We start from the raw sequence: 386,846 nt of genomic DNA on the forward strand, positions 1-386,846 counted from the left end.
TAGCATGAGTAGTTTTACAGGCAAAGCCGAAACGGATGATAACCACCTACTGAAGTAGGTGGTTTAGGGCTGAAAATAAAAACAATGGAGGCTAAGCCTCCATTGTACATCAATTAAAATTGGGAATTAGCACGGTATTTTAGCACAATTAATGCACATCGCGCCAATACTCTTTCTTGAGCATCACAACAACGATGGTTAGAAGCACTAAGAAGCCCATTACCCACCAGCCTAAAGCATGACGCTCAAGCTGCACTGGGTCACCTGAATAAACTAAGAAGTTAACGAGATCGCCAACCGCTTTGTCATATTCGCCTTCACTCAGCTCACCCGTGCCATCGGTTTCAGTACCAACAACAACTTGTACTTCTTCGCCATCTACGATTTTCGTATCGTAAATCGGCGTCGGGATGCCCTGTAGCTCTTCAAGTACATGCGGCATACCAACACTCGGGAATACGATGTTGTTCACGCCGAATGGACGAGATGGATCAACATAGAAAGAGCGTAAGTAAGTGTATAACCAATCAGCACCACGAACTCGTGCAACCAACGTAAGATCTGGTGGTGGAGCACCAAACCAGTTTGCCGCTTGCTTCGGTGGCATAGCATTGACCATTAGATCACCGATTTTCGCTTCAGGATTGAAAATCAGGTTTTCTTTCATTAAGTCTGTTGGAATTTCCAAGTCTGTTGCTACACGCTCGTAACGCTGGTATTGCGTAGAGTGACAAGCAAAACAGTAGTTCATGAACAACTTCGCGCCGTTTTGTAGCGAAGCTTTATCCGTAAGGTCAACATTCGCTTTATCCAGCGGAACATTGGCCCCAGCTGCCATCGCTAGTGATGGCAACATAGCAAATAGAATTACAATCCACTTCTTCATTTGAATGTCACCCTCTCTGGTAATGGTTTGGTTGCTTCATTTTTGCTGTAGAAGAACAGCAACACAAAGAACATGAAGTAACACAAGCTAAAGATCTGAGATAGTAGTGTGTACGTTGGTGTAGCAGGTAACGCACCTAAAATACCCAGAGCGATAAAGGCGATAGTGAACTGTACAATATTCAATAAATGAAGTTTGCTACGGTAACGGTATGAACGAACTTTACAACGATCCAACCAAGGTAGAACAAACAGCACTGCAATTGACGCGCCCATTAGGATAACACCTAATAGTTTGTCTGGAACCGCGCGTAAGATTGCGTAGAACGGCGTGAAGTACCATACCGGAGCAATATGCTCTGGTGTCTTCAGTGGGTTTGCAGCTTCAAAGTTAGGCGGCTCAAGGAAGTACCCACCCATCTCTGGGTTAAAGAACAGCACGTAACAGAAGAAGAACAAGAAACCAGCGACACCGACCAAGTCCTTAACCGTGCCGTACGGATGGAAAGGAATCGAATCAATGATGTCATATTTCTTCGTGTAGTAATCGTGGAACTTGAATTGCGTTTTGTAATCGTCGCCCATTGAGCCTTTTGGCAGCTTAGTTTCGATACCATCCGGGTTGTTTGAGCCTACTTCGTGCAGCGCCAATACGTGCAGAACAACAAGAAGAAGCAAAACGATAGGCAGTGCAATAACGTGTAGTGCGAAGAAACGGTTTAGCGTTGCACCAGAGATGATGTAGTCACCACGAATCCAAAGTGTTAGGTCATCACCGATAACAGGAATAGCACCAAACAGGGAAATGATTACCTGCGCACCCCAGTATGACATCTGACCCCATGGAAGTAGGTAACCCATGAACGCTTCAGCCATGAGAACTAGGAAGATCAACATACCGAAGATCCACAACAGTTCACGAGGTTTTTGGTATGAACCGTAGATCAAACCACGGAACATGTGAAGATACACAACAACGAAAAACGCTGACGCGCCAGTGGAATGCATGTAACGCAGAAGCCAACCGTACTCTACATCACGCATAATGTATTCGATAGACGCAAATGCACCGTCACCTGAAGGAACATAGTTCATCGTTAGCCAAATACCCGTTAGGATTTGGTTAACAAGAACCAGCATCGCCAGAGAACCGAAAAGGTACCAAAAGTTGAAGTTCTTAGGCATTGGGTATTCAGACAAATGCTTTTTATAAGCATTCATTGCAGGAATACGCTTTTCAACCCAATCTAACATTGCTTGCATTATGCATCTCCCTCATCAACACCCACAATGAGCTTGGTATCGCTCAAATACATGTGCTTAGGAACGACAAGGTTCAACGGAGCAGGTACTCCTTGGAACACTCGACCAGCCATGTCGAACTTAGAACCATGACAAGGACAGAAGAAGCCAGATCTTACGCCCTGCACCTGCTCTGAGAAAGAGTCAGGTAGATAGGTTGGTGAACAACCTAAGTGGGTACAGAAACCAACTGCGACGAAAAACTCTTCCTTAATCGAACGAAACTCATTCTGAGCGTACTCAGGCTGCTGCTCCATTTCAGATTGTGGATCGCGAAGCTTATCACCGATCGATTTTAAGTTATCCAGAACGCTTTGAGTGCGGCGAACAATCCATACAGGTTTTCCCTGCCACTCAACACGAACCAGCTGACCTGGTTCAATTTTACTTATATCCACTTCAACCGGTGCGCCCGCCGCTTTGGCTTTAGCACTCGGATTCCATGATTTGATAAAAGGCACGGCGACGGCGACTGCCCCTAACCCACCAACAACTGCCGTTGTAGCGGTTAGAAAACGCCTGCGACCGTTATTTAAAGGCGCGTTGCTCATCCAAACATTCTCCCATTTGCTCCCTTTGGATCGTTATTATTCCGCTTATAAGAGCATGGCTAACAAATAATGAATTTAGTTCTATTTATTGGAGGGAAATGATAAAGAAAACCCTACTTTTTGACAAGATAAAGCTACCTTTTTGTAACATTTGTGAGGCAAATCGCTCGCGTCGTCACAAAAGCGGCAGAATTATAAAAAATTGATGTGATTTGTAACAAGAAAGCACCACATAGAAGCCCCGCTGAAAGCGGATAAAACCTTTTATCTTGGTAGTTTTCAGTTAATTACACAGAGAAATATTTCGTATTACGCGTTCAGCTTACTGTGTTTATATTTTCAATTTTGTAGCACGCAGAATGCTCAAAAAGGAACGTAAGTCATTTTAAAACATGTTACAGGAAGAATAAGATACAAAGACATTCTTGTTGATGAATACATCTATGCTGCATCGCAAGAGAAAGCGTGGTGAGTCGCGGTTAAATAAGGCACACATATAAAACGGCACTGGCAACCTTTCGACGAAGAGGACGAATAAGAAGGTCTGCTCGGAGTGTGATGATAAGTGAAGGCTGTTCGTTGCTTGAAGACAAGTATGATGTCTTTAAATACAAAAAAGCCCGGCATAGAGCCGAGCTTTTGGTACACAGTTTCCAGAGTAACTCTGAAAAGCATAATTCCCGATAAGAGGAAATTAACGCTTAGAGAACTGTGGACGACGACGTGCTTTACGTAGACCAACTTTCTTACGTTCAACGCAACGAGCGTCACGAGTAACGTAGCCAGCTGCGCGTAGAGCAGGACGTAGAGACTCATCGTATTCCATAAGCGCGCGAGTGATACCGTGACGGATAGCACCAGCTTGACCAGAAATACCGCCGCCTTTAACTGTTACGTAAAGGTCTAGCTTTTCAGTTAGTTCAACTAGCTCTAGAGGTTGTTGTACAACCATACGTGCTGTTGGACGACCGAAGTATTCGTCAAGGTTACGCTTGTTTACTACAATGTTACCGCTGCCTGGTTTAATGAAAACACGTGCAGCTGAGCTTTTGCGACGGCCAGTGCCGTAGTATTGATTCTCTGCCATTTTCGAAATCCCCAATTAGATGTCTAGTACTTGTGGTTGTTGAGCAACATGGTTGTGCTCAGCGCCCGCGTAAACTTTTAGCTTACGGTACATAGCACGGCCTAGAGGACCACGTGGAAGCATGCCTTTAACTGCAAGCTCAAGAGCCATCTCAGGTTTACGATCGATCAACTTTTCAAAAGTGATAGATTTTAGACCACCTGGGAATTCAGAGTGACGGTAGTACACTTTGTTCTTAGCTTTGTTACCAGTTACAGCAACTTTCTCAGCGTTGATAACGATGATGTAATCACCAGTGTCAACGTGAGGAGTGTATTCAGCTTTATGTTTGCCACGTAGGCGAGATGCAATTTCACTTGCTAGACGGCCAAGAGTTTTACCTTCAGCGTCTACAACGTACCAGTCGCGTTTTACAGTTTCTGGTTTAGCAACGAAAGTTTTCATGCTAACAATAACCCGTTAATTAAATTTTAAACTTTAAAGGAACACCCAATAGTGCTCCCACACTGTCTAAGAGCCCAGTCATCACCCCTTCGAGTCGTTGGTACTCTCGACCTTCAATTTCGAAATAACTTCGATAATCAGGTCTGCAGTAACGGTGGGTCGCAGGATTATAGAGAAGAGCGAAGAAAAAATCACCTTTTTTTGCGCCAAATCACTAATTTTTTCTTCACTTTTTTAAGAACCCATTGGATCTAGGCCAAATGTTCACGCGCGAGATACTCATGACTTTGCATCTCAGTAAGCCGAGACAAACAGCGCTTAAATTCGAACTCTAACTGCCCGTCAGTATATAAGTCGGCCATTGGCACTTCAGCAGAAATAATCAACTTAACATTGCGCTCGTAAAACTCATCGACTAGCGCGATAAAGCGTCTCGCCGCATCATCTATTTTTCGGTTCATTTGTTGAACATCTGCCAGTAATACAGTGTGGTAAATACGAGACAATTCAATGTAGTCATTTTGACTGCGAGCAGTTTGACACAACTGAGCAAACGACGCATGCAGCACCCCGTCGCTTGCTTCAATCACCGCTAGTTGACGGTGGTTAACTTCGATTTGATGAGCAACAAACTGACGCTCTCCAGTCAGCTGCTGATAATATTTGTTAAGGTTTATGCTAGCCTGCTCATCAAGCGGGTAATGGTATATTTCAGCCTGTTCTAACGTTCTTAAGCGATAATCAACGCCACTATCGACATTCAACACTTCACAACGCGCCAAAATCATATCGATCGCGGGCAAAAAGCGCGCTCTTTGCAAACCGTTACGATATAAGTTCTGCGGCTCAATGTTTGAAGTCGCGACTAGGATCATCTGCCGCTTGAACATTTCTTGAAGTAGCGTTGCAAGGATCATCGCATCAGTAATGTCGGAAACAAAAAATTCATCAAAGCAAACCACATCGGCTTCTTCTTTAAATTTATCCGCCACTTTTGATAGAGGATTTTCGACATCACCTAACAGCTTCAACTCATCATGTACTCGATACATAAATCGATGGAAGTGGACGCGCATTTTTCTTTGGGTCGGTAAAGCATCAAAAAATGCATCCATAAGGTAGGTTTTACCGCGACCTACCCCACCCCAAAAGTAAAGACCTTTTGGTGGTTCAGGCTTGTCGATTTTTTTCCCCATTAGCTTTTGCCATTTGGAAAGCTGAGGAACAGGCGCTGACTGAAATTCAACGATAGCATGGTAAAGCTTGTCTAATGCAACGACCGCTTGATACTGAGCTTCATCACACTGAAACCCGTGTTCTGCTATGTCTTTTTGATATTGTTGTAGTGGTGTCATCGTATTAAGTCGTATAGAGGTATAGAGAAAAGGGTTGCCTCGGGGTCAACTTTGAGAATAGAGAGAAGTAGTTATCAGTCCCCGAAGACATACTGCTATTTTTCTTTATCGGCTGTTCAAGCCATAGTAACATGGACGAGCACCGCGTGTAACTAAGTAGTAAAAGACTTGTTAAAACAACTATAAGGAGCAGTTATGCCTTGGATTTATGCCATTGTGGGTTTGCTGGTCGGTACAATCGTAGGCGTAGTCATTAGTAGACTAACCACCCCTGAATACAAGAAACAAAAGTCTGTGCAGAAAGAACTTGAAGCGGCCAAGTTTGAATTAGAGCAACAACGTCAAGAGCTCGTCGATCATTTTGCACAAACCGCAGAAATGTTGGACACCCTAGGTAAAGATTACACCAAGCTATACCAACATATGGCCAAGACCTCTTCTGAGCTTTTGCCAAACTTACCAGAACAAGACAACCCGTTTGATAAGAAAACGGCAATGTCGTCTGAAACCATTGCAGAAGATCAACCAGAGTTTAACGAACAACCAAAAGACTACGCTAATGGCGCCACCGGTCTTTTGAAGGATCAAGAGAAAGAAATCATTAATGCTCCCGAAGCGGTAACCGCAAAAGCATCATAATCCTCTCTTACTTCTATCTAGGGCCGATACATTTGTATCGGCCCTTTTTTGAACTTTTTCACCTCACCTTCGCTCTAACTTGGATGTGCACTGCCTCCCCTTTTGATTGTCCGAACTAGACCCTATATTAGTTATTAACAAATTGAACTAACCGTTCGGATATTTCTTTTTGGCAGACATGTTTCAAGAGGAGTTATTGGATGAAAAAACCACTGCTTGCGCTCACCGTTCTATCTCTGAGTTTGGGTTCGATTATTGCCCCAGTTCAAGCCACTGCCGCATTACCTTTGAATGTGGATGGCCAACAGTTACCTAGCTTGGCACCAATGCTTGAGAAGGTGACCCCAGCTGTTGTGAGTATTGCTGTAGAAGGTAAACAAGTACAAACCAGCCGCATTCCCGAGCAATTTCAATTTTTCTTTGGCCCAGACTTTCCTATGGAACAAAGGCGAGAGCGCCCGTTCAGAGGTTTAGGGTCTGGTGTCATTATTGATGCGAAGAAAGGCCATATTGTCACTAACTACCACGTGATCAAGGGGGCAGATGAGATTCGAGTTCGCCTCTTTGACGGGCGCGAGTATGACGCTACTCTCGTTGGTGGTGATGAAATGGCCGATGTTGCGTTACTTAAATTAGAGAAAGCGAAAAACTTAACGCAGATTAAAGTCGCGGATTCCGACAAACTGCGTGTCGGTGACTTTACGGTTGCGATTGGTAACCCATTTGGACTCGGTCAAACTGTGACTTCGGGTATTGTTTCAGCCCTTGGTCGTAGCGGCTTAAACGTTGAAAACTTCGAAAACTTCATCCAAACCGATGCCGCAATTAACAGCGGTAACTCTGGTGGTGCATTGGTCAACCTTAATGGTGAGCTGATCGGTATTAATACTGCAATTTTAGGCCCTAACGGCGGTAACGTGGGTATTGGTTTTGCGATTCCATCAAACATGATGAAAAACCTCACTGATCAAATTCTAGAGTTTGGTGAAGTCAAACGCGGCATGTTGGGTGTGCAAGGCGGCGAAGTAACCTCTGAGCTAGCTGATGCATTGGGTTACGAGTCGAGTAAAGGGGCCTTTATTGGTCAAGTCGTACCGGACAGCGCAGCCGATAAAGCAGGGTTAAAAGCCGGTGACGTAATTGTATCGGTGAACGGCAAAGCGATTAATACTTTCTCAGAGCTCCGCGCAAAAGTGGCAACACTGGGCGCAGGTAAAGAAATCACATTAGGCGTGGTTCGAGATGGTAAGAATAAAACCTTTGATGTAACGCTTGGCGAATCTACGAATATGAAAGCTAAAGCGGAGACATTACATGAGGGACTCAAAGGTGCGGAGTTAAGCAATACAACACCAAGTGATGTAATCCAAGGTGTTAAAGTATCGAGCGTTGCAGATAACTCTCCGGCTGCTCAATATCAATTACAACAAGGTGACATTATTATCGGTGTGAACCGTCAACGAGTGAAAAACCTTGCCGAGCTTCGTACAATCGTAGAGAAACACAAAGGTGTACTGGCTCTTAATATTCAACGTGGTGAGCGTACTATTTATCTTGTCATTCGTTAACCACTTTCAAAGTGATATAAAATAAGGTTTTCGATGCATAGTACTGAGTGATAAGGCTCGATCACTTTTCCTTATCGCTCAATAACTAATGAAAAGGGCAGCGCGATGACGTGCTGCCCTTTTGTTATTTTTCAATGTAATGCTATTCTTCATCTTCGATGCCATTTTGGCGCTCACGCATGGAGAGGATATGCTCAGCTTTTTATTACGTTCTGTCTTTTTAGGCTTGGCTACTGCCGCAGTGGTATTACTGGCGGTTCCATCTTTGCGCAACAACGTAATTCCTGCCGCGCTTGATCCTCAACCTGTTAATATCGCATCAGTCGAATTGACGTTTAATCAAGCGGTCCGAAGAGCAGCGCCTGCAGTGGTAAACATCTACAGCCGTAAGTATGTTGAGAATGATCGCAGTAAACTCTCGACTCAAGGTCTGGGGTCAGGTGTCATTGTTAGTGAGAAAGGCTACATCATTACTAACTATCATGTGGTTGCTCAAGCTGATCAAATTGTTGTGGCATTACAAGACGGCAGAGCCGCAGCGGCTCAGCTCGTAGGGACAGATAAACGTACTGATATAGCCGTACTGCGTGTCGAAGGTTCGAATTTGCCCGTAATCCCTCTGAACTCTAATTACAAACCACAAGTGGGCGATGTAGTACTAGCCATCGGTAACCCATACAACCTTGGACAAACCACAACGTTCGGCATTATTTCTGCCACAGGTCGTTCATCTATTAGCGATGGTCGTCAAGCATTCATTCAAACCGATGCAGCCATCAATGAAGGTAATTCTGGTGGAGCCCTAGTGAACACACAAGGCGAGCTCGTCGGCATTAATACCGCCTCTTTTCAGCAAGCAACAGACTTAGAAACTTACGGTATTTCTTTTGCTATCCCTGCGCCGCTAGCCAGTAAGATCATGCAGAAAATCATCGCTGATGGCCGCGTGATTCGTGGTTATATTGGAATCGACGGCCAAGACATTAATGCGGTCACTGCTCGCCTACTTGGAAATGAACACATAGGTGGTATTGTCGTACTTGGTATTGATCCAAATGGCCCAGCAAATGCGGCTGGCTTTCAAAAGCAGGACATCATTATCAGTATTGATGGCAATAAAGTTCAGGGACGTCAGAGCGTTATGGATATCGTCACCGATTTACGGCCTGGCACCAGCGTGGATGTCGGCATTATTCGCAAAGGAAAAGAGATGACCTTGAAAGTCACCATTGCTGAAGACAAGCAAGAAGCATAAAAAATCCCAGCCATTGGCTGGGATTTTTATTTGTGCGTTACTCGCTATCGCTCAGTGTTTCCGTCGTATCGGAATCATCTAGCTCAACTTCAATGCGAGTGACTCGCTGCAAACCTCTCGGTAATAACCCACCTCGGCGACCACGTTCGCCACGGAAGTTATCAAGGTCAGACGGTTTAAGACCCAACTTTCGCTTACCCGCGTACAGCGTTAACGATGCACCTTTTGGTAAAGACATTAAGTGAGATAGTACTTCTTCTCGCTCTTTTGCTTTAGCAGCAGGAATGTTGATGATCTTATTCCCTTTACCTTTCGCCAGTTGTGGCAAGTCTTTGATTGGGAACAGCAGCATGCGACCTTGGTTAGTGATTGCTAAGATTTCATCAGAGTCTAAATCTTCAATCTCTTTTGGCGTCATGATCTCAGAGTTGGCAGGTAAAGTGACGAGCGCTTTACCACTGCGGTTTTTAGACAGCAAGTCCGCGCCTTTACATACAAAGCCGTAACCTGCATCTGAACCCACCAGCCACAGCTGATCTTCTTCACTCATGATGACTTGGCGAATACTGCTACCAGCCGTAATATTCAAGCGACCGGTAATCGGCTCACCTTGACTACGAGCAGAAGGCAGTGAGTGCGATTCCAGAGAGTAACTTCGACCGTCACTACCTAGGAATACCGCAGGCTGATTACTCTTACCTCGAGCATGCGCTAAATACTTATCACCCGACTTATAGTTTAAGCCTTCGGCATCCACGTCATGGCCTTTCGCGTGACGAATCCAACCTTTCTCAGAAAGCACAACCGTGATTGGCTCACTTGGTACGAGGTCACGTTCAGTCAGCGCTTTTGCTTCTGCACGCTCAACCATTGGAGAGCGACGGTCATCACCGTATTTCTCTGCGTCTGCTTTGATTTCTTTTTTCAGTAGTGTGTTCAGACGACGCTCAGAACCGAGTAGCTGTTCTAGCTTCTCACGCTCTTTCTCTAGCTCGTCTTGCTCACCACGGATCTTCATCTCTTCTAGTTTTGCTAGATGACGAAGTTTGGTATCTAAAATTGCATCCGCTTGGATATCGGTAATACCAAAGCGTTCCATCAGCACCGCTTTTGGATCGTCTTCAGTACGGATGATCTCAATCACTTCATCTAGGTTGAGGTAAGCAACCAACAAACCTTCCAAGATGTGTAGACGAGCCATGACTTTGTCTAGGCGGTGTTGTAGACGACGACGCACAGTCGTACGACGGAACTCGATCCACTCAGACAGAATTTGCACCAGACCTTTAACTTGAGGACGGTTATCCAAACCAATCATGTTCAAGTTAACGCGGTAACTGCGCTCAAGATCCGTTGATGCGAACAAGTGGTTCATCAACAAATCACAATCGACGCGGTTTGACTTAGGCACCACAACGATACGCGTTGGGTTCTCGTGATCCGATTCGTCACGAAGATCGTCAACCATTGGCAGCTTCTTCGCACGCATCTGGTTAGCGATTTGCTCAAGCAGTTTGGCACCCGATACTTGGTGAGGCAAAGAAGTGATAACAATATCAGAACCTTCTTTATGCCAAACCGCGCGCATTTTGATGCTGCCACGACCGTTGCGGTAAATCTTCTCGATATCCGCTTGCGGCGAGATAATTTCTGCTTCTGTTGGGTAATCTGGACCTTTGACATACTGCATCACGTCCGGCAGTTCTGCTTTCGGGTTGTCGATCAAATGAATAGTCGCATCTGCGATTTCACGAACGTTGTGCGGTGGGATGTCTGTTGCCATACCAACGGCAATGCCGGTTACACCGTTAAGCAGGATGTGAGGCAGACGTGCTGGCAACATTTGTGGCTCTTTCATTGTGCCATCAAAGTTAGGTTGCCATTCAACCGTGCCCTGACCAAGTTCGCCAAGCAATACTTCAGCAAACTTAGACAGTTTTGCTTCGGTATAACGCATTGCCGCAAATGATTTCGGATCATCTGGCGCACCCCAGTTACCTTGACCATCCACTAATGGATAGCGGTAAGAGAATGGCTGAGCCATCAATACCATCGCTTCGTAACACGCTGAATCACCGTGCGGATGGTATTTACCTAGCACGTCACCAACGGTACGTGCAGATTTTTTGTATTTTGCTGATGCAGAGAGACCAAGCTCTGACATCGCATAAATGATGCGTCGTTGAACCGGCTTTAAGCCATCACCAATGTATGGCAAGGCGCGGTCCATGATTACGTACATCGAGTAGTTCAGATAAGCGTCTTCAGTGAACTTGCGCATTGGCAATTGTTCGACGCCATCGTAGGTAATTTCTGTAGACATCCGTTACACCTCTGCCAAGTCGCCGTTGTTTTGTAGCCAAGAACGACGGTCATCTGCACGCTTTTTACCTAGCAGCATGTCCATCATTTCCATGGTCGCCGTAGAGTCGTCAATGGTTAACTGCACTAAGCGACGCGTGTTCGGATCCATGGTGGTTTCACGCAACTGAAGTGGGTTCATCTCACCCAGACCTTTGAATCGTTGCACGTTGATTTTGGCTTTCTTCTTCGACAAGCGCTCTAAAATGCCATCTTTTTCATCATCATCGAGGGCGTAGAACACTTCTTTCCCGCAGTCGATTCGGTACAGAGGCGGCATCGCCACATAGATATGACCCGCTTCCACTAGTGCGCGGAAGTGACGAGTAAATAGAGCACAAAGCAGCGTTGCGATGTGAAGACCATCCGAGTCCGCATCGGCAAGGATACAGATCTTACCGTAACGAAGACTCTCGAGGTTGTCGCTATCTGGGTCAATACCCAAAGCAACAGAAATATCGTGTACTTCTTGAGACGCAAGAACTTGATCGGCAGAGACTTCCCACGTGTTCAAGATCTTACCACGCAGTGGCATCACGGCTTGGAATTCACGGTCACGTGCCTGTTTTGCCGAGCCACCCGCAGAGTCACCCTCCACAAAGAAGATTTCAGTGCGACTTAAGTCCTGTGCTGAACAGTCGGTCAACTTACCTGGCAGTGCTGGGCCGGACGCCACTTTCTTACGTACGACTTTTTTCGCTGCACGCATACGACGGTGTGCGTTAGCGATACAGACTTCTGCCAATTGCTCTGCGAGCTGAGGCTTTTCGTTCAACCAAAGACTGAACGCATCTTTTACAACGCCAGAGACAAATGCCGCGGTTTGACGAGAAGACAGACGTTCTTTGGTCTGGCCTGCAAATTGCGGGTCTTGAATCTTAACCGACAGCACGTAAGAACAGCGGTCGAAAACGTCATCACCCGTTAGCTTCACACCACGAGGTAATAGATTACGGAACTCACAGAATTCGCGCATCGCTTCCAACAAGCCTTGGCGTAAACCATTAACGTGCGTACCACCTTGAGCGGTTGGGATTAGGTTAACGTAGCTTTCGGTGATCATCTCACCGCCTTCTGGCTGCCAAATTACCGCCCAGTTTGCCGCTTCAGTATCCGCCAAGAACTCACCAGTAAATGGTTCTTCAGGAATAACTGGATAGCCTTTTACACCTTCCGCAAGATAGTCTTTCAAACCATCTTCGTAGTACCACTTATAGTCTTTGCCATTAACTTTGTCGGTTAATGTGATTTCTAAGCCCGGACACAAAACCGCTTTTGCGCGCAGGTTGTTGACTAGGCGCGTCACAGAGAAGTTAGCCGAATCGAAGTACTTCGCATCAGGCCAGAAATGTACGCTGGTACCGCGATTGCGACGACCACATGTGCCAGTTACGGTCAGATCAGACACTTTCTCGCCGTGTTCAAATGCAATTTCATACACTTGACCATCACGACGAACTGTTACTTCAACGCGTTTTGACAACGCGTTTACTACAGATATACCTACCCCGTGCAAACCACCAGAGAATTGGTAGTTTTTGTTAGAGAACTTACCACCCGCATGTAGCTTACATAGAATTAGCTCTACGCCTGATACTTTCTCTTCTGGGTGGATATCAACAGGCATGCCTCGACCATCATCGATCACTTCGAGTGATTGGTCAGCATGTAGGATGACTTGTACTTTTGAGGCATGTCCGGCTAGCGCTTCATCGACACTGTTGTCGATAACTTCTTGGCCCAAATGGTTTGGGCGCGCTGTATCCGTATACATCCCTGGTCGGCGACGTACTGGCTCTAAGCCATTCAGTACTTCAATGGCACCAGCATTATATTGTTCAGTCATAATACGGAATTATTCTCAAAGTTTACTTGTTGCCTGAGTATCACCAATGGGCGTACCCATACTCAGGAAACGAAAAAGCCACCCTGTTCACATCACTAAGAGTTTGTAAACATGATGCATAACAAAGTAGCCAGGGTCCTCGACCCTTAAGATCTTTTGGCAAAACATAGTCGGAAAGCATACCGCCCATGTCAAGAAACGGTTGGATATATCAATAAAAACTATGAGCCTTTTCCAATCGCTTTCGAATTACAGTTCTAGAAATTCGATAATCTGTGCAGGATAACGCTCAAAGCCTACAAAACTGTGATCACCGCCTTGTTCTACTGTTTGCTTAGCGTCTGCAAACTTATCTACCGCTTGTCGATAGTCTAAAACCTCATCTTCTGTTTGTTGCAATAACCAAAAAGAATGTGGCGACGCGATGCTTTGTACATCAAGAGCTTTTAACTCGTCAATATGACAAGCTTCAAGTGTATAGGTTTCATGCGTATATGGGTTAGTTTGCTTACCCAAATAATCTACTAGCAACTCATAAGGCTTGACTGCGGGGTTGACCACTACCGCTTTAAACCCAAACTTGTCATTTAGCCACGTTGACATAAAACCGCCTAATGAGCTGCCCACTAGACCAATTTTATAGTCGTCTTTATATTGCTCGATAATATCCAACAACATTTTCGCCGCTTGCTGAGGATAACAAGGTAACTGGGGAACAATCACCTTAATATCAGGCCTATGTTGCTCGCAGTAGGCTCTCATCACATTCGCTTTCATGGAGAGTGGAGAGCTATTAAAGCCATGGATATAGAGAAGAAGTGAAGGTTTACTCATAGATATCTCGCACAAAAAAGCGAGCCCGAACAGAGAGCTCGGGCGCGTTAGTAGCCGTTAGAAGAGAAGTCTGGTTGGAACTGGCCATCGGGAAGCCGACCTACTTGGGTCGTAATATCGCCACAAGCGTGTAGTTGCAGCTCCCGCCAACCAGGCGAAGTGGTATCAAGGGCAAAATCATCCGAGTTAGGCTTAAACTGAACACAAGTTGAGGGTGTTGCCATCACTCGAATGCCCTTGTGAAGCACATTCATATCTTGATGAACATGACCACAGAGAATGCCTTTCACGTTATTAAAACGCTCGACAACCTGCCAAAACGCTTCGGCATCTTTTAAAGTATGTTGATCAAGCCACGCGCTTCCCACCAGTAACGGGTGATGATGCAACAAAACAAGTGTGTGTCTTTCTGGGTGTTCGGCTAGCTTTTCTTCGAGTAGCGTTAATTGCTGATCACTCAAGCGCCCATGAGGAACGCCAACCACTTGCGAGTCTAAAAGAATTAACTGCCAATGCTCGCCAATCAATACATGCTCTGCGGCTTTGATTTGTGGCGAAGGCAAAACACTGCCCATATTAGGCTTGTAATCATGATTACCAGGTAGCCAAAAACAGTCTTTCTCTAGCGGTTCAATGCCGTTGGCAAAGCGCTGATAAGATTCTGCACTATGGTCTTGGGAAATATCCCCCGTCGCCAAGATGTAATCAAACGCCACGTTGCGGCGTAAAACATCAGCAACAACAGCATTGAAGCTATCGACTGTTTTTACGCTTAGCAAACTTCCCTCATCGGCAGCAAACAGATGAGTATCCGTAATTTGTAAAAGTTTGATGCTGTCACTAGATGATTGCAAAATGAAAACCTGATTCGTCCACTATATCGTTATTTGTTATTTTCCTTTAGTGACGTGACGATCAATTGAAGGCAAGTGGTGTTCTACTGATACCACTTCGTAAACAAAACGTCAGCCATTCACCGAGGAATGTGTTTAATTGATGCTTTTCATCTTTCTGCATCAGTTGGTCATTGGGATAATCATACTTAGCTTTTATGCGAGAGAACTCTCCGCTTGAGCATACTTCGGCTACTCTCGCATCATGATAAAGCCTGACAGACATCGTCGGTAAAGGAAACACTGGCGTTTCATCACTCTGACATATCTCAACAACTGTGGTGTATTTTGTGATTTCATTCACGGTCAATTGGTAAACCATGTTCGCCGCTTGGTAGCAACGTACATCCCCAACTTCGGCAGAAGCAGGCAATAAGGCGTTCAACTTAGCGTAGTTGGTCTCATACGTTCTCATAAGACCAGCTAAATCAACATGATATTGTTGTTTTTCAGCCAATTGTGCCATTACTCACTCTCCACCGTTTGGGATTGTCCCCATTCTGACTTTAACTCTTGATGGTGTAATTGCAGCCATTGCAACGCAATAATCGACGCACCATTTTCAAATTTCCCGTCCTTCACCCATTGATACGCCGTTTCACGACTCATGACATGAACTCGGATATCTTCATTCTCATAGTCTAAACCATGAATGCCGTGCGCTTTAGACGCATCCACTTCACCAACAAAGACGTCTAGCTTTTCCGAGCAACCACCAGCCGAAGGATAATAAGAAGTGACAGGTATAACGCGCCCCACCTGAATCCCCGCTTCTTCGACAGCCTCTCGACGAATTACGGCTTCAGCTGATTCATCGCGGTCAATCATACCGGCGACAATTTCTAGCTGCCAAGGGTGTTCATGTTCCAACGCGCCAATACGAATCTGTTCAATGATTACGACCTGGTCCGTCTTTGGATCATAAGGAAGCATCGCTGCTGCGTGACCACGCTCGAACATTTCTCGTTCGACAACTCCACTCCAACCACCAGCAAATAGCCTATGCTGAAAGCGGTATTTCACCATTTTGAAAAAACCTTCAAATAAGGTTTCTTTCGAGATGACTTTTACATCTCGCGAAGTAAAATCTTGTTGTTGTTTGTCACGCTGTTGCATTCAACACCTCTCTGAGTGAATCCTGTAGTTTACTCATTGTTATTCGCTTGCTCAAAGGACTTGGCTCAACTTTTTGTATAATAGTTACAAATTAATTTAAGTCTTCGCTAAAAATTTATTGCACAAGTGGATAATTACGTGTAAAAAAGTGCAAACTTTAGAGTAAATATCGTGCAAATTGAGTTAAACTACTGAGAATTAACCAATCTATGGACCGCGGGAATAGAAAATGAAAAAATTGCTTCCACTATTTATCAGTGCAGCGCTAGGTAGCATGAGTACGTCTGCGTTCGCAGACTCTTTGGCTGAAATCTACGACTTGGCAAAACAAAATGATCCACAATTGCTCAGTGTAGCAGCACAACGTGACCAAGCTTTCGAAGCAATCACCTCAAGCCGTAGTGCTCTATTACCACAGATCAACCTTACTGCGGGTTACAATTTAACTCGTGGTGATACTGAATACGATTCAAATCTAATTAGCGACGTATCAAACGATGGCAACGCGCTAACCGCTGGCGTTAGCTTTTCACAAGCACTTTACAACCGCGCATCTTGGATCTCTCTAGATACTGCTGAGAAAAGTGCTCGCCAAGCAGACGCAACTTACGCAGCGACGCAACAGGCACTGATTCTTCGCGTGTCACAAGCGTATTTTGAAGTTCTACGCGCACAAGATAATCTTGTTTTCGTACGTGCAGAAAAAGCCGCGGTTGGCCGTCAACTTGAGCAAACTAAACAGCGTTTTGAAGTAGGTTTGTCTGCAATCACTGACGTGCATGACGCACAAGCTCAGTACGACCAAGTGCTAGCGGACGAAGTGTTGGCAGAAAACGCGCTCACTAATAGCTACGAGTCACTGCGTGAAATTACAGGCCAAGAGCACAAAGATCTCAACATTTTGGACACTGGCCGCTTCACTGCTAGCCCATCGACCGTACCAGCTGAATCGCTCATTGATGAAGCAAAAACCAAAAACCTGACCTTGCTATCTTCACGTATTCTTCAAGACATTGCGCGTGACAATATTTCACTAGCAAGCTCTGGCCACCTACCAACGCTCTCTCTAGATGGTGGTTACAACTACGGTGATACTTCTCATAGCTCTCGTGACAACACGACAGACAACTTCAATATTGGTGTGAACCTTGCAGTACCGCTATACACAGGTGGTAACGTAACCTCTCAAACCAAACAGGCTGAATACGCGTACGTGGCAGCAAGCGAAGATCTTGAAGCACAGTACCGTAGCGTAGTCAAAGATGTTCGCGCACAAAACAACAACATTAACGCCTCTATCGGCGCATTACGTGCGTATGAGCAAGCGGTTATTTCTGCACGCTCTGCACTAGAAGCAACAGAAGCTGGCTTTGATGTAGGTACTCGTACTATCGTTGATGTACTGGACGCGACTCGTCGTCTATACGATGCGAACAAAAACCTATCGAACGCTCGTTACGACTACATTTTAAGTGTTCTTCAGCTACGCCAAGCAGTTGGTACGCTAAGCGAACAAGACATCTTGGACGTTGATGCAGGTTTGAAAGCGGCAAAATAACCGCGAACTGAATACTTCAGGTCTTAATAAATAAAAAACGCCAGTTGAGTTATCAGCTGGCGTTTTTTATTACTTGTAGTTCAGAGCTTAAAAGTGCCTCTGAACTACAAGTATCAAAAAGGCCGCACTTAGCGACCTTTATGAGCAAATAGCATTTCAATGCTAACAAACAGCAGCCTTAGCCCTTACCGCCTTTGATTGCATTAATGATTTCACTGGTCGAGCAGCCATCTTCAAAGTTCAATACACGAACTTCACCACCCGCCGCAATGACTTCTTTACCACCAGCAATCTCTTCTGGTTTGTAGTCACCGCCTTTTACTAGCAAGCTTGGTAGAACTTCTGAGATCAAACGCTGCGGCGTATCTTCACTAAATGGTACAACCCAATCCACAGCGCCCAAACCTGCCAACACCGCCATGCGGCGATCGGTTGGGTTTACCGGACGACCAGGGCCTTTAAGGCGTTTTACTGACTCATCGGTATTAACCGCAACGATTAGGCGATCGCCCAGTTCAGCAGCATGGTTTAAGTAAGACACATGCCCAGCGTGTAGAATATCAAAGCAGCCGTTTGTCATAACGACTTTCTCGCCACGAGCACGTGCTTTTTTCACCGCTTCGATCAGTGCTTTTTCTGAAATCACACCGTAATCCGTGTCTTGGCTGCCATGTACCGCTTCTGCTAATTCAATCTCAGAAAGCGTTGACGTGCCTAGTTTACCAACCACAACACCTGCCGCTGCGTTTGCTAGTGCACACGCTTCTTCAAATGATTTGCCTGCGGCAACAGACGCTGCCAATACAGAGATAACCGTGTCGCCCGCACCTGTCACGTCGTACACTTCTTTCGCTTGAGTTGGAAGGTGGAACGGTTCCTGGCCACGACGAATCAAGGTCATTCCGTTTTCGCTGCGTGTCACTAAAAGCGCTTCAAATTCAAACTCTTCAACCAAAGCCAGTGCTTTCTCTACTAGCTCTTGGTCAGATTTCACTTTACCTACAACGTCTTCGAACTCTTTCATGTTTGGCGTAAGAAGTGTTGCGCCACGGTAGCGTTCAAAATCCGCACCTTTCGGGTCAATGAAAACCGGAATATTTGCTGCGCGCGCTTTTTGAATGTATGCCTGAACATGCTCTAACGAACCTTTTGCGTAGTCAGACATAATCACGGCTTTAACGTTTGGCAGTGCGGCATCCATACGTGATAGCACAGGTGCAGAATCTGTGTTTTCAAACTTGTCTTCGAAGTCGAGACGAATAAGCTGTTGTCCACGGCTCATTACGCGAAGCTTCGTAATCGTTGGGTAATCAGGCAGTGCAACGAAATCGCACTTCACATTGAGTGAGCTCAGCGTCTCCGTCAGCACTTTTGCAGGCTCATCTTCCCCAGTTAGACCAACAATGTGAGCATGGCCACCTAGTGATGCGATGTTCATCGCAACGTTCGCAGCACCACCAGGACGCTCTTCATTGTTTTCTACTTTTACAACAGGAACCGGCGCTTCAGGAGAAATGCGCCCGGTTGGGCCATACCAGTAACGATCTAGCATGACATCACCGATGATGAGCACACCAGCGCTGTTGTAATCAGGTAGAATTGGTTTCATTGTTGGTCTCCAAAAATTAAATCGAAGTGAGTTTATCACAGCCCTTATCGAGGCTAAATATATGGTCTTAACTGAACCACTGATTCCAAGCCTGTTTTACCCACTCCCTTTCGGCAACAAACTTATCTTCCACCACATCAGCGTCTAAATTGAGTAGATTTCGGCGGTGTATTTCGTTGCGCATTGTCGTGTAAGCACGTATCAACTGCATTGCTTGGTCTTCGTCCATAACATCTTGCGCAATGAGCGTTTCAAAGATGCGCACATTATCACACCAACGCGTCAATTTCGGCTTATCGTGACTATAGTTGAGCACTAGGTACTGAGCGAGAAATTCGATATCGGTAATCCCACCTACATCTTGCTTGAGCATAAAGCGGCCTGGCTTTTTCCCCCCAAGATGACCGCGCATTTTTTCTCTCATTTCGACAACGTCTTTTTTCAGTTCAGCTTGATCGCGTGCTTTGCACAACACATCATGCCGCGTATTGTGAAATGCTATCGCCAGTGGTTCATCACCATAAATCATGCGCGCGCGGACAAGTGCTTGATGCTCCCATGTCCACGCGTCTTGATGTTGATAGTCGTCGAACGCGTCCGTTGGGCTAACCAACAAACCCGATGCACCGGACGGACGCAATCGGGTATCGACCTCGTATAAAATACCGGAAGCGGTGCGAGTGGAGAAAATATGAATGATACGCTGTGCTAAACGAAGGTAGAACTGACGACCATCAATCTCTTTTTTGCCGTCAGTGTAGACATTGACTGGGCAGTCATGCATGAAGACAATATCCAAATCGGAGTTATAGCCGAGCTCCCACCCTCCGACTTTACCATAACCAATTACAGCAAAGCCTTTGCCTTCACGATCTTTCACATGCGTTGGCTCGCCGTACTTTTCAGACACTTGCAACCAAGCCTGACTGATCACCGCATCCACGATAGCTTCCGCTAAATAAGTTAAATGGTCACTCACTTTCATCACTGGCAATGCGCCAGCAATATCTGCCGCTGCAATACGCAAAATACAAATTTGCTTAAACTGACGCAACGCTTCCATTTGCTGTTCCATATCATCTTCAGGAATACGTGCCAAATAATCACGCAGCTCTGTACGGTAACTGTCTAATGGAATGGGATTGTACAGCTGCGCAGGGTCGATCAACTCATCAAGCAAGATAGGATAACGAGACAGCTGCTCTGAAATCATTGGGCTTGCGGTACACAAACGTACGAGCTGCACCAGAGCCGCTGGATTCTCATCCAATAATTCCAAGTAAGTTGTGCGAGTGCAGATGTTGTGTAGCAAGTGAAGTACACGAGATAAACCAAACTGTGCATCAGGATGGGCAAAGACCGCATCAAACACTTTCGGCATCAAACGATTGAGCACTTCGCGTCCACGTGGGCCTAACGTTTTTTTGGCCAGATCGGTTTTAAAGTTGATGATGGTTTTCGCGCATGAAGCAAAGTCTTCAATCTGAATATCCTGCTGCAAGATATGCTCAAGAACGTCTTGTTTGTCGGCCATATCCCATAGCTCATGAAAATGACGAGCAACGGTAGTCCCCTCGTCTTCTTCATCATCACCAATTAGTGATTCAAAAACTTGGTGAACATTTGCCATATGCTGCTGGGTTTGCTCAATTAATTGCTCCCAACAGCTCATTTTCATCGCGGTGGCGAGCTTTAAGCGTTCGGTTTCGCAATCAGGCAGCGTCTGGGTTTGCTTATCCGCCATTGCTTGCAACAAGTTTTCTAATTGACGCAAGTACTTGTATGCGGCTTCTAGATCGCTGACTTCTTGTGGAGTAAGCAATGCCAGCTCTTCAATGCCTTGCAGCGTTTCCAACAGCCCTCGATTACGCAAAGAAGGCTCTCGACCACCTCGAATTAATTGAAAAACTTGAGCGATAAATTCAATTTCTCGGATGCCACCCGCACCTAGCTTAATGTTGTTATTCAACCCTCGGCGGCGAACCTCGCTACTGATCATCGACTTCATTCGTCGCAAAGATTGAATCGCACTGAAATCAATATAACGACGAAAAACAAAAGGGCGCAGCATTTGGCGTAGCTCTTGATACTGCGGGTACATCTCACATCCCATCACCCGAGCTTTGATCATCGCGTAACGTTCCCAATCTCGCCCCTGTTCTTGGTAATAATCTTCAAGTGCGGCATAGCTCATTACCAAGGGGCCACTTTCTCCAAATGGGCGAAGTCGCATGTCGACGCGGTAGCAAAAACCATCGAAGGTTTGTTGGTCGAGCGCTTTGATGATGCGTTGACCAAGACGAGTAAAGAACTGGGCATTGGCAATGCTTCGGCGTGCGCCTTGGGTTTCGCCATTCTCTGGGTACGTGAAAATTAGATCAATATCGGAAGAAAAGTTTAGCTCGCCACCACCCAGTTTCCCCATGCCGATAATTAACATCGGCTGCACTTCACCGTCCTCACTTGTTGGTGTGCCCCACTCCTGACAACACACTTGATATTGCCATTGATAGGTTTCAAAAATCATCGCTTCTGCCAACTCAGATAAGTGGCTTAAAGACGTCTCTAGCGACCATGCATGCGTGAAATCCTTCCACGCAATGTACACCATTTCTCGGTTGCGAAACTGACGCAACACGCGATGACCAGACATCTCATCAGGACATTGTTCCAACAGTTCAGCAAGACGTGAGCGGTAAGACTCCTGACGACTTGGCTGCGCTAACATACTTGGCAACTCACGGCCTAGGACTTCATCGCGATGAATGGCTTCGGTTATAAATTGGCTTAAGCCCGCCACATAACGAAATTGCTGCGCAACCTCATCGGGCCAAAGGGGAAAATAACCTGCGTCTTGGGCGTTTTGTACGGCAGATTCAGCGATAGAAATCAGTGGCGAAGGCAGCTGCATTTTTCTTCCTTGTTTGAAAAGCACGGTAACTCATTCTTTATACCAGACTGAAAGCAAATAAAAACGCCCACAAAAGGTTTGTGGGCGTTTTATCAAAAGTTCGGGATCGAATATTAAACTTGGAAAGATTTGATCTTCTTGTCTAGCTCACCTGCATTATTTTGCATCATTTCAGAGGTTTCTAGCAGCTCGGTAACGACAACAACTGAGGCTTCCACCAACTCACGTACATTGGTGAGGTTTTGGCTCATCTCTTCTGCAACACTGCTTTGCTGACCAGACGCCGTCGCGATCTGGAAGTTCATGTCATTGATTTGCGTCACTTGCCCAACAATACCATCGAGCTCAGATCCAGCATTAGAAACCAGCTCGTTTCCATCTGCCGCTTCTACAACGCTTTTTTCCATGAGTTCTACCGCAGATTCAGCACTGGTTTGCAGCTGTGCGATCATCTCTTGAATTTCTACCGTCGCTTGTTGTGTACGTTGGGCAAGGTTACGAACTTCATCTGCAACCACAGCAAAACCCCGCCCAGCCTCGCCAGCTCGCGCCGCTTCAATCGCCGCATTCAGTGCAAGCAGGTTGGTTTGTTCAGAAATGCCTTGAATCGTCCCCACAACGCTACCAATGGCTTCAACACGTTCTTCAACTTGGTTAACCGCTTGTGCCGATGAAGCGATATCCGATGAAAGTTCACTCATTTTCGCCATTGTACTTTGCAAGAACTGCTGACCAGAAATTGCTTGCGCGGAAGCTTGCTCTGTTAGAGAAGATGCCGTCTTGGCATGTTCCGCAACCGTTTGGACCGTCGACGACATTTCACTCATCGCCGTAGCAAGTTGATCAATTTCGTTAAACTCTTCTTGCGCCGATTCCTTCGTTTCCGACATGCTCAGTGTCATGACTTCGGTGAGCGTTGATAATTCATCAGACGCATTAATTTGCATTTGAATCACATCGTGCAATTGTCGACGTGTCTTTTCTAATTCACGTGCCACGTCTCCGTATTCATCTTTACAATCCATACCAAATGGAACAGAGAGGTTCTTGCTCGCCATCAGTTTGATCGCGTCGCTCAGATACTGTGTTTGACGCAACATCACTCTAGCCGCCGCTAATAAGAGCACGACAAAAACCACTATCAATAAGGCGGTTTGCCAAGCAACTTGCGTTAAGTATGCTTCATAATGCTGTTGGGCAACTTGCGCGTTTTGTGTCGCCGCTAAAAGTGAGTCGTAAAAAGTGTTTGCGTCCCACAGTTGTTTTGCCACGATCAGGACAGTACTGAAGACCATCAACATGACCATTTTAGGCACCAGTCGAATGTCGGATATGACCCTTTCCCATGGCTTAAATGCCAGCTTTTCCATTGTCAGTTCTCCACCGAGTCTTATATAGTCTTTATCTATAATCTTTATATTACTTATAGTTATGTTCGCGCTTTGCGTGGTTACGCGATTTATTTTGAGCTTCGTATGAAAAACAATGATATCAAAGACAGCACACGACCGATGGGCCTGTTGTCACTAATATTGTCTTTTATGGCACTATTTGTGATCTCTGGCTTGTTGTTTTTCCCGATCGATCACGAAACCCGTCAAGTTCTTATCGGTCTGGATTTCATAATCTGTAGTATTTTTCTACTACAGCTCACCATTGATTTGATCCGGTCCACAGATCGCTGGTTATTCCTTAAACGTCATTGGATAGATTTCGTGGCGAGCATCCCATTGATAGAGCCCCTGCGCTTTGCTCGTATTTTTCATATTATGCGAGTGGTATTAGTACTGCGTTCGTCAAAGTTCATTTTGCATCAGCTCAAAGAAAACCGCCGCGAAACTACGGTCGCCTCTATACTGCTATTGATGGTTATCCTCATAACGCTCGGTTCTAGTGCAATGCTGTTTATCGAAGCGAAAAACCCAGAAGCGAATATTCGCACTGGCGCCGATGCTTTGTGGTGGGTATTTGTAACGATCTCAACGGTTGGTTACGGCGATCATTATCCTGTGACCTCCATAGGAAAGTTTTTGGCTGTCATCATCATTGTTTGCGGGGTGGGTATCTTTGGTATGATCTCGGGTCTTATCACCTCTATCCTTACTGCTCCAACGAAACAACAGACGCACAGTTCAATCAATAAAGAACGTATGCTCGAGCAGCTCCTAACCCAACAAGCGCAAATACTAGAACGACTCGATTTCATGGAAAAAGAGCTACAACAACGTAAAACAGAGACAAAAAAATAGGACCATGCAGTCCTATTTTTTTGTCGTTACCACCAGAACGATCATTCACGCCAATAAGGCTGTACTTCCACACTGATCGCTCGGGTTTGATCCATTGCATGCAAAATTGAGCGCTCTTGACGGTGCAACCAGCGTTCTAACTGCTCTTTTTCTGCGTCTTCCAGCATATCAACCAACGGGAGCAAGTGGTTCAGCATTAGCAGATCATCGATACCATGCACCAGATCCGCCCATGGTAAACGGAAGCTGTTACGCTCATCCGAGTTATACAAACTCGCGAAACCAATACCAGTATAGAGGTTACGCAATAAGCGATAACGCTGATCAACGTACTCTTGCGCCGTCAAATCGCGCTCTGCTGGGAAAGCTTCCATTAGCTCAGCCCAAGTGCGATCGAGCTGAGTAACTGAAAACGGCATGATATTACTTGCCATTTTTTCACGTGCTTTTTCATCAAGAAATGGCTGCCAACCGCGCGCTAAGATCCAGCGGCTTAGATCCAGCAGTAACCCTGTGTAACGCGCGGAATTGAGCAACCCTAGCACTTCTTCACGGCTTGGCAACTCTTGTAACTGCTGAGTCAACTCAGATACTAAGAACTTACGTGCATCCAACTTGCGCAGCACATTGCCTTTGTCATCTAAAAGCTCTTCAAGGTGTGCATGCTCATCCAACCAACTCAATTCTTCTTCCAACCATTTAAGCTCTTGGCGCAGAATCGCGCTCGCGCGACGAGGGACAATCCCGCCAAAAATGGTCAATGTTTGACGAATGAAACGAATGGCATTACTGATTTCACGCAGTGCTTCCACGCTGTCACGCTCAGCATAAATTTGCTCGTGATAATGCCAATGAGACAAAGCGTGCTCTAAAGAGTTGATCAAGCAAAATTCAACGGTATCCGTCGGACTACTGTCCACAAGTGCCAATGATTTTACTTCATCACCCGCGTAACCGCTTGCAAGTCGATAACCTTTCGCCGCTTTGCTCAAGTTACCCAAGCGCATACCACCTTGCTCGCAAAAGCTGCGTGCCAGTGTGAATAAAGCTTCGGTTTGGCCAGACTTAAGTTCCAGTTCAACTTCGCAAATTGGCTCTTGCTTCTCTTCTTCGTCTTCACCTTTGGCTACAACTAAGCCTTGGTCAAAAGCAGCTTCAATCTGACTGCCATCGGGCATGCCAATCAGCCATTGTTCACGTGTGAAGTTGGTCGAGAATAATGGCATAAGCTCGGATTGCAGCGTTTCTGCATCTTTACCTGGAGGCCAAATATCTAGAGGATGAAGCGACAGATTAGGCTCGTCGCTAGTGTGCTCAGCATTGTATTCTGGTCTTTGATGTAAGCCTGCGACGACGCGTCCTGCTGTCTTTACGGTTTGGACGAATACATCATCAAAACGGCGAATTCTTAAACCAATGTCGTGCTTTCGAAGCCATTTATCGGCAGTATCAAAATAGGTGTTACCCAAGTCACGACAACTATGCTGAAGTACTTTTGTCTCAGAAATTTTTTCTTTTAAAGTTTCTGAAAATTCAGGAGAAACAAAAAACTTCAGTTCTATTTCGGTTTCCATAGCTATACCTTTCAAAGCAGATAGAAACAGGATATTGCGTAATTTCTCACACGGCAAGAGAGAAATATCGCCGGAATGATGATCTAAAACAGTTTTAATGAGCGATTTAATGCGTTACCATGCGCGCCTTTATAGCCATCGTTCAACATTTCGCCAAGCACTCAGAAATGGTGTATGTTTTTTTAAGGTTATAGTTATTAGGTTGAATGACCATGCCAGTAAATACAATTATGGGGTTATTTGCAAAGTCCCCAATTAAGCCTTTGCAACGCCACGTTGTGTGTGTCAACGAATGTTGTTCACACTTGGTGAAATTCTTTGAAGTATCTTCAAAGGGTGATTGGGAAAAAGCAGCAGAAATCCGTGCACAAATTTCTCACCTAGAGAAAGAAGCGGATGTGCTGAAACGTGAAATCCGTCTAAAACTGCCTCGCGGTTTGTTCATGCCAGTCGACCGTACTGACATGCTTGAGCTTTTGACTCAACAGGACAAACTTGCAAACCTGGCAAAAGACATTGCTGGCCGTGTATATGGTCGTCAACTTGTCATCCCTGAGGCTCTCCAACCAAACTTCCTCGCTTACGTTCAACGTTGTCTTGATGCTGCCGATCAGGCGCAAAAGGTAATCAATGAACTTGATGAATTGCTAGAAACCGGCTTCAAAGGCCGTGAAGTGACGCTCGTCGCTGAAATGATTCATCAATTAGACGTTATCGAAGATGATACCGATGCCATGCAGATTGAACTTCGCCAACAGTTGATGGTGATTGAAGCTGACATGAACCCTATCGATGTCATGTTCCTATACAAGATTCTTGAATGGGTAGGTGGTATTGCCGACCAAGCGCAGCGCGTAGGTGCTCGTTTGGAAGTCATGCTATCTCGATCTTAAAACATAAAGTTAACGACATAACGAAGAGCATAATTAACACGTGTCATAGGGACGATGACTATTTTCATCGTCTTATGGTTTGGCGCGCGTAAAATTTTGTTCCGCTTGTTATAAAACAACTAGGTATTACGATGGATATCCTTGCGAACTACGGCACTGTCCTGATTATTGTTGCAGCGATTTTTGGTTTCATGATGGCGATTGGTATTGGCGCGAACGACGTTGCTAATGCGATGGGTACATCTGTAGGTTCAAAAGCGCTAACTGTAAAACAAGCTATCATCATTGCGATGATCTTCGAATTTGCAGGTGCTTACCTTGCAGGCGGTGAAGTAACCGACACTATCCGTAAAGGTGTAATCGAAACTTCTTTATTTGCTAGTCAACCAGATGTTCTTGTCTACGGAATGATGTCTGCGCTTTTGGCAGCAGGTACATGGCTGCTTCTTGCTTCTTACATGGGCTGGCCAGTATCAACGACTCACTCAATCATCGGTGCAATCATTGGTTTTGCATGCGTATCAGTAGGTACTGAAGCGGTTGACTGGGGCAGCGTTCAAGGCATTGTTGGTAGCTGGATTATTACGCCAGTGATTTCAGGTTTCTTTGCTTACGTTATCTTTGTCAGCGCACAACGCCTGATTTTTGATACAGAGAACCCTCTGTTTAATGCGAAACGTTTTGTACCTGTTTACATGTTCATCACAACAATGGTGATTGCACTTGTAACCATCAAAAAAGGTCTAAAACACGTTGGTCTTCACCTGACCAATGGTGAAGCCTGGATGTGGGCAGCAGCAGTTTCAGCACTTGTGATGATTGGCGGCTACGTATACATCCAGAAAAAATTCGCTAATCGCGAAGAAGACCGCAGCTTTTCTGGCGTGGAAGGTATCTTCAGCGTTCTGATGGTTATCACCGCTTGTGCGATGGCATTTGCACACGGTTCAAACGACGTTGCAAACGCCATTGGTCCGCTGTCTGCTGTCGTATCGACTGTTGAACACATGGGCGAAATCAGCACGAAAAGCACCATCGCTTGGTGGATTCTACCTCTTGGTGGTATTGGTATCGTGGTCGGTCTTGCAACACTAGGTCACAAAGTAATGGCAACTGTTGGTACAGGCATCACTGAGCTAACGCCTAGCCGCGGTTTTGCAGCACAGCTAGCAACAGCATGTACAGTAGTTCTAGCGTCTGGTACAGGCCTGCCAATTTCAACCACTCAAACATTGGTTGGTGCGGTTCTCGGTGTTGGCTTTGCTCGTGGTATCGCAGCACTGAACCTAGGCGTAGTTCGTAACATCGTGGCATCATGGATCGTTACACTACCAGCGGGTGCGTTATTGGCCGTAGTATTCTTCTACGGACTTCAAGCGATGTTCGCTTAAGACACTCGTCAATAGAATGTAAGCGCTTTGTCATTATTGACTCAAACGCACAGAAAGGGAGGCTTTGCCTCCCTTCTTTGTTGCACCGAGGTTTGAAACTGCATACTATTCGTCTATTTCCGGCTCCAATCATTCGGTGCCAACGCTGTCTCCAAGAAAAATCGTTAAGGGATTTACTGTGAAAAAACTAATCATCACGGTTTTGTTTACTTTGCTAGCAGCGCCAGCGGCCCTAGCAGCAGACCGTTATATTTCTGATGACCTCTTCACTTTTATGCACTCAGGTCCAAATAACACCTACCGTATTATTGGTAGTGTTAACGCCGGTTCTAAAGTACAACTGATTAAAACCAACCGAGATACTGGCTATACGCAAGTTCGTGATGACCGTGGTCGCACTGGTTGGGTACAAAGCAAGTTTGTGACAAACCAAGAGAGCATGGCAATTCGCCTTCCTCGCATTGAGAAAGAGCTAGCCGAAGTAAAAGAGCAGCTTGCTAATGCTCGTCAAACTTCTGATGCAGAGAAAGCCGGTCTTGTTACCTCTCTCGAAACACGTAACCAACAAATTTCAGATCTAGAAAATAAATACTCTGAGATCAGCGATCAGCTTACTTCTGTTGAAACAGAAAACCGCGAGCTACGCGCAAAACTGGATACACAAAAAGATGACATGCTGCTTAAGTACTTCACTTATGGCGGCGGTGTCGCAGGTTTAGGTTTACTATTTGGTTTGATTCTTCCGCATGTCATGCCTCGTAGAAAGCGCTCTCCTGCGGGTTGGGCATAAACCCTTACGCTTTTATCTTTAAAAAGAACGCAAAAGCCAGTCGATATTGACTGGCTTTTTAGTTTGCTTCGTTTGATAGAAGTGAGTACTACTCCCCCATTGAACTAGAGGCTCGACGACGATCCGTTGCGCCATAAAGCTTGCCATCTTTTAGCTCAATTGCATTCAAACCGCTTACCACTGGAATAACGTGCACTGGGTAGCCAAGCTCCATAAACTCAGGCACCAACATTTCTGCGAACGTTTTCTTTTCCACCAGCAAACCAGTCGGGTCATAAGACTTGGTGCGGTCTATCTTAGTGCCATACTGGATGTTTGGTAAGTCAATAGCCTCTTGCGCTGATAAGTTCCAATCCAGCACCCCAACCACGGTTTTGAGTACATACCCCGGGATTTGTGAACTACCTGGTGACCCAACCACCAAACGCAAATTATCATCACTGTCCATCACCATTAATGGCGTAATAGCCGAACGTGGACGCTTGCCCGCTTCAATTGAGTTTTGCGTAGGTTTGCCGTTAACCGTTGGCAGAGGTGAGAAGTTAGCCATCTGCGCGTTCAAGATAACGCCATCGACCATCACACCCGAGCCCATACCCGTTCCTACCGTACTAGTCATTGCTATTGCATTTCCATCTCTATCGACGATAGAAATATGCCCTGTATCTTTGCTCTCGAAGCCTTGATATTGCGCATACTGAGTTTGCGTTATCTGTCCTGCTTTTGGATCCTCTTTTAAAGTGCCATTATCGGGGATTAAATCACGTCTCTGATCTAGATAGGCTTTAGACAACAACTGTTCAACTGGCGCTTCCACATAATCCGGATCTCCGGCATACGCAATACGATCGGCTTTTGCAATTCGCATCGCTTCAGTCATGAGACGCCAAGGTTCCACATCCGTTTTCGCCATATGGGCAATGTCATAGGGTGCAAGCAGTTCAAGACTCTGAGCGACCATCACACCGCCCGAAGCTGGGTAACCAAAAGAGACGATTTTATTCCCACGGTAGTCGCTCTCAATGATGTCACGCTGCTTCACTTGGTAATGTTTAAAATCTTCTAAAGACAACTTCTCGTGTTGGTCGTCAATACGACTATTAACCGTCTCTACGATGTGCTGACCAAGCTCACCACCATAAAGGTAACTATCGCCTTGTTGCGCGATCTTCCTCAGCGTCTCAGCCATCTTAGGGTTCTTCATCAAGGTTCCCGTCGGCTTAATATCGTCCCCTTGCCAATACAAGGCTTTCACTTCCGGATCTTGCTCAAGTCGGCTTTGCTCTCTTACTACGATGTCGTAGGTGTAGCTGTTCATCGCGTACCCATTGCTCGCCAATGTAATCGCCGGCTTAATCAGCTCTGCCCATGGCAACTTGCCGTATTGTTCATGAGTGGTGTAAAGCAACCGCAACGTGCCCGGAACCGCAACAGAACGAGGGCCTAATATTTCGTTGCGACTGAGTACTTCCCCATTCTCAACAAACATTTCAGGGTTCGCGCTAGAGGGCGCTTCATCTCGACCATCAAGGGCCAGAAATTTTTTCTCGTCATGTTGATAAAACAGCGCGAAAGTCCCGCCGCCAATTCCGGTCATATCTGGCTCAACGACAGACATCACCATCTGCATCGCGACCATAGCATCAACAGCGTTACCGCCTTCTTTCAATATTGAGTAACCGGTACTGCTCACGTAAGGATTCGTCGCACTGACCATGAAATCTTGCCCGCGACTATCTGGTGTAACTGGGAATGGGTCTGGCTTTGCTGCATAGCTTGTCGATGCAACAATACTTAAAGAAAAAATCAGAATACGCATGTGTCTCTGTTTAGACTCCTATTATGTGATGGGGTCTAACGTGGACCAAGTCATTACTCCGAAGTTCGTGAAGATGGTGTCTTTTTACACAACGCTGACTGGAATCGCGCTATCAATAGATGAATGATATTGGTGCTATTTAAACGACTGAGAAAAGCTATATTTTGCTTGTTTGAGTATCTAAAAATCATCACCAGAATAGATGCAAAAGATGCTCTGAAAAATAAAAAGCCAGCGATATGATTTCGCTGGCTTGATGTGTTTCTACAAGAGTTAGCCTTTCCACTCATACAACGCTGGTATACGAATTTGCTCACCTTGGAACTCAACAATCACAGCTTGCGGTTGTATTTCTCTTAGAGTGACCTGATCATCAACGACATCCCCTTGATGATACTCAACATTGTTAATTTTCACCCAACGGCGATTTTCATCACTAGCGTACATATGGGTTTGCAAATTAAGCGCAGGTAGACGCCCTTGCCACTGGTGAGCGTTGCGCTCTAAATCGTTCACGCGTGCCGTTTGTGATGAAGAGTTGTCATCATCTCGGGATAAGGCATTTTCGACCTTCCTAGCTAAATCAGGAGATAATGAGGATAAATCCAGATCATCCAAAGACAACCCGAGGTCCTCTTCAGCAGGAGAAGTCGTTTGGGTTGATGCTGAGTTGCGTGTTTCATCTCTGCTTGGTGTATGGCTCGTGTATTCATCGGGGGTGGTAAATGTACCAAAATCACGCGATAGCTCTGCACTTGGCCACTCTCTTGGCAATTGGGCCAACTGGGTGTTCTCTGGATAGTCTAATACTTTGAAAGGTGATACCACTTCGACCTTTTCTATCGGGGACGTTGTATCTACTTCAACACTCGGTGCAAAGAGATCTAAGTACCAAGCGACTCCAATAGCAGAAGCAGTGATTGGCAGCAAGAACAGACCTATATGTTTCACAGCTGACATTATGCGTCCTCCTTCTCTATTCTCGCCAGTTGAGGCGCATCTGGCTGAACATTTTGCTGAAGTCGGTCTAGCGTTCGCTTACCTGCAATACCATCGACACCAATTCCTTGCCAGCGTTGAAATAACTCGACTCGCTCTTTCATCGCACCATCAAAAATAGACGTTTCAAGCAGTGGCTCACTCACCGCTTCTGCTAATAATCGGTCTAATACTTCAATCGCAGGGCCTTCCATGTCTAAACGTAATGTTTCATTCAGCGGAGCATGCCACAGTTCGATAATATTGCCCTGCCACAACGGCTTTAACCATGAAATTGGCAGACGGAGACGCTGCTTACCATTGAGCACTTCAGCTTGGTCATTACCGACGGCATATAGAATGACATACCCAACATCACCTTGATAATTCAACTCCAAGATCACAGGGCGATTTTGTTGCATCAACAGCGGCCAAGTCGCCATTTTACGCTCACAACGCATAGTCGACTGCGGTTCTGACAAACAAAGGTTATCGCGAACCGATGCTTGATACCCCCACAAACGATACAAATCATTTACAGCGAGGTTCGACTGTTTTTGTGTTAACAATAAAGCACGCTGCTCATCCGTTAACTGTTGGCTGACGACGGTTGGTGTTGGCTCTACTCTTGGCTCCGTCACTTGTGTCAACACTGACGTCGCTTGAGCTGGCATATAATTCACGACCGCCCACCCCGTACTTAATGCAGCAATAAGGCCTACCGTGACAGAGCCCCAAGCAGGCCAACGGAAAGTCCGGCGCTCTTTTTTATCTTGCTGATAAATATCTGCCTGAAACTGCATCACCTCTTCACAGGCCTGCTGAACGGTTTGCTTATCCACCACCACATTACCCTGGTGATAACTAATGTTGAGGGATTTGTCACAGATAAGGTTGATGAGCCGCGGTATACCGTGACTGTATTTGGCTATAAGTTTACAAGAAGCACGATTAAACAGTTGCTGGTCGCCACCTGCTGTATGTAGTCGAAATGCGATGTAATCTTCTGTCTCTTTTTCATCCAACGGCAACAGGTGATAACGCCCGGTAATACGCTGGGCAAGTTGGCGTAGTTGTGTTGTTTGTAATAACCGCTGCAATTCAGGCTGCCCGACCAACAACACTTTGAGCAATTTTCTGGTATCGGTTTCCAAGTTGGTCAACAAGCGCAACTGCTCTAGAACGTCGGCGGCAAGGTGTTGAGCCTCATCAATGACCAGCAATGTCTGCCAGCCTGAACGATAATTACGCAGCAAATATTGATGGATAACCTGGTTTAGCTGTTTGAGGTTTGCATCTGGCGGATAGGTGATTTTGAACTCATCGCAAATGGCTTCGAGCAAGTCTCTACTCGAAAACGTGGGATTGAGAATAAGACCCGCTTTGGTGTTATCACCCAAATTCGCCAGCATCGCTTTTGCGACGGTCGTTTTGCCTGTACCTACTTCGCCAGTAAGCATAGCAAAGCCACCGCCATCGCCTAGCCCAGCTTGGAGATGTGTGATTGCCTCTTTGTGACGTTGGCTTAAATACAAATAACGTGAGTTTGGAACAATCGAAAATGGTTGTTCGACAAACCCAAAAAAGTCCTTATACATTAGGCTCTCCAGCTAAAAAACCACCTGGGAATAGTCAGACATGGTATAAACGCTCTTCTTCTATTCTTAGGAGTAAAGAAAAGTACCATTGCTTGCTACAATGTCCAACGGCATATCCATAAATTAAGAGGTAATTCGTGCAAGTTTATTTAGTAGGTGGCGCAGTTCGAGATAAATTGCTCGGAATTGATAGTTATGACAACGACTGGGTGGTCGTAGGCGCGACGCCCGAGATGATGCTGTCCCAAGGATACACCGCCGTTGGTAAAGACTTTCCTGTATTTCTGCATCCCAAAAGTAAAGAAGAATATGCCCTTGCACGAACAGAGAGAAAGTCAGGTTCTGGTTACACTGGTTTTGAATGTTTCTTCGATCAAAACGTCACCTTAGAAGAAGATTTGATACGTCGTGATTTAACCATTAACGCGATGGCAATGGAGAGTGATGGCACGATCCATGACCCATATGGTGGCCAGCAAGATCTCAACGATAAACTGCTACGCCATGTATCAGACGCCTTTATTGAAGACCCTCTACGCGTTTTACGTGTCGCTCGCTTCGCAGCGAAGCTTGCTGATCTAAACTTTACGGTTGCCGACGAAACCATGCGGTTAATGCGTCACATGGCAGAGTCCGGAGAGCTGAGCACACTGACTCCCGAGCGTGTTTGGCAAGAATGGCATAAATCTCTCTCTACTCCTCGCCCTGATATTTTCTTATCGGTTCTACGAGACTGTGGTGCATTAACCGTGGTGTTACCTGAAATTGATGCACTATTTGGCGTACCTCAACCTGAGAAGTGGCATCCAGAAATCGATACTGGCATCCATACTTTGATGGTGGCAGAGCAAGCCGCAAAATTGAGTAACTCACTCCCCGTCAGGTTTGCCGCCCAAGTGCATGACTTGGGTAAGGGCGTGACGCCAGAGAGCGAATGGCCAAGCCACAAAATGCATTGCCATACAGGATTAAAACTGATCAAAAAGCTGTGCGAACGTGTCCGGGTACCAAATGAGTTTCGTGATTTAGCCTTGATGGTGTGCGAACAGCACTCCAATATTCATCGCGCGGCTGAACTTAAACCACAAACCATAATTAAAATACTCAATAAACTTGATGTGTGGCGTAAGTCCGAACGTCTGCAAGATATCTTGCTTTGCTGCCAAGCGGATCACGCTGGTCGTAAAGGACTGGAAACGCAACCATATCCACAGGCGGATATTTTTAGGCAAGCCTACCAAGCAGCAGCGGCAGTTGACGTTCAAGCCATTATCAAAGAGGGCTTTAAAGGCCCTGCGATTCGTGACGAGCAAGAAAAACGACGTATTGAAGCAGTGAAAGCAGCACTTAAGAAGTAACGAACAAACAAAAACGCCCGCGGATTTCGCGGGCGTTTTTCGTTAACATCAATTATGCACTTAATAGAAAAGCGAACAAACCGACGCCCAAAATGAGACGGTAAATCACAAACGGTGTCATGCCCATTCGTGAAATCATCTTCAAGAAGAAGTGGATACAGATGTACGCACTGATAAACGATGTGATAATGCCAGTCATTAAGAAACCAACATGGACAGGTTCACCACTGGTCACTAACTTCATGCCTAAGTAGCTACCAGCTAATGTAATGATTGGGATCGACATTAAAAACGAAAATCGGGCAGCCGCTTCTCGAGTAAAGCCAAGGTAAAGCGCTGCTGTGATGGTCGCCCCTGAACGTGAAGTTCCAGGAATCATCGCTAAGGCTTGAGCAATACCGATAAATACAGCTTTCTTCCAACCCGTTTGGTATTCATCGGCAACGAGTTTAGCGTTTTTGTCTACCCACCATAGCAACAGGCCAAATACGATCGTAGTAGTCGCGATGACGTAAGCGCTACGTAGATACACTTCAATGATGTCTTTCATCAATAAGCCGAACACACAAGCTGGAATCGTCGCAATCACGATCATCCAAGCCAATTTAGCTTCTTTACTGCGATCTCCTTTAAAGATCGAAGCAAATAACGCTTGAAACAAAGTGATTACTTCATGACGAAAATAGATCACGACAGCCATTAATGTACCGACGTGAACAGCAACATCAAAGGCCAGACCTTGGTCTTCCCATCCTAAAATAGCGGAAGGCAGGATCAAATGGGCAGAGCTTGAGATAGGCAAAAACTCTGTCAGCCCCTGAATCAGAGCCAAAATAAAGGCTTCAAAATAACTCATGTAAACAACTCAAATTAAAAATGAAAGGAAACGGGTTTGAGCGAATCGACTGGCTGCATAGCATGCCAAATGTCTGCGACTGTGCGTCCATCGCCTGGGATCACTAATTGCGGTTCGAGATCATACAGCGGCTTTGTGACAAAAGGATATTTGTAGATATCACTGCGAGGTAGCTCAGGTTTTTTCTTGGAGACGCGCTCACCGAACAACACTATATCGAGATCCAGTGTTCGATCCTGATACTTTTGCGCGTTTTCTTCGCGTCCCCACTTAAATTCAATCTCGCGTAGTTGATGGCTCAACTCTTCTAATGACAACTCGGTACGCATTGCAACGACAAAGTTGTAGAAATTCTTGCTGCTAAAACCAATAGGTTCGCATTCATATATCGGTGATACGAGGAGATTTTCTCCAAGCCGTTGCAGCTCCTGATACGCAGCAAGCACATGTTGCTCTCTTTCTACGTTCGTCCCAACACCAATATAAGTGGTGATCATGCTCGGCCTCGCTCAATCACCACACCAACAGCACGTGCTTGCGGCACGGCGCCAGGCTTCGCTAGGCGGATTGTCACCCAAGGCACAGAGAAACGCTGCATGATAAGCTCTGCTACTTCTTCAGCCACGCGCTCGACCAGTAAGAAACGACCATTTTCAATGTGGTTAAGTACCGCCTCACTCACCTGCGAATAATCCAGTGCATCTTGCACATCATCACTTTTGCCCGCAGGTTTATTATCGTGTGCCATTTCAATATCTAGAACCAACTTTTGTTTGATTTGTTGCTCCCAGTCGTACACGCCAATTGTGGTGATTACTTCTAACTGTTCAATAAAAACTTTATCCAGAGCCATCTTATGTCCTTCTATTACAGAGGTCGGATACCCGTGAGGGGTAATTTGATCGTAGTATTCTATACCTAAGTAACATTTACTTTGGTCATCACAATGTTACTTAGGTATAAACTGCGAAAGCATCTTTATATACAAGAAATCACATAATGCAAGCTCTATCACAGTGAGGATTTCTGCATTATGTAAATTCGGGGTATGATAGCAACTACGCGGGAACCGAGCATTAAATTCCAATCCATCAAGGACTTCTATGGACGCACTGGCACTGATAATGACAATGGCCGCCTATTTATTAGGTTCGGTTTCCAGTGCGGTTTTGATCTGTCGACTCTTAAAACTGCCAGACCCACGCAGTGTGGGATCTAACAATCCTGGAGCAACGAACGTATTGCGTATTGGCGGACGAGGAGCCGCTGTTTCAGTCTTGTTGTGCGATATGCTCAAAGGCACTATCCCCGTGTGGGGCGGATACTTTCTTGGTATCGACCCTATCATTCTTGGCGTCATCGCCATTGCTGCCTGTCTTGGCCACATGTACCCCATCTTTTTCCACTTTAAAGGCGGAAAAGGTGTCGCAACCGCGCTTGGCGCTATCGCTCCGATTGGTTTGGACTTAACAGGATTGGTAATGTTAACTTGGCTGTCAGTAGCCGCGCTATTCCGCTATTCATCCTTAGCGGCTCTCGTCACGGTTTTGGTCACTCCGTTTTATACTTGGATGTTTAAACCGCAATACACGTTACCTGTTGCTATGCTGTGCTGCTTAATCGTATTTAAGCATCATCAAAATATTCGTCGGCTTTTGTCTGGCGACGAGCCAAAAATCGGCGAGAAAAAACTGACACAAAAAAACTCGGCTTAATGCCGAGTTTTTCGTTTAAAGAAGGATGTATTGGTTATGCATGAACTCGATTCAGGAAGTTCAACAACATCTGGTTGACGAACTCAGGTTGCTCTAAACAACTGATATGTCCAGCTTGGGGAATTTCTACCAACTCACTGCCCGTGATACAGTCTTTCATTAAATACGATTCGAAAACCGGGCGAGGCTTATCTTCACAGCCCACCGCAATTAACGTCGGCAGAGCGAATTTTTCCGAATCTTCAATCACATCACGGCGACCAAACACCATGCGCCCCATGCGAGCTACTTCCACCGCACGCTCACCGTTCAGCTCTTCTAAACTGCGTTTGAATGAAGCGACAAGTTTAGGGTTATCCTGATTGACGTTGTTGGCAAAGAACAGCGGCACAACGGCTTCAATAATTGGCGCAGGCACTGCTTGGACTTGGCTGATGGTATCAAGCATTGCAAAATACTTTTTATACGTAACTTCTGGCTCCCAGCCAATGAAGGTATCCATCAATACCAGTGACTTAACACGTTGCGGCGCTTGAGCCGTTAGCTCAGCTCCCCACATGCCGCCAACAGATAAGCCCACTATCGAGAATTCTTCGATATCTAAATGATCCATCAATGCCAACATATGTTGTGCATAGTCGGCCAATGACTGTGTCGATGCAGGTGCAGCGTCCGATTCACCATGTGCCCAAAGATCTGGCACAATACAACGGAATGACTGGCTTAAAACCTCAACTTGTGGCGCCCACATTTGGCTATCCCAAAGGTAACTATGACCAAATAGAAGCACAGGGCCCTCACCTTTATCTAGATAAGCAAGTTGCTGACCTTCAATTTCAAACTTATTCATTGTTATATCCATTTCTTATTCTTCCACGTCATCCTAGCACTGAAACAATCGCGAACTGATCGCATCAGTCAGAATGTAAAACGAGGCGGTTCATTGAATAATTAAAAATAAAGGCCTCTGAGGAGCAGAGACCTTTATTACAAAGAACCGGTTTCAAACCTACCGCATAAATTTGACTAAGCGACAGGTGTTAGTTGATCAATTGGCCAACGTGGACGAGCCTCTACTGACATATCAGCCACTTCGCCATTCTTCAAGCGCTGCATGCCTGCGTAAGCGATCATCGCACCGTTATCTGTACAGAACTCAGTACGTGGGTAGTAAACTTCGCCGCCAACTTTCTTCGCTAACTTCTCTAACTCAGCTCGCAAACGACGGTTAGCACTCACACCACCAGCAATAACAATGCGTTTCATGCCTGTTTGCTCAAGCGCGCGCTTACATTTAATAGCCAACGTAGCACACACAGCCTCTTCAAATGCCAATGCGATGTCCGCGCGGGTTTGCTCGTCATCACCGTTTGCAGCAATCGTGTTAGCCGTAAAGGTTTTTAGACCAGAGAAACTCATGTCCAAACCTGGCACATTCGTCATTGGGCGCGGGAACTTAAAGCGGCCCGGTGTACCTTTTTCCGCCAGTTTAGATAATAGTGGACCGCCTGGGTAATCCAAACCCATTAGCTTCGCTGTTTTATCAAACGCTTCGCCCGCCGCATCATCAATCGACTCACCTAGAATTTTGTACTCACCGATGCCTCTCACTTCCACCATCATAGAGTGACCGCCCGATACTAATACCGCCACAAACGGGAACGGTGGAGGGTTATCTTCCAACATTGGGGCCAATAGGTGACCTTCCATATGATGAACAGGTACCGCTGGCACTCCCCAAGCATAAGCAATACTGCGACCGATAGTCGCACCCACTAATAGCGCCCCAACAAGACCAGGCCCCGCGGTATACGCGACACCATCGATGTCTTTTGAAGTTAAGTTCGCTTCTTTTAGTGCCTCTTTAATAAGAGGAATGGTTTTCTTTACGTGGTCACGTGAAGCCAACTCAGGCACCACACCGCCGTAATCTGCGTGCAGTTTTACTTGGCTGTATAGCTTGTGTGACAAGAGACCGTTTTCATCGTCATAAATTGCGATGCCAGTCTCGTCACAAGAGGTTTCAATACCAATAATGCGCATGGTTTTCTCAGTATGCTTTCTGTATAGAGGAAATTTGGGCGTCATATTACCTCGCCTTGGTGCTGCAAACAAATTTTGTACAGACAATAATCGACAAAAGGCTTTACAAAGTAGTTGTGATCGGATTAAAATTCCGCACCATTTTTGATCAAGCTGGTAAGAGACCTAACAATTGTGATTTGGTCTGTTGAATACCAGCGTTAACGAATAACCCCTGAGGTGAAAGGCATATGCCAGTAGTTAAAGTACGTGAAAACGAACCGTTCGACGTTGCTCTACGTCGTTTTAAGCGCTCTTGCGAAAAAGCAGGTATCCTTTCTGAAGTGCGTCGTCGTGAGCACTACGAAAAACCAACTACAGTTCGCAAACGCGCTAAAGCAGCAGCTCAAAAGCGTCACGCTAAGAAGCTAGCTCGCGAAAACGCTCGTCGCGTTCGCCTGTACTAATAACTGAGCTCCAAAAGGAATTTAGTTATGGCTCTGATTGATCAACTCAAAGAAGAGCAAAAATTAGCGATGAAAGCCAAGGACAAATTGCGCCTTGGTACTATTCGTTTAGCCCTATCAGCAATCAAGCAACGTGAAGTTGACGAACAGATTACTCTGAACGATGACGACATTCTTGCAGTATTGACCAAGATGGTTAAACAACGTCGCGATTCTGTAGCGCAGTTTGAAGCAGCGGGTCGTCAAGATCTTGCTGATGCGGAACAAGCAGAAATTACCGTTCTTGAGGACTTTATGCCTCAACCACTGACAGACGAAGAAGTAGCGGCTCTCATCGAGAACGCGATTGCTGAATCTGGCGCAGCTGGCATGCAAGACATGGGCAAAGTAATGGGCGTTCTGAAACCGCAAATTCAAGGGCGTGCAGATATGGGTAAAGTAAGCGGTTTAGTTCGCGCTAAATTGGCTTAAGGTACCCCACCCAATTGCAGCAAGCCGTGCTATCCTTTGGAGCGCACGGCTTGTTTGTATCTGGATGGATGGAATGAAATCAATGGGCAATACGCTCATTCTTTTAAGGCATTCACTCCACTCATCATCTTCTTTTTTTGTTAGGTTTTATGGCTGGACACATCCCTCGCAGTTTTATCGATGACCTTCTAGCTCGACTTGATATTGTCGATATCATCGACGCACGTGTGAAACTTAAGAAAAAAGGCAAAAACTACGGCGCATGCTGCCCGTTCCACAACGAAAAGACACCCTCATTCAGTGTCAGTCAAGAAAAGCAGTTCTACCATTGTTTTGGTTGTGGCGCGCATGGAAATGCCATCGATTTTTTGATGGAATTCGACCGACTAGAATTCGTCGAAGCCATTGAAGAACTCGCTTCATACTTGGGTTTAGATGTTCCTCGCGAACAACGTAGCGGCGGTAATGGTTCGTTTCAATCAGGCCCACAAGCAAGCAGCAGTGAAAAACGTAACCTATACGACTTAATGGGCAGCATTGCTCAATTTTATCGTAACCAACTCAAACAGCCAGCAAGTAAGGTGGCGATTGAGTATCTAAAAGATCGCGGCCTGTCTGGTGAAATCGTCCAGAAGTTTGGCATCGGCTATGTGGCTGATGAATGGGATTTAGTTCGTAAGAACTTTGGCCAGAATAAAGAAAACCAAGACATGCTCGTCACTGGCGGCATGTTGATTGAAAACGATAAAGGCAACCGCTACGACCGATTCCGTGGTCGAGTGATGTTTCCTATTCGAGACAGACGCGGTCGAGTAATAGGCTTTGGTGGTCGAGTATTAGGTGATGGGACACCAAAATATCTCAACTCACCCGAAACCCCGATATTTCATAAAGGTAAAGAGTTGTATGGCCTTTATGAAGTACTACAAGCGTACCGTGAGCCACCACAAATTTTAGTGGTTGAAGGCTATATGGATGTTGTCGCGCTTGCTCAATATGGCGTAGATTATTCCGTTGCCTCATTGGGAACCTCGACAACGGGCGATCACTTGCAAGTGTTATTCAGGCAAACAAGCACCGTCGTGTGTTGTTATGACGGTGACCGCGCAGGCCGTGAAGCCGCGTGGCGTGCCATGGAAAATGCATTGCCTTACCTAACGGATGGTCGCCAGTTAAAATTCATGTTTTTGCCGGATGGAGAAGATCCCGACTCTTATATCCGACAAAACGGAAAACAAGCATTTGAGCAGCAAGTGTCTAATGCGATGCCCTTGTCTGAATTCATGTTCAGCTCATTGACTCAGCAGGTCGATATGAGCACGAAAGAAGGCATGGCAAAACTGAGTACTCTTGCGGTTCCTCTCATTGATAAAGTCCCTGGCGGCACTTTAAGACTATACTTGAGAGAATTGCTTGGCCGCCGTTTGGGTTTGGTTGATGAACGCCAACTACAGCAGCTAATTTCAAAACAAGGTAAAGAGGATAAAAGGCCTCAACCTCATAAAGAAATCAAGCGAACGCCGATGCGAGAAGTGATCGCGTTACTGATTCAAAACCCACAATACGTAAGTATGGTGCCAGATCTAACTAGCGTTAGAGATTTGCCCATTCCTGGTCTAAGTTTATTTGTTGATGTACTTGATAAATGCCAAGCGCATCCCCATATCAACACAGGCCAATTATTAGAGCATTGGCGAAACAGCCAAAATGAGACCCTTCTGTCTCGTCTCGCGAGTTGGGACATTCCACTCGATGAGGACAACCAAGAAGAAATCTTTTTAGACTCACTGGATAAAATTATTGCCCAGTGCGTAGAAAAACAAATTGAAAACCTGCAGGCCAAAGCAAGAAGTGTCGGTTTATCAGCCGAAGAGAAAAGGGAGCTGCTAGCACTTATGCTAGATTTAAAAGCGTAACCCTGTTTAATTAGTCAGCAACGATTTAATTTGTTATAGTAAGTGGTTTGCATTTCGCATACTGATTCCTTCACCAGATTACGAAGTTGGATACCGTCTATGGATCACAATCCGCAGTCACAGCTAAAGTCACTTGTTATTAAAGGCAAGGAACAAGGCTATCTGACCTACGCCGAAGTAAATGACCACCTACCTGCTGAAATCGTAGATTCAGAACAGGTAGAAGACATCATTCAGATGATCAACGACATGGGCATTAAGGTAGTAGAAACTGCTCCTGATGCTGATGATTTAGCACTGAACGATGACACAAATATTACCGATGAAGATGCAGCCGAAGCTGCAGCCGCTGCACTTTCTAGCGTAGAGAGTGAGATTGGTCGTACAACAGACCCAGTACGTATGTACATGCGTGAGATGGGTACTGTCGAACTTCTAACTCGCGAAGGCGAAATCGACATCGCAAAACGTATTGAAGAAGGTATTAACCAAGTTCAATCGTCTGTTGCTGAATACCCAGGCACAATTCCGTACATTCTTGAGCAATTTGACAAAGTTCAAGCTGAAGAACTACGTCTTACAGACCTAATTTCAGGTTTTGTAGATCCAGATGCTGACGACACCGCTGCACCAACGGCAACACACATCGGTTCTGAACTGACTGAATCTCAGTTAGAAGAAGAAGACGATGAAGACGTTGATGACGACGAAGATAGCGATGACGATGCAGATGATTCTGAAGAAGATGTAGGTATCGATCCTGAATTAGCGCTAGAGAAATTCAACCAACTACGCAGCACCTATCAAAATCTTCAATTAGCAATCAACGAGTACGGCTATAACAGCCCGAAAGCAACCGTTGCTAATGAAATGATGCTAGACGTATTCCGCGAGTTTCGTCTAACGCCTAAACAGTTTGATCACCTAGTGAATGAACTGCGTACTGCTATGGATCGCGTTCGTACTCAAGAGCGTCTGATCATGAAGTCTGTGGTTGAATACGGCAAAATGCCGAAGAAATCATTCATCGCGCTGTTCACTGGTAATGAATCAAGTGAAGCTTGGCTGGATGAAGTTCTTGCTTCAGACAAGCCATACGCTGAAAAGATCAAACGTAACGAAGAAGAAATCCGTCGTTCAATCGCTAAACTAAAAATGATTGAAGAAGAGACTTCTCTAAACGTACAGAACATTAAAGACATCAGCCGTCGTATGTCTATCGGTGAAGCAAAAGCTCGCCGTGCGAAGAAAGAGATGGTTGAAGCGAACTTGCGTCTTGTAATTTCTATCGCGAAGAAATACACCAACCGTGGCCTACAGTTCTTGGATCTGATCCAAGAAGGTAACATCGGTCTGATGAAAGCGGTAGATAAGTTCGAATATCGTCGTGGTTACAAGTTCTCGACTTACGCAACGTGGTGGATCCGTCAGGCAATCACTCGTTCAATCGCGGACCAAGCACGTACGATTCGTATCCCGGTACACATGATCGAAACGATCAACAAGCTAAACCGTATTTCTCGTCAAATGTTGCAAGAGATGGGTCGCGAGCCACTACCGGAAGAACTGGCAGAGCGCATGCAAATGCCAGAAGACAAGATTCGTAAAGTTCTAAAAATCGCTAAAGAGCCTATCTCAATGGAGACACCAATCGGTGACGACGAAGATTCGCATCTAGGTGATTTTATCGAAGATACAACGCTAGAACTTCCGCTAGATTCTGCAACTGCAACTAGCCTTAAGGTGGCAACAAAAGACGTGCTTGCAGGTCTAACGCCACGTGAAGCGAAAGTACTTCGTATGCGTTTTGGTATTGACATGAACACTGACCATACTCTAGAAGAAGTTGGTAAGCAGTTCGACGTTACTCGTGAGCGTATCCGTCAGATCGAAGCAAAAGCACTACGTAAACTTCGCCACCCAAGCCGCTCAGAGACTCTGCGCAGCTTCCTAGACGAATAATCGCAGCGCATACAAGCTTTTAGAAATCAAAAAAGGTGACTTTAGGTCACCTTTTTTATTATCTACTGTTCTAAGTGGATAAAAACTAAGCGCAATTGCCCTAGTTGGTATCTAGACACCTTGCAACGCTTCCCCTATAATCGTTGTCCTATTAAGGCCCCTTAGCTCAGTGGTTAGAGCAGTCGACTCATAATCGATTGGTCCGCAGTTCAAGTCTGCGAGGGGCCACCATATTCCGAAAGGCGTAGCAGGTTAATACCTACTACGCTTTTTTTGTATCTTATATCTTTGGGTACAGTTTCGGTTGCGGTAACTCGTCATTAACCTCGTAATAGCTTTTCCTCTTCCCCTTTTCTTTAACTATTATCTGGCTTTCTATATGTAGCAATGAAACAAAATGTCCGCTCGTGATTTAAACCATTGACCCTCAGACAACTTCTGATAGGATGGACATACAAACGTATAGACGTCTAAAACAAAAAAATGGAGCTACAATGAAAAGTATTGGTCACTTAAAGAAACTAGCTTTGATTCTCACGGCAGTAGTCGGCTTAAGCGCTTGTGGAGAAAAAGATGACTCTGTCATTAAAGTGGGCGCGACAGTTGGACCACATGCACAAGTAGTCGAGGCGGTAGCGAAGGAGGCAGCGAAGCAAGGTTTGAATGTCGAAGTCATTGAGTTTTCTGACTACGTGACACCTAATGCCGCTCTTAGCGATGGTAGCATCGATATTAATAGCTATCAGCACCAGCCATTTTTAGACAACTTCAACAGTAGCCATAACGCCCAATTAGTATCAATTGGTCAGTCCATTCTTATGCGTATGGGGCTTTATTCCAATAAGTATCGCTCACTGCAAGAGCTTCCAAACAATGCACGTATAGCGCTTCCAAATGACCCTACCAACGGTGGTCGTGGTCTGTTGCTACTCGCCGATGCAGGTTTAATTGAGCTGAAACAGGGTGTTGGCCATAAAGCCGCCCTAACTGATATCACAAAAAACGCAAAATCATTTGAATTTGTCGAGGTAGATGCCGCTCAGCTACCAAGAACATTAGATGATGTGGACGCGGCTGCGATTACAATGAACTACGTAATGTCTTCTGGTTTAGATCCGAAGAAACAAAGTATCTATCTTGAAGCAAAAGACGCCCCATTAGCAGTCATGGTCATCGCCACTCGTGACGCAGACAAAAATAATGAAGCGTATAAAAAGTTCGTTTCTATTTATCAATCTCAAGCGATTCGTGATTATCTCGATCGCACTTTCAAAGGCACAATCGAAGCAGCTTTTTAATCAATAAAGCAGCGAATACTTTGCCCCACGAATCAGATAGAAAAGAGGCTAATGTTTTCTCATAGCCTCTTCTTTTCATTACTCACTAAATCGACTCATTGTCGACTTTCAGCCTCTAACTTCATTGCCAAATAAGCTTGGTCAGCAGAAACCAATTCAGGACGGTTAATCAACTTCCAGAGGAAGTATGGTGGGATTAAAAATACGATGAAGTAGAGAGATTCATGGAAGAAAACATCGGCTATCGTTTGCTGATGCTCCCAAAGTGCCGTCAGTGCGAAGAGCTCTAACATCACGCCTAATACGCCAAAGACGACAGAGACAACAATCGCTAAACCCAGTAGTTCTCTAACAAAGTGCTTGTATGCCATGATACTAATTCCTTCTAGCAATAAGTCATACTAACTTACGCTCATAAGAAACAAGTGAGCTTGATTATTATCAAACTCACCTCATCACTGTTAAGAACTTAGTTTTATAAAAAAGTACTTGTATATAGCGTCATCGAAGACTGATTTCCCTATCACAGAGCATAGATACCTCTACAAATAGAAGGTGATGGAACGACCAACTATTGACTATATGAGCGCAACTTTAATCAGATAAGTAATATTGAACCGTCGATACCACTCGTACTTTCTTAATGTAAGGCGTGTTGCTGTCTCGGTCATAAATCGAGAACTGCCCTTGAGTTGCACGTTTGATCTTACCCAGTGAACTTTGTGAGTCTTTCGCAAATTTCTCAGCCACTTCACGCGCATTCTTAGTCGCTTCTTCGATCATGTCTGGCTTCACATCATTCAGCTTAGTAAAGCTGTACTCAACACGATTTGCATAAGGATCTTGGTTAAGCAAAACGCCTTGTTTTCCTAACTCACCTATTTCATTGATTGCCGCTCGAACAACATCAACACTCTGGCTGTAAACCGTAACGGTTCGCGAGGCCAAATAACGATACTCAATGTCTTGCTCGCTCCCATATTGCTGTGCTTTTCTGTCAATGACCGCTGGGGAAGAGAGGGAAACGCTGGTTTCAGGAAGCCCTTTGGCACTTAGAAAGTCCAAAATCAAACGGGTTTGCTGGTCAATTTCATCAAACATGACCCCCATATCATTACTCGCTAGAGTAAATTGAATCGGCCAAATCACCGTATCAGCAGGATACTCACGCTCCGACAAACCTTTTACTGTCACGACTCTTTCATAGGCTCGGTATTTCACCGCCGTCTGCTGCATAAAATAGCCAAGGATGCCAAGACCAAGTATCAAACTTAGCCCAATCCAAAGTGCTGCTTTATTGGAAACTCGTTCCATTATTTCCCCTGATAAATATCAACTTAGCTTAATCTTTGTTCTAGATAAGATAGCCTATCTATTATTTTAAGAGGGAGACATAACGCGAGTTTTGATTCATAGCACAGTGATATACCGTTTTCTTTAGTCAATAAAGCTTCATTGGTTTGTCACCAAAGGCTCATGCTTTTGCCTCTTAACTGTCATCTGTAATTTCTACTATCCAATCAGCAACTTGTACGCTGAGGTAAATATGGATAGTTCAACCCCTTTTCGTCTCCCTCGTAAAACGCCGTTTGGCATTGGTGAAAACGTTGCTGAATGGGCAACCGGTTTAAACCAACTCGATAAGTTCTACGCCCAACGCCCCGTTAATGCCGATACCAAAACTTTTCTCCGCTTCACGCTGGATATCTTAGGTATCGATTATCGCATTGCTCATGGTTCACTCGACTCAGTACCTAAACAAGGAGCTACCGTCATTGTGGCGAACCACCCGCTTGGTTGTGTGGAAGGCGTCATCTTGGCCGAACTCTTGTTGATGGTACGAGACGATATCCAAATTCTAGCCAATCAATACCTGAAAACCGTACCAGAGTTAGATCAGCTCTTCATTGGTGTCGATGTGTTTGAAGGCAGAGACGCCGTCAAATCGAATATGAAGGCCCTCAGAGCGGCTAATAAACACCTCGCAAGTGGCGGCTTATTGCTTGTCTTTCCTGCCGGTGAGGTTTCCCAGTTAGTCGATGCCAAACAGCAACGCTTGGAAGACAAAGCGTGGAGTCGAAGCGTAAGTAGCCTGATCCGCAAAAACAAAGCAACGACAGTTCCAGTATTCATCAGTGGTCAGAACTCGAAACGCTTCTATATGGCAGGGAAAATCCATCCACTTTTGCGTACCCTAATGCTCGGGCGGGAGCTACTGAACAAACATGCACAAACCATCAACTTGTCTTTTGGCCAAGCGATTAAATTCAAAGAGATCAACACACTTAACGATGATCAAGTGGTGAACTATTTGCGGCTCAACACTTACTTGCTCAATCGTGAAACCCAATCAGTTAAGCCTTCTTCTTCATCAGAACTGCTCTCTCCAATAGCGGCAGGGTTACCCGTAGGCGAATTGCTTGAAGAGCTGAACAACTTACCAAAAGAGTCCAAGCTGCTAACAAGTGGTGAGTTCGATGTTTACTGCACGGAGTCGCAGAGTATCCCTTCCCTACTGCATGAAATTGGTCGCCTACGTGAGCTCAATTTCCGACAAGTTGGCGAAGGGACTGGACTAGCAATAGACATTGACCATTTCGATCATGATTACCTGCATCTGTTTGTGTGGGACAGAGAGAACCAATGCTTGGTGGGCGCGTATCGTTTAGGTCTGGTTGATCAACTGATTGAAAAGCGCGGCGTAGCAGGTCTGTATTCACGAACGTTGTTTAACTATGACCAACGCTTTATCGACCAAATGGGTAAATCCATTGAGATGGGGCGCTCTGTGATTGCACAGCAATATCAAAAGAGCATGAGCGCGCTACTGCTACTGTGGAAAGGCATCGCAACGTTCGTTCATCAAAACCCAGATTACACTCACCTATTTGGTCCGGTAAGCATTAGCAACGATTATAGCGATACTGCACGTCAATTACTGGCTCAATCAATGACACTGCACCACTACGACAACAATTGCGCAGAGTACGTCACACCTTCTAACCCACTTCCTGAGCACCACCGTGACTGGAACACCAGCATGCTCACTGCTCTGGGTGATTTACAGCTATTGTCACGTGTCATTGCCAGAATCGATGAAGGGAAAGGAGTGCCCGTTTTGCTGCGTCAGTACTTAAGCCTCAATGGCAAGCTGGTATGCTTCAACGTCGACCCTGCATTCAATAACGCTCTAGATGGATTGATTATGGTGGATTTGCGCGATGTTCAAGAAAAGACGTTGGCAAGGTATATGGGACGCGAGCAAGCTCATGACTACCTCGTCTATCATACTAATAGCAACGATGATTAAGAACAGTGATTAAGTAGAGAGTTGGGAATCACAAGAAGAACCGTGTGGCGACTCTCTTTATTTACCCTTTCATCAACTAATTAGGCGTGCTCCGTGAAGTGCGCCGAAAAGACTCTTATAGATACAATCTATCGAAAGATCTAGATAGCATTTATCTCACCAATTCCGTCACAAACTTTCACAAAAAACAAAAACAGATCCAAGTCACACTTTAAATCCACCACAACTCAACACAAAACGTGATATTGATCATCACAAGCATTTAATTCGAATTTCAAAAAAAATCAAAAGTGATCAAAGTCACAAAGTATTTTTATTTTAAATTTGTCAGAAGATCGGATTGATCACTAAGATTTTTATTGACAGGTTTGAAAGTTGCTTTTTGTTATTAAGTTACAAGTTAATAAGTTGAACTTGGTCACTTAAAAACCGTTTCTCAGCCTAAGAAATGCGGGCGTAGATCACAAAAAACCCGTTGTCAGTTCCAATTGGAAAATGTGTGGTAAATTGATTGGGTACTAAGCAATCAAACAAACGGTTTTGGCGAACCGTTTACTACAACAAGATACATCAGAACATCGAACGGGGAATTGTTATGATATCACCAGATGCCAAGATCAAGATACAAAATTTTGGTCGTTTTCTGTCAAACATGGTAATGCCAAACATCGGCGCGTTTATCGCGTGGGGCTTTATCACTGCTCTATTTATCCCAACTGGATGGCTACCAAACGAAACGTTAGCCTCTATGGTTGGCCCAATGATTACCTACTTGCTGCCACTACTTATCGGTTACACCGGTGGTAAATTAGTTGGTGGCGATCGTGGTGCGGTAGTCGGTGCAATCACAACAATGGGTGTGATTGTCGGCACAGACATCCCAATGTTTATGGGTGCAATGATGGTCGGCCCAATGGGCGGCTGGGCTATCAAGAAATTCGATAACTACATCGATGGTAAAGTAAAAAGTGGCTTCGAGATGTTGGTTAACAACTTCTCTGCGGGCATCATCGGCATGCTGTGTGCGATCCTTGCTTTCATCTTTATCGGTCCATTCGTAAAAATTCTTTCTGGTGGCTTGGCGGCTGGCGTTAACTTCCTAGTTTCTGCTCACCTACTACCACTGACTTCAATCTTCGTTGAACCTGCGAAGATCCTTTTCCTAAACAATGCGATCAACCACGGTATTTTCTCTCCACTGGGTATCCAGCAAGCGTCTGAAACAGGTCAGTCGATCTTCTTCCTAATCGAAGCAAACCCAGGTCCTGGTCTAGGTATCCTGCTAGCTTACATGGTGTTTGGTAAAGGTACGGCTCGTCAAACTGCAGGTGGTGCATCAATCATCCACTTCTTCGGCGGTATCCACGAGATTTACTTCCCATACATCCTAATGAACCCTCGCCTAATCCTTGCGGCTATCGCAGGTGGTATGACTGGCGTATTCGTTCTAACTATCTTTAACGCAGGTATCGTTTCTCCGGCATCACCAGGTTCAATCTTTGCAATCTTGTTGATGACTCAGAAAGGCTCAATCGTTGGTGTTCTAGCGTCTATCGCAGCAGCAACAGGCGTGTCATTCGCCGTAGCAGCACTGCTAATGAAGACTCAAACGTCAACAGAAGAAGACGGTGATGAAGCAGCACTAGAGAAAGCAACATCACAAATGAAAGACATGAAATCTGCATCTAAAAACGATGCGGTGGTAAACAGCCAAAGCAAAGGTGACGTAGACCTAGCGACAGTACAAAGCATCATTGTCGCTTGTGATGCGGGCATGGGCTCGAGTGCAATGGGCGCGAGCATGCTACGCAAAAAGGTTCAAGACGCAGGTCTGAACATCCACGTAACCAACCTTGCCATTAACAGCTTACCAGAGAGTGCAGATATCGTGATTACTCATAAAGACTTAACGGATCGTGCACGTAAGCATGCTCCAAACGCACACCACATTTCATTGACTAACTTCCTAGACAGCGAAATGTACAACCAGCTAGTCACCAAACTACTAGCCGCACAAAACCAATCCGCAGCCAATGACGACCAAATGGTAAAAGTGTCGCTCGTGGCAGCAAACGACGACAACTTCGAGCCACAGCAAACGTCGGTGTTCCAAATCCAGCGTGAGAACATTCACCTAGGTTTGAAAGCTGCCAACAAAGAAGAAGCGATTCGCTTCGCGGGCAACAAGTTGGTCGAACTTGGCTACGCAGAACCAGAATACGTAGACGCGATGTTTGAGCGTGAAGCATTGGTTTCTACTTACCTAGGCGAATCTATCGCAGTGCCTCACGGCACGGTAGAAGCGAAAGACCGCGTGAAGAAAACCGGCATTGTAATCTGCCAATACCCATCGGGTATCCAATTTACTGAAGACGACGATGATGTAGCGAAACTGGTTATCGGCATTGCCGCTAAGAACGATGAGCACATCCAGGTGATTACCACCATTACGAACGCGCTCGATGAGCCGGAGGCAATTGAGAAGCTAACCAGCACCAACGATGTGGAAGAGATTCTAAACATCCTTGGCGGTCAACAAGCGGCTTAATTACCCCTTTAATTTGCTCCTGAGGCAAATGAGGTCAGCTGTCACCCCCTATGCGGTTGGCCTCCCCCTAGTTTCGTAAGTCAACATTTTAGACATTGGTAGGTAAGAATTATGAAAAACGCAGTTCATTTTGGCGCAGGTAACATTGGTCGTGGCTTCATCGGAAAACTCTTAGCAGATGCAGAAGTCGAGGTCACATTTGCAGACGTTGACGCTCCACTCGTCGACCAACTGAGTCACAAGCAAGAATACAAAGTAAAAGTGGTCGGTACTGAGTGCCAAATCGACACAGTAACTCACGTCACCGCGGTAAACTCAGCCAGTGAAGATGTCATCGACCGCATTGTAAAAACCGACTTGGTCACAACAGCGGTTGGCCCTAACGTACTGGACATCATTGCAAAAACCATCGCTACCGGCATTGCTAAACGCTTTGCAGCAGGTAACGATAAACCATTGAACATCATCGCGTGCGAAAACATGGTTCGTGGCACGACTCACCTAAAAGGTGAAGTGTACAAACATTTGGATGAATCATTACACGCGAAAGCAGACGAGCTAGTTGGCTTCGTCGACTCCGCAGTGGACCGCATCGTACCACCAGCAGAAGCGGCGAACGATGACCCACTAGAAGTCACTGTAGAGAGTTTTAGCGAATGGATTGTGGATGAGCAGCAATTCAAGGGCGAAATCCCTGACATAGCTGGCATGGAAAGAACCAACAACCTAATGGCATTCGTAGAACGCAAGCTATTCACTCTCAATACAGGCCACTGCATTACCGCTTACCTAGGTTGCTTGAAAGGCCATCGTACCATTCGTGAAGCAATTGAAGACCCAAGCATTCACGCTGAAGTAAAACAGGCGATGCAAGAAAGTGGTGAAGTGCTGATCAAACGTTACGGCTTCGACCGTGACATGCACAACGCCTACATCGAGAAGATTTTAGGACGCTTTGCCAACCCATACTTAGTGGATGAGGTGGACCGCGTAGGTCGTCAACCAATTCGAAAATTGGGTGCAAACGATAGATTAGTGAAGCCTTTACTCGGTACAATTGAGTATGGCACTGAAAATCAAACACTTTTGAAAGGCATTGCCGCTGCGTTGAAGTACACTAACGACACTGACCCACAAGCCGTAGAGCTACAAAACTCATTAAAAGAAGTGGGTATGAAGAAGACGCTAGCGACATACACAGGTCTTGCAGAAGACAGCGATGAAGTGGCTCAAATCGAGACACTTTACAACCAACTTTGATTTACCTAGGGGAGCTCGGCTCCCCTTCTATGTCCTTCTCTGCTTGAAGAGTTGGGATAGCTAATAATTAGAAATGTATTCAGTATATGGCAGATAACATCAACGAAACCGAGATCATTGAGCGATTAAACAGCGCACCATCGGTACGAGGCTTTTTCATTGCAGCAGTCGACGTTTTTAACGATTCGATCGACGGGTTGGTGCAAAGAATCTTTCGTAAAGATAACTTCGCTGTTCAATCGGTTGTCGGTCCGCTGCTACAAGACTCTGGACCGCTGGGCGATCTGTCTGTTCGTTTGAAGTTATTGTTTGGCTTGGGAGTGCTCCCCGATGACATCTACCACGACATCGAAGACATCATCAAACTCAAAAACCAACTCAATAGTGACGCTTCAGATTACGAATTCACTGACCCGAATATTCTAGAACCAATTAAGAAACTGCACTTGGTGAAGAAAATGGGCATGGTGCAACTGGAAGTCAGCGAACCAGATGACGACATCGACCTTGAGTTTTATCAGCTACAACTGCAACGTCAACAACAAATCATTAAGTCAGGGCTCTCACTTGCCATTGTCGAGATTTGCAATGAGCTCGGCAAAGACAGCCCTTTTTAATCGAAAAACTGGCACGGAAGCCTCCTCAACTCGCCCCTCTTTTTGCACATTCTTCTATACAACGTGCGTGAAAGCCATCACAGTCCATATTCCGATGTCTCTGTAACATCAGACCAATCTATCGCTAGTATTGAAACGGGATCGCATGCTTTCAATCGAAGACACTAAAACTAAGTGGGAGTTTTTCCAGAAACACCACTGGGTATCTCCAGAATTTTCCCGCACTCCCGTCCTCGAGTCGTGGGAGCGTTGCATAAAGCAATGCAGCCCTTATACCTGGTCAAAACCACATATTGCCTCTGGTTTTACCTTCTCATCTCTGATGAAACGCAACGAGCACCTCATCGAATGCGCCACTACCGTACTTGAAGACACTTACGATATGCTAGGAGACGAAGACCTGCTATTGATGGTGACTGATGGCAACGGCTGTATTCTCTCCACCGTCGGGCACGACTCTATGCGACAAGAGATGCAAGCACTCGGTATTAAACAAGGCTGCTTTCTGTCTGAAGGGAAAATTGGCACAAATGCAGTCAATCTCTGTATCAACACTCACATCCCATGTGAAGTTTTTGCTGCAGAACATTTCAATCGCCACTTGCACTCTTATGCCTCTGTAGCGGCGCCTGTTTTCGACCAATTTGGCAAATTACGCGGTACAACATGCCTTTTCAAAAAAACGGAAAGCTATAAGAAAGAAGACTTAGTCATCATCGCGTCGAGCGCGAAAGAAGTCAGTTTGCAAATCCACATTCAGTCGGAACAAGAAAACATGAACCGCCTTACTTGTGCGCACAACGCAACGTTAGAATGCATGGATGACGGCCTTCTGGCCTGGGATGAAGAAAGCCGTATAACCATGGTAAATCACCAGTCCGAGCGTTTGTTAAACATTGAAGCCAGTCAGGTCTTGGATAAAGAAGTCTTTGCTGTTTTACGCTTCCCGCCAAATGTCCTCAATAGTATTGAGTCGGGTGCAAGCATCAACCGAAAACTCACAACGGTAGAGGTTCGTGGCGAGTTTGTTGAGGCGATCATCACCTTGCGTCCACTCAACGACGGCACACACTTATTGTTCTTGCACCCTATCGATAAAATTCGCGAACTTGCTCAACAACAAATAGGTGGCAGTGCGCGCTATACGTTCAGCACTTTGCCTGTCATTTCACGAAAAATGAAGCATGTCATTACCGTTGCAAAACGGGCCATAAAGTCCAAATCACCGATTCTAATTACAGGTGAAGAAGGTGTAGGAAAAGCCACTCTCGCCATGGCGATCCATAACGAAAGCACTTACAAAGAAGGGCCGTTCATTACGCTCAACTGCCGCTCCATCAATACAGAGCAACTGGTCAAAGAAACCCTAGGCTACGACGAAGGGCAAGGCATGCCTTCTAAGTTTGAACTCGCCCATGGCGGTACGCTCTTTTTAGAGAAGGTGGAATATCTGTCGCCCGATTTACAAGCCGTGTTACTTAAGTTGTTAAAAACTGGGCTCGTCAGCCGCAGCGACAGTTTGCGATTGATCCCCGTAGACTTTCAACTTATTACGAGCACCGCTTCAGAGATCAGCGAGTATGTCACTCAGCGCTCATTTGGTCGGCAACTTTATTATGAAATCTCCTCGAACGAGCTGCATATTCCGCCACTACGAAAGCGTAAAGAAGACATTGAATTTCTCGTCCAGCAGCTTATCAGCCATTATGAACGCCGCCACAATGTGACGATCTCGATAGAGCCAGTCGCACTGGAAGCGTTGATGAATTTTCGTTGGTCAGGCAACAACTCTGAATTAAGAAACCGAACTGAGCGAATTTTGCTGAACCGCAGTTCCAACTTAATCAAGCTGAACGATATTCCTGAAGACATTAAACTGAATTCTCGCCATACCGCAGAAAATACGCCAGTAATCACGTTAGAAGAAGCCGAGAGAAGAGCTATCGTTCAGGCTTGGAATCAGTGTGATGGCAAAATGCATGATATGGCGAAAGCATTGCAAATTGGCCGCACGACCTTATGGAGAAAAATTAATAAGTTTGGGCTGCAGGAGCAAATGAAGCTGTATTAAGCCAAGAAGTGGCGTTCCTATAACAAAAGTAAGACCGGCGTAAGCACGCCGGTATAGATGTACTAACGACAAGATGTCGATTAAACATCAACAGACAACTGACGAATCTGCGCTTTTAGTCCCGGTAGCAGACTCGAACTGGCGCTGAATTTTCGCAACCCCACGCGAAGCAATGTTTCTGTGGCATTTGGATCGCCAGCCATCTCACCACACATACTAACCGGTATGCCCGCGCGATCGCCTGCTGCACACGTGAGCTCAATGGCTTTTAGTACCGATGGTTCAAAGTAGTTCACCAATTCAGCAACAGCAGCGTTACCTCGATCGGCGGCCATAACATATTGAGTCAAATCATTGGTGCCGATAGAGAAAAAGTCGACTTCTTGGGCTAACGCATCAGCATTTAATACCGCGGCTGGCACCTCAATCATAATACCAACGGGCAAATGAGTCGCATCCAAGCCGAGTTGGTTTGCTTGATGCGCCAACAGCGCTTTTACTTTTCTCACTTCTTCAACCTGAGCCACCATCGGTATCATCAATTGAATATTCGGTTGCTCGTGAAAGGCTCTCAGAATGGCTCGAAGTTGAGCGGTAAACAATGACTCATGTTGAAGGCACAACCGCACCCCTCTCAAACCTAAAAATGGATTATCTTCTGCTGGCATAGGATAAGCGGCTAAAGGCTTATCACCGCCAACATCTAGACTACGAATCGTAAGTGGCTTATCACCAAGTGCGGCAGCAATATCACGATACACTTGGTATTGCGCTTCCTCAGTCGGCAACTCATCACTGTTTTGAAATAGAAACTCAGTCCGGAATAGACCAACGCCCTCAGCTCCTGATGTTAGTGCATCATCAATATCTTTCGGTCCACCAATATTGGCGAATACTGGAATATGGACACGATCACAGGTGACTGCGACTTGCTGAGCACTCGCTAGTGCACTCTGTCGGGAGTTTTGCCACTCAATTTGCTGAGCTTCTAATTCCTGCTGTACGGCATCTGAAGGAGAGAACCATAAATGCCCTCGGAAGCCATCAATAGTCACCACTTGACCAGCACGCACAGCATCAAGGCAGCCCTGAGCTTTAACGATGGCAGGAATACCCATCGCACGAGCAAGAATCGCACTGTGAGAGGTTTTCCCTCCCTCACTCAAACAGATACCAAGCACTTTCGATTTATCAAGCCCAGCCACATCAGAAGGCATCAGGTCGCGGCCCAACAAAATACTCGGTTCCTGAATGTCGATGGCATTAGGCGTTACGCCTGTCATTTCGACCATAACTTGGCGTGCGATATCATGGACATCTGCTTCGCGTTCCCGCATGTACTGACTTTCTGCCTGGCGAAATTCTTCGGCCAACCTTTGCAGTGATTCTACCCAAGCTTGCTCGGCTATCATGCCCGTTTGAATTCGCGACTCGACCGATGCCCATAATTCTGGGTCACTGAGCATCATGCTATGAGCAGCAAATATTTCCCCTTTCGGCTGCTTCGCTTGCTCCTGCAAATGTTGAACAACCACGCCTATCGCACGCTTAACCCGTTCAATTTCATCTTGTTCACTTTGGAAATCACGTTCAGGCACAGCTGGCATTTCATGAGTAAAAAGGACAGCAGGAGCAGTAGCGATACCGTCATTGACTCGAATACCAACAACAGCACCTTCAATCTGACTTGAGGCCATGCCATCGAGCAGAGTATCCGAGCTTTCTTCAGGTTCGACAATGCCTTGCTCAACCGCCTCTTTTTCTCCGAAGTGCTCATAAGCTAAGGCTTCAAATGCCTTGATTGCTTCACTGGATTGAGAGCCGAGTGCGCACAGCGTGATCGTCTCTTGACTACGAACGCCAAGTTTCGCAATGCTGTTTAAGCTTTTCGCGTTCACACGGCGCTCGCCTTTTTTCAACCATAATTGGCAGTCAAAAGGCGCGAGTGCACCAACAATGGCCGCAGCGGGACGAGCATGTAATCCATGCGGATTTTGCACCACCCAATCAAATGTCCGTTCTTGCTCAAAGTTCTCTGATACTGGCGCTATCTCAGCGGATGTTAGTGGCTGATCACCAAGGTGCTCTTGTTTTACGCTTAACGCATTCTGTGCCTCTTCGACTACCGTCGATAAAGGCAGTCCGGCGGCGGCAGCCACCGACGCCGCCATGGTTCCTTCAACAATAGGTGCCGAGATAAGGGTGACATTTTCCCTCACATGATCATCAATCAGATCCAGAGCCATTTCCGTGCTAAGCAACGCGCTGCCAAGATCCATCAACACAACAACCCCTTGTTGATCTTGTGCCTGCTCAATCGCTTCCATCACGGCAATGGCATCGGTTCCGATCGGGTTCTCTGGATCATCAATCCCAGCAGCAATCGCAAGCTTGGCTTTGCCTTGCGTCATTTGGGTGGCAAGTTCTGCCACCCCTTCGGCAAGTCGACGACTATGAGATACAACTACAATTCCCACCATCTTAATTACCTGCTATTGCCTGCTGTAGTGCTTTAATCATTAACAAAGAAGAGGTTGCACCGGGATCTTGGTGACCAATACTACGTTCCCCCAGATAGCTTGCTCGCCCTTTTTTCGCCAACATTTCAATCGTGGCAACCGCGTTCGTTTCTGCTAGCTCAACCATTTCATTCAGTAAGTGATCGGCGCTCATGCCATTTTCTAACGACGCCTTCACGCTAACTAAAACGGGTAACCAAACATCACACATGGTTTTATCACCCAGCTCTGCTTTACCACGAGACACCACGCCATCCACACCGCTTTTTAGTGCATCCACTAACTCTTCAAACGTTAATTGCTCTCGAGTTCCGACAGCGGCAGCCGTACGAATAAACAGCGTGCCATACAGCGGGCCACTTGCCCCACCGACACTAGAAAGCAAGGTCATACCCGTATTCTTGAGAATGCTGCCGATATTTTGGTCCGCAAATTGCGGCAGTTTTTCAGCAACTTTTTTAAAGCCACGGTTCATATTGAGACCGTGGTCGGCGTCACCAATATCACGATCAAGGTCGGTCAGAAAATCTTGATTCTCTTGATACGTTTTTGCACATAACTCTAGCCAGTGAACGATATGTTGTTTTTCAATTTGCATGTTTGCTCTCCCCTGTTACCACTTGATCGCGGCCGTATCGACAGGAGCATCAAACAGCTCCAACATCTCTTTGTCTGCCTTTAGCAACGTAATCGAAACGCCTTCCATATCGAGTGACGTACAGAAGTTACCAACCATATTACGCACGATACGGAACCCTGCTTGCTCGCAGTTATGAGCCAGACGACGGTACACTCCGTAAAGCTCTGAAGTTGGCGTACCACCCATACCATTCACCATCACGATGTAGTCGTGTTCAGCGGCGAAAGGCTCAATGCTGGATTCCACTTCATCCCATTCACCTTCGTCACGATTCCAAATACGCAATGTGCGCTGATAAGGTGTGTTTTCAGCAACTTCAGCAAACATTTCATCCACTAACGTATCGACATCGGTGTATTTCACTCGCTTGATACCTGGTTCACCATGGATACCAACACCAAACTCCACTTCATCATCTTCCAGAACAAAAGATGGTTTACCTGCTGCGGGTACAACACAAGCATTAAGCGCCACGCCAAATGAACGACAGTGGTTATTAACGCGACGAGCCAGTGCTTCACATTGCTCCAACGAATAACCTTTGCTCGCGGCAGCCCCAACTAACTTTTCAACCAATACCGTTCCAGCGACGCCACGGCGACCAGCGGTATACAGGCTGTCTTTAACTGCAACATCATCATCCACCAACACCGACCCAACTTTGATACCATCGGTATGAAGGAGCTCCACGGCCGTTTCAAAGTTCAACACATCACCAGTGTAGTTTTTAATGATAAACAGCACGCCCTCACCGGTATTCACTTGGTTGCCACATTCGTACATTTGATCAGGCGTAGGTGAAGTAAATACCTCTCCTGGGCAGGCGCCTGTCAGCATGCCTTTACCAATAAAACCAGCGTGCAAAGGTTCATGACCACAGCCACCACCAGAAACCAGTGCCACTTGCCCCGGTGTTTCCTCGTGCCACATGTAACGAGGTTCGTAGTTCGCTTTTAGCTCAGAGCGGGACAATGCCAGGCCTTCCATTTGCTGCAATACAACATCATCAACTTGGTTAATTAATTTTTTCATCGTTCTATCTCATTCCATTTATATTTTTATGTAGGGTATGAATTCATCTTAAACAGAGAAAAAGCGTGCTCAACAAAAATCAATCCGTTTCATATTGAAACGAAATCTTCGGCATTTTTGTTTCAATATGAAACGTAAAACGACAAATTTTCCTGAATAGTGATCGTCGCCATAAAGCATGCTGATGCTTATTACTTCTGACAGTCGGTTTGACACAGAGGTCATAAAAGCATGGAACAAAACCAGAGATATCCTTCACCACTTACCACACCAAACCTAATATAAACCTTATCCCTACAATGGATATTCATTGCAGTCCAAAACACACATAAAAAAGGTTAAAGGTTTGAATTATGGACAAAATTATTATCAGCCCAAGCAAATACGTCCAAGGTGAACAAGTACTTACATCTATCGCTCACTATGTGAAAACATTGGGTGAACGTCCGTTAGTAATTGCCGATGAGTTCGTGACTAACCTGGTTGGTGATGACGTCAAGCAAAGTTTTGCTGACGAAAAGCTTCCACTCACTATGAACATTTTTGGTGGCGAATGTTCGCGCGTTGAGATTGAACGCATCACGGACATTTGTGCCACTCAGAAACACGATGTCATTGTCGGTATTGGTGGTGGTAAAACGTTAGATACAGCAAAGGCTGTTGCGTTTTACACCAAAATTCCTGTCGTGGTGGTTCCTACGATTGCCTCGACTGATGCGCCAACCTCAGCGCTTGCGGTGATATACACACCTGAAGGTGAATTTGCAGAATATTTGATGATCCCTAAAAACCCAGACATGGTCATCATGGATACGTCAGTCATCGCCAAAGCCCCTGTTCGCTTACTTGTATCGGGGATGGGCGACGCGCTTTCCACCTACTTTGAAGCTCGTGCCAACATGACTTCTGGTAAGGCAACAATGGCTGGTGGGTTAGCGACGCGTTCAGCACAAGCGCTTGCGAAACTTTGCTATGAAACCTTGCTTGAAGATGGTGTAAAAGCAAAAGCTGCGGTAGAAAATGGTGTGAGCACCAAAGCGGTAGAAAACATTATTGAAGCCAATACATACCTAAGCGGTATCGGTTTTGAAAGCAGTGGTCTAGCGGGTGCTCACGCTATTCATAACGGCCTAACTAAGCTTGAAGAGTGTCATCATCTCTATCATGGTGAGAAAGTCGCGTTCGGCACACTTGTTCAGCTGGTACTAGAAAACGCAGCGATGGAAGAGATTAATACGGTTCTTGCATTCTGCCGCTCTGTAGGTCTACCAACCAACTTATTTGATATGGGCGTTAAAGAGCTTAACCACGCTAAGTTGCGCGAGGTCGCCGAAGCCTCAACGGCCGAGGGAGAAACCATCCACAATATGCCATTCCCAGTGACGGCAGAAAATGTCTACTCTGCAATTCTAACCGCTCACCAGTTGGGTCAATAACTCCCCCCCCTTAAAGTGGGCTTAAATAAAAAAGCGGCACATACTCTCGCATGTGCCGCTCAGGATTTTTGCTGTTAAGCGTAATTACTCAACCGTCACCGCTTTCGCTAGGTTACGTGGTTGGTCTACGTCCGTACCTTTGATCAGTGCTACGTAGTAAGACAGCAACTGCATAGGGATGGTGTAGTAGATCGCCGCCGTGATTTCACTAACGTGAGGCATCGTGATGATCTTCATTGTCTCATCGCCTTCGAAGCCTGCATCTGCATCTGCGAATACGTATAGAAGGCCGCCACGCGCACGCACTTCTTCAACGTTTGATTTTAGCTTTTCAAGTAGGTCGTTGCTTGGTGCAACCACAACAACTGGCATGTCAGCATCAATTAGAGCCAGAGGACCGTGTTTTAGTTCACCCGCCGCGTACGCTTCTGCGTGGATGTAAGAGATCTCTTTCAGTTTTAGAGACGCTTCCATCGCGATTGGGTAGAACTCGCCACGGCCTAGGAACAATGTGTGGTGCTTGTCTGCAAAATCCGTTGCTAGTGCTTCAATTTCTTTCTCGAAAGAAAGTGCCGCGTTTATTTGCTTAGGAAGTGCATGCAGCGCTTCAACAATCTCTTTTTCTTTCTCTTTGCTGATGCGGCCTTGCTCTTTACCTAGTGCCGTTACCAGCATAAGTAGTGCAGAAAGTTGAGTCGTGAACGCTTTGGTTGAAGCCACACCGATTTCAACACCAGCGCGAGTCATGAACGCAAAATCTGATTCACGAACCAGAGAAGAGCCAGCTACGTTACAAATGGTCATCGCTGCCATGTAACCTTTCTCTTTTGCTAGGCGAAGTGCTGCTAGCGTATCAGCGGTTTCACCAGACTGAGACAACGTGATCAATAGGCTGTTTGGGCGAGTCACAAACTTGCGGTAACGGAATTCAGACGCAATTTCTACATCACAGCTAACACCTGCAATGTCTTCAAACCAGTAACGTGCCGTCATACCTGCGTTGTAAGACGTACCACACGCCACGATTTGTACGTGTTCTACTTTGCTTAGAATGTCTGCCGCGTGCACACCGATCGCGTCTGTCACAACAGAATCTGACGTGATACGACCTTCCATTGTGTTGATCAACGCTTTAGGTTGCTCATAGATTTCTTTTTGCATGAAGTGACGGTATTGGCCTTTATCACCTGCATCATGCTCTGCATTAGATTCAACAATTTCACGCTCAACTAGCTCACCCGTTGCATCAAACACAGTGACTTCACGGCGAGTAATTTCTGCTACGTCACCTTCTTCTAGGTACATGAAACGGCGCGTAACGTTAAGTAATGCAAGTTGGTCAGACGCTAGGAAGTTTTCACCTACACCAAAACCGATCACGATCGGGCTGCCTGAACGCGCTACTACGATGCGTGAAGGATCTTTGCTATCCAACGCTACCGTGCCGTATGCGCCTTCAAGTTGTTTTGCTGTTTTTTGTACCGCTTCTAATAGCGTTTCTGAAGTACGAAGTTCCCACTCAACCATGTGTGCGATAACTTCTGTATCCGTTTGCGATTCAAACACATAGCCACGAGATTGAAGCAACTCACGCAGCTCTTCATGGTTTTCGATGATGCCGTTATGTACCACTGCGATATCACCAGACATGTGTGGGTGAGCATTGATTTCAGAAGGTTCACCGTGCGTCGCCCAACGAGTGTGCGCAATGCCAGTTCCGCCGATCACTTTTGCTTCTTCTACTGCATCAGCCAATTCTTGTACTTTACCCAAGCGACGAACGCGCGTTAGGTTTGATTCGCCATCAACAACCGCAACGCCAGCAGAGTCGTAACCGCGGTACTCTAAGCGGCGTAGACCTTCAACCAAAATTTCTGCAACATCTCGTTGTGCTACTGCACCTACGATTCCACACATGTGTTTATCTCCGTTTGTAGTTTTGTTCTTCCCTAGCCATGATTTCAAATAGAGGCAGCAAGCAAAGGCCTTTATCCAGAGGGAAGTAAAATATGAAACTGATTACATTATTAGGCGCAAATGACTTTCACGCCATGTTGTTCAATCTGTACTTTATGCTCTGCTTGGATATCTGCATCGGTCACCAACACATCAACTTGATGCCAAGCGAGCTCTAAGTTTGGGATCTTACGGCCGATTTTTTCGGACTCGATCATTACGATCACTTCACGTGACGCTTCTGCCATTACCTTACTTAAGCCAACCAACTCATTAAATGTCGTGGTTCCACGCTCGAGATCGATGCCATCCGCACCGATGAATAGTTGGTCAAAGTCGTAAGCTCGTAATACAGATTCGGCCACTTTGCCTTGAAAGGACTCTGAGTGCGTATCCCAAGTACCGCCAGTCATCAGCAGTGTCGGTTCGCTCTCTAATTCATTTAGGGCGTTAGCAACATGCAACGAGTTGGTCATGACCACTAAGCCACGTTTGTCATTCAACTGTTGAATCAGCGCGGCAGTCGTGCTGCCACTGTCGATCACGATGCGATTATGATCGCGAATCAATGATGCTGCTGCTTTTGCTAAGCTTAACTTTCGAGTCGAAACATTAGCGCCCAATTCTTCGTGAATGACTTCCTTTGGGATAGCAATCGCACCGCCATAGCGGCGTAGAAGTTGGCCGTTTTTCTCTAAAGAAGCTAAATCCTTTCTAATCGTGACCTCTGAGGTTTCGAATTTCTGAGCAAGTTCATCAACGCTGACTTCTCCTAGTTCAGAAACCAAGTTAGAAATGGCGTGTCTTCTTAATTGAGTGTTTCGTTTCGACATTTAAGTTTTGATTTTAAGTTTCGATGTGAAACTTATTATAGTCAAACCGAAACTTTTAAGTCCATTTATTTCGATCCAAAAAATTAATATTTCTCGATAAAACCTTGTCCTAAGACAATTCTTAAACAGTGATATTGGATTCATTCAGTGGTAGAATTCGCCACCGAAAAGAAAAAAAATTACAGAATTGAAGGCTATTTTTTTGCAACTTTCTGCATATAAAGTGGGATTAGTCACAAAAAGGTAACCAAAATCGCCGATCTTTTAGTCATAAAATGACTAAACTTGGTGAAAGACTTTCAGAATCTGAAGTTCTAATAATGAGACGAAAAATCGGTGGGTGACAGGTACTAAATGTCATCAAAAACGTCCTGACTTCAGAGTAAATAACCGACTTTCAAATTGTAACTATACTTACCGGAGAGTATCTTCCATGAAAAAGACCAAAATCGTATGTACGATTGGCCCTAAAACAGAATCTGTAGAGAAGCTAACTGAACTAGTTAACGCAGGCATGAACGTAATGCGCCTTAACTTCTCTCACGGTGACTACGAAGAACACGGCACTCGTATCGCGAACTTCCGTAAAGTAATGGAAGCTACTGGCAAACCACTAGCAATTCTTCTAGATACTAAAGGTCCAGAAATCCGCACTATCAAGCTAGAAGGCGGTAACGATGTTGATCTAGTAGCAGGTCAAGAATTCACTTTCACAACTGACACTTCAGTTGTAGGTAACAAAGATAAAGTTGCAGTAACTTACGCTGGTTTCGCAGCAGACCTAAACGTAGGTAACACTATCCTAGTAGACGACGGTCTAATCGAGATGGAAGTTATCTCTAAGACTGAAACTGAAGTTAAATGTAAAGTTCTTAACAACGGTGCACTAGGCGAAAACAAAGGTGTTAACCTTCCTGGCGTTTCTGTAAACCTACCTGCACTATCTGAAAAAGATAAGAACGACCTTAAATTTGGTTGTGAGCAAGGCGTTGACTTCGTAGCAGCTTCTTTCATCCGTAAAGCGTCTGACGTTCAAGAAATCCGTGAAGTACTTGCTGCAAACGGCGGCGAGAACATCCACATCATCTCTAAGATCGAAAACCAAGAAGGTGTTGATAACTTCGACGAGATCCTAGAGCTTTCTGACGGCATCATGGTTGCACGTGGTGACCTAGGTGTTGAAATCCCAGCTGAAGAAGTAATCTTCGCTCAGAAAATGATGATCGAGAAATGTAACCGTGCACGTAAGATGGTTATCACAGCAACTCAAATGCTTGATTCTATGATCAACAACCCACGTCCTACTCGTGCGGAAGCAGGCGACGTTGCTAACGCGGTAATGGACGGTACTGACGCAGTAATGCTTTCTGGTGAAACGGCGAAAGGTAAATACCCTGTTGAAGCGGTAACTATCATGGCTCAAATCGCGAACCGTACTGACTCAGCGCTAAAAGCTGAACTAGGTTCTCGTCTAGACAGCCCACGCCTACGTATCACTGAAGCAGTATGTAAAGGTGCAGTAGACACAGCTGAGAAACTAGCTGCTCCACTTATCGTTGTTGCAACTGAAGGTGGTAAGTCTGCACGTTCAGTACGTAAGTACTTCCCAACTGCAAACATCCTAGCGCTAACAACTAACAAGAAAACTGCTGCACAGCTAGTTCTAACTAAAGGTGTTACTCCAGTAGTTGTTGATTCAATCGAAAGCACTGACGCATTCTACGTAGCGGGTAAAGAACTTGCTCTAGAATCAGGTCTAGGTAACAAAGGCGATATCGTTGTTATGGTTTCTGGCGCTCTAGTTGCTTCAGGTACTACGAACACAGCTTCTGTACACGTACTATAAGACTGAACTTTTAACACTTCAGTTTCTTGAGAAGGAGGGCTTATGCCCTCCTTTTTTATATGGCTTTCTTGCTCTCATAATAGGCTAATTGTATTATTTACCTCTATCAGAATTTCGTACTGTTTAATTTTATCGTCACGATTAAAGTTTCTATGAGGTGTATGTGTCTAGTCCCACTCTTACCGACAAAGTATTAAGAATGATCCGTCAGGATATTCTCGATGGCGAGCTTAAACCAGGTCAAAAACTCGTGGTTGCCGAACTCAAAGAGAAGTACAACGTAGGAGCGTCACCCATTCGAGAAGCATTGGTGCAATTATCTTGGAGCAAATACGTCAAACTCGAGCCGCAAAAAGGCTGCTGGGTTGCACCTGTATGTAAAGATGAGTTACATGACTTGTACGAAAGCCTGCAAATGGTCTCCGCATGCTTACTCAGTAAGGCAATTATGATTGGCGATGAAAAATGGGAACTGGATGTACTAACTGCTTATCACAAGTTATCCCGAGTAAAACCTGGCGAAAGCTTTTGTTGGAGGGAATGGGAAGAGCGCCAAAATCAGTTTCTTACTGCGCTGTTTGAAGGTGCTGGCTCTGTCAATATGTTTGGTTTTTTCCACGATCTACTCACGCAAATTAAACGCTACCAATACTTCGCGATGCAGATTTTAGGCACAGGGAACCCTGGGCACTGTAATCTCGATGAGCAAGAAATACTGATGAAGGCATCGCTAGACAAAAAGAGTCAGGATGCTTTAGGTTATCTAGAGCGTTATTTGAGACAGTCAATACAGTGTATCGAAGCCGCCATCGACAACCAATGTCGCATACTGGCTAGCGAATAACGCTGAGACTAAAAAGCGGGGGTCTATCCCCGTTTTTTCGTTTTTGTAAAAGCACTAAGCAATATCATCATAACTATGACATAGCGATACGCAGTTACGCCCTGCACTTTTTGACTCATACAAAGCAATATCAGCACATTTATACGTTCTTGTACGATCAGAGGTTAAATCACTATACCCAGCACTGACAGTAATGCCTCTATCACTACGCATTTGAACCGCGACACGTAGCCTGTTCAATACAATTTCAGCCTCTTCTAGTGTTGTATGCGGCATAATCACTGCAAATTCCTCACCACCGACACGAGATACAAAGTCTGTGCTGCGGACTTCTTCTAGGAGGGTTTCTGCGACACTACAAATCACCTTGTCTCCTTCGTCGTGGCCAAGCTCGTCATTAATACGTTTAAAGTGGTCAATATCAAACAACGCCAAACAAGCAGGAGGGCTATCAGGATAGCGTTCAATAATCCCCGCATATTGCGCCAATTGCTCTTCAAATTTTCGGCGGTTCCACAACCCCGTCAAGCCATCTTTTTCGCTTAGGTTTCGTAATTTTTCTTCTAACTCTTTTTGCCCAGAGATATCCACCAGCGACGTAATGTAATAACTCACTTTACCTGATTTGGTTAAATTCGCCTGAATACGCATTATTGCGGTAAAGACTTGATTAAACTTAGTTCGACAACGAATCTCCCCTTCCCATACGTGTTCACTCTTCAGTATTTTCCAGATACTCAGGTTTGCTTCGAGATCTTCAGGTAAGAGAATTAAATGATGTGCACTCCAACCTTGGGCATGCTTGGTTGAGTAACCCATCATGTTTTCAAACTCTTGATTAACCATGATGATTCTATGTGAAGCATCCGAGATCATCACCGCAGTCATACCATCAAGAGCAGCTCGAGCCAACTTCGATTCCATACTATGACGCCGATAATGCAGAGCAAGGGCTGCCGTCGGCAAAGTGAAGCCGAGCACCAAACTTAGAACAAAAAACGCTTCTTGGATTAAGTCATCAATGTCCCTCTGAGCTCGGGATAATAACTGCTCATTGGTAAGATCAATAACCAGATGAAGAGGTTCGCTAGAAACAAACTGGATGGTGCGATACGCGACCAAATTCGAACCATTGTAAGCATAGCCCGAATCTTTTGAATTTAAACTACGCCAAATGTTTGGGTACATCCGGCCAAAATTAAATTGAGAGCGAGCGGGAATTATATGGCCATACAAACGAGCTGATTTAGGGCTATCAATGTAAAATCCGTCACTCTTAATCAGCTCAATATGGAAATCAAGCACTGACGAATAGTTGAGTCGAGAGGATAAATAGTCAATATCAACATTAAGCACAAGATACCCTTCGCGCTTTCCGTTAAGCGAAATAGGCATCAAAATACGCAGTGACGGACTATAGGGATAGACTAACTCGCCATACTCTCGTTCTAAACCTATCCCCCACGAAGCGATTTCGCCATCGTCTAAGTTCTTAGCGAATTGAAAGTAATCTCGCTCTGACTTATTTTGCAATTTGATCGCGGGCAACGCAGCGCCTGTTTCAATATCATAATTAATCCTCACTTTTTCTCGACCAGAAACATCAAGAAAGCGAATTTGCTTATACAACTTTTGATTGATTGCGACCGAGATCCACATGTCTTCTAAGATGGAACGGTTCACCCGGTTAGGTTGGCGCAGATATTCATACAGACTTTGGCTGTGACCAAGTAGGTCACTGATCGTTTCGATTTGATCCTGAATATTGCTGTATTCACGGCCAGTATAGGCCAATTGATGTAACGCTTCTTGAGCGGTGTTCTCAACATTGTTTTCTAACAACGTCAGATATTTCTGATAGTAGTAAGCGGCAGTGAGTGCACTAAAAAATAGTGCTGTCGCCAATAAGGTGCCGACTCGCTTAGGTACTTTCACACGTCTAATGCCTATCATGCTTACTAAAACGACAATTATATCATTAATTGTTATTTTCTAAACAAAAAAGCCACTTAGATTAAGTGGCTTTTCTATATGCAATCAGAGAGTTAAGGTTTGAGGGCTCGCTCTCCTCGCGCAATGCCAACGACACCACTACGAGCAACTTCGACAACTTCGGTCACTTCGGATATCGCTTGAATGAAGGCATCTAGCTTTTCACTCGTACCCGCAAGTTGTACGGTGTATTGTGAAGCCGTGACATCCACGATCTGGCCACGAAAGATGTCTGCCGTCCGCTTCACTTCTGCTCGCGCAAAACCACTGGCTTTCACTTTCACCATCATCAGTTCACGCTCAATGTGCTCATACTCGGTGACTTCTTGCACTTTCAGCACATCGATCAATTTGTGTAACTGCTTCTGAATTTGTTCCAACTGCATCTCATCAGATGTCGTGGTAATGTTCATTCGCGACAGGGTTTCATCATCAGTCGGTGATACCGTCAAAGATTCAATGTTGTAACCACGTTGAGAGAACAAACCAACAACACGAGACAACGCACCCGGTTGGTTTTCCAATAGCAATGAAATAATGTGTCTCATATTAAGTTCTCTCCGTTTTGCTTAGCCACATTTTATCCATACCCTCACCTTTGATTTGCATCGGGTATACGTGTTCGGTTTCGTCTACGTTGATGTCCACAAACACCAGACGATCTTTCATATCCAACGCTTTTTGTAGCCCTTCTTCGAGCTGATCAGGCGTTTCGATACGAATACCGACGTGACCATAAGCTTCTGCAATCGCTGCAAAGTCAGGAACAGAACTCATGTAAGAATTAGAGTGACGTCCTTGATAAATAATGTCTTGCCACTGTTTTACCATGCCTAAGAATCGGTTGTTCAGGTTGATGATCTTCACTGGAATGTCGTATTGCATGGCTGTCGACAATTCTTGAATATTCATCTGAATACTGCCGTCACCAGTCACAACCACGACCTCTTCTTGTGGCATGGCAAACTTCACGCCCATGCCAGCCGGAAGACCAAATCCCATGGTGCCAAGACCACCAGAGTTTATCCAACGGCGCGGCTTATTGAATGGGTAGTACAGCGCCGCAAACATCTGATGCTGGCCCACATCAGACGCCACATATGCGTCGCCATTAGTTAGCTTGTGCAGCGTTTCAATTACTTGCTGTGGCTTGATTCGTTCTGGAGACGTTTCATAAGACAAGCAGTTGCGGTCACGCCATACTTGAATGTCATCCCACCATGCGGTGATAGCATCTTGATCATTTCCACTACCTTGCTCTGCAAGCAGCCCGAGCATGGTTGTCAGCACTTTTTCCGCAGAACCTACGATCGGCAAATCCACTTTCACGTTTTTCGAGATCGATGACGGATCGATATCAATATGCATCACTTTTGCGTTTGGGCAGTACTTTTCAAGGTTGTTGGTTGTACGGTCATCAAAACGCACACCGATACCAAAAATAAGATCCGCTTCATGCATTGCCATATTAGCTTCGTAAGTGCCGTGCATACCCAACATGCCCAGTGAGTTTTTATGTGTACCCGGGAATGCCCCCAAGCCCATCAAAGTACTCACTACTGGTAGGTTCAGTTTGTCGGAAAGCTCTAAAATATGTTCATGGGCGCCAGAAATCACCGCACCACCACCGATATAAAGCACTGGTTTTTTCGCTTCTAATAGCGATTTAAGCGCTTTTTTAATCTGGCCTTTATGGCCCGAAGTTGTCGGCTTGTAAGAACGCATTGAAAGCGTTTCTGGATATTGATAAGGCAGTTTGATTTGCGGGTTCATCACATCTTTTGGCAAATCAATCACAACTGGACCAGGTCGACCCGTAGTCGCGATATAAAACGCTTTTTTGATTGTTTCAGGAATATCTTCCGCTTTTTTTACTAAAAAGCTGTGTTTGACCACTGGGCGGGAGACACCGACGATGTCACACTCTTGGAAAGCATCATTACCAATTAGGCTATTCGGTACGTTACCCGAGATAACGATCATTGGGATAGAGTCCATATAAGCCGTGGCAATACCAGTAATGGTATTGGTCGCGCCCGGCCCCGAGCACACAAGTACGACACCCGGTTTACCGGTAGCTCGAGCGTAACCATCTGCCATATGAGTGGCGGCTTGCTCATGCCTTACAAGTACGTGTTTGATTTGATCGGTTTTGGCATGCAGTGCATCGTAGATATCCAAAACAGAGCCACCTGGGTAGCCAAAGATCTGCTCTACGTGCTCTTCTATCAGAGATTGAACCACCATCTCTGCGCCTGACAACATTGCTGTCATAATTGCTCTCCTTAGCCAGTTTCCTCACCGTAAGGTCAACGGATTGGTCTGGTTTTACATAGTCTAGGTCTTATTCGTAGCCTAATCGAAATACTTCCACGTTTTCGGCTATGTCTTGCGTTCGTCATAACATCCCGCAAGGTTACCCAACAAATGTAACGTTTTATTATCAAAGGGTCTAATGAGAGATTGGTCTACTTTTTAAACAAGATACTAGTAATTAGAATGTTAGTAGGAATAGCAGCCACACATCTCCTATTTCACAGTACAACCTAAAAAATTAACGCTTAAAAAAAGAACATTATTTCATAAGCTTTTAGCTACAGGGTGCGAAATAGCGTTATTTGACGAGCAGAACAGAAAAAATCAATACAAACAAAAATCCCCAGCAATGCGCGATCACATCACTGGGGATTTTTTCATCAATATAAAATCTAAGTCAGCTTAAGTTACTTTTTATCCGACTTTTCCTTATACATTTCTTCAATTTCATCTTGGTATTTGTCATTGATGACTTTACGACGAAGTTTTTGAGTTGGCGTTAACTCACCATCATCCATAGAGAAAGCTCTTGGTAACAGTTTAAACTTCTTTACTTGTTCAAACTTTGCCAACTCTTTTTGAAGATCGTTCACACGCTTCTCAAGCATTTCGACCACCTGGTGGTGCTTAATCAACTCAACGCGATCGTGATATTTGATATTCAGCTCTTTCGCGTACTCTTCTAGCGAGTCATAACAAGGCACGATAAGCGCAGAAACAAACTTACGAGTATCCGCAATGACTGCGATTTGCTCGATGAAGTGGTCTTTACCAATCGCACCTTCAATCATTTGTGGAGCGATGTATTTACCACCTGAAGTTTTCATCAACTCTTTGATACGGTCGGTGATGAACAAGTTGCCATTTTCATCAATGTAACCAGCGTCGCCCGTTTTTAGGAAACCGTGCTCATCAAAGGTCTTTTCCGTCTCTTCTGGCATTTTGTAATAGCCACGCATCACCATTGGACCACGAACCAGAATCTCGTTGTTTTCGCCAATCTTAACCTGTGCGCCAGGCATCGACATACCAATAGAGTCGGGGTTAAAACATTTATCATCCCAACACGATACTGTCGCCGTGGTTTCAGTCATGCCGTAGCCCAACTTAACGTTGATACCAATCGCATGGAAGAATCGACCGATGGTTTCATCCAACTTTGCACCGCCACAAGGCATAAAGTTGATTTGCCCGCCAAGTAGCGCACGCAGTTTGCTCAGAACCAACTTATCCGCCAAAGCGTATGACTTACGCAGCAAGAGCGATGGCTGACGTTTTTCTTGATGACAAGCGGCCATTTTTGCGCCCATGTTGACTGCCCAAGTAAACATGATCTTACGATGAATCGGCGCGCGAGACACTTTCTCGTGAATCGCAGAGAAGATCTTTTCATAGAAACGCGGTACGGCACACATCACGGTAGGTCGCACCTGGCTCAGTGCATCACGTACTTGCATGGTGTCTTGCAAATAGCAGTTGGTCGCCCCTTTGTACAATACATAAAAGGTCCAAGCGCGCTCAAATACGTGTGACAACGGAAGGAAGCATAATGACACGTCACTTTGAGAAAGGCTCAAGCGCTGATCGTGCCCTTCCAATTGCGCCGCAATGTTTGCGTAGTCCAACATAGCGCCTTTTGGCTGGCCTGTTGTACCCGAGGTGTAGATCAGCGTGAGTAGATCATCTTCTTTTGCCTGATCTAAACGCGCGTCCAATTCAACTTGATATGTAGTGTCGCCTTTGGCAACAAATGCTTGCCAAGAGATAACGAAATCATGATCGCCAAGTTCCACATCATCAGACATCGCAACAATGAGCTCTAACTGTTCGCACTGGTCGAAAATGCTCACTGCTGCATCAAGTTGAGGCTGTTCACCAACAAACAGAACTTTGACGTCTGCATTGTTAATGATGTACGCCGACTGGGCGGCAGTATTGGTTGGGTAAATAGGTACTGTCACGCTGCGTAATTGCAGTGCTGCGATATCAGCAATCGTCCATTGCGGCATGTTGTTCGAGAAAATGCCGATCTTATCTTGGACTCCTAATCCCTGAGCCAAAAGTGCAAGTGATAAAGCATCAACTTGCTGACCAAATTGCGTCCACGTAATACCTTGCCACTCCTCACCCACTTTATGCTTGAGTGCAACGCGTGTACCACCGTTCGCAATTTGTTCACGAATACGTTTAACGATATGAAAATCTAACTTGGCCATTCTTTTACTTACCTTTTGGCTTACAGGCGTAAGCTAATTGAGCGAACAAGTGTACTCACGGCTTGCTAAAACGCAACTGACCAGTATCAAACTTATCACTAATAAGAGACAACTATCACTTATACGTCGCGAACGTACCTCAAATTGCTGAATGATTACTCTATTTAACTTACTGTTTCGATTGTTGATTACGAAAACAAAAAGCCCCGAGAGACAAAAATCGCTCGGGGACCAATGAATTGTAAAAATTGATGATTACCAATATGGTCTAATCGAGAAGACCAAACGTCATCTTATTTTGCGGCAACGACTTCACCACAAGTGATCATCAGTTGATCGCGTAGCCAAATGTGGCCTTTATCTTTTTCACTTGATTCATGCCAGCTTAAGAATCCGCTGATTTCTTTGTTCGCAAATGGGAAATCAAGAATTTGCAGTTGATCGCTGTTTACCGCATTTTCCGCCATCCAACGTGGTGCAATAGTCACAAGCTCAGATTGACCCACCACGTATAGTAGGTTGCTTAAACTAGAACCTTCATACGCCGCTTGGCAATCCAGTTCACGGTACGCTTGCTCTGAGAAACTACGTTGGCCATGCACTTTCGATAACTTCGCATGCTTTTCGTTAAGCAGTTGCTCAGCCGTCACACCACCTTGAATGCGTGGGTGGGTTTTTGATGCGATAACCACTAATTCATCTTTGAAGATTTCAGTACTTGAGAAACCTTGCTCATCAAAACGAGCGTAGTCGATCACGAAATCAATTTCTTGGTAGCGCATACGCTCAGACAACAAACGGTCAAATTCTGCATCTAGATGAAGCTGAACGTTTGGTGCTTGTTGATTCACTTTTGCCATGATCTTCGGAGCAAAACGCATGTCACAAGGGCTGCAAATCGCAAGCTTGAATAAGCGAGTCGAAGATTCTGGTTGGAATACAGAGCTAGGAAGTTCATTGCGAATCAGCTGTAGTGCTTGGCGAATAGGGCCAAACAGTTGACGAGCTCGTTGCGTAGGCTGAATACCACGGCCTTGGCGCATGAATAGCTCGTCGTTAAACATCACTTTTAAGCGTGCCACGGCGTTACTTACTGCCGGTTGAGACATGCCTAGGTTATGTGCTGCACGAGTAATATTTTGCTCTTGCATTACAGCATCAAATACAGTCAGTAGGTTTAAATCTACACCACGCAAAGTGCTTTCCATACGGTAGCTAGCAATTGCGCTCATCGCGTCTTTCTTCTCTAACATTGAGTGCGCCTCTTTTGTAATCGTCAACTTTGTTCATTAAATTCATAACGAATAGAATCCCATCTCGCACAAAAGACGGCGGCTGGATTCGAATCATTTTACGAATAGATAACCTAACTTTTTATTATATTTATCGTCCGGATACTTCCGGCTCGAACTGTACTATCAACTAATCGATTGCGGTTTCGCAACTAGATTGATATTTAATCAGTAAATTTTAGCCAATTAGGTATTTATTTATTAAATAACAAAGACTTGATAAAAACATAAAAAACTATAAAACACGTAAAAATGCATTCTTTGAGGACGTATTTAGCAAATTGATAGGACAGGCGGTCAACACAAGCATGCATTTAGCTCAGTTATTAGTTGGAATAAGAACAACAGATGACAGCTATATCTCTGATTGAATTTTGCACTTATCAGTCAAATTATCAGCAAATACACACTGAATAGAAATGAGAGAGGAAGAATAAAAATGCAGCCTTCTAAACAGAAAGGCTGCAACAAAATCGTGTCAAAAATGGAAGGAACAGTGTACTGAACAACGTACTTAAATGTTCGACACGTAACTTGGAAAATCAACCTGCTCCCACAGTTGTCTGGATAACTCTGCTTTTGAATCCCATGCACCTTGCAGTACCCAATGAACAATAGCCTGAGCAACATCTGGGTATTTCACACTTTCGGCTTGTTGCTCCTTTAGCCACTGGCGTACTGCGGAAATGTCTAAGCTCTCCATCGACATCGCAAGCCCTAAATCTTCTAAGGTCGCAACATTGCTCTGCTGCTCGAATTGACCCGCGAGTGGCTTTAGTAACAATTTTTTCCCCAAAGACAAGGCTTCTGAAGGAAGCTCAAACCCACCATTAGCAATGACACCACTACAGCGATGCAAATGATGCTGGAAGTTGCTGTGGCATAAAGGGCGCAGTTCTATGTTTTCTACCTGCTCACATTCGATCACATCCGGGTGATAACAGATAAACGCTTGTTGATTAAAGTGGAACAATAAGTCCGAGATATCTTCTATCGATTCGAACGGCAGATACACCAACACGAAGTCGTCGTTTTCTGCTTGGCTATCGACGGTATGCACTATTGGTGGTAACAAAGGTTGATCAAAATGATGCCAATGCAAACCAAGGTGATGTTGAGAAGGCGCAAAGTATTCAATGACGGATTTATCTAACCAACTTGCTCCCTTTAGTGGCACCGGATAACGGAAAGCATTTTGGTGGCTAATACCAATAGAAGGCTTATTTTGTTGTCTCGCTGCCCACGCAGTCACAGGTTCGAAATCATTAATGATAAGATCGTAGGACGACAGATCGAGTTGCTTAACTTCTTTGAAAAACTGCACCAAATTGTTATTCAATGCTGTTTTCGCGTAGTTTACAGAGCCTTTTTCGGTAATAAAGGTGAAGCCTCGGCGAGTCTGGTAATCGCCAAATGCTTCCATTGAAAAGTATTTTTCCGGCGCTCGCCCAGAAAACAAAAAGTTGACCTCAACATTGTGCTCTTTAAACGCATGACTCATCGCCCTTGCGCGTGCAATATGTCCGTTTCCTGTCCCTTGAACACCGTACAAGATTTTCATCAATTAGCCTCCTAACATCGCAATCGCTAATCCACCACAAAGACTGCCAAGCAGTGCACCAATGATGACATCGGTAAAAAAGTGCACACCCAATAAGATTCGCGCGGTTCCGATTAAACTTGCCCAAAAGAATGCAGCAACGCCTAGGCTCGGATAGAAATGGTCAATCAGCGTCGCCATGACAAACGCAGCGGCAGTGTGTCCTGAAGGAAGACTGTAGCGATCGGAGGGAGTAATAAAAGCAGGAAGGAGTGCACTAAGCTCTTCAGGGCGACGACGCTTAAAACTATTTTTCAGCGTCCAATAAATTGGTAGCTCGATAGCAAAAGCAAGTAAACCCGCCAGTAAAAACCAGACTCCTTGCTCCTTATCTAAATACCAAGCTAATAAACCCAACACCAAGTAAAGATGCCCGTCACCACTGTGGGAGACTCCTTTGCTGATATTGGCGACTTGTTGATTAAAACGGTGCTTAAGACAAACACTAGAGAGCGCTAAATCAAACTTAGCAATGGTTGCAATTGGCTGTGTAATTGTCTCTATGGTTCGCATGTGACCTTTCCTTACTTTGACAACGCCTTTGTGTGAAAAGTAGGAGGTTTAGGTGACAACAGCATGACGGGAATTTGGACAATTAATGACAAAGGCCAAATTAAGGTGTGCCCAACAATTTATCTATTGGGCATAACCATAAAAATAGAACATTAAGAAGGGTTTGCTGGTTGCGGTTGAGGGGTGTCTATATACCAGACTTTTCTCTTCTTGCGACAGGCGCGCAAAGAGCCCGTCGTCATGTCGCCATCTTTTGTAAGCTCATAGCTCAGTGAGCGGCAAGTATAGTTTCCCGACAGTTCATGCTCTATACTCGTTTGCTCCGTTTTACTCGATTTAGGCTCTAGTAGAGGGTTAGGCTGAGTAGATAAAATGTCACGATTTATCACATTGCTGCGCGCATAATCCTTATGGACATAACCTTTTATCACTCCTTTCTGTTCAACGAGAAACCAAGGTTGATCAACCACTTTTGCTAGCACATTAAAGACTTCCCCTTTCGATAATACGCCAAGCTTTGCCCCTTCAAGACTCGGTTTAGAGCGTAGGTTTAATGTGGTCTTAGAGCGGTAAGAAACATCCATAAACTCTACTGGGTTTGAAGTATCGACACCTTCAGTGGTTGGTCGGAAAACTTCCGCTTGCTGTTTCTCACTAGGTTGAACGCGGATCTTCCACCAAGAATACGTTTCCGGATCTTTACCTTTAAACTTATTTCGGCTGTCAGACTCAAGGGCAACAAGCATCTGATTCAAGAACGATTCGCGTCCCTCATAACTCAAAAATCGATCCATTTGATCATTGATAACCATGACGCTCTGCGAGTGATCATTCATAACAACGGGGGAAGCCACTTCCACATAGGTCTGCGATTGAAACAGCTGACAACCCGACAAGCTGACCAGAGTAAATACTATGGCTGAACGTCCAAATTGTTTTGTTAACCTCATTCTTTCCCTAACCCTTATTTCTTTTACCTAGTGCAACTGCACTACTATAAATGGTCATTCAAAACTTTTGCCAAACAATTCGGACCTTTGTGTGACAAGTCGCAATCCCGATGCTTGTTTTGGTAATGAAACGTCGCAAACTTGATGAGAACTTACTTCTTCTAGCACGTTTCTATCGCATCATGTCGTTTCACTTAGTGCATCATTTTTTTCAAGCAAACGAAAAGACTCATCCGATATGAATAAAAAATCGACTTTAGGGTTGACGCGCTTCATGGAGTGCGGTACTAATTTGTTAACTTAATTATGTGGAAAGCTTAACAACTATGTCAGCTCATTTTTCTATCCTGCTTAGCCTCCTCCTGATCGTGACCAGTTCGCGCGGGTAGGCTGTGGAAGAAAAATAACCACACCAATTTCTAAGAACCCGCATGAGAATGCGGGTTTTTTTATATCTAAATACTGGAAGTAAACGATTCACTTGCGCAAAAGTGCAGAAATCAGGAAGGAAGCAAACATGAACGATCAGGTCATTATATTCGACACCACATTGCGTGATGGCGAGCAAGCGTTGTCAGCAAGCTTGACGGTTAAAGAAAAACTGCAGATTGCCTATGCGCTGGAAAGACTCGGCGTTGATGTTATCGAAGCTGGCTTCCCAATCTCTTCACCAGGTGATTTCGAGTCTGTACAAACCATCGCAAAAAACATAAAAAACAGTCGAGTTTGTGCCCTTTCGCGTGCCGTTGCGAAAGACATTGATGCTGCCGCTGAAGCATTAAAAGTGGCTGACCAATTCCGTATTCACACGTTTTTAGCCACTTCCACCATTCACGTAGAAGACAAACTACGCCGCAGCTACGACGATGTACTAGAAATGGCAGTCAACGCCGTTAAACATGCACGTAACTACACTGATGATGTCGAGTTTTCTTGTGAAGATGCTGGTCGTACTCCAATCGACAACCTATGTCGCATGGTAGAAGCCGCCATCAATGCAGGTGCGAGTACAATCAACATTCCAGATACCGTTGGCTACACCGTACCAAGTGAGTTTGGTGGGATTATTGAAACCCTATTTAACCGCGTTCCGAACATTGATAAAGCGATCATCTCCGTTCACTGTCACGACGATTTGGGGATGTCAGTTGCCAACTCTATTGCCGCCGTTCAAGCTGGCGCACGTCAGATAGAAGGCACGATCAATGGCATTGGAGAGCGAGCGGGTAACTGTTCACTTGAAGAGATCGCAATGATCATCAAGACTCGTCAAGAGTTTTTGGGCGTTCACACTGGCATTAAGCATGATGAAATTCACCGCACCAGTAAGTTGGTTAGCCAGCTATGCAATATGCCTATTCAAAGCAACAAAGCAATTGTGGGTGCAAATGCGTTTAGCCACTCTTCAGGCATCCACCAAGATGGCATGTTGAAGAATAAGAATACCTACGAAATCATGACCCCTGAGTCTATTGGCCTAAAAAACCAAGCTCTGAACCTAACCAGCCGCAGCGGTCGCGCTGCCGTGAAGAGCCATATGGATACCATGGGTTACAACGAAGACGAGTACAACCTAGACGCGCTGTATGCGGATTTCTTGAAACTTGCTGATCGCAAAGGCCAAGTGTTCGATTACGACCTAGAAGCCCTAATGCACTTCTCGAACTTGCGTGAAGAAGATGACTTCTACAAATTGAGCTACCTAAGCGTGCAGTCTGGCAGCGTAATGGCTACCACCAGCATCAAAATGCAATGCGGTGATGAAGAAATGTGTGAAGCAGCGGTCGGTAATGGCCCAGTTGATGCGCTATACCAATGTATCTACCGCGTGACAGGCTACGACATCGTTCTGGATAAATTCGACCTAACCGCGAAAGGTGAAGGTGAAGATGGTTTGGGTCAAGCAGACATCATTGCCAACTACAAAGGTCGCAAATACCACGGTACGGGTGTTTCCACCGACATCGTTGAGGCTTCCGGCCAAGCATTATTGCACGTTATTAACAGCATTCATCGTGCAGATAAAATCGAAGAAATGAAGCAGAAAAAGATTGCGACTGTGTAATAACAACCGGGCTACACGGCTCAGGAAAGAACACGCTCGTTGAAATAATTAAGCTCAAAATTAGAAAACTTAAAGGATTAACATGACAGACAAATCGTACAAAATTGCCGTCCTACCCGGTGACGGCATTGGCCCGGAAGTAATGGCGCAGGCACATAAAGTATTGGATGCAATCGAAAAGAAACATGGTATTGCGTTTGAGCGTGACGAGCATGATGTCGGTGGTATCGCGATCGACAACCACGGTTGCCCACTTCCAGAGAGCACAATAAAAGCATGTGAAGAGTCTGATGCAGTCCTATTCGGCTCGGTTGGCGGCCCTAAGTGGGAGCACTTACCACCAAACGACCAACCTGAACGTGGTGCCCTACTTCCACTACGCAAACACTTCCAACTGTTCTGTAACTTACGTCCAGCGCAAATTCACTCAGGTCTTGAAGCTTTCTCACCGCTACGTGCAGACATCTCGGGTCGCGGCTTTGACATCGTGGTAGTCCGTGAACTGACGGGTGGTATCTACTTCGGCCAACCGAAAGGTCGTGAAGGTGAAGGCGCAACAGAAAAAGCATTTGATACTGAGGTGTACCACCGCTTTGAGATCGAACGTATTGCAAAAATCGCTTTTGACTCTGCTCGTCTACGTCGCAAGAAAGTGTGCTCTATCGACAAAGCGAACGTTCTACAAAGCTCTATCTTATGGCGTGAAGTAGTCGAAGAAATCGCAAAAGACTACCCAGATGTCGAGTTGTCACACATGTACATTGATAACGCGACTATGCAGCTTATCAAAGACCCTGCTCAGTTCGACGTAATGCTGTGTTCAAACATCTTCGGCGACATCATTTCTGATGAATGTGCGATGATCACAGGCTCTATGGGTATGTTGCCATCAGCAAGTCTAAACGAAAGCAAATTCGGTCTGTACGAGCCAGCAGGTGGCAGTGCACCAGATATCGCAGGTAAGAACATCGCTAACCCTGTGGCACAAATCCTGTCTGCGGCACTGATGCTACGTTATAGCCTAGGTGAGGAAACGGCGGCACAAGACATCGAAACGGCAGTTTCAAAAGCGCTATCAGCGGGGGAACTAACGGGTGACCTTGCTGGTGACAACCCAGCACTTTCGACGTCTGAGATGGGCGATAAGATCGCTGAGTACGTCTTAAACTCTTAATACAAAACAGATTCATAATAAATACTAAATCCTCGGTCAACCAATGGCTTTCCTCTAAGTCATTGGTGCAATAGCAAGGCAGCAAGCCCATTTATATTAAGGCGTTTAGTTCGCTAAATAAGCTAAATAACTGGATAAACGGGTGTCGCTAACGCAGTTATTGCGGCAACGGCGATGAGGAAAGGAAGCAAACAATGGGCAAAACATTATACGAAAAAGTCTACGACGCACACGTTGCCGTCGCAGCAGAAGGGGAAAACCCAATCTTGTACATCGACCGTCACTTGGTACACGAAGTGACGTCTCCGCAAGCATTTGACGGCTTGCGTGAAAAAGGTCGTAAAGTGCGTCAGGTCAGCAAAACTTTTGCCACCATGGACCACAACGTTTCGACAACCACCAAAGACATCAACGCATCGGGTGAGATGGCTCGTATCCAGATGGAAACGCTATCGAAAAACTGTGAAGAGTTTGGCGTTACGCTTTACGACATCAACCATAAATACCAAGGTATTGTGCATGTTATGGGCCCAGAGCTTGGTATTACCCTACCGGGCATGACCATTGTTTGTGGTGACTCGCACACGGCTACACACGGTGCATTCGGCTCTCTCGCTTTTGGTATTGGTACATCAGAAGTTGAGCACGTATTAGCAACTCAAACGCTAAAACAAGCGCGCGCCAAAACGATGAAGATCGAAGTAAAAGGCAAAGTGGCTCCGGGTATCACGGCGAAAGATATCGTGCTAGCAATCATCGGTGAAACTACAGCAGCTGGCGGTACAGGCTACGTGGTTGAATTCTGTGGTGAAGCGATCACTGACCTTTCAATGGAAGGCCGCATGACCGTATGTAACATGGCGATAGAGCTAGGTGCGAAAGCCGGTTTGATTGCGCCAGATGAAACCACGTTCGAATACATCAAAGGCCGTAAATTCTCACCTCAAGGTGCCGACTTTGATGCAGCAGTAGAATACTGGAAGACATTAAAAACTGACGATGATGCTCAGTTTGATGCAGTCGTGACGCTAAACGCAGCAGACATTAAACCACAAGTCACTTGGGGTACTAACCCAGGCCAAGTGATCGCGGTAGATCAACCTATCCCAGCACCAGAAAGCTTTGCCGACCCAGTAGAAAAGGCATCGGCAGAAAAAGCATTGGCTTACATGGGCCTAGAGGCAGGCAAGTCATTGTCTGATTACAACGTCGATAAAGTCTTCGTTGGTTCTTGTACTAACTCACGTATCGAAGACATGCGCGCAGCCGCTGAAGTAGCGAAAGGTCGCAAAGTCGCGCCTCACGTTCAAGCGCTGATCGTTCCTGGCTCTGAGCAAGTAAAAGCGCAAGCAGAAGCGGAAGGCTTGGACGTTATCTTTAAAGAAGCGGGCTTTGAGTGGCGCCTACCAGGTTGCTCGATGTGTCTAGCAATGAACAATGACCGTTTGGGCCCACATGAACGTTGTGCGTCTACTTCAAACCGTAACTTTGAAGGCCGCCAAGGTCGTGATGGCCGTACCCACCTAGTGAGCCCTGCGATGGCAGCGGCAGCAGCAATTGCTGGTCACTTTGTAGATATTCGTGAACTAGACTAAGGAGCAAACCAATGTCAGGCTTTAAACAACACACAGGCTTAGTTGTTCCTCTAGATGCAGCGAACGTTGATACTGATGCCATCATTCCAAAGCAGTTCCTACAAAAGGTCTCCCGCCTAGGGTTTGGTAAGCACCTATTCCATGACTGGCGCTTCCTAGACGATGCTGGCGAACAGCCAAATCCAGAGTTCGTGATGAACGCACCTCGCTACCAAGGCGCGTCTATCTTGCTGGCTCGTGAAAACTTCGGCTGTGGCTCATCTCGTGAGCACGCACCGTGGGCACTAGCGGATTACGGCATCAAAGCGATGATCGCACCAAGCTTTGCCGATATTTTTTACGGCAACTCGATCAACAACCAAATGGTGCCAGTTCGTTTGACTGAACAAGAAGTGGATGAAATCTTCCAGTTTGTTGAGGCAAATGAAGGTGCAGAAGTCGAGGTCGACCTAGAAGCGAATGTCGTTCGAGCCAACGGCAAAGAATATGGTTTTGAAATCGATTCGTTCCGTCGTCATTGCTTGCTAAACGGTTTGGACAACATTGGCCTAACCCTTCAACACGAAGATAAGATTGCTGAGTACGAAGCGAATATTCCAAGCTTCTTGCGTTAAGACGCGTTAGTAAATACACAAATCAAGGGCTGGCAATTGTCGGCCCTTGATTTGTTTTGGGTGACTGATCTCATATCGCTTTGCTTACAGAATACCGAACGCCTCTGTTGAAATTCGTCATCCTGAACAGCGACGAAGGAGCGTGATTCAGGATCGACTACCAGAGCGCACTGTACAGATTCATACTGTCTTTACTCAAGAGTTTGTGGGTATTAGATTCCTGATATCGCTTATGCTCCTCGGAATGACAGCGAATAAAGGCCACTGATTACTGAAAGAAAACAAGCACTAAACTGGTCTACACTATCAACAATATCTCATTCAAAGGTATCTCTATGAAGCGTCTGTTATTGCTGTTGTGTGCTCTGGTTTCTTTCTCGACATTGTCCGCGCCTAAATCCGACTTATGGCCATATTGGAAACAATCGAATCAAGCCAACCAAACCCAAATTTCTCATCAAGAATGGCAACAACTGCTCGATACTTATTTAGTTGAACAAGGCGAGAATACCTTGTTTCGTTATAGCCAAGTCTCCTCTGTCGATAAAACTAAGCTGAAACAATACATCCAGCGTTTGGCAAAACTAGACCCTCTACAATACAACCAAGCAGAGCAATATGCCTATTGGGTAAACCTTTACAACGCCATCACGGTAGATCTTATTTTGGATAACTATCCAGTCGAATCAATCACCAAGCTAGGTGGTTTATTTAGCTTTGGTCCTTGGGGAGACGATGTGGTCGTGGTCAATGGGAAGGATCTAACTTTAAACGATATTGAACATCGAATTTTGCGTCCAATTTGGAATGACCCAAGAACGCATTACGCGGTTAACTGTGCCAGCCTAGGATGCCCTAATCTGCAATCTCAAGCATTCACTGCTGACAACACGCAAGCTCTACTGGATAGTGCCGCCAAAACATTTATCAACAGCAGCAAAGGCGTATCTATCCAAGGTAACACGGCACAGCTGTCTTCTATTTATGATTGGTTTGCAACGGACTTTGGTGGAGAAAAACAAATCTTCAAACACATCGCAAAGTACGCACCGCAATACAAAAACTTCTCTGGCAAAGTGAAATACGAATACGATTGGGACTTGAATCAAGCCAACTAAACTGGGGGATGTGAGGTCAATTAGCATTAGGGACATAATAGGCCAAAAGCTAAAGACACCGGCAACTCAAAGACTAAGACATGAAAAAAAAGGGCACTGAGTGCCCTTTTTTACATCCAAATGTTTGATAGAAAACGTCCGACTACTTAAAGCCTTTAACCTTCTTAATAAGATCGTAAGCGTTTTGAATCTCTTGAGATTTCTCTTTCGCGACGTTCATCATCTCTGGTGGTAAGCCTTTAGCCATCAATTTGTCCGGGTGATGCTCGTTCATCAGTTTACGATAAGCACGCTTAACGGTTTTACTGTCTGCATCTGAAGACACATCCAGAATTTTGTACGCGTCGGCCAACTGATCCGCTTGTGAAGCTTGTTGCCAGCTACCACCTGAAGATTGGCCTTGATGCTGACCATGAAAACCGCCCTGGCTTTGGAAACGAAATGCGGCTTCTTGCATTTGCAAACGACGCTCTAATTGCTCAGAAGAGAAACCCAAACCACGTGCAATCTTGTGTAGTACATTTCGTTCACTCGGGTGGATCGAGCCATCTGCAAAGGCCGCCGAGATTTGCAGCTCTAAGAAAAATTGCAACAAGTCAAAGCGACCAGCTGTCGAAATTTTCACACGAACAAGAACATCTTCTAACGGAAAGTCGCTGTCTTTACCTTCACGAAACGCGTCTTGCGCTGCGCGACGCTGTTCGCCATGCAAATTCATGCGGTCCATCATGGCTGAAGCCAGTTGGATTTCCTCTTTGGTGACTTGGCCTTTCGCTTTTGCCACATGTCCCATTACCGCAAACGCCGCTTTAAAAAACTCTTCTTGGCGCTGAGCTTGACTTGGCCCTTTTCCAAAGCCGCCAGTAGAGAACCCGGCTTGACTCAAGCGACGTGCTTTATCGAATTGATGGCCAATAAATAAGCCAAAGAGTAAACCTAGCGGCCCGCCAAGTAACAAGCCAAAAAAGGCACCCAGAATTTTGCCAAAAATATGCATTATGTGTTCTCTATCAATGAATTTTTATCGACGACGGCGGTCTTATAGTGCCGGATGCAACGATTTCCTTTATGATAATGGAATTAGTTTTATTTCGGCTAGGCCATTTCGCCTGCTTATCTTTGCAGCTATTTTGTCGTCATTATGCCACAGTGAATCAATACGCTGGGATAAATGCGACTATAGTTGATTCATTTGGCTATTACGCTAGGGTACAACAAGCCCTATAGCCATCGAGTAGTAGTGACACAGGAAAGTTCAATTCAATGCAACATTTCTCCCGCACATTTTTAGCGGCCTCTATCAGCACCGCCTTGTTTGTACCCACCACTCAAGCTGAAGCGAATATCCATGATAGTGTGCAGGAAATGCCCGCCACAGATCAATGTTTGGTCGATACAAGTGGCGAGGAGGACGCTCTTAATACCCCAGTAGTGGTAGAAGCTGACACCCTGCAAGCCATCAATGGTGACAAAGCTCAGTACTCAGGTAATGTACAAGTCACCCAAGGCCAGAAGAAAATTACCGCAGATAGCGTAACGCTGCACCAACAAGACAACGTCGTGGTTGCCGAAGGCAACGTGACTTTCAATGACGGCCAAGTCAAAGCTCGATCTGATCGTGTTACTAACGACATTAATCAAGATACGTTTTCGCTTGAGAACACCGATTATCAGTTCCTTTGCCAACAAGGCCGAGGCACTGCAGCCTATATCGCTCGCACAGGTCAGTCGGTTTATGAACTCGAAGACGGCTCTATCACATCGTGCCCTCAAGGCGATAATTCATGGCGATTGGTTGCGTCAGGCATCGATGTTGACCAAGATGAAGAGACAGCGACGCTGCATCATCCTCGATTTGAAGTGTTAGATGTGCCTGTTTTCTATGTGCCGTATCTAACCATGCCAATTGGAGATACGCGCAAAACGGGTTTCCTCTTCCCTTCTTTATCGTACGGTTCTAGTGATGGTATGGAAGTCGAGGTGCCATTCTATTGGAACATCGCGCCTCAATATGACATGACACTCACCACGCTCTATATGCAGCAACGTGGTACAAAACTCGATACTGATTTCCGCTATCTAACAGATGGTTGGGGAAATGGGGAAATCAAAGGCGAATACCTCAATAGTGATCGCAAATATCAGGACGAGTCTCGTTGGGGCTACCAAGTTAAACACGACGGTATCATCAATAAACAGTGGATAGTCAAAGTCGATTACTCAAAAGTGAGTGATATTGATTACTTCCTCGATCTCGACTCCGACATTGGTAACCGTGAAGATGGTCAACTGGTTCAAGAAGGACAAGTACAATATCGTTCTGACTTCTGGGATGCCTCGTTAACCGTTCGTGACTTCCAAATCTTATTGAAAGAAGAGAACCGCCCTTATCGCCTGCTTCCTCAGTTAGACTTGAACTACTACACGCCGTTGTGGGGAGATTACCTTAACTTTGACGTGAAGAGCCAAGTCAGCCGCTTCGATACGAGCGATGCTGCGCGACCAAATGCGACCCGTGTTCACATTGAACCAGGGCTTACATTACCACTCTCAAACTCATGGGCAACGTGGACAACAGAAGCGCGTGTGCTCTCTACGTATTACTCTCAAGACTTAACGGGTTTGACAGATGTAAACTTGCAAAACCAGTTGGATGATGAAGTTTCTCGTGTTATTCCTGAGTTCCGTACGCATGCGCAACTTTACTTAGAGCGAGATACAAGCTGGATCAAGGGCTACACACAAACACTGGAGCCTCAGCTGCAGTACTTGTACGTACCTGAAGAAGATCAAACCAACATCTACAACTACGATACCACCTTGCTACAAACCGACTACTACGGGCTATTCCGCAGTCGTAAGTACAGTGGCATTGATAAAATCGCCTCGGCGAACCAGTTAAGCTACGGTGCGAGTACTCGCTTCTTTGATGATGACTATAAAGAGCGTCTTAACGTTTCATTTGGTCAGATTTACTACTTCGATAAAAAGACCAAACTGAGCAACAGCCCAAATCTTCCGGATGAGACAACCAATTACTCATCATGGGCAATTGAAGCTGATTTCAACTACAACGATTACTTGTTCTATCACGGTGGAATTCAATACGATATTGATTTGAGCTCCATGCAGTTGGCAAACAGTACCTTGGAATACCAATTCAACGGCGGCTTTATTCAGGGTAACTATCGCTACGTTACGCGTGAATACATCGAAGATACGATCATTCTCGAAAACCTAGACACAATTACTCGTAAAGGTATTTCTCAAGCAGGTATTGTAGCGGCCTACGAGTTCAACCCGAACTGGTCTGCGAGTGGTCAATACTACTACGACCTCAATGAAAATGCGGACCTAGAATGGTTAGCTAGCCTACGTTACCAATCTGACTGTTGGTACATTGGCGTCACTTACTCAAACCAATTGCTTGGTTGGGAAGACCAAGCTATCGGCAGCACCGGGGCATCACCTGAATACGAAAATAACTTCAGCGTTAACTTCGGTATTCAAGGCTTTGCGACCAACCAGCGTGAAGACACTGCAGTCAAAGAACTGGATGGTTCTGACAACGCGATTAAGTACGGCCGCCCATTCTATCTGAACAATTAATCAAAATAGGCGTCTTAAATGAATAAGACGCCTATTCAAAAATACTGACGGAATTTTAAATGAAAATTTGGAAATCAATCTTATTCACGACCCTACTCTCTTGCGGAGCGGTTGCAGCACCAGTAGAGATCGATAAGGTTGCGGTCATCGTGAACGACGGTGTAGTTCTACAAAGCGACATCGAAACAGCGATGAAAACGCTGCAAGCCAACGCTCGTCAAAGTGGAAAGAGCTTACCTTCTACCAGCGTATTAAAAGAACAAGTTGTTGAAAAACTTATCATTGACACGTTGCAAGGCCAAGAAGCAGACCGTATTGGTGTGCGTATTGACGACAACCGTTTAAACCAAGCGATTGCAGAGATCGCGCGTAATAATGAGCAATCGGTAGAACAACTCGCCGCTTCTGTAGAAAGTGAAGGTTTAAGTTACCCAGAATTCCGCGAACAAATTCGTAAGGAAATCGCCGCATCAGAAGCTCGCAATGCACTGGTTCGTCGCCGTATTAATATCCTTCCAGCAGAGGTCGATAGCCTTGCTGAGCAACTATCACAAGAAACCAATGCGACTGTTCAATACAAAATTGGACACATTCAACTGCGCTTCTCTGACGATAAAGAAAAATCTGCTGTAGAAGCAGAAGCTAAAGCGCTCGCGAAAAAGCTAAACGAAGGTGCAGACTTTACGGAGATGGCCTACACCTACTCAAAAGGTCCTAAAGCTTTACAAGGTGGTGACTGGGGCTGGATGCGTAAAGAAGAGATGCCAACCATCTTTGCTGATCAGATCAAGATGCAAAACAAAGGCAGCATTATTGGTCCATTCCGTAGTGGCGTTGGTTTCCACATCCTAAAAATAGAGGATGTAAAAGGCCTAGAAACGGTTGCGGTAACGGAAGTAAATGCGCGTCATATTTTGATTAAACCAACAGTGATTCTGAGCGACGAAGGGGCGAAGAAGCAACTGAATGAATTTGTACGCCGCATCAAAGCCGGTGAAGCAACGTTCGCTCAATTGGCAACACAATACAGTCAAGATCCTGGCTCGGCAGCACAAGACGGTGAACTAGGTTATCAAACACCAGATCTTTACGTGCCAGAATTCAAGCACCAAGTAGAAACTCTGCCAGTTGGCTCAATCAGCGAACCGTTCAAAACCGTTCACGGCTGGCATATCGTTGAAGTGTTGGATCGTCGCCAAGTTGACCGTACTGACTCAGCGATGAAGAACAAAGCTTACCGTATTCTATTTAACCGTAAATTTAATGAAGAAGCGGGCGCATGGATGCAAGAGCTACGCGCAAGTGCGTTTGTTGAAATCGTGGATGACAACAATGACAACTAATACAATTCGTAGAATTGTCGTAACCGCAGGGGAACCTGCGGGTATCGGCCCAGACTTAGTGCTTGCCCTATCGAAAGAAGATTGGGCGCACCAAATTGTCGTCTGTGCCGATAAGAATATGCTGACGGAGCGAGCCAAGCAGCTTGGCATCGAAGTCCAACTGTCTGATTACAATCCAGAAGAAGCACCTAAAGCACAAAAAGCGGGCACGCTTATCGTTGACCATATCCAAATATCGGAACCTGCGGTCGCAGGCGAGCTCAATGAAGCGAATGGCCACTATGTACTAAAAACGCTAGAAAGAGCGGCTTTAGGCTGTATGAATGATGAATTTGATGCTATTGTCACCGGCCCTGTTCATAAGGGGGTGATTAATCGCGCAGGTGTTGCATTCAGTGGTCATACTGAATTTTTCGCCGAGAAGTCACAAACGCCGCTAGTCGTAATGATGCTAGCAACGGAAGGACTACGCGTGGCGCTGGTTACAACACATATTCCTTTAGCTTATGTGTCCAAAGCTGTCACCGAAGAGCGATTAGAAAAAATCATCGATATTCTTCATAAAGACCTTGTAGAAAAGTTTGCTATCGCACAACCAAACATCTACGTTTGCGGGCTTAACCCTCATGCTGGCGAAGATGGCTGCTTAGGTCGTGAAGAGATCGAAACCATCACTCCGACACTGGAAAAAATTCGACAAGAAAAAGGTATCAACCTGATCGGCCCTCTGCCGGCTGATACCATTTTCAATGAAAAATATTTAAATGATGCTGATGCTGTTTTAGGCATGTACCATGATCAAGTGTTGCCAGTATTGAAATACAAAGGCTTTGGTCGTTCAGTAAACATTACTCTTGGTCTACCTTTTATTAGAACATCGGTGGACCACGGTACTGCATTAGATCTGGCAGGGACAGGTCAAGCGGATACAGGGAGTTTCCGAACAGCGCTCACGCATGCGATAGATTTGGTAGAGAAGAAACAATGAGAAATGATGTCCATTTAGGACACAAAGCGCGTAAACGTTTTGGTCAAAACTTCCTGAACGATCCATACATTATTGATGGAATCGTATCAGCGATTAACCCAAAACCAGGTCAAAACCTGGTTGAAATCGGTCCTGGTCTTGGTGCAATCACTGAGCCAGTAGGTCGTGAAGTAGATAAGTTCACAGTTATCGAATTAGACCGCGATCTGGCGGAACGCCTACGTACTCACCCTGAACTGGCAGATAAGTTGACCATCCATGAGGGTGACGCTATGCGTTTTGACTTCACTCAACTAGTGAAGCCAAACAACAAGCTGCGCATTTTTGGTAACTTGCCGTACAACATCTCTACACCATTGATGTTCCACCTTTTCGAGTTCCATAAAGACATTCAAGACATGCACTTTATGTTGCAAAAAGAAGTGGTAAACCGCTTAGCCGCCGGCCCTGGCAGCAAAGCTTACGGCCGTTTAACGGTAATGGCTCAGTACTACTGTAAAGTGGTACCGGTACTGGAAGTACCGCCAACGGCATTCGTTCCACCACCGAAAGTGGATTCTGCCGTTGTTCGTTTAGTGCCTTACGAAGAGCTGCCATGCCCGGCGAAAGATCTGCGTTTGCTCGATCGCGTTTGTCGTGAAGGCTTTAACCAACGTCGTAAAACAGTTCGTAACTGCTACAAATCGTTGTTAAGCACAGAAGTACTAGAAGAGCTAGGTGTTAATCCAAGCATGCGTCCAGAGAACCTGACGCTAGAACAATTCGTCGCAATGGCGAACTGGCTTGCGGATAACCCGCAGCACTAAGAACTCAAACAATGAGCCAAACCCTTGTAGGTTTGGCTTATTATTATTGGGATATTACGTTTCTGAGGAGTGCACATGGACGTCATTCAACCTTGCATCAAAATTCAAGTTCACACCAAATACATCGAAGAACAGTCCAACCCAGAGCTACAACGCTACGTTTTCGCTTATATCATCACCATCAAAAACCTTAGCCAACAAACCGTACAGTTAGTGAGCCGCCGCTGGCTAATCACAGACTCGAATGGCAAGCAAATGACGGTTGAAGGTGACGGCGTGGTAGGCCAGCAGCCCTTTATTCCAAGCAATGATGAATACACGTACAGTAGCGGAACCGCGTTAGAAACCCCTGTCGGCGTTATGCAAGGACACTACAAAATGCTGGATGAAAACGGGCAAGAGTTCATCACCGAAATTGAACCATTTCGCTTGGCTGTTCCAAATGTTTTAAATTAGTAAATTGGAGATTCAGTGGCTACCTACATTGTTGGTGACATCCAAGGCTGTTTTGATGAATTGCAGCGACTACTAGAAAAAGTATCTTTCTCTGCGAAAAAAGACCAACTTTGGCTTGCTGGTGATTTGGTCGCCAGAGGGCCTAAATCACTAGAAACGTTACGCTTTGTGAAGTCACTTGGCGCAAGCGCAATCGTGGTGCTTGGTAATCACGACCTTCACCTTCTCGCAGTGGCTCACGGGATAAAAAAGGTCAAAGACAAAGATAGAACCGCACCTATTTTCACGGCCCCTGACAAAGAGGAACTACTGACATGGCTAGCTCAGCAACCTCTATTGGCCGAGCATGACGAGTTCGTGATGTGTCACGCTGGCATATCACCGCAGTGGAATCTAAAAACAGCGAGAAAGTGTGCCCGTGAAGTTGAGCGCATCATCCAAAGTGAAGAGCTGCCTTGGCTATTAAAAAACATGTACAGCAATCAACCTGATTCCTGGGATGACTCTCTACAGGGTTTGGACCGATACCGTTATATTATCAATGCTTTTACGCGGATGCGCTTTTGTTTCCCTGATGGTCGTTTGGATATGGATTGTAAATTGCCACCGCAACAAGTTTCCGGTAACGAACTTATTCCATGGTTTGATGTGCCTAAACGTATCCACTTAAACAAAGCGGTGCTCTTTGGGCACTGGGCTGCACTACAAGGCTATATGAACAACGAAGTCATCGGGCTAGATACTGGCTGCGTTTGGGGCGGAAGCCTAACCATGATCCGTTGGGAAGATAAGAAAATTTTTACTCAGGATGCGTTAAGTTAAACACTGAATAACAGTCGATAATCCATAGTAGGAAGAATACTTGTCACTTAACACCTCCTGTAGGGTCATTCCAACGAGCCTTAACGAGACTAGGAATCTAATATCCTCGCGCTGCGAATAGATAGAAATACCTTTGACAACAAAGTACTCGTATAGAGGCTCCTGAATCTCGCTCTTTCGTCGCTTTTCAGGATGACGGTAGGTTGGAATGTCCACTCGCTGTTATACGAACGGCATTACCGTATTAACTACGCGGTGTTAATCTCGAATTACTTTTCTAACACAGTAAAGCGCATGTTGTAGGCGTTCTTCTCATCGGCTTGATACATTTCTGAGTAAGTTTCCTTAAATTGATCTCCCCAGTCTGGGAACTGAGTATCACCATCAATCGCGGCTTCAATGTGTGTTACATACAGTTTATTGGCCATCGGCAGACAAGATGCGTAAATCGCACCACCACCAATGATCATCACTTCTTCCACGTCACCAGCCACGTCCAAAGCTTGCTCAATCGATGTTACGGTAGTGACGCCTTCGATCTTTAGTGTCTCATCACGGCTGATAACAATATTCAAGCGACCAGGTAAAGGGCGACCAATAGACTCATAGGTTTTGCGTCCCATCAAAACCGGTTTTCCCATGGTACAACGCTTAAACCAAGCGAAATCGGCGGGAAGATGCCAAGGCATTTGATTGTCTTTGCCAATGATGCGATTGTCGGCCATCGCGGCAATCATACTAATGATCATGTTAGGTCCTTATACAATTGGTCTGCGGCGATAGAATAACAGCCCTGGAACCGCAAGACCAACAGCTAAACCTGCAATAATAAACATGGCCTTAAGAAAGTTTTCCATACAGGTTGCGACAAGCTCGGGTGAGTAGCCAACATGATTGATCTCTACCATAGCGATCATTGCTTTGTACGCAAACACACCCGGCACCATCGGGATCAAAGCAGCCACAGTAAACACTTTTGGATGCGCGAGAAAACGGTGAGACCAGTACACACCAATCATCCCAACTAACGTCGCGGCAAAAAAGGTTGCCCACTCAATAGGAATGCCAAACTGCATCATCAAGTAGCGGCTACCATGACCAATCGCACCACCAACAGCGCAATACACTAAAGCCCTTTGTGGCACGTTAAAAACCAATGCAAATCCTACGGCGGGAATCGCCGCAAAAAACATGTCATTCAACAGGCCAAACATCAAATCAAATAAACTCATTAGATAGCCCACCCCCAAATTCCAGTTACACTCATCGCAGCAACGATCCCCAAACATGTCGCCAACGTTAGTAAACTAGCCATCACAAATCGAGCAATCCCCATATTAATGTGGCCTTTCAACATATCTGCGACAGAGTTAATGAGTGGGAAACCAGGTACAAGCATTAATACTGACGATGCCATTGCTACGGTAGGTAGATTACCGATTTGGTAAATTTCCGCCTGTGCTGAAATTAAGGTAGTCACAAAAGCGGTCGCAGCAAAGTTCAATAGAGGGTTGAAATGACGATGACCAATTTCTTGGCGAACGATCATGCCACCAGCTGAAGCTAAAAAGGTCATGATGAATACTCCCCAATCACCACCAGCAAGATGACTGAATGCCGCACAAGACAAGCCAATCATAAACACCACCAACCAGCGGTTATAACGCTCTGGACTGATAGCGTTCAGCTTTTTCTGCGCCATGGTTGAATCGAGCAAACCACGTTCCATCATGATACAGATTCGTTGAATTTGCGTAATAACGCGCATATTGATGCCACGATCAGCGCAGCTTCGGGTGGTGGTGATGCAATGCCCATCCATTACCGTCGTCACAACCAATGCATTAGCTGATAGTGCTACCGCAACTTCATTCACCCCACAAGCTAGGCCAATACGACGCATAATATCGCTCACAAGAGTACTTTCAGCACCATGAGCAAGTAGCATTTGTCCGGCTTGGGCGACAAGACGAGAAATCGATCGTTGAGTAGATACCGCCAACTCTCTAGGCGGTATGGTTTCTAGAGTCATAAATAAGTCTAATTCCTTTTAGGGTGTTACTCATTCATACGCGCGAGGGCTAAACTAACCCTCAAAAAACACGACGTATCGGTTATTGTGCCGTAAATCACATCACCTAAATATGATTTAGATACAAAAAAAGCCGCAATAAATAATTGCGGCTTAATGAATTATAGGCAAACAGGCATTGTTTGACCGTTCTGATTAGTCACGAACGTAGACAACGTGACCGTCATCTTCTTCATCGTCCCAGTCATCCCAATCGTCGTCGTCATCTTCAGTGATAACGTCTTTACCCGCCATCGCATCTTTATGGTAATCATCCCACATGAAGTTAACTTTATCTTCTTCAGCCACTTCTTCCTCTTCGCGAGGTAGGTTATCCATAAAGTCAGCCAGTTTGTAACAAAGCTCTTTAGTACCGTTACGATTGATCGCCGAGATCTTAAAGTACTCGTCTTCCCAACCTAGTGCGTCTAAGATTTCTTGGATCTTCTCATTCGCTTCTTCTTCAGGCATTAGATCAACTTTGTTGAACACTAACCAGCGCGGCTTACTTGCCAGTTTTTCGCTGTATTGTTCTAATTCATCAATGATCGTCAATGCATTTTGCACCGGATCGGACTGATCAATTGGCATAATATCGATCATGTGCAGCAACACTCGACAACGCTCTAAGTGCTTCAAGAATCGAATACCAAGGCCAGCGCCATCTGCTGCACCCTCGATCAAACCAGGGATGTCTGCAACAACAAAACTTTTCTCTGGTACGACACTTACGACACCCAAGCTTGGAATCAAAGTCGTGAATGGGTAATCAGCGACTTTCGGTTTTGCTGCTGATACTGCGCGGATAAAGGTTGATTTACCAGCATTAGGTAGACCAAGCATACCCACATCAGCAAGAAGCAATAGCTCAAGGCGAATTTCGCGTACTTCACCCTTTGTACCCAATGTTCTCTGACGAGGCGCGCGGTTTACTGAAGATTTGAAACGCGTATTACCTAGACCGTGCCAACCGCCTTTTGCGATCATCACTTTCTTACCGTGTTCAGCAACTTCCGCCACGATTTCATTTGTGTGGATATCCACAGCGCGCGTACCCACAGGTACACGAAGAACAATGTCTTTACCACGCTTACCTGTACAGTTACCACCGCGACCGTTTTCACCACGCTCAGCTTCGTAGAAGCGCTGGAAACGGTAATCAATCAGGGTATTTAGGTTTTCATCAGCTTGGATATAAACATCACCACCGTCACCGCCATCACCGCCATCAGGGCCACCTTTAGTGATGAATTTTTCACGCCAGAAACTGACAACGCCACTACCGCCATCACCAGCCTGAACTTTTACTACCGCTTCATCTACGAACTTCATCTTTTACTCCGACTACTTCGTGCGTGGATTAAATCTTACTATGTCATCCGACAATTTTAGCAGATGACAGATCTAAGCTCCCAGATTCAAATCGCTTAGGATCTTAGCGAGAAACTTCGATATGTCGACTGCCACAAATAAAAAACCCCGCCGATTCGGCAGGGCTTTTGAATTCAGCTTAAAGCTATTAAGTAATTTGGTTAAAAACCTAATTACTCAGCTTCGATGCTTACAAACTTACGGTTCTTAGGACCTTTCACTTCGAACTTCACTTTACCTTCAGTAAGAGCGAATAGAGTGTGGTCTTTACCGATACCTACGTTGTTACCAGCGTGGAACTTAGTACCACGTTGACGAACGATGATGTTACCTGCAAGTACAGATTCACCACCGAAACGCTTAACACCTAGACGTTTGCTTTCTGAATCGCGGCCGTTACGAGTAGAACCACCAGCTTTTTTGTGTGCCATTGTTAAACTCTCCTAATAGATTAAGCGTTGATACCAGTGATCTTCACTTCAGTGAACCACTGACGGTGACCCTGTTGCTTACGAGAGTGCTTACGACGACGGAACTTAACGATTTTAACTTTATCGCCACGACCGTGTTGTACAACTTCAGCAACAATTTTGCCGCCCTCTACAAGAGGAGCACCAACTTTGATGTCTTCGCCGTTAGCAACAAGAAGAACTTTATCAAATTCTACAGTTGCACCAGTTTCAACGTCTAATTTCTCTAAACGAAGAGTTTGACCTTCGCTTACACGGTGTTGTTTACCACCAGATTGGAAAACAGCGTACATATTTTACTCCGCTTTTTCCGCACAGCCTTTCTTGAGGGTGTGCGCTAAACTAATCATCAATAGGGCGCAGATTCTACAGAATAGATGCTCCTATGACAAGCCATATTTTGAAAAAATTGGCGAAAAGCTAATCGCCAAAGAAAAGTGCGGCAATCATGCCCTTTAGTAATGTATTAATCAACGTTTTTTAGTGTATTATTCGACAATTATATAAATCGAATAAGCCTTGCAGGGTCTAACTTCAGCCGGATATACGATGGATTTTAAAACTATCCAAGCGCTTACTGCCGATGACATGGCAAAAGTGAATGAAACAATTCAAGCCCAACTTAATTCTGATGTCTCTTTAATCAACCAGCTCGGTTTTTATATCGTGAGTGGTGGAGGCAAACGTCTAAGACCGCTTTTAGCGATACTGTCAGCCCGTGCACTTGGTTACCAAGGCAATGGTCATACAATGGCAGCTGCGTTTATTGAGTTCATCCATACAGCGACTTTGCTGCATGATGACGTGGTAGATGAATCAGACATGCGCCGTGGTAAAGCCACTGCGAATGCAGCATTTGGCAATGCGGCTAGCGTATTAGTTGGGGACTTTATCTATACACGCTCATTTCAGATGATGACAGAACTAGGATCCATGAAGATCCTTAAACTAATGAGCAATGCCGTAAACGTGATCGCCGAAGGTGAAGTACAGCAGTTGATGAACTGTAACGACCCTGACACGACAGAAGAAAGCTACATGCAAGTCATCTACTCTAAGACTGCGCGCTTATTTGAATCCGCAACTCAAATCGGTGCAATCTTAAATGATGCTCCTGAGCATGTTGAAATCGCAATGCAAAATTACGGTAAGTATCTAGGCACTGCGTTTCAGCTCATTGATGACGTCATGGATTACACTTCTGATGGCGAAGACATGGGTAAAAATGTGGGTGATGACTTGGCCGAAGGCAAGCCAACTTTACCTCTACTCCATGCTATGCGTAATACCACACCAGAAAACGCCATCATGATTCGTGAAGCGATTGAGAAAGCGAATGGCATGGATCGCTTAGAAGAAATTCTTGCGGTCATGAAAGAAGCAGGCTCTCTGGAATACACAACGCAAAAAGCTCTAGAAGAAGCAGACAAAGCAATCGCAGAACTATCAGTGTTGCCAGAGTCTGAATACAAACAAGCGCTTGTTACTCTGGCTCATGTCGCTGTACAACGCACGAAGTAATCAATAGCTACCCATAACGCAAGGCTTATAGCTAAAAGGAAGAGCATGCTCTTCCTTTTTTACGTTTGATACCTAATGACGACGCCCGAGACGCTAGTAATATCTGTCACTACCGCCATGCAGTTGTGGATCATCTTCTATTTCATCAAAGCTAACGGCGAGCTGCTGTTCAGTCCCTTGTTTGGACAACAATACCGTCTCTGCTTCATGGTCGACCACTAATATCGTACCGACGCCTTGTTGGCACTCAACAACCATGCCTTTACGGATTCGACTCGCTTCCATCATCTTCTCCTTCACTACGTGGTTTTATTCGACCATTTTTACGAAGTTGAGAAATCAAGGATCAAAAAAGCCGATCAAAGTGATCGGCTTTCTTCTTATATAGGCTTTCTAGATTACTTTGCGAATTCAACACCAATGTTGATGTCGCCATTTAGTGTTTCTAGCATACCGTCTAATGCAGACTTTTCGTAATCGCTGAGTTTGCCGTAGCTTAGTACTTCTTCAACGCCTTCTTTACCCAGTTTCACAGGTTGCGCGAAGTACGTCGCGTGTTCGCCGTCGCCTTCAACGTAAGCGCACTCAACTACGCCTTCTTCACCTTGAAGAGCACGAACCAGAGACAGACCAAAGCGACATGCAGCTTGGCCCATTGATAGTGTTGCACTACCACCACCCGCTTTCGCTTCTACAACTTCAGTACCTGCATTTTGAATACGTTTCGTTAATGCTTCTACTTCTTCAGCTGTAAACTCAACACCTTCTACTTGAGACAGTAGAGGTAAGATCGTTACGCCAGAGTGACCACCAATAACTGGCACGCGAACGTCACCTGGATCTTTGTCTTTTAGCTCAGCAACAAACGTTTCTGAACGGATAACATCCAACGTTGTTACACCAAATAGACGACGCTTATCATAAACACCCGCTTTTTTAAGAACTTCAGCAGCAATTGGCACTGTTGTATTTACAGGGTTTGTGATGATACCAACACAAGCTTTCGGACAAACAACCGCAATCTTCTCCGCAAGCGATTTAACGATACCAGCGTTTACATTAAATAGATCCGCACGATCCATACCTGGCTTACGCGCAACACCAGCAGAAATTAGCACAACATCCGCGCCTTCTAGTGCTGGAGTAGGATCTTCACCAGCGTAACCTTTGATAGAAACTGGCGTAGGGATGTGGCTAAGATCAGCGGCCACACCAGGAGTTACTGGAGCAATATCATATAGGGCTAGATCAGAACCAGCAGGAAGACGGTTCTTAAGTAGAAGGGCCAGGGCTTGACCGATGCCACCAGCGGCACCAATAACGGCTACTTTCATGTAGTTCTCCTTGAGAGTATTTCTCTTATAAACGTATTCGTAGGGTAGTTTGTAACCAACTTAAATAAAGCTATCGGAATCACAACTTGATTACAATCAATTAACGCTAGCTTTGCGACCTCGCGCAACTCGCTGTTACCGTGCTACAAATGGGGCTTGGATTATTCTTTTATTCTGTTGAAATGACAAGGAATTCAAGACAACAGATACGGCCCTACTTCAGCGCGCTAAAGAATTCTATGTGGTATATAGTTTACAGTGACGCATCTAACATAATCCTGGGACTCTTTGGCACCGCCTGAATATATATGCGAGAATATGCAAAATTGCTGACCCGTAATAAGAGATTTGTAATGACTATGCGCAATTCAGAAAAACAAGACAACTTAGTTCGCGCCTTTAAAGCCCTGTTAAAAGAAGAAAGCTTTGGCTCACAGGGCGAGATTGTTGACGCACTCAAACAGCAAGGGTTTGAGAGTATCAACCAATCTAAAGTCTCACGTATGCTGACTAAATTTGGCGCCGTCCGTACGCGCAATGCAAAAATGGAAATGGTTTACTGTCTTCCTGCTGAGCTAGGTGTCCCAACAGTCAGCAGCTCTCTGCGTGAACTGGTACTAGACATCGATCGTAACGCAGCGTTAGTAGTAATTCACACCGGCCCAGGTGCAGCACAGTTGATTGCTCGCTTGCTTGATTCACTCGGTAAATCCGAAGGTATTCTTGGTGTTGTCGCAGGTGACGATACCATTTTCATTACGCCAACCATGGCAATTACGACTGAGCAACTCTTCAAATCAGTGTGCGAGCTGTTCGAATATACTGGTTAAGTTCTATAAAGCTTCAATCAGCTAACTCATTGTGGGTTATAAAAGAAGTCTCATTTTGTAGCCCATAATTTATGTAAATTTTTTGCTTACTCCGCTCATTCTTTAACCATCCATTTTGTGATTAACATCACGCAATTGATCTTTTTCATTTCAGTCACTAAATGTTAATTAAGTAATTGTTATAAAAAGAATTAAATCACAAATTGAATCCTATCCCCTGATACAAAATTCAGACTTATCAACTATAACATTTAACAATTGGATAATTTTCTGCCAATTTTTTGTTATGATTCGCTCGCTTTTTCAAACGATTGGATTGAAAAAGGTGCCGTTTCCAAATAGGAAACTCCAGAAGTGATTTATGGTTATTTCCGGGTAAATAATGAATATAAGGAAGGGAAATTCATGGCATTTAACAAACTTCTCAAAGTAGGCGCTATCGCTGCAGCCGTAATGGGCGCAGGCGCAGTTAACGCTCAAGAGTTTATTACCATCGGTACTGGCTCTGTGACTGGTGTTTACTACCCAACTGGTGGTGCTATCTGTAAGTTGGTAAATAAAGGTCGTAAAGACCACAACATCCGTTGTTCAGTAGAATCAACTGGTGGCTCAATTTACAACGTTAACACTATCCGTGCAGGCGAATTAGATTTTGGTATCGTGCAATCGGATTGGCAGTACCACGGCTACAACGGTACGAGCAAGTTTGAAGAACAAGGCCCGTACAAGAAGCTACGCGCAATGTTCTCTCTTCATACAGAACCTTTCAACATCATTGCGCGTGCAGATTCAGGTATTGAAAACGTTGAAGACCTGAAAGGTAAGCGCGTAAACATCGGTAATCCAGGCTCTGGTGACCGTGCAACGATGGGCGTTGTCATGGAAGCGATGGGTTGGACAAACGACAGCTTCAAATTGGCGTCTGAGCTAAAAGGCTCTGAACGCTCTCAGGCACTTTGTGATAACAAAATTGACGCCTTCATTTACATGGTCGGCCACCCGAACGGTTCAATCAAAGAAGCAACCACATCATGTGATGCGAAGCTAGTTTCAGCAACAGGCCCTAAAATCGATAAAATTGTTGCCGACAACCCATACTACGCCTTTAGCTCAGTACCGGCTGGTATGTACCGCGGCACAGACAAAGACGTAAACAGCTTTGGTGTTGCAGCAACAATGGTAACGACCTCTGATGTTTCAGACGATGTCGCTTACAACGTGGCAAAAGCTGTGTTTGAAAACTTTGATACCTTCAAGCGTCTACACCCTGCATTCGCAAACTTGAAGAAAGAAGACATGGTGAAAGCTGGTCTTTCTATTCCTCTTCACCCAGGTGCAGAAAAATACTACAAAGAAATGGGTCTAATTAAGTAATTTCCTCAGACTCTACATACAGGCAGGAAAGAATATTTTCTGCCTGTTTGAGCATACAGGTTGTAGCACGTTCTAACTGTATGCTTCATTCGCCAGTTTTCTTCTGAAAACTGCGAGCTCATACCCAAGAAAACTTAAACGCCGCCTAACAGAGTATCCAACAATCAACACTTTGAGTTCAGGCAGCAAAATACTCGAAAGCAAACTTCGCTCCATTCACTACACTGATAGAGGCGAAGTGTGGTTCTCGATAAAAATCAGACAGGACCATCAATAATAAGGAAAAAGTACATGGCGACGAATCAAGCTCCGTCACAAGATGTGCAAGAAATGGTGGCTCAGGCAGACACAGGTGCACGTAGCCCTTCGGGAATGCAAGGACGAATCCTTTGGTTTGTTCCTCTGTGTTGGTCACTATTTCAATTATGGTACGCATCCCCGTTACCATTTATTTTCAATTTTGGCGTACTGAACGACACGGAAGCGCGATCTATCCACCTTACTTTCGCGATCTTTTTGGCTTTCACTGCTTATCCAGCGATGAAGAATTCTCCTCGCGATCATATCCCTCTTGTTGATTGGATACTCGCGTTGGCTGGCAGCTTTTCAGCAGCCTATATATACCTTTTTTATACCGAGCTAGCAGGACGCTCAGGCGCACCGACAACGGTTGATATCGTTGTTGCTGTTATCGGTATGATCCTCCTTTTAGAAGCAACACGCCGAGCTCTTGGTCCACCATTAATGGTCGTGGCTGCTGTTTTCCTTACTTACACCTTTGCAGGCCCTTACATGCCTGACGTTATCGCGCACAAAGGGGCAAGCTTGAACAAGGCCATGTCTCACTTGTGGCTAACAACAGAAGGCGTATTTGGGGTTGCGCTAGGTGTTTCTACCTCTTTTGTCTTCTTGTTTGTATTGTTTGGAGCAATGCTGGAACGCGCTGGTGCTGGTGCTTACTTCATTAAAGTTGCCTTCTCGTTACTTGGCCATATGAAAGGTGGTCCAGCTAAAGCGGCCGTTGTTGCATCAGGTTTATCTGGTCTGGTTTCTGGTTCTTCAATCGCAAACGTAGTAACAACTGGCACCTTTACGATTCCACTGATGAAGCGTGTTGGCTTTCCCGGCACAAAAGCGGGTGCGGTAGAGGTAGCGGCTTCAACCAATGGTCAGTTAACACCGCCAATCATGGGTGCAGCAGCATTTTTGATGGTGGAATACGTCGGTATCTCCTACGTTGAGGTGATTAAAGCCGCCCTACTTCCAGCGCTAATCTCTTATATTGCTTTAATTTACATTGTTCACCTTGAAGCGTGTAAAGCAGGCATGACAGGCCTTCCTCGTCGCCACAACCCAACACTAGTACAAAGTCTGCTGTCCTTTACTGGCACAATCTTAGGATTGTGTGTGATCAGCGCATTGGTTTACTACGGAGTGGGTTGGACAAAGGACGTCTTTGGTGATGCCGCGACACCAATTGTTACCGTCGCACTATTAATCGCGTACGTTGGGTTGGTGAAAGTCTCAGCAAATCACGTGCAAGATGGCGCAATTGAGATTGATGCAGAATTAACAGAAGTACCTGATCCTGGCCCAACCGTTAAGTCAGGCTTGCACTACCTACTCCCTATCGTCGTATTGGTTTGGTGTTTGACTGTCGAACGTTTCTCACCTGGCCTTTCGGCATTCTGGGCAACGGTGTTCATGATTTTCATTTTGCTGACTCAACGTCCGTTGATTGCACTGCTGTCAAAGCAAGGTGACATGCTTCAGCAAACCAAAGATGGCTTTGTCGATCTTGCCGAGAGCTTAGTTTCTGGTGCGCGCAATATGATTGGTATCGGCGTTGCAACCGCGGCAGCGGGCACCGTTGTTGGTGTTGTTACACTAACGGGTATCGGCCTAGTGATGACCGACTTCGTCGAGTTTATCTCTGGTGGCAGCATCATTCTTATGCTGCTCTTTACCGCCATCATTAGCTTGGTTCTGGGGATGGGTCTGCCAACAACGGCGAACTATATCGTGGTCTCTACGCTAATGGCGCCGGTTATTGTTACGCTCGGCGCAGCACATGGCTTAATTATTCCGTTGATAGCGGTGCACTTGTTCGTTTTCTACTTTGGTATTTTGGCCGACGATACCCCACCTGTAGGCCTTGCGGCTTTTGCAGCAGCAGCAATTGCGAAATCAGATCCAATTCGTACTGGTATCCAAGGTTTTACTTACGATATTCGAACCGCTATTTTGCCGTTCATGTTTGTGTTCAATACCCAGCTATTGTTAATGGGGATCGACTCTTGGTGGCATTTGGCACTCACGGTCATCTCATCGATCATTGCAATGCTGATTTTCTCTGCGGCAACTCAAGGGTGGTGGTTCACGCGTAACAAGTGGTGGGAAACAGTCCTATTATTAGTACTGACGTTTTCGTTTTTCCGTCCAGGTTTTTGGTGGGACATGCTGTACCCAGCGAAAGTTCTTTCTCCTGGCGTTGAGGTAGCTCAAATCACGGAAACACTAAATGTAGGAGAATCATTGGAGTTACGTGTTGCCGGTGAAAACCTTGAGGGCGACTACATTGAGAAAACGGTTCGTCTTCCATTCGAAGACAGTGCGACAACAGCAGACGCACGTATTTCATCTATGGGTCTGATGCTGACCGAAAGTGACAACAAAATGATTGTCGATATGGTTGAATTTGGTAGTCCAGCAGAGTCCGCAGGTATCGACTTTGATTGGGAAATCAAGTGGGTTATCCAGGATGCAGACCGTCCGATGAAAGAGTGGGTGTTTGTACCATGCTTAATGATTTTGCTGGTGCTTGCAATGAACCAAAAACGTCGTGCTCGTAAGGAACAATTGAGCGCATAACCGATTTGGCCCCGAGGATAAAGGGGCCTTAATGAGAGACATTGAATGTACAAACAAATTCTTGTTCCGGTTGATCTAAATGACCAAGGCTTTTCAGACCGAGCGGTTGAACTAGCGGTTTGGCAGGCAAAGCAAGCAAATGCTCAAATCCATCTTCTGACGGTACTACCTGGTATTCACATGTCGATGGTTGCCACATACTTTCCGAAAGATGCTGCGGCCAAAATGAAGCAAGACGTGAAGCAGCAACTAAAAACTTTCGCTAATGAGCATATTGCTGAAGATGTGGTTTACCAAGTGCATGTTGCTGAAGGCAAGGCCTACGCGACCATTCTTGATTATGCAGAACGCTTAGGCGCTGATCTCATCATTATGCCAAGTCACAAGCGCTCTAAAATCAATAAAGTAATGCTTGGCTCCGTCGCGAGTAAGGTTGTGGAATATTCTCCAATCAATGTGATGGTCGTAAAACCGCAAGGCTAAGTAAATACAAAAACGAAAAAGGACGCTAACATTAGCGTCCTTTTTATATTAAACAAGTAAGGGTTATGCCATCACTGGGTAATCGGTATAACCTTCTGCTCCACCCAAATAAAAGTGTTCTGGTTTCGCCTCATTAAGAGGTGCATTTTTCTTAAATCGCTCGACTAAATCTGGGTTTGCGATAAAGGGAACGCCAAATGCGACCACATCAACTTTGTTTTCTGCAATTGCTGTTGCCGCTTCTTGTGCACTGTAGCCCACGTTCGCCATTAAGTGACCTTGATAGTTTTCGCGTGCTGGCTTGAGAACATCTGCTTTTTGTACGCCTTTCAGATCCGCACGCATCACGTGCCAATAAGCAAGATCGAAAGAATTAAGTTGCTCTGCTAAGTAACGCACCAAGCCAACTGGATCACTGTCTTTCATGTCATTAAATCCATTTAGCGGAGATGTACGTAGACCGACTCTTCCAGGTCCCCACACCTCAACGACTTCTTTCACTATCTCAAGTAAAAATCGAGCACGATTTTCAACCGAACCACCGTATTCATCGGTACGTAAATTTGAACCGTCACGAAGGAAGTTATCAATAAGATAACCATTGGCGCCATGTATCTCGACCCCATCAAAGCCTGCTTTCTTGGCGTTTTCTGCACCTTGTTTAAACGCCGCAACAATGGAAGCTATCTCATCCACTTCGAGTGCTCGTGGTACCGTATATGCTTGCTTACCCGAAGGGGTATGGACTAATTCATCACGAATGGCCAATGCGCTCGCCGCTACAGGTGTTTTTCCTTCATTCAGATCAGGATGACAAGCTCGTCCCGCATGCCAAATTTGCAGTACAATCTTACCGCCTCTCTCATGAACCGCATCCGTTACCTTTTTCCAAGCTGCGATTTGCTCTTCGTTGTAAATACCCGGCTCTGCCATGAAAGCAGACGTACCTTCCATCACCATGGTGCATTCAGCAATGATAAGTCCGGCACTCGCACGTTGAGCGTAGTATTCAACCATAAGGTCATTAGGAATATGGTCTGCGCCAGCACGAGCTCGCGTTAAAGGCGCCATAATGGCACGGTTATCTAATGCTAATTGACCGAGTTCGATAGGAGAAAATAAGTCTACAGAGTTGGACATGTTGTTTACCTCAAATGACAATAACTTGATGGCTAAGGATGAGGTGCCAGACTATAATCAGATCAATATTGAAACAATATGGATAATTGAAAGTGATTGTTCGCAATTTAGAAACAATTGACTTTAGAACGCTTTCTATCTTTGTCACAAGCTGTCGACTACTGAGCTTAACCAAGTGCGCGCTGGAGTTAAACCTACCGAAATCTACTGTTAGTAAAGCCATAACCAAACTCGAACAACACTTTGAAGCCAAACTGCTAGAGCGCACAACCCGAAAGTTAGTGATCACCGAAGCTGGCCAAATGGTTTTAGAGCGTGCTGCAAGCTTAGTTGAGGAATTCCACTCAATTGGCCATGACGTACAGGAGATGGAACAACAGATCCAAGGCCGGCTGCGTATTTCCGCGCCACCAGCGTTGGATGCGTATATGGCGGAACACATCTTTTTGCCATTTTTAAAACAATGGCCAAAAGTACAAATTGCGTTAGAAGCATCGAACGATTTTGTTGATCTCTTTTCACACGGCTTTGATATGGCAATTCGAGTCGGTCAGATAGTTGATGATCGATTGATCGCAAAAAAATTAGGCTATACCACTCGAGTTCTGGCTGCTAGCCCTGAGTATTTAGCTGAGTTCGGCGTACCTGAAACGCCAGAAGACCTGACAAAACACAACTGTTTGAGGTATCAATATGTTTCAGAAATAGGGCCTTGGACGCTGATCTCACACGATAATACCGTCAATGTTTCAATAACCAGTAACTTCTCAAGTACAACTGTAGAAGCAATATTGAAAGGCGCACTTAAAGGACTAGGCATCGCTAACTTACCTGTGCAGAACATGACGCAAGAGCTAGAAAGTGGCACCTTAGTCAGAGTGTTACCGCAATGGCACACGGTATCAATGCCTATTTATTTAGTCTATCGTCCTGGAGCAAACCGCCCGCGGCGTGTACAAGCAATGATTGACCATATCATGAGCTTAAGATCTCAATTTGAATTTGGACCTCGGCATGGTTTGTGTTGCGGAGAAGCATAACCTAGCAACTATCAGGCACTAGCATGCTGCTCGGATAAATGCCGCAAGCTTCTCACTAGCATGCTGTTCACTCAATGCAGACATATCACCCGCGGCTTCCACTTTACCATCTGCCACAAACACAAAGTGGCTGGCAATCGCTTTGGCATCGCTTAAATGGTGCGTGACCATCAATACGGTTATTCCCCGCTCTGCTGCGAGTTTTTTTACCAAGCTCAGCATCTCTTCACGCAACACCGGATCAAGCGCCGAGAACGGCTCATCCAATAGCCACATGGGATGAGGCTGAACAAAACAACGCGCTAAGGCAACACGTTGACGCTGGCCACCAGAAAGATGCTCTGGCAAACGGTCGAGGTACTCTGCAACACCAACTTGCTGCGCGGCTTGTTCAATCTGACGATTTTGGTCCACCGTAAGCTTTAGCCCTGGGTGTAAGCCCAAACCGATGTTGTCACGCACCGATAAGTGAGCAAACAAATTGTGCTCTTGGAACAACATAGAGAACGGACGCAGATAAGGCTCTTTACGCACAATGGACTCACCATCAACACAAATATCACCACGGTCAGGATGGATGAATCCTGCCACCAACGCCAGCAAGGTTGACTTCCCTGCCCCACTTGGTCCCATCAGCGACACAATCTGTCCTTGCTCAATCGTTAAGTCAAAACGAAACAGTTCACGTTGGTAGGTGTACTGCACATCATCCAACACTAACATTACGCTCTCTCCTTCGTTTTCAATACTTTCTCAATCAAGGCAAAACAGCCCACACTCAACAACAATAAGGTCACCGATACCACCGCAGCCGCGTCCATCTGATAGCTGCCAAGCAGCTGGAATAAATACAGAGGTAAAGTGCGGAACTCTTGTCCGCCAAACAACGCAATAGCACTTAAATCGCCAATCGCAAACATAAAGCTGATCGCAAACGCATGTGCAAACGGCTTGCGTAGCGCCTGCCACTCCACCACTTTAAACCGTTGCCAGCCACGCATGCCTAAGCTGGCACATACATACTGATACTGTTGTTCAATGTGCAGCATTGGCTGCGCTAGCGTTTTGATCACGTAAGGCAAAGCCATCAAACCGTTCACCAAAATCACGACAAAAAATGCCAAGCTAAAAACATCGGTAAATGCGCGCAGTAGTAAGAATAAACCGGTGCTAATCACCAGACCTGGAGTCACCAAAATAACGGTGCCGATTAACTCAATCTGATCGGCTCGCGTGTTTTTGTACTGCAACCGCCAACGGCGACTGGTCAATAGTATGGACACCCCTGCAGCGACCGCAAGCGCGCTAGCGACACAGGCGACTTTGAGGGAGTTCAATAGCGCAGACCAAAAACGCTCATCGGTTAATACTGTCCAAACTTGTTGGTTGATGCCACTCAGTAACACCATCAATAACGGCGGTATTACCAGTAAAAAGGCACCTATGATCCAAAAGCTATCCCAAGCTTTTGACCACCCATGATCCTTCGTTAAATATTGCTGTACCGATGTGCTTCCAGCACTGATAGAAACAGGCCTTGTTAACTTCTGCACTCCAATAGCAAGCAGTCCACATAACAGCATCTGCCACAGCGCCAATAACGCCCCAGCTTGTAAATCAAAATCAAACTTAATCGCTTGGTAAATGGCCAATTCAATGGTGGTGGATTTTGGCCCGCCCCCCAACGCCATTACAGTGGCAAAACTGGTAAAGCACAACATAAACACCAACCCACAAACGTGGGGAAGCTGCTGCCTTAAACGCGGCCATTCTACCCAGCGAAACTTATCCCAATGGCTCATCCCAAGATGCGCGCAAAGCTTATGCTGCTCGGCAGGAATAGACTCCAAGGCTTGCAGAAGCAATCGTGCCGCGTAAGGTAAATTAAAGAACACATGGGCGAGTAAAATGCCGTTCAAACCGTAAATAGAGAATGGCAGTTTAGTGTCGAAACTTTGCAACCACTGCGCCAACAAACCACTGTTGCCATAAATCGCTAACAGCCCAAAAACACCAACCAAAACCGGCAAAACCAGTGTCGATGCAAACAGCTTAAGCAGTAATGATTTACCAATAAATTGGCGACGCGAAAGTGCGTGCGCTACTGGAATGGCAAAGCCAACACTGAGCAATGTGGAAAGAAACGCTTGGTAGAAACTGAACTTGGTGACATGTTGATAGTACGGGTCGCCCCATACCACAGACACATCAAGTGAAGGGGCTTGAACAATCAAAGCACCTAGGGCAGAAATAACAAAGGTCGCGATGATCATCGCGACCCCTAAACCTATTTTTGGAACAGAATTCAAAGGTAAAACCTATCTCATTCAGATGAGGATGGAAACGTCAGCTAAAACGTCAATGCGCTTTGCCATTCGCGAATCCAAGACTTACGCATTTTTGCCACTTCATCAGCACTAAAGTTCAACGACTTGCTTGGAACACTCAAAGTTTCAAAACCTTTAGGTAACTCAACGTCAGTGACTGGGTACATCCAGTTACCCGTTGGCATCGCCGATTGGAACTCATCACTTAAAATGAAACTCATAAATTGATCAGCAAGTTCTGAATTTTTTGCCCCTTTCACTTTGGCGGCTACTTCAACTTGCATGTAGTGGCCTTCAGCAAAATTCGCCGTAGCAAACTTCGAATCGTTTTCCGCAATTAAGTGGTACGCAGGTGAAGTGGTGTAAGAAAGCACTAAATCGGACTCACCATTGAGGAACATAGAATACGCCTCAGACCAACCTTTCGTGACCGTTACGGTTTTGCTCGCTAGCTTCTGCCACGCTTGCGTCACATCGTCGCCATAAATAGATTTCATCCATAGCATTAAGCCTTGGCCCGGCGTTGAAGTCCGCGGATCTTGGTAAATCACTTTCAGATCGTTGCGCGTTTCCACCAGCTCTTTCATGCTTTTCGGCGGATTAGCCAGTTTCTCTTTGTTGTACACAAACGCGAAGTAGCCGTAATCGTACGGTACAAACGTAGTGTCACTCCAACCGTTTGGTAACACTGTGTTAGCCGTATCCACATTGTGCTCGGCAAGCAGATCGGTTTTCTTCGCTTCTGCCATCAGATTGTTATCCAAACCTAATACGATGTCCGCTTTGCTATTACCGCCTTCAAGACGAAGACGATTCAGAATCGACACACCATCGTCCAACGCTACGAAGTTAACGTCACAGCCACATTTTGCTTCAAAAGCTTGCTCGATTTTAGGACCTGGCCCCCAATCTGCGGCAAAAGAGTCGTAGGTATAGATGGTTAATGTGTTTTCAGCGGCAAACGCTGAAGTAGAGGTGATTGCAGCTAGGGCAATCAGATTTAGAGTAGGTTTCACTGCTCGCTCTCCATGAGTATTTCAGAGAAATAAGTTGAGCGGCACAGGGTTTGAGGCGGCTATTAAGGACTTCCAATATCCAGACTCAATTCCTACGCCAGCATTATCTGGTTCAGGTAATACGGGTCCCTAGTTAAACACTTAGGTCTCAGCGCCCCAATGCATTGATTGACTCAATGCTAAATGGGTTTGCTCCCCGATGAGTTGGATGGATTGTAAAGGTATTTGAGTGGTTACACAATCAGCTCACGAGCGCTGGTCATAACCCCAACGAGGCACCAAACCTTGCTCAATACCTAAGTGGTCAAGAATTCTCGCCACCATAAAATCCACTAAGTCTTCAATACTCTTTGGCTGATGATAGAAGCCTGGAGCTGCTGGCATGATGGTGACGCCCATTTGCGACAGTTTGTGCATGTTCTCCAGATGTAGCGTTGAAAATGGTGTTTCGCGAACCACGAGCAACAACTGCCCGCGCTCTTTCATTACTACATCAGCGGCCCGTTCGATCAAGTTGTCCGACATACCGTGTGCTATGGCTGCAACGCTTCCCGCAGAGCATGGGCAAACCACCATTTGCTTGGGTGCAGCAGAACCAGAGGCAACCGGCGAGAACCAATCGTCTTTACCGCAAACGGTGATGTTATTTCGATTGCAGTTCAGGTGCTCTACCAATGCTTGCTGCGCTGCTTCTGGACCACTTGGCAGCTTAAGATTATGCTCGGTTGCCATCACAACACGAGCTGCCGAAGAAATCAGAACGTAGACATGATAATCCGCCGCAACCAAGCATTCTAAAAGACGAAGGCCGTAGGGAGCACCAGATGCGCCCGTTAATGCCAACGTGATGGCTTTTTTATGAGAGGGTTGTGTTTTGTTTTGCATATCAATCAGGCTTTTTGTTTTAACTGCTCAAGAAGTTTTCCGTGAATACCACCAAAGCCACCGTTACTCATTACCAGAATTTGGTCTCCAGGCTGAGCACGTTCGACAATTTTAGCCACAAAGTTATCTATATCGGCATCGACAAACGCTGGCTGCTTGCATTGATCAGCAATGTCTTGCACAGACCACTCGATATTATCTGGCTGGAACAAGAAGACTTCATCTGCACTGTGTAGTGACTCTGCAAGTGTATTTTTGTGTACACCACGCTTCATGGTGGCAGAACGCGGCTCTAACACAGCAAGGATGCGTTTTTCACCTACCTTGTTACGCAAACCACCGACAGTAAGTTCAATTGCCGTTGGGTGATGCGCAAAATCATCGTAAACCGTCACACCTTGTTCTTCACCTTTCAGCTCTAAACGGCGCTTGGTATTGATGAAACGCCCTAATGCCTGGCAAGCAAGATCCGGAGTGACTCCAACATGTCGTGCAGCAGCGATTGCCATCAGCGCATTATCCACATTGTGGTCACCCACCAAATTCCATTCGACGGTACCAACCTTCTCACCTTGCAACGTAACTTCAAATTTTGAGCCATCAAGCACTAATTTGTGCGCTTGCCAGTCACCATCCTCACCTGAGAACTGTTTTTCAGTCCAGCAGCCACGCTCTAATACATCCGCTAACGCTTGATCCTGCCTCGGCGCTAAGATCAACCCATTGCCCGGTACAGTTCGCACTAAATGATGGAATTGGCGCTTGATCGCTTCTAGATCATCGAAGATGTCAGCATGATCAAACTCAAGGTTGTTCATGATTAAGGTTCGAGGATGGTAGTGCACAAACTTAGAACGCTTATCGAAAAAAGCACTGTCATATTCGTCCGCTTCAACGACAAAAAACATGCTTTCACCCAAACGAGCAGACACTCCGAAGTTACCGAGTACCCCACCGACTAAGAAACCCGGTTGATAACCACAATCTTCAAGTATCCAAGCAAGCATGCTCGACGTGGTCGTTTTCCCATGTGTACCCGATACCGCCAATACCCAACGATCATGCAGCAAAAACTCGTTGAGCCACTGCGGGCCAGAGGTGTAACGCATGTTAGTGTTGAGCACATGCTCGACACAAGGGTTACCACGGCTCATCGCATTACCAATCACCACAAGATCTGGTTGAGGGTCGAGTTGAGACGGGTCAAAGCCTTCAATAATTTCAATACCTTGAGACTCAAGCAGTGTGCTCATTGGCGGATAAACGTTGGCATCAGAACCCGTGACTTTATGTCCTAATTGGCGCGCTAGAATCGCTGCGCCGCCCATAAATGTGCCACAGATACCCAAGATATGAATGTGCATAAACTAAACCTTGTAATGCGTTTTTTAATGCTTTCATTATCGCGATTACCGCCTGAAAAGCGAGTGACTTTAGCCTTCTTCTTGCAGTCCCTTTCACAAATATGACAAGGTTGAACACAGACTGTACAACCTCTTGCTTACTGATGAATCCCTCAAATAAGTCTACAAATAAATTGAGATCTCAAACAGTTACTTCATTACCATTAAAAAGATCTGCGACTTAAACTTACATCCAGCGCAATCGTTTAACATCCATAAAGAGATGCTCACTTGCGCACTACCCCCAATGAAATGAAAATGTAAGGATTAACCATGTCAGGACTGCGCACCCTAGGCGAGTTCATTGTCGAAAAACAAGCGGATTTCCCCCACGCTAGCGGTGATCTATCATCCCTTTTAGCCTCCATTCGTTTAGCTGCAAAAATCGTTAACCGCGAAATCAACGCAGCGGGTCTCGGTGATATCACTGGTGCTGTAGGCACGGAAAATGTCCAAGGTGAAGATCAGCAAAAGCTCGATGTTTACGCGAACGATAAGTTCAAAGCCGCGCTTGAAGCTCGTGATCAAGTGTGTGGCGTTGCCAGTGAAGAAGAAGACGAAGCAGTTGCGTTCAATAAAGAACTCAACCAAAACGCCAAATATGTAGTACTGATGGACCCACTTGATGGTTCTTCTAACATCGATGTGAACGTCTCTGTTGGTACTATCTTCTCGATTTACCGTCGTGTTTCTCCAATCGGTACTCCACCAACTGAAGAAGACTTCCTACAACCTGGTCACAAGCAAGTGGCTGCGGGCTACGTGATTTACGGCTCCTCCACCATGTTGGTATACACAACTGGTAACGGCGTAAACGGCTTTACTTACGACCCATCTATCGGCAGCTTCTGTCTTTCTCATGAAAACATGATGATTCCTGATGATGGTAAGATCTACTCCATCAACGAAGGTAATTACATTCGTTTCCCTCAAGGGGTGAAGAAGTACATCAAGTACTGCCAAGAAAACGTGCCAGAAGACGGTCGCCCATACACTTCTCGCTACATTGGCTCGCTGGTTGCTGATTTCCACCGCAACCTACTGAAAGGCGGTATCTACCTTTACCCAAGCACACAAAGCCACCCACAAGGCAAGCTACGCCTGCTTTACGAATGTAACCCTATGGCATTCCTCATTGAGCAAGCTGGCGGCATTGCATCGGACGGCGTGAATCGCATTATGGACATCAAGCCTACTGAGTTGCACCAGCGTGTACCTTTCTTTGTGGGTTCGAAGAACATGGTTCGCAAAGTTGAAGAGTTCCTTGAACTGCACCGCGACGAAGAATAATTTCAGACCTTTGTCCAACGCGGCAGGTGTTTACCTGCCGCGTTTTTGTCGCTAAAGTGAAACGCGAATTTATCATCAGATGAAGCCGCTTTTGTGTGACTCATCGTTAATGAAAAGGAATATTCTAATGAGCTTAAACCATGTACCAGCAGGCAAGTCGCTGCCTGAAGATATCTATGTCGTGATCGAAATTCCTGCAAATGCAGATCCAATCAAGTACGAAGTAGATAAAGACTCTGGTGCTGTATTTGTCGACCGTTTCATGTCTGCACCAATGTTCTACCCATGCAACTATGGCTACGTGAACAATACCCTGTCTCTTGATGGCGACCCAGTCGACGTATTGGTACCAACACCATACCCACTCATGCCAGGTTCAGTCATTCGCTGCCGTCCTGTTGGCGTTTTGAAGATGACAGATGAATCGGGTGAAGATGCAAAAGTGTTTGCGGTTCCCCACTCAAAAATCTCGAAAGAGTACGAGCACATCCAAGATGTGGACGATATCCCAGAACTACTGAAAGCGCAGATCACGCAATTCTTTGAGCGTTACAAAGAGCTTGAAGCAGGCAAATGGGTGAAAGTGGATGGTTGGGCAGATGTTGCTGCCGCCAAAGCTGAAATCCTAGAATCTTACGAGCGAGCTCAGAAAAAATAAGCATCACTGCTGATACAAAATTAAAAAGAGCTGCTCTAGGGCAGCTCTTTTGCTTTCATCTTACCTGTGTCAACTAGATAGGTGCGCCTGCTGAAGACATTCGTCCAGCGTCGTAGTCATGTTGAAAGAAGGGGTCAACATCATCACAAATGCCAAAATACGGCCGCCCGATAACACCGAGCATATAAGCACTTTGCTCACAATACTCTTGTTTGCCTTGCTGGTAACCCGCTTGATAAGCCATTATCAGTTCTGGCGTCGCATGGTTAACATCATCCAGCTTCGCAATTCGCTCCTCAGATAACTCCCGTAATCCATCTAAAGCTGACTGCTTACCAAACACTTGCCAATCGGTCACATTATTCGAAGCCGGTAGTGTTGTTTGTGCGCATGCAGCAAGAAGCAACGCCATTACTCCAATTACGAATGTTTTCATCGTGACTCCTTAGTGTTTAGCTCGTTGCTATTGATAATGTCAGTATAGCTCACACCTTTTGACACCAATCGCCGGAAGCGATTTCTTCGGTTAATTGCTCAGTATCTTGATATAAGTAGATCCAAGCTTGGCCAAACGGCGTAACGATGCTCTCTCGGCGATATTCCACTGGCACATCTTCCAACTTATCTAGCTCGGATAAGGTTTCATCATCAATCAGATACACTTCACCTTGAATCGAGCGTTGCCCATCAGACAACGCTGGATAAGGGCCTAAGTCATACATTGCAAATTGAGCATCCGTTTCATGTAAACCAAGAAACTGCGCCGAGCGCAAATACTGATGGTTGTACTCTCCCTTGCGTAACGTGCCGTAGACAAAAATCAAATGCTGCATAACCACTCCTTAGTCATGACTGTGTATGCTTAGGTTAAAGCACTTTAATCGAACTCAAACTGATAGAGTAGGTCAACGGCGCTATCTACACCAGATACCGCTTCTAAATACAAGTCTTGCATCAATCGGTAACGCACAGTGAACTCACCTAGGGAGTTAAAGATGCCGACACCATATTTCACCTGCAAACCTGGCAGAATATAACCACTCACCGTCACTTGCGAATCATCGCCCGAACCAGCAGTGTCCAGCTGTAAATCCTGTACGCCAAAGGCTTCACCGATTTCACCAACCACACGACCACTCTTCGCCAAGCTTAAACCAATTAAGGTAGTCGTCATTGCATTACCACCGGCTTCACCATCAATATCTTGACCACGAAGTAGATAAGAAAGTGCATTGGCTTGGTTCATCGCGGGCTCTGAGAAAATTTCTATACTCGGATCAGATGCTGGGCCCGACACTTGTACCCCCGCAATGACATCATCTTGGGTATTGTCTGGATTACGAATCGCTTTGATAGACAAGTAAGGTTGATCTGGTGGACCATTCATCAGAATCTTACCTTCTTTAATCAATAAGTCCTGACCAAACGAACGATAAGAACCATCGACAACATTCACTTCACCAACGATGAACGGACCTTTGTCTTTTTGTGTCACGTTTAGGTTCCCTTTCAACCCACCTTTTAAGCCAAAAGCGGCAAGTTGGAAGTCATCACCAATTTTAATGTTGATGTTCGTTTCCACATCAAACGGCATCGCAGCCACATCGTCCACTGGCTGCAAGTTTTTATCGAGAATAACGGTATCACTCGATACGCCTACTGCACTTGGTGGAAGCTCTTCGACGACAATTCTTCCCCATGGCAAATTAATATCACCCTCAATTTTCGCAAGCTGAGGGGTCACATCTATTGTCATGTCAGGCTCAACTTTGATTTTTACCATTGGAGGCACATCAACATTGAGCTCTTTAGCAAATACACGCGCTTTAGTGCGCCAGTTCTGTAAGTCCTGCCAGTCGGCATCACCGGTAACGTTCAACTCACCATCCGGGGTTAGAATTCCGGCATCCAAGTCCGCTTGATGGCCTTTAAAGTTGATGACGACCTGCCCTGAGTTTATATCTATCGGTGTGACTTCACCCTGTAGCTTCATTTGGTCAATCAAGAACTGACCATTCACCTTCGGATGCATGACGTCACCTGATATCGCTAGGTCAGTATTCATGTTTGCTTTAAACAAGCTGTACTCACCAATCAACGGTGCCAAGAAATCCAAGTGGAACGTAGAGAGTGAAACCTTACCATCAATAGTGGGCTTTTCAGACGAGACATTCAGTAAAGAAACCTTACCAGACAAGTCACCGTTATCTTTCACATCAAATAGCCACTCGGCATCAAGCTTGTCTTTCGCTAATGCTGCTTTAAAGTTGAAGCTTTCCCAACCGACTTTAATTGGCTGTTCAAGCGCTTGTTCAACTTGGCCTTTTGGCATATTGACACTTAAGGTTACTTCAGGCTTTTTCTCTGGTGCCCATTTAGCAAAAGCCTGTGCATTAACCGAGCCTTGCAGCTTGGTTTCTGACGGCAGGAATTGTTTGATTTGGTCAAAATCAAAATCATTGATGGCTAACTTCGCCTGGCCACTCTTACCGACACTAATGTCTTCGGTTAGACATACGCTCGACTCCGCTTGCAACCAACAATGCGCTTGAACGTTCGCGATCTGTTTGTCGATATTGACCTTCACCGCGGTCGATTTTTGCAACGCCCACGGGCCTTGTTGCGAGCTCAGCGTCAAGCGGCGCAGCGCCCCATCCCAAATCATTTCTGGTTTCTGCTGGAATGTCCCTTCAATTTCTAAACTGGTCGACACTAGGTCAGACACTACATCGAGCGTAAGTTGATGCAGTTTTTCATCCCCAGAGACTTCAAGGTCAGCACTATCAACTTTTATGTCGTCATAGGTAATGTTGTTCGCAATAAGGCTTATGTTCGCTTTTGGTGCTGGCAGAGGCTTCACATCACCCTTTAAAGTGATCGTTTCTACGTTCGCCTGTTGCTGCCAGTTTATCTGATTTAAAGCGAGAGCAAGATTGATGTCTGGTTCTTTCAAGCTACCACGTAGTGCGACTTTACCTTGCATTTTACCTGCAAGATCCGGAACACTTTTCGCAAAATCAGGGAAGTTAACCTCAACATCCATCAGAATTTGCTTATCGATCTTACCCTTTGCACTCAGTTGGTTTGGACCATGAGAAAGCGCTAGACCCTGAGTGGTAAGTTGGATGTCTTCGCCTTTGCCGTTTTTATCAGACGCTTCAAGTTGCCCTTCAACATTCAGCGGATACCCTCGCAAAATGCCGTCAATGTCTAACTTAGGCAAACTGACTTGCCAACCGCCTTGTTCTGTTAACGACCCCGAAGTCGAAAGGTTACCGCTGATATCCCCTTCAGCTTCTTTCCATTGTAAACCTGGTTGAATGTTTTTCAGGTTCAAGTCAGCTTGCCAGTTGATTGGCGCGGCCCAATTGGCCATGACTTTCCCAGAGAGTTCGCCCCCTAAGGTTTTCACTACAAGGCTTTCGAGGTCAATTTGCTCTAGCGTACCTTTGCCGTTTAGTGCGACATCAACGGCGGGAATATCTTTGCCCGAAGCTTTGGTTTCTAATGCGACTTCGTAGCCATCAAGTGAGCCTTTTGCCGCCAAGCTTGGTACAGAAACCTGGTAATCGCTTTGTCCAAATAGCGGCCATTGCGCCTGTACATTTTTAATCGCGACATCAAACGGCAACTGTGTTTTAAGCGGTTGAATATCACCTTTGATCTCCGCTTGTACAAGCTCAGAAAGCGTAGCATTTAGTGACAAATCACCAACCGAACCCGAGACCGAAAGCGACAGTTTTTGTCCCTTCGCATCCGCTTGCTTCACTAACGCGTCCAATTGCGCTTTGATAGGGTAATCAGAAGAAAGCGTCACTTGTGTGCTCAACTTGCCTTCCACTTCTGGCATGTCGAGCTCTAACGTTTTGACATCAACACGTTCACCGCCTGCTCTTGCAACCAAACCAAGATGATTGACGATCACTGGCGTTTCACCCGCCAGTTTGAAATTGTGAATATCAAGACGACGCGCTTCAACCGTCAGTGGAATCCATACTTCGGGTAACACAATATCTTGCGGCGTAACGTCAGTTTCTTTCGGCTCCTCGGCAGCCGCTTCAGGTTCAGCCTCACTTGGTGCTAAAGCCACATTAATGTCTTTCAACGCGGTAGGTGCGATCACCAAACGATCGCCTTGCATCGACAAAGCGGTCGAGAATGTTTGCCAATCAATTTGATTGCCCAGCACATTGACATTGATATCATTAAAGCTGACTTTATTAACAAAAATTGGCACTGGCGTACTGATAGAGCGCAGTGGTGGTGTTTCCTCTTGCTCCTCGCTTGCTGGCGGTAGCTCTGGCATCTTAAAGTCAAGCCCCTGCAGTCTTAACTCATCGACACAGACCTTAGGGTCAAAGAAACAGCGGAAGTTCACTGCCAATGCTAAACGCTCGACTTTGGCGTCGATATTCAAAGACTCATCGACAAAACTGACGTTATGCAGTTCGAAGCGAGGAAACAATGAACCCTGCACTTTTTCAATCTGCAATTGTGGTAATGCTTTTTCGGCTCCCCACAAGGCAAATTTGAGGCCTGGGTGGGTAAACAAAACTGTCGCGACAATAATGATGAGCAACAGCAATAGACCAATAAAACTGAGCGACAGCCATTTGGTCCACTTAAACATCATTTTGATCATAGCTCAGGCCCCAATGAGAAGTGGATACGAAACTCTCGTTCTGGTTTTGCATCCAACCCCCATGCAAAATCAAAACTAACAGGGCCCACCGGAGACGCCCAGCGGATACCAACACCAGCACCTGATTTCCAATCTGGTGTTTCATTAAACGCATCACCAATATCGTAAAACGTTGCAGCCCACCAGTTTCCATAAACACGATATTGGTATTCTAATGTACTGCTAACAATGTATTTACCACCCGTCAAAGCACCACTCTCATCCACAGGTGAAATAGATTCATAGCCGTAACCACGAATATTATTGTCACCACCTGCGAAGAAACGCAGCGACGGTGATAGCTTTTCAAGTTCATCGGTAATATTCGCACCACCTTCTAAGCGGAACAAACCACGATGATTCTCTCCAATACCACGAATCCAAGAAGTCGAGCCAATTAAGCGGAGCACTCTAGTTTCAGAAAGCATAGCGGTATCACCATACTCAATAGTGATGCTTTGCTTGTCTCCCCACATTGGCATATTGCCCCCTCGAACCCTAGTCCGAGAAAATGTCGCACCTGGAAGTACGAAGTTGAATTCATCATCTTGTAAACCTTGCGTAAAGCTCTCGTACAAATGACGAACATAAACGGTATTATGCCAACCACCGTCTGCTAACCAATGACGTTCCACTGCAAGGTTAGACTCGATACTCTGCGTGTCACGGTTGTCTAGGTTTTTAAGCCCATATTGAACTTGATAATAATCGTTAGCGACATCTTCTAAAGGAATTTTGTAAGAAGCAGTCACAGTTTGCTCTGGCTTAGATAGGGATAAAGCAGTGTTGAAACTGTGTCCTCGGGAGCTCACCCAAGGTTTCTTCCACTTCAACGTTCCTCGAACGCCGACATCCGTTGAGTAACCAATACCCGTCTCGATCTGATTCTTCGAAGCAGGAGATAAAGACACTTTAATTGGCAAGTCTCGGCCATCATCAAGCCTATCCAATTCAGGCTCAACAAAAACTGAGGAAAACCACTCCGTATTTGATAGCTTCTGGTTAAACTCGCCCAGCTTCGAAACGTTGTATGGGTCCCCTTCTTTAAAAGGTTGTAGTGATGCGACACGGTCTTCCCAGATGTGGTTGCCAATAAAAGAAACGTCGCCAAAATTGAAACGTATTCCACTGCTGTAGTGCAAACGGACATTAGCTTCGTTCAGATCAGGGATAACCTCTAATCGACTTAGCGTAAACTCACCATTGAAGTAACCACGCTGAAGCGCCAAGTTACGAATGCCTGACTTAAGGCTGTCGTATTGGCCTTGATTCAAAACTTGACCAACTTTGAGCGGAGAGCGCTCAATAAGTTTTGCAAACTCTTCATCGTCCTTGGCCTCTCCAGTGATGACCACATCCATGACTTTCACTTTCACTGGCAAGCCCGGCTTGATGAGCACAATTAACTCATCATTCGCTTCAGGAATAGAGTATGAAATTTTTGCATGATAATACCCAAGCGCGTTAAGCGCTTCAGTGATACTTTGATCTAATCTCGCTTGAAAACGCAGAGAAGTGGAGTAATCCTTCTCTGGAATAGATGATAGATACGCACTGACATTCTCTTCTAAAGCGCCATCAATGCCTTTCAAAGTCAAAGAAACATCGGCATAGGCACCATGAGAAAAGGCAAACAGGCCAACAATGGTGGGGAGAGCTTTTTTTATCATGCTTTTATGGCTGAATGAGGTTAAGTAAACGTAAATAATGATAACGCCAATTAGATTCTAAGTCTGTAATATTAATAGGTTTAACGCGGTCTATGTCATCACAGCATCAGATACAGACGAAATGAAAAAGTTCGCAAATTTAAGACACGTATTGAAGGACAAATACCATGCTCAACAAACAAACATTGATCAGTATAGAAGATGCCTTGCCAGGTAGAGATCAACCAATGCAGATTGACGATCATCATTTTGTAAATAAATCTAACCTAAAGGCGCCTCTTGCGTCACACCAACAGCAGATTTTGCTCGGAATGGGCTGTTTTTGGGGCGCTGAGCGCGTATTTTGGCAACTCGACGGCGTTGTATCTACTTCGGTCGGTTACGCTGGGGGTTACACACCCAATCCCACGTATGAAGAAGTCTGTACGGGTAAAACGGGTCATACAGAAGTCGTTCGAGTCGTTTTCGATGAACGCGTCATCCCATTAGAAAAGCTACTGGCTGTTTTTTGGGAAAAACACGACCCAACTCAGGGAATGCGTCAAGGTAACGACTTAGGTACTCAATATCGTTCTGCAATTTACACTTATTCGACGGAGCAGCTCGAGAGCGCAGAGAAATCGAAACTCTTGTATCAGCAAGCACTGCAAGAAGAGCAGCGCGCGAACATCACCACCGAAATACAACCAGCAGGTCCGTATTACTTTGCGGAAACCTACCACCAGCAATATTTGGCGAAAAACCCTGATGGTTACTGTGGCATCGGAGGAACGGGAGTTTGCTTCCCACCAAGCCTCCAAGGATAAACCTAACTAGCAACAAAAAGAGCGACCGATATGGTCGCTCTTTTCTAAATCTAAGTGGGTACCAAGCTAACTAAGCCGATAATGATGCTATCACTTGGTTGACTTCTTTAAAGATGGTGAGCCTTTTATGATCGTTGACGTCAGGTAGTAACACTTTGCCATTGTCGAACTGAAAACAGCCAACCCCAACAATAAAAAATTGACCTTTGAACAACGTTTTAACAAAACGGGCCACTTGTAATGGTCGATATACAGCAAACTCACGTAGCATAACTCACCTCAATTCCTTTGAGAAAACACGGATTGCTTATTTTTCCTCTGCAATCTTAATGCGCAATTTGCGACGGAAATCATTTTAGCAAATTCTAAATATAACGCAAGATTACACCACTCCATACGTTAAATAAATGTTATCAACGGTCCTACAAATTTCTAAGATCTGGATATATACTGGAAGCTTCCAAACCTCGTACGGAATATAACAATATGAAAACTAAGACTCTCCTACCTCTACTACTGGCCTTAACGCCAAGCTTGACCTTTGCACACAACTTGTCAGTGGGTAAAAGCGTTCCTCCTGTCAATGTTGCCGCTTACGGCGAGATTGTTTTACAAGGCGAAGGCGTTGCATACCAACCCTGGGCAACTCAACATATGCAAGGCAAAGTTCGTGTTATTCAAGCCATCGCAGGCCGTAGTAGTTCAAAAGAGATGAATGCCCCTTTAATGTCGGCAATAACAGCGGCAAATTTTCCACAAGAAAGCTACCAGACGACGACTATCATCAACCAAGATGATGCAATTTGGGGGACAGGCTCTTTCGTGAAGTCTTCAGCTCAAGACAGCAAAAAAGAGTTTCCTTGGTCATCCATGGTTCTTGATGAAAATGGCGTAGTTGCCAATACTTGGGACCTGAAAGAAGAAAGCTCGGCCATTATTGTTCAAGACAAAACGGGCAAAGTTCTGTTTGTCAAAGAGGGCGCACTTGAGCAAGATGAGATAACAAAAGTCATTGAGCTTATTAAACAGAACATCTAGCTTCATTGAATGGCTCCTTGTTCTTGTTGTAAGGAGCTATATGAATTTGATTAGAAGCATGGGCAGTGACAACTCTGCTCTTTATAAGTGCGACACTTCCACAGAGAGTATTACCAATATTTTTCGGCACGTATGTGTGGAGTTAAATTTTTCTGCTAGCCAACAAAAGAGTGAACTTTTATTCATTATGGGTGTTATATTATAACAGTCGGTAAGAGGAGCTCAGATGTACCACCACCAGCAAAAAACACTAAGATATTGGTATCGCACTGCTTTATTTTTCAGTGTTGCGTTGCTGATCGCTTGGAACTTTGCGGTTGTACTCCATCAAGTCGATCTGACGCCCGACCATCATACCCATCATCATTGCCAATTATTTTCTGGTGTTCAGCACGGTATAGCAAAGGTACAACCTACCCTCTCTACACCGACTTTTACGCGCGCCCAGCATCATCATGTTTTTTTGCATCTCGTGTACGGCGAAGAAGTTCTTGGCGCTGCTCGTGCCCCTCCTTATTTTGCTTAATTTCCAAACTATTCCACACTCAAAATTATTGAGTTCATTCCCGCACCTAGTGTGTCAGGGAACAATAACTTAGTGAAACTCGAATCTGAGCAATACCGCCTTTGGTTAATGCCAGTAAAATTAGGAAAAATACAATGTCATCAAAACACGTTTTAGCCCTTGCTATTGGCCTCACTTTATCGACAGCAGCGAATGCAAACGAATACCGCCAGCATGGTGCTCATGTGCATGGTCACGTCGAGTTTAATATCGCCCAAGATGGCAAAGATCTGTTAGTAGAGATCACAGCTCCTGGAGCTGATGTTGTGGGTTTCGAGCATGCTCCAGAAAACGCGCAACAAGAGCAAGCGCTTAAACAAGCCGTCGCTACACTCGAAGACAGCAACGCATTGTTCGCTATTAACTCACAAGCTGATTGTAATATTGAAGAAGCTTACGTGAGCCACAACCTAAGCGAAACTCATGAGGAACATGATCATAGTGAGCACGACCATGATGACCATGCACATCACGATCATGAAGGGCACGAACATCATGATCATAATGATAAACATGACCACCATGACGATCATGATGAGGCGCACGATCATGGCGGTCACGGTGAATTTTCGGTGCAATATCGCTTCAGTTGCGAACAAGTTAATCAGCTTAGCCAAATCCAAACCGATTGGTTTAACCAATTCCCAACTACAGAGTCCATCAGCGTCAATATATTCACTGATACCATGCAATCAGCAATTAAATTAAGCAAAGATAACACCCAAATCGTAATCAAATAACACGAGTGGCGTGTAAGTACCCACTTACACGCCACAGCTTTGGTGATTTAATATGACTGAAACCACACCAAATGTTGTCGAGCTAGAGGATGCCCAATTTTTCTGGCCCGGTTCAACCAACGCAACCATCTGCATCCCCAAATTACACATTACACAAGGCGAGCATGTGTTTATCAAAGGTCCAAGTGGCTGCGGTAAATCGACCTTGCTCGCTTTGTTGACGGGGATTAACACATTAACTTCAGGCTCTCTATCTGTACTCGATACTGACCTTGCTAGTTTAAGTGCCAGTCAGAGAGACCGCTTTCGCGCCAATCATATTGGCTACATCTTTCAACAGTTCAATTTATTGCCGTACCTTAACGTACTTGAAAACGTATTATTGCCATGTCAGTTCAGTAAAATACGACGTGACCGTGCCCATTTAGGTGCCTCATCTCAAACGTTAAATGAACAGGCTCAGGCCCTACTAGAACGACTGCACTTGCCAAACGAGCTTCATACACGCCCTGTCTCTGAATTGAGTATTGGTCAACAACAACGTGTGGCTGCGGCTCGAGCTCTGATAGGACATCCAGAGTTAGTGATCGCTGACGAACCAACCTCAGCTTTAGACTATGACAATCGTAAAGCATTTATTGAGCTCCTTATGGAGCAAGCGAATCAAGCCAATGCCACACTGGTATTCGTTAGCCACGACCCAACACTCGAACCCTTATTCGATCGCACGCTCAATCTACCCGACATTAATCAAGTATCTAGCCTAGGAGCCATATCATGAGTGCTGTTGTAAAGCTCGCCTGGAAAAGCTTGATGAACCGCAAAGCGACGGCAATTCTAACCATCATGACCGTTGCGATTTCTGTGGTACTCCTCTTGGGCGTCGAGCGTATCCGAACTCAAGCCAAGGATAGCTTCGCCAATACAATTTCAGGCACAGACCTCATTATTGGTGGACGCTCTGGGCAAGTGAACCTATTGCTCTATTCTGTGTTTCGTATTGGTAATGCGACCAACAACATCGATTGGAAAAGCTACCAAGAGTTTGCCAATCATCGTTCAGTCGATTGGGCTATTCCAATCTCGCTTGGCGACTCGCATAAAGGCTTCCGAGTTATGGGAACCAATCACAGTTACTTTGAGCATTACAAGTTTGGAAGTAAGCAACCACTAACATTTGGCAAGGGTAGAGAATTCAATGGTTTATTTGAAACCGTGCTAGGTTCTGATGTCGCTAAACAACTTGGTTATGATATCGGTAGCGAAATCATCATTGCCCACGGCATTAGCGACGTTGGCTTTAGCCGTCATGACAATCTGCCATTTAAAGTTGTCGGTATCCTTGCACCTACAGGAACACCAGTCGACAAAACTGTCCATGTATCATTGGAAGCCATCGAAGCCATTCACGTCGGATGGGAAAGTGGTGCGCGTTTGGGCCCGACACCCAAGGCACAAGATCTCAAAAACAGAGACTTTCAGCCCAAACAAATTACCGCTATGCTCGTTGGTTTGAAATCTCGTATTCAAACTTTCGCCCTGCAAAGACAAATTAACACCTACCCCAAAGAGCCGCTCAGCGCCATTATGCCCGGCGTTGCGTTGCATGAGTTATGGGGAATGATGTCGGTTGCAGAGCAAGCCCTAATGGCAGTATCTGGTTTTGTCGTGATCGCAGGGTTGTTAGGTATGTTAAGCAGTCTATTAACTAGCCTACAGGAACGCCGCCGTGAAATGGCGATTTTGCGTGCCATGGGAGCAAGGCCTCGTCATGTTTTCTCACTCTTAATTAGTGAAGCCAGCTTGCTTACTGCTGCTGGTATTATTACTGGCGTTACTGGGCTGTATGCCATTCTTGCTATCGCGCAGCCGATCATCCAACAGCACTATGGAATACATCTCACCTTAAGCATCTTATCTACTTATGAGTGGATGCTATTAGGTTTCGTACAATGCGCTGGTATTGTGATTGGTTTCATTCCCGCACTCCGCGCCTACCGACAGTCACTGAGTGACGGAATGACAATAAGGATTTAATAAAATGTGGAAAAAAATACTCGCAAGTTGCTTGCTGGTCGTCGCATTCACAGCGCCTGTTATGGCCAGCGAAGAACCATTAAAGCTTGACTGGATTGACCTTGTTCCAGAAAAAGAGCGTAAATTGTTCGACAGTATAGGCATGCCCGCATCTGATCACAGTGGTGGCGCAGCCCAGCAGTCCAAGATTGGTAACGTTCGACCAGAACTGAACGGAAGCCAAGTTAAAATTCCGGGGTTTGTTATCCCACTTGAAGGTGATGCCGATACCGTCACCGAATTTTTATTGGTGCCATATTTTGGAGCTTGTATTCACGTGCCACCACCGCCTCCAAACCAGATCATTTACGTGAAGTTTCCGAAAGGCGCGCCTGTTCAAGAGTTGTGGGATGTTATATATGTGGTTGGAACGTTGAAAACCGAGACGATAAACCACGAACTGGCAGAAACGGCTTACGTTATTGAGGGATCAGAAATAGAAGCCTACGACGATATGTAATTTAAGTCGTCGATAAGCCTCGCTACACCTAAGGCGTCACACTGGCGCCTTTTTTAGCTTTGTGCTACACGATATAACGAGATAAATACGCTAACACGCCCACATAAATAACCAAAAGAAACGCTATCGACAGGTGCTTTTTGAGTTTACCTGCTTCTGAGAACTTCATAGCCCCTCCAAAATAACGATAACAATTTTAACAACTCATTATCATTTTGAATAGCCCTATTCGTTCAAAAACTGAGAACTCCTGTCTGGTCGCTTGGTCAGATAAGGTGTAAATTTAAACGTGCGAACCGCGCAGTTCTTGGTAGGAAAACGAATGGCAGACCCGACAAAGCAACCTGTTGTCATCGAACATCAGTCAGACACAAAAAAAAATACGCAACAAGAAAAGAAACAAGGCTACATAAAAGACAGTGCTAGTAAGGTAAAAACCATAGCCCAAATACACGGTCTTGACGCCTTACTGCAAACCGAACCGCCAGCCAAATCTGCGTTTGAAAGAGCCCAATTGCGAGAGCAACGACGCCAAGAACAGCGACAAAAAAACTTAGAACAGATTTTAAAATTAGCGCACAGTTCATGCCGAGATGAGACAGCGGGAGAGCCAGACCAAGATTGGTTGCATCGATTTTTTGAGATGGCTCAAGACATCCATAACAGCGCGATGCAAAAGCTATGGGCTCAAGTGATGAAGCGTGAAGTGACCAATCCGGGTTCAACGTCCATGAAAGCGTTGAAAACCCTCAAGGATATGTCACCAAAGGAAGCACAAACTCTGCAAAGAGCCGCCTCTTTAGCGTGCAGTTTTGGAGGGGATCACAGCAGAAAACTGCTGATTGGTTACAAAGCCCAAGGAGGCATATTTAGCTTCGGCAAGCGAGACGTCGCTAACAGCCTAAATATGGGAAGTTTTCAACTGCCGTATTCAAGCTTGTTGCTCTTAATTGAATTAGGGCTGCTGCACAGTGCCGAACTTGAATCTGGCGAAATTAGTATCGAAACACCGTTGGTCCTCACCTACCAAGGTAAAAACTTGTCACTGAACGTAAACAGTAAAGGTGTCCGCCTTTTATATTACCGCTTCACACCCACAGGCAATGAGCTCTGTACCTTGCTCGGAAACAAACCACATGCCGAATACTACGATCAAATGCTTGCACTGTTAAATCATAGATTTAGTGTCCATAGTGAAGCTAAAAGTACGGTTCATCATACCGTCTAGCCAGCTTGAGAAGCATTTGATCACCTATGATCCAAATACTTCTCCAGCTGCTCAAAGAGCTTTAGGTCACCTATGATCTAAATGCTTTTTTATCGGATCACACCGCGTTGTTTAAGATCGATTAAGCACAAATCCACCAGCTCATCGACACTCTTTTCTCCCGCGGGCAAATCGATTTCAGGGTTCTCTGGCGCTTGATATTCCGAATCAATACCAGTGAAATTAGGAATCTCTCCCGCACGGGCTTTACGGTATAAACCCTTAGGATCTCGACCTTCGCAAACCTCTAGAGATGCATTGACATACACTTCGATAAACTCGCCTTCTGGCAATAAATCGCGCACTAACTTCCGCTCTGCACGATGCGGTGAAATAAACGCCGACAGAACAATTAAACCCGCATCTGCCATCAACTTCGCCAGTTCACCAATACGACGAATGTTCTCGCGACGGTCCTGTTCAGAAAAACCTAAATCGCTACACAAACCATGTCGTACATTGTCACCATCCAATAAATAGGTGTGGTAACCCAATGCTGCAAGGCGATTTTCCAACGCCCCCGCTACGGTTGATTTACCCGCTCCAGATAAGCCAGTGAACCACAATACGGCAGGTTTTTGCTTCTTTAATTCAGCACGAAACTGTTTATCAACCGAATGCTGGTGCCAAACAATGTTTTCATCTTTTACCGTCGTTTCGGCAGTCATAACGTATCCTTGTAAATATCGGAATTAAAACGGGAAAAAGACCGGGATCAAAGTAAGTACTAATACAGAGTACACAATCGAAATTGGCACTCCAATTCTCACGTAGTCGGTCAATTTGTAATTTCCTACGCTGTACACCAGCAGGTTAGTTTGGTAACCGTAGGGAGAGATAAAGCTCGCACTCGCGCCGAACAAAACCGCCATGATGAATGGCATCGGATCCACGCCATAACCCACCGCCATGCTATAGCCGATAGGAAAAGAAAGCGCAGCCGCGGCATTGTTTGTCACCAATTCAGTGAGTACCAATGTCATGATATAAGTCGCCACCAAGGCACCAAATACTCCCCAGCCATTAAACGCTTCAATAAACATCACTCCCATTCTTTCTGACAATCCAGAAGAGATCATCAGTTGAGCAATAGACAAAGCGGAACCGACAATCACGACGATATCGATCGGAAAACGGCGGCGCAGTTCTGAAATCTGCACAATACCAAACGCAATAAGCGCGATAAGGTACGCAGCTAGACCTTTAATAATCGGTACTAACTCTAATAGAGCGCATCCAATTACGGCTGCAAAGCCCAGTAATACAATGGAAGACTTATTCGTATCAAGCCGAGCGCTAGAGTCCAAGTCATGCACTAAAACAAACTCTTTACGATGAGCTCGGCGTTCAGACTCAAAACGCTTTCCTGGAACCAGAACTAACGTGTCCCCAGGCGCTAAGGTAATACTACCCAAGCCACCTTCTAGGCGTTCGTGGCCTCGGCGAATCGCCACAACAACGGCATCGAATCGGTCGCGGAATCGGCTCTCTTTGAGGGTTTTGTAGCAAAATGTCGCCGACGAGCTCACCACAACTTCGATAAAGTTTTGCCCATTTAAGTGCTGCTGACCAAACAACTTGAGGCCCGGAATTTCTTGCAGGGTCGCGACGCTCTCAACATCGCCACAAAATAACAGGCGGTCTTTTGCATTGAGCACAAAATCCGGTCCCACAGAAGAAACAGTAACACCATCGCGCACCACTTCTGCAAGAAACAGTTTGCGCAGCGCACGTAAATTATTCTCGCTGATCGTACGCCCAACTAGCGGTGAGCCAGGCTCAACGCGAGACTCAAGAAAGTAAGGTAAATCTTCTTGGTTTTGATCATCATAATTCGGTAGCAAGTAGCTCAGTGGAATAAGAATCAGCATCCCTCCCACCAGCACAGCCAAACCTATCATCGTAGGTGTAAAAAAGCTCAGGCTCGGTAAGCCTGCGTCTTCGACAAAGCTGTTGATGATTAAGTTAGTCGACGTACCAATCAAAGTTAATGTGCCACCAAAAATGGCGGCGTAAGACAAGGGGATAAGTAATTTCGAAGGTGCATGCTGCTGATTACGCTTAATCGCCCCAATCAATGAAACAACCACAGCGGTATTATTCGTAAATGAAGAGAGCAAGGCTGTCGATACGCCGAGCTTAGCAATCACGCTACCTAACTGGCCCTCAGAGATACTTCGGCTCACCCAACTGATCAGCAGTGTTTTTTCTAGAGCACAGGATGCAAGAATCAATAGAACCAGGGTTAACAATGAAGAGTTGGTAAAATTGGATGCGATAGTGGCTGAATCCATCATCCCAGCCATGAATGCAATAAAAGCGGCACCCGCAAAGACATAACTAGGCTTAATTTTCGTGACAAGCAAGCAAGTGATAATGCCAAGCAAAATCGCTAACACAAACCCTTGTTCCCACATAGCCTTTCCTTACCAAATAGCCCTAAAGGGCACAACAACGACTCATTTATCCATGAATCACCGACAAACGAGCAAACAGACAAAAATCAGCGCAAGCGAAAAGAACATCAGAATGCTCGGTTTCTTGGGCTCCACCGAAGCATTCTGGTATTAGGAGAATACCTAACGACATTTCGCAATTCAGTTAGGTAGCGACACCCCAAGTACAACAGCAAACAGTGCCTGAAATTATCGTACTTGGGTGAGCCAGTTACTTTTTCAGAAACTGGCTGACGTCTTTTGCTTCCCAGTGTGGGAAGTGTTTACGGACAAGCGCATTAAGCTCAACTTCAAACGCAGAGATGTCCGTCAAATCGCGCTCAACCACGGCGAGGCTCTCTTTAACCATGCCGGCACCAACCGTCACGTTTGTCAGACGATCGATAATGATAAAGCCACCGGTATCTGCACAGTCTTGATAATTGTCCAGCGCGACTGACTCATTAAGAGACCATTCACACAAACCAATACCATTCAATGGCAGCTCTGCCGAGCTATGAGTCGAGAGATTATTAATGTCATATTGATGACGAATCGCTTCAACATGACCTACGGTTTTCTTACCTGCGATTTTGATGTCATAGTCACGACCCGGTTGCAGGGGTTGCTCTGTCATCCATACCACATCGGCAAGCAAATGGTTTGTGGTTTCCACTTGAGCATTATCTAGAACAATCAAATCGCCACGGCTAATATCGATCTCATCGCTTAGCGTCAGAGTGACAGCTAATCCGGCACGAGCTTCTTCGATATCACCATCAAATGTCACAATACGTGCCACAGTTGACGTTTTACCCGATGGCAATGCTTTAATGGCATCACCGACTTTGATCGAACCAGAAGAAATGGTCCCCGCAAAACCACGGAAATCGAGGTTAGGGCGATTAACGTATTGCACAGGGAAGCGGAATTCACCCGCGCCTTTTTCTTGATCCACATCGACCGTTTCAAGAAGCTCAAGCAATGATGGGCCTTTAAACCAAGTCAGGTTTTGGCCTTTATCCACAACATTGTCCCCTTCAAGCGCTGAGATCGGGATGATTTGAATATCAATATCCCCTGTCAGATTCTCAGAGAACTTCAGATACTCATCGCGGATCTCTTCAAAGCGCTCTTGGGAGTAATCCACTAAGTCCATCTTGTTGATCGCCACAACAAAGTGCTTCAAACCCAACAGGTTGGAAATGAAAGAGTGACGACGAGTTTGATCGAGAATGCCCTTACGTGCATCAACCAGAATCACAGCTAAGTCACATGTCGATGCGCCTGTAGCCATGTTACGTGTGTACTGCTCGTGTCCAGGAGTATCTGCAATGATGAATTTACGTTTCTGCGTCGAGAAATAGCGGTAAGCCACATCAATCGTGATCCCCTGCTCGCGCTCAGCTTGTAAGCCATCGACCAACAACGCAAGGTCAGGTTTTTCACCCGTGGTGCCCACACGTTGGCTGTCTGAGTGCACTGCCGCTAGCTGATCTTCATAAATTTGTTTTGAGTCATGGAGTAAGCGACCGATTAATGTACTTTTACCGTCATCCACCGAGCCACAAGTCAAGAATCTAAGTAACGACTTGTACTGGTGTTGTGTTAAATAGCCTTCGATACCAAGCTCGGCTAATTGAGCTTCAACTGCACTGTTCATTATCTTTCCTTAGATCCTTTAGAAGTAACCTTGACGTTTCTTAAGCTCCATCGATCCTGACTGATCGTGGTCGATCGCTCGGCCTTGGCGCTCACTCGACGTTGCCACCAGCATCTCTTCAATAATGCCAGTTAAAGTGTTCGCTTCAGACTCGATGGCCCCGGTCAATGGATAACAACCAAGGGTACGGAAGCGCACACTCTTCTCTTCAATCACTTCACCCGGTTGAAGCTCCATACGATCATCATCAACCATGATCAGCATGCCATCGCGTTCAACAACTGGGCGTTTGTCCGCGAGGTAAAGCGGCACGATCTCGATGTTTTCTAAATAGATGTATTGCCAGATATCAAGCTCAGTCCAGTTAGACAGCGGGAATACACGAATGCTCTCACCCTTATTAACCTGACCGTTGTACGTCTTCCATAGCTCAGGACGTTGGTTTTTAGGGTCCCATGTATGGTTCTTATCGCGGAATGAATACACGCGCTCTTTCGCCCGTGATTTCTCTTCGTCGCGGCGCGCGCCACCAAAGGCCGCATCAAAACCGTACTTGTTCAGCGCTTGTTTTAAGCCTTGAGTCTTCATGATGTCAGTGTGCTTAGAAGAACCATGAACAAACGGACTACAGCCCATGGCTAGACCTTCTGGATTCTTATGTACCAAAAGCTCAAAACCGTATTTGGCCGCGGTGCGATCACGAAATTCAATCATCTCGCGGAACTTCCAATCGGTGTCGACATGCAGCAATGGAAATGGAATCTTACCTGGGTAAAAAGCTTTACGCGCAAGGTGCAGCATCACTGATGAGTCTTTACCAATCGAATACATCATGACTGGGTTATCAAACTCAGCCGCAACTTCACGGATGATGTGGATACTCTCCGCTTCGAGTTGTTTAAGGTGAGTTAAACGTTGTTGGTCCATGTTTTGTATTTCCTTTTTAAGCTTGAAGGCGCATTACGTCTCTAATCTTTGGTCTGAAATTATATGGAGTTGGCAATAGCACTTTTGTTGAATTCAGTACTAGACAAAAACCAGTCTAACTTTTGAGACAGTCGCACTACCTCTCCGACAACAATCAAAGATGGCGACTGTGCTTCCTTCGATAAATCAGAGAGTTGGGAGAGTTCTCCCGTAAATACTTTTTGTTGAATCTGCGTGCCACGCTCAATAATGGCAATCGGAGTCGACGCTGAACGACCATGCTTAATGAGTTGATTCTGAATATAGTGTGATTTCATCAGCCCCATGTAGATCACTAAAGTCTGATTCCCACGCGCCAACGTGGACCAATCCATCTCATCACTTTCTTCTTTCAAGTGGCCAGTCACAAAGATGGCCGATTGCGCATAATCACGATGAGTCAGTGGAATACCAGCATAAGCGGTTGCGCCAGCTGCTGCGGTAATGCCAGGGACAACTTGAAAACGAACGCCGGCATCAGCAAGCACTTCTAACTCTTCACCACCACGACCGAATACAAACGGATCCCCACCTTTAATGCGCACTACTTTGTAGCCCTGCTTGGCAAAATCCACCAAAAGCTGATTCGTCTTCTCCTGCGGCACACTGTGATGCCCAGCTCGCTTCCCAACGCACACCAAAATCGTATCGCTTGGAATCAATGCCATGATTTCTTCAGACACCAAGTAGTCGTACAAAACCACATCAGCTTGCTGCAAGCAGTTCAGTGCTTTCACCGTCAGAAGTTCAGGATCGCCTGGTCCTGCACCGACTAAGGCGACTTCACCAGGCTGTAGCGATTGCTTTGCAAAACGAGTAACACCAGCGACTGGGTTGTCAGAAACTAACCGGGGCTTTGGTTTAGGGAAAGAAGTGACTGAATCGTTCGTTGCCATGTGCTTGCTCATCGTCCATTGATATCGTTATGCAAGCATTATGGCGGGGCGTTTATATTACCTGAAATTCTAAAATTTCATTTTTTATTCAAAAATCTGCTAAGAAGTTTTTGTTTGGTCTCATTCAAAAGCGTGAAAAAGTCGGCGGTTAATATGAATAAGGTTCAGTAAACTGATTAATGTTCACAGTTTTCTGTATCTTTATCATCGAGTTGCATCTGTGTTTGATACATTACGCAGTACGATTTCCCCTTATCATTGAATTGGAGCACCAAATGAAAGTGGCAGTTCATCCTATTTCCCTCGCAGTATTAAGTGGCATGCTAACGCTTGCTGGCCCAGCAATGGCCGATACCATCAAGCTTCGTATTATCGAAACCACCGACATTCACACCAACGTGATGGATTACGATTACTACAAAGACCAACCATCACAGCAAATCGGTTTAAGTCGCGCAGCAACAATAGTGAAACAAGCTAAGTCCGAGGCAGAAAACACGGTACTAGTAGATAACGGTGATTTAATTCAGGGCAGCCCAATGGGCGATTACATGGCGGCAAAGGGGATTAATCCCGGCGACGTGCACCCAGTCTACAAAGCGATGAACCAGCTAGACTACGATGTGGGCAATATTGGCAATCATGAGTTCAACTATGGCTTAGATTTTCTACAAAAGACGTTGAAGGGGGCAAACTTCCCTTACATCAACGCAAACGTATTTGATAAACAAACCGGTGAGCATTACTTCAAGCCTTACCTCATCAAAACTCATACTTTTAAAGACACAAACGGCGAAGCGCATCAAATAAAAGTGGGTTACATCGGCTTTGTACCACCACAAATTATGGTGTGGGATAAGAAGAACTTAGAAGGCAAAGTCTTTGCTAAAGACATTAAGGAAACAGCAGAGAAACTGATTCCTCAAATGAAGAAAGAAGGCGCAGACGTGATTGTGGCGATTCCACACTCGGGCATTTCTACTGATCCATACAAACTAGGCGCAGAAAACTCTGTTTACTACCTCACAGAAGTTGAAGGTATTGATGCGATTGCTTTTGGCCACTCTCACGCCGTCTTCCCAGGGAAAGACTTCGCAAACCTACCTGGTGTTGATATAGATAAAGGGACCATCAATGGTGTGACGTCAGTGATGCCTGGTCGCTGGGGAAGTCATGTAGGTGTGATGGATTTGATGCTGAAAGAGAAAGACGGCAGATGGCAAGTCGTCGAAGGCCAAGCAGAAGCACGCCCTATCTTCGATAAAGTAAATAAGAAGTCATTAGCTAAAGCCGATGAAGATATTGTGAAAGCGTTAGAAGAAGATCACAAAGGCACTCGTGAATTTGTAAACCAACCAATCGGCAAAGCAAATGATGTCATGTACAGCTTCTTGGCATTAGTGCAGGACGACCCCACCATTCAAATCGTTAACCTTGCTCAGAAAGACTACGTAGAACGCTTTATTCAAGGCGACCCAGACCTTTCTGACATTCCAGTACTGAGTGCAGCAGCACCATTTAAAGTCGGCGGTCGTAAGAACGATCCGAATAACTTTACAGAAGTAGAGTCCGGTCAGCTCACCTTCCGTAATGCGGCCGATCTTTACTTATACCCAAACACCTTGGTTGCGATGAAAGTGAAAGGTAAAGAAGTTCGCGAATGGCTAGAGTGCAGTGCGGGTCAATTCAACCACATCGACATCAACAATCCTAAACCGCAATCTTTGATTGATTGGGATAATTTCCGTACTTACAACTTCGATGTTATTGATGGGGTTAACTACCAAATCGACGTTACCCAACCGCCGAAGTACGATGCGGATTGTAAAGTGATTAATCCAGATTCTCAGCGCATTGTGAATCTGACGTTTAATGGTAATCCTGTCAATCCGAAGCAAGATTTCATCATCGCAACCAATAACTACCGTGCTTATAGCAATACTTTCCCTGGTACAGGCCCAGATTTCATTGCATTTGACGCACCAGATGAAAACCGCTCTGTCGTCGCCACTTATATTTCTCGCGTGAGTGAAGAAAAAGGAGAAGTGACACCAAGCGCTGACAACAACTGGTCTTTCGCACCGATTAAGTCCGATAACAAGCTAGATATTCGTTTCGAAACCTCCCCTAGCGATAAAGCGGCGCAGTTCATCAAAGAGAAAGGACAATACCCAATGAAACGCGTGTCAACAGACGACATTGGTTTCGCAATTTATCAAATCGATCTGAATAAATAAGGTTGATTTGACAGCAACACTAAGCGGCTCTCATGAGCCGCTTTTTTGTTATCAATAAAACCCGTTAAAATAAAGAAAACCGTTTCCGAGTTATCACATGCACATCGATCTTTTTTCAGACTTAGTCAATCATGGCTTTTTAGAGACAGAAGCAAACCAACTTATTGAAAATGGTGAGTTGCTCGAACTGCCTACACGCCACATTCTTAATCACCAAGGGGAGTTGAGCTCACACCTTTACTTCATCATTGAGGGGTTATGCCACGCAAGCTATCTCACGGAGCACGGCAAAGAATTCAGTAAAGAATTTTATTGGGAGAAGGACTGGGTTATCGGGTTTGAGAGCATAATAAAGGACCAACCTTCGCCTTACTTATTGGAAACGCTGAGCGCTTGTCAGCTATTTTGCTTGCCAATTGAAACGTTGCATCACTGGCGAGCAGAAAAGCACGCAATTTACTTAAAGCTACTCGAAAACCAACTGGTTAATAAAGAGAATAAAGAACGCTTTATGTTGCTCTACTCTCCAGAGGAACGATATCAATTATTTTGCGCTCATTACCCAGATTTAAAGCAACGTATTACCGATAGTCAAATTGCGGCCTACCTGGGCATTACGCCAATCAGTTTGAGTCGAATCAAAGCACGCTTAACCAAAGATCACACTCTCAAATAAACTCAAAAAAGAAAAAAGCTCTTCAAACGAAGAGCTTTTTCTCTGCTATTTGAGCTATTTAAGAATTCGCGCCCGGAACTGGCGCCCTTTCATCTTGCCGTTACTAATGGTTTGTAGAGCCTTTTTAGCCACAGACTTTTCGACGGCAACATAAGCGCGCACAGGGAATAGGTGAATCTTTCCGACTTGAGAGCCTGGAATACCATTTTTTCCTGTCAAACAACCTAAAATATCACCCGGTCGTACTTTCTGTTTCTTACCGCCATCAATGTTAATCGTCACCATTTTCGCTTGGTATGGCTGCTGATTTGATTTGGCAGGCAATGTTGCTGGTACCACGTCCATCTCTAGGTATTCTTCAATACGAGCTACACGTAAACCGTCTTTCTCACCAAAAAAGCTGAACGCTAAACCTTTACTACCCGCACGACCTGTACGACCAATACGGTGCACATGAACCTCAGGATCGCGCGATAGCTCAAAGTTAAAGACAGCGTCAAGATTATCAACGTCCAAACCACGCGCCGCAACGTCTGTTGCAACAAGGATAGACACACTCTTGTTAGCAAACTGCACCAATGCTTGGTCGCGTTCACGCTGCTCTAAGTCCCCATGGATATCGATAACGCTGAATCCTTTGTGATGCAACTCATCTGCGACACTTTGAACTTCTTTTTTGGTATTACAAAAAACCACCGCGGACTCTGGTTGGTGAGTCAGCAGCAAATTCGCCAACGCTTCATCACGTGCTTCCGAGCCTTCAACTTTATAGAAGTACTGCGCAATGCTTGAGGTATCATGCGTCGATTCCACCTTAATCACTTCCGGTGTCTGCATTATACGCTGCGCAATTTGCTCAATTTTCTCTGGAAAAGTAGCACTGAAAAGTAGAGTTTGGCGCTGCTTTGGCGCTGCATCGATGATTGCATCTAATGCGTCTTGGAAACCCATGTCCAACATGCGATCAGCTTCATCTAGCACCAAGGTATTCAGTTCGCTAAGATCAATTCGGCCTTTCTCAAGGTGATCCAAAATACGACCAGGAGTACCAACTAGGATATGCGCACCATGCTCTAACGAACCAATTTGTGGCCCCATTGGCATCCCACCGCAGAGAGTAAGCACTTTAATATTATGAATGCCGCGACCTAAAGTACGAATTTCCTTCGCTACTTGATCTGCAAGCTCACGTGTTGGACACAATACTAATGACTGGACACGAAAGCGTTTGACGTTGAGGTTCGATAAAACCCCTAAACCAAATGCAGCGGTTTTACCTGAGCCCGTTTTACCCTGCCCGATGACATCACGATGTTTTAGGATTGCAGGCAAGCTCAAAGCTTGAATTGGCGTCATGTGGGTATAGTTCAGGGAATCAAGTGTGGCGAGTAACGCTGGGTTCAGCCCAACTTGATCGAATGTTTGTTTGCTCACGGGGATATCCTCAGGTGAGATGGAAAGAGGGCACATTATCACCAGATTTGGTGGGAAAACCAGTGCTAATTAACCTTTGTTAATGAGTATGAGCTCAAAACAAAGTAAAGTCAGTCACTCTATTCTCATTACGGATAACAACATGCTCACTTGGATTACTTTGCCCTTTGCTCAGCTAACAACCACACAGCTGTATGAAATGATGAAATTGCGTGTGGATGTATTCGTTGTTGAACAAACCTGCCCTTACCCTGAACTTGATGGTAAGGACACACTGGAAGGCGTTTATCATCTAATAGGCTATCACGGTGATGAACTGGTTGCTTGCGCAAGATTACTGCCCGCAGGCACTACGTATGACAATGTGAGTATTGGTCGAGTGGTGACAAAGCAGACCGCGCGAGGCGGTGGCTTAGGTCATAAGTTATTGGACAAGGCCTTGGCACAATGCGAAACATTATGGCCAGGACAGACAATAGATATAGGTGCTCAAGAACACCTCATCCAGTTTTATGCTAGTCATGGATTCAAGGTTATCTCAGAGTGCTATCTTGAAGATGGTATCCCTCATGTGGATATGCGGAAAGAATCCGTAGCGCTATAAGTTTCAATTCGATTGGTTACTATGAAAACTAATCGAATTAAAAAACTAACTAAAAAGACGCGATATATTCGCGTCTTTTCATTTGAAGCGTTTACTTGTTACGCCCAAAGGTCCCATCCGACAAACGGAAAAACATAACGGACCGCCCGCTTTTTTCCAGCTGTAGCATATCTAACTCGCCTTCGTCACTAAGCTTAAAGCGAATCAACTGTCCCTGCTTTATTTGGCTTAGCGGCTTATCACTGCCTTCTATTTTGACCAGAGCGCTAAGATCCGCCATAGAGAGCTGATTACTTCTGAAAACCTGCGCTAATGTATCACCATTTTTAACCGTGTACTCTTTCCAATCTTCAGATTTCGGTCCAGAGTTCTGAGAGGTTCTCTGCTGGCTTAAACTCTGCGCGTTCAGCTCAATCGCTACGCGTTGATGATCGACCTCAGTCTGCTCAACTGGTTGATCTGTTTTATTTGGCAAAGGAATAACAAGGAGTACCAGAATCAATGGCACTAAGACCATCAAAGCACGCTGATGAAATTTAGGCAGACGCAACCAAAACTGCTTAACAGGCTGTATACGCTCCAACCATTGCTCTTTGTTGAACGGCTGCTTCCAGTCGATAGCAGCGAATTTTTGTTTAACCAATTCGACATAGTCGACTTGCTGCTTTTTCTTTCTGCGACGATTCATTGTAATGAGTCCCTTAATACTTCTACGGTCAGTATAAAAATACCGACGCGGAGAGTATATGTTTTTCACCAAACTAAAATGGAATTGGGATTAAATTAGCAGAAATTTCACTTGGAGTAAGAGATAAGTCACAACCTGGCCGCCTCAATTAAGCATTCAGTCGCAATCATTTAAACCTAAGCTCGAAACTGATATCCTGTTACCTTTATCACTCCTAATAAAGAGCGACATTCATGTCTGAAATTAAATTTGAAACTGCAGAACAAAAAGCAAGCTACGGCATTGGTCTGCAAATGGGTCAGCAACTTGCAGGCTCTGGTCTTGAAGGTCTTAGCGTTGATGCTATCGCAGCAGGTATTGCAACAGCACTAACTGGTGACATGCCATCAATCGAAATTGATGAAATCAACAAAGCACTACAAGAACTTCACACTCGTGCAGAAACAGCTCGCCAAGAAGCAGCAAAAATTGCGGCAGCAGAAGGCGAAGCGTTCCTAAAAGACAACGCTCTACGACCTGAAGTTAACGTTCTAGACTCTGGTCTTCAGTACGAAATCATTTCTGAAGGTACTGGTGCAGTTCCTACAGCAGAAAGCTCAGTTCGCGTTCACTACCACGGTGAGCTAACTGACGGTACTGTATTCGATAGCTCTGTATCTCGCGGTCAACCTGCTGAATTCCCTGTTACAGGTGTAATCAAAGGTTGGGTAGAGGCACTACAACTAATGCCTGTTGGCTCTAAGTGGAAGCTATACGTACCACAAGATCTTGCGTACGGTGAGCGTGGCGCTGGTGCGGCTATCCCTCCATTTGCAGCTTTAGTTTTCGAAGTAGAACTATTAGATATTATCTAATTGAAACCATTTTCAATTATGATTAAATAAAACGGCGCACTAGCGCCGTTTTTTTGTCTAAACTGAATAGACTTTCTCACCTCTGAACCTTTCACTCTGATAGCCTTTAAAAATAAAATCACTTTTAAAAAACGCTCAACCTTTGGAGGTACTATGCGTAAAACACTCCTAACTCTAGCACTCCTATCAATCAACATTGGTAGTGCGCACGCATTCTTAGATTCAGTCACTCAAAAAAGTAAAGAAAGTGGCCTGATGGACATGGTCGGCAGCAGCTTGAACACCGAGTCGTCTCCATTAACAGACATGCTAACTAGCCAATTACCAGTATCCACTGAGCAAGCAGCCGGAGGCAGTGGTGCACTACTCGCTTTGGCTCAAAGCCAGCTTTCGCAAGAAAATAGTAGTGAGTTACAGTCTTTGATTCCTGGACTTTCAAACTTGCAAGGAGCACAAAGCTTACTAGGAAATATTGAGAATATCAGTGCAGTAAAAAGTGCATTCGATACGTTAGGTTTAGACCCATCTATGATCAGTCAGTTTGCTCCAGTAATCTTGGATTACTTGAACAAGCAAGGCGCTAGCGAAGGGCTTCTAAGTTCGTTGGGCGGGTTGTGGAATACTAGTAAATAAGCGCAAGTGATAGTCACTTTTTAAATTGCCAGTCTGCATGGGTTGAAATAAATGCAGGCTGGATATAAAGGTTTACTGAATTACAGATACAAAAAAGCCGAGCTAATGCTCGGCTTTCTCGTTCTTACGAACTGATTACTCAGCAGCTTCTTCAGCAGCTGGGCGATCTACAAGCTCAATGTAAGCCATTGGAGCTTTATCACCAGCACGGAAGCCAGCTTTTAGGATACGAGTGTAACCGCCCTGACGAGCAGCAAAACGTGGACCTAGTTCGTTAAATAGTTTTGCAACTACTTCGTTGTCACGAGTACGTGCAAATGCTAGACGACGGTTAGCAACACTGTCAGTCTTAGCTAGTGTAATCAAAGGCTCAACTACGCGACGTAGCTCTTTTGCTTTTGGCAAAGTAGTCTTGATAACTTCATGACGTACTAGAGAGCTAGCCATGTTGCTGAACATCGCTTTGCGATGTGAGCTGTTGCGGTTGAGTTGACGACCACTCTTACGATGGCGCATGACCTAATCCTTCTAACTAGTATCGATTAATCTTCAGCGATTGATGCAGGTGGCCAGTTTTCTAGGCGCATGCCCAGAGACAGACCACGTGACGCAAGTACGTCTTTAATCTCAGTAAGAGATTTTTTACCAAGGTTAGGCGTTTTAAGTAGCTCAACCTCAGTACGTTGTACTAGATCACCGATGTAGTGAATCGCTTCTGCTTTCAAACAGTTAGCAGAGCGAACTGTTAGTTCAAGATCGTCTACAGGACGCAGTAGGATCGGATCGAATTCTGGCTTCTCTTCCTTCTCCTCAGGAACTCGTACATCACGAAGATCTACGAATGCATCCAATTGTTCAGCTAGGATTGTAGCTGCACGACGGATTGCTTCCTCAGGTTCTAGAGTACCGTTTGTTTCCATATCGATAACAAGCTTGTCTAGATCAGTACGCTGTTCTACACGAGCTGCTTCTACAGCGTAGGCAATTTTGTCTACTGGGCTGTAAGTAGCATCTACTAGTAGGCGACCGATAGGACGCTCGTCTTCTTCGTTATGGATACGCGCAGAAGCTGGAACATAACCACGACCACGTTCAACTTTGATACGCATTGCGATCTCAGCGTTGTCATCCGTCAGGTGACAAATTACGTGTTCAGGGTTAGCGATCTCTACATCACCATCATGGGTGATGTCACCTGCAACCACAGGGCCCGAGCCTGATTTGTTCAAAGTAATGAACACTTCATCTTTGCCTTCGGCAACGCGCACAGCCAAACCTTTAAGGTTTAGAAGAATTTCAAGAATATCTTCTTGAACGCCTTCTTTCGTGCTGTACTCATGAAGTACGCCTTCAATTTCTACTTCTGTTACAGCACAACCTGGCATAGAAGATAGAAGGATGCGGCGAAGTGCATTACCCAGAGTATGACCAAAGCCACGCTCTAATGGCTCAAGAGTTACTTTTGCGTGAGTCGAGCTGATTTGTTCGATGTCAACTAGACGTGGCTTAAGAAATTCTGTTACAGAACCCTGCATTGTGTCCTCTCTTTAGTTTAAACCTTACTTAGAGTAAAGCTCGACGATCAATTGTTCGTTGATGTCAGCTGATAGATCAGAACGTTCAGGCATACGCTTGAATGTACCTTCCATCTTGCCACCATCTACTTCAATCCAAGTTGGTTTTTCACGTTGTTCAGCAACTTCTAGAGCTGCTTTGATACGAGCTTGCTGTTTAGCTTTCTCGCGAATAGAAACAACGTCATTAGCCGCTACTTTGAAAGAAGGAACGTTTACAACTTTACCGTTTACTAGGATAGCTTTGTGGCTAACTAGCTGACGTGCTTCTGCGCGAGTTGCGCCAAAGCCCATGCGGTAAACTACGTTATCAAGACGACCTTCAAGAAGCTGAAGTAGGTTTTCACCAGTGTTGCCTTTTAGGCGAGCAGCTTCTTTGTAGTAGTTACGGAATTGTTTTTCTAGAACGCCGTACATACGACGTACTTTTTGCTTCTCACGAAGCTGAACGCCATACTCAGATAGACGACCGCGACGAGCGCCGTGTACACCTGGTGCGTTATCAATTTTACACTTGGTATCGATCGCGCGAACACCAGACTTAAGGAATAAGTCAGTGCCTTCACGACGGCTAAGCTTCAGCTTAGGACCCAAATATCTTGCCATGATTCTTCTCCAATTGTCCTAGAAACGTTATACGCGACGTTTCTTAGGTGGACGACAACCGTTATGAGGGATTGGTGTAGCATCAACGATGTTTGTGATGCGGAAACCAGCGGCGTTTAGTGCACGAACAGTAGATTCGCGACCTGGACCAGGACCCTTAACCATAACTTCCAAGTTCTTTAGGCCGTATTCTTTAGCCATTTCAGCACAACGCTCAGCAGCAACCTGTGCAGCGAACGGAGTAGACTTACGAGAACCACGGAAACCAGAACCACCTGCAGTAGCCCATGCAAGAGCGTTACCTTGACGGTCAGTAATGGTTACGATTGTGTTATTGAAAGAAGCATGGATGTGCGCAACGCCATCTGCAACTTGCTTGCGTACGCGCTTACGAGCGCGAGTTGGTTGTTTAGCCATTGTACTCTACCTTCCCGATTATTTCTTGATCGGCTTACGCGGACCCTTACGGGTGCGAGCGTTGGTTTTAGTACGCTGTCCACGTAGTGGTAGACTGCGACGATGACGAAGACCACGGTAACAGCCAAGGTCCATAAGACGCTTGATGTTCATAGATACTTCACGACGTAGATCACCTTCTACAGTGTACTTAGCTACACCATCACGCAGTTGATCGATCTGCTCTTCAGTTAGTTCACTGATCTTAACATTTTCAGCAATACCCACTTCAGCTAGGATAGCTTGAGAGCGAGTTTTACCGATGCCGTAGATCGCTGTTAGAGCGATTACTGCATGTTTCTGATCAGGAATGTTAATGCCTGCTATACGGGCCATTATTCACTCCTAAGTGTTTCTATAAAAGAATTAGCCGCAGCAAAGCCCGTTATGGATACGCTGCGGAATACTACTTCTTTTGCACGCAAAAGGTAGGCCGAGGAATATACTCGACCCAACCTTCATTTTCAAGTAAAAATTTCTGCTAATTAGCCTTGGCGCTGTTTGTGCTTTGGCTCACTGCAAATCACGCGAACGACACCGTTACGCTTGATTACTTTACAGTTACGGCAGATTTTTTTAACGGAAGCACGAACTTTCATTGCTAAACTCCGTAAATGAAACTGAGTCTACCGCCGGATTAACGGCCGTAGCCTTTCAGATTCGCTTTCTTCAACACAGAATCATACTGTTGAGACATCAGATGAGTCTGTACCTGTGCCATAAAGTCCATAATTACAACAACTACGATTAGTAGCGATGTACCGCCGAAGTAGAAACGTACGTTCCACGCGACCATCATGAACTCGGGAATCAGACAGATAAAGGTAATGTACAGTGCACCAGCAAGGGTTAAACGTGTCATTACTTTATCAATGTATTTCGCTGTCTGCTCACCTGGGCGGATACCGGGTACGAATGCACCAGACTTCTTCAAGTTATCTGCTGTTTCACGCGGGTTGAAAACCAACGCCGTGTAGAAGAAACAGAAGAAGATAATTGCTGCTGCATAAAGCATTACATACAACGGTTGACCTGGGCTAAGAGCCAAAGACACGTCAGTTAACCAACCGAACGCGCTGCTCTCACCGTTTTGACCAAACCACTGAGCCAATGTTCCTGGGAACAAGATAATACTTGATGCAAAAATCGCTGGAATTACACCTGCCATGTTAATTTTAAGAGGCAAGTGCGAGCTTTGCGCAGCAAATACTTTACGACCTTGTTGACGTTTCGCATAGTTAACGACGATTCGGCGTTGACCACGTTCCATGAAAACAACGAAGTAAATTACTGCAAAAGCTAATACCGCGATTAGCAACAGAAGAAGTACATGCAATTCACCTTGACGCGCTTGCTCGATTGTTTGACCGATTGCAGAAGGCAATCCAGCAACAATACCTGCAAAAATCAGTATCGAAATACCGTTACCAATTCCGCGCTCTGTAATTTGTTCACCTAACCACATCAAGAACATGGTACCGGTTACTAAACTTACGGTAGCAATTAGCGTAAACATGGTTTGGTTGATAACAACCAGATTGTCGACCATGTTTGGTAGGCCAGTTGCAATACCTATAGCTTGGAAGGTTGCAAGTACAAGCGTGCCGTAGCGTGTGTATTGGCTTATCTTACGACGGCCTGCTTCACCCTCTTTTTTGAGTTCAGCTAACGCTGGATGAACTACAGTTAGCAATTGGACAACAATAGATGCCGAAATATACGGCATGATGCCCAATGCTAATATAGATGCACGCTCAAGAGCACCACCGGAGAACATGTTAAACATTTCAACGATGGTACCTTTTTGCTGTTCGAACAAATCGGCAAGTACAGCAGCGTCAATACCAGGAATCGGCACAAAAGAGCCGGCTCGGAATACTAAAAGTGCACCAATTACGAATAACAAGCGCGACTTTAGTTCACTTAAGCCGCTCTGAGCACTACGAAAATCTTGTCCTGGTTTCTTAGCCATCTGTACCTCGTTCCTCGAGATTATTCCTCGATTTTACCGCCTGCAGCTTCGATTGCAGCTTTAGCGCCTTTAGTCACACGTAGACCTTTAACAGTCACTGCTTTGTTGATTTCACCAGAAAGAACAACTTTTACAAATTCGATGTTCTTAGTGATGATGTTAGCAGCTTTAAGACTGTTTAGATCAACTACGTCACCAGAAACTTTCGCTAGCTCAGCTAGACGAACTTCAGCAGACACTAGGCTCTTACGAGAAGTGAAACCGAATTTTGGTAGACGTTGTTTCAGAGGCATCTGACCGCCTTCGAAACCTGGACGAACACTGCCGCCAGAACGTGATTTTTGACCTTTGTGACCACGGCCACCAGTTTTACCTAGGCCTGAACCGATACCACGACCTACTCGCTTCGCAGAAGTTTTCGCGCCAGCAGCCGGTGCTAGAGTATTCAAACGCATTCTGATTACTCCTCAACTTTAACCATGTAGTAAACCTTGTTGATCATACCGCGAATACACGGAGTATCTTCAAGTTCTACTGTGTGGTTGATTTTACGAAGACCTAGACCGCGCAAAGTAGCTTTGTGCTTTGGCAGACGACCAATTGAGCTTTTAGTTTGAGTTACTTTAATAGTTGCCATGGTGTTCTTACTCCGAAATAGATTCAACAGTTAGACCACGTTTAGCAGCAACCATTTCTGGTGACTTCATGCTACCTAGTGCATCGATCGTTGCACGAACGATGTTGATAGGGTTCGTAGAACCGTACGCTTTAGATAGTACGTTGTGTACACCAGCAACTTCTAGTACTGCACGCATCGCACCACCTGCGATAACACCAGTACCTTCTGCAGCAGGCTGCATGTAAACTTTAGAGCCCGAATGGCGACCTTTCACTGGGTGGTGAAGAGTGCCTTCGTTTAGAGCGATCGTAGTCATGTTACGACGCGCTTTTTCCATTGCTTTTTGAATCGCTGCAGGTACTTCACGAGCTTTGCCGTAACCGAAACCTACACGACCGTTACCGTCACCAACTACTGTTAGTGCAGTGAAGCTCATGATTCGACCACCTTTAACCGTTTTAGAAACACGGTTAACTGCGATTAGCTTTTCTTGCAAATCATTCGCTTGAACTTGTTGTTCTTTAGCCATCTTCCAACCCTACCTTAGAATTTCAGACCAGCTTCGCGAGCAGATTCTGCTAGCGCCGCTACTCGACCGTGGTATTGGAAACCAGAACGATCAAATGCAACTGCAGTTACGCCCTTCTCTAGAGCGCGCTCAGCAATAGCTTTACCCACTGCTTTAGCTGCATCAACGTTACCAGTGTATTTCACTTGCTCACGGATCGCTTTTTCTACAGTAGAAGCTGCTGCGATAACCTCAGAGCCGTTAGCCGCGATAACCTGTGCGTACACGTGACGAGGAGTACGGTGTACAACTAGGCGAGTCGCACCCAGTTCTGCAATCTTACGACGTGCACGTGTAGCACGACGGATGCGAGATGCTTTCTTATCCATAGTGTTACCTTACTTCTTCTTAGCTTCTTTAGTACGCACATTTTCATCTGCGTAACGAACACCTTTGCCTTTGTATGGCTCAGGCTCACGGTAAGAACGAATGTCAGCCGCAACTTGACCAACTAGTTGCTTGTCAGCACCAGTGATCACGATTTCAGTTTGGCTTGGACATTCAGCTTTAATACCCGCTGGCAACTCGTGCTCAACTGGGTGTGAGAAGCCTAGTGTTAGACCTACAGCGTTGCCTTTGATAGCAGCACGGTAACCTACACCTTTAAGAGTTAGCTTCTTAGTAAAGCCTTCAGTAACACCAACAACCATGTTGTTAACTAGAGCGCGAGCAGTACCTGCTTGAGCCCATGCGTTAGCAACACCTTCTTTAGGACCGAAAGTCAGGTTATTTTCTTCCTGAGCGATTACAACTGCGTTGTTAAGAACGCGAGTTAGTTCGCCTTTCGCACCTTTTACAGTGATTTCTTGGCCGTTTAGTTTCACCTCTACGCCAGCTGGAATAGCGACAGGTGCTTTTGCAACACGAGACATAGTCTACTCCTTATTAAGCTACGTAAGCGATGATTTCACCACCAAGACCTGCTTTACGTGCAGCGCGGTCTGACATAAGACCCTTGGAAGTAGAAACGATAGCAATACCAAGACCACCCATTACAGAAGGAAGTTCATCTTTCTTCTTGTAAACACGTAGACCTGGACGAGAAACACGTTTAAGTTGCTCGATTACTGGTTTAGCTTGGAAGTACTTAAGTGTAACTTCTAGCTCAGGTTTTGCTTCGCCTTCAACAGCGAAGTCAACGATGTAACCTTCAGCTTTTAGTAGTGCAGCAATTGCAACTTTAAGCTTTGAAGAAGGCATTTTTACAGCAACTTTGTTTGCTGCCTGACCGTTACGAACGCGGGTCAGCATATCCGAAATCGGATCTTGCATGCTCATATGATTTACTCCAAATGATTAAGTGGCAATTACCAGCTAGCCTTACGAAGACCCGGAATCTCGCCTTTCATGCAAGCTTCACGAACCTTAATACGGCTTAGACCGAACTTACGTAGGTAACCGTGTGGACGACCAGTTTGGTTGCAACGGTTGCGCTGACGTGATGCACTTGAATCACGTGGAAGAGATTGCAGTGTAAGAACCGCGTTCCAACGATCTTCTTCAGATGCGTTTACATCGCTGATGATAGCTTTTAGCGCTGCACGCTTTTCAGCGAACTTAGCTACTAGCTTCGCACGTTTTGCTTCACGTGCTTTCATTGAATTTTTAGCCATAACAGTAACCCTTCACCTTACTTACGGAATGGGAAGTTAAAGGCAGCCAGCAGAGCACGGCCTTCCTCATCAGTACCAGCAGACGTCGTAATAGTGATGTCTAGACCGCGTACTCGATCAACTTTATCAAAGTCGATTTCCGGGAAGATGATTTGCTCGCGAACGCCCATGCTGTAGTTACCGCGACCGTCAAAAGACTTAGCGCTAACACCACGGAAGTCACGTACACGTGGAAGAGCGATGTTAATTAAACGCTCAAGAAAATCCCACATACGTTCGCCACGCAAGGTTACTTTACAACCGATAGGGTAGCCTTCACGGATTTTGAAACCTGCAACAGATTTGCGCGCTTTTGTGATAAGTGGCTTTTGACCAGAGATCGTTGCCATATCAGACGCTGCATTTTCTAGCAGTTTCTTATCGTTGATTGCTTCACCAACACCCATGTTTAGGGTGATTTTCTCGATTCTAGGGACTTGCATGACGCTTGTGTAACCGAACTGTTTGGTCAGTTCAGCGACTACAGACGACTTGTAGTAATCATGCAGTTTCGCCATAGTAGAACTCCAAATTACTTCTATTAGTTAGAAACGGTTTCGCCGTTAGACTTGAAGAAACGAACTTTTTTGCCGTCTTCAAAACGGAAACCGATACGGTCAGCTTTACCAGTAGCTGCGTTAAAGATAGCCACGTTAGAAACGTCGATAGCTGCTTCTTGCTCTACGATACCGCCTTGGATACCCATAGCTGGAACAGGTTTCTGATGTTTCTTAACTAGGTTGATACCTTCAACGATAACTTTACCAGTTGCTAGAACCTTAGTTACTTTACCTTTCTTGCCTTTGTCTTTACCAGCAAGAACGATTACTTCGTCATTACGACGGATTTTAGCTGCCATTTCTACGTGCTCCTTACAGAACTTCTGGAGCCAGTGAAACGATCTTCATGAACTTATCGCCACGAAGTTCGCGTGTCACAGGACCAAAGATACGTGTACCGATTGGTTGCTCAGTATTGTCGTTTAGCAATACGCAAGCATTTCGGTCGAAGCGAATGACAGAACCGTCAGGACGACGTACGCCTTTACGGGTGCGCACTACCACCGCCTTCAGAACATCACCTTTTTTAACTTTACCGCGAGGGATTGCTTCCTTCACAGTAACTTTGATGACGTCACCGATATGTGCATAACGGCGGTGAGAGCCACCCAGAACCTTAATACACATTACGCTGCGTGCGCCTGAGTTATCAGCTGCGTCCAGCATACTTTGCATTTGGATCATGTTAGTGCTCCGCTAAATATTAATAACTAGACCCATCACGGGTCGGGCTGCCTCTTTAAAAGGGACGCGAATTGTACCACCCTTTTTTGTGATTGGGTAGTCAAAAAATAAACGGCTCCAAAAATATTTTGGAGCCGCTTTAGTTTCATAGAATTAACGAGATTAAATCTTCGCCTTTTCTAGAACTTTTACCAAAGTCCAAGACTTAGTCTTAGACAGTGGACGACACTCTGCGATTTCAACTGTGTCGCCTAGGCCACACTCGTTGTTCTCGTCATGTGCGTGTACTTTAGTCGTACGTTTTACGTATTTACCGTAGATTGGGTGTTTTACGAAACGTTCGATAGCAACAGTGATAGACTTGTCCATCTTGTCGCTAACAACACGACCTTGTTGAGTACGTTTTACTTCGCTCATTATGCGCCTGCCTTCTCAGTCAAAACAGTTTTCACACGTGCGATATCACGGCGTACAGCTTTCAGAGTATGAGTTTGCTGTAGTTGACCAGTCGCAGCTTGCATGCGCAAGTTGAACTGTTCGCGTAGCAAATTCATTAGCTCAGCGTTAAGCTCTTCAACGCTTTTCTCGCGTAGATCTTGTGCTTTCATCACATCACCTGCTTAGTTACAAATGTAGTTTTGAAAGGCAGTTTACGTGCCGCAAGACGGAACGCTTCACGTGCCAATTCTTCAGGTACACCACCCATTTCGTACATAACCTTACCAGGTTGGATTTGGGCTACCCAGTACTCAACGTTACCTTTACCCTTACCTTGACGAACTTCAAGTGGTTTTTCTGTGATTGGTTTGTCTGGGAACACACGGATCCAGATTTTACCTTGACGCTTAACGTGACGTGTCATTGCACGACGTGCCGCTTCGATTTGACGAGCAGTTAGACGACCACGGCCAACAGCTTTAAGACCGAATTCGCCGAAGCTTACATCAGTACCTTTAGCTAGACCACGGTTACGACCAGTCTGAACCTTACGGAACTTAGTACGTTTAGGTTGTAGCATCTGTCGACTCCTTACTTACGGCCTTTACGCTGCTTCTTAGGCTTGTCGCCTTTAGGCTCTACAGCGTTAGCTGCTGGCATACCACCTAGGATTTCACCTTTGAAGATCCAAGTTTTAATGCCGATCACACCGTATTGAGTGTGAGCCGAAGAAGTTGCGTAATCAATGTCAGCACGTAGAGTGTGTAGAGGCACACGGCCTTCACGGTACCACTCTGAACGTGCGATTTCAGCGCCGCCTAGACGACCGCTTACTTCCACTTTGATACCTTTAGCGCCTAGGCGCATAGCGTTTTGTACTGCGCGCTTCATAGCACGACGGAACATAACACGACGCTCTAGCTGAGACGCGATGCTGTCACCAACAAGTTGCGCATCTAGTTCAGGCTTACGTACTTCAGCGATGTTAATTTGCGCTGGTACACCTGCAATTTTAGCTACAGCTGCGCGTAGCTTCTCAACGTCTTCACCTTTCTTACCGATAACAACGCCTGGACGAGCAGTGTGAATAGTCACACGGATGCTCTTAGCAGGACGCTCGATAACGATACGTGATAGAGACGCTTTTTTCAGTTCACTTGTAAGGAACTGACGTACCTTGAAGTCGCCGTCTAGGTTGTCAGCGAAATCTTTGGTGTTAGCAAACCATGTAGCATTCCAAGGCTTAACGATGCCTAGACGAATACCATTTGGATGTACTTTTTGACCCATTGCTTACTCTCCTAGTCTCTAGCGATCTGCTACAACAACAGTGATGTGGCTTGAACGCTTCAAGATACGATCCGCACGACCTTTAGCACGAGGCATAATACGCTTCATGGTTGGGCCTTCATCTACAAAGATTTTTGCGACATTCAGATCGTCAATATCTGCACCTTCGTTGTGCTCCGCGTTAGCGATAGCAGACTCTAGAACTTTCTTAACTAGTGCAGCAGCTTTTTTGTTGCTGAACGTTAGGATTTCTAGAGCTTGGTCAACAGATTTACCACGGATTAGATCCGCAACTAAGCGAGCTTTCTGAGGCGAAATGCGAGCAAAGTTATGTTTAGCAATTGCTTCCATTATCTACTCCTTAGCGCTTCTTAGCTTTCTTATCCGCAGCGTGACCGCGGTAAGTACGTGTTGGTGCGAATTCACCCAGTTTGTGACCGATCATTTCATCAGTTACAAATACTGGTACGTGCTGACGACCATTATGGACAGCGATGGTCAAACCGATCATCGTAGGGATGATCATTGAACGACGGGACCAAGTCTTAATAGGCTTTTTGTCTCCGCTTTCCACCGCTTTCTCTACCTTCTTCAGCAAGTGTAGGTCAATAAAAGGACCTTTCTTGAGAGAACGTGGCATGGCGATTCCTCTTTATATAGATTACTTGTTACGACGACGTACGATGTACTTGTCAGTGCGTTTGTTCTTACGAGTCTTGAAGCCTTTAGTAGGCATACCCCAAGGAGATACTGGGTGACGACCACCAGAAGTACGGCCTTCACCACCACCATGTGGGTGGTCAATCGGGTTCATTACAACACCACGAACCGTTGGACGGATACCGCGATGACGTGATGCACCTGCTTTACCAAGTTCACGTAGCATGTGCTCAGAGTTACCAACTTCACCGATTGTTGCACGGCCTTCAGAAAGAACTTTGCGCATCTCGCCAGAACGTAGACGGATAGTTACGTACGCACCGTCGCGAGCAACGATTTGAGCGTAAGCACCAGCCGAACGAGCTAGCTGACCACCTTTACCAGGCTTAAGTTCAACGTTATGTACTGTTGAACCTACTGGGATATTACGCATTGGTAGAGTGTTACCAGCTTTGATTGGTGCATCAACACCAGACTGAATAACATCACCAGCTACAACACCTTTAGGTGCTAGGATGTAGCGACGCTCACCGTCTTTGTAAAGAACTAGAGCAATGTTTGCGCTACGGTTTGGATCGTATTCAAGACGCTCAACTGTCGCTGGAATACCATCTTTAGTACGTTTGAAGTCAACTACACGGTAGTGGTGCTTGTGACCACCGCCGATGTGACGTACTGTGATACGACCCTTGTTGTTACGACCACCGTTCTTAGAGTTTTTCTCTAGAAGAGGTGCGTATGGCTTGCCCTTGTGTAGGTCAGCGTTAACAACTTTAACAACGTGACGACGACCAGGGGAAGTCGGCTTACATTTAACAATAGCCATTTTTAACTACTCCTGTTATTCCGCGCCGCCAACGAAGTCAAGATCTTGACCTTCTTTCAAAGTAACGTACGCTTTCTTAACGTCGCTGCGGCGACCTTGGCGTAGACCTTGACGTTTGGTCTTACCCTTAGTGATAAGAGTATTTACAGACTTAACTTCAACTTCAAATAGCTTTTCTACAGCTGCTTTGATCTCTTTTTTAGTCGCATCTTTAGCTACTTTGAAAACGATAGTGTTCGCTTTCTCAGCTGCCATAGTTGCTTTTTCAGAGATGTGCGGTGCACGTAGAACTTTTAGGATACGCTCTTCAGTGATCATGCTAGCATTTCCTCTACTTGCTTAACTGCTTCTGCAGTCATTACAACTTTGTCAAACGCGATTAGAGATACTGGATCGATACCAGCAACATCACGTGCGTCAACTTTGTATAGGTTACGAGCAGCTAGGAATAGATTCTCATCTACTTCGCTAGTCACGATTAGAGCGTCAGTTAGCTCAAGCTCTTTAAGCTTAGCAACTAGCTCTTTAGTCTTTGGTGCTTCAACTGAGAAGTTATCAACAACGATTAGACGCTCTTGACGAACAAGCTCAGAAAGAATGCTCTTCATAGCACCACGGTACATTTTTTTGTTTACTTTTTGGCTGTGATCTTGTGGTTTCGCAGCAAAAGTAACACCACCTGTACGCCAGATTGGGCTACGGATTGTACCAGCACGCGCACGGCCAGTACCTTTTTGACGCCATGGCTTAGCGCCACCGCCAGAAACTTCTGAACGTGTTTTTTGAGCACGAGTACCTTGACGAGCACCTGCTGCGTACGCAACAACTACTTGGTGTACAAGAGCTTCGTTAAACTCACGTCCGAAAGTAGTTTCGGAAACAGTTAGTGCATCGGCACCTTTAACCATTAGTTCCATTACTTACTCCTGAGACGTTATGCTTTAACAGCTGGTTTAACGATCACGTTGCCGCCAGTTGCGCCTGGGACTGCACCTTTAATAAGAAGCAGGTTGCGCTCAGCGTCAACACGTACGATCTCTAGGTTTTGAGTCGTTACACGCTCAGCACCCATGTGACCTGCCATTTTCTTGCCTTTAAATACGCGACCTGGAGTCTGACATTGACCGATAGAACCAGGAGCACGGTGAGACAATGAGTTACCGTGAGTCATATCTTGAGTACGGAAGTTCCAACGCTTAACAGCGCCTTGGAAACCTTTACCCTTAGATGTACCAGTAACGTCTACTTTCTTAGTTTCGTTGAATAGTTCAACAGTTAGTTCTGAACCAACTTCGAACTCTTCGCCGTTTTCTAAACGGAATTCCCAAAGACCGCGACCAGCTTCAACGCCAGCTTTAGCAAAGTGACCTGCTTCAGCTTTGTTTACACGGTTAGCTTTCTTAGAACCAGCTGTAACCTGGATTGCTGCGTAGCCGTCAGTTTCAAGAGTTTTCACTTGAGAAACACGGTTAGCTTCAACCTCAACAACTGTTACTGGGATAGAAACGCCTTCTTCAGTAAATACGCGGGTCATGCCCACTTTACGACCGATTAGACCAATCATACTTCTAATCTCCCTTAACCTAGGCTAATTTGAACGTCAACGCCCGCAGCAAGGTCTAGACGCATTAGAGCATCAACAGTCTTGTCTGTTGGCTCAACGATGTCGATTAGACGCTTGTGAGTACGGATTTCGTACTGGTCACGTGCTTTCTTGTTAACGTGTGGAGAGATAAGAACTGTGAAACGCTCTTTACGAGTTGGCAGTGGGATTGGACCACGAACCTGTGCGCCAGTGCGCTTAGCTGTTTCAACGATTTCCGCTGTAGAAGCATCGATTAGTTTGTAATCGAAAGCTTTTAGGCGGATACGGATACGTTGGTTCTGCATGAGACAGAGCTCCAAATTTAATAAATTACACAAACAATATCGCCACTCAAACTCGTAAAGACGAGAGAATGCCGATTGATTTATGTGAAACCGTAGCATCCAAGATTAGGACGCATTGTCAGTTAATTTTCGATTAACTATCCCTATATGCCAAAGTCACCTTTGAGGATAGTTTTTCCGAAGAAAAGATAGCTAATTGTATTAACCGCGAACATAAGCTGAGTATACATTACCTCGCAAATCCTTAGATTTGCTCGCTCCTCACTGCTCATTGGTTCACAACTGGCTTAACCAGTGCGCTGCATTATACAGATCACACTTTAGGTTGCAAGCGCTGAGTGAAAAATAATCGGGAATATTCCAAACCCCATACGTTCCTCTTCGCTTGGTAGCCATTAAAACAAAAAGGACGCCGAAGCGTCCTTTTCTAAACTGTAATCGTAATAGCGGCTGCTATTATTTCTTACCGCTTGATAGTGCACCGAAACGCTTGTTGAAGCGATCAACACGGCCGCCTGTATCAACGATACGTTGCTTACCAGTGTAGAATGGGTGACACTTGTCACATACGTCTAGGTGGATAGACTCTTTACCTAGAGTAGAGTTGAACTCAAAAGAGTTGCCGCAAGAACAAGTAGCTTTTACTGCTTTGTATTCTGGGTGGATACCAGCTTTCATGGGATAACCTCAATAGTAGGCCGTGTCGCTATACGAATCTAAGCCGCACACCACACGCAATTAATAATAAAATGGGATACCGCATCAACTAATTGCCGAAGCCATATCTCAAGGCGCGATATAGTAAAGAATCACATTGCTCGGATCAACACATTTGGCAACTTTTTCGCCACTTTTTTAGCCAGACTAATCATAGAGGCACGATTCACGCTGAATCGCATTGCTTTACTCGAATTTCCAAACCGATTTTAATAGACTCTCATTTCCTTTCCCTCTTTTTTAATAGCTAAGAATTTATGCGTCCAACCATTGCTAGAGTGGCATTACCCGTTCCGCTCGACAAACAATTTGATTACGCCATTCCGGGGCACCTGTTTCCGATCATTGGTGGACGCGTTTCCGTACCTTTTGGACGCCAAACGTTAGTTGGCATCGTAACCGCGATGGTTAATCACTCGGACTTTCCCAAAGATCAACTCAAGCCAATCAAAGCAGTTCTTGATTCTCAGCCGATATGGTCTGAAAAGCTTTATTCGTTGCTGACTTGGTGCAGCCAGTTCTACCAATACCCACTTGGAGATACGCTACACAATGCGATGCCAGCAGCTCTACGTAAAGGAAAGCCTGCAGATTTTGCGACGCTACAAGAGTGGCAAATTACCGAATCCGGTAAAGACAAGCTGATGCAAGGGCTTGATCGTCGAGCGGTCAAACAACAGAAGGTCTTGCAAATGTTGGTTAACGGCGCTTTGCCTCACCAGGAATTTGTCGACCAAGAGATAGCCTCAACAGTACTAAAGTCTTTAGAAGAGAAAGGCTGGATTGAACGTATCGAGAAGAAGCCTGTAATCACCCAGTGGGGACAGCACGTTGAATGCGACGTCGAGAAGCCAAAGCTCAACCACGAACAAGCGCTGGCTATTGCGAGTGTAAATAGCCAAACAGGTTTTGCTTGCTATTTATTAGAGGGAGTAACTGGCTCTGGTAAAACAGAAGTTTACTTAAACCTTATCAAACCAGTTTTAGAGCAAGGGAAACAAGCATTAGTTTTAGTACCTGAGATCGGTCTAACGCCCCAAACCATCAACCGCTTTAAACGCCGTTTTAATGTGCCAGTTGACGTCATCCACTCCGGGTTAAACGAGACGGAGCGTCTGAATGCGTGGCTTTCTGCACGCGACAAAGCGGCCGGAATCATTATCGGCACACGCTCTGCCCTACTCGCGCCTTTTGCTGATCTCGGGATTATCATTGTGGACGAGGAACATGACACCTCTTACAAACAGCAAGATAGCTTGCGTTATCATGCACGCGATGTTGCTGTAATGCGCGCTCATAAAGAACAAGTTCCGATTGTTCTGGGCTCAGCCACACCTGCACTGGAGACATTGCACAATGCTTTGTCAGGCAAGTATCACCATTTAACACTAACCCAACGAGCTGGCTCTGCCGTACCAACCACCAATAAAGTGTTAGATGTAAAAGGTCAGTATTTAGAAAGTGGCTTATCTGCCCAACTGATTGCCGAGATGCGCAAGCATTTAAAAGCTGGCAATCAAGTAATGTTGTTTCTTAACCGTCGAGGCTTTTCGCCCGCTTTGATGTGCCATGAATGCGGTTGGATTGCAGAATGTAAACGCTGTGATGCGTACTATACGTTCCACCATTACAGCAACGAAATACGCTGCCATCACTGCGGCTCACAACAACCGGTAATTCATCAGTGTCAGGGGTGTGGTTCAACTCAACTGGTTACCGTCGGCGTAGGAACGGAACAACTCGAACAACAATTGACTCAGTTATTTCCAGAATACAACGCCATTCGCATCGACAGAGACAGCACACGCCGCAAAGGCAGTTTGGAAGATGCCCTTGAATCGATTCGTAAAGGTGAACATCAAATTCTGATTGGCACCCAAATGCTGGCTAAGGGGCACCATTTTCCAAATGTAACACTCGTTGCTCTTTTGGATGTTGATGGCTCTCTCTATAGTAGTGACTTCCGCGCTTCCGAACGACTAGCGCAGTTGTTTATTCAAGTCGCAGGTCGTGCCGGCCGCGCAAGTAAACCTGGCGAGGTTATTCTACAAACCCACCATCCTGAGCACAGCTTGCTGCAGGCCCTGCTTCAAAAAGACTATCGCCACTTTGCTATGACTGCTCTGGAAGAACGCAAACTGGCTCAGCTTCCGCCTTATAGTTTCTTGACTCTGTTTAAAGCAGAGGCGAACCAAAGTGAGGTAGTTGAAGACTTCCTGCGTCAGGTTCGCTTTACGTTAGAGTCACACCCTCTGTTCGATGATTCCTGCATGGTGTTAGGCCCTACTCCTTCACCTTTGGCCAAGCGGGCTGGTAAATACCGTTGGCAACTATTACTGCAAACTCAGCATCGTTCATTGATGCAAAAGTTATTAACCAGTGCCAAACCTGCTATTGAGTTGTTGCCAAATGCTAAGAAAGTACGCTGGAATTTAGACATAGAACCACAAGATCTCAGCTAGCAAACGTTTAACTATGTAATGAATTACCATTTAATGTGACCAGAATCACACCAAGATTACAATTTTTGTTAAACAGACCGTAACTTTCACTTTAGAAATGAATAGACTATCCAAATTAGAAAAGTCTAAAGTGACTTGTTTGCACAGGCTTAGATTAAAACAATGACTATTCCCACAAATTGATATCGCGGTGAAGAATCCATTTTCCCACTCGTTAACACGAACTGAGCGAAGAGCAAACACAGCTCTAACTCGGTTTGATTACTCTGATTTCAAACCGGAATAACGTCATCTTGGCAAAAAATAAATGAGAGGTTAAAAACTATGGCGACAATGAAGGATGTTGCCCAGCTTGCGGGAGTGTCTACGGCTACGGTATCTCGAGCCTTAATGAATCCAGAGAAGGTCTCTTCTTCTACAAGAAAGAGAGTAGAAGATGCCGTACTTGAAGCGGGTTATTCTCCAAACTCATTAGCGCGCAACTTACGTAGAAACGAATCAAAAACCATTGTTACTATCGTTCCCGACATCTGTGATCCTTATTTTTCTGAAATTATTCGCGGTATTGAAGATGCAGCCATGGAACATGGCTATCTAGTCCTGCTGGGCGATAGCGGGCAACAGAAGAAACGCGAAAGCTCTTTCGTTAACCTCGTATTTACTAAGCAGGCAGATGGAATGCTACTGCTTGGTACAGATCTACCATTCGATGTCAGTAAGCCAGAGCAAAAGAACTTACCTCCGATGGTAATGGCGTGTGAATTTGCGCCAGAGCTCGAGCTTCCGACAGTACATATTGATAACCTGACCTCAGCATTTGAAGCGGTGAATTACCTGACCCAATTAGGTCATAAACGCATTGCTCAAATCTCTGGACCAGACACAGCAATATTGTGTCAGTTCCGCCAGCAAGGCTACCAACAAGCCCTGCGCCGTGCCGGCATCAATAAAGATCCACAATATAGTGTCATTACTGAGTTCTCTTTTGATGGCGGAGCAAAAGCCGTTCGTAAACTGCTCGAATTGCCAGAACCACCAACGGCTATTTTCTGTCACTGTGACACAATGGCCATCGGCGCAATTCAAGAAGCGAAAAAGCTTGGCTTACGAGTACCGCAAGATCTCTCTGTTGTGGGCTTTGATGACATTAACTTCGCTCAGTACTGCGATCCACCGTTGACCACCATATCTCAACCTCGCTATGAGATTGGTCGACAAGCGATGCTAATGATGCTCGAGATGTTAAAAGGCCACGACGTGCATTCAGGCTCGCGTCTGCTTGAAACTAATCTCGTCATTCGTGGAAGTGCAGCGCCACCACAGCGCCCTTAACCTAAAGATTAGGTATTCATCCCCAAAGCGGTGCTAAGGCGCCGCTTTTTTATTTACCCCTCCTGCTTTTTGTGTATCCCTGAATAAATGTAAGTGAGAACGGAAACACACTCCTACACTCGGGCGTTGTCGCGCTTTAGCTATCAAGATTCTATCAATAGGGTGTTTTCTCAACTCGTTCTGGATTAACATATTTGCAAGAATCCTTGATGACCAGAAATAACCGTGGCAAATAGAGATTATGTAAGACGGGGGCGAGGCGCCCCAAAAAAGTCGACAAAAAAACAGCCGCCGAGAAGAAAAAAACCTTGGCGCAGTGGCCTGCTCGCTATCTTGCTCGTGGGCGGTTTTGGCTATGGTCTTTACCTTTTGAGTAGCGACCCAGAACCTAAACAACCAGTCGTGAAGCAGCCAACAACCACTGTCAGCAAACCAAAGCCGAAAAAAGACTTGCCGCCACCACCAGAAGAAAAATGGGAATATGTTGAGTCACTACCGAAACGTGAAGTTGAAGTTGTGGCTAAAGAAATTGAAGTTTCTAAAATTCCTTACATCATGCAGTGTGGCGCGTACAAAACCCAGGCACAAGCAGAAGAGCGTAAGCTTGCAATCGCATTCCAAGGGATGTCGAGCAAGATTCGAAAGAAAGAAGGCAGTTCATGGTATCGCGTGGTGCTAGGTCCGTATAAGTTCAAACGTGATGCAGAACGTGACCGCCATAAACTGCAACGCGCGAAAATCGAGCCGTGTGCGATTTGGAAAGAAAATCTTTAAACTCAGGCCCCAGGAGCTAAGATCCCAGGGCCTTTCTTTTTGCCCCCTTGAATCCCCATTTCTCCTCCCCCATATACTGAATTAAATCCAAAGAGAAATAATCAAGAGGTCGACTGTGACTACCATTGTATCTGTACGTCGAAATAATAAAGTCGTCATCGCGGGTGATGGCCAAGTATCTCTAGGCAATACCGTAATGAAAGGTAATGCGCGCAAAGTTCGCCGCCTATACAACAACCAAGTACTAGCGGGCTTTGCCGGCGGTACTGCGGATGCCTTCACCCTTTTTGAGCGCTTCGAAAGCAAACTGCAAATGCACCAAGGTCACCTAACCAAAGCGGCAGTTGAGCTAGCCAAAGACTGGCGTAGCGATCGTGCTTTGCGCAAGCTCGAAGCCTTACTTGCCGTTGCCGACGAAACCGCATCGTTAATCATTACCGGTAATGGTGATGTCGTACAGCCAGAACACGACCTGATTGCGATTGGCTCTGGTGGTGCTTACGCACAAGCTGCCGCAACCGCCCTACTAGAAAACACAGATCTAGATGCTCGTGAGATCGCGGAAAAAGCTCTCAATATCGCGGGTGATATTTGTGTCTTCACTAACCATCACCACACGGTAGAAGAGCTAGACTCAACAGTAGAGCCTGAAAAACCAACCGCGTAATCGTAACGAAGTAAGGAAAGAATATGTCTGAAATGACGCCTCGCGAAATCGTTCATGAATTGAACCGCCACATTATCGGTCAAGAAAAAGCCAAGCGTTCGGTTGCGATTGCACTTCGTAACCGCTGGCGCCGCATGCAGCTTGAAGAAAGCTTGCGTGCCGAAGTGACGCCAAAAAACATCTTGATGATTGGCCCTACTGGTGTTGGTAAGACTGAAATCGCACGACGCCTCGCAAAACTGGCAAATGCCCCTTTCATCAAAGTTGAAGCGACAAAATTCACCGAAGTGGGTTACGTTGGTAAAGAAGTTGAAACCATCATCCGTGACCTAACCGATGTCGCTGTGAAAATGACGCATCAACAAGCGATGGAGAAAGTGAAATTCCGCGCAGAAGAGCAAGCGGAAGAACGCATTCTTGATGCGCTACTGCCACCAGCACGTGATAGCTGGGGTCAAGCAGAGCAAACGGAAGAGTCTTCTCACACTCGCCAGATCTTCCGTAAGAAACTGCGTGAAGGCCAACTAGACGATAAAGAAATTGAAATCGACGTAGCCGCACCACAAATGGGCGTAGAGATCATGGCGCCTCCTGGTATGGAAGAGATGACTAACCAGCTGCAAGGCATGTTCCAAAACCTGGCAGGCGACACTAAGAAAAAACGTAAGCTGAAAATCAAAGACGCAATGAAAGCGTTAGCGGAAGAAGAAGCGGCGAAACTGGTAAACCAAGAAGAGCTAAAAGAAGCAGCGATTTTCAACGTTGAAAACAACGGCATCGTATTTATCGATGAGATCGACAAGATCTGTAAACGCGGCGAGAGCTCAGGCCCAGACGTTTCACGCGAAGGTGTTCAGCGCGACCTACTTCCATTGATTGAAGGCAGCACGGTATCAACCAAGCACGGCATGGTAAAAACAGACCATATTCTGTTTGTTGCATCTGGTGCATTCCAAGTGGCAAAACCATCTGACTTGATCCCAGAATTGCAAGGTCGTCTACCAATTCGTGTTGAGCTAGAAGCACTAAGCAGCAACGACTTCAAACGCATTCTGACAGAACCAAAAGCCTCTCTAACAGAGCAGTACGTTGCGTTGATGAAAACGGAAGATGTGGACATCGAATTCACAGAAGACGGCATCACGCAAATCGCGGAAGCGGCATGGACGGTCAACGAAAGCACAGAAAACATCGGTGCTCGTCGCTTACACACCGTAATGGAACGCTTGATGGATGAAATCTCTTACGACGCAGCGGAGCAATCTGGCGCTAAATTCGTTATTGATTCCGCTTACGTGAAAGCGCGCCTAGGCGACACGATTGAAGATGAAGATCTAAGCCGCTTTATTCTTTAAACGCAATCTATTTTACCAAAGCCCAGAACCTTGTTTCTGGGCTTTTTGTTTAGAATGGCGGTGACTTTGACAACATCTAAATCAAAAGATCTCGTCATTCTAGCGAGCTCAAGCGAGACTAAGAATCTGCTAACAGCAGACGCCTTTCTTTCCAACTCGCCTTCACCACCGCACAATCGGATGATAGATTCTGAATCACCTCGTTCCTCGTTGTTCAGAATGACGGTGACTGTGACAACACCTAAATCAAAAAGATCTCGTCATTCTAGCGAGCTCAAGCGAGACTAAGAATCTGGTAACAACAGACGCCTATTCTTCCTCGCTCACCTTAATCACCGCACAATCGGACGATAGATTCTGAATCACACTCGTTCCTCGCTGTTCAGAATGACGGTTACTGTGACAACACCTAAATCAAAAAGATCTCGTCATTCTAGCGAGCTTAAGCGAGACTAAGAATCTGCTAACAGCAAACGCCTATTCTTTCTCTCTCACCGTAACACTTCACAATCGGATGATAGATTCTGAATGACTCTTTGACTTCTAGTTGAGTTGTTTTAGGTCAATAGCGTATCTGCCTCTTTGTGCTTATACTGGGCACATTGGTTACTAGCACGAAATTTCCATGAAACAATCTCTACAGATCTGGCTTGAAGCCGCTCGCCCAAAAACATTACCTCTGGCATTGGTCTCTATCTTAACAGGTAGCGTACTCGCCTACTCGGCGGGTCATTTCTCACTGACGATTGCCATCATGGCTTTCGTAACCGCGACATTGCTGCAAATTCTGTCCAACCTGGCAAACGACTATGGCGATGCCGTTCAAGGTACAGATAACGACAAACGCCTCGGCCCATTACGAGCGATGCAGTCTGGCGCGGTAAGTGCTAAACAGATGAAACAAGCGATTATCTTTAACATCGTTCTGACCGCCATTTCAGGCTTGGTGTTAGTTTTCTATTCACTAAGTTCATTGGAAAGCATTGTCACTTTTATCGGGCTGGGAATTTTGGCCATTCTCGCAGCCATTGCTTATACCATGGGTAGCAAACCATACGGTTACGTGGGGCTTGGCGATATATCAGTGTTCTTGTTTTTTGGTCTACTCGGCGTATCCGGTACCTACTTCTTGCATACCGGTCACGTAGACACCACGCTATTCTTACCTGCTTTAGGCTGCGGTTTACTCGCCGTTGCAGTCCTCAATATCAACAATATGCGTGATATAGAGAACGACCGAGAGTGTGGTAAACGCACGGTGGCGGTACGCTTAGGTCAACGTAAAGCCAAACAGTACCACTTTATTTTACTTGGCGGAGCTATCCTTGCCTTTGCGGCTTACTTGTTAATTCAAGACAAACCCGTTTGGATTAGCTTGCCATTCTTACTTAGTATTTATTTCGTGGCCGATCATGGTAAAGCGGTTTGGCATACACAAAAGCCTGCTCAAATAGCACCAATGATGCCAGTCATCGTGAAATGCTCTCTAGTCACCAACGTTTTGTTTGCAACAATTGTGGTAGCTCAAACTCTAGTAAGTTAAAAAAGGATTGTCATTGCATTGACTTAATGCCTAGATATACTCAAAGACAACCAATTTCTGTTTAGAAAGGTACGCTATGGAATACAATACCTCAGCACTCTGTGATATCTACCTCGATCAGGTAGATGTGGTTGAACCAATGTTCAGTAACTTTGGCGGTCGCGCTTCATTTGCCGGGCAAATCACCACCATCAAGTGTTTTGAAGATAATTCGTTGATCCGCGAGACATTAGAGCAAGATGGACTTGGTCGCGTTTTGTTAATTGACGGTGGCGGTTCCCTACGTAAAGCCCTTATCGATGCAGAAATCGCAACCATTGCGGAAGAAAACGAGTGGGAAGGCATTGTCGTTTACGGCTGTGTTCGTGAAGTAGATGAACTTGAAGATATGAACTTAGGCATTCAAGCCCTCGCTTCTATTCCTGTTGGAGCGACCAGTCAGGGTATTGGCGAATTGGATGTACCAGTCAACTTTGGCGGCGTTAGCTTCCTTCCAGAAGATTACATTTATGCTGATAGCACCGGAATTATCCTGTCGCCAGAACCATTGAATATTGATTTAGAGTTGGATGAAGAAGCATAACGAGTCTTAGGCGCCTAAGTTATAGGGCCTTCTCTTGGCTCTTAGCGCCTAGCCTTGTCTTAACATTTTCTACTTCCCTAAAACACAAACACCCGCTTAACGCGGGTGTTTTTAATTTGGAATGAAGAAGCCGAATTATTCCACTTCGTCCATTTTGCCAAGTAGTGCACGAATGCGCTCTTGCCATTGTGCGTGCTCTTGCTGTGCTTGTTGTGCTTTTTGCTCTAGCTCTTCACGTTGAGAGCGAAGCTCGTTCGCTTCTTCCGCAAGTTTAGCTTTATCTTCTTTCAGCTCTTCGACTTCCATCTGAAGAAGAGTGATTGTGTCAACTGCAGTTTGAATTTTAGATTCTAGTTGTTCTAGTACTTCAAAAGACATCTTGGCCTACCTATGTTATTCCGTTGGGACGATGTGCGAGATTGATGCACACCTAACCTATATAAGGTTCATTCTACTCAGCGTCGCGATGAGAAACACTCACTATATTCGATATTTTGCATCATTCGGTCAAAAAATCAGCGCAATCTCACTAAACGCTGACTTTTCTTGTCGCCGAAGCATTTTTGAGCAAGGATTTTGCGTCCCGCTACGCTGAAAATCGCCCTAAGTATTGATCAAATTCAAGTTAGATAAAGTAAAAGCCTCGCAAAAAGGCAAACGTTTACTCGACCTTGTGATAGAATCGCCGCGCAAATTCTTCTTCCCTCTTGCTTACTTGGAGACATCATGAAACGCGATTTAGCAATGGCATTTTCCCGTGTGACTGAAGGTGCAGCTCTGGCTGGTTACAAATGGCTTGGCCGTGGCGATAAAAACGCAGCCGATGGCGCAGCTGTTGAAGTTATGCGCACGCTACTGAACAAAACAGATATCAGTGGCGAAATTGTCATTGGTGAGGGTGAAATCGATGATGCGCCAATGCTGTACATTGGTGAGCAAGTGGGTATTGGTGGTGATGAAGTGGATATTGCAGTCGACCCGATTGAAGGAACGCGTATGACGGCAATGGGACAATCGAACGCACTAGCCGTACTTGCCGCAGGTGAGAAAGGCAGCTTTCTTAAAGCGCCAGATATGTACATGGAAAAACTGGTTGTTGGCCCTGGTGCAAAAGGCGTAATTGACTTAGAAAAGCCGTTAAAAGAAAACCTAGAGAACGTAGCAAAAGCCCTGAACAAGCCACTTGATACCCTAGTCGTTATTACCCTTGCGAAACCTCGCCACGATGACGTTATTGCAGAAATGCAAGCAATGGGCGTACGTGTTTTTGCGGTGCCTGATGGTGACGTCGCTGCCTCTATTCTAACTTGTATGCCAGACAGTGAAGTGGACATGATGTACTGTATTGGCGGTGCGCCAGAAGGGGTTGTATCAGCAGCGGTAATTCGAGCGCTAGACGGTGACATGCACGGTCGCCTGCTTCCTCGTCATGAGGTAAAAGGCGATACTGAAGAAAACCGCATTTACGGTGCAGATGAACTAAAACGCTGCGATGAAATGGGCGTAAAAGCGAATGTTGTCCTCAAAATGGAAGACATGGCTCGTAGCGACAATGTGGTATTTTCAGCTACAGGCATTACTAAAGGTGACTTGCTAGAAGGCATCTCTCGCCAAGGGAATATCGCAACCACAGAAACGCTGCTCGTGCGTGGTCGATGCCGTACTATTCGTCGCATTAAGTCGACTCACTACCTAGATCGTAAAGATCCAGAAGTGCGTGATATTATTCTTTAAGCATTTCTCGAGGCTCTCGCTCAATCTGAGTTTGAGCCTTTCTTTCCGCACAACGGGCAATAGATTCTGAATCACACTCGTTCCTCGTTGTTCAGAATGACGGTGACTTTAATAAGCTCTAAATCAAAAGAACTCGTCATTCTAGCGAGCTCCAGCGAGACTAAGAATCTAGTAGTAACAAGCTCCTATTCTTGCCTGGTCACCTTAACCACTACTCAACCAAAAGATAGATTCTGAATCACCTCGTTCCTCGTTGTTCAGAATGACGACATATATTGGCTCATATGAACATAGCCCCTACAAATCCACACTCAAATTAAGTCAACACTTTTCTTTACTAACCCTATCGCGCATAATATGTACTGACGTATAAATGGTGGGTATATGAAGACCGTAGATAGGATATTGCAAATCGTTAAGCGTGATGGCTCCGTCACTGCAAAACAACTCTCCTCTGAGCTAGGTATGACAACCATGGGGGCTCGTCAGCACCTGCAAAGTTTAGAAGATGATGGCATTCTTTCTATCCATGACGTAAAAGTAAAAGTTGGTCGCCCTGCTCGTCATTGGTCTCTCACTCAAAAAGGTCATGAGCAATTTGCTGACCGTCACGGTGAGTTGACCATTCAGTTTATAGAAGCTGTCGAACATATCTTTGGCAAAGATGGACTGGAAAAAGTCACATCAGAAAGGGAAAAACTCACATTACAAAGTTATCGTCAGCATCTTGAGCAATGCGATTCTCTGCAAAGCAAACTAGAAATACTCGTCACATTAAGAGAGCAAGAAGGCTATATGGCAGAGCTCGAGAAAGATGAGAACGGATTCATCTTGATCGAAAATCACTGTCCGATTTGTAAAGCCGCAACTCGCTGCCCAAGCTTGTGCCAATCAGAATTAAGTGTCTTTCAGTCTTTACTTGGACGTGACACCAAAGTAGAGCGTACCGAACACATCATTAGTGGCCAAAGACGCTGCGTTTACCGCATCCAACAACTACAGTAACCACCACAACCAAACATCGACATACCGCACTTATTCAATCTCAAGCTTGAAAGCTTCTCTTATAAGTGAGACGGCTGAAGAATTCATCCTCTCTCCTCTTTCTAGTGGTATAGGCTTTTAGTAACTAAAGGCAATTTCCATAAGGATTTGGAGAGCATCGATGTCTAATCTACGTCATATCCCGTCCCAAACGCTTCCTCCATTCGATGAAATGGTTCGAATGGCAGAGCGAGACCCAGAAGCTTTTGAGCAATTTCGTCATGAGATGGCGAAAGAGATGATCGAAAGCGCATCAGAAAATATGAAAGAAAGATTGTGGGCTCAACAAAGCCACATTGATAGAGTCATCAGCACGTGTAAAAACCCTCATCACACCAATGTGGTATTGATGAACGAGTTGCAAAAACAGGTCGTGAAGTTCAAAGCTGCGCTAGAAGGGGAAGCGGCACCGACACAAAAAGCGGATGTGGTTAGCTTAAATGCGTTTAAAGATAGGAATGACTTTTACTGATACTCAGTAGATAGATCGAGAAAGTTAGGGTTCGTTTCTCTTACCAAGGCTAACTTCCACTCACGCTTCCACTGCTTGAGCTGCTTTTCTCGGTTTATAGCCGTAGCCATATCGTCGAATAACTCAAAGTAAACGAGCTTATGAACGTTGTATTTCTTAGTAAATCCTTCCACTACTCCATTTTTATGTTGCCATATTCTTTGGGGCAGCTGACTGGTAACACCTATGTAGAGAACGGCGTTGTTATTTGACGTTAGGATATAAACGCAAGGTGTCTTATCGATGATTCATTCTCCTTCATTATTCGCTGTTACTTTTCCATTGTAATTCAATCGCTCAGTTCAAACTCAGAGCGATCTGTGCGTAGATTCTGAATCACCTCGTTCCTCGCTGTTCAGAATGACGATGGCTTTCACAGACTCTAAATCAAAGGAGCTCGTCACTCAATCGAGCCTTAGCGAGACTAAGAATCTCGTAACAGCAAGCTCCTATTCTTTCCCGCTCAGTTTAGCCACTGCTCAACCGGACGATAGATTCTGAATCACACTCGTTCCTCGTTGTTCAGAATGACGATGACTTTAAGAGCCTCTAAATAAAAAGAGCTCGTCATTCTAGCGAGCCTTAGCGAGACTAAAAATCTCGTAACAGCAAGCTCCTATTCTTTCCCGTTCACCCAAACCACCGCACAATCGGATGATAGATTCTTAATCACCTCGTTCCTCGCTGTTTAGAGTGACGGTGAGTTTAAGAGCCTCTAAATCAAAAGAGTTCGTCATTCTAGCGAGCCTTAGCGAGACTAAGAATCTACTTTCAGCACGCACGATACTTGAGGCAATTACTCCGGCTCAGGGCCATATTGGTTTGGTCCTGATGTCCCCTTTAAGAGACCACATTCAATTAGAATCCATAAACCACAAATCAGAGAAATGGAAGCGACGAACATCTGTGGGGTCGACGGCTCTTGCGCGGCAGGGCTGGTCATTGGCGTGGCAATTCGTCCGATAATCAACGGAATATTCAGTGCTAGCCAATAGATCGATTTGTTGCGGTCGTGCCAACGCTTGGTGGTGATCGCCAAATCAGGGATCAGCAGAACCACCAAGAAAATAGGAAGAAGCACATAGGAGAGAGTAGGAAGCAGCTGGCTAATACCGGCACCAAAGCCTAGAATGGACACATAGTAAATGACGTTCCAAATCCAGTAGGTTTTACGGTTTATACGTCCTTGAAAAGAAAACAGTAACTCTTTAGTCGACATCAAATTTTACCCCAAAGTAGAAAGGTTATAGATTAGCCGAGTCGATATAGTTTGGAAAGGACACCGATAGCTTGGGTGCCCACAACGTCCATATAACAAGCAGAGCCAGGCTGAGAATTAGTAACAATAACCCCTCGCTATTCTCGGGCAATTCAGCGCAACCTAGTTCAATACCTTTTGGAAGCTATCTATATCCATGTCTCGGATATTGACCGTTAAACTGTGCACGTGACTGGCTTGCTCTTGAAGTGTCGCCATCAAGGCTCGTGACAATTCTCGCTTTTGTTCTTGGGAGCGACCAGATAACAAATCAAAGTTGATATGGATAAAATCGAGGCTATCTCCCTCCTCTCCTATTAACCAATTGTGGCACCGGAGCGTTCTAGATTTCACTGACGCGAGTTCAAAAAGGCCACTTTCTAACGCCGTTTTATGTAAATCCTCCAGCAACCCCTGAACATTGACGCGTTCTTCCACCGAGTTTGAATACTCTAAAACGAGATTTGGCATTTTGATTCCTTTCTACAACAATTAATTCCAGCGCGTAGTAATACCAATCTCAGCAGCAATTTCCGAGGAATGAACTATCATTCTGTCTACGCGATCACCAATCGGTTGCTTTTGACAAAAATAACAAGATCGATGCTTGGTCGAATCAACAAAGAAAGCCGGACAAGACATGACGCCAATCATGATCTGTTCACATTATTCTGTTATATTCCTACGTAGATTTTTTACATTAATTGACTATTTACATTAAAGATAAGGGAGATATTCCTATGCGTCGTCCTGTAGTGATGGGTAACTGGAAACTAAACGGCAGCAAAGCAATGGTAACTGAGCTGCTAACTGGTCTTAACGCTGAACTTGAAGGCGTAGAAGGTGTTGACGTAGCAGTCGCTCCACCAGCACTTTACATCGACCTAGCAGAGCGCGTAATCGCTGAAGGCGGTAACAAGATCATCCTAGGTGCTCAAAACACTGACCTAAACAACAGCGGTGCGTTCACTGGCGATATGTCTCCAGAAATGCTGAAAGATTTCGGTGCTACTCACATCATCATCGGTCACTCAGAGCGTCGTGAATACCACAACGAATCTGACGAGTTCATCGCTAAGAAATTCAACTTCCTAAAAGAAAACGGCCTAACACCTGTTTTCTGTATCGGTGAATCTGAAGCGCAAAACGAAGCTGGCGAAACTGAAGCAGTATGTGCACGTCAAATCAACGCAGTTATCGACACTTACGGTGTTGAAGCTCTAAACGGCGCAATCATCGCTTACGAACCAATCTGGGCTATCGGTACTGGTAAAGCAGCAACCGCTGAAGATGCACAACGCATCCACGCTTCTATCCGCGCACTAATCGCAGCGAAAGACGAAGCAGTTGCAGCACAAGTAATCATCCAATACGGCGGTTCTGTTAAGCCAGAAAACGCTGAAGCTTACTTCTCACAACCAGACATCGACGGCGCTCTTGTTGGCGGCGCTTCTCTAGACGCTAAGAGCTTCGCAGCAATCGCTAAAGCAGCGGCTAAAGCAAAAGCTTAATCTCGTTTTTACTGAGAGTAGAAATAACAAAGGGATGCATCATGCATCCCTTTTTGTTTGTGTTGTACCGTCGGAGTACCTAATAGGAAGTTCCGACTTACGCTGGCTCGGCAATTTTCACGGTTGGCTTTTTCGCTAGCTCCGCACTGGAATCTTTCTTATAAAGGTTCTCGTAGCAGTAATTTGTAGCTTCAATGTAGCCTTCTACACTACCGCAATCAAAGCGTTGACCTTTAAATTTGTATGCCAAAACACAACCAGATTGAGCTTGTTGCATCAGCGCATCGGTGATTTGAATCTCACCACCTTTACCTGGCTCTGTATTTTCAATCAGTTCAAAGATATCAGGTGTCAGAATATAGCGACCAATAATCGCTAGATTGCTAGGTGCAGTACCTGGCTCTGGCTTTTCAACCATGTTATCAATGCGGAAGATATCATCTTTGATCATCTCGCCAGCAATCACACCGTATTTATGCGTTTCTGATTCCGGCACTTCTTGTACCGCAACGATTGAACAGCGGAACTGTTTGTACAGCTCAACCATTTGCGCTAGAACGCCTTTGTCTTCATTCACACAAAGGTCATCCGCGAGCACAACAGCAAACGGTTCATCACCGACCAGTTCACGTCCCGTAAGAATAGCGTGACCTAAGCCTTTCATTTCACGCTGACGAATGTAAGTGTAACTCGCAGAATCAATCAAAGAACGAATATCATCAAGCAGCGCTTCTTTACTTGTACCGCTAATTTGATGCTCTAACTCATAGTTTTTATCAAAGTGATCCATTAACGAGTGCTTACCACGACCGGTGACGATGCACATACCGTCCATACCGGCTTCAATCGCTTCTTCAACACCGTATTCAATCAATGGCTTGTTCACCACTGGCATCATTTCTTTCGGCATCGACTTAGTTGCAGGAAGGAAACGTGTACCGTAACCCGCTGCAGGGAATAAACATTTTTTAATCATAACCATTACCAACTAAAAAAAGGCTCCTCTGAGGGAGCCTGTTATATTATTTTGAATATAAAGACTAATTAATCGCTACCAAACAGGTCACGGGTGTAAACTTTATCAGCCACATCAGCTAGTTCCTCAACCATGCGGTTAGAAACAATAACATCAGACATTTGTTTGAACTCTTCAATATCGCGGATAACGGCAGAATGGAAGAACTCATCTTCCTGCAGTACCGGCTCGTAAACCACTACTTCAATACCTTTCGCTTTAATACGTTTCATAATGCCTTGAATAGACGAAGCGCGGAAGTTATCTGAACCAGCTTTCATAATTAAGCGGTAAATGCCCACTACTTTTGGCTGACGTTTGATAATGGAGTCTGCAATAAAATCTTTACGAGTGCGGTTTGCATCAACAATTGCACCAATGATGTTATTAGGAACTTCTTGGTAGTTTGCTAACAATTGCTTTGTATCTTTTGGTAAGCAGTAACCACCATAACCGAATGACGGGTTGTTGTAGTGATTGCCAATACGAGGGTCTAAGCCAACACCTTCTATAATTTGGCGAGCATCAAGGTTGTGTGCTTCAGCATACGAATCTAACTCATTGAAATAAGCTACGCGCATCGCTAGGTATGTGTTTGAGAACAACTTAACCGCTTCGGCTTCTGTAGAGTCAGTAAACAAAACCGAGATGTCTTCTTTTACCGCACCTTCAACTAAAAGATTAGCGAACTTCTCTGCACGTTCGCTACGCTCACCAACGATAATGCGAGACGGGTGTAGGTTATCGTAAAGAGCTTTACCTTCACGAAGAAACTCTGGAGAGAACATAACATTCTGACAACCGAGCTCCTCTTTAATGCGCGCAGTATAACCCACAGGTACAGTCGACTTAATCACCATAACTGCATCTGGATTAATTGCCATCACATCTTTAATCACTGCTTCAACTGAAGAAGTATTAAAGTAGTTCGTTTGAGGGTCATAATCCGTTGGTGTAGCAATAACAACAAACTCCGCGTCTTTGTAAGCCAGCTCTTTATCTAGCGTCGCGATAAAGTTGAGTTCTTTGTTTGCAAGGAAATGTTCGATTTCCGCATCAACAATTGGAGATTTCTTGTCATTCAACAAGTCCACTTTTTCTTGGATAATATCAACCGCCACAACCTCATGGTTTTGTGACAATAACATGGCATTGGACAAACCGACGTAGCCCGTGCCTGCTACAGCAATTTTCATTTTTATTTCCTATTATTTAACTGACGCTAGCATATCAAAACACCGACACTCTCGGTAGAGTGCGGCGATTAACTAAAAGCCTAACTAGCAACACAACTTAATTCAATTGAGTACCCAAGTAACGCAAATAAGCATTGCGAATGCGAAGCTTGTTCTGCTCAAAGTACTCTTGACCATAACGGCCTCGGTTAAAGTAGCGGCGAAGCATACTATTATCCATCACGAGTTCATCACCCTGGCCTGCTGCCAAATAGTTTGTATCGTTGCCAACTCGAGTCGTAACGTTGAAATCATAAGCCTCGTTACCACGAACTTGTATCACTCCCGGCGACATATCGCGCCATGGCGTTAATGGCAGTTTTACTGACACAGTGACAAACTGCTCTTCGTCTGTATCGTTAAACTTTGTCACCTGATAACTTGCTGATACTTCAATGTCTTCAAACCAATGTGATGTCGTGAATTTTGCGCCAACATCCCCTTTCCAAAACTCGCCAGCAGTTGCGTTAAACTGCCAATCCCACTCTGGCATAGAGAATGTGTAACGAGTTAAAAAGGTTTGGCGGTCTGGATTCGCATAACCATTTTTGTCTTTTTCGTCTTGATGTTGGAAGTAGCTCATCTCTAGTCCCAACTCATGGTTGCCCGATTGAGAGAACCAAGCTGATTCGCTGCGCGCACCGATATAATCCGACTTAACCAAGCCTAGAGAGACCTGGTTAGCAATATCGACATATGGTAAACGGAAGAACTGATGCACCATTGCACGATCAATCTCGTTCTCGTACGCGCTATCTTCGAAATACCCACCTTCTTCAAAATCGTCACTTTCTGCTAAAGGTAAAATATGACGAACATCAATTGCCGCGCCAGACCATAGGTAGGTGTATAAGTTGCTAGACATAGCAAAAGAGTAATCATACACACCGTACTCGGTTGCAAAACCATGCCTTACCATAGGAGAAAGCACGATCTGCGAATCTAAAGTGCCTGAATTAACTCGCTCCGTTTTCCAATCAACCATGTCTAATCTTTCCGGTAAATCGCGCGTGATAAACTGAATGTCATCACAAGCTGCGCTACCATTGACAAAACTTTGGTAACAGTTAGCGTCAGACAAAACGCTGACCACTGGTTTTTGGTTGGCAAGCATCACAAGTTCAAATTGATCCGATGCAGCGCCTATATCTTGCGCCGCATTTTGACCTAAATGACTAGACACAATACCCAGAGCGACACCTAGTCCGTCAACTTGGTTATGGTTGTAGCGGCGGTTTTCTACAGCCACCACAACTTTGTCATTTGATACGCCCACTTGAACATTAACGAAGCCTTCATTTTTTAACGCACTAACCAAAGAGGAAATTGACGCTTGTTGCGCTTTGTTTTGCTCAACGACTAAACGATCCATTAACGTCATATTATTCTTCGCGTAGTCGCGAGAGCGAGAGTATTCCGTTATCAATGGCATCGAGAGTGCAGCACTCCAAACGCTTGAACCATCCGATTCATGACCAGAATAAATCTGGTAACTTAATGAGGCGGTCATATCATTAGGCAGTAAATTATCGGGAGTAAACACTTTTATAGAAGAGTTGAATTCTACTGAATCGTACTCTCCTACTAGTTGAACAAAGTCAAAAGGTTGGTATTCAAAGCCACCAAAAGGGCCATCTAGAACACCCATCAAACGCTCTTCTGACTGACCGAAACCAGCAGAAACCCTTAAGGGAAGTACATTAAACGTATAATCAGCGACGGCAAAATTAGTCATGAGCTTAGTTGCAGCGCCACCGACATCTTGCATACCTAAAGCAAAATCTAAGTTCTCATTCCCCCAAAAATTGGGAACCTGATACTTCAGTGATAGTGATAAATCTCGAATACCGCCACAGCCTGTTTTAAAACAGTTCGAGTTATAATCATAAGTAACGATACTACCATGAGCCTCTAACCCTTCAATGAGGCCGAAAGATACTTTTATAGAATCTAAACCTTGCACCTCGTCAAGCCAAGGGCGCCCTTGGGCAAAAGATACACCAAAGTCGCCATACTCTTTCACTTGAGCATTAGGGTTAAAAACCAGTCCACTAAAGCTTTGGTTAGAATTTAGCGTCTGCAATTCGTTTGCCGCGACGCCACAACTAAAAGCCAACGATAGGGTAATTATCGTTACTTCATCCACTGAAATCTTTTTGATCATAACTCTTTATTTTATTTAGTTTTGCTAGCTGGCACTTAGGCCTTCTGCTTGAGTTTTTTCTTTTTGAAAGCAATCTTCCACTGCGTCCAAGTATTTTTGTATGACTAACTGCTCATCAAACTCTCGTTCAACTTTTTGACGACTGAATTGTCCCATTGTTAACCTTTCTTGATGAGTGAGGTTGAGCACCAAATCCAGTTTTTCAATTAAACTATCTGTCGAACGAGGAGCACATAAATAACCATTGACTCCATCGTCAACCGTTTCACGACAACCAACATTGTCGGTTGTTACTATGGGTTTCCCCATTGCCGCCGCTTCAAGTAACGATTTAGGAACTCCCTCTCGATAGAATGAAGGAAGCACCATGCAATCTACCTTCGCAATCTCCTCTTCTACACAATCAGAAGTGCCAAGATAACTTACAATGCCTTCATCAACCCACTTTTGCATATCACTACTAGAGACAGCTGAAGGGTTATTAACATCAAGAAAACCTAGTAATCGAAATTCAACCTTATCACCATGTTTAGACTTCAATGCACGAGCCGCTTCAACGTAGTGACCAATGCCTTTGTCGTACAACATTCTGGCAATCAATAAAAAGCGAATTACACCGTCATCATTTGCAGGGCTAACTTGAAAACGGTTGAGATCAGCTCCCGAACCAGGTAAACGATCAACAAGACACGATGGCGCTAACCGATTCTCCAAAAACAACGTTTTATCGTCTTCATTTTGAAAGAAGATCTTACTTGCTTTAGATTGGCTCATTTTATACAGCAATCTGGCAATCTTAGACGTAAGGCCTTCATTAATAAAGACCATACCTAAGCCAGCAATATTATTGACCGACTTAGAGCCAACAAAATGCCCAGCTAACGTACCGTAGATATTATTCTTTGGAGTAAAGTTCAGTACCACATCGGGTTTGACGCTCTTAAAGATTTTGATAAATGAGAAAAACGTACCAATATCTTTAACAGGGTTTGTACCCCCTTGGTCAATGTTGATATGACAAAAGCTTGCTCCAAGTGATTCAAGCTTCGGTGAATAATCATCTTTAGGGGCTATAGCTACAACCTGATAACCAGCGTCCAACAACGCCGTAATGGTGTTTCTTCTGAAATTATATAAATACCAACTTGTATTTGCTGAAATCGCAACCGTTTTCATCTAACTACCTAAACCTTATAAAACTCGCGATACCAATCAACTAAGGCTTGAACGCCTTGTTTAAGACCAACTTGAGGTTTGTAGCCAGTCGCTTCGAATAAATCAGAAGTATCAGCATAAGTCTTATACACATCACCAGGCTGCATCTCGCGGAAATTCTTTTTCGCTTCAATACCAAGCGCAGATTCGATTTCCGTGATGAAGTCCATAAGGTTAACTGGACTACCGTGACCGATATTGTAAACAGAGTATGGAGCAGAACTAGAAGCAGGCGTACCGGATTCAACGGTCCAGTCGTCATTTCTTTGAGGGATAACCTCAGAAATACGTACAATACCTTCAACAATGTCGTCAATGTAAGTGAAGTCTCGCCACATATCGCCATTATTGTTTATATCAATTGTATCGCCCTCTAATATCTTCTTAGTGAAAATAAAAGGTGCCATGTCAGGACGACCCCATGGACCGTAAACGGTGAAGAACCGCAATCCAGTGGTCGGTAAGTCATACAAGTGAGAATATGAGTGTGCCATTAACTCATTTGATTTCTTCGTCGCCGCATACAAAGAAACTGGATGATCAACCGTATCACTTGTTTCAAAAGGTGTTTTTTGATTCAAGCCATAAACAGAAGATGACGATGCGTAAACTAGATGCTTAACTTTTGAATGTCGGCAACCCTCTAGGATGTTTAGGTGACCAACTAAGTTAGAATCCGCATAGGCCATCGGGTTTTCTATAGAGTATCTCACACCAGCTTGAGCTGCTAAGTGGATAACACAATCAAACTGGTTGTTAGCGAAGAAATCAGCTACAGCTTGTCTATCCGAGAGATCCATCTTTACAAATTCGAATCGCTCACTATTATTGATCGTCAGTAGTCGAGCTTCTTTAAGATTAACATCATAGTAATCATTAATATTATCTACACCAACAACACTCGCACCTTTACTCAAAAGCACTTCAATGGTTTTAGCGCCAATAAAACCCGCTGCGCCAGTTACTAAATATTTCATTATAGTTTCCAATTTAAAAGCCAAGCCAACCTAACTAGACAAAATATAGTTAATTTCAAGTAGTAAAACTACTGCCAAAAGTTACCGAGATATAAGTCATCCTTGTATGTCCCAAATTTATCCCAACCACTAGCCGGACAAAAAGTCATTTCACCAAAATATATTTTTCCATCTACATTAAATAAATCAACGCGCACATAATTGAACGGTTTTGATAACAAAGTAACTATATCAACCATGTCTGAGAATTTTTGTGGAAGGTTAATTTTAGAAGGCCCATGATTATATTTTGAAAATTGAATATGATACTTATTACCATCTAAATCATATAGTGTTTTGGTACAGTTTGGAGTATTATATTCAGAATTTATTTGTAAAAGTATAAGTTCACCATTATTAAAAACATGGAACTTATAATCTAATAAGATAGAGTTATCTTTATTTTCCAGAAGTTCCTCTACAAGAACTGTCGGAGTTTCTATATCGTAGAATAGTTCATCAATCCCTTTTCCAGGCATTAATGTCAGATATCGATTAAATTGATCACATAGTGAATGCAAATCTTCTTTACTCTTATCTTGAACAACTTTCACATTAACACCACCTCCTCCATTACTAGATTTAACAACAAATTTAGATGGTAAGGCTGTAAGTTGTGATAAAGTTAATTTCTCAGTGCTAAGTATAAGAGGGACTAAAAACTCACCACCAACAACATCTTGAATATAATCTCTAACTTGTAATTTATCGGCAAATTTTGAGTACTTATTAGGATCTTCGTAAAACTTTCTATACTGAATTTTTTCAGAAAAAGTTTTAGGATTAGAAAAACTTGGATAATATTTGTGTGTAAGAATAAACCTTAATTTGTTATAGATCTTAATACCAAGCAGGGATCTTAACGAGTCTCTGATAAAGTTTGTGATATTCTTATTCACGTTAAACATCCTTATTAAAAGCTATTTTTTCAAACCCAGAAATAAATTCATCATAACCAAACTTTTTAGATATGTACTTTTTCCTTAAGTCTCGTTCTGAAAGTTGAGACTTATCTATAGAAAAAATATTGTTTACGAATTCTGAATGAAAACGAGGATCATTAGATTTTACTGAAGTGACTAAACCTTTATTACTATCATCTATAATATCTCTTATTCCATCTACAAGCGAAGAGCATACAAAGCAACCTGAATGCAAAGCTTCAATAGCGACTCGAGGCAAACCTTCTTTATGACTTGCAAATAGAAAGATATCTGAAATCGATAGGTACTCATGTACATAAGGTGTATGAGGAACTCTAATGATTTGATTTTCTAAATTCAATTCTGATATCTTAGAGTTCATTTCATTTTCATAAATCAAGTCTTCATTAGAAGTCGCACTACCTATCAGTAAGAGTAAATCATCATTTTCACAAACTTCATTGAAAGATTGTATGATTTCCATTTGATTTTTTCTTGGACAAACACTGCCGACGGTAATATAAACCTTTCCATTCTTATTAGGTATAGACTTTTCTATCTCAATGACTTTTTCTTTACAGACTTCATTAAAATTAAATCCAGTATGCAATATGGATATTTTTTTTGAGTATTTATTTCGTTCTGTATGAGACAAAACATCAATACAATCTGATGAAATAAGAATTATCTCTTTAGACAAAAACGCTGCGAGTGAAGATATTAGCTTTATTCTTTCATTAATTCTAACATACCATATAATTTTATTTTTATTTAAAAGCAGTATAGGAAAGAGCAATAAAAAGCTTCTAATATCATTTATACATATAGTATCAAACTTATTAAATTTAATTTTAATTAATTGAAAAAACCAATAATATAACAACACAAACATATAACTAATTTTATTGGGTAAAGAAAAATCTTTTCTTGAGCGCAGTAATACTGTTGGTGTATTTAAGTTTTTTACATTTAGATTTAAATCCTCTGCTTTAGTCAATAAACCATCAAACTTTGTTGAAGCAACTGTAACACTATGACCTTTATTATAAAGACCATTCGCTAACGACAACATACTTTTAGGCGCACCGTTTAAACCTTTAAAATATGAATCAATGAAAATAATCTTATTTTTAGACGTTTTTAATAACATTTTGATATTGTCTCGCTATAAAATCCACATCAAATTTTCTTGTTGTATCTAATATTTCATTTTCATCCCAAGAATGATTTAATGAGTAATCTACAGCTTGCTCAAAATCAATAACATTCAAATGTTCTACAAGAACTCCGTTCTTTCCTGATATAATTATATCACTAGGCCCACTTGGGCAATCATAAGAAACAATTGGAACTCCATATGATAAAGACTCAACTAAAACATTAGGGAAACCTTCGTTATGAGAAGTAAGGACAGTAAGCTTTGCTCTATGATAGAATTCATCTATGTTTGATTGGTGCCCCCAAAAAGTAACTTGCTGCTCAAGACTATTTAACTTGCAATATCTTTCTAGTTCATTTCTTTTAGGCCCATCACCAACTATTGAAAGCTTATATTCTTTTCCTTTTTTGGCTAGAGAACTAACAACGTGCAATATGTCCTTTACATTTTTCTGTTCAACTAATCGACCTACATATAATATATCTATGTCTTTATCTTTTTTACTTTCGCCAGTATAATTACTTGTAACGATTGGGTTATTAATTATTGAATAATTATCTTTAACACCATAATTACTTATCATATCTAGCTTGATCCCATTGGACTGAAATATAAAGAAATCCATTTTTTTATAGAAGAGCTTCATTAACCCCCCCACTACAAATTTATATTTCAAAGATTTAAAAACAATTGTTTTAGACAAAGTGTTATTTATCCTACTAATTATTTTAAAGTCTAATGAGTACAATTTCTTTATGAAGAACAAAACTAAGCTTAATTCATGATTGAAAACCAATATTTTATTTATTTTTTCTGTTCTTAAAAGTTTAGCCAAAACGGGAAAACTTCTGATAGAGCTACTTTTACCAAGATATTTAACATTAACATTACAGCTAACTGGATAATCGTTACCATCATTATCTAGAACATATAAATTTACTTTATACCCAGAGTCTGATAAATAAGACGCAAGTAAAGAGCAGACTTTTTCGGTCCCTCCCCCTTTCAACGAGTTTATTAAAATATTAATATTTTCCATATTAAACAACTTCAGAAATTAGTTTATAGACGATTTCTTATATAGATTGAAATTTTAGAATTAAAATACAACATAACCCATATTAAAAACATGGAAGAAAGCTCTAAAAAAATAGATGATCTAGATAAGTACAACGATTTAGAATAGTAAATTAAAAAGCCTACCCAAGATATGCTTAAATATGAAACATAACCAGAATAAGCCTTATTCTCGCTACTTCCTATAAACAGGCCGAATAAAAACATTCCAATAAAAACACCAGTAAAGCCAAAGTCCAAATACAAGTCAGCAGTTATAGATGAGCCATCACCATATAATCTATGTTCTCCTTGAATAAGGTATGAAATAAACTCTGACGTAGAGAAATATTTACTATCGTCACCATCGATTAATTTATTTACAATCCCCTGCAGACCAGGCACGACTCCAACAATACGTTTAAAAGCATAAACGCCATACCTGTAATCATACGTTTCAGGAACATTATCTATAGAGTGATTAAGTGTTCTTCCTGAATGAGCAAGCTCAATAAAACTATCCCCAGGAACTTTCTCTTCATACCACCTACTCTTATTGTTATTTCCTTCAATAATTGAATTGAACTGCTGTATATATGTCAATGTATCATCGTTACTCTGCCTTACTTGCCCAATTACAGTTAAAACAACTGAAGCAGAGAAAATCATTGCTAGCACTTGAATTAAATTAAATTTTTTAATTCTATAAACATATACAGAAATAAACAAAAGACCATAAGAAATTATAACACCTCGGTCACCAACATAAAGATTAAAAGCTAGATTCCAGAAAAATAAAATTAACAATGGATAACCGAAAATGGAAATATAATCTTTAATGCTTATGATGTTGTTATTTTTATCATTTGCAATTTGAGTTAATTTTATAATTATCGCGGCACTTAAAGATGCATTAAAAATCTTCAAGAAATAACTTGATATACCTAAAGCATCGCTGGCAAAGTACACTCCAGATCGATAAGAACCTGATGTAGAGAAAAAAGCAAAATATGACACGTATGCAATAATAACAAGCAATGAAATTGAATAAATTTCATTGCTTAATTTTTTCTTCCTCTCCGTTCGCCTTTTAAATGACCCATAAAGATTCCCAATTATATAACATAACACAGCAACGACAGAAACAATCACTGAGATATTTTCTATATAAGGGCTAGACCAGTACTTATTATAAGACCAACTAGGTAAATAATATCCAAAGTGCTGAAGAACTACAACTTGAAAGAATACTATGACATAACCAACAATAAAAATATTATTAAATGATAAATAGTTATTATTTTCTCTATTCTTAATAAGAAGGAAAATAAATATTGACACAAAGCAAATAACTAAGCTGACTCTTTGAAAACTTTTATCTACCAACTCAGGGACAAATAATAATAAAGAGATTGATACAATCAAGATAAAATGAATAAAAATAAAACCAAACAACTTAAAGTTCATATGAATTTCAACTTAGAAATGAAATGTATTTGATATTTAATATAAAATCACCCAATAGTAAATTTTACCTACTTATCGCCTTTGACGATATTACTTTGGCAGGAACTCCAGCCAAAACACAATTTCCATCACTGAACGATTTGTTTACGACAGCATTTGCACCCACTGTAACATTATCACCTAACACAATCCCTCCATATAGCTTAGCACCAGGCCCAATATATGCGTTATCACCGATTGTTGGAGCAATGCTACCATCAAGGATATCTGCACCAATATTTACACAAACGTGAATTCTACAGTTTCGTCCCACTCGAGCCTTACCATTAACAACTATCGTTCCATAGTGAGCTATAGATAATCCTTCTTTGAAGGTGTTCAGTGGTATAGTGAATCCTAGCTTTTTGGATATAGATAAGTACCTAAATCTAGTTATTAGCTTTAAGAACTTAGACTTGGAACAATTTTGATAATACTCAGCAGTCCTAAGAGCTCGTTGAAATCTCCATATATCGTTCTTTAAATAATCTTTAAATGTTCCATCAATACCGAGTTGAAGTAAATCCTGCTTCAAATAATATTTATACTCTTGCTTGTTTCTTATCATTTATTTTCACAATCTTATTTTTAAAAATCAAAACACTAAATAAAAAATATATAAATAAAAACACAAATGTTCGTTTTATAAAATCGTCAGGAAATAAATAAAATGAACATAAAACCCCAAGCATAGAAAATATAATAGGAAATGAAAGCAATCTATAATATGAGAAGATGTTAATTTTCAAAATTTTACAAACTGAAAGAGAATTCACTAATGCATTAAATATAGAAAGTAATAATAATGTATATATAACCGCATACATCCCATAAGAAGAAGAAATTAAAATTAATATAATTCCCAAAACCCTTTTATATAGCTCTTGCTTTAGAATAACTTTCACTTCTCCCATTGATTTAATAAAACATCTTGAGTAGCTCTCGATAGTTAATCCGAAAGCAGATAAAGATAAAAGCCGTAAGATATCCACTGAATTATCCCATCCCTCCCCTAATAAGCAGAGTATAATCCAGTCAGAGCTAACAAAAACAAATGAAAAAATAAAAAATGATAGTAAGGCGACAATAGGAACTACTTTGGAAACCATTTCTTTAAATGCTACAAGGTCATCAGATAGCTTCGATAATTTTGGAAAAATAGCCTTATCTATAATCAAGGTCAATGTATTTAAATACATTTCATTTATTTTTTGAGACTGTGAATAATAACCTAACTCTACTGCCCCAAACTTTCTACCTAACACAATATTCACAGAGTTTTGATAAATAGTAAAAATCAAAGATGACACCATCAATCTACCACCAAAAGAAAACAAATCAATGAACTTATCTTTTGAGAAATAGATTTTAGGCTTATAATCACTACAAATAAAAAATAATGTCGAAACCAAAAATGATTCGATAATCTGTATTGTAACAAGGGCCCAGTACCCAGCTCCTTTTAGAGCCAAAAAGACACCAATAATTGCAGAAAATAATGAAGAAAAGATATATATAATTGCTTGGTTTTTAAATACAAGATCTTTTGTCAATTTTGCACAATGGATAGTAGCAAATGATTTTATTATTATAGTCAACGCTAAAACTTTAACTATATCTATCAGTTTAGGCTCATTGTAAAAACTTGCAATAAAGTCTGATGAAAAGAAAATTGTTAAAGATAAGATTAACGCAACTACAATATTAAACGAGAATGCAGTGTGATAGTATTCTTTATTTATATTCTTTTTTTGTATGATCGCTCCAGATAGACCTGAGTCGATCAATACATTAGATAAAGAAACAATTATAGCTACCATGGAAAACAAACCAAAATCATGTGGTTCTAAAATCCTAGCTAAAATTATGACAGTAATGAGCCGTACAAGCATTAAACCTGACTTCTCTAAGAGGATCCATATATAACTTGACATTTATGAACTCATTATTTTTTCTCTATACTCATCAAATGTCTTTATTACTTTAGCTGGATTTCCAGCCACTACACTATTATCAGGAATAGACTTAGTAACGACACTCCCCGCAGCAACAATAACATTATTACCTATTTCAATCCCTGGCAAAATGATACTTCGGTATCCAATAAAGACATTATCACCAATTTTTACAGGTGCGTACCTGTAATATCTATCACCATTACTATCTGTTATCAAACAAGTCGAACCATCGTGAGTTAAAATCACCACCTCAGAAGTAATTGTCACATTATTACCCACTTCGACCATATCAGGTTCAGTTCCCCAAGAACTTATATATATTCTACATCCTTCTCCAATTTTAACTCCAATCCTTTTTGCATAGGCGAGTTTACCAAATAATTTTATATATATTTTTTTAAAAAAGAAATTTTTCATTTGGTTATTCACATCTTTTAATTTAATTAATCTCGAATCAATTTAGGCAACGCTCTAAATTTATTAAGCCAGGTAGAGATTCGCCATATGTGACTAATAATGGAGAAATAACACGCAAACAGAATTATAAAGGCGAGGAACATTGTAGATTCACTGACATCAGTAAAGTCAGCCCACAAGCCGATAGCGGCGCAAATTGATGCCATCGAACAGATGAAAATTAACGTTGCACCTGGAGAAAGCCCAATACGCTGACAAATATGGTGTAGATGTTCTCTGTCTGGTTGGAATGGTGACTGGCCTTTACGAATACGACGGATCATAATGGTTGCCATGTCCATCAACGGTAAAGCTATTAGCCACAGTGCTGTGACTGGCTTGAAGGCTACCGCTCCTGGTTCTTGCGTGCCGCGAATCAGCATCCAGACCACTGTAAAGCCGATAAACATACTGCCAGCATCACCCATAAAGATTTTAAAGCGACGACCAAGTGGGAAACCTAAGTTCAGGAAGATGTAAGGAAGCATCGCAGTCACGATCATTAAACAGATCGTAGCTAAATATTCGTTTCCGTTGTAGGCAAATACAATACCTAATGCTGTAAAGGTTACCGAGGCTAACCCGCCCAGCAAGCCGTCTATGCCATCAACCATATTAAATGCGTTAATTGCGCCTATTACCGCAATAACGGTGATCACTGCGCCAGCGACTTCATTAAGGGCAATGGTTTCGCTCCCCATCAAGTAGCCTAAATCGTGTAAGCTGTGGCCTCCGATGTAAATCATCGCAAGGGATATTCCGGCTTGGATAATAAGACGAATTTTGAAACTTACATCGTAGTAGTCATCTAATGCGCCGAGCACTATAAGCACAGCCGAACAAGATAAGTAGAGTGATAGGTTGTCATTCATTGGTAGGAACAGAAGGAACCCGACCAGTATAGTAGAGAAAATGGAGATGCCTCCTACAAGGGGTACTACTCCTTGGTGGAGCTTTCTTGCATTGGGTTTATCTACTAGACCTACGCGCTTAGCAACTTTGCGCATAACAAAAAGTAGAACGAACGACAAAATAAATACAAATAAATATGCATTATTCATGGTAGCCAACTGTGTTATTAAATAAGTTTGAGGTAAATCTATAACGCATCCGACTGATTCCCTTTACGGATTCCATTGCATCACAGGTCCGATACTGCTGATTCTTGCTTCGCTCGTATCTAGACACGCCGAACTCTAAGAATGAGCAGGTGATTTTTTGGCGTGACAAAACCACATTAGCCAACGTGGGTTGTAACGCATTGCAAACGCTAATTTCTAATATTGAATATGTAAGTAACTGAGTTCCACCGACACTAGCTCGTGACGGTCATCGGTTCTCAGCCTTTTATAGGCAGGCCAAATACAAAGCTGAACATACTAACTAACGGTTTGGGCCGGTAGTTATGTACTTCTATAAACCTAGTATTTGGTTTTGATAGGTATGAGAAATGGAGATTTAAATTGTAACCTATGCCTAACCAACATTTGCTCGCCACTTTGTTAGCTTTGAGCGTCCCTCTGACAAAAGGGAATTACATAAATTTGTAATAGTTCTCGTTTTTTATAAATCAATCTTGCCAGAAATGCACTTAGGTGCTTATTATTAAAAATTATCTTGCTTGGTTTCTTTTCTAGTAGGAAAGAGGCCAACAGACGATTTGGGCACGCTACCGCCCCTAGGTCTGGCTCCTAGAAGCAAGTTTTAGACGTAGTGTTTAATGGTTGCGTTTCCAAACAGGAGACGAATTGTATAGTAAACACGTTGCAACTAAAAGTAGAACGTGTAAAAAGCTTGCAAAAAAATGTCTTTTTTCTGACACTTAACTCGCCATAAACGTGACGCTTTTTTTTGTTGGCTTACTAATTATTAAACTCCTTCCGGCATAGCTGATGTTTGTGTAGCTAGCGCGTTAATCTCAGAAGCCTAAGTGAAAATAGTTGCAATAATATGAATTGCATCACAACAGGTTGCAATGCTACACAGTCAAATTTATGACGAATATCTAAGTCTCTCTAAACTTTCGGTTTTGCTGTTTTCTTACTCTCATTATCCTTGCCTACAATACGCTCACTTATTCACCACTTTCTGCTTACTTTGTTCATTGCGCGATTGACTGAGCCGTCTTTACGTCGCGAGGTGTCGCTATATATAAAAGCAAATACTCGTAAGCGTGGGTTAACAAAGGAAAAGGCGTCGTTTCGTTATGAAAGTACTGCACCACGGTGGGAAAAATACGGTTACTGGCTCTTGTCACGAGCTCGTATTACAAAATGGAAGTGTGCTGATCGACTGTGGTTTGCTACAAGGTCAAGATAATGCTCAGCAGGATAGTTTGAATATCAACTTTTCTATCTCTGATCTCAAAGCGGTTGTTCTAACCCATTCTCATATCGATCATGTTGGTCGGCTACCTTGGCTATTGGCTGCAGGTTATAAGGGTCCTATCTACTGTACGGAAGCCACTGCTGAGCTCGTACCGCTTATGTTAGAAGATGGATTAAAGCTCCAGTTAGGCATGAGGCGCCATCAAAGGGAAAACGTACTCGATTTTATTCGAACGCTTATTCGCCCTTGCTCTTACTCCCAATGGATAGAGATAGAAGAACATACCTCTCTTCGCTTTCAACCAGCAGGACACATTTTAGGGTCTGCATATGTTGAGTTTCATTTATTAAACAATGAAGTTGTTGTGTTCTCAGGGGATTTGGGACCTCGTAACACGCCTCTCCTACCTGATCCGGTATCGCCTGAAAAAGCTGACTATTTGTTTATCGAGTCAACATACGGCAATAAAGTTCACGAAGATGTTGAGTCTCGCAGTAGGCGATTGCTTTCTATTATTGAGCATGCACTTCAGGATGGTGGCGTAATTGTTATACCTGCTTTTAGCGTCGGGAGAACTCAAGAGTTACTGTTTGATATAGAACAGCTTATTCATGAGCACGCCTTGCAAGATTCTCTGCCTATTATTCTCGATTCTCCTTTGGCTAAAAAGGTAACTACTACCTATAGGCAATTTAAAAAGCTTTGGGGAGCTGAAGCGAAAGAGCGGCTCGAGCATCACCGACACCCTCTTGCGTTTGATCAATGTATTACCGTCGAAAGCCACACTGACCATTTAAAGCTCGTCAATCGACTCGCGAGCACGGCAGAAGCTGCTATCGTGGTTGCGGCCTCTGGTATGTGTGAAGGGGGACGTGTCGTCAATTATTTAGAAGCATTGCTGCCAGATAAAAGAAATGATGTGTTATTTGCAGGCTATCAAGCAGAAGGGACGTTAGGTCGGCGAATTCAGGATGGAGAAGAGAACATACTGATTGAAGGAAGGCGCGTTAGAGTGGAGGCTCAAGTACATACCATGTCAGGTTACTCTGCACATGCGGATAGGGACGATTTAATACAGTTTGTTTCTGGCATTCCAACTCCTCCGAAAGAAGTTCACCTTATTCATGGTGAACAAGAGTCGAAAAGATCGCTTTATCAACAACTGATAACCCTCGGATATAACTGCGTTATATAGTGAAATGAACAATCATTTAATTTCAATGCAATATAATATATCGCAAACATAGTTTTTCGAGTTCATTGATATAATTACGTTAAGATTCAAAAACAAGTCATGAACAAGGACTCAGGTTCAAGAAAATTAACAAAGTTATGAGCATGTTCTGGATTCAGGGATATAATTTCTATACGAAATAAATTATAATCGCCGACTTGTAAGCAATTGGCTAGTCGATAACAACTTATTCCATTCCTATGACAGACAGTATGAGCGACACGCTTCAAGAACGAGAAGCTTCTGAATTAACTAAGCATAATTCTATCAGCATAACATCAGCATTGGACGAGTTATCCGCAAGTGAATCAAATGCTTGCCTTTATATCTACTGTCCAAAAGAAGACGAAGCAAAAATTGCTCAAGTACTTAAGAGGCATCCTGAGATTAATGCTCAGGTTAATAACTATTCTCTTAGAGACTTCAAGAGCAAAACGCTTTGCCACTTCAAAAGCTCGCATCTAGATCCTGAACAGCAAGCGTTTCTTGTCGCGGCGACAGAGCTAGGTGCTTGGGTTGAGCCATTAGTGAGCTATTTTGACCGTTCACTCGGATATACTGAAACTGAGCTTTTGCACAGCGGCTACTTCTTACACCAAAAAGCTTTTTCTATCCTTTCTAATCGCAAGAACAGCTGGCAAAAACGCTTCATCGATCTGTTGTTTGTCTTCATGCTGTCATGGGTTGCTATTCCAGTAGGGCTTATTACGGCACTACTCATTAAGCTTGAATCGCCAGGTCCGGTATTCTTTAAACAGCGTCGTACCGGCCAGTATAATGAAGAGTTTGAAGTGATTAAGTTTCGCTCGATGCGAAACGATGCAGAAAAGAACGGAGCCCAATGGGCAACAAAAAATGACGCGCGCGTAACGAAAGTCGGCTGTTTTATTCGTAAAACTCGCATTGATGAGCTCCCTCAGTTAATCAACGTATTAAAGGGAGAGATGTCGATGGTTGGCCCTCGCCCAGAACGTGAAGTGTTCATCTCTGAGTTGGAAAAAGCCATTCCTTACTATCGCTTTCGTCACGCCGTTAAACCTGGGGTAACTGGCCTAGCTCAAGTAAAATACCCTTACGGCGCATCGGTAGAAGACGCTATTTGGAAGCATAAATACGATGTCTACTATATCAAACACCAAAACTGGATGATGGAAGTGAAGATTCTTTTCCTTACAGTCAAAACGGTGTTATTTGGGATGGGTCGCTAAAACACGGCGAAGTTAATCGAACGGATCACAGGTATAAAAAGAGCAGCGCCTTACGGTCGCTGCTCTTTTTGTGTGTATATTCTGTAAGCTCTATCGAGGATTAAGGAAACTAAGATTTGCGCTTAGTTCGGTGTTTCATCGTACCTTTAACGGCGTAGACAGAAAATGTAAATAGGCTTCTTGGCAAGCTCAAGCCTACTACGTCTCTGTAAAACTTCCATTGATATGACAAAACGCTAAATTTGTTAGCTGTCATACCACTATCCATCCGATACTTTGCTAATGGCTTAGGTAGACAGTACGCTTTAGGAGTATCTTTCAGTATATCTAACCACAATCCCATATCCTGACGTTTACGAATAAGAGGCATATAGCGCTTACCGAGTGCCTGTGTATCATAAACGGCGGTCAGGCACCCGATAACATTACTGTACATAAGTTTTTTATACGTTGTATATTCGGGAGCAGTTACAACACTCAGATCTTCTTCACTAGTAAAACGGCTGTAGTGAGTGTATGTGAGTGGGTAGTTATTCTCCAGCATGAATGGAATTTGCTCTGCTAGTTTGTCTTCTGTCCAAAGGTCGTCAGAATCCAAAAAAGCAATAAAGCGGCCTTTTGCTTTTTTTATAGCAAAATTCCGGCTCGCTCCTGCACCTAGGTTTTCTTTGTTCTGATATACACGAATGTTATCGTATTTATCAGCATATGTTTGAATGACTTGCCAAGTATTATCGGTAGATCTGTCATCTACTATTATAAGCTCCCAGTTTTTATAAGTTTGGGATAGTACACTTTGAATACTTTCTAAAATGGTGCCATCAGAGTTATATGAAGGCATGATTATAGAAACAAGGGATTGGCTCTTTTGCATTATACTGACTTTTTAATCATCCATACTTATACAAGTTAATTAAACTAGAGGTTATCCCCAGAACACTTCTGAGGATAATTGCTATCATTTAATTTTCTTAAAGATTTCAGCCCACATTGCTTCTGTTTGAGCTTTGTACTCTGAAATTTTCTCAGTATATATCGTTTCTTCTATTGTGCTGATGGAGTCTGACAATGCTACTTTAAGTTCTTCTTTGGACCACTCTGGTGTTGCTAAGAATTGAGCACGATTGTATTCAGCAAAAAGATTCTCGTATTTATGGCTCCAGCTCGTACCTACACAAGGAATACCTTGAGTTAATGCACTTACACAACCATGGAAGCGAGAACAAATAATGCCTCGGCTTGAGCCAATCAAACCTTTTACTTTTAAAGGGTTGGTCTCTTGAATAATTTCAATCGGATGAGATGTTGTTGCTTGCACTTTTTCACACAGCTCACCATCGTGCTTGCCTTCATGGTTCAGCAGTACTGGCGTAAAGCCTAGATCAACAATGTTATCAACAGATTCTACTAAGAAATCTAGGTAGCGTGATTTCCAGGTAGTATTGGTGTTGCGCTCGTTTACCATATTGTAGTTAGGGATGATAAACACAGTGTTGTTGTATTTCGCGTAATCTTCTTCAAGCTCACCTTTCACAAGGTTCGTAAAGTCAGGCGCAATTTTTAACTTGGATGTATCTTCAAGGTGAGGTCGAATACCATCAAAACTGCTTTGCTCTCGAGCGAAAATAAGTGTGGCCTCACTAAAACCCTCCTTCACTGCTGTTTGTTTATCTGCATCAGTGAATGGACCTAAAGCTTGCGGCATAAAAATGAACTTTTTATCATGCTTAACCAGTCTTTTAACCTCTTTAGCTACCGCTTCAAGGTGTTTGGTGGGCCATTGATCGCCATAAGCAAAACCAGATGCATCCAACACTACGTCAACGTCTGCTTCCGTAACAATACCCCAATTAGTTTTTAGCCACTTTCTAACTTTAGACGGTAGGTAGTATGACAGCTCATTTAGGTCCAAAAAGCGCTTTTTCAAAGACAGCTTCTGATAAGCATTAACCTCGGCACGCGCTTTATATGGCGAATTGCCATTAGGTGCCAACACAATCTCTGCACTAGGATCAAACTCATTCAATTTTTGAATAACAGCGTGCAACATGAGTTCTGCACCTTTATTAACAAATTGAACACCTTTAATTTCAACGATCATTACTTAACTACCTTTATCAAATCTGAGTTGTCTTTTTTGTGAGAGAATGGGATAAAACCTTCAGGGTCTGCATAACCTACTGACATTAACATGACTGTACGTTCGTGAGGATCCAAATCCAGCAATTTTTCAAGTCTCTTTTCACGGTCTTCTACATCCGGCCAGTTGATCATACAAGAGCTTAGTTCCATTGTTTCCAATGCCAAAGCGAACTGCATTGCTACCAATGAGCCATCAATATAGATAACGTGGCGATCTCGCTCTGCTGGATATGCTGAAAGGTCTCCAACAATCGCAATAATCATTGGAAAATTATGCCCAAAGCCAACTGTACCCATTGCGGTATCAGCAACTTTATTCACCATATCTTTGTCGGTTACAACATGAAACTTAAATGGTTGGCGGTTACAGGCAGAAGGCGCTTGCTTTGCAATTGTCATTGCTCGCTCGATCTTTTCCATTTCAACTGACTGATCAAGGTACCAGCGAGTCGAGCGGCGTTGTTTAAACAATTTTTCTAGCTGCTCAGTCGTAATTTCTGAAACTTCACTTGTGTTTTTTGCATAGGGAACTGAACACATCGTTAGCTCATCTAGAGATTGAAGTTTCTCTAAGCACGCAAAGTAATCAGCTTTTGCTTTATCAATATCACTATCTTTACCCGCAATTTCAAAGAAATAGCTAAGCACGCTCACACACCAATCCAACTCTTCCTTTTTAAGTTGTTGGTTGTTGCAAGTGACAACGAAAGCATCAACGGTTTCTTGAATGTATCGAGTAGCAAATACATCTCTTCTTGGGCGCATAATCAAGCCCTTTTCAAGACGGTGTACATTTCGTCTCAACAGAACTCGGTTGTCTTTTGCCTTGGTATTATTATCGTGATACCGCAGACTTCCTTTGAGAACCGATTGGTGTTCACGATAAAACTCCGTGCTAAAAAACGTGTAGTAAAGAGAAGACGTAAAACGAGTTTTGGACATTACTCGCATCAACCCTGCTTTAGTGTTTTCAATTAACGCTTTAATTCGAGTTTTTGTATTCTTGTTCAAAAGCTTTAGTAACAGGCTTTTCATTTAAAACTCCTAATACAATATGTTATCGGCATAAATATCGATTTGGTCATAATTACTGCCATAATTTGAGTCTTGGGATGGAACCAAAGAACGAAATAGCTTGCGCTCGCATATGAAATCAGTGTGGAAATTGCTGCTCCTTCTCCGCCAAACTTGGGGATCATAACGTAATTGAGCACCACATTGATGATGGCCGCGATACCGTGGGTAAAGAGAGAGAACTTTAAAAGCCCCTCTGCTATCAACCACTTACTAAGTAGGGCTCGCATAAATATGAAGCAACCAGCCCAGATATGAATAGTAAGTATTGGAGTAGCTGGAGCATAAGGCTCCCCGAAAGCAAGAGGGACAAGCCACGTTCCTAATAAAGAGACGGCAATCGCAATTACTACCGCCATCCAAAGTAATATCCCACACAATTGTTCAAGTTGAAGGTTATACTTAACTTGGTCGTTACGTGCTTTCAAAAGTCGAGGGAAGAACGATGTGGTTAATGCAAGTGGGAAGAAATACCATACTTCAGACAGTCTTGCGGCCACAGAATAGATACCTAGCTCGGTTGCTCCGACCATTTGACCAATCATGAGCTGATCTATTTTTAGATAAACAACTGACATAAACCCAGATAAGACAAGCCATTTAGACTGTTTTAACAACGAAAGCGCATAGGGCTTATCCCAAGAAACATGCTCGACTTTGATAGCTTCAGCGAAACGTTTATTGTAATAGAGATAACTTGACGCATAAAGCACACCTCGAACAGCAAGTTCTGCAAAAAACACCCAGATGAAGAAGCTTAAATCGGCTTTAATATAAATACAGACTAGCTTTGCAATGCTTGATATCGCCAGTGTTGTAACTCGAACCAAAACCAAATACTTAGATGCAACTTCAGCTTGAAAGTAGAACTCGATGACATAAAATGCTGAGGATATATTGACAATTGCTGCAACAATCAACCATTTCGGATCCACAAGTTCAATTGAGCTCTGCCAAATTAATACAGCTACAATTGCTAATATCGCTCCAGCAATTCCTCCGATAACACGGAGTAAAAAAGAGGAAGATAGAACTTCATATTGACTGCGTCCATTGACAATCTCTCGTGTTACTAATGCATTTAGCCCTAACGATGTAAAAGGCGCTAATAAAGCTAAGAAAGAAACAATGAAGTTGTATTGTCCAAATTGTTCCGGCGCCAAGTATCTCGCCAGAAAAATGTTAATGAGAAAAGTTATTGCCAGTGTAATAATTTTCTCACTAAATAACCAAGCTGTGTTTTTTAGTGCTTTTTTTGTTGAACTCATTTTTATACCTAGAGAGCGCTATAACTTCACAGACCCCTCAATAAACTTTCTGGTTCAATGAGTGTTATGAGTTAAACAACTTTGGCGAATGAATTAATCAAACGCCGTTAAAACTTTTCTTAAATAAAGATAATGCCGAGCGATAGTTCCCACAGTTGATATTTTTCAACATATTAATGAATGACAGCGGTTTCCCTTGCACTTTAAACTCTAAAATATTCATCGATTTAAGGTGATTTTTTGACATTTTGTCTCTGTGTTTTTCCACAAAGAGTAAAAAACCTTGATGTTTTCGTGTATTCGACGAGGAAATCCGCTCTCCTCCATGATCAGTCTCTAAACAGTAATTTGCATCAGAAATTTTTAGAGCTTTTCCGAACTTCGCCACTAAACGAACCCAAGTATCGTAATCTTGAAATGCAGGGAAAGACTCATCAAAGCCACCAATACTTCTCAACTTCTCCGTTTCTGTCAGAATTTGATTGCCGACTAAGTTATGATGCAAAAGTTCTTTTAAAGTAAACTCTCCTTCCACAAAGCCAAAACTACGCTTAGTCTTCGCTTCTTTCGTTACTTCCAATATATTTGCACAAACAAAAGCATAATCATCATTATAATATTCTACGAGTGTTGCAATACGCTCTGGAGTAAAATAATCATCATCATCCATACCTGTGATGAATTCACCACTTGCATTATTGATCGCTACATTTCTGGAGAAACAAGCACCTTTTACTTCACTATTTTTAAAATAAGTAATTGGATATCTTTCTTGCAATTCAGCAATCATCTCTGATGTTGTATCTTTTGATGCATCGTCAACGACAATCACTTCAATGTTTTTATATGTTTGCTCAAACACCGAGAGGATTGCTCTTTTTGCTAACTCTGCTCGATTTTGAGTAATAATATAAACGCTAACTTTCTTCATTTAGAGACGTTCACCTAACTTCAATATATTTTTTCAAGCTCTTAATATTCTCTGATATCATTTTAAAAAAACCAATATCCTTCCGATATTCTGGGTATTTTTTAATAGCAAACAGAATGAATATAAGATAAGACGGACAACCAAAACAACGATACATAAAAGGTAACTTACTTGATCGCATTGCTTTATTTGACCAATTTTTACCAGTACTTTCACTAGGGTGACAATTTATAAACTCAGGAAAGTATTTGATATTTAGTTTACTTTTAAAACAATCGAGAAGAAAAATATTCTCTTCTGACGCAGGTAAGCCACTACCTAAACCAAAGTTTGTATCAAACGATAAACGAGCCTTCTGTAAACTCTCTCTTTTAGCAACAACCTCTATGGAGGAGACTCTAAACAAGGTTTTTGATGTATGGGTAAATGCTTTTGACTGATAGTTTTTAAAGGGTTCGCCTTCCGGAGTAACTACTTTGAAAGTTGCAATATCGATCTCTTCATCTATATCAAAGACACTTCTGATTTTATCGAACGCGTCAGTTAAAAAGTAAACATCATCATCACAAAATACAACCAAATCAGATGACGCTCTTGCTAATGCAGCATTACGGCTATTAGATAAGCCGAGTGTATCTATATGATGATATTTGATATCACTCCTATTTTCGAGCAACTTATGAATCTTACTGGAAAGCTCATAAGCTACAGAAGTCTGATGAATAATGATATATTGAACCCCTTCAACTATGGGAAGTTCATTATCGTAAATTTGCTCTATACCATTATTGAGCGTGCTAATCAGCACATCAATCGATAACATTTCGCTTAAACTCTGCCAACTTATAAATACATAATGTAATTAATACTGCCCAGGTAAAATGGGTACTCAAATATTCAGAACGATAACTTGATGTTACAAGTATTTGAAACCCCATCAGTGCCCCTAAAAAGTAATATCGAGATAAAAATCCATGCTTTATGCCAGGTAGAATTAATGCAGTAAAAAACGAAAAAATCAAAAAAACACCGATCGCTCCACCTTCCCAAAACATATCTAAAACATAGTTATTTGTTATTCTGAATAGGTAGTCTTCACTACGCATACCAAAACTGTCTAGGACTGACATTGTCCCTAACCCGTGGCCAAAAATTAACTGTGTTATACTTGACTCTGCGATTAGGTTCGAAAATGAAATCATAAATTGGCTTCGTGAAGAACCACCACTAGCTTCATGCTGCAATTTATAGTAAATAAACTCAAGAAAGAGAGCGCCAAAGTAGACAATTACACCAATAAAAAATACAACTGCTAACATTATCACGAAATGACTTATTCTCGTTTTACCAGTTGTCGCAGTTTTTAAAAATATGTAGAAAAAGACAAATGCACATAATAATGCGAAGTTAACGTATGCCCCACCGGAGAATGACAACACAACGATAATAGTAGTCATTCCTAGCAAAACTACACTCCAGAACTTGCTTCTAATTAATAGAGCAATAAGAATTAAACACTCCATTAAAATAGGGGATAGAAAGTTTGGCTCTTCTGCAATAGAGGTTATTCTAGAAGGGAAAACAGAACGCAAAGCTGCTGGTACACCATGCATCCAATCTCGTGTATCAATGAAAAATGGAATTCCAAGTTGCTTACTTATAAGCTGCCAATACCCTAAGATTACAAAAGTGAATGTAGTGAATAGGCCATAATACAGTAATTTCTTTACTGATTTTTCATTCGCACTTGGTAACCACATGAGAATAACAAGTAAGTTAAGCACTAAAGCAGTGAAGGTGAAAAGTCGCCCTATTATTACAGTTCTAAGATATTCAGTGACTAAGTAATCTCGATTGAACACTATACTAAACAGCGAGACTAAAAACACTGCTAAGAAAAGGCCACATGTGGTCAGTGAGTACTTTTCAAATTTAATCTTTCTAGCTAAAAGAAAATAATATCCAACACTCAACGCAGCCGAAAGAAAAAGTACAACAAGTACAACTTTATTCCATTTAGTTACAGATAAAGGAGCTAGAAGAGTGAATAAGTAAACATGCCCTTCTAGCCGTTTCATTGGTTCTAAATTTAAGCTAAGCATTCTTACGTGTTATTGCAATTCGTATTAGTGCGATAATAATTGACAGAATACCACCAATTAACGTACCAAGAACGCAAATAATAGCTCGACTTGGGCTATCTTTTTCTTCCGGAACCACTGGTGGATCGATAATATCGAAGATGTAGTTCTCTTGTGCCTCAGCAAGCATTAATTTCTTAGTTTGCTCTTCAATTAATTGATAAAAAACATTCTGCATTTCAGAGAGGTTTGTAAGATTCAGCTGCTTCTCTAAGTATTGAATATTATTCTTAGCTTGGTTGATGTCCTTGTTCTTCATCCATTCGTTCAGGTCTGAGATCAGCCAATCAAGCCATTGTTTTGCTAAAACTGGCGATTGGTTCGTCAAAGAAACAATAGTTGAACCACTCGTTTTATTTGAATCGATAACGAGTAACTCATTAAGAACTTTCGTGGCCTCTAAAATGGTTGGCTTTGGTGTTTTTCCGTCACTAACAACTCTTGTCCAAGTGCTTGTACTTTCGTCATAGATCTCCGGGTCAATATATACTTTTCCAGTAGCTGCATCCCAATGCTCGATTGCCATTAATGGGATCAAAATATCTCTACGTTCAATGAATGCTCCTAAGAATACTCTTGAGCGTAGGGACTCTAAAGCAATAGCTTGTTTGGAACTGTCTTGGCTACCAAACCCCGCTAACGCAGCTAAACCACCCAATTGCCCCACGGTTGAGCTAGGCGTATTGTCTGTTACCGGAAAAAGTACAGCTTCAGATTTGTAGAGATTTGGCTTTGAAATAGCAAAAAGCACTGACGCAACCGCAAATATAAATGTGATAGCAACGATCATTATTTTCTGTTGCCAAAGTAAGCGTATTAGCTCACCAATATCTAGTTCAAGTTGATTCTTTTCCATTAATATTAGAGGGGGATTTCTCCCCCTTTCTCTTGTTGAGTGGCTTAAGTCATTACTTCAGTGCGTTGATAGCAACACCTGTTTGGTAAAGGATCTGCGTTGCTGCAGTCCATGTGCTTAATGCATCACGGTAGTCGGTATCAATTGGTACTACAATAGTATCGCCTGCTTTTAACCCTTCTTTATTGTTTCCGAACCAATAACCTGATGAAGGCTTGTAAACAGAACCATCCGCACGCACTACAAAAATACGGTCTTCGTCCGCTTGTTTCTTAGCTCCACCCGCTTTGTTCAAGTAATCATCAACATCAAGTTTGTTGTCTAACAAGTAGGTAATTGGAACCTGAACTTCACCCATAATCGATACAGTATTGCGGAAGGTTGGGACAAAAAGGAAGTCTCCATCTTCTAGCATAAAATCTGCTGAACGCTCACCCTTTAAGATGCGATTTAACTGTACCACCATACGGCCAAGTGCTTTGCTGCGACTTGCTTCCTCAACAAATGCTAGTGTTTTTTCTGGGTCTGAAATTACAGAGCCCATATTACTATCGGCTCGGAACGTCTTCTTCGCTGTTTCTTTACGCATATCTGCTGCATATTGGTTTAAAAGCTTCTGCTCTTGTAAACGCAATGCTTCACGCGTAAATATTGCTCCTTGAGGATGAGCAAACTCTGTGAGACCACCTGCTCGGTCCAATAACTCACTTAAGGTTTCACCTTGACGCACGGTATAGGTTCCTGGGAAACGAACTTCACCCTGTAAAGTGACTGTGCTTTGTAGCTTCACATTTGGCTTTTCTAAGATGTTCAAACGATCTCGCCCCACGATAACTGCATCGTCCGAAGCACTGCCTTGAATTGCTTTACGCAGATCAATACGTTCAACATCAATATAAGCACGTTCATCCGCACTATTAATCGCAGTTCGTGCTAGTTCTGCATTAATTGTAAATGCGTTGTAAGTCAAACCACCAGCTGCTTCAATAAGCGTTGATACCGTCATTCTTGGAGTAATCGGATAACGCCCTGGGTGCTTGACTTCACCAAAGACTTCAGCAATTTGAGGGGCTAGTCCCAAACGAGACTGTTGCTGAAGTTGTAACAAGACAGGGGCAAGTAAAGTGCGACGAGTATTTTGCTTCAGCTTTTCAAAGTCTTCCTCTGTAATCTCTTTACCACGGAAAATGATTTTAGCTGGTTTCGCCTGCTCTGTGGTGCTCGGGTTGTTCAGCGTACCGTTTGCTGAATGCGAAACGGCAACAGAAGAGCTCATCACTTCTTGCTCTTTCTGTTGTTCCAGCTCAGCTTGCTCTTGCGCTTGCTCCAATGTTTTTGCTTTTGAAACAGCCTCTTGTGTTGCCAATGTATCCAAGTCTTCGTTATTAAAGCGGTTGAAAACCAATATACGATCTCGTGATTGTAACTGGAGGTTGTCTTGGCTACCTGGTGATAGAATTGCGTTGGCTAAGCTTAGTTGGAACACTTCAATATCACGTTGCGGATTAATCTCTCTAACCACAACCGCATAGTTAACATCAGCTGTAGAATTAAAAGCTGAGTCAACAGATTTGAAAAGATCAGCAACACGAAGACCATTGCGCCATTCCACATAGCTAGGATGACGAACATCTCCCTCTATCTGTACGTAACGAGTAAGCTCTTCGCTTTTTTTCAAGATCTTGATGGCATCGCCATTTTTAACTTTACTCTGTCGATCTTGCGTTTTATTGAAATCAAGCGTCAGAGCCTCACGAGCGCCATGTGAAGCGTAGCGTTTTATCTCCAATTGCTCGACATGGGCATTCGCAGTAAAACCACCAGCCATCTGAATAAGTTGCTGGTATGTTTCACCTTGCTTGACTTCATAAATTGCAGGGCGGTTGATTTCACCTTCTATAGACACTGTATCGTTAACAGAACCAATTAAAACAACATCATCCGGTAGCAAGCGCACATCATTACTTGCATCACCTTTTAGTAAAAGGTCATACATATCCAACTTACGAATGATTTTACCATCACGCTTTAGCTGGATATCTCTCAGCGCCCCACTTTCACCAAAACCGCCGCTGTAATAAATAGCTTGTGAAATTGTCGTTAATGCGCTAACCGTGTAGGCACCAGGCTTATATGCATCCCCCATTACAAACACTTGCATGGTGCGTAATTCACCCAATGAGATATCACTGCGCACACCAATCATTTGCTCTTTTACACGTTGCGTCAGAGAGTCACGAACATCAGAAAAGTGCATGCCAGCAACATTTACCGGCCCAAGTGAGGGGAAGTTGATTGTGCCCGCACGATTTACGCGTAAACGATGCGTTTCATTCTCCTTACCAAACAACTGCACAATGATTTCATCACCTGCACCCACGGTGTAATTTGCTGGCACAGGAACATCACTGATCGGAGCAAAGGTGCTTGGAGAACCAGCAAAAAGATCTAAACCAAAGCGTTTAAGCTCTCCCTGCTCACCTTTTTTGAGCCATTGTTCTTCGATATTGGAAGATACAGCGCTACTAGCTTCAGTTCTAGGTTGGATTACTTGCGGATTTTCGTAGGGAGACTTGTTTGAAGATGAACTAGAAGGAATGGAGAAACCATACTTACTCGCCAAGGCCTTTTGTTGGTCGGCGGGTAGGTTTTGAAACATTTTCATTTGTTCTGGAGTGGGTGTTTGTGCCATTGAATAAGACGCAGACGTACTTGCCAATATAAAAGCGGCAATAGAGAAATATCCTTTAAACATGGTATGTCACTATAATAATTGAATAAAAGACCCTAGCCCCAAGTTTGAGCTCTAGGTATTTAAATTAGAAACGGTGCTGAAAACCCAATGTAATCGAGTTAAGGCGAACTTGGTCTTCAGAGACGTTATCAACGAACTCAAATATCACCGCGCTTTGGTTATTTAAAGCGTAGTGCATACCTAACCCAAAACTAAATCCTTGTTCTTTGTGAGAACCTACATTTTGTAGATCAAGCTGAACGCTTGAATACCCAGCTAAACCATAAAGTGCAACTCGCTCTGAAACCGGCATATTCAACTTAACAAAGCCGCTCAAAGCGCTATCAACGGCAAGACCACTGTCACGTTGAACTGATGTCCCATAACGTCCTTCGAGACCAATGTAGTCATTAAAGAAGTACCCTGCTTGCGCACTAAGAAGGAAAGGACTCCCCTCTTTTACGGACTCAGAAGACGAGCTTTTCAATTCTGCATTTGAGTAGCTCACTAACGCACCAGCATAAAAATCGGCTGACGCTGAAAAAGAACTCAGGCTCAAGCCCAGTGCACCAAGTATTCCCAAACAATGCTGCTTTCTTATCACGTAAAAGTCCCTAGTACTGGTAATAATATGGGCTGCCAAAGCAAAGTTAAGCGTGCTATGCAGGCCATTAAATACTGAAGAGTTGGCACGCTACCGCCCTGAGGCGTTGAGCGTAAGCCACTGTATCGCTTTCTATATGGTGTAAGTAAAAACGACCTATTTCCTCCAAACCTCTAGTTCTGGAGGAAATAGGCCGACAAATTATGCACTCTTGATAGTTTATCAGCAAGCAAGGGAGCAAGATAACCGCGCAATGTCACGCTGGTGTTAGAAATGAGATCGAAAGCCATGGCAAAATAAGAAACTATTTACATGCTAAGGCTTTTTTATCTAGAATATAATTTGGAGCATTTTTATGCTACCAAACATCGATGTTTTTATACCGGATACACAAGGATTAATAATGAAGAATACAGCTCTAGCTATTCTTATGGCTCTAAGCGCAACAACTGCATTTGCAGCAGAAGAAGCAGGCTCAACAGGCACAGCTTCTGCGTCAGCAACTGGCACTACAGCTGTAGGTGTAGGCGCAGCAGCAGCAGTAACTGTAGTAGCAGTTGCAGCGTCAGATAGCGACTCAACATCTACTTCAACATCTACTTCTACTTCTACTTCGAACTAATTTCGTTTTGTAGAACAGAAGCTAATCGCCCTGAATGACTCAGGGCGATTTTATTTGTAAGAGGGAATAATGAATATCTTCCGAATACCTAAATGGATACGCCAACTCCTCATTCTTCCACTACTCCTTGTACTCTTTGGCTGCACACAGAAATTCAATGATGTTTCAGCAACCGTCCAAGAAGCCTACGGTAACTACATTGATGTCGAGATGACACCAGAAGAAATCAATGCTATTCCATATGCCAGTGCCTATTTGAAACTTGGAAATCAAAAACAGGTGTTTGTTGTTTTAGCTTTTGCGGAACAAAACCAACTCAGCGGCAAAAAACAACTGAAATGGGTAAGCGCAGATAAAGCTATGATCGTTACAGAGAGTGGGCATATCGTCAAAACGATTGGTCTACAGAGTGGGGACTTAGCAGGTGTTTACGGTGACGTTCCAGATTTTTCTTTAGACTCAACCTCTGTCAACTACACACTTTCATACGATTGGGCAACACAATACCGTTATGGCTTTCCTGCAAATATAACGCGTTCTTACTCAGGCCAAGAAACGTTAACAACACCTATTTCTAGCACTATGACCAACGTATATAAAGAAGTTGTTGAGTTTAGCAGTCTTTCTCAATCGGTCGAAAACTACTATTGGGTCAATGAACAGGGTCAGGTCGTTAAAACCTTACAACACCTAGGGCCAAATATGATTCCGGTTGAGTTAACCATTTTGAAGGGATATAGCAAATCATGAGCAAGCAACTACTCACATTATTCGGTTTGGTCATGCCGCTTTTGAGCATGCCTAGCTTCGCTCAAACAGAAACCTCTGCTATGCAACCATTAAATGTTGAATTGCTAGAAGCAGGCAAACGGCTACAATTTCAAGGGCCGGCTCGTTTAGAAAGTGTGTTAGCACTTGCTAGGGAGCAAAGCGTCTCTCTGCAATACTCTCTTGGTACCACTTTGTTTGATAAATCGGAACGCGCCGAGAAAACCTCTACCGCTTTAAAGAACTCGGTGCTCAATCAAATGATTCAACACAATTTGGTCGCACATCCATTCTACAAGTTCATTCAGCAGCAAAGCTTTGCACCGCGTTTACTGTCTGCGATCGATGTTGATAAAATTCGACTAGATAAATTCGACAACCCACTGTTGCGCGGCGATTACCTGCTCGCTAGCCCTCTACGCGAAGAAAAAGTGTATTACTTAGGAAACCTAAGTAGCGTGTATTCCGCTAAGGCGCAAGCAGGCATCCCTTTGCAAAGACAAATAGAGAATTTGAAAAATAACATTGGTGCGTTATCAACACCGCCAGTGTTGATCTACCCAGATGGTCACGTAGTTAAGCCGCATCACGGAGCTTGGTTAACGACACAATATTACTTACCACCTCTGACATTGGTATATATTCCGTTTGGTGATCTTGAATACTCCGAAATGGACCAAGATATTGTCCGCCTACTCACTCAATTGATACCAAACTCCACAAAGAGACCACAATGATGCCAATTAGAAAAAGCTTAACCCTTTCTTTAATGGGCCCTGCATTGGTTTGGGCTCAAGATATACCCTTTGAGGCTCCCTCGTTACAGCCTTCTCAATCTGATTTTGGTGGTGTTGGTTTAATGCAGATGCCAACCGGACGTATGGCTCCTGAAGGGGAATTTAACTTTTCTGTAACAGGTAGTGATGAGTACCTTTTTTACAACGTCACCTTGCAGGTACTGCCTTGGCTAGAGACAACTATTCGATATACTCGAGTTCAAGACTTGCCATACTCAACATCACTTCCTGATGTAGACAATGAGTACACAGACAAGGGAATAGATTTTAAATTTAGATTATGGGAAGAATCTGAATACATACCAGAAATCGCCCTAGGGGTACGAGACTTTGCTGGTACTGGCTTATTTGATGCAGAATATATTGCCGCGACCAAACGATACTCAGCTCCTCATTTTGGAACATTCGATTTTACTCTTGGTATGGGCTGGGGCTACTTGGGAACCAGAGACAATATAACCAATCCATTTTGCAAAGCATCAGACAAATTCTGTGAACGTTCTGAAGAGTTTCTTGATTCTGGAGGAACAACTAATTTTGACAGAGCTTTCAAAGGGCCTGCGGCTTTATTTGGTGGTATAGAGTTCCAGACGTTGCACGCTCCTTTACGATTTAAAGTTGAGTACGACAGCAATGACTATTCTACAGACTATGCAGTTGTGGGCGCAGATGTTGATATGAAGCCCCACACACCATGGAACTTTGGTGTCCTCTACCGTCTAGGCATGGCCGATTTTCGTTTAAGTTATGAACGCGGCGATACTTTAGTAGCAGGCTTAACGCTAAACACTAATTTCAATGACATGCCATCATTCTGGCGAGACACACCAACCCCGGAAGTGGAAGATAACCAACCCAAAGAACTGTCTGATGTTGATTGGGCACGTGTAACAGAAGATTTAGACAAAATTGCTGGTTATCGAAACACGCGTGTTTATGTTGATAACAATACAGTAACTGTCGTTGGTGAGCAGAAGAAATATCGTGACCGTACAGAGGCACACGAAAAAGCGGCGGCTGTACTTCACAATGAAATGCCTGACGATATTGATACCTATGCGATCAATGAACGCAGCCGAGGCTTAGTCGGCGAACAAACGATTATTTCCAAGGAGAAATATCGCGACTTTGCCCAAGTTAATTACATCAACCCCAAAATAGAAGATGCAACCGCAAAAGCTAGCAATAAGCCAAGTGGAGAATCTGTCTATGATGGTTTTAAACGTTTTGATTGGGGCTTTGCACCTAAGCTTGTTCAAACTCTCGGAAACGCTGAAGATTTCTATCTCTTTAGTGTAGGGCTAAGCGGTAATGCCTCATACTGGCTAACGGACAACCTTGAAATTGGCGGTTCGTTATACTGGGATTGGTATAACAACTACGATAAGTTTATCTATGTCACTCCACCTGATGGCACTACCGTTCCTCGTGTTCGCACCATGTTCCGCGCTTACCAAAATGAACATGCTATAACCATGTCAAACCTACAGTTGACTTGGTTCCAAGAGTATTCCGATACCATGGATCAACAATTCTACGCGGGTTATCTGGAGAGCATGTTTGCTGGAGTCGGTACTGAGTTTCTTTACCGTCCACAAGGAGCTAACTGGGCGATTGGCGCAGACGTCAACGTAATTTCTCAACGTGATCCACAAAGTTACTTCGGTGTTTACGATGAGAAATGGCAAAACGTGCCAGAATATGGACGTCCGTTCCAAGTTATTGATAAAGGCTTCACTGGTTTTGTATCTGGGTACTACTACCCTCAATGGGAATTCCTACAAGATTTGATGATCCAAGTCGATGTTGGTCAGTTCCTAGCTGGTGATGTTGGTACACAAATCAATGTTTCTAAGCAGTTCAAGAGTGGCGTAATTGCTGGTGCCTTTGCCTCATTTACAGACTTGTCTGCGGACGAATTTGGTGAAGGTAGCTTTACTAAAGGTTTCTACTTGTCGATTCCGTTTGACATCATGACCGTTAAGCCAAGTAACAATCGTGCGAACTTTAGTTGGCAGCCTCTTACTCGTGACGGAGGGCAGAAGCTCGGCCGCAAATACAGCTTAATTGAGTTAACCGACGAACGAAATCCTTGGTACCAAAGACCTAACCGTTCGGATGTGGAATAATAAAGTAATCAAGGGAGCTGCGGCTCCCTTTTTCATATCTAGATACTGAGTCATAGAAGACTAAAACCTATCTTCCTGCTTCCAATAGCGCTACTTTTCGTTTCTTGCTAGAATTCCTGAGAAAATTTTAATCTATGGTGGAAGTTCTATGATCATCGTAACTGGTGGCGCTGGCATGATCGGCAGCAACATTGTTAAAGCACTAAACGAAGCTGGTATTAACGATATCCTGGTTGTCGACAACCTAAAAAATGGCAAAAAGTTTAAGAACTTAGTTGATCTGGACATCACAGATTACATGGATCGTGACGACTTTCTGACCCAAATTATGGCGGGCGATGATTTTGGTCCGATTGAGGCAATTTTCCACGAAGGTGCTTGTTCTGCAACGACTGAGTGGGATGGTAAGTACATGATGCTAAACAATTACGAGTACTCTAAAGAGCTGCTGCATTACTGTTTAGATCGCGAGATTCCATTCCTATACGCTTCTTCAGCAGCCACTTACGGCGATACGGAGACTTTCGTTGAAGAACGCGAATACGAAGGCGCACTGAATGTATACGGTTACTCGAAACAGCAGTTTGATAACTACGTTCGTCGCCTATGGCAAGACGCTGAAGAGCATGGTGAGACCCTTTCTCAAATCACCGGCTTCCGCTACTTCAACGTATATGGCCCACGTGAAGACCACAAAGGTAGCATGGCATCAGTTGCGTTCCACCTAAACAACCAACTTAACGCAGGTGAAAATCCTAAATTGTTCGCGGGCAGCGAATCATTCAAACGCGACTTCGTTTACGTTGGTGATGTATGTAAAGTAAACCTGTGGTTCTTAGAAAACGGCGTATCAGGTATTTTTAACTGTGGTACTGGCCGTGCTGAATCTTTTGAAGAGGTAGCAAAAGCAGTTATCAAGCATCATGGCAAAGGCCAAATTGAAACCATCCCATTCCCTGAGCACCTAAAAGGCGCTTACCAAGAATTCACACAAGCGGATCTGACCAAACTGCGCACCGCAGGTTGTGATGTTGAATTCAAGACAGTTGCAGAAGGCGTTGCCGAATACTTGACTATCCAAAACAGTTAAGCACCACAAGGTGGTAGAACCATAACCTGCCACCTTTACTCAAGTGCAATAGCCTGTATCATTCCTAACTATCTTTTTCTCATTTAAACCACTTCGCCCGCACACGAATAGGTAACTAGACACGCCATGACCATAAAACGTGATGACTTCGACCCTAAAGCATATAACCCTGAGTTTAAGCGCCACTTTCTGTCGCCTAAGTACTGGGGCACGTGGTTAGGTGTTATCTTATTTTTACCGTTATCATTAATGCCTCTGGGTTTACAAAAGTGGTTAGCGAAAACCATAGCCAAAAAACTGTGTAAATCCCACAAAGGTCCAGCTCACCGAGCGAGGGTTAACTTTGAGCTGTGTTTTCCGGAAAAGTCGTTCCAAGAACGTGAAACTTTGATAGAAAAAACACTCTACACAGCAGCCATGTTCTTTTTTCGCTTCGGGTTACTAAGTTTACGCTCACCAAAATGGCTTCAGAACCGTTGCCAAATTCGCGGCCTAGACATTTTACGACAGCACATTGATAACAACGAAAATGTGATTTTAATGGTTCCCCACTCTTGGGCAATTGATGTGCCTGCTATCTTGCTCGCGTCAATGGGAATGCCAGTTTCTGCAATGGCGAAGAAACAAAAGAATGATGTTGCTGACTGGCTAATGCACAAGCAAAGAGTCCAATACGGTGGCCGTGTTTATGAACGCTCAGGTGGCATTAAGCCTTTCCTGAAATCCATTCGAGATGGCTATGTAGGGTATTACCTACCCGATCAAGATCACGGCCCAGAGCATAGTGTGTTTGTGGATTTTTTTGCAACACGTAAAGCAACGCTACCTGGTTTAGGCAAAATTGCGAAACTATCACGCTCAAAAGTACTGCCTCTATTTGCGTCGATGAACACTGAAGATGGTACGTTTGATATTGAGATTTTACCAGCGTTTGAGCTGGATAAAGGCGAAGAGCAAGACGCTCGTACCTGTAATGAAGCCATTGAATATTTTGTCGGTGATAAACCCGAACAATATATGTGGGTACTACAGTTGCTGCACTCTCAAGAAGACGGCAATAACTATTACAATTTGTTTAAACCAAGATATAACAGCGACTGGAAAGTGCAGTGAAAGTATTTGTCGTAAGCTTGGCTCGATCGCTAGATCGCCGAGAACGTATTGAAGAAAAGTTAAAACAACAAGGCATTACGTTTGAATTTTTTGATGCAATAGATGGCTCTGTTGACCGTTTTCTTCATTCAGAAAAAAGTCGTCCTACCATTACTCTACGCCGCAAAGGGTATCAATTAAAAACCAGTGAAGTCGCCTGTTTTGCAAGCCATTACGAGTTGTGGGTTCGCTGTGTTGAGCTTGATGAACCGATCGTCATCTTAGAAGACAACATCGACCCCGTCGAAGGGCTGAAGCAAGTACTCGAACATACCCTTCCATTGACTTCTAATTATGACTACATCAAGTTGTCTGCCACTCAGAAGCGTGTATTCACCCCAATCGTACCTATTGATGATAATCATATGCTAGGGGGATACTCAGCAGGCACTTGTGGTACCACCGCTTATATCGTCACACCTAAAGCAGCCTCAAAGTTTGTTATGCATGCTCAAGAGTTTATTGAACCAGTCGATGACTACATGGAAAAACCATGGAGACATGGTGTTCAAGTTTACAGCGTGTCTCCAGATCTCTTTACTAGAGCAGAGATTGCTTCGACGATTGGTGGTAAAAGAAAAGATAAATCCAAAATGACTCTTGCGAATAAAATATACGCTGAACTTTTTAGAACTTATGAGTCAATTTTGAAATTCCTATACTGGAAAAACAAAGCATGAAGATTTTAGTCATTGGCCCTGCATGGGTCGGCGATATGGTAATGTCGCAATCGTTATATATCGTATTAAAGCAACGCCATCCAGATAGCCAAATTGACGTTATCGCTCCAGGATGGTGTAAACCGATTCTTGAGCGTATGCCAGAAATCCATCAAGCGATTGAAATGCCTATCGGTCATGGTGAGTTTAACTTATTAGGCCGCAGGGAAATTGGTAAATCATTACGTGAAAAGCAATATGACCACGCCTATATCTTGCCTAAATCAGCAAAATCAGCACTGATCCCATGGTTTGCAAACATTCCTCTTCGTACTGGCTGGAAGGGCGAAATGCGCTATGGTTTATTGAATGACTTACGCCCTAACATGAAGTCTTTTCAGTACATGGTAGAGCGCTATGTAGCGTTAGCTTATCCAAAAGCAGAAATGGTGGATTCTAACTCTCTTGGCGGACTTGAAACCTTACCTCGCCCACGCCTTGCAATCAACGAAGCAGAGCAACAAGCCACGATCCAAAAGTTCAGCTTAACGCAAGACCAACCAATCATTGGACTGTGCCCAGGAGCAGAGTTTGGTCCTGCAAAAAAATGGCCCGAAACACACTACGCTGAAGTTGCGACGCAAATGGCTCGATCTGGGCATCAAATCTGGTTGTTTGGTTCTCAAAAAGACTTAGAGACTTGTAACAATATTCGCGCACTTGTTCCGACGCAATTCCATGAGCACATTCATGTTCTGGCAGGCCAAACCAGCTTAATTGAAGCGGTCGACCTACTTGCTGCATGTAAGACTGTTGTCGCGAATGACTCAGGCTTAATGCATGTGGCAGCTGCGGTTGGTTGTAATGTTGTTGCCGTATATGGCTCAACTTCACCGAAGTACACCCCCCCACTCGCAGAAAAAGTGGAGATTGTTCATACCGATATTGATTGTCGCCCTTGTTTCCAGCGTGAATGTCAATACAAACACCTCAAGTGCTTGACAGAACTTTCGCCTAAGCAAGTGCTAGATAGCATCCAAAAATTTGACGCCATTACGATAAGCTCATGTTAGTTCGTATTGTTTATACCTTACTACTCGCCCTAGCGTCACCGCTACTTTTATTTGGTTTGTACAAGAGCAAACCAAATAAGCCTAAGTTCGGCTCTCGCTGGAAAGAGCACTTTGGTATCACTCCCAAGCTAAAAAGCAACGACAAACCTATTTGGATACATGCCGTATCTGTTGGTGAAAGCATAGCAGCAACACCTTTAATTAAAGCCCTTAAGGAACAAAACCCCGAACAATCTATTCTAGTTACAACAACAACAAGTACGGGAGCTGAACAGATTGCTAAGTTGGGTGATTTAATTGAACACCGCTATATGCCAATTGACTTTGGGTTCGCTATCAAAGGTTTTCTTAAAGCAGTGCAGCCAAAACAGATGTTGATCATTGAGACTGAGCTGTGGCCAAACACGCTTCACAATGTTCACAAAGCGGGTATCCCTATAACTGTCGTGAATGCGCGCCTATCTGAAAAATCGTGTCAGAACTACGCCAAAATACAGCGGCTTTTTAACCAGCTTCATCCATGCCTAACTCAAGTACTCTGCCAAACGGATTCAGATGCAGAGCGCTTCGAACGCTTAGGCGTTGAGAAAAAGAAACTATCCGTTACTGGCTCGATTAAGTTCGATATTCAAATATCAGAGCAAGTGAAACAGCAAGGACAGCAGCTTCGAGCCCAACTTGGAAACGATCGTCCGATTTGGATTGCAGCTAGCACCCACAAAGGCGAGGACGAACAGGTATTAGATGCACATAGACAAGTTTTAAAATCTCATCCAAATGCTTTACTCGTTTTGGTTCCTCGCCATCCAGAACGATTTGATGATGTATTCACGCTTTGCCAACAGCAAGGATTTAAAACTGTGCGTCGTACTTCAACGCATGCAGTAGAGACGAATACTCAAGTATATCTCGGCGATACAATGGGTGAGATGCTAACGTTGATGGGCGCAGCGGACATCTGCTTTATGGGTGGAAGCCTAATTGGAGATAAGGTTGGTGGGCACAATGTGCTAGAGCCTGCCATGTTAGAAAAAGTCATAATCACTGGCCCTAGCTATTTCAACTTTAAGGAGATTGTTGAAAACTTACTAGCTGTGGATGGTATCTTAATTGTGCCAGACTCAACGACCCTTGCCCTAAGGACTACAGAGATCATTTCTCAACAAGATAAATATTTACTCCGAGCTTTGCATGCTAATAAATGGGCCTCATCCAATCAAGGCGCTCTAAACCGAACAATGAGCTTACTCCCCCAAAGTGATAAGTAATAACTTAACAATTAGTTTGATAAATACCTCACTTTTACTATTAAGCTTGTATGTTTTACTGTACTAAGCACTTTACCTGTTTAACTTAAAAAGAATATCCATTATGCAAAAAATTTTAGACTGTACTCTTCGCGATGGTGGCTACTATAACCACTGGGACTTTTCACCAGAAGTCGTTGACGCTTACCTCACAGCAGTTGCAAAAGCTAAAATTGATTATGTTGAGTTAGGGCTTCGTAACTATCCTAAGTCTGTTTACAGTGGTCCATTTGCTTATACGACTGAAGAGTTTCTAAACACGCTACACCTACCGAAAGGTCCGACATACGGCGTAATGGTTGACGCAAAAACTTTGCTAGATGCGGGTAAACCTGTTGTCGCTGCCATCAATGATCTTTTTGTACCAGCACAAGAAAGTAAAGTTGATCTCGTTCGTATCGCGGCACATTTCAATGAAGCAGAGCAGTGTGAAAGCATGATTAAAGCTTTCAAAGAAATGGGGTATATCGTTGGCTTAAATCTGATGCAAGCGGGCGGAAAACCATCCGTGGTTATAGCGGAAAAAGTACAGGCGGTAGCAAAAGCAAACCCTGACGTCATCTATTTTGCTGACTCTCTCGGTAATATGGATAGTGCAGAAGTCACTCGCATTGCCGAAATTGTAAAGCAAAACTGGGATGGCGACATTGGCATCCACACCCATAACAACATGGGTCAAGCAATGTCTAATACGATGACAGCTCGTTCGAATGGTGTTACATGGTTGGATGTGACCGTTACCGGAATGGGACGAGGCGCTGGGAACGCCCAGACCGAAAACCTGCTCGCCGAACTTGATGGACTAGATAAATACTTGCCAACAGCAATATATGAACTAGTTATTCGCCATTTTGAGCCAATGCAAAGAAGATACGGTTGGGGCTCAAGCCTTCTATATTACTTGGGAGCCAAAAACGATATTCACCCAACTTATATTCAGAATATGCTTTCTAATCCTAATTACGGAACAGAAGAAATTGTTGGTGCTATCGAGCATTTAAAAAAGCTAGAAGGTACGACAAGCTATAATGGTGATGTCTTAGAAGAAGCACTTACTGTAGGGAAAATAAGCCAACCAACTGAAAGCCAATCAGACCTATCAGGGATCTTTTCAGGAAAAGAAATTTTACTGGTCACTAATACGCCTAATGCTGCAACACATAGAGTCGCGATCGAGACATACATTAAGACTCGAAAGCCTATCGTAATTGGCATCAATACAAAGCATGAGATTAACACTGAGCTTTTCGATTACTTTGCTGTATCTCATAACTCTAAATACTTGTCAGAAAGCAGCCATTACTCAGAGGTAGCCAAACCCGTATTTTTGCCAAAGAACCGCTTTGACGAAGACGAGCTAAATAAATTTAGTAATATTTCTATGATTGATTACAGTAGCACCATAGAGAAGGATACTCTCACCGCCCATAAAAACTACTGTACACTACCGTATGATAATACCGCTGCATATGCGTTATGTATCGCTTTTATAGGTCAAGCGCAGAAGATATCTCTCGTTGGTTTTGATGGTTATGATGTGACTGACCGACGCCAAATGGAAATGAATGAGATCTTTAGCATGGTTAGTCAGCAGTTTGGAAGTACATCAATTCAAGCGTTAACCCCAACCACTTATCCAGTAAAAGCAGGGTCTATTTATGCACCCGCTATTTAATGGCTATGATACTGTTATTTTTGACTGCGATGGCGTGATCCTAGACTCAAATAACCTCAAAATTGATGCCATGCGTAATGCTTTACGCATGGCCCAAGTATCAGAGCTCGAAATAGATAAGTGTTGCACTTATTTTAAAGCTAATTTTGGCAAATCGCGTTTTCATCATGTGAGTTACTTTGTTGAACATTTCATCACAAATGCAGATGAAGCATTGTACGAACGTATACTAAACTGCTACTCAAAGCAGTGTGAAGAGCTATACATGGAAGCTCAACTGACGCCTAATTTTATTGCAGCAATTACAGATTGCCCAGCCAAACTCTATGTAGCGAGTGGATCTGCTCAAGACGAATTACGAGAAGTATTTGTTAAAAGAGAGCTGGCGCAATATTTTACGTTAATTCTAGGATCACCTACCGCGAAAGCAGATAACGTTGCAACCATCCTAAAGGAGTCTTCAGGCGCGGCTCTAATGATCGGTGACGCATTATCAGACTTTCACGCAGCCAAAGAGAATAATATTGATTTTCTTGGCTATCTTCCTTTTTCAAATGTAAAAGAAGAGCTTGAAAGCTTATCAAAAAGTGAAGGTTTCAATATTCTAAGGAGTTGGTAAGCATGAGTGTCCATGTTTTTCTACCATGCCGGAAAGGCAGTGAACGTATCCCAAACAAAAATACCAAAGACTTTGCAGGTGTAAAAGGTGGGTTATTAAAAATCAAACTGGATCAGTTAATCAATATAACTGACCTAGATTCGATAGTCGTATCTTCAAACGATGACTTTGTACTGGATTTCGCTTCAACATATAAAGATTCTCGCATACGAATAGATGAACGCCCAGAGCACCTAGGGGCAAGTTCAACAAGCACTGATGATCTTATTAGATATGTTCCTTCGATTATTACTACGGGTCACGTACTTTGGACTCATGTAACCTCACCATTCTTAGACGAGTCAGGTTATAGCGCTATTATCAAACAGTATAATCAAGCACTCACGGAAGGTTATGATTCATTAATGACGGTCAAAGAACTACGTGGGTTTATTTGGAATAAAGATAAGCCAATTAGCTACGATCGTAATATAGAAAAATGGCCTAGAACTCAGACAATTGAACCTCTTTATGAAATCGATAGCTCAGTCTTTTTAAATAGTGTAGAAAACTACAAAAAGCTAAATGATCGAATTGGACTAAAGCCTTCGATGTACATACAGGATGCAGAGAGCTCAATTGATATAGATTGGCCAGAGGACTTTACTTTCGCTGAATCTATGTGGTTACAGAAAAATAAATGATCATCGGTAAATAGACATTACAATTGTAGCGTCTATTTACCTGTCATTTCATCGTCTAGGATAAGCATCGATCATAGAGAAACTAGACCTATTCACGATTTTTACCCCTTTGAGATCGGCCCATTTATTTAACAGTTGATGTGCATAAAACGTCAAGAAAGTTAATCGCATCAAGTCCGTCATATTAAAAGGTTTGACCTTTTGAGGATTTTCTAGGAGCGGCAACTTCTCTTCTTTTCCATAGAAATGCTTGTAGACCATATAAAGCTGGTTGCTCTCTTGATCAACATGGACATCATTATGGAAGCTCATATCCGCTCCAAATATTTCCACTGAATCATATTCACATAGAATTGCTACATACACAGCAAAGATAAGCACATTGACAGCTGGAGGTGCGACGATACCAGAAGATAGTGCCATTGGGCCATATTTAATATTAGTTACATTACTAGGAATTGCTCGCAGCACTTTTATCGCTATGTTGCTGTTTTTGATATTGCCTTGAATGAACTCTCTGTCAGCAAAGTCAGGAATAATCAATTGCATTTCCCAAGACACAAGTTCATTTAGATCTTTAAACAATTTATCTCTTTTTTCCACCAGAGAGCTATGGGTGGTTTCATCCCAGAAATAGCTATCAATTAAAATATATTTATTAGGTTTCAACGCCGTAAAATGCTCAGACTCTGAGAAATGATTAACAGCAATCACATCACTATCTGTACCAATACTATTAATATCTGACTTTAAGGATGGTCCATTACCTAAAACCGTACATTTCTCATGTGTACGATAAAAGTCTTTAGGTGAATCAGTGCTTTTATCGCTTCGCTTTTTGAATGAACGGAAAGTTGAAGAAAAATGCCTCTTCATACTTATCGATTGCTTTATATTTTTAATTTTATTCATCTTAACCTACGCAAAACTTTTAAAACCGTTCGATAATCCAGCGTTTTAACAAAATAACAAATCGCTTCGCTGTACAAAGCAGACTTTGATTGTGAAAGTGATGCCATAAACTCAGCGGTACACATACGCTTTTTAATCGCACTCACAACTTTAGTGGCGTTTTTACTCTCTGCATCTCGCAAGTTCATTTTAAGATCTTGCAGTTCACGCTGAGCATTAATTACTGTGTTGTCATACCTTTCTTCACGTGTTTCTTTTGCGAACGTTGATATGCCACCCAATCGATATTGGATCCATTTTTTGTTTTCATGATGAATACCATTTAACAAAAAGGCTCGAAGGACATTGATGCGATCTTCATTGATGATGTCTTTGTTGTAAGGAGCAAACTCGTTCAGTACATCAGAGGTAAAAGCGGCGCAACAACCATCTACTGCACACTTTCTATTAATAATATTTTCGAGTGTGTACGGCTTTTTATTTTGCTTAATCGATTCAAATGACTCAATAACATCGCCTTGCTCAGAAATTTTGTCGTAACCACCAATAATTAAGCTTGGTTTGCCATTTTTCAACCAGGCTTCATAAGTTTCCTCAACTCGGCTCGGCATCGCTATATCATCGCCAGCTTGTACAATAATAAGCTTATTTTGGTATTGCCCCCGCAAGGAGTTGATTTGGCTAACTAAACCAACATTTTGCTTATTGTGGCGATATTCAATATTTAATCCTTTAGGCGCAAACTCTAAAAGCGATAGAATTATTTTATGACTATCATCAGGTGAACAGTCATCCAAGATCAATAATTGGCTTGGCCACACGGTCTGGTTCAATGCCGCTGGCAATGTTTTCTCAAGATAACGAGATTGTTTATAACAAAAGAAGACATAAACCACGTCTTCTAATACTTGCACATGCTCTTGTGTCATTACTCAACCTTAAAAGAGTTGATTGCATCGACTACTTCTTGACTCTCGTCTTCACTCAAGTAGGACGACATTGGCAATGACAGCACCTCATTTTGTAACTGCTCAGTCAACGCTAATGACAGATGACCAAACTCTTTATAAGCCTGCTGTTTATGCGGCGCTATCGGGTAATGTACTTGTGTTTGAATACCATGCTCTGATAAATGCTTAACCAATGCATCTCGGTGTGAAGTTCGCACCACAAACAAATGCCATACATGTGCCTCAGGCTCTGTCACTTCCGGCAAGATAATATTCGGGTTGTTGATTTCGCGTAAGTAAAATGCCGCCAGCTCCTGACGCGCTTTCGTCTGCGCTGGAAGGTAGTTCAGTTTCACTGACAACATCGCCGACTGAATTTCATCCAAACGACTGTTCAATCCTTGATAAAGATTCTGGTATTTAACATGTGAACCGTAGTTTCGAAGGGCACGCAAGGTTTCGGCAAGCTCTTCATCGTTGGTCGTAATAGCGCCACCATCACCCAATGCACCTAGGTTTTTACCCGGATAGAAGCTAAAGCCTGAGGCGTCACCCCATGCTCCAGACTTCTTACCATCAAGTGTCGCACCATGAGACTGGGCGCTGTCTTCCAACACGAGAAGATTGTGTTTTGTTGCCAACGCCATAATCGCTGGCATATCGGCCAACTGGCCGTACAGGTGCACCGGCAAAATGACTTTCGTCTTTTCTGTAATCGCCGCTTCAATCGCTTCAGGACTGATATTGTGCGTCTGCTCATCCGGCTCCACAAACACCGGAACCAAGTCCGCTTCGGTGACCGCCAATACCGATGCGATATAGGTATTACCCGGTACGATAACTTCATCACCTTTGTTGATTTTTCCTAGCTCTCGCCAAGCCTTTAACGTCAGTGTTAAAGCATCTAAGCCATTCGCAACGCCTATACAATGTTTAACACCACAGTAGTCAGCAAATGCTTGTTCAAACTGTTCCGTTTCCTTGCCAAGGATATACCAGCCAGATTCAATCACGCGTGCACAGGCTTGTTTCAATTCGTCTTCGTACTCGGCATTTAAGCGCTTTAGCTCTAAAAAATTAACGTTCATTATCTACCTAGGATTTTTTCACACTTCAATTTCATTGGCTCAATATCTGACGGGTATATTTCATAAAGATAATCCAAGTCTGTATCGCCAACGAGTCGAGCACCGAACTTTTCATGGAATTTGTTTACCGCATGGTTATCTTTGCGAACATCGAAGTGGCATTTTTTAAAACCCAACACATCAAAGCCAAATTGATAAACTAAAAGAGCACTTTCGAGGGCAGCGTAACGTGTTTTTTCATGATTCAGGATCCAACTTCCCCAACAAAAAGAAACACCTTTAAAGTCGTAAAGTCTAACTGTTCCGCATTTGGTTCCATCTAGCCTCTCTATAATGAAGTAAAACTGCTTCTTTTGTTGCTCGTCCTCTTTATACGCTCTTATCCATAATCTTTGTGCTTCAACACTCGTATCGCATTTGGACAAGTGTGTATTGTATTTTTCATCACCTCGAAGCTGAGTTATAAACTCTGCATCATCTTCTTGAACAAGGCGAAGTTGTATTGTCTTACTTTTCAGCATGTTTGTTTACCACATTCAAAAATTCAGCATAATCGCGTATGTAATCGGCTTCATCATACAATTCACTAGCGACAACCATTAGCACACAATCTTCAGAAAAGTCGTGCATCTCACGCCATTTTAAGCCTTTGATATGCAGTCCTACATCGGGAGATGAAAGCGTCACTTTCTCTTTCGTGGTGCCATCATCAATGACGAAAGTCACGCTACCTTTCATACAGATAGCGACTTGCTCTAAGTCGTAGTGTGCATGAAAGCCCCTAGCTAAACCGCTTTGTGTATCAAAAATGTAGTAAATACGTTTGATATCAAACGGAATGTTTTTGTGTTGCTCTAACGAGATTAGTGAACCTCGCTCATCACCCATTTTCTGAAAAGATATTAGCGGTATATTTGACATTTATTCTTCCAATAACTCTAGAAGATAGCGGCCATAATCGTTTTTAGATAAGGCTTTTCCTGCAGCTTGAATATGATCTCGTGTTAACCACCCTCGGCGATAAGCAATCTCTTCTAAGCAAGCCACTTTATAACCTTGTCGTTTCTCGATCGTTTCGACAAAGTGAGCAGCTTCAAGCAAGCTGCCATGTGTCCCCGTGTCTAACCACGCAAAGCCGCGCCCTAGCACGTCAACCGTCAATTTCCCTTGCTCTAAGTAAGCTTGGTTAATACTCGTAATTTCTAACTCGCCACGATGAGACGGTTGAATAGTTTTGGCAATGTCCACGACGCGGTTATCGTAGAAATACAGTCCGGTAACGGCGTAATTGGATTTTGGCTTGAATGGCTTCTCTTCAATCGATAGCGCTCTCATCTCTTCATCAAATTCCACCACACCAAAGCGCTCAGGATCTTTCACTTTATAGCCAAAGACCGTCGCACCTTCCGTCAAAGCAGCAGCTTGCTGCAACTTCGGAGTGAACCCTTGTCCATAAAAGATGTTGTCACCCAGCACTAAACATACTGAATCATCGCCAATGAATTCTTCGCCAATGATGAACGCTTGAGCTAAGCCGTCTGGGCTTGGTTGAATCGCGTATTGCAACTCAATGCCAAACTCTGAGCCATCACCCAATAGGCGCTGAAATCCTTCCTGGTCTTCTGGCGTGGTGATGATCAAGATTTCACGAATACCAGCTAGCATGAGTACCGACAACGGGTAGTAAATCATTGGTTTGTCATAAACCGGCAGTAACTGCTTAGAAACACCGCGTGTAATAGGGTAAAGGCGAGTGCCCGAGCCACCTGCTAAAATAATGCCTTTCATTATTCGCCCGCTCCTAATCGCTCTAAACTGTATGAACCATCAAGCACACGTTGCCACCATTGTGGGTTGTTTAGGTACCATTCGACGGTTTTGCGAATACCGCTTTCAAACGTTTCTTCTGGCGTCCAGCCAAGCTCTTGAGCAATCTTGGTGGCATCAATTGCGTAACGCACATCATGACCTGGGCGATCTTTCACATACGTGATCAAAGATTCATAAGACTCAACACCTGCAGGTTTGTTTGGTCGCAGCTCTTCAAGCAAAGCACAAATGGTTTTCACCACTTCGATGTTGGCTTTTTCGTTATGGCCACCAATGTTGTAGGTTTCACCGACTTCACCTTCGTTGACCACTTTGTACAGCGCGCGAGCATGGTCTTCCACAAACAGCCAATCTCGGATCTGCATACCATCACCATACACAGGCAACGGCTTGCCATCGAGGGCATTTAAAATCATCAGAGGGATCAACTTCTCTGGGAAGTGGTACGGGCCATAGTTGTTGGAGCAATTCGTGATAAGTGTTGGTAAGCCATAAGTACGTTGCCAAGCGCGAACCAGGTGATCGCTCGAAGCTTTAGATGCAGAATATGGGCTGCTCGGCGCGTATGAGGTGGTTTCGGTGAACAAATCGTCCGTACCCTCTAAATCGCCATACACTTCATCCGTAGAAATATGATGAAAACGGAATGCCGATTGGCGCGCTTCATCTAAGCCCGACCAATATTGACGAGCCGCTTCAAGCAAATGGTAAGTGCCCATCACGTTGGTCTCAATAAAAGCAGCAGGACCATCAATAGAGCGATCGACATGAGACTCGGCGGCCAAATGCATCACCCTATCGGGTTGATGCTCTGAAAACACGCGATCTAGTTCAGCTCGGTCACAGATATCCACTTGCTCGAAGTGGTAACGTTCACTCTCTGAGACATCAACCAGTGATTCTAGATTCCCTGCGTAGGTCAGTTTATCTAAATTGATGACGGTATCTTGGGTGTCACGAATGATATGTCGGACAACAGCTGACCCAATGAAGCCTGCTCCACCGGTTACTAATATTTTCATTACAAATGTTACCTACGTTAATTTTTGTGCCATCAGATACACATGAATACTTTATGATTATTGTAGTTTATAGACTCACTCGAGCATCGTTAGACTCAAGAAGGCTTACTTAGAGCAATCAACATAAAATGATAAAAAACTCAATTAAGATTGAGAAGCATAACCGTCCTGAAAATGTTCAAAATCGGATTCTTGCCAAATAATCTGTCGCTTTAAACGCTCTTTATTAAATGAACGCAGAAGTCTATTTAGATTTTGATGCTTCCAGTCACCAGAAGTTTCAAAACGACACTTATCAAAATCGATAATCCATACCTTATCTTTGTCGTCGATCAAGATATTGTGGATATTCAAATCAGTATGGTTAACGCCAACCTGATGCATCTTGGCAATTTCTTGCCCTATTTTCTGATACATTTCTACCGATAAAGACTGTTCTTGCAAGATACTAACCAGATCTCTGGCGTTTGGGATTCGCTCACTTAATAAATCAGCTTGATAGAAGAGTCCTGACTTTACGGCTCTTGCTGCAATAGGACGAGGAACGTGCACCCCAGCCTCAATTAGCGCCAACAAAAGCTGAAACTCTTGCGCACAACGGGTGTTATCCCAGCCAGAGAACCAATAATGATCGTTAACTAACTTCCCAAACAAACCGCCACGACGGTAATGACGTAGTGCCGCTTGCATGTTCTCTAGTTGGATAAACCATGTCGTGCCTCGCCCCGTCGCACTGCCAACCACCTTGTCGGAGGACTGCCAGTATTCCGCATCAAATATCGGTTGGCTAGGGTCTGTAATGATCTCGTCATCAAACCAGATCACTTGGTTGTTGTTTTTATACTGTTGAGTCATACGCTCACCCTCTAGCCTAAATACCGGCTGGCTAATATATACAACCAAGTAAATGCAGCAAACGCCAAAGCAACCATAACGGCAGCAGAGCCTATATCTTTAGCTCGACCACTGAGTTCATGCCGTTCAATACCGATACGATCCACTACCGCCTCAATCGCTGAGTTTACAAGCTCTACAATCAAGACTAACACCACGACCCCGATCATTAAGATACGCTCAACCATGCCGACATCCACGAGCCAAGCCAAAATCACGGCGATACTCAACAGAGCCAACTCTTGTCGAATGGCAGCTTCATACTTAAAAGCCGCTTTTAATCCTTGGATCGAATAACCCGTCGCTTTAACGATGCGCTTTAGCCCGGTGTTACCCGGCTTGCCAGATTCTTGCGATTGATGTGGTGTTGTCTTTGACATTGCAGAACACTTATCGGTACTTAGCTATATTCGAGCCGTGTATTTTACATTTATTGGGGATGTCTGCATAATTTACCTGCCTCTATTCATCGAATCAGACAATAATTATGTTCACTTCTGCCCCATCGTCACTATGCGTCTTGCGTTTGTCCGCTATCGGAGACGTTTGCAATACTATCGCCAGCATTCAAGCTATTCAGAAACACTGGCCTTCGACCCAGATTACTTGGATAACGGGTAAACTTGAAGCCCAGTTATTAGCCGCCATCGATGGTGTAGAAGTGATTGTTTTTGATAAAAAAGCGGGACTTGATGGCTACAAATCACTTTGGCGACAGCTGAAAGGCAGAGAGTTTGATGCGCTATTGCATATGCAGTACGCGATTCGAGCGAGTGTCGCAACGTTGGGCATTAAAGCAAAATACAAACTTGGTTTCTCTTCTGATAGAAGCCAGGACTTTCAAACACTATTTACCAATGTCAAAGTGCCTTCCCCGCAATCTCTGCATGTCGCAGATGGCTTAATGGCCTTTGCCCATCAAATTGGGGTACCAAAGGCAGGACTAGACTGGGTACTTTCTTATTCAGACCACGACCAAGCTTGGGCAGAGTCTCATATTTCTCGTAGTAAACCTAACCTGCTGATTGTGCCTGGTGCGAGCAAAGCTTATAAAAACTGGAACGCGGAAGGTTATGTGGATGTGATTCATCACGCCAGAGCAAAAGGCTGGAACGTGATTCTGGCAGGCAGCCCTGCTCAGGTAGAATTGGATCTGGCAGAAGCCATTCAATCTCGCTTGGAAGAACCGTGTCTAAATTTAGTTGGACAAAGTTCAATTCTGCAAATGCTTGCGTTAATAGATAAGGTTGAAATGGTCATCGCCCCCGATACCGGACCAGCACACATGGCGAATGCCATGAAAACGCCAATCATCGGGCTCTATGCACACCATAATCCGCTGCGAGTGGGACCTTACCGTTATCTAAAATACGTTGTCTCAGTGTATGAAGAAACGATCTTTGCGGAAACAGGTAAAAACAGTCACGAGTTAAGCTGGCGAACTCGCGCTAAAGATGAAACGGCAATGAACCGCATTACCAGCACTCAAGTAATGAGCATGTTCGATCAAGTCTTAGAAGATTTGTATCCTCAATACCAGTAAACTTACTGTCTTGATTTGTTAAGAAGGAAATGACCTTGTCCAAACCAACCTTAGCCGTTGCCTTAATTGTAAAAAATGAAGAGAAGCACTTACAAGCTTGTCTAGACACAGTAAAAGATTGGGTCGATGAGATTGTCCTTCTAGACTCGGGCAGCACTGATCGCACTGAAGAAATCGCCCGACAATACACAGATAAGTTTTACACCAACCTAGATTGGCCAGGATTCGGTAAACAGCGCCAACTGGCGCAGCAATACGTTACGGCAGACTACGTTTTGTGGCTTGATGCGGACGAACAAGTCACTCCAGAGCTAAAAGAAAGTATCTTACACGCGGTATCAGCCAATAAGCCGAACGTTTTATACAAACTTAATCGACTAAGCTCAGCGTTTGGTAAGTTCATCTACCATTCTGGTTGGTCTCCAGACTGGATTGTGCGCTTATATCGCACCGAATATACACAATATAATGATTCGCTCGTTCATGAAAAAGTTGATGAGAAAAACTATCAAACTGAAAAACTGGATGGTCGACTGCATCACTACACTTACGAGCACCTTCATCATTACATCAATAAAACCACTGGCTACCTCAAGGCCTGGACGGATGAACGTGAAGGTAAAAAGAAAGCGGGTTTAACGACCGCTATCGTTCACGCTCTTGCTAGCTTTTTGAAGATGTATGTTCTCAAACGAGGCTTCCTTGATGGCAAGCATGGCTTCATTCTAGCTTGGCTAAGCATGCACTCTACTTTTGTAAAATATATCGATCTCTACTTACGTGAACAGGCAAAAAAATCATGAAAACGACTTTAATTATCACCACTTACAACTGGAAAGAAGCATTAAAAGCGGTGTTAGAAAGCGTGAAACGTCAAACCGTTTTGCCTGACGAAGTAATTGTTGCAGATGATGGCTCTCGAGACGATACCAAAGCAATGGTTGACCAAATGCGTGAAGGTTTTCCGGTTCCACTGATTCATAGTTGGCACGAGGATAATGGCTTTCAGCTTTCAATGAGCCGCAACCGTGCGATCGCCAAAGCATCAGGTGACTACCTCATCATGATTGATGGCGACATGGTGCTGTCCCAAACGTTTATTGAATCACATAAGCAAGTCGCAAAACCAAATTGGTTTGTGCAGGGTGGACGTGTGTTAACGGATGAAAGCTGCAGCAAGGCCATCATGGAAAACGGCTTAGTGCCTTCCATTTTCAGCAAAGGCATTCGCAATCGTAAAAACTGCATCACCAACGCCTTGCTATCGAAATGGTTCTCTTACGAGCGGAATAACGATAAAGCCACTCGCGGTTGCAACATGGCATTTTGGCGACAAGATGTCATCGAGGTGAATGGCTTCAACCAAGATTTTGTTGGATGGGGACGCGAAGACAGCGAGTTTGTTCATCGCATGTTGAATGCGGGTAAGTCACGTCTTTACCTAAAATTCGCAGGTGTAGGCTACCACTTGTACCACGTAGAAAACTCTCGTGCGTCACTCGGACAAAATGATGAGATTTTAGAGAACACCATTAAAAACAAGCTTAAACGCTGTGAGAATGGTGTTGATCAATTTCTAGAAGCTTAAGATTATAAAAAAGGGGCGTTTCGCCCCTTTTTTATTGTTGCTGAGATAAAGCGAAGTACTTATCGGCAACCATCAATGAGATCAAACGCTCTTTACGTTTATCTTTGAACTGCTCAACCCACTGGTGCGCATTTTCAATGATCGCTAATGCTTCTTGCTCATTCGCTAGGTAATAATCCATCTTTTCGGGTAAATCAGAATAGTCATCCTTCACTTCAACATAGTGGACGCCTGCCTCTAACTTACCTTCCATAAACCAAGTCTCATATTTTGGCTTTGACATAATAACCAAGGAGTTAGACGACATAGCCCACTTAAGGTTGGTGGCCACATCATTGCCTTCTATACAGAGCAAAAACTTATACTGCAGTTGCTCTTCAATACTCATAAAGCCCTTTTCCCATGGTTTCCCTTCTACCGGGCGGGTCTGGCCAATATTGCATTGCGGATGGTTGTAAAACGCATGAATCACCTTTTTACGATGCGGCTGAAAACCCACGCCGCGCCACGCTACCATGTCCTTTTTATCTTGATAGCGAACAGGATCATCAATAAATTTAAAATGACGAACTTGATTAAGTTTCAACACCACTGAATTTTGGTTGTTACCAAAAATAGGGCGGCTTTTTATAAAGCTCGGTACATTGGGGATGTGTGTAACATCGCCGTTGATGTAGTTAAACGCAAAACTGGAAGGGAAATAGCGTACAACTTGGCGAAGATCGAAAAAATACGTCCAGCCTTTCGTTTTTTTGAATGTATCGATGGTCGAGTAACTTTGTTCTCGGCTATCAACTGAAAACGGCGTTTCACACTTATTGTAATAGTTCACCCGCTCAATACAGCGTTGCTGCTCTGCTTCGGTCAGATTCGAAAGTAAACGCTTGGCTTGTGCTCGATATACAAAGCGAGGGATAAGTATCGAGAGAGCGTTTGAGAAATAATAAGGGAACTTACTGTCTTTCATTGAGTTTTTCCCCAATCGCGATGGCTACTGGCTTGGGAACGAATTGTTCGATACTTCCGCCATGAATCGCTACTTCTCTCACGATAGTCGACGATAAAAACGCAAACTCTTCTTCAGGAGTTAAAAATACGCTCTCGATTCCTGGTAATAGCTTTCGGTACATGTTGGTCAGTCCAAACTCGTATTCAAAGTCTACCGTTGTTCGTAAACCACGAATAAGAACCTTAGCTTTCTCATTTCTCGCGAAATCCACTAATAACCCGGAGAACCCCTTTACCGTCACACCAGGTAAATGCGCTACAACGTCCTGCATCAGTGCAACGCGCTCTTCCAATAAAAACATAGTGTTCTTCGATGGGCTTGCGGCTACGCCAATCACAACCTCATCAAACATTTCGTGAGTACGTTCTATTAGATTGAGGTGACCATTAGTCACTGGATCAAAAGTGCCCGGATAAATGACTTTCATATAATTTACTAAGTTATTCGAAACTGATTGAATTATTGAGGCTCGAACGCAAGATTACAACAACTTAAGCTCGATAATAGCTCGACTTACTTCTGACACTCACTACAAAAGAAGGTATTACGTTGGCCAATCTTTAGCTCTTGAAGTCGTTCGCCGCACTCTGGGCATGGCTCTCCTGCTTTTCCGTAAACCAATAACTCTTGTGCAAAGTAACCCGGCTTTCCATCGGCTTGCGCAAAATCTTTCAGCGTAGTCCCACCTTGCGTAATGGCAATCTCAAGTGTCATTTTGATATTTTCAACAAGTAACCCCCACTCTTGAGAAGTCAACTTACCTGCGGGCCTTGAAGGGTGAATTCGAGATTTAAACAACGACTCATTCGCGTAGATATTTCCGACACCAACCACGACTTTGTTGTCCATGATGAACTGCTTGACGGCGACACGCTTATTTTTAGCTTTCTCCGCTACATATTCCGCATTGAACTCTTCAGTTAAAGGCTCAGGCCCCATGTTTGCTAGCACAGCATGTGACTCGCCAGGAGCACACCACAGCCATGCCCCAAAACGACGCGGATCGTTATAACGCAGTATTTTTCCACTGCTTAGTTTGAGATCCACATGATCGTGCTTTGCTGGCGGAAAGTCAGCATCTAGGACACGTAAAGACCCCGACATGCCCAAGTGAACAATGGCTGTACCTGTGTTTGTCTCGATCAGTAAGTATTTCGCACGACGGCTAATCGCACGGATCACCTGCCCTTCCAATTTTTTAAGCTCTGTAGGAATATCCCAGCGCAATTTAGGCGTTCGAAAAGTAAACGACTGGATCGTTTGTCCAACCATGTGGGGGCTAATCCCCATACGGCTCACTTCAACTTCTGGCAACTCAGGCATTAGATTCTCCAATTCACCGGCTAATAGTTCTCGCTGCTAGCATAATCGAAAAGAAAAACGATAAATAGGGAAGCTTATTAGGGGTATAGGCGCAAAAAGGCTCTACTCTGGCATAAGGTAGTTTTCATCGACGGAGATAGCGACCCATTTGTCTTGCCAGGTTTTAAATAGCCAAAAATCAGGTAAACGAAAGAAAGTCACCCGCTGCGGCTCTTCGAGATCCTGATACCAAACTTCTACCGTTTCAGGTACCGTCAGGTTAGGTTTTAAATGATCGTACTGTTCTGAGGTGAGCTCGGTCCCTTCCAATGATTGCCAGCGTGATACAAGTTCACTGATCGATGCATCAACTTTGATGTTGGATTGCCATCGTCCATCATGCAGTTCGAACTCCCAGCCACTATAGTACAAAGACTCCACCGTATAGTCGGAGCGAAGTACATTTGGGTAGGGGTCTGCTTGGTCTGTTAATAGGTAAGTTTTGATCCACATCGGCGCATTTAAGATCACTATAAACGCGATAATGCCCAGAATAAGAATATTGTTCCATCGGCGGCGACGAGCCGGACTCACACGCATAACCATCTCTACTCTCTTATCGTTATGAGTAAACTACCAAAGAGTATTGAGCTTGACTAGAACAACGGTGTGCAAGTGTGTAGAGAATTGCTGGCAAAGCGGTAGAGAGCGATCAATCAAAAATTCGAGTATAGAGTCGGACCGATAAAATGACTTCAGCAGTACTTTATAATCCGATGACGTACTGAACACTTTATCTTCAGCACTTTTATTCAGGTAATAAAAAACCCAACTCGAAAGTTGGGTTTTTCAATTCATCAAAGAGACTGAAACCAATTATTTGATTTTTGCTTCTTTGTACATAACGTGCTGGCGAACTACTGGATCAAACTTTTTGATCTCAAATTTGCCTGGCATGTTACGCTTGTTCTTATCAGTTGTGTAGAAGTGGCCTGTACCTGCAGAAGATACTAGACGGATTTTCTCACGAACGCCTTTCTTTGCCATTGCTTATTTCCTCTTAAACGTTTTCGCCACGTGCACGCATGTCTGCAAGAACAGTATCAATACCTTTCTTGTCGATGATGCGCATACCTTTAGCAGATAGACGTAGTTTAACAAAACGTTTTTCGCTCTCTACCCAGAAACGATGAGTTTGTAGGTTCGGCAGAAAACGACGCTTAGTAGCATTTCGTGCGTGTGAACGGTTGTTACCCGTTACTGGACGCTTACCAGTTACTTGGCATACTCGTGACATGAATGTCTTCTCCAAAATCGTTTCAGCTCGATATCAACCTTGGTGGCCGAACCTCTCTATCTCTCGAAAAGAAGTTAGAGGTTAAGAACCGCTATGGAAAATCCATACAAGGCTATCAAAGGTCGCGCATTATACTAACTTGATATGCATTGCTCAAGACCCGAACAGATCCTTTTTACAGGTTTTCGTGATCTTTTTTTAGACAGCAGATTTTTTTAGCAGTCCAAGCTGAATTCAGTTAAAAATTTAGTGGCGTGGATGATAGCAGATTTTTAGCAACTAACAACCTAAAAAACGCACAGTTATATCCAGCCTCTTTCAGCAAAAGAGACACTTTCCCCATCTCCGATGACGAAATGGTCCAAAATACGAATATCCACCAATGCTAATGCGTCGGTGAGACGCCTTGTAATCCTTCTGTCAGCTTGGCTCGGCTCAGCAACGCCTGAAGGATGATTGTGCGCCAAAATCAAAGCCGCCGCGTTATGATGCAGAGCACGCTTAACAACTTCTCTCGGATACACCGACGCTGCATCCAACGTTCCTTCAAATAAAATTTCATCTTTTATCACTCGGTGCTGGTTATCGAGAAAAAGAATATAAAAAGCCTCTCTTTGCCGATCCCTTAAAATAGAAGACAGATATAACTTAGTTTGGTCGGGGCTGGTTAAGGCATCACCACGCTTTAGCGTCTCCGCCAAGTAACGTTGTGTCATTTCTAGTACAGCTTGCAATTGAACATACTTGGCTTGCCCTAATCCTTTGTGACGACAAAACTCTTCTTCTGATGCTGAAAATAGTTGTCTGAGCGAACCAAAGTCTTGAATAAGGAAGTCTGCGAGCTCAATCACGTTCATTCCGCGGGTGCCTGTGCGCAAGAAGATGGCCAGTAGCTCAGCATCGGTCAAAGCTTGCGGCCCTCGTTGCAGTAGCTTCTCTCTGGGCATGGACTCATTTGGCAAAGCTTTCAGTATCATCTGATGTCTCTTTATATGGAAAGTGTCCCTATTCCACAAAACAAAAAGCGAAAGTCGAGTATGACTTTCGCTTTCTTCGTACCATCAGTGCTTTCCATGCAACTTAACAGTTCATCAGAGTTTAAAGTTGCCAACCAAGCCGTGAATTTCCGTTCCAGACTGTGATAGCTGCGTGCTGATTGACTCGGCATGCTGCAACGTCTCATTAATGTTGTTCACGATCTGTTGAATAGCCACTAAGTTTTGGTTGATGTCTTCTGCAACCGCACTTTGCTCTTCGGCGGCAGACGCGGTTTGAATACCCATATCTCGAATCGTACCGATAGAATTATGAACACCAGAAAGAGATTGCTGAATGAGCGCCGATTCTTCCGCCGTTTTGACACCTCGTTTTTGGCTCACCGACATTGTACTGACCGCTCTTGATACACCATTTTGCAGCTGCTTAAGCATGTCACCAATTTCATGAGTACTATTTTGCGTACGACTGGCTAACGAGCGCACTTCATCCGCAACGACGGCAAACCCTCGACCTTGCTCACCGGCTCTAGCCGCTTCAATCGCCGCATTTAGGGCCAACAAATTCGTTTGCTCGGCTATCTCGCCAATCACATCCAGCACTTTGGTTATTTTTTCGGTCTGTAAACTCAACTCAGAAATTGCATCTGACGTGCTGTCTATCTCCGTCACGAGTTCGGTAATGCCTTCTATTGCTTGCTCGACCTCATGCTGAGCGGCGGTGACTTGACTGTTGGCATCGTCAATTGCCTGCGCGGTCGCATTAGTATTGCTGGCTACTTCTTTGGCAGTCATGCTCATTTGTGTCACCGCAGTCACGACTTTGTCCGTCTCTAAACAGTGGTCCTGCATTTGGCCGCTCGCTTGGCTGGTCTGAGTGTTCAGGCTTTGGGAAACGGTTTGTACTGTCGTCGCAGAGCGGTGGATATCCTGCATCAGTGGGTGCAGCTTATCCATAAACTCATTAAACGCGGCCGCCACTTCACCAACTTCATCCTGACTTTCGACTTTTAAACGAGCCGTTAAGTCACCGCCGCCTGCGGCAACATCTTTTAATGAAGCCGCGACATGTTGTAATGGCTGAATGCCTTTAGACACCACGATACTGGTGAGAACACTGGTAATGATCAATCCAATAGCGGAAATCAACACGGCAGATAATGTATGCTCTTTTAGCTCTTGAGTCTTTAACTCTCTGTGCATCGCAACTTGCTGGTCGATGTCATCAATATAAACGCCAGTACCTAAAACCCAGTCCCATTTCGATAGATATTCTGCATAGCCCAACTTAGGCGCTTGTGCGTCAATGGTCGGTTTGTGCCACGAGAAATAGAGGAACCCATCCCCTTTTTGAGAAGCGTCAATCAAGCCCGCAATAACTGCGACCCCATTTTCATCTTTTAAGTCGTAAAGGTTTTTACCCTCTAATGCAGGTTTGATGGCGTGCAACGTATTCACACCTTGAGAGTCGTAGGCAAAAAAGTAACCATCGCTTTCAAAGCGCATGGCTTTCAGAATTTCTTTTGCTGCCTCTTTATTACTTCCATTTACATCCGTGTCGTATAACGGTTTTATCGCCGTCACGCCCATCATCATATAGGCTTGTAACTCTTTCTTTTTCGTTTCGATGAGCTCTTGCCTGTCTCTTGCCAGCTCCGCTTCCAAACTTTTACTGCTGTTGATGTAATACACCACTGAGATCAACGTGGTGATCAACAACAGCGGAATTAGGGTTATCAGCAGCAATTTGTTTCGACTTTTCAACACCATGGTTTCCACTACCTCTTTTTCTTTTCAGACTTGCAAACTCCGCGCAACTTGTCTGTGAGGTAGGCGAGAATTTTCCCTTCCTCGGTCAGATTAATACTCTGGAGTTTGATGTGAATTATCTTCTCGTTATATATGCTCGGGCGGTCAGACTTTGAATTGTGTTAAAATCCGGTCATCAAATTGGAGATCTCACATGCAAACACTAGCAGGAAAGAAAATTCTACTCGGCATCAGTGGCGGTATTGCCGCGTATAAATGTGCGGAGCTAACCCGTCGCCTCATAGAGAGAGGAGCGCAAGTTCAAGTTGTAATGACGAAAGCCGCAAAAGAGTTCATTACCCCTTTAACCATGCAAGCCGTTTCGGGCCGTCCTGTCTCGGACAGTTTACTAGACCCAGCAGCGGAAGCCTCTATGGGCCATATTGAATTGGCCAAATGGGCAGATTTAGTGCTATTAGCGCCCGCGACCGCGGACTTAATCGCGCGCATGTCCGCAGGCATTGGGAACGATTTACTTACTACGCTCGTGCTCGCGACGGATTCCCCTGTTGCTGTTTCTCCGGCGATGAATCAACAGATGTATCGCAATATCGCAACCCAAGAGAACATCGCTACGTTAGCGCGTCGTGGTATGCACATCTGGGGCCCTGCGGCAGGAGAGCAAGCCTGTGGTGATGTAGGACCAGGTCGAATGCTGGAACCAATGCAGCTAGTACAGCTATGTGAACAGTTCTTTCAACCAAAATTGCTAGAAGGTAGGTCGATACTCATTACCGCCGGACCAACTCGCGAAGCGATTGATCCAGTGCGTTACATTACGAACCATAGCTCCGGGAAAATGGGCTATGCATTGGCGAGCGCCGCAGCGCAGATGGGAGCAAAAGTCACCCTCGTGAGCGGTCCTGTCAGTTTAAATACGCCCGTAGGTGTTGAGCGCATAAATGTTTCCAGTGCACAAGAGATGCACGAAGCCGTTATGACACATGCAAACCAGCATGATGCCTTTATTAGCTGCGCTGCCGTTGCCGACTACCGCCCACAAACGATCGCGTCTCAAAAGTTGAAAAAGACAGAAGACAACGACGAAATGGTCATTAATATGGTTAAAAATCCTGATATTGTTGCATCTGTGGCAGCAATGACGGAGAAGCGTCCGTTTACCGTCGGTTTTGCGGCTGAAACCAATGATGTAGAGACCTATGCTCGAGGCAAGTTAACAAAGAAAAACCTCGATATGATCTGTGCAAACGACGTTTCGGTTGCAGGGCAAGGATTTAACAGCAACGACAACGCAATTACCCTTTACTGGCCTGAAGGTGAACTTGCGCTCGCTTTGGAATCAAAAGAAGCATTGAGCTTTAAAATTCTCGAAAAAATGCATCAATTGATGTAACTAACGTTTGAAAACCCTGCCAATTTTTTACAAAAGCTGGCATAAATTTGGTACAAAAATGACAACTAAGGGTGTTAAATCTCCCATTCCACCCTTAGTGGTCTAGTTTGAGGCGAAATAGCGTCTTATAATCCCCTCCGCTCAACTTTGTATTTTGAAAGGAAGTAACTAATGGCCGGCAGTAAAAAATCCAACCGTCGTGAAGAAATCTTACAAGCATTGGCAGAAATGCTTGAATCAACAGATGGCGCTTCACGCATTACTACGGCAAAACTGGCCAAGCAAGTCGGCGTTTCAGAAGCCGCGCTGTATCGTCATTTCCCAAGTAAAGCGCGCATGTTCGAAGGGTTGATTGAGTTCATTGAAGAAGCCTTGATGACACGTATCAACCGTATTCTAGACGACGAAAAAGATACACTAGAGCGTATTCGTATGGTGATGCACCTTATTTTGGCGTTCTCTGAACGTAACCCAGGTCTGACACGCATTTTGTCGGGTCATGCTCTAATGTTTGAAAATGAACGTCTACGTGAACGCATCAATCAACTCTTTGAGCGTATAGAAACACAATTGCGCCAAATCCTGCGTGAACGTAAGATTCGTGAAGGGAAGTCTTTCCCTGTCGAAGAGCGCATCCTAGCCGCGCAAATTCTGGGACAAGTTGAGGGGAGCCTAAACCGCTTTGTGCGTAGCGACTTTAAATACCAGCCGACTGCAAACTTTGACGAGTACTGGGCGCTTTTGAGTGCACAAATAAAGTAAAAGACTATGAGTAAAGACAAATACACGCAGCCCGAGTTTTCTCTTTCACTTCTTCACCCTCGTAACTGGGGCGTATGGCTTGGTTTTGGTCTGTTGGCCATCCTCGTCAATATTCTTCCTTATCGGCTGCTGCTTTCATTAGGTCGTTCACTCGGCAAACTTGGCATGCGCTACGGTAAAAAGCGTGTCCACGTTGCTCAGCGTAACTTAGAATTGGCCTTTCCAGACAAAACACCTGAAGAGATTCAACATATTGTTGAAGAGAACTTCAAAAATACCGGTATGGCACTGATAGAAACCGGAATCACTTGGTTCTGGCCGACTTGGCGCTTTAAAAACCTGATCGTCGAGAAAGATCTCGGCGCACTGCGTGAAAAAGCCAAAGAAGGTAAAGGCGTCCTACTTTGTTGTGTCCATGCTCTTAATCTAGAGATCACTGCGCGTGCTTTCGCCGTGTTAGGCGTGGCCGGGTACGGCGCGTTTCGTCCGCATAATAATCCTGCTTATAACTTTATCCAGTATTGGGGACGGACACATAACGGCAATAAACTGATTGATCGTAAAGATGTAAAAAAGATGATTCGTGTTTTACGCAGCGGTGAGCGTCTGTTCTATTTACCGGATCACGATTACGGTCGCAAAAAATCAGTATTTGTGCCCTTCTTTGCCGTAGACGATGCGTGTACGACAACAGGCACGAGCATTCTGGCGTATACCTCAAAATGTGCGATCATCCCAGGCTCAGGGTTTCGCAATGACGAAGGAAAATACGACATCATCGCCGATAACTGCATTGAAGCCGATTATCCACAAAAAGACGAAGTCGCCGCTGCCGCTTATATGAACAAGTATGTGGAAAAAGTCATTCTACTCGCTCCAGAGCAATGGATGTGGCTCCATAAACGCTATAAAACCATGCAAGATGAGCATGTCGAGAAAGGCATTCGCTATAAGTAAGTGGTCAAGGCGATGAATCCAAAAACAAAAAAGGGCAGATGAATATCCATCTGCCCTTTTTACTTTTTCAGAAAAAGTAACCAATTAAATGCCGTATTCTGCGCGGTACGCTTTGACTGCTTCTAGATGCTCTTTGTCTGTGCCTTTCTCTTCAAGGAAAGTCACAAGGTCAGTCAGGCTAATGATTGAGATGATTGCACAACCAAAGTCACGCTCCACTTCTTGAATCGCAGACAACTCACCTTTGCCTTTTTCTTGGCGGTCAATCGCAACCAACACACCAGCAAGGTCTGCGCCATTTGCTTGAATGATTTCCATCGATTCACGAATCGCAGTACCTGCTGTGATTACGTCATCCACTAGCATGATACGACCTTCAAGCGCAGAGCCTACAAGGTTACCGCCTTCGCCGTGATCTTTCGCTTCTTTACGGTTGAAGCAGTAAGGCGTGTCGACGTCATGATGATCCGCCAGCGCGACTGCTGTTGTCGTCGCGATTGGGATACCTTTGTACGCCGGGCCAAACAGCACATCAAACTCAATGCCAGAATCAGCAAGCGCTGCTGCGTAAAAACGACCAAGACGCGCTAGGTCACGACCAGTATTGAAAAGACCAGCGTTAAAGAAGTACGGGCTTTTACGGCCAGATTTCAAAGTAAACTCACCAAACTTAAGAACTTCTTTCTCAAGTGCAAACTCAATAAATTCACGCTGGTATGCTTTCATTATTTTCTCTCTATGTCCTTGGTTTCTTGTGTCTCTTCTCGACAATCATTCATTTCTCTATTGTCGAGATAAAAAAATAGCCCCCATAATGGGAGCTATTTAAATCAATTGGCTAACGCCGCCTTCTGCGCTGCGACAATTTCCGTAATGCCGACTTTCGCCGACTCTAGCAGAGCCATCAGCTGCTCGTGACTGAACGGTTCACCTTCTGCGGTGCCCTGAATTTCAATCATCTTGCCTTCTTCTGTCATTACCACGTTCATGTCTGTGTCTGCCGCTGAATCTTCAACGTACTCAAGGTCACACAGAACATCATCACCTAGCAAACCAACTGAAACTGCCGCTACGTGGCCTTTCATTGGGTTTGCTTTTAGCTTGCCGCTATCTACTAGGTGTTGGAATGCATCGGCCATTGCAACACTTGCGCCGCTGATGGATGCAGTACGCGTACCACCGTCAGCTTGGATAACGTCACAGTCAACGGTGATCATGAACTCACCCATGGCTTTTAGATCGACAACTGCACGTAGGCTTCGCGCGATAAGACGCTGAATTTCCATCGTACGGCCGCCTTGCTTTCCACTTGCCGCTTCACGACGAGTACGCGAATGTGTTGCTCGAGGTAGCATGCCGTATTCAGCTGTAACCCAGCCTTTACCTTGACCTTTTAGCCAACGTGGCACAGATTCTTCGACGGTCGCATTACACAACACTTTGGTGTTACCGAACTCAACTAGCACTGACCCTTCAGCGTAAGCTGTGTAGTTACGAGTAATTTTGATAGGGCGAACTTGATCCGCCTTGCGATCGTTTGGACGCATGGGCATCTACCTTAAATATGAGGAGAAGACGATTTGGTTGGGCGAAGATTATAACGGAATCGATTCCGGATTCATAGGTTACGCATCTGGCACAACATAAACAATCCATACATCCCGCGCACCTATCGACGCAGCGTGATACACTCTTGAAGTAATTTTCAAAAAATGAAGACAGGAAAATTCGATGATTTACAGTATGACAGCGTATGCACGCAAAGAAGTAAAAGGCGATTGGGGTTCTGCGGTATGGGAAATCCGCAGCGTGAACCAGCGTTATTTAGAAACATACTTCCGCATGCCAGAGCAATTTCGCGGGTTAGAGCCCGTTTTACGTGAGCGTTTTCGTAAGCGCTTAGCGCGAGGCAAAGTAGAATGTAATCTACGTTTTGAAGCAAACCCTGCCGCAAAAGGTGAGCTTAGCATCAATGAAGCGCTTGCTAGCCAGGTAATTAAAGCCGCTGAACAAGTCATGCACATGACTGGTGAACTGAGCCGAATCAATCCATTTCAAGTTATGCAATGGCCGGGGGTAATGGAAACGCCAGAGCAAGACATGGATGCGGTAAATAAAGTGCTACTAGAAGCGTTTGATGGCGCAATGGATGAATTTATTGAAGCGCGCGCTCGTGAAGGCGAGAACATGAAGGCGCTGATTGAGCAACGCCTCGAAGCGATCACATCAGAAGTTGTGAAAGTGCGCGCACGCATGCCAGAAATACTAGAGTGGCAACGTGAGCGTCTGTTCTCTAAATTTGAAGATGCAAAAGTAGAGCTAGACCCATCTCGCGTTGAGCAAGAGCTTATCCTTCTGGCACAGAAATCAGACGTAGCAGAAGAGCTAGACCGTCTTGATTCTCACGTAAAAGAAACCACGAACATTCTGAAAAAAGGCGGCGCAGTGGGTCGTCGTCTAGATTTCATGATGCAAGAGTTCAACCGTGAATCGAACACGCTAGCGTCGAAATCCATCAGCACCGACATCACCGCATCGGGCGTTGAACTGAAAGTTCTAATTGAACAGATGCGTGAGCAGATCCAAAACATTGAATGATCTAAAAGTCATCGAGTATTGAAACAAAAAAGCCCCGCTAATACGGGGTTTTCTTTTATTCGTCTTTTTCCAAGGTACTGTTATCAACGTAGGGCCAATAATGGTGCCCAATTCTGATCAGCAAAGTAGCCGCAGCCAAAATAAACGCAGCCAGAGATAACCACACAACCAAAACTGCATCCAGCTCTTTCATTCCGAGTGTGATGTAGCGGGCGATGGCCATCATCGCGATGTAGATAGGATAGCGTACCGGAATTTTACCGTTCATCACGAACTGCTGCACCATAGCGAGCACTTCCAGATAGATAAACATCAACAGAATATCCGTGAGTAAGACACGCTTCTCTACAAATACGTGCACAAACTCTTGCATCATGGCGTACAACGTCGCCAAGGTAATAGAGACTAATAACACCGCCTCCAAAATATGGAAGATTTTCAGGAAAGGTCGACTAAAGGATTTCGGTAAATTCGACGGCATGGTCCATTATCCAAACAAAGAAAATAGGCCTTGAGTTTAGCATGCAACGATCTTCAATCAATCAGAATAAACATCAGTGCAAATCGACTCCAAGTCCTGGCATTTGCTTATAAAAACGCTCCGCTTATTTGGCGGAGCGCTTTTGTGTTATAGGACCTGTGGCATCACTTACGCCACTTGCTGCTTTTTTTCAGCTACGCGCTTTTTCTTCCGATATTTAGGGTGAGTGATCGGAATCGCAGATAGGAGTTTTTTGGTGTATTCGTTTTGCGGGTTTGCATAAATTTCTTTAGCACTGCCTGCTTCTACCACTTTACCAAAATACATCACGGCAACTTTGTCAGAAACATGTTTCACCACCGAGAGATCGTGAGAGATAAATATGATCGCCAAGTTCATTTCTTGTTGCAGTTGTAGCAATAGGTTCAAGATTTGCGCCTGTACCGACACATCTAACGCAGATACCGATTCATCACAAATCAGCAGTTTAGGCTTCAATGCAATCGCGCGAGCGATACCGATACGCTGCCGTTGCCCGCCTGAAAATTCATGTGGATAACGGTTTACTGCCGTTTCTGGTAATCCCACTTTGATTAAAAGCTCTTTTACCCATTGTTTACGCTCTGTTGGCGTGCCAATTTTATGAATAACAAACGGTTCTTCCAGAATCATACCGATGGTATGACGCTGATTGAGTGACTCCATTGGGTCTTGAAAGACGATTTGCATGTCTTTACGCAGCGATCGCATCTCTTTCACAGACAATTTAGTGATGTCTTTACCTTCAAAGAAAATCTTACCTTCTGTTGGCTCGTATAACTTTAAGATCGTGCGACCAAGGGTGCTTTTACCACAACCTGACTCACCAACTAGCCCCAGTGTTTCACCTTCAGAAACAGACAGTGAAACCCCGTCTACCGCTTTGATGGTGTAGCCTTTCTTGAACAGCCCTTTACCAGAAACAAAGTGCTGCTTAAGATTTTCAATTCTTAATACTTCTTTTGCCATAACATCCTCTTTTATGACTGGTTCACTTTGCCCAGTTAACTGGCAAACATACTGGCATCAATAGGCTTGATATCGATCATCTGCTTCGGCTCATTATCTAAGCTCGGCATCAATCCCATTAAACGCTCTGTGTATGGGTGCTGCGGGTTATCAAACAACTCAAAAATTTCTGCTTTTTCGACAATACGTCCGCCATACATCACGGCAACATCATCACACACTTCTGCCACAACCCCGAGATCGTGAGTGATGAAGATCATCGCCATGCCCGTTTCTTCCTGAAGCTCGTTCATCAGTTCAAGGATAGACGCCTGAACCGTAACATCCAACGCTGTAGTCGGTTCATCACAAATCAGAATATCCGGCTTACAGGCCAATGCCATCGCGATCATGACACGCTGGCGCATACCACCAGATAGGTTATGGGGATACTCATTCAATCGCTTCTCTGGCATTGGAATTTTTACTTTTGCCAGCATTTCAATCGAGTACGCCTCCCGCTCCTTTTTGTCGAGCTCAGGTCGATGGAGCTCAAGCACTTCACATATTTGACGACCAATGGTGTGCACTGGGTTGAGCGCCGTCATCGGGTCTTGGAAGATGATCGAAATGCGATCGCCACGCATGGCGTACATCTCTTCCGCAGGCAAATCAACTAGGTTGGTGCCGCGATAATTCACTTCACCTTTGATAATGTTGCCATATGGCTTAGGTAATAGCCCCATGATCGACATTGAGGTTACGCTCTTACCACTACCTGACTCTCCTACCAGACCGAGTGTACGTCCAGCTCTCACATCAAAGTTCACACCATGCAGAACCTTCACTGGCCCATCATCGGTGGTAAATTCAACTTCGAGATCTTTAACACTTAGGATTACATCGTTTTCCATAACCAATCCTTACAGCTTATAAGTGTCATCTACGACAACAACAGGTTCAAAAGCTTTGCCTGACTTCATCGCTTGTTTCGTTTCTTTTTTGATATCACTATCAATCCAGTAAGTGCCATCGCCTATGATTGCACCACTGAACAGCGCCTCTGTCATGCGATTCATTGGCTTATCTGGAAACTTTAACCAGCGCCAGTGACCATAGCGGACATAAGGAACCATGTAGCCTGGGACGATAACGTGAGCATCAATGATGTCACGCTGAATCTCATGACCTAGCTGGATCTTTTTATCCATATCCATGCCAAAACGATACTCGATGATCTTTTCATCCAGTTCAGGCGTGCTGTAGTTTGTGAAAGAGTTAGTTTGCGGCTTGTTCGCATTGACTGAATGGAAGTACTCCCAATACGTTGGGATCTCAGACGTACCCATATCTAAGAAAGCCAAATCGTGCTTTTTCTCACGTACGTATTTGAACATGGATGAGCCATCAACTAACTTGAGCTCAATATCCAGCCCTGCTAGCTTGGCTTGCTCACGCAAAAATGCAATACGAGGAGTATGAACAGGTGTTCCGTAGGTCAGCTCGAAGCTTAAGCGCTCACCTTTATCATTAACACGAATACCATCAGGACCAATTTTGTTAAAGCCTGCGGCTTCGAATGCCTCGGCCGCTTTTGCGGGATCAAACTTCGGTGCCTTAGCCTCTGGTAGGGTGTATTTACCATGACCATAACCGGTCGGGTTCGGTTTACGGGAGTAGTCGCCACGCATGACATTCTCTATCATGCCATCAAAGTCAATCGCGTAAGTAATGCCCTTGCGAATGTTTAAATCATCCAGCAAAGGCATCGCGGTGTTCATCCATACACCACCAGCCCCAACTGGGAATTGGTTGTAACCCCAGAACTTTTGAATGTATCCCTTTTGGTAAGGTTCCGTATTCGATTTATCATGCCATAAGCTTGGTAAAACAAGACCAAATGCGTCCAGCTTCCCTTTCTCAAAGTGCTTCATCGCGATATCACTGTCGCGAATCACTGTGATGCGGATTTTGTCGACATTATAACGATGTTGATAATACTTATTGCTGTAACCCCACCAGTCTTCACCGACATGTTTGAAGGTAACACTTTTACCTTTTTTAATGTCATCTAGGTAGTATGCACTGGTCGTTGGTTCACTTTTAAAATTGTAGTAGCGGACAAAGTTGTCATGTATACCGTCACCATTTTCATCTTTTGAAGGGTTAGCATAAAAATGTGCGGGACGTGGGCGCAGGGCCCCCATTCGTAACAGCAACTCTTCCGGATTAAACTCTTTCGCCGCCTTAACAGCAAACGTGTGAGTGTCGTACTTGATAACATCCGCAATCGTTTTGTTGTAGTAATCGTTGTACCAAGGCTCCAAGATGTCCTTGGAACGATAAAACTTCAGCATGAACACGAAATCGTCGGCAGTCACAGGTTTGCCGTCCGACCATTTGGCTTCAGGGTTGAGTTTGAAATAGACCGTTTTGTTGTCACCTGCTAACGCCCACTCGTTAGCAAGCTCAGGGATAAACTCTAAAGTATCTGGGTGGCGGACCACCAAGCCTGGTGTTTCATCTAAGATAAAAGAACGTAGCCCTGCATTAGCGTCTGGGCCAACACTACGTAACGTCTGCGGGAAACTTGACATAAAGGTGCGATAAGTCCCTCCACGTTTCGCTTCTGGCGAACCATATTGAGGCTCATCCCAGTTTGTTTGCCAGTTTAAGTCAGTCGGAAGCGTTGCTGACATTGCACCAAAACTCAGGGCGCTCAGCGTGGACGCTAAAAATAATTTCTTCATAAAACTTCCCTTTTTATGTTTTGCTCACAATGCTCGCTTAAACATAGCGTGTGAATTTTTTCGGGTCGAAAGCCGCTCGAATGGCTTCACCAATAAAGGTCACCATTACCAGAACCAGAACAATAGAAGTCACTACTGACGCAACAATCCATGGCGAATCTAAGTTTGACTTACCTTGTTGCAGTAGTTCACCCCAACTTGGCGTTGGTGGCATCAAGCCTAATCCTAGGTAATCGAGAGCAGTCAGTGCTGTGATGTTAGCTGCAATAGTGAAAGGCGCTAGGGTTACAATCATCACCATCGTATTTGGCAAGATGTGATTAAACAAGATACGTCCGGTCGATGCCCCTAAAGCACGAGCCGCCATTACATATTCTCGTGCCGCTTCTTTATAGGTCATGGTCCGCATGTACCATGTCATCCCCATCCAAGTGAAAAGCACGTTAATAGCGACAAAGAGAGCGAACGTCGGCTGAACGATTGAGACAAGAATCATAATGACGTACAAAAACGGGACCATTGACCAGATTTCGATAAGTCGCTGTACAAACAAGTCAAATTTACCGCCCCAAAAACCCATAGCACAACCGACTGCAGTACCGATCGCGTAGGAAATGGCCATCGTAAGCAACGCAAATCCCATCGCCGTTCTGAATCCGTAGACGAGTCGCGCCAAAATATCGCGACCTATCACATCTGTACCTAAATAATGCTTATTTTCGGCACTAGGCGCTGTTGGCGGGAAATCACCACTAAAATCTTGTTCGTATGGGTTCCACGGCACAAGCGGCAAAATAACAAAGTTGTCGCCCCCTTCAGCCTCAAACGCTTTTTGCAGTACACGATAATCGGCTTCACTGGATGACTCTTGGCCGAATTCGCTACCTAAACGTACGTCACTGACAACAGGAAAATAGTAGCTACCATCGTACTTGACGACTAGCGCTTTACTGTTGATCAAAAGTTCGGCGAATAGAGAAAGGATCAACATGATAGAAAGAGCAACAAACGACCAATAGCCTCGTTTGATCTCTTTAAAGTGACGAATTTTCTTTTGAGTTAATGGACTAACTTTAATCATGTTACGCTCCAAACTTCACACGTGGGTCGACTAAAGCAACACAAATATCTGAAATGATGTTACCAATGAGCAGTAACAACGCATTAATGGCGACAATACCCATAACAACAGGGTAATCACGCTCCATGATTGATTCGTAACCCAATAAGCCAATGCCATCAATATTGAAGATAACTTCAATCAGGAAGGCACCGGTCATGAAGAACAACAAAGAGTTACCAAAGTGACTCGCGATCGGAATTAAGCTGTTACGCAACGCGTGCTTACGAACTGCTTTTTTGAAAGGTAATCCTTTCGCAATTGCGGTGCGGATGTAATCTGAGGAAAGGTTTTCCATCAGGTTATTTTTCATTGTCATCGTCAGCGTGGCAAAATCACCAATGAGGTAACAGATCAAAGGCAACACCGCATGCCACATAATGTCTTTAGCGCGTTCAAAGAAGGTTTCGTAATCGTCGAAGTCATCGCCGACAAAGCCTCCCATCGGAAACCATTCCAAGTGATAACTAAATAACGTGATCAGCAATACACCCACCACATAACCTGGTAGCGCGTAGCCTACGAAAATGAGTACTGAAGAGGCGGAATCAAACACAGAACCGTGCTTGAGCGCCTTATAGTAACCAAGAGGAATCGAGATAAAATAACTAATAAAGAAGGTCATGCCGCCATAAAACAACGACACTGGCAAACGCTCTGCGATCATATCCGAGACAGGCTCGTAGTAACGCGTCGACTCGCCAAGATCTAGCATTACCAAACGACTTAACCACTCGACGTACGCTTCCGTTACAGGTTTATCCAGGCCATAAAACGCATTCAGCTCCGCGATTTGATCGTCAGAAAGGGCCGTATTACCACCCGCAGACGTCATTGATGCGGCGCCATCTCCCTGAGACTGCATTTGTGACAACATGCGTTCAACAGGTCCGCCAGGCACGAAACGAGTGATAGCAAAGATGAGAATAGTTATCCCGAGAAACGTTGGGATAACCAACGCCAAACGGCGTAAAAAGTACGACAGCATATACAACTTGCTCCTTGTCTACTGTCCAGTTCAAACGGAGTGAAAGAGGATATTTTCCGCCCAAAATGGTGCATATTTATCTCGTAGTAACTAAAACTGTTGAAGCACACTCCCTGCGCCTCAAGAGCTAGACTTTTCTACTACTGCAATAATTTCAGCGTCATATTTATCTTGAATCCACATCAGCTTCAAGTGTTTGAAACCAAAACATGACAAACTTCCTTCGATGTCGAAAAACAGAAATGTTTTTGTAAAAAATTATAAAAAACCACAAAAATAATTCATACAGAATATCAATCTAGGCTGTTTAGAGCCAAAACCCTACATAAAAATGCACCCTACACACATAAATAGCCACATAATCCAAGGTTATATTTGACCTAAAAATACGAGTGAGCCCTTTAACCGCAATGGGTATCATATTTTGATACCACCTAATAAGTTCGAGCTAACAAAGTATGGATTCGATATAAAACTCATCTCAGAACAATTCACTGGAAAAATATCTTTTTCCAGATTCAATTACCCACTAAAAAACCATAGGCAAGATAAGTCATTAAAGTTTATAAGAAACACAAAATACGGTGTTTTATTGAAATTTAATCTCGATTCATAAACCTTATTCGGTTTTTTATTCCGCCTTTTAAATAAAGCCTGGTTATTTACATCTTTTTTACATTTAAGCATCCCCGTTTACCACTGGTTTGACTTCCTTTTTTCATCTCGGTTATACATTGGCCGAACGTTAACGAAATATTAACGTCACATTTGGCCGCTATGCGGCCAGACATAGGAAATAATAATAATCGGAGCAACAAGGATGTATAAAAACACAACCGCTTTATCTGTTGCGATAAGCCTTGCTTTGGGGACAGCAGCAGTTGCAGCCCCAGCAACAGCACTGGCAGAAGAGCAGCAAGTTGAAAAACTTCAAAAGATGAAAGTTACTGGTTCGCGTATCTCCACGACGGATATGGAAGGTCCTTCACCAGTTACTGTTATTAATAGTAAAGACATTGAGTCTAAAGGCTTTAACAGCGCGCAAGACGTATTGAACAGTTTGACCCAAAACACAGGTGGTGTAATGGCTCAAACAGACTCTTTCTCGTTTACACCAGCAGCGCAGTCAGTCAACTTACGTGGCCTTGGCGCGTCACGCACATTGATTCTTATTGATGGCCGTCGTCTTCCTCAATACCCGCTAGCACAAGATGGTACATCTAACTTCCAAGATATCGGCCAAATCCCTGTCGCCGCTATTGAGCGTGTTGAAGTAATGACCGACTCAGGTTCTGCTATCTACGGCTCCGACGCAATCGGTGGTGTCGTAAACTTCATTTTAAAGAAAGACTTTGATGGCGTTTCTGTAAAAGTACGCGCGGGTGACGCGACGGATGGTGGTTACCAAAATGGTCGTTTAGACGTTGTAGCTGGCAAAAACTTTGACGACAAACGTATTCTCTTCGTTGGCCAATTTGCGGGCAACGAAATGCTAAAGCAATCTGACCGAGATGATTGGGCTGGCGATGACGGTTCTAGCCGTTCTCAGCTAAGTGGCTACTCTAGCTACGGTGCAAACTTTGAAGGCGCCAACGGAACACTTCTAACACCAGCTGATGCTGGTTCTTCATGTAAAGAAGTCGTTGGTGATGCCGCGATTGAACGAGCGGATGGAAAGTGTGGTGTTAACCGCTCTGCATACCGAACATTAAAACCAGAAAACAAACAAGTAGACCTACTTTTACGTGGTGAAATGGACATTAACGACAATGTCACTGCCATGGCAGAAGCCCGTTTTGGCTACAAGTCTACAGAATCTGAATTCGAACCTAACCCTTACAGCGTTGAAGTTGATGCCACTCACTTCCGCGGCGAAGGCGAATACACTCGCCGTATGGTCGAATTTGGACCACGCGAAAGTAACACTGAAGCCGATTCTTTTGGCTTAACCTTAGGCTTGAACGGCCTGCTTGCTGATACGTATGATTGGGACCTATCCGCTGGTTACTCTGAGCAAAGCGTTGAAACAAGCAACCCAGCAATCTTCCTAACTCTCGACCAAGCTGTACAAAATGGTGATGTCGATCTTCTAGGGCCTATCTCTCAAGACGTTGTAGACAAATACAGCGGCACTTCAAGCAAAGAAGCTTACTCAAAGCTTTACTCTGTTAACGGCTCACTGGCTGGTGATTTGGTTGAACTTCCTGCAGGTATGTCTGGCTTTGCTGTTTATGGTGAATGGAACCGTACTGACTACAATGAGACGATTGATGCGACAACAGCAGCTGGTGGTTTCTCTGGTCTAGGTGGAACATCAGGCGGCGGTGACCGCGATCAGATTGGTCTTGGTGTTGAAGCTCTTATTCCTATCATTGAAGATTTAGAAATGACTGTCGCTGGTCGTTACGACCACTACTTCGACGACTCGGCAACTGGCGGCGCATTCACTCCTAAAGTAGCCCTAGCATACCGTCCTACTGACACCCTATTGCTACGTGGTAGCTACGGTCTAGGCTTCCGAGCTCCAGACTTGAAGCGACTATTTGGTGATCAAACTCGAGGCTTTGGTTCTGGTTTTGACCCTGTGCTTTGTGCCAACGCTGGTGGTAGCGGCCCACAAGATAAAGACAAGTACCCAGAGTGTGATACTCAGTACTTCGATACGCTTAATGGCCCTAACTCTGAGCTGAAAGAAGAAACAAGTACAAACATTAACTTGGGCCTAGCGTGGGAGCCTGTGGATGATCTTGGTGTAACTGTTGACTGGTACCACATCAAGATGGAAGACGTCGTAACAGCACCAACTTACCAAGACGTAATTAACGATCCAGGTAAATACCCAGGTACTGAAGTCGTTCGTAACCCAGATGGCACCATCAAGTCGGTATCCTATGGTCCAGTGAACCAGTCGTATGAAGAGCGTTCTGGTATTGACCTAGCGATCAAATACGCATACGACACTAATGAGTTCGGTTCATTTAACACGCGTGTTGCTGTAACGAAGATCTTGATTGCTGAATATCAAGAAAACGACAGCGAGCCTGTAACGGATGAAAGAGATTTCATGCCTGAATACACCGCAACGTTAAATCTTGGCTGGGCATATGAAGATGTCGCTATCAACCTATTTGGTAAATACCGCGACCGTATGTGTTCAAGCTACGCAAACCGTTACTACTTTGATGACTGTGATTCTGCTAAAAAAGCGGGTTACAAAGCAGAAATCGCTAGTATGACAACGTGGAACCTAACGGCTTCTTACCAATTCAACGAGAGTGGTCGTGTAACTCTTGGTGCTATCAACATGTTTGACAAAGTACCGCCTGCAGATCCTCTAAGCGATACCTCTCCATTCTATGCAACTGGGTATGACGATCCAATCGGACGTCAGCTATACGTCGAGGCATCATACGACTTCTAAAAAATATTTGGCGCGGGTTTTCCGCGCCCTTTTCGACTGACTAAAACACTGACAAGGATGCAACCATGAAATTCAAGGAATTTGGTCTCAGTGCCATAGCTGCAGCATTGCTTACTATCAGTAGTAGCTCTATAGCGGCCAACTCTGGTGCTGTCGTTTCCACACAAGCAAAAGCAAATCAATCTTCAGAAGCTTCGCAACAAAAAATCGACAATTATGCCGAAAGTACTGAAGGCATGTTGGCAGAATACAAAGGCTTACTACGTCAAATCGACAGCATGAAAGTCTACAACGAGCAAATTAATCGTATGGTTCAATCACAGCAAGGTGAATTGGACTCATTAAATAACCAAATAGCTCAGATCGATCAAACGGCAACAGAAGTAGTGCCACTAACACTTAAAATGATCGATGCACTCGATGAGTTTGTGACTCTCGATCTGCCTTTCCAGAAAAAAGAACGTAATAAACGTGTCCAAGAACTGCGTCGTCTCATGGATCGCGCCGACGTAACGACTTCTGAGAAATTCCGTAAAGTGATGGAAGCCTACCAAATTGAAGAAGGCTTCTCTCGCTCAATTGAATCTTACAAAGCTAGCCTAGATAGAAATGGGGAAACCGTGACTTACGACTTCCTACGTATTGGTCGCACGGCGCTTTTATTCCAATCTCCAGACGGTGGTGAGACAGGTATGTGGAACCAACAAACACGTCAATGGGAAACATTACCGGAAAGCTACCGCATAGCGGTACAGCAAGGCCTTCGTATCGCGAAGAAGCAAGCGCCACCAGCGCTAATCAAATTGCCTGTATATGCTGGGGAGGAATAAGAGATGAAAGGATTCAAAACTCTAGCCGCTGGTCTACTAGCGAGCTTATTTATGGTTTCAGGCGTACAAGCAGAAACGCCTAAAAACCTATCTGAACTACTCAAAAACGTAAAATCAGAAAGCATCGTTGAGTCAAAAGAGAACAAAGCCCGTGAAGCTGAGTTCAAGAACAACCGAGATAAGCAAGCGGCATTATTGCAACAGGCTCGTGAAGAGCTAGCTTCACAGCAAGCACTGGGCGATCAACTTAAAGCGACATTTGATGAAAACGATAAGCAGCTGACTGAACTAACAGAAACCTTACGTGTTCGCTCTGGTACTTTGGGCGAAATGTTTGGTGTGGTCCGCCAATATGCGGGCGAGTTTAAGGGCTTATTTGCTGCCTCTCAAAACGCTGTTCAGTTCCCAGAGCGTGACGCTCTACTAACGAAACTGGCTGAAAGCAAAGAACTGCCATCAACACAAGAGCTAGAAGCATTCTGGCATACCATTCTTCAACAAGTGGTTGCCTCAGGCGAGACAGCAACAACCCAAGCAACGGTTGTTTATGGCGAAGGTAAAGAAGCGGTTCGCGATGTTACTCTTGTCGGTGAATTTAACGCGATTGCCGATGGTAAGTACGTTACTTATGTACCTCAAACAGGTAAGTTCGAAGAACTCTCTCGACAGCCTCGCACCAATATTACACGTCATGTTGCAGGCTTTGAGTCAGCGTCAAACAGCTATGAGCCACTGTTCATTGACCCATCCCGTGGTGTAATTCTGTCTCTACTTGTACAAAGCCCTACCGTTCAAGAACGTATTGATCAAGGTGGCATTGTAGGTTACGTCATCCTTGGTATGGGTGCAGTTGGCGCTATCATTGCTCTAGTTTGCTTCCTACGCCTTCAAGTGATTGGCGGTAAAATGCGTAAGCAAGCGAAATCAGAAACCGTGATTCCTGGTAACCCTCTGGGTGAAGTTATCCAAGCTTACCAAGAACACAAAGGTGACAACCTTGAAGATCTTGAAGCGAAACTGGACGAAATCATCCTACGTAACGCACCGAGCATTGAACGCTTTATCAGCTCAATCAAACTGTTCGCTTCTGTAGCACCACTTCTAGGTCTACTGGGTACGGTTATGGGTATGATCGGTACGTTCCAAGCAATCACACTATTTGGTACAGGTGATCCTAAGCTAATGGCTGGCGGTATCTCTGAAGCACTTGTTACTACGATGCTTGGTCTGGTTGTCGCAATTCCTCTACTGTTCCTGTACACCATCGTACACAGTAAAGGTCGTCGTTTGGTTCAAACTCTTGAAGAACAGAGTGCAGGCTTCATCGCTCGCTATCAGGAAAAACTACATAAAGCCGAAAGCTAAGGAGGCGTTATGTGGTGGTTAGTTGGAGAACTTGAATCAATTAGGCGCTTCTTGGGAATGGGTGGCGATGTACTCGTCGCCATCTTCATCCTCAGCTTTATGCTTTGGGCAGTATTGTTAGAACGTTGGTTCTATTTTGCTGCCGTCGCTCCAAAAGCCATGAAAAAAGCCGTTGGCTCATGGCAGGGGCGATCAGAGCACCAGAGCTGGAACGCTAAGATGATCCGACAAGAAATTGTTTCTCGTCAGGACATTGAGAATAAAAAGGGCCTACCAATCGTCAAAGTATTGATTGCGCTTTGTCCCTTACTGGGTTTGCTCGGCACCGTTGTTGGCATGATCCAAGTATTCGACATCTTAGCGGTAACAGGAACAGGAAGCCCTCGAGCAATGGCCTCGGGGATCTCAAAGGCAACAATCCCAACTTTAGCCGGGATGGTGGCTTCTCTATCAGGACTGTTCTTTAGTTCACGTCTTGATCATTTAGCCAAAGTCACAACGCAAAAGCTGGAAGATAAGCTAAAGCATATTGCCTGAGTAAATGGAATTAGAGGTATAGGTCATGAAAAGACGCTATAGCAGTGATAGCAGTGATGAAACCGCTATCGATATGACACCGATGCTCGACATCGTATTCATCATGTTGATCTTCTTTATCGTAACAACATCGTTCGTAAAAGAAGCTGGTCTAGAAGTAAACCGCCCGACGGCAAGCTCTGCGCAAACCGTGAAAAAAGGTAACATCATGGTCGCAGTTGGTGCGGCGGGTGATGTTTGGGTTGATAAACGCCGCATCGAAGTGGACGCGGTTCGCGCGAATATTGAACGTCTTCGTGCAGAAAGCCCTGATGGCGCAGTTGTTATCCAAGCCGACACTGAAGCAAATGCTGGCGTAGTCGTGAAGGTTATGGACCAGATCAAAATGGCAGGTGTAGAAAGCATCTCCATTGCCGCAACCAATAAGGATTAAGCTTATGCGGTATCTGGCCTCAATTGCACTGGCGCTCATTGTCTCCCTCGGGTTGTTCTGGGGGATGGACAAGCTAGTAAACAAAGAGCGCCACGAGTTAGTGTCGAATGATGACCTGCGTATGGTCGAGTTTATTCGCATTAAACCAGACGAAAAAATACAGGAGAAAAAACGCGAACTTCCAAAGCCACCACCGCCTAAGCGTCCGCCGCCGCCGCCAGAAATGAAAGTGACAGCGACAGTAAAACCGGTGATGGAGCAGACCCCAATGGATATGCCAAAGCTTGACCTACCCGTAAATGTTACAGGTGGTTCGGTGCTTGGACATTATAGCCAGGGTGGAGGTGCGCAACTCGCGGGTAGCGGAGGTCCAACACCTCTAGCGACATTCCAACCTCAAATGCCTAGGAAGGCTGCGAAAGCAGGAATAGAAAAAGGGGTCGTCTTATTAGAGTTTACTGTAAACGCACGTGGTGCCGTAGAGGACATCAAAGTTCTTAAAGAGCAACCACGACGCTTAGGCCTCGGTCGAGCGGCAAGAAAAACAGTCTCTAAATGGACATTTAAACCAAAATTGGTTGACGGGAAACCTGTTAGCTCGCGCCTATCGCAAGAAATAGAGTTCTCAACCAATTAAGGAGTCACGATGAAAAGTTTATGGAAAAGCAAAGTGGCTTCTTTAATTCTCTTCGCAGGAGTGGCAATGACCGCTCCTACGATGGCAAAAGAAGCTCCTCAGTTATCAGATCGGACATTTCGAACCGTTAACAAAGTGCAAGAGTTGATCGCAACTGAAAAATATTCAGCAGCGAAAGAAAAACTAGCAAGCGCTTTAGAAAGCACAAGTTCGAAAAAATACGACCGAGCAGTTTTACTTCAGCAGACTGGCTTTTTGTATTCGCTACAAGACAATTATGTGCAAGCAGCAAAATACTTTGCCGAAGCATTACAGCTCGACGCACTTCCCGTTCCTGTTGCTCAACAAGTTCGCTACAGCTTGGCTCAGCTTTACCTAGCTGAAGAAAAGTATACGTTGTCTGTAAAAACGATGAAGGAATGGTTCAAGGTTGCAGAAACAACCAAAGAGAAGCCTCAAGCTCATGCTTATATCACGTTAGCGAGCGCTTATGTTCAGTTGGAAGATTACAAAAATGCAATCCCGCCAACCAAAAAAGCCATCGCGATGAGCAAGAGCCCAAGTGAGTCTTGGTACTTAATTCTCGTTGCATCTCACTACGAGTTAGGCCAGCTGAAAAGCGTTGCCAGTGTACTCAAAACTCTGACTTCAAAGTACCCTCAGAAAAAGCGTTACTGGATGCAACTTTCTGGTGTCTACATGGAGCTAGGTCAAGAGCGCAACTCTCTAGCCACCCTAGAAATGGTTTACAAAATGGGGAAACTAGAAGGAGAGAAGGAATATTTACGCTTTGTAAACTTCTTGGCTTATCAAGGTATTCCATATAAAGCAGCCAAAACTCTTGAAAAGGAAATGGCAGCTGGAAACATTGAAAAGACGAAGGAAAACTATGACCGCCTAGCCAGTTTCTGGCAGCAAGCTAAAGAGCTAGATAAATCAATTCTCGCTTATAAAAAGTCATATAACCTCGCTCCTTCTGCTAAAACGCAAATTCAGATTGCTCGCTTAATGATACAAGACAAGCAGTATTCTGAAGCAACTCGTTTTGTAGAAAGCGCGGCATCCAGTGCCTCTAAAGAGCAAAAGGCAGAACTTGAATACATTCGCGGGATGGCCTATTTCGAGCTTAAGCAACCACAAAAGGCCTTGCAGGCGATGAAAGGCGCTGCTCAATCGCCAAAATTCAGGTCAACCGTTAGCCCTTGGATAAATTTCCTAGAGTCTCAAGGATAATTCGAAGATTAAGTGTGAGTCAGTCGCACGCCTGGGGAAGTGAAAGCTTCCCCTTTTTTCCGTTTTATCTTTATTAACCCCTATTTTTAACCAGAGTCACTCACGCAAGCCAAATCGGGACTCTAAACCTAAAATCAGCACACTAAACGGTTGTAGAAATGGTTTTAATAACAGAGTGCGCGGATGGTAAGTCCTGTACCACGCTCCTTCTTCACTGTTTAGGAACACTCTGGCGTAAGTAACTATTTCATCTGGGACGATCACAGACAGAAAGATCAACTGGTAACAAAATAGAGATCATGATACTCTTCGCCTCCATTTTTCTGGCGGGATTATCACCAATATCCACCCCTTTGGTGGTTGATTTCTCAATGCCAGTGCTATCGTTATAAGAATGTCGAACTTTCCTTCGGCACTCAATCAATCCAATCAAAAGTGGAACAGTACAATGGGCAAAGGTACTCTCTATATCGTATCTGCACCTAGCGGCGCAGGTAAATCTAGCTTGATCTCAGCGATGTTGGAACGCAACCCAACCTACGCAATGAAAGTGTCTGTGTCTCACACCACGCGCAACATGCGACCTGGTGAAGAAAATGGTGTCCACTACCATTTTGTAGCGAAAGATGAGTTTGAAGCCCTGATCGCTAAAGGTGACTTCCTAGAATACGCAGAAGTGTTTGGTAATTATTACGGCACATCTCGTGTATGGATTGAAGAAACACTAAATAAAGGTATCGACGTTTTTCTAGATATCGACTGGCAAGGCGCACGCCAAATCCGTGAACAAATGCCAGAAGCCAAAAGCATCTTCATCCTGCCACCATCAAACGGTGAGTTAGAGCGTCGCTTGAACACTCGTGGTCAAGATAGCGATGAAGTGATCGCAAAGCGTATGGCTGAAGCCAAGTCGGAAATCTCTCATTACAACGAGTACGACTACGTGATCGTAAACGACGATTTTGATACCGCTTTGATGGATTTTAAAGCTATCTTGCGTGCTGAAAGATTGAAGGAAGAAAAGCAAGCTGCTAAATATAAAGGTATGCTTGACGCGTTGTTAGCAGAGTAACTTCAAAAAAGTCACGCTGTAAAACATAAAGAATTTCCCGTTTTTTGCCCAGTGCTAAAAACACAATAAACTACCTGAGAAAGTCCACAAACAGTGGCTTGTCTAATTGCTAGTAAATAAAGTAGTTAGGTTGTATACTTTCTCGTCATTCTAAAATTTTAGTTAACTATTTGGAGTCCTCATGGCACGCGTAACTGTTCAAGACGCTGTTGAAAAAGTTGGCAACCGTTTCGACCTAGTACTGATTGCGGCTCGCCGCGCTCGTCAAATGCAAACTGGCGGTAAAGATGCACTAGTGCCAGAAGAGAACGATAAGCCAACGGTTATCGCTCTACGCGAAATCGAAGAAGGTTTAATTACTAAAGAAGTTCTAGACGCTCGTGAACGTCAAGAACAGCAAGAGCAAGAAGCGGCAGAGCTAGCGGCAGTAAGCAGCATCGCTCACAACCGTTAATTCTGACTTTAGAATTCAACAACCTCCCGGGCCTATAATTTGTATCTATTCGATAGCCTCAAAGACGTTGCCCAAGAATACCTAACAGAGCCTCAGATTGAGGCTCTGCGTCAATCTTATGTGGTAGCGAGAGATGCCCATGAAGGGCAAACCCGCTCTAGCGGTGAACCATACATCATCCACCCTGTCGCAGTGGCTCGTATCTTGGCCGAAATGCGCCTTGATATCGAAACCCTCCAAGCTGCTTTGCTGCATGACGTCATTGAAGACTGTGATGTAACTAAAGAAGATCTCGAAGAGAAATTCGGCAACACTGTCGCAGAATTGGTTGATGGTGTATCTAAACTGGACAAACTCAAATTCCGCGATAGGAAAGAGGCTCAGGCTGAGAACTTTCGTAAGATGGTTCTGGCCATGGTGCAAGATATCCGCGTCATTCTGATCAAACTGGCTGACCGCACACATAACATGCGTACGCTTGGCGCGCTTCGACCAGATAAAAAGCGTCGTATTGCTCGTGAAACGTTAGAAATTTACGCGCCCCTCGCTCATCGTCTTGGTATTCACAATATCAAAACCGAACTCGAAGAGTTGGGCTTTGAGGCGCTATATCCCAACCGCTACCGCGTACTGAAAGAAGTGGTTAAAGCCGCACGTGGTAATCGTAAAGAGATGATCCAACGCATTCACAGCGAAATAGAAGGCCGTCTGCAAGATTTTGGCTTGAATGCTCGCGTCGTTGGTCGTGAGAAAAACCTGTTCTCTATCTACAACAAGATGAAAACCAAAGAACAGCGCTTTCACACCATCATGGATATCTATGCGTTCCGAGTCGTTGTTGATACCGCTGATACTTGTTATCGCGTTTTAGGCCAAGTACACAGCTTGTATAAGCCACGTCCTGGTCGCATGAAAGATTACATCGCGGTACCAAAGGCGAACGGCTATCAATCGCTACACACTTCCATGGTTGGCCCACACGGCGTACCTGTTGAAGTTCAGATCCGCACTGAAGATATGGATCAAATGGCGGACAAAGGTGTCGCGGCACACTGGTCTTACAAAGACAAAGGCGACAAGTCTGGTACCACTGCGCAAGTGAAAGCTCAGCGTTGGATGCAAAGCCTGTTAGAGCTACAACAAAGCGCGGGTAACTCATTCGAATTCATTGAAAACGTAAAATCCGATCTTTTCCCAGATGAGATTTACGTCTTCACACCAAAAGGTCGTATCGTTGAACTACCTTTAGGCGCAACGGCTGTCGACTTTGCCTATGCCGTACATACCGATGTAGGCAACTCTTGTGTTGGTGCTCGTGTTGATCGTAACCCTTACCCATTGAGTAAGGCATTGAAAAACGGTCAGACAGTGGAAATTATCAGTGCCCCTGGTGCGCGTCCGAATGCGGCATGGCTGAACTATGTCGTGACTTCTCGTGCCCGCACTAAGATTCGACAAGTACTGAAAACGATGCGTCGTGAAGAGTCGATTACTTTAGGTCGTCGCCTACTTAATCACGCACTTGGCCGTCACTCGATTGATTCAATTTATCCAGAAAATATCCAAGAAGTCTTGAATGATCTTCGCCTAGAAAGCATCGATGATTTATTGGCTGCTATTGGATTGGGTGAGTTGATGAGCATTGTGATCGCACGTCGTCTCCTTGGTGACACCGAAGAGCTCACGACAACAAGTTCAATCCCAACGGACTCGAAGAAGAAGCTTCCGATTCGTGGCGCAGAAGGCTTATTGCTGACGTTTGCAAATTGTTGTCATCCTATCCCAGATGATCACATTATTGCTCACGTATCGCCTGGTCGTGGTTTGGTTGTTCACCGAGAAACATGTCCGAACGTTCGTGGTTATCAGAAAGAGCCAGACCGTTATATGGCTGTCGCTTGGTCTGAAGACTACGATAAAGAGTTCATTGCTGAACTTAAAGTCGACATGCTTAACAACCAAGGTGCTCTTGCAGAACTGACCAACGTGATCTCGAAAACAGGATCAAACATTCATGGCCTTTCAACGGAAGAACGTGATGGTCGTCTATACACTGTGACTGTGCTGTTGACGACGAAAGATCGTGTCCACCTTGCTGGTATCATGCGTAAGATTAAGGCAATGCCTCAAGCAACCCGAGTCAGACGCAGAAAGAACTAACCTCTATCGCCACCTACTCTGTTAGGTGGCGATTTTTTATACCTCAATAAATATGAACCTAGAACGTTACAACCGTATTCACCAAGTCCTAAAAACTCGCCAAACTGATCTGACACTTTGTCTCGAAGAAGTACATAAGCCAAACAACGTCTCTGCTGTGATCCGCACCGCTGACGCGACAGGCTTACACAAAGTTCACGCAATTTGGCCAGACAAAATGCGTACGCTGAGCCATACCTCAGCAGGCGCGCGTAACTGGGTTGAAGTGGATACTCACGATTCGATTGAAACTGCGATTACCGAACTCAAAGCGCAAGGTATGCAGGTTTTGGTGACCAATCTTTCGGACACCGCCGTCGATTTTCGCGAAATCGACTACACCAAACCAACGGCAATCATTTTAGGCAGCGAAAAGGTTGGCGCTTCGGAGCAAGCCAAACAGCTTGCCGATCAAGACATTATTATCCCGATGGTGGGCATGGTGCAGTCACTAAACGTATCGGTTGCCAGTGCCGTAATTTTGTATGAAGCGCAACGTCAACGTGAAGCCGCAGGCATGTACGACCGAGAAGAAAGCGCTCTGCCTAAAGAGACAATCAACCGTATTCTCTTTGAACGTGGTCACCCTGTGCTGGCAAAGGTCGCGAAACGAAAAGGGCTCGTTTACCCACCACTCGATGAAGAAGGTCAAATCATCGCCGATGACGCGTGGTGGCAAGAGATGCAAAGCAAGTAACAGACTTTCGTCATCCTGAACGGCGGCGAAGGAGCGTGGTTCAGGATCTAATTCTCAAATATACAGATGCTGATAGTGTTAACTTCAGCGACATACTTGTTGGAAATAGAATCGTGATGTCGCTAAAGCTCCTCGGAATGATAGGTTATCAGTCAAATCATGACACGAACTAAAGCATGACTATTTTTTCCTGTACAAAAACACAGCTCCATGGTTAACATACTGCTATGTTAACCATTTTCTTGAGCCCTCTATGTCCGCCCAAATGTTATCTGCCGTCCCATTAACCTCCCTTTCTGGAGTTGGCGCGAAAGTCGCAGAAAAACTCGCCAAAGTTGGCTTACATAGCGTTCAAGATTTGCTGTTTCACCTTCCGTTACGCTACGAAGATCGTACTCGTATTTACCCTATTGCCAAACTGCATGCTGGCCTTTGGGCAGCCGTGCAAGGTAAGGTCATGGCAGTCGACACTATCTTCGGTAAGCGCAAAATGCTAACGGTAAAAATCAGCGACGGTAATGGCACTATCACGCTGCGCTTTTTCAACTTTACCGCAGCCATGAAGAACAATTTCACGCAAGGTAAGTTAGTACATGCTTACGGTGAAATTAAGCGCGGTGGCGTGGGCTTGGAAATTGTTCACCCTGACTACAAGTTTTACGTCAGCGAGCAAAAGCCCGATGTAGAACAGAGCTTAACCCCTGTTTATCCCACCACCGATGGTTTACGCCAAATCACATTACGCAACCTTACCGAACAAGCTTTAGCCCTGCTTGATAAAACCGCAGTGCAGGAATTACTTCCAGCGGGGTTGTATGACCATCAAATCACGATGTCGCAAGCGCTGCACACCATTCATCGTCCACCACCAACCATTAATTTAGATGAGTTTGACGAAGGCAAACATCCTGCCCAAATCCGCTTGATCATGGAAGAATTGCTCGCACAAAACTTATCGATGCTAGCGGTGCGTAGCAAAGGTCAGAAGGATTCAGCGCTACCTCTCGGTCCTTGTAATAAACTAAAAACGCAGCTTTTAGCCCAACTGCCTTTCTCTCCTACAAACGCTCAAACCCGAGTAGTACAAGAGATTGAAGCCGATCTAGAAAAACCGCACCCAATGATGCGATTAGTGCAAGGCGATGTTGGTTCGGGGAAAACGTTGGTTGCCGCTTTGGCCGCTGTTAGAGCCATTGAGCATGGCCATCAGGTGGCACTCATGGCGCCAACCGAACTATTGGCCGAGCAACACGCTATCAACTTCGCAAACTGGTTTGAAACCATGGGCATTCAAGTCGGTTGGTTAGCGGGCAAACTCAAAGGTAAGGCAAAGGAAGCCGAGCTGGCTCGTATTGCCAGTGGTGAAGCGCAAATGGTAGTGGGTACTCACGCGCTATTCCAAGAGCACGTTGAATTTCATCACCTTGCTTTGGTCATCATTGATGAACAGCACCGCTTCGGTGTCCATCAGCGATTAGAATTGCGTGAAAAAGGTGCAAAACAAGGCGCCTATCCACATCAGTTGATCATGACGGCGACGCCTATTCCTCGCACCTTAGCCATGACCGCTTACGCCGATCTGGAAACTTCCGTGATTGACGAGTTACCGCCAGGTCGAACACCAATCCAGACTGTCGCGATTCCAGACACCAAACGCAATGATATCGTCGAACGTGTCCGAAATGCCTGCTTAAACGAAGGCAAGCAGGCATATTGGGTGTGTACCCTGATTGATGAGTCGGAAGTATTAGAAGCGCAAGCCGCGGCAGATACCGCAGAAGAGCTTCAACGTAAGCTACCGGACGTAAAAATTGGTCTAGTACACGGACGAATGAAGCCGGCAGAGAAACAAGCGGTGATGCAAGATTTCAAAGACAATAAACTGCATTTGCTGGTCGCAACGACAGTGATTGAAGTTGGTGTGGATGTGCCAAACTCTAGCTTGATGATCATAGAAAACCCTGAACGTCTTGGTTTGGCACAATTACACCAGTTAAGAGGTCGCGTGGGCCGAGGTTCCGTTGCTAGCCATTGTGTGCTGCTGTACCACTCTCCGCTGTCAAAAACCGCGCAAAAACGTCTCGGAGTACTACGTGAAAGTAACGATGGCTTCGTCATTGCGCAGAAAGACCTAGAAATTCGTGGCCCTGGAGAACTATTGGGTACAAAGCAGACAGGTCTTGCTGATTTCAAAATCGCAGACTTAGTTCGAGATCAACGCCTGATTCCCGAAGTTCAGCGTATTGCGCGTCATATTCATGACAATTACCCGACTAACGCAACAGCAATTATCGATCGCTGGTTGGGTGAGCGGGATATTTACTCCAAAGCGTAATGATTGAAAGCGAGCCAAATGGCTCGTTTTTTAATACGCCAAAAACAAAGCAAACGTTTGCTTTTTGAGTAAATCTCTCTATAATCGCGCACAAATTTTTAAGTGTGTTAGATCACACTCCACCAACCTGAGTTGACTCTGATTAACAGCAATCACAGGTAACGACGTCAACTCCACCCTGCTCTCCCATTCAGCGAGAACTAGGGAAATATTGCGACTAGCGAGACAAACAATGACAACTTCAAACCGATCTTCGGAACTGGTCTATCAACTCAACGATCGACCACCTTTGCCTCAAACCATTTTTGCCGCACTTCAGCACTTATTGGCGATGTTCGTCGCGGTTATCACTCCGTCACTGATCATCTGTCAGTCTTTGGGTGTACCTGCAGACCAAACGAACACCATCATCAGCATGTCTTTATTTGCGTCAGGCGTGTCTTCGTTTATTCAAATTCGCACCGTTGGCCCAATTGGCTCTGGTTTGCTCTCTGTTCAAGGCACCAGCTTTAACTTTTTAGGTCCTATTATTGGTGCAGGCCTATCGCTGAAAGCCGGTGGAGCAGACATCAGCACCATGATGGCTGCCATTTTTGGTACGATTTTAGTCGCATCATTTGCAGAAATTTTCCTATCTCGCGTATTGGAGCATGCCCGCCGAATCATCACTCCGCTCGTTTCAGGCATCGTCGTCACTCTTATCGGTCTCACACTGATTCAAGTCGGCTTAGTATCAATGGGCGGTGGCTACGCAGCATTAAATGAAGGAACCTTCGGCAGCTTAGACAAACTTGCTCTGGCTGGGACGGTACTTGGATTAATTGTGATTTTAAACCGCTCGAAAAACCCATACATCCGTGTGGCTTCAATCGTGATTGCGATGCTAGTGGGTTACATCATGGCGTATTTTATGGGGATGGTAGATACTTCTCAGCTAGGCGCAACTGAGATCGTAGCACTGCCCGTACCAATGCAATATGGCTTATCGTTTGACTGGTCTCTGTTCATTCCGCTGGTACTGATTTTCTTTATTACCGCACTAGAGGCCATCGGTGATATTACCGCAACATCTGAAGTGTCTGGTGAGCCAGTAAAAGGCCCAGTGTACATGAAACGCATTAAGGGCGGTGTGTTAGCAGACGGCTTAAACTCCGCAATCGCAGCCGTTTTCAACAGCTTCCCGAACTCAACGTTTAGCCAGAATAACGGCATCATCATGCTAACAGGAGTCGCGAGCCGCTACGTGGGTTACTTTATTTCTGGCATGTTAGTGATTCTTGGCTTGTTCCCAGGTGTCGCTAGCTTTGTTCAGCTGATTCCTGAGCCAGTACTTGGCGGCGCAACGATTGTCATGTTTGGTACGATTGCTGCCGCTGGTGTGCGTATTATCTCTCGTGTTGAGCTCGATCGCCGCGCAATTCTGATCATGGCCTTATCCTTCTCAATGGGACTTGGTATCGCACAAAAACCAGAGATCCTGCAATTTATGCCAGAATTTATTAAGAGTATTTTCTCAACTGGTGTTGCAGCAGGTGGCATCACAGCGATCATTTTAAATCTACTTCTGCCAGAGAAACTGGAAGACGAAGATGAACTTCCTCAGGAAGTGAAAGAGTCTTAAGATTATTGAGAATAAGAAAAGCCCAACCTAATTAGGTTGGGCTTTTTGTTTTAAAGGGTGCAGGCCATCGACTTACTTGGTAGGAAAACTGATTTGAGCGATTAAACCGCCTTCACTGCGATTACGTATCACCACAGAGCCTGAATGCTGGCTGATTATACGCTTCACAATCGCCAACCCTAGCCCAGTGCCTTCACTACCGCGAGCGGTGTCACCACGCGTAAAGGGTTCAAATAACCTCGCGATTTGAGAATGCTCGATACCCGGTCCGTTGTCCTCTACTGAAATCCACACTAGCTGCTTATCTGCTGTCACACCAGTGCTGATTTTGACCCAGCCATTGCCATAACGTAGCGCATTCACAACTAAGTTACTGATCGCCCGCTTAATCGCAATCGCACTTCCTTTGGCTGGCGGCAAGTTAAGATTAAGATCTGTTTCAATTTCAACCTCATAACCACCTTCAGAACTGGCGACGTCACTGGCAATCGTACTGATATCAACCGCTTCAAACGATTCTTGGTTCACCGGTTTGAGGTAATCCATAAACTGACTGATGATCTCATTACATTCTTCCGTATCGCTAATGATCCCCTCCGCAAGATAGCTGTCCTCAGGAGACATCATTTCTGTCGCTAGGCGAATACGCGTCAGAGGTGTTCGTAAGTCATGGCTAATCCCTGCCATTAATAAGGCTCGGTCTTCTTCTAGCTCTTGAATACCTTTCGACATTTGATTAAAGGCTCGAGTTACAGAGCGAATCTCCGATGCGCCTTTCTCTGCTAAGGGGGGCGGGATCTCACCTCGACCGACGTCTTTCGCGGCTCTCTCTAAAGCCAAAAGTGGACGGTTTTGCAAACGAATAAACAACCAACCACCTGCAATGATCAGCAGCGCCATAATCAAGCTGTTACGAAACAGCGGGGCAAAATCTTCTTCTTGCAGCTCAGATAACGGAATACGAATGATGGAGTTCGGCAACTTTTCGATGTGCATCCACAAAATGTAACTTTCATCGCCAAGCAATAAGCGCACTTCTGTGGGCGAACCCAGCTCTTGGCTCATTTCTTCAGACATCAAATCAATCGACATTGCGTGATGAAATTCAATCGCCTTATCGCTGTCAAGGCTGTGAACCGTCACCCCTAATCTTTCTAATAATTGACGCCTTAACGGTGCATCAGACTTTAAAGGTCCTTCATCATCAAGCACCAAATTGAGCTCATGGGCGAGAATTTTATTGAACTGCTGCAAACTCGGCATCAACGCGTAGTTAAAAACGGCGTAGTAAGAGAAAACTTGGCTCGCGAGAAGCAAAGAGATGAACAGCAGAATAGATTGTGTCAGTGAACTTCGGATGCGCATGGAACGTTCCTAGTGGTCCTAATCGCGAAATTTCAGCCTTCAAAGGGAAGGTAATGAAGGCTGAAGTTGCTATAGCCAAGTGCTGGCTATGGAGTGAAGAGATTACACCTCTTTGCCGTCTGGGACGAAAACATAACCTAGGCCCCACACGGTTTGAATGTAGCGCGGCTTGCTCGGATCGTCTTCTAACATGCGACGTAAGCGTGAGATTTGTACGTCAATAGAGCGTTCCATTGCAGAATATTCACGGCCACGCGCCATGTTCATCAATTTATCTCGTGACATTGGCTCACGTGCATTCATCACGAGCGCCTTGAGAACAGCAAACTCTCCAGAGGTGAGTGGCATTGCCTCATCACCGCGGAACATCTCGCGAGTGCCTAGATTGAGTCGGAATTCCCCGAACTCCACCACTTTTTCTTCCGTGCTTGGTGCACCCGGCAACTCTACAGTTTGGCGGCGTAATACGGCCTTGATGCGAGCCAACAATTCGCGTGGGTTAAACGGTTTTGGCAAATAATCATCCGCCCCTACCTCAAGACCTACGATGCGGTCCACTTCATCACCTTTCGCGGTGAGCATTAAGATTGGCAACATATTGTTCGCGTGGCGTAGACGACGACAAATTGACAAACCGTCTTCACCTGGCAACATTAGGTCCAGCACCATTAAGTGAAAGTTTTCGCGCGTTAGTAGGCGATCCATCTGTTCGCCATTGGCGACACTTCGTACCTGAAAACCTTGCTCAGAAAGGTAACGCTCCAATAGAGCACGTAAACGAGCATCGTCATCAACCACTAAAATTTTATGATTTTCTTGCATTGAAACATCCTTTCAGAAGCGTCTATTGTCGAAAATGTATCACTGTTTTTCCTAACGTGCTCAAGCAAATTGTTACTCTTTTTATCTTAAGCGCTTTATTCTCTCTCTAGCAGGTATTTTCAGCACCTACTATTGACCATAATTCCATTCCAGTTCACGTTTGGCCTCAAGCAGCTCTTGCTGTGCCTCCGCCAACTTGTGACGTTTTTTCTCAATTTTGTCTGCTTTACCTGAATGCTGAGCTTCGACTAATTCTTCCTCTCGCTCCTCAACTTCTTTAATCTTTTCTTCCACTTCTGCTTGCAGCTCTTGGCGCAGCTCACCTTCCGAGCATTCATTCTGGATAGCGGAAAGTGCTTGCTCCAAGCCTTTAATGCGATGCTCATTACCTTGCGCTTTTGCATACTCAAGCTGCTGCTCTACCGCTAACTCTTTAGCGTCACAGCCTTTCACTTCATCTTGAGCAAAAACTGAAAGTGAGAATCCTATTGTTAGTGCAGCACTACACATGACTGCTTTGTTCATTTTACTTCTCCGAGAAAGGCACTATGCCTTTATACCAAATATTCTGACGTTGAGACCCAAGTCACTTCTAGTGAACTTCATGAGTCTTGAATCGGTGATAAAGCCTCAGTCTTCCGAGGCCGGTTGAGTGTATTCAATTGAGTTGATGAACCACTCTTTTTCACCTTCTGGGGTGCGTACCGTGAACTCTTCATCCACTTGTTTTTTCAACATCGCTCGCGCCATAGGTGAATCGATAGAGATGTAGTCTTTCGCATCGCCATAAATCTCTTCAGGCCCGACAATACGAAACTTTTTCACTTCTCCTGCCTCATTTTCTATTTCCACCCATGCACCAAAAAAGACTTTGCCTTCTTGTTGCGGAGAATAGTCAACGATCGTGACTTCTGGCAGGAATTTACGAAGGAAGCGGACACGACGGTCGATCTGACGGAGTAAACGTTTATTGAAGGTGTAATCCGCATTTTCTGAGCGATCGCCCAGGCTCGCAGCCCAAGTGACGATCTTGGTGATTTCCGGGCGCTTTTCATTCCAAAGGTAATCATGCTCTTGTTTGAGTTTGTTGTAACCTTCTCGTGTAATCAGCTTAGTTTTCAAATTAACTCCTATCTCAACTAAAAAATGCTGCTCTTTGGCAGCATTAAGGAGATGATATATCCAAAGATCCAATGTTTTTCAGGCTTTGGGTATCAAGGTGATAAGGCGGCCAGAGTGTTACTTTTCGTAATCCGGTTTTTGCGTCACGATGTAATTCGTATCACTCGAAACAACCGCGCCATGTTTTAGGAAGTTTTTACCTAAAATCATGCTGTAATGGAAGCGACCTCGGTCCTGTAAGTTGACTCGGATCTTCTTCTCTAATTCGCCAAGCTTAACATGCATTTCAACCACAGGGCGTACGTTCGCTTTCTCGCCTTTCTTCGCTTTAATACGCATGACATCAACAACAGGCTTAGTAAACGCCTGTTTCATGCCAAGATCGTTCTCATAGGTAAAGCTCACCATGTCTTTGCCGTCTTTCTTAAACTGCTTGATGTTCTTAGCATTGATTGAGCTTACATCTGCACCCGTGTCTAACTTCACAGGGAAAGACATCCCCTCAACTTCCGCCACTTCGATATGGCCAGCTTTGAAAAGTGGCCTTGCATCTAGTAGATGATCTGCGCGAGTGTTCAGCAACACACCACCCTTGGCTATGTCATGACCAAAGACGAAAAAGGGTTGAGTGTCACCCTCATCAAGCACATCGAGCGCAAACTTCATTGATGTGTCTTTTCTACCGAGAAGAAAGTCTCCTTCGACAACAGGGCGAACCGCGCTGCCAACCTTGAGCTTTTTCAACACTGGTTTGGTGATTTTTTCTTCTTTCCCCTCATCGTTCATTAAATAAAACGTGACGGATTCATCCTTACCTTTTTCTGTTACTTCAAACCCATTTACACGCAGTAATGGCGTTTTCACAGTAAAAGTGGGGTAAGCAGGGACGGTATAACCATCAATGGTGACCTGTTCTTCTGGTGAAACGACAAGAGGTTTTGATTTGAGCGCGCTTTTGAACGTTTTTTCTACGCCACCCAGTAGATTTTCTCTGTCCGTATCAATAACAAAGTGCTGACTCGCGACGTCCCGACCTAAGCGAATTTGCGAACTGAACTTACTGCGATCACGCAGATACACCAACCAACGTTGAGTTTCATTTTCGCCGACTTTGACGGGTAAATAGACTAAAGGGCGCTCGCTTTTGGTCGTTTTCAGCATTCGTACCAAGGGTAATGTCATTGGATGACGCTTGCCATTCTCGCCCTCTAACATAAAAGAGACTTCGTTATGCTTTTTGTCTACCTTGATGTCCAGTGCATGGACGTTGGTATAACGGCTAGAAGTTGAGATGCTGATCTTATATGGCACACCTTCGACTTCAACCGTCTCTTTTTTGCCAATCATTTTTGCGCTTGGCTGTTCTTGAAGGTAATCGTAACCAGCGAAGACCCATGCGTTATCATCGAGATAGGTTTTACCAATCAAGATAGGAGAAGAGAATTGCGTACGCTTGGTCAGGTTCACTTCCGTCTCAACGGTGTGACCAGCGATTGTCATCGGCATTTTTATTGTCGGGCGTAGGATGGGCTTTTTGCTTGTCCGACTGCGAATCGCGCTCACTCTTTCCAGATCATCGGTAATCTGTATTTCCTTCCCTGTATAAGGGTGAGGAACCGTAAAGCTAACCTTTACTTGATATGGCTTAAAGCTGTCGGCGTCCCACTTTGCCTTCGTACCACCTAAGTCATCGACAATCGCCCAAAGTAACTCGTTATCTTTCAAATCTTGGTAATCTGGGTGTGAGCTACTGACATGGATATTCTCCGCATGCATCGATGTCGTATCTGCACCAGTATCAATCTTGCCAATAAATGGCACCGCTTTTAGTTCCGGAATGTCACTGTAGTAGACGCTCTCCACACGCCCTAGTACCAATTTGTTATCGAGCTGATAAACGGGAGCTTGTGTGGTTCCTGAGATAGACTGCGCCCAACTAAGCGGGGCGGCAAGTAAGGCACTCGTAAGCGCTAACGCCAAAGACATTTTTTTCATCATGATTATCCGTATAAGCCGAGGTACATTTAGTGATATCAACAACCGTGGAATTAGGTTAGTCGATAACTGCGGATATAAGTTCTCAATTTAATTACAGTTTTGACATAAATATGACTGATGTCCACCAGCGCCCGGTAAATTTTTGCCTCGTTAATTTAAAACATTGCAAATTCTTCGAACGACCCCAATGTTCTATACAACCAAAACTGAATTAAAAGAGAAAACACGGATGAGCCAAGCTATCTGTCGCATGATTGCTCAAGAACTGAATGTTCGCCCAGAGCAAGTCAACGCCGCTGTCACCCTAATTGATGATGGCAACACTGTCCCTTTTATTGCACGTTACCGCAAAGAGGTGACGGGGGGCCTTGATGATACCCAGCTTCGTACTTTGGACAGCCGTCTGTCTTACCTTCGTGAAATGGATGATCGCCGTCAAACCATCCTCAAATCAATCCAAGAGCAAGGCAAACTGACGCCAGAGCTAGAACAAGAGATCGCGCAGGCAGACAGCAAAACTCGTCTTGAAGACTTATACCTACCTTACAAACCCAAGCGTCGTACGAAAGGTCAGATCGCGATTGAAGCTGGTCTTGAACCACTCGCAGATCAGCTTTGGAATCATCCACAAACCGAGCCAGAAAGCGAAGCAAGCAAATACCTTGATGCAGACAAAGGCATCGCAGACACCAAAGCTGCATTGGATGGCGCTCGCGCGATCATCATGGAGCGCATCGCAGAAGACGCAAACTTACTGGAAAAAATTCGCAACCACTTAAATCGCAATGCGGAACTGGTTTCACGAGTCGTTGAAGGCAAAGAGCAAGAAGGCGAGAAGTTTAAAGATTACTTCAACCACAACGAGCCCCTAAGCAAAGTGCCATCGCACCGCGCACTGGCGATGCTACGCGGCCGTAACGAAGGCTTCCTGACATTGGCAATGAATGCCGATCCAGAACAGGAAGAAGGTGCTCGTCAGTCTTACTGCGAAACGATTATCGCCGACCATTATGGCGTGACGCTAAGCAGCGCACCGGCGGATACCTGGCGTAAGCAAGTGATCAGCTGGGCATGGCGCATCAAAGTATCGATGCACATGGAAACCGAGCTAATGGGCGCAATGAAAGAGCGCGCTGAAATCGAAGCGATTGAAGTATTCGCCACTAACCTAAAAGACTTGTTGATGGCAGCACCGGCTGGCCCTCGTGCAACACTTGGTCTAGATCCGGGTCTGCGTACAGGTTCAAAAATCGCGGTTGTCGACTCAACAGGTAAAGTGCTTGCAACCGAAACCATCTACCCTCACCCACCACAAAAACAATACGACAAGTCAGCACAAATCGTTGAGCAGTTGGTGCGTAAGTACAACGTGGATTTGATTGCGATTGGTAACGGTACGGCTTCACGTGAAACCGACAGCTTTGTCGCAGACGTCATCAAACGTGGCAACCTGAAAGTTCAGAAGATCATCGTAAGTGAAGCGGGGGCTTCGGTTTACTCAGCGTCTGAGCTTGCAGCAAAAGAGTTCCCGAATATGGACGTATCACTGCGTGGTGCAGTGTCGATTGCACGTCGTTTGCAAGATCCATTGGCTGAACTCGTGAAAATTGATCCGAAATCTATTGGTGTGGGTCAATACCAGCACGATGTAAGCCAATCTATGTTAGCAAAACGCCTAGATGCGATTGTGGAAGACTGTGTAAACGCGGTTGGTGTTGATGTGAACACCGCTTCTGCCGCACTATTAACACGCGTAGCAGGCTTGTCGAGCACTATCGCGCAAAACATTGTCGACTTCCGCGATGAAAACGGTCGTTTCGAAGCTCGTACAACCTTGAAAAAAGTACCTCGCTTGGGTCCTAAGGCATTCGAGCAGTGTGCGGGCTTCCTGCGTATTATGGATGGTAAGAACCCACTTGATGCGTCTGCGGTTCACCCAGAAGCGTACCCAGTAGTCAAAGCGATTTCTGAGAAGAACAACAAAGATATCAAAGCACTGATTGGTGATTCAAGCTTCCTTAAAGGTCTGCATGCGGTCGATTACACCGACGATAACTTTGGCGTTCCAACCATTACAGACATCATCAAAGAGCTGGATAAGCCGGGTCGTGACCCACGTCCAGAATTCAAAACGGCGACGTTTGCAGAAGGTGTAAACTCGGTATCTGACTTGGAACCGGGCATGATTCTAGAAGGTGTGGTATCAAACGTAGCCAACTTCGGTGCCTTCGTTGATATTGGCGTTCACCAAGATGGTCTCGTACACATCTCTGCACTGACAGATCGTTATGTGTCTGACCCACGTGAAGTGGTGAAAGCGGGCGACATCGTCAAAGTGAAAGTGATGGAAGTTGACGTGCAGCGTAAACGTATTGGTCTATCGATGCGTATGAACGACGAACCGGGTCAAGACAACCGTAGCCAACGCTCATCAGCAGCGCCGCGTCGTAATGACCAACCGCAGCGTCGTCAGCCTCGCCGTGATGATTCGTCATCGAACAGCGCAATGGGCGGTGCATTTGCTGCAGCGTTTGCTAAAGCGAAAAAGTAATCTTACCTAGGCTTCACCGCTAACGAGCTTTCATAACTAAAAAGAAAACGCTCCAATCAGTCAACCTGCTTGGAGCGTTTTTGTTTGAGTAGGATATTGAGTCGTCATAATACTGCTATCACTTCTGACGGGGTATGGGGAGCGACTGCATGACCATAATGAAACTTGATCACCTTCCTGCGCTTTTCCATTAATCCTTCATTGATCGCAGCATCCAAAATGCGCTTTGGTAAGCGAAAGCGGATCGCGTAGCCTTTCCCCTGCTCTTCACTATACGATTTGAGCGCAAGCAAACTAAAAAGCCGTTCTAGTGTATCTTCCGGCTCTTCTTGATAACGCGTGTCGACTTCCGTTTCCATATCATAATCAGGATGCTCTGAAGGATCCCAAGAAGACTGACGTCGGCGCTTGTCATCACCTTTTACTTTTCGCTCTGCATTGGTTTTGGCCAATGCGACCGTTGGCGTTACAGGCTCTCGGACTTTATTGTCGCGAGCTGCTTGTTCCGTCTGCACATTCACGGATGGGGCGATCAGTGGCACACTTACGTTGGTCGGTGACACAATCATTGCGAACCCTCCTCAGAGTCGCCCAACTCGTCAATATGGCTTAGCTTTATTGGCTAATAAAACCTCACCAGCCTTTATATCGACCACTTTTTAAACAACTTGAGGTATTTCCGCTCGTACTTGCTCAATCGTGAGCAAACTCTCGGATTTGAACACAAAATTCGTCATGTTCGGTGATAAAAGGCGCATGAGAGGACTGATTAAAAACAAACTGCTGGGTATGAGGCAACTGTTCACTTAAATCGTTAGCTACTTTAATTGGCACCAACCCATCTAAACGGCCATAAAGACGCAACATTGGAACAGAAAGAGACGTCAACGCATCGCGCAGATCCACATCAGCAAGGATGTTTAGCCCAACCAACAGCGATTCAGGGTTTGGCTGAGGGCGCGATAGTACCGCTTGCTTGAGCTGTTTAACGTCTTTACGCGCTGATGGGCTGCCCATCGCTTGCAACGCCATAAAGCGCTCAATGGTCAGTGAGAAATCTTCTAGCAACTGAGAGGTGAACGCACTCAGTACATCCGGTTGAATGCCACGCCACGGTTTTTCTGCGGCAAATTTAGGTGAGCTGGCAACCGTAATCAACTTAGCCACGCGCTCGGGCATATTTAATGCCACATGCGTCGCCACTAAACCTCCGAGGGACCAACCAAGCCAAATCGCTTTCTCTGGCGCACCTTGCACCACCAAGTTAGCAATATGGTCTAAATCTTCAGCATGAGATTCGGCGCTATGTCCGTACCCCGGAAGGTCAACCACATGAACTCGGAAATAAGGTTGAAGAGACTCGACTGTCTGCTGCCATACCGCACCATTCATGCCCCAACCATGAAGTAACACCAAATCTGGTCCCTGACCAAATGACTGCCAGTGTAATTTCGTGCTCATGCTCTCAATCTCTCCCACTTATTTTATTCCCTACGGCTTCAGCCAAGCGTTAGGCTGAGTAAAATATCACCATGAATAAACGCTATGTTATCTCATCACTGGCAAAACATCATGCATCGCGTATTGAGCAGTCAATGCGGCCTGTGTCGGTTCCCTATTCAAACACCAAGCCACACAAATACTCTGCGCTGGTGCGAGCACTGTTTAAAATACCTAACTCCGGTAAAACGATGTCAACGCTGCGGTTTATCATTACAGAAAGAAGAAATGAGTACGGATAGTATTTGTGGTGAATGTCTTTCAAAGCCACCGCCATGGCAAAGGCTATACACGTTAGGCGATTACGACTTTCCCCTTTCACGGGAAGTACAACGCTTTAAAGATCACGGAGAGTCTTGGCATGTAAAAGCATTAACCGAGCAACTGGCACAGCGCATCACCACGCCAGCTCCAATCATTACCAGTGTGCCATTGCACTGGCAGCGTTACCTGCGCCGGGGTTTTAATCAAAGTGATGTTTTAGCCCGACACCTCGCCAAGCAATTGCAGACTAATTTTGATGCGAAGGTCTTTCGTCGAGTAAGGCTCGCCCAATCACAGCGTGGTAATACCAAAACAAGCCGTGAACAAAACTTAAAAGGCGCGTTTATTCTCAATAAGCGCCCTCACTCTTCCCATGTTGCCATCGTCGATGATGTAGTCACCACAGGCAGTACCGTCCGACAATTATGTCATTTACTACTTGAAGTTGGCGTAGAAAGCATCGATATTTACTGCATCTGCAGAACACCTGCTCCTCGTTCTCTCTAGATCGCTTCGCCATGCCTTAGCATCAAAAAGACTAGACCCATACGTCAACAAGAGTAGAATAGCAGCAGTAACCTACAAATTTACTCGGGTATTCGTCGTGTCAAATATTACTATTACAGAAACTGCGCAAACGCATTTCGCTAACCTTTTAGGTCAACAACCTGAAGGCACTAACATTCGTATTTTCGTTGTGAACCCAGGTACACAAAACGCTGAGTGTGGCGTGTCTTACTGTCCACCAGAAGCAGTAGAATCGACCGACACTGAACTCTCTTACAGCGGTTTTTCAGCTTACGTGGATGAGCTAAGCCTGCCATTCCTTGAAGACGCTGAAATCGATTTTGTTACCGATAAAATGGGCTCTCAGCTAACGCTAAAAGCACCTAACGCTAAAATGCGTAAAGTTGCGGACGACGCACCACTGGTTGAGCGCGTTGAGTACGTTATCCAAACTCAAGTGAACCCACAGCTTGCTGGCCACGGTGGTCACGTAAACTTGGTTGAGATCACTGAAGACGGTGTTGCGATTGTTGCATTTGGTGGCGGTTGTAATGGCTGTTCTATGGTTGACGTAACACTAAAAGAAGGCATCGAGAAAGAACTGCTAAACCAGTTCATTGGTGAACTAACCGCTGTTCGTGATGCAACAGAACATGACCGTGGTGATCACTCTTACTACTAAGAGTAAACACTGTCAGAAAATGGGAGGCTTCGGTCTCCCATTTTTGTATCGATACTGAGGTGATGCTGAGATGCTTAGCTCGACTCGTAAAATCCGCTAGAAACTCAGGCGGAGTTCTCATATATTAAGAATCTTACGCATCTCGTAAACGCCAACGACACCAAGGAGCCAGCGTCATGCCGAAACGAACCCCACCAGAGATACTCTCATGCCAGACGGTTGCAAAATCCAAACTGTTTGCTGTGGAAGCGCTCGACCTTCGTTTTTCCAATGGTGAGCATCGTACTTATGAGCGTATGAAGCCAAGTGGACGAGATGCTGTAATGGTGGTTCCTGTAACAGAACATGGCGATTTATTACTGGTGCGTGAATACGCCGCTGGAACTGAACGTTACGAGCTAGGTTTCCCAAAAGGGCTGATTGACCCAGGAGAAACACCACACCAAGCTGCAGATCGTGAGTTAAAAGAAGAAATCGGCTTTGGCTGCAATCAGTTAACCCCGTTGAAACAAGTTATCCTCGCGCCATCTTACTTTTCGAGCAAAATGACTCTATTTTTAGGACAGGCGCTTTATCCAGAGAAGCAAGAAGGCGATGAGCCTGAACCACTGGAAATTGTGCGTTGGCCACTTGCGCAAGCCGAAGAGTTATTAACTCACATGGATTTCTGTGAAGCACGAAGCATCACAGCGCTAATGTTGGCACTGAAACACTTACCAAACACCACTCACAAGCATAACCAATAACGGTCATTAGAACCGAATAACACTGTGAGTAAGGACTATCACTTATGCCAATGACAAAAGATCTATCTCACCTACTTCCTCAAGTCATCGAGATTGCCCGCAGTGCTGGGCAAATGATCCTCGAAATATATGAAAAGAAGCAATACGAGGCCTACATCAAAAGTGACGAAACTCCCGTAACAAGTGCAGATATTGCAGCTCACAAGTTCATCACTGAACGCTTGAGTGATCTGACGCCTGACATTCCCGTGTTGTCAGAAGAAGACGCAGACATAAGCTTAGAGCAACGCGCTCAGTGGGAACGTTATTGGTTAGTCGACCCTCTTGATGGTACTCAAGAATTCATCGCTCGCAGTGGTGACTTTGCCACTATTATTGCGTTGGTCGACAACAATCGACCAACCATGGGCGTCGTTTACGGTCCTGTATCTGGCGTGACTTACTACGCTTATAATGGCAAAGGCGCCTGGAAAATTCCCGACATGTCGGACAGCGTCAAAATCCATACACACAAACACGAACAGCCAGAGCAAAGCATCGCAATTGCTATTAGTCGTCGCCAAGACATCAATCGTATTACTAACCGTATGAGCAGCGCCTGGAATTACGACTTAATACCGCTCGGTTCTGCGGCATTGAAAGCATGCCTCGTCGCGGAAGGGGCGGTAGATTGCTATCTCCGACTAGGTCCAACAGGTGAGTGGGACACCGCTGCGACACAATGCATTGTTGAAGAAGCTGGCGGACGTATTCTCAGCACGCAATTAGAACCGCTGTCATATAACGAGCGGGAAACACTAGAAAACCCGAATTTTATTGTTCTTGGTGATGCGGATTTACCTTGGAATGAGATTTTACAACGCAAAGATTAAGCGCCCTATCGGTAAAATTTAGAGCACAAAATTCTAGCAATAGAAAGGCCACGAATATCTTCGTGGCCTTTTCTTTTTGACCTTCTGTACAGCACTTAGAGTATCTGGCCTGCTATGTTCCAATTACTTGCAAAGCTGAACAAAAGAAACAAATCGATTAAAAATCATGGCTTTAAACTTTCACTCATTCCCAATCAAGATCGAATGTACAGCGAATAGAGGTTTTAGCTTACGATGATCCAAAAGCAAAAAGAGCTGCACAATAGCAGCTCTTTTAAGATATTGGATTTTGTCACGATAGGTTAGAAGCGCCCTTGGTAATTAAACTCATATTGACCTTGAGCATTCGGCTTACCCAACCATTTCAGTTGCTCCCCCATGCTGGATGGGAACTCTGCACCAGGTTTGAACCACGCTTTGGTTGAGTACCGTTGATTAGGCATCAGTTCAGCGGAAAACGCCGCAGAGACTTGTTTGCTGCTCTGCTCACCAGTTGCCGTCAATACACTATCCTGACAGTTTATATCGGCAATCACAGGACCGAGATCTAAGCTGCCAACGGGGCTTTGAATACCACTGGCATTCCATACTAAAGTGCCTTCACCGTTCTTACACCAAGGCGCAGCATAAGTCGCATGACGAATATTCAGCTCAAGTTGCCCATCAACACCAACAGGCACAGGGAGGCGCGCTTGCTCAACAACTTTTACCGCCGGAATCGAGGCAACTAAGTTTTTGGCATAAGGGCCATCACTTAAGCTATAACCGACAAAACCGCGCCCACGAACGTCCATTTCACTACCACGACCAAAGCGCACAGCAAACTCAGCTTTACCTGTCAGTAGACTCGACCATTGGAAATCCCAATTAACTTCTCCAAGGTTCTGGCGCTGCCAACGAATACTAGCAGCTTGACCTTGCCATACCGAACCGTTGGCTCCTTGAATGTCAAGGCCTCTCACTGTTGGTGCTTGTTGTAACACCCAAGAGACTGGTAATCCCATTAAAAGACTGACTGAAAAAAAGACGATAAAGATAACAACGTAAAGTACTGCTCGCTTCACCTTAACCTCGCTTAAACTGAAGGCGGTTTACATCGATCATGCCCGCTTGCTCTGTTCGGTCGATATCTAAAAATTCGACTTCAATACCCTGTTGCTCTTTCAAGTAACGTAACCAATCCACTAGTTGATTAAACGCGAGTGGTTTGATCCACACTTGAACGCTCTCATTACGAGGTTGTACGCGAATCAACTCAACTTTATAACGACGAGCTGAAGAAGAAACCAACTGATTCAACGGTTGACTAGAGTAGCTCACACCGCTGCTTTTTCGCAGTGCAGTGATGCCATCCGCTTTATCTTGTACCCAAGCTAGCAACTGCTTTTCACTTTGAATACGTGACTGAGCTAGCTCCGCACGTTGACTCATTGGTTGTAATAAACCCCAATAAATAATACCGATAACGGCAATAGCGCCACATCCCATGACCAAACGCTGCTCACGCTGCGAGATGCTGCTCCACCAAACCTGAGCTTGAGAAATTAAATTTTTCATCATCACCTCACAAACGCTTCAAAACAAAGCTGCCAACCACAACGTTATCGCTACGGTTCAACTGACCTTGCTCAACATTAAACTTCTCTGCCAATTTCACACGAGCCTGCTCAAAAGGTTGGAAGTCTGAACTACGAGCCTGAATACGTACTTCGCCACGTTGTCCGTCGTATTTAAAGCTAGTGATCTCCAAGTCGCTGACCTGACCAAGCGTCGCGGGTAATGCCGCCAACCATGACAACATTGCCTGCTGACCACTTCCACCAGATAAGCGGCGCTCTTCATCATCCATTTGTCGTTTGAGGTAACTAACGGTAGGAATGCGTCGTTTATTTGGGAACACCTGGCGGAAAATACGCTCACTCTCCTCACGATACGCTTGAGCTTGTGCTTCGTACTTGTGGACCACGAGCAACTGCTGCGCAACCATGACGACAATAAGCACCCCCGCAGCAATGGTGGCTTTTTGCCAGAGCTTCCAGTATTTACCCCAAGAAGATTTCGGCTTGAAGATCCCAGTCAGCAAATTGACTTTGCTTTCTGTCACCCCCTTCGCCAGTAAAGCCATCGTCATTTCTTCTGGTTGCGGCTCCCATATTTCAGGTAACGCAGATTCCGGGACCGAGCTATAGCAATCGAGCTTCCAACCTTCATGATTTTGTAGATAAGAAGAGAGGTAAAGGTCTAACCAAGAAGCGTCGACAACCGCGCCCTCTGTCGCAGAGTGACGAATTAGCCATTGCTCGCCAATCATTGCAGCACTGCTGTGATCTCCACGAACCGGTAACGCAAGCACATCGGGTAAAATGCGTTTAATGGCGATACCTTGGCTTGAGAAACGTTGCAGTACAGTCTGAATCCAAGCACGTTCAACTGCGCAAATCTGCGCTTTATCCGCTTGTTTACCCAACACGCTAAAGTGCAGGCCATCAACGTCCTGAGCAACTTCGTCTTCCACTAAGTACGGTAACATCGCCTCGAATTGGCGTGTTGCACCAGGTGGTATATCCACTTGCGTCAGGACCACATCATTACTCGCCAACAGCGCCACAACTTGGCGCTGACCAGCATATGAGACCAATTCATCTAAGTGTTCCCACCCGGCGATTTCACCGCTAGCAATCACTTCCTGTTGATCTGTCGACCACACCACCCAAGGAATGGTACTTTGTTGTTCGCTACTCAGCCGAACGGTCAGAAACTCGCTCACTGATCCCTCCAAAACGACGGCGAACTACGGTCACCGTTTCTCTATTTGTACTTTGCAAAAGGCTTCGGATACGTACACGTGATTCATCCACCAACACTTGTGCATCCAATTCAAAAAAGGCGCTATCCACACCCAAATAGCCTTTGGCGTTTTTCTTTACATCTTCACTTAAGCCAGCCATTTCTGACTCTGCTAAAAATTCATCAATGCTATCCCACCCATCAAATGGGCGTTTTTCAATTAGCTGAATCGCATCACTACTGCTTAAGTTTGGTGAGAACATTGCCACCAAAATCGGAGCTTGCTCAACATCAATCGTATTCACGTTTAAACGCCAGTCATCACTTGGTAATGCACAGACCAGCGGCTCCAATTTTTGGAAAATTTCACCGCTCACCTGATAGACAGCCCGTAACTCGGAAGCATCTGCCATCCAACCATTTGATGCCAAATAGGAAGGTTTCATCGCTTCATATGTGCTGTCTTCAACCCCAGTAGTCGAACGGACAGAGTCATCAGCATCAATGTATTCCCAAGTAGAGTCTGCAATGATTTCTGCTTGATATGGCTCGACATCCAACTCTTCTAATAGGCGCTGCAATACATTCACTAAATATGGTCTTGTAATTTGCTGACCCGTTGGTTGCACACGGCTCAATACATTTAGATTAAAGCACGCTTGCTTGTCTCTAATTCGTCCCGCCGCTTGACCATAATCTAACGGATAGACTTGCTCTTTTATCGCCCACGGTTGACTCATATTAATCGTGTCGGTGTCTTTATAACTTTGTTCGATACCCACTTTTGCTAGCGCCTCGACGCCAAGGCTGTACCAGTACGCTTGCTGGTAATTGATTTGATTAGCGCCTCGCTGAAACTGCAAGAACAAACGTTCCGACATACTGGCAGCAACCGTCGCCATAATCGCCAGCAACATCAACACTATAATCAAAGCAACACCGCGTTGACGGTTAACCATTATTGCTGTCTCCTGAACTTTCATCTTTCTGACTCAATGTGCCATCAGGAGTGAGATAAGTGCGGGCAATTTCTCCATAGTCTTTGAGAGTGAGAACAACAGAAACCGCTTTCGGCAGCGCTTTTTCTTCAGCCCACTCTTTTTTCCATTGCTTACCATCATAGAAACGCATATCAAATGACTCGACCTGCGTTAGCAATGGAGTAACAGTACCTTGTTGCCCAACCGGCGTATCAGGATAGCGCCACCATACTCGCTGCAGTGTTTCTTCTTTTAAGCGATAGCCAACCTTGGTTACTTCTCCACGAGGGAACTGCTGCTGAGGGTTGTGCCAACCTAAACGGGCAAACATCAGCCCTTTAGTATCGGAGTCCAACAGGTAATCGGACCAAAAAATTAGCCGGCTAGCAGGCTCTTCACCATTAGTACGTGTTTGACGCATCGCCATTTGACGAAAATCGTTATCCATCATCACCATGGCACGCTGAATTTCGTTTAAGCGTTGGGTTCGTTCTTGTGATAGCGCATTGCTACGCTGTACTTGCGATACCACTTGGTACGCAGCGACACTTAAACTGGCAAAGATGGCAATCGATACCAACACTTCAATAAGTGTAAAACCTTTTACCCTTTGGCGCGTATTTGCGCGGAAATGATTATTGCGCCACATAGCTTCGTACCGTTACTACAGGGCTCGCGCTTTTCTCTACCGAGACGCTCACATCAAATGCTTTCAGCAATGGCTGCGTCGTGGCGACTGGCGTGACTTTCCAGAACCAAGTGCGTCCTGCCAGCTCTTCTGTGCCGTTTTTCGCTTTGAATTCTCCGGTATTCAACATCACATTTGCCATCTGATTATCCACAACCATGGCTGCAAACATTTTTTCTTCTAAATAACTGATTGTATTAATATGCTGGCTCACGGAGCGAATAACACTGATGGCAGCGGTGGCGAAAATTGCCAGTGCGACCAATACTTCCAGTAAGGTCATGCCTCTCGTCCGGCGATGACTCAAATTTGGGCGAGCTTGCTTAAAATTGCGCATTCTCATCCTCTTTCACTTCTTCGCCCGGAGCTAATAACAAAATTTGTCCACTTTCTTTGCCAATGACTCGCCAACCGTCATTAAAGGCATCACCATTTTGCGGAAAAAAAGACAGGGTAAATGGCGTGACTTCGGCGCTGGAAAAGATAAACACTTGCGGTGGCTCAATTTTCTTTTCGTCCTCTTCTTCTGCGAACATGTCTTCATCAAAAAGAGAACCTGGTTTGAATAAGCGCTCATCATTATCCCAAGCACCACCTCCGAGCTCGAGTTGTAGCGTAACATCTTCTTCTAGCTTGGTTTTGCTCGGAATCTGCTTTAATTTCAGAGGCTGCCAACCTTCTGAGGTTAAACTCAGTAGAGCGTAGGTCGATTTGGCATCATCCACTCGAACGCCAAAATCTTTACCGCTCAGCACAGCTTCTTCATTGAGCAGCTGTAAACGCTGAAAAAAGCTTTGAGCATACTGTTTGGAAAGATCTTTTTGGCTAGTCGGTAACGTCGAGATCACGGCCACAGCCGTAAGAGATAGCAAAACCAGCACCAATAGAATTTCTATCAATGTAAAACCGTTATGTTTTCGCATTTGTTTCATTAGTGCTGGCTTAGGCTCAATTATTGGAAGTCTTGCATGTTCCAGTTGCCAATATCTGCAGCTGGACCTTCTCCACCCTCTTGGCCATCTGCGCCTAGAGTGAAGATATCGATTGTACCGTTATCACCTGGGCTTAAGTATTGGTACTGGTTGCCCCAAGGGTCATTAGGAAGACGTTTGATGTAACCACCATCACGGTAATTGCGTGGCTCTGGGTTAGATGGCTTGCTAACCAATGCTTCTAGACCTTGGTCCGTTGTTGGGTAAACGCTGTTATCCAACTTGTACATATCTAGGGCATTTTCCAGCGCTACGATGTCCGTAATCGCTTTTTGTTGGTCAGCCTTCTCTTTGTTACCCAATAGGTTTGGAACAACGAAACTTGCCAAAATACCAAGGATAACGACAACAACCATCACTTCTAAAAGTGTAAAACCCTGTTGTTTACTACGCTTAAACTTCATTTTTTTCTCCGAAAGTTAGATTAAAGCCATGCCGTTAGTAGACACGTCTTAATTCGAAATTATCCGCTCATCAAATTATTCATTTCTAGCATTGGCATCAAGGTCGCCATCACAATGAACAACACTAATCCAGCCATTAATGCAATCAGCGCAGGAGTAAACACCCCCAGAGCAATATTGACTGTTGATTCAAAGTTTTGATCTTGGTTATCGGCAGCCCGCGTCAACATGCTCTCTAATTCACCACTTTGCTCACCACTGGCGATCATGTGTAGCATCATTGGTGGAAACAAGCGGGTTTGGTCCAACGCCTTACGCAAACTAGCGCCCTCTCGAACGTTATCCGCTGCAAGCAACACTTGCTGCTTCACATAACGGTTAGACATAACATCTACCGCAACGCGCATACCCTCGAGAATTGGAATCGCACTGGAAGTACAGATCGAAAGTGTTCGCGCGAATCGTGCGGTATTCAAACCTCGAGAGATCTTACCTATTAGCGGTAAGCTCAAGATTTTTCTGTCCCAAGCTAAGCGAAAGTCTGGCTTTTGCAACGCCAGTTTGAGGCCATAGAAAAGCGCCACCAGCACAACGAAAATAATCAGCCCCCAACCTTGCACAAAATCACTGGCTGCCAGTAAAAATTGCGTCGATTGAGGTAACTCTTGGCCCATCTGAATGATGGGTTCAATGATTTTAGGAACCACTGTCGCCAATAAGAACGAAACGATGACAACCGCGAATACCACCAAAACTACAGGATAAATCATTGCTTGAAGCAATTTAGATCGCATCTTTTGGCGGTTTTCGACATAGTCTGCCAAACGCTCTAATACGGTATCGAGGTGACCTGATTTTTCGCCCGCCGCAACCATGGAGCGGTACAGTTCATCAAACACGTGTGGGTAATCGGCAAAACTGTCGGCGAGCGGATAACCCTCGGTTACTTTCGAGCGAACCGCAGCCAACATAGAACGAATCCTCGGCTTTTCAGCCTGCTCAGAGACCGCACGCAAACACTCTTCCAAAGGCATTCCTGATTGGACTAGCGTAGACAATTGCCGTGTGATGAGTGCCAGCTCAGATGTCGAGATGCCGCGCTTAAAGCTGACTGAACCTGAAGACTTAGCCGATTTAGCTTTCGTCTCGACCACTTCAATCGGGATCATCCCTTGCTCTTTGAGTCGCTGGCGCACTTGTCGGGCGTTGTCCCCTTCTATCGTGCCTTTTTTATGCTTGCCTTTTGCATCTAGCGCTTTGTACTCAAATGCCGCCATTAGGTTTCCTTCGTCACTCGCATCACTTCTTCAAGTGACGTAATACCACGACGTACTTTGCTTAAACCATCACTGCGAATACTTGGCGTATGGGCGCGAACGGCTCTCTCAATTTCTTGTTCACCAGACTCTCGATGAATCAACTCTTGCACTTGCTCATCGACCATAATGAGCTCGTGGATACCTGTTCGACCTCGGTAGCCTTTTTGGTTACACGCTTCACAGCCTTTTGCTCGGTGCAGTTCTAACGGTTCATGCGCTTCCATACCAAACAGTTTTTTCTGTTCCGCATCGGCTTCATACGGCTCTTTACAGCTTGGACAAAGCGTTCGAACTAAGCGCTGCGCTAGCACCCCTAATAACGAAGAAGAAATAAGGAATGGCTCAATACCCATATCACGTAGACGCGTAATCGCACCCACTGCGGTGTTGGTGTGGAGAGTCGACATTACCAAGTGACCCGTTAAGGACGCTTGCACTGCAATTTGTGCGGTTTCTAAGTCACGGATCTCACCGACCATCACCACATCCGGGTCCTGACGCAGAATGGCACGCAAGCCGCGCGCAAACGTCATGTCGACCTTTGGGTTCACCTGAGTTTGACCGATGCCATCAATATCAAATTCGATCGGGTCTTCAACCGTTAGAATGTTGCGTTCGTTGCTATTGATCTCTTGCAAGCCAGCGTACAAGGTGGTGGATTTACCAGAACCTGTCGGGCCCGTCACCAAGATGATACCGTGAGGGCGGCCAATCAAGTGACGGAAGTTGTCATGCACTGAAGGGGTCATGCCCAAACTATGTAAATCAAGACGAGTCGCGTTTTTATCCAACAGACGCATTACCACGCGCTCCCCATGAGAGGACGGCATCGTCGATACACGCACGTCCACCGCACGACCACCGATACGCAACGAAATACGGCCATCTTGAGGCACACGCTTTTCTGCGATATCTAGTTTAGCCATAACCTTCACACGAGAAACCAGCAAAGGCGCTAGCTTACGACTTGGGGTCAGAACTTCACGCAATACGCCATCGACACGGAAACGAATCGAAAGGGTTTTCTCGAACGTCTCAATATGAATATCCGACGCACCTTCTTTGATCGCTTCGCCCAACATGGCGTTGATCAATTTGATGATTGGCGCATCGTCTTCCGATTCTAATAAGTCTTCATCATGCGGCAGTTCTTCAGCCAAAGAGAAGAAATCATCGCTATCAGCACCAATATCTTCCATCAACTGACGCGCTTCAGACGAGTCGCGTTGATATGCTTCAGTCAGCTTTTTATCAAAGGCTTCTTTATCGATAGGTTGCGGTACGAAGCTTTTCTTTAATACACGACGGACTTCAACCAGAGCCGCAGGGTTAAGCGGCTCGACATAGTAAAGAATAGGTGGACGCTCAGGATGCTCTGTCTCCAGCACCAGTTTAAAGCGGTTGGCAAAACTGAATGGCAGACGACGCATACTTGGCGCTGTGTCTAACATATCAACCATTAGTTGTTTTCCATTTGATCAATAAACGCTTGAATCTCTGTTGGGTGCTGACGCTCCTGGCCAAAGGCAGGCATAACCGGGATCTTCTCGTCAGCCATCAACTTCAAACCTTGATCCGCTTTGTAAAGCTGTTCTGCGCGAATAAAGTTGTATTTACGCTGCGTAATACCGTCGGCCGTCACACCATCGCGAATAATCGTCGGCTTGATGAACACCATCAAGTTACGTTTTTCTGTTTGCGTGCTAGTTGACTTGAACAGATGGCCAAGTACCGGAATGTCACCCAATAGCGGCACTTTAGACTCACTTTCAAGTGCGCGTTCATCGACCAAACCACCAAGAACCAACATCTGACCATCTTGGATCATGACAGAGGTGTTTAACTGTCGTTTAGCAAAGCGAACGTCAACCGCACCGTTTGCGCCTAATACGTTGGAAACTTCTTGTTCAATGTTTAACTGTACAGAGTCACCTTCGTTAATTTGTGGCACTACTTTGAGTTTGATACCGACTTCTTTACGGTCAACCGTTTGGAATGGGTTGTCGTTGTTTGAGCCAGCCGTAGAGCCCGTAATAACCGGAACCTCTTCACCCACAATAAATGATGCTTCGCCATTATCCATTACGGTAATACTCGGAGAAGATAGAATGTTTGAGTTGGAGTCAGAAGCAACAGCACTAATTAGCGCTGTCCAGTCACCCATGACAATACTCATTGCCGCACCATTTACTCCGCTAAGTGCTGACGCTAGCGTAGAGTAGTCACCTGATTCAGTAACATCATATGGCGTTCGTTCGCCATTAGAGTTGGTATAGTATTCAGTTCGGGTTTGATCTTTTGCTTCTTCTAGACCAACCATCACCTGACCAATCGGGGCTCCTGAGTTACCGTACTGAATTACAGCACCCGTTTCTAACGAACCCCACTGAACACCTAGGTTAATACCATCACCTTCAGACATTTCGACAATTAACGCTTCAATAAGAACCTGAGCACGACGAATATCGAGTTGAGAAATGACGTCTTGTAATGCCATCATAATATCTGGCGGCGCTGTTAAAACTAACGAGTTAGTTGCAGCGTGAGCAGCAATGACGACCTCACCACGCGATGCACCTGATGTTTTCTGACCGGCTTGCTTTTCAGCTTGCAGGTTATCGGAAACACCTTTCAATACATCCACCAAGTCTTCAGCTTTCGCATTTTTCAGGTACACAACTCGGTTGTTACCTTTTGTCGCCATTTCAACATCAAGTTGACGAATCAAACGTTTCAAGCGGGCTCTTACTTTTGGATCACCAGAAATTAAAATCGCGTTAGTACGTTCATCGGCCACAATTTTAGGTTCAAGGAACTCTGGCGTGCTTTTCTGATTCGCACTTTTATTCAGTGCTTCGACAATGCGTACCATTTCAGCAGCAGATGCATTACGCAGCTCCACCAATTCAATTTCTTTATCACCGGCTTGGTCAACACGCTTGATGATCTCTGCTAAGCGATTCACTACTGCCGCACGACCAGTAATCAAGATAATATTCGCTGGATCATAATGAACCACGTTACCGGCACCGGCATTATCAATCAGTTGACGAAGTAGAGGAGACAACTCTCGAACCGACACATTACGCACCGCGACAACTCGAGTGATAACACTATCGCCTTGCGCGCTGCCATCACCTAACACAGGGATTGCTGAGGTTTTTGAGTCTTTTGCTTTGATAACCTTAAGTACCCCATTGTCCATTTCTACGACTGCGTAACCGTATACTTCAAGGACATTAAGGAAAAAGCTGTAGTATTGCTCTTCGTTAAGAACGTCATAGCTGCGGACATCGATTTTACCGCGTACTGAAGGATCAACAATGATGGTCTTTTCGAGGTTACGACCCACTATGTTGATGAATTCTTGAATATCAGTGCCTTTAAAGCTCGCACTAAATTCGTTTGCCATTGCACCTGGTACGCAGAGTAAACTTCCTGCTAGTAGCCAAGCACTTTTGCTGAACCAATGTTTCACGTATGTCTCCCTGAACTTACGCCGGTTGCCTAAGTCTTACAATTGGATATAGATATCGTACTGTTGGCCGTCTCGCTCAACAGTTAAATTTAATTCTTGCGGATCGCTCATCACTTGCATCAGTTGTACTGAAGAAGACGGGTCACTTAAATCGATCCCGTTCAGTTGAACCGCAATATCGCCAGGTTGTAGTCCTACATCATTAAATAATGCGGCATCACGACCAGGTGATACTCGATAACCAACAATGTCTCCGTCTTTTTTGACGGGTGAAATGGTGATGTATTTAAAAACGCTTTGTGGATCTTTCGCAATTTCCTCGCGGATTTGCTCTAATTTCTCTCCAACGTCAGACGTCGCTGCTTCTGCTCGCTGAGCTTGCGCCCTAGCTACCTGCGGCGATTCAGATAGCTTCTTATATTCTATACCTTCCATCATTAAGGTCTCGTCTCGACCTTGGTTATCAATGATGACGCGATCCACCAATACCGCTTTTAGTGTCGCACGTGTCCCTTCGATTTCTTCACCCAAACCGTACGTAGCTTGCTTACCTCGGTTAGCAATAACAGCAAGGCTGGTGTTGGCATCACTACTTGCAACCGCACCGACCAGCGTAAGGTTAAGGCGCGTCTTAGGGGCGTCTTTAACAATAGGCTGTTCTACAACCGCCGCTTTTTGCTCAGTGTATTTACCGAATAGGTTGGCATTCTGAAGGGCATTAAAATCTATCGCGTCGCCTTTATTGCTCGCAGCAACGCTACTCGCCGATGGACGCCATTGCGGCACTTCCGACGATTGAGGTATGGCTAACCACACAATTTTGCCAAGTATCCATCCGGTTATCGCAATAAACAGACAGGTAAGCAACAAGCTAAGTTTGGCTTGAATGGTATAATGATTGGACTTGATCTGAGCCAGTAGCGGTCTGCTTGATAATCCTGCACTTAGCTCTAAACGTTTCACTGAATGGATTCCTTTATTCTAACGTCCGTCATTTAAGCTATAACGATAGCTATCGACTTTAAATTGCTAAATTTGCAATAAAATTATTACTCAACAAAGAGCAGTGAACTATATCACAAGTTGTCTTTCATACCTTTTTCTTATGCAGTTTTTGCCAACTCCCTTGAAAAAAATACGCCTTGACTCCATCTGTAGGTGAATAATCCATCACTCATTGCTGTATTCGGGCAGTGATTAGATAGCGTAGTGTTCTATGAGTTCCCTAAATGAAGCCGTTAGGCTAGATAAATGGCTATGGGCCGCAAGATTTTACAAAACCCGCTCCATCGCGCGTAACATGGTCGATGGCGGTAAAGTCCACTATAATGGCCAACGAAGCAAGCCGAGTAAAATCGTTGAAGTGGGCGCTGAAGTCAGACTTCGTCAAGGCAACGAAGAAAAAATCGTGATAATCGAACAAATCTCAGATCAACGCCGAGGCGCTCCCATCGCACAAACCTTATATCGCGAAACCAATGAGAGTATCGCGAAACGTGAGGAACACGCGACTCAACGTAAGCTTAATGCCCACAACCCAAGTCCGGAACGCCGCCCAGATAAAAAGCAGCGCCGAGACATCATTAAGTTCAAACACCAATAAAAGCCGGAATTACCAACGAGGAAAGCACTCCATGGCAAATAATGTTTTAAACCGCTACCTATTCGAAGATCTTTCAGTACGTGGCGAGTTGGTACAATTGGATGAAGCGTACCAACGTGTTATCTCCAGCAAGGAATATCCGGCAGCAATAGAGAAACTGCTGGGTGAGCTACTCGTTTCAACTACTCTTTTAACTGCCACTCTTAAGTTCGAAGGTTCGATCACCATCCAGCTACAAGGCGACGGTCCTGTGTCTCTTGCCGTTATCAACGGTGACCATAACCAACGTGTTCGTGGCGTAGCTCGCTGGGAAGGCGATATTGCCGATGACGCAAACATTCACGATCTAATGGGTAAGGGCTACCTTGTGATCACCATCGAACCGAAAAACGGCGAGCGTTACCAAGGCGTCGTTGGATTAGAAGGTGACACTTTAGCAGAAGTGCTAGAAGGCTACTTTGCAAACTCAGAGCAGTTAAAAACGCGCCTATGGATCCGCACTGGTGAGCATGAAGGCAAAGCACACGCAGCAGGTATGTTGATTCAAGTGATCCCTGACGGCACTGGCTCTCCAGATGATTTCGAACATCTAGAGCAGCTCACTGACACAGTAAAAGATGAAGAATTGTTTGGTTTAGAAGCGAACGAGTTATTGTATCGACTATATAACCAAGACAAAGTACGTCTGTACGAGCCGCAACCTGTCGAGTTCCATTGTGGCTGTTCTCGTGAGCGTAGCGGTGCAGCAATCATCACCGTTGAGAAAGCTGAAATTTATGACATTTTGGCAGAAGTTGGATCAGTTTCTTTACATTGTGATTACTGTGGCACAACTTATACGTTCGACGAATCTGAAGTCACTGAACTGTATGCACAAGCTTCTACAGACAAGAAAACCCTGCATTAATTTACATAGCTTATCAAGCACGTAATTTACCCTACAAAAGGCCAGCTTAATGCTGGCCTTTTTGTGATCAACCCCTCGTAATAACTAGCCTCAAGCGTAATAAAACAACTGCTTAATTTTAAACAATTAATAATGATTTTGCCCTAGCGCAAAGGATTGCGTGCACGATAGACTATTCCCACCAATATGTGACGGGTTACCTAAAACCTTATTGAAATCATGGGTAAATTTTGAGCTATCTCCCTGTTTTCTCCCCGCCCCGTTGCTAGCATGGTGAGCAGATTAAAATTAAAACATTCTTACAAAATCCCTACAAAATCCTTATAAGGAGCACCTATGACCGTTATGGAACATACTAAGGCTGCAACACTTGATCTAACCAAGCACGGACTGCATAACGTAAAAGAGGTTATTCGCAACCCAAGCTACGAAATGTTGTTTGAGGAAGAAACGCGTGAAGACCTAACCGGTTATGAGCGCGGCGTGGTTACTGAACTAGGTGCGGTTGCCGTTGACACTGGCATCTTTACTGGTCGCTCACCAAAAGATAAATATATCGTCAAAGACGCTACGACAGAAGAACATATGTGGTGGACGTCTGATCAAGTGAAAAATGATAACAAACCAATCACTCCTGAAGTGTGGGACGAGCTAAAAGAACTGGTCACAAACCAGCTTTCTAACAAACGCTTGTTTGTTGTTGACGGTTACTGTGGTGCAAACCCAGATACACGTTTGAGCATTCGTGTTATCACAGAAGTCGCATGGCAAGCGCACTTCGTTAAAAACATGTTTATTCGCCCGACGGAAGAAGAGTTAGCGATATTTGAACCAGACTTCGTAGTAATGAATGGCGCAAAATGCACTAATCCAAAATGGGAAGAGCAAGGCCTGAACTCAGAAAACTTCACCGTATTTAACCTAACCGAGCGCATGCAACTTATCGGTGGTACTTGGTACGGCGGTGAAATGAAGAAAGGTATGTTCGCCATGATGAACTACTTCCTTCCACTAAAAGACATCGCATCAATGCACTGTAGCGCTAACATGGGCAAAGATGGCGATGTAGCGGTATTCTTCGGTCTATCTGGTACGGGTAAAACGACCCTGTCGACTGATCCTAAACGCGCGCTAATTGGTGATGATGAGCACGGCTGGGATGATGACGGTGTCTTCAACTTCGAAGGTGGTTGTTACGCAAAAACCATCAAACTTTCGAAAGAAGCAGAGCCGGACATCTACAATGCAATTCGTCGTGATGCACTGCTAGAAAACGTAACAGTACGTGGCGATGGTTCTATCGACTTTGATGATGGTTCGAAAACAGAAAACACACGTGTTTCTTACCCTATCTACCATATCGATAATATCGTTAAGCCAGTATCAAAAGGCGGTCACGCGAATAAAGTGATCTTCCTATCAGCCGATGCATTTGGCGTACTGCCTCCAGTATCTAAATTGACACCCGAGCAAACTAAGTACCACTTCCTGTCTGGCTTTACCGCCAAACTAGCGGGAACAGAGCGCGGTATTACTGAGCCAACACCAACTTTCTCTGCTTGTTTCGGCGCGGCGTTCCTAACGCTCCACCCAACAAAATACGCGGAAGTACTGGTAAAACGCATGGAAGCAGCGGGCGCTGAGGCTTACCTAGTGAATACTGGTTGGAACGGCACTGGCAAACGTATCTCTATTCAAGATACACGCGGAATTATTGATGCCATTCTTGATGGTTCGATTGAAGATGCACCAACTAAGCACATTCCTATCTTCAATCTTGAAGTACCAACGTCACTACCAGGTGTGGATCCAAGCATTCTAGACCCTCGCGACACGTACGTTGACCCACTTCAGTGGGAAAGCAAAGCGAAAGATTTAGCAGCGCGCTTTATCAATAACTTTGATAAGTACACAGACAACGCTGAAGGTAAATCTCTGGTTGCGGCTGGTCCTCAGATTGATTAAATCGAGTAACCGCGACGTCGCGTAAGCTCAGTGAAAAGTTGGCATTAACTTATCACCTTTACGTAGGCCAAGTTACAAAAATTGCTTCAAGCCCCTCTTTTGAGGGGCTTTTTATTGAATACCACAGAATATTGATACAAGCTAAAGCCTATCTAGTTTTATTTAATAACACACGTAGGTTCTAGCAAAGATGAAAACAGCGCGTCGAGTTCTACTTCTGTTACTGGTTATCTTAGTTGCCATTCCGGCCGCTACGATTGCGCTGCTAACAACATCTTACGCGGACGCAACCTGGCGCTTGCTGTCAAACACCTTTTCTCTTCCCTTCCGGGCCGGAAGCGTGCGTTATGACTTTCCCTATCACCTAACTTTACAACGCGTGAACACCAGCGGAGACGATGCGTCTTACATCGAGCAAGTCGATTTATGGATGAATCCCGATGTTTATCGCGATGGTAAATGGATCGTTGATAGTTTATTGATTGATGGTATGAGCTTGCAGTATGGCGCACCAAAGCTCCCACCTTTAGACAACGTTTTATTCCATCAAATCGCGCTCAAAAATATTGATTACGCCGACGAGCAGTTCTCTGCCAATGGCATTGACCTTCAAATTCAATCACCACAATGGAATGGTCATTTAATACCATATGGCGAAGTTCAACTTGCAGCTGACCAACTCTATTGGAATGGCGAAGCCTTTAATCAAGTCTTAGTCGATATAGACTACAAACCGCAAGACAGTACGCTTTATGGCACCTCTTTTAACTGGCGTAACAGTCAAATATCTGGGCAAGGGGAGCAGTATCCTCAAGGCTGGTCTTTAGTAAATGTGACCATCAACAAGCTGAAACTGAGTAATACGCAGCGCCAATCACTGCTTGCAAAACCTTGGCACGATCTACCATTTAGCATTAATCATATTAATAGCTTAGATTTGCTTAACGCCGATATTGAATGGGGCGACTGGCACTGGCAGAACTTGGATCTTTCTGTGGAAAACGCCACGCTGCCACTGTCTCTCTGGAAGACAAAAGCTCAAGTGTCATTGCAGGCGGATAGCGTTCGATTCCAGCAGCAAACCGCAATAGAGCCACGTTTGAGTGCCGCTATCGAGCCAGGAGTAATCCAGCTCAACGAGCTCAGCTTAGATTGGCAGCAAGGTCGAGTGCAAGTTTCTGGATTGTTCACGCCAACACAATGGAAGCTCAAAGAAGCCTCTATTCAAGGCCTCAAGTGGGCAACACAGCCAGAAGACAACCTAAATTGGTGGCACGCCGCCACCAGCGAGTTAGAGCATGTTGCAATCGAACGACTCGACATTGAGCGCAGCCAAATTATCCAGCTATCTCACGAACCTTATTGGCAACTTTCCGGTTTAAATATCGAAGGGCAACAGCTTGATATTAAACAGTCTGCTCAACGTTGGGGCCTTTGGCAAGGCGAATTGGAAGTCAGCGTTGTCAACGCCAGCTATGACCAAATACTCACGTCTCACGCAGCACTTGCCATGCAAAGCAAAGATGGCTTTTGGCAATTGACTCGCCTTTTTGCGCCACTCGAGCAAGGCTACGTAGAAGGCATCGGACAAATAGATTTGAGTACCCCGAGCCAACCTTGGGCGCTCAACGTCAATGCTGATGGTATTCCCTTATCGCTCTTCCACGATTATTTTTTACCCGACACACTGGCTATTGATGGTTTTTCCGATCTCAGCCTCGATCTACAAGGGTTATCAGGTGATCGCAACATGCTGGCCTACAGCTTATCGGGTGAAGTGGAAGCCAATCTCCGAGATACCCGCTTGAAGTCCCAAGCGGATCATTCGCTCAAAGCCATTACCTTAAGTCCACTGCGTTTAAGCGCGCAACGAGGGGAAGTTGCCATAACGCCGGTCACCATCTCAGGAAAAGCCATAAGTGGTAAGGTTTGGGGAACATTTGATATGGCCAACAACCCGCTAAGTGGCATTACTTATCAATTGGAAGAGTCGTGCGGAAACATTGAAGGCGATCTACTAAGTGGCGAAACCCACCGTAATGAGTGCGTGAACGCATCAAAACTGGCCGAGCCTACTGATATTGAGACTCCACAGAAAAATGAACCTTCCATCGAGCAGCCAATCGTAATTGATAACATCAATTTGGAGACTCAAGAGGAAGAGCTTTACGAAGAAGTTATCGAAGAAGATGAAGTACCCGACACGAATTCCGCAGCAGAACAAACCCTCTCACCGACAGAGCAAGAAGGTGAAACAGATAAGCGCCCAGCAGATCAGTCGGCGCTTACCCCATCAGCAACTGAGTAACTGCGAGTAGTTCGGTATCAGCATATAGGTACCGACAAAATCCACAGCTGGCGTGTCACCACTATAAATCACTACGTGAATAACGATGCGTGCTTTGCGTCCCGACTCCAATCGGTCTAGGTCACCACTGATCCCATCCAACGAAGTACTCGCCACGGGGTTTTGTTCGACTGGTTGACGATAACGAATAGAGCTGTCGGCCAACACAATATCACCGTGCAACCCACGCTCTTTAAGCAGCAGCCACGTCATCCCCCACCCTGTCAAGGTTGCTAAGGTAAAAGCTGACCCGGCGAACATGGTGTTATGCGGATTAAGGTTAGGATTAAGCTGCGCACAGCATTCAAACTGGTAACCCGTGTACTGATTAATTTTGATCCCCATTTTGTCGCTAATTGGGATTTGTTGCTCCCAGCGCTGTTGAAGCTCAGTACACCATTCAGGGCGACGTAACACATTGGCCATCGGATCCAGTTGCTTCACCATTTGCTGATGGCGCACAGGGCCACGCTCATCGGTTAGCTCGCCTCGACGCTCAAAGCCATTTTTTTCATAAAAGGCGATGGCATCTTCACGGGCATTACACACCAAGCGTTTCGCTCCTTCTTGGCGCGCTAACGACTCTAGTGCAACCAAAACCAGCGAACCCATTCCTTTGCTACGGCGATTATTTTTAACCGCCATGTAGCGGATCTGGCCATCATTATCCGGTGTAATGTATAAACGGCCAATCGCCATAGGACGACCTCGACCATCAACAATCATGCGGTGATGGCTCATTTCGTCGTATTCATCGCGCTCTGAGCCGATCGGCATACGCCATGGCTCACGAAGCAGTTGCCAGCGAAACTGATAATACTTGTTTATCTGATTATCGGTTTTGGGAGTAATGAGTTTGAACATATCAATCCTTTGAAAGCACAACACTAATCAGTGTCGGAAAAATTACTCCAAGCCAATTCCATGATCTTGGAGTTAAAGCTTAGACTATGGCGCCTGTGTTACCAGATTAGACCTGCAACCAAAACGTCACTGGACCGTCATTCACCAAAGACACTTTCATATCGGCAGCGAAGCGGCCACGCTGTGTGGGTAAGACTTCTTCACACAAGTCAGAAAAGTAATCATACAAGCGCTCTGCATCAACAGGATGCGCACCGCGAGAAAAGCCAGCTCGCGTGCCTTTTTTTGTATCCGCAGGCAGCGTAAATTGAGAAACCACCAGCACTTTACCTTCCACCTGTTTAACGTTTAGGTTCATCTTGCCTTCGTCATCTTCGAACACACGGTAGGTTGTAACACGCTCCATTAAACGCTTTGCTTTAGCTTCATCGTCGTCCTTCTCTACGCCCAATAAGACCAGCAGACCACGATCAATTTCTCCTACGACTTCACCATCCACACGGACGGCTGCTTCACTGACTCGTTGAATTAGCGCTATCACTACTCTCGCTTCCTTCATCTGTTAACTGAGATTCAGCGGTCGAGTGTATCATGTCTAAATCTTCACTCCAGTGCTCTCGCTCACCAAGCGCAGCCGTAACTTCCGCCCCCAATAACACGATCATCCAGCATAAATACACCCAAACAAATAAGATAGGAATCGCCGCTAACGCGCCGTAGATGAGCTGATAAGACGGAAACTGAGTGATGTAAAGCGCAAAGCCTTTTTTACTCAACTCGAACAGTATCGCGGCGACTGCTGCCCCCATGGCACCATGAGCGAGGTGTACTTTTTTATTCGGCACTAGAATATACAAGCCAAGAAAAGCAAAAAAGGACAGCAACAACGGTAGCCAACGCAGAAATAAATTAAACGCACCAGATAATGTCTCGTTCTCTAAAATTTGCAGCGAAGTCACGTACGACGTCGCCGCAATACTCGCACCGACCATGATCGGCCCTAACGTGAGTACCATCCAATACATAGAGAATGAAAAGACTAAACGGCGCTTGTCTTTAACTCGCCAAATGTAGTTTAAGTTCTTATCAATGTTGGAAATCAGCATGACCGCTGCGATGAATAAAAACCCACCGCCAACCGCGCTCATTTTGCCCGTATTCGCCACAAATTCCTGTAATGCCGTATGTACAGCTTCTCCAGAAGCTGGCACAAAATTCTCAATAATGTAGCCTTGCAGCACCTCACCAACGTTCGCAAAAACGGGAAATTTCGACAATATTGATAACAATACCGTCAGCATTGGCACGATGGATAACAAGGTAATGTAGGCAAGATAGCCCGCGTTCACATTCACACGGTCATGCGTTAATCGCTTAAGAAGATACTTAAAAAACGCGACGCAACTTGGCAGTAGATTGATTAATCTCGCCTTGTAACTCTCTGATAACTGGTTCATAGTTCATCCCATAATTAGCGCCGAGGACATAAGAATGCCTTATTTATTAGCAATTGTACTATCAATTTTCACTTTAACAGGGTGTCAATCTGCTTATTACTCAGCAATGGAGCAGGTTGGGTATCATAAACGAGATATTATGGTCGACCGCGTCGAAGATGCCAAAGAATCTCAACAAGATGCACAAGAAGAATTCACCAGTGCACTTGAAGCCTTGTCTGCGATCACCAACTTTGATGGTGGTGAGCTAGAAAATGTCTACAACAACATCAATGACAAATACGAAGATAGCGAAAAAGCGGCGCAAGACGTACGTGACCGTATTGCTGCGATTGAAGACGTATCCGGCGCACTGTTTGATGAGTGGCAAGATGAGCTAGAGCTGTACTCGAGTGCGAAACTGCGTCGTTCAAGCGAGCAAAAACTACGTGAAACCAAAGCCTCGTACAAAACCATGCTTAGCGCTATGAAGCGTGCAGAGAAAAAGATGACACCGGTACTGGACACGCTGCGTGACAACACGTTGTACTTAAAACACAACCTTAACGCCAGTGCGATTGGTTCTTTGCAAGGTGAGTTCTCTAGCTTAGAGAAAGACATTCAGTTTGCGATCAAACAAATGAACGAAGCGATTGCAGAGTCCGATAAATTCCTACAAAAGCTCAATCAAAAGTAAATGATTTAGACCTCCTCCTAGTGAGGAGGTTTTAGTCGGCGACCTCACCGAGTAAACCGATGACTCTTCGAACAAAGCCTACCCTCTCTGGTACAGTTCCCCATGGCACTTCTACCACTTCATAACCCAACTCAGTATAGACACTCACTAACGACTGATGAATCTCCAATGCTTCTTCAAAGCTGTGCGGACGCACTTCATCTTGTACGTAAATGGATGCTTCAGGTCGACAAGTAAACACCTGACTATGGTACCCAGCGCTTTCGGTTAAGAAAGCTTGGTCAACCTTACAGCCGCCCACTTGTAGGTATGCAATGATGTCGGGGATGGCGCGATCAACAAACGCAACATCATGACAACGCGCATCACTCTTTTGTTTGTCCATCAACCCAAGGCATAACTTGGCAAACTCAGGTAAATTCGTCCACGGCAAAATACCATTTTCTAACTGGCTTTGCTGCTCAATCAAGTCGCGAGACCCTTCAGGAAACGTGGCATAACCACACGCGTCTAGCGCATTCAGCAGTGTTGTTTTTCCCGCACCAGGCCCACCGGTGATAATAATCGGGTTCATATTCAACTCCAGAAAACAAAAAGCCCCGAGCATAACTCGAGGCTTCTTCTTAATTGAATCGCTTAACGAAAATTATTTCGCGCCACGAGAAGCACGCTTACGGTCGCTTTCCGTTAGGAACTTCTTACGGATACGGATGCTTTCAGGCGTTACTTCTACTAGCTCGTCGTCATCGATGAATTCTAGTGCTTGCTCAAGAGTCATCTTGATAGGCGGAGTAAGAACCTGTGCGTCATCTGTACCAGATGCACGAACGTTGGTTAGCTGCTTACCTTTCAGTGCGTTTACCGTTAGGTCGTTGTCACGGCTGTGAATACCGATAACCATACCTTCGTAAACTTCAACACCGTGACCGATAAATAGACGACCACGCTCTTGAAGGTTGAACAGTGCGTTAGTTAGCGCTTTACCCATCGCGTTCGCGATTAGTACACCGTTTACACGTTGACCGATGTTACCGCCTTTGTGAGGGCCGTAGTGATCAAACGTATGGTAAAGAAGACCTGAACCTGAAGTCAGTGTCATGAATTCCGTTTGAAAACCGATCAGACCACGTGATGGCATAACGAAGTCCATACGCACACGACCTTTACCGTCTGGAGACATGTCTTTCAGCTCACCTTTACGTAGGCCGATGTTCTCCATGATGCCGCCTTGATGCTCTTCCATTACGTCGATCGTTACAGTCTCGAACGGTTCCATCAACTGACCATCTTCTTCTTTGATGATTACTTCTGGACGAGATACTGCTAGCTCAAAGCCTTCACGACGCATGTTTTCGATCAGGATAGAAAGGTGAAGTTCACCACGACCTGATACGCGGAATTTATCTGGATCGTCTGTTTGCTCAACGCGTAGTGCAACGTTGTGTACCAGTTCCTTCTCAAGACGCTCAAGGATGTTACGTGACGTTACGAACTTACCTTCTTTACCCGCGAATGGAGACGTGTTTACTTGGAATGTCATCGTTACTGTTGGTTCATCAACAGACAATGGTGGTAATGCTTCTACTGCGTTTTGTGCACAGATAGTGTCAGAAATTTTCAGCTCGCCAAGACCAGTGATTGCGATGATATCACCCGCGTTAGCTTGTTCCACTTCGTGACGCTCTAGGCCAAGGTAGCCCATTACTGTACCCACTTTACCGTTGCGAGTTTTACCGTCAGCACCAATAATGGTTACCTGCTGGTTTGGTTTAACGCTACCACGAGTTACGCGAGCCACGCCGATAACACCAACGTAAGAGCTGTAGTCTAGCTGAGAAACTTGCATCTGTAGTGGACCATCAAGGTCAACATTTGGCGCGTCAACAACATCAACGATAGTTTGGAATAGTGGTTCCATGTTCTCGCCAGTTTCGCCTTCTTCTAGAGAAGCCCAACCGTTAAGTGCTGATGCGTAAACTACTTTAAAGTCTAGCTGGTCATCAGTTGCACCTAGGTTGTCGAACAGGTCGAACACTTGGTCCATAACCCAATCAGGACGTGCGCCAGGGCGGTCAATCTTGTTGATTACAACGATTGGTTTTAGACCGTGAGCAAACGCTTTTTGTGTTACGAAACGCGTTTGAGGCATTGGACCATCAACTGCGTCAACGATAAGTAGTACAGAGTCTACCATCGACATGATACGCTCAACTTCACCACCGAAGTCCGCGTGTCCCGGAGTATCTACGATGTTGATACGGTAATCGTTCCAGTCGATTGCTGTGTTTTTAGCAAGAATGGTAATACCGCGCTCTTTCTCGATGTCGTTCGAGTCCATGACTCGCTCTTCAGCTTCACCGCGAGACTCAAGCGTGCCTGATTGTTGTAGCAGCTTGTCAACCAACGTGGTTTTACCGTGGTCAACGTGCGCGATGATCGCGATATTTCTTAATTTATCAATCTGTGGAGTAGCCATGGATATTGATTCACTTAGATAGATGAAATGCCCCCACGCTGAGAACGGGTGCTCTCTGGCGACATTTGCTGATTAAAAAAACGGCCATAATGTACCAGATTTTAGCAAAAAGCCTAGAAATATGTGATCTACTCCCGAGCATTTCTGCGATTTTTACGCTTAATGCCCATTTTCTTCCTCAGAACGAATTGATTAAACGCAACTTTATTCTAGTCGATGCATAATTCAAATTGACTCTTGCTCAAAAACTGGGCTGAATACGCAATGTACCTGTCACATTATGGTGCAACAATGATTTTTGGCACCATAATAGTGCAAGCAAAGATCATTTTGGTGCAAGCAACTGCACCAAACTAGCATTCAAAAACACAATTGCTTGAAATTAATGGAATATTTTTTTTGGCACGGTTTTGGCTTTAGTTAAAACAGCATCGATTAATGAAAAGTCAAATTGATTAATCAATGCCAGGTTTCATGAATAATTCATAAATCGAGCTTTTACCGCTTATTAACACTGGAGGTTATCCAAGATGTCAGTAGAAAACGTTCTATCGCTGATCCAAGAAAACGAAGTTAAGTTTGTTGACCTACGCTTCACTGATACAAAAGGTAAAGAGCAGCACATTTCGATCCCTGCTCACCAAATCGACGCAGACTTCTTCGAAGAAGGTAAAATGTTCGATGGTTCATCAGTTGCTGGCTGGAAAGGTATCAACGAATCAGACATGGTAATGATGCCTGACGCATCTTCTGCTGTGCTTGACCCATTCACGGAAGACGCAACACTAAATATCCGTTGTGACATCTTAGAGCCTGCAACAATGCAAGGCTACGACCGTGACCCACGCTCTATCGCAAAACGCGCTGAAGACTTCATGCGTTCTACAGGTGTTGCAGATACTGTACTTATCGGTCCTGAGCCAGAATTCTTCCTATTTGATGACGTGAAGTTCTCGACAGACATGTCAGGCTCTTTCTTCAAAATCGACGACGTAGAAGCGGCATGGAACACAGGTTCTGACTACGAAGAAGGTAACAAAGGTCACCGTCCAGGCGTTAAAGGTGGTTACTTCCCAGTAGCTCCAGTAGATTCATCTCAAGACATCCGTTCTGCTATGTGTCTAGTAATGGAAGAAATGGGTCTTGTTGTTGAAGCGCACCACCACGAAGTGGCAACGGCGGGTCAAAACGAAATCGCAACTCGTTTCAACACGCTAACAACCAAAGCTGACGAAATCCAAATCTACAAGTACGTTGTACACAACGTTGCTCACGCGTTTGGTAAAACAGCGACGTTTATGCCTAAACCACTTGTTGGCGACAACGGCAGCGGTATGCACGTTCACCAGTCTCTAGCAAAAGATGGCGTAAACCTATTTGCTGGTGACAAGTACGGCGGTCTATCTGAAATGGCGCTTTACTACATCGGTGGTATCATCAAACACGCTCGTGCAATCAACGCATTCGCTAACCCATCAACAAACTCGTACAAACGTCTTGTACCAGGCTTCGAAGCACCAGTAATGCTAGCTTACTCAGCGCGTAACCGCTCTGCTTCAATCCGTATCCCAGTGGTACCAAGCCCGAAAGCACGTCGTATCGAAGTTCGTTTCGGTGACCCAGCGGCGAACCCATACCTATGTTTCGCAGCAATGCTTATGGCTGGTCTTGACGGTATCAAGAATAAGATCCACCCAGGCGAAGCGATGGATAAAGACCTTTACGATCTTCCAGCTGAAGAAGCAGCAGAAATCCCAACTGTTGCATACTCACTAAAAGACGCGCTAGCAGAGCTAGATGCTGATCGTGAGTTCTTAACAGCGGGCGGCGTATTCTCTGACGACTTCATCGATTCATACATCGACCTTAAGTCTCAGGACGTAGAGCGTGTGAACATGACAACTCACCCTGTTGAGTTCGAACTTTACTACTCTGTGTAAGGTCGACACTGTGTAAAATGTAAACACAGCAATAAAATATTAGGCTCGCCTCGCAGGCGGGCCTTTTTTGTATTCGCCAGTCAAGCTTCGACGTTTAACATGAGAGGATAATAAAAATACACTTAGAATTTTTCCTTACAGGTCAAAGAGCTAAGCCATTGAAACGTGAAATCATCGAACAAGAGAAGGTGAGCAATGAAAGTTCAGCTTATTCCATCACTGTGTGCACTCAGCGGATTGTTAATCGCCTCTATCGCCTTCGCGCAGGTCGCGTATACGTGGGTAGATGAAAATGGCGTGGTTCACTTTAGTGATACGCCAAACAAAGGAGCAAAAGCGATCGCACTGCCAAACCTTGAAGCCAGCGCACCAGCTCCTGAGGTAGAAAGTACTGAATCGCTCGCACCTCAGACTACGCCATCTACTGCATCACAAAACAAGCCAGATAAAACAACCGAGAAGCCTCTCCCATTACAACTCTCGATGCTGACTCCCAAGCACAACGAGACCATCCGCAGCAATCGAGGCATCATCAATATTCAATTAGAAACCAATCGCAAGCTTGGTATCGGTGAGCAATTGCAATTGTTACTCGATGGAAAACCTTATGGTGCACCACAAAACCATATAGTGTGGCAGTTAAACAATATTGACCGAGGCACTCACACACTTGCTGTGCACGCGAAAAGAAGCGGCAAGCTTATTGCATCTACTAGCCCTATAACGGTGCATTTACATAGAGCAAGTGTTAAGCCGACCGTAAAAGGGGCAAAATAGAATATCTGGTGAAAAAAATCACATCACAGCGATGCTTTTCACTTTTTCTTCTAAGATTTATTCGCCATACTTAACGTTCAATTGCACCATTATTGTGCATCGCACAATCTTAAAGCAAAACAAGGACGTAATGTGGATACCAGTCTTCCTAGTGCCATTCTCAACAATATGGTGACAGCAACGCTGATTCTTGATGATGGATTGGCCATCCGTTATGCCAATCCGGCTGCCGAATTGCTGTTTTCTCAAAGCGCCAAACGAATTATTGAACAATCACTTTCTCAATTGATTCAGCATGCGTCGCTGGATCTCGCGCTGCTCACTCAACCGTTGCAAAGTGGCCAAAGCATCACCGACAGTGACGTCACTTTCGTTGTTGATGGCCGCCCTTTAATGCTAGAGGTGACGGTTAGCCCTATCACTTGGCAAAAACAGTTGATGCTTCTGGTCGAGATGCGCAAAATTGATCAGCAGCGCCGACTCTCTCAAGAACTGAACCAACACGCCCAACAACAAGCGGCGAAGCTGTTAGTCCGAGGGCTTGCACATGAGATCAAAAATCCGCTTGGCGGCTTACGCGGTGCGGCGCAATTGTTAGAAAAAATGCTGCCAGAGCCCTCTCTCACCGAATATACACACATCATCATTGAGCAAGCAGACCGTTTAAGGGCGCTCGTGGATCGATTACTAGGACCGCAAAAGCCAGGTAAGAAGACACAAGAGAATCTGCACCAAATTCTTGAAAAGGTTCGCCAACTGGTTGAATTAGAGTCACAACGCTCAATCATCATTGAACGAGATTATGACCCAAGCTTGCCAGAGATTTTGATGGATACAGACCAAATCGAACAGGCAATGCTTAATATCGTCAGCAACGCCGCACAAATTCTTAGCCATCAAGAACACGGGAAAATAACCATTCGCACCAGAACGGTGCACCAAGCCAATATTCACGGCAAACGCTGTAAACTCGCTGCTCGTGTCGAAATCACAGACAACGGCCCAGGTATTCCACCGGAACTACAAGACACGCTGTTCTATCCCATGGTCAGTGGCCGCGAGGGAGGAACTGGATTAGGGCTATCTATTTCGCAAAATTTGATCGACCAGCACAATGGAAAAATAGACGTAGAAAGCTGGCCTGGTCACACAACATTTACTATTTATCTGCCGATCTGATTGCGCTAATGGACTTCAAGTCGCGTCAGTTTTTCGGTTTGCTGCAAGGATTACTACATGAGTAAAGGATATGTTTGGGTCGTTGATGACGACAGTTCAATTCGCTGGGTAATGGAGAAAACGCTCTCCTCTGCCAACATCAAATGTGAAACCTATGCCGATGGAGAAAGCGTGTTAATGGCGCTCGAACGCGAAGTGCCGGATGTTCTAGTATCAGACATTCGCATGCCAGGTATTGATGGGTTGGAGCTACTAAAACAAGTACAGCGCGATTACCCAGACCTTCCCGTGATTATCATGACCGCGCATTCAGATTTAGATGCGGCAGTGAATGCGTACCAAAAAGGTGCTTTTGAATATTTACCAAAACCTTTTGATATTGATGAAACTTTAACTCTGGTTGAACGAGCCATTGCACACAGCCACGAAAACAAACGCGAGCAGCTCTCTCCAGAAGACATTCCAGCAGAAACGCCTGAAATTATCGGTGAAGCACCAGCGATGCAAGAGGTGTTTCGCGCCATTGGTCGTCTTTCTCGCTCCTCTATTTCAGTCTTGATTAACGGTGAATCGGGCACGGGTAAAGAACTCGTTGCTCATGCACTGCACCGTCACAGTCCACGTGCTAACAAACCTTTCATTGCGCTCAATATGGCGGCGATTCCCAAAGACTTGATTGAATCAGAACTGTTTGGCCACGAAAAAGGCGCGTTTACGGGGGCAAACAATGTTCGTCAAGGACGATTCGAACAAGCCAATGGCGGCACTCTATTTTTAGACGAAATCGGCGACATGCCATTGGACATTCAAACTCGTTTGCTACGCGTTCTAGCTGACGGGCAGTTTTATCGAGTGGGCGGTCACTCTCCGATCAGTGTCGATGTACGAATTGTCGCGGCAACACACCAGAACTTAGAAAAGCTGGTGCAAGAAGGTGACTTCCGTGAGGACCTCTTTCATCGCTTAAACGTGATTCGCGTGCAGATCCCGGCACTGCGTGAGCGTAAGCAAGACATTGAAAAGCTTACACAGCATTTTCTTATCCGTGCGGCTGATGAGCTTGGTGTGGAAACAAAAACTCTCCACCCATCGACCGTGGAGATTCTTAACCGCCTTGATTGGCCTGGCAACGTTCGTCAATTAGAGAATATTTGCCGTTGGTTAACCGTTATGGCCAGTGGTAGCGAAGTGTTACCAAATGACTTGCCAAGCGAACTACTCGAAGAGAAAAAATCCATTTCAGACTCTGCACATGGTAGTTGGCAAGAACAATTGGCGGATTGGGCACGGCATTCACTCGCAGCAGGAGATAAAGAACTACTTTCTTACGCTTTACCAGAATTTGAACGCATTTTATTAGAAGCAGCCTTAGAGCACACTAAAGGTCATAAGCAAGATGCCGCTAAAGTATTAGGCTGGGGGCGAAATACACTCACCAGAAAATTAAAAGAATTGTACTGACAATCACTTACGTGGTGCGTTAACAACGAGCGTCGTTTGTCACTCGATATTAATAAAAACATCAGTACAATTGTGGCGCACCACCATCTATGTGATTAGGCGATGTCTACTGCTACGACTCAAATTACACTGCGTACTGCTGTTCTGATTCCATTTGTCATGATCTTCTTACTGGCGATCGGTGTCATTGTCTACGTCCAAAAACAAAGTTACGAAGAAGTGGTCACGGATATCAGTGACAAGCAACTTTCCGTGTTAACCGAAAGTGTCCACGACCACCTCAATAGCTATCTACGTAAGCCTTTTACTGCGGTTATGGCTCTCGCGCACAACGTCAGCTATCACAACCTTTATCGCCCTCACGATACCTCAGACATTCAAAACTACCTGCTGAGTGCATTCAAAAATCTTTACCAATCGATACCGCAGTTGGATGTAATCGCATTTGGTTCAGAAAACGGCGACTTTGCAGGCTTTCGCCGCGAACTTTCCGACGATTACACCTTAATGGTGCAAGATCGCCACACCGATGGTGATCTGGTTATTTATGGAACCAACCATGTGAGTAACAACATTCGAACGGTTATCTCCCAATACGATCCTCGCACTCGCCCATGGTATAAGCCCGTTGCAGAGAGCCAAAACGCCACTTGGTCTGAAATTTATACCAATGCTGATGAACGCCAGGATATTACGCTATCAGCCATGACGCCGGTGTACAAACACGACCAATTTGCTGGTGTTTTGGTGACAGACATTCGTATCAATACATTCAACGAATTCCTGCGCGAGTTAAAATACAACACTAAAGCGTCGGTCTACATCATGGACCCAGATCATCGTTTAATCGCTCACTCAGGCCCGGGAAGCGTCATCTCATGGGGCACAAAATTTTCGGATAAAGGGCAGCGTTTGCTTGCCGCTGAAAACGCAGACCCGATCATCAAAATCAGTGCGAGCCGCGTCCGGTCTTTCGATCTCAACAACACCAAGCAACCTTATACTTTTTCATTTGAACATGATGGCCAACGTATTTTCAGTCGGCTAACCCCGTATCGAGACCAAGACGGCTTAACATGGTTTATCGGCACCTCCATTTCGGAGTCTGAGCTTCTCGGCCTGTTACCGAAAAGCCAGCAAGAGAGTTGGCTCGTTGGCATTATTGTAAGCCTATTTGGGATCGCCATCAGTTGGATCATTTTCAACCGAGTTACCAGACCAATTAACGCGACGGCCGCCGCCGCTCAGCACCTGGCAAATGGGGATTGGGATAGCGGCATGCCAAAGCCTGGTTATGTGTATGAGACAACCGTACTGGTTCATGCTTTTAATGAAATGGCGAACAATCTAAGAGCTTCATTCAAAGCATTGCGTGAACAGTTAGTTTATGACTCTCTAACACGCTTATATAGCCGTCAGGGCTTGGTCGAAATCTGTGAAAATCAGTCTCATCTTTGTCACGGCAGTTTATTTTTACTTGGTATCAACAAATTTAGAGATATCAACGACAGTGTGGGTCATCACAACGGCGACCAGTTGTTGGTCAGCATCGCTGAAAGGCTAAAACAGCAGTTTCGTGACAACGCATTATTGGCTCGGATTGGTGGTGATGAGTTCGCGGTGTTTCTCTCAAATGTCGACACTGAAACCAAAATTAAACAAACCGAGCGTCGATTACAGCAACTCTTTTCCACCCCATTTATGGTGGAAGGCGAGAATGTAGTGATGAAGATTTCACTTGGTATTGTACAAACCCAGCCAAACGAAACCATGCCTTTATGGTTACGCAACGCCAGCATCGCATTAAGTTACGCTAAACAAGACTCACTGACTGGTGTTTGTCACTACAGCCCAGAACTAGCGAGCGCTTCAAAGTTTCGTACGCAAATGCTGACCAAGATCCAAACTGGCATTGAAAACCGAGAGTTTATTCCTCATTACCAACCGATTGTGGATCTCGTCAGTGGCACAGTGTGTGGCGCCGAAGCACTGGCGCGTTGGCATAGCGACTCAGGTATGGTGTCACCATTAGATTTTATCCCAATCGCGGAAGAAAGCGGCATGATCAAAGCCATCGGCCAACAGATTCTGTTACAAGCTTGTCGCGACACTTACCAAGCGATCGAAAGCAAACAGTGGCCGTCGGACTTCCAACTGCATGTGAATATCTCCGTTAATCAACTATCTTGCCCAAGTTTTGTTGATACGGTGACAAGCGTATTGGATATCACGAAATTACCAGCAAGTAACCTCACACTAGAGATCACAGAATCACGTATCATTGATAGCGCACCGACCACACTAGAAAACATGACTAAACTGCGTGAAATGGGTATTGGTATCGCGATAGATGACTTTGGCACCGGTTACTCATCACTGGGTTACCTCCACTCTCTGCCGTTTACCTGCTTGAAGATTGATCGCACCTTCATCAATCAACTCACACAAGAAAACTTAAACAGTTCAGTCGTCGCTGCCGTCATCAATATCACAGCAGGTCTCAAAACTAATGTCGTCGCGGAAGGTGTCGAGGATAGCAATCAAGCACAATTACTGCGCTCTTTAGGCTGTAATCAGGTGCAAGGCTTCTACTACAGCCGCCCTATGCCACTAGAAGAATGGCCAACACATTTGGTGAACATGAAGTAGAAAAGAGCGAGAATCGTTGATTTCCTAGTCATCCTCTACTGACAATCTACCCAACTGTTATTTATACTTAACTGCAAATCTTACCCATGTATTGTCACAGATGATGTTTGGGCCCTGTTCCAGTTCATAACTATCCGGATCGACAAAATGATAACGAAGAACCTTCCTCTTACTGATTTGCACCGTCACCTCGACGGTAACATTCGTACTAAAACGATTCTTGAGCTAGGCCAAAAGTTTGGCATTGCCCTACCAGCGTACGATATTGAGTCTCTCACTCCTCACGTTCAAATTGTCGAAGCGGAACCCTCTCTTGTTGCTTTCCTTTCTAAGCTCGACTGGGGTGTTGCTGTACTGGGCGATCTAGATGCATGTCGTCGTGTCGCGTACGAAAACGTAGAAGACGCGCTAAACGCACAAATCGATTACGCAGAGCTGCGTTTCTCTCCTTACTACATGGCGATGAAACACAAACTACCAGTAGCGGGGGTTGTTGAAGCCGTCGTGGACGGTGTGCAAGCGGGTATGCGCGATTTTGGCGTGAAAGCCAACCTGATCGGTATCATGAGTCGCACATTTGGCACTGACGCATGTCAACAAGAACTGGACGGCATTCTGAGCCAGAAAGATCACATCGTTGCCGTCGACCTTGCGGGGGACGAGCTAGGCCAACCGGGTGATCGCTTTGTGTCTCACTTCAAGCAAGTACGCGATGCTGGCCTTGGGGTAACGGTCCATGCTGGTGAAGCAGCAGGTGCAGAGAGCATGTGGCAAGCAATCAATGAGCTGGGCGCAACTCGTATCGGTCACGGCGTAAAAGCGATTCACGATCCAAAACTGATGGATTACCTAGCAGAAAACCGCATTGGTATTGAATCTTGCCTGACGTCAAACTACCAAACAAGTACGGTAGAAACGCTAGAAAACCACCCTCTCAAGCAGTTCCTAGAGCATGGCGTTCTTGCGTGTCTGAACACTGACGATCCAGCGGTTGAAGGCATCGAACTGCCATACGAATACGAAGTAGCAGCACCAGCCGCTGGCCTGAGCCAAGACCAGATTCGCCAAGCGCAAATCAATGGCCTTGAGATTGCGTTCCTTTCAGAAGCAGAAAAATCGGAACTGAGAGAAAAAGTAAAAGATCGCGCTTAAATCCAGCGAAAACATAAAAAAATGCCAGCATCTGCTGGCATTTTTTATATCTTGAATCTGTATCTCTGATTAAATAACACGAGAGAACTGTTGCTGACGTGCCTTTGCTCGTAGGTATTTATCGAAGCTCATACAAATATTACGGATCAACAAACGACCTCGCAGCGTCACACGAATTTCATTATCATCCACTTCCACCAGCTCATCGTTAATAAAGGTCTGAAGTAGCTGCAAATCTTCTTTAAAGTACTGTTCAAACCTCACTTTAAACTCAGACTCAATGGCTTTCTTGTCTAACTTGAAGTTACAAATCAGCTGCTTAATCACTTCACGACGGAGCAAATCATCGGAGTCCAGAGAGACCCCTTTCCATAGAGCGTGACGAAGTTCGTTGACTTGAGCGTAGTATTTCTTCAGCTCTTTCTGGTTTTGCGCGTACGCATCGCCGATCATCGAGATTGCAGAAACACCAAAGCCAACCAAGTCACATTCACCTTGTGTGGTGTAGCCTTGGAAATTGCGATGCAAAATACCTTCGCGCTGGGCAACAGCAAGTTCATCGTCCGGCAAAGCAAAGTGGTCCATACCGATAAATTGGTAGCCAGCATCAGTCAGTGTCGCGATGGTGTCTTGCAGAATCGCCATCTTCTCTTCTGCCTTTGGCAGATCTTCGTCTTTAATCTTACGCTGCGCTGCAAATAGCTGTGGCATGTGCGCGTAGTTAAACACGGATAGACGGCCCGGCTGCATTTCTAGCACTTGTTCTAGAGTCTTGGCAAAAGATTCTTTGGTCTGCTTCGGTAAACCGTAAATCAAATCTAGGTTCGTCGAACGAAAGCCTAACTCTTTTGCGCGCGCAACCATCGCAACGATGAACTCTTCATCTTGCTCACGATTCACCAGCTTTTGCACTTCTTTGTTGAAGTCCTGAACACCGATGCTCAAGCGATTGAAGCCTTCACTACGCAGATGATCCAGCATGGTCAGCTCTATTTCACGCGGGTCAACCTCGATACTGATTTCAGCATCGCTGCTAAAAGTAAACTCTTGGCGTAGCAGGCTCATTACACGCGTGATTTGCTTTTCAGAGAGAAACGTCGGTGTACCACCACCAAAATGCAATTGCGTCACGGTGCGACCCACAAGTAATGCAGCACGTTGACGAATTTCGTGTTCAAGCACGTCGAGGTATTCATCCGCTTTGTGCGAGTGGCGCGTAATGACTTTATTACATCCACAGTAGTAACAAAGCTTGTGACAGAACGGAATGTGTACGTACAGCGATAATGGGCGTTCTGGGTATTGAGTGCATGCCATATCATAATCAGAAATGGTGAACGCTTCATGAAACTCCAGCGCCGTTGGGTACGACGTATAACGAGGCCCGGAATAGTTGTACTTATCCAATACCGCTTGATCCCAGACGATTTGCTGTTTCGATTCAGTGTGTTGATTCGACATGGTGGTACTTTCCGTTAAATGCTAGGGCAACGAAAGCCGTCACCCGATATTCAGAGCCGCTATTTTGCCATACGACGATGACAAGCGTGGCAACGCCGACTGGCTTTTTAAGTATAAAACTAAAGAAGTGCTAGCGTGATCACGATACCCCCATTAGCCATAAGGAGACTATTGGAGGTCGCGCTTAAATCATCTGAATATTGATTTGATTATTCAGTGGCTGGACGTTTTTCTGCAACACTTTGAGCTCCTCAATAATCGCATCAGTGAGGCGGCTTTCCGCTTTATGACGCGTCAAGTTCTGTTGCATACGCTCTTTCTTGGCAAGTTGTTGGCGTTCTTCGCCACGCGCCATATCTTTCACGATGTGGTAAAGCTCAGAAATCGCAGGGTACGTTTTATCGAAATCAACGCGGTCTTCACCTTGTACATAATCCATGATGTTATACACACGGATACTGATTTCAGATAAATCGCACTGGCCTTGAATGCCCGCCTGACACAAGGTATGCACATTCTCAAAAATGTTGGCGTTACGTTTGTCTATCGCCAATTTTTGATGCTTCAGCTGCAATTCCTTTTGCTTTTTCAATTGAAGCAGAAGGTAACCTGCATAAGAAGCGAGTGCGATGATAATCACAACACCAGCAATAGCTAATAAGGTTACATTCATAGCTTAATTATCCTTTATAGTCGTCGAAATTAATGTCGTCGAAATCTGCCAGCAAGTCATCATCGTTGCGCGTGCTTTTCTCAGCAGGTGCAGTGAAGTCTTCCTCTTCTTCAGGTTCCAACAAGCCTAGTTGGTCCATTAGCTTCTCAATGCGATCGAGTTTCTCATCGACGAATTTCTGTAGACCTGTGCCCAGGTTTTCACCCGCTTCAATGCGGTCTAGCAACACGTTCAATTGCGCGTCATTTTCTAGCATCTCTAGTTCTTGCTCTGCCGACAAACGACGCTCTTGCTTCGTCATTTTTTTCGCAGGTTCAACAATCAGAGGTATTTTCTTTTTGCTGCCTAAGCGCGGGTCGCGATTTTGTGCAGCAGCTTGCTTTTTCTGCTCGTTAACTTCTGAGTTACGGTTACCCGTTTTCAGACCTTTACGCTTTTTAGCACGCTTGCGTAAGCGGCCTTCCACATCAGATTCTGTACGGTTACGAGTTACAACAAACTCAGGTGCACCAGCGGCACCCGGTTTTCTAGATTTTTTACTACGGCTCATTACTGGGGTTTCCTCAGTAAAATTACATCATTACCAATAAATTCGAGTTCGAGCTTATCCCGCTCTGCTAGGAACTGGAACGTGTCACGACTAAAGAACACTACGTGAGTGAGATCGTTCTTATAATGCCATGATTTGAAAGCCTCCACGTCGATGACCATTTTCGTCATCAGGCCTATCCAGCCCCCTGGCTTAACTAAATTCAACCATTGCTTCCACACCAAATCTGGGTGGTAGAGGTGCTCTATCACCTCTGTTGCTGTCATGAAGTCGTACGTTTTTTCTAAAACCGACGTATCAGGGTGGTAGTAGAGATCGTACAACGCCATGTTGTGCCCCGCCTCTTCCAGCATCAAGGAGAGCGTTGGGCCAGGACCACAACCAAAGTCGATACCATTTGATTGTGGAGAAATTCGCTCTGTGATCGGGTCAGCAATACGCGACAAAAAGCGTCGGTAACCCAAATCATCGGGGTTGTTCTCATGCAAATCATAGTGAGCTTTTTCGCTTTCCGCATCCAAACGTTGGTCTGGATTTACGAATACCAAGCTGCACTGCTCACATTGAAGATATTCACGACGCTTATCTTCAAAATAATGGTGAGTGCGCTGATTTTGGCATAAAGGACAGGTATGCATGATGACTTCCTCAAACAGGGATGCGAAACATACCAGAAAGTGAACTCGGATTGGAGTGTTGTTGAGTATTTTTTCAGCAATTTTTGTTAAAAAACTTTGTTTACAACCTATAAAGCTAAATAAGTGCAGTAATATCAATTCAAGTTACGACTGAGCAAGTCAACGGATATAAAAAAAGCGACAGTCAGACTGTCGCTTTCTAAGTGCCATCAATTGGCGAAACTGTGTTGCACACATTTGGTGCACCAATGATCCCTTTGTTTTTAGAGCTTTCCCTGCCAAAAAGAGTTGTTTTTCATCTTCCTGATGAATTTTGGCTATCCGTTTACTTCCTGTCTACTGAGCAACTTCCTGTGCCTGATCCGTTTCACTGTCTTAACCGTCAGACGAGATGACCATCCTTATCTGATAGGCTCCCTACCTATCTAAATCCCTTTCTAAATCACCAAGCATCCGAGCTACATCCTTGGAGACCTAAACCGTGGTCTTAAATCCTTACATTCACTCCCTGTTAACGACTTCTACTTTACGCCATCCCGTTATGCTCACAAGTAATGGGTTGAAAAAATAATCCGCCTATTTTTCTAAAAAATCAAAATTATCATTTAATCAAAAACTTAAAAACACTAACAAGAAAAAGCCAACATCAAGTATGGCAAATGTCTCACAAACTGCCGAGCCAACTATCGCTTTCGCATCCAAACTCGACTGTGATATCTGTCACGAACAAAAATGCCCTAGTGGATTCACTAGGGCATTTTTGTACAAGTTGCTCGAACGATGTAGGGACATCTACCCAACCAGCTCAAGATGCAGGATCTTGAGCGATTTAGGTATATTAGTGCAGACCGCCAACGTATTTAGACAGCACTTCGATATCTTCGTCTGTCATTTTCTTCGCGATGTCGCGCATCATGGCATTCATATCATTACCACGGTCGCCATCACGGAATTTTTCTAGCTGAGCTTTGATGTAGTCAGCATGCTGACCAGAAATTTTCGGGAAACCTGAAAGCTCAGTACCATTGCCACGAGGACCATGACATGCAATACATGCGGTTAGGCCACGCTCGGCATCACCAGCGGTATAAAGCGTTTTGCCTTTTGCTACTACATCTTCAGGTGTTGAGTTTTCTGAAACTGGTAGCGAAGCGTAGTAAGCAGATAGGTCTGCGATATCTTCATCGCTCAGTGGCATTGCCATACCACTCATTACAGGATCGTAACGACCTTGTTTACCACCACTTGTCATGCCTAGCTTAAGTTCTTTTAACTGCTTCTCAAGATACTTAGCGTGTTGGCCTGCGAGTTTCGGGTACGTTGTTATTGCACTGTTGCCATCTGCTCCGTGACAGGCGACACAGGTTTGTGATTTTGCTTTACCAGCCTCAATATTACCTTGGGCCCATACTGAGCAACTGGCTAAAAGACTCAAAATTAGCGCTAATTTATTCATGACATTCCATTATAATTATCAAGCTTCCAGTACCACGGAATGTGAACATACCGCGTACACTCATGGTACAATAGGCGACCTTATGCCGAGCACGGTTATTTTACACATTTTCACAAAAAAGTAATCAATCGACTACACAAAGTCGAGATGGAGTTAACAGTGAGCGTAAAAATTCATTACCAAAATACGCATTTCATCACCAGCGCACCCGATATTCGTCACCTGCCGGAAGACGAAGGTGTCGAAATTGCGTTTGCAGGACGCTCAAACGCTGGTAAATCGAGTGCACTTAACCGTCTAACTAATCAAAAAAGCTTAGCCAAGACATCAAAGACACCTGGTCGTACGCAATTAATCAACCTTTTCAAAGTAGAAGAAGGTTGTCACATTGTCGATCTGCCTGGATACGGTTTTGCTCAAGTACCGGTAGAGATGAAAAACAAATGGCAGAAATCTTTGGGTGAATACCTACAGAAACGCGAGTGCCTAAAAGGCTTAGTAGTTCTAATGGACATTCGTCATCCAATGAAAGATCTCGACCAACAAATGATTTTCTGGGCCATCGATAGCCACATTCCTGTGCAAGTTTTGCTAACCAAAGCAGATAAACTAAAAAGTGGTGCACGCAAACAAACTCTACTGAAAGTTCGTAAGCAAGTAGAAACTTTCGGTGGTGACGTTTCTGTTGATGTGTTCTCTTCACTGAAAGGATTAGGTGTCGATCAGCTACGTGCAAAACTGGATATCTGGTTTGCACCAGCACTAGCGCACCTGATAGAAGAAGACGAACAAGAGACACCTGCGAGCGATGAAGAATAATTAACAATATTTGTTAAATTTCTTCGACACGGCCCTACCATTTGGTGGGGCTTTTGTTTATCTGAACTAAATAACAGGCAATAAAAATCCCCGCCTTCCTGGCAGGGATAACGGGAGAGAAAAATTGGTAATTATTGTTATGTGACGAAGCATTGCTGAACTGAGATTCGATTTCAATAGGTTAAAAAGCGCTCTTGTTTCCTGTGCATCACCAAACATTCACTCGAAAAACACCCAATAGCGTTACAATTCAGACAGTTAAGCCAAGCAAAGCTTCAAAAAGATGTAACTTAGTTTCCTTCAAGAAAAAATAATAGTGTGACTGGCGTAAATTTACAGGATGAATAACGCAATAAATTTGAAGGAAAAATCGAGATTTTGCAGTGACTTAGAAAGGTCAAAAAAGAAGGTTTTTGAAGGCTTACTTTAAGCTACTGATCCAAAGGAATTATTTTCTTTCGCCCAATAAAAAACGCCCCAGTCAAAAACTGACTGGGGCGGCTGAATCAGCCTAATCCAATAACGTGAAACAAAAGGTCTGAAAGATAGAACATCTTACCTCTGTACCCTACGAGTATTAATGTACAACAATTGGTCAGAATTGCAAAGAATTTTTGTAGTTTTTTTTCATGAAACTTTTATTAAGCAACATCAAAGTTAACTTTGCGCTAGCTTTTTTAATCTCAAAAAAAAGCCAGCGTTTGTGCGCTGGCTCATAATTAATTGGTTATTTTGGTCTAAAAGTGACTAATGAGCTTGATCCCAGTTATCACCGTGACCTGCTTCTGCAACCAACGGTACTTTTAGCTCTGCTGCAGATTCCATCAATTTCTGTACTTTACTTTCAATTTCGGACAATGATGACTCTTCAACTTCAAAGACCAATTCATCGTGTACTTGCATTAATAACTTCACACGACCATTGCCTTCTTCCTGAATCCACTGATCAACCAACAGCATCGCTTTCTTAATGATGTCCGCAGCCGTACCTTGCATTGGTGCGTTGATTGCCGCACGTTCAGCAGCTTTACGACGCATCCCGTTGCGCGATTTGATTTCTGGTAAATGCAAACGTCGACCAAAAATCGTTTCAACATACCCTTTATCTGCTGCCGTGCTGCGTGTGTCTTCCATGTACTGCATCACGCCTGGGTAACGTTCAAAGTATGTATCCATGTACGCTTGAGCCTCACCACGAGGAATGCCTAATTGCTTCGCCAAACCAAACGCACTCATGCCGTAAATAAGACCGAAATTAACCGCTTTCGCACGACGACGTTGCTCACTTGAAACGTCCTCAATAGAAACCCCCATGATTTCTGCTGCGGTTGCCGCGTGGATATCTTTGCCATCACGGAATGCATCCAATAAAGCTTGGTCGCCAGAAAGGTGCGCCATGATGCGAAGTTCGATTTGCGAGTAGTCGACCGCTAAGATTTTATGCCCTGATGGCGCGACAAACGCTTGACGAATACGACGGCCGGCTTCGTTACGAATTGGAATATTCTGTAAGTTCGGATCAGTAGAAGATAGACGACCCGTTGCGGTCACTGCTTGGTGGTAAGAAGTATGCACGCGACCCGTTGATGGGTTGATCATCTTCGGCAGTTTGTCGGTGTAAGTTGATTTTAGCTTCGCCAGACCACGGTATTCCAAAATCAGTTTTGGTAGTGGGTAGTCTAGCGCGAGTTCTTGCAGAACTTCTTCATTCGTCGATGGTGTGCCTGATGGCGTTTTCTTCACAACCGGTAAACCCATTTTTTCAAATAGGATGGCTTGTAATTGCTTTGGCGAGTTCATGTTAAACTCTTGCTCTGCAATTTCGTACGCTTTCTTTTCAAGCTCATCAAGGCGAGCGGTAATCTCGACCGACTGCGCACTCAGCTTCATTTCATCGATAAAGACCCCAGTGCGTTCAATGCGCGAAAGAACTGGCACCAACGGCATTTCAATCTCTTCGTAAACTGTCTTCAGGCTTTCATCCTGCTCGATATTAGCAAACAAGCGATTGTGCAGACGAAGGGTCACATCCGCATCTTCTGCCGCGTATGGCGATGCTTGTTCCAGTTCGATTTGGTTAAACGTAAGCTGATTTTTGCCTTTACCTGCAATTTGCTCAAAAGAAATGCAGCTGTGCTGTAGGAAGCGAAGCGCCAAGCTGTCCATATCGTGTTTACCGCCGACACTGTTGTAGATATACGATTCCAACATCGTGTCGTGCTTAATACCTTTTAGCTCAATGTCGTAACGAGCGAGTACAGACGCATCATACTTTAAGTTTTGACCGACTTTTGCTTTCGTTGCATCTTCAAGAATTGGCTTCAGCTGTTCTAGTACCCAATCACGATCAAGCTGTTCAGGCGCATCTAAATAGTCATGTGCAACTGGCACATAAGCCGCAATACCTTCATCGACAGCGAATGACAAACCAACTAGATTCGCTAGCATGTAATCTAGGTTATCGGTCTCCGTATCAAATGCAAACAGCTCAGCCGTTTGAAGTTTATCTAGCCAAGCATTGAAGGTTTCTTTATCCAGAATTGTTTCATATTGGCTGCGATCGATTGTTACCGCAGAAGTTTCCATCTCGGCTTGAGAAGAAGAAGCTTGTGAAGATCCTGCAAGCTCTACGGCCTCCACTGATCCAGAACCGCCTTCAAGTAGTTCATTCAACCAAGATTTAAACGTCAGTTGGCCATACAGCTTCACTAATTCGTCTTTATTTGGTTCCGCTTTCAGCAATGATTCTGGCGTTTCCTCAAGCTCAACATCCAATTTGATGGTCGCGAGCTCATACGAAAGCATGGCATTTTCTTTGTTGTCGATGAGCTTTTTCGCCATGGTTTTAGAACCACGGAAACCAAGCCCTGCAATATCATCGAGGTTTTCATACAACTTCGTCAGACCACCAATACCTTGCAGTAGTGCGGTCGCCGTTTTATCACCGACACCCGGTACACCAGGAATGTTATCTACTTTATCGCCCATCAGTGCTAAGTAGTCGATGATCAACTCAGGTGGAATGCCAAACTTTTCAACCACACCTTCACGATCCATTACGACGTTTGTCATGGTGTTGATCAAAGTAATGTTATCATCCACTAGCTGCGCCATGTCTTTATCACCAGTACTGATCAATACAGGCATGCCCTTTTGTGATGCTTGGTATGCTAACGTACCGATGACGTCATCCGCCTCGACGCCAGGAACACAGATCAGCGGCAAACCCATTGCACGAATAACATTGTGTAATGGTTCAATTTGACAACGCAGGTCATCCGGCATTGGCGGACGATTCGCTTTGTATTCTGCATACATATCATCACGAAAGGTTTTTCCCTTTGCATCGAAAACCACCGCGATGCGCTCAGACGCAAACTGACGCATCATGCTGCGTAACATGTTCACGACGCCGTAAACGGCATTAGTTGGAATTTCACCATTGCTCATGGTGCCCGGGTAGGCGTGAAAAGCGCGATATAGGTAAGAAGAGCCGTCGATAAGGATCAACGGATTTTCAGGAATACTTGCCATAATTGTCTGTATCCAATTCAGTACTTGAGAGATCTGCCTAGGATGCCATGACTGCTGATCTGAATCTATCTTGTTCGCTCGATCTAGGTCGCGTAAATTTTTCCGACTTTATTCACGAAAACACCACTTCCTGTGGATAACTCTGTTTATAGAAATTATCCACTGGTTATCCAATAACAAAAAACACAAGAAAACACCAACCCAAACCATTGATTAATAACAACAAATTCGCATAACGGCGAGAAGATCAACGATCCTAAAATGATCATCGCATGTGGAAAAGATATTAATAGTGACGTCAAATAGAAATCGTAGAAAAGAAAAAAGCGACCCGAATGGGGTCGCCTAGCAGAAGTGGTAAAGCAAATTCTGTAAATAGAGCAGCTTAACCAAGAAGCTATAAATTACACTGGAAGCAATGTGAGCAATGTCGTGTCAAAAAGAATTCGTGCAAGTTCTCGGAAAAATGTTTCATCACTTCTCAACTTTCAGTTAATTAACTTCTGTTAATAAGTCACTCAACGTCCTTGTGAACTTTCCTCATTCCCTAAGACAGGTTTAATAATAATGATTCTCATTTCGTAGTCAACAGTTAAATGAGAAAAAATCTCATTTATTTTCACATTGCTTTAATGAAATGCACTCGAGATTCTCGAAGATTTACTTTTTCTTCAAACTTTTCAATTATATAGCCATTTCTCAATAACAAGCGAAGCATAGCCGGAAACTGGTTTCGAGATTTCACTTTTAATGTGTTGTAGCCTTGTTCTGCCACCCAATCCTCTTGAGCTTCCAAAAGCAGTTGTGCCACGCCTTCATTTCGAGCTTCAGGGACAACACCACCTAACCAGCTATAGAAAACACCATCCTCTAATTCGTAACCTATTTTGAAGCCGACAATCGTGCCATTTTTTTCTGCAACGAGGATTAAACTGTTTTTCTCTTCTAAACGTTGAGTCATGGAGTCTACCGTTTCTCCTTTCGAAAACTCGGTAACACGCGCCACAACTTGAAGTGCTTCTTCCAATGTGCCTTCACGAATCAGCATTGTCATTATTCTCTTCTCCAAAATAAAAATACCCAAGCACCTTGGATTGTTACTGTTGTAATCCGCCTGAGGTTACTTGGGTATATACAGACGAACAACTCTTGTTGGTCTGGTATTTCTCACTGAGCGATAATTACTCTTCTGTCGCTTCCGGAGTACGATTTAGGTGTTGAGCAGTTTGTGCATTCTCTTCTGCCAACCACTCAGCAACGTCTTTCGCAAAGTATGTTAAGATGCCATCTGCACCTGCACGTTTGAAGCACAATAGTGATTCCATCACAATTTCACGCTCTTTGAGCCAGCCATTCATGATCGCCGCTTTATGCATCGCGTACTCGCCAGAGACTTGATAAGCAAATGTCGGTACTTGAAGTTCAGTTTTTACTCGGCGAACTACATCTAAGTATGGCATACCAGGTTTAACCATCACCATGTCCGCACCTTCATTGATGTCTAGCGCCACTTCGTGAATCGCTTCATCAATGTTTGCTGGGTCCATTTGGTAGTTTTTCTTGTTGCCGCCTTTTAGATTTGAAGAAGAGCCAACCGCATCACGGAATGGTCCGTAGTAGTTCGATGCGTACTTAGCCGAGTAAGCCATGATTTGAGTATGAATGTAGCCCGCGTTTTCTAATGCTTCGCGGATCTTACCAATTCGGCCATCCATCATGTCTGAAGGCGCGACTACGTCAGCACCCGCTTCTGCATGAGACAAAGCCTGCTTAACCAATACTTCTGTGGTTTCATCATTCATTACGTAGCCATCTTCATCGATGATGCCGTCTTGGCCATGTGTCGTGAATGGGTCGAGTGCCACGTCTGTGATTACACCAATTTGAGGAATGTGTTCTTTAAGTGCTCGTACTGCTCGCTGAACCAAACCTTCTGGGTTGTAGGCTTCAGTAGCACATAAGCTTTTAGCGTCTTGGTTTACGACAGGGAAAAGCGCGATTGCTGGAACGCCTAGATTTGCAAGGTATTGTGCTTCTTCTAGCATTAAATCAATCGACAAACGCTCTACACCCGGCATGGACTCCACGCTCTCACGACGATCTTTACCCATAAGAATGAACATTGGGTAAATCAGATCATTAACAGAAAGTTGGTTCTCAGCCATCAAACGACGACTAAAATCGTGCTTACGTAAACGACGCATACGGCGTGCAGGGAATGGACCTTGAATTGATACAGACACCATTTTCTCCTTGTCTGGACGGTTATGATGATCAAATCATCTGGTGAACAAAATCATATCACTCTTGATGCATGTTGCGAGTGACAATCTGGAAAAAGGTAATGAAAAAAACTGAAAATGACCCAGCACTCACACTCAAGTATACTTCGAATACGAAACCAACTATGAAGCACAGAGAGTAACGATGATCGATACCCACGCGCACATCTATGCCAGCGAATTTGATAACGACCGCGATGAAGTAGTACAACGCGCCTTAACGCAAGGCATTAATAAAATCCTGTTGCCAAACATCGATCTGGACTCTATTGAGCCCATGCTACAAACCGAAGCGGCATATCCTGACGTGTGCCACTCAATGATGGGACTCCACCCTTGTTATGTGGACAGCAATGTTGAACAAACGTTGGAGATCATCCGCGGTTGGTTTGAGAAACACAAGTTTATTGCGGTGGGCGAAATCGGTATCGACCTGTATTGGGATAAAACCTATCGTGCTGAGCAAGAAATGGCGTTCGTAGCTCAACTTAACTGGGCAAAAGAGATGGACTTACCAGTCGTTATCCACACTCGTGATTCGATTGAAGAAACACTCACTTTGCTAAGACAAGAGCAAGATGGTCGTCTGCGTGGTGTATTCCACTGTTTTGGAGGCAGCTTAGAAGAAGCGCAATCAATCAATGAGCTAGGCTTCCACTTAGGCTTGGGTGGCGTATCGACCTTTAAGAATGGCGGGATGGATAAAGTCATTCCACATTTGGATATGCAGTGGGTCATTTTAGAAACCGACTGTCCATATTTAGCGCCTGTGCCACACCGTGGTAAACGTAATGAACCAGCCTACACTTCTCTCGTTGCACAACGTGTTGCCGACTTGCGTGATGTCGACATCGCAACCATCGATGCCATAACGACTGAGAATGCCAAAAAGCTGTTTAATATTTAATTCACGAGAATTGAAAAAAGCGACGAAATCAACGTCGCTTTTTTATCACCTAAACTATTGAATGAACGATTCAACCCGTTGAAATAGTAGAACAATCCATACAAAATTATTGATAAACATAATAATTAACTAGCAACTCTACTTACTTCTCATATCGTCACTTTACTTCGTCCGCTTTGCAAAACTGTCGACAACTCGACACATTATTTTTCTATACTGATTTACGCCCATTAATTAGCACAAATGTAAAACAGCATGAATATGGAAGTTGAAGTGTGTACACATGGTGCTTACTTACAACGCGTACCGCGCAGTTTTTTTCAAAAGCTGCTGGGCATCAAGGAAGTATACGTATGCACAAAATGTGGTTACGTCATGAAAGTTAAGTAATTAGCCCAAGAAAAAACCAACCGCAAAAAAAGCGGCTCAATTGAGCCGCTTTTCACATCTAGATTAGCCTTATTCTTCGGTTTCCGCTTCTACTTCTTCGCTTCGACGAGTATAAAAACGCGCGAAGAACAAACCGACTTCAAACAGTAAACACATCGGAATAGCGAGTAAGGTTTGCGAGATCATGTCTGGTGGCGTTAACACCATACCTACGACAAACGCAGCCACTATAATATAAGGACGTTTCTGTCTTAAATCTTCTGGTGTAGTGGCCCCAGTCCAACACAACAAAATAATCGCAACAGGCACCTCGAATGCGATACCAAACGCCATAAATAGCGCCAGCACAAAGTCGAGATAACTCGAGATATCAGTTGCAAACTCTACTCCACCAAGAGAGATAGCGGTAAAGAAGCCAAACACCAATGGAAATACCACGAAGTAGGCAAATGCCACTCCACAGTAGAACAATAGCGAACTCGAAAACAGCAGTGGCATGATCAATCGACGTTCATGCTTGTACAAACCTGGCGCTACAAATGCCCACACTTGATACAAGATAAAAGGCACCGCAATAAATACCGAAGCAATTAACGTCAGCTTAAGTGGCGTAAAAAAAGGTGACGCTACATCCGTAGCAATCATGGTCGCGCCTTCAGGTAGACGCTCTACTAAAGGTGCGGAAACAAACTCGTAAATGTGGTTAGAGAAATAAATTAGTCCAACAAACACGACCAACACTGCGAGGATTGAACGCAGTAGTCGGTTGCGAAGCTCCAACAAATGACTAATTAAAGGTTGTGTCTGCTCGACGGTAGACATGGCAAACCTCTTATTAAAAACCAGATCAAAAAGGAGCTACCAATCACTAGTAGCTCCTCCTAATGAGACTATTCGGCTTTCTTATCTGCCGCTGTAACCTTGCTCTCTTGCGCTTTCACGGCCTCTTCGACTGCTGGCTCTGTTTTTACAGGCTCAGCCTCTGAATCGGTGTTCTTTGCGTAAGGACGATTTACAGATTGCGCTGCCTTCTTCAACTCTTCAACTGAAGATTTCAACTCAGGGGACAAATCATCCATCCCCATTTGTTCTGCTTTGCGCAAGTTTTCTTGCAGCTCTTGGACTTTCAGCTCGTGTGACAATTCGTCTTTGACGCTATTTGCCATACTCTTAGCGGCACCGATAAAGCGAGACACGCTGCGAATAGCATGAGGCAAACGCTCCGGCCCAAGAACGACCAGACCAACAACAGATATTAATACCAGTTCCCAAAAACCGATATCAAACACGTTTTACGCCTGCTCTTTGTCTTTTTTCGTTTCAGGAGCAGCTTCTTTTTTCTGCTGCTCTTCTAGACTTTTTGGTTCGAAGTCTGCGTCTTTGTCATTTTTCGCAGGTTCATCTTCGCTCATCGCTTTTTTGAAGCCCTTAACGGCACCACCCAGATCGCCACCGATACCGCGTAGTTTCTTTGTTCCGAATAGCAATACAACAATTACAGCAATGATTAGAAGTTGCCAAACACTGATACCACCCATTCTCTTTACCTCGGGTCTTTAAACAAACAAAAATATTTCAAGAGTTTAACGTCTATTGACGATAAGCTCGCCAACTAAGCAGCCAAAATGTGACACCTGCGATACCGCAGGCCAACGAAAGCTGCTCAAAAGCATCGTTCACCAATATTGCCGAGCATACGACTAAAGTCGCGCCAACGCCAAACAAAAACTTTCCTGTCGCCTGCTGGCGCTTGCTCTGGCGATACCCTTGATAAAGCTGATCCATACGTTGATTCATCGCTTTACCTTGTTTCAGGCTATCGTAAAGTAGCTCTGGCAGTTCAGGTAATTTCTCTGCCCAAAATGGTGCGCGGTCTTTAATCGCATTCACTAGAGCTTGCGGCCCAACTTGATTCATCATCCATTCCTCCAGGAATGGTTTTGCGGTCTCCCACAAATCAAGTTGAGGATATAGCTGCCTACCAAGCCCTTCCACGTACAACAGCGTTTTTTGCAACAGTACAAGCTGTGGCTGAACCTCCATATTGAATCGACGTGCCGTGTTGAACAAATTCAACAACACATGACCAAAGGAGATTTCGCACAATGGCTTAGCAAAAATAGGCTCACACACAATGCGAATCGCGAACTCAAACTCATCGACATTGGTATCCGCAGGCACCCACCCTGAATCCACATGTAACTCCGCCACTCGGCGGTAGTCACGATTGAAAAACGCCAGGAAGTTTTCCGCCAGATAACGCTTGTCTTCGCTATTAAGTGTACCAACGATTCCGCAATCTAGCCCTATCCACATTGGGTTCTCTGGATGTTCGGGTTTGACGAACACATTACCCGGATGCATATCGGCATGGAAAAAGCTGTCTCGGAACACCTGAGTGAAGAACACACTCACACCGCGTTCCGCGAGCAATTTCATATTGGTGCCATTTGCTTTCAAGCCTTCAATATCAGAGACTTGAATGCCATATATTCGCTCAGAAACCATGACAGTTTCATTACTGAAGTCGGGAAAAACTTCAGGAACATACAATTCTTCGCTGCCCTCAAAGTTGCGGCGCAACTGAATGGCATTCGCCGCCTCACGTCGCAAGTCGAGTTCATCAAGCAGGGTTTTCTCGTACTCACGCACGACTTCAACTGGTTTTAAACGACGTGCTTCAGGCATCGCTCCGGCGACTATACGCGCCATTCGGTGCATCAGTTTTAGATCTGAATCAATGACTGGGCGAATATCTGGGCGGATAACCTTTAATACCACTTCTTGGTTAGTGTCTTTTATGCGCGCAGTATGTACCTGAGCAATCGACGCAGACGCCAGTGGTTTGATATCAAACTCGGTAAACCATTTTTCTAACGGACCACCTAATGCTTGCTCCATCTGCTTTTTTGCCAACTCGCCATCAAAAGGAGCGACTTGGTCTTGAAGTAAAGCTAGGGGATCAGCGATATGCGGAGGAAATAAGTCACGGCGCGTCGACATCATCTGACCGAACTTAATCCAAACCGGCCCCAGCTCTTGCAGTGCTAAACGCAGACGTTCACCGAGTGGTTTTTCTGGGTGCTTGTTCTTAATCCAAAACAAGCTTTTGCGCAGTAAAAGCGGCGCTTTGGTCAGTTGGTGATCGGGAAGCAGCTCATCTAAGCCGTATTCCAGTTGTACTTTGGCGATGTGGTATAAGCGCTTTAGTTCTGCTGGCGTCATGGTTTCTCCAATGCAGGCTTATCTGCATCCAGCTTATTCAGCAAAGCCGTTAAACGAGCTTCAATGCGAGAAGCCTGGCTGCGAACCTCATCAACTTGGTCGCAGAAATAGGCCACTTCTAACGGAGCGGGAGCCAGTTTCCATTCTTCAGTCACTACTTGCGCAAGATGACGCTGGTGTTTTTCTGCTTGAGACGCAAGAAAGTTGCCGATGTTTTTTGAACCTTGCACAAAGGTATGTGCGGCGACATCGCCAGTCACGCGAGACAACCACTCTTCAACATCTGGTTTGCAATCCACCATCAACTGAGAGAATTTCTGCGCCAATTGAATATCGCCTTCGAGTTCAAGTTTATCTTGTTTAATAAGACGAGTGATGTTGGCCTGATCGCGCAGCTCTGGTAACACACTCAAGTTGAGCGATAGATAGCAGTTAGGCTGCCCTTCGTAATGACCGAGCACATCAATTTGCTGACTAAAAACGAATGTCAGTGTTTTATTGATCTCTTTCAGGTGAACTTGAATAACTTGACCTTTTAGACGCGCTAAACGACGGCCCAATGCAGGGTCGTCTTTGATCAGTGTATTCAGTGACGTTTCAATCACAGCGGTGATAAGTGGTTCAAATGGCATGCCGTTAACCCTTAGAATTTATAACCGCGATGCAAAGCCACAATACCACCAGTTAAGTTGTAGTATTTGGTGTTTTCAAAACCTGCTTCTTGCATCATGCCTTCCAGCGTTTCTTGGTCTGGATGCATACGGATTGACTCCGCTAGGTAGCGGTAACTCTCTGAGTCATTCGCAACTAGCTCACCGATTCTCGGCAACAAGTGGAATGAATATGCGTCGTATACTTTCGATAACGGCTCTAGCACTGGTTTTGAAAATTCCAACACCAATAGACGGCCGCCTGGCTTCAGTACGCGGAACATTGAACGAAGCGCTTTGTCTTTGTCAGTCACATTACGCAAACAAAAACTGATGGTGATGACATCAAAATAATCATCTGGGAACGGCAGTTCTTCTGCGTTGGCTTGAACGTAATGCACGTTACCCACAATACCGTTATCACGCAGTTTATCGCGACCAACGTTAAGCATTGAGTTATTGATATCGGCAAGGATGACATGGCCTTCATCGCCAACAATGCGCGAGAATTTCGCCGTCAAATCCCCCGTACCACCACCTAGGTCAAGAATACGTTGGCCAGGGCGAGCGCCACTACAATCGATAGTGAAGCGCTTCCAAAGGCGGTGAATACCACCTGACATCAGGTCATTCATGATGTCGTATTTTGTTGCCACGGAGTGGAATACTTCGGCAACCTTAGTCACTTTTTCGTCTTTTGCCACTGTAGAGAAACCAAAGTGAGTGGTTTCATTCTCTAACGCTGTATTGGATTGCAAACTTGTGTCCGTCATTCTAATTCCTCTTAGGCAGCGCTTTCCTCTACGGGGCGTTTGTTGACAAATAAAATCGCCCACTGCACTGCGGGCGATTAGTTTACTTTATCCTCAGCCGGATGTCTTTCTACTAACGGGTCATTTTCTGAAAATGCATCACTCTGCGCTAACTGCGCGAGGTCGGAAGAAATCGGTCGTTTAATTTCAACTCCCAAGTGTTTAAAGCTTTCGGCTTGGCGAATCACATTTCCGCGCCCTGTGGCAAGCTTGTTCATCGCACCTTGATAGCTTTGATTCGCCTTATCCAGCGCACCGCCGAGCCCCTCCATGTCGTCTACAAACAATCGTAATTTGTCGTAGAGTTTTGTCGCACGCTGCGCAATCATTTTGGCGTTTTCATTTTGGCGTTCATTGCGCCATAGATTATCAATGGTGCGCAGTGCCACCAGCAACGTTGTTGGGCTCACCAAAATGATGTTTTGCTCCATCGCGTCTTTGATCAAACTTGGATCGGCTTGAATCGCGACTTGGAACGCCGGCTCAACCGGGATAAACATCAGAACATAGTCCAAACTCTGAATACCTTTGAGTTTGTGGTAGTCCTTCATGCTTAACCCTTTGATATGTGCACGTAGAGCAGCTAAGTGCGCATTCAAAGCCTGATCGCGCTCAGCATCAGTTTCGGCGTTGAAGTAGCGCTCATAGGCAACCAGCGCCATTTTAGAATCCACAACCACTTGTTTGTTTTGTGGGAGATGCACAATGACATCAGGTTGGTAACGCTTGCCTGCTTCATTTTGTAAGTTCACCTGAGTCTGATATTCGTGCCCTTCACGCAAGCCAGATTCGGCAAGTACCCTAGCGAGCACCACTTCGCCCCAGTTACCTTGCTGTTTGTTGTCCCCTTTCAACGCTTGGGTCAAATTAACCGCTTCGCGCGTCATTTGCTCGTTCAAACGTTGCAGGTTTTTCAGCTCATGCACTAGGGTATGGCGCTCTTTAGCTTCTTGGCTAAAGCTGTCATTAACGTGCTTTTTGAACCCTTCTAACTGTTCTCTAAGCGGTGACAACAAGCCTTCTAAACTCTGACGGTTTTGCAAATCGACCTTCACGGTTTTTTCTTCAAACAATTGGTTGGCCAAGTGCTCAAATTGTTGTTTCAAGCGTGCTTCCGCTTGTTCTAAAATTTGCAGTTTTTCGGCATTAGCTTGGTTAATTTGCTCATGGCGAGCTTGCTGTTCACGCAGCTGCGTTTCTAGACGTGATTTGTGTTCACGCATTTGACCAAGCTCATCAAAGTATTGCTGGCGCTCTTGCTTTACAGCCTCGAAGTAACGCAGTTTTTCCATTGCTGCCATCAGCTTTCCATGTGTTTGGCGTACTTCAAACGCGGCTTTATCGCGCTCATCATCTAATTCATCCAACTCTTGCTGGGCATCGGCAAGGCTTTGCTTGACCTGTTCAAGTTGCTGTTGATGAAGCTGTTTTTCTGAAAAAAGTTGTTGCTCGAGAAGCTGAGTTTGGGTGATAAAACGCTGTTTCACCCACCAACCGGCAGCGACACCACTAAGCGTGGCAGCACAAAGAGAAGAGAGAATGAGAGATTGGTACTCAAGAATCCATTGCATAATAGCGAGTTAGCCTGTGTTTTGTATCTATAACAATGGTATTTAGACACTGGATAAATGTCCAGTTTGTTGGATGAAAAATCCTCGCATACACTAGGCCTTCCTATAATATTCTTTCTTCCGCTCAAATTATCCAAACCGAGCGGCACATCATCACGCAGAGGCATCATGAACGAGCGTCGCGCCCTAGGATTTGGGCTCTCAGCAGTATTACTTTGGTCTACCGTTGCAACCGCATTTAAACTCACGTTGGCAGAATTTACGCCGATTCAAATGCTATGTATTGCCAGCATCATCTCTGCGATTGCGCTAACAGTAATCTGTGGTGTGCAAGGTAAACTGGGCCAGTTAAGCGCTACATTTTTCTCAAACCCTTGGTATTACCTACTGCTTGGGTTGATTAACCCTTTGGCGTATTACGTTATTCTGTTCAAAGCATATGACTTGCTGCCCGCATCTCAGGCTCAAGCGATCAACTACAGCTGGGCCATCACCTTAACGCTAATGGCTGCTGTTTTCTTAGGACAAAAGATCCGTGGTAAGGACTGGCTAGCTTGCGGTTTTAGTTATGTCGGCGTGATAGTGATTGCCACACAAGGCAATCTTTTAGGCATGGAATTTGAGAGCCCGTTGGGTGTTGGTCTTGCGCTGCTATCAACGCTGCTGTGGGCCGGTTACTGGATTTTAAATACCAAAAATAAGGCCGACCCTGTGGTTGGCGTTCTGCTCGGCTTTTTGGTCGCTATTCCATTCGCCATTGGTTTAAGTCTTTATGAAGGTGCGAGCTGGCAGGCAATCTCAATTAAAGGCTGGGCAGCGGTGACGTATGTCGGATTGTTTGAAATGGGGATCACTTTCGTTTTGTGGCTGAGCGCACTCAAATCAACGCAAAACACCGCGCGTATCAGTAATCTGATCTTTGCTTCTCCATTTATCTCACTCATGTTGTTAGCTACCATCATCGGCGAAGAAATTCATCCTTCAACCTTGATTGGCCTGGTATTGATCATCAGTGGCTTAGTCATTCAGCAAGTCTCATGGGGCAAGAAAACCAAAGCGGTAAACGCTTCTTAATCACCTATCCAAAGCCCTAAAAAACGATGCAATAAGTTGGATAAAAAAGAGATATAGATAACATTTTAATGATAGAAAGCACTTTACGCTGCTAGGATTTAGCTACGCGTTAGATACGATACTCACAAAGCCCAATAGCTTACGCTAGATTCTAATATAATTACCTTTGGGCGATTTAGGACTCGTTATTAATTATGTTTCGCTTCGCTATTCCTTCGCCTTTGATGGCAGACTGGCAACACGTTCTGCGACAATGCTGTGATGTAACTCAAGCTCAGGGACAGCTTTATACTCTGAGCGATACTCAGCAGTGGCTATCGACTGAGGTGTCCACCTCAACCCAAAATCATCGTGCTATCATCGATGTGATAACGCAAGTTGTCGATCACTTTACGCCGACAGATTTTACAGTTAGCCATACCCCCTTTGAAGAGCAAACCTTGAGCATTGGACCGATTTGGCTACCTAATGGCGAATTGCTTGCCGTACTGACACTGACTCACCCTAATGATCAATCAACGGTTGTTTCGGCATGGCTAAGCGCAATGGCGGGGCGGATCAGCTTTGATATCAACTTGTACTGTCAGCAAGAACAAACGCGACATCAAAGCGCGGAAATAAAGCCAACACCAACACTACAAGAGTTTATCGACTGCCTTGAAGACCACGTATGGATAAAAGGCATGGATGGTCTTTATTCGATGACCAACCGAAGCGTAGAAAATGCGTGGCAAAAAACCAACAGTGAAATCATTGGAAAGGACGATTTTGCTCTGTTTAGCCATGAACGTGCGGAAAAATTCATTGATGCCGATAAATTGGTGGTAGCCACGGGCACGCAAAATATTGTTGAAGAATGCCGTCAAATTGATGAAAACAATAACCCCACTTGGCTAGAAACCATTAAGTCTCCTGTCCGTGATCATGCGGGAAACTTAATCGGCATTCTGGGGATGACACGTAACATCACCCGCCGAAAAATGGTAGAAACGCAGCTCTCCTTAGCGTCCCAAATTTTCAACAATTCGCAAGAAGGCATGGTCATTACAGACCGCAATGCCAACATCATTGATGTAAACACGGCTTTTACCCAAATTACAGGTTACCGCTCTGAAGAGGTGATAGGAAAAAACCCACGAATTCTGCGCTCAGGCCATCATGATCAAGGTTTCTATCAACAGTTGTGGCATCAACTCGAAAACAAAGGCCAATGGAAAGGCGAATTCATCAACAGAAAGAAAGATGGCAGCATTTATCCGCAATTAGCGACCATTAGCGCCGTAATGGACGATAAAAACCACCTTATTAACTACATTTGTGTGTTTGAAGATATCTCTGTGCGTAAGGCACACGAAGAAAAGCTGCAGCGCATGGCTTTTTACGATCCATTAACCAATCTACCTAATCGCACCCATTTACTCAGCTTACTCGAACAACACATCGAAACCGGACACAAAAACCAGCAGACGTTTGCCACCCTATTCTTAGATATCGACCATTTCAAACACATCAACGATAGCATGGGCCACTTCTGTGGTGACCAACTGCTGTCTAAGTTAGCGATTCGTCTGCAAGATGTTCTTCACCTCAATGCGCATGTGGCTCGCATTGGCGGCGATGAATTTGTGATTATTTTGCCAGACATCCATAGTGATGTTGCCTTACTGGAAACCGTCGGCGATATTCTAAGCGTATTCCAGCAACCATTCGACTTGGCAAACCACGACTCACTTCGTGTCTCGACCAGTATTGGTATTGCCTTGTACCCAAGAGACGGTCAAGACAGTGAAACCTTACTGAAAAACGCAGACACCGCGATGTACTTAGCGAAGAAAAATGGACGCAACGGCTACGCGTTTTACTCACCGGATTTGACCGATAAATCCGTATCCCATGTACGCATTCAATCCGCTTTGCATCAAGCAATAGAAAAACAACAACTCCGGTTAGAATTCCAACCGCAATACAACTTGGAACAAAATTCGATTGTCGGCGTGGAAGCTTTATTACGCTGGCAGCATCCAGAGTTTGGCCTTGTACCACCAGCAGACTTTATTCCAATTGCAGAAAAAACAGGGCTGATTCAAAGTATTGGTGAGTGGGTGTTACAACAAGCTTGTTTGCAAGGTAATGCTTGGCTGGACCAAGGCATCGAGTTTGGCAAAATCGCCGTCAATGTTTCTGCGTTGCAGCTTCAGCAGTCAAATTTCATTCAGCGATTAAGTACTATCCTCGATAACACCGGATACCCTGCCCAACGGTTAGATTTGGAGATCACAGAGAGCTTTTTACTGATCGACCCTCAACAAGCCATTGCATCGTTAAATCAATTACGAGAGCTGGGTATTGAGATTTCTCTGGATGACTTTGGAACTGGCTATTCGTCTTTGTCTTACTTGAAAGGTTTGCCAATCAACAAACTGAACATTGACCGCTCATTTGTCAGTGATGTCCCAAGTAATAGCGACAGCAACGCGATTGTGAATGCCATTATTGCCATGGGAAAAACGCTGTCGTTGAAAGTCGTCGCGGAAGGGATAGAAACTCGGGAACAAGCCGATTATTTATTCGAAAAAGGCTGTATTTATGGTCAGGGATATTTATTTAGTCAGCCAGTGAGCGCTGAAAAACTGTTTCATTGAACCAGCTTGCTCCTCAAGTCACTCTCGCGGTGCCACGTCCGCGGAGGTGATTTGCTTTGCTTGATTTTGGGTTGATTGGCATAGCTCTAGACGATCAACCAAAATATTGATACAAACCAGCAACGGCACACCGATCAATAGTCCCATTCCGCCCCAAAGCCAGCCCCAAAAAACAAGCCAAACAAAAATCACTAACGGGTTTAAGTTAAACCTTTTCCCCAATAGTGTTGGTGTAACAAACTGACTTTCAATCAAATTGAGCAGTAAATAGATAGACACCACCGTCAGCATAAAACTGACCGACTCCAACTGAAGATAAGCAACAAAGCCAAAGCTCACCATGGATATGACAGGGCCGAGGTACGGCGCAAAATTCATCACACCTGCAAATGCGCCCCATAGAAATGGATCTTCAAGGCCTAGAACAAAAAACACGGCCCCGACACTCAACCCCAGCCCAGCATTCACTAAAGTGATGGTGCCAATGTATCGAGATAGGTCTTTCTGTAGCGCTTTGACCAACTCAATCGCTTGGCGCTGTTTGGCGAACCCATGTAAGTAAGACACTGACTTTCGAAATAAGCTTCGTCCATGATTGAGCATAAAGTAAACCATAAACAGCACGATCATCGCTTGTGTCAAAATCGTCGGCGTAGTGGTCGCGAGCGTTTTTACCAAAGAAAATACGGTGTTGTTCCCGACCTCATCCATACTCATATCGTTGGCGATATTCAATGGAGTATTAAGGTGATCAGCCGAAGCTTTAGTAACTTCGCTTACTTCTTGCGACACATTTTTCACGATACTGGGCAGCTCAGACCACCATTGCTTGGCGGGCTCCGACATGGCGGCAAGACCAATAATTGAAGCGCCAACGAGGAATGACAGCGTCAACACGACGGTAATAGCACGTGGTAAGCCTTTGTCTTCAAGATAATTAATGAAAGGACTGCACAGCAGAGAAATAAAGGTGCTAAGCACAATAGGTAACAATATTGGCTTGGCAAAATACAGCCCTGGGACGAGTAACAGGACGAGAAGCGTTGCACCAATCGCAGTGTTGGCAGGAATGTTCAATTTCGCTGTCATAATAAGCTCAGAATCGGTAAGAAAATTTTGCGGTGAAATCCGCTATTAGAGTGGTTCGCCCTCTGTCGTCGCAGCGTTGCTTACTTGTGTTGCTGCATTTCCATTTTGCTCCGCATCTGACTCATCCAGAGAAGCTGCCGCGACCGGCTTTGTGAGCGAATCGGTAATATCAGACACGCTGCTAACCAATAGCCCCATTGACGAAATAGAAGAAGTCAGTCGAGACAATCGACCTGCTTTTGCTGCGGTAACGGCAACGACAGCACTAATGCCTAATGTCGTCCAAGGGTTTTCTCTCACAAACTTCTTGGTGGTAAACGTGAACATTTCCATCGACAAACAGCATTGCTCTAGAGACGCTTTACCTTCCATCCGCTTGATCCGCATGGCTCGATTGAGCTTTTGTAGCGAGCGCATCCCACCCCTCCTGTAATTGTTCTGTCGTATTTTTGAATCCAAGAAATCCAACTAAACGCTTCTGCCACCAGGCTAAAGCAAATAATGCCAAGCCTAATGATGTGATAAATACACCCACGGCAACATATACGTTGGCAGTTAACTGATAAGCCACCACCCCAGAGGCAAGGCACAAACTGAATACGAACAATACCGACAATAGGGTAAAAACAACGGTACACAGCAAAATCTGACGCACTGCGGACACGTTAACTTTCATCTCCAAGAGGAACAAATCCAACGTTGAACCTGACCATGCTTTTAGCGATTTCGTCAGTTGGTCCAATTGCGCAAGAATGCTGCTCAAACCATTAATGGTTTGTTGGATATCCTGTTCTTCTGCCCCATCAGGGGCTCGGCCGCTGTCTGAAGCCGCCGAGCCTGATTGCTGATTGGTAACTTGCCCTGAGTTATTCATGTGAAGCCTCGCCTTTCTGTTGAGTGGCTTAATCCTTGGTGACCACTATTATTTGATCAGCTTCGAAACCGCCCAACCAGCAAGGAAGGCACAGCCTATGCTCAGCAATGGGCGCTCCTTGATTACATTTTCTGCCGACTTAGTCGCCTGCTGAACTTGCTGTGCACCGACATCCAGCTTCTCTTTGGCTTGGTCTTTCATCGCGCCAACGGCTTCCGTCGTGGCTTGTTCCGCTAAGTGATATGCTTCTTCTAACTGCTCTTGAGGTTTTACTGTGCTTTCTTTTGTAGTAGCCATAACTAGCCTCCATTAATGAGTTGAATAGTGAATCAAGTGAAACAATGTTTGACCTCACTTACTCCCTACAAAGCCATATCCATGCCAGAATTTTAAGTTATTGTTTTTTATTAATTTTATTTTCATTTCGATAAAAAGCCGTATCTGTACGTGTAATTCTTTCCAAGCTTTCCCCGCCATTCTTGTAATTTTTTCTTAGCGCCTTACCGACTGTTAGCAAGTTATTGCAAAAAAAGACATTAAGTCACTGATTAATAAGACTTAAAATTCATTGGCATACAACCTGCAATTAAAGATGAAACATCGTGTTTGTATTCCATACGCTCAAACACCCCTATCACCAGTAAATAAGGAGTGGCATATGAAAAATGAAAACATCGCCTCAATCATTGAGCTTATCGAAAGCGGAAATGAAATTTACAACAAGGCCATCGAGAACATCGACAACACTTCTTTGAATAATGTGTTGGTAGAACTGCTCAGAGTACGTGAGCGTGCAGTCATTGAGCTCACTCCCTACTCTCTAGCAAGTAACAATGAAGAATCTGCCGACGACACTCCGGTTTCCTACACCATCAAGGCGCGTGAGGTCTACAGCGACGTGATGAAGGAAGTGTCCTCTGACAAAGAGTCTATGTATTTAGAACAGCTTGAAGGTGTCGAAAGCAAGGTACTCAAAGAGATTGAGAATTTGATTACTTCCCACCCAGAGCAGGCGGATAACTCGGTTCTGCTGAAAGTTCGTAGCGATATAAAAAGCTGCAAAGAAAAACTCAGCAGCATCAGCCTTATTAGCTAAAACTTGGTGGTCGCCTTTGCAATAAAGCTCAGTATTGAGCAAAGAAATGGCCAACTTGCTTTGGCCATTTCTGACAAGCCCACAGGCGCATTAACATAACCATCACGAGAAATGTCCCACGACAATAGTCATAAATAAAGAGGTCACTATGACATTGGATAACAATCGAGTAAGGGAGCTACTCGTAAAAATGACACACCATCGCCAAACGTGTTTGCCTCTCGTTAACCCGCAATCACATATGACACTCGCAAGAGCGGCATATCGATTCGTGAAAATAGAAAAAGTGATGATCAAAAAGATGGCGAAGCTGTTCTTCGATCAAGATGGTGAACAATTCATTGCAGAAAATGCCACCGAATACGGCGTTGCCGAGTTAGGTAATTACAAAGAAATGCATTTTATGAATAAATTACTGTTAGATGATTTAAAAGCCCTGCTTAGAGCCATTGACGACACCAACTTAACCGCACTTGTTTCTTATTGGTTAGCTGCTTTACAAGTTGAAAACGATGAAATTGAAAAGCACTTACCTCAGGGTGAGTAATTGTACTCGCCCTTCTTTCACTTTGTTTAAACCACATCCCCAATCAACCTAGTAAAAGGTGCAGGTAGAAAAAAAGCCGCTGCATCTACTACGCAGCGACCTTGATAGCCTTTTTACGACGCACACCAAATCATCAAACAACACAGAAAAAGCGCCATGTAGAATACGAAGCAAATGGCGCGTTATCCGCGGATTACAGTGTTAAAGCGAAGCTGATTTACGTCTCTGGCTTGGAACAAATACGTTCAATGACTTTGGACGCAGCTTGATTGCTAGTTGCTCATCAGAATACAGTTCACCATCAATCACATACTCAATCGGTTTATTCGCAGAAATAGTGACGCTCTGAGCCGTCGCGTATTGAAAATGTGTCGATTCTTCCTGTGCGCCTACGCTCGTTAATGTCAGATCCGACAAGGCGATAAGACGTCCGCCTAAAGACTCGGTGTTATCTAAATATGTGATATGCAGCTTGCCATCATCAGGCTGCGGCGCATCACCACCTTGGGCAAGCAACGTACTAAATGGAGCGATATTCGCAACGACAAAACTATGGACTTCAAGCGTTTGTGTATTATTGTCGTGGTTTCCATCTTCAGTTGGAGCGTCTAACGAAACGGTTAAAGCTTGCGTTTCTTCCGCCACTACAGCATTAAAAAAGCCAGTGAGGTAAGCGAGTTGTCCAAAAACATTTTTCTCTTCTCGCTGAGCGTGCTCGATCATCTTCTGTTCTAGCCCAATACCTAAGACCAATAAAATAAGCCGCTGATTGCAGTCCGCAGTATCAATACGTTGGCAGTGTCCGCCAAGCAACGCTTCACACGCTTTTTCGACCGGTGAGAATTTTGCGCCAACGCCATAGAGCACATGACATAACGCATTGGCAGTTCCGAGCGGAACAATACCGAGTTTTAGGTCGGTATCCACCAATTGGCTCGCCACCTCTGTTACTGTGCCATCGCCACCAGCTACGATGATTTGCTTAGCTCCACTTTCTTTTGCCTGTTGTGTTAGCTGCTCGGCGCTGAAGTTTGTGGTGGTTTGATGAATACTCAAGCGATATTTTTTGGTTAGTTCACGAATCAAGTGCTGTTCGTTTTCCTCCCATTTTCCGCCACCTGCAACAGGGTTAACCACCATCCAAGTGGATTGATCCAGCCCTAGCACGCCTTTTTCACTGATCGCTCGTAACGTTCTAATCTGTAATTTATTCAATCTCGCGGTACTGCGTACGTCATTGATTTTTTTCATCACGGATTCAACCGTCAGTGACGGGTCTTTACTTAATAAATACGCCGCCACAACAAACACTGAACGACCACGCCCTAACGCACAATGCACAACCACGGCCCGCGAGCACGAGATTTGAGTATCAATCCAGTTAATCGCATGGCGAAGACGCTCTAGCGTTGGGGCTTTGTGGTCGAGTACCGGAATCGAAAGGTAATGAAACTGCTTGTCGGTCATCGCGCTTTCAAGGCCTGCAAATTCTGCGGTGACATCGACAATACAAGAGATCTCATTGGATTCGAGAAAATCTAAGTCACTCTGAAACAAACGGCGAGATAGGTATAAATTGTCACTGACTTTTTGGATTGGAGGCACTGTATCACGCCGTCTTTCCCAGGCGTTATACGCTCTAGCCCCCAATAGAAATGGGATGAATGCCCAGCGAATCCACCTGACAATCTTGCCATCTTGGTTTTTTCTAAAAATAGAGGGAATGTCGAATACGTAGGCTACGCTGACCAACGCTAAAGAAAGCGATATCCATAAGAACAGCAAACTAACGATAATTTGAGGCGTATGGATAGCGGCCAATAAACTGATCAGAGCGCCAAGAATATAATATTTGATGATAAACATTCGCTCTCCTTGCCTTCAGCGAGTGCACTTTTTAGTGGAAGTTAGAATACGCGGGGGATTGAGCTTGGATACATGAACTTGAGTAAACGCCTTGATTGAGTGCCTTCCCGTGCCGAAATGGCACGAAAAGGTCCAACACTCTACCTAGCTTACCATCTCTTCAACATAACCATTCGCTAGTTTCATTTTCTGCTTATCGGTCATTACCTTACCGGCTAACTGGAAGAAACGCTGCTCTTCTTCCTCAAGATGGTGCAACACTTTGTGACGCAAGGTTTTCATTAGGTTGAGCCACGCTGGCGAGCTCATATCGGTTGCATCAAGCTGTGCAATCACTTTATCAATTTCATGATGCTCTGCGATGCCATGGCGAGTGAGATCAATGGTCTTATCGCTATCTATTAAAGGCGCGTAGAAAAATCGCTCTTCTGCCGCTGCGTGCTGTTCGAGTTCCTCTTTAAGGTTGTGATAAAACTCTTCACGAGCGGGGGAATCTCCAGACGTTTCCATCAGAGCATCGAGTAAAAGGCGTTGCTTTTCATGGCTCTCTTTCAGTACATCAAATATGTTTTTCATCTTTGACTCCTTATCTGATTGTAAACAATTGGGACAAAAGGAAGGGCGGTTATTGACCGCCCCTCTCTTACATAGCTATGCGTAAAAAACCTAACCTGATTCGGCTAACAGTCTTGGTCTTCAGCGTTTAGATTTTCTTTAATGTTTTCACATTCATCTTCAATCGCATTTTGGGTTTCTTCGGCGGCTTCATCTATCTTTTTGCCGGCCTGTTCCATTGGCCCTTCTTCACTACAAGCTGCCAACGCAAACACCAAACCGAATACTGCGGCGATACGGTAAATAAATGACGTAAGTCGCATGGAATCTCCTATCTATTTACGTTTTTTCTTCCCAGCAGAACAATCACTATTGATACAATTAATGACAATAGGAATAGGTAAAATATCACTTGCGCGATAGAGGCAGCAGCTCCTGCAATACCGGTAAAGCCTAATAGTGCAGAAATTAGTGCCAGTGCCAGAAAAATAAACATCCAACGAACCATAGTGTTACCTCCTAATAAAAGTGGGTTAAATCACTCGGCTCGCTATTATTGAACCACTTCTAGCTTATCAATCACCTTATTTACGTCATTGGTGTTATTTGCAATTGAAATTGCAAGATCATGCTCCGCATCTGAATTAACTTTACCTGCCAACGTTACCGTTTTGCGTTCTGTCGTTACATCAATATCCGTACCACTCACATTGGTATCCATTAGTAGGCGCGTTTTAACTATAGTCGTGATTTTAGAATCGGTCAGTGTAGCTAAAGCTTCTGAATCAGTTTCTTTCTTGCCTTCATTCACTACTGACAATTCGTTGTTTACTTTTTTCACACCATCAAGACCAGTAACAAGCTCTTCGGCAAGTGATTTTTCAAGATCATTGTTTACCGAACCAGAAAGGGTAACGACCTGATTCTCAACATCGGTATTGATATCAAAAGAGTTGAGATTGCTGTTTAGCAGTAGTGTGGTTTCAGCTTTACCATCTAGCCAAGCGTCCATGGATTCTTTTTCCCATTTATCACTCGCTAAGACTGCTGTAGATGAAGTAGCAAGAACTGACGTAAGTACAATTTTAGCTGCGATGTTATTCATGGTAATTCTCCTTTATTGACGTTGCACTTCCCTAGGAGCAAACCATGTGCCAACTTTATAACTCATTGTTTTTAAGTGACTAATAAAGGAAAGAGGTAAAAATGAGATGAGCAATAAAGTATAAGCATGAATTATTTACACGTAAAAAATGTAATTTTTAATCGGTGATAAAGCCTCCGTCACTTGTGCCTAAATAACCTGATAAAACAGAAAGGCTATTTCTCCAGAATCAATTAATAGCAAAATTATTATTTTAAAAATAAAAATCTGAACAAAAGGAAATATCTACTGATGGCTCTCACCGATATATATCAAAAAGGGGCTAACAACATAAAAATACCGAACAAATCCTTAAATCTATGCTGACAATATTTTGTCTTGTGAAGTGAGAATAATCCACGTACATTGTTTCTGTCATAGTAAAGAGGACATTTCTATGTCGATGCCAAGCCTGTTTCTAAGAATACAAGATCCATCACTTAAAAATGCCATCGCTTCTTGCCAGGAACTGAACAAATTTCGTCTGCATGACATCGATGCCGCAGACCAATGGATTGAAGATTTCCTACAACTCAAACCGGAAGTTGCGATTGTTGAAGTCGCCCACTTTACTAGTGCAGATTATCAACGTCTTTCTAATATCGAAGACATCTACGATATGGACTTGATCATCATTAGCTCAGGCGCTCCAAACGAGAACTTGGATAAGCTGATGAACTTGGGTGCTATTTTTCACTACAGAAAGCCCGTTGATATTGCCATTCTGACGGACACCCTGAGCGAAGTCAGCCAATACTATCAACACAAACAAGATCAAGGGCGTAAAGTGTCCACCAGCGATCTTGACCAATTTGGTCTTTTGGTCGGCTCTTCCTCTCCGATGCATCAGCTCTATCGTATGATCAGGCGCGTTGCTAAAACAGAAGCCAACGTCCTTATTGTCGGTGAAAGTGGATCAGGCAAAGAACTGGTGGCGCAGACCATCCACTTAGCGAGTGAGCGTAAACAACAGCCCTTTATAGCGATTAACTGTGGTGCCATTAGCCCTGAATTGGTTGATAGTGAACTGTTTGGCCATGAGAAAGGCGCTTTTACCGGAGCAAATAAAACTCACCAAGGTGTATTTAAGCAGGCAGAGGGCGGCACCCTATTTTTAGATGAAATCACCGAGATGCCTATCGAGCATCAAGTGAAGCTATTGCGGGTGCTAGAAACCGGAGAGTATCGCCCAGTTGGCAGTAATACAGTTCATATCGCTAATACTCGCATCATTGCTGCTACAAACCGTGATCCTAAAATCGCCATTGAGGAGCAGTTCCTGCGTGAAGATCTGTTTTTCCGGTTATCGCATTTCCCATTAACGATACCGCCACTGCGAGAACGAGGCGGTGATATCGTCGGTCTGGCCAAGCACTTTATCGCGCACCGCAACGCCAATGAGGCAAAAACCAAAACGATTCTTGACTCCGCGATCCAAAAAATCGCGGCACACGACTGGCCAGGTAATGTCCGTGAGCTCAAACACACGATCGAGCGTGCATTTATTTTGGCTGATGACACCATCCGAGATGAACATCTGATCTTCGACACACCACCATTGGAAACAGGCACCAGCATCGAAGACCTTGTTCCGGCGGGCGTTTCGCTAGAAGAGCTAGAAAAAGCCGCCATTCTCAATACCCTTGAAGAGAATCAAGGCAATAAAACGGAATCAGCGCAGGAGTTAGGCATTAGCGTGAAAACGCTCTATAACAAACTCGAAAAGTATCAAGAAGAGTAACTCGCTATGGGAATACAAAAAGAGCACTGAATAAAACTCAGTGCTCTTTTTGTATCTTATCTTTTATGCAGTTAGGCTGCGTTTGGTGTTTGATTAAACCCACTGCCCCGCAACAAAGCCGCTCGACCAGCACCACTGAAAATTGTAGCCCCCTAGCCAACCAGTCACATCCATCACTTCACCAATAAAATAAAGCCCTTTAATGTCTTTGCATTCCATGGTTTTCGAGGATAAGTGATCAGTATCGACACCGCCGAGTGTCACTTCCGCAGTTCGGTAGCCTTCAGTGCCATTCGGGGCGATATCCCAATGCTCTAGACGCTCCACAATCGCCGCAAGCTCCTTTTGATTGAACTGTTTTAGCGGTTTATCGACTAGCTCTTTACGTTCAATTAAGACTTCAACCAGACGCTTAGGCAGCACTTTGGCAAGCGTATTCTTGAGTGACTGATTTGGATGCTTCTCACGACTGCGTTCTAATAACTCAGCAACATCATCGTTTGGCACAAGATTGATCAACACCTTTTGTCCGGCCCGCCAGAATGAAGAAATCTGTAACACTGCTGGACCAGATAACCCACGATGTGTGAAGAGCAGGGCTTCTTTGAACATGGTGCCATCTTCAGCCGTAATTTCCGCAGGTACCGCGATACCAGATAACTCAGCAAAGTCTTCTTTGTCTTCTTTATGCAGAGTAAATGGTACAAGCCCTGCCGTGGTTGGGATAACTCGAAGACCAAATTGTTCCGCGACTTTATAACCAAATGGTGTCGCCCCCAGTTTTGGCATCGACAAGCCACCTGTTGCGATAACTAAAGACTCACATTCGACAATCTCAGTGCCAGCATGCAAACGAAAGCCTTCATCAATTTTTTCAATCGAATGAACATCGCATTGGTAACGCTGCTCGATGTTCGGCATGTCACACTCAGCTAACAACATCTTCACGATATCTTTGGCCGTAAATGCATCGACACAAAACAACTGGCCGTGATCACGCTCTTCGAACTCAATGCCATGTTTACACACCATCGAGATGAAATCCCAGTTAGTGTATTGGGAGAGCGCCGACTTAACAAAGTGCGGGTTTTGACACAAATAGTGATTAGCTGAAACGTCGTAGTTAGTGAAGTTACAACGACCACCGCCCGAGATAAGGATTTTACGTCCTGGCTTTTTAGCATGGTCGAGCACCAAAACACGGCGGCCTCGCTTGCCTGCTTCTGCAGCACACATTAAACCTGCTGCGCCTGCGCCAATTACAACAACATCAAATTTCTTACTCATCGGTAGCTCTTAGACTGATTGGTATCGAATCAAAATAAAAAAGGATGTGCACATTGCACATCCTTGCTTTCTAGGCGCGACATTCTACCGACAAATACCGAAAGGGAAAAGCGCTTAAACTCTAAGCGCTCTGTATGTCCGTAAAATCTCAGACAGAACAACTATCTAGATTGTTGACTCTTAGAGAATGAAGGCTGCAAGTAGCGTCACGCCGAGCAACGCGGTCGATAGAACAAACAGTTCACGCACTCTTTCACACTTACCAGTAAAAATTTCATCGTGGTGATGATGATATTCTTTACTTTTAATGTAGTGATACAACCTCACCTGCTTGGTGACATTTCCATGAGTAGTAAAAAAACCATTACCATCAACTTGCTGATATAACAGCGGATGCGCTTCACGCATGATATAAATTAGAGAACGAAGAGCGGTGAGATACCGGACCATATTAACTCCAGTTACCACCATTAGCGCAAATAAGATTGTGTCTCCACTGATCATCTTTTCCTCCCTACATCTTCAACAATGCTCAAGAGAAAAAGACGATCAACACTTCGTCTTTACCCGCTACTTACAACGTCCCAAAACGCGTTTACGCAGCTGGAGCATCCATGATTGAAGATGAACCTTCTTTCGCCATTTGTGCTAGATCTTTGTCGATGAAGAACAACGCTTTACCGTCTTCACCTACCAGTTCGATCTTATCTAAAATCCCTTTAAACAACTTCTCTTCTTCGTGCTGTTCTGACACGTACCACTGTAGGAAGTTAAACGTTGAGTAGTCTTGGCTAGTAAATGCAACGTGCGCCAGTTTGTTGATTTTTTCCGTGATCATTTGCTCATGTTCAAATGTCTCGCGGAAAACGTCACCTAGGCTCGCAAAGTCATGCTTAGGCGCATCAATAGCGCCTAAGATTGGCATTGAGCCAGTTTCACTCACGTAAGTGAATAGGCGTTGCATGTGCTCCATTTCTTCTACGGCGTGAGCGCGTAAAAATTCAGCCGCACCTTCAAAACCTTTGTCTTCACACCAAGCACTCATTTGTAAGTATAGATTGGATGAGAAAAATTCTAGGTTAATTTGCTCATTCAATTGTTCGACCATAGTTTGAGACAGCATGTTAACTCCTATTATTGTGCATGCAATATACCCAAGTAACCTCGAAATAAGTGACGCTGCGAGAATAGCTTGGTCGGCAGACACGGCGAAGTTTCACTTCAACTCTAGTCAGTAACACTACGCTTATTTCAGCATATCAAAGTCACTTGGGTATAACGCCACTATAACATGATTACTGAGACAAGACTTTGTACCTACGGCACCGATATGAGATCACTTCAGCAAATTTTTTTTGGGGTTGGTGCTAATCTAAAACTATGACCTTACAAGGAGATAGCAATATGAGTTACAAACACATACTTGTGGCAGTCGACCTTTCAGACGACAGTAAAGTGTTGATTAAGAAAGCCGTATCACTGGCTAAACCTCTGGATGCGAAAGTCTCTTTTATTCACATCGACGTGAACTACGCAGAACTCTACACTGGGCTTATCGATATCAATATGGCAGAAGCGCAACATCAAGCAATGGAAGCATCGCGCACACAATTGGCAAACTTCGCAGAATATGCGCAATACCCAATTGCCCATACCTTGGTCGGTAGTGGCGATTTGAGTAATGAGCTGTGCGATACCATTCAAGACTACAGTATCGATTTGGTGGTTTGTGGTCATCACCAAGATTTCTGGAGCAAGATTCTATCTTCGACTCGACAGCTGATTAACTGCTCACCAGTCGATATGCTGGTCGTACCGCTAAAAGACTGATTGGCGCAACGATAAAACTTGGTTAGACTGCGGGCACATTTGTTGTTGATAAAGATTCTCATCCATGGCTTATCTATCCGCAGTTACCCTACTTTGGGCATTCTCATTTAGCCTGATCGGCGTTTACCTCGCCGGTCAGGTTGATTCTTGGTTCTCGGTGTTCATGCGCGTGGCACTGGCGAGTTTGGTTTTCATTCCCTTTTTGAAATTCCGTGGCGTTAGCAAACCCCTGATCGCGAAACTGATGACCGTCGGTGGCTTCCAGCTCGGTTTGATGTATTGCTTCTACTACCAATCTTTTTTGCTCCTTTCCGTGCCAGAAGTATTGCTGTTCACCGTATTCACACCCATTTACGTCACGCTAATCTATGACTTCTTGAAAGCTCGCTTTTCACCTTGGTACTTAGTTACCGCTGCAATAGCCGTATTTGGTGCCGCCTGGATTAAATTTGCAGGCATTAATGAAGATTTCCTACTGGGCTTTTTGGTCGTACAAGGAGCAAACCTCTGCTTTGCCATCGGTCAGGTGGGCTACAAATATATCATGGAGAGTGAGCCCGTCGATTTGCCACAACACACCGTGTTTGGCTACTTCTACTTAGGTGCACTTTGTGTAGCAACCGTGGCTTTCGCGCTCATGGGTAACCTCGACAAACTACCAACCACTACAACGCAATGGGGCATTCTGACATACCTTGGGTTGATTGCTTCTGGTTTTGGTTACTTTGCTTGGAACAAAGGCGCGACTATGGTGAACGCAGGTGCACTGGCAGTAATGAACAATGCATTGGTTCCGGCGGGCTTGATTGTAAACATTGTGATTTGGAACCGCGATGTTGATGTCATGCGACTCGCCATTGGCGGTGCGATCATCATGCTATCCCTATGGATTAACGAAACCTGGGTGAAAAAGCGCGTCGAAATGAGCTACGCCAATAAGTAACGCCATCGCTACTAACAAATATTCCAGCAATAAAAAACGCTCTCCGACTGGAGAGCGTTTTTTGTTTGATTAATGCACTTTGGCTTGTGAGATTGCGTTTATCAAAGCATTAGGTGGCGTTGGCAGCAACACTTCTAGTTTCGCATTGCGCGCTTCAAGCTTGCGCTGACGCTTAAGTAACTTTTGTTGTTTTTTCGCCACTTTTAGCAACTTCTTTTGCTGCTTAAAGTGCTTTTTCAGTGTTTTTTTCGCTTTCTTGAGCGATTTTTTATCCGCTAAATCAAACCATACTGGTGCGTCGGCTCTTACTGGCTCCGGAGATTTTTCGGCTTGTTTTTTCTCTTTCACACGCTCAACAACACGCCTCACAATCGCGGCTTTTTCGTTGCTTTGTTTAGTGGTCACTGGAATCGCTTGTGCTGGCAGAGCTTCAACCAATAAGCCACATGCTTGTTGCTCACTCAATGGCTTGTCTTGGCATTTTTGTGGAGGAATTGCGGCTGGCTTACAAAGGGTATCTTTGGCCGATGAAGAGCGTGCGCAAGAACGACAAACGAATTTTGGTGCGACAACTAAACGATGGATATCACCAAGTTCTGCCGCGATCTGTTTGCGACTCATTTTACATAAACGTTTAGCCATTCTACTACTCCAGCTTCCCAGTTATCGACCGCATCACAACAAGTGAAATAATAATAATTCTTAGTTAGATATACAGTCAGAGAAGGGAATTAGCAAGAGAAAACTATCAATAGAGACGAGGAAAGAGAGGCTGAGTCACAGCACGACACACCGCACTGTGACAAGAAAAGTTGAGCCGTCAGGAAGTTATGCCATCGATGCTTTAACGTAGACATCGAAGCGATTTTTTTTCGTTTCAATCGCCATGGTCGGTTTTTTCTCGTTCAGCCAGTTAGCATAGTCTGGGCGTTTAACTACTACACGCTTTGTGGCTAACGCCATGGCTGGTTCTAGTAGGCCATCGGCGTCCAAATCAGCGCCAACCAACGATTGGAAAACGCGCATTTCTTTTTTCACGAGCGCCGACTTCTTTTTATTTTCTGGGTGCGGATACATCGGGTCAAGATACACCACATCTGGCTGGACAAAGTCTTTATCTTGCGCCAATTGTTCCAGCGCATCATGGCTAGAAGCATGGATAAGCGACATGCGCTCAGATACCCAGGTGCCGATTTCTGGGTCTTGTTTCGCTCGATCCAAGCCATCATCTAACAAAGCCGCTACGGCTGGATGACGCTCGACCATCTGCACTTTACAACCTAGCGAGGCGAGCACAAACGCATCACGACCAAGACCTGCCGTGCCGTCTAACACGGTTGGCGTTGCCCCTTTGTTCAACCCCGCCGCTTTCGCAATTGCCTGACCTTTACCACCACCGAACTTGCGACGATGACCGACCGCACCACCAATCAAATCCACAAAGATTGCACCCAGCTTTGGTTCATCCACTTTACGTAGCTCCAAACGCTCGGTGGTTAGCACCAAAGCAAAATCGCTATCGTCAGTATGAGAAAGCCGCCAACGCGCAGCGAGTTCATCAAGATGAGATTGTTGAGACGGGTTTTCACAGATCAATTGCAGTTGCAAAAGGAGGCTCCAATAAAAATCGAGGTAACTGGCGCTGAGTGTATACCTAAGTTACCTATTAATGCTAGGTTGAGCTTGCTACGCAGGGGTTATACAGCCGTCAGTTGCTCCACTAGCTCAGAAAGCGGCTTAGGATGGCCAATACCGTAGCCTTGGCCGTAGTCCACACCGAGGTCTATCAAATGCTGCATGACCTGGTCATTTTCGACAAACTCCGCCACCGTCACTTTGCCTAGTTGCTTCGCCAGGTCATTGATTGAACGAACCATCACGCGGTCCATTTCATTTACGTTGATATCTTGCACGAAAAGACCATCAATTTTCACGATATCGACAGGAAGTTTCTTTAAGTAACCAAATGAAGACAATCCAGATCCGAAATCATCCAATGCAATCATGCAACCCAAAGCCTTTAGCTTGGTAAACAACTCAATGGCTTGATCCAGATTGCTCATCGCCGCTGTCTCGGTGATTTCTAAGCAGATTTTTTCACACGGCAGAGTCGAACTTTCCAATCGCTCCAATAAGAAGTCAATAAACTCTTGATTCCCCATAGATTGACCTGAAAGGTTTATCGAACAGCGACCAAGCTGTTCAACCACCTCAGGACGCTGTTCAAACCACTCTAGTGTTTGAGTAATAACCTGCTTATCAATCCAATGGGCAATGTTGTAGCGCTCGGAAGCAGGGATAAACAGCGCAGGAGAAACATAATCACCGTACCCACTGCGAATACGCACCAAAATCTCAAAATACATTTGAGTCTCGTGCTTTTGTAAGCTTTTTATCGGTTGAGCAAACAGTTCTAAACGTTGATTCGACAATGCCTCATGCACCAAATTGACGCTCTGCATTTCCATCTGACGACGCTGCAACTCTTCGTTATCTAAGCTGAATAGATTATAGCGGTTACGGCCTTGCTCTTTAGCGGCGTGACAAGCAGAGTCTGCTTGAGCGTGCACCATTTGTGGCGTATCAGCGGTATGATCGATGATACGGATACCAATTGAGCAACTGATGAACAGGCGTGTGTCTTCCCAAATAAAGAGGTGTTCGCTTAGTGTCGAGATGATCAGTTTGGCAATATTGATGGCGCCATATTCGTCACAGTCTTTGAGTAACACCGCAAACTCATCGCCTCCCATTCGAGCCAAGATGGAATTGTACGGCAGAACGCCTTCCAGCATACTTGCGCAGAATTGAATCGCCGCATCACCTGCATCATGCCCAACCGTATCATTGAGGACTTTTAGTTGATCTAAGTCGAGGTACAACATGGCGTGGACTCGACGATGGCTGTCCACTTCGCACAGTGCGGTCTTAAGCTCTAGTTCAAAATGGTTTCTGTTGTAAGTCCCCGTCAGTAAGTCATAGCGAGCTTGGTATTCCAATTTCTCGGAGAGCAGTTTGGTTTCGGTAATATCTTCGCCCACAATCAGCAGTTGCTCAGATTCACTCAGCGGACGAATATTCTCGCGCACCCAAACACGATGACCATTTGCATGACGATACTCGACTTCACGTCGCCAAACACCATGCACTTGCTGGTTGGGTTGCAATAACACTTGGCGAGGGAACAGCACTTTGTCATCAAAATAGAACTCCCTCAGGCGATGTCCGAGCATGTCCATCGGTTTGTAGCCAAGAAGTAGTTGAGCAAATCGATTCACTTCTTGAATTCGGTTATTACTATCAAGCGTCACCATCATCACGGGCTGCTGCTCATAATAGTTGCGTAGGGTTGACTCACGTTGGTAGAGCTTGTCCTCCATCAATTTACGACTGGTAATATCGCGCGCTTCAAACAAGTATTGCTTATGATTCCCTACTTGCTGAGAAAAAGGCTTGAGCGAAACTTCTAATACCAAGGCGCCGTGTTCTTTACTCCAAATTTCAGCTTCAAACGTCGACACTTGATGGTGAGGCGCATGGAAATACTCCTCAAGCAACGCTTGGGCTTTCTCACTCCAGTTGGGATGAAACCAAAGTGGTCGGTCTAAACGCAGTCCTTGGTGATAAAGTAAGGATTGAAGGTGATCGTTGCCCGATTTAAGCACACCGTTGGCATCCAAAATGCCCATATACTGCATGCTCTGATCGAAAATCGATTCTAGAATAGCCTGGCTTTCTCGCGCAGCGCTCTCACTGCGACGCATCCGCTGTAAATAATAACCCATCAGCAAAATGACCACCGACATCACCACAAACAGACTACCAAACAGGCGAATTTCCTTGGCAAAACGTTCAGAAAGCTTCATTGGCTTATTAAAAAATACCGCAGAAACCTCTTGTTCAGCCCCCAATCCCCAACGCGCTACCGCTTGGTAATCGAGCTTTATTTCAGAATCACTTTTTTTCACGGCAGGCAGAGGCTGATCAGGGTTATCCAAAACGAATTCAAGCATCTCTGCGCTCTCAATACCATGCCGATAACCACTTTGAATAACCCCTCCAACTGCGCCATGACCCAAACCAATGTCATGCACCATAAACAGCGGCGCGTTTGAGACTTTGTTGACACCAACCCAGTCACGCTCGCTGCCAACCATACCTTGTTTATCTCGGTAATAGGTCCAGAACAAGACGACTTTATCGGAACTCAGTTTTGCGACTTGTTGTTTTAGATCGATAATACTGTCTGGAACAACTTGTACGATTTTGTCTCGATATTGCGGGAACTTGAGGACAAAATTGTCGATTTGATAACGCAACACCTCACCGGTCACCGAGTGGTCACTGACGATGAGAACTTGTGTGTAGTTCGGATGTAAGCGCTCAATAAGAGCGAGATTCGCTTCCAAATCGACATCTTCCATGACTCCGGTTGCATTCAGAGAACGATGTAAAGAAGGATGGTAGTTATTAATGCCGTTAAATATAACTGGGGTGTCTTTGATGATTGGGGCTAAACGCTGCATGAGTTCAAGCGCATTGTTATCGCTCACTAAAATGGCATCGAATCGCTCTTTGCGTAATTTCGTAAGATACAAGGATTTTAGTTGTGCAAAAAACTGCTCACTCTGGTTACGTTTCGAGTCTAGATAGAGCACACGCATGTCCAGCGCTCGATCGCCCAGCTGTTGCTCGATGCCTCGCTGTATGGAGTCCGTCCAGAAAAAACCCTGATGATAGGAGTGCACGACCAACACCTTCGGATCTGAGGCCGTAGCAAACGCGCTCCAACATAGCGCGGCAATAACCAGAAAACGCTGCACATTATCTCCATAGCTCGGAGTTAACCCGCAGTTACTCCTGCCAAACCTTGTGAATCCTATCCGCTATGAGTATAAAAGGGAGGTAAAACTCTATCCCTAACGGAAATCATAGTATGAATGCGAGCCTGCCGAAACTCGACGACCTTGACCGCGCAATATTAAAAACACTGATGGCTGACGCCAGAACGCCCTACGCAGAAATGGCAAAGCAGTTCGATGTCAGCCCTGCCACTATCCATGTGCGTATCGAGAAGATGAAGTCGGCTGACATCATCGAAGGAACGGAGGTGATCATCAATACCAAAAAGCTTGGCTACGATGTGTGCTGCTTTATTGGTATTAACCTCAATGCAGCTCGTGATTACCACTCCGCGTTAGAAAAACTCAACGCGCTCGACGAAGTCGTTGAAGCTTACTACACCACGGGCGCGTATAACATATTCGTCAAATTGATGTGCAAATCGATTGAAGAGCTGCAATTTGTACTGATCGACAAGCTGCAAGCCATTGATGAGGTTCAGTCCACGGAGACATTGATATCGTTGCAGAACCCGATCAACCGCAACGTAAATCCGTAAAATTTTTTATAAAAAATGTACAAAAAAGGCCAACCGTTCGGTTGGCCTTAATGTTTTTTGCTCAATTTACGCCGCAATACCCGAATGGCGCAACAGTGCATCGATTTGTGGCTCGCGGCCACGGAAGCGCTTAAACAGCTCCATTGGCTCTTCACTGCCCCCCATTTCTAGGATGTTGTTCAGGAAGCTTAGACCCGTCTCTTTGTTGAAGATGCCTTCTTCTTCAAAGCGAGAATACGCGTCTGACGACAGCACTTCAGCCCACAGGTAGCTGTAGTAACCCGCACTGTAGCCACCAGCAAAAATATGGCCGAAGCTGTGTGAGAAACGCGCCCACTCAACCGCAGGAACTACCGCGACTTTCTCTTTCACTTTCGCCAGAGTTTCCAGTACACGCGCACCCACTTCAGGGTCATATTCGGTGTGAAGCGTGAAGTCGAACAAGCCGAATTCTAGCTGACGCAAAATACCCATCGCAGATTGGAAGTTTTTCGCTGCGAGCATTTTGTCTAGCATCGCTTTAGGTAGCGGCTCACCTGTCTCATAGTGACCAGAAATGAACGCCAGCGCATCCTCTTCCCAACACCAGTTTTCTAGGAACTGACTTGGTAGCTCAACCGCATCCCAAGGCACGCCATTAATACCTGAAACAGCACCTGTATCAACTTGCGTCAACATGTGGTGGATTCCATGACCAAACTCATGGAATAGCGTCACGACTTCATCGTGCGTGAACAGTGCTGGTTTGTCGCCTACAGGACGGTTGAAGTTACACGTTAGATACGCAACCGGCGTTTGCAGCTCGCCAGATAGCGTAACGCGGCGACCACGACAATCATCCATCCACGCGCCGCCACGTTTGTGTTCACGAGCGTAGAGATCTAGGTAGAAGCTGCCACGGAGTGTGCCTTCAGCATCAAAGATATCGAAAAAGCGCACGGACTCATGCCAAGTGTCTACGCCTTCGCGCTCAGTAACGGTCATGCCAAACACGCGGTTTAGCACTTCAAACAGACCGCTCACGACTTTTGACTCTGGGAAGTATGGGCGCAGTTCTTCATCCGAAATTTGGAACAGGTGCTGCTTTTGTTTCTCGCTGTAGTAAGCGATATCCCAAACGTTCAGCTCTTCAACACCAAACTCACTTTTCGCAAACTGACGTAACTCTTCGACTTCACGTTCACCTTGCGGTTTCGCTCGTGTCGCTAGGTCATTCAGGAAGCCCAGCACTTGATCCGGCGTTTCAGCCATCTTTGTTGCTAACGACTTTTCACTGTAAGTATTGAAACCTAGCATACGTGAAATTTCATGGCGCAGTTTTAGCTGCTCAGTAATGATTTCTGAGTTATCCCATTTGCCTGCGTTTGGACCTCGATCAGAAGCGCGCGTCACGTACGCTTCGTACACTTCTTTACGCAACTCTTGGTTATCGCAGTACGTCATGACAGGTAGGTAAGATGGGATATCTAGCGTAATGAGGTAACCATCTAACTCTTTTGCTTCTGCGGCAGCTTTCGCTGCTGCCAGCGCCGATTCTGGCATACCTGCTAGGTCTTTCTCGTCTGTGATGTGCTTGGTCCAACCCATGGTGGCATCCAGCACATTGTTAGAGAATTTAGAGCTCAGCTCAGACATACGTTTGCTGATCTCGCCGTAACGGTGCTGCTCATCGGATGGCAAACCAATGCCTGATAACTCGAAATCACGCAGTGCATCAGTGATGGTTTTCTGCTGTGCACGAGTTAACGTTGCAAATTCTTCGCTCGCTTTGATGGTTTTGTACGCTTCGTACAACCCTTTATGCTGACCAACCCAAGTGCCGTACTCTGACAAAATTGGTAGGCAACTTTCGTAAGCTTCACGTAGCTCTTCGCTGTTCACTACCGAGTTCATGTGACCCACTGGCGACCAGATGCGGCTTAAGCGATCATCCGCTTCTTCAATTGGCGCAATCACACTGTCCCAAGTTGGGTGAGCGTTGTCTTGTAGAACTTCATCGATTTTTGCTCGGCAGTCAGCAATCGCTTGCTCAACGGCAGGCTTGATGTGTTCTGGTTTAATTTGAGAAAACGGAGGTAGGTCCGTAAACGTCAGAAGAGGATTAGACATGAATAATTCCTTTTGTGTTTTGACTCTGTGATTGCCTGTCTATTTTGTGTAGATAGGCCAACTCAATGTACAGACGAGCCAGCAACATGGATTGGGGGAGCTCCGTTCCCTTTCTCTATGCCGCGATGACCATCATATAGTCAACCAGCGCTACTCTGTCCTTGAGTCTTGTTATACCTAAATGAAATTTCACACCCTTTTGAGTGCGAGAAACTCACCTAGTTCAATTCGATTACCAATAGTAAGTGTGGGTGACTTAAAGAAATTTCAATAGCGTCCCCTTATCAGAGGAACAGATTTGATTGGAAGTTCTACATCTTTAAGTTACTTGAGTATAATACCGCCATAGAGTGAAAATCACAGACCACACTCAACCAAAGAGTGTTTCGAGAGTTTAATTTGTTAAGTTACCGCCACAGCTTCCACGCTGGCAACCATGCCGACGTGGTCAAACACATCGTTCAAAGCCTCATTCTTGATGCGCTGAAACAAAAAGATAAGCCATTCGTTTATCACGATACCCACTCGGGTGTGGGCCGTTACGATCTGACTCACGAATGGTCTGAAAAAACGGGCGAATACAAACAAGGCATCGCACGTATTTGGGATAACCCAAGCATTCCCGAAGACATCAAAAGCTACATCGATGCCATTAAAGTGCTCAACAATGGCGAGAAGCTGCGTTACTACCCAGGCTCACCACGTGTGGCGCGCGCGCAAATCCGCCCACAAGATCGCATGGTGCTGACCGAGTTGCACCCAGCCGATCACCCATTGTTAGAGCAAGAATTCCATCGTGATCGCCAAGTGAGCATCTTCAAAGAGGACGGATTCCAACGCCTCAAAGCAAGCTTACCGCCACAAGAACGTCGTGGTTTGGTGCTGATTGACCCACCATACGAACTCGCGAAAGAGTACCGCGATGTGGTGCGAGCGATTCATCAGAGCCATAAACGTTGGGCCACCGGTATCTACGCGATTTGGTACCCAGTGGTAAACCGTCACGACATCGAAGATATGATCGAAGGTTTGGAAGCACTCGGTATTCGTAAAATTCTGCAAATCGAGTTAGGTGTTGCACCGGATACCAACGAGCGCGGCATGACGGCATCCGGCATGATTGTGATTAACCCGCCATGGAAACTGGAAAGCCAGATGAAAGAGATTCTGCCATTCCTGCAAGACGCGATCGCACCAGCAACTGGCCACTGGAAAGTGGACTGGATTGTGCCAGAGTAAGCACTTCAGTACTGATATCTTCAAGCGCAACGACATTCTCGTTGCGCTTTTTTATGCTCTCACCTTCTTCCTCCAATCGTGCTTATTCTTCTTTTTGTGCCTCTCATCGCTATTTGTCATAAGTATTGTCGCTTTTTCCCATTTAGGAATTAGTCGAATTCGATTTATGATAGTGGGATAACGGTGGCATTGAGTTCGGACAAGGTCATCCCAATCTATCTATGTACCAGATAAAATTTATAAGCTCTTGGAGAAAGTAATGGCGACTCATTTTGACTATATCTGTATCGGTGGCGGCAGTGGCGGCATCGCATCTGCAAACCGTGCGGCGATGTACGGCGCGAAAGTTGCGCTAATCGAAGCTCAAGACCTTGGCGGTACCTGTGTAAACGTAGGTTGTGTACCGAAAAAAGTGATGTGGCATGGCGCGCAAATCGCAGAAGCAATGAACCTGTACGCAGAAGATTACGGTTTTGATGTCGACGTGAAAGGTTTCGACTGGAGCAAACTGGTTGAGAGCCGTCAGGCGTACATTGGTCGTATTCACCAATCTTACGATCGCGTTCTTGGCAACAATAAAGTAAACGTGATTAAAGGCTTTGCTAAGTTTGTTGACGAAAAAACTGTCGAAGTAAACGGTGAACACTACACAGCAGATCACATCCTGATCGCGGTTGGTGGTCGTCCTACTATTCCAAACATTCCAGGCGCTGAATACGGCATCGATTCAAACGGCTTCTTCGACCTAGCAGAGCAACCAAAACGCGTTGCGGTTGTTGGCGCAGGCTACATCGCAGTTGAAATTGCTGGCGTACTGCACGCGCTAGGTACAGAAACGCACCTGTTCGTACGTAAAGAGTCACCACTGCGTAGCTTCGATCCAATGATCATCGATACATTGGTTGAAGTGATGGACGCAGAAGGTCCAAAACTGCACACCCACTCTGTACCAAAAGAAGTGGTAAAAGAAGCCGATGGCAGCCTAACTCTGCACCTAGAAAACGGTGAAAGCCAAAACGTTGACCAACTGATTTGGGCAATCGGTCGTCACCCAGCGACAGACGCAATCAACCTAGCGTCAACTGGTGTTGCAACGAACGAAAGAGGTTACATTAAGGTAGACGAATACCAAGAAACCAACGTGAAAGGCATCTACTGTGTGGGTGACATCATGGAAGGCGGTATCGAGCTAACACCAGTAGCAGTGAAAGCGGGTCGTCAACTTTCTGAGCGTTTGTTCAACAACAAACCAAACGCGAAGATGGACTACGATTTGGTACCAACTGTGGTATTTAGCCACCCACCAATCGGCACTATCGGTCTTACAACGCAAGAAGCGGAAGAGAAGTACGGCAAAGACAACATCAAAGTCTACACATCTGGCTTCACGGCGATGTACACCGCCGTTACTAAGCACCGTCAACCATGTAAGATGAAGCTTGTATGTGCGGGTGAAGAAGAAACGGTTGTTGGTCTACACGGCATCGGTTTCACGGTAGATGAAATGATCCAAGGCTTCGGCGTAGCAATGAAGATGGGCGCAACCAAAGCAGACTTCGACTCTGTTGTGGCTATCCACCCGACGGGCTCAGAAGAGTTCGTAACGATGCGTTAATTGCGCGCTAATCGCATTGCTGATTTCAGCGAATCATTTGAAAAGGTCATCTTAGGATGACCTTTTTTTGTTTGCCCATGCTTAACTCGCATTCTCCAATAACGTGCGAATAAACTCGGCTTTAATAGCACTCTCCTGCTTACCGTCATGAATCAGGCATAAGTCTGCACGCAGTGATTCTTTCAGCTTGATAAAACGAATCCCATGCCAATGATGCTGAGAAAACGTCGACGGCACCAACGTCACGGTATTGCTGTTTGCTACATACGCCATCAAGGTGCTTGGCTCCACCACTTGTTTGCCAATATGGGGTGAAAAGCCTTCTTGCAGACAGGCATTGATGATGAAGTTTGCCGAGGCAGAATTCGCCAAACTCATAAACGCAAACTCACACGTCTTTAAATCTTGGAGCCGCAGCAAAGATTTGCTGGCTAACTCATGTTGCTCCGACACTGCTACCACAAACACATCTTTGCCCAAAGACACCGACTGGTACGGATAAATGTTGAGTGCATCGGCAAAACGCACGATGCCCACATCGATTTTCTTCTCGCTCAGATGCTTCTTTTGCGTCTCTGGGTTAAGGTCAAAAATGTCGGCGTGATAAGTGTCATGCTCAGCATGGAAGCGCTGTAACAAACGATCAAATCCGCCCCAAAATGCGCTACTTACCACACCAACTCGCAAAATGTTTCTCTGGTTCAAGCCCACTTGCTGCACTTGATTGAGCGAGACATCCAAGGTTTGAAAAATCAGTTGGCATTTGGACTCCAACAATCGTCCGGCCTCCGTTAGCATGACGTTTCTTGAATCACGCTCAAACAGTTTGACGTTAAGCACTTCTTCCAACTCTTTGATGCGATTGCTCAACGGCGAATTGGTGATATTGAGGTTCTCGGCCGCCTTAGTGAAATGCTTGGTTTGTGCGACCTCGTAAAAGTAACGCAGCATCTTCAGCGTCACGCGCTCAAATGGTTCTGACTTCATAATTGAGTCCTAGCGAATTTCATCATCCTCTTTTTAAGGATGATAGTAGCGAATAAAGCAAAGATAACCAGCGCAGAAAGTCACACAATGGAATCAACACACAACCAGAAGGTGACTAACATGAATCACGATCCAGTAATCGGCGCACTACAAACCATTCGCGAACGCAAACCAAACTTCCAACCTAAAGCGGCGTTTATTTTAGGCTCTGGCTTAGGCGTATTGGCAGACGAGCTACAAGACAAAGTGGTCATTCCATACGAAGAGCTCGAAGGCTTTCCGGTTAGCACCGTGCAAGGCCACTCTGGTGAGTTGGTACTTGGCACCATGGGCGGCGTAGACGTAGTGTGCATGAAAGGTCGCGGTCACTACTACGAACACGGCTCAATGAAGGTCATGACAACACCAGTACGCACCTTTAAAAAGCTGGGCTGTGAGTTTTTGCTCGTCACCAACGCGGCAGGTTCACTTCGCCCTGAGCGTATTGATGTCGGCTCTCTAGTGGTATTTCATGATCACATCAATACCATGCCTGAATCGCCAATGATCGGTCCGAATGATGAAGAGTACGGCCCGAGGTTCTTCAGCCTCGCCAATGCGTACGACAAAGACCTGCGCGCAGAAGCGTTTGAAGTTGGCAAAGCCAATGGTATTCACCTCAATGAAGGCGTGTTTGTCTCTTACACAGGCCCCAACTTTGAGACCGCAGCCGAAATCCGCATGATGCAAATCATCGGTGGTGATGTGGTGGGCATGTCGGTCGTGCCAGAAGTGATTTCTGCGGCGCATTGCGGCTTACCCGTATTGGCAGTGTGTGCGATCACCAACATGGCAGAAGGCTTGGGAGATGTAGAATTGTCTCACGCCCAAACATTGAAGTGCGCGAAGCTAGCCGAAGCAGATTTCATTCGCTTTATTAAGCGCTTTATGAAGCATCACTTCTAAAACCGTTTCATTCCCAAAAGCAAAAGGGTCATCAAGTAACTTGATGACCCTTTTTCGTATCACGTTTTCTAACGTTCGGGGGCATTTCGGAGCCGTTTGTGCGTTTTACTTAACTGCGCGAACCAATTCAGCAATGCCTTCCCAATCGCCGTTGTCCATCATTGCGGTTGGCACCATCCAAGTACCGCCACAAGCTACAACCGATTTCAGCGCTAGGTAATCTTCCACGTTGGATGGGCTTACGCCACCTGTTGGCATGAATTCAACTGGGTAAACCGCCGTGAGTGCTTTCAACATGTTTACGCCGCCTGATGGCTCAGCAGGGAAGAACTTCAACGTACGCAGACCCATTTCCATCGCTTGCTCAACCAAGCTTGGGTTGTTTACACCCGGTACGATAGTCACGCCACGTTGCTGACAGTATTTCACTGTGGTTGGGTTGAAGCCTGGGCTAACGATAAAGTCCACACCCGCTTCGATTGCGATATCCACTTGTTCTGTGGTCAGAACGGTGCCCGCGCCAATCAACAATTCTGGGTACGCTTCACGCATGATGCGAATCGACTCCGCCGCAGCTTCGGTACGGAATGTCACTTCCGCACATGGTAAACCGTTTTCTACCAACACTTTTGCCAGTGGCAGAGCGTGTGCTACGTCGTTGATTGCGATAACTGGGACGATTTTGATTTCTCTTAATCGTTGTTCAAGTGTTGTCATGGGGAACCTCTAAAGAATAAAGCTTAATGTTGCGACGATAATAAACGCGATACCGCCAAGTAACGTTTCCATTACCGTCCAAGTTTTTAATGTGGTTTTCTCATCCATCTCAAGGAGACGAGATACCAACCAGAAACCAGAGTCATTGAAGTGAGACAGTACCGTTGCACCACCCGCAATCGCGATTACGATAAAGCAAAGGTCGAGTTCACTCAAACCTGTTGATGCTGCCACAACCGGCGCGATAAGAGCCGCCGTGGTGGTTAGCGCTACGGTTGCTGAGCCTTGAGCAACACGCAGACAGGTTGAAATCACAAACGCCGCCACAATCACAGGCATACCTGTGTCTGTAAGAACGTCAGCCAGTGCATCACCAATACCGCTTGAGCGCAGTACGCCGCCAAACATGCCACCTGCACCCGTGACTAGGATAACACCACAGATAGGAGCCAATGACTCACCACATAATTTTTCTAGTTTTGCCATGCCGTAGTCTTTGGCAAACATAGCCAGACAGACAATCAAAGTGATCAGCAACGCAACTGGGGTTTTACCTAGCATGCGTAGGAACTCAACCAGTGCCGTTTTGCCATCAATCACACCCGCAACCGCCAGTGTGTTCAATACCGTATCCAAACAGATTAGCAGGACTGGCAGCACAAGGATGGTCATAACCGTGCCAAATTTTGGTGCGTTGCGCTCATCCACCATCGCTTCGCCATTAAAGAAGGCTTTAGATAGTGGGATATCGAATTTTTTGCCCGCGTACAAACCAAATAGGTAAGCGCCAAGGTACCAAGTTGGAATAGCCACCAGAATACCCACCACCAATAACAGACCGATGTTTGCGCCAAGGAATTCTGCCGCTGCAACCGGACCTGGATGTGGTGGAACAAACGCGTGCATAACCGCAAAAGCACCGGCTGCTGGCAACGCGTATTTAATTGGTGAGCCACCAAAACGAGCCGCCACACTTAGGATGATAGGCATCATCACTACAAGGCCAGCATCGAAGAAGATTGGGAAGCCAAACAGTAATGAAGCGACGCCCAAAGCAAATGGTGCGCGCTCTTTACCAAAGCGACCAATCAAAGTGTCTGCCAGCACTTTCGCACCGCCAGTCACTTCAAGAATTTTACCGATCATCGCACCAAGACCAACCAGCAATGCCACGGAAGCCAGAGTACCGCCGAACCCACCCATCATGGTCGATACGACTTTCTCTGAAGGAACGCCAGTGGCGATTGCCGTACCTAAACTCACCATAGTAAGGGAAGCAAAAGCATGGACTTTCAGTTTAATGATAAGAACGAGTAACGCTGCAATGGCAAGGCCTGCAATCGTCAGTAGGAACGTAGGATCTGGGGCTTGGGTTAATTGCTCCATAGGTTCACCTTTAAGAATTATTGTTTGTGTTATGGTTCACATTTATTTCAGTTACCGGTAACATGTTACCGATAACATGAATAAGATAAACCCATATTTTAAAGTGAATTCAAAAATTGAGATCACGCGCAAATTTGGTTATGAGGATAAGTTATGGCTGGTAGTAGTGTCATCGTTATGGGCGTTTGTGCTAGTGGTAAAAGCACAATTGGTGAGCATCTAGCGAAAAAGCTAGGGCGTAAATTCATTGATGGTGATGATCTTCATCCACGAGCGAACATTCAGAAAATGGCATCGGGCCAGCCTCTGAACGATGATGATCGCAAGCCATGGCTAGAACGCATTCGTGATGCGGCGTACAGCCTAGAAAGCAAAAACGAACACGGCATTATTGTCTGTTCAGCACTGAAAAAGATTTACCGCGATCAGATCCGCGAAGGCAACAACAACGTGACCTTCCTGTTCCTTGATGGCGATAGGGAGTTGATCCTTAATCGCATGCGTATGCGCAAAGGCCACTTCATGAAAGAAAACATGGTGAAGAGCCAATTCGAGACACTAGAGCGCCCAGACAACGAGCCTCAAACTCTGATCGTCAGTATCGACGGAGACATCAGCGACGTGGTGGAACGCTCTGCCGCTGAGCTAATCAAAATGCAAGCGATCGAGGTGGCGTAATGACTCACTCTGTTGTTCTTGAGGTCACACAACGCTTGACCGAGCGCAGCCGTGAAGCGCGCGCTGCCTTTCTTGCTCGCACCGAAGTGCAAGCCGAAGCTGGCAAAGGCCGTGTTGGTTTATCTTGTGGTAACTTAGCCCATGCAGTCGCCGCTTCTTGCTCTTCTGAAAAGAAAAATATTCTCGATTTTACTCATGCCAATGTCGCGCTGATCAGCGCCTACAACGACATGTTGAGCGCCCACCAGCCGTACCAAGACTACCCAGCACAAATCAAAAAAGTGCTGGCGGACTACGGCCATACGGCGCAAGTCGCAGGTTGTGTGCCAGCGATGTGCGATGGGGTGACTCAAGGTCAAGCAGGCATGGATATGTCGCTGTTTTCGCGTGACTTAATTGCGCAATCAACGGCGTTGTCTTTGAGTCACAATGTCTTTGATGCCACATTACTGCTTGGCATCTGTGACAAAATCGCACCGGGGCAACTGATGGGCGCGCTGTCTTACGCACACCTACCAACGGCGTTTGTGCCAGCGGGTCTGATGGCAACAGGCATCAGCAACGAAGAGAAAGTCGACGTGCGCCAAAAATACGCAGCGGGAGAAGTCGGCAAAGACGCTCTGCTGGATATGGAGTGTCGCGCTTACCACTCTGCGGGTACGTGTACATTTTACGGCACCGCCAATACCAACCAGTTGGTGTTCGAAGCCATGGGCTTGATGCTGCCAGGTTCGGCATTCATTCATCCCCATACCCAACTGCGTAAAGCGTTAACCAATCACGCGGCTCTGAAAATCGCCTCAATGACGGCGGGTTCTGCACACTTCCGTCCGCTGGCCGAGGTGGTCACAGAAAAGAGCTTGGTCAACGGCATCATCGCTCTACTTGCATCTGGCGGCAGCACCAATCACACCATTCATATGATCGCCGTGGCGCGTGCTGCTGGCATCTTGCTCACCTGGCAAGACATCAGCGATCTGTCGGATGTGGTTCCTTTATTAGCGCGCGTTTACCCGAACGGCCCAGCCGATATGAACGCGTTCCAAGACGCGGGGGGCGTGCCAGCGTTATTGCACCGCTTGAACCAATCCGAGCTTTTGCATCGCGATGTGAAACCCGTGTTTGGTGAATTTGAAGACCAAATGACGCTACCGAGCCTTGTCGATGGCCAACTGACCTGGACATCGTGCCAAGGCAGCCAAGACGGTGACGTGATCGCCAAACCAGACGCCACATTCCAAAATACTGGCGGCACTCGCGTATTGACTGGCAACTTAGGCAAAGCCGTGGTGAAAGTGTCTGCGGTGAAAGAAGAGCAACGCGTGATTGTGGCACCAGCGATCGTATTCCAATGCCAACATGAAGTGGAAGCCGCGTACAAACGTGGTGAGCTGAACAAAGATTGCATCGTTGTAGTCACACACAACGGCCCAGCAGCAAACGGCATGCCTGAACTGCACAAGCTGATGCCAATTTTAGGTAACGTGCAAAAAGCGGGCTTTAAAGTGGCGTTGGTTACTGACGGTCGTTTATCTGGCGCGTCAGGTAAAATTCCGTCTGCGATTCATGTTTCTCCAGAAGCCATTCGTGGTGGCGCGATTGGTTTGGTGCGCAACGGTGATTTGATTCGCCTTGATTGCCAAACGGGCGAACTGAACAACTTAAGCGATACCACTGGTCGCGAGTTGATTCATTTCGACACCGAATCTACCCAACAAACCTGGGGACGAGGCTTGTTTAGCGTGATCCGCCAAAACGTCTCTAGCGCAGAAGAAGGCGCAAGCTTCATTGTTTAAGGCGAGAAGAAAGACCTCGTCATTCCGACGAGCCTAGGCGAGATCAGGAATCTACTATCAACGTGTTGTGAAGATAGAGAAAACTCCTCTGCCACTGCACTTTTTGTTGGTAGATTCTGAATCACGCTCGTCCCTCGCTGTTCAGAATGACGAGCTTTGGGATTAACCTCAGTTCTTTCTAAAAAACGAATGAATCCGTCATTCCGACGAGCCTAAGCGAGATCAGGAATCTAATAGCAAAATGCGTGAAGCCAGAGAAAACTCCTCTGCCACAGCACTTTTTGTTGGTAGATTCTGAATCACACTCGTCCCTCGCTGTTCAGAATGACGAGTTTTTGGGATTGGCCACTGCTCTTTCTAAAAACGAATGAATCCGTCATTCCGACGAGCCTAAGCAATATCAGGAATCTAATATCAACGTGTTGTGAAGCCAGAGAAAATCCCCTCTGCCGAAACACTTTTTGTGTTGGTAGATTCTGAATCACACTCGTCCCTCGCTATTCAGAATGGCAAGCTTTGGAGTTGGCCTCGGTTCTTTTTAAAAATGAATGAGTCCGTCATTCCGACGAGCCTAGGCGAGCTCAGGAATCTACTATCAACGTGTTGTGAAGCTAGAGAAAACCCCTCTTCCACAGCACTTTTTGTTGGTAGATTCTGAATCACGCTCGTCCCTCGCTGTTCAGAATGACGAGCTTTGGGATTAGCCTCAGTTCTTTCCAAAAAACGAATGAATCCGTCATTCCGACGAGCCTAGGCGAGATCAGGAATCTAATAGCAAAATGCTGTGAAGCCAGAGAAAACCCCCTCTTCCACAGCACTTTTTGTTGGTAGATTCTGAATCACGCTCGTCTCTTGCTGTTCAAAATGACGAACTTTAGGATTGGCCTCTGTTCTTTTTAAAAATGAATGAGTCCGTCATTCCGACGAGCCTAGGCGAGATCAGGAACCTAATAGCAAAATGCTGTGAAACCAGAGAAAGCACCTCTGCTACAGTACTTTTTGTTGGTAGATTCTGAATCTTGCTCGTCCTTCGCTGTTCAGAATGACAAACTTTGGGGGTTGATCACGGTTCTTTCTAAAAAATGAATCCGTCATTCCGACGAGCCTAGGCGAGATCAGGAACCTTGCTCGTCTCTTGCTGCTCAGAATGACGATATCTAGCATTCAGTAAATTACATCAAGCGGTCTTCATCACTACGACGGCAGCAATCACCACAAAGATACCAAACCAGCCGATTGGCTTGAGTTTCTGCTTAAACAGCAAGGCTCCACCCACTGCGGTACCCAAGATACCGATCGCACCCCAAGAGGCATAAGCAATGGCTAAGTCGATCTCTTTCACCGCTTGTGCCAACAGCGTGAATGCTGTCAGTACCAACACAATCGCCGCAATGCCCCAGCCTTTATATTTAAAACCTTTTGAGCGTGTCAGCGCCATATTGGCCATGATATCGACCAAGGCAGCCATCACGACAAATCCAAATGACATCGTAAAAAATTGACTCATGATTCGCACCTTGTACTAGTAGAAAATGAACGTTCTTTTGCCGGTTTATCGGCATTTTTCTTGGCGTTAGGTTGACCATGTGATTCCCCTAAGGTCACACACACAATGCCAACAACGGCTAACATCAAACCAAACAACTCTTGATGGTTTAAGTTGGCATCAAAGGCGATGATCGACACCACGGTGATCAACGAGATACCTAACCCTTCCCAGACAGCGTATGCCACACCGATAGATATTTTCTTCGCGGCAAACGCAAGAAAGTAGTAAGAGATTGCGATCAGCACATACATTACGATGTAGCCCCACCACCCGTGCCCTTGTCCGATAAGAGACATAGTGCTGGTGCCAGCTACTTCGGCAACGATGGCGAGCAATAAAAATAGACGTGCAACTAGCATGATTAATCCTCCATCAGAAATTAAAAAAATGCATAACGGAGAATGGTGAATGTCGCGTACCTGTATCGACATTCAAAAAGTTAAAAAGATAAAAATGAGCCACTTCTCCTGACTATTTGAGATAAGATTAGCGCTGGGTAGGAAAAAGAGACAGGTAATTGAGATATTCATTTTTGAATATCTTAAGAAGTAAGTTGTCTATGTAATCACACAATATTGATAAGGTTAAAGCATCTACTCTCTCATTCAGCCGATGCCATAAGGTGACGTCACTGCGTAAAAATCAGCGGCGTATTGAGGGTTTGTCGCACCACTTTATGTAGGTGTCTGTGCAAAGGATGGTTGCGGTTGGTTTGAAGGAAACCGCCAGAGACAACAAACTGGCTAAACTCACGATTAACGGGTGGCATTGCGTAAGAGGCGAGTTCTGGCATCAACAATGCCGAGCTTTGACTGGCATACATAATCGCGTCGGTTTCTTGCAACATTTGGCAAGCCAAACGCAAATTATAGGACTTCAGTAACACTACTGGCTCATAACCCATGCGTCGATACTCGGACTCCACGGTACAAAGCGGTTTATATGACGCAGGCGCAGGCAAAGAGACGAGTGGTAGTTTGGACACCGTGTCCCAATCATTGCTGACTTTCGACAACGTTGGGTGGTTTTTGCGCGCCAAAATCACTCGTTTTTCAACGAATAACGGGCGCATGTAAATGTCTTTCGACAGCTCGGTCTCTTGGTCAAGAATGCAGTAATCGTGCTCACCTTCTAACATTTCATCGTGCGAGTAAGTATTCCAGCTGGAAAAGGCAAAGTGCGCTTTGGGAAAGGCTCGATGACAACCAGTGAGCAGTCGCTGCCCTTGCTCATCCATCAAATAAGGGTCAGTTACAATCGCAATCTGCCCTTGGTATTGCAGTGGGTCGAACACTTCAAATTCTTGCACCACTTTTTCCAGTGGTGCAACCATATTGTCGAACTCGGCGGCGAGACGAATCGCCATGGGTGATGGCTCTACCCCATGTGCTTTACGCACAAAAAGCGGGTCATCAAACACTTGCTTCAACTTCATCACGCCGCGGCTGGCGCTCGGTTGAGAAATGCCAAGCTGCATTGCGGCCAGCTTGATGCTGCGGTTTTCCACCACAGCTTTTAATAAACGCATTAAGTTGAGATCCAATGCATCCAGCTGATGTGCCATACCCTAACCTACCAATACCATTGATGAGCGAATACAAAGAGCAGTTAACAATTAGTTAAACACTCTCTCCCGACGTGATCTGATAACCCATATCGAAGACTTTTTCTTCTTGTGTTTCGCCTTTCAGGCGCGCAATTAATAGCTCTGCGCTCTTTACACCAATTTGGAAACGCGGCGTATCAACGCTGGTCAGTTTCGGGCTGATGGTTTGACCGATATCCAGCGCGTTATAGCCCGCCACTGCCAATTGCTGTGGAACTTGAATGCCACGTTGCTGCGCACTCAGCATGGTGCCAATTGCGATGTCATCGTTGGTACAGAACACCCCATCGAGCGTTGGGTGCATTTCCAGTGCGCGTTCGAGCAAATCATGCGCTAAAGAAAAACTAGAATGATCACCAGTTAATACATGTTTGGGTTCTAGCCCTGCTTCTGTCATCGCGCGATCGTAACCTTGCATCCGCAATTTGGTTCGCGTATCCAGACGCGCGCCAAAATAGACGATTGTACGCTTCCCCGTATCTAGCATCTGCTTAACCACGGTGTACGACGCATCTTCATGATCGAGTCCAACCGCCATATCAATCGGCTCCGATGGCAGTTCCATGGTTTCGACCACCGGAATGCCCGCATTTTTGATCATCTGTAATGTACGCGGCGTGTGATGGCTTTCAGTTAGAATAAGTCCATCGACTTGATAAGAGAGTAATGACGCGATCTTGCGCTCTTCTTCAAGCTCATCGTAGCTAAAATGCGCTAAAAGCGTCTCATAGCCATTGGCTTTGGTCACCATCTCTATGCCCTGAACAAAGGAAGCAAAAATTTGGTTGGACAAAGACGGCAGTAAAATACCAATGGCTTTACTGGAGGACTTTGACAACATCGCCGGTGCACGGTTTTCGATGTAACCCATCTCTTCAATCGCAGTCGCAATCTTAGCCCGAGTCTTTTCTGCCACCGACTCAGGGTTACGCATATAGCGTGAAACGGTCATCTTCGTGACACCAACCTGGTCTGCGACATCCTGCAATGTCGTACGCGTTTTCTTATTCTGTTGAGCCATAAATATGTGATTTATCAGTAATGTTACAAGTAACATTATGACGAATAGACTCTCTGCCGACAAGCTCAGTGAAAATAATTCGCAAAATCATGACGTTATTACTCCATTAGCCATCAAATTGCGTTTCATGGATTGTGAATCAAAACCGAATAAATAAATGACATTTATATCAAAGTTCTTATAAAATGCCGTACCTAAAAGAATAAGACATTAGTCACAGTGCAGTTAGGCTCTAGCGAAACCCAGATTTACTACCACCTGCTTGATCTGGACGACTCCCAAAAGCAGCAATACCTCCAAGCATTGCAACGAAGTCAACCTGAGCTGTATCGACAACTCGTTCCTCTTTTAGCCAACGAGACACCGGAAGAACAACTAACGCAGTTACTTTATTTTGGTGCTCATCAGGCAACGAACCAAGACGTCGATCTAAGCGGAGAAATCATCAGTAAGTACCGCCTAACTCATGAGTTGGGGCGTGGTGGCATGGGTGTCGTATACGCAGCTCTACGTGCAGATGAAACGTTCGAGCAAGATCTGGCTATCAAGTTTATTCAAAGCAATTTGAGTAATGTGTTAGGGCAACGCGCACTCTTCGATGAAGCTCAACTTCTCGCGCGTCTAAACCATCCTTACATCGCGAAAGTGTTTGACGGCGGTCTCCATCAAGATTCGGTTTACATCGTGATGGAGCGGGTGTTTGGTCAAACTTTAGATGAGTACCTATCTGAAAATAAGCTAGAAAAAACGGAGAAGCTGCTGCTGTTTAAGCAGATCTGTCAGGCGATGGAGCACGCCCACCAACACCAGGTTTTGCATGCCGATCTAAAACCAGAAAATATACTGATTGATCGTAGCAAGCGTCCCAAGCTGCTTGACTTCAACTTGACTCAAAAAGCGCACTCCAACCGAGAAGACTCACCCTCAGCGCTGATTGCTTTTAGCCAAAATTTTGCCAGCCCAGAGCAGCAAGCAGGACAGGTTCTAACAGAGCAAAGCGACGTGTACTCCTTGGGCAAAATTCTCGCTTTGATGTTTCCATCACCAACAATTTGGTCTGATGTTTACTGGGTGATAAGACGCGCAACGCGTCCTGCCACTCAAATGCGATATACCGATGCTAGAGCATTGCGCATTGATATCGAACGAATTATCGAACGCCGCCCAATCGAGCAGAAAAAAAACTGGCCATTGTATAGCGCCTTTCGCTTGGTACAGCGACGTCCCCTTGCTTCGGTATTGTCAGGCATCATTGTGCTCTCTGGTGTGTTATTTGGCAGCGCCATGATGCAAAAGAATATCCAGCTGCAACAAGAGAAGAAGATTGCAGAAGATATGATGTACGAAATGACTCGCCTCATCTTCCACGCGAAGGGGCAAAATGTCGAACATCTCTCAGTGAACTCCATGATGGAGTTAACACGAAGGCGGATACTCTCTAACCCAGATATCCCCAAACATATAAAACAAAAAATGTTGTTGGCGATGATGACACCGGTGCCAGAGAAGCACCTAACTACACCAATGAGTTGTCAGCCAAATTGTGCGTCTAAGGACAGCACCAACCAATAAGGCTTAAAACAAGATGTATACACGTTCAGTGGTATTTTGGTTGTCTGCATTGACGGCTACGTCCACGTTGGCAGCAGACGTTTCAGTTGCCACTTCACACCCACCAGCTTCAACCTTGAAGCAAGGCTACTTTATCGACGCCCCAGTGACTGGCCTGTATTACAAAACCAGTTCCAATATCACTGGCGTCACTCAGCAAGGTGCATTTCATTACCAACCCGGTGATGTAATTAGCTTCTTCCTTGGTAACGATGATAAAGGTTATCTGCTGACGACCTTATCAAGCCAAGAAGTGCTGACGCCGACGATGGCGACAACCAAACCTAGCCGCAGCATCAATATGACGCGTCTGCTGCTTTCTCTCGACAGCACGCCTGAGAATCGTGAGGAAATTGTCCTAGCAAACCGTGTGCTTTCTGATCCTCACTTTCAAAGCCAGCTCAAAGGCCTTGATCTCAATTACCTGGATGACGCTAAACGCTACCTCAATCTCGATTGGGTATCTGTCAATGAGGCGATTGAGCACCTAAACGAAAGCCAGCAGTACATTGAAAAAAACTTTTCCTCTGATGAGATCATTTTTGAACCTCGCGACATGACGTTCAAAAACATCGTCATCAAAAAGAAGGATTGGCAAGGCCGCGCTTGTGCTTACGATCTACGCTATCAGCATCATCCCAAATATCGTCCTCCTATTGGTGAAACTCGATTCACTATCACCAAAGACTCATTGATTGAACACCCAAGCATTGGCGACCATTTTCAAGGCTGCTTCCTCTCGATGAAGCGCCCTATCACGGAAGATGTCGTCGAACCGATAAGCAAGTTTGCGGATTGGTTTAATATCGTTGGTTGTTCAATCACAGGGTGCACCCGCAACGACTTGAATGGCTTCTCTCTCGAAGACTTCGATGATGAAGGTGACTGGAAGTACCGCTCCGTTGCCCTCAATTTTGATCCGAGCACCGAGTTATTGATGGAAAAAGTACAAGGTCTCGGGCGTAAAAAAAACATCCAACACAATAACCGTACAGAAATGCTCTGGTTTACGTATCCCAATACTAGCGAACACGACATTGACTACCTCGGTGTGTGGCAGCAAACCGAATACCACCAACAGTCCATGACACAATCATGCCTATTGATGCGCCATCAACAAGTCATGCGACTGCCGAAAAATACGGACACCTGCCCAACCGATACAAGCCTGTACACCCAAGATGTTACCCGCGAATTTGCCGACATGTGGTGGGTCAACAATAGCGCCCCCAAAGCCGAACTCGCACAAATGAACGTCATGGTACGTTGGTCAACAACCCCATCCGAAATCAATTACACCACCTGGGAATACTTGCCAGCTGGCGCAACTTGGGAGCAAGGCATTTTATATCGCTATCAACAAAATGTTCTGCGCAACCAAGACGGTTCCGATCGCATTGAAACCTACACCATTTCTGAATTTGTCAAAGTGAGCGAGGATGTATAACCATGGCAACAGCAGTAGCACTGACACAAATCATTCAACAATGGCAATCTGGTGATAAACAAGCTGAGAGCGAGCTCTATCAGTTTGCTTATTTACAGTTGCGTAAGATCGCCCAACATGAGCGTGAACGAAATGCAGAAAAGTACGGCACCAACAACAAAGTACTGGCAGACAGCGTCAACAGCACCACGGCATTAATTCATGATGCTTACCTGAAAATGTCCAACTGCGACATGAGTGAAATTGAAACAAAGCGCGATTTCTTTTTGATGGCCGCCAAAGTGATGCGTCAAATCTTGATCGATAACGCACGCTCGCACCAAGCACAAAAGCGTCAACACATTACATTGATGAGAGATGAAGAAGATCGTTTCGAGCAATTGATTATCATGGATAAAGCTCTGGATAGTTTCAGTAGCCGCTATCCACGCCAATCGAGCGCACTCAAACTCAAGTATTTAATGGGCATGAAAAACCAAGAAATCAGTGAGCTACTCGAGTGCAGCGCAAGCCTGATAGAGAAAGACCTCAAATTCTCTCGCAGTTGGCTACAATCACGAATGGCGCACACGTAATCATGAACAAAAAGCTTTGGATAATCGGCGCAGTATGCGTCGGTTTGTTCGGTATTTACTTCATTTCAAACAAACACAATTTGGCATCTGTGAAAGACTCGTCAGACAACGCCGACAAGTCAACCCAGCAAGCACATCGTCAATATGAGCGCACATCTTTAGTTGAAGTAAAGCAAGCGTTGACAGGTTCTGCGTTGGATTGCACTCCTAAAAGGACGGGAGATGACGCATTTAACTCCGCCCTTTTAGGACAACCTGGCCCTGTTACGAATCCATTTCATACCACAGAAGACAACACGTTTTACGAGTCAGCATTGGGTGATAAGAACAGCCGACCACAAGAGGACCCATCAGAGAATAATAAACCCATCATCAACCTCACTGTGGAACAGCAGCTACAAACCATTATTTATGCTTGGGAGCTGAAACAAAACTCTCCGGTGAGTTATTCGCTCAACCTTAACCAGCTTTTTGAAGACCCAGATGGCGATCTCCTCACCACTCAGATTTGGCTTGAAAACGCCAATGGGTTAAGAGTCCTCAACCAAGGACAAATGATGGTACAAGGAGCGCCTGAGGAAATAAAAACCACCACATATTTGGCGGTAGCAGCGCGCGATGATTATCACGGTAATAGCGATCATGCATGGGTCACAACGCGCTTTGAGTTACCCGTTATCACACCCGATCAAAATGACACAGAACATCCGTTAGTTGGCGATGTAGTTTATCGCCTAGAGACGACACAAAATCTTGCCGGTATCGCGTACGCGTATGAAGTGGTGTATTGCGAGGCCTTTCAGTTTGAGGGGGGCGAAGTAAGTTATGCCGCCTCACACAACAAACGCCAGTGTCCTGAAAAGGGAGACTTGAAAAAAGTGGGCAAGTACAAAATCAGTGATGACTCGTTGATCGTTTATGTCCAAGGTGTACGCCAAATTTGGACCATCAAAAAAGAATACCCATCTCAGGTTCATGAAGATACTCGGAACTACTTCACCACCGTGTTTGATGGTAAACAATTCGAAAGCTATACCATGCAAAAGAACAAGCAGTCCATGGAAAAGCGCATCAATGCACCGACAGGACGATATCTGCATCAAATCTCCTTTTTTGATTATTTGCTACCTCTCCCAAGTGGGGGGTATCTGGTTGCTGAAGTTGGCAATTATATTTATCACTATGGTACTCAAGTCATTGGTCCTCATGGTGAAAGCATCGAATCCGATTTCAATTTACACACTTATGGTCCTAACCTGTATTGTAGCGATGTCGCCATTTGGTATCACAGCCATGTCATTGCTGGTCAAGGAGACTATCAAATCGACATCATATCAGACCCTAACCCAGACGATCCGACTTACCAAATTGATTGCCACGAGTTCATCAGCACCCCCGCTACTGGACAACAATCGTTATCGTTTGATCTTAACTATTCCCCTTACGACGAGCTACTTGATGGCGAGGTGTATAGCTACATTTTACGTCCAAAACCTGAGCTCGCTGATCGCGTTGAGGAATTTAAGATCAACATGATTTATCACGCCCCTGTCCTTAGCGACACCCAATAAACCTTTTTTACCGGTGGTTATTTTAACAAAACAATCATTCCCAAAATAAAACTGGAACCGTGATCAAATTATAAATTTTCCATCATAGACAAAAAATAGAAATAAATTTTACGGGTTTTGTGCGGATTTTCGTGTCTTGAACCTAAGCTCAATAGTCATTAAAAAGACACCACTCTCTTATATCTCACTAGTGAGATATAAAGAAAAAAATAATAAAAAAAGCGACTTTCTCATTCGGAAACGAAACAAGGACAAATAAATAATGAATAAGGTGAGTTTACTAGCAGCGTCAGTGGCTATCGCTCTTACAGGCTGTGGCGGTTCAGATGGTGGTTCAAACAGTGCTAACGACGGCGTTGTGATCACAGGTTTTGACGGCTACTTCAAGCATGCCGTTGTTTTTGAAGATACGAACAACAACGGCCAATGGGACACTCAAGAAACATTCCTTGGTCTGACCGATGAGAAAGGTCAACTGAAATTGGATGCAAAACCAGAAAGCACTCTAGCGCTACAGACCATCACACCCAACGGTTCAAAGCAGAAACAGCTCATCGCCTTGGATGCGAAAGAGTACGCTGGCAAATATACGGTTGATATGGATCATCCAGGCCAAGCTATGGCGCACGAAGTCGTATTCCGTGCACCAACATCGTCAAACGTGATTTCACCTATCACGGATCTTGTGGCGATTGAAATGGCAAAAGATCCAGCCATTAGTGAAGAAGATGCGAAAGCGAAAGTAAACCAAGCGCTAGGAGGCTCAGAAGAAGCACCAATTGATCTGTACAGTGATTTTGTTGAAGGTGCGACAAAAAACGCCGAACTACATAAAACCGCTCAGATTCTGACCGACTCGAAAGCACAAAACCCAACGAACTACGAGAAAAAAGCCACAGAGTTTGCTCAAGCGGCAAACCAAGAAGTGGAACGTCTTGTTGCATCTGGCGAAAACATCAATGACCCAAATCTACGTCCAATCATCACTGACGCGACCCCAGACAGCGACACCTTAGCACCTGAAACGGCAGTTAATAACAAGCTAACCGTAAACAAAATCGTCGAAAAGGCAGCTAAAGATAAGCTAGAAAAACTACCAAAAATCGTACAAGGCGTGGATTTTGATGGCTTAGAGCTAGACATTGAAGGTCTATTTGCAGACAAAGACCAAAACCTTGTGACAACCAAACTGACGCACAACTTTGCAGGCACAGGCATTGAAGTTGTGCAAACTGGCAACCTGATTGTTCTACATCCAACTGCAATCGTAGAGAAAGCTGGTGATTTTGAGATTGTTCTAACGGCGCAAGACATTGATTCGTCAGGTAAGGTTTTGGGTACGGTAAGCACCGTATTTCAGTTCGAAATCGAATCGGCAAACTTACCACCAATGGTTGTAGAAACAGAACAAGCGCGTCTGCAGTCCATCGTTGATGGTTGGTACCTACAACAAGGTGAAGTGTTTGAACAAACACTCGATATTTCTGGTTTGTTCCAAGATAAAGACGGTCAAATTACCGACTACTCAGCGGACTATGTAGACATTGAAGGTCTAACAGTATCTGAGGATGGTAATGCAATTATCACCATTAAAGGCACACCAACAAAAGCAGGTGAAGCTGGAGCAGTACTTGCGATTAGCGCAACAGATGGCCATACCGCGGTACAAATTGCGCTCAGCATGCCAACGGTTATCGAAGGCGTCACGCCACCACCAGTAGTACCGACTTTGGGCTTCACTCACGAGCACTTCAACGGTCAAGAATGGAAAATGGGTAGCTTTGCACAGAAAGATGGTGAAATTGGCTACGCCATATTGATGCAAGATTCTGAAGGCCTACTATTCTGCTGGGGTTCAAACCACGATGAGATGAATCAAGAGTACAAAGCGAACATCAGTGACTTCCTAAAAGACACATGGGAACACGATGCTTACGCCATTCTTGCCGATCTGGACCAACAAACTGGTTACACGGAATACAACAATAAAGACTGTAACGACGTTGAGCTGAAAGACGGTAAGCTATACAACAGCTACGGCGACGAGTATGAAATGTTGTACCAGCACAAAACCGAGCATAACGGCACTCAAATGATCGTTAAAATATCAGATGATGAGCTGTTCTGGATGGACTCAAACAATACCCCATTTGCAGAATCACTTTCGGTTGCAGAACACATCAAACACGGCACGGTAGAGCATGACTTGATGGTAGAAAGTAATGGCACAGGCGACGACACAGTCCTGAAATACTCGTCAGGTGCGTACGAATACGACACTGATACTTACAACTACACTTCGTTCATGCCAACAGGATTCCAAACTCCAGGTAATTGGGAAATCCAGAATGATGAAGACCGTGAACTGCTGATTCTAGAAGAAACAGGCTCAGAGTCAGATTACAAAACTCGTCATCGTTACATCAACCGCGATTTTGGTGACTTTTATATTGGTATTCGTTGGAGTAAAGAACAAAACGGTCATGAATCCGCACCGGAATATGGTCTGTACTCTGACAGCAAAGAAGCCATGACAAGCATCGCGAGTTCACTACCGATTTTGGAGCCTGGTGATGATGACTAAAGCAACCATCGTTAACCCTTGCTGTGATAGCGTGCATTTGCGTAGAAGACGCAGAACACTTTGGGAACGATTGGTCGGCATCAAAGAAGTGTATATCTGCTCTAACTGTCACAAAGAAACGCCACTCAAATAGCGATAATATTTGAGACCGCAAAAAAGCCCCGAACTCGGGGCTTTCTTCTATATTTTGACCACAATATCTGAGTCGTTATTTCACGCACACCACGTTCAATAATGAGGTCCCGGTGAGCTGATTGGGCTCACGATCGGCGAACAAACCTTTCTTATCTTTGCCCCAATACGGCAGTTGCAGTGGCCATTGATTTTTTTCCATCACCCCAGACGCCCTCAGCGCTTTAAACTCTGCAGGGTTAGCTAAGTTCATACCCAGTTGCTGACATACTTTGTGCGAGTTTTCGTAGTTGAGGCGGTTCCACGGCTTACCATGTTCCATGTAAAACTGATTATGGTGATCGAGTAAATATGGGACCACGTACGTTTTGCCCTGCACTGAAGTTCTCAACCGAACTTCAATGTCATCATTTCCAGTGACAATTGGCTTCGCTTTGGTCTTAGCAACAGGCGTAGACGAAGAGCTATCACGTGAACTTTTTGCCTTGGTATCTGGCTTCTCTGCCCGCGCTTTAAAGGCGTCGGTATCAGCTCGCACAGCAGGAACTGGCGCGGGTTTCGGGGTCACCGTCGGTGTTGGCTTAACCGAAGATGCGGCTGATTTCGACGATACAGTAGATTTAGGTGTAGGTGGTGTTACTGGTTGTTTCGTCCCTTTCCCAACCACTCGGATGAACGCCTCTTTGTAATTCGACAAGGTTTTGACTCCTCGTAAGTCATCCCTCGCATCAGACAATGCCTTGTAAGGTCCTATCAAACAGCGATAGCCTTTGGATTCAGGCTTCATCCATACGTCAGTCGTGATTTTACTATAGAGAGGCTTAGCTTTCGCGAGAGACATAGGCTTGGGTAGCAATCCGCATTGAATCCAGTAAAGGTAGTTGCCCCCCTGCGGCACTTTCTTTCCCCATACTCCGTTACCAATTGGGCACGTTTTCTCAAGCATCGGTAATTCTTTCTCGCTGGCTTGAGTGGCTTGGCAAAGGAACTCCTCCGCCGATACTGGGCTAGAAAACTGGGCGCATACCAGCAACAAGCCGAAAGCTAGGCTTGCTTGGAAGATACGAGATGGGTGTTGTGCCTTCTTCATTTCCATACACTTCACTCTAAATTAGTGGGTAAGGTCATTATGGCGGCAAAGCGCCAAAAAAATGTGAACAAAGAATAACTAGCAAAAAAAGAGCCGGAATTTGCATCCGGCTCTCAGTTTAGGAAGGAATTAAGCGAATTTACAACGCTTGGCGGGAAAATTCTTAACCTTTGTACAGTTTCGGGTTGAATACATCTCGTAACCAGTCACCCAATAAGTTGATAACCAGAACCAGTGTAACCAACACGATGCCTGGGAAGGCAGTAATCCACCACGCACCTGAGAAGATGTAGTTAAAGCCGATGCTGATCAGCGCACCTAGTGACGGCTGATCAACAGGAAGACCCAAACCTAGGAATGACAGTGCCGCTTCCGACATGATCGCGTTCGCTACCTGTACCGTCGAGATAACCAAGATTGGCGATAGACAGTTTGGCAGAATGTGACGGAACATGATTCGCGGAGCTTTAAAGCCCATCACACGCGCCGCTTCGACGTATTCTTTCTTCTTCTCTGCCAATACCGAGGCACGAATAGTCCGTGCGTATTGCGGCCATTCTGCCACACCGATGATCACCACCAGCATGACCACCGCATATTGGCTGTAAAAATCACTGCCAAAGCTGGCTTTGAAGATAGCTGACACGATGATCGCGACCATCATGGTCGAGAACGACAACTGTACGTCTGCAAAACGCATCAAGAAGCTATCGATACGGCCGCCGAAATAACCCGCCGACAAACCAATGATGATACCCAATACCAACTGAAGGCCAACCGCCAGGAAGCCGATGGTTAGAGACAGACGAGAGCCGTAAAGAATGGTCGATAAAATATCGCGACCTTGCTCGTCAGTACCCAACACAAAGCGCTCATCGCCATCTTCCATCCACGAAGGTGGCAACTCAGAATCCATGATGTCGATAGACGTCAGATCGTACGGGTCTGTTGGCGCAAGAATCGGTGCAGCCAATGCCAATACTAAGAACATCATAAAGACGGTAAAACTCGCCATCGCCACTTTGTCGCGTTTGAAGTAATACAGAAAATCTGACTCTTTGAAGCGCTGCCACGTTGATGGAGCAGGAGCTGGTGTTAAATTTGATTGGCTCATGATTAAGCTCCTTTTCCAGTTAGGTTCACAGTTGGGTTGATGATGCCATACAGCAAGTCAACGATGGTATTGGTTACCACGAAGATCAGACCAACAAAGATAACGTAGGCAGTGATCAGCGGTGTATCTACACGGTTGATTGCCTCTAGGAAAAGGAAGCCAGTGCCCGGCCATTGGAACACGGTTTCAGTAAGAATGGTGTAGGCCACCATGGTACCAATCTGCACGCCACCTACCGTCAATACTGGTAGCATGGTGTTCTTAAGTGCATGTTGGTAATAAATCTTTTGTAAGTTCAAACCTTTTGCTTTGGCGAACTTAATGTATTCCGAACTCAGTACTTCCAGCATTTCTGAACGTACCAAACGGATGAACAACGGCAGCATGATAGACGCTAGCGCAATACAAGGTAGGATGAGGTGCTTGATACCATCAATGGTAAAGAAGCCAGATTCCCAACCGAGTACGTTAGCGGTTTCACCTCGCCCATAGGAAGGCAACCAACCGAGTTCTATTGAAAAGACATACATCAGCATGATTGCGGTTAAGAACACCGGAATCGAGATACCGACACTGCTCATCGCCATCACAAATTTGGTAAAAACACTCTTAGGATGAATCGCAGAGTACACCCCAAGCGGAATAGAGAAAACAATGATGATAAGCGTCGCGCCAAACACGAGCTCTAATGTTGCCACCAGCTTATCGAGGATCACCTCAACCGCAGGTCGCTTGAAAAAGTATGATGTACCCAAATCACCTTGTAGTGCATTACCCACAAAGCGCGTGTACTTTGTGATAAAGGGATCGTTCAGGCCCAAGTCGTCGCGTAGCGCTTGACGCTCCGATTCCGAAACCGACTGACCTACAAGCTCACGCAGCGGATCACCCAGGTTGTCCTGAATGGCAAACGCCACCAAACTGATCACAAACATCACTATCAGTGCCTGAAACAGGCGCTTGACCAGAAACGAAAACATTCCTTGCCCCTTAACTATCCATAGATCTCTAAATTAGAGAGAAAATTCAGTCTAAATAACCAACTCAATCCGACTGAAACAAAACTGAGTCGAGTGCTTTAAGTTGAGGAGGGAAAACCATCCCTCCTCAAAGTCGACTAACCGTGATTATTCAACCACTAGGTCACCGAAGTAAGGCATTACCATTGGGTTAACGATATCTGCCGCTTTCACGTTAGACTTCGCGCCCCATGCTTCACTTTGCCAGTGTAGCGGTACGAATGCTGCGTCGTTGTATAGTGTCGCTTCTACGCCCTTCAGCATTTCTGCACGTTTCGCAGGATCCGTCTCTACGTTCGCAGCTTCAACCACTTTGTCCATTTCTGGGTTTGAGTAGTAACCACAGTTGTACTGACCACGACCGGTTTCTTCGTTACGAGTCATCGTTAGGAACTCGTTGAAGTTCGCTGAGTCTTCTGTATCTGAGTGCCAACCGATCATTAGCATGTCTGCCGCACACTTGTCGAACTCAGGCCAGTACTGCGCTTTTGGCATGGTCTTCAGATCAACCTTGATACCGATCTTAGACAACATTGCCGCCGCCGCTTGTGCTACTTTCGCATCATTCACGTAACGGTTGTTTGGTGCGATCATCGTTAGCGTCAGGCCGTTTTCGTAACCCGCTTCTTTCATCAGTTCTTTCGCTTTCTTCAAATCGTAGCGAGGAACCAGTTTGTCATCGTGACCTACGTAACCTGCCGGGCTTTGCTGACCAGCGGCCGTTGCGAAGCCTTTCATGATTTTCTTCACAATACCTTCGTTATTGATTGCGTGAACAATCGCTTGGCGAACGCGAACGTCTTTCAATGCTTCGTTGCTGTTTTGGTTTAGTTGGAACGTGATAATACGAGTACCAGGCAGCGTGACTAGGTCGATGCCGTCAGCATCTTCAACGCGTTTGTGGTCGTTTGGCGCTACAGGGTGAATCATGTCAACACCGCCAGAAAGCAGCGCTGCTACACGAGTTGCGTCTTCTTTGATTGGCACAAGCGTTAGCTTATCAACATTACCTTTCGACTCTTTGTCCCAGTAATCTTTAAAGCGTTCAAATTCCACTTTTACGCCCTGCTCACGTGAAGTCACAATGAATGGACCCGTGCCAGATACGTTAGTCGATGCGAATGAATTACCGTGCTTCACTAGCTCAGACTTATCTTTGCCGTCCGCAGTTTTGCCAGTGTAGAACTTGCTGTCCATTGGGAAAATGTACGTTGCGGTTTGCAGCACTAGTGGGTAAGGACCTTTAGTTACAAGATCGAACGTGTTGTCGTCAACTTTGACGATTTTCTCGTACGGGTCGAAGATGTTTTTAAAGTCAGGAGAGCTTTGTAAACGCTGGAACGTCCACACGACGTCGTCAGCCGTTAGAGTATTGCCAGAATGGAATTTCACACCTTCACGCAGTTTGAAACGAACAGTCGTATCGTTAATACGTTCCCAGCTTTCCGCTAGGCGAGGCTCGAAATCCATTTTTTGAGTAAAGCGAACCAACGGATCAAATACCATGTGTGACATTTGCAGTGTGCCACCTGATAGCTGCTCATGTGGGTCAAGCGATACTGGGTCAGCTGCATAGCCAACTTTGATATCTGCTGCCATTGCGTTAAAGCTTAGGCCCGCAGCCATTAGCGCCACTGCTAATTTGCTTTTCATGGTTTTCATTTGCATAACTCCTTCATGCGGGGATACGGATCCCTTGTTGTTGTGTTTGCGTCTTTGTTATGACTAAAGGTTAGCCAAGCGAATTGCTTGGTTTATGCCGTTTCGATCTCTTCTCGCAAGCCAGTAAACTCCGGCATCAGAGAAATCAATTTTTTGCTGTATTCGTGTTGAGGTGCCGTGAATAACTGTTCTGTTGGTGCCACTTCTAAAAGTGTACCCATTTGCATCACACCTACTCGGTCACACATCTGACGAATAACAGGTAAATCGTGGCTGATAAACAACATAGTCAAGTTCAGCTCACTTTGCAGATCTTTCAGCAAGTTTAGAATTTGTGCCTGTACCGATACGTCCAGTGCTGAGGTCGGTTCATCACAAATCAAAAGTCGAGGACGAGTCGCCAACGCACGCGCAATAGAAATACGCTGACGCTGACCACCGGAGAATTCATGAGGGTACTTAAGCCCAGCCATTCGACCCAAACCAACATGATCCAATAGGTCATTCACGATTTGGCGAGTTTCCGACTCGTTTTTCGTCAATTTATGGAAACGGATTGGCTCAGCAATAATATCGAATACCTTCATACGAGGGTTCATTGAAGTATATGGGTTTTGGAACACCATCTGCATTTGACGACGCATCGGGCGGCGCTCTTTCTCAGAGGTTAAAGCGGTCAGGTCAATACCCTCGAATTTCACCTGACCAGAGTTAGGTTGGTATAAACCAGCAATCACACGTGCAATGGTCGATTTACCTGAACCAGACTCGCCCACCAAACCAAAGGTTTCGCCTTCGTGCACTTCAAAGCTCACATTATTAGATGCTTGCACGTATTCTCGGCGGCTCTCGAACAAAGAGTCTTTGGTCACAAAGCGAAGATTGACGTTCTTCACGTCCAAAAGCGGGCCAGTGTACTCACGCTCATCTTGGCTTTGTCCTAACCAGTGGTTCTTGATATCGAGTGGCTCCATTTCCGCCGCTTCTTCGATATAGCTTACTAACGGGAAACGATCTAGCTTTCTGTCTGAACGTGGTACCGCTGAAATTAGACTGCGAGTATAAGAGTGATCAGGATCGCCCAATACTTTGGCTGTTGGTCCAAACTCCACCAAGTCACCACGATACATTACCGCCACGCGATCGGTGACGTTGGAGACGACACCCATATCGTGAGTAACCAACATACAGCCGACATTGTTCTTGATACACAGCTCGCGGATCAAGTTGAGGATTTGGTCTTGGATAGAAACGTCTAACGCCGTAGTTGGTTCGTCCGCAATGATGAGATCAGGCTCACCAGCCAAAGCAATCGCAATGACGACACGCTGACGCATACCACCAGAGAATTGGTGTGGGTATTGTTTCAAGCGGTTTTCTGGCTGCGGGATGCCAACTTGCTGCATCAGAGAAAGTGCACGCTGATACGCCTCTTCATCAGAGACTTTCATGTTGGCGTGGATCGTCTCTTTCAGCTGCTGCTCAACCGTAAAAAGTGGGTTAAGTGAGGTCATCGGATCTTGGAAAATAAAACCTATTTTCGAGCCGCGAACCTTACGCATCGCTTCTGGTGATAGGCCAGAAATTTTTTCTCCATCCAGGAATACATCACCGCTAGCAACGCGACCTGGAGGGCTAAGCAAATCAATAACGGCGTTACCAACGGTGGATTTACCCGCACCTGATTCGCCAACAACACCCACGATTTCACCACGTTCAATATGAAAAGAAAGTGATTTCACGGCAGCGTGAACGCCGTGTCGGGATGGGTATTCAATACGAAGGTTTTTCACTTCTAATAGTGACATTTCAGACCTCTACTGCCTTGTCTGTGGTATCGAATCGCGCCAAAGGCACCATTCATCACCTGAATGAATCCGTTCAAATTCAGAATAATACTCTGAAATCTTAATGCGGAAATAATTTGGCAAAAATCACACAAAAAAGCAACAATTAAAGTATATTCCGCCGAAAATACATTAAATAAACGCACAATTAGCGAATAAAAATGCATTAACAAGTATTTAACCATTTTCATATCACACTATTTTTGTGCGTCATGCACCAATAAAACTAGAAAAATGCTCTAAAAGTAAACATGAGCTAAACAAAATCATTAACCGCATTATTCATGTGCATTTATTAACATTTAACAAACAATATCATATGCAAAAAGTGTTTTCTCAACATAAAAAACTATTAATAAAATAGTCGGCAAATACAAAAAGCCAAACTTAGGAAGAGAAAGGATAGGTCAAAACGTGAACAAAACAGCAAAACCACACAAATCCTGCTCCAACGCAGAATATGCGCCACTTAAGCGGTTTATTGACTAAGCAAAGGAAAGTTCCGCTATCTTCATTCGTACGTCATAAGAAAACTCGCCGGTTTTAACCCTTTACGACACAATTGAGAGTGGGATAATAGATGAACAGCGTCAAAGCCAAGCCGTAAATAAAAGGAGCCCCTGTGCTTAAAGCGATTTTTTTTGATATGGACGAGACTTTATGTGCAACGTCACAAGCCGATAAAGTTGCAGGACAAGCGTTTACAACTTGGATTCATAAAACCTACCCACAAGTTACCGAGCCAAAAGTGTTTTTGCAGCGCTACTTGCAGGGTGTATACAAAAAGCTGAATGCTGAGTTCCCTCACCTTGTGGCTCTGCTACCCGATGAAAATGCCTTCCGTTGTGGCCTGATCCAAAACATCTTGGCGGAGCAAGGCGTCAGCATCACTGCAAAAGAGGCTCAACAAGCTCAAGACTACTTTGACTCTGCACGTATGGGCGCGTTCACTTTCTTCCCTGGTGTAAAAGAAATGCTCAGCGACCTTCGTCAACATTACAAACTCGTCGTGATCACGAACGGCCCGATTTTTTCTCAACACCCTAAATTAAACGCGACACAAATGAGCAACTGGGTGGACCATATTATTGTGGGAGGAGAAGAGCCAGAAGAGAAACCTGCTACAAGTATTTTCCAAAAAGCGCTCGACTTGGTCGAAGTAAAACCAGAAGAGGCTCTACACGTGGGCGACTCTTTACCTGCTGACATTGCTGGCGCTAACAATATGGGCATTTTGAGTGTGTGGGTGAATGCGACAGGCGCAAGTAACTCAACGGATATAACGCCAAGTTTTGAAATCCAAAAAACGGTAGAAGTAAAAGAAATCCTTAAAACACTCGCCCAATAAAAGCAGCGGATTAGAAAACTACAAACCCCCAGACACTGCTCTGGGGTTTATTTTGTCAGCTCGAAAAGCATTTAGATCATAGGTGGTCAAAAGCCCCTAGAGCTGTACACTTTTGGGGAAAATTGAAATGGAATGCCGATTCTTTTCAGGAGAGATGTAAAAAAGCCCCAGTCTTTCGACTGAGGCTCTAAATAGCGGTCGGTGAAGAGCCGAATTCTAACTTCAGGCGAACCCCACTTGGGTTCAAATCCATTGATACATTACCGACTAATACAGTCCAAGCGAGATCATAAACTCTAAAACGACGAAAGCCTGCTAAAAAGCAGGCTTTCTAATAGTGGTCGGTGAAGAGGGATTCGAACCCCCGACCCTCTGGTCCCAAACCAGATGCGCTACCAAGCTGCGCTATTCACCGAACTGTATTTACTGATTTTCTCAAATCAGACAGTACACTTCAACTAAGAAGTCACCTTAATTAATGGGGTGGCTAACGAGATTCGAACTCGCGACCACCGGAATCACAATCCAGGGCTCTACCAACTGAGCTATAGCCACCATCAATTTTTGCTGTTTACCGCTCTATTAGAGCCATAAACTAAATAGTGGTCGGTGAAGAGGGATTCGAACCCCCGACCCTCTGGTCCCAAACCAGATGCGCTACCAAGCTGCGCTATTCACCGACGATGTTTTATCTTGATTGAATCAAGATTGGGAGCAATGCTACCGCATTCAATCTAAAAAAGAAAGAATGGGGTGGCTAACGAGACTTGAACTCGCGACAACCGGAATCACAATCCGGGGCTCTACCAACTGAGCTATAGCCACCACTGATTTTTACCGATGTATCCTCCGAGGCAATGGTACGCCCGAAAGGATTCGAACCTTCGACCTTTGGCTCCGGAGGCCAACGCTCTATCCAACTGAGCTACGGGCGCATGCCCTATCGGCGGAGTGGAATAATACGGATATCACACTATGCCGTCTAGTACTTTTTTTACTTTTTTTATCGTTTGGTCTCTTTTTCGACAGTTATCTTCCGTTAAAGTGGATTTTTGATGTGATTCACGCCCTGTCATGGATAACTTGTTGTTTATTGCAACAAGTTATCGGGATATAATCACCCATTATTTACATTGATTTAACAGCTGCAACCAAGTTGTCTAATCATTCTATGCCATTCAGTGGAATTTAATGATTTCTCTGCTCGGCATTAATACTCTAACTATATAAATAGGTAAGTCACTTACCTCGGGAATGTGAAGTGGGTTTAATGGATATGTCTCGACAAATGATTAGCGTTTTGTTCGCTGCCTTAACGTTTTCTACGGCAGCTTTAGCTTCTGACATCAGCCAAACTGAATACGATGCGATCGCAGAACGCATCCAACCTGTCGGTGATGTTTATCTAGCGGGTTCTGAGCCAGTGAAAGAAGAACCAACCGGTCCACGTGATGGCGCCACAGTTTATGGTACTTTTTGTATTGCTTGTCACGCATCTGGTGTAAACGGCGCACCTAAAACAGGTAATGCCGATGATTGGGCACCGCGTATTGCACAAGGCAAAGATACGTTAGTGAAGCACGCATTAGAAGGCTTCAATGCGATGCCAGCCAAAGGAACCTGTATGGACTGTTCTGACGATGAAATCATCGCAGCAATTGACCACATGATTGAAGGTCTATAAGTAAAGACATCAACGAAAAAGGCTTGCCAGTTGGCAAGCCTTTTTGTTTTTAGTCAGTGAGAACAAGGTTACTTTACTTCTTAAACATTGCTCGAATATTGGCAATGTGTGCTTGACCTTTCGCCATACGCTCTTCTGCTGATACTGGCTTTTTGTTTACTTCCCATTCAACGTCATCAAATGGCAACTCATCCAAAAAGCGGCTTTGAGTCGGTTTGATCAACTCGCCGAACTGCCGACGCTCTTTGCACATAGTGAAAGTCAGTTCACGTTGCGCTCGAGTAATACCAACGTACATCAGGCGACGCTCTTCTTCCACGTTATCTTCATCAATACTGGTTTGGTGCGGTAAAATACCTTCTTCGGACCCAATTAAGTATACATATGGGAACTCAAGGCCTTTTGATGCGTGCAAGGTCATCAGTTGTACTGCATCACTGTCTTCATCTTCTTCACCGCGCTCCATCATGTCACGCAAGGTCAAACGTTGAACGACTTCTTTTAACGTTTTCTCTTCTTGATCGTAGTTGTCACCCTCTAGGTCCGCCACTATCCATGAATAAAGATCAGAAACGTTCTTCATTCGCATTTCAGCGGCTTTCGGACTTGCTGAAGTTTCGTATAGCCAATCTTCATAATGGATATCACGAACTAGCGAACGAACCGCTTCGACGGTATCACCACGCTCAGCTTGATCAGCGATCGCCACTAGCCATTGGGTGAAACGACGCAGGTTTTCTAGGCCACGTCCCGTTAGGTGCTGTTCGAGCCCCATTTCAAAGCTCGACTCAAACAGGCTCTTGCCTCGCATATTGGCATAACTGCCTAATTTCTCTAACGTTACTGGGCCAATTTCACGTCGCGGAGTGTTCACAATGCGCAAAAATGCATTGTCGTCATCCGGATTAACCAAAACGCGCAAATACGCCATGATGTCTTTAATCTCTGCGCGCGCAAAAAACGAGGTGCCGCCAGAAATTTTATACGGTACACGGTTTTGCATCAGAGACTTTTCAATCAAACGTGATTGGTGGTTACCACGATATAGAATCGCATAATCTTTATATTCGGTACGGTTTAGGAACTTATGCGCAATTAGTTCACCCGTTACGCGCTCTGCTTCGTGCTCTTCATTTTTAGCCAACAACACTTTGAGTTTTTCACCGTCAGGAATTTCAGAGAACAAGGACTTCTCATAGACGTGAGGGTTGTTAGCTATCAAAATGTTGGCCGCACGCAGGATTCGACTCGTTGAACGGTAGTTTTGCTCTAGCTTAATCAAACGCAAATTCGGATAATCTTCACCCAGCAACACGAGGTTCTGAGGTTTCGCACCACGCCATGAATAAATAGACTGATCGTCATCCCCTACAACCGTCAATCGCCCACGTTCTCCGACGATTAATTTGACCAGCTCATACTGACTCGTGTTGGTATCTTGATACTCGTCAACCAGTAGGTAACGGATACGATTCTGCCAACGCTGACGAACGTCTTCATGATTACGTAAGAGTAAAACGGGCATCAAAATTAGGTCATCAAAATCGAGCGCGTTATAGGCTTTCATTTGCTTTTGGTACATATCAAAACAGAACGCAAACAATTGTTGCTGTTCACCTTGCGCACGCGCTTTGGCTTGCTCTGGCGTCAACATGTCGTTTTTCCAGTTGGAAATACAACTCAGAAGCTGACGTAGCAGATCTTTATCACCATCAAGCTGCTTTTCGGTAAGTTCTTTGAGTAGCGCTAGCTGGTCTTGGTCATCAAACAGTGAGAAGCCCGCTTTCAACCCTAAATGCTTGTACTCACGCTTGATGATGTTCAATCCTAAAGTGTGGAATGTTGATACCATCAAACCTTTAGACTCACCTTTCCCTAACGTTTGACCTACACGCTCCTTCATTTCACGTGCTGCTTTGTTGGTAAACGTCACCGCCGCAATGTTACGCGCTTTGTAACCACATTGCTGAACCAGATAAGCGATTTTATTGGTAATAACACGAGTTTTGCCCGAGCCAGCACCAGCTAGCACTAGGCATGGACCAGATACGTATTTCACGGCTTCATCTTGACTAGGGTTCAGCTTCATAGAAATTCTCTGCGGGTGATGAATGTGGCGCCTATGATAAAGGGGTGGCCTCGTGAAAGCTATGCTGATTTCTTGTAATTTTCACACCAATTAAGTGCAATATTCTGTTGCATAAATGGCTGGTATTTAAGCTATAATGAATGAACGTTCATTCACTAAAGGGTGACATTATGAAGGATAACCCTGCTGTAGATAAACGAGAACAAATCTTAGTCGCTGCTGAACAACTCATTGCTGAATCTGGTTTTCAAGGGCTTTCCATGCAAAAGCTCGCCAATGAGGCAGGTGTCGCAGCAGGGACGATTTACCGTTATTTCTCAGATAAAGAACATCTTTTAGAGGAACTACGCCTTAACGTTGCTAAGCGTGTTGCTACTGCGGTGCAACTAGGTGTTAGTGAAGAGATGCCTTTAAAACAGCGTTATCGAACCATGTGGCTCAATATTTGGAATCTAGCGAGCTCGAACTTAAGTGCGATCAGCAACCGAGTCCAATATGAGTCTTTACCCTGTTCAAATAGTAGCAAAGCTCGGGAACTTGAGAGACAAATGTTTGCCCAAGTAGATCTTCTTTTTAATCAGGGTAAAGACGAGGGAGTATTCAAGCTTCTCGATAACGAAGTACTTTCTGGATTAAGTTTTGAGGCAAGTGTTGCACTTGCTCGGAAACACGCTTTGGGATTTTATCAACTGGATAAGACGGCATTAGAGGCCGCTATTGAAGCCAGTTGGGATGCAATTATTAAACACTAACTTGGAGTTCTTAATAGAATGAAAAAGTGGATTTTGATGCTATCAATTGTTTTATTACTTTTTGGTAGCGTTGTTACATACAGACTAATTGATATCAAAGACAAAATGGAGCAGTTTGCCAATCGCCCTGAACCAGCATTCCCAGTAACCGTAACTGAAGTGCAAGCGGTGGATTGGGTACCAGTCATCGAGGCAATTGGTTTTATCGAGCCAAATCAAGGCGTGACGGTAGCGAACGAAACGAGCGGTGTTATCGATAAAATCGCATTTGATTCCGGTACTCAAGTCAAAGCAGGTCAGCCACTAGTACTGCTTGACTCTGACGTTGAGAAAGCGAATTTAAAGAGCTCGCAAGCCAAGTTGCCAGCAGCAGAAGCGAAATACAAACGCTACCAAGGGCTATTTAAAAAAGGCTCTATTTCTAAAGAAGCGTATGACGAAGCAGAAGCGAACTACTTCTCCTTAAAAGCGGACATTGAAAGCTTGAAAGCGACCATCGACCGACGCGAAATCAAAGCGCCATTTGATGGTGTAGTAGGTATTCGTAACGTGTACCTCGGTCAGTACCTACAAGCGGGTACCGATATTGTTCGCCTGGAAGACACCAGCGTGATGCGTTTACGCTTTACCGTGCCGCAAACCGATATTTCACGTATCAATATCGACCAAGAAGTGGATATCTTCGTGGATGCCTACCCAGAACAGCCTTTCAAAGGTTCAATTTCTGCGATTGAGCCTGCGGTTAACGTACAAAGTGGTTTGATTCAAGTTCAAGCGGATATCCCTAACAGTGACGGTAAACTGCGTAGTGGTATGTTCGCGCGTGCAAACATCATTCTGCCTAAGTTAGAAAATCAGGTCACTCTACCTCAAACCGCGATCACATTTACGCTATATGGCGACAATGTTTACATCGTAACAGAAGAAGATGGCGAAAAACGCGTTAAGCAGCATGTGGTAAAAGTTGGCGAACGCTCTAAAGATATCGCACACATTCTAGAAGGCGTGAAGCCAGGTGATGTGGTAGTGACATCGGGTCAAGTCCGTTTGAGTAACCATGCGAAAGTAAGCATTGTCGAAAGCGATGCAACTACCCCACCTGCTGAAACACCAATGCTTTAAGTTGGAGGCATCATGCGCTTTACAGATGTTTTTATAAAACGTCCAGTTTTAGCGGTATCGATCAGCTTTTTGATTGCATTGCTTGGTTTGCAAGCGGTGTTCAAAATGCAAGTTCGTGAGTACCCTGAAATGACGAATACGGTGGTCACCGTGACCACCAGTTACTACGGTGCAAGTGCCAACTTGATCCAAGGCTTTATTACTCAGCCATTGGAGCAAGCGGTGGCGCAAGCCGATAATATTGATTACATGACTTCGCAATCGGTACTAGGTAAATCAACCATTACTGTCAACATGAAGTTGAATACTGACCCGAATGCAGCATTGGCTGATATCTTAGCGAAAACGAACTCAGTACGTTCTCAGCTTCCAAAAGAAGCCGAAGATCCAACCGTAACCATGTCGACAGGTTCGACAACGGCGGTACTGTACATCGGCTTTACGAGTGACGAGTTATCTTCAAGCCAGATCACTGACTACCTTGAGCGTGTAATCAACCCGCAGTTGTTCACTGTAAACGGTGTATCCAAAGTTGACCTGTATGGTGGTATGAAGTACGCACTGCGCGTATGGCTAGATCCTGCCAAAATGGGCGCTTTGAAGTTGACCGCTACGGATGTGATGAGCGTTCTTAACGCCAACAACTACCAATCTGCAACCGGTCAAGCGACGGGTGAGTTCGTACTTTATAACGGTAGCGCAGATACTCAGGTATCAAACGTTGCTGAACTTGAAGCATTGGTCGTGAAAACTGGTGAAGGGGATGTCATCCGCCTAGGTGATATCGCTAAAGTAACGCTGGAGAAGAGTCACGACGTTTATCGCGCAAGTGCAAACGGTCAAGAAGCCGTGGTTGCGGCGATCAACGCAGCACCAAGCGCTAACCCAATCAACATTGCAGCAGACGTACTTGAACTGTTGCCTCAGCTTGAGCGCAACCTACCAAGTAACATCAAAATGAACGTGATGTACGACTCAACTATCGCCATCAACGAATCGATTCACGAAGTAGTGAAAACGATTCTTGAAGCAGCGGTCATCGTACTTGTGGTTATCACACTGTTCCTAGGTTCATTCCGCGCGGTAATCATTCCTATCGTGACCATTCCACTTTCATTGATTGGTGTGGCAATGGTGATGCAGGCAATGGGTTTCTCTTGGAACTTGATGACGCTACTGGCGATGGTGCTTGCCATCGGTCTGGTGGTGGATGACGCGATCGTTGTACTAGAAAACGTTGACCGTCACATCAAAGAAGGGGAATCGCCATTCCGAGCTGCAATTATTGGTACGCGTGAAATTGCGGTTCCAGTTATCGCGATGACATTGACGCTAGGTGCAGTGTACGCGCCGATCGCATTGATGGGTGGTATCACCGGTTCATTGTTCAAAGAGTTCGCTTTGACACTGGCAGGTTCAGTATTCGTATCCGGCATCATCGCTTTGACACTATCACCAATGATGTGTTCGAAGATGCTGAAGGCGAACGAGAAGCCAAGCAAGTTTGAGCAAAAAGTTCACCATGTACTTGATGGCATGACTAATCGCTACGCAAGCATGTTAAAAGCAATAATGGCTAGCCGACCAGTGGTGATCGTGTTTGCGATAATTGTATTCGCAAGTTTACCAGTCCTATTCAAGTTTATTCCTAGCGAGCTAGCTCCATCTGAAGATAAAGGTGTTGTAGTACTCATAGGGACCGCACCATCAAATTCGAATTTGGACTACATCCAAAACACCATGGATGATGTGAATAAGATTCTCTCTGATCAACCAGAAGTGGAATACGCTCAGGTATTTAACGGTGTACCGGATTCTAATCAAGCGTTTGGTTTAGCTACACTCAAACCATGGGGCGAACGAGAAGCGAGCCAAGCAGAAATCAAACAGCGTGTTGGTGGGCTTGTTTCGAGCATTCCGGGAATGTCTATTGCTGCCTACGAAATGCCGGAGCTACCAGGTGCTGGTTCAGGCCTTCCTGTACAGTTCGTAATTACAACGCCAAACAACTTTGAAAGTTTGTTTACCGTTGCAAATGACATTCTGTCGGAAGTAGCAAGCAGTCCAATGTTTGTCTATTCCGATCTGGATCTGAAATATGATTCTGCAACGATGAAGATCAAGATCGATAAAGACAAAGCAGGTGCCTACGGTGTGACTATGCAAGACATTGGTATCACCCTCAGCACCATGATGGCAGATGGTTATGTAAACCGTATCGACCTAAATGGCCGCTCTTATGAGGTAATTCCTCAGGTTGAGCGTAAATGGCGTCTAAACCCAGAATCGATGAAGAACTACTATGTACGCTCTGTGGATGGTAAAGCGGTTCCATTAGGTAGTCTGATTACCATTGATGTGGTGGCTGAGCCTCGCTCTTTGCCACACTTCAACCAGCTAAACTCAGCAACTGTGGGTGCTGTTACAGGCCCTGGTGTTTCGATGGGGGATGCAGTTAATTGGTTTGAAAATATTGCACAAACCAAACTGCCTGCAGGGTATAACCATGATTACATGGGCGAATCTCGTCAGTTTGTAACGGAAGGTAGTGCCTTGTATGCAACCTTCGGTCTTGCACTTGCGATCATCTTCCTCGTTCTGGCGATTCAATTTGAATCACTCCGCGATCCTATTGTCATCATGGTATCTGTACCTCTGGCAATATGTGGTGCCTTGATCGCATTGGCCTGGGGTACGGCCTCGATGAACATATACTCGCAGGTTGGTTTGATCACGCTGGTCGGCCTAATAACCAAGCACGGTATCTTGATCTGTGAAGTCGCCAAGGAAGAGCAGTTACATAATAAACTGTCTCGTATTGATGCGGTGATGGAAGCTGCGAAAGTGCGTCTTCGCCCTATCCTAATGACCACTGCAGCGATGATCGCAGGTCTGATCCCACTGATGTACGCAACAGGTGCAGGTGCCGCGCAACGTTTCAGTATCGGTATCGTCATCGTTGCTGGCCTTGCAATCGGTACACTGTTCACACTATTCGTGCTACCTGTGATTTACAGCTACCTAGCTGAAAAACACAAACCTCTGCCAGTATTTGTTGAAGACAAAGACTTGGAGAAGTTAGCGCGAGTTGACGAAGCGAAAGCAGCTCATCGTGAATTAGCGGATAACAGATAAGCTATTAAGGCATTCAAAAAGGTCACTTCGGTGGCCTTTTTTATTGCCGCTCTCTTTTTTGCCATCTAAATGGCGACTTTCACGTATCATTTACTTAAAATGAGGACAAATCAAAAGGAGTTTTAGCCACTATGTTTGACCCAAAGAAATTAGAGCAAATTGCTAAACAGATTCACGACTCAATGCCTCAACCTGTAAAAGAGTTGGGCTCTGATGTCGATCAGAAAGTTCGTCAAGTAATCCAAGGCCAGCTAAACAAGCTAGATGTTGTAAGTCGCGAAGAGTTTGATGTTCAAACTCAAGTTTTACTACGTACACGTCAAAAGCTAACAGAAATGGAACAGAAGTTGGCGCAACTTGAAGAAAAGCTTGCTGAAAAATAAGTATCAAAGCGCTCCTCACAAAGGAGCGTTTTTCTTATCGGCGCGCAGATAAATCGGCTAAAAACAAAAAGGCTTGGTCAACGGCGACCAAGCCTTTTGATTAGATGTTGTGTTTTATTTTGTATTTATCACTCCAGTCTGGCCAGAGTTCATTTAATATTTTCTCTACTTTGAAGCAAAGAAAATTAGCCACCAACCGCGATGCGCTTCATATCTGTCATATAACCACGTAGTTCTTCACCGATATATTCTACAGGGTGGTTTCGGATTGTTTCATTCACAGCGATAAGAGTCGCGTTATCCACTTGGTTAGAAGTTTCACCTAGACCTTTACCAATGACGTCTGTACTAACAGAAGGCATGAATTTTTCACGCAGTAGCGGCGTTGCTACATTAGCAAATAGGTAGTTACCATATTCAGCCGTATCAGAGATAACCACGTTCATCTCGTATAAACGCTTACGTGCGATAGTGTTTGCGATAAGTGGCAGCTCGTGTAGAGACTCGTAGTAAGCAGACTCATCGATGATGCCAGAAGCGGTCATCGCTTCAAATGCTAGCTCAACACCCGCACGAACCATAGCAACCATCAGGATACCGTTATCGAAGTACTCCTGCTCAGAAATTTCTACGTCAGTTTCTGGGTAGTTTTCGAAAGCAGTTTCACCCGTTTCTGCACGCCAGCCTAGTAGGTTTGCATCGTCGTTTGCCCAGTCAGCCATCATCGTGCTAGAGAAGTGACCTGTGATGATGTCATCCATGTGCTTGTTGTATAGCGGACGCATCAGCTCTTTTAGCTCTTCAGAAAGTTCAAATGCTTTTACTTTCGCAGGGTTAGTTAGGCGATCCATCATATGAGTGATACCACCAAACTTCAGAGCTTCCGTGATCGTTTCCCAGCCGTATTGAAGAAGCTTGCCTGCGTAGCCAGGATCGATACCATCAGCAATCATCTTCTCGTAACACACGATAGAGCCAGCCTGTAGCATGCCACAAAGGATAGTTTGCTCACCCATTAGGTCAGATTTCACCTCAGCAACGAAAGAAGACTCTAGACAGCCTGCACGGTGACCACCGGTTGCTGCAGCCCAAGCTTTCGCGATATCCCAACCTTCACCTTTTGGGTCGTTCTCTGGGTGAACAGCGATAAGAGTCGGTACACCGAAACCACGCTTGTATTCTTCACGAACTTCCGTACCTGGACATTTAGGTGCAACCATTACTACCGTTAGGTCTTTACGGATTTGCATGCCTTCTTCAACAACGTTGAAACCATGAGAGTAACCCAGTGCTGCGCCTTCTTTCATTAACGGCATTACCGTCTCAACAACGTTTGTGTGCTGCTTATCTGGAGTAAGGTTTACTACTAGATCAGCTTGTGGAATTAGCGTTTCGTAGCTACCTACCTCAAAACCGTTGTCTTTTGCGTTTTTGAATGACTGGCGTTGCTCATCAATCGCGGCTTGGCGAAGCGCATAAGCAACGTCTAGACCAGAGTCGCGCATGTTCAGACCTTGGTTAAGACCTTGAGCACCACAACCTACAATGACTACTTTCTTACCTTTCAGATAATCCGCTTCTGAAGCGAACTCACTGCGGTCCATAAAACGACAACGACCTAATTGGTCCAACTGCTCGCGCAAGTTTAGGGTATTGAAATAATTAGCCATCTGGGTGCTCCTTTGAGATTCTTCCATTGAGGTCAGTAATTGCCTTACCGAATAACTTCATACTAAAACAGACATGAGATTGCTTAAAGTGATATATTCACAATTAATTATTGCAATTTATGCAACATGGAAATGAAAATTTAATGAATATCAAAAGCCTGCAACTTTTCATTCATCTCTGTGAGAGTAAAAGTTTCGCCAAGACCGCAGCGGCAATGCATATTAGCCCTTCAGCCTTAAGCCGACAGATACAAAAATTAGAGGAGGAAACCAGCCAACAATTGTTTTTACGCGACAACCGTAGCGTTGATTTAACTATCCAAGGTAAAAAGCTAGTCCCAGTCGCCTTAAAGATTCTTGGCGAATGGCAGCAGTATCAGAGTCACCTGAAGGGAACCGAGGATGAATTGAAAGGAGAAATCCGTCTCTTTTGTTCTGTTACTGCAAGCTACAGCCATCTTCCGGAGCTAATATCTGACTTTCGTATTCAGAACCCTTTCATTGAATTCAAACTATCAACCGGCGATCCAGCTCAAGCGATCGACAAAATACTAGCAGATGAAGCCGATATTGCCATATCAGCCAAGTCAGAACAGATGCCAAATAAAATCGCATTTGAAACGATCAGTGAAATCCCACTTTCTGTCATCGTACCTGTTGGGGTTAGTGCGTTTGCTGAAGAGCTACAAAAAGAAAAACCAGACTGGTCGGTCATTCCATTCATACTCCCAGAAGCAGGAACGGCAAGAGACAGGGCCAATAGTTGGCTCAAACAAATGAAAATAAAGCCAAAGATTTACGCACAAACTTCCGGACATGAAGCCATCGTAAGTATGGTTGCATTGGGGTGTGGAGTAGGTATCGCACCTGATGTTGTAATCAATAACAGTCCGGTAAGAGAAAAGATAAATCGTTTAAAAGTCTTACCAATTAAACCTTTTAAACTTGGTGTTTGCTGCAACAAAACTCAGCTGGAAAATCCGCTTGTTAAAGCCTTTTGGAAGGTTGCAGAGAGCAAGTATATCGCACCTTAGATGAACACTTTTTAGGTATAAAGTGAGCTAATTTTAAAACTCTATAGATGCAAAAAAGCCCGCTCTTTCGAGCGGGCTTCTTAAATTTAAAGCCTGGCGATGTCCTACTCTCACATGGGGAAGCCCCACACTACCATCGGCGCTATTTCGTTTCACTTCTGAGT

Annotated in this window: 360 protein-coding genes, 6 tRNA genes and 1 riboswitch; of the genes, 145 read left to right on the forward strand and 221 right to left on the reverse strand. The window is 44.9% G+C overall.

Annotated features, from left to right (window positions below):
* Positions 1–148 precede the first annotated feature (148 nt).
* The 6 genes from R7Q11_RS08810 to zapE form a co-directional block, all read right to left on the reverse strand.
* Positions 149–886 (reverse strand): cytochrome c1, encoded by a 738-nt coding sequence (locus tag R7Q11_RS08810; RefSeq protein WP_005372881.1) that lies wholly within the window; start codon positions 884–886, stop codon positions 149–151.
* On the reverse strand, positions 883–2,148 hold the full coding sequence (locus R7Q11_RS08815) for a cytochrome b (RefSeq protein ID WP_005372880.1): 1,266 nt from the start codon (positions 2,146–2,148) through the stop codon (positions 883–885). Before R7Q11_RS08815 ends, R7Q11_RS08810 begins: the two co-directional genes overlap by 4 nt.
* Positions 2,148–2,738, reverse strand: a complete 591-nt coding sequence (petA, locus tag R7Q11_RS08820) for a ubiquinol-cytochrome c reductase iron-sulfur subunit (RefSeq protein WP_005372877.1) — start codon at positions 2,736–2,738, stop codon at positions 2,148–2,150. The genes R7Q11_RS08815 and petA overlap by 1 nt, the downstream gene beginning before the upstream one ends.
* Before the next feature lie 694 nt (positions 2,739–3,432).
* Entirely contained in the window at positions 3,433–3,825 is a 393-nt protein-coding gene (gene rpsI, locus R7Q11_RS08825) for a 30S ribosomal protein S9 (protein ID WP_005372876.1), read from the reverse strand.
* Between the two features lie 15 nt (positions 3,826–3,840).
* Positions 3,841–4,269 carry a 50S ribosomal protein L13 gene (rplM, locus tag R7Q11_RS08830; RefSeq protein WP_005372872.1) on the reverse strand — a complete coding sequence of 143 codons (429 nt, stop codon included), beginning with the start codon at positions 4,267–4,269 and terminating at the stop codon, positions 3,841–3,843.
* Positions 4,270–4,520: 251 nt separating this feature from the next.
* A complete protein-coding gene (gene zapE, locus R7Q11_RS08835; protein WP_042521826.1) occupies positions 4,521–5,624 on the reverse strand; it encodes a cell division protein ZapE in 1,104 nt (367 codons plus the stop codon).
* Positions 5,625–5,819: 195 nt separating this feature from the next.
* Here zapE and zapG point away from each other — a divergent pair, with 195 nt between their 5' ends.
* From zapG to degS, 3 genes are all read left to right on the forward strand, one after another.
* Positions 5,820–6,263, forward strand: a complete 444-nt coding sequence (gene zapG / locus R7Q11_RS08840) for a Z-ring associated protein ZapG (RefSeq protein ID WP_005379861.1) — start codon at positions 5,820–5,822, stop codon at positions 6,261–6,263.
* Positions 6,264–6,463: 200 nt separating this feature from the next.
* On the forward strand, positions 6,464–7,831 hold the full coding sequence (locus R7Q11_RS08845) for a Do family serine endopeptidase (protein WP_025768400.1): 1,368 nt from the start codon (positions 6,464–6,466) through the stop codon (positions 7,829–7,831).
* A 190-nt stretch (positions 7,832–8,021) separates the two neighbouring features.
* A complete protein-coding gene (degS, locus tag R7Q11_RS08850) occupies positions 8,022–9,086 on the forward strand; it encodes an outer membrane-stress sensor serine endopeptidase DegS (RefSeq protein WP_213871834.1) in 1,065 nt (354 codons plus the stop codon).
* 37 nt (positions 9,087–9,123) lie between these two features.
* Here the strand turns inward: degS and parC are convergent, their stop codons facing one another.
* From parC to nudF, 6 genes are all read right to left on the reverse strand, one after another.
* Positions 9,124–11,409 (reverse strand): DNA topoisomerase IV subunit A, encoded by a 2,286-nt coding sequence (parC, locus tag R7Q11_RS08855; protein WP_130544765.1) that lies wholly within the window; start codon positions 11,407–11,409, stop codon positions 9,124–9,126.
* A 3-nt stretch (positions 11,410–11,412) separates the two neighbouring features.
* Positions 11,413–13,293 (reverse strand): DNA topoisomerase IV subunit B, encoded by a 1,881-nt coding sequence (gene parE / locus R7Q11_RS08860; RefSeq protein WP_005387417.1) that lies wholly within the window; start codon positions 13,291–13,293, stop codon positions 11,413–11,415.
* A 249-nt stretch (positions 13,294–13,542) separates the two neighbouring features.
* On the reverse strand, positions 13,543–14,127 hold the full coding sequence (gene yqiA, locus R7Q11_RS08865; protein ID WP_017820245.1) for an esterase YqiA: 585 nt from the start codon (positions 14,125–14,127) through the stop codon (positions 13,543–13,545).
* Positions 14,128–14,174: 47 nt separating this feature from the next.
* Positions 14,175–14,981, reverse strand: coding sequence for a 3',5'-cyclic-AMP phosphodiesterase (gene cpdA / locus R7Q11_RS08870; RefSeq protein ID WP_025768398.1), 807 nt, complete (start codon positions 14,979–14,981; stop codon positions 14,175–14,177).
* A 61-nt stretch (positions 14,982–15,042) separates the two neighbouring features.
* On the reverse strand, positions 15,043–15,486 hold the full coding sequence (locus R7Q11_RS08875; protein WP_017633603.1) for a DUF1249 family protein: 444 nt from the start codon (positions 15,484–15,486) through the stop codon (positions 15,043–15,045).
* Positions 15,486–16,136: an ADP-ribose diphosphatase gene (nudF, locus tag R7Q11_RS08880; RefSeq protein ID WP_025768397.1), complete on the reverse strand. Its 651-nt coding sequence runs from the start codon at positions 16,134–16,136 to the stop codon at positions 15,486–15,488. The genes R7Q11_RS08875 and nudF overlap by 1 nt, the downstream gene beginning before the upstream one ends.
* Positions 16,137–16,365: 229 nt before the next feature.
* On the opposite strand from nudF, the gene tolC reads away from it, so the two are divergent.
* Positions 16,366–17,694 carry an outer membrane channel protein TolC gene (gene tolC / locus R7Q11_RS08885; protein ID WP_005379884.1) on the forward strand — a complete coding sequence of 443 codons (1,329 nt, stop codon included), beginning with the start codon at positions 16,366–16,368 and terminating at the stop codon, positions 17,692–17,694.
* A gap of 178 nt (positions 17,695–17,872) precedes the next feature.
* On the opposite strand, the gene hldE is transcribed toward tolC, so the two are convergent.
* The 3 genes from hldE to R7Q11_RS08900 all read right to left on the reverse strand — a co-directional run bounded on the left by hldE (position 17,873) and on the right by R7Q11_RS08900 (position 23,584).
* Positions 17,873–19,303: a bifunctional D-glycero-beta-D-manno-heptose-7-phosphate kinase/D-glycero-beta-D-manno-heptose 1-phosphate adenylyltransferase HldE gene (gene hldE / locus R7Q11_RS08890; RefSeq protein WP_017633601.1), complete on the reverse strand. Its 1,431-nt coding sequence runs from the start codon at positions 19,301–19,303 to the stop codon at positions 17,873–17,875.
* 67 nt (positions 19,304–19,370) lie between these two features.
* A complete protein-coding gene (glnE, locus tag R7Q11_RS08895; RefSeq protein ID WP_205461406.1) occupies positions 19,371–22,214 on the reverse strand; it encodes a bifunctional [glutamate--ammonia ligase]-adenylyl-L-tyrosine phosphorylase/[glutamate--ammonia-ligase] adenylyltransferase in 2,844 nt (947 codons plus the stop codon).
* Positions 22,215–22,327: 113 nt separating this feature from the next.
* On the reverse strand, positions 22,328–23,584 hold the full coding sequence (locus R7Q11_RS08900; protein ID WP_042521819.1) for a methyl-accepting chemotaxis protein: 1,257 nt from the start codon (positions 23,582–23,584) through the stop codon (positions 22,328–22,330).
* Between the two features lie 105 nt (positions 23,585–23,689).
* Between R7Q11_RS08900 and R7Q11_RS08905 the strand changes: the two genes are divergently transcribed.
* Positions 23,690–24,463 carry a potassium channel family protein gene (locus R7Q11_RS08905; RefSeq protein WP_025768395.1) on the forward strand — a complete coding sequence of 258 codons (774 nt, stop codon included), beginning with the start codon at positions 23,690–23,692 and terminating at the stop codon, positions 24,461–24,463.
* A gap of 41 nt (positions 24,464–24,504) precedes the next feature.
* Here the strand turns inward: R7Q11_RS08905 and R7Q11_RS08910 are convergent, their stop codons facing one another.
* Positions 24,505–26,037 (reverse strand): inorganic triphosphatase, encoded by a 1,533-nt coding sequence (locus tag R7Q11_RS08910; protein ID WP_225466380.1) that lies wholly within the window; start codon positions 26,035–26,037, stop codon positions 24,505–24,507.
* A gap of 212 nt (positions 26,038–26,249) precedes the next feature.
* On the opposite strand from R7Q11_RS08910, the gene R7Q11_RS08915 reads away from it, so the two are divergent.
* From R7Q11_RS08915 to R7Q11_RS08925, 3 genes are all read left to right on the forward strand, one after another.
* On the forward strand, positions 26,250–26,930 hold the full coding sequence (locus tag R7Q11_RS08915; protein WP_005379896.1) for a TIGR00153 family protein: 681 nt from the start codon (positions 26,250–26,252) through the stop codon (positions 26,928–26,930).
* A 131-nt stretch (positions 26,931–27,061) separates the two neighbouring features.
* A complete protein-coding gene (locus R7Q11_RS08920) occupies positions 27,062–28,321 on the forward strand; it encodes an inorganic phosphate transporter (protein WP_005379898.1) in 1,260 nt (419 codons plus the stop codon).
* A 178-nt stretch (positions 28,322–28,499) separates the two neighbouring features.
* A complete protein-coding gene (locus R7Q11_RS08925; protein WP_005379900.1) occupies positions 28,500–29,111 on the forward strand; it encodes a TIGR04211 family SH3 domain-containing protein in 612 nt (203 codons plus the stop codon).
* An 88-nt stretch (positions 29,112–29,199) separates the two neighbouring features.
* Here the strand turns inward: R7Q11_RS08925 and ggt are convergent, their stop codons facing one another.
* The 3 genes from ggt to R7Q11_RS08940 form a co-directional block, all read right to left on the reverse strand.
* Positions 29,200–30,930 carry a gamma-glutamyltransferase gene (gene ggt, locus R7Q11_RS08930; RefSeq protein ID WP_225466381.1) on the reverse strand — a complete coding sequence of 577 codons (1,731 nt, stop codon included), beginning with the start codon at positions 30,928–30,930 and terminating at the stop codon, positions 29,200–29,202.
* Positions 30,931–31,203: 273 nt separating this feature from the next.
* Positions 31,204–31,890: a general secretion pathway protein GspB gene (locus tag R7Q11_RS08935; protein WP_017820253.1), complete on the reverse strand. Its 687-nt coding sequence runs from the start codon at positions 31,888–31,890 to the stop codon at positions 31,204–31,206.
* A complete protein-coding gene (locus R7Q11_RS08940; protein WP_017820254.1) occupies positions 31,890–33,506 on the reverse strand; it encodes an ExeA family protein in 1,617 nt (538 codons plus the stop codon). Before R7Q11_RS08940 ends, R7Q11_RS08935 begins: the two co-directional genes overlap by 1 nt.
* 137 nt (positions 33,507–33,643) lie before the next feature.
* Here R7Q11_RS08940 and R7Q11_RS08945 point away from each other — a divergent pair, with 137 nt between their 5' ends.
* Positions 33,644–34,864 carry a multifunctional CCA addition/repair protein gene (locus R7Q11_RS08945; protein WP_005379907.1) on the forward strand — a complete coding sequence of 407 codons (1,221 nt, stop codon included), beginning with the start codon at positions 33,644–33,646 and terminating at the stop codon, positions 34,862–34,864.
* Between the two features lie 52 nt (positions 34,865–34,916).
* On the opposite strand, the gene R7Q11_RS08950 is transcribed toward R7Q11_RS08945, so the two are convergent.
* Genes R7Q11_RS08950 through folB form a run of 3 tightly spaced genes read right to left on the reverse strand, consistent with a single transcriptional unit; the run spans position 34,917 to position 36,573 of the window.
* Positions 34,917–35,720 carry an undecaprenyl-diphosphate phosphatase gene (locus R7Q11_RS08950; RefSeq protein ID WP_017820255.1) on the reverse strand — a complete coding sequence of 268 codons (804 nt, stop codon included), beginning with the start codon at positions 35,718–35,720 and terminating at the stop codon, positions 34,917–34,919.
* A 14-nt stretch (positions 35,721–35,734) separates the two neighbouring features.
* Entirely contained in the window at positions 35,735–36,217 is a 483-nt protein-coding gene (gene folK / locus R7Q11_RS08955; protein WP_005387457.1) for a 2-amino-4-hydroxy-6-hydroxymethyldihydropteridine diphosphokinase, read from the reverse strand.
* Positions 36,214–36,573, reverse strand: coding sequence for a bifunctional dihydroneopterin aldolase/7,8-dihydroneopterin epimerase (gene folB, locus R7Q11_RS08960; RefSeq protein WP_053350198.1), 360 nt, complete (start codon positions 36,571–36,573; stop codon positions 36,214–36,216). The genes folK and folB overlap by 4 nt, the downstream gene beginning before the upstream one ends.
* Before the next feature lie 250 nt (positions 36,574–36,823).
* Between folB and plsY the strand changes: the two genes are divergently transcribed.
* The gene (gene plsY, locus R7Q11_RS08965; protein ID WP_005379857.1) at positions 36,824–37,435 is read left to right on the forward strand and encodes a glycerol-3-phosphate 1-O-acyltransferase PlsY; all 612 of its coding nucleotides are present in this window, start codon (positions 36,824–36,826) and stop codon (positions 37,433–37,435) included.
* A gap of 34 nt (positions 37,436–37,469) precedes the next feature.
* Here the strand turns inward: plsY and R7Q11_RS08970 are convergent, their stop codons facing one another.
* Positions 37,470–38,285 (reverse strand): alpha/beta fold hydrolase, encoded by an 816-nt coding sequence (locus R7Q11_RS08970; protein WP_005379855.1) that lies wholly within the window; start codon positions 38,283–38,285, stop codon positions 37,470–37,472.
* 176 nt (positions 38,286–38,461) lie between these two features.
* The gene (tsaD, locus tag R7Q11_RS08975) at positions 38,462–39,478 is read right to left on the reverse strand and encodes a tRNA (adenosine(37)-N6)-threonylcarbamoyltransferase complex transferase subunit TsaD (protein ID WP_005379854.1); all 1,017 of its coding nucleotides are present in this window, start codon (positions 39,476–39,478) and stop codon (positions 38,462–38,464) included.
* Positions 39,479–39,708: 230 nt separating this feature from the next.
* Here tsaD and rpsU point away from each other — a divergent pair, with 230 nt between their 5' ends.
* The 6 genes from rpsU to R7Q11_RS09005 all read left to right on the forward strand — a co-directional run bounded on the left by rpsU (position 39,709) and on the right by R7Q11_RS09005 (position 45,571).
* Positions 39,709–39,924 (forward strand): 30S ribosomal protein S21, encoded by a 216-nt coding sequence (gene rpsU / locus R7Q11_RS08980; RefSeq protein ID WP_001145625.1) that lies wholly within the window; start codon positions 39,709–39,711, stop codon positions 39,922–39,924.
* A gap of 27 nt (positions 39,925–39,951) precedes the next feature.
* Complete coding sequence (locus R7Q11_RS08985; protein WP_005379720.1) at positions 39,952–40,395, forward strand: GatB/YqeY domain-containing protein; 444 nt, start codon at positions 39,952–39,954, stop codon at positions 40,393–40,395.
* A gap of 149 nt (positions 40,396–40,544) precedes the next feature.
* The gene (gene dnaG / locus R7Q11_RS08990; RefSeq protein ID WP_005379719.1) at positions 40,545–42,311 is read left to right on the forward strand and encodes a DNA primase; all 1,767 of its coding nucleotides are present in this window, start codon (positions 40,545–40,547) and stop codon (positions 42,309–42,311) included.
* Between the two features lie 99 nt (positions 42,312–42,410).
* Positions 42,411–44,273: an RNA polymerase sigma factor RpoD gene (rpoD, locus tag R7Q11_RS08995; RefSeq protein WP_225466382.1), complete on the forward strand. Its 1,863-nt coding sequence runs from the start codon at positions 42,411–42,413 to the stop codon at positions 44,271–44,273.
* Positions 44,274–44,428: 155 nt separating this feature from the next.
* Positions 44,429–44,504: transfer RNA gene (locus tag R7Q11_RS09000), tRNA-Ile, on the forward strand.
* Positions 44,505–44,767: 263 nt separating this feature from the next.
* Positions 44,768–45,571 (forward strand): MetQ/NlpA family ABC transporter substrate-binding protein, encoded by an 804-nt coding sequence (locus tag R7Q11_RS09005; protein WP_017633488.1) that lies wholly within the window; start codon positions 44,768–44,770, stop codon positions 45,569–45,571.
* Between the two features lie 95 nt (positions 45,572–45,666).
* On the opposite strand, the gene R7Q11_RS09010 is transcribed toward R7Q11_RS09005, so the two are convergent.
* Both R7Q11_RS09010 and R7Q11_RS09015 read right to left on the reverse strand, forming a co-directional pair.
* Complete coding sequence (locus R7Q11_RS09010) at positions 45,667–45,942, reverse strand: hypothetical protein (RefSeq protein WP_005379716.1); 276 nt, start codon at positions 45,940–45,942, stop codon at positions 45,667–45,669.
* Between the two features lie 223 nt (positions 45,943–46,165).
* Positions 46,166–46,885: an SIMPL domain-containing protein gene (locus tag R7Q11_RS09015; RefSeq protein ID WP_225466383.1), complete on the reverse strand. Its 720-nt coding sequence runs from the start codon at positions 46,883–46,885 to the stop codon at positions 46,166–46,168.
* A 232-nt stretch (positions 46,886–47,117) separates the two neighbouring features.
* Between R7Q11_RS09015 and R7Q11_RS09020 the strand changes: the two genes are divergently transcribed.
* The 5 genes from R7Q11_RS09020 to dhaR all read left to right on the forward strand — a co-directional run bounded on the left by R7Q11_RS09020 (position 47,118) and on the right by dhaR (position 55,377).
* On the forward strand, positions 47,118–48,881 hold the full coding sequence (locus R7Q11_RS09020) for a lysophospholipid acyltransferase family protein (RefSeq protein ID WP_064368969.1): 1,764 nt from the start codon (positions 47,118–47,120) through the stop codon (positions 48,879–48,881).
* 595 nt (positions 48,882–49,476) lie between these two features.
* Positions 49,477–51,429, forward strand: coding sequence for a PTS mannitol transporter subunit IICBA (locus R7Q11_RS09025; protein ID WP_225466384.1), 1,953 nt, complete (start codon positions 49,477–49,479; stop codon positions 51,427–51,429).
* A gap of 111 nt (positions 51,430–51,540) precedes the next feature.
* Complete coding sequence (locus R7Q11_RS09030; RefSeq protein WP_225466385.1) at positions 51,541–52,689, forward strand: mannitol-1-phosphate 5-dehydrogenase; 1,149 nt, start codon at positions 51,541–51,543, stop codon at positions 52,687–52,689.
* Positions 52,690–52,775: 86 nt separating this feature from the next.
* Positions 52,776–53,306: an MltR family transcriptional regulator gene (locus tag R7Q11_RS09035; RefSeq protein WP_005379708.1), complete on the forward strand. Its 531-nt coding sequence runs from the start codon at positions 52,776–52,778 to the stop codon at positions 53,304–53,306.
* A 145-nt stretch (positions 53,307–53,451) separates the two neighbouring features.
* Positions 53,452–55,377 carry a dihydroxyacetone kinase operon transcriptional regulator DhaR gene (gene dhaR, locus R7Q11_RS09040; RefSeq protein WP_054576652.1) on the forward strand — a complete coding sequence of 642 codons (1,926 nt, stop codon included), beginning with the start codon at positions 53,452–53,454 and terminating at the stop codon, positions 55,375–55,377.
* An 80-nt stretch (positions 55,378–55,457) separates the two neighbouring features.
* Here the strand turns inward: dhaR and ptsP are convergent, their stop codons facing one another.
* From ptsP to dhaK, 3 genes are read right to left on the reverse strand one after another with little or no spacing between them, the layout of a single operon-like run.
* Positions 55,458–57,857, reverse strand: a complete 2,400-nt coding sequence (ptsP, locus tag R7Q11_RS09045; RefSeq protein WP_225466386.1) for a phosphoenolpyruvate--protein phosphotransferase — start codon at positions 57,855–57,857, stop codon at positions 55,458–55,460.
* A gap of 1 nt (position 57,858) precedes the next feature.
* Positions 57,859–58,494, reverse strand: a complete 636-nt coding sequence (gene dhaL / locus R7Q11_RS09050) for a dihydroxyacetone kinase subunit DhaL (protein WP_005379705.1) — start codon at positions 58,492–58,494, stop codon at positions 57,859–57,861.
* A 15-nt stretch (positions 58,495–58,509) separates the two neighbouring features.
* Positions 58,510–59,568, reverse strand: coding sequence for a dihydroxyacetone kinase subunit DhaK (gene dhaK, locus R7Q11_RS09055; RefSeq protein WP_138938979.1), 1,059 nt, complete (start codon positions 59,566–59,568; stop codon positions 58,510–58,512).
* A 353-nt stretch (positions 59,569–59,921) separates the two neighbouring features.
* Between dhaK and R7Q11_RS09060 the strand changes: the two genes are divergently transcribed.
* Positions 59,922–61,004, forward strand: a complete 1,083-nt coding sequence (locus R7Q11_RS09060) for a glycerol dehydrogenase (protein ID WP_005379703.1) — start codon at positions 59,922–59,924, stop codon at positions 61,002–61,004.
* Between the two features lie 84 nt (positions 61,005–61,088).
* Here the strand turns inward: R7Q11_RS09060 and glmS are convergent, their stop codons facing one another.
* Together glmS and R7Q11_RS09070 are read right to left on the reverse strand one after the other, a co-directional pair.
* Positions 61,089–62,921, reverse strand: a complete 1,833-nt coding sequence (gene glmS, locus R7Q11_RS09065) for a glutamine--fructose-6-phosphate transaminase (isomerizing) (protein WP_017820261.1) — start codon at positions 62,919–62,921, stop codon at positions 61,089–61,091.
* Positions 62,922–63,031: 110 nt separating this feature from the next.
* Positions 63,032–63,793, reverse strand: a complete 762-nt coding sequence (locus R7Q11_RS09070) for a DeoR/GlpR family DNA-binding transcription regulator (RefSeq protein ID WP_005379701.1) — start codon at positions 63,791–63,793, stop codon at positions 63,032–63,034.
* Positions 63,794–64,226: 433 nt separating this feature from the next.
* On the opposite strand from R7Q11_RS09070, the gene pykF reads away from it, so the two are divergent.
* Positions 64,227–65,639, forward strand: coding sequence for a pyruvate kinase PykF (gene pykF / locus R7Q11_RS09075; RefSeq protein WP_005392243.1), 1,413 nt, complete (start codon positions 64,227–64,229; stop codon positions 65,637–65,639).
* A 157-nt stretch (positions 65,640–65,796) separates the two neighbouring features.
* On the forward strand, positions 65,797–66,483 hold the full coding sequence (locus tag R7Q11_RS09080) for a GntR family transcriptional regulator (RefSeq protein ID WP_081248147.1): 687 nt from the start codon (positions 65,797–65,799) through the stop codon (positions 66,481–66,483).
* Positions 66,484–66,537: 54 nt separating this feature from the next.
* Here R7Q11_RS09080 and R7Q11_RS09085 read toward each other — a convergent pair whose 3' ends face one another.
* From R7Q11_RS09085 to R7Q11_RS09120, 8 genes are all read right to left on the reverse strand, one after another.
* Positions 66,538–68,418, reverse strand: a complete 1,881-nt coding sequence (locus tag R7Q11_RS09085; RefSeq protein ID WP_053349687.1) for a diguanylate cyclase — start codon at positions 68,416–68,418, stop codon at positions 66,538–66,540.
* Between the two features lie 110 nt (positions 68,419–68,528).
* Entirely contained in the window at positions 68,529–69,023 is a 495-nt protein-coding gene (gene ilvN / locus R7Q11_RS09090; RefSeq protein ID WP_005379697.1) for an acetolactate synthase small subunit, read from the reverse strand.
* 1 nt (position 69,024) lies between these two features.
* Positions 69,025–70,749 carry an acetolactate synthase 3 large subunit gene (locus tag R7Q11_RS09095; RefSeq protein ID WP_005379695.1) on the reverse strand — a complete coding sequence of 575 codons (1,725 nt, stop codon included), beginning with the start codon at positions 70,747–70,749 and terminating at the stop codon, positions 69,025–69,027.
* A 449-nt stretch (positions 70,750–71,198) separates the two neighbouring features.
* Positions 71,199–73,007, reverse strand: a complete 1,809-nt coding sequence (locus R7Q11_RS09100; RefSeq protein WP_225466387.1) for an AMP-dependent synthetase/ligase — start codon at positions 73,005–73,007, stop codon at positions 71,199–71,201.
* Positions 73,008–73,300: 293 nt separating this feature from the next.
* Positions 73,301–74,260, reverse strand: coding sequence for a LysR family transcriptional regulator CalR (gene calR / locus R7Q11_RS09105; protein WP_005379693.1), 960 nt, complete (start codon positions 74,258–74,260; stop codon positions 73,301–73,303).
* A gap of 553 nt (positions 74,261–74,813) precedes the next feature.
* Positions 74,814–75,860, reverse strand: a complete 1,047-nt coding sequence (locus tag R7Q11_RS09110; RefSeq protein WP_054576647.1) for an MJ1255/VC2487 family glycosyltransferase — start codon at positions 75,858–75,860, stop codon at positions 74,814–74,816.
* Positions 75,861–75,863: 3 nt separating this feature from the next.
* The gene (locus tag R7Q11_RS09115) at positions 75,864–76,412 is read right to left on the reverse strand and encodes a phosphatase PAP2 family protein (RefSeq protein WP_005379690.1); all 549 of its coding nucleotides are present in this window, start codon (positions 76,410–76,412) and stop codon (positions 75,864–75,866) included.
* Positions 76,413–76,564: 152 nt separating this feature from the next.
* Positions 76,565–77,362 (reverse strand): SH3 domain-containing protein, encoded by a 798-nt coding sequence (locus R7Q11_RS09120; RefSeq protein ID WP_047101941.1) that lies wholly within the window; start codon positions 77,360–77,362, stop codon positions 76,565–76,567.
* Between the two features lie 517 nt (positions 77,363–77,879).
* On the opposite strand from R7Q11_RS09120, the gene leuA reads away from it, so the two are divergent.
* From leuA to R7Q11_RS09145, 5 genes are all read left to right on the forward strand, one after another.
* The gene (leuA, locus tag R7Q11_RS09125; RefSeq protein WP_005379685.1) at positions 77,880–79,427 is read left to right on the forward strand and encodes a 2-isopropylmalate synthase; all 1,548 of its coding nucleotides are present in this window, start codon (positions 77,880–77,882) and stop codon (positions 79,425–79,427) included.
* A gap of 82 nt (positions 79,428–79,509) precedes the next feature.
* Positions 79,510–80,601 (forward strand): 3-isopropylmalate dehydrogenase, encoded by a 1,092-nt coding sequence (gene leuB, locus R7Q11_RS09130; protein ID WP_017820268.1) that lies wholly within the window; start codon positions 79,510–79,512, stop codon positions 80,599–80,601.
* 194 nt (positions 80,602–80,795) lie between these two features.
* Positions 80,796–82,196, forward strand: coding sequence for a 3-isopropylmalate dehydratase large subunit (gene leuC, locus R7Q11_RS09135; RefSeq protein ID WP_005379681.1), 1,401 nt, complete (start codon positions 80,796–80,798; stop codon positions 82,194–82,196).
* An 11-nt stretch (positions 82,197–82,207) separates the two neighbouring features.
* Positions 82,208–82,810, forward strand: coding sequence for a 3-isopropylmalate dehydratase small subunit (gene leuD, locus R7Q11_RS09140; protein ID WP_005383071.1), 603 nt, complete (start codon positions 82,208–82,210; stop codon positions 82,808–82,810).
* 335 nt (positions 82,811–83,145) lie between these two features.
* Entirely contained in the window at positions 83,146–83,928 is a 783-nt protein-coding gene (locus R7Q11_RS09145) for a DUF547 domain-containing protein (RefSeq protein ID WP_005383074.1), read from the forward strand.
* A gap of 142 nt (positions 83,929–84,070) precedes the next feature.
* Here R7Q11_RS09145 and djlA read toward each other — a convergent pair whose 3' ends face one another.
* On the reverse strand, positions 84,071–84,925 hold the full coding sequence (gene djlA / locus R7Q11_RS09150) for a co-chaperone DjlA (protein WP_005383076.1): 855 nt from the start codon (positions 84,923–84,925) through the stop codon (positions 84,071–84,073).
* Between the two features lie 266 nt (positions 84,926–85,191).
* Between djlA and lptD the strand changes: the two genes are divergently transcribed.
* The 6 genes from lptD to apaH all read left to right on the forward strand — a co-directional run bounded on the left by lptD (position 85,192) and on the right by apaH (position 91,952).
* Entirely contained in the window at positions 85,192–87,537 is a 2,346-nt protein-coding gene (gene lptD, locus R7Q11_RS09155) for an LPS assembly protein LptD (protein WP_005379673.1), read from the forward strand.
* A gap of 59 nt (positions 87,538–87,596) precedes the next feature.
* A complete protein-coding gene (gene surA, locus R7Q11_RS09160) occupies positions 87,597–88,880 on the forward strand; it encodes a peptidylprolyl isomerase SurA (protein WP_005379672.1) in 1,284 nt (427 codons plus the stop codon).
* A complete protein-coding gene (gene pdxA, locus R7Q11_RS09165) occupies positions 88,870–89,868 on the forward strand; it encodes a 4-hydroxythreonine-4-phosphate dehydrogenase PdxA (RefSeq protein WP_005383085.1) in 999 nt (332 codons plus the stop codon). Before surA ends, pdxA begins: the two co-directional genes overlap by 11 nt.
* Positions 89,865–90,674, forward strand: coding sequence for a 16S rRNA (adenine(1518)-N(6)/adenine(1519)-N(6))-dimethyltransferase RsmA (rsmA, locus tag R7Q11_RS09170; RefSeq protein ID WP_005379669.1), 810 nt, complete (start codon positions 89,865–89,867; stop codon positions 90,672–90,674). The genes pdxA and rsmA overlap by 4 nt, the downstream gene beginning before the upstream one ends.
* A 75-nt stretch (positions 90,675–90,749) precedes the next feature.
* Positions 90,750–91,130: a Co2+/Mg2+ efflux protein ApaG gene (gene apaG / locus R7Q11_RS09175; protein WP_225466388.1), complete on the forward strand. Its 381-nt coding sequence runs from the start codon at positions 90,750–90,752 to the stop codon at positions 91,128–91,130.
* Between the two features lie 15 nt (positions 91,131–91,145).
* Positions 91,146–91,952 (forward strand): bis(5'-nucleosyl)-tetraphosphatase (symmetrical) ApaH, encoded by an 807-nt coding sequence (gene apaH / locus R7Q11_RS09180; protein WP_017820271.1) that lies wholly within the window; start codon positions 91,146–91,148, stop codon positions 91,950–91,952.
* A gap of 269 nt (positions 91,953–92,221) precedes the next feature.
* Here apaH and folA read toward each other — a convergent pair whose 3' ends face one another.
* From folA to rplU, 6 genes are all read right to left on the reverse strand, one after another.
* Positions 92,222–92,701, reverse strand: coding sequence for a type 3 dihydrofolate reductase (gene folA / locus R7Q11_RS09185; protein ID WP_017820272.1), 480 nt, complete (start codon positions 92,699–92,701; stop codon positions 92,222–92,224).
* 9 nt (positions 92,702–92,710) lie between these two features.
* Entirely contained in the window at positions 92,711–93,184 is a 474-nt protein-coding gene (locus tag R7Q11_RS09190) for a threonine/serine exporter family protein (protein WP_005379665.1), read from the reverse strand.
* Positions 93,184–93,984 (reverse strand): threonine/serine exporter family protein, encoded by an 801-nt coding sequence (locus R7Q11_RS09195; RefSeq protein ID WP_005379664.1) that lies wholly within the window; start codon positions 93,982–93,984, stop codon positions 93,184–93,186. The genes R7Q11_RS09190 and R7Q11_RS09195 overlap by 1 nt, the downstream gene beginning before the upstream one ends.
* A gap of 195 nt (positions 93,985–94,179) precedes the next feature.
* Positions 94,180–95,355 (reverse strand): Obg family GTPase CgtA, encoded by a 1,176-nt coding sequence (gene cgtA / locus R7Q11_RS09200; protein WP_005383091.1) that lies wholly within the window; start codon positions 95,353–95,355, stop codon positions 94,180–94,182.
* 212 nt (positions 95,356–95,567) lie between these two features.
* Entirely contained in the window at positions 95,568–95,825 is a 258-nt protein-coding gene (gene rpmA / locus R7Q11_RS09205; RefSeq protein ID WP_005383095.1) for a 50S ribosomal protein L27, read from the reverse strand.
* A gap of 20 nt (positions 95,826–95,845) precedes the next feature.
* Positions 95,846–96,157 (reverse strand): 50S ribosomal protein L21, encoded by a 312-nt coding sequence (gene rplU, locus R7Q11_RS09210; protein ID WP_005383096.1) that lies wholly within the window; start codon positions 96,155–96,157, stop codon positions 95,846–95,848.
* Positions 96,158–96,413: 256 nt separating this feature from the next.
* Between rplU and ispB the strand changes: the two genes are divergently transcribed.
* Complete coding sequence (gene ispB, locus R7Q11_RS09215; RefSeq protein ID WP_005383097.1) at positions 96,414–97,385, forward strand: octaprenyl diphosphate synthase; 972 nt, start codon at positions 96,414–96,416, stop codon at positions 97,383–97,385.
* A gap of 93 nt (positions 97,386–97,478) precedes the next feature.
* Here the strand turns inward: ispB and R7Q11_RS09220 are convergent, their stop codons facing one another.
* Both R7Q11_RS09220 and mdh read right to left on the reverse strand, forming a co-directional pair.
* Positions 97,479–97,670, reverse strand: coding sequence for a hypothetical protein (locus R7Q11_RS09220; protein ID WP_005379661.1), 192 nt, complete (start codon positions 97,668–97,670; stop codon positions 97,479–97,481).
* Between the two features lie 113 nt (positions 97,671–97,783).
* Entirely contained in the window at positions 97,784–98,719 is a 936-nt protein-coding gene (gene mdh / locus R7Q11_RS09225; RefSeq protein ID WP_005379660.1) for a malate dehydrogenase, read from the reverse strand.
* 359 nt (positions 98,720–99,078) lie between these two features.
* Between mdh and argR the strand changes: the two genes are divergently transcribed.
* From argR to R7Q11_RS09245, 4 genes are all read left to right on the forward strand, one after another.
* Positions 99,079–99,549 (forward strand): transcriptional regulator ArgR, encoded by a 471-nt coding sequence (argR, locus tag R7Q11_RS09230; protein ID WP_005379659.1) that lies wholly within the window; start codon positions 99,079–99,081, stop codon positions 99,547–99,549.
* A gap of 405 nt (positions 99,550–99,954) precedes the next feature.
* Entirely contained in the window at positions 99,955–100,923 is a 969-nt protein-coding gene (locus R7Q11_RS09235) for a TAXI family TRAP transporter solute-binding subunit (protein ID WP_005379657.1), read from the forward strand.
* A gap of 291 nt (positions 100,924–101,214) precedes the next feature.
* The gene (locus R7Q11_RS09240; protein ID WP_005383099.1) at positions 101,215–103,794 is read left to right on the forward strand and encodes a TRAP transporter permease; all 2,580 of its coding nucleotides are present in this window, start codon (positions 101,215–101,217) and stop codon (positions 103,792–103,794) included.
* Positions 103,795–103,839: 45 nt separating this feature from the next.
* A complete protein-coding gene (locus R7Q11_RS09245) occupies positions 103,840–104,277 on the forward strand; it encodes a universal stress protein (RefSeq protein WP_005379654.1) in 438 nt (145 codons plus the stop codon).
* Positions 104,278–104,340: 63 nt separating this feature from the next.
* Here R7Q11_RS09245 and R7Q11_RS09250 read toward each other — a convergent pair whose 3' ends face one another.
* Positions 104,341–105,417 carry an alkene reductase gene (locus tag R7Q11_RS09250; protein ID WP_025768366.1) on the reverse strand — a complete coding sequence of 359 codons (1,077 nt, stop codon included), beginning with the start codon at positions 105,415–105,417 and terminating at the stop codon, positions 104,341–104,343.
* A 92-nt stretch (positions 105,418–105,509) separates the two neighbouring features.
* On the opposite strand from R7Q11_RS09250, the gene R7Q11_RS09255 reads away from it, so the two are divergent.
* Positions 105,510–106,457 carry a LysR family transcriptional regulator gene (locus R7Q11_RS09255; RefSeq protein ID WP_225466389.1) on the forward strand — a complete coding sequence of 316 codons (948 nt, stop codon included), beginning with the start codon at positions 105,510–105,512 and terminating at the stop codon, positions 106,455–106,457.
* Between the two features lie 18 nt (positions 106,458–106,475).
* Here the strand turns inward: R7Q11_RS09255 and thiQ are convergent, their stop codons facing one another.
* The 5 genes from thiQ to mpl form a co-directional block, all read right to left on the reverse strand.
* A complete protein-coding gene (gene thiQ / locus R7Q11_RS09260) occupies positions 106,476–107,180 on the reverse strand; it encodes a thiamine ABC transporter ATP-binding protein (protein WP_005379648.1) in 705 nt (234 codons plus the stop codon).
* On the reverse strand, positions 107,180–108,766 hold the full coding sequence (gene thiP, locus R7Q11_RS09265) for a thiamine/thiamine pyrophosphate ABC transporter permease ThiP (protein ID WP_017820277.1): 1,587 nt from the start codon (positions 108,764–108,766) through the stop codon (positions 107,180–107,182). The genes thiQ and thiP overlap by 1 nt, the downstream gene beginning before the upstream one ends.
* Before the next feature lie 41 nt (positions 108,767–108,807).
* Positions 108,808–109,800 carry a thiamine ABC transporter substrate binding subunit gene (gene thiB / locus R7Q11_RS09270; protein ID WP_225466390.1) on the reverse strand — a complete coding sequence of 331 codons (993 nt, stop codon included), beginning with the start codon at positions 109,798–109,800 and terminating at the stop codon, positions 108,808–108,810.
* 72 nt (positions 109,801–109,872) lie between these two features.
* Positions 109,873–110,009: riboswitch (TPP riboswitch) on the reverse strand.
* A gap of 37 nt (positions 110,010–110,046) precedes the next feature.
* Positions 110,047–110,685 carry a flavin prenyltransferase UbiX gene (locus R7Q11_RS09275; RefSeq protein ID WP_005379640.1) on the reverse strand — a complete coding sequence of 213 codons (639 nt, stop codon included), beginning with the start codon at positions 110,683–110,685 and terminating at the stop codon, positions 110,047–110,049.
* A 5-nt stretch (positions 110,686–110,690) separates the two neighbouring features.
* Positions 110,691–112,049 (reverse strand): UDP-N-acetylmuramate:L-alanyl-gamma-D-glutamyl-meso-diaminopimelate ligase, encoded by a 1,359-nt coding sequence (mpl, locus tag R7Q11_RS09280; protein WP_225466391.1) that lies wholly within the window; start codon positions 112,047–112,049, stop codon positions 110,691–110,693.
* A gap of 312 nt (positions 112,050–112,361) precedes the next feature.
* Here mpl and fbp point away from each other — a divergent pair, with 312 nt between their 5' ends.
* A complete protein-coding gene (gene fbp, locus R7Q11_RS09285) occupies positions 112,362–113,378 on the forward strand; it encodes a class 1 fructose-bisphosphatase (RefSeq protein ID WP_005383114.1) in 1,017 nt (338 codons plus the stop codon).
* 127 nt (positions 113,379–113,505) lie between these two features.
* Positions 113,506–114,036, forward strand: a complete 531-nt coding sequence (gene ppa / locus R7Q11_RS09290) for an inorganic diphosphatase (RefSeq protein ID WP_005379635.1) — start codon at positions 113,506–113,508, stop codon at positions 114,034–114,036.
* Positions 114,037–114,109: 73 nt separating this feature from the next.
* Here the strand turns inward: ppa and R7Q11_RS09295 are convergent, their stop codons facing one another.
* Genes R7Q11_RS09295 through R7Q11_RS09310 form a run of 4 tightly spaced genes read right to left on the reverse strand, consistent with a single transcriptional unit; the run spans position 114,110 to position 120,387 of the window.
* Positions 114,110–114,472 carry a DUF2799 domain-containing protein gene (locus R7Q11_RS09295; protein ID WP_225466392.1) on the reverse strand — a complete coding sequence of 121 codons (363 nt, stop codon included), beginning with the start codon at positions 114,470–114,472 and terminating at the stop codon, positions 114,110–114,112.
* Between the two features lie 49 nt (positions 114,473–114,521).
* Positions 114,522–114,869, reverse strand: a complete 348-nt coding sequence (locus R7Q11_RS09300; protein WP_054576638.1) for a gamma-glutamylcyclotransferase — start codon at positions 114,867–114,869, stop codon at positions 114,522–114,524.
* A 44-nt stretch (positions 114,870–114,913) separates the two neighbouring features.
* Positions 114,914–118,678: a translocation/assembly module TamB domain-containing protein gene (locus tag R7Q11_RS09305; RefSeq protein ID WP_225466393.1), complete on the reverse strand. Its 3,765-nt coding sequence runs from the start codon at positions 118,676–118,678 to the stop codon at positions 114,914–114,916.
* A complete protein-coding gene (locus R7Q11_RS09310; RefSeq protein WP_005383121.1) occupies positions 118,675–120,387 on the reverse strand; it encodes an autotransporter assembly complex protein TamA in 1,713 nt (570 codons plus the stop codon). Before R7Q11_RS09310 ends, R7Q11_RS09305 begins: the two co-directional genes overlap by 4 nt.
* 167 nt (positions 120,388–120,554) lie before the next feature.
* On the opposite strand from R7Q11_RS09310, the gene msrA reads away from it, so the two are divergent.
* Positions 120,555–121,193 (forward strand): peptide-methionine (S)-S-oxide reductase MsrA, encoded by a 639-nt coding sequence (gene msrA / locus R7Q11_RS09315; protein ID WP_225466394.1) that lies wholly within the window; start codon positions 120,555–120,557, stop codon positions 121,191–121,193.
* 70 nt (positions 121,194–121,263) lie between these two features.
* On the opposite strand, the gene R7Q11_RS09320 is transcribed toward msrA, so the two are convergent.
* Positions 121,264–121,464: a DUF1107 domain-containing protein gene (locus R7Q11_RS09320; RefSeq protein ID WP_005379612.1), complete on the reverse strand. Its 201-nt coding sequence runs from the start codon at positions 121,462–121,464 to the stop codon at positions 121,264–121,266.
* Between the two features lie 215 nt (positions 121,465–121,679).
* Between R7Q11_RS09320 and R7Q11_RS09325 the strand changes: the two genes are divergently transcribed.
* The 7 genes from R7Q11_RS09325 (at position 121,680) to R7Q11_RS09355 (ending at position 127,300) form a co-directional block, all read left to right on the forward strand.
* On the forward strand, positions 121,680–122,231 hold the full coding sequence (locus tag R7Q11_RS09325) for a YtfJ family protein (protein ID WP_005383122.1): 552 nt from the start codon (positions 121,680–121,682) through the stop codon (positions 122,229–122,231).
* Between the two features lie 226 nt (positions 122,232–122,457).
* Positions 122,458–122,757, forward strand: a complete 300-nt coding sequence (locus tag R7Q11_RS09330) for a DUF2607 family protein (RefSeq protein ID WP_005379608.1) — start codon at positions 122,458–122,460, stop codon at positions 122,755–122,757.
* 134 nt (positions 122,758–122,891) lie between these two features.
* Entirely contained in the window at positions 122,892–123,536 is a 645-nt protein-coding gene (zrgA, locus tag R7Q11_RS09335) for a zinc uptake protein ZrgA (RefSeq protein ID WP_053349701.1), read from the forward strand.
* Positions 123,537–123,588: 52 nt separating this feature from the next.
* A complete protein-coding gene (locus R7Q11_RS09340) occupies positions 123,589–124,317 on the forward strand; it encodes an ABC transporter ATP-binding protein (RefSeq protein WP_225466395.1) in 729 nt (242 codons plus the stop codon).
* Positions 124,314–125,573, forward strand: a complete 1,260-nt coding sequence (locus R7Q11_RS09345; protein ID WP_053306844.1) for an ABC transporter permease — start codon at positions 124,314–124,316, stop codon at positions 125,571–125,573. The genes R7Q11_RS09340 and R7Q11_RS09345 overlap by 4 nt, the downstream gene beginning before the upstream one ends.
* A 4-nt stretch (positions 125,574–125,577) precedes the next feature.
* Positions 125,578–126,072 carry a DUF3299 domain-containing protein gene (locus R7Q11_RS09350; protein WP_005379600.1) on the forward strand — a complete coding sequence of 165 codons (495 nt, stop codon included), beginning with the start codon at positions 125,578–125,580 and terminating at the stop codon, positions 126,070–126,072.
* 322 nt (positions 126,073–126,394) lie between these two features.
* A complete protein-coding gene (locus tag R7Q11_RS09355) occupies positions 126,395–127,300 on the forward strand; it encodes a TIGR03899 family protein (RefSeq protein WP_005379599.1) in 906 nt (301 codons plus the stop codon).
* 89 nt (positions 127,301–127,389) lie between these two features.
* Here the strand turns inward: R7Q11_RS09355 and cysC are convergent, their stop codons facing one another.
* The 5 genes from cysC to cobA all read right to left on the reverse strand — a co-directional run bounded on the left by cysC (position 127,390) and on the right by cobA (position 133,299).
* A complete protein-coding gene (gene cysC, locus R7Q11_RS09360; RefSeq protein ID WP_005379598.1) occupies positions 127,390–128,007 on the reverse strand; it encodes an adenylyl-sulfate kinase in 618 nt (205 codons plus the stop codon).
* 24 nt (positions 128,008–128,031) lie between these two features.
* On the reverse strand, positions 128,032–129,756 hold the full coding sequence (locus R7Q11_RS09365) for an SLC13 family permease (protein ID WP_005379596.1): 1,725 nt from the start codon (positions 129,754–129,756) through the stop codon (positions 128,032–128,034).
* A 250-nt stretch (positions 129,757–130,006) separates the two neighbouring features.
* Positions 130,007–131,437 carry a sulfate adenylyltransferase subunit CysN gene (gene cysN, locus R7Q11_RS09370; RefSeq protein ID WP_017633444.1) on the reverse strand — a complete coding sequence of 477 codons (1,431 nt, stop codon included), beginning with the start codon at positions 131,435–131,437 and terminating at the stop codon, positions 130,007–130,009.
* 18 nt (positions 131,438–131,455) lie between these two features.
* Complete coding sequence (gene cysD / locus R7Q11_RS09375) at positions 131,456–132,364, reverse strand: sulfate adenylyltransferase subunit CysD (RefSeq protein WP_005379592.1); 909 nt, start codon at positions 132,362–132,364, stop codon at positions 131,456–131,458.
* A 59-nt stretch (positions 132,365–132,423) separates the two neighbouring features.
* Entirely contained in the window at positions 132,424–133,299 is an 876-nt protein-coding gene (cobA, locus tag R7Q11_RS09380; protein WP_031780800.1) for a uroporphyrinogen-III C-methyltransferase, read from the reverse strand.
* Between the two features lie 275 nt (positions 133,300–133,574).
* On the opposite strand from cobA, the gene cpdB reads away from it, so the two are divergent.
* Both cpdB and R7Q11_RS09390 read left to right on the forward strand, forming a co-directional pair.
* Complete coding sequence (gene cpdB, locus R7Q11_RS09385; protein WP_225466396.1) at positions 133,575–135,536, forward strand: 2',3'-cyclic-nucleotide 2'-phosphodiesterase; 1,962 nt, start codon at positions 133,575–133,577, stop codon at positions 135,534–135,536.
* A gap of 97 nt (positions 135,537–135,633) precedes the next feature.
* Positions 135,634–136,212 (forward strand): Crp/Fnr family transcriptional regulator, encoded by a 579-nt coding sequence (locus R7Q11_RS09390; RefSeq protein ID WP_005379584.1) that lies wholly within the window; start codon positions 135,634–135,636, stop codon positions 136,210–136,212.
* A 54-nt stretch (positions 136,213–136,266) separates the two neighbouring features.
* On the opposite strand, the gene dbpA is transcribed toward R7Q11_RS09390, so the two are convergent.
* Entirely contained in the window at positions 136,267–137,646 is a 1,380-nt protein-coding gene (gene dbpA / locus R7Q11_RS09395) for an ATP-dependent RNA helicase DbpA (protein ID WP_005379583.1), read from the reverse strand.
* A gap of 142 nt (positions 137,647–137,788) precedes the next feature.
* Here dbpA and R7Q11_RS09400 point away from each other — a divergent pair, with 142 nt between their 5' ends.
* Positions 137,789–138,250, forward strand: a complete 462-nt coding sequence (locus R7Q11_RS09400) for a GNAT family N-acetyltransferase (protein ID WP_017820295.1) — start codon at positions 137,789–137,791, stop codon at positions 138,248–138,250.
* Between the two features lie 91 nt (positions 138,251–138,341).
* Here R7Q11_RS09400 and R7Q11_RS09405 read toward each other — a convergent pair whose 3' ends face one another.
* Entirely contained in the window at positions 138,342–138,938 is a 597-nt protein-coding gene (locus R7Q11_RS09405) for a LysM-like peptidoglycan-binding domain-containing protein (protein ID WP_017820296.1), read from the reverse strand.
* A gap of 233 nt (positions 138,939–139,171) precedes the next feature.
* Here R7Q11_RS09405 and R7Q11_RS09410 point away from each other — a divergent pair, with 233 nt between their 5' ends.
* Together R7Q11_RS09410 and R7Q11_RS09415 are read left to right on the forward strand one after the other, a co-directional pair.
* Complete coding sequence (locus tag R7Q11_RS09410) at positions 139,172–139,792, forward strand: FKBP-type peptidyl-prolyl cis-trans isomerase (RefSeq protein ID WP_005383137.1); 621 nt, start codon at positions 139,172–139,174, stop codon at positions 139,790–139,792.
* A gap of 153 nt (positions 139,793–139,945) precedes the next feature.
* Positions 139,946–140,425, forward strand: a complete 480-nt coding sequence (locus R7Q11_RS09415) for a DUF2780 domain-containing protein (RefSeq protein WP_017820297.1) — start codon at positions 139,946–139,948, stop codon at positions 140,423–140,425.
* A 135-nt stretch (positions 140,426–140,560) separates the two neighbouring features.
* On the opposite strand, the gene rplQ is transcribed toward R7Q11_RS09415, so the two are convergent.
* The 29 genes from rplQ to rpmE all read right to left on the reverse strand — a co-directional run bounded on the left by rplQ (position 140,561) and on the right by rpmE (position 154,898).
* Positions 140,561–140,941, reverse strand: coding sequence for a 50S ribosomal protein L17 (rplQ, locus tag R7Q11_RS09420; protein ID WP_005383141.1), 381 nt, complete (start codon positions 140,939–140,941; stop codon positions 140,561–140,563).
* Positions 140,942–140,967: 26 nt separating this feature from the next.
* Entirely contained in the window at positions 140,968–141,960 is a 993-nt protein-coding gene (locus tag R7Q11_RS09425) for a DNA-directed RNA polymerase subunit alpha (RefSeq protein WP_005383143.1), read from the reverse strand.
* 24 nt (positions 141,961–141,984) lie between these two features.
* Entirely contained in the window at positions 141,985–142,605 is a 621-nt protein-coding gene (gene rpsD / locus R7Q11_RS09430) for a 30S ribosomal protein S4 (RefSeq protein WP_005383146.1), read from the reverse strand.
* A 27-nt stretch (positions 142,606–142,632) separates the two neighbouring features.
* On the reverse strand, positions 142,633–143,022 hold the full coding sequence (gene rpsK / locus R7Q11_RS09435; RefSeq protein WP_001118870.1) for a 30S ribosomal protein S11: 390 nt from the start codon (positions 143,020–143,022) through the stop codon (positions 142,633–142,635).
* Between the two features lie 18 nt (positions 143,023–143,040).
* Positions 143,041–143,397 carry a 30S ribosomal protein S13 gene (gene rpsM / locus R7Q11_RS09440; protein ID WP_005383154.1) on the reverse strand — a complete coding sequence of 119 codons (357 nt, stop codon included), beginning with the start codon at positions 143,395–143,397 and terminating at the stop codon, positions 143,041–143,043.
* A gap of 149 nt (positions 143,398–143,546) precedes the next feature.
* On the reverse strand, positions 143,547–143,660 hold the full coding sequence (rpmJ, locus tag R7Q11_RS09445) for a 50S ribosomal protein L36 (protein ID WP_000868186.1): 114 nt from the start codon (positions 143,658–143,660) through the stop codon (positions 143,547–143,549).
* A 38-nt stretch (positions 143,661–143,698) separates the two neighbouring features.
* Positions 143,699–145,033 carry a preprotein translocase subunit SecY gene (gene secY, locus R7Q11_RS09450; RefSeq protein ID WP_005379562.1) on the reverse strand — a complete coding sequence of 445 codons (1,335 nt, stop codon included), beginning with the start codon at positions 145,031–145,033 and terminating at the stop codon, positions 143,699–143,701.
* A 20-nt stretch (positions 145,034–145,053) separates the two neighbouring features.
* Positions 145,054–145,488, reverse strand: coding sequence for a 50S ribosomal protein L15 (gene rplO, locus R7Q11_RS09455; protein WP_005383155.1), 435 nt, complete (start codon positions 145,486–145,488; stop codon positions 145,054–145,056).
* 5 nt (positions 145,489–145,493) lie between these two features.
* The gene (gene rpmD / locus R7Q11_RS09460; protein ID WP_005379565.1) at positions 145,494–145,670 is read right to left on the reverse strand and encodes a 50S ribosomal protein L30; all 177 of its coding nucleotides are present in this window, start codon (positions 145,668–145,670) and stop codon (positions 145,494–145,496) included.
* A 7-nt stretch (positions 145,671–145,677) separates the two neighbouring features.
* The gene (gene rpsE / locus R7Q11_RS09465) at positions 145,678–146,181 is read right to left on the reverse strand and encodes a 30S ribosomal protein S5 (RefSeq protein WP_004745894.1); all 504 of its coding nucleotides are present in this window, start codon (positions 146,179–146,181) and stop codon (positions 145,678–145,680) included.
* Positions 146,182–146,195: 14 nt separating this feature from the next.
* A complete protein-coding gene (gene rplR, locus R7Q11_RS09470; protein ID WP_005379568.1) occupies positions 146,196–146,549 on the reverse strand; it encodes a 50S ribosomal protein L18 in 354 nt (117 codons plus the stop codon).
* A 9-nt stretch (positions 146,550–146,558) separates the two neighbouring features.
* Positions 146,559–147,092, reverse strand: coding sequence for a 50S ribosomal protein L6 (gene rplF, locus R7Q11_RS09475; protein WP_005379570.1), 534 nt, complete (start codon positions 147,090–147,092; stop codon positions 146,559–146,561).
* 13 nt (positions 147,093–147,105) lie between these two features.
* Positions 147,106–147,498 carry a 30S ribosomal protein S8 gene (gene rpsH / locus R7Q11_RS09480; protein WP_005379572.1) on the reverse strand — a complete coding sequence of 131 codons (393 nt, stop codon included), beginning with the start codon at positions 147,496–147,498 and terminating at the stop codon, positions 147,106–147,108.
* Positions 147,499–147,527: 29 nt separating this feature from the next.
* On the reverse strand, positions 147,528–147,833 hold the full coding sequence (gene rpsN / locus R7Q11_RS09485; protein WP_004410442.1) for a 30S ribosomal protein S14: 306 nt from the start codon (positions 147,831–147,833) through the stop codon (positions 147,528–147,530).
* 17 nt (positions 147,834–147,850) lie between these two features.
* On the reverse strand, positions 147,851–148,390 hold the full coding sequence (gene rplE / locus R7Q11_RS09490) for a 50S ribosomal protein L5 (protein ID WP_005379573.1): 540 nt from the start codon (positions 148,388–148,390) through the stop codon (positions 147,851–147,853).
* Positions 148,391–148,413: 23 nt separating this feature from the next.
* On the reverse strand, positions 148,414–148,731 hold the full coding sequence (rplX, locus tag R7Q11_RS09495) for a 50S ribosomal protein L24 (protein WP_005379574.1): 318 nt from the start codon (positions 148,729–148,731) through the stop codon (positions 148,414–148,416).
* 13 nt (positions 148,732–148,744) lie between these two features.
* A complete protein-coding gene (rplN, locus tag R7Q11_RS09500; protein ID WP_004410450.1) occupies positions 148,745–149,116 on the reverse strand; it encodes a 50S ribosomal protein L14 in 372 nt (123 codons plus the stop codon).
* A 162-nt stretch (positions 149,117–149,278) separates the two neighbouring features.
* A complete protein-coding gene (rpsQ, locus tag R7Q11_RS09505) occupies positions 149,279–149,533 on the reverse strand; it encodes a 30S ribosomal protein S17 (protein WP_005379575.1) in 255 nt (84 codons plus the stop codon).
* Positions 149,533–149,724 carry a 50S ribosomal protein L29 gene (gene rpmC / locus R7Q11_RS09510; RefSeq protein WP_005379576.1) on the reverse strand — a complete coding sequence of 64 codons (192 nt, stop codon included), beginning with the start codon at positions 149,722–149,724 and terminating at the stop codon, positions 149,533–149,535. Before rpmC ends, rpsQ begins: the two co-directional genes overlap by 1 nt.
* The gene (gene rplP / locus R7Q11_RS09515; protein WP_005379577.1) at positions 149,724–150,134 is read right to left on the reverse strand and encodes a 50S ribosomal protein L16; all 411 of its coding nucleotides are present in this window, start codon (positions 150,132–150,134) and stop codon (positions 149,724–149,726) included. Before rplP ends, rpmC begins: the two co-directional genes overlap by 1 nt.
* An 11-nt stretch (positions 150,135–150,145) precedes the next feature.
* Positions 150,146–150,844, reverse strand: coding sequence for a 30S ribosomal protein S3 (gene rpsC, locus R7Q11_RS09520; RefSeq protein WP_005383161.1), 699 nt, complete (start codon positions 150,842–150,844; stop codon positions 150,146–150,148).
* An 18-nt stretch (positions 150,845–150,862) separates the two neighbouring features.
* Entirely contained in the window at positions 150,863–151,195 is a 333-nt protein-coding gene (rplV, locus tag R7Q11_RS09525; protein WP_005383164.1) for a 50S ribosomal protein L22, read from the reverse strand.
* A 10-nt stretch (positions 151,196–151,205) separates the two neighbouring features.
* The gene (rpsS, locus tag R7Q11_RS09530) at positions 151,206–151,484 is read right to left on the reverse strand and encodes a 30S ribosomal protein S19 (RefSeq protein WP_004394525.1); all 279 of its coding nucleotides are present in this window, start codon (positions 151,482–151,484) and stop codon (positions 151,206–151,208) included.
* Between the two features lie 21 nt (positions 151,485–151,505).
* Positions 151,506–152,330, reverse strand: a complete 825-nt coding sequence (gene rplB / locus R7Q11_RS09535; protein ID WP_005383168.1) for a 50S ribosomal protein L2 — start codon at positions 152,328–152,330, stop codon at positions 151,506–151,508.
* A 15-nt stretch (positions 152,331–152,345) separates the two neighbouring features.
* Positions 152,346–152,648: a 50S ribosomal protein L23 gene (rplW, locus tag R7Q11_RS09540; protein WP_004398471.1), complete on the reverse strand. Its 303-nt coding sequence runs from the start codon at positions 152,646–152,648 to the stop codon at positions 152,346–152,348.
* The gene (gene rplD, locus R7Q11_RS09545) at positions 152,645–153,247 is read right to left on the reverse strand and encodes a 50S ribosomal protein L4 (RefSeq protein ID WP_005379556.1); all 603 of its coding nucleotides are present in this window, start codon (positions 153,245–153,247) and stop codon (positions 152,645–152,647) included. The genes rplW and rplD overlap by 4 nt, the downstream gene beginning before the upstream one ends.
* A gap of 17 nt (positions 153,248–153,264) precedes the next feature.
* The gene (gene rplC / locus R7Q11_RS09550; protein WP_005379555.1) at positions 153,265–153,894 is read right to left on the reverse strand and encodes a 50S ribosomal protein L3; all 630 of its coding nucleotides are present in this window, start codon (positions 153,892–153,894) and stop codon (positions 153,265–153,267) included.
* Positions 153,895–153,908: 14 nt separating this feature from the next.
* The gene (gene rpsJ, locus R7Q11_RS09555; protein WP_004410492.1) at positions 153,909–154,220 is read right to left on the reverse strand and encodes a 30S ribosomal protein S10; all 312 of its coding nucleotides are present in this window, start codon (positions 154,218–154,220) and stop codon (positions 153,909–153,911) included.
* A 456-nt stretch (positions 154,221–154,676) separates the two neighbouring features.
* On the reverse strand, positions 154,677–154,898 hold the full coding sequence (gene rpmE, locus R7Q11_RS09560; RefSeq protein WP_005379546.1) for a 50S ribosomal protein L31: 222 nt from the start codon (positions 154,896–154,898) through the stop codon (positions 154,677–154,679).
* A gap of 296 nt (positions 154,899–155,194) precedes the next feature.
* On the opposite strand from rpmE, the gene priA reads away from it, so the two are divergent.
* The 7 genes from priA (at position 155,195) to rraA (ending at position 163,653) form a co-directional block, all read left to right on the forward strand.
* Positions 155,195–157,399 carry a primosomal protein N' gene (priA, locus tag R7Q11_RS09565; protein WP_225466397.1) on the forward strand — a complete coding sequence of 735 codons (2,205 nt, stop codon included), beginning with the start codon at positions 155,195–155,197 and terminating at the stop codon, positions 157,397–157,399.
* Between the two features lie 303 nt (positions 157,400–157,702).
* On the forward strand, positions 157,703–158,731 hold the full coding sequence (gene cytR / locus R7Q11_RS09570; protein ID WP_254901949.1) for a DNA-binding transcriptional regulator CytR: 1,029 nt from the start codon (positions 157,703–157,705) through the stop codon (positions 158,729–158,731).
* 225 nt (positions 158,732–158,956) lie between these two features.
* Positions 158,957–159,505, forward strand: a complete 549-nt coding sequence (gene ftsN, locus R7Q11_RS09575) for a cell division protein FtsN (protein WP_017820300.1) — start codon at positions 158,957–158,959, stop codon at positions 159,503–159,505.
* Between the two features lie 115 nt (positions 159,506–159,620).
* Positions 159,621–160,172: an ATP-dependent protease subunit HslV gene (gene hslV / locus R7Q11_RS09580; protein ID WP_005383176.1), complete on the forward strand. Its 552-nt coding sequence runs from the start codon at positions 159,621–159,623 to the stop codon at positions 160,170–160,172.
* A gap of 23 nt (positions 160,173–160,195) precedes the next feature.
* Positions 160,196–161,527, forward strand: coding sequence for an HslU--HslV peptidase ATPase subunit (gene hslU, locus R7Q11_RS09585; RefSeq protein ID WP_025768349.1), 1,332 nt, complete (start codon positions 160,196–160,198; stop codon positions 161,525–161,527).
* Positions 161,528–162,152: 625 nt separating this feature from the next.
* On the forward strand, positions 162,153–163,070 hold the full coding sequence (locus R7Q11_RS09590) for a 1,4-dihydroxy-2-naphthoate polyprenyltransferase (protein WP_005383178.1): 918 nt from the start codon (positions 162,153–162,155) through the stop codon (positions 163,068–163,070).
* 76 nt (positions 163,071–163,146) lie between these two features.
* Positions 163,147–163,653: a ribonuclease E activity regulator RraA gene (gene rraA, locus R7Q11_RS09595; RefSeq protein ID WP_005379537.1), complete on the forward strand. Its 507-nt coding sequence runs from the start codon at positions 163,147–163,149 to the stop codon at positions 163,651–163,653.
* 135 nt (positions 163,654–163,788) lie between these two features.
* Here the strand turns inward: rraA and zapB are convergent, their stop codons facing one another.
* The gene (gene zapB / locus R7Q11_RS09600; RefSeq protein WP_005379536.1) at positions 163,789–164,031 is read right to left on the reverse strand and encodes a cell division protein ZapB; all 243 of its coding nucleotides are present in this window, start codon (positions 164,029–164,031) and stop codon (positions 163,789–163,791) included.
* A gap of 348 nt (positions 164,032–164,379) precedes the next feature.
* On the opposite strand from zapB, the gene glpX reads away from it, so the two are divergent.
* The 3 genes from glpX to R7Q11_RS09615 all read left to right on the forward strand — a co-directional run bounded on the left by glpX (position 164,380) and on the right by R7Q11_RS09615 (position 166,903).
* A complete protein-coding gene (glpX, locus tag R7Q11_RS09605) occupies positions 164,380–165,387 on the forward strand; it encodes a class II fructose-bisphosphatase (RefSeq protein WP_005383180.1) in 1,008 nt (335 codons plus the stop codon).
* A gap of 384 nt (positions 165,388–165,771) precedes the next feature.
* Entirely contained in the window at positions 165,772–166,392 is a 621-nt protein-coding gene (locus R7Q11_RS09610; RefSeq protein ID WP_137281673.1) for a helix-turn-helix transcriptional regulator, read from the forward strand.
* A gap of 160 nt (positions 166,393–166,552) precedes the next feature.
* Positions 166,553–166,903, forward strand: a complete 351-nt coding sequence (locus R7Q11_RS09615) for a DUF3135 domain-containing protein (protein WP_054866032.1) — start codon at positions 166,553–166,555, stop codon at positions 166,901–166,903.
* On the opposite strand, the gene R7Q11_RS09620 is transcribed toward R7Q11_RS09615, so the two are convergent.
* The 3 genes from R7Q11_RS09620 to R7Q11_RS09630 all read right to left on the reverse strand — a co-directional run bounded on the left by R7Q11_RS09620 (position 166,897) and on the right by R7Q11_RS09630 (position 168,671).
* Positions 166,897–167,190 carry a GIY-YIG nuclease family protein gene (locus tag R7Q11_RS09620; RefSeq protein WP_054866031.1) on the reverse strand — a complete coding sequence of 98 codons (294 nt, stop codon included), beginning with the start codon at positions 167,188–167,190 and terminating at the stop codon, positions 166,897–166,899. The genes R7Q11_RS09615 and R7Q11_RS09620 overlap by 7 nt on opposite strands.
* A gap of 548 nt (positions 167,191–167,738) precedes the next feature.
* Positions 167,739–168,161: a DUF805 domain-containing protein gene (locus R7Q11_RS09625; RefSeq protein ID WP_005379526.1), complete on the reverse strand. Its 423-nt coding sequence runs from the start codon at positions 168,159–168,161 to the stop codon at positions 167,739–167,741.
* A gap of 162 nt (positions 168,162–168,323) precedes the next feature.
* Complete coding sequence (locus R7Q11_RS09630) at positions 168,324–168,671, reverse strand: 5-carboxymethyl-2-hydroxymuconate Delta-isomerase (protein WP_054866030.1); 348 nt, start codon at positions 168,669–168,671, stop codon at positions 168,324–168,326.
* A 269-nt stretch (positions 168,672–168,940) separates the two neighbouring features.
* Between R7Q11_RS09630 and tpiA the strand changes: the two genes are divergently transcribed.
* Positions 168,941–169,711, forward strand: a complete 771-nt coding sequence (tpiA, locus tag R7Q11_RS09635) for a triose-phosphate isomerase (RefSeq protein ID WP_005384863.1) — start codon at positions 168,941–168,943, stop codon at positions 169,709–169,711.
* A 97-nt stretch (positions 169,712–169,808) separates the two neighbouring features.
* Here tpiA and galU read toward each other — a convergent pair whose 3' ends face one another.
* The 13 genes from galU to wecA all read right to left on the reverse strand — a co-directional run bounded on the left by galU (position 169,809) and on the right by wecA (position 184,475).
* Entirely contained in the window at positions 169,809–170,687 is an 879-nt protein-coding gene (gene galU / locus R7Q11_RS09640; protein ID WP_005397961.1) for a UTP--glucose-1-phosphate uridylyltransferase GalU, read from the reverse strand.
* Positions 170,688–170,755: 68 nt separating this feature from the next.
* Positions 170,756–171,922, reverse strand: a complete 1,167-nt coding sequence (locus R7Q11_RS09645; protein WP_025604212.1) for a nucleotide sugar dehydrogenase — start codon at positions 171,920–171,922, stop codon at positions 170,756–170,758.
* Positions 171,923–172,019: 97 nt separating this feature from the next.
* Entirely contained in the window at positions 172,020–174,125 is a 2,106-nt protein-coding gene (locus tag R7Q11_RS09650; RefSeq protein ID WP_225466398.1) for a YjbH domain-containing protein, read from the reverse strand.
* 24 nt (positions 174,126–174,149) lie between these two features.
* Positions 174,150–175,301 carry a glycosyltransferase family 4 protein gene (locus tag R7Q11_RS09655; protein ID WP_225466399.1) on the reverse strand — a complete coding sequence of 384 codons (1,152 nt, stop codon included), beginning with the start codon at positions 175,299–175,301 and terminating at the stop codon, positions 174,150–174,152.
* Between the two features lie 8 nt (positions 175,302–175,309).
* Positions 175,310–176,317: an NAD-dependent epimerase gene (locus tag R7Q11_RS09660; RefSeq protein ID WP_005384851.1), complete on the reverse strand. Its 1,008-nt coding sequence runs from the start codon at positions 176,315–176,317 to the stop codon at positions 175,310–175,312.
* A 68-nt stretch (positions 176,318–176,385) separates the two neighbouring features.
* Positions 176,386–177,255, reverse strand: a complete 870-nt coding sequence (locus R7Q11_RS09665) for an ATP-grasp fold amidoligase family protein (protein ID WP_213867422.1) — start codon at positions 177,253–177,255, stop codon at positions 176,386–176,388.
* A gap of 1 nt (position 177,256) precedes the next feature.
* A complete protein-coding gene (locus R7Q11_RS09670) occupies positions 177,257–178,429 on the reverse strand; it encodes a glycosyltransferase (RefSeq protein ID WP_213867423.1) in 1,173 nt (390 codons plus the stop codon).
* A complete protein-coding gene (locus tag R7Q11_RS09675; protein WP_213867424.1) occupies positions 178,410–179,477 on the reverse strand; it encodes a glycosyltransferase in 1,068 nt (355 codons plus the stop codon). Before R7Q11_RS09675 ends, R7Q11_RS09670 begins: the two co-directional genes overlap by 20 nt.
* Before the next feature lie 23 nt (positions 179,478–179,500).
* Positions 179,501–180,961, reverse strand: a complete 1,461-nt coding sequence (wzy, locus tag R7Q11_RS09680; RefSeq protein ID WP_213867425.1) for an O-antigen polysaccharide polymerase Wzy — start codon at positions 180,959–180,961, stop codon at positions 179,501–179,503.
* Between the two features lie 64 nt (positions 180,962–181,025).
* Positions 181,026–181,568 (reverse strand): serine O-acetyltransferase, encoded by a 543-nt coding sequence (locus tag R7Q11_RS09685; RefSeq protein WP_213867426.1) that lies wholly within the window; start codon positions 181,566–181,568, stop codon positions 181,026–181,028.
* Positions 181,543–182,934 carry a lipopolysaccharide biosynthesis protein gene (locus R7Q11_RS09690; protein WP_225466400.1) on the reverse strand — a complete coding sequence of 464 codons (1,392 nt, stop codon included), beginning with the start codon at positions 182,932–182,934 and terminating at the stop codon, positions 181,543–181,545. The genes R7Q11_RS09685 and R7Q11_RS09690 overlap by 26 nt, the downstream gene beginning before the upstream one ends.
* Positions 182,935–183,375 carry an acyltransferase gene (locus R7Q11_RS09695; protein ID WP_080276961.1) on the reverse strand — a complete coding sequence of 147 codons (441 nt, stop codon included), beginning with the start codon at positions 183,373–183,375 and terminating at the stop codon, positions 182,935–182,937.
* Positions 183,376–183,401: 26 nt separating this feature from the next.
* Positions 183,402–184,475: a UDP-N-acetylglucosamine--undecaprenyl-phosphate N-acetylglucosaminephosphotransferase gene (wecA, locus tag R7Q11_RS09700; protein WP_213867429.1), complete on the reverse strand. Its 1,074-nt coding sequence runs from the start codon at positions 184,473–184,475 to the stop codon at positions 183,402–183,404.
* A gap of 1,145 nt (positions 184,476–185,620) precedes the next feature.
* Here wecA and R7Q11_RS09705 point away from each other — a divergent pair.
* Complete coding sequence (locus tag R7Q11_RS09705) at positions 185,621–186,937, forward strand: MBL fold metallo-hydrolase (protein WP_025768337.1); 1,317 nt, start codon at positions 185,621–185,623, stop codon at positions 186,935–186,937.
* Positions 186,938–187,176: 239 nt separating this feature from the next.
* Positions 187,177–188,184, forward strand: coding sequence for a sugar transferase (locus tag R7Q11_RS09710; protein WP_017820724.1), 1,008 nt, complete (start codon positions 187,177–187,179; stop codon positions 188,182–188,184).
* Positions 188,185–188,293: 109 nt separating this feature from the next.
* On the opposite strand, the gene R7Q11_RS09715 is transcribed toward R7Q11_RS09710, so the two are convergent.
* The 10 genes from R7Q11_RS09715 to R7Q11_RS09760 form a co-directional block, all read right to left on the reverse strand.
* Positions 188,294–189,058 carry a glycosyltransferase family 2 protein gene (locus tag R7Q11_RS09715; RefSeq protein ID WP_225466401.1) on the reverse strand — a complete coding sequence of 255 codons (765 nt, stop codon included), beginning with the start codon at positions 189,056–189,058 and terminating at the stop codon, positions 188,294–188,296.
* A gap of 84 nt (positions 189,059–189,142) precedes the next feature.
* The gene (locus tag R7Q11_RS09720) at positions 189,143–190,285 is read right to left on the reverse strand and encodes a polysaccharide pyruvyl transferase family protein (protein ID WP_054579397.1); all 1,143 of its coding nucleotides are present in this window, start codon (positions 190,283–190,285) and stop codon (positions 189,143–189,145) included.
* Positions 190,285–191,361, reverse strand: coding sequence for a nitroreductase family protein (locus R7Q11_RS09725; protein WP_042522621.1), 1,077 nt, complete (start codon positions 191,359–191,361; stop codon positions 190,285–190,287). The genes R7Q11_RS09720 and R7Q11_RS09725 overlap by 1 nt, the downstream gene beginning before the upstream one ends.
* Positions 191,358–192,668 carry a flippase gene (locus R7Q11_RS09730; protein ID WP_042522620.1) on the reverse strand — a complete coding sequence of 437 codons (1,311 nt, stop codon included), beginning with the start codon at positions 192,666–192,668 and terminating at the stop codon, positions 191,358–191,360. The genes R7Q11_RS09725 and R7Q11_RS09730 overlap by 4 nt, the downstream gene beginning before the upstream one ends.
* A 97-nt stretch (positions 192,669–192,765) precedes the next feature.
* The gene (locus tag R7Q11_RS09735) at positions 192,766–193,599 is read right to left on the reverse strand and encodes a glycosyltransferase (protein WP_042522619.1); all 834 of its coding nucleotides are present in this window, start codon (positions 193,597–193,599) and stop codon (positions 192,766–192,768) included.
* 10 nt (positions 193,600–193,609) lie between these two features.
* A complete protein-coding gene (locus R7Q11_RS09740; protein ID WP_054579398.1) occupies positions 193,610–194,422 on the reverse strand; it encodes a glycosyltransferase family 2 protein in 813 nt (270 codons plus the stop codon).
* A complete protein-coding gene (locus R7Q11_RS09745) occupies positions 194,409–195,701 on the reverse strand; it encodes a hypothetical protein (protein WP_042522617.1) in 1,293 nt (430 codons plus the stop codon). Before R7Q11_RS09745 ends, R7Q11_RS09740 begins: the two co-directional genes overlap by 14 nt.
* Positions 195,694–196,596, reverse strand: coding sequence for a Wzz/FepE/Etk N-terminal domain-containing protein (locus R7Q11_RS09750; RefSeq protein WP_042522616.1), 903 nt, complete (start codon positions 196,594–196,596; stop codon positions 195,694–195,696). Before R7Q11_RS09750 ends, R7Q11_RS09745 begins: the two co-directional genes overlap by 8 nt.
* A 52-nt stretch (positions 196,597–196,648) precedes the next feature.
* Positions 196,649–199,351 carry an SLBB domain-containing protein gene (locus R7Q11_RS09755; RefSeq protein ID WP_225466403.1) on the reverse strand — a complete coding sequence of 901 codons (2,703 nt, stop codon included), beginning with the start codon at positions 199,349–199,351 and terminating at the stop codon, positions 196,649–196,651.
* Between the two features lie 64 nt (positions 199,352–199,415).
* On the reverse strand, positions 199,416–199,934 hold the full coding sequence (locus R7Q11_RS09760; RefSeq protein ID WP_017820722.1) for an outer membrane beta-barrel protein: 519 nt from the start codon (positions 199,932–199,934) through the stop codon (positions 199,416–199,418).
* 403 nt (positions 199,935–200,337) lie between these two features.
* On the opposite strand from R7Q11_RS09760, the gene R7Q11_RS09765 reads away from it, so the two are divergent.
* From R7Q11_RS09765 to R7Q11_RS09820, 12 genes are all read left to right on the forward strand, one after another.
* Positions 200,338–200,556, forward strand: coding sequence for a hypothetical protein (locus R7Q11_RS09765; RefSeq protein ID WP_031780921.1), 219 nt, complete (start codon positions 200,338–200,340; stop codon positions 200,554–200,556).
* 69 nt (positions 200,557–200,625) lie between these two features.
* A complete protein-coding gene (locus R7Q11_RS09770; protein WP_225466404.1) occupies positions 200,626–201,306 on the forward strand; it encodes a YjbF family lipoprotein in 681 nt (226 codons plus the stop codon).
* Positions 201,303–202,061, forward strand: a complete 759-nt coding sequence (locus R7Q11_RS09775) for a capsule biosynthesis GfcC family protein (RefSeq protein WP_225466405.1) — start codon at positions 201,303–201,305, stop codon at positions 202,059–202,061. The genes R7Q11_RS09770 and R7Q11_RS09775 overlap by 4 nt, the downstream gene beginning before the upstream one ends.
* Positions 202,058–204,250: a YjbH domain-containing protein gene (locus R7Q11_RS09780; protein ID WP_225466406.1), complete on the forward strand. Its 2,193-nt coding sequence runs from the start codon at positions 202,058–202,060 to the stop codon at positions 204,248–204,250. Before R7Q11_RS09775 ends, R7Q11_RS09780 begins: the two co-directional genes overlap by 4 nt.
* Positions 204,251–204,398: 148 nt before the next feature.
* Positions 204,399–205,340 carry an ADP-glyceromanno-heptose 6-epimerase gene (rfaD, locus tag R7Q11_RS09785; RefSeq protein ID WP_005379462.1) on the forward strand — a complete coding sequence of 314 codons (942 nt, stop codon included), beginning with the start codon at positions 204,399–204,401 and terminating at the stop codon, positions 205,338–205,340.
* 126 nt (positions 205,341–205,466) lie between these two features.
* Positions 205,467–206,453, forward strand: coding sequence for a lauroyl-Kdo(2)-lipid IV(A) myristoyltransferase (gene lpxM / locus R7Q11_RS09790; protein ID WP_132936695.1), 987 nt, complete (start codon positions 205,467–205,469; stop codon positions 206,451–206,453).
* The gene (locus R7Q11_RS09795; protein ID WP_225466407.1) at positions 206,450–207,172 is read left to right on the forward strand and encodes a glycosyltransferase family 25 protein; all 723 of its coding nucleotides are present in this window, start codon (positions 206,450–206,452) and stop codon (positions 207,170–207,172) included. The genes lpxM and R7Q11_RS09795 overlap by 4 nt, the downstream gene beginning before the upstream one ends.
* On the forward strand, positions 207,169–208,224 hold the full coding sequence (gene waaF / locus R7Q11_RS09800; RefSeq protein ID WP_225466408.1) for a lipopolysaccharide heptosyltransferase II: 1,056 nt from the start codon (positions 207,169–207,171) through the stop codon (positions 208,222–208,224). The genes R7Q11_RS09795 and waaF overlap by 4 nt, the downstream gene beginning before the upstream one ends.
* Entirely contained in the window at positions 208,218–209,492 is a 1,275-nt protein-coding gene (gene waaA / locus R7Q11_RS09805) for a lipid IV(A) 3-deoxy-D-manno-octulosonic acid transferase (protein WP_149192301.1), read from the forward strand. The genes waaF and waaA overlap by 7 nt, the downstream gene beginning before the upstream one ends.
* A 103-nt stretch (positions 209,493–209,595) precedes the next feature.
* Positions 209,596–211,206, forward strand: a complete 1,611-nt coding sequence (locus tag R7Q11_RS09810) for an aldolase catalytic domain-containing protein (RefSeq protein WP_225466409.1) — start codon at positions 209,596–209,598, stop codon at positions 211,204–211,206.
* Positions 211,190–211,825 carry an HAD family hydrolase gene (locus R7Q11_RS09815; protein ID WP_054701124.1) on the forward strand — a complete coding sequence of 212 codons (636 nt, stop codon included), beginning with the start codon at positions 211,190–211,192 and terminating at the stop codon, positions 211,823–211,825. The genes R7Q11_RS09810 and R7Q11_RS09815 overlap by 17 nt, the downstream gene beginning before the upstream one ends.
* A gap of 2 nt (positions 211,826–211,827) precedes the next feature.
* Positions 211,828–212,508: a cytidylyltransferase domain-containing protein gene (locus R7Q11_RS09820; protein WP_017634976.1), complete on the forward strand. Its 681-nt coding sequence runs from the start codon at positions 211,828–211,830 to the stop codon at positions 212,506–212,508.
* 48 nt (positions 212,509–212,556) lie between these two features.
* Here the strand turns inward: R7Q11_RS09820 and R7Q11_RS09825 are convergent, their stop codons facing one another.
* From R7Q11_RS09825 to R7Q11_RS09865, 9 genes are all read right to left on the reverse strand, one after another.
* A complete protein-coding gene (locus R7Q11_RS09825) occupies positions 212,557–213,420 on the reverse strand; it encodes a hypothetical protein (protein ID WP_017820716.1) in 864 nt (287 codons plus the stop codon).
* Positions 213,417–214,349 carry a glycosyltransferase family 2 protein gene (locus tag R7Q11_RS09830; RefSeq protein WP_017820715.1) on the reverse strand — a complete coding sequence of 311 codons (933 nt, stop codon included), beginning with the start codon at positions 214,347–214,349 and terminating at the stop codon, positions 213,417–213,419. The genes R7Q11_RS09825 and R7Q11_RS09830 overlap by 4 nt, the downstream gene beginning before the upstream one ends.
* Positions 214,349–215,458 (reverse strand): DegT/DnrJ/EryC1/StrS family aminotransferase, encoded by a 1,110-nt coding sequence (locus R7Q11_RS09835; protein ID WP_017634981.1) that lies wholly within the window; start codon positions 215,456–215,458, stop codon positions 214,349–214,351. Before R7Q11_RS09835 ends, R7Q11_RS09830 begins: the two co-directional genes overlap by 1 nt.
* Positions 215,458–215,979 (reverse strand): GNAT family N-acetyltransferase, encoded by a 522-nt coding sequence (locus tag R7Q11_RS09840; RefSeq protein WP_017634982.1) that lies wholly within the window; start codon positions 215,977–215,979, stop codon positions 215,458–215,460. The genes R7Q11_RS09835 and R7Q11_RS09840 overlap by 1 nt, the downstream gene beginning before the upstream one ends.
* Positions 215,966–216,379 carry a sugar 3,4-ketoisomerase gene (locus R7Q11_RS09845; protein ID WP_005489486.1) on the reverse strand — a complete coding sequence of 138 codons (414 nt, stop codon included), beginning with the start codon at positions 216,377–216,379 and terminating at the stop codon, positions 215,966–215,968. The genes R7Q11_RS09840 and R7Q11_RS09845 overlap by 14 nt, the downstream gene beginning before the upstream one ends.
* Positions 216,380–217,246, reverse strand: coding sequence for a glucose-1-phosphate thymidylyltransferase RfbA (gene rfbA, locus R7Q11_RS09850; RefSeq protein WP_025520720.1), 867 nt, complete (start codon positions 217,244–217,246; stop codon positions 216,380–216,382).
* Entirely contained in the window at positions 217,246–218,310 is a 1,065-nt protein-coding gene (gene rfbB / locus R7Q11_RS09855) for a dTDP-glucose 4,6-dehydratase (protein WP_149192298.1), read from the reverse strand. Before rfbB ends, rfbA begins: the two co-directional genes overlap by 1 nt.
* Positions 218,311–218,454: 144 nt before the next feature.
* Positions 218,455–219,165 carry a 3-deoxy-D-manno-octulosonic acid kinase gene (locus R7Q11_RS09860; protein WP_005379425.1) on the reverse strand — a complete coding sequence of 237 codons (711 nt, stop codon included), beginning with the start codon at positions 219,163–219,165 and terminating at the stop codon, positions 218,455–218,457.
* Positions 219,166–219,176: 11 nt separating this feature from the next.
* The gene (locus tag R7Q11_RS09865) at positions 219,177–219,584 is read right to left on the reverse strand and encodes a diacylglycerol kinase (RefSeq protein ID WP_005379424.1); all 408 of its coding nucleotides are present in this window, start codon (positions 219,582–219,584) and stop codon (positions 219,177–219,179) included.
* Positions 219,585–219,691: 107 nt separating this feature from the next.
* Between R7Q11_RS09865 and R7Q11_RS09870 the strand changes: the two genes are divergently transcribed.
* The 3 genes from R7Q11_RS09870 to R7Q11_RS09880 are packed head-to-tail and all read left to right on the forward strand — an operon-like array spanning position 219,692 to position 222,335.
* Positions 219,692–220,747 (forward strand): glycosyltransferase family 9 protein, encoded by a 1,056-nt coding sequence (locus tag R7Q11_RS09870; protein WP_017820712.1) that lies wholly within the window; start codon positions 219,692–219,694, stop codon positions 220,745–220,747.
* Positions 220,748–220,782: 35 nt separating this feature from the next.
* Positions 220,783–221,550, forward strand: coding sequence for a glycosyltransferase family 2 protein (locus R7Q11_RS09875; RefSeq protein ID WP_005395793.1), 768 nt, complete (start codon positions 220,783–220,785; stop codon positions 221,548–221,550).
* Positions 221,547–222,335 carry a glycosyltransferase family 2 protein gene (locus R7Q11_RS09880; protein ID WP_171344436.1) on the forward strand — a complete coding sequence of 263 codons (789 nt, stop codon included), beginning with the start codon at positions 221,547–221,549 and terminating at the stop codon, positions 222,333–222,335. Before R7Q11_RS09875 ends, R7Q11_RS09880 begins: the two co-directional genes overlap by 4 nt.
* Before the next feature lie 31 nt (positions 222,336–222,366).
* Here the strand turns inward: R7Q11_RS09880 and R7Q11_RS09885 are convergent, their stop codons facing one another.
* The 8 genes from R7Q11_RS09885 to R7Q11_RS09920 form a co-directional block, all read right to left on the reverse strand.
* Positions 222,367–223,302: a glycosyl transferase family 90 gene (locus R7Q11_RS09885; protein WP_053303391.1), complete on the reverse strand. Its 936-nt coding sequence runs from the start codon at positions 223,300–223,302 to the stop codon at positions 222,367–222,369.
* Positions 223,289–223,771, reverse strand: a complete 483-nt coding sequence (gene coaD, locus R7Q11_RS09890; RefSeq protein ID WP_167415624.1) for a pantetheine-phosphate adenylyltransferase — start codon at positions 223,769–223,771, stop codon at positions 223,289–223,291. The genes R7Q11_RS09885 and coaD overlap by 14 nt, the downstream gene beginning before the upstream one ends.
* Before the next feature lie 86 nt (positions 223,772–223,857).
* Positions 223,858–224,667 (reverse strand): bifunctional DNA-formamidopyrimidine glycosylase/DNA-(apurinic or apyrimidinic site) lyase, encoded by an 810-nt coding sequence (mutM, locus tag R7Q11_RS09895; protein WP_053349744.1) that lies wholly within the window; start codon positions 224,665–224,667, stop codon positions 223,858–223,860.
* A gap of 102 nt (positions 224,668–224,769) precedes the next feature.
* Entirely contained in the window at positions 224,770–225,246 is a 477-nt protein-coding gene (locus R7Q11_RS09900) for a hypothetical protein (protein ID WP_192947891.1), read from the reverse strand.
* Positions 225,247–225,522: 276 nt separating this feature from the next.
* A complete protein-coding gene (rpmG, locus tag R7Q11_RS09905; protein WP_004410866.1) occupies positions 225,523–225,693 on the reverse strand; it encodes a 50S ribosomal protein L33 in 171 nt (56 codons plus the stop codon).
* 13 nt (positions 225,694–225,706) lie between these two features.
* A complete protein-coding gene (gene rpmB / locus R7Q11_RS09910) occupies positions 225,707–225,943 on the reverse strand; it encodes a 50S ribosomal protein L28 (RefSeq protein ID WP_005384783.1) in 237 nt (78 codons plus the stop codon).
* Positions 225,944–226,245: 302 nt separating this feature from the next.
* Positions 226,246–226,920, reverse strand: coding sequence for a RadC family protein (radC, locus tag R7Q11_RS09915; protein WP_025768320.1), 675 nt, complete (start codon positions 226,918–226,920; stop codon positions 226,246–226,248).
* 114 nt (positions 226,921–227,034) lie between these two features.
* The gene (locus R7Q11_RS09920) at positions 227,035–228,708 is read right to left on the reverse strand and encodes a methyl-accepting chemotaxis protein (protein WP_104979946.1); all 1,674 of its coding nucleotides are present in this window, start codon (positions 228,706–228,708) and stop codon (positions 227,035–227,037) included.
* A gap of 193 nt (positions 228,709–228,901) precedes the next feature.
* Here R7Q11_RS09920 and coaBC point away from each other — a divergent pair, with 193 nt between their 5' ends.
* From coaBC to R7Q11_RS09935, 3 genes are all read left to right on the forward strand, one after another.
* The gene (gene coaBC, locus R7Q11_RS09925; RefSeq protein WP_225466410.1) at positions 228,902–230,101 is read left to right on the forward strand and encodes a bifunctional phosphopantothenoylcysteine decarboxylase/phosphopantothenate--cysteine ligase CoaBC; all 1,200 of its coding nucleotides are present in this window, start codon (positions 228,902–228,904) and stop codon (positions 230,099–230,101) included.
* Positions 230,102–230,272: 171 nt separating this feature from the next.
* A complete protein-coding gene (slmA, locus tag R7Q11_RS09930; RefSeq protein ID WP_005379386.1) occupies positions 230,273–230,863 on the forward strand; it encodes a nucleoid occlusion factor SlmA in 591 nt (196 codons plus the stop codon).
* 6 nt (positions 230,864–230,869) lie between these two features.
* Positions 230,870–231,820, forward strand: coding sequence for a Kdo(2)-lipid IV(A) acyltransferase (locus tag R7Q11_RS09935; protein WP_225466411.1), 951 nt, complete (start codon positions 230,870–230,872; stop codon positions 231,818–231,820).
* Between the two features lie 84 nt (positions 231,821–231,904).
* On the opposite strand, the gene pyrE is transcribed toward R7Q11_RS09935, so the two are convergent.
* Both pyrE and rph read right to left on the reverse strand, forming a co-directional pair.
* Positions 231,905–232,546 carry an orotate phosphoribosyltransferase gene (pyrE, locus tag R7Q11_RS09940; RefSeq protein ID WP_005384778.1) on the reverse strand — a complete coding sequence of 214 codons (642 nt, stop codon included), beginning with the start codon at positions 232,544–232,546 and terminating at the stop codon, positions 231,905–231,907.
* A 104-nt stretch (positions 232,547–232,650) separates the two neighbouring features.
* Positions 232,651–233,367: a ribonuclease PH gene (gene rph / locus R7Q11_RS09945; protein WP_017634994.1), complete on the reverse strand. Its 717-nt coding sequence runs from the start codon at positions 233,365–233,367 to the stop codon at positions 232,651–232,653.
* Positions 233,368–233,551: 184 nt separating this feature from the next.
* Here rph and R7Q11_RS09950 point away from each other — a divergent pair, with 184 nt between their 5' ends.
* Positions 233,552–234,418 carry a YicC/YloC family endoribonuclease gene (locus tag R7Q11_RS09950; protein ID WP_005384776.1) on the forward strand — a complete coding sequence of 289 codons (867 nt, stop codon included), beginning with the start codon at positions 233,552–233,554 and terminating at the stop codon, positions 234,416–234,418.
* Between the two features lie 55 nt (positions 234,419–234,473).
* Here the strand turns inward: R7Q11_RS09950 and R7Q11_RS09955 are convergent, their stop codons facing one another.
* From R7Q11_RS09955 to R7Q11_RS09980, 6 genes are all read right to left on the reverse strand, one after another.
* Positions 234,474–234,899 carry a phosphate-starvation-inducible protein PsiE gene (locus R7Q11_RS09955; protein WP_025768316.1) on the reverse strand — a complete coding sequence of 142 codons (426 nt, stop codon included), beginning with the start codon at positions 234,897–234,899 and terminating at the stop codon, positions 234,474–234,476.
* Positions 234,900–235,067: 168 nt separating this feature from the next.
* Positions 235,068–235,907: an ABC transporter ATP-binding protein gene (locus tag R7Q11_RS09960; RefSeq protein ID WP_005379372.1), complete on the reverse strand. Its 840-nt coding sequence runs from the start codon at positions 235,905–235,907 to the stop codon at positions 235,068–235,070.
* 35 nt (positions 235,908–235,942) lie between these two features.
* Positions 235,943–236,800, reverse strand: coding sequence for an ABC transporter ATP-binding protein (locus tag R7Q11_RS09965; RefSeq protein ID WP_005379371.1), 858 nt, complete (start codon positions 236,798–236,800; stop codon positions 235,943–235,945).
* A gap of 9 nt (positions 236,801–236,809) precedes the next feature.
* Positions 236,810–238,636 carry an extracellular solute-binding protein gene (locus R7Q11_RS09970; RefSeq protein ID WP_225466412.1) on the reverse strand — a complete coding sequence of 609 codons (1,827 nt, stop codon included), beginning with the start codon at positions 238,634–238,636 and terminating at the stop codon, positions 236,810–236,812.
* A gap of 37 nt (positions 238,637–238,673) precedes the next feature.
* Positions 238,674–239,717: an ABC transporter permease gene (locus R7Q11_RS09975; protein WP_005379369.1), complete on the reverse strand. Its 1,044-nt coding sequence runs from the start codon at positions 239,715–239,717 to the stop codon at positions 238,674–238,676.
* Position 239,718: 1 nt separating this feature from the next.
* On the reverse strand, positions 239,719–240,744 hold the full coding sequence (locus tag R7Q11_RS09980) for an ABC transporter permease subunit (protein WP_005384771.1): 1,026 nt from the start codon (positions 240,742–240,744) through the stop codon (positions 239,719–239,721).
* An 820-nt stretch (positions 240,745–241,564) separates the two neighbouring features.
* Here R7Q11_RS09980 and R7Q11_RS09985 point away from each other — a divergent pair.
* The 13 genes from R7Q11_RS09985 to R7Q11_RS10045 all read left to right on the forward strand — a co-directional run bounded on the left by R7Q11_RS09985 (position 241,565) and on the right by R7Q11_RS10045 (position 257,578).
* Positions 241,565–244,165 (forward strand): TonB-dependent receptor plug domain-containing protein, encoded by a 2,601-nt coding sequence (locus R7Q11_RS09985; RefSeq protein WP_017634998.1) that lies wholly within the window; start codon positions 241,565–241,567, stop codon positions 244,163–244,165.
* Positions 244,166–244,230: 65 nt separating this feature from the next.
* Complete coding sequence (locus R7Q11_RS09990; protein WP_005379365.1) at positions 244,231–244,995, forward strand: DUF3450 domain-containing protein; 765 nt, start codon at positions 244,231–244,233, stop codon at positions 244,993–244,995.
* 3 nt (positions 244,996–244,998) lie between these two features.
* Positions 244,999–246,360, forward strand: a complete 1,362-nt coding sequence (locus R7Q11_RS09995; protein WP_005384750.1) for a MotA/TolQ/ExbB proton channel family protein — start codon at positions 244,999–245,001, stop codon at positions 246,358–246,360.
* 9 nt (positions 246,361–246,369) lie between these two features.
* On the forward strand, positions 246,370–246,897 hold the full coding sequence (locus R7Q11_RS10000; RefSeq protein ID WP_005379363.1) for a MotA/TolQ/ExbB proton channel family protein: 528 nt from the start codon (positions 246,370–246,372) through the stop codon (positions 246,895–246,897).
* 25 nt (positions 246,898–246,922) lie between these two features.
* Positions 246,923–247,330: an ExbD/TolR family protein gene (locus tag R7Q11_RS10005; RefSeq protein ID WP_005379359.1), complete on the forward strand. Its 408-nt coding sequence runs from the start codon at positions 246,923–246,925 to the stop codon at positions 247,328–247,330.
* Positions 247,331–247,334: 4 nt separating this feature from the next.
* Complete coding sequence (locus R7Q11_RS10010) at positions 247,335–247,967, forward strand: energy transducer TonB (RefSeq protein ID WP_005379353.1); 633 nt, start codon at positions 247,335–247,337, stop codon at positions 247,965–247,967.
* 9 nt (positions 247,968–247,976) lie between these two features.
* Positions 247,977–249,200, forward strand: a complete 1,224-nt coding sequence (locus R7Q11_RS10015; protein ID WP_169644337.1) for a tetratricopeptide repeat protein — start codon at positions 247,977–247,979, stop codon at positions 249,198–249,200.
* A 448-nt stretch (positions 249,201–249,648) separates the two neighbouring features.
* Positions 249,649–250,272 (forward strand): guanylate kinase, encoded by a 624-nt coding sequence (gene gmk / locus R7Q11_RS10020; protein WP_005379347.1) that lies wholly within the window; start codon positions 249,649–249,651, stop codon positions 250,270–250,272.
* 181 nt (positions 250,273–250,453) lie between these two features.
* Positions 250,454–250,726 carry a DNA-directed RNA polymerase subunit omega gene (rpoZ, locus tag R7Q11_RS10025; protein ID WP_005379346.1) on the forward strand — a complete coding sequence of 91 codons (273 nt, stop codon included), beginning with the start codon at positions 250,454–250,456 and terminating at the stop codon, positions 250,724–250,726.
* A gap of 39 nt (positions 250,727–250,765) precedes the next feature.
* Positions 250,766–252,886: a bifunctional GTP diphosphokinase/guanosine-3',5'-bis pyrophosphate 3'-pyrophosphohydrolase gene (gene spoT, locus R7Q11_RS10030; protein ID WP_005379340.1), complete on the forward strand. Its 2,121-nt coding sequence runs from the start codon at positions 250,766–250,768 to the stop codon at positions 252,884–252,886.
* Positions 252,887–252,938: 52 nt separating this feature from the next.
* Entirely contained in the window at positions 252,939–253,622 is a 684-nt protein-coding gene (gene trmH, locus R7Q11_RS10035) for a tRNA (guanosine(18)-2'-O)-methyltransferase TrmH (protein WP_017820702.1), read from the forward strand.
* A 253-nt stretch (positions 253,623–253,875) separates the two neighbouring features.
* On the forward strand, positions 253,876–255,957 hold the full coding sequence (gene recG / locus R7Q11_RS10040) for an ATP-dependent DNA helicase RecG (protein WP_169644338.1): 2,082 nt from the start codon (positions 253,876–253,878) through the stop codon (positions 255,955–255,957).
* 232 nt (positions 255,958–256,189) lie between these two features.
* On the forward strand, positions 256,190–257,578 hold the full coding sequence (locus tag R7Q11_RS10045; RefSeq protein ID WP_005379335.1) for a uracil-xanthine permease family protein: 1,389 nt from the start codon (positions 256,190–256,192) through the stop codon (positions 257,576–257,578).
* A 72-nt stretch (positions 257,579–257,650) separates the two neighbouring features.
* On the opposite strand, the gene envZ is transcribed toward R7Q11_RS10045, so the two are convergent.
* The 5 genes from envZ to R7Q11_RS10070 form a co-directional block, all read right to left on the reverse strand.
* Positions 257,651–258,943 carry a two-component system sensor histidine kinase EnvZ gene (envZ, locus tag R7Q11_RS10050; RefSeq protein WP_225466413.1) on the reverse strand — a complete coding sequence of 431 codons (1,293 nt, stop codon included), beginning with the start codon at positions 258,941–258,943 and terminating at the stop codon, positions 257,651–257,653.
* Between the two features lie 102 nt (positions 258,944–259,045).
* Complete coding sequence (ompR, locus tag R7Q11_RS10055; protein ID WP_005379333.1) at positions 259,046–259,765, reverse strand: two-component system response regulator OmpR; 720 nt, start codon at positions 259,763–259,765, stop codon at positions 259,046–259,048.
* Between the two features lie 129 nt (positions 259,766–259,894).
* Positions 259,895–260,290 carry a DUF1090 domain-containing protein gene (locus R7Q11_RS10060; protein WP_171343037.1) on the reverse strand — a complete coding sequence of 132 codons (396 nt, stop codon included), beginning with the start codon at positions 260,288–260,290 and terminating at the stop codon, positions 259,895–259,897.
* 105 nt (positions 260,291–260,395) lie between these two features.
* The gene (gene greB, locus R7Q11_RS10065; RefSeq protein WP_005379321.1) at positions 260,396–260,887 is read right to left on the reverse strand and encodes a transcription elongation factor GreB; all 492 of its coding nucleotides are present in this window, start codon (positions 260,885–260,887) and stop codon (positions 260,396–260,398) included.
* A 117-nt stretch (positions 260,888–261,004) separates the two neighbouring features.
* A complete protein-coding gene (locus R7Q11_RS10070; RefSeq protein WP_171344447.1) occupies positions 261,005–262,885 on the reverse strand; it encodes an ATP-dependent zinc protease in 1,881 nt (626 codons plus the stop codon).
* A gap of 229 nt (positions 262,886–263,114) precedes the next feature.
* On the opposite strand from R7Q11_RS10070, the gene R7Q11_RS10075 reads away from it, so the two are divergent.
* Positions 263,115–265,436 carry a Tex family protein gene (locus R7Q11_RS10075; protein ID WP_005379317.1) on the forward strand — a complete coding sequence of 774 codons (2,322 nt, stop codon included), beginning with the start codon at positions 263,115–263,117 and terminating at the stop codon, positions 265,434–265,436.
* Between the two features lie 104 nt (positions 265,437–265,540).
* Here the strand turns inward: R7Q11_RS10075 and R7Q11_RS10080 are convergent, their stop codons facing one another.
* Both R7Q11_RS10080 and bioH read right to left on the reverse strand, forming a co-directional pair.
* Positions 265,541–266,005 (reverse strand): ATP-dependent Lon protease, encoded by a 465-nt coding sequence (locus R7Q11_RS10080; protein ID WP_213915145.1) that lies wholly within the window; start codon positions 266,003–266,005, stop codon positions 265,541–265,543.
* A gap of 124 nt (positions 266,006–266,129) precedes the next feature.
* Entirely contained in the window at positions 266,130–266,897 is a 768-nt protein-coding gene (gene bioH / locus R7Q11_RS10085) for a pimeloyl-ACP methyl ester esterase BioH (protein ID WP_047103874.1), read from the reverse strand.
* Positions 266,898–266,981: 84 nt separating this feature from the next.
* Between bioH and R7Q11_RS10090 the strand changes: the two genes are divergently transcribed.
* The 4 genes from R7Q11_RS10090 (at position 266,982) to cysQ (ending at position 270,007) form a co-directional block, all read left to right on the forward strand.
* The gene (locus R7Q11_RS10090) at positions 266,982–267,707 is read left to right on the forward strand and encodes an amidophosphoribosyltransferase (RefSeq protein ID WP_033905914.1); all 726 of its coding nucleotides are present in this window, start codon (positions 266,982–266,984) and stop codon (positions 267,705–267,707) included.
* A gap of 97 nt (positions 267,708–267,804) precedes the next feature.
* Positions 267,805–268,389, forward strand: coding sequence for a Fe-S biogenesis protein NfuA (nfuA, locus tag R7Q11_RS10095; RefSeq protein ID WP_005379313.1), 585 nt, complete (start codon positions 267,805–267,807; stop codon positions 268,387–268,389).
* A gap of 176 nt (positions 268,390–268,565) precedes the next feature.
* A complete protein-coding gene (nudE, locus tag R7Q11_RS10100; RefSeq protein WP_042522602.1) occupies positions 268,566–269,135 on the forward strand; it encodes an ADP compounds hydrolase NudE in 570 nt (189 codons plus the stop codon).
* 44 nt (positions 269,136–269,179) lie between these two features.
* Positions 269,180–270,007 carry a 3'(2'),5'-bisphosphate nucleotidase CysQ gene (cysQ, locus tag R7Q11_RS10105; protein WP_152812959.1) on the forward strand — a complete coding sequence of 276 codons (828 nt, stop codon included), beginning with the start codon at positions 269,180–269,182 and terminating at the stop codon, positions 270,005–270,007.
* 302 nt (positions 270,008–270,309) lie between these two features.
* On the opposite strand, the gene R7Q11_RS10110 is transcribed toward cysQ, so the two are convergent.
* Genes R7Q11_RS10110 through gspC form a run of 12 tightly spaced genes read right to left on the reverse strand, consistent with a single transcriptional unit; the run spans position 270,310 to position 281,618 of the window.
* Complete coding sequence (locus R7Q11_RS10110) at positions 270,310–271,071, reverse strand: type II secretion system protein N (protein WP_017635007.1); 762 nt, start codon at positions 271,069–271,071, stop codon at positions 270,310–270,312.
* 1 nt (position 271,072) lies between these two features.
* Entirely contained in the window at positions 271,073–271,564 is a 492-nt protein-coding gene (locus R7Q11_RS10115) for a type II secretion system protein M (RefSeq protein WP_005383002.1), read from the reverse strand.
* Between the two features lie 7 nt (positions 271,565–271,571).
* Entirely contained in the window at positions 271,572–272,774 is a 1,203-nt protein-coding gene (gene gspL / locus R7Q11_RS10120) for a type II secretion system protein GspL (RefSeq protein ID WP_025768306.1), read from the reverse strand.
* Positions 272,743–273,753 carry a type II secretion system minor pseudopilin GspK gene (gene gspK, locus R7Q11_RS10125; protein ID WP_005379302.1) on the reverse strand — a complete coding sequence of 337 codons (1,011 nt, stop codon included), beginning with the start codon at positions 273,751–273,753 and terminating at the stop codon, positions 272,743–272,745. Before gspK ends, gspL begins: the two co-directional genes overlap by 32 nt.
* Positions 273,746–274,423 carry a type II secretion system minor pseudopilin GspJ gene (gene gspJ, locus R7Q11_RS10130; RefSeq protein ID WP_225466414.1) on the reverse strand — a complete coding sequence of 226 codons (678 nt, stop codon included), beginning with the start codon at positions 274,421–274,423 and terminating at the stop codon, positions 273,746–273,748. Before gspJ ends, gspK begins: the two co-directional genes overlap by 8 nt.
* Positions 274,410–274,799 carry a type II secretion system minor pseudopilin GspI gene (gspI, locus tag R7Q11_RS10135; RefSeq protein WP_225466415.1) on the reverse strand — a complete coding sequence of 130 codons (390 nt, stop codon included), beginning with the start codon at positions 274,797–274,799 and terminating at the stop codon, positions 274,410–274,412. The genes gspJ and gspI overlap by 14 nt, the downstream gene beginning before the upstream one ends.
* On the reverse strand, positions 274,786–275,385 hold the full coding sequence (gene gspH, locus R7Q11_RS10140; protein ID WP_044129564.1) for a type II secretion system minor pseudopilin GspH: 600 nt from the start codon (positions 275,383–275,385) through the stop codon (positions 274,786–274,788). The genes gspI and gspH overlap by 14 nt, the downstream gene beginning before the upstream one ends.
* 29 nt (positions 275,386–275,414) lie before the next feature.
* A complete protein-coding gene (gene gspG, locus R7Q11_RS10145; RefSeq protein WP_005379298.1) occupies positions 275,415–275,858 on the reverse strand; it encodes a type II secretion system major pseudopilin GspG in 444 nt (147 codons plus the stop codon).
* Positions 275,859–275,917: 59 nt separating this feature from the next.
* Positions 275,918–277,135, reverse strand: a complete 1,218-nt coding sequence (gspF, locus tag R7Q11_RS10150; RefSeq protein ID WP_225466416.1) for a type II secretion system inner membrane protein GspF — start codon at positions 277,133–277,135, stop codon at positions 275,918–275,920.
* The gene (gene gspE, locus R7Q11_RS10155) at positions 277,135–278,637 is read right to left on the reverse strand and encodes a type II secretion system ATPase GspE (protein WP_005379296.1); all 1,503 of its coding nucleotides are present in this window, start codon (positions 278,635–278,637) and stop codon (positions 277,135–277,137) included. The genes gspF and gspE overlap by 1 nt, the downstream gene beginning before the upstream one ends.
* Positions 278,637–280,655 carry a type II secretion system secretin GspD gene (gene gspD, locus R7Q11_RS10160; RefSeq protein WP_005379295.1) on the reverse strand — a complete coding sequence of 673 codons (2,019 nt, stop codon included), beginning with the start codon at positions 280,653–280,655 and terminating at the stop codon, positions 278,637–278,639. Before gspD ends, gspE begins: the two co-directional genes overlap by 1 nt.
* A gap of 36 nt (positions 280,656–280,691) precedes the next feature.
* Positions 280,692–281,618, reverse strand: a complete 927-nt coding sequence (gene gspC / locus R7Q11_RS10165; RefSeq protein WP_005379294.1) for a type II secretion system protein GspC — start codon at positions 281,616–281,618, stop codon at positions 280,692–280,694.
* Between the two features lie 253 nt (positions 281,619–281,871).
* Between gspC and hslR the strand changes: the two genes are divergently transcribed.
* From hslR to R7Q11_RS10185, 4 genes are all read left to right on the forward strand, one after another.
* Positions 281,872–282,258, forward strand: a complete 387-nt coding sequence (hslR, locus tag R7Q11_RS10170; RefSeq protein WP_005379292.1) for a ribosome-associated heat shock protein Hsp15 — start codon at positions 281,872–281,874, stop codon at positions 282,256–282,258.
* A gap of 31 nt (positions 282,259–282,289) precedes the next feature.
* Positions 282,290–283,165 carry an Hsp33 family molecular chaperone HslO gene (gene hslO / locus R7Q11_RS10175; RefSeq protein ID WP_031780788.1) on the forward strand — a complete coding sequence of 292 codons (876 nt, stop codon included), beginning with the start codon at positions 282,290–282,292 and terminating at the stop codon, positions 283,163–283,165.
* Between the two features lie 336 nt (positions 283,166–283,501).
* Positions 283,502–285,130 (forward strand): phosphoenolpyruvate carboxykinase (ATP), encoded by a 1,629-nt coding sequence (gene pckA / locus R7Q11_RS10180; protein ID WP_225466417.1) that lies wholly within the window; start codon positions 283,502–283,504, stop codon positions 285,128–285,130.
* 190 nt (positions 285,131–285,320) lie between these two features.
* On the forward strand, positions 285,321–287,438 hold the full coding sequence (locus R7Q11_RS10185; RefSeq protein ID WP_225466418.1) for an AsmA family protein: 2,118 nt from the start codon (positions 285,321–285,323) through the stop codon (positions 287,436–287,438).
* On the opposite strand, the gene R7Q11_RS10190 is transcribed toward R7Q11_RS10185, so the two are convergent.
* The 3 genes from R7Q11_RS10190 to R7Q11_RS10200 all read right to left on the reverse strand — a co-directional run bounded on the left by R7Q11_RS10190 (position 287,424) and on the right by R7Q11_RS10200 (position 289,798).
* Complete coding sequence (locus R7Q11_RS10190) at positions 287,424–288,341, reverse strand: bifunctional GNAT family N-acetyltransferase/hotdog fold thioesterase (protein WP_005379283.1); 918 nt, start codon at positions 288,339–288,341, stop codon at positions 287,424–287,426. The two genes, R7Q11_RS10185 and R7Q11_RS10190, sit on opposite strands and share 15 nt — an antisense overlap.
* Before the next feature lie 106 nt (positions 288,342–288,447).
* Positions 288,448–288,882: a D-aminoacyl-tRNA deacylase gene (gene dtd / locus R7Q11_RS10195; protein ID WP_005379282.1), complete on the reverse strand. Its 435-nt coding sequence runs from the start codon at positions 288,880–288,882 to the stop codon at positions 288,448–288,450.
* Positions 288,854–289,798 (reverse strand): virulence factor BrkB family protein, encoded by a 945-nt coding sequence (locus R7Q11_RS10200; protein ID WP_005379281.1) that lies wholly within the window; start codon positions 289,796–289,798, stop codon positions 288,854–288,856. The genes dtd and R7Q11_RS10200 overlap by 29 nt, the downstream gene beginning before the upstream one ends.
* A gap of 34 nt (positions 289,799–289,832) precedes the next feature.
* Between R7Q11_RS10200 and R7Q11_RS10205 the strand changes: the two genes are divergently transcribed.
* Positions 289,833–290,474: a DUF2959 domain-containing protein gene (locus tag R7Q11_RS10205; RefSeq protein ID WP_005382972.1), complete on the forward strand. Its 642-nt coding sequence runs from the start codon at positions 289,833–289,835 to the stop codon at positions 290,472–290,474.
* A gap of 31 nt (positions 290,475–290,505) precedes the next feature.
* Here R7Q11_RS10205 and R7Q11_RS10210 read toward each other — a convergent pair whose 3' ends face one another.
* Together R7Q11_RS10210 and typA are read right to left on the reverse strand one after the other, a co-directional pair.
* A complete protein-coding gene (locus R7Q11_RS10210; protein ID WP_031779018.1) occupies positions 290,506–291,048 on the reverse strand; it encodes an AAA family ATPase in 543 nt (180 codons plus the stop codon).
* A gap of 72 nt (positions 291,049–291,120) precedes the next feature.
* On the reverse strand, positions 291,121–292,950 hold the full coding sequence (gene typA / locus R7Q11_RS10215) for a translational GTPase TypA (protein ID WP_005379276.1): 1,830 nt from the start codon (positions 292,948–292,950) through the stop codon (positions 291,121–291,123).
* Between the two features lie 530 nt (positions 292,951–293,480).
* Between typA and glnA the strand changes: the two genes are divergently transcribed.
* The 6 genes from glnA (at position 293,481) to add (ending at position 302,108) form a co-directional block, all read left to right on the forward strand.
* Positions 293,481–294,890 (forward strand): glutamate--ammonia ligase, encoded by a 1,410-nt coding sequence (gene glnA, locus R7Q11_RS10220; RefSeq protein ID WP_005379275.1) that lies wholly within the window; start codon positions 293,481–293,483, stop codon positions 294,888–294,890.
* 195 nt (positions 294,891–295,085) lie between these two features.
* On the forward strand, positions 295,086–295,667 hold the full coding sequence (locus R7Q11_RS10225) for a DUF4124 domain-containing protein (protein ID WP_130544867.1): 582 nt from the start codon (positions 295,086–295,088) through the stop codon (positions 295,665–295,667).
* A 132-nt stretch (positions 295,668–295,799) separates the two neighbouring features.
* Positions 295,800–296,846 carry a nitrogen regulation protein NR(II) gene (glnL, locus tag R7Q11_RS10230; protein ID WP_017821940.1) on the forward strand — a complete coding sequence of 349 codons (1,047 nt, stop codon included), beginning with the start codon at positions 295,800–295,802 and terminating at the stop codon, positions 296,844–296,846.
* A gap of 57 nt (positions 296,847–296,903) precedes the next feature.
* Positions 296,904–298,307, forward strand: coding sequence for a nitrogen regulation protein NR(I) (glnG, locus tag R7Q11_RS10235; RefSeq protein ID WP_017821941.1), 1,404 nt, complete (start codon positions 296,904–296,906; stop codon positions 298,305–298,307).
* Between the two features lie 102 nt (positions 298,308–298,409).
* Complete coding sequence (locus R7Q11_RS10240) at positions 298,410–300,956, forward strand: EAL domain-containing protein (RefSeq protein WP_017635014.1); 2,547 nt, start codon at positions 298,410–298,412, stop codon at positions 300,954–300,956.
* 147 nt (positions 300,957–301,103) lie between these two features.
* Complete coding sequence (gene add, locus R7Q11_RS10245) at positions 301,104–302,108, forward strand: adenosine deaminase (protein ID WP_005382965.1); 1,005 nt, start codon at positions 301,104–301,106, stop codon at positions 302,106–302,108.
* 69 nt (positions 302,109–302,177) lie between these two features.
* On the opposite strand, the gene hemN is transcribed toward add, so the two are convergent.
* The 5 genes from hemN to R7Q11_RS10270 form a co-directional block, all read right to left on the reverse strand.
* Positions 302,178–303,569, reverse strand: coding sequence for an oxygen-independent coproporphyrinogen III oxidase (hemN, locus tag R7Q11_RS10250; RefSeq protein ID WP_017821952.1), 1,392 nt, complete (start codon positions 303,567–303,569; stop codon positions 302,178–302,180).
* A gap of 184 nt (positions 303,570–303,753) precedes the next feature.
* Entirely contained in the window at positions 303,754–304,242 is a 489-nt protein-coding gene (locus R7Q11_RS10255) for a DUF2489 domain-containing protein (RefSeq protein ID WP_005379254.1), read from the reverse strand.
* Positions 304,243–304,249: 7 nt separating this feature from the next.
* A complete protein-coding gene (gene yihI, locus R7Q11_RS10260) occupies positions 304,250–304,792 on the reverse strand; it encodes a Der GTPase-activating protein YihI (protein ID WP_005379252.1) in 543 nt (180 codons plus the stop codon).
* Positions 304,792–305,430, reverse strand: coding sequence for a class I SAM-dependent methyltransferase (locus R7Q11_RS10265; protein ID WP_005379250.1), 639 nt, complete (start codon positions 305,428–305,430; stop codon positions 304,792–304,794). Before R7Q11_RS10265 ends, yihI begins: the two co-directional genes overlap by 1 nt.
* Positions 305,431–306,268: 838 nt before the next feature.
* Complete coding sequence (locus R7Q11_RS10270) at positions 306,269–306,886, reverse strand: c-type cytochrome (protein WP_017821950.1); 618 nt, start codon at positions 306,884–306,886, stop codon at positions 306,269–306,271.
* A 159-nt stretch (positions 306,887–307,045) separates the two neighbouring features.
* Here R7Q11_RS10270 and yihA point away from each other — a divergent pair, with 159 nt between their 5' ends.
* Complete coding sequence (yihA, locus tag R7Q11_RS10275) at positions 307,046–307,705, forward strand: ribosome biogenesis GTP-binding protein YihA/YsxC (RefSeq protein WP_031779017.1); 660 nt, start codon at positions 307,046–307,048, stop codon at positions 307,703–307,705.
* 747 nt (positions 307,706–308,452) lie between these two features.
* On the opposite strand, the gene polA is transcribed toward yihA, so the two are convergent.
* From polA to hemB, 3 genes are all read right to left on the reverse strand, one after another.
* A complete protein-coding gene (polA, locus tag R7Q11_RS10280) occupies positions 308,453–311,239 on the reverse strand; it encodes a DNA polymerase I (protein ID WP_053307273.1) in 2,787 nt (928 codons plus the stop codon).
* 619 nt (positions 311,240–311,858) lie between these two features.
* Complete coding sequence (locus tag R7Q11_RS10285) at positions 311,859–312,293, reverse strand: GNAT family N-acetyltransferase (protein ID WP_005379245.1); 435 nt, start codon at positions 312,291–312,293, stop codon at positions 311,859–311,861.
* Between the two features lie 127 nt (positions 312,294–312,420).
* On the reverse strand, positions 312,421–313,482 hold the full coding sequence (gene hemB / locus R7Q11_RS10290; RefSeq protein WP_031777176.1) for a porphobilinogen synthase: 1,062 nt from the start codon (positions 313,480–313,482) through the stop codon (positions 312,421–312,423).
* 184 nt (positions 313,483–313,666) lie between these two features.
* On the opposite strand from hemB, the gene R7Q11_RS10295 reads away from it, so the two are divergent.
* The gene (locus R7Q11_RS10295) at positions 313,667–314,428 is read left to right on the forward strand and encodes a TatD family hydrolase (protein ID WP_025768294.1); all 762 of its coding nucleotides are present in this window, start codon (positions 313,667–313,669) and stop codon (positions 314,426–314,428) included.
* Positions 314,429–314,887: 459 nt separating this feature from the next.
* Here R7Q11_RS10295 and tatC read toward each other — a convergent pair whose 3' ends face one another.
* From tatC to rmuC, 7 genes are all read right to left on the reverse strand, one after another.
* Positions 314,888–315,640 (reverse strand): twin-arginine translocase subunit TatC, encoded by a 753-nt coding sequence (gene tatC, locus R7Q11_RS10300; protein ID WP_005379234.1) that lies wholly within the window; start codon positions 315,638–315,640, stop codon positions 314,888–314,890.
* A 68-nt stretch (positions 315,641–315,708) separates the two neighbouring features.
* Positions 315,709–316,107 (reverse strand): Sec-independent protein translocase protein TatB, encoded by a 399-nt coding sequence (gene tatB / locus R7Q11_RS10305; RefSeq protein ID WP_017635021.1) that lies wholly within the window; start codon positions 316,105–316,107, stop codon positions 315,709–315,711.
* A 3-nt stretch (positions 316,108–316,110) separates the two neighbouring features.
* The gene (gene tatA / locus R7Q11_RS10310) at positions 316,111–316,356 is read right to left on the reverse strand and encodes a Sec-independent protein translocase subunit TatA (RefSeq protein ID WP_005382958.1); all 246 of its coding nucleotides are present in this window, start codon (positions 316,354–316,356) and stop codon (positions 316,111–316,113) included.
* A gap of 52 nt (positions 316,357–316,408) precedes the next feature.
* The gene (gene ubiB / locus R7Q11_RS10315) at positions 316,409–318,043 is read right to left on the reverse strand and encodes a ubiquinone biosynthesis regulatory protein kinase UbiB (RefSeq protein WP_005379226.1); all 1,635 of its coding nucleotides are present in this window, start codon (positions 318,041–318,043) and stop codon (positions 316,409–316,411) included.
* Positions 318,040–318,675 (reverse strand): SCP2 domain-containing protein, encoded by a 636-nt coding sequence (locus tag R7Q11_RS10320; RefSeq protein ID WP_005379213.1) that lies wholly within the window; start codon positions 318,673–318,675, stop codon positions 318,040–318,042. Before R7Q11_RS10320 ends, ubiB begins: the two co-directional genes overlap by 4 nt.
* 11 nt (positions 318,676–318,686) lie before the next feature.
* Positions 318,687–319,466 carry a bifunctional demethylmenaquinone methyltransferase/2-methoxy-6-polyprenyl-1,4-benzoquinol methylase UbiE gene (gene ubiE, locus R7Q11_RS10325; RefSeq protein ID WP_017635022.1) on the reverse strand — a complete coding sequence of 260 codons (780 nt, stop codon included), beginning with the start codon at positions 319,464–319,466 and terminating at the stop codon, positions 318,687–318,689.
* A gap of 77 nt (positions 319,467–319,543) precedes the next feature.
* Positions 319,544–321,076 carry a DNA recombination protein RmuC gene (gene rmuC, locus R7Q11_RS10330; protein WP_225466419.1) on the reverse strand — a complete coding sequence of 511 codons (1,533 nt, stop codon included), beginning with the start codon at positions 321,074–321,076 and terminating at the stop codon, positions 319,544–319,546.
* Between the two features lie 168 nt (positions 321,077–321,244).
* Between rmuC and R7Q11_RS10335 the strand changes: the two genes are divergently transcribed.
* Together R7Q11_RS10335 and R7Q11_RS10340 are read left to right on the forward strand one after the other, a co-directional pair.
* On the forward strand, positions 321,245–322,150 hold the full coding sequence (locus R7Q11_RS10335) for a DMT family transporter (protein ID WP_225466420.1): 906 nt from the start codon (positions 321,245–321,247) through the stop codon (positions 322,148–322,150).
* Positions 322,151–322,344: 194 nt separating this feature from the next.
* On the forward strand, positions 322,345–324,792 hold the full coding sequence (locus R7Q11_RS10340) for an EAL domain-containing protein (RefSeq protein WP_225466421.1): 2,448 nt from the start codon (positions 322,345–322,347) through the stop codon (positions 324,790–324,792).
* An 18-nt stretch (positions 324,793–324,810) separates the two neighbouring features.
* Here the strand turns inward: R7Q11_RS10340 and R7Q11_RS10345 are convergent, their stop codons facing one another.
* Genes R7Q11_RS10345 through R7Q11_RS10360 form a run of 4 tightly spaced genes read right to left on the reverse strand, consistent with a single transcriptional unit; the run spans position 324,811 to position 327,052 of the window.
* Positions 324,811–325,881: an AI-2E family transporter gene (locus R7Q11_RS10345; RefSeq protein WP_005379202.1), complete on the reverse strand. Its 1,071-nt coding sequence runs from the start codon at positions 325,879–325,881 to the stop codon at positions 324,811–324,813.
* Positions 325,882–325,926: 45 nt separating this feature from the next.
* Entirely contained in the window at positions 325,927–326,253 is a 327-nt protein-coding gene (locus R7Q11_RS10350; RefSeq protein WP_005379200.1) for a hypothetical protein, read from the reverse strand.
* Positions 326,243–326,755, reverse strand: coding sequence for a phage holin family protein (locus tag R7Q11_RS10355; protein WP_005379198.1), 513 nt, complete (start codon positions 326,753–326,755; stop codon positions 326,243–326,245). Before R7Q11_RS10355 ends, R7Q11_RS10350 begins: the two co-directional genes overlap by 11 nt.
* Positions 326,756–326,803: 48 nt before the next feature.
* A complete protein-coding gene (locus R7Q11_RS10360) occupies positions 326,804–327,052 on the reverse strand; it encodes a hypothetical protein (protein WP_005379196.1) in 249 nt (82 codons plus the stop codon).
* A gap of 361 nt (positions 327,053–327,413) precedes the next feature.
* On the opposite strand from R7Q11_RS10360, the gene R7Q11_RS10365 reads away from it, so the two are divergent.
* Positions 327,414–327,851, forward strand: coding sequence for a DUF2383 domain-containing protein (locus R7Q11_RS10365; RefSeq protein WP_005379194.1), 438 nt, complete (start codon positions 327,414–327,416; stop codon positions 327,849–327,851).
* A 148-nt stretch (positions 327,852–327,999) separates the two neighbouring features.
* Positions 328,000–328,398 (forward strand): hypothetical protein, encoded by a 399-nt coding sequence (locus tag R7Q11_RS10370; RefSeq protein ID WP_005379193.1) that lies wholly within the window; start codon positions 328,000–328,002, stop codon positions 328,396–328,398.
* A gap of 201 nt (positions 328,399–328,599) precedes the next feature.
* On the opposite strand, the gene R7Q11_RS10375 is transcribed toward R7Q11_RS10370, so the two are convergent.
* The 5 genes from R7Q11_RS10375 to R7Q11_RS10395 all read right to left on the reverse strand — a co-directional run bounded on the left by R7Q11_RS10375 (position 328,600) and on the right by R7Q11_RS10395 (position 331,924).
* Positions 328,600–330,264 carry a diacylglycerol kinase family protein gene (locus R7Q11_RS10375; RefSeq protein WP_170897634.1) on the reverse strand — a complete coding sequence of 555 codons (1,665 nt, stop codon included), beginning with the start codon at positions 330,262–330,264 and terminating at the stop codon, positions 328,600–328,602.
* 144 nt (positions 330,265–330,408) lie between these two features.
* Complete coding sequence (locus R7Q11_RS10380) at positions 330,409–330,840, reverse strand: hemerythrin domain-containing protein (protein WP_054702498.1); 432 nt, start codon at positions 330,838–330,840, stop codon at positions 330,409–330,411.
* A 104-nt stretch (positions 330,841–330,944) separates the two neighbouring features.
* The gene (locus R7Q11_RS10385) at positions 330,945–331,142 is read right to left on the reverse strand and encodes a hypothetical protein (protein WP_005379178.1); all 198 of its coding nucleotides are present in this window, start codon (positions 331,140–331,142) and stop codon (positions 330,945–330,947) included.
* A gap of 8 nt (positions 331,143–331,150) precedes the next feature.
* Positions 331,151–331,327 carry a DUF1328 family protein gene (locus R7Q11_RS10390; RefSeq protein ID WP_005379177.1) on the reverse strand — a complete coding sequence of 59 codons (177 nt, stop codon included), beginning with the start codon at positions 331,325–331,327 and terminating at the stop codon, positions 331,151–331,153.
* 45 nt (positions 331,328–331,372) lie between these two features.
* Positions 331,373–331,924 carry a BON domain-containing protein gene (locus R7Q11_RS10395; RefSeq protein WP_005379174.1) on the reverse strand — a complete coding sequence of 184 codons (552 nt, stop codon included), beginning with the start codon at positions 331,922–331,924 and terminating at the stop codon, positions 331,373–331,375.
* A 436-nt stretch (positions 331,925–332,360) separates the two neighbouring features.
* Between R7Q11_RS10395 and R7Q11_RS10400 the strand changes: the two genes are divergently transcribed.
* Positions 332,361–333,704: a sigma-54 interaction domain-containing protein gene (locus R7Q11_RS10400; protein ID WP_213910751.1), complete on the forward strand. Its 1,344-nt coding sequence runs from the start codon at positions 332,361–332,363 to the stop codon at positions 333,702–333,704.
* 93 nt (positions 333,705–333,797) lie between these two features.
* Here R7Q11_RS10400 and R7Q11_RS10405 read toward each other — a convergent pair whose 3' ends face one another.
* The 3 genes from R7Q11_RS10405 to ftnA all read right to left on the reverse strand — a co-directional run bounded on the left by R7Q11_RS10405 (position 333,798) and on the right by ftnA (position 336,114).
* Positions 333,798–334,991, reverse strand: coding sequence for an NAD(P)/FAD-dependent oxidoreductase (locus R7Q11_RS10405; RefSeq protein WP_005382944.1), 1,194 nt, complete (start codon positions 334,989–334,991; stop codon positions 333,798–333,800).
* Positions 334,992–335,171: 180 nt separating this feature from the next.
* Positions 335,172–335,495, reverse strand: a complete 324-nt coding sequence (gene uspB, locus R7Q11_RS10410) for a universal stress protein UspB (protein ID WP_005379169.1) — start codon at positions 335,493–335,495, stop codon at positions 335,172–335,174.
* 91 nt (positions 335,496–335,586) lie between these two features.
* Positions 335,587–336,114 carry a non-heme ferritin gene (gene ftnA, locus R7Q11_RS10415; protein ID WP_005379167.1) on the reverse strand — a complete coding sequence of 176 codons (528 nt, stop codon included), beginning with the start codon at positions 336,112–336,114 and terminating at the stop codon, positions 335,587–335,589.
* 281 nt (positions 336,115–336,395) lie between these two features.
* Here ftnA and uspA point away from each other — a divergent pair, with 281 nt between their 5' ends.
* Both uspA and R7Q11_RS10425 read left to right on the forward strand, forming a co-directional pair.
* Positions 336,396–336,821 (forward strand): universal stress protein UspA, encoded by a 426-nt coding sequence (gene uspA, locus R7Q11_RS10420; protein WP_005379165.1) that lies wholly within the window; start codon positions 336,396–336,398, stop codon positions 336,819–336,821.
* 64 nt (positions 336,822–336,885) lie between these two features.
* Positions 336,886–337,764 carry a carboxylate/amino acid/amine transporter gene (locus tag R7Q11_RS10425; protein ID WP_213868875.1) on the forward strand — a complete coding sequence of 293 codons (879 nt, stop codon included), beginning with the start codon at positions 336,886–336,888 and terminating at the stop codon, positions 337,762–337,764.
* 69 nt (positions 337,765–337,833) lie between these two features.
* Here R7Q11_RS10425 and R7Q11_RS10430 read toward each other — a convergent pair whose 3' ends face one another.
* From R7Q11_RS10430 to R7Q11_RS10440, 3 genes are all read right to left on the reverse strand, one after another.
* Positions 337,834–338,406 (reverse strand): hypothetical protein, encoded by a 573-nt coding sequence (locus tag R7Q11_RS10430; RefSeq protein ID WP_225466422.1) that lies wholly within the window; start codon positions 338,404–338,406, stop codon positions 337,834–337,836.
* A 186-nt stretch (positions 338,407–338,592) separates the two neighbouring features.
* Positions 338,593–339,372, reverse strand: a complete 780-nt coding sequence (locus R7Q11_RS10435; RefSeq protein ID WP_225466423.1) for a class I SAM-dependent methyltransferase — start codon at positions 339,370–339,372, stop codon at positions 338,593–338,595.
* A gap of 89 nt (positions 339,373–339,461) precedes the next feature.
* A complete protein-coding gene (locus R7Q11_RS10440; RefSeq protein ID WP_225466424.1) occupies positions 339,462–342,587 on the reverse strand; it encodes an EAL domain-containing protein in 3,126 nt (1,041 codons plus the stop codon).
* Positions 342,588–342,700: 113 nt separating this feature from the next.
* Between R7Q11_RS10440 and asnC the strand changes: the two genes are divergently transcribed.
* Complete coding sequence (gene asnC / locus R7Q11_RS10445; protein ID WP_005389595.1) at positions 342,701–343,165, forward strand: transcriptional regulator AsnC; 465 nt, start codon at positions 342,701–342,703, stop codon at positions 343,163–343,165.
* 66 nt (positions 343,166–343,231) lie between these two features.
* Here asnC and prlC read toward each other — a convergent pair whose 3' ends face one another.
* Positions 343,232–345,274, reverse strand: coding sequence for an oligopeptidase A (prlC, locus tag R7Q11_RS10450; protein ID WP_017635033.1), 2,043 nt, complete (start codon positions 345,272–345,274; stop codon positions 343,232–343,234).
* A gap of 399 nt (positions 345,275–345,673) precedes the next feature.
* On the opposite strand from prlC, the gene R7Q11_RS10455 reads away from it, so the two are divergent.
* The gene (locus tag R7Q11_RS10455; RefSeq protein WP_005379158.1) at positions 345,674–346,513 is read left to right on the forward strand and encodes a 23S rRNA (adenine(2030)-N(6))-methyltransferase RlmJ; all 840 of its coding nucleotides are present in this window, start codon (positions 345,674–345,676) and stop codon (positions 346,511–346,513) included.
* A gap of 259 nt (positions 346,514–346,772) precedes the next feature.
* Complete coding sequence (gene gorA, locus R7Q11_RS10460; protein WP_225466425.1) at positions 346,773–348,128, forward strand: glutathione-disulfide reductase; 1,356 nt, start codon at positions 346,773–346,775, stop codon at positions 348,126–348,128.
* Between the two features lie 81 nt (positions 348,129–348,209).
* On the opposite strand, the gene R7Q11_RS10465 is transcribed toward gorA, so the two are convergent.
* Positions 348,210–349,115, reverse strand: coding sequence for a LysR family transcriptional regulator (locus R7Q11_RS10465; RefSeq protein WP_005379156.1), 906 nt, complete (start codon positions 349,113–349,115; stop codon positions 348,210–348,212).
* 120 nt (positions 349,116–349,235) lie between these two features.
* Here R7Q11_RS10465 and xapA point away from each other — a divergent pair, with 120 nt between their 5' ends.
* The gene (gene xapA, locus R7Q11_RS10470) at positions 349,236–350,060 is read left to right on the forward strand and encodes a xanthosine phosphorylase (RefSeq protein WP_005379149.1); all 825 of its coding nucleotides are present in this window, start codon (positions 349,236–349,238) and stop codon (positions 350,058–350,060) included.
* A gap of 105 nt (positions 350,061–350,165) precedes the next feature.
* Here xapA and R7Q11_RS10475 read toward each other — a convergent pair whose 3' ends face one another.
* A complete protein-coding gene (locus R7Q11_RS10475) occupies positions 350,166–350,777 on the reverse strand; it encodes a bifunctional 4-hydroxy-2-oxoglutarate aldolase/2-dehydro-3-deoxy-phosphogluconate aldolase (protein WP_005394384.1) in 612 nt (203 codons plus the stop codon).
* Positions 350,778–350,786: 9 nt separating this feature from the next.
* Entirely contained in the window at positions 350,787–352,163 is a 1,377-nt protein-coding gene (locus R7Q11_RS10480) for a GntP family permease (RefSeq protein ID WP_225466426.1), read from the reverse strand.
* Between the two features lie 153 nt (positions 352,164–352,316).
* Between R7Q11_RS10480 and R7Q11_RS10485 the strand changes: the two genes are divergently transcribed.
* Together R7Q11_RS10485 and edd are read left to right on the forward strand one after the other, a co-directional pair.
* Positions 352,317–352,841: a gluconokinase gene (locus R7Q11_RS10485; protein WP_005379140.1), complete on the forward strand. Its 525-nt coding sequence runs from the start codon at positions 352,317–352,319 to the stop codon at positions 352,839–352,841.
* The gene (edd, locus tag R7Q11_RS10490) at positions 352,841–354,637 is read left to right on the forward strand and encodes a phosphogluconate dehydratase (protein WP_053307266.1); all 1,797 of its coding nucleotides are present in this window, start codon (positions 352,841–352,843) and stop codon (positions 354,635–354,637) included. The genes R7Q11_RS10485 and edd overlap by 1 nt, the downstream gene beginning before the upstream one ends.
* Before the next feature lie 1,177 nt (positions 354,638–355,814).
* Here edd and R7Q11_RS10495 read toward each other — a convergent pair.
* From R7Q11_RS10495 to R7Q11_RS10510, 4 genes are all read right to left on the reverse strand, one after another.
* Entirely contained in the window at positions 355,815–356,144 is a 330-nt protein-coding gene (locus tag R7Q11_RS10495; protein WP_005478614.1) for an SMR family transporter, read from the reverse strand.
* A complete protein-coding gene (locus R7Q11_RS10500) occupies positions 356,141–356,545 on the reverse strand; it encodes an SMR family transporter (protein ID WP_005379135.1) in 405 nt (134 codons plus the stop codon). The genes R7Q11_RS10495 and R7Q11_RS10500 overlap by 4 nt, the downstream gene beginning before the upstream one ends.
* Positions 356,546–356,814: 269 nt before the next feature.
* Positions 356,815–357,750: a LysR family transcriptional regulator gene (locus R7Q11_RS10505; RefSeq protein WP_005379132.1), complete on the reverse strand. Its 936-nt coding sequence runs from the start codon at positions 357,748–357,750 to the stop codon at positions 356,815–356,817.
* Between the two features lie 55 nt (positions 357,751–357,805).
* Positions 357,806–358,813: a substrate-binding domain-containing protein gene (locus R7Q11_RS10510; RefSeq protein ID WP_005379123.1), complete on the reverse strand. Its 1,008-nt coding sequence runs from the start codon at positions 358,811–358,813 to the stop codon at positions 357,806–357,808.
* A 219-nt stretch (positions 358,814–359,032) separates the two neighbouring features.
* Between R7Q11_RS10510 and R7Q11_RS10515 the strand changes: the two genes are divergently transcribed.
* The 6 genes from R7Q11_RS10515 (at position 359,033) to R7Q11_RS10540 (ending at position 366,734) form a co-directional block, all read left to right on the forward strand.
* Positions 359,033–360,385, forward strand: a complete 1,353-nt coding sequence (locus tag R7Q11_RS10515; RefSeq protein WP_005384231.1) for a serine/threonine-protein kinase — start codon at positions 359,033–359,035, stop codon at positions 360,383–360,385.
* A 13-nt stretch (positions 360,386–360,398) separates the two neighbouring features.
* On the forward strand, positions 360,399–361,871 hold the full coding sequence (locus tag R7Q11_RS10520) for a hypothetical protein (RefSeq protein WP_025768271.1): 1,473 nt from the start codon (positions 360,399–360,401) through the stop codon (positions 361,869–361,871).
* A 2-nt stretch (positions 361,872–361,873) separates the two neighbouring features.
* A complete protein-coding gene (locus R7Q11_RS10525; RefSeq protein ID WP_025768270.1) occupies positions 361,874–362,446 on the forward strand; it encodes a sigma-70 family RNA polymerase sigma factor in 573 nt (190 codons plus the stop codon).
* A gap of 2 nt (positions 362,447–362,448) precedes the next feature.
* The gene (locus R7Q11_RS10530; RefSeq protein WP_225466427.1) at positions 362,449–364,017 is read left to right on the forward strand and encodes a hypothetical protein; all 1,569 of its coding nucleotides are present in this window, start codon (positions 362,449–362,451) and stop codon (positions 364,015–364,017) included.
* A 262-nt stretch (positions 364,018–364,279) separates the two neighbouring features.
* A complete protein-coding gene (locus R7Q11_RS10535) occupies positions 364,280–366,601 on the forward strand; it encodes an acid phosphatase (protein ID WP_225466428.1) in 2,322 nt (773 codons plus the stop codon).
* The gene (locus R7Q11_RS10540; RefSeq protein WP_012841245.1) at positions 366,591–366,734 is read left to right on the forward strand and encodes a hypothetical protein; all 144 of its coding nucleotides are present in this window, start codon (positions 366,591–366,593) and stop codon (positions 366,732–366,734) included. Before R7Q11_RS10535 ends, R7Q11_RS10540 begins: the two co-directional genes overlap by 11 nt.
* A 75-nt stretch (positions 366,735–366,809) precedes the next feature.
* Here R7Q11_RS10540 and R7Q11_RS10545 read toward each other — a convergent pair whose 3' ends face one another.
* The 5 genes from R7Q11_RS10545 to R7Q11_RS10565 form a co-directional block, all read right to left on the reverse strand.
* A complete protein-coding gene (locus R7Q11_RS10545) occupies positions 366,810–367,829 on the reverse strand; it encodes an SPOR domain-containing protein (RefSeq protein WP_213908236.1) in 1,020 nt (339 codons plus the stop codon).
* 157 nt (positions 367,830–367,986) lie between these two features.
* Entirely contained in the window at positions 367,987–368,937 is a 951-nt protein-coding gene (locus R7Q11_RS10550; RefSeq protein WP_171343022.1) for an ABC transporter permease, read from the reverse strand.
* Positions 368,938–368,939: 2 nt separating this feature from the next.
* Positions 368,940–369,917, reverse strand: a complete 978-nt coding sequence (locus tag R7Q11_RS10555; RefSeq protein WP_005379110.1) for an ABC transporter permease — start codon at positions 369,915–369,917, stop codon at positions 368,940–368,942.
* Positions 369,918–370,064: 147 nt separating this feature from the next.
* Entirely contained in the window at positions 370,065–371,618 is a 1,554-nt protein-coding gene (locus R7Q11_RS10560) for an ABC transporter substrate-binding protein (RefSeq protein ID WP_005379109.1), read from the reverse strand.
* 92 nt (positions 371,619–371,710) lie between these two features.
* Positions 371,711–373,426, reverse strand: coding sequence for a dipeptide ABC transporter ATP-binding protein (locus R7Q11_RS10565; RefSeq protein WP_005379108.1), 1,716 nt, complete (start codon positions 373,424–373,426; stop codon positions 371,711–371,713).
* Between the two features lie 661 nt (positions 373,427–374,087).
* Here R7Q11_RS10565 and R7Q11_RS10570 point away from each other — a divergent pair.
* Entirely contained in the window at positions 374,088–374,813 is a 726-nt protein-coding gene (locus R7Q11_RS10570; protein WP_225466429.1) for an HAD family hydrolase, read from the forward strand.
* A gap of 338 nt (positions 374,814–375,151) precedes the next feature.
* Here the strand turns inward: R7Q11_RS10570 and R7Q11_RS10575 are convergent.
* The 5 genes from R7Q11_RS10575 to R7Q11_RS10595 all read right to left on the reverse strand — a co-directional run bounded on the left by R7Q11_RS10575 (position 375,152) and on the right by R7Q11_RS10595 (position 375,748).
* Positions 375,152–375,228 (reverse strand) — tRNA-Pro (locus R7Q11_RS10575).
* 64 nt (positions 375,229–375,292) lie between these two features.
* Positions 375,293–375,368, reverse strand: a tRNA-His gene (locus R7Q11_RS10580).
* Between the two features lie 48 nt (positions 375,369–375,416).
* A tRNA-Pro gene (locus R7Q11_RS10585) sits at positions 375,417–375,493 on the reverse strand.
* A 69-nt stretch (positions 375,494–375,562) separates the two neighbouring features.
* Positions 375,563–375,638: transfer RNA gene (locus R7Q11_RS10590), tRNA-His, on the reverse strand.
* A 33-nt stretch (positions 375,639–375,671) separates the two neighbouring features.
* Positions 375,672–375,748 (reverse strand) — tRNA-Arg (locus R7Q11_RS10595).
* Between the two features lie 335 nt (positions 375,749–376,083).
* Here R7Q11_RS10595 and R7Q11_RS10600 point away from each other — a divergent pair.
* Positions 376,084–376,497: a c-type cytochrome gene (locus tag R7Q11_RS10600; RefSeq protein WP_005384252.1), complete on the forward strand. Its 414-nt coding sequence runs from the start codon at positions 376,084–376,086 to the stop codon at positions 376,495–376,497.
* A 73-nt stretch (positions 376,498–376,570) separates the two neighbouring features.
* Here R7Q11_RS10600 and rep read toward each other — a convergent pair whose 3' ends face one another.
* Entirely contained in the window at positions 376,571–378,586 is a 2,016-nt protein-coding gene (rep, locus tag R7Q11_RS10605) for a DNA helicase Rep (RefSeq protein ID WP_005379104.1), read from the reverse strand.
* A gap of 170 nt (positions 378,587–378,756) precedes the next feature.
* Here rep and R7Q11_RS10610 point away from each other — a divergent pair, with 170 nt between their 5' ends.
* The 4 genes from R7Q11_RS10610 to ubiK all read left to right on the forward strand — a co-directional run bounded on the left by R7Q11_RS10610 (position 378,757) and on the right by ubiK (position 383,978).
* Positions 378,757–379,338, forward strand: a complete 582-nt coding sequence (locus tag R7Q11_RS10610; protein ID WP_005384254.1) for a TetR/AcrR family transcriptional regulator — start codon at positions 378,757–378,759, stop codon at positions 379,336–379,338.
* 18 nt (positions 379,339–379,356) lie between these two features.
* A complete protein-coding gene (locus tag R7Q11_RS10615) occupies positions 379,357–380,460 on the forward strand; it encodes an efflux RND transporter periplasmic adaptor subunit (protein WP_042523871.1) in 1,104 nt (367 codons plus the stop codon).
* 12 nt (positions 380,461–380,472) lie between these two features.
* Positions 380,473–383,595 carry a multidrug efflux RND transporter permease subunit VmeD gene (gene vmeD, locus R7Q11_RS10620; RefSeq protein WP_033907400.1) on the forward strand — a complete coding sequence of 1,041 codons (3,123 nt, stop codon included), beginning with the start codon at positions 380,473–380,475 and terminating at the stop codon, positions 383,593–383,595.
* Positions 383,596–383,726: 131 nt separating this feature from the next.
* A complete protein-coding gene (ubiK, locus tag R7Q11_RS10625) occupies positions 383,727–383,978 on the forward strand; it encodes a ubiquinone biosynthesis accessory factor UbiK (RefSeq protein WP_005379099.1) in 252 nt (83 codons plus the stop codon).
* A gap of 185 nt (positions 383,979–384,163) precedes the next feature.
* On the opposite strand, the gene ilvC is transcribed toward ubiK, so the two are convergent.
* Positions 384,164–385,648 carry a ketol-acid reductoisomerase gene (ilvC, locus tag R7Q11_RS10630; protein ID WP_012841252.1) on the reverse strand — a complete coding sequence of 495 codons (1,485 nt, stop codon included), beginning with the start codon at positions 385,646–385,648 and terminating at the stop codon, positions 384,164–384,166.
* A gap of 143 nt (positions 385,649–385,791) precedes the next feature.
* Between ilvC and ilvY the strand changes: the two genes are divergently transcribed.
* A complete protein-coding gene (ilvY, locus tag R7Q11_RS10635; RefSeq protein ID WP_025768266.1) occupies positions 385,792–386,682 on the forward strand; it encodes an HTH-type transcriptional activator IlvY in 891 nt (296 codons plus the stop codon).
* Positions 386,683–386,846: the final 164 nt, after the last annotated feature.

The sequence above is a fragment of the Vibrio sp. 970 genome (assembly GCF_033339075.1).

Bases quoted from the DNA above. Each gene is read 5' to 3' on its own strand.
- rpsD (WP_005383146.1), bottom strand. From the start codon at position 142,605: ATGGCAAGATATTTGGGTCCTAAGCTGAAGCTTAGCCGTCGTGAAGGC.
- galU (WP_005397961.1), bottom strand. From the start codon at position 170,687: ATGATTAAAAAATGTTTATTCCCTGCAGCGGGTTACGGTACACGTTTC.
- R7Q11_RS09955 (WP_025768316.1), bottom strand. From the start codon at position 234,899: ATGCCGTCGAATTTACCGAAATCCTTTAGTCGACCTTTCCTGAAAATC.
- R7Q11_RS10500 (WP_005379135.1), bottom strand. From the start codon at position 356,545: ATGCTAGTTGCACGTCTATTTTTATTGCTCGCCATCGTTGCCGAAGTA.
- R7Q11_RS10015 (WP_169644337.1), top strand. From the start codon at position 247,977: ATGAAAAGTTTATGGAAAAGCAAAGTGGCTTCTTTAATTCTCTTCGCA.
- R7Q11_RS10285 (WP_005379245.1), bottom strand. From the start codon at position 312,293: ATGACAATGCTGATTCGTGAAGGCACATTGGAAGAAGCACTTCAAGTT.
- rfbA (WP_025520720.1), bottom strand. From the start codon at position 217,246: ATGAAAGGCATTATTTTAGCAGGTGGCTCGGGCACTCGCCTTTACCCT.
- cgtA (WP_005383091.1), bottom strand. From the start codon at position 95,355: ATGAAGTTCGTAGATGAAGCGGTAGTAAAAGTTCAGGCTGGTGATGGC.
- rpmG (WP_004410866.1), bottom strand. From the start codon at position 225,693: ATGGCAAAGAAAGGCGTTCGTGAGAAAATCCGTCTAGTATCTTCTGCA.
- R7Q11_RS09615 (WP_054866032.1), top strand. From the start codon at position 166,553: ATGTCTAATCTACGTCATATCCCGTCCCAAACGCTTCCTCCATTCGAT.
- R7Q11_RS09350 (WP_005379600.1), top strand. From the start codon at position 125,578: ATGTGGAAAAAAATACTCGCAAGTTGCTTGCTGGTCGTCGCATTCACA.
- R7Q11_RS10495 (WP_005478614.1), bottom strand. From the start codon at position 356,144: ATGAGTCAATTTTTTACGATGTCATTTGGATTTGTCGTGATGGCTGCC.
- rpmJ (WP_000868186.1), bottom strand. From the start codon at position 143,660: ATGAAAGTTCGTGCTTCCGTTAAAAAAATCTGCCGTAACTGTAAAGTA.
- dhaR (WP_054576652.1), top strand. From the start codon at position 53,452: ATGCTTTCAATCGAAGACACTAAAACTAAGTGGGAGTTTTTCCAGAAA.
- R7Q11_RS10545 (WP_213908236.1), bottom strand. From the start codon at position 367,829: ATGGAAATGAAGAAGGCACAACACCCATCTCGTATCTTCCAAGCAAGC.
- R7Q11_RS09670 (WP_213867423.1), bottom strand. From the start codon at position 178,429: ATGTTATTAAAAACGTCTAAAAATAAGATTATTTTCATTGATTCATAT.
- R7Q11_RS09025 (WP_225466384.1), top strand. From the start codon at position 49,477: ATGATATCACCAGATGCCAAGATCAAGATACAAAATTTTGGTCGTTTT.
- R7Q11_RS10005 (WP_005379359.1), top strand. From the start codon at position 246,923: ATGAAAAGACGCTATAGCAGTGATAGCAGTGATGAAACCGCTATCGAT.
- hslR (WP_005379292.1), top strand. From the start codon at position 281,872: ATGAGTTCCCTAAATGAAGCCGTTAGGCTAGATAAATGGCTATGGGCC.
- R7Q11_RS09610 (WP_137281673.1), top strand. From the start codon at position 165,772: ATGAAGACCGTAGATAGGATATTGCAAATCGTTAAGCGTGATGGCTCC.
- R7Q11_RS10060 (WP_171343037.1), bottom strand. From the start codon at position 260,290: ATGAACAAAGCAGTCATGTGTAGTGCTGCACTAACAATAGGATTCTCA.
- asnC (WP_005389595.1), top strand. From the start codon at position 342,701: ATGAATGCGAGCCTGCCGAAACTCGACGACCTTGACCGCGCAATATTA.
- pykF (WP_005392243.1), top strand. From the start codon at position 64,227: ATGAAAAAGACCAAAATCGTATGTACGATTGGCCCTAAAACAGAATCT.
- cysC (WP_005379598.1), bottom strand. From the start codon at position 128,007: ATGACTGCCGAAACGACGGTAAAAGATGAAAACATTGTTTGGCACCAG.
- calR (WP_005379693.1), bottom strand. From the start codon at position 74,260: ATGTTAGAGAAGAAAGACGCGATGAGCGCAATTGCTAGCTACCGTATG.
- ilvY (WP_025768266.1), top strand. From the start codon at position 385,792: ATGAATATCAAAAGCCTGCAACTTTTCATTCATCTCTGTGAGAGTAAA.
- rpmA (WP_005383095.1), bottom strand. From the start codon at position 95,825: ATGGCACACAAAAAAGCTGGTGGTTCTACTCGTAACGGCCGCGATTCA.
- rmuC (WP_225466419.1), bottom strand. From the start codon at position 321,076: ATGCAATGGATTCTTGAGTACCAATCTCTCATTCTCTCTTCTCTTTGT.
- R7Q11_RS10505 (WP_005379132.1), bottom strand. From the start codon at position 357,750: ATGGCACATCAGCTGGATGCATTGGATCTCAACTTAATGCGTTTATTA.
- R7Q11_RS09985 (WP_017634998.1), top strand. From the start codon at position 241,565: ATGTATAAAAACACAACCGCTTTATCTGTTGCGATAAGCCTTGCTTTG.
- R7Q11_RS10380 (WP_054702498.1), bottom strand. From the start codon at position 330,840: ATGAAAAACATATTTGATGTACTGAAAGAGAGCCATGAAAAGCAACGC.
- R7Q11_RS09730 (WP_042522620.1), bottom strand. From the start codon at position 192,668: ATGAGTTCAACAAAAAAAGCACTAAAAAACACAGCTTGGTTATTTAGT.
- R7Q11_RS10355 (WP_005379198.1), bottom strand. From the start codon at position 326,755: ATGAATAACTCAGGGCAAGTTACCAATCAGCAATCAGGCTCGGCGGCT.
- R7Q11_RS09960 (WP_005379372.1), bottom strand. From the start codon at position 235,907: ATGGCAAAAGAAGTATTAAGAATTGAAAATCTTAAGCAGCACTTTGTT.
- R7Q11_RS09645 (WP_025604212.1), bottom strand. From the start codon at position 171,922: ATGAAAATTGCTGTAGCAGGCACGGGCTACGTCGGTTTGTCCAATGCC.
- yihI (WP_005379252.1), bottom strand. From the start codon at position 304,792: ATGAGCCGTAGTAAAAAATCTAGAAAACCGGGTGCCGCTGGTGCACCT.
- R7Q11_RS09390 (WP_005379584.1), top strand. From the start codon at position 135,634: ATGCACATCGATCTTTTTTCAGACTTAGTCAATCATGGCTTTTTAGAG.
- zapG (WP_005379861.1), top strand. From the start codon at position 5,820: ATGCCTTGGATTTATGCCATTGTGGGTTTGCTGGTCGGTACAATCGTA.
- gspE (WP_005379296.1), bottom strand. From the start codon at position 278,637: ATGGTTGATATGTTAGACACAGCGCCAAGTATGCGTCGTCTGCCATTC.
- R7Q11_RS08920 (WP_005379898.1), top strand. From the start codon at position 27,062: ATGGATATCCTTGCGAACTACGGCACTGTCCTGATTATTGTTGCAGCG.
- rplQ (WP_005383141.1), bottom strand. From the start codon at position 140,941: ATGCGCCATCGTAAGAGTGGTCGTCAACTCAACCGCAACAGCTCACAT.
- R7Q11_RS09345 (WP_053306844.1), top strand. From the start codon at position 124,314: ATGAGTGCTGTTGTAAAGCTCGCCTGGAAAAGCTTGATGAACCGCAAA.
- polA (WP_053307273.1), bottom strand. From the start codon at position 311,239: ATGGCAAGTATTCCTGAAAATCCGTTGATCCTTATCGACGGCTCTTCT.
- folB (WP_053350198.1), bottom strand. From the start codon at position 36,573: ATGGCTCTGGATAAAGTTTTTATTGAACAGTTAGAAGTAATCACCACA.
- R7Q11_RS09750 (WP_042522616.1), bottom strand. From the start codon at position 196,596: ATGGAAAAGAATCAACTTGAACTAGATATTGGTGAGCTAATACGCTTA.
- R7Q11_RS10010 (WP_005379353.1), top strand. From the start codon at position 247,335: ATGCGGTATCTGGCCTCAATTGCACTGGCGCTCATTGTCTCCCTCGGG.
- R7Q11_RS10615 (WP_042523871.1), top strand. From the start codon at position 379,357: ATGAAAAAGTGGATTTTGATGCTATCAATTGTTTTATTACTTTTTGGT.
- dhaL (WP_005379705.1), bottom strand. From the start codon at position 58,494: ATGCAAATTGAAAAACAACATATCGTTCACTGGCTAGAGTTATGTGCA.
- xapA (WP_005379149.1), top strand. From the start codon at position 349,236: ATGAATCACGATCCAGTAATCGGCGCACTACAAACCATTCGCGAACGC.
- gmk (WP_005379347.1), top strand. From the start codon at position 249,649: ATGGGCAAAGGTACTCTCTATATCGTATCTGCACCTAGCGGCGCAGGT.
- R7Q11_RS08900 (WP_042521819.1), bottom strand. From the start codon at position 23,584: ATGGAAAAGCTGGCATTTAAGCCATGGGAAAGGGTCATATCCGACATT.
- djlA (WP_005383076.1), bottom strand. From the start codon at position 84,925: ATGCATATTTTTGGCAAAATTCTGGGTGCCTTTTTTGGCTTGTTACTT.
- tatA (WP_005382958.1), bottom strand. From the start codon at position 316,356: ATGGGTGGTATCAGTGTTTGGCAACTTCTAATCATTGCTGTAATTGTT.
- leuA (WP_005379685.1), top strand. From the start codon at position 77,880: ATGAACGATCAGGTCATTATATTCGACACCACATTGCGTGATGGCGAG.
- R7Q11_RS09980 (WP_005384771.1), bottom strand. From the start codon at position 240,744: ATGCTGTCGTACTTTTTACGCCGTTTGGCGTTGGTTATCCCAACGTTT.
- R7Q11_RS10345 (WP_005379202.1), bottom strand. From the start codon at position 325,881: ATGACAGCGAAATTGAACATTCCTGCCAACACTGCGATTGGTGCAACG.
- R7Q11_RS09305 (WP_225466393.1), bottom strand. From the start codon at position 118,678: ATGATCAAAATGATGTTTAAGTGGACCAAATGGCTGTCGCTCAGTTTT.
- prlC (WP_017635033.1), bottom strand. From the start codon at position 345,274: ATGTCTAATCCTCTTCTGACGTTTACGGACCTACCTCCGTTTTCTCAA.
- rfaD (WP_005379462.1), top strand. From the start codon at position 204,399: ATGATCATCGTAACTGGTGGCGCTGGCATGATCGGCAGCAACATTGTT.
- R7Q11_RS09245 (WP_005379654.1), top strand. From the start codon at position 103,840: ATGTACAAACAAATTCTTGTTCCGGTTGATCTAAATGACCAAGGCTTT.
- hslU (WP_025768349.1), top strand. From the start codon at position 160,196: ATGTCTGAAATGACGCCTCGCGAAATCGTTCATGAATTGAACCGCCAC.
- glmS (WP_017820261.1), bottom strand. From the start codon at position 62,921: ATGTGTGGAATCGTAGGTGCAGTAGCACAACGAGATGTTGCAGAAATT.
- secY (WP_005379562.1), bottom strand. From the start codon at position 145,033: ATGGCTAAGAAACCAGGACAAGATTTTCGTAGTGCTCAGAGCGGCTTA.
- R7Q11_RS10555 (WP_005379110.1), bottom strand. From the start codon at position 369,917: ATGTTTTCGTTTCTGGTCAAGCGCCTGTTTCAGGCACTGATAGTGATG.
- waaF (WP_225466408.1), top strand. From the start codon at position 207,169: ATGAAGATTTTAGTCATTGGCCCTGCATGGGTCGGCGATATGGTAATG.
- R7Q11_RS09685 (WP_213867426.1), bottom strand. From the start codon at position 181,568: ATGATAAGAAACAAGCAAGAGTATAAATATTATTTGAAGCAGGATTTA.
- plsY (WP_005379857.1), top strand. From the start codon at position 36,824: ATGGACGCACTGGCACTGATAATGACAATGGCCGCCTATTTATTAGGT.
- rpmB (WP_005384783.1), bottom strand. From the start codon at position 225,943: ATGTCACGAGTATGCCAAGTAACTGGTAAGCGTCCAGTAACGGGTAAC.
- priA (WP_225466397.1), top strand. From the start codon at position 155,195: ATGCGTCCAACCATTGCTAGAGTGGCATTACCCGTTCCGCTCGACAAA.
- yqiA (WP_017820245.1), bottom strand. From the start codon at position 14,127: ATGAGTAAACCTTCACTTCTTCTCTATATCCATGGCTTTAATAGCTCT.
- rpsH (WP_005379572.1), bottom strand. From the start codon at position 147,498: ATGAGCATGCAAGATCCGATTTCGGATATGCTGACCCGCGTTCGTAAC.
- R7Q11_RS09095 (WP_005379695.1), bottom strand. From the start codon at position 70,749: ATGACAGCAATGTTGTCAGGCGCAGAGATGGTGGTTCAATCTCTGATA.
- gspI (WP_225466415.1), bottom strand. From the start codon at position 274,799: ATGCGCAATTTTAAGCAAGCTCGCCCAAATTTGAGTCATCGCCGGACG.
- rpoZ (WP_005379346.1), top strand. From the start codon at position 250,454: ATGGCACGCGTAACTGTTCAAGACGCTGTTGAAAAAGTTGGCAACCGT.
- slmA (WP_005379386.1), top strand. From the start codon at position 230,273: ATGGCCGGCAGTAAAAAATCCAACCGTCGTGAAGAAATCTTACAAGCA.
- R7Q11_RS10485 (WP_005379140.1), top strand. From the start codon at position 352,317: ATGGCTGGTAGTAGTGTCATCGTTATGGGCGTTTGTGCTAGTGGTAAA.
- R7Q11_RS09590 (WP_005383178.1), top strand. From the start codon at position 162,153: ATGAAACAATCTCTACAGATCTGGCTTGAAGCCGCTCGCCCAAAAACA.
- R7Q11_RS09815 (WP_054701124.1), top strand. From the start codon at position 211,190: ATGCACCCGCTATTTAATGGCTATGATACTGTTATTTTTGACTGCGAT.
- R7Q11_RS09190 (WP_005379665.1), bottom strand. From the start codon at position 93,184: ATGAGTTTATTTGATTTGATGTTTGGCCTGTTGAATGACATGTTTTTT.
- uspA (WP_005379165.1), top strand. From the start codon at position 336,396: ATGAGTTACAAACACATACTTGTGGCAGTCGACCTTTCAGACGACAGT.
- R7Q11_RS09935 (WP_225466411.1), top strand. From the start codon at position 230,870: ATGAGTAAAGACAAATACACGCAGCCCGAGTTTTCTCTTTCACTTCTT.
- R7Q11_RS09780 (WP_225466406.1), top strand. From the start codon at position 202,058: ATGATGCCAATTAGAAAAAGCTTAACCCTTTCTTTAATGGGCCCTGCA.
- coaD (WP_167415624.1), bottom strand. From the start codon at position 223,771: ATGAAAGTCATTTATCCGGGCACTTTTGATCCAGTGACTAATGGTCAC.
- R7Q11_RS10480 (WP_225466426.1), bottom strand. From the start codon at position 352,163: ATGGAGCAATTAACCCAAGCCCCAGATCCTACGTTCCTACTGACGATT.
- R7Q11_RS09755 (WP_225466403.1), bottom strand. From the start codon at position 199,351: ATGTTTAAAGGATATTTCTCTATTGCCGCTTTTATATTGGCAAGTACG.
- ftnA (WP_005379167.1), bottom strand. From the start codon at position 336,114: ATGCTGTCTCAAACTATGGTCGAACAATTGAATGAGCAAATTAACCTA.
- R7Q11_RS09655 (WP_225466399.1), bottom strand. From the start codon at position 175,301: ATGAAAACGGTTGCGATTTCAGCAAATACAAGTTGGTATTTATATAAT.
- R7Q11_RS10600 (WP_005384252.1), top strand. From the start codon at position 376,084: ATGGATATGTCTCGACAAATGATTAGCGTTTTGTTCGCTGCCTTAACG.
- R7Q11_RS09880 (WP_171344436.1), top strand. From the start codon at position 221,547: ATGAAAACGACTTTAATTATCACCACTTACAACTGGAAAGAAGCATTA.
- R7Q11_RS10115 (WP_005383002.1), bottom strand. From the start codon at position 271,564: ATGAAAAATTTAATTTCTCAAGCTCAGGTTTGGTGGAGCAGCATCTCG.
- glpX (WP_005383180.1), top strand. From the start codon at position 164,380: ATGAAACGCGATTTAGCAATGGCATTTTCCCGTGTGACTGAAGGTGCA.
- rpsC (WP_005383161.1), bottom strand. From the start codon at position 150,844: ATGGGTCAAAAAGTACATCCAAATGGTATTCGTCTAGGCATCGTTAAG.
- rfbB (WP_149192298.1), bottom strand. From the start codon at position 218,310: ATGAAAATATTAGTAACCGGTGGAGCAGGCTTCATTGGGTCAGCTGTT.
- R7Q11_RS10070 (WP_171344447.1), bottom strand. From the start codon at position 262,885: ATGATGAAAAAAATGTCTTTGGCGTTAGCGCTTACGAGTGCCTTACTT.
- coaBC (WP_225466410.1), top strand. From the start codon at position 228,902: ATGCAAACACTAGCAGGAAAGAAAATTCTACTCGGCATCAGTGGCGGT.
- rraA (WP_005379537.1), top strand. From the start codon at position 163,147: ATGGAATACAATACCTCAGCACTCTGTGATATCTACCTCGATCAGGTA.
- R7Q11_RS09990 (WP_005379365.1), top strand. From the start codon at position 244,231: ATGAAATTCAAGGAATTTGGTCTCAGTGCCATAGCTGCAGCATTGCTT.
- R7Q11_RS10360 (WP_005379196.1), bottom strand. From the start codon at position 327,052: ATGGCTACTACAAAAGAAAGCACAGTAAAACCTCAAGAGCAGTTAGAA.
- gspH (WP_044129564.1), bottom strand. From the start codon at position 275,385: ATGCGAAAACATAACGGTTTTACATTGATAGAAATTCTATTGGTGCTG.
- R7Q11_RS08940 (WP_017820254.1), bottom strand. From the start codon at position 33,506: ATGTATAAGGACTTTTTTGGGTTTGTCGAACAACCATTTTCGATTGTT.
- R7Q11_RS10000 (WP_005379363.1), top strand. From the start codon at position 246,370: ATGTGGTGGTTAGTTGGAGAACTTGAATCAATTAGGCGCTTCTTGGGA.
- R7Q11_RS09740 (WP_054579398.1), bottom strand. From the start codon at position 194,422: ATGTTATCGATTGATGTGCTGATTAGCACGCTCAATAATGGTATAGAG.
- radC (WP_025768320.1), bottom strand. From the start codon at position 226,920: ATGATACTGAAAGCTTTGCCAAATGAGTCCATGCCCAGAGAGAAGCTA.
- R7Q11_RS09860 (WP_005379425.1), bottom strand. From the start codon at position 219,165: ATGACTCAACAGTATAAAAACAACAACCAAGTGATCTGGTTTGATGAC.
- gspG (WP_005379298.1), bottom strand. From the start codon at position 275,858: ATGAAGTTTAAGCGTAGTAAACAACAGGGTTTTACACTTTTAGAAGTG.
- R7Q11_RS08910 (WP_225466380.1), bottom strand. From the start codon at position 26,037: ATGGAAACCGAAATAGAACTGAAGTTTTTTGTTTCTCCTGAATTTTCA.
- R7Q11_RS08815 (WP_005372880.1), bottom strand. From the start codon at position 2,148: ATGCAAGCAATGTTAGATTGGGTTGAAAAGCGTATTCCTGCAATGAAT.
- R7Q11_RS09840 (WP_017634982.1), bottom strand. From the start codon at position 215,979: ATGCTGAAAAGTAAGACAATACAACTTCGCCTTGTTCAAGAAGATGAT.
- typA (WP_005379276.1), bottom strand. From the start codon at position 292,950: ATGGCTACTCCACAGATTGATAAATTAAGAAATATCGCGATCATCGCG.
- R7Q11_RS10395 (WP_005379174.1), bottom strand. From the start codon at position 331,924: ATGAATAACATCGCAGCTAAAATTGTACTTACGTCAGTTCTTGCTACT.
- R7Q11_RS09675 (WP_213867424.1), bottom strand. From the start codon at position 179,477: ATGGAAAATATTAATATTTTAATAAACTCGTTGAAAGGGGGAGGGACC.
- ilvN (WP_005379697.1), bottom strand. From the start codon at position 69,023: ATGAGACACATTATTTCATTGCTATTGGAAAACCAACCGGGTGCGTTG.
- R7Q11_RS09845 (WP_005489486.1), bottom strand. From the start codon at position 216,379: ATGTCAAATATACCGCTAATATCTTTTCAGAAAATGGGTGATGAGCGA.
- rplF (WP_005379570.1), bottom strand. From the start codon at position 147,092: ATGTCTCGTGTTGCAAAAGCACCTGTCGCTATTCCAGCTGGCGTAGAG.
- R7Q11_RS09720 (WP_054579397.1), bottom strand. From the start codon at position 190,285: ATGATCGTTGAAATTAAAGGTGTTCAATTTGTTAATAAAGGTGCAGAA.
- pdxA (WP_005383085.1), top strand. From the start codon at position 88,870: ATGACAACTAATACAATTCGTAGAATTGTCGTAACCGCAGGGGAACCT.
- degS (WP_213871834.1), top strand. From the start codon at position 8,022: ATGCTCAGCTTTTTATTACGTTCTGTCTTTTTAGGCTTGGCTACTGCC.
- lptD (WP_005379673.1), top strand. From the start codon at position 85,192: ATGCAACATTTCTCCCGCACATTTTTAGCGGCCTCTATCAGCACCGCC.
- R7Q11_RS09735 (WP_042522619.1), bottom strand. From the start codon at position 193,599: ATGAAGAAAGTTAGCGTTTATATTATTACTCAAAATCGAGCAGAGTTA.
- R7Q11_RS10240 (WP_017635014.1), top strand. From the start codon at position 298,410: ATGTCTACTGCTACGACTCAAATTACACTGCGTACTGCTGTTCTGATT.
- R7Q11_RS09235 (WP_005379657.1), top strand. From the start codon at position 99,955: ATGGCATTTAACAAACTTCTCAAAGTAGGCGCTATCGCTGCAGCCGTA.
- rsmA (WP_005379669.1), top strand. From the start codon at position 89,865: ATGAGAAATGATGTCCATTTAGGACACAAAGCGCGTAAACGTTTTGGT.
- R7Q11_RS10090 (WP_033905914.1), top strand. From the start codon at position 266,982: ATGTTATCTCATCACTGGCAAAACATCATGCATCGCGTATTGAGCAGT.
- R7Q11_RS09900 (WP_192947891.1), bottom strand. From the start codon at position 225,246: ATGCGTGTGAGTCCGGCTCGTCGCCGCCGATGGAACAATATTCTTATT.
- cobA (WP_031780800.1), bottom strand. From the start codon at position 133,299: ATGGCAACGAACGATTCAGTCACTTCTTTCCCTAAACCAAAGCCCCGG.
- R7Q11_RS09705 (WP_025768337.1), top strand. From the start codon at position 185,621: ATGAAAGTACTGCACCACGGTGGGAAAAATACGGTTACTGGCTCTTGT.
- R7Q11_RS10525 (WP_025768270.1), top strand. From the start codon at position 361,874: ATGGCAACAGCAGTAGCACTGACACAAATCATTCAACAATGGCAATCT.
- R7Q11_RS09330 (WP_005379608.1), top strand. From the start codon at position 122,458: ATGTACCACCACCAGCAAAAAACACTAAGATATTGGTATCGCACTGCT.
- tsaD (WP_005379854.1), bottom strand. From the start codon at position 39,478: ATGCGCATTATTGGTATTGAAACCTCTTGTGACGAGACTGGCATCGCA.
- rplR (WP_005379568.1), bottom strand. From the start codon at position 146,549: ATGGATAAGAAAGCATCTCGCATCCGTCGTGCTACACGTGCACGTCGT.
- R7Q11_RS09775 (WP_225466405.1), top strand. From the start codon at position 201,303: ATGAGCAAGCAACTACTCACATTATTCGGTTTGGTCATGCCGCTTTTG.
- rpsN (WP_004410442.1), bottom strand. From the start codon at position 147,833: ATGGCTAAAAATTCAATGAAAGCACGTGAAGCAAAACGTGCGAAGCTA.
- thiQ (WP_005379648.1), bottom strand. From the start codon at position 107,180: ATGTTAGTGTTGGATGATGTGCAGTACACCTACCAACGTGAACTGTTT.
- lpxM (WP_132936695.1), top strand. From the start codon at position 205,467: ATGACCATAAAACGTGATGACTTCGACCCTAAAGCATATAACCCTGAG.
- R7Q11_RS10255 (WP_005379254.1), bottom strand. From the start codon at position 304,242: ATGAATGTAACCTTATTAGCTATTGCTGGTGTTGTGATTATCATCGCA.
- R7Q11_RS09870 (WP_017820712.1), top strand. From the start codon at position 219,692: ATGTTCACTTCTGCCCCATCGTCACTATGCGTCTTGCGTTTGTCCGCT.
- R7Q11_RS09325 (WP_005383122.1), top strand. From the start codon at position 121,680: ATGAAAACTAAGACTCTCCTACCTCTACTACTGGCCTTAACGCCAAGC.
- R7Q11_RS09100 (WP_225466387.1), bottom strand. From the start codon at position 73,007: ATGGCCAAGTTAGATTTTCATATCGTTAAACGTATTCGTGAACAAATT.
- rpsS (WP_004394525.1), bottom strand. From the start codon at position 151,484: ATGCCACGTTCTCTCAAGAAAGGTCCTTTTATTGACCTACACTTGCTG.
- R7Q11_RS09825 (WP_017820716.1), bottom strand. From the start codon at position 213,420: ATGAATAAAATTAAAAATATAAAGCAATCGATAAGTATGAAGAGGCAT.
- tatC (WP_005379234.1), bottom strand. From the start codon at position 315,640: ATGTCTACCGTCGAGCAGACACAACCTTTAATTAGTCATTTGTTGGAG.
- R7Q11_RS09010 (WP_005379716.1), bottom strand. From the start codon at position 45,942: ATGGCATACAAGCACTTTGTTAGAGAACTACTGGGTTTAGCGATTGTT.
- pyrE (WP_005384778.1), bottom strand. From the start codon at position 232,546: ATGAAAGCATACCAGCGTGAATTTATTGAGTTTGCACTTGAGAAAGAA.
- R7Q11_RS09975 (WP_005379369.1), bottom strand. From the start codon at position 239,717: ATGATTAAAGTTAGTCCATTAACTCAAAAGAAAATTCGTCACTTTAAA.
- R7Q11_RS09410 (WP_005383137.1), top strand. From the start codon at position 139,172: ATGTCTGAAATTAAATTTGAAACTGCAGAACAAAAAGCAAGCTACGGC.
- R7Q11_RS09830 (WP_017820715.1), bottom strand. From the start codon at position 214,349: ATGACACAAGAGCATGTGCAAGTATTAGAAGACGTGGTTTATGTCTTC.
- R7Q11_RS09005 (WP_017633488.1), top strand. From the start codon at position 44,768: ATGAAAAGTATTGGTCACTTAAAGAAACTAGCTTTGATTCTCACGGCA.
- R7Q11_RS10550 (WP_171343022.1), bottom strand. From the start codon at position 368,937: ATGAGCCAATCAAATTTAACACCAGCTCCTGCTCCATCAACGTGGCAG.
- R7Q11_RS10385 (WP_005379178.1), bottom strand. From the start codon at position 331,142: ATGCGACTTACGTCATTTATTTACCGTATCGCCGCAGTATTCGGTTTG.
- R7Q11_RS09950 (WP_005384776.1), top strand. From the start codon at position 233,552: ATGATTTACAGTATGACAGCGTATGCACGCAAAGAAGTAAAAGGCGAT.
- R7Q11_RS09865 (WP_005379424.1), bottom strand. From the start codon at position 219,584: ATGTCAAAGACAACACCACATCAATCGCAAGAATCTGGCAAGCCGGGT.
- ppa (WP_005379635.1), top strand. From the start codon at position 113,506: ATGAGCTTAAACCATGTACCAGCAGGCAAGTCGCTGCCTGAAGATATC.
- bioH (WP_047103874.1), bottom strand. From the start codon at position 266,897: ATGAGCACGAAATTACACTGGCAGTCATTTGGTCAGGGACCAGATTTG.
- R7Q11_RS10510 (WP_005379123.1), bottom strand. From the start codon at position 358,813: ATGGCTCAACAGAATAAGAAAACGCGTACGACATTGCAGGATGTCGCA.
- rplN (WP_004410450.1), bottom strand. From the start codon at position 149,116: ATGATCCAAATGCAAAGTATGCTGGACGCAGCTGATAACTCAGGCGCA.
- R7Q11_RS10045 (WP_005379335.1), top strand. From the start codon at position 256,190: ATGACAACTTCAAACCGATCTTCGGAACTGGTCTATCAACTCAACGAT.
- R7Q11_RS10365 (WP_005379194.1), top strand. From the start codon at position 327,414: ATGAAAAATGAAAACATCGCCTCAATCATTGAGCTTATCGAAAGCGGA.
- leuC (WP_005379681.1), top strand. From the start codon at position 80,796: ATGGGCAAAACATTATACGAAAAAGTCTACGACGCACACGTTGCCGTC.
- zrgA (WP_053349701.1), top strand. From the start codon at position 122,892: ATGTCATCAAAACACGTTTTAGCCCTTGCTATTGGCCTCACTTTATCG.
- R7Q11_RS08845 (WP_025768400.1), top strand. From the start codon at position 6,464: ATGAAAAAACCACTGCTTGCGCTCACCGTTCTATCTCTGAGTTTGGGT.
- gorA (WP_225466425.1), top strand. From the start codon at position 346,773: ATGGCGACTCATTTTGACTATATCTGTATCGGTGGCGGCAGTGGCGGC.
- R7Q11_RS09745 (WP_042522617.1), bottom strand. From the start codon at position 195,701: ATGCTTAGCTTAAATTTAGAACCAATGAAACGGCTAGAAGGGCATGTT.
- glnG (WP_017821941.1), top strand. From the start codon at position 296,904: ATGAGTAAAGGATATGTTTGGGTCGTTGATGACGACAGTTCAATTCGC.
- add (WP_005382965.1), top strand. From the start codon at position 301,104: ATGATAACGAAGAACCTTCCTCTTACTGATTTGCACCGTCACCTCGAC.
- R7Q11_RS09300 (WP_054576638.1), bottom strand. From the start codon at position 114,869: ATGCAGCATTTGATTTTTGTCTACGGCACGTTACGCAAGGGAGAGTAC.
- rplU (WP_005383096.1), bottom strand. From the start codon at position 96,157: ATGTACGCTGTTTTCCAATCTGGTGGTAAACAACACCGTGTAAGCGAA.
- R7Q11_RS09035 (WP_005379708.1), top strand. From the start codon at position 52,776: ATGGCAGATAACATCAACGAAACCGAGATCATTGAGCGATTAAACAGC.
- R7Q11_RS10425 (WP_213868875.1), top strand. From the start codon at position 336,886: ATGGCTTATCTATCCGCAGTTACCCTACTTTGGGCATTCTCATTTAGC.
- R7Q11_RS09425 (WP_005383143.1), bottom strand. From the start codon at position 141,960: ATGCAGGGTTCTGTAACAGAATTTCTTAAGCCACGTCTAGTTGACATC.
- R7Q11_RS09885 (WP_053303391.1), bottom strand. From the start codon at position 223,302: ATGAAAGACAGTAAGTTCCCTTATTATTTCTCAAACGCTCTCTCGATA.
- rpsU (WP_001145625.1), top strand. From the start codon at position 39,709: ATGCCAGTAGTTAAAGTACGTGAAAACGAACCGTTCGACGTTGCTCTA.
- folK (WP_005387457.1), bottom strand. From the start codon at position 36,217: ATGATCACCACTTATATTGGTGTTGGGACGAACGTAGAAAGAGAGCAA.
- tolC (WP_005379884.1), top strand. From the start codon at position 16,366: ATGAAAAAATTGCTTCCACTATTTATCAGTGCAGCGCTAGGTAGCATG.
- R7Q11_RS09120 (WP_047101941.1), bottom strand. From the start codon at position 77,362: ATGAGGTTAACAAAACAATTTGGACGTTCAGCCATAGTATTTACTCTG.
- R7Q11_RS10225 (WP_130544867.1), top strand. From the start codon at position 295,086: ATGAAAGTTCAGCTTATTCCATCACTGTGTGCACTCAGCGGATTGTTA.
- rpsI (WP_005372876.1), bottom strand. From the start codon at position 3,825: ATGGCAGAGAATCAATACTACGGCACTGGCCGTCGCAAAAGCTCAGCT.
- rpsQ (WP_005379575.1), bottom strand. From the start codon at position 149,533: ATGAGCGAAGTAAAACGTACTCAACAAGGTCGTGTTGTTAGCGACAAG.
- trmH (WP_017820702.1), top strand. From the start codon at position 252,939: ATGAACCTAGAACGTTACAACCGTATTCACCAAGTCCTAAAAACTCGC.
- R7Q11_RS09060 (WP_005379703.1), top strand. From the start codon at position 59,922: ATGGACAAAATTATTATCAGCCCAAGCAAATACGTCCAAGGTGAACAA.
- ilvC (WP_012841252.1), bottom strand. From the start codon at position 385,648: ATGGCTAATTATTTCAATACCCTAAACTTGCGCGAGCAGTTGGACCAA.
- uspB (WP_005379169.1), bottom strand. From the start codon at position 335,495: ATGATCAGTGGAGACACAATCTTATTTGCGCTAATGGTGGTAACTGGA.
- envZ (WP_225466413.1), bottom strand. From the start codon at position 258,943: ATGCGCATCCGAAGTTCACTGACACAATCTATTCTGCTGTTCATCTCT.
- R7Q11_RS10185 (WP_225466418.1), top strand. From the start codon at position 285,321: ATGAAAACAGCGCGTCGAGTTCTACTTCTGTTACTGGTTATCTTAGTT.
- rpmE (WP_005379546.1), bottom strand. From the start codon at position 154,898: ATGAAAGCTGGTATCCACCCAGAATACAAAGCAGTAAAAGCTACTTGT.
- R7Q11_RS08970 (WP_005379855.1), bottom strand. From the start codon at position 38,285: ATGAATAAGTTTGAAATTGAAGGTCAGCAACTTGCTTATCTAGATAAA.
- glnA (WP_005379275.1), top strand. From the start codon at position 293,481: ATGTCAGTAGAAAACGTTCTATCGCTGATCCAAGAAAACGAAGTTAAG.
- R7Q11_RS08915 (WP_005379896.1), top strand. From the start codon at position 26,250: ATGCCAGTAAATACAATTATGGGGTTATTTGCAAAGTCCCCAATTAAG.
- R7Q11_RS10565 (WP_005379108.1), bottom strand. From the start codon at position 373,426: ATGTCACTATTAGAAGTGAAAAACCTTCGTATTGAATACCCATCCCGA.
- rpoD (WP_225466382.1), top strand. From the start codon at position 42,411: ATGGATCACAATCCGCAGTCACAGCTAAAGTCACTTGTTATTAAAGGC.
- R7Q11_RS09195 (WP_005379664.1), bottom strand. From the start codon at position 93,984: ATGACTCTAGAAACCATACCGCCTAGAGAGTTGGCGGTATCTACTCAA.
- R7Q11_RS09625 (WP_005379526.1), bottom strand. From the start codon at position 168,161: ATGTCGACTAAAGAGTTACTGTTTTCTTTTCAAGGACGTATAAACCGT.
- R7Q11_RS09820 (WP_017634976.1), top strand. From the start codon at position 211,828: ATGAGTGTCCATGTTTTTCTACCATGCCGGAAAGGCAGTGAACGTATC.
- R7Q11_RS08985 (WP_005379720.1), top strand. From the start codon at position 39,952: ATGGCTCTGATTGATCAACTCAAAGAAGAGCAAAAATTAGCGATGAAA.
- rpmD (WP_005379565.1), bottom strand. From the start codon at position 145,670: ATGGCAACTATTAAAGTAACTCAAACTAAAAGCTCAATTGGTCGTCTG.
- R7Q11_RS09275 (WP_005379640.1), bottom strand. From the start codon at position 110,685: ATGCAAAACAAAACACAACCCTCTCATAAAAAAGCCATCACGTTGGCA.
- R7Q11_RS10075 (WP_005379317.1), top strand. From the start codon at position 263,115: ATGAGCCAAGCTATCTGTCGCATGATTGCTCAAGAACTGAATGTTCGC.
- R7Q11_RS10210 (WP_031779018.1), bottom strand. From the start codon at position 291,048: ATGAACCCGATTATTATCACCGGTGGGCCTGGTGCGGGAAAAACAACA.
- R7Q11_RS10560 (WP_005379109.1), bottom strand. From the start codon at position 371,618: ATGAAAACCATGAAAAGCAAATTAGCAGTGGCGCTAATGGCTGCGGGC.
- ubiK (WP_005379099.1), top strand. From the start codon at position 383,727: ATGTTTGACCCAAAGAAATTAGAGCAAATTGCTAAACAGATTCACGAC.
- mpl (WP_225466391.1), bottom strand. From the start codon at position 112,049: ATGCACATTCATATCTTGGGTATCTGTGGCACATTTATGGGCGGCGCA.
- R7Q11_RS09310 (WP_005383121.1), bottom strand. From the start codon at position 120,387: ATGATAAAAAAAGCTCTCCCCACCATTGTTGGCCTGTTTGCCTTTTCT.
- msrA (WP_225466394.1), top strand. From the start codon at position 120,555: ATGCTCAACAAACAAACATTGATCAGTATAGAAGATGCCTTGCCAGGT.
- pckA (WP_225466417.1), top strand. From the start codon at position 283,502: ATGACCGTTATGGAACATACTAAGGCTGCAACACTTGATCTAACCAAG.
- R7Q11_RS10430 (WP_225466422.1), bottom strand. From the start codon at position 338,406: ATGGCTAAACGTTTATGTAAAATGAGTCGCAAACAGATCGCGGCAGAA.
- tpiA (WP_005384863.1), top strand. From the start codon at position 168,941: ATGCGTCGTCCTGTAGTGATGGGTAACTGGAAACTAAACGGCAGCAAA.
- R7Q11_RS09115 (WP_005379690.1), bottom strand. From the start codon at position 76,412: ATGCGAACCATAGAGACAATTACACAGCCAATTGCAACCATTGCTAAG.
- R7Q11_RS09070 (WP_005379701.1), bottom strand. From the start codon at position 63,793: ATGTCGAAACGAAACACTCAATTAAGAAGACACGCCATTTCTAACTTG.
- rplP (WP_005379577.1), bottom strand. From the start codon at position 150,134: ATGCTACAACCTAAACGTACTAAGTTCCGTAAGGTTCAGACTGGTCGT.
- R7Q11_RS10205 (WP_005382972.1), top strand. From the start codon at position 289,833: ATGCCTTATTTATTAGCAATTGTACTATCAATTTTCACTTTAACAGGG.
- parC (WP_130544765.1), bottom strand. From the start codon at position 11,409: ATGTCTACAGAAATTACCTACGATGGCGTCGAACAATTGCCAATGCGC.
- zapE (WP_042521826.1), bottom strand. From the start codon at position 5,624: ATGACACCACTACAACAATATCAAAAAGACATAGCAGAACACGGGTTT.
- wzy (WP_213867425.1), bottom strand. From the start codon at position 180,961: ATGAACTTTAAGTTGTTTGGTTTTATTTTTATTCATTTTATCTTGATT.
- rph (WP_017634994.1), bottom strand. From the start codon at position 233,367: ATGCGTCCAAACGATCGCAAGGCGGATCAAGTTCGCCCTATCAAAATT.
- rplV (WP_005383164.1), bottom strand. From the start codon at position 151,195: ATGGAAGCAATTGCTAAACATAACTTTGCTCGCATTTCGCCTCAGAAA.
- R7Q11_RS08905 (WP_025768395.1), top strand. From the start codon at position 23,690: ATGAAAAACAATGATATCAAAGACAGCACACGACCGATGGGCCTGTTG.
- petA (WP_005372877.1), bottom strand. From the start codon at position 2,738: ATGAGCAACGCGCCTTTAAATAACGGTCGCAGGCGTTTTCTAACCGCT.
- R7Q11_RS10340 (WP_225466421.1), top strand. From the start codon at position 322,345: ATGTTTCGCTTCGCTATTCCTTCGCCTTTGATGGCAGACTGGCAACAC.
- R7Q11_RS08950 (WP_017820255.1), bottom strand. From the start codon at position 35,720: ATGAGTTATTTTGAAGCCTTTATTTTGGCTCTGATTCAGGGGCTGACA.
- waaA (WP_149192301.1), top strand. From the start codon at position 208,218: ATGTTAGTTCGTATTGTTTATACCTTACTACTCGCCCTAGCGTCACCG.
- R7Q11_RS10265 (WP_005379250.1), bottom strand. From the start codon at position 305,430: ATGCATACCTGTCCTTTATGCCAAAATCAGCGCACTCACCATTATTTT.
- R7Q11_RS09320 (WP_005379612.1), bottom strand. From the start codon at position 121,464: ATGCTACGTGAGTTTGCTGTATATCGACCATTACAAGTGGCCCGTTTT.
- edd (WP_053307266.1), top strand. From the start codon at position 352,841: ATGACTCACTCTGTTGTTCTTGAGGTCACACAACGCTTGACCGAGCGC.
- rplM (WP_005372872.1), bottom strand. From the start codon at position 4,269: ATGAAAACTTTCGTTGCTAAACCAGAAACTGTAAAACGCGACTGGTAC.
- surA (WP_005379672.1), top strand. From the start codon at position 87,597: ATGAAAATTTGGAAATCAATCTTATTCACGACCCTACTCTCTTGCGGA.
- rpsJ (WP_004410492.1), bottom strand. From the start codon at position 154,220: ATGCAGAACCAACGTATCCGTATCCGCCTAAAAGCTTTCGATTACAAA.
- R7Q11_RS09765 (WP_031780921.1), top strand. From the start codon at position 200,338: ATGAAGAATACAGCTCTAGCTATTCTTATGGCTCTAAGCGCAACAACT.
- R7Q11_RS10465 (WP_005379156.1), bottom strand. From the start codon at position 349,115: ATGAAGTCAGAACCATTTGAGCGCGTGACGCTGAAGATGCTGCGTTAC.
- R7Q11_RS09835 (WP_017634981.1), bottom strand. From the start codon at position 215,458: ATGAACGTTAATTTTTTAGAGCTAAAGCGCTTAAATGCCGAGTACGAA.
- R7Q11_RS09020 (WP_064368969.1), top strand. From the start codon at position 47,118: ATGGATAGTTCAACCCCTTTTCGTCTCCCTCGTAAAACGCCGTTTGGC.
- R7Q11_RS10350 (WP_005379200.1), bottom strand. From the start codon at position 326,253: ATGGAAGGTAAAGCGTCTCTAGAGCAATGCTGTTTGTCGATGGAAATG.
- gspF (WP_225466416.1), bottom strand. From the start codon at position 277,135: ATGGCGGCATTTGAGTACAAAGCGCTAGATGCAAAAGGCAAGCATAAA.
- rep (WP_005379104.1), bottom strand. From the start codon at position 378,586: ATGAAGCTGAACCCTAGTCAAGATGAAGCCGTGAAATACGTATCTGGT.
- hemN (WP_017821952.1), bottom strand. From the start codon at position 303,569: ATGTCGAATCAACACACTGAATCGAAACAGCAAATCGTCTGGGATCAA.
- ispB (WP_005383097.1), top strand. From the start codon at position 96,414: ATGGATTTTAAAACTATCCAAGCGCTTACTGCCGATGACATGGCAAAA.
- zapB (WP_005379536.1), bottom strand. From the start codon at position 164,031: ATGTCTTTTGAAGTACTAGAACAACTAGAATCTAAAATTCAAACTGCA.
- R7Q11_RS09770 (WP_225466404.1), top strand. From the start codon at position 200,626: ATGAATATCTTCCGAATACCTAAATGGATACGCCAACTCCTCATTCTT.
- hldE (WP_017633601.1), bottom strand. From the start codon at position 19,303: ATGAAACCAATTCTACCTGATTACAACAGCGCTGGTGTGCTCATCATC.
- R7Q11_RS09250 (WP_025768366.1), bottom strand. From the start codon at position 105,417: ATGTCCAACTCTGTAGACTTATTTTCTCCTATCGAACTCGGTCAATTA.
- R7Q11_RS10190 (WP_005379283.1), bottom strand. From the start codon at position 288,341: ATGTTCAAACTCATTACTCCCAAAACCGATAATCAGATAAACAAGTAT.
- R7Q11_RS09810 (WP_225466409.1), top strand. From the start codon at position 209,596: ATGCAAAAAATTTTAGACTGTACTCTTCGCGATGGTGGCTACTATAAC.
- R7Q11_RS09715 (WP_225466401.1), bottom strand. From the start codon at position 189,058: ATGCAAAAGAGCCAATCCCTTGTTTCTATAATCATGCCTTCATATAAC.
- dnaG (WP_005379719.1), top strand. From the start codon at position 40,545: ATGGCTGGACACATCCCTCGCAGTTTTATCGATGACCTTCTAGCTCGA.
- R7Q11_RS09030 (WP_225466385.1), top strand. From the start codon at position 51,541: ATGAAAAACGCAGTTCATTTTGGCGCAGGTAACATTGGTCGTGGCTTC.
- folA (WP_017820272.1), bottom strand. From the start codon at position 92,701: ATGATCATTAGTATGATTGCCGCGATGGCCGACAATCGCATCATTGGC.
- R7Q11_RS10200 (WP_005379281.1), bottom strand. From the start codon at position 289,798: ATGAACCAGTTATCAGAGAGTTACAAGGCGAGATTAATCAATCTACTG.
- vmeD (WP_033907400.1), top strand. From the start codon at position 380,473: ATGCGCTTTACAGATGTTTTTATAAAACGTCCAGTTTTAGCGGTATCG.
- gspJ (WP_225466414.1), bottom strand. From the start codon at position 274,423: ATGTGGCGCAATAATCATTTCCGCGCAAATACGCGCCAAAGGGTAAAA.
- R7Q11_RS08810 (WP_005372881.1), bottom strand. From the start codon at position 886: ATGAAGAAGTGGATTGTAATTCTATTTGCTATGTTGCCATCACTAGCG.
- R7Q11_RS10540 (WP_012841245.1), top strand. From the start codon at position 366,591: ATGATGACTAAAGCAACCATCGTTAACCCTTGCTGTGATAGCGTGCAT.
- cysQ (WP_152812959.1), top strand. From the start codon at position 269,180: ATGCCAATGACAAAAGATCTATCTCACCTACTTCCTCAAGTCATCGAG.
- dhaK (WP_138938979.1), bottom strand. From the start codon at position 59,568: ATGAAAAAATTAATTAACCAAGTTGATGATGTTGTATTGCAGCAAATG.
- R7Q11_RS10375 (WP_170897634.1), bottom strand. From the start codon at position 330,264: ATGTTTATCATCAAATATTATATTCTTGGCGCTCTGATCAGTTTATTG.
- R7Q11_RS10390 (WP_005379177.1), bottom strand. From the start codon at position 331,327: ATGGTTCGTTGGATGTTTATTTTTCTGGCACTGGCACTAATTTCTGCA.
- R7Q11_RS09415 (WP_017820297.1), top strand. From the start codon at position 139,946: ATGCGTAAAACACTCCTAACTCTAGCACTCCTATCAATCAACATTGGT.
- R7Q11_RS10530 (WP_225466427.1), top strand. From the start codon at position 362,449: ATGAACAAAAAGCTTTGGATAATCGGCGCAGTATGCGTCGGTTTGTTC.
- R7Q11_RS10400 (WP_213910751.1), top strand. From the start codon at position 332,361: ATGTCGATGCCAAGCCTGTTTCTAAGAATACAAGATCCATCACTTAAA.
- R7Q11_RS09725 (WP_042522621.1), bottom strand. From the start codon at position 191,361: ATGAAAAGCCTGTTACTAAAGCTTTTGAACAAGAATACAAAAACTCGA.
- rplO (WP_005383155.1), bottom strand. From the start codon at position 145,488: ATGCGTTTGAATACTCTAGCACCGGCTGCTGGCGCGAAAACTTCTGCG.
- R7Q11_RS09400 (WP_017820295.1), top strand. From the start codon at position 137,789: ATGCTCACTTGGATTACTTTGCCCTTTGCTCAGCTAACAACCACACAG.
- R7Q11_RS10370 (WP_005379193.1), top strand. From the start codon at position 328,000: ATGACATTGGATAACAATCGAGTAAGGGAGCTACTCGTAAAAATGACA.
- R7Q11_RS09365 (WP_005379596.1), bottom strand. From the start codon at position 129,756: ATGTGGGAACAAGGGTTTGTGTTAGCGATTTTGCTTGGCATTATCACT.
- R7Q11_RS08875 (WP_017633603.1), bottom strand. From the start codon at position 15,486: ATGGCACAATTGGCTGAAAAACAACAATATCATGTTGATTTAGCTGGT.
- R7Q11_RS08935 (WP_017820253.1), bottom strand. From the start codon at position 31,890: ATGTCAGCTGTGAAACATATAGGTCTGTTCTTGCTGCCAATCACTGCT.
- rplC (WP_005379555.1), bottom strand. From the start codon at position 153,894: ATGATTGGTCTAATCGGTCGTAAAGTGGGCATGACCCGCGTATTTACT.
- cpdB (WP_225466396.1), top strand. From the start codon at position 133,575: ATGAAAGTGGCAGTTCATCCTATTTCCCTCGCAGTATTAAGTGGCATG.
- R7Q11_RS09340 (WP_225466395.1), top strand. From the start codon at position 123,589: ATGACTGAAACCACACCAAATGTTGTCGAGCTAGAGGATGCCCAATTT.
- rpmC (WP_005379576.1), bottom strand. From the start codon at position 149,724: ATGAAAGCACAAGATCTACGCGAGAAAAGCGTTGAAGAGCTTAACGCT.
- R7Q11_RS10270 (WP_017821950.1), bottom strand. From the start codon at position 306,886: ATGAATAAATTAGCGCTAATTTTGAGTCTTTTAGCCAGTTGCTCAGTA.
- rplW (WP_004398471.1), bottom strand. From the start codon at position 152,648: ATGATCACTGAAGAGCGTATCCTAAAAGTTCTACGTGCACCGCACATC.
- R7Q11_RS09965 (WP_005379371.1), bottom strand. From the start codon at position 236,800: ATGGAAAACGATGTAATCCTAAGTGTTAAAGATCTCGAAGTTGAATTT.
- rplB (WP_005383168.1), bottom strand. From the start codon at position 152,330: ATGGCTATTGTTAAATGTAAGCCGACTTCCCCTGGTCGTCGTCACGTT.
- R7Q11_RS10475 (WP_005394384.1), bottom strand. From the start codon at position 350,777: ATGACAACACTTGAACAACGATTAAGAGAAATCAAAATCGTCCCAGTT.
- ubiB (WP_005379226.1), bottom strand. From the start codon at position 318,043: ATGACGCCAGCAGAACTAAAGCGCTTATACCACATCGCCAAAGTACAA.
- gspK (WP_005379302.1), bottom strand. From the start codon at position 273,753: ATGGTTAACCGTCAACGCGGTGTTGCTTTGATTATAGTGTTGATGTTG.
- R7Q11_RS10610 (WP_005384254.1), top strand. From the start codon at position 378,757: ATGAAGGATAACCCTGCTGTAGATAAACGAGAACAAATCTTAGTCGCT.
- R7Q11_RS09650 (WP_225466398.1), bottom strand. From the start codon at position 174,125: ATGATCAAAAAGATTTCAGTGGATGAAGTAACGATAATTACCCTATCG.
- rpsM (WP_005383154.1), bottom strand. From the start codon at position 143,397: ATGGCCCGTATAGCAGGCATTAACATTCCTGATCAGAAACATGCAGTA.
- R7Q11_RS09995 (WP_005384750.1), top strand. From the start codon at position 244,999: ATGAAAGGATTCAAAACTCTAGCCGCTGGTCTACTAGCGAGCTTATTT.
- rpsK (WP_001118870.1), bottom strand. From the start codon at position 143,022: ATGGCTAAACAACCAACTCGCGCTCGTAAGCGCGTACGCAAGCAAGTT.
- leuD (WP_005383071.1), top strand. From the start codon at position 82,208: ATGTCAGGCTTTAAACAACACACAGGCTTAGTTGTTCCTCTAGATGCA.
- R7Q11_RS09355 (WP_005379599.1), top strand. From the start codon at position 126,395: ATGGCAGACCCGACAAAGCAACCTGTTGTCATCGAACATCAGTCAGAC.
- mdh (WP_005379660.1), bottom strand. From the start codon at position 98,719: ATGAAAGTAGCCGTTATTGGTGCCGCTGGTGGCATCGGTCAAGCCCTG.
- R7Q11_RS09690 (WP_225466400.1), bottom strand. From the start codon at position 182,934: ATGTCAAGTTATATATGGATCCTCTTAGAGAAGTCAGGTTTAATGCTT.
- leuB (WP_017820268.1), top strand. From the start codon at position 79,510: ATGACAGACAAATCGTACAAAATTGCCGTCCTACCCGGTGACGGCATT.
- glnE (WP_205461406.1), bottom strand. From the start codon at position 22,214: ATGCAGCTGCCTTCGCCACTGATTTCTATCGCTGAATCTGCCGTACAA.
- hslO (WP_031780788.1), top strand. From the start codon at position 282,290: ATGGCAAATAATGTTTTAAACCGCTACCTATTCGAAGATCTTTCAGTA.
- rpsE (WP_004745894.1), bottom strand. From the start codon at position 146,181: ATGGCTAAAGAACAACAAGTTCAAGCGAATGATTTGCAAGAAAAGCTA.
- fbp (WP_005383114.1), top strand. From the start codon at position 112,362: ATGTCAGGACTGCGCACCCTAGGCGAGTTCATTGTCGAAAAACAAGCG.
- R7Q11_RS09630 (WP_054866030.1), bottom strand. From the start codon at position 168,671: ATGCCAAATCTCGTTTTAGAGTATTCAAACTCGGTGGAAGAACGCGTC.
- R7Q11_RS09295 (WP_225466392.1), bottom strand. From the start codon at position 114,472: ATGAAAACATTCGTAATTGGAGTAATGGCGTTGCTTCTTGCTGCATGC.
- R7Q11_RS09110 (WP_054576647.1), bottom strand. From the start codon at position 75,860: ATGAAAATCTTGTACGGTGTTCAAGGGACAGGAAACGGACATATTGCA.
- ggt (WP_225466381.1), bottom strand. From the start codon at position 30,930: ATGCGTATTCTGATTTTTTCTTTAAGTATTGTTGCATCGACAAGCTAT.
- R7Q11_RS10080 (WP_213915145.1), bottom strand. From the start codon at position 266,005: ATGATTGTGTCACCGACCAACGTAAGTGTGCCACTGATCGCCCCATCC.
- cysN (WP_017633444.1), bottom strand. From the start codon at position 131,437: ATGAACAGTGCAGTTGAAGCTCAATTAGCCGAGCTTGGTATCGAAGGC.
- parE (WP_005387417.1), bottom strand. From the start codon at position 13,293: ATGACTGAACAATATAATGCTGGTGCCATTGAAGTACTGAATGGCTTA.
- R7Q11_RS09970 (WP_225466412.1), bottom strand. From the start codon at position 238,636: ATGAAGAAATTATTTTTAGCGTCCACGCTGAGCGCCCTGAGTTTTGGT.
- R7Q11_RS10320 (WP_005379213.1), bottom strand. From the start codon at position 318,675: ATGCCATTTGAACCACTTATCACCGCTGTGATTGAAACGTCACTGAAT.
- R7Q11_RS09015 (WP_225466383.1), bottom strand. From the start codon at position 46,885: ATGGAACGAGTTTCCAATAAAGCAGCACTTTGGATTGGGCTAAGTTTG.
- R7Q11_RS09405 (WP_017820296.1), bottom strand. From the start codon at position 138,938: ATGAATCGTCGCAGAAAGAAAAAGCAGCAAGTCGACTATGTCGAATTG.
- R7Q11_RS09145 (WP_005383074.1), top strand. From the start codon at position 83,146: ATGAAGCGTCTGTTATTGCTGTTGTGTGCTCTGGTTTCTTTCTCGACA.
- rplE (WP_005379573.1), bottom strand. From the start codon at position 148,390: ATGGCGAAACTGCATGATTACTACAAGTCGTCTGTAGTCGCTGAACTG.
- nudE (WP_042522602.1), top strand. From the start codon at position 268,566: ATGCCGAAACGAACCCCACCAGAGATACTCTCATGCCAGACGGTTGCA.
- apaG (WP_225466388.1), top strand. From the start codon at position 90,750: ATGGACGTCATTCAACCTTGCATCAAAATTCAAGTTCACACCAAATAC.
- argR (WP_005379659.1), top strand. From the start codon at position 99,079: ATGCGCAATTCAGAAAAACAAGACAACTTAGTTCGCGCCTTTAAAGCC.
- R7Q11_RS10295 (WP_025768294.1), top strand. From the start codon at position 313,667: ATGATCGATACCCACGCGCACATCTATGCCAGCGAATTTGATAACGAC.
- cysD (WP_005379592.1), bottom strand. From the start codon at position 132,364: ATGGACCAACAACGTTTAACTCACCTTAAACAACTCGAAGCGGAGAGT.
- recG (WP_169644338.1), top strand. From the start codon at position 253,876: ATGTCCGCCCAAATGTTATCTGCCGTCCCATTAACCTCCCTTTCTGGA.
- R7Q11_RS10535 (WP_225466428.1), top strand. From the start codon at position 364,280: ATGAATAAGGTGAGTTTACTAGCAGCGTCAGTGGCTATCGCTCTTACA.
- R7Q11_RS09220 (WP_005379661.1), bottom strand. From the start codon at position 97,670: ATGGAAGCGAGTCGAATCCGTAAAGGCATGGTTGTTGAGTGCCAACAA.
- R7Q11_RS10520 (WP_025768271.1), top strand. From the start codon at position 360,399: ATGTATACACGTTCAGTGGTATTTTGGTTGTCTGCATTGACGGCTACG.
- wecA (WP_213867429.1), bottom strand. From the start codon at position 184,475: ATGAATAATGCATATTTATTTGTATTTATTTTGTCGTTCGTTCTACTT.
- R7Q11_RS10405 (WP_005382944.1), bottom strand. From the start codon at position 334,991: ATGAGTAAGAAATTTGATGTTGTTGTAATTGGCGCAGGCGCAGCAGGT.
- mutM (WP_053349744.1), bottom strand. From the start codon at position 224,667: ATGCCTGAGTTGCCAGAAGTTGAAGTGAGCCGTATGGGGATTAGCCCC.
- ompR (WP_005379333.1), bottom strand. From the start codon at position 259,765: ATGCAAGAAAATCATAAAATTTTAGTGGTTGATGACGATGCTCGTTTA.
- rplD (WP_005379556.1), bottom strand. From the start codon at position 153,247: ATGGAACTAATGGTTAAAGGTGCCGATGCACTAACTGTTTCCGAAACT.
- rplX (WP_005379574.1), bottom strand. From the start codon at position 148,731: ATGGCAGCTAAAATCCGTCGTAATGACGAAGTAATCGTTCTTGCTGGT.
- R7Q11_RS09710 (WP_017820724.1), top strand. From the start codon at position 187,177: ATGACAGACAGTATGAGCGACACGCTTCAAGAACGAGAAGCTTCTGAA.
- nudF (WP_025768397.1), bottom strand. From the start codon at position 16,136: ATGCAACAGCGTGACAAACAACAACAAGATTTTACTTCGCGAGATGTA.
- ptsP (WP_225466386.1), bottom strand. From the start codon at position 57,857: ATGGTGGGAATTGTAGTTGTATCTCATAGTCGTCGACTTGCCGAAGGG.
- ubiE (WP_017635022.1), bottom strand. From the start codon at position 319,466: ATGACGGACACAAGTTTGCAATCCAATACAGCGTTAGAGAATGAAACC.
- R7Q11_RS09695 (WP_080276961.1), bottom strand. From the start codon at position 183,375: ATGAAAAATTTCTTTTTTAAAAAAATATATATAAAATTATTTGGTAAA.
- R7Q11_RS09920 (WP_104979946.1), bottom strand. From the start codon at position 228,708: ATGGTGTTGAAAAGTCGAAACAAATTGCTGCTGATAACCCTAATTCCG.
- R7Q11_RS09660 (WP_005384851.1), bottom strand. From the start codon at position 176,317: ATGAAATATTTAGTAACTGGCGCAGCGGGTTTTATTGGCGCTAAAACC.
- R7Q11_RS10335 (WP_225466420.1), top strand. From the start codon at position 321,245: ATGAACGAGCGTCGCGCCCTAGGATTTGGGCTCTCAGCAGTATTACTT.
- R7Q11_RS09240 (WP_005383099.1), top strand. From the start codon at position 101,215: ATGGCGACGAATCAAGCTCCGTCACAAGATGTGCAAGAAATGGTGGCT.